Source organism: Xanthomonas sp. Leaf148 (assembly GCF_001423585.1).
Classification (GTDB): domain Bacteria; phylum Pseudomonadota; class Gammaproteobacteria; order Xanthomonadales; family Xanthomonadaceae; genus Xanthomonas.
Genome location: NZ_LMOP01000008.1, coordinates 1 through 461373, shown reverse-complemented (window position 1 = coordinate 461373; position 461373 = coordinate 1). Strand labels below are relative to the sequence as shown.

Genomic DNA, 461373 nt, shown 5'->3' with positions numbered 1-461373 from the left:
CTGTGGACACGCACGGTGGGCGCGTACGAGCGCAGCCTGGATTGGGTGCTGGCGCATCAGCCGCTGACCCTGGCGGTGGCGATCGGCGCGGTGGCATTGACGGTGGTGCTGTATGTGGCGATCCCCAAGGGCCTGCTGCCCGAGCAGGACACCGGCCTGATCACCGGCGTGGTGCAGGCCGATCAGAACGTGGCCTTCCCGCAAATGGAGCAGCGCACCCAGGCGGTGGCCGCCGCGCTGCAGAAAGACCCGGCGGTGACCGGCGTGGCCGCCTTCATCGGCGCCGGCACCATGAACCCGACCCTCAACCAGGGCCAGTTGTCGATCGTGCTGAAGACGCGCGGCGACCGCGACGGCCTGGACGAGGTGCTGCCGCGCCTGCAAAAGGCCGTGTCCGGCATTCCGGGCGTAGCGCTGTTCCTCAAGCCGGTGCAGGACGTCACCCTGGACACCCGCGTGGCCGCCACCGAATACCAGTATTCGATCTCGGACGTGGACAGCACCGAGCTGGCCACCTGGGCCGGGCGCATGACCGAGGCGATGCGCAAGCTGCCCGAGCTGGCCGATGTGGACAACAACCTGGCCAATCAGGGCCGTGCGCTGGAGCTGACCATCGACCGCGACAAGGCCAGCATGCTCGGCGTGCCGATGCAGACCATCGACGACACGCTGTACGACGCCTTCGGCCAGCGCCAGATCTCCACCATCTTCACCGAACTCAATCAGTACCGCGTGGTGCTGGAAGTGGCGCCGGAATTCCGCAGCAGCACCGCGTTGATGAATCAGCTGGCGGTGGCCAGCAACGGCAGCGGCGCATTGACCGGCACCAATGCCACCAGCTTCGGCCAGGTGACCTCGTCCAACTCGTCCACCGCCACCGGCGTGGGCAACCAGAACACCGGCATCGTGGTCGGCGCCGGCAGCATCATTCCGCTGGCCTCGTTGGCGCAAGCCAAGGTCACCAACACGCCGTTGGTGGTGAGCCACCAGCAACAGCTGCCGGCGGTGACCATCTCGTTCAATCTGGCGCCGGGGCACTCGTTGTCGCAGGCGGTGGCAGCGATCGAACAGGCACGCGAAGACCTCAAGATCCCGACCCAGGTGCATGCGCAGTTCGTCGGCAAGGCGGCCGAATTCACCGGCAGCCAGACCGATATCGTGTGGTTGCTGCTGGCCTCGATCGTGGTGATCTACATCGTGCTGGGCGTGCTGTACGAAAGTTACATCCACCCGCTGACGATCATCTCCACCCTGCCGCCGGCCGGTGTCGGCGCGTTGCTGGCGTTGATGATGTGCGGGCTGAGCCTGTCGGTGGACGGCATCGTCGGCATCGTGCTGCTGATCGGCATCGTCAAGAAGAACGCGATCATGATGATCGACTTCGCCATCGACGCCCGCCGCGAAGGCGCCAACGCGCACGAGGCGATCCGCCGCGCCTGCCTGCTGCGTTTCCGCCCGATCATGATGACCACCGCCGCCGCCATGCTGGGCGCGTTGCCGCTGGCATTGGGCACCGGCATCGGCTCGGAACTGCGTCGCCCGCTCGGCATCGCGATTGTAGGTGGCCTGCTGCTGTCGCAGCTGGTGACGCTGTACACCACACCGGTGATCTATCTGTACATGGAACGCGCCGGTGAGCGGCTGCGCGCCTGGCGTGCGCGCCGCGCTGCACGCCGCGACGGTTTGCAGCCCGCACCCACCTCGGAGCGCCCTGCATGAGGACTGATGCAGCGATTGCTGATCGGATTGCCGGCCTGCGGCCTCGCCTGCCCACACGCGCACCCGGGCGTTGCGTTGGCCTTGCTTGCCGATTCCCGATTCCCGACTCCCGATTCCCGGCGCCACAGGCATGAACATCTCCGCGCCCTTCATCAAGCGCCCGATCGGCACCTCGTTGCTGGCGATCGGTTTGTTCGTGATCGGATTGATGTGCTATCTGCGGCTGGGTGTCGCGGCATTGCCGAACATCCAGATCCCGGTGATCTTCGTGCACGCTACGCAGTCCGGCGCCGATGCCAGCACCATGGCTTCCACCGTCACCGCGCCGCTGGAACGCCACCTGGGCCAGCTGCCCGGCATCGACCGCATGCGCTCGTCCAGTTCGGAGAGCAGCAGCCTGGTGGTGCTGGTATTCCAGAGCAATCGCAACATCGATTCGGCCGCACAGGACATCCAGACCGCGATCAATGCATCGCAATCGGACCTGCCTTCCGGGCTCGGCACGCCGATTTACTCCAAGGCCAATCCGAACGACGACCCGGTCATCGCCATTGCCTTGACCTCGGACACCCAGTCGGCCGATGAGCTCTACAACGTGGCCGATTCGCTGCTGGCGCAGCGCTTGCGCCAGATCACCGGCATCAGCTCGGTGGATATCGCCGGTGCGTCCACGCCGGCAGTGCGCGTGGACGTGGACCTGCGTGCGCTCAACGCACTCGGGCTGACCCCGGACGACCTACGCAACGCAGTGCGCGCCGCCAACGTCACCTCGCCGACCGGATTCCTGTCCGACGGCAACACCACCATGGCCATCATCGCCAACGATTCGGTGGCAAAGGCCGCCGATTTCGCGCAGTTGGCGATCTCCACCCAATCCAACGGGCGCATCGTGCGGCTGGGCGATGTGGCCACCGTCTACGACGGCCAGCAGGATGCGTATCAAGCCGCCTGGTTCAACGGCAAACCGGCGGTGGTGATGTATGCCTTCACCCGCGCCGGCGCCAACATCGTCGAGACCGTGGACCAGGTCAAAACCCAGATTCCCGAGTTGCGCGCCTACCTGCAGCCCGGCACCACGCTCACGCCCTACTTCGACCGCACGCCCACCATCCGCGCCTCGCTGCACGAGGTGCAGGCCACGCTGATGATCAGCCTGGCGATGGTGGTGCTGACCATGGCGCTGTTCCTGCGCCGGCTCGCGCCCACGCTCATTGCCGCGGTCACCGTGCCGTTGTCGCTGGCCGGCTCGGCGCTGGTGATGTACGTGCTGGGCTTTACCTTGAACAACTTGAGCCTGCTGGCGCTGGTGATCGCCATTGGCTTTGTGGTCGACGACGCGATTGTGGTGATCGAAAACGTCATGCGGCATCTGGACGAAGGCATGCCACGCCTGGAGGCCGCCCTGACCGGTGCGCGCGAGATCGGCTTCACCATCGTGTCGATCACTGCCTCGCTGGTGGCGGTGTTCATTCCGATGCTGTTTGCCAGCGGCATGGTCGGCGCGTTTTTCCGCGAGTTCACCGTGACCCTGGTGGCGGCGATCGTGGTGTCGATGCTGGTATCGCTGACCTTGACCCCGGCGCTGTGCAGCCGCTTCTTGTCGGCGCATACCGAGCCGGAAAAACCCGGCCGTTTCGGCGCCTGGCTGGACCGCATGCACGAGCGCATGCTCGCCATTTACACCGTGGCGCTGGACTTTTCGTTGCGCCACGCACTGCTGCTGTCGCTGACGCCGTTGCTGTTGATCGCCGCCACCATTTTTCTGGGTAGTGCGGTCAAGAAAGGCTCGTTTCCCGCGCAGGACACGGGCCTGATCTGGGGCCGCGCCAATTCCAGCGCCACGGTGTCGTTCGCCGACATGGTCAGCCGCCAGCGCCGCATCACCGACATGCTGATGGCCGACCCGGCGGTAAAAACCGTGGGCGCGCGGCTGGGTTCCGGCCGCCAGGGGTCGAGCGCGTCGTTCAATATCGAGCTGAAAAAACGCAATGAGGGCCGCCGCGACACCACCGCACAGGTGGTCGCACGCCTGAGCGCCAAAGCCGACCGCTACCCGGATCTGGACCTGCGCCTGCGCGCCATCCAGGACCTGCCCAGCGACGGCGGTGGCGGCACCAGCCAGGGCGCGCAATACCGCGTGTCGCTGCAGGGCAACGACCTTGCACAGCTGCAGCAATGGCTGCCCAAGCTGCAGGCGGCGTTGAAGAAAAACACACGCCTGCGCGATGTCGGCACCGACGTGGATACCGCCGGGCTGCGCCAGAACATCGTGATCGACCGTGCCAAGGCCGCGCGCTTGGGGATCACGGTCGGTGCGATCGACGGCGCGTTGTATGGCGCCTTCGGCCAGCGCTCGATTTCCACCATCTACTCCGATCTCAACCAGTACAGCGTGGTGGTCAACGCACTGCCCTCGCAGACCGCCACGCCCAAGGCGCTGGATCAGATCTTCGTGCCCAACCGTGCCGGGCAGATGGTGCCGATCACCGCGGTGGCCACCCAGACCCCCGGCCTGGCGCCGCCGCAGATCATCCACGAAAACCAGTACACCACGATGGATCTGAGCTACAACCTCGCCCCGGGCGTGAGCACCGGCGAGGCGGATCTGATCATCAAGTCCACGGTGGACGGATTGCGCATGCCAGACGGCATCCGCCTCAGCGGCGACAACAGCTTCAATGTGCAGCTCAGCCCCAATTCGATGGGGGTGTTGTTGCTGGCTGCCGTGCTCACCGTTTACATCGTGCTGGGCATGCTCTACGAGAGCCTGATCCACCCGGTGACCATCCTGTCCACACTGCCGGCCGCCGGCGTGGGCGCGCTGCTGGCGTTGTTTCTCACCAACACCGAGCTGTCGGTGATCTCGATGATTGCGTTGGTGCTGCTGATCGGCATCGTCAAGAAGAACGCGATCATGATGATCGACTTCGCCTTGGTGGCGCAGCGCGTGCACGGCATGGATGCACGTGCAGCCGCCCGCGAGGCGTCGATCGTGCGCTTCCGCCCGATCATGATGACCACGATGGTGGCGATTCTGGCGGCGGTGCCGCTGGCGGTGGGCCTGGGCGAAGGCTCGGAACTGCGCCGCCCGCTCGGCATCGCGATGATCGGCGGCCTGGTGTTTTCGCAGAGCCTGACCTTGCTCAGCACCCCAGCGCTGTATGTGATCTTCTCGTGCCTGAGCGAACGTTGGAAAGCGCGCCGCGCGCGTGCGCGCGCACGCCGTGCCGAACGCGCGGCGGCACGGCGCCCGGCAGCGTCGGCGCACTGAGCCGCAACTGGCAAAAGACTGTACCCGCCAGACGTGTGCGGTCTTTTTCTGGGTCACAGATCGCGCTGTTTTTTTTCCAAGCTCATCGCCAGGCAGATGTCACAGGCTTTTTGGTTCCCATCAGCACACGACCACGTTGGCAGGTGCGATGCCCTCGCCGATTGCGGGACCGTGGCGGCATGGATGCCGCCACCGAGCCTCCAGGGACGGATTCACGGCGTGTCCCGCCAGCGGTGAGGGCATCGTGCCCTCGACGCACTCGGCTTCGGAACATCCAAGCGACGCTGAAGCTCAAGATCCCGGTCGCTTTGAGAGGTAATCGAACGGCGTGGAGATGCCGTCGGGCGCAGAGCAGATGGTCTTCGGCTGCGTTGCAGGGCCCTTGCCCGCCCACCATCGCGGGACACGCTGCAAGTACGTCCTTGTCAGCTCTTACGCGGTATCCATGCCGCGCAAGGTCCCGCGATGGTGGGCGGGCAAGGACCAGTAGAGATGGTCGGTGTGCGTGGTTACAAGCAGGGGATGGAGCGCGGTAGTTCGATTAGGTGCGGTCTGATCAGCTTAGGTCTATCCGATCGATGTCACTTCCCTCCAACACCAACTCATTCGTCAAAGCAGGGGCGTGTGGCCAACACGCTGCCGCTATCGAGACAGCGTTGATAACTTTATCAGTCGCCCTTCGTCGTGCGTGCAGTTGGGCGATATCGCATGCAGCAACTGAAACTGCGGGATACCGCTACCTCACACACCCACCCGATACCGTCGATTGGTGCTGCCTTACACCACCAACGCCAGCAACGATGCGCGTTCCAGCTGCGCATACAGCGCGAACTCGTCATGCACCTGCGCGCCCAACGCCTGCTCGAAACTGCGCTTGCTCGAATGCGCGGCGTACGCGCGTTGCTCGGCACCGCCCAGATTGGACTGGAAGATGCCGGCTGCGCTGACCGGCAAAAAATCTTCGTAGATGATCGGATCGGCACTGACCAGGCCGAGCGCGATGGCGGTTTCCGCAGGCATTGCAGCTACCTGGGCCGGATCGGCGCGGCCGGCATCGGTCAGCGCGTAGCGGAAATAGCCCAGCCCTTCCTGACGCAGCAGCGCCTCGTCATCGGGAAAAGCCACGAACGCGGTTTGCAGGCGTGTGGCGTAATCGACACCGGTGCTGCCGGCACCCTCGGCATCGCGTGCCTGCGCCAATAGCGCGTCGTACAGCGCGCGGCCCTTGGGCGTCAGCGCAAGCCCGCGCTGTTCGATCTCGCCAAAGCGCGCGGTATGCGTGCCGTGCTCGGGCTGCCCGCCGTCGCCGACAAAGCCCACCGGCTCTTCCAACGCCTTGAAACTGGTCTGGCGCAGCAGGATCGGCACGCGCCGACGCGGCGGCCCTTCGATCACCGCCTTCGCATCGATACCGGCGCGCTGCATCTGCGCCTGCGCCGCATCGATATCCAACGTCCGCGGCGTCAGATGATTGATATGTGGGCCGTGGAAACTCACCACATCGGCAATCAACTTGTGCGCATCGCTCAACGCGCGGTAGGTGGGCAACGACACTGTGGCATCGCCATGCCAGCGGAAGGTTTCCAGCGCTTCGGCCACGAAGCGCCGCGCCTGCTCGGCATCCAGCCCGCCGACACGCTCGCGCTGTTCGATCAACTCCACGACACCGCTGGTGAAGATCTGCCGCTGCTCCAGGATCTGCGCGGCCTGCGCGCGCAACGCGGCGTCCTCGATCAGTTCCAGCCGCAGCAGCGAGGTGAACACGCGGAACGGATTGGCCGACAGCGCGGCCTCGTCGATCGGGCGGAACGCGGTGGAATGCACCGGCACGCCTGCCACGGAGAGGTCGTAATAGCCCACCGGGTGCATGCCCATCACCGCGAACAGGCGACCCAAGGTGGCCAGTTCGGCCGCCGTGCCGACCCGGATGGCGCCGTGCCGCTCCAGATCCAACCGTGTGCGCTCATCGTTGCGCTGCAGCCGCGCCGCCAATGCCGGATCGGCATCCAGTACCTGCGCGTTGACCTGCGCCACCAGCGTCATCAGGTCGCCGTACAACGGCACCTCGGTGCGATACATGTCCGACATCGCCTGCGCGAACAGGCTGCGAATGTGATCGGGAGAGACAAACACGGTATCGCGCATGGCGTGGTCTTGGCAGAGGCCGGCCGATGCCAGCGTTAGCGCATTCTCGCCGACCACGCCCTGCGGCGACCAGCTGCACGGCAGCATCGCATCCGCGCGTTGGCGCGTAGACAGCCCGGGGTGCGCCTGGGCCGGCGACACGTCTTGCGCGTTACAACCCCGCCTGCGCTGCGGCGTCGGCCGCTTCGCTGGACTCGCGCGCAGCCTCCAGCCGCTGCGCATGATCGCCGAGCTGGCGACGCAACAGCGCGTCCAGGGTGATCGGCCGTTCCCAGCGGTCGTAACTGGCGACAATGGCATGCCGCAGCGCGCGGACATGCGCGCTATCCGGCTCCACCGACAGCCGTGTGATCACGCCTGCCCACCCGTCATGATGATCGCGCGTGTAGGCGCGCACGCTGTCGCGGCACGACAGCTGCACCGTGTGCGCCCACGCACAGGCGAAATAGATGTCGCCGGCATGCCAGCCGTGCACCTGCAGCAGTGCCTGCACGTAGCCGCGCGGGGTCTGGGTGTAGCGCGCCACCTCATCGATAAAACTGTCGGGGTAGCGCTGCGCGTAGCTCCCCATGTCGGCCAGATGCTGGTCCACCCAGGCATCGCCGGTACCGGGCATCACCGCCGGCGCGGCCTCCTGCGCCTGGCTACCGGCAGTAGGCGCAGGCACGCCCTGCGCGAGCGCCAGCACCGGAACCAGCAGGGCCGCCAGCAATGGCAGCGATCGCAACCGAGGTGAACGTAAGACAGGCATGCCCCGATGATGCCGCATGCTCGCGCCGGTGTCAGGCCATACGCGTGTCAGCGCAGATCGTAGAAGCCGATGGTGCGCACTTCGCGGCAGCCGCTCAGATCGCAAGAACCCACGTAGCCGGGACCGATGTACCGCTGGCGCGCATCGCGATTGTGCGGGCTGCTGTAAGGGTCCGGCCCATACAGGCCGTTGCCGTAGTAGATCTGCCCATACGGACGGTTGCGCGATGCGCCAAACCGTAGTTCGCGGCCATAGCCATAGCCGTAACCGCTATAGCCACCGCCGTAGCGGACGTCGGAATATCGATCGGCCGAAAACGCAGAACTGCGGTCACTTGCAGTCGGGCGGGACTGCAATTTCGCGATGCTCTCACCGTGCGCATCCACATAGCCTTGTTCGCTGTCGAAGCGGACGGTGCGGAAATACACGATCTCCCCACCCACCTTGCGCGTGCGAAGACGCACATAGTCGCCCGCATCTTCGTAGTACGGCTGCCCGTCGCGAAAGATCACCTCGCTGGGGTTGATGATTTCTTCTTCGAGCTCGGCAGCCGCAAGCGGCGTGGTGCCGGCGAGCAGCCCCAGCGCAACGGCCAGCACTGCACGATGGGTGACGGACAACATGTTCATGGGCAATCCCTCCAAAGTCGGCCATGCACGCCTGCTGGCCGGAACGTCCTGTTGACGGGCACTGCAATGTGCCCGCATGTCGATTCATCGCATCTGCAAACCGGCGCCTGCGTAGCAACCACCCTGGCTTGTCCAGCAAACGTGGAAAATCCAGCCAGTACCACGGCAGTGCAACCACTGAAGGCACGTCGGCACGGAGCACGTATCCCAAGCGGTCGCGACCGCTCCTTCTAACCGCAGACGCGTGCCGCGGCGCTTAGCTTAGCGCGTGCCGCCCAGCCAGCGCATCCAGCGCATGCACGGCGGCCGGCCAGCCTGCGGCATCGGGCACTTCGCGCATGCGCGGCTCGTCGGCAGCGACGCTGTGCTCTTGCTCATGCGCCCAGGTCACCGCGTAGGGGGTGTAGATGCCCCAGCCGCCGATCGCCAGTACCGGCTCCACATCGGAGCGCAACGAGTTGCCGATCATCACGAAGCGCTGCGCCGGCAGGTCGAATTCGCCGAGCACGCGCGCGTAGGTCTGGGGGTCCTTTTCGGACACCACTTCGACTCGCGGGAACAGATCGGTCAGGCCGGACTGCGCGATCTTCTGCTCCTGATGGAACAGGTCGCCCTTGGTGATCAACACCACCGCATAGTCCGCGGCGATGGCGCTGACCGCCTCGCGCACCCCGGCGATCACATCTACCGGGTGCTGCAGCGTGGCGCGTCCGATCTCGACGATGCGCTGAATGTCGCGCGCGTCGATGCGGGCGTCGGTCAGTTCGATGGCGGTTTCGATCATCGACAGCGTCATGCCCTTGGCGCCGTAGCCGAACACCTTCAGGTTGCGCCGCTCCACCGCCAGCAGGTGCTGCTGCATGCCACTGTCGCCCAGGTCGAGATAGCCGGCCAGGATCGCTTCGAAATCCGCTTCGGCGCTGCGGTAATAGTCCTCGCTTTTCCAGAGGGTATCGTCGCCATCGAAGCCGACCAGTTGAATCGCCTGGCCGTCGCGCTGTGCAAAAGAAGTCATCGCGCAAGTCTAGCAGCGCACCAGCACGCTGCTGCGGTCAGTCGCCCGCGGCGTCGCCCGGTCCGGGTTGATAGCTGGCAAATTCATCGCGCGACAGGCGTCCGTCGCCGTTGCTGTCGAAATCGCCGAACTTCTCGCGCAGGATCGGGTCGGCAGCGGCCTCTGTCGGCGTCAGCGAGCCGTCGGCATCGCGATCCAGGCTGCGGAAGCTGCGCGGCGCCAGCGTCCCGGCAGGCGACGCCACCGAGGACTCGGCACCGCTCCGGGCGCGGGGCGGACCAGAGGGATCTGTGGGTAACAGCGGAGTCGTTGCAGGAGGCGGCGGCTCGATCGGCAAGGGCGACATGGCCGGAGCATTGCTGCCAGGCGGCACAAGCGGTTGCTGCGCGGTGGCCGGCGGCAACTCCGGCGGCGCGGCGAACGCGAGCAGCGGACTGCACAGGCCGGCCAGTAAGGTAACGCGCAGCTGCAGCATAGGAAGAAGGCCAGAGTTGGACCGTGTCACCGTAGCGGGGATGACGTAAAGAAAACGGGAGCGACCCTGGCAGGCCGCTCCCGTGTGTCCATCCTGTTCGATGGCGCGCCTGCTCTACGGCACGCGGCTCATTCGCTATTTCTCATTTAGACGCCACTCCTCTTCGATCGGTGCAAATCCAAGGGGTGTATCGCGGCAGTGCCGATCAGTTTCCCTGCGAGCCGGCTGCGCCACCACCCTGCTGCTTGGCGACGAATGCCTTGTACTCATCCGGGGTCAGCTTGCCGTCGGTGTTGCCATCGGCCTGGTCGAAGATCTGTGCGAGCCCTGCGTTGACCTGCGCTTCCTGCTTGCTGATCGCGCCGTCGCTGTCGGTATCCACGCTGGCCCAGGTCTGCCCACCACCGCCGGAATTCGAACTACCGGTCGGAGCCCCGGTTGCCGAACTTCCCGACTGCGCTGCGGCATCCTGAGAGGTGCTTTGCGCCATGGCCGGCAGCGCCAGAGCGGCAGCAAGAGCGGCAGTGGCGGCGAGCAGCGAGATGCGGTTGCGATTCTTCATTTGGGTGGTCTCCTTGGCTTGGGAATGCACGGTGTCGCCGCACATGGCACCACACTACCCATCGCAAATGAACGCTCAACCTGCGCTAATTTCCCGCAAAACATCCTTTTAACCACAGCGCCGAGCGTTGTGCGTAGCCGCCTGTTAGCGGCTGGTGAGTCAAACAGAAGCAGCGCATTCAACGTGGAAATTTTTGCGAACTGCGCCGCATTTTTTCGATACGCCTCAGGCGTTCGGGGTGTCGTCGTCCCAGCTTCCAGAACTGAACAGTTTCCAACCCACGACAACGCCGGCGATTGCACCGGCCACTTCGAGGACGACGCGCGAGCCCAGTTCGTTGGGGTCGTGAATCTTTGCCAGTGCAAGCCGCGCATACAACGGCGACTCCAGCCGGACGATGCTGGTGTAGACGAGATTCCAGATGTCGTAGCCGGCACCGATGGCCACGGCAAGCAGGCAGGCGATTCCCAGCGTGTGGCCGTGGGTGAATTGCAGGCGTCGGCCGATGTACTCGACCGCGGCGAACAACAGCACCCCAAGCACCAGCGCGATCAGGCCGGCCTCCAGCGAACCAAGCAGGCCGAAGTGCAGGGGCAGGTTCATCGTGACGATCCAGGCAGCAGGCGCGCCAGTCTAGCGGCTAAGGGCAAGAGATCCGGGTGCAAGCCGAATTGGTGGACGAGCGCGCGAACGAGGCAGCGGCGACTGCGTGCCAGGCGCCTGCATGAAAGAGAGTACGGCAGGTCACCCGATCTGCTGCCTCTGAGAGCAAAGGTCCGGTCGGCAAGGCCGCTTCAGTCGTCCTGACCACGCGCGGTCACCTGCGCCTCGCCATCCTCGTCCCATTGCACGTTGACCGAAATCGGCTTGCAGCACACCTGGCAATCTTCGATGTACTGCTGATCGCCACCGCTAAGATCCAGCGTCAGCGTAATCCACTCCCCGCAATACGGGCAGGCAATATCCAAAAAGCGTTCCGGGTCGGACATGACGATTCCTCAAGCAGCAGGCGCAGCGTGACGGTTGGCCGGCCAAGCGGCAAACACCGCGCCAAAGACCGCAGTGTACGAGTGATGGACCGACTGCACGCGTAGAACCAGACCGGCAGCCGTTGCGGCTGAGCGTGGGCGCGCTCAGTCCACCGGTACATCGTAAGCGGTATCAGGCGTGGGCTCGGGACGGAAAGTGAAATGCCACCATTCCATCGGATAGTTGGCAAATCCCTCGGCGGCCATCGCACGCAACAGGCGCTGGCGATGCGCACGCTGCGCGCTGCTGATCTCGGGTGCATCGGTATGCGCACGCGGATCGAAGAAATCGAAGTCGGTGCCCATCTCCACCGCATCACACGCACCGCGCCGGCAGTCGAGCAGGCCCAGGTCCAGGGTCGCGCCGCGGCTATGTCCAGAGGTCTCGGCGATGTAGTCGCCCAACAGCGCCCGCTTGTCCACACGTGGGTAGTACTGCGGCTTGGTCGATTGATCCTGCAGATCCGCCGCCCATGCCACGAATGCATGCACCGCACGCACAGGCCGATAACAGTCGAACACCTGCAAGCGATATCCCGCTGCCTTGAGCGTACGCGCCACCTTGGCCAACGCCTCGGCTGCCGGGCGTAACAGATAACACCGCGGCGCGAGATACCCAGGCACCACGCGTCCGGTGAAGTTGTCGCTTCCCGCATAGCGCATGTCGACGGCGATCTCCGGCGCAAGCGTGCGCACATCGATCAGGCCAACTTCTGCAGCAGTGGTCGCCGGCGAAATGACCGGCGCTGCGGTGGCAGCGAAGCATGTGCTTACCAACGACCCTGTAAGTAACAGCCACGGCAGTGCAGGCTTTTGGCAGCCCGAAGGCACCGTTGGAATGTGGACTGGAGGGGTGTACGCCATTTGCGAAGCATAGGCGATCGATGCATCAACAAACGCCTGAGCAATCTATTCCTTGAGAAGGACAGATACTGACAGAAGGCACTTGAGAGCCTAGCGTCGCGCAGCGGGATGGTCGTGAAAGACACGAAGGTGCTCGAGCAGTGCTCACTGATCCAGCGGCGGGGTGTACTGCTGTTTGGACGCGTCGAAGGTGTAGGTCACCGTATCGGCGGCGTCCAGGACACGGACCTTGCCTGGACCGGAGACGGCAGTGCCTGTCATGAGAACGCGCAGCGTCGGCATGGAACCAGTCTTGTTCGGCTCAAGGCTCAGCGTACCGCTGCTGGAGGCGCATTTCATCGTCCCGCCGTCGTCGCACGCTGCACTGTTGTCTTCACCGGTCGCAACGGTACCCAAGTAAACCCAGCCCTTGTAATCGCCGAGGTCGTTCTTGTTCGGGTCGAAGCTGAAAATAGCGAAGCCCGGGATGCTGACGCCGGTTGCGAACCGTGTGGTCGGCACCGCCAGAAGCAGGTGGCCGTCCTTGGTTTCGGTGCTTTGCGATTTGCGCTTCTCATCGAGCGGATCGGCCTTCTCGTTCGCGCCGAAATCGCCGGCCCACTGCTGGGCGTGGAACAGCGTCCAGGTCGGCTTGCCGTCCACTGCGTCCAGCACATACGTCGCTTGGCTAATGCTGACCCCAACGCCGGGATCTGGGCCGTCGCTTTCCTCTGCCTTGCCATACTTTCCGGGCCCGGCATTGGCGAAGCCGGTGTAGTAGTGCTTGCCGCCCAAGTCGAAGCGATAGCCATACCAGAAAGTGGCCAGAGCACCGTTGTCGACGGTGTAGGACGCTGAGCCGTCGCCCTTCATTCCATAAACGTCGTTCAGCACTTGCCCAGCGGCCGGCACCTCGGCGGTAACTTGCTGGGGCTGCGCTGCGGGAGACGTCGTCGGTGTTGCGGCTGCCGTCTCGGTAGGCGCAGGCGGCGCGCCGGCCTGAGCCGTGTCGCTGGCCTTGTCCGAACAACCGCCAAGGACCAGCATCGTTGCCGCACACAGTGCTGTCTTCCTGAGACTCATCACGCGACATCCTTTCAATCATTGGCAGGGGAAAACCCTATCAAGAATGCGCTGCAGATCCAGTGGATTTACAAAACCGCCTCAATCACGAAAGGCACCTAACTCCTTCCACACCTAACGCGGCCCGCTCTGCCGCCAATGGAGCCCGCCTTCCCACGCGCTGATGCACCGCGTCACTTGGCTTCGAGCTCGCCCGGAGTCAGTGGCACAGCGGGAGAAGTGGTGAGTCGTGTCAACGCATGCAGGATCCGCAAATCCTCGGCATCCAGCGTACTGGCGCTGTTGCCGCGATAGTGGTGATGGAAGGCCTGCAGCGTGGCGGCGGGGTCGTCGAGGCTATAGCCAAGCAACGCAAGCGCCTGCCAGGGATCGAAGCCTGCCGGTGCTGACGGAGCGTCCGGCGCGGGCCAGCGGCCGTAGCCGGCATCGGCCAGGCGTTTCCAGGGAAACAGCGGGCCCGGGTCGTTCTTGCGTGTAGGAGCGACGTCTTCATGACCGACGATATGGGTGCGCGGGATCCGCAGACGCGTGCACAGGTCTTGCAGCAACACCAGCAGGCTGTCGATCTGCGCTGGCGCGAACGCTTCGCTGCCGTCGTTGTCCAGTTCAATGCCGATCGAAGCCGAATTGATGTCGGTGATGGTGCCCCAGCGACCGGAGCCGCCATGCCAGGCGCGCTGCGCGTCGCTGACCAACTGGTAGCGCTGCCCATCCTCGCCGATCAGGTAATGCGCACTGACGCGGCCGCCGCTGTTGCGCCCACGCAGCGTGCTCAGGCTCTGCTGCACCGAGTGCTGGTCGGTGAAGTGCAGCACGATCAGAATCGGCCGCCGGGTGTCGTAATTGGGCGACGGCACCCACTGCGCAAGCGGGTTGCGTTGCGGTGCATGCGCGCAAGCACCTAGCGACAACGCAGCCAGGCAAACCAGTGCCCGCAGCCAGGCCGATGAACACGATTGGGAAATAGGCGACATCGGGTTTCTCTTGACGGGCATTCAGGGCGGCTGACACCAGCTGGCAATCAGTCGCCAGATGGACACAGATGCGGACAACTGCAGTGTACGAGAGGCGATGCCGATTCCGCGTCGTGGCCGCGTCCGCTGACAGCCACTGCAGTTATGTATGACTGGTCGCAAACCTTCGCCCGCGACCGGTGCGGCATGCAGCTTCCGGCGACGGTATGGTCTGCCGAGTGCCGCAGGTGCGGGTGGCAAGACAACGCGTCAGCGTTGGCGCGGCGGCAAGGCGCGCGGCAACGACCACTCGACCGAGGCGTCTCCCATGGCAGCGGCACGTCATCACACACCAGGCAATCACGCGCCTTTGCAAAGCGATCACCGCTGGCAGTCTCCGCACCGCGAGGCGTCCCGCGTACACTCCCGATCAGTCTCGCAGTTGCAGCAAATGGAAGCCGGCACGCTGTTGTTCCCTCCACGCTGCACTGCACGCCACATGCATTCATCGAGAGTTTTTCATGCCGCCACTGTTGCGCCGCCTGCTGACGTTGCTGCTGATCGCACTCGCGCTGCCGTGCGGAGGCGCACCCGCGAGCATGCCCGCTTCGCAAGCGGCACCCTTCGCCGTCAGCGACACGCAACTGACGCCGGACTACTGGATCCAGCGCAGCAGCAAAGCGCAGGCGCTGCACTTGAACGCCGCACAGATCGCAACCTTCAATGCCCGCCTGTTGCGCGACGATGCGTCCATGCACGATCTGTCGCAGCTGCCCGAGGTCATGCCCGGCGCTGCAGTGCGAGCGCGGATCGAGGCGCTGTCGGCGCCACCAACCCGTGCGTTGTACGGTATGGATGGACAGCGTATCGACGCAGCGCGCCTGTCGGAGCTGCGCCACACGCTGGCATTGGACGCAATTCCTGAAAACGTGGCGCCGCACTTCGCACTGGTCGTCCAGCGCGCGGCACTGCGCACCTTCCCCACCTCCCAGCGCGTGTTCATCAGTCCCGACGATCTTGATATCGACCGCTTTCAGGAGTCCGCGCTGTATCCAGGCACGCCGGTGGCCGTGCTGCATACCAGTGCCGATGGCGCGTGGCGGTTTGTGCTTGCGGCCAACTACGCGGCGTGGATCGCTGCCGACAAGATCGCCGAAGGCAGTCGCGAGCAGGTGCTGCAGTACGCACACCGCAGCCCACGCATACTCGTCACCGGTGCACGCGTGCAAACCGCGTACACCCCCGAACTGCCTGCCCTCTCGGCACTGTCGCTGGACATGGGCACCAGCCTGCCCCTGCATGCCGATTGGCCACCGCAACAGCCGGTCAACGGACAACTGCCGCTGGCGGCCCACGTGGTGCAACTCCCAGTGCGCGATGCCGATGGTGGCTTGCAACTGCTGCCTGCCCTGATCCCGCGTGGCGTCGATGTGCACATTGGCCCCTTGCCCGCGACCAATGCCGCATTGCTGCGCCAGGCGTTCAAGTTTCTCGGCGAACGCTACGGCTGGGGCAACGATTACGACGCCCGCGATTGCAGTGGGTTTGTGCTGGATATCTATCGCAGTCTGGGGATTGCGCTGCCGCGCAATACCGGCGATCAGGCGCGCAGCCCGGCGCTGCGCACTGCTGCGTTCGATGCACGCGCGCCGCGACCGCAGCGTCTGCAGCAGCTGGCGCTGCTGCGCATCGGCGACCTGATCTATATCCCTGGCCACGTGATGTTGGTGATCGGGCATGAGCGCGGCACACTGTGGGTGATTCACGATGTAGCCGGCGCCAACTATCGCGCTGCCGACGGCAGTGTGCAGCGCGCGCGCTTGAACGGCGTGTCGGTGACGCCGCTGTTGCCGTTGCTGGCCACCGATGGCACACCATTCATCGATCACATCACTCGCATCCAGCGCATCGCGCCGATCGGCTCCCCATGAAGATCACCGGCTTCCGCCTCGGCATGCTGCGCGTGCCATTGAAAACACCGTTCAAGACTGCGGTACGCACCGTGCAGGCGATCGAAGACGTGGTGGTGCTGCTGCAAACCGATAGCGGACATATCGGCTATGGCGCCGCGCCGCCCACCGCGCCGATCACCGGCGACACGCACGGCAGCATCATTGCCGCGATCCAGCAGTGCATCGCACCGCGTGTGATCGGCCAGGATGTAGCCGATCTCAATCGGCTGTGCGGTCTGGTGCAGCATGCGCTGGAACGCAATACCAGCGCCAAAGCCGCGGTGGAAATCGCGCTCTACGATCTATGGGCGCAGTCCTTCGGTGCGCCGCTCTATCAGTTGCTCGGTGGCGGCACGCCGCGCATCACCACCGACATCACCATTAGCGCCGATCGCATCGACATCATGGTCGCGCAGGCGCAGGCGGCATTGGCGCGCGGCTATCGATCGCTGAAGATCAAAGTGGGTAAGGACAGCGCATCGGATGTCGAACGCGTCAAGGCGATCCACGCAGCCGTCGATGGGCGCGCATCGCTGCGCCTGGATGCCAACCAGGGCTGGACACCCAAACAGGCGGTGCGCAGCATGCGCGTGCTGGAAGATGCCGGCATCGTGCTGGAATTGCTCGAACAACCGGTCAAGGCCGCCGATATCGATGGCCTGGCCTTCGTCACCGCGCGTATCGACACCCCGGTGATGGCCGACGAAAGCGTGTTCTCACCATCGCAGGTGATCGACCTTCTCCAGCGTCGCGCGGCCGACATCGTCAACATCAAACTGATGAAGACCGGCGGCCTGTCCAATGCCATCCGCATCGCCGATATCGCTGCGCTGTACGGCGTGCCGTGCATGATCGGGTGCATGATCGAATCCAGCATCAGCGTTGCGGCAGCCGTGCATCTGGCGGTAGCAAAGGCCGACAGCATCACCCTGGCCGATCTGGATGCGCCGGCGCTGGGGCAGTTCGACCCCACCGAGGGCGGCGTGCAGTTCGATGAGGCGCAGATCCATATCGACGATTCGCCGGGTCTGGGTATCCGCCGTATCCGCGGGTTGGAGCTGTTGCCCGATTGACCTGGCCGTTGCAAGCGACATGTCGGGCGGCAAGCAACCGAGCAATCGATTAGGAACATGCGCATTTCCCAACCAGCCGCTTGCGCGATCCATGCCGTAGAAAAACGACGCACGCAGCGATCGTGATTCCAGCGCAGCACTGCAAAGACACACATGCAGTCGACATCGCCATGCGCCACACACGCGCATTGCTGGGTACAGTAGGCCTGCCCCACCCGACACCATCGGTTACGGTAGGCGTGCCGTCATCCACACAGATGCATCGCCACTCTCACCAGTTCGTCCCCTGCCGTCCGGAGCCCGCATGCGCCTTGCCATCCTGTTGCGATCCACCCTGCTCCTGGCGCTGGCACTGTGCAGCAATGGCGCCGCCGCAGGCGAACCGATCGAGGCGCTGCAGCAGGCACGCGCGCTGATCGTGGTAACCACGCCGGACTGGAACAGCACGCAGGCGCGGCTGCAGACCTTTACGCGTGTCGATGGCCAATGGACGCCAGCCGCGCCAGGCTTCGCGGTCGCACTCGGCCGGCATGGCAGCGCCTGGGGCGAAGGTCTGCACCCGGCGCAATCGCAAGGCCCACAGAAGCGCGAAGGCGATGGCCGCAGCCCGGCCGGGGTCTTTGCCATCGGCCCGGCATTTGGCTATTCCGCCAGCATCGACAGCGCCATGCCGTATCAGGCCATGAGCGCCACGCATTACTGCATGGATGTGCCCAGCTCGCCGCTTTACAACCGCATCGTCGATGCCGCGCTGGTCGGTGAAGCGGCGGTGGCCGGTTCCACCGAGCCGATGCGCCTGGACCTGCGCCATCCCGGCGATGCGCGGTATCGCGAAGGTTTCGTCATCGCGCATAACCCCAACAATATTGCCGGGCGCGGCAGCTGTATCTTTGCGCATCTGTGGCGCACTCCGGGACAGTTCACCGCCGGCTGCACGGCGATGCAGCCTGCCGACATGCAGCATCTGCTGGCGTGGTTGAAACCCGCGGACAAGCCGCTCTTCGTGTTGCTGCCGCGCGCCGATTACGCACGCCTGCAAGCGCAGTGGCAGTTGCCCGATCTGGTCGAGGCCGCACCATGAGCACGCCCGCGCCCCCGTCCGATAGCACCGGCCTGGTGCGTGTGGTCAGCCGCTGGCAGATCGTCGGTTTATCGATCAACGATGTCATCGGCAGCGGCATCTATCTATTGCCCGCGGCCACCGCGGCGCTACTGGGGCCGATGAGCCTGTGGGCGGTGATGCTGGCCGGGCTGGCGGTGGCCTTGCTGGTGCTGTGTTACGCGCAGGCGGCAAGCTATTTCGATACGCCCGGCGGCAGTTACCTCTACACGCGCGAGGCGTTTGGCCCCTTTGTCGGGTTTCAGATCGGCTGGATGATCTGGCTCACCCGTATCAGTTCGGCGGCGGCGTTGAGCAACGGGCTGGCCGATGCGGTGGCGCGGTTCTGGCCCACCGCTTCCACCGATGCATGGGCGCGCACCTTGGTCGTGGTCGGCTCGCTCGGTGTGCTGACCGCGATCAACGTCATCGGCGTCAAGTCGGCTGCGCGCACCGGCATCGTCCTGGTGATCGGCAAACTGGTGCCGTTGCTGTTGTTCGTGGCAATCGGGCTGTTCTATGTGGACTGGTCGTGGGCGTTTGCCGGCAAATCTCCTGACCTGCGCGACCTGGGCAATCTCGGCGAGGCCGCCCTGCTACTGCTGTTTGCGTATGCGGGTTTCGAAAACATTCCTGCAGCGGCCGGCGAATACCGCAACCCGCGCCGCGACGTGCCATTTGCGCTCATCACCATGATCGTCACGGTGACCGTGATCTACGCCGCCGTACAGGTTGTCGCGCAAGGGACGCTGCCCAATCTGGCGGCCTCGCCCACCCCGTTGGCGGATGCGGCCAGCGGCTTCGGCGGCGAGGCGCTGGCGCTGATTCTAACCGTGGGCGCCACCATCTCCATCCTGGGCACGACCAGCAACACAGTGATGCTCGGTCCGCGCTTTCTGTTCGCGCTCGCGCAGGACGGCTACGGACCGGCGTTTCTGGCGCGCGTGCATCCGCGCTTTCATACTCCCGCAGCCGCGGTGCTCACCCAGGGCGTGTTGTCGCTGGCGCTCGCGTTGTCGGGCTCGTTCACCCAGCTGGCACTGCTGTCGATGGTCACGCGCTTGTTTGCCTACATCGGCACGGCGGCGGCGGTGATCGTGCTGGCGCGCCGCTATCGGCAGCGCACCGACACGCTACGATTGCCGGGAGGTCCACTCATTCCCGTCGCTGCGTTGTTACTATCGCTCGGCTTGCTGGCCAGCGCCAGCTGGCAAAATCTGGCAGCTGCGGGCGTGGCATTGCTGGTGGGCTGGGCGTTTTACCTGTTTCCGCGCAAGACGGTGTAGCAGCTTCGCAACACGCTCGCGCCGCGCTCACGCAGGTCTAACCGGGCACGCCCAACGCTGCACTCTCACTTGCATGGGAGCTTGCGATGAAACTGCGTCGCGTCTACAGCACACCCGATCTTGAAAGCGCGCAACGCGTACTGCAGTCCGCACGCAGCGCCGGCATCGACAATGAGGCGTTGTCGCTGATCGCCCGCTCGGATATCGAACTGCACGACGTACCGGACGAGCGCAAGGACGCCAAGACCGATTTTGTGCCGGCCGCAGCACGCGGCGCGGCCACCGGTGGCGCGGCCGGGTTGGTGGCAGGCCTGGTGGCAGTCGCTGTGCCGCCAATCGGCCTGACCCTGGCCGGCGTTGGCGTCATGGCACTGGCCGGCGCGCTGGTGGGCAGTTGGTCGTCGGCCCTGATCGGCGCCACCGTGCCCGACCCGGTGCGCCGTCAGTTCGAGGACGAAATCGAAGCCGGACGCATCTTGGTCGTCATCGATGCCGACGAACAGGCGCTGCAGGCCGCGGAGCCGTCAATCGTCGCTGCCGGCGCCAAACCGCTGCCGTATGAGGCAGCGTCGGCAGCGGTATGAAAGGCATCGCACGCGGATAAACGCAGCTCGCCTGTTTAGAGCGATGCATGAGCGCAGCTGCAACGTCGCCTTGACCCAACCATCACCCCGCGTGCCGCGCTGTTAACACCCCGCTGCCTAAGTTGGTTCGCACATTCGCAATGACGGAGACGAGCATGAACGTGCCGTATCAGATTCCAGGCCGCGCGCCGGACGAAGACCGCAGCCAGAACGTATCCAGCTATTGGCGTGAACGTTTTACCGAAGAGCCGTATTACACCGAAGGCGACCGTTACGAAGATTACGAAAGCGCTTATCTGGTCGGGCATGAAGCACGGATCCGCGAGAATGCGCGCGCCTACGATCAGGTCGAAGCCGAACTGCATCGCGATTGGGAAGCCAAGCGCGGCACCGATGGTTTGAGCTGGAGCAAGGCCCGACACGCCGTCAAGCGCGCGTGGGAAAACGCAGCGGATTTCGTCTCGGGCGACAGCAAGCCAAAGCCGTAAACAAACAACGCCACCGTCGAGGTGGCGTTGTTGTATCAAGGAGAGTCGCCCGTCAGTCGAGCGGCGGCGGTGCGACACGCGAGGTGTGCTGGGTTGCGTCTGCATCCATCGCATCGCGCGTATTTTTCTGCACGGCGACTGCGCCAAACAGGCTCAACGCATACGCCATTGCATAAAAGCCTTTTTCGCTCAGCAGCAACGTTGCGTTGATCAGGCCGATCGCCAGCAGCACCAGGGCGATGATCAGCGAGAACCAGCAGATGGCATAGTAAAGACCCGTCACCGGAATCCCGTCCGCGCGGTCACGCACGCTTTTTTGCAATGACACCGAGGCGAACAGACCAAACAACAGCAGCGTGAAGTAGTAGCCCTTCTCGTTGAGCAACATCTGCGCGTTCCATAAGCCGATCAGATACGCAGCGCTGCCTGCCAACAAGGCAGCCCACGACGCAGCGATAAAGGCGGGCGAGGTTTTTTGCGTGGCCATGGAAACTCCTTTTCATGGTGAAACTGCAGGATGAAACAACGATGTGAGACGCGGCCGACCTGCGGAGAGTGATCTGCGACAGGGCGGCCCCGCTAGCGTCGTGTAAGGTACTTGAAAACCCGACGCGGAACACGTTGTGGGAGGGCTGCAGCGTGACCGTGCCTATCCCCTGGAGGACCTCATGTCTATCCGTCGTCTGCTTGCTCTGGCCTGTTCGGCCACCCTGTTCGCCACCGGCGCCGCACTGGCCGCACCTGCGGCCGCCCCGGCCGCCTCCATTCCCAAGGCGCAATGGCCATTCCAGGCCACCACCGTAGCCGACTTCGACGAACCCTGGGCGATGACCTTCCTGCCCGATGGCACGCTGTTGGTCAGCGAAAAGCGCGGCGCTTTGATGCGTCTGGACCCCAAGACCAATCGCAAGAGCGCCGTGACCGGTGTGCCAGCGGTCGCTTACGGCGGCCAGGGCGGGTTTGGCGATGTTCTGGCCCATCCGCGCTTCGCCAAGAATGGCTTGGTCTATGTGAGCTACGCCGAACCGGGCCAGGGCGACATCCGCGGCGCGGCAGTCGCGCGCGCCAAGCTCACACTGGATGCTACCGGTGGCGGCACCTTGTCCGACCTCAAGGTGATCTGGCGTCAGAGTCCCAAGGTGTCCGGTAATGGCCACTTCGGCCACCGGCTCGCGTTCGGCCCCGATGGCAAGCTGTGGATCACCTCCAGCGAGCGCCAGAAGTTCGATCCGGCGCAGGACATGAAAGCCAATCTCGGCAAATTGATCCGCCTTAACGACGACGGCAGCGTACCGGCCGACAACCCGTTCGCCGCGCAGGGTGGCGTGGCTGCACAGGTGTGGTCGCTGGGGCATCGCAACATCCTGGGCATCGCATTCGACGGCAGGGGCCGGTTGTGGGAACACGAGATGGGCCCGGCCGGCGGCGATGAGCTCAATCTGATCCAGCGCGGCGCCAACTATGGCTACCCGATCGTCTCCAATGGCGACCACTACGACGGCAGGCCGATTCCCGACCACAACACGCGCCCGGAATTTGCCGCGCCCAAGATCAGCTGGACGCCAGTGATCTCGCCGGCAGGTTTTGTGATCTACAACGGCGCGCAGTTCCCGGCGTGGCGCGGCCAGGGCTTTATCGGCGGCCTGTCGTCGATGGCGCTGGTGCAGGTCTCGCTGGGCGATCAGCCACGCGAAGTGGCCCGCTACGACATGGGCGCACGCATCCGCGAAGTGGAGCAAGGTCCCGACGGTGCGCTGTGGTTACTGGAAGACGAAGCCAGTGGCAGCACCGGGCGTCTGCTCAAGCTCACCCCCAAGAGTAAGGCTGCGGTCGAAAACGACGCGTAAGCGGCGTGAGATAGGTCAATACCGGCACTGCCTGCGCATCGATGCGCGCAGGCAGTGCACCGCGACATCTCGGCGCGCGTTCTGCAGTGCTCAACAGTCACATCAATGGCGGCAATTCTGTCTCGCCGGCGCGCGGCATGCGCCACGAACGCAATCTGTCACTACCCGCGTAAGCCTGTGCGCTATCGCGCTGGGACGCGCTCGTCTCCGCAGCGACGGTGGCCTCAACGCGTGATGCATGGGTGCGTCGATCTCAACACGCACCTGCGGTGCGACAGCAGGCCAGGCCAGGCCACGCTCCCCCTGCCCCATCACGCGCTACCTGCCGCTAACAGCACAAGCGGCAGTCAGTGGCGTTGGTCACGTCTTGCACGCGCTCTCATTGCAGCAGACCGCTTATCGACGCGACGGCACACCACCGCCTTGACCAGCGCGCTCAGGCGCCAAGCAACTCGAACGTCACCGCTTCGCCACTCTTGGCCGACGCGCACACCCACACATCGAACACGCCGGGCTCGGCACCGAACACGCCCTTGGGATTGGTAAACGCCAGCGCCTCGCGCGTCAGCGTGAACACCACATCCTTGTGTTGGCCGGGTTGCAACAACACCTTGCGGAACCCCTTGAGCTCGCGCACCGGGCGCACCCGGCTTGCCACGCGATCGTGCACATACAACTGCACCACTTCTTCGCCGGCCACGGTTCCGGTATTGGTCACGCGCGTGGTGACGGTCAGCGTGTCGTCCCACCCAAGTTGCGCGGCGCTCAACTGCGGCTGCGCATAGGCAAACGTGGTGTAGCTCAGGCCATGCCCAAACGGATACAGCGGTTCGTTGGGCATTTCGCGCCAACGCGCCTTGTATTCGGACAAGGTCGGCAGCTCGGGACGGCCGGTACGCAGATGATTGTAGAAATACGGCTGCTGTCCGGTGACCTGCGGAAAGCTGATCGGCAGACGCGCGGACGGGTTGTAGTCGCCGAACAACACATCGGCCACACCGGTGCCGGTCTGGGTGCCCAGATACCAGGTCACCGCAATCGCCTCGGCGTCGCGTACCGCGCCATGCAGCGCCAACGCGCGGCCGTTGCGCAACAACACCACGATGGGCGTGCCGGTGGCGGCAACCGCTTCGGCCAGCGCCTGCTGCGCCGGCGGCAAGGTGATCTCGGTACGCGACTGCGCCTCGCCACTGAAGCGCTGCGGCTCGCCGAGTGCCAGCACCACCACATCGGCGGCCTGTGCGGCATCGATGGCCGCCGAAATACCGCCCGGCAGCGCCTCTTCCAGGCCACAACCCTGCACAACGCTCAGATCGTCGGTGCCAACCACGGCGCGCACGCCCTGCTCCAGGGTCACGTAACGCGCCTTGTCGCCGAACAATGTCCAACACCCTTCGATGTTCTCGCGGTCCTGCACGAACGGGCCGATCAACGCGATCCGCTGCCCGCTCTTCTTCAGCGGCAGCAGCGCGCCGTCGTTCTTTAGCAACACGATCGAACGCCGCGCCGCATCGCGCGACAACGCATCGTGTGCAGGCAAGTGAGCGTTATCGGCTTCGCGCGCCGGGTCCAGCGAGCGATACGGATTGTCGAACAGGCCAATGGCCTCTTTCAGCTGCAACATGCGACGCACGCTGGCATCCAGCGTGGCCATCGGCACCTCGCCGCTTTCCACCAGCGACGGCAGATGCGCGGCATAGAAACCGCTCTGCATGCTCAGGTCCAACCCGGCCAGAAACGCCTTCTTGGTCGCATCGCGCTCATCGGCGGCGTAGCCGTGCGCGATCAATTCCATGTCTGCGGTGTAGTCGGAAATCACCACGCCCGGAAACTGCCATTCCCCGCGCAGGATCTCGGTCAGCAACTCGTGGTTGGCGCTGGCCGGCACGCCGTTGATGTCGTTGAAGGAGGACATCACCGTCAATGCGCCGGCATCGAAGGCGGCCTTGAACGGCGGCAGATGCACATCGCGCAGCGTCTGCGGCGCGATATCGACGGTGTTGTATTCCATACCCGCCGCCACCGCGCCATAGGCGGCAAAGTGCTTGGGCGTAGCCAGCAGGCAATCGTCGGCGGTGAGGTCGCTGCCCTGAAAACCGCGCACGCGCGCGGCGGCAAATGCGGCACCCAGTAATACGTCTTCGCCGGCGCCTTCCGCGCCACGGCCCCAGCGCTGATCGCGCGCGATGTCCACCGCCGGTGCGTAGGTCCAGTGCAGGCCGGCGGCGGTGGCTTCGATCGCGGTGGCGCGCGCGGTGCGCTCGGCCAACTCGGGCTCGAAGCTGGCCGCTTCGCCCAACGGGATCGGGAACACCGTGCGCATGCCGTGAATCACGTCCGCGGCCAGAATCACCGGAATGCCCAGGCGGCTTTCTTCGACCGCCACCTTCTGGATCTGCACGCCTAGCGCGGCGCCGACGCCATTGAACAGCGAGCCCACCCGGCCCTCGCGGACCTGCTGCAGCACCTCGTCGGCGTTGAGCACATTGGCTTCGGGATTCACGTCCGGTGCGAACGGCCGCACCATGTCGGCGAACACACCCAACTGTCCGACCTTCTCTTCGACGGTCATCCGGGCAATCAGGGTTTCGATGCGATCAGCAGCCATGAGATCCTTGAGAAAACGTTTACATGGCCGGCAATTCTAGCCTGACGCGACCGCGATGATGCAAGTTTCGGGAGCGGATATTCGGACTTGGAGACATCTAGCGCACGCTTTGCGGACGCATTGTCGCTAGGAATCGACGTCATCGCCTGCCCGCAGTCCGCTATGAGTGGTCTGTCATCTTCAGGTTCGGGCGTGCGCGCTCGATGATCACGCCCACCGCCTGCGCGCCACGCACCGCGCCGGGCTTGCTCAGCTTCAGCCGCAGCCAGTGCACGCCAAACTCGTCCAGCACGATCGCCGCGCAGCGCTCGGCCAGCGTTTCGACCAGCCCGAAGTCGGAGGCCTGCACGAATTCGATCAGGCGCTTGCTCACCGCCTTGTAGTTCAAGGTGTCGGCAATGTCGTCGCTGGCCGCCGGAATGCGGTTGTCGAACCCCATCTCCAGATCGAACCGCAAGGTCTGCCGGATCCGCCGCTCCCAGTCGTAGATGCCGATCAGCGCATCGATGTCCAGACCTTCAATAAACACTTTATCCATGGGGAATCGGGGGTCGAGAATGGGGAATGGGGAGGGGCAAGAGCACGGCGCACAGAACGGACAGGGTCGGAGTAAAGCTGTTAACTATTCCCGATTCCCTAGTTCCGATTCCCGCGCCGCCAGCGGCGGCAAGCTCGCCATATCCCAGCGCGGCGTCACATGCACCTCGGCCCCGGCACGCTCGCCGGCCTCCAGGCGTAGCGCGCCGGCGAAGGCGATCATCGCACCGTTATCGGTACACAGGGCCGGCCGCGGGAAGCAGACCCGGCCACCCCGACGCTGCGCGGCTTCGTGCAGCTGCGCGCGCAGGCGCTTGTTCGCGCCCACCCCGCCGGCCACCACCAGCGTAGTGCAGCCGGCCGCATCCAGCGCGCGCAGGCATTTGATCGCCAGCGTCTCCACCACCGCATCTTCGAAGCCACGCGCAATATCCGCCCGCGTGGTGTCGGATTGGTCGCTGGCGCGCCAGGCCAGCAGCACCTGGGTCTTGAGCCCGCTGAAACTGAAATCCAGGCCCGGCCGGTCGGTCATCGGCCGCGCGAACTTATAGCGTCCCGGCGTGCCGGTTTCGGCCAGCGCCGCTAGCTGCGGCCCGCCCGGATACGGCAGGCCCATCATCTTGGCGGTCTTGTCGAAGGCCTCGCCCGCCGCATCGTCCAGGGTCTCGCCCAGGACCTCGTAATGCCCGAGCGCCTTCACCGACACCAGCTGGGTGTGCCCGCCGGAGACCAGCAGCGCCACGAACGGCGGCTGCGGCGGGTCGTCTTCCATCAACGGCGCCAGCAGATGGCCTTCCATGTGATGCACGCCGATCGCCGGCACGTCCAGCGCCCAGGCCAGCGAGCGCGCCACGCCGGCACCTACTAAGAGTGCGCCTACCAGGCCAGGGCCGGCGGTATAGGCCACCCCATCCAGTTCGTCGATGCGCAACCCGGCCTCGTCCAGGGTCTGACGGATCAGCGGCAGCAGCTTGCGCACATGGTCGCGGCTGGCCAGCTCCGGCACCACGCCGCCGTATTCGGCATGCAGCGCGATCTGGCTGTAGACCGCATGGGCGCGCAGCGCCGGCACGCCGGACAAGGCGGTGTCGTAGACCGCCACGCCGGTCTCATCGCACGATGATTCGATCCCAAGGACTTTCACGGCAGCTCGGCAGACAGAACAAGCGTCTATTTTCGCAGCTTTTATGCTGCGCAGATGCGCCGCTGGCGATATGCTGCGCGCCCGCATCCGCAGCGCCGGAGTCGGGCGCAAGCGCACGCTCTGGCGGGCTTCTCGCCACAAATTTCGGCAGGGGCTTGCAGGTCGTTGGCAAGTCGTTATAATGCGCGGCTCGCCGGGGCAACCCGGAAATTCCGTCACGCGAGTCCGCTCGCACCCGCCCGGGGCTCCCGGACGGAAATCCCATTATCTGGAGAACCCATGCCCAGCGTTAAAGTCCGCGAGAACGAGCCCTTCGAATTTGCGCTCCGCCGTTTCAAGCGCACCTGCGAAAAGGCCGGCGTGCTGGCCGAAACCCGCAAGCGCGAGTTCTATGAAAAGCCGACCCAGGAGCGTAAGCGCAAGGCTGCCGCTGCTGTGAAGCGTCAGTTGCGTCGTTCCTCGCGCGACGTCACCAAGCGCCAGCGCTTGTACTGATCGAACGCGGTTCTTGCCGGTGGGTCTGCGCTGTAGGCGCGACTCATCGAAAGAGAACCCAAGAGCCGGCACGCGCAAGCGTCGCCGGCTTTTTGTATTGGTCCGCTGACCGGATCGAAATCCGTCATGGGCGATGCGCCGCCGGCCCCGCGCCGGGCACAGCCATCTCGCCCGCCCCATCTGTTTCGCCGGTGCGCGTTGCCAGCCGCAGCGCGTCGGCACCCCCTCACCACGTAACCAGGAGTCACCACATGCCCCTCAAGCAGCAGCTCACCGATGACATGAAGGCCGCCATGAAGTCCGGCGACAAGCACAGCCTGGGCGTGATCCGGCTGATCAACGCCGCGATCAAGCAGAAGGAAGTGGACGAGCGCATCGAGATGGACGACGCCGCAGTGATCGCCGTGCTCGACAAGATGGTCAAGCAGCGCAAGGACTCGGTCACCCAGTTCGAAGCCGCCGCACGTGAGGACCTGGCGCAGATCGAGCGCGAGGAAATCGTGGTGATCGAACGCTACCTGCCGGCCAAGATGGGCGAAGCCGAAATCGTCGCCGCCATCCAGGCCGCCATCACCGAAACAGGTGCCAGCAGCCCGGCCGACATCGGCAAGCTGATGGGCGCACTCAAGCCAAAGCTGGCCGGTCAGGCCGACATGGGCCTGGTCTCGACCCTGGTCAAGCAGCACCTGGCAGGCTGATCCACGCGTCCGCACTGCCCTGCGCCAACGGCCGGGGCACTGCGGACGGCGTGTGGTGTCGGGCTGTAACGCGTCGGTGATGCGTCATCGGCCGGTTTCACTTTGCAGATGCTGGCCCCAGTTGGGTTGCCGCAGTCCGGGTTGGCTCCCCCGCGTCACCGCCGTTGCAGGCATCGCCCGCCAAACACCGCGTACGTCGCAGCCCCAGCGCTGTCGCCAACGACGCGACCCAGCGGCTGCATCGCATGCTGCGCCCACGCATCGCGCGCAACCCCACTCACGCAGCACCGCCACGCGCGCGCTTTCACCCCTCCTTCGAGCAGGCCCTGCTAGAACGGGTGCGCCAGCGCAGGCGTGGGCAAGGTTCTTCCGCATACCGACCTTGCTCCGACCCACCTGCGCGCACAACGGTATGCGCCAAGGATGTTCCCGCCGGTGACGACGCTTTCAACCGCCTATCTGCACAAGCATGTGAGCCGTCTGCAGCGCAGCGTGCCGATGGCCCTGCTGAACCGCTTTATCGAAATCGACGTCATGACGCAGGCCGCGTCGTTGTCGTTTTACGCACTTTTGTCGCTGGCACCACTGCTGGTGCTGCTGTTGTGGCTGACGGCCTCGTTGTATCCGCCTGCGCAGGAGGCGTTGGTGCAGCAGGTTGCGCAACTGGCGGGCAGCAGCGCGGCCGAAGTCGCGCAGACCATCATCCGCAACGCCACCGCTCAGCCCGGTGTGGGTTCACTGGCGGGCTTGTGGAGCACGCTGCTGCTGTTCATCGGCGCCACTGCGGTGTTTGCGCAGTTGCAGAACGCGCTGAACCTGATTTTCCGTACCGACAAAGAGCGTCTGGACGGCCTGATGGCGTGGCTGAAAAAGCGCGTGTTCTCGTTCGGCGTGATCCTGGCGTTGGGCTTTTTGCTGATCGTGTCGATGATCGCCACCACTGCGTTGCAGGTGGTGTTTGCGCGCCTGCCGTCGGTGCTGCCGGCCGTGGGCTACGTCACCACGCTGGCCCTGTATTCGTTGGCGTTCGCGTTTTTGTATCGCTATCTGCCCGACCGTACGGTCGATTGGCGTCAGGCGTTCTTGGGCGGCATCATCACCGCACTGCTCTTTGCGCTGGGCCGTTATGCCATTGGCGTGTATATCGCCACTGCGGCGCCCGGCAGCGCGTACGGCTCGATGGGCACGCTGGTGATCCTGCTGGTGTGGATGTATTACGCCTCGGTGGTGTTCTTCGTCGGTGCATTGATCACCGCAGTGATCGACGAGCGGGTACGCTCGCATCGCAAGTTGCGCGAAGCAGGCGTGGACCCGGAGCACCCGCCGATCATCGTGCCGCCAGCCGATGCGCAGGCGGTTTCCGTAGCCCCGCATCCGACGTCGTCGCAGCACAGCTGAGCGTTAGCTGATGCGGGCATCGCTAGCGCATACCGACGCCCTCTAAAACAAGGCGGCCGCTGGCCGCTGCGATATCCTAGCGGGATGGCCCGCATCCCCGACGCATTCATCGACGAACTGCTTGCACGCACCGACATCGTCGAAGTGGTGGGCGGCCGCGTGCCGCTCAAGCGTCAGGGCAAGGAGTATTCGGCGCGTTGCCCGTTCCACGACGAGCGCTCGGCCTCGTTCACGGTTTCGCCGACCAAGCAGTTCTATCACTGCTTCGGCTGCGGCGCGCATGGCACGGCGATCAGCTTTTTGATGAATTACGACCGCCTCGAATTTCTCGATGCGGTCGACGAGCTGGCCAAGCGCGCCGGCATGGAAATTCCGCGCGATACCCAGCAGCGCACGCCGCAGCAGCAGGACGACAGCCGCGAGCTGTATTCGGCACTGGAAGCGGCCACCAAGTTCTTCCAGCGTCAGCTCGAAGGCAGCGCGCGCGCGGCCGAGTATCTGGATGGGCGCGGTGTGGACGCCGACAACCGCGCGCGTTTCCAGATCGGCTATGCGCCCGATGGCTACAGCGCATTGAAGGACACCCTGGGCACCGATGCGCGCCGCATGAGCGTGCTCGAACGCGCCGGGCTGTTTTCCAAAAACGACCGCGGCCATGTCTACGACAAATTCCGCGATCGGGTGATGTTTCCGATCTTCGATCGCCGTGGCCGTGTGATCGCCTTCGGCGGTCGCATCATGGGCGCGCCGGCCGATGGCCGCGACCCGGGACCGAAGTACCTCAATTCGCCGGAAACCGCACTGTTCCACAAGGGCCGCGAGCTGTATGGCCTGTGGCAGGTGCGCCAGGCCAACCAGAAGATCGAGCGGCTGATCGTGGTGGAGGGCTACATGGACGTGGTCTCGCTGTTCCAGTTCGGCGTCACCCAGGCGGTGGCCACGTTGGGCACTGCCACCACGCCCGAACATGCCGAACTACTGTTCCGCAATGCGCCGGATGTGTACTTCTGCTTCGATGGCGACAACGCCGGGCGCAAGGCTGGTTGGCGCGCGCTCGAATCGGTGCTGCCGCGCATGAAGGACGGCCGCCAGGCGTTCTTCCTGTTCCTGCCCGATGGCGAAGACCCGGACACCATCGTGCGCAAGGAAGGTGCGCAGGCCTTCGATCAGCGTCTGAAACAAGCCACGCCGCTGTCGCAGTTCTTTTTCGACGAAATGTCGCGCGAGATCAATCTGCACACGCTCGATGGCAAAGCGCGCCTGGCCGAGCGTGCCAAGCCGATGCTGGCGCAGATTCCCGAAGGCGCCTTCGGCGATCTGATGAAGCAGGAACTGGCGCGCATGACCGGCGTCGGTGCGAGCATGTCCGCGCAGCAGTCCTCGTCCAAAGCGCGGCCGCCTGCGCGCATGGCGGCGCCCACGCAGAAACGCAGCCTGGTGCGTGCGTCGATCGCCATCCTGTTGCAACAACCCTCACTGGCGATGAGCCTGGAAGGCGACCACGATTTTTCCGGGTTGCGCCTGCCCGGCATCGAGCTGTTGATGGAGCTGCTGGCGCTGGTGCGGCAACGGCCGGAAATCAGCACCGGCGCGCTGCTGGAACACTTCGCCGACCGCGAGGAACTGGTTGCGCTGCAGAAGCTGGCCGCGCAGGAGCTCCCCGGCGACGAGCACAGCTGGGCGATCGAGTTGCACGACGTCGTCGCCCAACTCGACAAACAGTTACTGCGTCAGCGCGTGGAAGAACTGCAGACCAAACAGCGCGCGCAGGGCCTGGACAACACCGACAAATACGAAATGCGCGAGTTGCTCAAAGCGCTCGCAGCGTTGTGATGCTCCAGTGCCTACGCCATGCGGCCTGGTGCATTGCGCTGCTCAGCGGCGCCGCGTTCGCGCAGACAACACCCACAGGCACCGCTCGCAATCTCGTCAGTTCCGGCCAGCCCACGCAGGCACACCTGCGCGCTGCCGCTGCCCAGGGCGTCACCACCGTGATCGATTTGCGCGCCCCCGAGGAGCCACGCGGTTACGACGAAATCGCAGCCGCCGACGCACTGGGTCTGCGCTATGTCCGCCTGCCGATCCGCAACGCCGATGCACTCACGCCAGAGGCCGCACGCGCCTTGCAGCGGGTGCTCAATCAACAACAGCAGGGCACGGTGTTACTGCATTGCGCCAGCGGCAATCGCGCCGGCGCGCTGCTGGCCCTGCTCGCCGCACGCGAAGGCGCCAGTTCCGAACAGGCGCTGCAGATCGGGCGCGAAGCCGGCATGCAGCCATCGCTGGAAGCGGCGGTACGCAAGCAACTCGGCGTCGAACCGCAGCGCTGAGACCCCGCGGGGACACCGGCGGCAACAACGACTCAGGCTTAGAGCGGCTAACAACACGTAGCGAGCAGTCGTCAGGCGGGTGTGGACGACGCGCTCAGAACCGGAGTGTCCGAGTGGTACATGCCGCACTGAGCACAGGCCGCGCCCGCCTGACGGCTGCGCAGTCGTCGTGTTGACCGCTCTTAGGCAGCGCCCGCACGCGTCGTAGAATGATCCGCTCCCCGCGCACGTTCGCGCGATACCGTCGGATCTCGATGAAGAAGCTGCTGGCGCGGTTGCGCATTGACCCTTTCACCCTCGCGCTGCTGTGCACGGTCACGCTCGCCTCGTTGTTGCCGGTCTCCGGCGCTGCCGCCGCGATCATGGACGATGTCACCGATGTGGCGATCGCTGCGCTGTTCTTCCTGCACGGCGCACGGCTGTCGCGCGAAGCGGTCAAGGCCGGCGCGCTGCATTGGCGCCTGCATCTGGTGATCCTGGCCTGCACCTTCGTACTGTTTCCATTGCTCGGCCTGTTGTTCAAGCCAGTGGCGCATATCGCACTGACGCCGGAGCTGTACATCGGGGTGCTGTTTTTGTGCGCACTGCCGTCCACGGTGCAGTCGTCGATCGCTTTCACCTCGATGGCGCGCGGTAACGTGCCGGCCGCGGTGTGCGCGGCCTCGCTTTCCAGCTTGCTGGGCGTGTTTTTCACCCCGTTGCTGATGGGCGCGATGGTCGGTAGCCAGGGCGCGATGGCGCACCCGGCCGAGGCCATCGGCAAGATCCTGCTGCAGCTGCTGGTGCCGTTTTTGGCTGGCCATTTCATGCGCCCGTGGATCGGCGGTTGGGTCGAACGCCATCGCGCGGTGCTGCGCTATACCGACCAGGGCACGATCCTGCTGGTGGTCTACACCGCCTTCAGCGCATCGGTGAACGAAGGACTGTGGCAGAAGACGCCATTGCCGGCATTGCTCGCGGTGCTGGGCGCTGCGGCGCTGTTGCTGGCAGTGGCCATGCTGTCGATCACCTTCCTTGCGCGCCGGCTTGGCTTCAACCGCGCCGACGAAATCGCCATTGTGTTTTGCGGCTCGAAAAAGAGCCTGGCCACCGGTGTGCCGATGGCCAAGGTGATGTTTGCCGGTGGCGGCCTGGGTGCGATCGTGTTGCCGATCATGCTGTATCACCAGTTGCAGCTGATCGTGTGCGCGTTCGTGGCTGCGCGCTACGCGCGTAGCGCGCCGGGCGATCCGCCGCCGGCCACCGGCCGCCACTGAAGCGGGAACCCCGGCGATCAGGCGGCGCCGATGCGACCGCCTGCGCCCGCACGATGGGCCGTGCGCTGGCCGTCGAACGCACCCAGACCGGTGCGCTGCGCGTAACAACAATTCGCATCGGATGCCGTTGCCGGCGTGTGTGCAGAGATACAACGGTCATGACCTCCATCGGCGCGGGCGCAGCCCCGCTCGCCAGAGTCGCTGACCCATCCCCTGCCGCCTCCCCTGGTGATCCCATGAAGCTGTCCCGCCGACGCCCTTCCCCGTCCTTGATCGCACTGCTTGCGGTGCTTGCGACCCTGACCGCCTGCGACAAGCCCGCGCCACCGTCGGCACCCGCACACATCACACCCGCCGCCGCACCTGCCGCAGACACCGGGATCGCCTGGCACGAAGGCGATGTCGAAGACGCGTTTGCCGAAGCCAAGGAAAGCGGCAAGCCGATCCTGCTGTACTGGGGCGCGGCCTGGTGCCCACCATGCAACCAGTTGAAGGCCACCTTGTTCAAGGATCCGGCGTTCATCGCACGCACGCGGCAGTTCGTCGCGGTGCACCTGGATGGCGACTCGCAAGGCGCGCAGGCCTGGGGCGAGCAATTCGGCATCAAGGGCTACCCCACCATCATCGTGCTACGCGCGGACCGCAGCGAAATCACCCGTCTGGCCGGCGATAGCGACAACGCCCGTCTTGCCGATGTGCTGCGGGTGGCCGCCACCAGCACCACCACCGTCAAACAGCTGTTGGACAAGGCGCAGCGCGCACCGCAGGAACTCAGCGCGGACGACTGGGCCGTGCTCAGCAACTATGCCTGGGGCATGGACGACCGGCTGATCAAGGCCGATGACGCCGCCGGGTTGCTCGCACGCCTGTCCAAGGCCGCCCCGCAACCGGCACTGCAACACCGGTTTGCGCTCTCGGCGCTGGCCGCAGCAGAAAAGCCCCCCGCGCCAGACCCGGCCTATCGCACCCTGCTGGAAGCGATCCTGGCCGATCCGGCCGAACTGCGCGCGAACCTCGGCACGCTGAGCTACGTCGCCGCGCGTCTGGTCGGTGCGGCCAGCACCGACGCCGGCGAACGTGCCGCCCTGTCGACCAAGCTCGATCAGGCATTGGACACCGTCTATGCCGATACCAGCGTGTCGATCAGCGACCGCCTGGGCACTGCGTACGCGAAGATGCAACTTGCACGCCTTGCGCAAGGGCAGCCGACCGAGACCGAGCCGAAGGGACCACAACCGCCGTTGCCGGCAGCGGTGGTCGCTGCCGTGCACCAGCGCGTGCAAACGGCAGTGGACGCCGCCAAGACCGCCGAGGAACGGCAATCCATCATCAGCGGCGCGGCTTCGTTGTTGAGCGGGGTAGGCGACAGCAGCGCCGCCGAGCAATTGCTGCTGGCCGAACTGGGACGCAGCAAGACCCCGTACTACTACATGGCGGAACTCTCCCAGCTCGCCGAAGAACGCGGCGATCGCAAGACCGCGGCGTCCTGGCTCAAGAAGGGCTATGAAACTGCCGACGGCCCCGCGACCCGCATGCAGTGGGGCGTGATGTATGTGGACGGACTGATCCGGCTTAGCCCCGACGACACCGCCGGCATCGAAGCAGCCGCCACCCAGGTGATCGGCGATCTGGCCACACAGTCCGATGGCTACCGTCAGCGCACCCGTCAGCGCTTCGACCGGCTGGGCGCCTCATTGAAAACCTGGAGCAAGCAGCATCACCAGGAAGGCAACGCGGTGCTGGCACGACTCCGGCAGAAAATGCAGACCAGCTGCGACAGCAAGAACACCAGCGCGTGCAGTAGCTGGCTAAGCTGAGCCAGCACAACCCGGCAGGCATCTGCGCAGCGGCAATCGGGCTGCCTCAGATGTCTGCCGCGGTTCTCACCGCACCCACGGCAACAACAGGTGATCGACCATCAAGAAGGCGAACAACGCCATCAGATACACGATGGAATAGCCGAACATCTTCATCGAAAACAATTCGTCCGGCGGGTCCAGCATGCGCCACGCATACCAGAGAAACACCGCGTTGAGCACCACCGCGCCGCCGAGATAAAACACACCACTCATGCCCACTGCCACCGGCAGCAGCGTCACGATCGCCAACACGATCGTGTAGATGAGGATCTGCTTGCGCGTGTGCGGCACCCCGTGGGTCACCGGCAACATCGGGATCGCCGCCTTGGCGTAATCGGCACGGCGGAAAATCGCCAGCGCCCAGAAATGCGGCGGCGTCCAGATGAAGATGATCAGTACCAGGATCGAGGCATTGATCCAGTCGGCCGTGGTCGGCAGCCCGGTGACCGCCGCCCAGCCCAGCATCGGCGGCGTGGCGCCGGCCAGCCCGCCGATCACGATGTTCTGCGAGGTCGCCCGTTTCAGGTAGACGGTGTAGATCACCGCATAGCCGATCATCGAAGCGAAGGTCAGCACCGCGGTGATGACGTTCACCCAGACCACCAGCATGGTCATGGAGATCACGATCAGTACGCTGGCAAACACCATCACCTGCCACGGCCGTACCTTGCCCACTACCAACGGACGCCAGGACGTGCGCGCCATCTGCGCGTCGATCTTGGCATCGAGTAATTGATTGATTGCCGCCGCCGCCGAGGCGGCCAGCCAGATCCCTACAAACCCCAACGTGCCCGCACGCACCTGTGCCCAGGTCGGTACGCCGGGAATGGCCAGGAACATGCCCACCAGCGCGGTGAACACGATCAGTGCCACCACCTTTGGTTTGGTCAGATCCCAATAATCGCGTGCACTGACAGCCATGCTCATTCCGGCGCGCGCAGCCGCGCCAATAGCGACACCAGCACGAACAGCAATGCCACCGCGCCACCGTTATGCAGCACCGACACTTCCAGCGGCAAGGCCAGCTTGACGTTGAGCATGCCCAGCGTCACCTGCACCGCCACCAGCACCGCCAGCGCCGTCGCCCACACGCGCATCCCCGGCGAACGCGACAAGCGCCACGCCAGCCACCACAAATACAGCGCGGTCGCGATCGCCCACAAGCGATGCGCCATCTGGATGGCGATACGCGCCGCGCCATCAAGCACGCCGCCTTCGTAATCCACACCGATCCCGCGCCACAGCGTGAAGCCTTCGCGGAAATCATGCGTCGGCCACCACTGGCTGACGCAACGCGGGAAGTTGTCCGCAGACCAGCTACCGCCGCCGCAGGCCAGCGCCGCATAGTTGGAGCTGACCCAGCCGCCCAGCGCGATCTGCAGGCCCAGCACCGCCACGCCCAGACGCAGCAGCCACTTCAGCCGCGAGGCGTCGGCCAGCGTGATCGGCAAATGGGTCGCTCGCCACGCCATCCACACCAGCAGCGAAAACATCAGCATGCCGCCGAGCAGATGGCCCATCACCACGATGGGTTTGAGCAGCAGCGTCACCGTCCACATGCCCAGCAGCGCCTGGAAGATAACCACCGCCAGCGTCAGCACGCCGGCGCGTGCCAGATCGATATTGCTCCAGCGCAGCGCCGCCAGCAGCAGGATCGCCTCGCCCGCGGCTGCCACACCCATCGCCAGCGTGTGCCAGCCGGACATGTACAAGGGGATCGAGAGCGCCACCAGCGCCGCTGCCGACACGACCTGCGCAATGCCCATGCGGCGGCGACGCGCGGCCAGCAGCGCCAGCACCAACACTTCCACGCCCAGCGCGCCGGCCAGGAAGCGGTGCACCTGCTCGCGCCAAGCCTTGTGCGATTCCAGCGGGCGAATCTTGCTGGCCACATGCGTGTTGGCTTCGTCGGCAGTCTGCGGCCAGGTGACGCGGCCATAGCAGGTCGGCCAGTCCGGACAGCTCATGCCGGCATCGGACAGGCGCACGAACGAGCCGAACAAAATCGTGCTCGCAGTGAACAGCGCCGCAAGCCAGGCCATGCGGTGGAAGTGGCGGAACAATGCCGGTGGCGCAAACAGATTCATCGAGACGGGCTCACATCAATTTCAGCAGCTTGACCAGATCCGCACGCAAGCCGGCCGGGTCGAAACCCGGGGCATAGCGCAGGATCACGAAGCCGTTGGGGTCGATCACATACACCGGCACGCCGGCCGCATCGTTGCCACGCGGCAGTGCGCGCCGCAACGAGGCGTCGTCACGCAGGACGCGCAAGGCCGGCATCTGCGGCAGACCGGCGGGCGGTGTGCCGATCCACAGCACCTCCACTTTGTCGGCGCGATGCCCAAGCAGCTGCCAGACCTTGTCCAGTTCCGCGGCCAATGCCACGCATTGCTGCGCGCAGTCTGCCGGTGGTGCGAGCGCGATCCGCCAGATGCGCTCGCCAGGCGCCCACGCGTACGGTTTCCCGTCCGCACGCATCGGCACCAGCGCACGCAGGTCGGCGGGCGGATTGAGCAATTGTCCGTTGTTGCGCATCGACGCCGGCTGCCAACCGGAGAAGCGCAGCACGCCGGCCAGCAACATCGAGCCGAAGAACAGCACTGCCAGGGCAATCAGCATCCTGCGGCCGCGTTTGACCGAGTGCGGCGTGGCCGTTGTAGGAGAGGTCATGCCGGCGATTTTCTCATGCCGCGCGGGTCAGTGCCCGCGCCGCCGACGGCGCCGCGCACGCCACGTCAGCAGCGTTGCAGTGGCCAGCACCGCCGCGGCAAGACCGAACCATTGCACCGCGTAACCCAAGTGCCGCGCGGGTGGCAACGTGTTCGGCAGCATCTCCAGATCGCGCTCGTAACCGACCGGCACCACTGGATCCAGGCGCAATACCTGCGACGAAATGTCGCGCCTTCCCAGGGTGCTGCGCACCGCCTGCACATCCAGCCGTGTCGCCAGCCAGGTATTGGACGTGGCGGTGGGCGCCAGCGCCGGCCCGATTGCCAGACCGGATGACGGCGGCGCGCTCAACAGCCCCTGCAGGTCGCGCGTACCTTCCAGTGCAGTGATGCTCGGCAGTTGCCGATTCGCCGGCAGCGGCATCCAACCCAGGTCGACCAGCAGCGTATGCGATGTGCCTTGCGCCGCGGCGAGCTGGTAGACGCGCACACCGGCACGTCCGGCATGCAATTGATTGTCCAGCAGCACCTGCTGCGGCAAGAACCGTACGCGTCCGCTCACCCACGCCAACTCCTGCCGCGCGGCCACTGCCTGCACCAGGGTCAACGGTGTCTCGCGCACATGCGCGGCGCGTTCCAACAACGCTTGCTTGCTGTGCATGCGCTGCAATTGCCACTGCCCGAGCGCAACAAACTCCGCGCTGACCAGCACGGCCAGCGCCCAACCCAACACCGCCGTGTGCTTGCGCGTCATGACAAGCGACGCAAAAAAGCGTGCAATGCCCGGACCACGTCGACGACCACCGGGGCTGTTGTGAACGATTCGCTCAAGACGCTGCTGATTGTCGCCTTCCTGATCGTGATCCTGTGGAACCTGGGTGCCGGTCTGTATTACCTGCTCACCGACCGCGGCCAGACCAAACGCACCGTCAACGCACTGACCTGGCGCATTGGATTGTCAGTCGCATTGATCGCCATCGTGATCATCGGCATCTACACCGGCTGGATCAAGCCGCATGGCATCGGACGCTGAGGCGGCCGGGAATGGAGAATCGGGAGTAGGGAATCGTAGAAGCAAAAGAAGGCTCGCTCTGGCGATTCCCGATTCCCGATTCTCAAAGCACATACACGAACAGGAACAGCGCTAGCCACACCACGTCGACGAAGTGCCAGTACCAGGCGGCCGCTTCAAAGGCGAAGTGGTTATCGCGGCTGAAGTGGCCCTTGGCCGCGCGTAGCCACATCACCGCCAGCATGATTGTGCCCAGCAGCACATGCATGCCGTGGAAGCCGGTGAGCATAAAGAACGTGGAGCCGTAAATTCCCGAGCCCAGCGTGAGATTGAGTTCGGTGTAGGCGTGGATGTATTCCTCCGCCTGCAGGAACAAAAACACGCAACCCAGCAGCACCGTCAACCCCAACCACAGCAGCAGCGCACCGCGCCGGCCGCCTTTCAGTGCGTGATGCGCAATGGTCAGCGTCACACCGGAGGTGAGCAAAATCAGCGTGTTGATCAGCGGCAATCCCCAGGCCGGAATGGTCTGGAATTGCCCGCCGATCGTGCCCGGACCATTGGTCGGCCAGGCAGCGGAATAGCCGTTCCACAGCAGCTCGTTGGTCATCACGCCATCGCCTTCGCCGCCCAGCCAGGGCAGCGTCAGCACGCGCGTGTAGAACAAGGCGCCGAAGAAGGCGCCAAAGAACATCACCTCGGAAAAAATGAACCACACCATCCCCATGCGGAACGAGCCGTCCACCTGGCGGTTGTAGTTGCCGGCGTTGGACTCGCGAATGACATCGCCAAACCACATGAACAAGGTCGCCAGCAACATCGCCATGCCGGCGAAGAATGTCCAGCGCCCCCAGGCCGCGTCGTTGAGCCAGCTGGCCACGCCGATCATCATCACGAACATCGCAATCGACCCGACAAAGGGCCATTTGCTCTGGGTCGGGACGAAATACGCATCGGCGTTGGGACTGTGATCGGCCATGGCGTTGCTTCCGTGTCGTGGTGCAGGTGGATGAAGGTTACGGCGCCGCGCGCGGCGCGCCGGAGACGGCGCCGCCCTGCAGTTCCGAGGTCAGCGCATCGTTGCGATAGAACGTGTAGGACAAGGTGATCGTGGTGACTTCCGCAGGCAAGGCAGGGTCCACGATGAAACGCAGCGGCATGTCGCGCGTCTCCCCGGCCTGCAGCGTCTGCGCGGTGAAACAGAAACATTCGGTCTTGTTGAAGTAGCCCGACGCACGTGCCGGCGCAACCGACGGCACTGCGCTACCCACCACCGCCCGCTTGCTGTCGTTGCGCGCGAAATACAGTGCCTCGTTGAGTTCGCCCGGCACCACGTCCATCGTCATTTGCTCGGGATGGAACGTCCAGGGCAGTTTGGAATTGACCCCGGCATCGAACTCCACCCGCACCGTGCGTTTGCCAGCGCCCACCGCATTGGATGCACCCTCGCGGGTGCTACCCGGTGCGCGCTCCATGCGAATGCCGAAGACTTTTTCGCACGCGATGCGGTACAGCGGCACCAGCGAAAAGGTCAGCACGAAAACGCCTAGCACCACGCCCAGCAGCTTGAACAAGCCGGCGGTTGGCGCATGCGTGGGCGCGCGCGCAGTCATCGGCCGATGACGCCCGAGGCAATGAAGCCAGCATAGATCAGCAACGCAATGATCCCCACCGTGATTGCCGTGCGGCGTACCGCGCGGCGCTGCTGCGCCTGCCGCTCGGCAGCGGAAAGTAGACGCGTCACCGCCGGCTCCGACGCCGATTCAGTGGCCGATGTCTTCATGCGCAAGATCTCCAGGCTTGATGACCGGCGGCACTGTGAAGGTGTGTGCAGGCGCCGGCGAAGGCACCGTCCACTCCAGACCCTTTGCACCTTCCCAGGCGCGCGCATCGGCGCGGGCACCGCTACGTAGCGACGCAAGCAAAATGGCGGCCATCAGGAACGGCGTAGCAAACATGCCGAACGCACCGATCGAACTGACCAGATTCCAGTCGGCAAACACCACGTTGTAGTCGGGGATGCGCCGCGGCATGCCGGCCAGCCCGAGGAAGTGCTGCGGGAAGAACAACAGGTTGACGAAGATCATCGTCCACCAGAAATGGAACTTGGCCCAGGCCTCGTTGTACATGCGCCCGGTCCACTTCGGCCACCAGTAGTACACCGCTGCAATCAAGGCAAACACCGCGCCGGTGACCAACACGTAATGGAAATGCGCCACCACAAAATACGTATCGTGATACTGGAAGTCTGCCGGCACGATCGCCAGCATCAGGCCGGAAAAACCGCCGATGCTGAAGAGGATCACAAACGCCACGGCCCACAGCATCGGCGATTCGAACGTCAGCGAGCCTTTCCACATCGTGCTGACCCAGTTGAACACCTTCACCCCGGTCGGGATGGAGATCAACATCGTGGCGAACATGAAATAGATCTCACCACCGAGCGGCATGCCCACGGTGAACATGTGGTGCGCCCACACAATGAAGCTCAAAAACGCGATCGCGGCGATCGCATAGACCATCGCCTGATAGCCGAACAGCGGCTTGCGGCTGAAGGTGGGGATGATTTCGCTGACCACGCCGAACGCCGGCAGGATCATGATGTACACCTCCGGGTGCCCGAAGAACCAGAAGATGTGCTGGTACATCACCGGGTCGCCACCGCCGGCCGCGTTGAAGAAGCTGGTGCCGAAGAACTTGTCGGTCAGCAACATGGTGACCGCACCGGCCAACACCGGCATGACCGCGATCAGCAGGAACGCGGTGATCAGCCAGGCCCAGCAGAAGATCGGCATCTTGAGCAGATCGATGCCCGGCGCGCGCATGTTGAGCACGGTGGCGATGATGTTGATCGCCCCCATGATCGAGCTGACACCAGCCACGTGGATCGCGAACACGCTGAAGGCCACGTTGTAACCACCCTGCAGCGACAGCGGTGGATACAGCGTCCAGCCGCCGGCTGGTGCGCCACCGGGCAGGAACAGCGTCAACAGCAACAAGGTAAAGGCGACCGGCAACAACCAGAACGACCAGTTGTTCATGCGCGGCAATGCCATGTCCGGCGCGCCGATCTGCAACGGAATCATCCAGTTCGCCAGACCGACGAAGGCCGGCATCACCCCACCGAAGATCATCACCAGCGCATGCACGGTGGTCATCTGGTTGAAGAATTCGGGCTTGACGAACTGCAGGCCGGGCTGCATGAGTTCGGCGCGGATCACCACGCTCATCGCCGCGCCGATGATGAACATCACGAAGGAGAACAGCAGGTACAGCGTGCCGATGTCCTTGTGATTGGTCGAAAAAAACCAGCGCTCGACGAAGCCGGGCTGATGGTGTCCGTGGTGATCGACTGCGGTATGCGCCATGACGGAACGACCTCTGTGAAGCGGTGCGGTTGCGAGCGGTATTAGAGAGCGGCGGTCGGTGCGGCAGCTTGTGCTGCGGGTGCAGCCTCACCGGTAGGTGCTGTCGCTGGTGCTGCGGGCGTGGGCGCTGCTGCTGGTGCTGCTGCCGTCGATGCCGCGGGCGCTGCAGGTGTGGCGCTGCGACGCGATGCCAGCCAACGCTGGAACTCGGCCTTGGGCAGCGCTTCGACCACGATCGGCATGAAGCCATGATCCTTGCCGCACAACTCCGCGCACTGCCCGCGATACACGCCCGGTTGCTCGATATTGGTCCACGCCTCGTTGACGATGCCCGGGATGGCATCCTGCTTCCAACCCAGTGCAGGCACCCACCATGCATGGATCACGTCGTCGGCAGTGATCACGAAGCGGATCTTGGTATTGACCGGCAGCACCAGGCGATTATCGACATCGAGCAGATAATGCGGTTGCGACGCTGCGGTAGGGCGTTCGCCGCTCTGCCGGATGCGGTCCGATTCGCGCGCCAGACGGCTGGTGAATTCCACGCCCTGGCCCAGATATTCGTACTTCCACATCCACTGGTAGCCGGTGACCTTGACGGTCATTTCCGACTCGCGGGTGTCGTACATCGCGATCAATTTGGCCGTTGCCGGCCACGCCATCGCAATCAGCACCAACACCGGAATCACCGTCCACAGCACCTCGGCCCGCGTGTTGTGGCTGAACTGTGCAGCCACCGCGCCCTTGGACTTGCGGAACTTGAACATCGCATAGCCCATCGCCCCGAACACCAGGACGCCGATCACCACGCACACCCACAGCGCCACCATATGCGCCTCGTAGGCCATGCGTGCGGTCTGCGTCACCCCGCGGCCCATGTTGAGCTGCCATTCCTTGGGATCAGCCGATTGCGCCCAGGCGCCCGGTGCGCCGACCAGCGCTGCCATCGCCAGGCCCAACTTTGTGTACGTCGACTTCCAGCTGCTGCGTTGCGTCATTGCCTAGACCCTTACGTCATCGGTGACGGCCATTGGCGGCCGCGAGCAAGCGTTTCAGGGTATCTGCCAGTTCCACACGTTCGGCGGGCCCGAGAAAACTTCCGATCTCGATCTGCCTGCCGCTGCTCACCAACAGCACCCTGTCGTCGCGTTCCATGCATAACCGCACCCAGTGCGGATGTGCCTGAAACGCTGGTGGCGCATGCCCGGACGGAAACACCTCAACTGCGGTCTCCCCTACCCGGATCGCTTCTTCGCGCTCGCCACTTCGCCACAACTGACGTAGCGCCAGCGCCACCATTCCACTGTGCAACAGGGCGAATACCGGCGCGAATACATTACCGGTCCACCACCCCAGGCCCGCAAAGACCCACATCGTTCCGGACAGAACTGCGAACAACAGCACGAATTGCCTGGCCGACAGCGCCCGCGGAGGTCGCAACCGCAATTGCGTCCCAACCCCTTCGGACATCAACGGCAGCACTTCGATCATTGGCAACACGCAGCGGACTGCGGGAACAGCCCGATGGTAGACCCGCGCGAACGCATGCGGCAAGCGTTTCCGCCGATCAGCAAATTGCTGCAGTGCAGCTAAAAATGCGCATAAATCAAATACTTCACTCAAACAGCGGACGGCACAGGCCCGTGAGCGGGTCCACCATCACATCCGTGGGCGACCTGCACAAAACGGCGGGAAAGCTGCCGCTTCCACACAAGTGTGCGGGTGCTCCGGCTCTCTAGAATGCGCAAAGATTCCCAGGCACCTTTCGCATGAACGCTCAGCTCGACTCACTTGCCTCCACCGCCGCCGAGCACCCGCTGCTTGCGCCCGAGTTACCGGCCGCGCCCGGCGCATTGCGCGCTGCCATCACCGCTGCCTGGCTCAAGGACGAAGCCGAGCACGTGCACGAACTACTCGATCAGGCGCGCTTGCCGGCCGCAGAGCAGGCCAAGGTGCAGGCACTCGCCGCCGATCTGGTGACCCGGGTGCGTGCACGCGCACAGGATCAGGGCGCGATCGAAGCCTTCATGCGCCAGTACGATCTGGGCAGCGAGGAAGGCGTGCTGCTGATGTGCGTGGCCGAGGCACTGCTGCGCATTCCCGACCAGGACACCGCAGACAAGCTGATCCGCGACAAGCTCGGCGATGCGGACTGGAAGAAGCACATGGGCGGCAGCGACTCGGTGCTGGTCAATGCATCGACCTGGGGCTTGATGCTCACAGGCAGGCTTGTGCAGCTCAACGACCTTACCCGCGCCGATGTGCCCAGTGCCTTCAAGCGCTTGATCGGCCGCGTCGGCGAGCCGGTGATTCGTCTGGCCGTGCGGCAGGCGATGAAGATCATGGGCCACCAGTTCGTCATGGGACGCACGATCGGCGAGGCGTTGTCGCGTTCGCGCAAGGGCGACAACGCCGACTATCGCTATTCGTTCGACATGCTCGGCGAAGGCGCATTGACCATGAAGGATGCGCAGCGCTATTTGCAGGCGTATCGCGATGCCATCCATGCGATCGGCCGCAGCGGCAGCTTCGTCGGCACCGATGTGTTCGCCGCACCCAGCATTTCGATCAAGCTCTCTGCGTTGTATCCGCGCTACGAGCATGCCAAGCGCGCACGCGTGATGGCCGAACTTGTGCCCGGCGTGCTGGAACTCGCGCAGCTGGCCAAGTCGTATGGCATCGGCTACACCGTCGACGCCGAAGAGGCCGATCGCCTGGAGCTGTCGCTGGACATCATCGAGGCCACCTTTTCCGACCCGTCGCTGGATGGCTGGGAAGGCTATGGCCTGGCGGTACAGGCGTATCAGAAGCGCACGCCCTATACGATCGACTTCCTGGCCGACCTGGCGCGGCGCGTTGGCCGACGCATTCCGGTGCGTCTGGTCAAGGGCGCCTATTGGGATGCGGAGATCAAGCGTGCGCAGATCGAAGGCCACCCCGGCTACCCGGTGTTTACGCGCAAGCAGAACACTGACGTCTCCTACCTGGCCTGCGCACGTCGCATGTTTGCGCACAGCGACGCGCTGTATCCGATGTTCGCCACTCATAACGCGCAGACCATCGCTGCGGTGCGTGCGATTTCAGCGGGTAAGACGTATGAGCATCAGAAACTGCACGGCATGGGCGATGACCTGTATGCCGAGGTGATTCCTGCCGATCGTCTGGGGCTGCCGTGTCGTGTGTATGCACCGGTCGGCTCGCATGAAGATCTGCTGCCTTACCTGGTGCGTCGCCTGCTCGAAAACGGCGCTAACTCCAGCTTCGTCAATCGCATTACCGATGAGGACGTCGCCATCGAAGACCTGATCCGCGATCCAGTCGAAGCGGTGTCGTCGTTTGTCTCCATCCCGCACCCCAAGATCCCGCTGCCGACCGATCTGTTGCGCAGCCAGAACCAGAACAGGAAGAACTCCATGGGCGCCAATCTCGCCAACGACAACGATCTGCGGCAGCTGGCCGAGCAACTCAACGCCGCCGTCAAACCGTGGAAGGCAGCGCCGCTGGTCCCGGGTGCGGTGATCAGTACCCAGAGCGAAGCAGTGCTGAACCCGGCCGATCGCCGCGAGACGGTGGGGCACTGGCAACCGGCCGACCCTGCAACGGTGCAGAAGGCGCTGGCGTCAGCAGCTGCAGCCCAACCGGGCTGGAACCGCACCCCGGCGGCAAGCCGCGCCACCATCCTGGAACACGCCGCCGACTTGTTAGAGGCGCGCATGCCGGAGTTCATGGCGATCTGCGTCAAGGAAGCCGGCAAGACGCTGCCCGATGCTGTGGCCGAAGTCCGTGAGGCAGTCGACTTCCTGCGCTACTACGCCGGCCAGGCACGCGCACAATTTGGCGCACCCGAGCGCCTGCCCGGACCGACCGGCGAGTCCAATGAACTGCAATTACACGGTCGCGGCGTGTTCGTCTGCATCAGCCCCTGGAATTTCCCGCTCGCGATTTTCCTGGGCCAGGTCGCCGCCGCGCTCGCTGCCGGTAACAGCGTGATCGCCAAACCCGCCGAGCAGACCAATCTGATCGGCTATGCGGCATTGAAGCTGCTGCACGAAGCCGGCGTACCGGAAGCCGCCGTGCAATTCCTGCCTGGTGACGGCGCCACCGTGGGTGCTGCACTGACCAACGATCCGCGCGTGGCGGGCGTGGCGTTCACCGGTTCCACCGAAACCGCGCGCATCATCAATCGCACTCTGGCCGCGCGCGATGCCGCTATCGGCGTGCTGATCGCCGAGACCGGTGGCCAAAACGCCTTTATCGCCGACTCGTCATCGCTGCCCGAGGCCGTGGTGAAGGATGCAATTTCCAGCGCCTTCATCTCCGCCGGGCAACGCTGCTCGGCGGCGCGCGTGTTGTTCGTCCAGGACGACATCGCCGACAAGGTCATGACCATGCTCGCCGGTGCCATGGGCGAGCTGAAGATCGGCGACCCTGGCTTGCTTTCGACCGACGTTGGCCCGGTAATCGATGCAGATGCGCTCAAGATCCTCGACGATCACGCATCTCGTATGGACCGTGAGGCACGCCTCATCGGAACCACTAAGCTGGAAGACGTCACCGCGCACGGCAGCTTCTTTGCCCCGCGTGCCTATGAGCTGACGTCGCTCACCCAGTTGCAACGCGAGGTTTTCGGTCCCGTTCTGCATGTGATTCGCTGGAAAGCCGACCAGCTCGACACCGTTATCGACCAGATCAACGCCACTGGCTATGGCCTGACATTGGGCGTGCATTCGCGTATCGACGACACCATCGAGCGCATTACATCGCGCGTCGCCGTCGGCAACGTCTACGTCAACCGTAATCAGATTGGCGCCGTCGTCGGTGTGCAGCCCTTCGGCGGTCAAGGCCTTTCCGGCACCGGCCCAAAAGCCGGCGGCCCGCACTATCTGCTGCGCTTCGCCACGGAGAAGGTTGTCACCGTCAACACCACCGCAGCAGGCGGCAACGCCTCGCTGCTGACACTGGGTGATTGAAGAAGGGCTGGTTGATCCACAGCCAGGCAAGAAAAACCCCGCGAGAGCGGGGTTTTTTTATGCCTGGGAGAGAAACAGGTCGATCAAGTGCCGCCGATTCACGTATGAAGCGGCCAGCAAGCCAGGCGCCTTGGGTCGCCAATCGAGATTGGCGTCGTTGAATGCATCGGGTCATCCGGTCATTGCGGCCTGGTTTCGCGCCACCGTTCGGCACGCCCTTGTTTAAGAATCCCTTTAGCCGGAGAAATGCCGGCAGCAGCCTCACCGCTGTCGGGATTCGACCCAATTCAGCGGGATTGATCAGTAAAGCTCGTTTGATCGATGCTCATTCGTCTGCCTCGAAGCTTCGATGCCTCAGTTCCTCAGTGTCAGTGTCAGTGTCACACGCTATGCCGAGCTCACTCGCCGGCATGTTGGCAGCGGCAGCGTCACCTTCCGCTGGCATGAGTCGCCCCTTGCAGCGCGGGCGGCGCCTCACGGGCAGCACCTCTCTGTTTGCAGGTCGCGTGCGGCTGGAGGTCGGCATGCAGAAAAGCAATCGAGCGGCAATCAGTCAGCCACCAGATAGCGGTCTCCAGGAGCACAGGCGAGGGTTTGTGAGCGACACATATCGTGTACGTCGTCGTCACCTAGCTGCGCGTGGTTCGAGCGCCATGTAACGCAATGAAGATTGGCTGGTACGTGCGTGCGGGTCGCCGCGCCAGGCAGGNAGTCAGCCACCAGATAGCGGTCTCCAGGAGCACAGGCGAGGGTTTGTGAGCGACACATATCGTGTACGTCGTCGTCACCTAGCTGCGCGTGGTTCGAGCGCCATGTAACGCAATGAAGATTGGCTGGTACGTGCGTGCGGGTCGCCGCGCCAGGCAGGCGTACGCGTGTCGCAGGCCTGCCATTTGTAGCGCGACACGCGGTCCGGCGCGGGTTTGGCGGGTTGCGGAGTATTTTTCTAACGACCAGGCAAAAAGAAACCCTCAGTCCAGTTGGACTGAGGGTTTCGGGTAAAGCCCCTGGCGATGACCTACTCTCGCATGGCTTGAGCCACACTACCATCGGCGCAGCTGCGTTTCACTTCCGAGTTCGGGATGGGATCGGGTGGTTCCACAGCGCTAATTTCACCAGGGAGACGGTTGGAGTGTCGCCAGTCGGAGCTTCGTGGCAAACGGATGCAGGTTAGTGCAARCGTTTGCGTTGAAGCGCCTACGGCGCTCGTCTCGCATAGTTAACTTGTGACGTAGCTTGCGTTTGCGGATCTACCAACGTTCGTTGGGACCAAGGCAACTTGAGGTTATATGGTCAAGCCGCACGGATCATTAGTATCAGTTAGCTCAATACATTGCTGTACTTACACACCTGACCTATCAACCACATAGTCTATATGGTTCCTTTAGGGGGCTTGTGCCCCGGGAAGTCTCATCTTGAGGCGCGCTTCCCGCTTAGATGCTTTCAGCGGTTATCGCTTCCGAACATAGCTACCCGGCAATGCCACTGGCGTGACAACCGGAACACCAGAGGTTCGTCCACTCCGGTCCTCTCGTACTAGGAGCAGCCCCTCTCAAACTTCCAACGCCCATGGCAGATAGGGACCGAACTGTCTCACGACGTTCTGAACCCAGCTCGCGTACCACTTTAAATGGCGAACAGCCATACCCTTGGGACCGACTACAGCCCCAGGATGTGATGAGCCGACATCGAGGTGCCAAACACCGCCGTCGATATGAACTCTTGGGCGGTATCAGCCTGTTATCCCCGGAGTACCTTTTATCCGTTGAGCGATGGCCCTTCCATACAGAACCACCGGATCACTAAGACCTACTTTCGTACCTGCTTGATCCGTCGATCTTGCAGTCAAGCACGCTTATGCCTTTGCACACAGTGCGCGATGTCCGACCGCGCTGAGCGTACCTTCGTGCTCCTCCGTTACTCTTTAGGAGGAGACCGCCCCAGTCAAACTACCCACCATACACGGTCCCTGATCCGGATAACGGATCTAGGTTAGAACGTCAAGCACGACAGGGTGGTATTTCAAGGATGGCTCCACTGCAGCTAGCGCCACAGTTTCATAGCCTCCCACCTATCCTACACAGACGAACTCAACGTTCAGTGTAAAGCTATAGTAAAGGTTCACGGGGTCTTTCCGTCTTGCCACGGGAACGCTGCATCTTCACAGCGATTTCAATTTCACTGAGTCTCGGGTGGAGACAGCGCCGCTGTCGTTACGCCATTCGTGCAGGTCGGAACTTACCCGACAAGGAATTTCGCTACCTTAGGACCGTTATAGTTACGGCCGCCGTTTACTGGGGCTTCGATCAAGAGCTTCGCCTTGCGGCTGACCCCATCAATTAACCTTCCAGCACCGGGCAGGCGTCACACCCTATACGTCCACTTTCGTGTTTGCAGAGTGCTGTGTTTTTGATAAACAGTCGCAGCGGCCTGGTTTCTGCGACCCTCTTCAGCTATAGCTCGCATGAGCCACCAAAAAGGGTGCACCTTCTCCCGAAGTTACGGTGCCATGTTGCCTAGTTCCTTCACCCGAGTTCTCTCAAGCGCCTGAGAATTCTCATCCTACCCACCTGTGTCGGTTTACGGTACGGTCTTCGTGAGCTGAAGCTTAGGAGCTTTTCCTGGAAGCGTGGTATCAGTGACTTCGCCATAAAGGCTCGTCTCGGTGCTCGGTCTTAAAGAATCCCGGATTTGCCAAAGATTCAAACCTACCGCCTTTCCCCGGGACAACCAACGCCCGGTACACCTAACCTTCTCCGTCCCTCCATCGCACTCACGCGAGGTGCAGGAATATTAACCTGCTTCCCATCGACTACGGCTTTCGCCCTCGCCTTAGGGACCGACTAACCCTGCGTCGATTAACGTTGCGCAAGGAAACCTTGGGCTTTCGGCGTGCGGGCTTTTCACCCGCATTATCGTTACTCATGTCAGCATTCGCACTTCCGATACCTCCAGCAGACTTCTCAATCCACCTTCGCAGGCTTACGGAACGCTCCTCTACCGCGCATAAAACAAGTTTTATGCACCCCAAGCTTCGGTTCACTGCTTAGCCCCGTTAAATCTTCCGCGCAGACCGACTCGACCAGTGAGCTATTACGCTTTCTTTAAAGGGTGGCTGCTTCTAAGCCAACCTCCTGGCTGTCTGTGCCTTTCCACATCGTTTTCCACTTAGCAGTGAATTTGGGACCTTAGCTGTGGGTCTGGGTTGTTTCCCTTTTCACGACGGACGTTAGCACCCGCCGTGTGTCTCCCGGATAGTACGTACTGGTATTCGGAGTTTGCAATGGTTTGGTAAGTCGCGATGACCCCCTAGCCATAACAGTGCTCTACCCCCAGTAGTATTCGTCCGAGGCGCTACCTAAATAGCTTTCGAGGAGAACCAGCTATCTCCGGGTTCGATTAGCTTTTCACTCCTAATCACAGCTCATCCCCGTCTTTTGCAACAGACGTGGGTTCGGGCCTCCAGTACCTGTTACGGCACCTTCACCCTGGCCATGACTAGATCACCCGGTTTCGGGTCTACTGCCCGCGACTATGCGCCCTTATCAGACTCGGTTTCCCTTCGCCTCCCCTATACGGTTAAGCTTGCCACGAACAGTAAGTCGCTGACCCATTATACAAAAGGTACGCAGTCACTCTTGCGAGCTCCTACTGCTTGTACGCACACGGTTTCAGGATCTATTTCACTCCCCTCTCCGGGGTTCTTTTCGCCTTTCCCTCACGGTACTGGTTCACTATCGGTCGGTCAGGAGTATTTAGCCTTGGAGGATGGTCCCCCCATATTCAGACAGGGTTTCACGTGCCCCGCCCTACTCGTCTTCACTGGAGTGGCCCTTTTAAATACAGGGCTATCACCTTCTATGGCCAATCTTTCCAGATTGTTTTTCTAAAGCCATTCCAGCTTAAGGGCTGTTCCCCGTTCGCTCGTCACTACTTAGGGAATCTCGGTTGATTTCTTTTCCTCCGGTTACTTAGATATTTCAGTTCACCGGGTTCGCTTCCAGCAGCTATGAATTCACTGCAGGATACTGCCGAAGCAGTGGGTTTCCCCATTCGGATATTGCCGGATCAAAGCTTGTTGCCAGCTCCCCGACACTTTTCGCAGGCTACCACGTCCTTCATCGCCTCTGACCGCCTAGGCATCCACCGTGTGCGCTTATTCGCTTGACCATATAACCCCAAGTTGCCTCGGAGCTACATGTACGTGTTGTGTGGGGTACAAAGCCACCAACGCGAACATACGACTCAATTACTTAGGGACTCGAAGTCCCCGCCTTAGCCTCAACGACACGTTTAGATAGATATCTCAAACGCTCGCTACGTCACAAGTTATAAAAGAACATGTATCAGCCTCAACGCTGACCCATATAAATTCTTAAGTGTGCACTACATTCAGAGTGGTGGGTCTGGGTAGACTCGAACTACCGACCTCACCCTTATCAGGGGTGCGCTCTAACCACCTGAGCTACAGACCCGAAGTCTTTTCACTCAATATGGTGGAGCCTGTCGGGATCGAACCGACGACCCCCTGCTTGCAAAGCAGGTGCTCTCCCAGCTGAGCTAAGGCCCCAAAAGGGACTTCGCATACCGACCTGTGCCGGTATGAATCTCTGAATGCAGGTAATTTGTGAGGACGCCCGACAGGACGAATGACGTCATGCTCAAAAGGAGGTGATCCAGCCGCACCTTCCGATACGGCTACCTTGTTACGACTTCACCCCAGTCATCGGCCACACCGTGGCAAGCGCCCTCCCGAAGGTTAAGCTACCTGCTTCTGGTGCAACAAACTCCCATGGTGTGACGGGCGGTGTGTACAAGGCCCGGGAACGTATTCACCGCAGCAATGCTGATCTGCGATTACTAGCGATTCCGACTTCATGGAGTCGAGTTGCAGACTCCAATCCGGACTGAGATAGGGTTTCTGGGATTGGCTTGCCCTCGCGGGTTTGCAGCCCTCTGTCCCTACCATTGTAGTACGTGTGTAGCCCTGGTCGTAAGGGCCATGATGACTTGACGTCATCCCCACCTTCCTCCGGTTTGTCACCGGCGGTCTCCTTAGAGTTCCCACCATTACGTGCTGGCAACTAAGGACAAGGGTTGCGCTCGTTGCGGGACTTAACCCAACATCTCACGACACGAGCTGACGACAGCCATGCAGCACCTGTCTCACGGTTCCCGAAGGCACCAATCCATCTCTGGAAAGTTCCGTGGATGTCAAGACCAGGTAAGGTTCTTCGCGTTGCATCGAATTAAACCACATACTCCACCGCTTGTGCGGGCCCCCGTCAATTCCTTTGAGTTTCAGTCTTGCGACCGTACTCCCCAGGCGGCGAACTTAACGCGTTAGCTTCGATACTGCGTGCCAAATTGCACCCAACATCCAGTTCGCATCGTTTAGGGCGTGGACTACCAGGGTATCTAATCCTGTTTGCTCCCCACGCTTTCGTGCCTCAGTGTCAGTGTTGGTCCAGGTAGCCGCCTTCGCCACGGATGTTCCTCCCGATCTCTACGCATTTCACTGCTACACCGGGAATTCCGCTACCCTCTACCACACTCTAGTGACCCAGTATCCACTGCAATTCCCAGGTTGAGCCCAGGGCTTTCACAACAGACTTAAACCACCACCTACGCACGCTTTACGCCCAGTAATTCCGAGTAACGCTTGCACCCTTCGTATTACCGCGGCTGCTGGCACGAAGTTAGCCGGTGCTTATTCTTTGGGTACCGTCAGAACAATCGGGTATTAACCGACTGCTTTTCTTTCCCAACAAAAGGGCTTTACAACCCGAAGGCCTTCTTCACCCACGCGGCATGGCTGGATCAGGCTTGCGCCCATTGTCCAATATTCCCCACTGCTGCCTCCCGTAGGAGTCTGGACCGTGTCTCAGTTCCAGTGTGGCTGATCATCCTCTCAGACCAGCTACGGATCGTCGCCTTGGTGGGCCTTTACCCCGCCAACTAGCTAATCCGACATCGGCTCATTCAATCGCGCGAAGCCCGAAGGTCCTCCGCTTTCACCCGTAGGTCGTATGCGGTATTAGCGTAAGTTTCCCTACGTTATCCCCCACGAAAGAGTAGATTCCGATGTATTCCTCACCCGTCCGCCACTCGCCACCCATAAGAGCAAGCTCTTACTGTGCTGCCGTTCGACTTGCATGTGTTAGGCCTGCCGCCAGCGTTCACTCTGAGCCAGGATCAAACTCTTCACTTAAAATTACATGTCCGAAGACAAATTACTTTAGCTGCAGAAGTTCAACCACTGACAACTTATCGCTTGCAAAGCAATTAATATGTTGCTTTTTGATTAAACGTCTGCAAGATGGACAATCATCCTTCCTGCAGGCGTCCGCACAAATTACCTGCGCACACTGTCAAAGAACATTGGGAAGTGGCCTCAGCGCCGTTCCCGTCAGCTTCGTCGTTTCCGTCGAAGCGAGCCGCCCATTATAGCGGACTTTTTCTTGCCGTCAACACCTTGTTTCCGAGGTGGTTGACGCTGCTTCGTTTCAACCCGAAGGTTTTCTGCGAAGCGAGCMGGCCATATTAGCAGGCTTTTCATCTCCGTCAACCCCTCGTGAAGAGGAAGTTGCCGCCGCTGCACTTCAATCCGCCGTAGCGTCTTTCCGTGTAGCGAGCCGCCCATCATAGCCGGCTTTTCCGTTTCGTCAACACCTTGAAGAGGAAGTTGCCGCCGCTGCACTTCAATCCGCCGTAGCGTCTTTCCGTGTAGCGAGCCGCCCATCATAGCCGGCTTTTCCGTTTCGTCAACACCCTAATTTCAGGGGATTTTCCAACCCTTTCGCTCTGGTTCCGCGTTTGCGAAGTCCGTTGCGTCGGGGGAGGCGAACTATATGCCTACGAAGCAATTTTGGGAAGCCTTTTGTGAAAAAAATTTCACGGGATTGCCAAATGCTTGCGCTGGCACTGGTTTGGTCTCGCAGGACACATTGAAAGGCAACGCATGGGTCGCGACTCACATATATAGAGTGTTGCGACAGCGACCCAATGTTGCGGCTGTGCAGCAACGCTGCCGCCGGCTCACGCAGCGACCAGCAACACCCTGGCGAAATTGCGCTTGCCCACCTGGATGACGGCTTCGAATCCTGGGCCGAAGACGCGGCCGGCATTCTCTATCACCTCGCCGTCGATCTTGACCGCGCGCTCCTTGAGCTTGCGATTGGCCTCTGAGTTGCTCGGCGTAAGCCCGGCAGCCGTCAGCAGGCTGGCAATCCGCAGTCCTTCCGCCGGGACCACGACCTCCTGCAGCGGCAACAGACTGGTGTCGCCCTGCCCTGTGACCACGGCGTGCCAGCCGGCGATGGCCTGTTCGGTTGTCGCTGCATCGTGGAAACGCGTCGTCAGTTCGCGGGCCAGGCGCAATTTGACATCGCGCGGATGCAGTTCACCGGAGGCGACCTGCTCTTTCAAGCGTGCCGCTTCGGCCACGCCGATGTCGAAGGACAACAGATCGATCCAGCGCCAGGTCAGCTCGTCGCCGATCTTCATGGTCTTGGTGACGATATCGATCGCCGGCTCATTGATACCGATGTAGTTGCCCAGCGACTTGGACATCTTGGCGACGCCGTCCAGCCCTTCCAGCAACGGCATGGTCAGCACGACCTGCGGCGCCTGGCCGTAATGCTCCTGCAGACCACGGCCCATCAACAGGTTGAACTTCTGATCGGTGCCGCCCAGTTCGACGTCGGCCTTCAACGCCACCGAGTCGTAGCCTTGCACCAATGGATAAAGGAACTCATGGATGGCGATCGGCTGCTGGCCGGCGAAGCGCTTGGCGAAATCGTCGCGCTCGAGCATGCGCGCCACGGTGTGCTGGGCGGACAGCTTGATCATGTCGGCGGCGCTCATCTGGCCGAACCACTCGGAGTTAAAGCGTACTTCGGTGCGCTCGCGGTCCAGGATCTTGAAGACCTGCTCTTCATAGGTGCGGGCATTGGCTAGCACATCGTCGCGACTGAGCGGTTTGCGGGTGGCGTTCTTGCCGCTCGGGTCGCCGATCATGCCGGTGAAGTCGCCGATCAAAAAAATGACCTGGTGACCCAGCTCCTGAAATTGCCGCATCTTGTTGAGCAACACGGTGTGACCCAGGTGCAGATCCGGCGCTGTGGGGTCGAAGCCGGCCTTCACCCGCAGCGGGACGCCCGACGTCAGGCGGGCTTCAAGCTGATCGAGCTTGAGAATCTCGTCGGCGCCACGGCCAATGAGTGCGAGGGATTCTTCGATAGTGGCCAACCACAGACTCCAGCGGCGTTTGCCGTCAACAACGTGAATGATGTTAAACGCGGGTTAATTCCGCGCCAAGTGAAAATAATGAACAGGCTCAATGGTTTGACGCGCTGTTGCAGGCTGTCTATGGTACCGGCGATTGGGCTCGCACTTCGAGCCAGCGAGGAAATCCAACGATGCAGAACTCAGAGCAGGGCCGTGCACGCAAGCGGCGCTTTCAAGAACGCCTCCACGTCCTCCACGACACTGCACTGCATCGCAAGCTCAAGCAGCACCTCCCGGCCGCGTTCAACGACCGTTGGACGCGCCGTCACTGGATCCACGCCAGCCTGTTCGCGACCATCGGCGCGATGGTGGCCACGATCGTGCCGGGCTTTTCCAATGCCATCGACACCCCGCTCTCCAGCCATTCCACGCTGGCATTGCCATTGCCTCCCCTGGTGCCCAGCCGCAAGCAGCTGGCGCCGAGCACCGAGTGGGAAATCCTGCAGGTCAAGTCGGGACAGACGCTGAGCACCTTGTTCGGGGAGTTGGGAATCCCGACCGCGGTGATGTATCAGGTGCTGGCGCATCCGGGTACCAAGGAGGCGCTGACCAAGCTGCGCCCGGGGACCGAGATTGCGTTCGATCTGCCGACGCCGGGTGAGTTACGAGCACTGCGCTTTGATCGCGACGACAGCCATCGGGTGGAATTGCGCCTGTTGGGCGACAGCGTGCGCGAAAAGGTGACCGAGCGCGCGACGACCACGCGCACCGTGGTGGCCAGCGGAGAAATCAGCAGTTCGCTGTCCGCATCGGCCGGCAAGTCAGGGCTGTCGCCAGCTGCGGTGGCGATCATGACCGACGAGATCTTCAAGTACGACATCGACTTCGATAAGGATCTGCAGCCAGGCGACCGTTTCAGCGTGGTGATGGATGAAACCTGGCGTGAAGGCGAGCGGATCAACACCGGCGACATCCTGGCGGCGACCTTCACCACCGGCGGCAAGACCTATACCGGATTCCGCTTCGAGCGCGCCGGCAAGCCGGCCGAGTATTACGACATCACCGGCCGGCCGTTGAAGAAGAGCTTTATCCGCATGCCGGTGGCGTATAGCCGCATCAGCTCCACCTTCGGTGCGCGCAAGCATCCGGTGCTGGGCACGATGCGCATGCATAAAGGTGTGGATTACGCGGCCGCGTCGGGCACGCCGATCATGGCGGCCGGCGATGCGCGAGTGGTGTTCGTCGGCACCCAGCGCGGCTACGGCAATGTCGTGATCCTGGATCACGGCAAGAACTACAGCACGCTGTACGGGCACATGTCGCGCTTCGGCAAGGTCAAGGCGGGCCAGCGCATCAATCAGGGCACGGTGATTGGCTATGTCGGCATGACCGGCCTGGCCACCGGCCCGCATCTGCATTACGAATTCCGCGTCGCCGGGCAGCAGCGCAACCCGATGTCAGTGACGATGCCGCCGCCGGAGCCGCTGCAGGGCGCCGAACTGGCCGCCTTCCGTGCACAGACCGCACCGGCCATGGCGCGCATCGAAGGCATGGAAAAGATGATCTATGCCGATGCCAACAAACCCGCCAAGAACAAGTCGCGCGGCTGAGGACTGCGGCGGGCATTAACCGGTGCGGGTAGCACTGGTCCGCGTGCCGCCGTGCCGAGCGACTGCAGTTGCGCGAGTTCGCTTGAGATCTGCGGGGCGCTCTTGGCAGTCGCCTTGGTCGGCAGGCGTGTCCGCGCCGACCAGCACGTCAGCAAACTGTTGCAATCAGCGGAAGCGGTGAAGACGTCAGCGGCGCATTGACAGCAGCTGACAAAACTGCGGTGCAGCCAACAGACGGGCGCGGACGGTGCTCGGTGCAGCAGCTCACCCTCTTACACTCCGGTTTTCCGCGTCGTCCATCCCCACGTGACGATTGCTCGCGACGCTTTGCTCGCCGCTCCTAGATGGTCGCGTGGATTCCTGCCTGCTGGTGGCCTTCGCTTGTAAGGGTCACCGCCCTTCCGGGCCAGCCCATCGACAGGCCAGTTGACTGGCCTCCCTGAGCTGCACAAGCTGGGTGACCGCTGCGCAATTGGCTTTGGCATGACTGTTCTGGAACACGAAAACTCCCCGCTGTATCTGGGCCTGATGTCGGGCACCAGCGCCGATGGCATCGATGCCGCGCTGGTGCGTTTTGCCGATGACCGCCACTGCCGTTGCGAACTGGTGGCAGGCATGACAGTGCCGTGGGCACCGCAGCTGCGCGAGACGTTGGTGGCGCTGGGCCAGGGCGCCGAGACCATCGCCATCGATGCGCTGGGGCAGCTGGATGCGCAGGTAGGCCTGGCCTTCGCGGACGCGGCCAATCAATTGATCGACACCTGTGGCATCGCGCGACAGCACATCCGCGCAATCGGCTCGCATGGGCAGACCATTCGCCATCGGCCGACCGGCGACCCGGCCTTTACCTGGCAGATCGGCGATGCGAGCAGGATTGCCGAGCACACCGGGATCACCACGGCGGCCGACTTCCGCCGCCGCGATGTGGCCGCCGGGGGCCAAGGCGCGCCGCTGATGCCGGCGTTTCATCTGGCGATGCTGGGGGCCGGAGATGAAGACCGCGCCGTGCTCAATCTGGGCGGGATCGGCAACCTGACCTTGATTCCGCGCGATGGCACAGTGCTGGGCTTCGATACCGGCCCGGCCAATGCGTTGCTGGATAGCTGGTGCCTGCACCATCGCGGCACGGCGTTCGACGCCGAAGGTGCGTTTGCTGCCAGTGGCAATGTGGATGCGTCGTTGCTGCAGGCGTTGCTGGCCGACCCGTGGTTTGCGCTGGCGCCGCCCAAGAGCACTGGGCGCGAACATTTCCATCTGGCCTGGGTGCGGCAGGCGATGGGCAGCGCGACGCTGCAGCCCGCCGATGTACAGGCGACCTTGCTCGAGCTCACTGCCGCTACCGTGGCCGATGCCTTGCTGCGCCTGCAGCCGCAGACCCGCCGCGTGCTGGTGTGCGGCGGCGGCGTGCGCAATCCGGTACTGATGGCGCGGCTGGCGGCGCGGCTGCCAGGTGTGGTGGTGGAATCCAGCGCGCGACACGGGCTGGACCCGGATTATCTCGAGGCGATGGGATTTGCATGGCTGGCGGCCGAATTGCTGGCCGGGCGACCGGCAAATCTGCCTTCGGTCACCGGGGCTGCGGGGCCGCGACTGCTGGGGGCGATCTATCCGGCGTGAATCGCCACACGACCAACGCTGGCGCCCTAAGCCAGGGGCCCGCGCTGGCGCCACGCGCCAGGTTGCCAAGGCCAACGCAGCGAGGTGGTTCTGAAAAACACGCAAGCTTGCCGGCCGCTATCGAGCCTTAGCGCTTAGCGAGTGATGCATGTTCAGTAATCCATGGCCGCTGCATACATAACGACTGGCCTGGCCTGCGCAACTGGATGCATCGATTGAGCTGAAGCTTTACGACAAACACCTTGCAAGGCGCGCAGGTAGAGAGTGACCGCGGAGAGCGGCTAACAAGACAACTGCGCGCACCACCAGGCGGGCGCGTGCAGTGCTGGCAAGCCTGGCTTACCACTCGCAACTGCGATTCTGAGCACGCGTACGGCACCCATCCGACGACTGTCCGCGCCGGTTCTGTCAGCCGCTCTAAGGCGTGTTGCCGGCCGGCAGCGCCTTGAGCGCGGCGATGGCTTCGGCCAGGGCATCGACTTCCGGGTGCTGCAGGCCACCGGTGACTTCGAACTCGCTGGCGAACAGGCCTTGTTCGAGCAGATGCATGACGGTCTGGTGCTGGGTCCAGCCGCGTGCGACGGAAATGCGGCGGATGCGGTCTACCAGCACCGGATCGATATCACGCAACACCAGATCGGTCATGCCCTTCCTCGTGCGATGGATTGCCCCGCCGGCATCATCGGCAACCTTGGCGGACGTTTCAATCCGGCCGCCGGTCGTGTGCCAGCAAGCGCGGCCATAGCCAGGCCAGCAATGCCAGGGTGGGAATCACGGTGAGCGCGCTGAGGATGAAGAAAGTGCTGTATGAGGTGGCCTGGACCAGGAACCCGGACACGCCGCCGGCGAACTTGCCCGGTAGATTGGCCAGCGACACCAGCAGTGCGTACTGGGTGGCAGTGAAGTTGCGATCGGTCAGCGACGACATAAAGGCCACCAGCACGGTGGCAGCAAAGCCCTGGAACAGGTTGTCGGCACTGAGCGCGGCATAGAACGCCCACAGCTTGCCCGGGTTGTGCGCCATCAGCAGGAAGGCCAGATTGGACAGCGCCACTCCCAGCGCGGCCACCAACAACATGCGGCGAAAGCCGAACGCCGCCACTGCGGCACCACCGGCGAAGGCACCGGCAATGCCGATCCAGACACCGAACAGCTTGGAGACGGTGGCAATGTCGGCCTTGGTGTAGCCGGAGTCCAGATAGAACGGGCCGGCCATCACGCCGATCACCTGGTCCGGGAACTTGTACAGGCCAACGAATAACAGCAGCACAATCCCCAGCGCCAGGCCATTGCTGGAAAAGAAGCTGGAAATGGGCTGCCAGAACGCACCCGCAACGTCGACGCGGCGTACCACGGTGGCTTCGGGGCGGTCCGGCTCCCGGCATACCAGGGTGGTGATGATCGGCAGCACCATCAACGCCGACATGCCCAGATAGGCCCAGGTCCAGTCGAGGTATTCGGCCATGTACAGCGCACCCGCGCCGCCCAGGATCAAGCCGACGCGATACCCAAGCGTGTAGGTCGCGGCCAACGCGGCCTGTGCGGTCTCCGGGGCGATCTCGATGCGATAGGCATCCACAACCGAATCCTGGGTGGCGCCCCAGAACGAGGCGAACAGCACCCAGCTCACCAGCCCGGTGACGCTCAGGTCCGGCCGCGAAAACGCCAGTGCGACCAGGCCGATGGTCACGCCGATCTGCGCGACCAGCAGCCAGGACCGGCGACGGCCCAGGAAGGCGGTCAGCGGAAACGCGTAGCGGTCGATCAGCGGCGCCCACAGGAATTTGAGCAGATAGAAGAAGCTGGCCAGGCTGATCAGGCCGATGCTGCCCAGGTCCAGGCCGACATCGCGCAGCCGGGTCGACAACGTCTGCGAGGCGATCAGCAGGAATGGCAGCCCGCTGCCGAAACCCAGCAGCGCCATGGTCGCCGCCGATGGGGTGGCGAATGCCTGCCGGATGCCGCGCAGCCCTTTGTATTTTGGCGCGGGCTTGGTCATGCGTGCAGCCGGTGGAAGCGGTTGGCGAGCGATACGGCCGGTGGATTGTCAGCGGCCGGCGCGCAGGCCGAGCTCCCGGAGGCGAGCAGGCCGGTCCAGAGGGGATGCGCAATACCTGCACAGACCGGACCCCAGCAGCGACGTGCTATCCACATGCTGGTCCTCATCGCAGCCATGTCTCTGTTGGTTGCAGGCACTGAACCAATCGTCCGTCCATCCTTACCGGTCGCAGCGCCGGCCGGCTGCACGCGCTCACTCACTGCGCGTAATCCACGATATACGGCGCGTGATCGGAAAAGCGCTGCTCACGATAGATCGCGCAGGCCTGCAGTGCGTCGCGCAGGCCGGGGGTGACCAGCTGGTAGTCGATGCGCCAACCGACGTTGTTGGCGCGCGCCGCGCCGCGATTGCTCCACCAGGTGTAGTCCTCGCCCTGCGGATGCAGGACGCGGTAGCTGTCGACCCAGCCACGGCCGTCGGCGGCGCTGGCTTCGCTTGCCGCGTCGGCGCACAGGCCGTTGAGCCAATCGCGCTCGGGCGGCAGGCAGCCGGAATTTTTCTGGTTGGACTTCCAGTTCTTGATGTCCAGCGCCGAGCGCACGATGTTCCAGTCGCCGCACAGCACGTACTGGCGACCACTGGCCAGCCACTCGTCCAGGATCGGCCGCAGCCATTCCATCACCTGGAACTTGTAGCCCTGGCGCAGCTCGCCGGAAGACCCGGACGGGATATAGAAGGACACGACACTCAGATTGCCGAAGCGCGCTTCGATGTAGCGGCCTTCTTCGTCGAACTCCGGCCAGCCCAGCGCGGTGCGCACTTCGTCGGGCGCGCGCTTGGCGTAGATCGCCACGCCGCTGTAGCCCTTCTTGGTGCTCGCATCGCGAAACCAGGCCTTGTAGCCAGCGGGCAGGAATTCCGGCCCGGTCAGCTGATGCTCCTGCGCCTTGGTTTCCTGGATGCACAGCACGTCCGCGTCCTGGGTGGCGAACCACTCGAAGAAACCTTTGCTGGCGGCCGAGCGCAGGCCGTTGGCGTTGAAACTGATGATGCGCATTGGGGGCCGGGAATGGGGAGTCGGGAATAGGGAATGGTAAACGCATCGCGCACCAGCAGCCTTCCTTGTGCGGCTGGGGTAGGCTTTACGATTCTCCATTCCCTATTCCCCATTCCCGTCCAATGACCGACCACCGCACCCGTTTCCTGCAGCTGGCCCTGGGCGCCGATGCCCTGCGCTTTGGCGAGTTCACGCTCAAGTCCGGGCGGCTCAGCCCGTACTTCTTCAACGCCGGGCGCTTCGATTCCGGGGTCAAGACCGCGCAGCTGGCGCAATGCTATGCCGATGCGATCGATGCGGCCGGGGTGGAGTTCGACCTGCTGTTCGGCCCGGCCTACAAGGGCATCCCGCTGGCCACCGCGCTGGCCTGTGCCTACGCCGGGCGCGGGCGCGATCTGCCGCTGGCGTTCAACCGCAAGGAAGCCAAGGATCATGGCGAGGGCGGCACCCTGATCGGCGCGCCGCTGGCCGGGCGCAAGGTGCTGATCGTCGATGACGTGATCACCGCCGGCACCGCGATCCGCGAGGCGCTGGGCATCATTCGCGCGGCTGGCGGTACGCCGTCCGGCATCGTGGTGGCGCTGGACCGGCAGGAGATCGCCTCCGAGCAGGACCGCCGTTCGGCGGCGCAAGCGGTGGCGGCCGAGGCCGGCATCCCGGTGATCGCGGTGGCCAACCTGGCCGATCTGCTTGCTTTTGCGGCAGGAAACGCCGACCTTGTCGGCTACCGGGAACCGCTGCTGGCCTATCGTGGCCGCTACGGAACCGACACCACAGGCTGACGGCAGGCGACAGGGGGCTGCGATGATGCCGAAACACAGACGTTTGGCGTTACTCGCTGCCGTGACCGTGGCTGTCATGGCCGTGCCGGTTGCTGCGCAGGACAAGCCGGCCGCAAAGAAGTTGTACTGCTGGAACCAGAACGGCGCGCGGGTGTGCAGCGATACGCTGCCACCGGAGGCGGTGAATCAGGCGCGCGACGAGTTCAATGTCAAAAGCGGCATGCGCAGCGCCGAGGTACAGCGGGCGATGAGCAGCGACGAGCGCGCTGCGGCTGCGGCCAATGAGCAACAACGCCAGGCCGACCTGGCCGCCGAGCAGATGCGCCAGCGCACCGATCAGGCCATGCTGATGTCGTATCAGAGCGAGGACGACCTGCGCCGGGTGTTCAACGAGCGCATCGCCATCGTGGACAACAACATCCACACCGCACGCTTCAATGTCACCAGCCTGCGCGAGGGCCTGGTCAGCATGTTACGTGCCGCCGGCGACCGCGAGCTGGCCGGCCAGGCAGTGGCCGACAAGCTGGCCGGCGACATCCAGCAACGCCATCGCGAACTGATGGCGCAGTTGCGGCTGCAGACCAGCTTCGAGCAGCAGCGCACCGCGCTGGACGGCGAAATCGCCGACATCCTGCAGCGCTACCGCGCCATGAAGGAACCGCCCGGCGCCACCGCGCCCACCGGCTGAACCGCACAGGCGGCATTCCCGCTCGCCCGCTGCGCCGCCGCGAGCGGCATTTCCCGATCCGACGCCCTGCCCGCATAATGGCCGGTCTTACTCCTTGCCCACGAGGCTCTCCCGCATGGCCCGGATCATCGCCATTGCCAACCAGAAAGGCGGCGTCGGCAAGACCACGACGGCAGTCAATCTGGCGGCCGGCCTGGCGCGCGCGCCCAAGCGTGTGTTGCTGGTGGATCTGGACTCGCAGGGCAACGCCACCATGGGCAGCGGCATCGACAAGCGCGATGTGGCCGCCTCCACCTGCGATCTGCTGCTGGGCGAGAACACCGCTGCCGAGATCCGGGTAACCGCGCCGGAAGGCTTCGACCTGCTGCCGGGAAACATCGACCTGACCGCTGCCGAGATCCAGCTGATGGATCAGGGCGAGCGCGAGCAGCGGCTCAAGCGCGCACTGGCGCCGATCCGCGACGAGTACGATTTCATCCTGATCGACTGCCCGCCGGCGCTGTCGCTGCTGACGCTCAATGCGTTGACTGCGGCCGACTCGATCATCGTGCCGATGCAGTGCGAGTACTACGCACTGGAAGGGTTGACCGCGCTGTTGGAAACCATCGAAGCGCTGCGTGCCAACCTCAACCCGGCGCTGGAAATCGAAGGCGTGCTGCGCACGATGTTCGATATCCGCAACAACCTGGCCAATGCGGTGTCGGCCGAGCTAACCGAGCATTTTGGCGACAAGGTGTTCCGCACCATCGTGCCGCGCAACGTGCGCCTGGCCGAAGCGCCCAGCCATGGCCAGAGCATCCTCGGTTACGACCGCACCTCGCGCGGTGGCGTGGCGTACCTGGGGCTGGCCGGCGAAATCGTGCGCCGCCAGAACGACCGCAACAAGGCCGTCCGGCCCGTGGAGACCGTCTGATGAGCAAGCCGCCCCTGGCAAAGAAGCGCGGTCTGGGCCGTGGCCTGGAAGCGCTGTTGGGACCGAAGGGCGCAGCAGCGGCAACGGCACCTGGCGCAACCAGCGAAGACGCGCTGCAGCCGGGCGACACCCTGCGCCAGTTGCCGGTGGGACAACTGCAGCCGGGCAAGTACCAGCCGCGCCGGGAGATGGACGAGGTCAAGCTGGCCGAGCTGGCGGAGTCGATCAAGGCGCAGGGCGTGATCCAGCCGATCGTGGCGCGCGCGTTGGGGCCGGCGCAGTTCGAGATCGTGGCCGGCGAACGCCGCTGGCGCGCCTCGCAGCTGGCCGGGCTGAGCGAAGTGCCGGTGGTGGTGCGCGAGCTGGACGACCGCACCGTCATCGCGATGGCGCTGATCGAGAACATCCAGCGCGAAGACCTCAACCCGCTGGAAGAAGCGCAGGCGCTGCAGCGGTTGATCGACGAATTTTCGCTGACCCATGCCGAGGCCGCCGAAGCGGTGGGCCGCTCGCGGGCGTCGGTGTCCAACCTGCTGCGGCTGCTGGAATTGCCGGTGGCGATCCGGGTGCTGCTGGAAACCCGTCGCCTGGAAATGGGCCATGCGCGTGCGCTGCTCACCCTGGCGCCGGAACTGGCCAGCAAGCTGGCGCAGGAAGCGGCCGACCAGGGTTGGTCGGTGCGCGAAGTCGAACACCGCGCGCAGCAGTTCGCCGCCGGCAAGGTGCCGGGCTCGCTGCGCAAGGGCAAGCCGGTGACCGCTGCGCCGCAGGCCGATATCGCGTCGCTGCAGACCGAGCTGTCCGAATCGCTGGGCACCAAGGTGGTGTTCAATCACGGCCGCGGCGGCAAGGGCAAGCTGGTGATCCATTACACCGACCTGGACACCCTGGAAGGCGTGCTGGAACGCTTGCGAACCCGCAAGGGGTGATGCAGCCAGCGCAGGAGAATTAGCGATGCATCCCGCCAAAGTGGACCGCGCGCATCTGCTGCGCCTGACCGACTTGCCCAACGTCGGGCCGGCCTGCGAAAAGGATCTGCAGCGGATCGGCATCCGCATGCCGGCGCAGCTGCACGGCCGCGATGCCTACGACATGTACGCGCAGCTCTGCCTGCGCACCGGCGTCACCCATGACCCGTGCGTGATCGATGTGTTCCTGTCGCTGGTGCGCTTCATGCAGGGCGAGCCGGCACGCAATTGGTGGGACTTCAGCGCCGAGCGCAAGGCAACGTTGGCAGCCGAGCGCGCAGAGGCGCCAGCCACTGCACCGCTGCCGGCGCGCCGTGTCGCCAATACCGGAACCGGCAGCAGCAGCGACGGCAAACACCGCCCATGAGCCACGCCGACGAGACGATCAGCCCGTCCGGCAGCCCGATCCTGCATCACGCGCAGGCCAAGGACTTCGAGCCGGCACGCGGCGAAGAAAGCATCGAGCAGATCAGCGCGCATATCGAGCAGCACCTCGGGCCGATTGCGAACGTATTTCATGAAATCCTCTCCGACACCGTGCATCTGGACGTGCACATCGTGCCGCCCAATGCGCACTCGCCGTCCCTGCGCCTGGTGACCTCGGGCATGAGCGATCTGCCGATGACGCTGCCCGACGGAGTGGAGGCGCCGCGCTACATGGAGCTGATGCTGAGCCTGCCGGCCGACTGGCCGATGGACCAGCGCGACTTCGACGACGAGCGCCACTACTGGCCCATCCGCCTGCTCAAGAACCTGGCGCGGCTGCCGCACAAGTTCGACACCTGGCTGGGGTTTGGCCATACCGTTCCCAATGGCAACCCGGCCGAGCCGTATGCGCCTGGCGTCGCTTTCGACGGCGCGATCGTGCTGCCACCGCTGAGCGCGCCGCCAGAATTCGCGCATCTGCGCATCGATGCCGACAAAACCATCGCCTTCATGACGGCGGTGCCGTTGTATCCGGAAGAAATGGCGTTGAAGCTGAGCCAGGGCAGCGATGCACTGCTGGACCGCTTCGATGCCAGCAAGATTCAGGACAACATCGACCTGCGCCGCCGCAATGTAGCGAAGAAGCGCTTTTTCGGGCTGTTCTGAGTGCTGCTTCCTCGCCTCCCTTTGATGTTTTCAGGACCACTGCCATGACCATCCTCGTCACCGGCGCCGCCGGTTTCATCGGCGCCTACACCTGCCGCGCACTGGCTGCGCGTGGCGAGAACGTGGTGGGCCTGGACAACTACAACAGCTACTACGACCCGCAGCTCAAGCGCGACCGGGTGGCGGCGTTGTGCCCGCAGATCGACATCCGTACGCTGGACCTGACCGACCGCGAGGGCCTGGCGGCGCTGTTCGACGAGATCCAGCCCACCCGCGTGGTGCATCTGGCCGCGCAGGCCGGGGTGCGTTACTCGCTGGAAAACCCGTCTGCCTATGTCGACAGCAACCTGGTTGGCTTCGTCAACATGCTCGAGCTATGCCGGCACCGCGGCGTGCAGCACTTGGTGTATGCGTCCAGCAGCTCGGTCTACGGCGATTCGGCCACCCCGCCGTTTTCCGAGGACCAGCGCGTGGACCAGCCTCGCTCGTTGTACGCGGCCACCAAGGCGGCCAACGAATTAATGGGCTACACCTATGCGCAGCTGTACGGCTTGCGCGCCACCGGGCTGCGCTTTTTCACCGTGTATGGCCCGTGGGGCCGGCCGGACATGGCGCCGCTGATCTTCAGCCGCGCGGTGCTGGCCGGACGCCCGATCGAGGTGTTCAACCACGGCAAGATGCAGCGCGACTTCACCTTCGTGGCCGATATCGTGGCCGGCGTGCTGGGCGCGTTGGACACTCCCAGCGGCGAGGCGATCCCGCACCGGGTGTTCAACCTGGGCAACCACACCCCGGTGGAACTGGAATATTTCATCGACGTGATCGCCCAGGCCGCTGGCCGCCCGGCCGAAAAAGTCTACAAGCCGATGCAACCAGGCGACATGATCCGCACCATGGCCGACACGCAGCGCGCGCAGGCTGCGTTCGGCTTCGATCCGGCCACCCCGGTGGAGCGCGGCTTGCCGCAGGTGGTGGAGTGGTGCCGCAGCTACTTCGGCGAGCGTGCCTGAGCCCATCGCAGCCGCGTGGCACTCAGGCAGCACGCGCCTTGCGTGTGTTCGTACACTACGATGTGGTGAGTCCTGGGGGCCCGCCGACGGATGCAGGCTTGCGCCGTTCGATAGCCGCGTTGATTGCCTGCTACGAACGCTACAGGCCGTTTTGCGCGCGCTCCACTGCACATAACGCGCCTCAGCTTCATGCCTGGCTCAGACGGTCAGGGCACAATGCGCGATCTTTTTTGCTCAGCCATCATCGGGCCACCACGAATCCATGAGCCAACCTCAGCTTTCCGTCGTCGTCCCGGTGTTCAATGAGCGCGATAACGTCGCAGCCCTGATCGGCGAAATCGTCGTCGCCTTGCGCGGCCTGGTGGCCTTCGAGATCGTCTACGTCGACGACCATTCGCGCGACGACACCCTGGCGGTGCTGCAAGGCCTGAAGACCACCACGCCGGAACTGCGGGTGCTGCACCACGTGACCCAGAGCGGGCAGAGCACCGCAGTGCGCAGCGGGGTCAAGGCCGCGCGCGCCAGCTGGATCGCCACGCTCGATGGCGACGGCCAGAACGACCCGGCCGACATCCCCAAGCTGTTGATCGCGCGTAGCCAGGCCGAGCCGCAGGTCAAATTGTTCGCCGGCTGGCGGGTCAACCGGCAGGATTCCGGGTCCAAGCGCTGGGCCAGCAAGTGGGCGAATGCGATCCGCTCGCGCATGCTGCAGGACAACACGCCCGACACCGGCTGCGGCATCAAATTGTTCGAGCGCGAGGCGTTTCTGGACCTGCCCTACTTCGACCACATGCACCGTTACCTGCCGGCACTGATGCAGCGCGCCGGCTGGCGCACGATCAGCGTGCCGGTCAACCACCGCCATCGCACCGCCGGCGTGTCCAAGTACAACAATCTCAATCGCGCGCTGGTCGGCATCCGCGACCTGCGCGGCGTGGCGTGGCTGATCACCCGCAGCAAGCGCACCGTGGCGGAGGAGCGTTGATGGAACCGACCTTTCTCGACCAGCAGCTGACCTGGCTGTACTGGACCGGCATCCACGTCACCGGCTGGAAGTTGATCGGCTATGTGGGCGCGCTGATGTTCGGCGGGCGCTGGCTGGTGCAGTTCGTCGCCTCCAAGCGTGCCGGCAAGCCGGTGATTCCGCGGATGTTCTGGTACATGAGCGTGGTCGGCAGCCTGATGACGCTGAGCTACTTCGTGTTCTCGGCCAAGCAGGATTCGGTGGGCGTGCTACAGAACATGTTCCCGGCGTTTACCGCGTTCTACAGCCTGTATCTGGATGTGAAGCATCGCGGCTGGAAGCGGGATCGGGCGGAGCATTGAGGGCTGGGATTTGGGATTTGGGATTTGGCTAGCGGCTAGCGGCTAGCGGCTAGCGTGTTGAGTGGATGCTGTTGTCGTCGCAAGTGATGCTTTTGGTTCTGTGCGACCGGCTGTGCCCGCAGCAGCGACGACAATCGATGCGTTTGTCCGGACATGGCGATACGCGATTGACTGACCTGAGACCGCGCCGGTGGCCGATGTCGCTGCGCTGAGGCCGTGGGCACGCTGTGGTCATGCCCAGCGCACTGCTCCACCGACCGTTTGCCGTGTCCGCCCCTGCCGCACCGCATTGGCACGTGCGTCTGCACACGCATCAGCAGGTACCGCTGTTTTCGGACTGGCGCTGCGCGCGTGCAGCGGCCGCGATCCTGGCGATGCCACGCAGCTGGCTTGGTGCGCAGGTGCTGTGTTGGGTGTTGCTGCCAGAGATGTGGTGCGCCTTGCTGCAGGCGCCAGATAAACCCACCGTACTGCAGGCAGCGACTGCTGCACGGCAGGCCGCCGGCGAAGCGGTCAATCGGGCGCGCGGGCGCGCGGGCGCGGCGGCACGGTCTGGCAACCGGAGATGGAAGCGAGCGCGCTGGCGTTGCAGGTCGATTGTCGGCAATTCGCCCGCAGCCTGATCGCCCTGCCGTTACGTGCCGGCCTGGCGGAGCGGATCGGCGCGTACCCGTACTGGGACGCAGTGTGGCTGTTGCCCGACGACCACGCTGCACGACAGAAACCTGCGCCGCATGCCCCCGCGTGCCTGGCAAGCGCGGGCGGCACAAGAACGTGACCGTGCATGCTCGCTCGATATCCGGCGGCAAGCGCCGAGTCGATGCGCGGCGGTTCTGCCGCGCATCATGCAACCCAGCTGACCGTGAGCGCGGCCCACGCGGTGGGCGCGCTTACCTCAGCGTGCGCGGCTCAGAACCCCAGCGGGTGCTCGGGCAGCAATGCCTGCAATTGGCTGCGGAACAGCGCGCGGATGCGCTCCAACGCAGCGTCGGTGTCGGCTTCGAAACGCAGCACCAGAATCGGTGTGGTGTTGGACGCACGCACCAGGCCCCAGCCATCGACAAAATCCGCGCGCAGGCCATCGATCGTCGACAAACGCGCCGATTCGAAGGGCGACTCGTCGCCGGCTTGCGCGCGCTCGACAAAGCGCGCCACCAGCGCATGCGCATCGCCTTCCACCGGCACCTTGATCTCCGGGGTGGACACGCTTTCCGGCAAGGCATCCAGCACTTCGGACGGGGTTTCCTCGCGCTGGGCCAGGATTTCCAGCAAGCGCGCAGCGGCATAGATGCCGTCGTCGAAGCCGTACCAGCGTTCCTTGAAGAAGAAATGCCCGCTCATCTCACCGGCCAGTTCGGCATCGGTTTCGCGCATCTTGGATTTGATCAGCGAATGCCCGGTCTTCCACATCAGCGGGCTGCCGCCGTTGCGCAGCACGTAGTCCGACAGCTTGCCGGTGCACTTCACATCGTAGATGACCAGGGCGCCGGGGTTGCGCTGCAGCACGTCGGCAGCGAACAGCATCAGCAGTCGGTCGGGGAAGACCACCTTGCCTTCCTTGGTGACCACACCCAGACGGTCGGCATCGCCATCGAAGGCCACGCCGATGTCCGCATCGAAGCGCTGCACCATCTTCACCAGATCGTCGAGGTTGTGCGGCTCGCTCGGGTCGGGGTGATGATTGGGGAAAGTGCCGTCGATATCGCAATATAGCGGCACGACCTCGGCACCGATGGCTTCCAGCAGACGCGGCGCAATCTCGCCGGCCGCGCCGTTGCCGGCATCCACCACCACCTTGATCGGGCGGTCCAGCTGTACGTCGTCGGCGATGCGCTGGATGTAGGCATCGCTGATGTCGCGCTGTTCCAGCTCGCCCGGCGTGGCTGCGCTATGCAGGCGGCCTTCGTTGATGCGCTGATGGAGCTCGGCGATCGCAGCGCCGGACAGCGTCTCGCCGCCGATCACGATCTTGAAGCCGTTGTAGTCAGGTGGATTGTGGCTGCCGGTGACTGCCACGCAGCTGCCGGCGCGCAGTTCATAGGCGCCGAAATACACCACCGGCGTGGGCGCCAGGCCAATGTCGGTCACGTTGCAGCCGGCACGCCGCAGGCCTTCGATCAGGCCATTGGTCAGCTCCGGCCCGGACAGACGCCCGTCGCGCCCCACCACCACATCGCGCAGCCCCTGCGCCTGCATCACGCTGCCGATGGATTGGCCGATCAACGCGGCAACGCCGGGATTGAGGTCTTTACCGACCACGCCGCGGATGTCGTAGGCGCGGAACATCTCGCTGGCGATCTGCACCGCCGGTACCAGCGGCGGCGGCGCAGGCGCTGTCGTCTCGTCCAGCGCGCGCACGTCACTGGCAAGGCTGGCGTCGTGCTGCAGGCTTTGACTGAAGGTCGGTTCGTCGGTGGCCGACTCGCCGGCAACGCGGCGACGCGGCAGCGCCACCCGGCCACGGCTAGCCAGCACCAGCAACACCGCGACGATGACCAGCAACGCGGCGACGATGGCGCAGCCAAGCGCGCCCAGGCCCAGTGGCCCGCTATCGCTTTGCGGGACCGCAGCAGCCACACGCAGGCCGCTGGAGCCGAGTGGTTTTGCCAGTGTTTCGGCCGCATCGGCCAAGCTCACGTCGCCCTGCTGGGCCACGTTGTAGCTGCCCTGGCGCAATGCCAGGTAGGCGCTGCCGGGCACCGCGATCGCATCCAGCGGGCCGGTCAGGCGCAGCACCGGCAGCCGCGCATAGGCCACCGCGGGCTGTGCACCCAGGCGCACCGCGGCGGCTACACCCAGACGCACCTGCTTGGCATCGCGCACTACATGCACTTGGGCACGGTCGGCCACCAACGCCGATTCGAGCAGACTCAGCCGCGCATAGCCGAAATCCTTGGGGTTGGCATAGGCCGCCGCCAGATCGCCAGGCAGCACCTGCACGTCCTCGGCGCCCTTGAAGCGCTCGCGGATCGCCGAGGCGGCCGCCAACGCGTCCCCATTGGCCAACGCACTGGCCACCGGCGGCTGCTTGAGCACGGCATCGAGCTGGGTGGCCTGCGCCGCCATCGCCTTGCCGACGTCCTGCACGGCGCGGTCGCGTGCCTGTGCCAGGTTCTGGGCGGCCGCATCCTCACGCCATTGCGCGTAGCTGCTCCAACCGAACCAGGCGGCCAGCAGCAACAACATGCCTCCCAACACCGGACCACTCGTACGCACGCTCGACATCCCCTGCCTGCGCTCGTTCGCCTTGCTCATGAGACTCCCCCGTCAGCGCACGCCGGTGTGGCCGAATCCACCCGCTCCCCGCGCGCTGTCCACGAAAGTATCCACCACTTGCAAGCCTACGCGCACGATCGGAAGGATCACCAATTGCGCAATCCGGTCGCCCGGCTCGATGGTGAAGGCCTCGCGGCCGCGATTCCAGGTGCTGATCAGCAGCGGGCCCTGGTAGTCGGCATCGATGAGCCCGGTGCCGTTACCCAGCACGATGCCGTGGCGGTGGCCCAGCCCGGAGCGCGGCAGGATCACCGCGCACACCTGCGGGTCGGCCAAATGGATCGCGATACCGCTGGGAATCAACGCCGCATCGCCCGGTTCCAGCGTCATCGGCGCTTCCAGCGCGGCGCGCAGGTCCATGCCGGCGCTGGCTTCGGTGGCGTAGGCCGGCAGCGGCCAGACATCGCCGAAGCGTGGGTCGAGCAACTTCACCTGCAAGGAGTGGGTCGGGTGGCTCATGCCTGCAATCTCTCCGCGATCAGGGCCAGCAGTTGGTCGGCCAGTTCGGTCTTGCTGCTAGTGGGAAACGCGCGCTCGCCGCCCTGCCAATAGGCGGTGGCGGCATTGTTGTCGCTTTCGAAGCCGCCGCCGACGATCCCCACCTGGTTGGCGATGATCAGATCCAGCCGCTTGGCTGCCAGCTTGCCACGCGCGTAGTGCTCCACATCGTGCGTTTCGGCCGCAAACCCGACCACCAGCTTGAGCGCGCCGGTCTGCGCGGCGACCTCGGACAGGATGTCCGGGGTGCGCACTAGTTCCAGGGTCAGCGTTTCGCCGGTCTTCTTGATCTTCTGCGCAACCACGCGCTTGGGCGTGTAGTCGGCGACCGCAGCGGCGCCGATGTAGATGTCGGCCGGGAACGCACCCAGCACCGCATCGCGCATCTGCGCAGCCGAGCGCACGTCGATGCGCTGCACGCCGACCGGCGTGACCTGGTGCACCGGCCCGCTGACCAGCACCACCTCGGCGCCCTGGCGCGCAGCGGCGGCGGCCAGCGCGTAGCCCATCTTGCCGCTGCTGCGGTTGCCGACGTAGCGCACCGGGTCCAGGTCTTCGAAGGTCGGGCCGGCGCTGATGACGATACGCAGGCCGTCCAGCTCGGCGCTGCTGGGCACGAAGGCGGGCGCGGCAGTGCCCGGCGCTGCATCGGCGGCAGGCGCAGTGGCAGCCAGCGTGGCAATGATCGCCGCCGGCTCGGCCAGGCGGCCGGGACCGGACTCGCCTTCGGCCAGCGGGCCGTCGTCGGGGCCGACCACCGCCACGCCACGCGCGCGCAGGGTCGCGATGTTGGCCTGGGTCGCTGGGTGCAGCCACATGCGGTGGTTCATCGCCGGGGCCACGGTCAGCGGCGCGGTCGTGGCCAGGCACAGCGTGGTGACCAGGTCGTCGGCCAGCCCGTGCGCCAGGCGCGCGAGCAGATCGGCGGTGGCCGGGGCCACGATCACCCGGTCGGCCCAGCGGGCCAGTTCGATATGCCCCATCGCCTGCTCGGCGGCGCTGTCCCATAGCGTGGTGCGGGTCGGTTGCCCGGACAGCGCCTGGAAGCTCAGCGGGGTCACGAATTGTTGCGCGCCGCTGGTCATGGCGACCTGCACCTGCGCGCCGGCGTCGCGCAGGCGACGGACCAGTTCGAGCGATTTGTAAGCGGCAATGCCTCCGCCGACGCACAGCAGCAAACGCTGTCCGTCCAGGGGGCGGGCCTGAGTGGAGCCGATCACGTCGGAGTCGTCCTACGGTTACAAGGACAACTAGATTAGCCGATGCCCCCGCTTGGCCTGATGGGCGTCGGCGATGAGCACCGGCAATCTCGCCATATGCACATACACGACTGGCCCACCAACGAACGCCCGCGCGAGAAACTTCTGGCGCGCGGGGCTCCTGCCCTCTCCGATGCGGAGCTGCTGGCGATCTTTGTCGGCTCCGGGCTGCGCGGCCAGGATGCGGTCCAGACCGCGCGCGATCTGCTGCATCGCCACGGCCCGCTGCGCCTGTTGCTGGATCGCCCGGCCAAGGCCCTGGCGCGCCTGCCTGGGCTGGGGCCGGCCTCGGCGTGCAAGCTCAGGGCCGCCATGGAACTGGCGCATCGTCACCTGATGAGCGAACTGGAGCGTGGCGAGGCCCTGAGCGACCCGCCCAGCGTGGGCCGCTATTTCTCGCAGCGGCTGCGCGCGCGGGCCTACGAAGTGTTCGCGGTGCTGTTTCTGGACAACCGCCATCGCGCGATCGCCTTCGAGGAGCTGTTCACCGGCACCATCGACGGCGCAGACATCCATCCGCGCGAAGTGGTGCGGCGGGCGCTGCTGCACAACGCTGCGGCGGTGATCGTCGGGCACAACCATCCGTCCGGCAATCCGGAGCCGTCCGAGGCCGATCGCGCGGTCACCCAGCGTCTGCTGCAGGGCCTGGAGCTGGTGGACATCCGCCTGCTCGACCACTTCGTGATCGGCGATGGCCGCCCGGTCTCGCTAGCCGAGCGCGGCTGGCTGGAATGAGACCGCTGCGCCGACCTGAACCATCGGCCGGACCGTGTGCCGCGCGGTCGGGTAAAATCGCTGGTTTGGTTCCAAGCAGATCCCACGTGAAAGCCCTACTCCGCGCACTGATCGGCCAAGGCATCGAAGCCTTGCGCGCCAACGGCACCTTGCCCGCCGACACCCTGCCGCCGGATTTTGTGGTCGAGCGGCCCAAGACACGCGAGCACGGCGACTTCGCCACCAATGCCGCGATGCTGCTGGCCAAGGCCGCGCGCAGCAACCCGCGCGCCCTGGCGCAGGCGCTGGTAGCCGCGTTGCCGGCCAGCGACGACGTCGCCAAGGTCGAGATCGCCGGCCCCGGCTTCATCAATTTCCATCTCGCGCCCACCGCGTATCAGCGTGAAGTGGCGCATGTGATCAAGCAGGGCCACGACTATGGTCGCGGGCTGGCCGGCAACGGCCGCTCGGTGGGCGTGGAATACGTCTCGGCCAATCCGACCGGCCCGCTGCACGTCGGTCATGGTCGCGCCGCGGCGATCGGCGACAGCCTGGCGCGCGTGCTCGATGCCAATGGCTGGAACGTCAAGCGCGAGTTTTACTACAACGATGCCGGCGTGCAGATCGAGAATCTGGCGCTGTCGGTGCAGGCGCGCGCGCAGGGGCTCACCCCCGACAGCGCCGGCTGGCCGGAAAACGGCTACCGCGGCGACTACATCGCCGATGTGGCCACTGCCTATCTAGCCGGCGACAGCGTCGACCTGGAAGGTCATCTGGTCAGCGGCACCAAGGATCCGGCCGATCTTGAATCGATCCGTCGCTTTGCGGTGGCGTATCTGCGCAACGAGCAGAACCACGACCTGGCCGCGTTCCGCGTCGACTTCGATATCTATTTCCTGGAAAGCTCGCTGTACAAGGACGGCAAGGTCGAAGAAGCGGTGCGGAAGCTGATCGCCTCCGGCCATACCTACGAGGAAGGCGGCGCGCTGTGGTTGAAGTCCACCGACTTCGGCGACGACAAGGACCGCGTGATGCGCAAGTCCGATGGCACCTATACGTACTTCGTGCCGGACGTGGCTTATCACCTGACCAAGTGGCAGCGCGGCTATGAGCGCGCGATCACCGAGCTGGGCGCCGACCACCACGGCTCGCTGACGCGCGTGCGCGCCGGCCTGCAGGCGATGGAGCTGGGCATCCCGCAGGGCTGGCCGGAATACGTGCTGCACCAGATGGTCACGGTGATGCGCGGTGGCGAAGAAGTGAAGCTCTCCAAGCGTGCCGGCAGCTACGTCACCCTGCGCGACCTGATCGAAGAAACCAGTGCCGATGCGGTGCGTTGGTTCCTGATCGCGCGCAAGCCCGATTCGCAGCTCACCTTCGATATCGATCTGGCGCGTGCGCAGAGCAACGACAACCCGGTGTTCTATGTGCAATACGCGCACGCACGGGTGTGCAGCGTGCTGCGCCAGGCGCAGGAGAAAGGCTTCAAGTACGAGCAGGCCAATGGATTTGCACAGCTCGCCCGGCTGGACGACGAGCATTCGCTCAACGTGATGCTGGAGCTGTCGCGCTATCCGGAAGTGGTGGAAATCGCCGGCCAGGCACTGGAGCCGTACCAGATCGCGCAATACCTGCGTGAATTGGCGCATGCCTTCCACACGTGGTATCACAACACCAAACTGCTGGTGGACGATGCCGCAGAGCGCGACGCAAAACTCACCCTCGCTGTCGCGACCCAGCAGGTGCTTGCCAACGGCCTGGAATTGCTCGGTGTCAGCGCCCCGGAAAAGATGTAAGCCACTGGAAGTCGCCAGGCAGGCGTGAGGCGCACGCCTGCCTGCGCAGTGAGCAGCGGTATCCACCATCGCCCGCGCATCCGTTGCACCGCACGCGGCAGACGCAGCGGCAGCGATCGCCGCACCAAGCCGGGCGCACCGCCCGCAACGACACGATTCGGAGAAGTGGTAGATGGCAGCACGACGCGGTAAGAGCCAGGCACGACGTAACACCAGCAATGGCACCCCCGGTTGGGTGTGGTTGGTGGCGGGCGCCGCGATTGCGGCAGTGATCTTCCTGGCCGCACCCAACCTGTTCAAGAAGGACGGCGACGGCTTCCTGCGTGTGGGTCCCCGCGCCAATCCGGATGCACAGCCCGAACCGGTGGCCGATGCAGACACCGATACGCCGGCCGAGTTGCCCAAGCCCAGCACGCAAGCGCCCAAGCCGCAGCCCAAGCCGGGCGATGCGCAGACCCAGTACGACTTCTACACCTTGCTGCCCGGCAAGGAAGTGCAGATGTCCGACGCCGAGCTGGCTGCCAGTGCGCGCGCCGAAGAAGCCGCACGTGCGCGTGCTGCGCTGGAAGGCAAGCCCATCGCGCCGGCGCCGGGTGCAGCAGCCAGCGTCGCGTCGGCCGTACCCGCAGCCAGCGTGCCGATGCCCTTGAAAGAAACGACCGCCAGCGCGCCCAAGCCGTTGCCGGAAGCCGCCCAGACACGTCCGGCGGCAACGCCGGCACCGGCCAGCACCGCGGCACTCACCACGCCGGCCGCTGCGGCACCGAAGCCTGCGGCCGCGACGGCAACAACGCCGATAGCCCCGGCCGCCACCGACAACACCCGTTACATCCTGCAAGCCGGCTCGTTCGGTGCTTCCGGCGATGCCGAGTCGACCAAGGCCAAGCTGGCGATGATGGGCCTGGCCGCGCGCGTGGAATCGGCCGACATCAGCGGCAAGACGGTCTACCGCGTGCGCATGGGGCCGTACGGTACCGCAAGCGAACTGGCCGAAGCGAAGCAGAAGCTCACTGGCAGCGGATTGCCTGCCATCGCGATCAAGGCGCAGTAACCGCAGTGATGCGCCGCATCGCCAGCGCGTTGTTCGGACTGCTTGCGCTGATCGGCACGGCCCAGGCCACCGAGCAGATTCCCGACCACATCCAGCTCGATGGCCAGCAGGCACTGCTGCTGGCAGAGCCCCTGTCCGGGCAGCTGGACGACCCCGCTACCTGGAAGCGCTTCGTGGCACAGGCGGGTAGTTCCCTGGGCGGCTGCAGCGCCAACTGGCGTGGCTATCAGGCGTTCTGGCGCGTGGACGCAGAGCAGCTGGTACTCGATCGCGTAGTGCTCGGTGCTTGCGCCGTGGCGCCACCGGAGCTGCCGCTGTCGGTGCTGTTTCCCGGCCAGCGCGCGCCGGTACCGGTGGTGTGGGTGGATGGCGAGCTGATCGCCGCGCTACCGGCTGCGGAGAACGCCACGTCCGACGCGCCCGCCAGCTATGTGTCGCTGCGGCTGCGTCGAGGGCATGTGGTCGCCCGCGAACCGCTCACCGCAGACATGCTGCGCGCACGTCAGGCCGCAGCCGCACGCCCGGTTCCTGTGCCCTAAGCGCGGCTGACACAACCACTGCGCTCACCGCCAGGCGGGCGCGGCAGGTTCTCGGTGTGGCATGGACCACTCGTACACTTTGGTTCCGAGCGCGCCGCCCACATTCACCTGACCAGCGCTCGCTATTTTCTAGCCGCTTGAAGCATCCCCCATCCCCTGGAGTTCCCATGTCCAAGACCGTCCTGATCACTGGTGCCACCTCCGGATTCGGCAGCGCCGCGGTGCGTCGCTTTGCCGCCGCCGGCTGGAAGGTCATCGCCACCGGCCGGCGTGCCGACCGCCTGGACGCACTGGCGGCCGAACTGCCCGCAGGCCAGGTGCACACCGCCGCGTTCGACATGCGCGATGCGCAGGCCTTGTCGTCCGCCATCGACGCGCTGCCGGCCGCATTCGCCGATATCGATGTGCTGGTCAACAACGCCGGCCTGGCACTGGGCACCGCGCCCGCGCAGCAGGCCGACCTTGCGCAGTGGCAACAGATGATCGACACCAATGTCACCGCGCTGGTCACCCTCACTCACCGCCTGCTGCCGGCGCTGATCGCGCGTCGTGGCACCATCATCAACATCGCCTCGGTCGCGGCGACCTACCCGTACACCGGCGGTAACGTCTACGGCGGCACCAAGGCGTTTGTGCAGCAGTTTTCGTTGGGCTTACGCGCGGACCTGCACGGCACCGGCGTACGCGTCACCTCGATCGAACCAGGCATGGCCGAAACCGAGTTCACCCTGGTGCGTACCGGCGGCAACCAGGCCGCCTCGGACACGCTGTACCGCGGCGCCACCCCAATGACGGCCGAGGACATCGCCGAGCAGATCTTCTACGTCGCCAGCTTGCCGGCGCACTTGAATATCAACCGGCTGGAAATCATGCCGGTGACGCAATCGTTCGCAGGATTTCAGGTGGCGCGCGACGCGCAGTGAGGAAGCGACACTGGCCTGAGAGGACGCGCAGTGAAGATGCGCTGCCCCATCCGCGGTGTGGCAGCGAAGGATCCAGCGCGTGGTGAGCGATCACCCATGGCGTGCTGCCGATCTACTGCAGACACAAGCGATCCTCGACAGCCGCGCACTGCGCGGCTTCTCTGTTCAACGACTCTGTTCAACGATTCCGCAAGCTGCGCTACGCCGACTCGGGCATGCCGCGCGATCCCGCACGGCTGCGCAGCAACACACCACGCAGCCGCAGGAAGGGGCGCTCCACGCTGTAGTGCAGCAACGCGCCCGCCAGCAGCGCCACCGCGCCATAGACCGCAAATGCCAGCACGCCACGGCCCTCCAATGCCGCGCCGAACCAGGTCTGGGTCACATGGAACATCGCCTTGTGGGTCAGATACAGGCTGTAGGAAATCGCCGCCAGCCATGCCGCGCCGGGCACCCGCAACCGGCCAAACGCGCTATTGGCAGTACCTGCCAGCACCAGCAAGGCCAGCCCGAACGAGAGCACCGGCCAGCCCAGCGCATTGCCGATCAGGCCGGTGCGCTCGCGGAACAGCCACAGTGCCAGCACCATGACCACAAGGCCGGCAAGCAACCACGTGTTGCCGCGCTGCTGCAGGCGTTGCCAGACCTGCGGACGAAACACCTTGAGCACCGCGAGCACCACGCCGGCCAGCAGGCCGTCGAGACGGTTCCAGGTGGGGTAATAGAGATCTTCGACAAACCAGTTGCGCTGCTGCCCGCCGCCCACCTGATCCAGCGCCGTGTTGTGCAGCCACACGCTGGTACGCAACGCGATGCCGGCCACCACCACGGCCACGCATAACGCGATGAACCGCCCAGCCGACGGACGCCGCAACAACAGCGTGGCCAGCAGCGGAAACACCAGATAGAAATGCTCTTCCACGCACAACGACCAGGCATGCGAAAACGCTGCCTGCTGGCCGTAATCGACCAATAGATTCAAGGTGAAGGTGGCGAACATCCACCATGGCGCCAGCCCAGGCGCTTCGCGCACACCGGGCAACGCGATGTACACCAGCAACACCACCGCAAACGCCGGCAGGATGCGCAACGCGCGCCGCAGATAAAAATCCTTGAAGTCCAGCCGCTGCCCGCGCGCCAAGGGTGTCAGCACCTGGCTACCGATCAGGAACCCGCTGAGCACGAAGAACAGGTCCACCCCCATCCAGCCATAGCGCGACAGCCACGCCCAGTCCGGCCCCAAGCCACCGACCACAAATGCGTGGAACAGCATCACCCAGACGATGGCGATACCACGCAACAGGTCCAGGGCGGGATAGCGCATGTGGGCGATCGGCAATGAGAAAGACCGATTGTGCCGCATGACACACACCCATGCGTAGGTTGCGCAAGGTGTGCGTGGCCGGCGGCGCTGCGGGTAGGCAAGACCGAAGGTGACAACCCAATAAGTGCTGCCTCACGCACCGGAGGCAAGCATGGGCATGCAAGGCGTCGCGGCAGTCAGGTGACAGACACCGTACTCAACGGCAGGCGATCGCTGCGACCAACGGACACAGACACAACCGCGTGGTAGCGCGCGATCGGTGCGGTTGGCAACGTTGCCCTGACGTCACGGCGTGTTGCTGCACTTGCGCGGCTTGGCGAACGTACACAGACACAACCGCGTGGTAGCGCGCGATCGGTACGGTTGGCAACGTTGCGCTGACGTCACGGCGTGTTGCTGCACTTGCACGCTTGGCGAAAGGCGCATCGCCATGCGGCGGCGATGTGGTTGGACGCTGCGGCTGACGCGGGCCGATGGCAGCCTTGCGTTCAACGCACTGCCTGCCACCCAGTTGCATCACGCCGGCGATGTGGAGCGGTTAACGACACAGAGCGAGCAATCGTCAGGCGATGTGCACGGCCCGCTCAAAACCAGCGTGTACGAGTGGCACATGCCGCAACGAGGACTCGCCGTGCCCGCCTGACGGCGAACCCAATTGGTTTGTTCGCCGCGCTTATCCTGCTGGCGCATCGTGCTCCCCTGTCGGCGAACACGATGCACGGCTTGACGCCGATGCAGCACTCTCGGCCTCAGGCCATCGCCGCCTGCGCAATCCGTGTCACTGGCGCTGCCGCGTTCAACAGCCCCCAGGCTTCCAGTTGATCGACCGCGTTGCGCACGCCGTCTTCGTCGCGAATGCGCTGGCCCAGCGCGCGTGCCGCCGCGCGCATGGTCGGCGTGCTGGCCTGGCGCAGGGCCTCGGCCAGCGTCTCCGGTTGCAAGCCGACACGCGCCAGCGCTGGCGGCGCCACGCCACGGCCGGCCATGCAATACGCCCAGAACGGTTGGTCGTAGCCGAACGGCAACACCACCGACGGAATCCCCGCCGTCAGCGCCGCGCCGGTGGTGCCGGCGCCGCCGTGATGCACGGCCGCCGTCACGCGAGGAAACAACCAATCGTGCGGCGCCTGTTCCAGATGGAAGAAGCGCTCGGCGTCATCCGCAGCCGCGGTGTCGGTGGCCGCCAGCCCGCCCCAGCCACTGGCCAGCAATGCGCGTTGACCGGTCAGGCGCACGGCAGCCTTGACCGTAGCGGTGAGCTGCATCGCATCGCTGCTGGGCATGCTACCGAAGCCGATATACAGCGGCGGCGGCCCGGCCTGCAGAAACGCCTGCAACGCGGCCGGCGGTTGCCACTGCGGCTGCGGCAGTTGCCAGAATCCGCAGATCTGCGCGCGTTGCGGCCAGTCCGGCGGACGTGGGCACAGCTGCGCGCTGTAGCCGTAGATCACACGTATCGCGGTGCGGTCCGGACCGCGCCACGGATACGCCGGCAGCCCCAGCGCCGGACGCACGATGTCGTTGAGCGCCGGGCGCATGAATTGCCAGCCGGCAAACCGCACCGCGTGGTGCAGGGCTACATTCACCCGCCCGGGCAGACGCACATTGGGCATCATCATCAACGGCAGATGGCGCGAGGCGGTGAGCGGTTGCAGTTGCGCGAAGCACACCGGCAGCCCAAAGGCCTGGCCCAGGCTATGCGCCAGAAAACTTGCGCTGCCGACGCCCAGGATCAAGCCGGCATCGGCGCACGCCGCACTGCCCTGCGCTGCCCAATCGGGTGCCCAGCTCAGCAGCTGCGCGCGCAAGGTGCCCCAGATGCCACGCCAGCCGCCGCGCATTTCTGCGACATCTGGGTTGCCTTGCAGCAATTTCTGGTGGTCGCCGCTGAGCGGGAAAAACTCCAGACCGTTGGCGCGAATCAGCGCTTCGAAGTTGCTACTGGTCAGTACCCGCACCGTGTAACCGCGCTGCTGCAAACCGCGTCCCAGCGCGATGATCGGGCGCACATCGCCGTGCGTGCCCAGGGTGGCGATCACGATCGGGCGGTTGGCTGCAGCGGATGCAAGAGACTCAAGCATATTCGGTCACCCCGTCGTTGGCACTGGCGATGCGGGTATTGCGATGCGATACCTGTGCGCTGGCATCGTGCAGCAGTGCACACAGCGTTGCCGAGTGCGCGGCCGACAGCATCGAGTGGTGGTCGCTGTCCAGGGCGTGCAGGTGCAGCGTGCGCACAAAGGGGCGCCATGCCTGCGGCCGGTAATCCACCCACTGCGCATCGTCCCCACCGGAACTCATCCGCACGGCTGCTTCGACAAACAGCACATCCTGATTCAATGCGCGGGGACGGTGGCGTCGCGCCAGATGCAGGTGATGCTGGGTCACCGCGCCCAGGTCGTCCAGCAGCGTGGGGCGTTGCTCCAGCAATTGACGCACCGCCGGTACATCGTTCAGTCCGTAGTGATCGCACAACAGGCTGGCCAGCTGCGCCACCGTGGTCGGCATCGCTTGGTCGTGCGCCAGTGTCAGCCCCAGCGCATGCACCGATGCGCGCACGTTTTCCGCTTCGGGCAAGGCAGCGGCCTGCTCCAGGTGCGGATAGCTGTCGAGCATCGCCAGCAGTTCGACCTGTTCGCCAAGGTCGTGCAGCTCGGCGGCGATGGCGTGCGCGATCAAGCCACCCAACGACCAGCCCATCAAGCGGTACGGGCCATGCGGCTGCACGCTGCGCAGACGCGCCAGGTAGTCGCGGGCGATCGCTTCGATGCTTTCCGAACGATGCTGCGAGTCGCTCAATCTCGGCGACTGCAACACGTACACCGGCCACTGCGGATCGAGCTGGCCAAGCAAGGTGAGATACGACCAGCCCAGGCCGATGACCGGATGGATGCAGAACAACGGCGTGGCACCCGCGCTGCCGGCACGCAGCGGCAACAGCACGCTCAGCGGGTCGTTCGTTGTCTGCGCGCTGCGTTTGATCACTTCGGACAGACCGGCAATCGTCGGCGCATGGAACAGCGCGCCCAAGGGCAGGTCGACGCCGAACAGTTGCGGGAAACGTGCCGCCATTTCTGCCGCACGCAGCGAGTCGCCACCGAGCTCGAAGAAATTATCGTCCACCCCCACCACCTCGATGCCCAGCACTTCCTGCAACAGGGCTGCAAGCTGCTGCTCGAGTGCGTCGCGCGGCGCCACATGCGCAAGCTTGGGCAACGCGCCCGGTGCAGGCAATGCGCGGCGATCCAGCTTGCCATTGGCTGTCAGCGGCAACGCCGGCAATGGCATCCACAGGCTCGGAATCATCGCCGCCGGCAAACGCTGCTGCAAATGGGCGCGCAGCAATTCGCTCGACGGCGTGTTGCCATGCTTGCCCACGACGTAGGCGAGCAGCTGCACGGTGTTGTCGCCATCGCTGTGTGCAACCACCGCTACCTGTGCCACCTGCGCATGCAGCAGCAGCGCATTTTCGATTTCCGCCGGCTCCACGCGGTGACCGCGGATCTTCAGTTGCGCATCTGCGCGGCCGATGAATTCCAGCAAGCCGTCACGGCGCTGACGCACGCGGTCGCCGGTGCGGTACATGCTGCTGCCGTCATTGGCAAACGGGTCGCGCAGGAAGCGCTCGCTGGTGAGTTGGCGCTTGCCGCGATAGCCCTTGGCCACGCCCGCGCCGCCGATATAGAGCTCACCGACCGCACCGGTCGGCAAGGGTTGCCGCTGCGCATCCAGCACGTAAACGCGCGTATTGAGCAGCGGCCTGCCGATCGGCGGTGCGGTGGCATCGGCCAACTGCAGCGGCATGATGGTCGACCAGATAGTGGTTTCGGTTGGTCCGTACAACTGGGTCAGGCGCCCAACCCGGCTCAGCAATTGCGTCGCCAACTCGGGCACCAACGCCTCACCACCGACCAGCGCATGGATGCGATCCAGCGACAGATCCTGATTGGCCAGCAGGATGCGCCACAGCGACGGCGTGGCCTGCACCAGACTGATCTGCTCGTGGGCAATCAGGCGCGATAGACCGCGCGGGTCGTGACTGATGCCGGCCGGTGCGATGACCACGCGGGCACCCACCAGCAACGGCAGATACAGCTCCAGCCCGGAGATATCGAAGGTGATGGTGGTGACCGCCAGCACGCGGTCGCGCGGACGCAACGCCAGCTCGTGTTCCATCGCATGCAGGAAATTGAACAGGTTGCGATGGCTGATCTCCACGCCCTTGGGCGTGCCGGTGGAGCCGGAGGTGTACAGCACATACGCCGTCCCATCCGGGGTCGCCATCGGGGCGATCGCCGCTGGCAAATGCGTCGGGCGCGGGTCCAGCCACACCATGCCGCCGAGCAGATAGCGCTCGCACAATGCCGGCTCGCAGACCAGCGCAATGGCGCCGGAATCGTTGAGCATCTGCCGATTGCGCGCCGCCGGGCTTTCCGGATCCAGCGGCAGATAGGCCGCGCCGCTCCACATGATGGCCAGCAAGGCCACCAGCAGATGCTCGCTGCGCGGCAATGCAACCGCAACCACATCGCCGGGGCGCACCCCATCGGCCACCCACTGCGCAGCGATCCGCGAGGCGAGCTCGCACAGCGTGGCGTAATCCAGCGTGCGGTTGTCGTATTGCACGACAACGGCCGCAGGCATCATCTCGGCCCGCTGCAACATGCCGTGCAACAACGTGGCAGCTTCCGGCAACGGCGCGGCGGTGTGATTCCAGGTGTGCAGCAAACGGTGGCGCTCTTCATCGCCCAGCACGTCCACCTCGCCCAGCGCGCATTCCGGGTTTGCCAGCACGGCATCGGCCAGATGGGTCAGACGGCGGCAGTGTTCGGCCAGCTCGTCGCTGTCGTACAACGCCGGATTGGCGTCCAGATCGAAGCGCAGGGCCGCGCCGTCGCCACGCTCGTAGCAGAAGATAGTCAGATCGTCGGCCGGGCCGTTGCACAGGTTATGCGGTATCGCATACGCCTCGCCAAACCGCAGAGCGTAATCGAAGGCTTCGATATTGACGGCAAGGCGTGCGAACTTCTGGTCGATACCGAACATGCCGATGTCGCGACGTACATCCTCGAAGCGATATTGCTGATGCCGCAAGGCATGCCTGACCACCGACGCGACCTGTGCAAACAACGCATGGATCGGCTGCTGCGGGTCCATCTTCAGGCGCAGCGAAATCACATTGGCCACCAGCCCGGGGGTCTGCCGGTAGCGCGCATTGATGCGGCCGGTCACCGGCATCGCCAGCACCATATCTTCGGCACCGGTGCAGCGGTAGTAATAGGCGGCGATCAGCGAGATCAGCATCTGCGGCAAGCTGGCGCCGTAGTGCTTACCCATCGCGCGCAGACGCACCACCTGCTGCGGCGAAAACTGCCCGGTGCCGCGCAACAGCCCGGTAGACAGATGATTGCCGGGGCGTGCCAGGGTTGCCGGCGGCGGCAGATCGGCCAGCTGCTGCATCCAGTACTCGCGATCGCGCTGGAAGCGGTCGGAGGCGCGGTACTGCTGCTCCATCTCCACCAGCGACAACGCGCTGCCGTACTGCGCAGGTTCCGGCTCCAGCTCTGCGGCGTACGCGTTATATAGCACCGACATGCGCTGCATCATGATCGATGCGCAATAGCCGTCCATCACCAGATGGCTGACGCACTGCACCCACATATGGTGATCTTCGCCGAGCCGGAACACCGCGCAATGCCACAACGGCCCATGCTCCAGGTCTTCCGGTTGACGGATTTGTTCGTCCACCCAGTGCTCGGCGGCATTGCGCGGCGCGGGATCTTCGCTGACGTTGAAGTAAGGAACCGGCGCGGTGTACTCGGGCAGGATCACCTGCTGCGGCACGCCATCGTGCTCCACGATGCACAGCCGCAGCGTGTCGAACTCGCGCGCCAGCTGCAGGGTGGCGCGGATCAATAGCGCAGGGTCCAGCGGACCAAACATTTCCAGTGCTTCCGACAGCATCAAGGTGTTGTCGGTATGCAACTTGCTGGCCACCCACAGGCCGCGTTGCGCTCTGGTCAAGGGAAACAGTGGGGCGACATCGGCGTGCATTGCAAGCATCCTTTTGTGTGGCGCGCGGTCGCCCGGCGGACCCTGGCCGCGTTGCGGTCACAGTGACGCCGGATCAGCACCTAAGTAATAAAACGCAAGATAGAAAGCACCATCGACTGTCGGCAGATGCCGGCAATACACGGTGGAAACGCACAATGGGCACGCACAACGAGGCGACAGGCACAATCGAAACTTCGACGTGCAGATGTCTGATTAGAGCAACTTGTATCCCGACAAGTTAAACGAACACTAACAATTCGTTCGCGGGCAGAACCGTGCAAAAATCACGAATTGCATGTGATGTGCAAAAATTTTTAACCGAAGTGTGATTTCAACTAGTGTTCTGGATGCATAGCGGCAGGCAAATGCGATGCGACAACGATCCGCATTGGAAGAAAACACCGCGAATACAGCACCCAATGCGCCAACGCTCTGCGCCCGGCAGCGAACAGACGCTGCGCTTATCGCGTTACTCGCAGCGAGCACCGCGCATAAGACCAGTGCGCTCGCCAGCGTTGATACGCCTGCATTTCGTGCGAATCACTGCGTAAAACAGCAGGTATTTGGCAACACGCGCTAGCTGCAACGGCGGCGCATGACGTGCAGATCACTTGAGCGCAACGAAGGAGGGGATGCGGCGTTCGCGCCACCTCTAAGGATCGCAACGCATAAGACCAGTGCACATGCCAGCGTTGATGCGCCTGCGTATTGTGCAAATCACTGCATGAAACGCGGTGTTTTCTGCAGCAACGCAGCCGGTGGTCGCACGATCACGCAAGCGTCGTCTGCTTGTCATCGGCACGCAGCGTCGCTGCGTTTTGCTGATGTGGCGCTGCGCAGATCGCAGCCCATGGTGCGGCTGAGCTTGCCTGGTACGGGCTTACGCCTAGCCGCCATCAAGACAGCAAGGACGGCTGCCTGGCGGCCAGCTATGCGGTCAGGATCGAGTGAGACGCGGCGGATGCCGGTCGCAGCAGTGCGCTGTTGGGCAGTGCCGCCGCCACGTGCTCTGCGCGGGCTTCCACGCCTGCAGCGCACGACGCGGATTGTTTGAAAACAGGATCAGCGCGCTGCGGTAAAGGCCTGCAGCGCGCGCCATGCATCAGCCCAACGGTTCATCGGACAGATAGGTATAGCCGGTTAGGCCCGCCTCCAGGGCGTCGTGCAGTTCCTGTGCGCGCGCGGGCGGCAGTTGCGCTGCAGCGATGCGTTCGGCATAGGTCGCGCGCAGCGTCTCCAGCTGATACCCCACGTAATCCAGCATCACATCGGTGGTATCGCCGCGACGCTGCTGCACGATGCGATAGCCATCGCCGTCCACGGCCACTTCCACCGCATCGGTATCACCGAATAGGTTATGGATATCACCCAGGATTTCCTGGTAGGCACCGACCAGAAAAAACCCGATGCGGTAGCTTTCGCCCGGATTCAATGCGTGCAACGGCATCGAGCTGTCCAGGCTTTCGTTCTCGACATAGGTCTTGACCATGCCATCCGAATCGCAGGTCATGTCGGCGATGATGCCGCGCCGCTGCGGCGCTTCGTTCAAGCGTTCGATCGGCACGATTGGAAACACCTGATCGATCGCCCACACGTCCGGGATCGATTCGAACACGCTGAAGTTGACGAAGTACTTGTCCACCAGACGCTCGTTGAGCTCGTCCAGCACCGGGCGGTGGCTCTTTTCATCGAAACTTAGCCGCGCCCGCACGCCATGCGCGATGGCATAGAACAGGTCGTCGATACGTGCGCGGTGGGTCAGGTCGATCTGGCCCAGTGCGTAGGCGCTCAAGCCTTCGGCGTGGAAGTGCTGGGCTTCCTGGAACAGTTCCACCGCCGGGCGCACATCGAGCTCGTCATGGATCTCGCGCAGGTGGCGAATCGCTGCCGGCTCGTCGTCGTGCGCATCCGGCACGCGGCCTTCCTGGGCCTGCTCCACTTCGGACACGTTGGCGATCAGCACCGCATGGTGCGCGGTCATTGCGCGGCCGCATTCGGTGACGATGCGCGGCGGGGTCAGGCCGTGTTCTTCGCAAGCGCTGGCCAGCGGCTGCACGATATTGCTGGCGTACGAATGCAGGCCGTAATTGATCGAACAATAGCTGCGCGAACGCGTGCCTTCGTAGTCGATGCCCAAACCGCCGCCGACATCCACATGGCTGATCTTGGCGCCCAGCCGCGACAGTTCCACGAAATAACGCGTGGCCTCGCGCATGCCGTTGGCGATGTCGCGCACGTTGGAAATCTGCGAGCCCATATGGAAGTGCAGCAACTGCAGGCTATCGGCGTACTCGGTGTCGCGCAGCGTCTTCCACAGGTCCAGCACCTGACGCGGCGACAACCCGAACTTGGCCTTGTCGCCACCGCTGTTCTGCCACTTGCCCGCGCCCAGCGACGCCAGCCGCATGCGCACGCCGAGGCCTGGCTTGACGTCCAGCGCGCGCGCCTCTTCCAGCACCAGCTTCAGCTCGGAGGGCTTTTCGATGACGATGAAGGTCTGCAGGCCGAGCTTGCGCCCGATCAGCGCCAGGCGGATGTATTCGCGGTCCTTGTAGCCGTTGCAGACGATCAGCCCGCCCGGACGCGACAGCGCCAGCACCGCCATCAGCTCCGGCTTGCTGCCCGCTTCCAGCCCGAAGCCGTCTCCGTGATGGCTGGCCAGGGTACCGGCCACGCCGCGGTGCTGGTTGACCTTGATCGGGTACACAGCAGTGTAGCCGCCGGCGTAGTCCCACTCCGCTTGCGCCTGCGCAAAGGCCGCCTGCAGCTTGCCCAGGCGCTGGCCCAGGATGTCGGGGAAGCGCACCAGCAGCGGCAGCTTGGCGCCAGCCGCGCGCGCGGCGTCCACCACTTCGGGCAGCGACACCGATGGGCCGTCGACGGTAGGCGTGACCACGATGTGTCCGGCGGCGTTCACATCGAAATACCCATCGGCCCAGTGTGGGATCGAGTAGGTCTTGCGGGCTTGGTCGAGGGACCAATCGCTCATTTCGTTGTCTCGGCAGGGGCAAAAGGGCGTGAATTGTAACGCCTGACATGCAGACGGTCCGTTACAATCCGCGCCGACTTCACGCCCCTCTCCTGCTGGAGCGGGGTGGTCTGCGGGGTCGGCCGCCGCGCAGTTTGGCTGCACGCGGCTGCGCCCTCCCCTCATCCGGCGCTTTGCGCCACCTTCTCCCGGTGGGAGCAGGGACAGCCCCTTCTTTTAGGACTTTGCATGAGCGCCAACGACAACTGGTACATCGAACACTTCCAGCCGACCGGCTCGGCGATTGGTTTTCGCATCAGCGGCAAGCTGGACGAGGTGCAGTCCCCGTTCCAGAAGATCGAGATCTACCAGACCACCGATTGGGGCAAGCTGATGCTCATCGACGGCGCGGTGATGCTCACCACCCGCGACAATTTCTTCTATCACGAGATGATCAGCCACCCGGCGTTGTTCACCCACGCCGCGCCCAAGCGCGTGGTGATCATCGGCGGCGGCGACTGCGGCACGCTGCGCGAGGTGCTCAAGCACCCGGGCGTGGAAAGCGCCACCCAGTGCGATATCGATGAGCAGGTCACACGCATGTCGGAGAAGTATTTCCCCGAGTTGTGCGACTCCAACCACGACGCACGCGCCGAGCTGTTGTTCGACGATGGCGTGGCCTACATGGCCAATTGCCCGGCCGGCAGCGTGGACATCGTGATCGTCGATTCCACCGACCCGGTGGGCCCGGCCGAAGGCCTGTTCAACAAGGCGTTCTACGACAGCTGCTTCAGGGCGCTGAAGGACGACGGCATCCTGGTGCAGCAGTCCGAATCGCCGCTGGCGCTGCTGGACCTGATCAACGAAATGCGCACCGAAATGGGCAAGGCCGGCTTCCAGTCGTTCAAGACCCTGCCGTTCCCGCAGCCGTGCTACCCCACCGGCTGGTGGAGCGTGACCATGGCCAGCAAGCAGCCCAAGGCCGACTTCGCTTTCCGCCAGGCCGATGCGCAGGCCAAGGGCTTCGACACGCTGTATTACACCGCCCACCTGCATACCGGCGTGCTGGTGTCACCGCCGTTCGTGGCCAAGGCGCTGGGCGAGTAAGGCAGCCCGACCACCGCGAGCGCGGCATTGCGCTTGCGGTGGTGGTTGATTACACGATCCGCAGCCATCGCTTCGATGACGGCGCTGCCACACCTGGCTGCGCTGGTGGGAAGATCGTTGCGATGAGGCAACCGTTGCACCGACGGTTGAGCGCACTGCATTGCGCCAGCGCAGCGGCGCGACGAAGCGCGGATGACAACACTGCTGCGCTCACCGGCAGGCCGGCGCGTTCGTCGCGCGCAATCGGTCTCTGCCGTGCGTCCAGGCCGGTTCCGAGTGCGCCGTCCGTTTCCACATCACGCCGGCTACTTTCTATCAGCCGCTTCTAGGCTTACACAGGCGGCCTCGCGTATCCGATCAAGCGTGCGCGCAGAGCACGCAGCTCATAGCCGCGCCAATACCTCGGCCTTCTTGGCATCAAATTCCTGCTGGGTGACCAGCCCGGCATCCAGCAATTGCTTCAACTTGCCCAGCACCTGCACCGGGTCGTCCATCGCCGGCGGTTGCGCTGCCGGGGACGCTTGCAGGTGCGCTGGCGGCGCATGCACCACCACGCCACCGGCCGCCACGCGCAGTTTTTCGATTTCCAGCTGCTGACGTTTTTCGTAGGCCACCTCTTCCACCTGCTGGGCGTAGGCGTAGATGCGTCGCGCCTGCCGCTTGGGCAGGCTGTCGATCGCCGCAATACGGCCTTGCACGGTGCGGCAGGTGATGGTGGCGCCCAGCATTTGCTCGCTCAGGTGCACATCCTGGACGTCGCGCCACGGGAAATCCTGGAACGTCATGCCAAACAGGGTTGGTCGCACCACGATGAATCGACGGTTGGTCAGCACCACCGCATCGGGCGACAGATTCATCACCATCTTTTTCTGGATCCCGAGATAGGCGACCTGCTCGTCTGCGGTCAGCAGCTCGGTCACCTTGGGCAGGATCTTGCCGGCGGCCACCGGGTCCTGTTCGTCTGTCAACAACTGCGCCACTGCGTTCATCTGCTCTCACCACCGGCTGATCACCGCGTTGCGCACGACACTACAGCAAGCTGCATGGACGCCTCTGCAACGCAGGCTGGCTAGGTGAGGCACGCGTGCTACGCGTGTCCAGATATCGCTGTCAGGATGCGTCGCCGGAACGCAAAAGAGCGGACGTTGCCGTCCGCCCTTTTGCGAGCATCCACTTCACTCAGAAGCGGACCTCGGCGCCGACGTTGAACACATCGGCGCGATTGATGGTGATGTCTTCGTCGGAATCGTAGTAGTCGTTGGCATAAAGATAGTTCGTATAGAGCACGCTCAAACTCGCATGCCGGCCAATATCTACGCCTAATCCGGCACCGGCATACCCGCCGGAAACCCGTTCATTGGATTCGCCATTGGAGTTGGCCGACCAGTAGCCTAGGCGCACCACGGCGAACAGTGGACTGTCGCCAAAGTTGAAACGTGCCATGGCGCCCAGACTTCCGAACTCAACGCTAGGGACGTAGGCGCCGTCGTGATCACTGATACGGGCCAGCTTCCCAACTGCCGCCTCAATGCCGACCAGCGTCGCCGGACCCGCCCTCCAACGATAGCCTGCGTTGAAGCCGAGCATGTCTTGGTCGATGCCTTCGTACACTTTGCCCTGACCGCCCTGCACGCCCAGAAAAACGCCGCTCTTCAGACGTTGATCCTCTTCGCGCCGCATTGGCGGCACATAGGCCGGTGCAGGCGGCGCATCCACCGCAGGCGTCTGCGTCGTGACGGTGGCAAATCCGCCAGTCTCCTCGGCCACATTTGCGCTTCCGCTTCCACCGACGGCCGTCGGAGCGCCGCCGTTGCCGGCGTGCGAGGGCCGCGACAGCGGCGCGGCCGGTGCAGAGTTGCCCTGCGTGCCTGCCTGCGGTTGCGTTTGCTGTTTCCGGTAGCTATCCCAGCCGCGCGACAACGATTGCGCCGAGGCCTGTGCCGTGACGCCAAGTGCCGTGCAGGCCAACAGCAGTGTTGCAGTCTTTTTCATCGCATTCCCCATGAGTGATCCTCCCTCGTTCCCGCATCCGTGCGCACGCAGGCGGACCCGACGGCGTCTGGAAGTGGCGCAGTTGCCGTCATCTTTCCGGGAGCGTCCCCGCATCACTGCACTGCCCAAGGCACCGGCCGTGGCACATCGGCGTGGATGTGCGCGACGCGCGCGTGATGCAGCCCCCTGACCGCAGCGCGCACAGTGTCTGGAGTCTCATTGCCTGTCAAGAAGCGCTGAGACGCGCGTCGACAGACGGTCCGCCGGAGTGCGGCTTTGACGTGTTCCAAACCGAGGCCGACAACCCCGCCAACCGATCGCCACCTCCCGTCCCGGTCTCGCGCGGATGGCGACTGGGCGGCTATGTCGCACGTGCCGGCACTTGCGGAGTGGCGCTTCCGCAGCGCGCGGCAGCCCAGTGATTTTGGAAGGAACTGAGCGCTTCAACCGACTGAATTGCAAGGGCGTTCCATGTCCGGAACATTTCATTTGTTAAACAAATGTAATTTCAATACTCGCAAGTTCTAAAATTGTGTGGTCCCGATCCCTTGTGATCCCCTTGGACCTGCGTCACGCGTGACACCTCCGCGCCGCCAGGGTCCGGAGAACTGTCATGCATTACCAACCGCTGGATGTGTCCAGCCTGCAGCTCGTCACTCCCGTGTTGCTCAAACAGGGCACACGGCTGCTCGAGCCCAACGTCTACCGCACCCATCTGGACGGGCAACTGGCCGTGGTCAAGGACTACGGCCGTTATCGCCGCACGCTGCTGGCACCCATCGCCCGGCTGATGGTTCACCATGAAGCGCGCATGCTGCGCCGCCTGCACGGCTGGCGGCATGCCCCGGCCCTGCTCGGTACGTTGGGCGGCCTGGCGCTGGGGATGGAGTTCATTCCCGGCGACACGCTCAGCGCCAGTGCGGTGGTGGGCCAGGAGGTCTTCCAGCAATTGCAGCAGGCGCTGCGTCGCCTGCATGCGTTCGGCATCACCCACAACGATCTGCACGGCACCAACGTGGTGGTCAGTGCCGGGGTGCCGGTGCTGATCGATTTCACCTCGGCGTGGCGGATCCCGCGCTGGCTGCGGCGCGGCACGGTGGCACGCCAACTGCAACGCAGCGACGTGGCCAATTTCCAGAAGATGCGCCAGCGCCTGGCCGGTATCGCACCCACCGCCGACGAGGCCGCACGCAGCGCCGAGCCGGGCTGGGTGCGTGGCCTGCGCGGTGGCTGGACGCGGCTGTATCGCCGCCTCAAACGCGACGCGTAAACACCTAAGAGCGGCTCACAAAACCTGGCGTGCAGTCGTCAGGTAGCTGCTTATGGCGCGGAGCACCGAGTATCCAAGTGGCATATGCCGCACCGCGCAGCGGCCACGTCCGCCTGGCGGTGAGCACAGTCGTGTTGTTGGCTACTCTTAATCGCCCGCAGCGCCGTCAGTGCTCTACCGCTGCCGATCCGACTGGCACCTTGTAGGCGATCAGCGTCGGTGCGTCTGCCACGAAGCGGTCGAGCACCCCATCGGCAATCTTGACCGGCCCACCGAAGCGCGTGGCGCCGGGAATCGAGGGGACGGCCGCGGCCTTGGCGGCCACTGCGGCAGCATCGGCAAACAACGCCGGCGCTGCGGTATCGCCGCGATTGGCGGCATCCAGGCCGGCGGCGGTCTGCTGCAGCGCGCGGCCCCAGCTTTCCATCGCGTCGAGCCAGGGGCGCGATTGCTCGGCAAAGCCCTTGTCGGCCACGCCGTCGCGAATGATCTGCGGCGCGGCGGCGATGTCGTCGGCGGTGCGCGCCAGCGTTGCAATGGCCTGAGTACGCGCCGTGGCATCGCCCAACGCGATCGCCTCGCGCACCTGGTCGAGCACGGCCTTCAGACGCGGCGCCTGCTCCTGCCACGGCTGGCTCCCGAAGGTGGGCGCCAGATGCTGGGTGTCGAAGAAGGTCAGCAATGCTGCCGTCACGCGCGCATCGCCACCGGCCAGATCGCGCGCTGCCGCATGCCAGGTGCGCTGCGCGTCGTAGCCTTTGTCGTTCCAGGCGAACGCAGTCAGCCCCATCACCGCGACGCGGCTGGGCACTTCCTGGTTCATCGGGTTGGAGACGATGCCGGACAGTTCAGCCGACAGCCCGGCCTCGCGGCGCGCATACGGCGCCATCAGCAAGCGCCCGGCGGAAGTTTCGAAATCGTTGACCGGGTAGTTGTCCCACAGCAACGTCTTGCGCCCGAATGCCTTAGTCGCCGCGCGCGCATCCGGGATGGAAATGGCCGGCGGCACCACGTCGGTGCCGGTCCACTGCACCACGACCTTCGGGTCCAGATGCTTGCGCAGCGCTTCCTTGTACGGGCTTTCCTTGGCGTCGTAATACTCGGTCGGCACCATGATCAGCTCCGACGCAGCATCGTGGCGGGCGACCAGATCGGCCTGCACCAGATTGAGCAGATGCGACTGCGCGATGCCCGCCGCCTGCGCACCGGACTCGCCGAAGGTGGTCTTGTCGCGCTCGCAGTTCCACTTGGTGTATTCGATATCGTCCAACGCCACATAGAAGCTGCGCACGCCCAGCGCGCGGAACGCATCGAACTTGCGCAGCAACGCCTTGGCATCGGCCGGATCGGAAAAACACACACTTGGCCCGGGCGAAATCGCATAGACGAAATCGACATGGTTGCGCTTGGCGGTGGCCGCCAACGTGCCCAGCGCCTTCAAGGTCGCTTTGGGGTACGGATCGCGCCAACGGTCGCGCGCGTACGGGTCGTCCTTGGGGCTGTAGATGTAGGTGTTGGCCTTGGTGCGCGCCAGAAAATCGATGTGCTTGCTGCGGTCGGCCATCGACCACGGCGCACCGTAAAAACCTTCGATCGTGCCGCGGATCGGCATGGCCGGGTAATCCTGGATGACCAGCGCCGGGATGGCCGGCCGCTCGAGCAACTGACGCAGGGTCTGCACGGCATGGAACAGGCCATCGCTGTCGTGTCCGGCCAGCGTGATCAGGCTGCCGCCGCCCAGCGCAACGCTGGTCAACGTATAGCCTTCGGTATGGGTGTCCTGCGTGGCCTTGCTGCGCGTCAGTGCATCGCGCACCACCGCCGCCTCGCCGGTGCCAATGACGATATGCGGGCGATCGAACGTGGTCGGCAGGCGCGAGGCGGTCGCGATCTTGCTGACGCCGGCCGACCCGAGCAGGCTGCGCACCAACGCGACCGAGGCCGGGTCCGCGCCCGGCGCGACGACCAGCACCACCGACCGGCCCAAGCTGATCGTCTGCCCATCCAGCACGATCGATACCGGGGTCGGAAACAGCGCCGGCTGGGTGACCGGCGCGGCCAGCGCAGGCGCGGCCAGCCCCACTGCCACCAAGACCGAGAGCAGGCGCAAGCCCGACTTCCTGTTGCGTCGCTTCATGTCCGAACTCCGGTATTGGAATGGTATTACGGCCTAGAGTAGGCAAGTCGCTGCGTGGCGACAAGCGTGGCTTGGTCTTGGAGGGTCGAGCCTGGTTTTGGCCGCGATTGTTGCCAGCGAATGCGCCGTCCGGACCGAAAGGAACTAGGCGCGCCGGCCATGAGCTGCGGTATTGAAATGGTATGAAACGCGGGGCGATTGGCTTAGTCAGGACCATGGTTGCGGTAGCAGCGAGTCCACATCAAGCGACGGCGAGACGGCCATATCGCCAGATGAAGCATGGGCGTACCTGACACTCGACCAGCGCGCGGGGGCCATGACGAGAGCCGCCAAGACGCCACGCTGGCGCCGGAACCGACCTGAGTCGTGAAACATCGGATGTAGCGGTCGCGCAGTCAGACTCGCATGCGGTCCACCGTGACAGGCGCGCGGCAATTATCCCCACCGTTCCGTTTTGCCCCTAACGCGTCATCGCCGCGTGCATCAATCGATCGGCGCGCGTGGTGTAGGCGTCGCAGAAGTCCTGATGCGCGCGTCGACAGCGCCAGAACTTTCAGCATGCGGCGGACGCCGACGCTACGTCAGTGACAGTCGCATTGCAGCCATTCCGTTCTGCCTGCAACACGGCCTTGCCCAGCGCATCAATCGATCGGCGCATGCGCTGTCAGCGTTGAAAAAACCCTGATGCGCGCGTCAATGCCGTGAGCATCTTTCAGCACGCAGCAGAGGCGCCGCCACATCGAGGCGCCCCGCGCGAACGGCCTTACAGCGCGTCGCTATCCAACTCGCCGGTGCGGATGCGCACCACGGTGCCAAGGTCGTAGACAAAGACTTTGCCGTCGCCGATCTTGCCGGTGCCGGCGGCGGCCACAATGGCTTCGACCACGCGCTCGGCCTGGTCGTCGGTCACCGCCACTTCGATCTTCACCTTGGGCAGGAAATCGACCACGTATTCGGCGCCGCGATACAGCTCGGTGTGGCCCTTCTGCCGCCCGAAGCCCTTGACCTCGGTCACCGTGATGCCCGCCACGCCGCAGCCGGCGAGTGCTTCGCGCACATCGTCGAGCTTGAACGGTTTGACGATGGCCATGATCATTTTCATCGGTGCAGATCCCAGGGCATGACGGGCGCGCAGCATACCGTGGACGGCTGCAACACTCACCCATGCTTAGAGCGACTAACAAAACGTGGCGAGCAGTCGTCAGGTGGATGCGGACGGCGCGGAGGAGCCGGAGCGTACGCGTGGTACATGCCGCACCGAGCACCGGCCGCGCCCACCTGGCGGTGAGCACAGCCGTTTTGTTCGCTGCTCTTAGCCGCCGTCACCGCGGCCCACAACCGAATGGGACTATCCTTACCGCCTGCCGACTGCCTTGCCGATGTCCCGTGTGTCCCGGCCTGCACTAGGCTTCCTACGGACCTGCGGAGAACACCATGATCGATTTCAATCAGCTCGACGACCTCGCCCGCCGCCTCAGCGACCTGGTGCCGCCGGGCCTGCGCCAATCGCGCGAAGAACTGCAGAGCACCTTCAAGGGCGCACTGCAGGCCGGCCTGGGCAAGCTCGACCTGGTCACCCGCGAAGAATTCGATGTGCAACGCGCGGTACTGCTGCGCACGCGCGAAAAACTCGACGCGCTGGAGCAGGCCGTCGCCGCACTGGAAGCGCGCGCACCGGGCGCATCGCCCAGTGCGGCGCCCGGCTCCTCCGACACCCCCTGACGAGCCCTCCACCATGAGTCTGGCGCTGGTGCACAGCCGTGCCCGCGTGGGGGTGCACGCGCCTGAGGTTAGGGTGGAAGTGCATCTCTCCGGCGGCCTTCCTTCCACCCAGATCGTGGGCTTACCCGAGGCGGCGGTGCGCGAATCGCGCGAACGCGTACGAGCCGCTTTGCTGTGCGCACAGTTCGAATTCCCGGCACGGCGCATCACCATCAATCTGGCGCCGGCGGATTTGCCCAAGGACGGCGGCCGCTTCGATCTGCCGATCGCGCTCGGCATCCTGGCTGCCAGCGGGCAAATCGACCGGCAGGCGCTGGCCGATTACGAATTCATTGGCGAGCTCGCGCTGACCGGCGAGTTGCGTGGCGTCGATGGCGTGCTGCCGGCTGCACTGGCTGCCGCGCAAGCCGGGCGACGGCTCATCGTGCCGCTGGCCAATGGCGCCGAGGCCGCCATTGCCGGGCACGTCCAGGCTTTCACCGCACGCACGTTGCTGGAAGTCTGCGCCGCCCTCAATGGCACCCAGCAGGCGCCTGCTGCCGAGCTAGCGGTGGCAGCGGTGGGCGCACGTGCCCTGCCCGACATGGCCGACGTGCGTGGCCAGCCGCACGCACGCCGCGCACTGGAGATCGCCGCAGCCGGTGGCCATCACCTGCTGCTGGTCGGCAGCCCCGGATGCGGCAAGACCCTGCTCGCCTCGCGCCTACCTGGCCTGCTGCCGGAAGCCAGCGAAGCCGAAGCCCTGGAGACTGCCGCAATTACCTCCATCAGCGGCCGCGGACTGGACCTTGCCCGCTGGCGGCAGCGCCCCTACCGCGCTCCTCATCACACCGCCAGCGCCGTCGCCCTGGTCGGCGGCGGCACGCATCCGCGCCCCGGAGAGATCTCGCTGGCCCATAACGGTGTGCTGTTTCTGGATGAACTTCCAGAGTGGCAACGACAGACGCTGGAGGTGCTGCGCGAGCCGTTGGAATCGGGTCTGGTCACCATCTCGCGGGCAGCGCGTAGTGTGGATTTCCCGGCACGGTTTCAGCTGGTGGCGGCGATGAACCCATGTCCTTGCGGGTGGGCAGGCGATGGCAGCGGGCGGTGCCGCTGCAGCAGCGACAGCATCCGCCGCTATCGCAGCCGCATCTCCGGGCCGCTGCTGGACCGCATCGACCTGCATGTCGATGTGCCGCGGTTGCCGCCACAGGCATTGCGCAGCGGCAACCTGGGCGAAGACAGCGCCAGCGTGCGTGCGCGTGTGGTCGCCGCGCGGCAGCGCCAGCTCGCACGCAGCGCGCTGCCCAATGCGCAACTCGATCAGCCGGACACCGATCGCCATTGCCGGCTGCACAACGACGACCAACTGCTGCTGGAACGTGCGATCGAGCACCTGCAGCTGTCCGCGCGCTCGATGCATCGCATCCTGCGCGTGGCGCGCACCATTGCCGATCTGGACGACAGCGCCACCATTGCCACACGCCACCTGACCGAAGCGATCGGCTATCGCAAGCTGGATCGCGCACTGACTGCCGCCAGCGCGGCGTAGCGCGGCGCGGCGCGGCGAACAAACTGTAGCGAGCAGTCGTAAGGCGGGTGTGGACGGCGCACTCCAGAACCGCACGTAGACTAGTGGCCCATGCCGCACCAGAGCGCCGGCCGCGCCCACATGGTGATCGCGCAGTAGTGGTGTGAGCCGCACCTGGCTGGCTGCGCCGACAACGGTCGATCGCGCGCCACCGGGCAGAAGCAACCAACAGCTTATGCACGACGTCGACAACAGACAGTCGCCGTCAGTGGCTGCTTGAGCGATGGCGCGCATCTGACAGCCGGTCGCGGCGCGTCCCAACATCCACTTCATGGCCATGCACGTACAACGTTTGCCATCCCCTTGCGCAGAGGCCGTCATGAGCCGATTTCCCGAATTGATCACCGTTGCGTCGCTGGATCTGAACCGCTATCTCGGCACCTGGTACGAGATCGCCAGATTGCCGATCCGCTTCGAGGATGCGGACTGTACCGATGTGTCGGCGCACTACTCGCTGCAAGACGACGGCACCGTGCGCGTGCAGAACCGCTGCCTGACCGCGGCCGGCGCGTTGGAGGAAGCGGTCGGTCAGGCGAGCGCCATCGACGCGACAAACGCCCGGCTCGAAGTGACTTTCCTGCCCGAAGGCCTGCGCTGGATTCCCTTCACCAAAGGCGATTACTGGGTGATGCGGGTCGATGCGGAATACACCACCGCATTGGTGGGCAGCCCTGATCGCAACTATCTGTGGCTGCTGGCGCGCCTGCCGCAGCTGGACGAAAACATCGCCCAGACCTACCTGGCACATGCGCGCGAACAAGGGTTCGACCTGGCGCCACTGATCCACACCCCGCACACCGGGCGGCTGACCGAGCAACCGCTTCCCTGAGGATGCGTGATGATCACTGCTAGTGCACGACGCACGTCAGCCGCGGCCTGGGTATGCACTCCGCAAGGTGCGGCTGGTCCTCGAATCCCCGTACACCGCTGATCAGCGCGCGGCATGCACCACATGCCGGCAGCACGCCCACACGCGCTGAGCGCGACGTGTTGTTAACGAAGTCGTCCTGCATCGGGCCCACAAGCCAGGCATCGGTGCAAGCTGCCGGCAGCATTGCTAACTGAGGGCAGCTAACAAAACGACTGCGCCGCCATCAGGCAGGCGCGGCCGGTGCACGGTGCGACCTGGACCACTCGCAAACTCCGGCTCCGAGCGCGCCATCCATACCCAACTGACGACTGCTCGCCACGGGTTGTTAGCCGATCCAAAGCGCCACTGCGATCGAGCACTCCGCTGCAGACAGACCCGGAAACTCAACCCCATACAACAACGGCCGGAGCATGGAAACCGCGCCGCACTAAGCTGCGCCGCCTCTCCGCTCCGGCCGCTTCAACTCCGGCGATTACCGGGGCGACCAGGTCGCCCGTTGCCATCAACCGTTGCAATCAACGGCCCTACTCAGCCGTTGAGCGTGCCCAGATCCTTGGCAGCAGCCTGCGCGCCTTCCAGGCTGTCGAAGGCCACGCCGGTGTCGCCGACCACGTACTTGACCAGTTCGCCATCGCGCGTGGTTTCGTGCATCTTGAAGATCGGTACCGCATCGGTGCCGCCGACGCGTTCTTTCTGCGTTGTCATGGGTGATTCCTCCAGTGAGAGCGCCTTGCAGGGGACCGGGTGGTCCCGCAGCCCGCGTTGGCGAGCGCAGACGTACCGACCCTAACGCGCATCTGCGTGCAGGCGCGTGAATCCATTGGCTGTGGCAACTGCCGCAGCGCACATGCACCTGGCGGCAGAAAAATCACGTCGACTTCGCTCGACGGACGCGCGCAATGCACTCGTGTGTCGTACATTCGCGACGTGCAGCCTCATCCGTCCATATCTGTGGTCCACATCACGCCGGTACGGCGCGCTACGGCGCGCGGTAATCCGGCCGTGGCGTACGCGCAGATCGTGATCCACCGCCCCGGTTACAGCAGGCCGCGCGCATGAGCTGGCCCCCATGCCGATGCGGGTGGTGACGTGAAGCGTCAACGCATCATCAGTCTGACCGTGCTGCTGGTGCTGCTGTGCGCAACGCTTCCGATCGGCCTGTCCTACTACCTGGCGTGGCGGCTGGCGTTGTCGCGCGAAGAAAGCAGACTCAGCCAGCTGGCAGCGCTGTCGATCCGGCGTACCGAAACCGCCTTCGACGAAGCGCATGGTGCCTTGCTGAGCATGGCCACCTCACGGATGCCGTCCTGCTCGCCGGCGCATCTGGCGCAGATGCGCGCGCTGGTGCTGACCAACCACTACATCGTCGAACTGGGACATTTCCAGCAACGCCGCTTGCGCTGTACCTCATGGGGGCAGCTGCCCGACAGCATCCCGCAGACCAGCCCGGACTTCGTGGTCAAGCGCGGCATCGCGGTGACCACCCGGCTGTTGCCGCTGGCCAATCCGCAGCATCCCTTGATGGCGCTGCAGCTTGGCGACTACAACGTCCTGATCAACCCGAACACGCTGACCGACATCAACATCCCGCCCGGCCTGCAGCTGGCGATCGGCACGCCCGACGGGCACCTTCTCAGCAGCACCGGCACCGCCGCCGAACAGTTGCTGGTGCCGCCAATCGACACCAGCTACACCGACATCCGCAGCATCGCCGACGCGCAGGTGCTGTCCGGCCGCGACCGGCGCGGCGACTGGGCCGCGGTGGTCACCGAGCCTGCCGCCTATCTGCGCGGGCCGCTGGCCGCCGCACGACTGCAGGTGGTGCCGGCCGGCATCGCGCTGGCGGTGCTGCTGGTCGGCCTGGTGCTGTGGGTCTCACGACGCCGCTTGTCGCCGCTGGCACGGCTGGAGATCGCGGTGCAGCGCGGCGAATTCATCGTGCACTACCAGCCCATCATTGCGCTCGACGACGGCCGTTGCGTCGGTGCCGAGGCGCTGGTGCGCTGGCAACAGCCGGACGGCGTGCTGGTGCCACCGGATGCCTTCATTCCGCTGGCAGAAGAAAGCGGCCTGATCCTGCCGATCACCGATCTGGTAGTGGCCGAAGTCATCCGCGACCTCGGCCCCACCCTGGCCGCCGATCCCGCGCTGCATGTGGCCATCAACGTCTCGGCCGGCGACATCAAGAGCGGCCGTGTGCAGTCGGTACTGGCGCAGGCGCTGCAAGGCACCGGGGTGAACAGCGGGCAATTGTGGGTGGAGGCGACCGAGCGCAGCCTGATGGACATCGATGCGGCGCGCACCACCATCACCCATCTACGCGGTGCCGGCCATACGGTGTCGATCGACGACTTCGGCACCGGCTATTCGAGCCTGCAGTATCTGCAAGGCTTGCCACTGGATGCGTTGAAGATCGACAAGTCGTTCGTGGACACCATCGGCACCCACTCGGCCACCAGTTCGGTGACCGCGCACATCATCGAAATGGCCAAGACGTTGCAGCTACGTACGATTGCCGAAGGCGTGGAGCGCCAGGAGCAACTGGATTACCTGCGCGCACACGGCGTGGATCTTGCGCAGGGCTGGCTGTTCTCGCGCGCGCTGCCGGCGACCGGCTTCATCGCGTATCACGCGCAGGCGCGCAGCGTTGCGGCACACGGTTTCAAATAGGCAACCACTGCATTCAAGGCATCCGGCAAACCGCTTCGATGCCTTGAAGACCACACGCAGGATCTAGGCTGCACCATCGCGATGCTTGGCTCCGCCTGGCACGATTGGGACGCTCAGGCTCATCACCGTCATCGGGCTGAAATCCTGCAAATCGCTGCAATAATTCACGATGCGGCCTGGCGTCGAAGTGACGTTCGCAACCACGGCGCTGTCGCTGGGTCCACCTCGTCAGTACACCGGAGCGGTGTCCATCGCTCGCCTGGCCGATGACGCGCGTGCGTCGCATGCAGAAGCGTGGCCTTGGACGAAAACATCACCCAGGCCTACCTGGCACATGCGCGCGAACAGGGGTTCGACCTGGCGCCACTGATCCACACCCCGCACACCGGGCGGCTGACCGAGTAACCGCTTCCCTGAGGATGCGTAGCGATCACTGCTAGTACGCGACGCACGTCAGGCGCGGCCTGCGCATGCACTCCGCAAGGTGCAGCCGGTCCTCGACTCCCAGTACACCGCTGATCAGCGCGCAGCATGTACCACATGGCCACAGCTCGCCCATCAGCGCTAACGCACAAGCTGGCCTGCTGTCGAAGTGGCGATCGCAAGCACTGCGCTGTCGCTCAGCCACTCTCGCCCGTGCACTGGATCCGGATCCATCGCTCGCCAACGCCGACCACACGCGTGGGCCGCATGCAGACGCGTAAGCGCAGCGCTCACCCACCACTTCTTGCTGCATTACTTGCCGTCGCGACGATTGACCCACATCAAAAAAAAGGCCGCCAATGGCGGCCTTTCTCGTATCACTCAAGCGCTTTGCAGCGCAGCGCTGCGTTGGCGCACCGGCTTGGGCCGGCTCGGGAAGGCATGCCGCACGATCCGCCACATTACCTGGCCAAACTGACGCGGCAGCGAGCCGGTGTTGTAGTGCTGCCCGTAGCGCGCGCAGATCTGCTTCACCTCGACCGCAATCTGTGCATAACGATTGGCCGGCAGATCCGGATAAAAATGGTGTTCGATCTGGTGGCTCAGATTGCCGGACAGCACGTTCATCAGCTTGCCGCCGGTCAGATTCGACGAGCCGCGCAACTGACGCAGATACCAATGGCCGCGCGACTCGTTACGGATCGACTCCTTCGGGAACACTTCCGCATCGGCCGTGAAGTGGCCGCAGAAAATGATCACGAAGGTCCAGATGCTGCGCAGCATATTGGCCGCCAGATTGCCCAGCAGCACGGTCAAGAAGAACGGGCCAGCCAGCAGCGGGAACACGATGTAGTCCTTGAGCATCTGGCGGCCGATCTTGCGGCCCACCGGCAGGAACGACGCGCGCAATTCGGCGGCCTTCATCTTGCCCGCGAACCAGCGGCCCAGGCGCAGGTCCTGGATGGCCACGCCCCATTCGAACAGCAGCGCAAACACCACCGCGATAAACGGCTGCACCAGGTAGAACGGGCGCCAGCGCTGCTCGGGGAAGATGCGCAGCAGGCCGTAACCGATATCGTCATCCATGCCGCGCACGTTGGTATAGGTGTGGTGCTTGAAGTTGTGCGTCTTGCGCCAGTTGTCGCCGGTGGCAACGATGTCCCACTCGTAGGTGTTGCCGTTGAGCTGCGGGTCGCCCATCCAGTCGTACTGGCCGTGCATGACGTTGTGGCCCAGCTCCATGTTCTCCAGGATCTTGGACAGCGTCAGCAGCACCACGCCGGCAATCCAGGCCGGAATCAGCACGCTATGCACGAACGCACCCAAAAACAGCAGCGCGCGGCCGGCTACGCCGGTCCAGCGCACGGCAGCCACGATGCGGCGGATGTAGCGCGCATCGGCGGCGCCCACCTGCCGCTGCACGCGGGCGCGGATGGCATCGAGTTCGTCGCCAAACGACTGTAGTTCGGCGGCGGACAGGGCACGGTTATGAACTCGGCTCATGAAGATTCCTTACAGATCCAGGATCAGGTCAGTGCTCGGGGCACTGATGCACAGGCGCACCTGTGCGGTGGGTTCGTTGCTGCGCTCACCGGTCAACAGGTGACGCGTGGTGCCGGACTGACGCGCGCAGGCGCAGCTGTTGCAGATGCCCATGCGGCAGCCGTGTTTCGGGCGCAGGCCTTGCGCTTCCAGCCCTTCCAGCAGCGACTGGCCGCGCGGCAGGGTGAGCGTACGGCCGCTGCGTGACAGCTGGACCTGGACGTCGCCGGTTTCGCCGTCGTCCAGCGTCGGCACGCTGAAGGCTTCGGCCTGAAACGCCGCTACCTGGCCTTCCAACCGTGCACGCGCCGCCTGCACAAATCCGCCCGGGCCACAGGCCATGACGTGGCGTGCGGACAGATCGGCGATCTGCTCCAACGGATAGCTGTCAACGCGCGCCGCCGGCGTCGCACCCTCGCGGGTGGTCAGCACCTGCACGCGCAGACGCGGATGCGCGGCGGCCAGCGCCTCGAATTCGTCCAGAAAGCAGGCTTCATCGCGCTGACGCACCCAGTACAGCAGGCCCACATCCACCGGCATGCCCGCGTGCGCGGCCGCACGCAGCAGCGCGCGCATCGGGGTGATGCCCGAGCCTGCGGCCAGCAGCAACAGCGGGGTGGGCGCGGCCGGCAGCAGCATGTCGCCAAAGGCAGGGTCCAGCGACACCACCGTGCCCAGCGCCGCATCGTGCGCCAGATAACGGCTCACCAGCCCGCCTTCGATCGCCTTGACGGTGATCGCCAGGCGGCCATCGGCCAGCACGGTGGGGCTGTAGCTGCGCAGCAGACGGCGGCCGTCGATCTCCACACCCACGCTGACGTGCTGGCCGGCCTGCAGGCCCTGCCAGTGGCCATTGGCCTGAAATACCAAGGTCACCGAGTCGCGGCTGGCGGTGTTGCGTTCGACCAGACGGGCCATGGGCCGATCCAGCGTCCACAACGGATTGATCCGGGTTGCCCAGAAATCGAACAGCTGTGGCGACACCAGCCGGCGCGCCAGCCGTGTGGGCAGCGGGGACTTGCTCTTGGGAGTGGGTGCCAGGCTCATAGGTTGCACTATAAGCATGCATGCACACGCGTGTATACAGTTGTATATCGACCAGAGGGGCTATGATTCATCCCCACGCCCGGCTGCTGCCTCATGACCTCCATCGCCCTGCCTTCCCACGACGCGCCGCCGTCACGCAAGCCGGCGATTTCACGCGAGGACCTGATTGCCGCGGCGCTGTCGCTGATCGGCCCGCACCGCAGCCTGTCCACGCTGAGCCTGCGCGAAGTGGCACGCGAAGCCGGCATTGCGCCAAACAGCTTCTACCGCCAGTTCCGCGATATGGATGAGCTGGCGGTGTCCTTGATCGATCTGGCCGGGCGCTCGCTGCGCACCATCATCGGACAGGCGCGCCAGCGCGCCACCTCCACCGACCGCAGCGTCATCCGGGTGTCCGTGGAAGCGTTCATGGAGCAATTGCGCGCCGACGACAAGCTGCTGCACGTATTGCTACGCGAAGGCGCGGTGGGCTCGGACGCCTTCAAGCAGGCGGTGGAGCGCGAGCTGACCTACTTCGAAGACGAATTGCGCGTGGACCTGATCCGCCTGGCCGCCGCCGACAACGCCAAGTTGCACGCGCCAGCGCTGGTGTCCAAGGCGATCACCCGCCTGGTCTTTGCGATGGGCGCGGTGGCGATGGACTCGCCACCGGAAAAAGACCCGGAACTGATCGAACAGATCTCGCAGATGCTGCGCATGATCCTGACCGGCGCGCGCACGCTGGGCACGCACGGCGGCTGAGCGCGGCTCACTGCACGTCGCGCGCAGTGGTCAGATCAGGTGTCGACGGCGGTGCTCATCACCGCGGCGGATGCGTGGCGCATGACGCACCAATCGCGTTCGCCTGGCGCTGAGCTCCGCCGGTGCATTCGCCGCGCGCACTTGGTACGGCAGCCTGCTGCCAGCGCCCGGGTTGCGCCTTTCGTAGTGAATGACCGGACGCGCAGTTGTGCGCGGCAGGCGCGCGACTGGCACGAGGTCGGCAACGGCAACTGCCTTACATCATGGTTGCGACCGCACATTCCCAGACGCCACTAACCGCGCACCATCGGCCACGAGTGCAACTGCACGCCCGACCGCATCCGTGTAACGGGAATCCCTTTTTTTTGCACAGCCGCGCATCGACAGTTCCTGTGCAACGTGTGTCGATGATTATCCAATCGACCCAAACCTTCGCCATTCGGAATCTTCACTTTCAATCCGCACATTGCCAGCACCCCAAAAAAACATAATCAATTATTTTCATAAAGTGCTTGCATATCCAAAAACCTGAAGGTAATGTTCGCGCCCTACGCAGCACTGCCTGCACCCGGACCTGACCCACGCTCATGCACACCAGCCATTTCATCGAACGCAATCGACTGCCCGGCGCGCTTCGCGCGGCATCGTTTGCGTGCACGGCCAAACAGGACGTGCGCACCATCATCGGCTGATGTCCTGATTCAAGGAGATCGGTCACCCGATCTCCGAGGCACGCGAACGCCCTCGGATACTGCATCCGGGGGCGTTTTTCGTTGTGCGTTCGTCGTGAACCTGTGGATGACCGCAGTTGAAACCCGGGCACGGACTGCCCGACAACAGGGATGTTGGATTGCCACGAGGCGCGATAGCGCTGTGCCCAGGTTTCGGGCACGGGTGGTGTGTGGTCATGCACCGACTGAATGACCGTTTGAATAAAACGGCCATCGGAAACAGTGCGAAAGATCGTCAGCGGACTGGAGTTTATTCCAGCTGGTGCGCGCGGCTGTGCCGTGGCGTATACCGATCATCTTTCTGGTGTTTCTCGTTTTGGGTATCGGCTCGTGGTCGAGCGGCGGCACTATCCGCAGGCGCGGTTCAATTCCGCATTACCCACCACTGGATAGCTCAGAGGTTAGAGCAACAGATTCCTAATCTGTCTGTCGCGGGTTCGACTCCCGCTCCAAGCAATGACCTTCCCGGTCATCTCGGGGACGCAAGTCCCTTTACGGAAACGCCCATGCTGCGTGCATTCAAGCAATGCATCGCGTGAATGCACACAGCAGCGGCGACGTCGCCGGGCGCTTGCCCTGGACGCGTCACCCTGTGCTCAGCCCTGCCTTCGCAAACCATCGCGCAGCTGCGGCAACGCATCGGCAGGCGCCAACAGCGCAGCGTGCCCCGCACGGCCGCCGTCACCGGCGTTTCCACCTTCCAACGCCGCGTTGCATCGGCACACGTTTGGCCATCAGTCCGATCCGGGCGGCAAAACGGCAGTACCTACGGATCGGACCACCAGAGCCAACCCAAGGAGAAGTGTCATGTTCTGGACCAAGAGGGTCGTGATCGGCGACGGCGAGCGCGGCCTGGTGTATCGGAATCGCCGGTTCGAGCGCGTGCTCGTGCCCGGTGTCTACCGCCTGTTCGACCCGCTGAGCCGTACCGAAGTCAGCGTGCACAACATTCACAGTGGCGACGAGGTCGGCCGCGATGCCGACATGCTGATTGACACGCTGGGCGCCGCATTGCCGCAGCACTTCGTGCTGGCGGACATCGGCACCGCGCAAGTGGGCCTGCTGATCCGCAACGGCAAGCTCGACCAGGTCCTGCCACCGGGCACCCGCGCGCTGTATTGGCGCGGCGCCGCCACCGTCGAGGTGCAGAGCTTGCCGTTGGGCGATGGCCTGCAGGTGCCAGGCGATGTGCAGCGGCGCCTGCGCCAGCTCGGCACCGTGTCGCGCGTGGCCGTGTGCATGGACGTACCTGCCGAGTCGCAAGGGCTGGTGTTCGTCGACGGCAGGCTGATGGCACCTTTCGGCCCCGGCGCGTACGCGTTCTGGAATTTCCAGAAGAACGTGACCACCGAGGTGATCGACCTGCGTGTGCAATCGGTGGAGGTCTCCGGCCAGGAATTGCTGACGCGCGACAAGGTGTCGTTGCGAGTCAATCTGGCAGCGAGCATGCGCGTCACCGATGCGGTGGCAATGCGGACGCGTGTGGCCAAGGCGGGCGACTACCTGTACCGAGAATTGCAGTACGGGTTGCGCCGCGCGGTTGCGGCCAAGACGCTGGACGAATTGCTGGGCGACAAGGCATCGCTGGACGCGGATATCTTCGGCTACGTGCGTGGCAGCGTGGGCGGTTTCGGCATCGACGTGCTCGGCGTTGGGGTCAAGGACGTGATCCTGCCCGGTGAGATGCGCGAGATCCTCAATGCGGTCGTGCAGGCGGAAAAGCAGGCGCAAGCCAATGTGATCCGCAGGCGCGAGGAGGCCAATGCCACCCGTTCCTTGCTCAACACCGCCAAGCTGATCGAAGACAGCCCGGTGCTGATGCGATTGCAGGAGCTGGAGGCGCTGGAGAAGGTCACCGAAAAGATCGACAAGCTCACCGTGTTCGGCGGCCTGGATGGCGTGCTGAAGCAGTTGGTGACGCTCAGATAATCATGCGGGTGTGCAGCGAAAGGATTGGCCGCACACCCGCGCAAAGGAATGAACAGCATGAGTACTTCACAACATTTCGAATGGCTGCATGCCGAAGGCAGCACCACCCCGATCAAGGGCTGGGTGCGCGGCGTGCCGCTGGAAGAACAGGCGCATGCGCAGTTGCGCAATATCGCCGCCGTCCCGTTCGTCGGGCCGTGGGTGGCGGTGATGCCCGACGTGCACCTGGGCAAGGGCGCAACCGTGGGCTCGGTGATCCCGACCCGCGGTGCCATCATCCCGGCCGCGGTCGGGGTGGATATCGGCTGCGGCATGGCCGCGGTGCGTACCACCCTGCGTGCCAGCGACCTGCCGGACAACCTGGCGCAACTGCGCTCCAGCATCGAGCGTAGCGTGCCGGTCGGAAACGGCCGTGGCGGCGAGCATCGCAACCTGCCCGACAGCATCGACACGCGGATCGCGCAGTCGGGGCTGGTGCAGCGCCTGGAAGCGATCAAGCAGCAGCACAAGCGCATCCGCACCGACAAGCTGGCGTGCCAGATCGGCACGCTAGGCGGCGGCAATCACTTCATCGAACTCTGTCTGGACGAGACCGACGCGGTGTGGGTGATGTTGCACAGCGGCTCGCGTGGCACCGGCAACCTGATCGGCACCTACTTCATCGAGCGGGCGCGTGAGCAACTGGCACACCGCGTGCTGGGCTTTCATCTGCCCGACAAGGACCTGGCCTTCTTCATGCAGGGCGAGCCGTTGTTCGATGAGTATGTGGAAGCGGTGTCGTGGGCACAGGATTACGCCCGCGAAAATCGTGAAGCGATGATGGCGCGGGTGTTGGCGGAGATGCGTCACCGCCTGCCGAAGTTCCAGCTGGAGAAGCTGGCGGTCAACTGCCACCACAACTATGTCCAGAAGGAGACGCACCATGGCGAGGAATTGCTGATCACCCGTAAGGGCGCGGTGAGCGCACGTACCGGCGAGCTGGGCATCATTCCCGGCAGCATGGGCACGCGCAGCTACATCGTGCGCGGGTTGGGCAACGCAGAGAGCTTCCATAGCTGCAGCCACGGTGCGGGACGGGTGATGAGCCGAACCGCAGCGCGTGCACAGATCACGCTGGCTCAGCACCGCGAGGCGACTGCGCATGTGGAATGCCGCAAGGATGCGGCGGTGATCGACGAATCGCCAGCGGCATACAAGTCGATCGAGGCGGTGATGGCCGCGCAGCAGGATCTTGTCGAGGTGCTGCACACGCTGCGCCAGGTGGTGTGCATCAAGGGATAACCGAGGGCCGCAGTCGCGGCCCTCTTTCGTCATGTTTTTAACGATGTCGCGGTTGCAAGCTGTCTGCGACCTCATCTGCACATGCGAATGCACAGTTCAGTCATGTCGCGATGGCACTCACATCAAAGCACAAGCGTTTCACTCTTGCGCCGCCATGGTTGCGCCACGTTCGCAGCCTGTCTTCGCAGGCTGCATCCATCAGGTAACCGGAGGCGGCATGAGCAATCTCGACAAGCAGGAACGCAAAGCAGACGCACAGGATTTGAACCGCGACCCGATCTCCGGTGCCCCGGGCTCGCATCCGGTTGGCGTGGGTGTGGGCGGCATCGCTGGCGGTGCGGCGGCAGGCGCACTGGCAGGCACGGTGTTTGGTCCGCTGGGCACGTTGATCGGCGCGGCTGCCGGCGTCGTGGCAGGCGCAGCTGCCGGTAAAGGCGTGGCCGAGCGCCTCGACCCGACCGTAGAAACCGAATACTGGCGCCAGGAGCATCAAAACCGTCCTTATTACAAAGAAGGCACCGACTACGACCGCGACTACGCCACCGTGTATGGCTTTGGCCTGCAGGCACGCGAGACGCGCCCGACCAGCACCTGGGAAGAAACCGAAGCCACGTTGGCGGGTGAGTGGCCGCGTCATCGTGGCGAATCGCGCCTGGAATGGGATGACGCACGTCTGGCTGCACGCGACGCGTGGGATCGCGCCGATCGCACCCACACCGTGTATCGCGATGGCGACACGCACTATGCCGGCCGTTTCGACAGCGCCAGCTACCATGACAGCGAGTATTCGTATGACGACTATCGCCCTGCCTACCGCTACGGCATGCAGGCGCGTCAACAGCATGCCGGCCGCCAGTGGGACGACCACCTGGAACGCGACCTTGGCGATGGCTGGGACCGCTTCAAGGCCGACTCGCGTTTGACCTGGGAAAAGGCCAAGCACGCTGTGCGTGAGGCGTTCGATTCGGACCATCATGGCGATGCGGCACGTCGCAACCCGACCGATCCACGCGTGTGATCCGTAGCTCGTTTAGACCGCGGCGCATTGGCCGCGCTAAACGCCAGTGATCCGCAGTAGACCAGACGGGCCCGCGAGGGCCCGTTTGTTTGTGTAGGTTGCGGTGGGCCATAACCTGCAGCGCCTTCGTAGCATCTTGCGGCATCACGACGCATTGCGCGTTCCGCATGGTCGGGATGGCCGCGCAACATGCTGCACCACGTGTGCCTGCATGACGAGGCAAACGCGCGGCAGATCAACCGGACGTGTTTTCCACCGCCCGGATATCGCCGCGAAACGCCAGCGCGTCCTGCCCCGTTGACGCTGCGTCGCCCTGCTGCTTGAGCAGTTGCTTGCGTGCAGCCACCACTTCCTTGGCCAATGCAATCCGGCGGCCCACCACCATTTCGGTCAACCAGTCGATCAGCGCGCGGGTGTATTCCTGCTGATGCTCCTTGACGCTCAACGCATGGTCGGCGCCGGCAATCACGCGCGCGGTCAGCGAACGCGCATTGACGAAGGCATCGGCATAGTTGCGCAGCACCGGATGCGGCACGATGACGTCGTTCTCGGCTTCGACCAGCAATACATCGCCGGTATACGCAGCGCAGGCCGCCAGCGCGATGTTGTCGTCGGGTGTCAGGGCACGTTGGCGGTATGCGGTCAGATCCGGATCGGCATTGAGGCTGACCTTGGGCTGGTCCCAATGCGCGTCCTTGTACAGCGCGGGCGAGCGCAATGCCAGCCACTCCACCGGGCGCTCGCGCGTCAGCAGCGCCGACAGGTAGCCGCCATAACTCAAGCCGACCACGGCGATCGACTGTTGATCCACATACGGAAGACCCGCCAGCTGATCGTAAGCAGCGATGATGTCCTGCAGGTTCTGCGCGCGAGTCACGGTCTGCCGCATCGAGGCATGGCCTTCGTGACCGCGTAGATCGAAGGTCAGGCAGATGCAGCCCAAGCCCACCGCCTCGCGCGCGCGCACCAGGCTGTGATGCTGACTCCCGCCCCAGCCATGGACGAACAGCACCGCCGGAATGCCGGTGGGCGTGAGCAAGGTGCCGCTGAGCGCGTCGTGATCGACCGCAATGTCGATGCTGGAAAGTTTGGCTTCCATCAGTCGGTTGAGACCCTTCGGTATTTGTAGCGCGGACCGGCGCCGGGCTGGGTTGCACGGTAATACACCTGCGCATCGGCCGGTGGTTCGCCCTCGTAGAGTTCGTGCGTGGATGCGTGCACCCAGTGCAGGCCGGCCTGCTGCTGGAAACAGGCGATCGCCGCCAACTCGGCCGGCGTCGCACCACCAATCCGCCAGGATTGCTCCAGCACGCCGCAGACAGGCACCGCATGCGCATCTTCGCCACTGACCACATCGTAATTGCGCCGCGAAATGTGCAGGCCGGCAATGGCATTCGTGATGCAACGATCGTAGCGGCACGCTTGTTCCACAACGCGCCGCTGCAACGGCGGTAATGCAGTGGCCAGCAGCGCTTCCAGCGAGCCACGATGCACGTGCAGCGACGATCCACCGTAGACCTCATCGCCCTGTGCATTGCGCACACTGCATTGCGTGCCGTAATACGCGATCTGGATACCGGCCACGCACAGTTCGCCCACGCTATGCGTCAGCGGCTGCAGGATATTGCGCTCGAGCACAGCGCCATGGGTGCGCAGGTAATCTGCTGGCAGACTGTCCAGCGCCTGCACCAATTCGGCGGTATCGGCAATGCGCCATTGCCCACTCCCACCCACGCCGGTGGGCAGTTTCAGCCGCACCCCGCCGTCGGCCAGCAACAGGTCCAGCGCATGCAGCGCATCGTCCCGAGAAAACACCGTATAGCCCGGTAAGGTGGCCGGCACCAGCGCGGTCGCCAGCGCCTGATTCCAGCCGTCGATTCGCGTTGCCGTCTCGCTGATCAATGGATGGCCGATGACCTTGGTAGCGATAAACGCGTGCGGCACAATGCCACCCAGCAAGCCGCCGGCATCGTGAATTCCTAATGCGCGGGCCTGTTCGGTGGTCAAGGTGTCGTCGGGCACGTGCAAGATGCGGTGCCCGATACCCTCATCGATCATCGCAACATCGGACAGACCGCCATCATGTGCGCCCAGCAGGCGTGCAATTTCGCTGCACACCCAGGTATGCGTGGCGCGCTCGTGTCCATCGGCAGACACCATGCGTGTGGTGTATCCACGCACCCATCCATATGACGGATCTGCCATCACATCTCCTTGCGGCAAGGCCGCATCCCGGCGCCAGCCTCGTTGCGGCCGAGGGGCGCAGTGCGATGTTGCAGGTACGCGTCTGCGCTTATTTCAAGGCCAGATAGAGGGCCACCACGATCAGCACCACCACGATCAAACTGATGGCCATTCGCCCACCGCGCAGTTCCAATAAGGCATGCCACCAAACGCGCGCTTCTGGTGTACCACTGGCATGGCGCGGCTTCCCACTACTGCTTTCACTCTCCTGCATCCTGTCTGCTCTCTCCATTACGTCATTGCCTACCTTACGGATCAGACGTTACACAGGTGTGGAGCGGTTCAGAATCTTCCGTAAAATGCGGCACCGCACGCCTGTTTTTGCACCAAAAGCAGGCGCATTGAAAGCGCCAATACGGTAGCGACTGACACAGTGCGCATCGCTGCGCTGCCGCCCATCGATTGCGCGTGGCCGATCAGCACGCAACGCTGGCGTCTTGGCAAGCGGCATACATCGCACCGATGCCTGTGCATGCAACGCGTGTAGAGAGGCGAAAACAAGCTGACCAATTAAGCGTCGCTCGTTGAAATCGCAGGCAATGGTTGCGTTCGATGATCATTCGTTGACATACCCGCAGTTACTCTGCACGTCAAGTTTGTTTAATCCCGGAACGCACCAAGTCATGAGCAGAGACCCATCCGTCATCGATGTACAAGCCGAAATCGCGCATTGGCAGGCGCGGCACGCCCAAGGAAATCTGGGCGCAGGCAAGTTCAGCGAATTGTCACCGGTGGTGAAAATGGCCTGCGATATCTATCTGCAGGCACCGCGTTCAAGCGATCAGGAACGTCTGCGTCTGTTTCGCGACCGCCTTGAGCATCACTTCATTTCATCCAGTACGCAGTCCAACTACGAACAGTTGGCAACCGACTGCTGGCAGCGCCTGGGCGCGCGCAACAGTTGAGCACACACGTAATACGCAAGACCCGTTATTCATTGGAGATCGTCATGAAAACCCCGTATCAAGTGCAGCAGGAGCTGGAACGATTGGAGCGGTTGGTACCGCACATCATCAGCGACCAAGGCGACCGCGCGGAGGAAATCCTTGGCTTCCATGTGGCCAGTCTGTTGGGCAGCGCGCCTATCAGCGAACACGCCATGATTCGCGAGCGCACGACGCGCATGGCGCGACAATGCCGCACCGCGCAGGACGCAATCCGCACACCGATCAGACCCCTGGGCATGACACCGCTCGCCCAGCCGCAGTGGGCCTGACCAACGCACTACCGGAGCCGCGCAGCGGCTCCTTTACATTTCACCGTCGGCACTGCCGACTCAGCCCGAGACATTCATGAAATCCACTTTTGTTGCTGCATCGTTGCTGGCCATGCTGACCCTTACCGCCTGCGATCGCCCCGGTGGCGATACCTCGCGCACTGCACCGGCAGTGTCGCCGGAACCCACCGCCGCGCCGGTGAGCGGGAGCGGGGCCACCGAACTGGCCAAGGGCGATGGCGGCGCGCTGGGCGTGCTGGCTGCGATCGATGAGAACGAGATTGCGCTGGCCAAGCAGGCCATCGAGCAAGACCTGGGCGGCGCCACCGGCGAGTTCGCCCAGCAGATGTTGCACGACCACGAAGCCAACCTCGAGAAGACCAAAGCGCTGGGCGCCAAGGACAGCCCGCGTGCGGACGCGCTGCACGCCAAGGGCAAAGCCGCCGTAGAGGCATTGTCCAAGACGCTGACCCTGCCGGACGGCAAGGATGCGTATCGCAACGCCTTCATGCGCACCATGGTCATCGACCATGGCGACACCATCAAGATCATCGATTCCGAACTGCTGCCCGCCGCAGAGAGCGCACCGGTCAAGCAGCACCTGGAAGAGACCCGTCGTGTGGTGTCGGCGCACTTCGAACGTGCCCACGCGGTATCGTCGTCGAGGTAAGCGCACCGCCCTTGCACCCTGCAACGCGCCGGCCTGTCCGGCGCGTTTGCGTTTGGCGGTAGCGGTACGTCGATCCCGCTGCATCGCGCTGCTGCATCACCGTGCTCGACACCCAGCCGCGACTGCATGCGCCCGCATCGACGCCACCGTCCCGATCCAGCTGCACCAAGATATCGGCCACAGCATCGGCAAGATTCCCAGCGCTCCGCGTGCCAGCTTCACTTCGCTTCGGTCTGCCCTGGCCTATGGTGCCGCATCGACTCGGCCCAGGAACCTCCCATGCGCTTGCTCATCACCGGCGGCACCGGCTTCATCGGCCAGGCTTTGTGCTCCGCGCTGCTGCACGCCGGCCATCAGGTCAGCGTGCTGACGCGCGACACCCGTCGCGCCAGCCGCACCCTACCCGGCGTGACCGCTGTCGACGCGCTGGACGGGGTGCAGGCCGAGGCCGTCATCAACCTGGCCGGCGAACCGCTGGCCGCCGGCCGCTGGACCGATACGCGCAAGCAACGCTTTCGCGATTCGCGGCTGGGCATCACCCGCCAACTGCACGACTGGATGGCGCAGCAGGCACCCGAGCAGCGGCCGTCAGTGCTGATCTCCGGTTCGGCGGTGGGCTATTACGGCGAGCGCGGCGACACGGTGTTGACCGAAGCAGATGCCGCGGGCGACGACTTTTCGGCGCTGCTGTGCCGCGACTGGGAAGCGGAAGCCGCCCGCATCGGCACGCTTGGCCCACGCGTGAGCTGGGTGCGTACCGGCATCGTGCTGGACCGCGATGGCGGCGCGCTGGCACGCATGCTGCCGGCGTTTCAGCTGGGCGGCGGCGGGCCGTTCGGCAACGGCCGGCACTGGATGAGCTGGATCCACCGTGCCGACATGGTGGCGCTGCTGGTCTGGCTGCTGCAGCACGGCCAGCCCGGCGCCTACAACGCCACCGCGCCCAACCCGGCCAGCAATGCCGAGTTCGCGCGCACCCTGGCCAAGGTGCTGCACCGCCCGGCGCTGCTGGCGCTGCCGGCCGGGCTGCTGCGGCTGGGCTTCGGCGAAATGGCCGACCTGCTGCTGATCAGCCAGCGCGTGCTGCCGCAGCGCGCGCTCGACGCCGGATTCCGCTTCCAGTACCCGCAACTGGAGCCGGCGCTGCGCGCGATCCTGCAGCGCTGAGCTAACCGCCGGCCCAAGCGCCCCCGGGCGTGCCGGCCGCCCATCGGGTACGCAACCGCGCCGGACGGGGCATGCACTAATATTTCCCTAACGCGCATCTTCGACAGTGCTGCGGATCTCGGATTGCCCGATACCCGGCGGACCCTATATGCACCTGCTCCTTGTCGAAGACGACACCATGTTGGCCAATGCCATCTGCGACGGCGTACGCCAGCAGAGCTGGACCATCGACCATGTCGGCAGTGCCAACGCGGCCAAGACCGCGCTGGTGGATCACCGCTACACCGCGGTGCTGCTGGATATCGGCCTGCCCGGCGAATCCGGGCTGACGGTGATCCGCTTCATGCGCAGCCACTACGACGCCACCCCGGTGATTGCCTTGACCGCGCGCGGCCAGCTCACCGACCGCATCCGCGGGCTGGATGCCGGCGCCGATGATTACCTGGTCAAGCCCTTCCAGTTCGACGAGCTGATGGCGCGGCTGCGCGCGATCACCCGCCGCAGCCAGGGCCGCGTGGTGCCGGTGCTCAACCAGGGCGATGTCTGCGTGGATCCGAGCAGCCGCAAGGTCACCCGCGCCGGTACCTGGGTGGCGTTGAGCGCGCATGAATATCGCTTGCTGCTGGCATTGATGGAACGTGCCGGACGCGTGGTCACCAAGGACCAGCTGGAAGAAGGCGTGTATGGCGGCCCGTCGGAAGGCGGCAGCAACATGATTGCGGTGTATGTGCATCAGTTGCGGCGCAAACTGGGCGACCAGCTGATTTCCACCGTCTACGGCCAGGGCTATATGGTCGGCAAGGCGCCCGAATGAAATCCTTGCAGGCGCGCATGCTGGCGGCGCTGACCGCCATCGTTCTGCTGAGCTGGTCGACGTCGCTATGGATTCTGATTGCGCTGGTCACCCAGGGCCATCACAGCGTGGTCGAGCAGGAACTCAATCTGCTCGGCGACCGCTTGGTCAGCACCTTGCCCGATGCGCTGCAGCACCACTTCGACACACCCGCAACGGCATCCAACGGCGCGGACATCGATACCCCGCTCGGCAATGCCTCCTCGCGCATAAGCTTCAAGCAGACCCTGATTGCGATGGTGCTCAACACCCTGCAGCTGGGCATTCTTGGCCTGTTGGTGTGGTGGGCGGTGCGTACCTCGCTGCGACCGTTACGCAGCATTTCGTGCGCCATCGCACAGCGCACCGGGCTTGAAACCGAACCGGTGCCGCTGGATCAGGTACCCGATGAAATCCGCCCACTGATCGCTTCCTTCAACACCCTGTTGGCACGTGTCGAAAAAGCGGTGCAGGCCGAGCGCGACTTCGTAGCCGATGCCGCACACGAGTTGCGCACGCCACTGTCGGCGCTGCACGCCTATGCAGAAGTTGCCCTGCGAGCGCCCACGCTGGAGGCCAAGGACGCCGCGCTGCGTCAGCTGCTGGAGACCGCGCGCCGCAGCAACCGCCTGGCCGAGCAGTTACTGGATCTGGCGCGACTGGATGCCGGCATTAGTTCGGCTGCCTATCACCAAGTGGAGATGGGCGAACTGATTTCGCATGTACTGGACGAATTCAGCGTGCAGGCCGACGCGCGCCAGATCAATCTGCATGTGGAGGCATCGCCGTGTCTGGTGCGCTGCGATGTGGATGCGGTGGGCATCCTGATCCGCAATCTGGTCGACAACGCCATCCGCTACGGGCGCAGCCGTGGCACGGTGGAAATCAGTTGCGGCTACTGCCTGCGTGCCGATGTGCTGCACCCGTTCGTGCAGGTGAGCGACGACGGCCCGGGTGTGCCGGAGTCCGCACATGCATCCATTTTCGATCGCTTTTATCGTGTGCCGGGCAGCGAGGTGCAGGGCAGCGGGATCGGGCTGTCGTTGGTGGCGGGCATTGCGCGCCTGCATGGCGCGACGATCGAAACCTGCGAAGGCAACGAAGGACGCGGCCTGTGTGTCCGCACGGTGTTTGCCGGCGATGGCGCGCCGACTGCCAAGAACAACTGAAACAACCTGGCAGGCGGCTGCCACGCGAGTGTGGACGGCGTATCGAAAGCGGGATGCATGCTTGGTCTTTGCCGATTCCGTGCGCGAGATGATCGGGATCGAGCCAGCAAAACAGCACTGCCGGACGCAGCACACAACGCTATCGCCGGTTGTAGATCACCGCGCCCATCTGGTGGGCGCGCACTGGTTTTGGTGATCGCGCCAATAGACCAGGCGCGATGTTAGCGGCGTTCTGCTCGCTTCCAATAACTTTCTAAACCTGCCTACTTAGAGTGCACTCACCGCACGCATCCAGGATGCATGGTGATGATTCGCTCGACCCGCTCCACCCCACGCGCTCCAACCGTGCTGTCGCAATTGGCCATGCAAACCGCGGCCAACGACAGCGTGATCGCGTCTACCACTACGTTGGTCCCGGCGACGGAATTTCGCTGCGGCCGCACCGGCACGCGCAACCGCGACATCTGGTGCGCGTTGCCGGATATCCGCAGCGCGCGCCAGATACGCCGTCTGCAACGTCGAGCCACACGCAGCGTGTTGTTCACTTCCGCGAGTGCGGCATTTGCACTGGCGCTGCTGCGTTGTCTGCTGCATTGAGCATGCGCGCACGTGCTGTTGCCCCATCGTTTAAATCCCTTATAGGCCGTTTTCATGTCCGTTCGTTCCTTCGCCCGTTGCTGCACGCTTGCCGTTGTCGGCATCACCCTGGTCGGCTGCGCCAGCACCCGCCCCATGCCATATAGCCAATTGCCTTCGTCCAGTTATCTACGCCCGCATGACGGCAGCCGCGGCGACCGCATGCCGTATGCGTATCACAGCGACGTGGATTGGACGCACTACCGCACAGCGATCGTCGAGCCCGTCGCCGTTTACCGCGGACCGGATGCGCAGTTCGACAACGTGCCAGAGCAGGACAAGCGCATGTTGGCCGACGTCATGCAGCAGGAATTTGGCAACGCCATCGCGCGGCGCTGGCGCCCGACGACATCGGCTGATCGCGACACCTTGCGCGTCCGCATCACCCTGACCGGCGCCAAGCCCAGCAAGCGCGTACTGGGTACCATCATGAAGGTGGATCTGGGCGGCGGTTCGTACAACGCGGTGCAGGCCGCACGCGGCAAGGAGGGCGCGTTCTCCGGCTCGGTCAGCTATGCGGTGGAGATTTTCGATGCGAAAAGCGATCGTCTGCTCGCCGCTTATGTCGAGAAGCAATATCCCAGCGCAATGAACATCAAGGCCAGCCTGGGCGCGTATGACGCGGCGAAGGCAGGCATTCGCAAGGGCGCCGAGCAGTTGGTTGACGGGATCGAGTAGGTGCGAGACGAAGCCTACGCACTTCCCTTCTCCCACCGGGAGAAGGTGCCCCGCAGGGGCGGATGAGGGTACGTGCACAGCCTTGTGCAGTTGGAAGCAACACGCAGCTGGAGCAACGCAAGCTGCAGTCGAAACACCTGGAGCGCTTCGCTGCCTACCCTCACCCCAACCCCTCTCCCGCAGGAGAGGGGCTCAAGCGCACGTCCCTTCTCCCACCGGGAGAAGGTGCCCCGCAGGGGCGGATGAGGGTGCGTGCGCAGCATCGTGCAGCTGGAGCAACACGCAGCCGGAACAACACGAGCTGCAGTCGAAGCATCTGGAGCGCTTCGCTGCCTACCCTCACCCCAACCCCTCTCCCGCAGGAGAGGGGCTCAAGCGCAGTTCCCTTCTCCCACCGGGAGAAGGTGCCCCGAAGGGGCGGATGAGGGTACGTGCGCAGCCTTGTGCAGTTGGAAGCAACACGCAGCTGGAGCAACGCAAGCTGCAGTCGAAACACCTGGAGCGCTTCGCTGCGTACCCTCACCCCAACCCCTCTCCCGCAGGAGAGGGGCTCAAGCGCACTTCCCTTCTCCCACCGGGAGAAGGTGCCCCGAAGGGGTGGATGAGGGTACGTGCGCAGCCTCGTGCAGTTGGATGCAACACGCAGTTAGAGCAACACGCAGTTAGAGCAACACGCAGCTGGAGCAACGCAAACGCATGAAAAAGGCCGACGCTGTACGACAGCGCCGGCCTCTCTCGATACGTTTCAACGTCTACGCACATCTCAACGTGTAGCGCACATCCGCGCTTCCAGCACGAGCGGCGCCACTCAATGACGCCCTCAGCCGTCAGCGCGTGACGCGCTTGACCGCCTTCTTGCCGACGGCCTTGCGGGCGGCGGTGGTCTTGGCCACTGCGCGCGTTGCCGGGGTCTTGGTGACCTTGGCCGCCTTCTTCAATGCGGTCTTGGTCACTGCCTTCTTCAACGGGGCCTTTTTCACTGCGGCTTGCTTGGTTGCGGCCTGCTTGGCGACCGGTGCTTTCTTGGCGATGCCTTTGGCGACCGACTTCTTCAGCGACGCCGATTTGGCCGCGGCCTTCTTCGCGGCCGTGCGCGCGCTCACCGTTGCCACGGCGGTCTTGCGTGCCGCGCTCTTTGCGGCGGTCTTGGCGCTCAGCGCCGCCGCCTCGGCCTTGGCGTTGGCCTTGGCGGTTTCCAGCTTCTGCTTGGTGTTGGCCTTGGTATCGGAGATCTTTTTCTTGGCCGCGGCGCTGGTGCTGCTCAACTTCTGCTTGGCGGCATCTTTGGTCGATGTCAGCTTTTGCTTGGCCGCATCTTTGGTGGAGAGCAGCTTCTGCTTGGCCGCATCCTTGGTCGCCGTCAGCTTGTCTTTCGCAGCGTCCTTGGTCGCGGTGAGCGAGCGCTTGGTCTTGGCCACGCTGCGCTTGACCGCACTCGCCGCCTCGCTAGCCTTGCTGACCACGTTCTTTTCGGCCTTGACCACCGCCTTGCGGGCCTTGGCGACGCGCGTCTTGACCTCCGCCACTGCCACCCCAGCCGCTTCCTGCATGTTGGTCACCGCCTCGCTGGTGGTGCTGGCGATGGTGTCGGTCAGCTCAGTTGCGGTGCTCTTGACGCTGTCGACGGCGTCGGACAGGGTTGCGGTTACACCATTGCCGTTGCTCATAGACCCTCCTTAAGGGCATCAGTTCGATAAATTCGGGCGATGCGCGATGGCATGCGTATGCTGAACAGGCATCGGAACAAGCGGACGCTACGCCCGGCTCGACGGGCTGTCAACGCAGTGGCGGCAAGGCATGCGCGGCGCTTTCACCGGCAGTTAAATTGCTGGCTGGCACTCTCGTTCAGCTTGATTTACGTAGCCAGACACCTTATTCCCTTTCCACCGCGTAACCCGGAATCCGTTCCATGCGACCGCTTCCCACCTTGCTGACGCTTTCCCTGGCCGCCGCCTTCGGCGGTTTTGCCGCCACCGGTATCAACGCGTGGCTGGACAACCGCGCCGACGCCGCGCCGGCCGGCGCTACCAACTTCACCCTGCCGGCCGCTGCTGCGCTACCGGCCGCCGTTGCCGGGCAACCGGTGCCTTCGCTGGCACCGATGCTGCAACAGGCGATGCCGGCGGTGGTCAGCGTCAACACCAAGCAGGTGGTGCGCGTGCGCAACCCCTTCTTCAACGACCCGATCCTGCGCCGGTTGTTCCCGCAGGTTCCGCAGGACCGCATCAACGAATCGCTGGGCTCCGGCGTGATCATCGATGCGCAAAAAGGGTATGTGCTGACCAACCATCACGTCATCGAAAATGCCGACGACGTGCAGGTGACGCTCGGCGACGGGCGCACGGTCAAGGCCGACTTCATCGGCTCCGATGCCGACACCGACATCGCGCTGATCCGCATCAAGGCCGACAACCTCACCGACATCAAACTGGCCGACAGCAATCAGCTGCGCGTGGGCGACTTTGTGGTGGCGATCGGCAACCCGTTCGGCTTCACCCAGACCGTCACCTCGGGCATCGTGTCGGCGGTGGGACGTAGCGGTATTCGCGGGCTCGGCTATCAGAACTTCATCCAGACCGATGCCTCGATCAATCCCGGTAATTCCGGCGGTGCGCTGGTCAACCTGCAAGGCCAGCTGGTCGGCATCAACACCGCCAGCTTCAATCCGCAGGGCAGCATGGCCGGCAATATCGGCCTGGGTCTGGCGATTCCCTCCAACCTCGCGCGCAACGTGGTCGAGCAACTGGTGACCAAGGGCGTGGTGGTGCGCGGCACGCTCGGACTGGAAACCCAGAATCTCACCCAGCAGATGCTGCAGGGCCTGGGCGTGGATTCGCTGCGCGGTGCTCTGGTGACACGCGTGTTGCCAGGCGCTGCGGCGGCCGCAGCCGGCGTGCAGCCGGGCGACGTGGTCGTGGCTGCCAACGATCAACGCGTGGACAGCGCCGAGGCGCTGCACAACTACGAGGGTCTGCAGGCGGTTGGCAGTGCGGTGACGTTGGACATCCGTCGCGACGGCAAGCCGCTCAAGCTCAAGGCCACCTTGAAGGAGCAGGACCGCGCAGTCACCGGCGACATGCTGGACCCACGGTTGAGCGGCGCCACCTTTGTGGACCTGCCCGAGTCGCTGCGTCAGTCCGGCATTACCGGGGTCATGGTCAGCGAGGTCAAACGTGGCGGGCGCGCCGCGGCCAACGGCCTGGTTTCCGGCGATGTGATCGTGGCCAGCAGTGTGGGCGAGTTTGCGGATCTGGCCAGCTGGCGTGCCAATTTCCAGCGCAAACCGCAGCAACTGGTGGTGCGCATCCTGCGTGGCAACGCGCAGTACGACGCGCTCATGCGTTGACGCACTGTGCACTGCACGCGGCTCCCACTAACGCCTCCTACACCCCCCCGATGCTATTGCTACTGCACGACCGCACGTGAGTGGCGGCTGCCATCAATGACCGAAGGAGATATCGCATGAGCCCCACCAATACCGATCAGCTGAAGGAAAACCTGAGCGACGCCGGCACCCACCTGAAGTCGGCCGCCAGCGCCGCCGGTGAAGCCGTCAAGGGCGCCACCAGCGCTGCGGGCGACGAGCTCAAGCTCGGCCGTGCCAACGTCAAGGCCGAGTTGTCCGACACCGCGCTGTCCGGCATGGCGGCTGCGGAGTTTGGCGGCGCCGCTGCCAAGGAGCAGATGGACGTGCTGGTTGCCAAGGGCAACGACCTGCTCGACAGCGCCACCGACCTGATCCGCGAGCGTCCGCTGGCCGCATTCGGCGTTGCGTTTGCAGCTGGCTGGGTCATCGCCAAGCTTGCGCGTAGCAACGATAACTAAGTCGTGGTCGATCAGGCTTCTACAGCTGCCGGTTCCGGCGCGCCAGACGCGCGTCCGGAGACGCCGGGACTGGACGAAAGCGTACGCGCGGTCGGCGCTGCCGGCCGCGCAACGCTGGGCTCGGCCCACGAGACCAGTCGCGCCCTGCGCCGGCTGGTCTCGGCCGACCTAAAACTGGCACGCAGTGCATTCGGGCGTGGCTTGGCGTGGGCATGCGTGGCCGTTGTGTTCGGCGCGTCGTCATGGTTGTTGCTGGCAGGCGCCATCATCGCCTTGCTGCAGCGCGCCGGGTTGTCGTGGTTTCAGGCGATGTTTTTTACTGCATTGGCCAGTCTTCTGGTCACCGGTATCGCGGCATGGCGGGTGTTCTTCTACTTCGATCACACCGGCATGAATGCAACGCGGCGTCAGTTGGTCAAGCTAGGTATCTTCGACGATTCCAGCGATGACGACACCGCTGCAGCGACTGCCAGTGGAGGCAAGTCATGAAGTTCGGCACCTTGTGTCAGCGCGTGGAACGCGCCGAAGTTTTAGTGGAAGGGCGCGCGCAGGAGACGCGCACGCACTGGGGTGAACTGCGCCAGACCTGGCGTGCGGGCTGGTCGCCGGCACGCATCATGATGATCGGCTTCGGGCTGGGCTTTGTGACCGGCCGCAACGAGCCGCAGGCCGCGCTAGGCAGCATCGCCGGCAAGCTGGGCGGCATTCCCAAGATTCTGCAGATGGTCAGCACGATCTCTGCCTTGTTCACGGCCCACCGTGCCCAGGAAGCCTCCGAACAGGCCGAACGTGCCGCCGACAATGCCGAAGAAGTGGCGGCCGAACCGACCGTCACCGTGGTACAGGTGCCCCCCGAGCGCGCCGCCTGATTTTTTAGGTTGTCTTGAGGTTGTCTGCGGCGCTAAGGCGCCGTCACCGCGCATGGTCGAGACCGTCAGTCGCCTGCAACGGGACTGACACCGCACGCACAGGTCCTGTGCGCGCCGTTGACGCGTTGTGCCGATAATGACCCATCGCTGGCAGCACGCCAGTCTGCTGCCAGGGCGCGCATGTCTATCTCCGTTGAGTCTTTGGATGCTGCCATTCCGGCAGATCCGCTTCCGCCGCCTCCGGCACCGCGTCCGCGCGCACCGGCTTCGTTGGTGGTGCTGGCAACACTTGCCGTCGGTTACACCTTATGGGCGGCGCAGACGATCATCCTGCCGGTGATGCTGGCGGCATTCTTCGCACTGATCGGCAACCCCATCCTGCGCGGACTGCGCAAGCTGTATATCCCACGCTTTCTCGGTGCCTTGCTGGTGCTCTGCCTGGGCCTGGCCGGCACCGTCACGTTGGCGGCGCAATTAGCCGGCCCTGCCGCCGAATGGGTGCAACAGGCACCGCGTCAGATGCGCCAGATTGCACGCGATGTGCGCGATTTCACCAAGCCGGTGATGCAGGCCAACCAGGCGGCGGAAAACTTTGCACGCGCCGCTGGTGGCGAAGGCCAGCGCGGTGTGCAGATCGTGCGCACGCAGATGGACGACCCGTACAAGGCGCTGGTGCGCACACCCAAGCTGGCCGCCTCGGTGCTGGCCGTGGTGCTGCTGACGTTCTTTTTCATGGTCTATGGCGAAAGCCTGCAACGGCACGCGATTGCGTTGTTGCCCAATCGACAGCAACAGCGCTTCACCACCGAAATCATGCTGGACATCGAGCGTGAGGTTTCGCGGTATGTGCTCACCATCAGCGTGATCAATACGCTGGTCGGGCTGGTTTTTGCAGGCATTTTGTACGTACTGCAGATTCCGCTGCCGGAGGCCCTGCTCTGGGGCACGGTCGTGGCGCTGCTGAATTTCGCGCCTTACGTCGGCCCGCTGATCGGCGTCATGCTGATGCTGTTGATGGGCTTTGTGGAATTCCGCACCCCCTTGTCGGCGATGCTGCCGGCGATCCTGTATCTGGCGCTGCATACCATCGAAGGCCAGGTGGTCACCCCGATCGTGCTGGGCCGGCGCATGGCGATCTCGCCGCTGATGCTGATCCTGGCGCTGATGCTGTTCGGCTGGCTGTGGGGCATGGTGGGCCTGCTGCTCGCGGTGCCGCTGCTGGTCTGCATCAAGATGGTGCTGAGCCGGGTGGAAGGGATGCAGCGCTGGGCACGGCTGCTTGAGTAGCCGGGAATCGAGAATCGGGAGTCGGGAATGGGTAGAGCGCAGCTCCTGCCCTTGCCATTCCCCACTCCCGATTCCCCAATCCCGACGCAAGACCGTAAAATCTTGCGATGAGCTTCCACATCAGCGCCATCACTCTCGACCTCGACGACACGTTGTGGCCCTTCGCAACGATCGGTGCGCGCATCGATCAAGTGCTGTACGACTGGATGCGCGAGCACAGCCCAGTCACCGCCGAGCGGTTCCCGGTGGAGGCGATGCGCGAGCTGCGTGAGCGCAGCTTTGCCGACAACCCGCAGCTGCATCACGACCTCAGTGCGCTGCGCCGGTTGACGCTGGAAATGGCCTTGCGCGAGAGCGGCGGCGATCTGGCGCTGGTGGAACCGGCCTACGAAGTGTTCTATGCCGCGCGCAACCAGGTGGAATGCTATCCGGATGCGCTGGACGCACTGGCACGCATCGCCGCGCATGTGCCTGTGGCCGCGCTCAGCAACGGCAATGCCGATCTGCAACGCATCGGGCTGATGCACCACTTCGCGTTTCAGCTGGGCTCGCGCGAACACGGCAGCGCCAAGCCGGAGGCCAGCATCTTTCTGGCTGCATGCGCGCGTCTGGACGTGCCGCCCGCACAGGTGCTGCATGTAGGCGACCACGTGCGCATGGACGTGCTGGGCGCGCTGGATGCCGGCCTGCGTGCATGCTGGATCAATCGCGACGGCGCGGAGTGGTCGCATCCAACCCAGCAGCCGGACCTGGAGTTCGACAGCATGACCGGGCTGGCCGACTGGCTGGACGCGCAGCAACCGCACCCGGGCGCCGCGCGCGACGGCATCTGCATTCCCGCCTGAGTTCAACCCGACGGCGCACACCGCCATTGAAGGATGTCCATGTCGCACCTCACCGGTTTCACCGATCCCGCCGCCGCCGCGTTGCCGCTGTATGTGCTCGACCGCGAGGGCTTTGCGCGCTGGTGCGCCGAGCAGCCCACGCGAGTGTTGTCCTGGGCACAGGCGCAGCGTTTCGATGCCGCACCGGGTAGCGTGTTGTTGTTGCCCGGCGAGCAAGGGCTGGCCGGCGCGATCGTGGGTATCGGCGACCGCGCCGACGCGTATGCCTACGCGCACGCACCGATGGCGCTGCCGCCGGCCAGCCGCTGGACGCTGGCCAACAGCCTGAGCGATGCCGAACTGGCACTGCTGCACCTGGGGTGGGGGCTGGGCGCCTATCGCTTTACGCGGTATCGCAAGGTGCCGCGTGCGCCGGCCGAGTTGGCGGCCACGCCTTCGGCAGCCACGCACGCACTGATCGCGGCGTGCCTGCAGGTGCGCGACTGGGTCAATACGCCGACCGAAGACATGGGCCCGCAGCAGCTGGAAGATGCCACGCGCGCAGTGGCGCAGGCGCATGGCGCGCAGGTAGAGGCGATCGTGGGCGATGCGTTGCTGGCGCAGAACTTCCCCACCATCCATGCGGTCGGCCGCGCCTCGCATCGCGCGCCACGGCTGATCCAGCTGCAATGGGGCGATGCCGCGCATCCGCATCTGGTGCTGGTCGGCAAAGGCGTGTGCTTCGACACCGGTGGGCTGGATCTCAAGCCTGCCGATGGCATGCGCAACATGAAAAAGGACATGGGCGGCGCGGCACATGCGCTGGCGCTGGCCGGGCTGGTCATGGCGCAGCAGTTGCCGGTACGGCTGACGCTGCTGATCGCTGCGGTGGAAAACGCGGTTGGCCCGGATGCGTTCCGCCCGGGCGAGGTCATCACCACGCGCGCCGGGGTCACGGTGGAAGTGGACAACACCGACGCCGAAGGCCGCCTGGTGCTGTGCGACGCGCTCAGTTACGCCACCGAACAACGCCCGGACCTGATCCTGGATTTCGCCACGCTCACCGGTGCCGCGCGCATCGCGCTGGGCCCGGATCTGCCGGCCTTGTTCGCCAACAACGATGCGCTGGCACAAGCCTGGATCAGCGCCGGCGAGCAGACCCGCGACCCGGTCTGGCGCATGCCGCTGTGGCGCCCCTACCTGCGCTATCTCAACAGCCACGTGGCCGACATGGCCAACGCCGGCTCGCGCATGGCCGGTGCGGTCACCGCCGCGCTGTATCTGGAGCGCTTCGTGGCGCCGGGGCAGCAGTGGGCGCACCTGGACGTCTACGCCTGGAACGACAGCGACCGCCCCGGTCGCCCCGCCGGTGGCGAAGCCCTGGCGCTGCGCTCGGCGTTTGCGATGCTGCAGGGGCGTTACGGCGGCTAGGAGCCGTCGATAGAGCCTGGCGCTTGCCGCCAGGCGCGGCGTACCGGAAGTCGGAAGTCGGAAGTCGGAAGTCGGAAGTCGGAAGTGATGTAGCGCGCCACCTGCGGTTGCTGCACGCCCGACTGCGCGGCGCCGGCCATGGACGGCTCCAGCATCAAGCGCGGTGCAGAACCGTTGCTCGGCTGGCTGGCAGCGACACCGCCATGCAGTGCCGGCATCGCCGCTGCGCATGGGCGATTAGAGGTCGGGTGCCTCCCCGGTGCGGTAACGAGATATCACGCGCCGGAGGCAGCCCATTGCGGATGATGTTGTGCAGACGTGCTCGGCCGCAGCGATGAGGCTTGGCCATACGACCGTCGACACGCCGTCCATCGCATCACATCGGAGCCAGCCATGACGTTGCCACCTCCCTCGCCCCAGCGCACGCGCAGCCCCGTGCTGCCGTTGCTGGGCATTGCCGCGATTGCCGGTGGCATCGCCATCGCGTTTGCCTGGACCGCCGGCTGGATCGGTGGCGACCGGCTCACCGCTGCGCGCATGACCGACACCATCGAATCCAGCGGGCCGCCGCATCCGGGCTTTCGCCGCGCGCATAGCAAGGGCGTGTGCGTGAGCGGGCAGTTCCAGTCCAGCGGCAAGGCGACCTGGGTGTCGTCGGCGCGCATCTTCAGCCAGGCCAGCACGCCGGTGTTGGGGCGCATGTCGATCGGCGGTGGCGACCCGCACGGTGCCGATGGTGCGGCGCGCGTGCGCAGCATGGCGCTGTTGTTGCGCAGCGACGACGGGCAGGAATGGCGCACCGCGATGAACAGCTTTCCGTTCTTCGTGGTGGCCACGCCTGCCGGCTTCCAGGCCTTGAATGTGGCCTCCAAGCCGGACCCGGCCACCGGCAAACCGGACCCGGAGAAACTGGCTGCCTTCGGCAAGCAGTATCCGGAGGCCGCCAAGTTTCAGCAGTGGGCTAAGACCGCGCCGTGGTCGGACAGCTGGGCCAATACCCAATACAACGGCGTCAACGCGTTCCGCGCGATCGCCAGCGATGGTCGCGAGCGCTATATCCGTTGGTCGATGCGCCCGCATACGCCGTTCAAGGAATTGAGCGCCGAACAGCGCAAACAGGCCGATGGCGATTTTTTGGCCACCGACTTGGACGCGCGCCTGGCGCAGGGCTCACTGCGCTGGGATCTGGTGCTGACCGTGGCCGAGCCGGGCGATCCGGTGGATGACCCCTCGCAGCCCTGGCCGGCCAGTCGTAAACAGATCGTGGCCGGCACGCTGTCGCTGGAGCATGCGCAACCGCAAGCCACCGGCCCCTGCCGCGACCTGAATTACGACCCGTTGATTCTGCCCAAGGGCCTTGCTGGCTCCAACGACCCGATTCTGGCCGCACGTTCGTCGGTGTATTCGCAGTCGTTCAACCGACGCGAGCATGAGATCGCCAACGGCAAGGGCAGCGACGCTACCGGCCAGGGAGCCCATCAATGAGCCGCCACACCCACTTCAATTTGCCCGCGCGCGTGCTGCACTGGCTGATGGCCGCGATGATCCTGACCATGTTGTTTGTCGGCGTGGGCATGGTGGCCTCGGTGACGCAGCGGCCGTGGTTGATCGACCTGCATCGCCCGCTAGGCATTGCGATCCTGATCCTGGCGGTGCTGCGCTTGATCAACCGCCTGCGCCATCGGCCGCCGGCCTTGCCTGCGGATCTGCCTGCTTGGCAGAAGGCCGCCGCGATCGCCTCGCATTGGCTGTTGTATGCGTTGATGCTGGGCATGCCGCTGATCGGCTGGGCGATGCTGTCGGCCGGCGGGTACCCGATCGTGCTGTGGCCCGGCGCGAACTTGCCGGCGATCGTCCCGCACGACCCAGCGCTGTACGCGTGGCTACGCAGTGCGCATGGCTGGTTGGCGTATCTGTTGTTCGCCACCGTCGTTGGTCATCTGAGCGCAGCGCTGTTCCATGCATGGGTACGCCGCGATGGCGTGTTTTCCAGCATGGCGCGCGGGGAGCGCTCTGCGCGTTGATGGGTTTGGTTGGGTGTTGGCAGACGTCTTGCACGGAGTGATTTGACTGCGCGGACGTACCCTCACCCCAACCCCTCTCCCGCCGGGAGAGGCTGCCCACGCAGGGGCGTATGAAGGTACGGACGAAGCCTCTGATTCCCCGCCATTTGCAGTGACTTTGCCCCCATACCCTCACTCCTCTCCCGCAGGAAGAGGAGTGAGTGCTTAACGCTGGCGTTTTGTTTTGGCCGCTGGCTCTGAGGCTTGGATGCCCTTGCCGGTCGCGGCCCAATAGATGCCGCCGTACAGATGCTCCAGATAGCGCGGGTCGTTGTAGGCCTCGGACAGATGGCCCAAGGCGGTAGCGAAGACGCGGCCGCCTTCGAAGTGGTGATACCACGCCACCGGGTGCTGTTTGCCCATGCCCTTGGCGACCTGGCCCGGCCAGATCAGCGTGGGGTCGTAGCTGGTTTCATCCACCGTGAGTAGCGTGACCAGATCGTCGCTGTAGGGCGGATCGTATTCGTACCACTCATCGCTCCACACCCAGCGCTTGGGCAGGCCGGCGGTGGCGGGGAAGTTGGCGTCCACCACATCGACCATCGCGGTTTGCATGTACGGGTGGGTGCGGAACGAGCGGCCGATCAGATGGTCGTACCACTCCCACTCGCCGCGCTTGATCGCAAACGCCTTGTGCACCGCGACCACGCCGCCGCCATTGCGCACGTATTTTTGGAAGTTGGCGCGCTGGGCCGGATCCAGATCCGTGGCCGGGGTGTTGAGCAGCACGATGGCGGCGTATTGCGAGAGATCGCCATCGAAGGCCTTGGCATTCCACGCCCACACCAGCTCGACATACTGCTTGCGTGCCATCGCTTCGAACTGCGGCTTGGCCACCGGGATGTAATCGTGGTGATACTGGTTGGGAATGGCCGCCACCAGAATCTTGAATTGCTCGGCCGATGCGTTGAATGCGCAGATCAGCAGCAAGCCCAACAGCCACACAGATTTCATGCAGTTACTCGCGATGATGACGATCGCCCGGCAGTGTACCTGCGCGGCGACGGCATGCCTTCGCATGCATTTGGAATAGCTGTTGACCTCTTCGCAGTGCATGGCCGATGCACGCCGTTGCGTATCGAAGCGATTGCAAAGCACGCACGCACGACGTGCAACGTCGCAGTGCGCTTGCTTACAAGATGCCGCACGCGTGCGCACGCCATGCATGGCTGCAGTAAAACCACCAACCGTTCGCATGAGCTCTGACGATTGAACGCCCTGGCCGCGCCCGCTTTGCGATCAGCAGCGTTCGATGGGCGCAAGCTGAAACGCGTCAGTAACGATCACACACCGCACCGCCTGCAGGCACTTAGAGCGGCTAACAAAAGGCGCGGAGGAACCGGAGTGTACGGGTGGTACATGCCGATTCCGAGCACCGGCCGCGCCCGCCTGGCGGCTGCACAGTAGTTTTGTTAGCTGCTCTTACAACCAGCCTTTCTGCCGCGCCAGTCGATACGCTTCGATGCGATTGGCCACGCCCAACTTGCCGATGCATTCGGACAGGTAATTGCGCACGGTGCCGTGCGAGAGCTGCAACCGTTGCGCGATCTCGCTGGCCGAGCGGCCTTCGCCGGCCAGCCGCAGCACAGTGCGTTCGCGCTCGCTCAGCGGATCGGCTTCCACCCAGGCATCCATCGCCAGTTGCGGGTCGATCACCCGGCCGCCGCGATGCACCTGACGCAGCGCGTTGACCAATTGTTCGGCCGGCGCATCCTTGAGCAGATACCCTGCCACGCCGGCATCCAGCGCGCGCCGCAAAAAGCCCGGGCGCGCAAACGTGGTGACGATCATCACCCGCACCGGCAGCGCCTGGCGCTGGATGCGTTGCGCCAGTTCCAGGCCGCTCAATCCGGGCATCTCGATATCGGTGACCAGCACATCCGGCTGCAGCCGCTGCAGCTCGCGCCAGGCGGCTTCGCCATCGCCGGCGCTGCCGACCACCTCGATGTCGTCTTCCAGTCCCAGCAGGGCCACCAAGGCGCCGCGCAGCAGTGCCTGGTCTTCCGCCAACAACACCCGGATCATCGCTCGCGCTCGCATCTGTGCAACGGCTGGGCACCATAGCAGTGCTGACACACCGCGTGCCACGGCAGCGCTGTGCCAACAGGGGGCGCGCTCAGCGCGATTGCGGCATCAGCGGCACCGGCAATGGCGGACTCGCCGGCTCCAGCACGGGCTGCGGCACCGGCATGCTGGCGCGCAAGCGCATGCCGCGTGGCAACGCCTCCACCTCCAACGTACCGCCCAGGCTCTGCACGCGTGCGCGCATGCCGTCTAGGCCGTTGCCCGGCACGATCACCCCGCCGCGGCCGTCGTCGGTGATTTCCAGCAGCGCCTGTTGCCCGTGTGCACGCAGGCTCACCCGCACCCGCCGTGCCTGCGCGTGACGTTGCACGTTGGTGGCCGCCTCGCGCACCACCAGCGCCAACGCGGTTTCGTGTTCGGGCGGCAGCGGCAGCGCCTCCAGTGTGTGCTCCAGCGCAATGCCGTCCATGTCCAGCAACACCTTGGCCGATGCCAGCTCGGCCACCAGCCCGGCGGCGCGGATGCCGGTGACCGCGCGCCGCACCTGCGCCAGTGCGTCGCGCGAGATCTGCGCCACCGCATCGATCTCGCTCCGTGCGGCCTGCGGGTCGCGCTCGATCAAGCGTGCGGCCAGATCGGATTTGAGCGCCACCAGCGACAAGGTATGGCCCAGCAAGTCGTGCAGATCGCGGCCGATGCGTTCGCGTTCGGCGGTGGCCGCCAGGCGGCGGACTTCGTCTTGCGATAACCGCAGCAGCGCGTCCTTGCGTTCGTTGATGCTGTACACCGCGCCGACCGCCGCCATGCCCAGCACCGACACCGGCAACCACACCAGCGACTGCCAGCCCAGCCCGAGCCAACGCGCCCAGCCCAGGTACAGCGCGTTCATCAGCAACAGCATGGCGAAGTGCCGCCACAACGCGTACCGCGTGGACGGGCGCAGACTCAGGCAGGCAAATACGAAGTAGCTGATACCCGAGGCGTATATCGGCAGCAGCGCGGCACTGAGCACGCCCATCGCCCAGGCATAGCGGTACAGGGTGCCGCGCGGTGCCAGCAACATGCGTGCGTACAACAACAGGAAGACCGGATACGACAACAGCGTGCACAGCCACCACGTGCTGTCGTACCCGCGCGAAGAAAACACCGGCACCACAAACACCCAGGCCGACCACAGCAGATGCACGGCATCCATCCATGGCGATTGGCCCTGCGCCAGGCGCGCGGCCACTTGCGAATTGGCGGCCGGACGAAGCCAGGCCGGGAGACTCAGGTGCATCGGGATGGATCCGTAGGGGTGAGCGGATTCTGCCACTGCCGGGTTCGACTGGGCGCGCCACGTGGCAGGTCGCGGCGGACGAGCGGCCTCATGCATGCGGGTCACCGCCGCTGGTGGATGGCGTGCGATGTGATGATGCAGCAGCAGGGACGTCGACGTCGGACTGGCGGAGACAGCGCATGGGGATTTCGGCAATCAGGCGGTGGCGCAAGCGTGGTCGCTTGCAGCCGCTGCGCACAGTCGCGCCAGTCATGGCGTGCAGGTGACACCTGTCACTGGTCGATACGGCGGCCTTGGTCGCATGCTGCGCAGCACCTTGCAGTTGCGCCGGCCCGGCCTACCGTTGGTCGCCTCGCTGCAGTTGGTGACTTCCGGCAGCTTGCGGCGCGCCCTGCAGGCAGTCACATTCTGCGCAGCCTTCTGTCCTGGTTATCGATGAACACATCCGCCGATCTGCTCAAGCAACTCCGCATCGACCGCCAGCGTCCTGCCACGCCGCCGCCCGTGCGCCGCACCGGCTGGATCATCGCCGCCATTGTCATTGTCATCGTGCTGGCTGCGGCCGCGTGGTGGTTCACCCGCACACCGGTGATCAAGGTGCAGACCGCGCCGGTGGTGGCGATCAGCGCCGGCAGTAGCAGCGCCTCGGTGCTGGACGCCTCGGGCTATGTGGTGGCGCGGCGCATGGCCACGGTGTCGGCGCAGGTCACCGGCAAGGTGCGCGAAGTGATGATCGAAGAAGGCATGCGCGTCGAACAGGGCCAGGTGATGGCCACGCTGGACCCGTTGGATGCCGATGCGCAGCGCACACTGTCTGCATCGCAGGTGTCGGCCGCGCGCAGCCAGGTCGACAACATACAGGCGCAACTGGCCGTGGCAAACACCGATGCCACGCGCCTGCAATCGCTGGTGGGCGCACAACTGGTATCGCGCTCGCAGTACGAACAAGCCACCGCGCAACGCGATGCATTGCGTGCGCAGTTGCAGAACGCACAGCGCAACGTGCAGGTGGCCTCCGATCAACTGGCCATTGCCGGCATCCGCTCGGACTTCAACGTGGTGCGCGCACCGTTTGCCGGTGTGGTCACCGCCAAGGCGGCGCAGCCGGGCGAAATCGTCTCGCCACTGTCTGCCGGTGGTGGCTTCACCCGTACCGGCATCGGCACCATCGTCGATATGGAATCGCTGGAAATCGAAGTGGAAGTCGGTGAGTCCTACATCGGACGTGTGCAGCCGCAGATGCCGGTGGAAGCGGTACTTAACGCCTACCCGGAATGGAAGATTCCCGGCGAAGTGATCGCCATCATCCCCACCGCCGACCGCGGCAAGGCGACGGTGAAGGTGCGGGTGGCGCTCAAGGTCAAGGACCCGCGCATCGTGCCGGAAATGGGCGTGCGGGTGAGTTTTCTGGAGCAGGCCAAGCCGCAGGAAGCGGCCAAGCCGCAAGGCGTGCGCGTGCCGGCAGCGGCGTTGGTCGAACGCGACACGCGCACCGTGGCCTTCGTGGTCGGCGAGCGCAATGCGGTCAGCGAGCGCGCCGTCACCACCGGCATGACGATGGGCGAGGATCGCCAGGTGGTCTCGGGGTTGAGTGCCGGCGACAGCGTAGTGGTGAATCCGCCAGCGACCTTGAAGGATGGCGACACCGTGGCCGAAGCGGATGCCGACGCTGTGCAGTAACGGCTGGCCCGGCACGCACAACGCCGTTCCGCGGTATCGCTTGTAGTGCGCGGCATCGGTGTTGCCATCATCACGCTGCATCGAGATGGGCTTGTTGCAATGAAACATCGTCGTTAGAGCGGGAGGCGATCCAGCCCATCCGCTTGTAGCAGGTGTTATGTGCTGTTTGAGGGGGTCTCGAATGGCATCAAACACGGGGAGTCGCGCGAGTGCGGCACACGGCGATCCGTCTAGCTCGCCGCGCACACCGCACAGCACCACTCCGCTGATGGATCGCTTCACCGTCATCGTGCCTCGCATCGCCGCTCTTGCAGTCGCAGTCGCTGTGCCGCATCGCTTCCTTATCCCATTGCATCATCAGGAGTCGCCATGACCGCTCTCGTCAGCTTGCGCAACATCACCAAGACCTATCAACGCGGCCCGGAGCAGGTGCAGGTGCTGCACGGCATCGATCTGGAAATTGCCGCAGGCGATTTCGTCGCGTTGATGGGCCCGTCCGGCTCGGGCAAGACCACCTTGCTCAATCTGATCGGCGGGCTGGACAGCCCCAGCGGTGGCGAGATCGAAATCGAGGGCGAGCGCATCGACCGCATGAGCGGTGGGCAGCTCGCCACCTGGCGCAGTCACCACGTCGGCTTCGTGTTTCAGTTCTACAACCTGATGCCGATGCTCACTGCGCAAAAGAATGTGGAATTACCGCTGCTGCTGACCTCGCTCAACGCCGCGCAGCGCAAGCGCAATGCGGAGATCGCCTTGACCCTGGTGGGCCTGCAGGAGCGACGCAGCCACAAGCCCAGCGAATTGTCCGGCGGCCAGCAGCAGCGCGTGGCGATTGCGCGCGCCATCGTGTCCGACCCCACGTTTCTGATCTGCGACGAACCCACCGGCGATCTTGACCGCCACAACGCCGAAGAAATCCTGCGCCTGCTGCAGGAACTCAATCGCGAACACGGCAAGACCATCGTGATGGTCACCCACGACCCCAAGGCCGCCGAGTACGCCACGCACACCATCCATCTGGACAAGGGCGAGCTGGCCGACGCGCCACTCGCGCTCTAAAGGAGCGCTGCCATGAAGTATTTCTCGCTGGTGTGGGCGCAATTGTTTCGCAGCAAGACACGGACCTTGCTGACGCTGTTGTCGGTGGTGGCTGCGTTTTTATTGTTCGGCATGCTGGATTCGGTGCGTGTGGCGTTTACCTCCGGCGGCAGCGTCAGCGGGGTGAATCGCCTGGTGGTGGCCTCGCGCCTGTCGATCACCCAATCGCTGCCGATCCGCCTGGAAGCGCAGGTGCGCAGCGTGCCGGGCGTGCGCGATGTGACCTCGGCCATGTGGTTCGGCGGCATCTATCGCGACCCGAAGAATTTCTTTCCCAACTTTTCAGTGGCGCCGAACTTTTTCGACGTCTACAGCGAATACGCGCTTCCCAAAGACCAACTCAAGGCCTTTCAGACCACGCGCACCGGTGCGGTGGTCGGCGAAACCCTGGCCAAGCAATTCGGCTGGAAGATCGGCGACACCATCCCGCTGCAAGCCACCATCTTTCCGCGTGGCGGCAGTAACGATTGGCCGTTGCAACTGGTCGGCATCTATCGGATGAAGGATCGCACCGTGGCGGCCAATCAGGAACGCCAGTTGATGATGAACTGGAAATACTTCGACGAATCCAACGACTACATCAAGAATCAGGTGAGCTGGTTGACGGTGACCCTGAGCAACCCCGACCAGGCTTCGCGCGTGGCGCAGGCCATCGATGCGCTGTCGGCCAACTCCGATCACGAAACCAAGTCGCAAACCGAATCGGCGTTTCAGCAGGCCTTCGTCAAGCAGTTCGCCGATATCGGGCTGATCGTCACCTCGATCATGGCCGCAGTGTTTTTCACCCTGTTGCTGCTCACCGGCAACACCATGGCGCAGGCGGTGCGCGAGCGCATTCCGGAGTTGGCCACGCTCAAGACGCTGGGCTTTCAGGACCGCACGGTGCTGAGCCTGGTGATGATCGAATCGGTGTTGTTGATCAGCCTGGGCGGGTTGATCGGCATGGGCTTGGCGGAATTGGTCATCCCGGCGGTATCCGCGCGCAGCGGCGGGCTGATGCCGACCCAGACCGTGCCGTTGCAGACCTGGCTGGTGGCGTTCGGCCTGATGGCCGGCATCGGCATCGTAGTGGGTGTGCTGCCGGCGTTACGCGCGCAGCGCTTGAAGATCGTCGATGCCCTCGCCGGCCGCTGACAGGAGCATGCACATGCAACGCAAATGGAAAGATCGTGGCGTCACCTTGTTGTCCGTGGTGCTGCTGGCAGTCGGCCTGGGGCTGTGGATCGCGCTGCCGTGGATGTGGTTGCTGCCGATCGCGCTGCTGCTGGCGGTGTGGTTGGTGGTCACGCGCAGCGGCCGCCTGTCGCTGGCCGCCGCGCGCATCGGCATCGCCAGCCTGCCGCAACGCTGGGGCTCCACCTCGGTGATCGTGGTCGGCATTGCCGGCGTGGTCGGCGTGCTGGTGGCGATGCTGGCGATGGGCCAGGGCTTCCAGGCCACGCTCAACAGCACCGGCGACGACACCACCGCCATTGTCTTGCGTGGCGGCTCGCAGGCGGAGACCAACTCGGTGATCACCCGCGACCTGGTGCCGCTGATCGGCAGCCTGCCGGGGATCGCCACCGATGCCAACGGGCGCCCGATGGTGTCGCCGGAGTTGTCGCAAGTGGTCAACATCGCTTCGCGCTCCGATGGCACCGATGTCAATGCGCAATTGCGTGGCGTGGGCGAGCAGGCCTGGGGCGTGCATGACAAGGTCAAGATCATGCAGGGCCGCCGCTTCACCACCGGCCTGCGCGAAATGGTGGTCGGCAAAGGTGCGTTGAATCAGTTCCGCGGCCTGGAGCTGGGCAAGACGCTCACCCTGGGCAGCCAGCAATGGACGGTGGTGGGCGTGTTCGCCTCTGGCGATGCGCACGATTCTGAGATGTGGACCGATGCGCAGACGCTAGCCACCACCTACAACCGCCGCGCGTACCAGTCGATCACCGTGCGCACCGCTGGCAAGGCCGGCTTCGATCAGTTCAAGACGGCCATGGCGGCCGACCCGCGGCTCAAGCTGGATGTGGAAACCACCCGTGCGTATTACGGCAAGCAAGGCGGCGGGTTGAACCGCCTGATCAGCATCCTGGGCACGGTGATCGGCGCGATCATGGCGGTGGGCGCTGTGTTCGGTGCGCTCAACACCATGTATGCGGCGGTGGCCACGCGTGCACGTGAGATCGCCACGATGCGGGCGATCGGGTTTCGTGGCACGCCGGTGATCATGGCGCTGATGCTGGAAACCATGCTGCTGGCGCTGCTGGGTGGGCTGCTCGGTGGGTTGATCGCCTGGGCGGTGTTCAACGGCTACACCGTCTCCACACTGGGTAACAACTTCAGCCAGGTGGTGTTCCAGTTCAAGGTGTCGCCGGAACTGCTGTGGAGCGGTTTGAAGTGGGCGCTGGGCATTGGCCTGGTCGGCGGGCTGTTTCCGGCATTGCGCGCGGCGCGCTTGCCGATCACCACCGCATTGCGCGAGGTGTAGGCACTCCTTTGGAGTGCCGGGATTTGGGAGTGGGAGTGGGGATTGGTCACGGCGAAGGCGCGATGCCGGTGGCGGCGGCATCGTGGCTTCTCCGGTTTCAGTTGGTTGTTGGACCGCCTGGGGCTGGGCGTCGGGATTTGAAGTCGCCGCCTCCGTCGCCGCAGCGCTGCCTGCAGTAACTGAATGTATTGCAGGCTGTCATCGTTTTGTCACCGCAGTGCGGTAGATGCGCGGGCCGGGCAGGCCGTAGCCTGTTCGGCCGTTTGATTCAACGATATGCCGCTATGACGCGCCTGTTTCTGCTGGCCTGCGCCTGCCTGTGGCTGGCCGGCTGTTCTTCGTCCTCCACCTCGCTCAGCGAGCGCCTGGTCGCGCCCGGTGGCGTGTCGCCGTTGCTGGACGAAGAACGCATCGCCGCCACCATCGCCACGGTACCCAACCGCAGCGGCCATGTGGTCACGCGCGATGCGGTGCCGATCTTCTGGCGTGCGATCGATCCGGGCCAATACGCCATGCACTACCGCTACCTGGGCCAGCGCAACGACCCGGCGCATGCGCTGGATATGGACTTCAGCTTCAGCGTGCCCCGCGTGCCGCCACCGACGCCACGCGGCACCGTGGTGTTGCTGCACGGCTGGATGATGGATGGCGATTCGCTGCTGCCGTGGTCGCTGGAATTGGCACAGGCCGGCTACCGGGTGATCACCATCGATCTGCGCAACCACGGCCATTCCGGCGGCGGGCCGTCGGGCTATGGCACGCGCGAGTCCGACGACGTGATCGACGTAATCAACGCACTGCAGCCGCGCGGCGAAATCCACGGGCCGCTGTATCTGTTCGGCATTTCCTATGGCGCGGCCACTGCGCTTTTCACCGCCGACAAACTCGGCCCGCGCGTGGCCGGCGTGGTGGCGATGGAATCCTTCGCCAATGCCGGGCGCGGCATCCGCGACATGGTGCCGCACCTGCTGACCAGCCAGCCCAGCGGCTGGCGCGGCCACGCGGTGGCAGCGTACGCACGCTGGCGCTATGCCGACCAGAATCTCGATGCGGTGATCGCCGCCGCCGACAGCCAGCTCAAGCTGGATCTGGACCATGTCGATGTGGCGCAGGCGCTAGCCGACACGCGCAGCTGCGTGTTGCTGCTGCATGGCGATGCCGATCAGCACATTCCGGTGGCGCATGGCCGCGCCCTGGCGCTGGCCAGCACGCGCGCGCATTACGTCGAGTTGCGCGGCGAAAATCATCTAAGCCTGCCGCTGCGGCTGGACCTGCTGGGCGCACCGATCGACCACTGGCTGGCGCAGGTTCAACAGAGCCCCGGCCACTGCCCCGCTCCGCAGGCACTGCCGGCCTCGACGCTGGCGGTTGCGTTGCCGGTGCCGGTGCCGAGTAGCTGATCGAGCACTCGCTGCGTCCTTTGCACAGGACGCAGCCGGCACGCGCTCAGCTCAGCGCACCGCCACCGGCTGCCGCGCGCGCAGCACGCTGTCGCCGACAAACAACAGCAAGCCAACCCAGATCGCAGCAAATCCGATCGCACGCCCCTGATCGAACGGCTCATGGAAGAACCATACGCCCAGCAACAGCTGCAGGCTCGGCCCGATGTACTGCAGGATGCCCACCAGCGACAGCGGGATCCGCCGCACGCCATACGCAAACCCGATCAGCGGCACCGCCGTGACCACGCCACCAAAGATCAGCAGCAGATCGGTGCGCAACTCCCAGCCGCTAAAGAACGCGCCGCCGTGGCCCTGCTCGCCCCAACCCGCCAGCAGCAGCGCCGGCACGAACAGATACACGCTTTCCACGCCCAGGCCGGCGACCGCGTCCACCGCCACCAGCTTGCGCAGCAGGCCATACATACCGAACGACACCGCCAGCCCCAGCGCAATCCACGGCGGCGCACCGGCATCGATGGTCAACCACAGCACACCGATTGCGGCGCACACCACGGCCAGCCACTGGATGCCGCGCAGGCGCTCTTTCAGCACCAGCACGCCCAGCAACACGCTCAGCAATGGATTGATGAAGTAGCCCAGGCTGGCTTCGATCACATGCCCGGCGTTGATCGCCCAGATATACAGGCCCCAATTGAACGCGATCGCCACGCTGCTGCCAGCCAGCATCCACAACGCGCGCGGCTGCGCGGCAATCGTGCGCCACCAACGCAGGCCCGAGGTCGCCACCAGCCACGCCACCACCAGCACCGTGCTCCACACGATACGGTGCGCAATGATCTGCAGTGATGGCACCGCCTTGAGCAGATGCCAATACAGCGGCACCAGACCCCAGATCACGAAAGCCGAGGCGGTGATCAACAGACCGCGCCGCGCGTCCTCCGCCGGCACCGGCACAGGCGTGCTCATCGCCGTGCCCTGGCCAGGGTGACCACCAGCACGCCACCCAGAATCACCGCCATCGCGCCAATGTCGTGCGCGGTGAATTGCTCATGCCCCAGCCACGCCCCCAGCGCCACCGCAATCACCGGATTGACGTAGGCATAGCTGCCGGCCAGCGCCGGGCGGACGTGATGCAGCAGCCACACATACGCAGTGAACGCCACGATCGAGCCGAACACGCACAGGTACGCCACCGCCAATAGTCCCTGCGACGTCGGCCAGGCCTGCGGGCGCTCGCCGATCAGCAGGCCGGTGCTCACCAGCAGCACACCGCCGCACAGCATCTGCCCGGCGGCGGTCATGAAGGGCGATGGCAGATCGCGTCCACGCGACCACACCGAGCCGAATGCCCAGCCGATGGGCGCGATCAGCAACAACACCAATCCCCCCGGCGTTGCGGTGAGACTGCTGCCGGCGTTGAGCCACACCACGCCCAGAAATCCGATCACGATGCCCAGCCATTCGCCGCCGCTGGCATGCTGCCCGCGCAACGCGCCGAACAACGCCATCCACAGCGGCACCGACGCCACCGACGTGGCCGCCAAGCCCGAAGACACGCTGCGCTCTGCGAGCACCACCATGCCGTTACCCAGCAGCAACAAGGCCGCGCCCATCAAGGCCACGTTCTTCCATTGCGCACCCGTCGGTGCCGCCACGCCGCGCCAACGCAGCACGCTGTAGAGCACGCTGCCGGCGATGATGAAGCGCGCGCCGGACACCATCGTCAGCGGCTGCGCGCCGCCTTCCAGCGCAAACCGGATCGCCAGATAGGTCGAGCCCCAGACTACATAGACCAGCAGCAACGCGAGAGCGACCAACCCGCTGCGCGCAGGCGCGGCAGCGTCGTGAGAGGAAGACATCGGAACAGGGCCAAGTGCAGCGGAAGCGGTCATTCTAGAGCACCTACCCAAGCCCAAAAACGGCTGACGGCACCTGGCAGCCACGTATCAGGCGCGTGGACGGCGTGCACCAACACCACTGCACGCGTGGCATGTTGCTGGTGCGCCACGGCTGCGTCTGTCTGGCCGCAACCTAAGAACGGCTGCATGCGGGTATGGACGGCGCACAGGAACTGGCGCCTATCTGACACATGCCGATGCCGAGCACCAGCCGCGCGTGTCTGCTGGTCGCGCAGTCGCGGCGCGGGGCGCTCCAAGGCGTTACATGCATGCCCTTCGCCGCCTTGCGCGCTATGGTGCAACTCACCCCTCATTGCGGAGCGCAGATGCAGCGTCGCCTTCCCTGGCTGGCCATGGCCGCCCTGACCATTCTCTCCACCACCGCAGCGGCACGCACACTCGAGCCGTGGGAACTCAGCGGGCGCAAGTTGATCGAGGCGGGGCTGGATGGCTCGCTGGCGCCGGAGATCAACGCACCGAACCAGCCCGAACTCAAGGTCATGGTCTCGGCCAGCCGCGCCGGCGCCTACGTGCTTGGCGTGGCCAGCACCAGCTATCGCACGCAATGGTGCATGCCTGCGGGCAAGGCCGGCCCGCCGGATCTGCTGCCGATCATCGCCGATATCACCGCGCTGCCCGATGCGCGCCTGGACGAAGCCGCTCCCGGCCTGATCATCGAAGCGCTGCGCAAGCGCTATCCCTGCGGCAAACCCAAAAAATAAAACTGCAGCCGACGCTCCGCGCTTTAGAGCGGCTAACAAACCGTRGCGCGGAGGAACCGGAGTGTACGGGTGGTACATGCCGATTCCGAGCACCGGCCGCGCCCGCCTGGCGGCTGCACAGTAGTTTTGTTAGCTGCTCTTAGCGGTTGGATGCGCTGCGCACGGGCATCGCCAGCGATGCAACGCCCGGCCCGGTAACACCGCAGCGGGCGTTTGACCCGTCAGGCCTTACTTGCGCGCGGCATCGCTCTTGGCGCGGATGGCCTTGAACTCCGAGCCATCCTGCCAGCTCGGCCACTGCCGGCCATTGGCCAGCGCCACGCCTACGTCGTAGACCAGCGTGGTATCGGCCGCATGTCCGGTGGCATCCCATTGCGGAGTCCAGCGGTCGCAGGGCTGGTGATAGCAGTCGGCGAAGTATGTATCGCGCAATGCCTTGCCCGCCTTGACGCCGCCCTTGAGCATGTCCAGTCCCGGGCCAGCGGTGATCGCCGGCACGCCCATGCGCGCGAAGGCGAAATGATCGGCGCGGTAAAAGAAGCCCGCTTCCAGATTCGGGTCCGGCGAATAAGTGCGATCGCGCGCTTTGGCGGCCTGTTCCAGATCGCCTTCCAGCGACACGCGGCCACGGCCCCACGAGGCGATATCGCGCGTCGGGCCGTCGGGGCTGAACATCTCCATGTTGAGCACGGCCACGGTCTTGTCCAACGGCGCCAGCGGATGCGCCGCGTAATAGTTGGCGCCGAGCAAGCCCTTTTCTTCGGCGGTCAATGCAATGAAGTACAGCGTGCGCTGCGGCTTGGGGCCGGCGGCGAACACGCGTGCCAGTTCCAGCACGCTGGCCACGCCGGTGGCGTTGTCCACCGCACCGCGTCGCACCGTATCGCCGCTGGCATCGGCCTTGCCGATCCCGAATGCATCCCAGTGCGCGGAGAAAATCACCGTCTCGTCCGGATGCTGGGTGCCGGTGAGCTTGGCCACTACGTTATGCGTAACCACGCGTTCGCGCTTGAGCTTGAAGTCCACCGACAACGTGGCATCGCCCAGCGCCATCGGTGCGAAGTCGCGCTGCTGAGCACGCTGCTTGGCCTGTTCGAAATCCAGCCCGGCCTGCGTGAATAACGACGCTGCCAAGCTGCGCTGCATCCAGCCACGCACCGGCACGTGCTGCGCACGCGCATCGGCATCGCTGCGTTCGATATCGAACAGCGGCGACAGGCCCGAGCTCTGCACCGTGGCCCAGCCATACGCGGCCGGCGCGGTCTCGTGCACGATCAACACACCGGCGGCGCCGCGGCGCGCGGCTTCTTCGTACTTGTAGGTCCAACGGCCGTAGTAGGTGACCGCCTTGCCGTCGAACGCGCCCGGCTGTGCGGTATCGAAGTCGGCGTCGTTGATCAGCACCACTGCGATCTTGCCGCGCAGGTCCACGCCCTTGTAATCGTCCCACTGCCGCTCCGGCGCACTGATGCCGTAGCCGACGAACACCAGCGGCGCATTCTTCAACGCCACCTTGTCGATCGGCCGCAGGCTCTGCAAGGTCACATCGGTGCCGTTGACCAAGGACTGCGTCTTGCCGCCCACACGCAGCGTGGCGCTGACCGGGCCCTCCACCTGCGCGCGCACCAGCGGCACGGCCTGTGTCCAACCGCCCTGCTCGCCACCCGGCTGCACGCCGGCGGCCTTGAACTGCTCGACCAGGTAATCGACGGTGCGCTGCTCGCCCGCGCTGGCCGGCGCACGGCCTTCGAATTCATCCGATGCCAGCAAGCGCACGTGCCGCGACAACGCCTCCGCATCGATGCCGCCACCGGGCAGATCGTTGGCGGCCTGCGCCACACCTCCCACAAACAGGCAGGCGGACAACAACAGGATGCGCATCGGATTCACGGCGTGGCCTTGCAACAGATAGATGACACACAGTTTACAAGCGTGGGCCAACACCGGAGCGCAACGACACGAGACTGCATTCAATTGCATGGACTGCATGCCTGGCTAAGGGCGGCTAACAAAACGTCGCGAGCAGTCGTCAGGTGGGTGTGGAAGGCGCAGAGGAACCGGAGTGGACGCGTGGCACATGTCACACCGAGCACCGGCCGCGCCCGCCTGGCGGTGAGCACAGTCCTCCGACTTACTTTCTCAAGGCGTAGGTCAGCTTGAGAGCTAATCGAATTGTTGACGGCATGCACGCGGCCATTGATGCAGCGTTCTAGAGGTTTTTTTGTAAGCCGCTCCAAGCGCGCTAACTGGTCCGCGTTGCGCGATCCAGCCAACACGCCAGGCCCTGGGCGTTGAGTTCGATATCGGTGGCCAGCAGCTGCGCCACCGCCGCATCGTCCAGGCGACAGCCGTGTAGGCGGGCGCGCTCCAGATACAGTCCGGTCAACCCCGCCACCATGCAGCGATGGCGGTCCGTATGCTGTGCGCAGCTCAGTGCGATAGCGGTCATCGCATGGATCTGCTCGATCAGCGCCTGCGCCAATGGCTCCGGCGAAGTGACCCGCCCGTAATGGGTCAGATACATCGCCTGCGGCGCGGTCTCCATCAGCCGCGCGATCGACTGCAGCATCGCCTCCGGCTCGAATTGCACCGGCGAAGAGGTCGGCAGGATAAAAGCACCCTGCGCGCTATCGAGCTGGCGATACGACAGCCCGAAGGTGTCGCCAGTGAACCAGCTGCGACTGCGCGCATCCCACACGCATAGATGATGGCGCGCGTGTCCCGGCGTATCGATCGTGCGCAGCGCGCGTTCGCCCAGCAGCACCGCTTGGCCATCGACCGCTTGCACCACGCGCTCGGCCGGCACCGGCACGATCTCGCCGTAACTGCGCGCCATTTCCGCCTCGCCATACACCGCGGTAGCACCGGCAATCAGCCGTGCCGGGTCGATCAGATGCGGCGCACCACGCGGATGCACCAGTACGCGCGCATTGGGCAGATGCTGCAGCAAGGCACCGGCACCGCCGGCGTGATCCAGATGCACATGGGTCAGGATCAACCACTCCACCTGCGCAGGTGTCAGCCCGGCGGCCCGTACTGCCGCCAGAAGATGCGGCACCGACAGCGAGGTCCCGCAATCGACAAACGCCCCGCGTTGCGCCTCGACAATCAGATACGCCGCGTCGAACTGCACGCCGCCAAAGCCGGTATCGATGGTGTGGATGCTGGGATCGTTCAATGCGGTCATTCTTACTCCGTGACGATAAGAGCAACTGACAAGACGACTGTGCGGCCGTCGTTCGTTACGGCATGTACCACGCATACGCTCCGATCACTACGCGGCGTCCACGCCCACCTGATAACTGCTCGCTACGTTTTGTTAGCTGCTTTAAAAGAAGACAGCCGCAGTGTAGGCGCACGCAGTGCGTGCGCGGTGTGCCGGTGGTTCCAGGCAACGATGCATGGGCACGATGGCTTCAAGCACTACGCAAGCGTCTTGTTGGATCTCGGCATTGCACCTGCGATGCAATTCCCCACGCGCGCAAGGCGGTTGCCGCAGCTTGCGCATCCGCATCGATTACGCCTCGCGCAGCACCCGCATCGCCGCAAGGATCGCATCGACTTGGACCTGTGCATGCACGCCCGGCAGCTGCAGATCGCTGGCCTGCTCGGCCTGTTTCAGCCGTGCGATCAACTGGCCTGCATCGCGTGGCGAGGCAAAGCCGTCGCTCTGCAGCAGCAGTGCACCGGCACTATCGGTTAGCTTGAAATAGAACTGGCCATCGTTCTCGCGGTACTGCTTGAACACCGGCAAGGCGATTTTTTCACCCGCCTGCGCGGCCGCAGGACCCGCCTGATCGGATAGATCGCGCAGACCCACCGCACTGCGCAGCTCGGCCAGCAGCGGCGTGGCGTAGCGCGCACGCAAGCGTGCACCGCCGGCGCGCAGAATCGCTTCGATCTTTGCCGGATCGGCCATCAGCGTCTCGTAACGCGCGCGCAGCGGTGCGATCTCCTGATCGATCCGCTCGAACAACTGCTGCTTGGCGTCGCCCCAGCCGATGCCATCGGCAAATGCCTGCGCAAAGGCGGCCGTTTCCTGCGGCGTGGCAAACGCCTGATACAGCTGAAACAGCGCCGATCCCTGCGTGTCCTTGGCTTCGCCCGGCGCACGCGAATCGGTCAGGATCGAGAACACCAGCTTGCGCAGTTCCTCGCGCGGGGCGAACAACGGAATCGTATTGCCGTAGCTCTTGCTCATCTTGCGGCCGTCCAGGCCCGGCAAGGTGGACACCTGCTCGTCGATCACCGCATCGGGCAAGGTAAAAAAGTCGCGTCCATACACATGATTGAAGCGCTGCGCGAAATCGCGCGCCATTTCGATGTGCTGGATCTGATCGCGCCCCACCGGCACCTTGTGTGCGTTGAAGATCAAAATGTCCGCCGCCATCAGCACCGGGTACATGAACAACCCGGCGCTCACGCCGGCATCGTCGTCCTCGCCGTCGGCGCGATTCTTGTCCACCGCCGCCTTGTAGGCATGCGCGCGATTGAGGATGCCCTTGCCGGCCACGCAGGTGAGCAACCACATCAACTCGGTGGTCTCGGGCACATCGGACTGGCGATAGAACCAGACCTTGTCCGGGTCCAGGCCACAGGCCAGCCAGCTGGCGGCGATTTCCAGCGTGGAGCGTTGCGTGCGCGCCGGATCCTGCGCCTTGATCAGGCTGTGCAGGTCGGCCAGGAAATAGAAGCTCTCCGCATCGTCGCCGGCGCTGGCCTGGATGGCCGGGCGGATCGCGCCGACATAGTTGCCAAGATGCGGTGTGCCGGAAGTGGTGATGCCGGTGAGAACGCGAGTGGTCATCTGCGTAATGCCAGGGAGTCAGCGCGCAAGTTTAACGGTTCCGGGTGCTGCCCATTGCCTCATCCCTGCATGCGCGTGGCCAGACGCACAACGGGCCGCACATGGCGGCCCGTTGCGTGCATCGGTGCTCAGCCGCATCGCTCACCGTTGCAGGAGCGATGCCGTGCGCAGATCAGGTGTCGTCGCGCAGCGACTTTTCGAATGCGCGGACCTCGGTCTGGGCACGGTCGCGGTCCCAGCCATAGCGTTCCTGCAGCTTGCCCTGCAGATATTCGGCATTGCCTTCGGCGACCTTGAAATCGTCGTCGGTAAGGTCGCCCCACTTGGCCTGTGCCTTGCCTTTGAGCTGGGTCCACTTGCCGGAAATGATGTCGGTGTTCATTGCGTTGACTCCGCTGATGCGGCCGCGATTGACCGTGCCGGCAGATTGCCGACGCGGGCGTTTGCTATGCATCAAGAGGTGTCAAGCCGGCAATCACCCCACTGAACAGGCCCATCCGACGTGTTACGGCACGTGCGCGCGACGCATTGCGGTCACGCCCTGCACATCGGTTGGGCCCGACAACTACCGGACAAAAAAACGGGCCTTGCGGCCCGTTTTTTGTTGCATGCGGCGTCAGATCACTTACGCGCTGCGTCTTCCACTTTCTCGCCAGCGCCCTGCACGTCCTTACCGGCACCTGCGACGGTGTTGCAACCCGACAACATCGCGACCGAGAACATCGACAGCACCAGCAGCACAATTGCACGCTTCATAACAGACTCCTTCGTGGGTAAAGCGGCGCGTTGCCGCAGATCAATCAAATCAAACAAACGCCACCCAGCGGTGACGGATCAGCACTTACCGTCGCTGCATTTCTCGGCGGTCTTTTCGACCTTGCCGCCCGCGCCCTGCATATCTTTGCCGGCGCCGGCCATGGTGTTGCAGCCAGTCATCACGCCGGCCGAGAACAGGCCCAGCACCATCAGTGTCAGCAGTCGCTTCATTGCTCTTCCTCGGTCTGCGCCCGGTGCCAACGCACCTCGCTTGGCGCCAAATCTGACTGCGCGGACGTGGATTTGATGTGAACGAGGGCCAGCCTCGTTCAGCGCTGGATCAATCTCGCATCAGCGTCGACTTGCCGAACAGGCTTTCGACCAGATCCACCGCCAACTCGGCGGTGGCATTGCGGTTGTCCAGCACCGGATTGAGCTCGACGATATCCAGCGACCCCATGCGCCCGGTGTCGGCAATCATCTCCATTACCAGCTGCGCCTCACGGTAGTTGGGGCCACCAGGCACCGTGGTGCCCACGCCCGGCGCGATGCTGGGGTCGAGGAAGTCCACATCGAAGCTCACATGCAGGTGGGTGTCGGCGCTCATGCCCTGCAGCGCGGCTTCCATGGTGCGCTTCATCCCGGCTTCGTCGATGTAACGCATGTCGTAGACGTCGATGCGGTGCTGCTTGATCAGGCGCTTCTCCTCCGGGTCCACCGAGCGGATGCCGATCTGCCGTACCTGCTCGGGGAGCAGCGCCGGCGCGCTGCCGCCCAGATGCGTCAGCGCCTGCGGGCCCAGCCCGCACAGGCAGGCCACCGGCATGCCATGCACGTTGCCCGACGGGGTTACCTCGCTGGTGTTGAAATCCGAATGCGCATCCAGCCATAGCACCCGCAGCGGGCGCCCCTGTTCACGGCAATACCTGGCCACGGCAGTGATTGAACCGATGCCCAGGCAGTGGTCGCCGCCCAGCATGATCGGCATGCGTCCGGCCTGCAGCTCGGCGTAGCTGGCGTCCATCAGCGCCTGGTTCCAGGCGACGACTTCGTCCAGATGCCGGTAACCGGCCTGCGGCAGCTGCCAGGGATTGCGCGGGCCATCCAGATTGCCCAGATCGCGCACCTCCACGCCACGGCCGACCAGGGCCTCCTGCAACCCGGCGATGCGCAGCGCCTCCGGCCCCATCCGTGCGCCGCGGTGGCCGGCACCGATATCGGTGGGAACGCCAATCAGGGAAACCGGCACGTACTGCGTTGCCATGTATTGCTCCAGCATCGATAAAGCCGTGCAGTCTAGTGGCGCGCCCTCGCAGTGACGCGCGGCAGCGCAGCACGGCATGCCGTTTGCATCTGTCTGCGGGCAAAACGAACGGGTTTAGATCTGCCTTGTCGCGCCGCTACAGTGACGTGCCACGACACTTTGTGGCCCGCTGGACTTTGCAGATTCTGCTTGTCTGACCGCCCAGTTAAGCGCCTGAGGCTGGTGTGACTGCGCACTAATACCTCGGTGGTATGGTGCGCCGGCCAGCGCAGGACACACGCATCACGTACGCGCTCGGGCCATCAGCAACAGGGGAGTTTCATGCCGCATAACGCCGTCAACCAGGTCGTCAAGGCTGCCGTGGGCGAAGTCGCGCGGGCGTCGCATCAGTACGACCTGCACCGGATCGGGCGCGAATTCGCACAGACCATCGAACGCGAGCCGGGGATTCGGCTGTTGATGCTGTCCACCGCCGATGGCCGCGCCATTACCGAACAATCCAGCTTGGATGTGGACGGACGTCGCTTAGCCGCGATGGCCAATTCGTTCCTGACCCTGGGCGAGACGCTGGCCCGCGAGTCGAGCCTGAGCGAGGCCGACTACGCGACCATCAGCACGCGTGGCGGGCAACTGGTGCTGATCCGCATCCGCGCCGACAAGCCGCTGACGCTGACCGCCGTGGGCGGCTCCGATATCAATGCCGCCGCGCTGCTGTTCAATGCGCGCGACTGCGCCGGGCGCCTGGCCACAGCCCTGGCGCAAGCGGCCGGCTGATGCCGTTGGCACTGTTCGTGCTTGGCATGAGCTCACCGATTTTTCTCACCGTTTGGAAGGGGACCACCGATGTCAAAACTCAATCTGGAACAATTGCATTCGCTCGCCGGTTTCGTCGGCGCCGCGCTGGTCGACAGCGATAGCGGCATGGCCCTGGGCATGACCGGCGGCACCGAGCTCAACCTGGAACTGGCCGCGGCCGGCAATACCGAAGTAGTGCGTGCCAAGCGCCGTATCGCCGAGCAGCTCGGCCTGCAAGACACCATCGAAGACATCCTGATCACGCTGTCGCGCCAGTACCACCTGCTGCGTCCGCTCGAAAGCAACGGCACGCTGTTTCTGTATGTCGTGCTGGACCGCGCCAAGGCCAACCTGGCCATGGCCCGCCACGAGCTCAAGGCGTTCGAAAAGACCCTGGATTTCAGTTGATGCCTGTCCGGCGGCGCACCCGCGTCGCCGACCCTGCCTGCCGGTGCGTACCGGCAGGTGTTGTCGTTCTTCTGCGCCAAAACGGCGCCATCTCATGACCACACCCATTCACGCCATGCGGGTCGCCACGGCCGGCCTGGATCTGCTGCACACCACGCGCCTGAAACTGGCGTGCTCGCTGCTGCTCGCCGAGCGTATCGACGTGCAGTTGGGCGAATGGCCGCAGCATGCGGCCGACGTGGTGGTGCTGGGCCTGGAAACGGCCGACGGCCTGGCCGCATGGCAGGCATTGCAAGGCCAGCCGGTGCGCGTCTTGGTTGTCTCGCGCACGCCTGTCGCTGGCGCCTGGCTCAAGCACGGCGCCACAGTGCGCGAACTCAACGAGCAGATGCGTCTGCTGTTGTCTTCGCCACATACCGCCCAGGTGGCCGAACCGGCGCTGCTGTTGCGCCATTGCCGCGGCGAACTCGGCGCAAGCCCGGTGCTGCTGCGCACTGCGCACCTGCTGGTGCGCGTGGACCCATCCAGTCGCTGCCTGCACCTGGCGGCCGGCGTGTCGCTATCGGAGCTCGTTGCCGCATTGGATCGCCCCGGCTGGCAGCGTGTGACCGGCGATGCCGATGCCGCACTGACGCAGCGCCTTTCCTTCGAAGCGCTGTACTTCGCCCTGCCCGAGCACCTGCGCCCCGCACTGCCGGCGGTGGAGGCCAGCCGTGCGTTGCAGCTACGGCAGTGGCCGGAGCTCAGCGCCGACACCAGTTCGCCTGCGCAGCTGCTCGCCATTGCCCACCTGCATGCGCGCCCGTGGCGCCCGCAGGCGCTGGCCAATGCTTGCAAGCTGCCGCTGCAGACGGTGGAATGCCTGTTCGCCGCCGCACTTGCCAGCGGCCTTGCCCAGACTGCGGAGATCCCCGTGCCTTCAACGCCGCGTCGCCCGGACAGCAGTAATTCCCGGTTCTTCTCCTGGGTCGCACGTCGGTTTGGCCTCTCTCTTTCTCAGGCGCAGTCATGAGTCTTCCAGCCAACAAACTGGTGTTCGTTGGCGGCATGGGCGCCGGCAAGACCACCGCGGTGCGCGCCATCTCCGACGTGGAGCCGGTCAGCACCGAAATGCCGCTCAGCCAGGATGCCTACGGCGACAAGACCTACACCACGGTCGCGCTGGACTACAGCTCCATCGAGCTGGAAGACGGCGAATTGCTGCACGTCTACGGCGTGCCCGGCCAGAAATATCTGGATTTCATGTGGCCGCTGGTCTGCGACGGCGCGCTCGGCGTGATCGTGCTGAGCAATGCGCGCGACCCGCAGATGCTGGAGGCGACCCTGGCGTTGCTGCGTGAGTTTTCGCAGATCGCACCGGACGCCAGCCTGGCCGTGGGCATCACCATGACCGACGAGGTCGAAGACTTTCTGCTGCCGCCATTCCGCGATGCGCTGGTGGCCGAAGGCTTCCGCATTCCGGTCATGCGCGTGGATGCGCGCTCGGCCACCCAGATCACCTTTTTGGTGAAATCGCTGCTGTCTTATCGCTACACCTCGGCAAGCTGATCGCCTGGGCGCGGTACGTGTACGGCGGCGGGCAAAACGCCAGAAAAATAAACAAGGAATCCGGTCACGACGGGCCTAAGAGGGCGTCACGCGGGGGATGCCGCCTCTAGGGTGGCGGCGACGCGTCCTTCTTCCTTGAAGCCAGAAACGCGACTCAGTCGTACTACAAATGAGCGCTGTGTCTGACTTATTCAGTATGCCCAGCGGACAGAAGCGGTGACATCAGGACATTCCTGACATCACGCAAGACATACCCGTGATACTGAATCGGCAATAGCGGCAGCGCCAGGGAACGCGGCGGCCGGGGAACCTGTGAAAAAACCGCGGTATCACGCGTGAACCGCACTGTCGGCGCAGACGCAGTGATCGCCGCTGCACACAACCAAAGACTGATGTCTTGAGGCGATTGCCGCGCGTGGCGGCGCACGGGAGAGCTGTCCAGACCCTCGCCGATACGTCCACTCGGCACCAGATGCACCGTCGATGATGTTCGAGGGCGGGTTGTGTTCGAACGCTTGCAGCTTGTGCATGGCGGATGGCGGGACGCGCATGCACTGCCCAACTTGCCCAGCAAGCGTGGCGCGATGACGTGCCAGCGCGGCGCCGCCATCGTCGCCGTCCTGCGCAACGTGCTCATGTGGGATGAAGGTCGTCGCGTGCTGTCACGCCATGCCATTGCGTGATCCAGCGCCCCGCAGCAATGCAGGGCGCACGCCCTGCAAGATCGCCAGCGACGGATCCATTGCCATGATCGGATAAAGTAGCGCGATGACAATCGAACTGAAGCCCGGCGGCTTGCTGATCGCGATCGAAGGTATCGACGGCGCCGGCAAGACCACCCTCGCCCGCAGCCTGGCCAACGCACTGGAAGCGGCCGGCGCCCGCGTCGTGCTGAGCAAGGAGCCGACCAATGGCCCCTGGGGCACCCAGCTGCGTCAGTCCGCCGCCACCGGCCGCCTGAGCGCGGACGAAGAAGCCGAGCTGCTGATCCGCGACCGCCACGAACATGTGGACACCCTCATCGCCCCCGCATTGGCGCGCGGCGACATCGTGATCCTGGACCGCTACTTTCCGTCGATGGTCGCCTACCAGGGCGCGGCCGGCCTGCCGCTGGACGATCTGCTGGAACGCAATGCCTTCGCACCGCGCCCGGACGTGCTGCTGCTGCTCGATCTGCCGCCACCCACCGGTCTGGCCCGCATCCGCGCCCGCGGCGACGCACCCAACCACTTCGAAACCCAGGACAACCTGGAACGCTGCCGTGCCATCTTCGCCGCGCTGCAATTGCCGGGTAAACACGTCGTGGACGCCAGCGCCGATGCAGACAGCGTGTTGCGGCACACCCATGCCATTGTCGTGGCAGCCCTGGCCGAACGCTTGAGCGGCGACGCCGCACAGTCCGACGCCGGCAAGGCCGTGCTGGAACTGCTCTCGGCTGGTCGCCCGGCCTGACCTACCAAGCGTCCAGCCGCGCAGCCAGCACCACCGCTGCGCGATGCCGATTTTCGAGCTGCGAGCTACGCGCGACTTACCCGCACACGGGAGCTCGGCACGCTTGCTGAGGAGCGCGGTTGCGCTGAGGGCACGGCCAGTCAGGTGTCCCGACGAAGCCGCTGCCGCATCAGACGCGTCGCGCCATCACGCCCCGATGGCGGAGATGGCAGCGGGTCACCGCTCTTTGCGCAGTCGCATGCAGGCGGTCGCTATCGCTCGGCAACCCGATACCGCCGCCGAAATTCCGACGGCGTGCAACTCACTTCCCGCCTGAAAAACTTGTTGAAGTTGGTCGCTTCGTCGAAGCCCAGTTCCTCGGCGATTGCGGCAACCGGCAGGGATGTGTGCACCAGCAGGCGCTTGGCTTCCAGATTGATCCGTGCGGCAATGAAGGTCTTTGCGGTGGTGCCCATCGCCGCTTGCACTGCGCGCGCCAGGCTCTTTTCCGTGCACCCAAGTCGATCGGCGTAGTCGGCAACCTGATGCCACTGTGCAAAATAGTCTTCGACAAGCTGCTGGAACCGGTGGAAGCGGCGCAGCGCCGCAGACACCGCAACATCGCGCACGTGGGTACGGCCATGCAAAATGCTGAGCCGCGTCAGCAACGCATGCAGCTGATGACGCAACAGGGCGTGCACGTCTTCTTGCGGCGCCTCCATCTGCGTGTCCTGGCGCATCTGCACGATCACATCGGTCAGCCGCTTCAAGTCATCGCGACCGAGGTGCACGTGATCCGGCAGTTTGCCCAGATCGAAGGCGAGCTTCAGATCGCCCGGCGTTGTTGCTGCCGGCAGCACGAACTCCTGGCGGAAAATCACGTTCCAACCATCCCAGTCGTCCTTGATGCCATAGCTGTGCGCCTGGCCGGGCCGCACGATCACTAGCGAACCTGGCTCGCAGGCGATCGCCTTGAAGTCGATCAGCTGGGTGCACACGCCCTGGGTCACGCACAACAAGGTGTGGAATCCGTAACGGTGCGTCGCCTGCACTTCTTCCGGGGTTGCACGGGTTCGTAGATCGGCAACCGTGAAGACTTCTAGGTCGAGACCATAGGGGCCCTGCGGGTGATAGGCCAGCGGCAGGATCTGCGACCTCGCCTGCGCCTTCGCAAAACGGGTGCGCCCGGAACTGGTCATCTGCCCGCGCCAGTTGAAAGATGTCCGGAAATGATCATTAGCCGTCCACTTTGGACCGCTCGCGTCGGCGAATCAAGTCCAATAATCACTCCCACAGCACGCCCCCCCACTTTCCTGAGAAGACAGACGATGCAAGCCGATATCGAACAGATCACCCAGGCCATTCTGGCCGTGGACAACGGCATCAACGAACGCTGGAACAAGGGCGACGTCGATGGCGCACTGGAGGTCTACAGCGACGACGTGTCGTATTTCGATCCCCTGACCGCGCTGCGTCTGGACGGTCATGCGGCGGTGGAGGCCTACTTTCGCAAAGTATTCGAGGGCAAGCTCAAGATCCTGCGCAACGACTACATCCAGCCGGTGGTAATGGTCAGCGATAACCGCGACATGGCTGTGCTGCACTACAACCTGCAGAACATCCTCGCCGACGGCCAGGGCGGTGAGAAGCCGGGTACTCCCTGGAATTCGACACAGGTCTTCCGCTACATCGAAGGACGCTGGCGCGTCGTGCACGTCAATTGGTCGATCACGTTACATCCCGGCGCCCAGCAAAGCCTGATGTCCTGATCTATCACCGCTGACCGCACCGCGCTTTACTCCCACTAAAGATCGGCCAACCAGGCACCCGCGCCTGCAGGCCTTACACGCTGACATTTCAACCAACCAAGGAAAACACCATGAACAACATCGACACTGCCAAGTCCTACATCACCTCGGTCCAGACCGGCGACCACGCAACGCTGGGCAGCCTCATTTCGCCCGACGTGATCTGGCACCAGCCCGGCAACCATCAGTTCTCCGGCACCCACCGCGGCATGGCGGTCGTCGGGCCGATGCTGGGCAAGATGATGGAGGTCTCCAATGGCACCTTCGCCATCAGCCGTGCCGATGACTACATGGCCAGCGGCGACTGGGTGGCCATCACGCTGGAATTTTCCGGCCAGGCCAACGGCGTGACGCTCAAGCAGGCCGGCGTGGATCTGCTGCGCATCGAAGACGGCAAGATCGTCGAAGTCCGGTTGTTCTCGGCCGATCAAGTTCAGGAAGACGCATTCTGGGGAAGCTGATCGCCAAGCCCGGCAGCGGGCGGGCCTTTCCGGGATACAGCGGAAAGGCCTTCGTGGTGCCGGCACCCGGATTCAAGCCCCCTTGTCCTGCAAGGGTTTCCGGGAAGTCTGGAGAATTCCTGCTAAGTCACCGCCTGCGATCCGGGTGATGTGGCTACCCAGAAGTCAGCTGCCCCTGGCGGTCGCCGTCAGCGATCTCAGCCCGGCGAACCGCCGGAGCGATCGGCTACTCGGGCGGCAATCCAGTCGTCGATCTCAGACTCCAGCCAGGCAACCAACGTGCCCAGCGGCACCGGCTTGGGAAATGCACCCTTCTTGATCCGGTCATAGATGGTGGTCTGGGACATGCCTACCCGGTCCTTGACCTGCGCAATGCGCAATAGGCGAGGCCTTCCATCAGATACAGGCGGCACGTATTGCTGACGCTCAATGGACGACAGTGAAGCCGACAGACTTGGCTGGATCTGGGCCACGATTTTCGCCGCAACGGCTTCACCGATCAGATCAATCAATCCTGCGAACTGCTCGTACGGCAGGCCAGGTCGCGAGGGGCTGCTTTGTCTATGGTGATAGCTCATGACCCGAGACTAAAGAACGCTGTCGCAGGGGATGCGATTACGAGACGACTGCGCGATTTCAATTCACTTGCCCGCAGAGCAGATGCAGATTGTGTTCTGTGCTGTAATCGGCCTCAACTGGATAGAGGCGACAAGTAGTGTCGAAACTGTGCCTATCCCGGGATGAGGTGAAAGAGCTTTGCCGCAGTCCGCAAAGGGCGCCTCAGGCATGTTTCCTGCGCCGGAACGTGATCCGGCATTACCTTGATGCGCATGGATGGCCTGTCGCCCTGCGATCTGCAGTTGAGCAATCCGCCCTCCGTCCTCCGGCTATACAAGTCTGGACGCCCAATAAGGGCTAGGGCAGGAACCACCGAAGGCAGCCTTGAACAGCACTGCGTAACAAACATTGCCGGAGCGGAGGGGGCTTAAATGAACGACACACCCAGTGAGGTGCCTTGGGAACTTCGAACCATCAATGCGGAGGCGGTCGGGCAATTGCTAAGAATGGCACCCAGGACGGTGCTTGAGCGCGTCGCTTGCCGGCCTGACTTCTCGGTTCGCCTAACAATGCGTCAGACAACTTGGGTTGCGGGAGAAGTGTCGGCGTGGCGGGACCGTAATCGCGTAGGACTTCCGAAGGGAAGAAGAAGATGACTCCAAGCCAATATCGGCTCAGCAACTACCCCCTCACAACTTGATTCTCTGGAATGTAGGTGGAGATGCCCCGCCCATAAGCCTTCCAGCTTCCATCCGCTGCCTTCAGCACCCGGGATTGTCGCTTTGTAAGATAAGTCGGCGCCGCTCCGACCATCTCCTTTGGCTGAACGTGAGGTTCGCACCCGGGGTGGTATCGATTGCGGAGACCTGCTTTTTTTCTACAGAGAGGATCGCCCGGCACCGTGTCGTAAATGTAGCCGTCGTACTCCAACCACATGTGGGTTGGCGTGACGTCGTCATTCGAATCAAACACACCATAGACAATGCATTGCTTGTTGTGCTTCGCAGGAGGACTTCTCTGCAACGTCAGAAAAAAAGCAACCTTCTCATCGAACGATTTTTTCTTTGCTGAAGAAGTAAGTGAAAGTTTCGTACCCAGGGTTGCAATGCTGTTGTTGAACGCACTAGATATTGCTTCGTCCTCCCAACCATCAATTGCCCATACGCGACAGCTGCATGAATTGATGAACTTATCACCTTCAGCTTCGCTCATTACAGCACTCATGTCGCCTCCGATAATTTTTTCGCAATAGAAGTAGCAAAAGCCACGGGGCATACCCGACAATTCGTCTCAAAGTAAAAATTTAGAAATCGTGTTGCATCAAAGTTACAGAAAGCAGACGAAGCTGTCTTGCGCTTAAGTCGATCATTGAGCTTACATGCCGCACACCTGGGTTGTACCGACTTCAGTTTTCGAAGCATGTTTAACGCATACTGCCGCAAAGTACATAGGATCTACTGTGTAGATATATGGCGAGTTACCGCCTCAAAATAATGGCAGGGACTACTCGGCCCTAACTACAAAAGTCCAAGAGATTGGGTCGCCTTGGTGGTGTTATTTAGATGAAACATAGCTCATCGGCCACATTGACAATGTCGCCACAATTCGCGACGTCTTGAAACGCTATATCGAGGAAAAGTAGTCACGGGCCATAACAACAGGTCAATCCAATTATCCAGCGCGCTGCTCAGCTGCAGCGCGCCGGATTTCCTCAGTACCAGATGTAGCCTAGAACGTAGTTATTGATTGCACCCACCTTGTCCCAGCCTTCGCAGGTCGGGTCAACGCTATCGAAGTGGTCATCCCATGCCGGATAGTCACAGCGGTAGAGCGGCGTGGTGCCCTCAAGCTGCGTATTGGCAACCCAGCCCAAGATGTACTGATAGGTGTTTTTCCCCTGACCTTCGCAATTAGGGTCCGTCGAGCTGAAGTGCTCGGCCTTATCCGTCTTTGTTCCGAGCACAAAGCAACTGTAAACCGCATGCGAGCCAGCGAACGGAACGAAGCTCGCGTAACCCATTATGCCCTCGACCTTCCAGCGCTTCACATTGCCGCCCGTCGGAAGTTCGTGACTGGTGATGCGGTCCCGCTCTTGGGGCCAAATGAGGCGATACATCGAGATCAGCTGCACATCCGGAGGTACCGCAAGCGCGGCTGCAGATGTGCGGGTATCGAGCTTCAGACTCTCATACTGTCGCGGAATTTCCGGCACGAGTTGCTCACCGGCGTGTGCCGCACCAATGAAAGCTCCCGACAGCGCCATCGCTGCAAACGCAATTTTCTTCAACACCACTGCACGCTCCTTGTAATCCGAAGAATTTTCGGAGGCGAGAGTATGTCGCAGCGGTTGGGCCCTAAAGCTTAGGTCTAAACCTCACAGTTCCGTCAGGGAATACCCACATGCGGCTGAGTCCGGCAACGATCTATCAAAGTGAGTGCCGGCTCGACGCTACTCAAGCGCCACGCGGTGTGAGCAGCCATCTTGGCACCGCAACCGGCAGAGTTAGATTGGCAGCGATATGGGATTTCACATGTCGGGCTGTTCCACGCCAAAGTATCGGGGAAGCCTTACCGGTCGAAGAAATAACCCACGAGCTCGACGACCACGTTGCCGGCGGCCAACGATACGACGCCGCCGAGCAGGCCAGTGGTCGAAGCGAGCATAGTCATGGACTGATCGCTGTCCAAGCGCAGCTGGAACGTGAGGTTATTGTTTGGTGCCACGTTGATCGGCCGATTGGTGCGGGATAGCGTGCCCATCGCCGGCCGGCCGATGTAGGCCGTGAGGTTGGACAGGTTGCTGACCTTGAGCTCCACCACCGATGCCGTCGGAGGAATGAATAGCGTGAGGTTGATCGTCTGCTGCGCAGGCGTAGCCAGCAGCGTGATCGCCGGGTTTAGCGCCATCGGCGGCGTCTGGAACGAGGTGGTCGAGTAGTCGAGCAAGATGTAGTTGCGGCATGTACCGACATTTTTACGTGCCGGCCTCCGCGCAACTTGCCGACCGCCACCGCGATCCAGCACGCGTCACAACTTCCGCCTCATAGCGTTTCAGGGCTTCATCGAAAGTCTTGTCGGGCAGTTTTGTGCCACGCAGTTCGGCCTCGCGCTCCAATGCCCATTGAGCAGCCTCCTAACGCGCTACCTTCTTGGTCGAGTCACGCACGCCGTCGATGTAGACCTGCACGCGGCACTTATTGCCTGTTCGTTGGATGCTGGCCATGACCGCATCGTATGGGGAATTTCTGGGGAGTGGTAGTGACGAACCGTTGTGATACCTGGCGCCCAAGTTCTACACCGACCCGACGAAACCCTTACTACATGGGCGTTTCCGGGCGACCGGGGCTTTGCGGAAAGGCCTTCGTGGTGCCGGCACCCGGATTCGAACTGGGGACCTACCGCTTACAAGGCGGTTGCTCTACCAACTGAGCTATGCCGGCAAAGGCAGGCGCGTTGCGCGCCGGTGCGCATTCTAGCGCAGCGCGGAGCAATCTAGCGATCGTTGCCGCGTTGCGCCTGCGGCGCTCTGCAACGCAGCGGCCGTCGCCGTACTGCGCATATCGACCCACCAGCGCGACTGGCCGCTGCCGCTGGGCACCAACTGCGCGGGAAAGCCCGCGCTCACCAGACTGGCCTGACGCCGTTCGGCGCGCTCGCGGCTCTGATACTGCCCCAGCGCAACGGTGTTGTCTTCGCCCTGGGCAATCACGTAATAGTCGCCGATGCCGGCGGCAGCAATGCGTTTGACCAAGGCCTGCGCCGTGGCGCGGTCGCCCACGTTGGGCAACATCACCCGAAACGTGCTGATCCCGGCATCGGCGTCCTCGCGCACGCTGGCGCGGCTGGCCTGGCCGCGAACGCGCGACAGCGCAGCATCGGCATCGCTGCGTGCCGCATACGGCCCGACGCTGACACAGCGCTCCGGGGCGGCCGGCGGCGCCGGCACTGCTGCAGGCGTTGCGGCAGCGGTGGCTTCATCAACCGATGTGGAAGCGGCCTTCGCTGCCGCTGCAGGCTCGGCCGGACGGGGTGCTGTCTCGACCACCGTTGGCGCTGGCTTCGGCACAGGCGTCGTCGCTGCAGTCGGCGCATTGGATGCAACCGTTGCACCGGCATCCGGCGTTGCAGCGGTTGTCACTTCGGGACGCGGCACCGCTGCTGTCGCCTTGGTCGGCAACATCGGCAGCACGTCCAATCGGGCAACACCGGGCGGTTGCGGTGGTGCGGCCGGCGGCGCCGGCGGTGGCTGCAACGCCCACCACAGTGCCACCCCGGCATTGAGGATGATCAGGACAACGATGAGCGCGCGTACGTACATGCGCCGATTTTAGAGCCTGTCATGGGGCTTGGGGGAGTGCGAAGCGTCCGGTGCCGCGACGGGACAAGGCGCGCAACGCACTCTCGGCGCCCCCGATGGTCGTTTCCGTGCATTGGCCTTCGGCAGCGCGTGCACCAGGCAGCTCTGCCTGGGCTCTACAACGCCGGTGTGCCGAGCACACCGCTGCCGAATGTCGAAGCCAGCCCAACCGGCGCCACAGCGCATCCGCTCCACGCCGCTGGCGGCTAACGCCTCTCGTCCAACCCGCACAAGACGCTCTACGGCGAGGACGAATGCATCGCCCAGGTCGCCAGTCCATCCAGCACCAAGGCCGCGCGAAAGCTGGCATCGGGCAACAACGGCAGCAGCGGTGGCGCGCCGCCGCCGTGCACCAGCAGCCGCACCGGCACGCCCAGGCTGCGCTGCGCGTGGTGCAGGCTGCGCTCGATCAGCGCCACCGCCGCGCCGTCGCAGCCGGAGGTCAAGGCATCGTCGGTGTCGTTGGCCAGCTCGACATACTCTCCACCGCTGGGCGGCAACTGCACCGCACGCGCATGCAGCGCTTCGCGCATGGTGGTGGGCGAGGCGGCGATCCGCCCGCCGTGATGCTGCCCATCGGCACCGAGTACATCGATGGTCAGCGCAGTGCCCACCCCGGCCACCAGCACCGGTGCGTCGCCACGCGCACCCAGCAAGGCCAGAAAACGATCCACCCCAAAGCGGCTCGGGTCGGCATAGGCGATGCGGATGCCAGCGCATTCGGCTGCGGTCCGCACGATGCGGACCTGCTCGAAACGCTCCTGCAGGCAAGCGATCATCCGCTGCGTCAATGCGGGCGCCGCCACGCTGGCCACGTGCGCAATGCGCCCGGACGGCAACGCCGATAACGCCGCCGCATCCATCGCCTCGGCACCGTGCGCCCACGCCCGCACGTCGCCGGCGCGGTTGCCGTGCAGCGGGGCGTACTTGAAGCGCGAATTCCCCAGGTCGAACAACCACTCGCTCATGCAGGTCTCACGCTGACTTCTCCGGAGTGGAACAGGCGCATCGTTTCGCCCAGTTGCACGCGCAATGCACCATCGGCGGCCAGGCCAAGCGCCACACCACGATGCAGGGTGCCGCTTTCTTCAACCTGCACGGTGCGCCCGCTCAGCACATCCAGCGCCGCGTAGCGCGCCAGAAACGGCGCCAAGCCCTGCGCTTCGAACAGATCCAGTGCCGGCAGCAGGCTGGACAGCACCGCTGCCGCCACGCTGTCGCGCGACACCGCGCGCCCGGCCAGGGTGTCCAGATCCACCCATGGTTGATCGATCGCCGCGGCGGCGGCCGGCGGCATGTGCACGTTCAAGCCCAGCCCGATCACCGCACGCGCATTGCCGGCCATCTCGCCGCCGCCTTCGATCAACAGACCGCCCAGTTTGCGCTCGCGCGCCAGCAGGTCGTTGGGCCACTTCAGACCGACATCGGCAAACCCGCACCCGCGCAGGGCTTCGGCCACGGCAACCCCGACCGCCAGGCTCAACCCGGCCAGCTGGCCCAGCCCGCCGCTGAAACGGCGCGATGCCGACAGATAGATGTGTGCGGCCAGCGGCGAGGTCCACTGACGGCCGCGGCGACCGCGCCCGCCGGTCTGACGCTCGGCCAGCAACACAGACACGCCGTGTTCCGGTGCCGGGCGCGCCAGCAGCGTGGTGTTGGTGGATTCCAGTGTCCAGGCCACCTCCAGCGCGACCAGGCCCGCCACCGCGTCGGTTGCCATGGCCGCACGGATCCGCGTGGCATCCAGCAGGTCCAGCGGCGCGGCCAGGCGGTAGCCATCGCCTGCCCGTCCGTCGATATCGACACCGGCAGCGCGCAAATTCTGGATGCGCTTCCACACGGCGGCACGGGTCAACCCGGCATCGCGCGCCAACGCATCGCCGGACAGCCGGCCGCTCGCAAGTTTGGCCAGCAACGCGCGGTCATCCACGGCAACGGTTCCCAAATCGATCCGCGAAAGTATGCGCCAAGCCTTCGCGGCCGCCCAGCGCGGCTTGCGTGAGGGAGTGAAAACCGCGTTATGATCGGCGACTCACGCCGCTTGCCCTGGATGTGGACGATGCGCCGACTCACTGTTTGCCTGCTGTTCTTGTTGGCTCCGCTTGCCGCACTGGCATCGGACCAGTTGGTCGACGGCGATCATGAGAGCTGCGTCAGCACCAACTCGGCCGCACGCGGCAGAACCCCAAATGGCGACGCGGCAGCACCGGCGCGCGCGCCGCAACACAAGCCTGCGCCGGCAACCGGCGGTGGTGGCAGCGATGGCGACAGTTTGTTCCCCCGCATGCGCATGATGCCGCGCTGGCACAGTTTTCTGCCGGGCATGTTCCGCTGATCCAGTGGTTGACGCGCTGGCTGCGCCGGCCGCCGCTCGAGATTACTGATGCGCTTTGGCAGCCGGTGTGTGACCGCTGCGCCTGGGTTGCTGCGCTCGATGCGCAACGCCGGCAACGTCTACGTGCGCTGACCGCGCAGTTCCTGGACCAAAAAACCATTTCGCCGGTCGATGGATTGCAGCTGCAGCCGCACGACCACGTGTTGCTGGCTGCCACCTGCTGCTTGCCGCTGCTGGAAATCGGCGCAGCGGGATGGCGTGGCTGGTCGCAACTGATCGTGTACCCGGACGCCTTCCGCGTGCGGCGCACCCAGATGGATGCGGCCGGCGTAATGCATGCCTGGGACGACACCTTGATCGGCGAGGCCTGGGAACAAGGTCCGTTGATCGTCAGCTGGGCCGATGTGCAAGCCGATCTTGACGACCCGCAGGCCGGCTGCAACGTGATCGTGCACGAGATGGCGCACAAGCTCGATGCACTGGACGGTGCGCTCGACGGCACGCCACCACTGCCGCGCGATCGGCAACGCCGCTGGGCGCGCGATTTTCAGCACGCCTTCGCTGCGTTCTGCCAACGCGTGGATGCCGGCCAGGACACCGAGATCGACCCGTATGCAGCAGAGGCTCCGGAAGAATTCTTCGCGGTGGTCAGCGAATATCACTTCTCGGCGCCGCAAGTGCTGCAGCGGGTGATGCCGGAGGTCGCCGCGCATCTGGTCAGCGTGTACGGGCCGTCGCCGTTCGCGTCGCAGACGGCACGTTGATGGCGCTGCGCGATCATTGCGTCATGGTTTGAATGCATGCGCGACGCGGCTTGCATCGCGTCGGTCGCGTGGATCTGATCGTGTTTGGGCGTGTGCGCACGGTTAAACGTTGGCGCCACGATGCGGTGAGTGCTTGCCTCTCACCGTCGTCGCCACGCGCACATGGCAATGCAGGAAGATGCAGCGCGCGGATGAGCAGGTGCAGATACCGCGCACTACGCTGAGTGGCCCGACACGAACGCAACAGGCGCGATTGATCGCGCTCACACCAAGCCAAGATTGCGCGGTGTCGCACCTGGAAACACGCGTTCCAGCTGCGTCGGCGACAAACCCCACAAGCGCTGCAACAGGCCGCCAAACAAACTGCGGTAATTGCTGAGCACCGGGTAATCGCGATTTTGCAGCAGATGCGCTTGGTCCACCGCAACCTGCTCGCCGGCGATGCGACCGCCGCGCACGCCGCCGCCCAGCACCCAGTACGTGGTGCCATGCCCGTGATCGGTCCCCTTGCTGCCGTTCTCGCGGAAGGTGCGGCCGAATTCGGAAATCACCACCACCACGGTGTCGTCCCAGGCCGGGCCCAACGCATCGGCATACGCGGCCAGCCCTTCGCCGAGATTGCGCAAGTTGTTGGCCAGCCCGCCTGCCACACTGCCCTGATTGGCATGCGTGTCCCAACCGCCAACATCCACAAATCCCAGCCGATACCGCTCGCGCATCAAGCTCGCCATGCGCCGGGTTTCATCGGCAAACGTACGTGCGCTGGCGGCGCCACGGCCGGCCTGCTCCATCTCTTCGCGCAGCTGCGCGGTAACCTGCTGGCGCAACGCAAGTCCTTCGCGCGCCGCCGCCGCCAATGGCGTGGCATCGTACATCTGCGACAGGATCTGCGACTGACGCGCATCCAACCCGCCCTTGCCGATGCCCCGCAGCGAGACGTTGGGCAGGTCGCCGCCGCCTTGGAAGGTCAGCGGCAACGAATCGGTGAAGGCAATCGCCGGCACGCCACTGAGGACACCCGACAGCCGCGCCATGAACCCGGAACGATAGTCGCGGTGCTTACCGGCTTGCCCGGATTCGATATCGTCCTGGGTTTCGAAGTGGCTGCGCGACACATCATCGGTGCCGGCAAATGGCACGAACGCCAGTTGATTGCGTTGCCACAACGGCAGCAAGGCATCGCGCATCACCGGGTTGAGACCCCATTGCGCGTCCAGCGCGATGGCGCTGTCGGGATTGGCCGGGTCCGGCCGCGCAATCGCCAGCGTGGGCCGCGACTGGTAATAAAAATCACTGCCATGCGGCACCAACAGATTGTTACTGTCGTAGCCGCCGCGCAAGAACACCACCAGCAGGCGCGCACTGTTGCGCGGAGCGGCAAACAGGCGACCAGCCCAGGGCAGACTCGCGGCGGCGGCGGCAGAAGCAAGCAAAAATTGACGTCGTTGCATGGTGTACTCCCACGGCGATGCCTGCATCGCACTCGGTGATCAGCGTCGGTGAATCAGCGATATGAATCAGCGGTAGTTGAAGTCCGGCGATGCCAACAAAAACCCGTTCCATTCCGCCGGCGAACGCGCCTGCTCCAGCGCCTGCTGCGTACCTGTCGCAAGCGATGGCGCAATCCAGCGATAGGACGCGCGCGTGTCGATGCGCGTTAGCGGCGGAATCGGCGTGTCGTTGTCGCCATCGCGCCGGAACAATTGCTTGGGCCCACTGCCCAGCGCGCGCGCCACCTCGAACCTGCGCGCCAGTTGCCCGGAGCTGGTCCAGGCCTGCGATTGCAGCGACCACCCATCCGGGGTGATACGCCCGAACAGCGGCTCGCCAAGTTGCTGTACCCAACTGGCCATCGGGCCGGCATTGATCACGGGCTGGTCTTCATAGGCCAGCCGCATCGCCGAGACCACAAAGCGATTGGGGTCCTTGAACTTGCGCGGTTGCGCCTGTGCAAACTCTGCAGAATTCACCATGGTCTGCATGACCTTGGCGATATCGCCATCGCTGCGCTGGAAGTTGCTGGCCATGCGCGCGACCAGTGCCGGCGGCGGTGTGTCGCTGACGAAGTACTCGGCCATGCGCTGCGAGACGAAGCGCGCACATGCCGGCTGGCGCACCAACAGTTGCACGGCACGTTCGATTTCATCCAGCCCACCGCCGGCAATCTGCTGACCCAACAACACCTTGTCGCCGGGTTGATGGCGCGCCGGATTGAATTCGAACACTCCCTTGCGCACCACCTCCGGCTGGCCACGCACGGCCGCTGGCACGGGCGGCGCACCTGCGGCCTTGATCGGCACCAGGCCAGCGCCGGTGAGGATCAACGCCAGCTGCTGCACGTCCTGCTGGGTGTAGCCCCCATGCACGCCGAGGGTGTGCAGTTCCATCAGTTCACGCGCGTAATTTTCGTTGACCTTGCCCTTGGCATTCTTGGCGTTGTCCAGATATTCGAGCATCGCCGGACTTTGCAGCGTCGCCATGACAAGATCCGCAAACTTGCCGGTGGCGTTAGGGCGGATAGCGTTTTCCATGTAATCGGCGGCCATCCACTTCACGCGGCCTTTGTCGGCATACACGCTGAAGTGATTGAGCCAGAACCACACCAGCTGCTCGCGTAGCTGATCCGGCGCGTACACCGCGCGCAGTAATTGCGCCTGACGCGCCTGGGTGAGCATCTGTCCGCCGCGCGCTTGCCAGTCCTTGCGCAAGGCGACTTTCTCATCGCCGTCGGGCATGGCCTGCAACCGGATCTTGTCGGCCTCGTAGCGCGTCAACAAGGTTTCCAGCGGGGTGTGCAGTGCATCGAAGCCTTGCAGCTGCGCGCGTACCGGTGCCGGTAACACAGCGTCGTCACTGGGTTGGAGCAGCAATGCGCCATAGCGCTTGGGGCCAAGCCGTTGTAACTGCGCGGCGCCATCGGTATCCACACCGTAGGTGGCACGTTGCAACCAGCGCGTCTGGGTTGGCGTCAACGGCGCTTCGGCAGCGTGGCCGAGGGCGGCAACCGCACCACCGGCAAGCAGCAACGCAAGGCGCCACCTGCGCGGCCATCGCCGGGGCGAAGGCTGCGTTTCCGCGCAAGAGACCTGTGCAACGCGCTTGATCATGCGGCTCTCCATCGCAACTGCCTGCAATATCGCAACTGCCTGCAATCGGACCAGTATGGTCAAGCAAACGTTCGAGGCGTTAAACGGTTGTCGGAGCAGCGCAGGCCATTGCCAACGGGTTCATCCGGACACGCAGACGTGTCACAGACCCGGAGGCAGGGTCACATCGAAGCGGGCGCCGCCCAGTTCCTGCGAGCGCACCACCTGCAGTTCACCGCGGTAGGCCTTGATCAGATCCTGCACGATCGACATGCCGATGCCATGCCCCTGCACGCGCTCATCGCCACGCACACCACGCTGCAGAATCTTGGCGACATCTTCCGGCGCAATGCCGGGGCCGTCGTCTTCCACCGACAGGATCAGGCCGGCACGCCGGCTGCCGGTGGTCGGACCCGGCTGTGCGGTCAGCAGCACCCGGCTGCGCGCCCATTTGAAGCCGTTTTCCAGCAGATTACCGAGCAGTTCCTGCAGATCGCCCGGCTCGCCATGAAAGCGCGCATCCGGCGAAATATCGAACTCGCACAGCACGCCCTTGATCGAATACACCTTCTCCAGCCCGCGCACAATTTCTTCGGCGGACGGCTCGATCGGCAAGGGCGCGGCAAACAACTTGTGACCGCTGGAGGCCGCACGCGCCAACTGATACGACACCAGATCGTTCATGCGCCGCAGCTGTACATCCATCTCTTTATGCAGATCGTGCTCGGAGGCGCCGCTGTCGAGCTGCGTGCGCAGCACCGCGATCGGCGTCTTGAGGCTGTGCGCCAAATCGGCCAGCGTATTGCGTTGGCGCTCCAGGTTGTCGCGCTCGCTCTCGATGAAGGCGTTGATGCTGTCGGTCAGCGGCTCCAGCTCGCGTGGATGCTGCTCGCTCATGCGCTGAATTTCGCCGCGCTGCACCTTGGTCAGCTCGTTGATCACGCGCCGCAGCGGGCGCAGGCTCCATTGCAGGATGAACGCCTGCAGCACCAACAACACCACGCCGGCACTGCCGAGGTAAAACCACACCGCGCCACGGAAAACACGCAGCTGCGCGCCCATTGAGCGCGCGTCTTCCATCACATAGATGGTGTAAGGAATCTCGCCGCCGTGTTCGCGTTCGACGTAACTGACGCCCAGGCCATAGCGATACAACTGGCCCAGGCTGCCATCGATCTGGGTCATCTCCAGCGGGCCGATGAATTCTTCCTGGCGCGGCTCCAGCATGCGGCCATGCGGAATGTTCGGGCCTTCGGCCGACATCGAGGTCCAGCTTTCGTCGGGACGCACGACTTCCACATACAAGCCGCCACCAGGCACATCGAAGCGCGGGTCGGGCGGTTGCCCGCCGATGTAGATCGAACCGTCGCGGACAAAGTCGATGTTGGCGGCGTAGGCAGAGGCGTAGTTCTTCAGCCGCTCACGCAGGTTCTTTTCGGCGGTATCGGCAAAGGCGACATCCAGCGCGTAGCCCGCCAACGCCAGGAAGGCCACCAAGCTGAGGCTGGCGGCCAACAGCTGGCGGGCCTGCAGGGAGCGCGGCCGCCAACGTCTGTACCACTTGGAGCGGCCCGGCACCTGATCTTCCTGTTTACCGACGCGCGGACTCAGCCTTCGGTACGCGGGATGGCGAAGCGGTAGCCCCGACCACGCACGGTCTCGATGGGCTTGAGTTCACCATCCGGGTCGAGCTTCTTGCGCAGACGACCGATGAACACTTCGAGCACGTTGGAGTCGCGATCGAAGTCCTGCTGATAGATATGTTCGGTGAGGTCGGCCTTGGAGACCAGTTCGCCAGCATGCATCATCAGGTACTCGAGCACCTTGTACTCATAGCTGGTCAGATCGACGTTGGCGCCGTTGACGCTTACCGTCTGCGCCGCCAGATCCAGTGCCACCGGCCCGCATTCCAGCGTGGGCTTGCTCCAGCCAGCGGCACGGCGCAGCAGCGCGTTGACGCGAGCCAACAGCTCTTCGACATGGAACGGCTTGACCAGATAATCGTCGGCGCCCTGCTTGAGGCCTTCGACCTTGTCCTGCCAGCTCGAACGCGCGGTCAGGATCAACACCGGGAATTTCTTGCCTTCGTCGCGCAGCGCCTTGATCAGCTCCATGCCCGACATCTTGGGCAGGCCAAGGTCGATGATGCCGACGTCGAACGGCACTTCGCGGCCCATGTACAGGCCTTCTTCGCCGTCTTGTGCAGCGTCGACCGCAAAGCCTTCACGCTTCAGACGCGCGGCAAGGGTCTCGCGCAGCGGAGCTTCGTCTTCGACCAAAAGAATACGCATGCACTCTCCCTAGTAACGTTATCGGCCAACAGCCGGGGAATTTATGAGACTGAACGCAGAACTATCTACGTTCAGTGGTTATCGCTGCGTGGTGGCGCTGGCGGATCGGGCGGGGCAGCGCTGGGCGGTGGAGCGGCCTGCGGCTGCTCTAGCTCGTCCACAGTGTGGACGCGCCCGTTCTTCATGTACTTGACCCGATTGAGGTTGCCGCCATCGTACGGCACACGCTCGGCAGCCAAAATTTGTCCACCGGTAGACCGCTGAACATGGCGAATGGTGTCCGACAAGGTGCGGCTATTGCCGCGTGCCGATGCCGGCATGCCCTCGCGACCACCCTGCACCATGGGATACCCCTGACCCCACGCCGACGGCGCGGCCAGGACACCCCAGAGGGCGACCAGGGCGACAGAGCGAGCGCGGCTGAGCGGATGGGTCACAACTGGATCCTAGCGGGTTGTTCAGGAACATTCAAAATTCGTAAAACCGAGCATGCATCACACAATGCCTGGGTTCCGTAAATTGAGCCAAATTCTTGATTTTTGGGGGTGAATCCGATCTGAACTTTTTAGCTTCGTGTTAACGCCATTCAGCCAAATGAATGCCACGAAGGGGCAGACGCCCTGCCAGCAAGGCTTTCGCGCTCGATGCCGGGCTCCGAGATCGCGATCAACAACGGTCCTGGCCTGCCTGTTCAGCTAATGCAAGCGCTGGGCCAATCAGGCAACGACGCGCCAGAGCTGGCTGTCGGTTCGCTGCAATGCCTGCTCGACCAGCTCCCAGCCAGCGCCTGGACGGTGTGCGCCCTCGCTCAGCACCTGACGGAACGCCCGCCCGCCGGGCTGCCCATGGAACAGGCCCAGCACGTGCCGGGTGATGTGCTTCAGCGCCAGACCCTGTTCCAGTTGGGACTCCACGTAGGGACGCAGCGCCCGTAGCAGCGTCTCGCGCGACTGCGCCGGGCGTTGGGTCAATGCGGCATCGAGCTGATGCAGGACATACGGGTCGTGATATGCGGCGCGACCGAGCATCACGCCATCGGTCTGCTGCAGATGCGCCAGCGCGGCGTCGACGGCGGCGATGCCGCCATTGAGCACCACCGGCACGTTGGGACGCTCCTGCCTGAGGCGATATGCCCAGTCGTAGCGCAGCGGCGGCACCTCGCGATTTTCCTTCGGCGACAGGCCCTTGAGCCAGGCATTGCGGGCGTGCACTACCACCATCGCCGCGCCGGCTGCGACGACTTGATCGACGAAGCGGGCGAACACGGCATAGTCGTCGTCATCGTCCACGCCCAGGCGGCATTTGACCGTGATCGGCAGATCGGTGGCCGCGCACATGGCGGCGACACACTCGGCCACCAGCGCCGGCTCGCGCATCAGACAGGCGCCGAAGCGCCCCGCCTGCACGCGATCGGACGGGCAGCCGCAGTTGAGATTGATTTCGTCATAGCCCCATTCCTGCGCGATACCGGCCGCCTGCGCGAGCAGGGCCGGATCGCTGCCGCCGAGCTGCAGCGCCAGCGGGTGCTCGACCGGATCGAACCCGATCAGCCGCGTGCGATCGCCATGGATCACCGCGTTGGCATGCACCATCTCGGTATACAAGCGTGCGGACGGCGCCAGCAGGCGGTGGAACACCCGGCAATGCCGGTCGGTCCAGTCCATCATCGGGGCAACGGACAGGCGTAGGGAGGCGGCGTAGCGATCGGCAGAAGCGGTCATCGACGGTTGGCCGCAGCGAGCGGCCATTGGAATGCGAAGCAGGATCAATAGCTTACACGGGCGTCGATGAATCTGCGGCAGTGTGGCCTGGCACGCTGATGCAGCGTGATGCCGGATCCTGCTGCACGATCACCTGCTTGCTGCGCTAGGTGACCGACCGCTATCAACTGGCCGAATTCGAACATGACGCGCGGTTATGGATCCCGCTGGTGGCGCGCTTTGGCGGCCAGCATCACGGCTATTTTCTGCCGTCGGAAAGGGCGAACAACATCGCGTTGGCGCTGTTTTCGTTTCCCTCGCGCGCCGAGTACGGGAGCTATCGGGTGGCATCGCTGCAGGATGCGGGGTGTCTGTCGGCGTTCGCCTATGCGGAGCGAACGCGGTGCATCGTCAATGACGAGCGCAGCTTCTTTGATCCGGTACTGGCGTAACGCTGCGCGCGTTTCCGGACGTAGGTGCGATTACGGGTTGCGGAAGCCCACACGCTCTTCGGCGCTCAGCGGCTTGCCGAGGGCGTGGTAAGAGGCAGCCAGGGTGATCAGGGACGTGCCCATCACCGCATAGAAGCTCCACGAGGTAGCCAATACGTGCACCTGGCCGAACACCAGCGCGACAACGGCGGTGGCGGTGCACAGCACCATGGCGAGCAGGGACATCAGGAACGGGATGGAGGGATCGAGCTTCATGGCCGGGGGTTCCAAGGTGCGATAGCTCCAGCATCGGCGTTCCCGACCCGTTCTTGAACTGTTTTTTGCGCTTTTTTCGAACCAATTTCAAGCAAGTCAGCGCGCGCTCAGTTTTATGTCAAAGCCTTGGCGCACAAGGGTTTCGACGTCAGAAATCTCCTGACGGGATGGCGGAAAAATCATCACCACCGCCAGACTTCCAACGCAGGCGTGGCGGAAAACCGACGGGATGGCCATCACGGTTTGGCGTGGCCGCATCCAGGTCGCTTACGTCACGATCGTGTGCTGTCGTTGCCCTGCTGATTTGCGCGCGACACACGGAGGTGATCGCGCCGGGCAGCCCCGGATGCAAGCAGCAGCCCGGTCAAAGACGTGCCCCCCGCGCGCTTGCCGGAACCGTGAGACATCGTGGCCAGGGCCGTGCGGAGCCATCCGGACGCATCGGTGCTCTGGGCTGGATGCCCTACTCGTCGTCTGTCCACAACAAGCGCGGGGACCAGGAGCGGTTAACACCACTGGCGGGCAGTGGTCAGGTAGGTGTGGACGCCACGCTCAGAGCCGGAGTGGACGAATGTGGCCACGCCGCACTGAGCAACGGGCGCGCCGTCTGGCGGCTGCACCATCGTTTGGTGAGCCGCGCTAAACCTGCCTACGTACTCTCCATGCGTTGACCGCGTGCCGAGCGCGGCCATCGAGCGCTATCGAAAGTCCTGCGACTGGCTGACAACGCTAGCGACCAAGGATCGCGTAGATGCTGACGCTACGGAGCTAATGCAGCGTCCGCGTGGTCGATGCCGAATTGGGGAATCGGCCGCGCCGATCTGAAAGGCTTCGCGGCCGTGGCTGGGCGATGGCCTTGTTGGCCGCTTGCGCGCGCCAAGGTTGCTGCCGTTCGGAGCATTGGTAGCGTGATGGCAAAACACGCATGGCACATGTTGCTGCGGACTACTGTGAGCGCTCCGGCCTGTGGCGCACCCTCAAGAACAGCTTACGCAGGCGCGCAACTTGCGGAGCATGCACGGCCGCAGGTCGCGCTACCGAACACGCTCAGCGTGCCGGGGCGGTGGCGAATTCGCCGCGCTGCAGCTTGGTCACATCGTTGCCCTGCCCGTCCTTGAGGCTGAGGTCTGCGCCCTTGGCGGCCAGGTCCTTGAGCACGTCTGTCCGCTGGAACAGCGCTGCATACATCGCCGCGGTCTGGCCGGCGTTGTTGCGTTGGTCGGGGGCGCAATCGGCCTGCATCAGCCGCTTGGCGATGCCGAGCTCGCCTTTGAAGATCGCGCCCATCAGCGCAGTGTTGCCGCGTTTGTCCTGCGCGCAGGGGTCGGCTCCTGCGCTCAGCAACTGCTCTACCGCCGGGCGTTGGCCGTGGTAGGCGGCCAGGATCAGCGCGGTATAGCCCTTCTCATCGCGGGCATTGAGGTCGTAATGCGAGCGGATGAACTCGGCCAGCATCTCCTGGCGGCCTTCGCGCGCGGCATCGAAGAAGTACTCACGTAGCTGCAGCTTGATCTGCTCGGGGCTGGACGTGGATGGGGTGGTCGCTGCGGGCGTGGCAGACGGTGAGGCAGCGATGGCTGGCGCGCACAGGGCGCTCAGCATGATCAATAGCAGAGTGCGCATATCGCTCTCCCAAGACGGGGACGGCACCGCGGCGTGGCCGCGATGCCGTCGGATGGATCAGTCCTGCAGGCTGGAGGCCAGCTGCTTGACGCGGGCCAGGTCGCCCTTGGCAACACGGGCCACACCGGTGCCGTACTCCGGGTCGGCTTTGTACAGGAACGACAGGATGATGTGCTTGCTCTCGGTGTCGGTGTTGGACAGCGACTCGCCGAAGCTCTGCACCAGATCTGCACGATCCTTCTTGCTGTAAGAGCGATACAACTCACCGGCCTGCTTGAAGTTCTGCTCGCGGGTGATCTTGGCCTGCTGGGTGGTACCGGACAGCGGCAGTTCGCTGTAGCGCGCGGCGGTGTCCTGCGGACGCGGCTCCAGGCGGCTCGGCTCGTAGTTCACGCCGCTGCTGGTCTGACCGATGTTGCCCTGACCATCCTGGTTGCCGTTATTGACGGCCACGCGCGGGCGGTTGACCGGCAGGCTCAGGCCGTTGGCACCGATGCGATACAACTGGGTGTCGGCGTAGGAGAAGATGCGGCCCTGCAACAGGCGGTCTTCAGACGGTTCGATACCCGGCACCAAATTGGCCGGCGCCATCGCGACCTGCTCGGTCTCCTGGAAGAAGTTGTCGACGTTCTTGTTCAACACCATCTGGCCGACCTTCTGCTCCGGCACGTCCGGCCAGATCTTGGTGGCATCGAGCGGGTCGAAATCGAACTTGGCCAGGTCTTCCGGCTTGAGCACCTGCACATACAGGTCCCACTTCGGGTAATCGCCCTTCTTGATCGCACCGACCAGATCGTTGGTCAGGTGGCTGTAGTCCTTGGACTGGACGGCGGCAACCTGCTTGGGATCGAGGTTCTTGATGCCTTGCAGCGTCTTCCAATGGAACTTGACGTAGTGCACTTCGCCCTGCGCGTTGACCAGCTTGTAGGCGTGCACGCCGTTGCCATCCATGAAGCGATAACCGGCCGGCGTGCCTTCGTTGGAATACAGCAGCGTCAGCGTGCGCGTGCCTTCGGGCACGTGCGAGAAGAAATCGAAGCGGCGCGAGTCGTCGTCAAGATTGGTGCGCGGGTCCGGCTTGAACGCGTGGACCATGTCGGGGAACTTGATCGCATCGCGGATGAAGAAGGTGGGGAAGTTGTTGCCGACCAGATCCCAATTACCTTCGCTGGTGTAGAACTTGGTGGCGAACCCGTGCGGGTCGCGCAGCGTTTCAGGCGAGTGATTGCCATGCACAACGGACGAAAAGCGCACGAACACCGGTGTTTTTTCGCCGGCGCTGAATACCTTGGCCTTGGTCAGGGTGGACAGATCGGCAGTGGCGGTGAACTCGCCTTTGACCCCGGTACCGCGCGCATGCACGACGCGCTCGGGAATGCGCTCGCGATCGAAGCGCTGCAGCTTCTGGATCAGCTGCACGTCCTGCAGCAAGGTCGGGCCGTTGGCACCTGCCGTCTGCGAATTCTGGTTGTCGCCAACCTTGGCGCCGTTGTCGCGGGTCAGTACAGATTGGGCGAAGACCGGCGGAGCGATCAGCGTGGGGGCTAGCAGGGCTAGCACCATGAGGGATCCAGGGCGCATGGCGTCAGCTCGTGTTGAAGGACCTGAATCATGGCGAGCGGGCCGAAGTGTGAAAAGTCATTAGTTATGATCGCAGCGATAGGCGAACATGATGATGACTGCGTTGCGTGATATGCATCGCTTTTCGTGTGGCAGCGTGTTGCAGATAACGCGTCTGTTTCAGCTTCAAGCGTCTCGTCTGCATTCGCATCGCATGACGTCACTACCGAAATACGTAGACCGATGCTGCACTGCAAGGCGATGCCATGCAAAAAAACACTGCATCTGCAGCAACCGATGCGATGCCTGGCAAGCAACTGCGCCCGCGTGCATGAGGTGACACAGGCTGCGCATGATCGCTCGCGGCGGCATGCCGGATGACGACGCTATCGTGCGTGGCAGTCGCTATGCAGTGCTCAAGTACAACCTTGTCGACCGAGACCGAGCGGTCGACATCGCTGATCGCTCGATATCACTGAGCGCTGCATTGGGAGGCCACGTGCCGATGCACTCAGCGCCCGATCACCCGCTTGAACGGCGGCAAAGCGTCGATGATGCGTTTGCCGTAGCGACGCGTCAGCAGGCGCGAGTCGAGAATGATGACGCGGCCGTGGTCGTTGGAGCTGCGGATCAGCCGCCCTGCAAACTGGGTGAGCGTGCGTAGCGCATGCGGAATCGCAATCAGGTTGAATGCATTGTGGCCGCGGCTTTCCAGCCACTCGCTCAAGGTCGAGGTCTGCGGGTCGGTCGGCACCGCGAATGGCACCTGGGTGATGACCACCGTGGTGCAGGCATCGCCGGGCAGGTCCAGGCCTTCGCCAAAAGAATTCAAACCGAACAACACCGAGCCTTCGCCAGCAGCAATACGGCGCATGTGTTCGGTGATCAATTGCGACTTGTTGCCTTCGCCCTGCACCAGCACACGGTTACGCTGCGCTAGCGGCATCAGGTCGGCGACCTTTTCCATCTTCCAGCGCGAGGTAAACAGCACGATGCTGCCCTTGGCGTTCCAATCCAGTTCGCGCACCAGATACTTCGCCACTTCCTTGGGATGCCCTTCGCGGTCGTCCGGGGTGACCGGAAAATTGGGCACGATCAGTTCGGCCTGATTGGGCAGGTCGAATGGCGAGGCCAGCGAGGCCATTTCGGCGTGATCGGGCAGGCCGTTGTCGATGGCGAAGGATTGGAAATCGCCACCGCCGGTGAGCGTGGCCGAGGTCATCACCACCGAATCCACTTCGTTCCAGATCATCGTGCGCAGCACTTGCGCGGCCGACACGGGAGAGCAGTGGCAGATCAGATCACCCTCGCGCGAGAGGGTGATCCAGCGCGCCATCGGCGGCTGGCCTTCCTTATCTTCGCGCCGCCAGCCGCTCCACAGATTGTGTTGCTGCTCGGCCATTTCCAGCGCCAGGCCCAGGTTGCGTTGCAGGCGTTCGCGTGCGGCATCGTCCTGCTTGCCCTTGGCGATCGCACTGTGCGCGGCATGCACCCAGTTGAACAGCGCGCGGGTTTCTTCGCCCAGTTCTTCGATGGCCGGGCCCCACTGCGGCGGCAACTTGCCGTTGGCGGCACGCCACAACGGATCGCGCTCGCCAGGCTCGGGCTTCCACACGCGCTCGACTTCAGCATGGAAGGCCTTGAGCAGTTTGGACACCCGCGCAGCCACCTCAATGGCTTCGTTGGGCAGCAGGTTGCCGACCTTGTCCTTGTCCACCGCGCGATACGCCGCGGCAATGAGAATCTGCATGCGGCCAGTGCGCTTGGCCATCTCGTCCAGCGGCAGATTGGCCGCGCCCTGGTCGATGGCCACGCCGGCGATGTGATGGCCTTCGTCGAGCACCAGCAACATGTCCGATGGCGGCGCGATCAGCGGCTGGCCGTTTTCGGCATCGCCCAGCGACAGCGAGGACAGCAGCAAGGCGTGGTTGGTGACCACGATCTGCGCTTCGCGCACATCGGTACGTGCCTTGAGCACCGGGCATTGCGCGGCATAACTGCAGCGGCGCCCCGCACAGCCGGAGGCGGGCGTGGTGATGCGCATGCGCAACGGCACCGAGACCTGCTCGGGGGCATCGTCCAGGTCGCCGCTCCAGGTGCGCGCGGCGTAGGCCTTGGCCAGCCGTTTGGCCAGATCGGCATCGACGGGGCTGAGCGGGCGATCGTAGAGCGCCTGCTCGTCTTCGAACATGGCGTTCTGGCTGGTGTCGCCTTCCAGCTCGGCGGCATTGCGCGTGCACAGATAGCGGGTGCGGCCCTTGGCCAGGGCGACGGTCGCTTCCAGGCCGGTGGCCTTGAGGAAGGCGGGGATATCGCGCTCCACCAGCTGCGACTGCAGCGCCACGGTGCCAGTGCTGATCACCAGCTTCTTTTTGGTCGCCAGGGCGATCGGCACGCCGGCGGTGAGATAGCCCAGGCTCTTGCCCACCCCGGTGGGCGCCTCGGCGATGCCGATGCCGCCGGAGGTGGCCAGCGCACGCGAGACCAGACCGATCATCTGACTCTGCGCGCGACGGGTGGCAAAACCGGGCGTATTGGCCTGCAGCTTGGCGTAAGCATCGCGGATGCCGGCCTTGATCGGGTCGGTCAGCACACGCTGGGCGGGGACGGGCGCGGACGGCGCAGCCGGTGGGGCAAGGTCACTCATCGCGCTATTTTCGCACGGACCGGCGCAGCGCCTGCGACCGATACGCGCGGCAGCTGAACCTGTTTGCCGGGTGCCGTTTCGCGGTTTGGGGACCGATGTCCGGAGCGGATGACACAAGCGCGCACATCAGCAGATGGCGGCGAATGCTGCACGCGGGATCTGCGTGCACGCTGCGCTTGCCGCTTTCGATCAACCCGGGTCCTTCTGGGCGCCACTCAGAGTTGCGTTGGCGGTGCTCGAAGACCGGCGACCGCCGCGGACACCCCACAGCTGGCCTCTGTGGAATGTTGGATCAACCGCGTCGCGGCCAGGCGTAGCGCGCCCAGACCACGCCGATCACGGCCATGGCCACGCCCATCGCCAGCATGCCGATGCCCACACCGGCCGGACCGAAGCGTTCGTACAGCAGTCCGCCCCGGTTGACGGTGGCCAGCGCCTGCGGATGCAGCAACGTCCAACCGCCCTGCCCTGCACAGATCAGCCCGACCAGAACGAGCGCCAACGCCTTGAGCGGGATCATGCGCGCGGACCCGCAGCAGGCGGCAGCCGTTGCAGGCTGCGCGCCAGGGTCCAGACCAGCACGCCGATGCCGACGCCTTGCACGGCGGTCAGTACGAAGCGGCCGACGCCCATCACCAGACCAATCTGGCGCACGTTGCCTTGCTGCAGCAACAGCATCGGAATCGCCTGCAAGGCCACCTCGGCCAGCACACAGCCCAGCAGCAGCCACAGCCCGGCCAACGCGGCACGCCGCAGCGGCCCGTGCGGGGCGCGCCACAGCAGCACCAGCCCCAGCAACAAGGCGATCAGCATCGGCACCCGCGACAGCAGGCTGGTGATCAGGCTGAGCAGGATGTCGGTGGTGGTCATGGGCAACGGCTCAGTCCGCGCTGACCAGCACGGCGTCGCGCGCGCGCAGCGCGGCATAGACCGGGTCGGTGTCCGGACGCACGCCATGCCACAACGCGAAACTTTCCGCGGCCTGCTCCACCAGCATGCCCAGGCCATCGATGGCGTAACGACAGTGCGCCGCGCGTGCCCAGGCCAGGAACGCGATGGCGGTTTCGCCGTAGTTGAGATCCACCGCGGCGGTCAGGCTGTTGACCAGGCCCAGCGGCAGTGAGAACGCACCGGCGTCGCGGTCGCGCCCGGCGGCAGTGGCGTTGACGATCAGTTCGAAGTCGCCCAGTTCGCGCAGGTCTTCGATGTAGCGCGACACCACCCGGCCGGGTTCGCCCAGCGCATCGCACAACGCGTCGGCGCGCTCGGGCGAGCGGTTCACCACCACCATCTCGGTGATGCCGGCATCCAGCAGCGCCGGTGCCACCCCGCGTGCGGCGCCGCCGGCGCCCAGCAGCAACACGCGACGACCGCGCAGATCCAGGCCGTGGCGATCGGTGAGGTCACGCACCAGGCCAACGCCGTCAGTGTTGTCGCCCTGCCATTGGCCATCGTTACGCACCAGCGTGTTCACCGCTCCGGCCAGCTGCGCGCGATCGCTCAGGCTGGCGGCCAGCGCAAAGGCGGCCTCCTTCAACGGCAGGGTGACGTTTGCGCCCTTGCCGCCTTCGTCGGCGAAGCGCTGCAGCGTGCTGGCGAACGCGTCCGGCGGCGCATCGATGGCGGTGTAGTCCAGCGCGATGCCGGTCTGCTTGCCGAAGTCGGCATGGATGGCCGGCGACAGCGAATGGGCGACAGGGTGACCGAACACGGCATAACGGGATACGGGCATGAAACGCTCTCTGGTTGACTAGACTGGGCGCGACTTGGAGCAGGAACACCGCATGCAACTTCGATGGACGCCGCTCGCGCTGGCGGCGAGTTTACTCTTCGTCCCGTCCGCGTCGGGACTTGCCGAGTTCGGCATCGAAGGCATGGGTGTGGTGTCCACGCCGGCCAACGAGGCGCACGCCACGCTCAGCCCGGACGGGCAGCGCATCGTCTGGGCCAGCGACCGCGCCGGCGGCGCCGGGGGTTGGGACCTGTGGCAGGCGCAGCTGCGCGGCGGGCGCTGGCAGGACGCGCAACCGCTGCCGCTCAACACCGCCCAGGACGAGATCACGCCGCTGTTCAGTGCCGATGGACGCTGGCTGTTGTTCGCCTCGTCGCGGCCCGGTGGCGCCGGTGGCAGCGATCTGTACCGCGTGCCGGTGGATGCGCAAGGCGGCCTGGGCGCGGTGCAATCACTGGGTGCGGCGATCAACAGCCGCGGCAACGAGCGCGCACCGAGCCTGTCGCTGGACTGCACGCGCCTGCTGTTCGCGAGCGATGGCCACGGCGGTGCCGGCGGCCTGGACGTGTTTGTGGCGCGCTGGGACGGCCGCGCGTTCACCGCGCCTGCCCCACTGCGCGACATCAATACCGCGGCCGACGAACTGGATGCGGCCTGGCTCGGCGACGGGCGTGGCCTGGTATGGGCGCGCGGTGCTGTCGATGGCCCCAGCCAGTTGCTGCTGGCCGCATGCAACAACGGGCACTACGCCCAGGGCCAGCCGTTGCCGCTGTCGTTCAACGGGCCGCAAGAGCGCACGTTTGCGGCGGTGGTGGATGCGTCCAAACCGGGCGAACTGCTGGTGACCGGCAGCGCACGTGCACCACGCGCGGGCCAGCTGGATCTCTACCGGATGAAGGTGCCGGCGGTGGAGGGCGATGCCAGCTGCCGCTGAGGGCGGATGGATGCGCGAAGTCAAACTAAGAGCCGCTGGCAAAGCACTTCGCGCTGGTCTATTTCAAAGCGGAGGATGTGGGTCTTCAATGCAGCGCAGCTGCGCTGCGGCTTGGTTGTGACTTGCGGCTTGATCGGCGGCGTGGCTGCAGGGCCCTTGCCCGGCCACCATCGCGGGACACGCTGCAAGTACGTCCTTGTAAGCTCTTACGCGGCATCCATGCCGCGTAAGGTCCCGCGACGGTAGCCGGGCAAGGACCAGTTGAGATGATCGGTGTGCATGGCTTTCAGCAAAACAATCAGCAAACTCTATGGTTCGGTGCTCTCGCCGCTTGCGGGACCGTGTGGCGGCATGGATGCCGCCACCGAGCCTCCAAGGACGGATTCACGGCGTGTCCCGCGAGCGGTGAGGGCGCCGCACACTCGACCAACCAGGCTTTGATATGTTGTTAGGGAAGCTCTGAACAACTCTTTCATAGGCTTCCGATCGACGCCTTGGACAGACTAAATCACGCGCAAGTGCTTGATTTTCAGCGACGGCGATTGTCGTGATCAGGCCAGATTGCAAATTTGTCTCGCTGGGTCATGAGTTATTCAGAGGTTCCTTAGCCCCTCCAAGGCTGCGACGCAGTGGTCATGACTGCGCTCAGTACACATCGCGCCGATAGCGGCCCGCTGCAGTCAGCGCGTCCACGCGGGTGTCGCCCAGCAGTTCGCGCAGCGTGACGTCGACCGCGCGCGCCATGCTGTCCAGGCTGCCGCAGACATGGATCACCGCACCGCGATCGATCCAGTGCCGTAGCGCGTCGCCGGCATCGCGCAATTGATGCTGCACGTAGCGCTTGTGCGGCTGATCGCGCGAGAACACCCAGTCCAGTTGTTGCAGATGACTGCTTGCCTGCCAGGCATGCAGTTCGTCGGCCAACAGCCGGTCGTGTGCGGCATTGCGTTCGCCGAACAGCAGCCAATGCCCGTGCACGTTGGCCAGCTCGGCCTCGCGCAACAAGGCGCGCAAACCGGCGATGCCGGTGCCGTTGCCGATCAACACCATCGGCGCCGCTTCGATGCGATGGAAGCCGGGATTGGTGCGCAGCCGCGCGCGCACTGCCGCCCCCATCGGCGCATGACAGATCAACCAGCCCGAGCCCAGCCCTGGACTGCCATCGCTACGGGTGGTCAGGCGCACCACCGCCGTGGCCACGCCATCGGCCGGCACGCTGGCCAGCGAGTAGTCGCGCGTGGGCAACCAGTCGCAGGCATCCAGCCAGGCCTGTGGATCCGGACACGGCGCGGGCGACGTCGCGGGCGCGGGCGGCAGCACACGCTCGGCAGCGGCCTGATGCAGCGGCAGCAACTGCGCATCGACATGCACCAACGCATCGGACGGCAGGCCCCACGCTGCCAGACACTCACGCACCTGCGCATCGGCGTGCGCAGGCTGCACTTCGAGGATATCGCCCGCCTGCCAGTGCGCCTCAAGCGGTGGCTGCAGGTCGATGCGCCAGATCGGCGCGCCCTCGCTGCCCGGGTTGAGATGGGTGCGCGACGACAGCGCCCACTGGCTCAGGCGCGGACGCGTCAGCGCAACCGCGGCCAGCGGCGCGCCGGCAATCTGCGCCAGCTGCGCATGCCATTGCGCCAGCGCCTGCGGATCGGCGTTGTCCATTTCCACGGTGGGAAACAACGCGCGTGCACTCTGCGCGTCCAACCACTGCTCGATACGCCGCGAAAACCCGCAAAACTGCGCATATTGGCGGTCGCCCAATGCCAGCACCGCGTAAGCCAGCTGCGGCAAGCCGATGCGTTGGCGCATCAGTTCGCGCTCGAACGCGCGCGCCGCATCCGGCGGCTCGCCATCGCCGAACGTGCTGATCACCAGCAAGGCGTGCCGGGTGGCCCGCAGTTGCTGCGCATCCACCTGCGCCAGCGCGCGCACCTGCACCGGCAGGCCGGCCGCTTGCAGATGCCCGGCCGCCTGCCAGGCCAGCCGTTCGGCAAAGCCGCTCTGGCTGGCGAAGGCGATCAACCACGGCTCGGCCTGCGAGGCCGGCGGTGCGCTCTGCAGCACCACGCGTGCGGCGCGCAACTCGCGCTTCTTGCGGCGGCGATCCAGGTACAGCATCCAGCCGCTGATGAAGAACACCGACATGCCGAGGCTCGCCAGCATCACCACGATGCGCCCCGGCAAGCCGAAGAAACTGCCCGAATGCAGCGGGAACATGCTCACCAGCCATTGCTGGCCGCGCGGCAGCCGCGCGTAATCCTGGCGCTGCAGCAAGGCGCCGCTGGCGGCGTCGATTTCCAGATTGTCGTAGGCGCGATCGTGGTCGGGCCGGTCCGGCAAAAACCGCACGCTCATTGGCTGCCCGGCACGGGTGGGCACCCGCAGATCCAGCGCGGCGTGATGGGTGCCCGGGAAACCGTCCAAGGTGCGCTGCACACGTGCGAAATTCACCGTCGCCGGCCGATGGTTGCCCCCGTCGCCGCGCATGGCCGGCTCCTTTCCGAGCAAGGCCACCATGCCGTCGCGGTACCAGTCGTACGACCAAGTCAGCCCGGTCAGCGCGACCAGCAGATAGACCAGCAGACACCAGGTGCCGAACACCGCGTGCAGGCTCCACAGAAAACTGCGCCCCTGCCGCCGCCATTCCACCACCCACCAGGTTCGCAGGCTCCACCAGCGCCGCGGCCAACGCAGATACAGCCCGGACGCGCAGAAAAACAGCAGGATCAAGGCGCACGCCCCGGTCACTGCCTGGCCGCGCTTACCCGCAGTCAGATTGCGGTGCAGGTCCTCGATGAACGCAAACGCCCCGCTCAGGCGCGGTGCGGCGACACGCGCGCCGGTGTAAGGATCGAAGTACACGCGCCCCCCGCCCTTGCCCGCCAGACGTGCAGTGGATGGCCGCGCGCCGGTGGGATCGATCAGCATGCGCGTCACCGCCTGCTGTTTTCCTGCGTCGCGCGGCAGCAAGTCGAGGCGCTGCAGCAACACATCCACCGGCAACACACGCTCGCCGGCCGCATGCCGCACCGCCAGCTGCGCGATGGCCGGGTTGGCCAGCCGCACGATTTCGTTCTCGAAGGACATCAGCGCGCCGGTCACGCCCATCACCGACAGCACCAGCCCGGCGGTGATGCCGAGCAGCCAGTGCAGTTGGAACAGAACCGTCTTGAACACGCGCGAACAACCTGAAGCAACAAGGCCCGCTATTGTAGATGAGAATCGTTATCGCAGCTGACGCACTTGGTTCGATCGCGGTTGCGTGGTCTCGTAGGCGGTCTGCCCGATGACGGCTCCTGCGCATCCGGATCAATGCTTAGTTGTCGGCCTGTGTTGTCAGGCCGGCGCCGTGCCAGGTGCGGGAGGTCGATCGCATGGCATCAGATCAATCGCTGCAGCGCGAAGCAGGCCGGGCTTACCGGTCCGTGCAAACACGCGGAAGATCCGAGCGAAACGATCGACGACCTGCTTCACTACATCGCATCCACCTGCAGCGGCATCCACGAAAGATGCCGCCACAGCGCCGCTCCACGCAGCACGTCTGGTTGCGCTCAGCCTTCGCGCAACCAGCGCGCCACTTGCGGCGCGAAGTACGTCAGCACGCCATCGGCGCCGGCGCGCTTGAAAGCCATCAACGCTTCCAGCACGCACTTGCGTTCGTCCAGCCAGCCGTTGGCGGCGGCCGCCTTGAGCATCGCGTACTCGCCGCTGACCTGGTACGCAAAGGTCGGCACGCGGAATTCTTCCTTCACCCGGCGCACCACATCCAGGTACGGCATGCCCGGCTTGACCATCACCATGTCCGCGCCTTCTTCCAGGTCCAGCGCGATCTCGCGCATGGCCTCGTCGCTGTTGGCCGGGTCCATCTGATAGGTGGTCTTGTCGGCCTTGCCCAGATTGCCGGCGCTGCCCACCGCATCGCGGAACGGGCCGTAGAACGCCGAGGCGTACTTGGCCGAATACGCCATGATGCGTACGTTGAGATGGTCGTCGGCATCGAGCGCGCGGCGGATCGCGCCGATGCGACCATCCATCATGTCCGAGGGCGAAATGATGTCCACCCCGGCCTGCGCATGCGACAGCGATTGCTTGACCAGCGCCTCGACGGTGATCTCGTTGAGCACATAGCCCTTGTGGTCGATGATGCCGTCCTGGCCGTGCGTGGTGTAAGGGTCCAGCGCCACGTCGGTCATGATCCCCAGCTCCGGGAAGCGCGATTTGAGCGCGCGCACCGCACGCTGCGCCAGACCGTCCGGATTCCAGGCTTCGGCGGCATCCAGACTCTTGCCCGCCGGGTCGATCACCGGGAACAGATCGATCACCGGAATGCCCAGTTCCAGCGCGTTTTCCGCCTCGCGCAGCAGCTCGTCCAGCGATAGCCGCTCCACGCCCGGCATCGAGGCGATGGTCGCGCGGCCGGATAACTCATGCACGAACACCGGCCAGATCAAATCATCGGTGGTCAGCGTGTTTTCGCGCATCAACCGACGCGAAAACGCATCGTGGCGCATGCGACGGGGGCGATAGTGCGGATGGGCCATGACACGGCTCCTTGAGATAGCGCGTCAGTTTACGCCCGCCATCGCGCGCGGGACGCGCTGCGACGCAGTGTCGCAGCGCTGCAACGGCATGGCACGCCGCTATCGGCGTGGCCTATCTGCAGGTCGGGCAGCGCTGCCAAGGCTGGGGATGCAAACCCTGCCCGATGCGTGCGTCGACAACCCCCGGCGCACATGTGCCTCGCCGCCTTGTCGAAAGCGGCCTAGATCACCCCGCCACCCAGGCTCAGGCGCATCACTCCAACCACGATCACCAGAGCATTGAGCAGCAAGCCGGTCTTGGCCCGGCCGCGGTTGCCGGCCGAGGTGAACAACAGCGCGATCGCCGCGATCAGCGCACCCACTGCCGCGAACGGAATCAGGAACCAGTTGCCCCATCCCAGCAATGGAATAAAGGCCAGCACCATCCACAGCAGCGCCACAATGCCCCAGAGCAGGCTGATCAATCCCACGTGCCACCTCGTCTATCGAAGAAACACCGAGCTTAACGGGGCGGCTGCCAAGACGCCGTGGGCGGGTGGTCACCCTGACCAATGGCGGCTTGGCAGCAGCCTCACATGGGCGTGGCTAGGGTGCGACGAGGCACGGAGCGATCCAGTGCGACTGACAAACCCATTGGGCAGCCGCCGCCAGGTGCCGCGGGGGGCGCTCGGTGCGGACTGGACCGCCCGTACACAGTGGCTCCTCCACGTCGCCAGCACCCATCTGACGGCGGTTTGTTACCTCGTGTTAGCCACTCTTCAGTCCGGGCGCCGGATCATCGCCGTCATCACCATCATTCAGGGGGCCACATCATGAACAGGCATTTCGTCGTCGGCGCTGCACTGGCCCTGCTGCTGGCCGGCTGCGCCAGCAGCTCCAAGGTGATGCTCGGCCAGGCGCGCGCGCCGATCGACCCCACCCAGGTGCAGGTCTATTCGCACGCACCGGTCGGCTCGATGGAGATCGCCCAGCTCGAATCCACCAGCGCCGCCGGCTTCGGCACCCAGGGCCAGACCGATGCCGCCGTGCAACGGCTCAAACGCGAAGCCGCCAAGCTCGGCGCCAACGGCGTGGTCATCGTCGGCGTCGGCTCCGAGCGCTCCGGCGGCGGCCTGTCGGTCGGCGGTGGCAGCTACGGCGGCCGCGTCGGCGGCGGTTTGGGGATCGGCATTCCGACCACGCAAAAGCGCGCGGCTGGGATGGCGATCTGGGTGCCGGCGGGGGCGGAAACCGGCGCCATGCCGGCCGCACCACCTCCAGCGCGCTAACCGTCCAACGGCTTTAAACAACGCAGGCATGAGGCGGCTGACGACCGCTGCCGCATGCCAGTGTTGCGCCTTGTGCTCAGCGCTTGTTCTGCTGCGCCGGAACGAACTGCGTCTCCACTGCCTTGGCCAGCTGGTCCGGCGGGAGCAGGCCCTGGTCGAGCAGGAAGTTGTTGAACGCCAGGCGGTCGAACTTCTTGCCTAGCGCCAGTTCGGTGCGCATGCGCAGTTCGAGGATGCGGGTGTACCCGTAGAAGTAACTGCCGGCCTGGCCGGGGGCGCGGACGGTGTAACGGTCCAGTTCCTGGCGGGTCATCGCCGGCGAAAGGCCGACGTCGTCTTCCAGTACCTGGCGGGCGCGTTCGCGGTCGATCAGGCCCAGGTTGAGCATGGGGTCGAGCATGGCGCGGGCGGCGCGCAGCAGGCGGAACTGCAGGGCGATCAGCTGCCCGTCGAGCGGCTCGTACGGGACCATTTCGGCTTCGGCATACAGCGCCCAGCCTTCGACGTTGACCGAGTTGAACGCGAACATGCTGCGCGCCAGCGAGACGCCGCGTTCGACCATGGCGGTGAACTGCAGTTCGTGGCCAGGGCGGCCTTCGTGCGCGCTGAGCGTCCAGGCGGCCGAGCCGAAGTTGAAGTCGTCGTACTGCTCCTTCTTGGCGCCGTCGGCGGTCGGGTTGCCCAACGGCAGCACGAACTGGCCTTGCTGACCGGTATTGCCGATCAGCGGTGCCGGCAGGAAGTGCGGTGCCGGTTGCGCAGCGCTTTCGGCGGCACTGCCCAGGCGCATCTGCATCGGGCGGTTGGGCACATCGACGATGCGCTGCTGACGAATGATCGGGTCGATCTGGTCGATCACGCCGCGGTAGTAGGTTTCCAGCTGGTCGTCGGCGATGGTGTTGCCCTTGAGCGCACGGATCACCTGCACATAATCGCTACCCTGCACGCCCTTGGCCTTGGCCACCAGCGGGGCGAGCTGGCGCATGGCTGAGCGCGTTTCCATGAATTCCAGCTGCGCGCGCTGGATCAGCACCTGCGGGGCGATATCGATGCCGACCTGCTTGAGCTGGAACGCATACAGCGGCTCGGGCAGACGGGTGTCCTTACGCGCCTTGGGCAGCACGTTGGTGCGGGTCCAGCTGGCGTAATCCTTGAGCTGGGTGGACATGGCCTTGAGCGCTTCGTCGGTGCCAGCGATCTTGTACTTGGCGAACAACTCGCCGATGCCTGCGACGTAGGTGTCCACGTTGGCCAGCGCCTGTTCCACTTCGCGCTGGGTGGGCTGCAGCAACGCCTTGTTGCTCAGCTTTTCCTCGTAGCGCTGGCGCGCTAGCGTGGTGGTGGGCGTGCTCCCCGGCACCAGGCCGACATAACGCTTGAGGCGGTCCAGCGCTTTGGCGCGGCGCTCGGGCACAGTCTGGTCGGACAGCAGACCGTTGAGACCACTGAAGACCGCCTCAGGCGCGTCGCTCCAGGGCAACAGATAACGCTCGTTGAGCTCGCTGCCTTCGATGTTCTGCTCGGCAGCGCCGATCATGATCTGCAGGTCCTGGCGCACGTTGGCATCGCGCTCGGTGGCGAGCTTGGTTTGCAGCGTGGCGCGCGCCTTGCGCATGGCATCGCGATAACGCGCGGCGTTGTCCGGCCCCAGGTCGACAACCTGATCGTCGTAGCCGGGCACACCGAAGAAGCTGGCGTATTCGGGCTGGAACGGCGCCTGCGCGTTGAGCAGAATCTGCGCATAGCCGTTGCTGGTCTGCACCCAGGCCGGGCTGGCGGGTTGTGTGGGCGCGGTCTTGCCCGTCTGTGCCTGCAACGGCAACGAAGAACCGAGCGCCAGCGCAACGGCGAGAACGAGTGGCTTCATGAGGCAGATCCGCAAATTGAGTAGCGCGACCCTACGCATCTGCGGCGGCGGCAGCAATCCGCCTTAAGTCATGGCGTACGGGGCTGCGACTGCGCGGGAACTGCAGACGTCGCTGGCGACAGGTTGATCGGGTCGCCGTGTGGACCGGCAAACGTCAGGGTCTGGTAGGTCCAACGGCCGTGCATGCGCGTGGCATCCACTTGCACGTTGCCGCTACCGCGCGGCCCGTGCAGGCCCACGCTGAAATGCGTCTCGCCGATGTCGCCGACATAACTGATGCTGCCATCGGGCAGAAACGCTTCGGTGATGGGAGTGCCCAGGGTCTGCACGACATGCGTGTCGGCCTTGGCGATGCGCAGCGCGTCGCGGTACACATCGCTGGATTTCACTGCCGCAGTAATCACGTAGATCAACGCGCCGATCACCAATGCCAGCAGCAGGAATAGCGCCACGCCGATGCCGGGAACGACCCACTTCCAATGCCGGCTCCAGAACTCGACAGAGCGCAAACGATGCGGCGATGCAACGGGAATGGGGGGCGGCAGCGACATGGCACTCCGTGTGCGAACGCAGGGGAAACCGACAGGCGATACGTCTAACGCAGCGGCAGCCGTCTACTGCTGCGACGGCATCAGACAGCGCTGCAAAAACGCCTCGGCGGTCTTGTAACGGTGCAATGCATTACTGCCGGATAGCCCGTGCTTTGCGCCTGGATACGTCATCAACTCGAACGGCGTGCCGCGCTGCTGCAGCTCGCTCATCAACGCGGTGGAGTTGGTGAACAGCACATTGTCGTCGGCCATGCCGTGGATCAGCAGCAGCTTGGCGTGCAGGCCATCCAGATGGGTGGCGACGCGCGCGTTGCGATAGCCATCGGCGTTGCCGGCTGGCAGGTCCATGTAACGCTCGGTGTAGTGGGTGTCGTACAGACCCCAATCGGTCACCGGTGCGCCGGCCACGCCGCAGACATAGGCGTCGCTGTGTTTGGCCAGCAGCATCAGCGTCATGTAGCCGCCGTTGGACCAGCCCTGCACGCCGATGCGCGCCGGATCCACCCAGCGCTGGGTCTTGAGCCAGGCAACGCCTTGCAGCTGGTCGTCCACTTCCACCGTGCCCTGCTTGCCGTACAGCGCGCCACCGAAGTCGCGGCCGCGTCGCGGGGTGCCGCGGTTATCCAGCGAAAACACCACGTAGCCGCGCTGCGCAAGATATTGATCGAACAACGCATCGCCACGGCTGGGCCACACATCGAGCACGGTTTGTGCAGCGGGGCCGCCATAGACATAGACGATGACCGGGTAACGCTTGCTCGCATCGAAGTTGTCCGGCTTGGTCAGCCGGTAGTGCAAGGGTGTCTTGCCATCGGCGGCGGTGAGCGTGCCGAAATTGATCGGGCGCTGTGCGTCGCGGTACCTGGCATACGGATGGTGCGGATCGGCCAAGTCGTTCTTGAGCAATGTGGCGATTTTTTCGCCATTGGCACGAAACAGCTCGATCTGCGGCGGTGTGGTGGTGTTGGACCAGGTGTCGACATACACGCTGGCGTTGTTGGCGAAGCTGGCCGCATGCGTGCCATTGGATGTCGAACGTTTTTCAATGGCGCCGCCGGCCAGCGGCACTGCGTAGAGGTGGGTCTGCGTGGGCGAGTCCTTGCTGCCGGCGAAGTACACCAGGCCGGCCTGCTCGTCGACGGCCAGCAGCGCGTCTACCACCCAGGCGCCGGACGTCAGCGGCGTGAGCGTGGCGCCGTCTTCGGAGGCGAGGTACAGATGTTCGTAACCACTGCGCTCGGAATTCCAGACAAAGCGGCCGTCCTTGAGAAAACGCAGATCGTTGGTGAGTGGCACCCAGGTCGGCGAGCTTTCGGTGATCAGCGTGCGTTGCTTGCCGCTGGCCAACGTGGTTTCAATCAGCTCGAGCCTTTTTTGATCGCGCGATTGACGCTGAAAGGTCAGCCGCTGCGCATCGCGCCAATCCACACGTGCCAGGTAGATGTCCGGCTGCTTGCCCAGATCGATCCACGTCGGTACGGCGGCGGCGCGCGGTGCGATCACGCCCAGCTGCACGGCGACGTTCGGTTGGCCGGCCTGCGGGTAGCGCTGACTGATCACCTCGGTGTGGTCGGCATAGACCTCCGGGCGTTTTTGCACCGGCACCTGCGCTTCGTCGATGCGCGCGAAGGCGATCGCCGAATCGTCCGGCGCCCACCAGTACCCGGTGTGGCGATCCATTTCTTCGTCGGCGACGAATTCGGCCACGCCGTTGCCGATGGTCTCGCTGCCGTCGCGGGTGAGCTGCAGCTGTTTACCGCTGGCCAGGTCGATCACCCACAGGTTGCGCTCGCGCACGAAGCTGACAAAGCCGCCCTTCGGCGAGAGCTTGGCGTCGGTGGCGAAGCCTTCGCCGTGGGTCAGCTGGCGCACTGCGGCGGCGCCGGTCTTGTGCAGGTCGTACAGATACAACTCGCCACCCAACGGGAACAACAGCGCCTGCGCATCCGGCGCCCATTGGTAATCGACGATGCCGGTGAGCGCGGCGATGCGTTGGCGCTCGCGGCGGGCCTTTTCCACATCGCTGAGCGTTTCGGTGCCGGGCAACACCACTTTGGAATCGACCAGCAGGCGGGTCTGACGGCTGGCGATGTCGTATTCCCACAGATCCAGCTGGTTGCGGTCGCTGTCCTTGCCGCGCAGGAAGGTCACGCGCGAGCCGTCCGGGGCCACCTTGGGCTTGAGCAATGTCGGCCCCGACAGCGGCAACGGGCCGGTGATGGCCTCCAGGGTGAGTTTTTCGGCGTGGGCCATGGGGACGGTGCTGAGCATGAGGGCAAGGGCGGCGAGCAGGGCGCGCATCGAAGATCCTGTCTGAAGACAGCGCACAGGATGCGGGCGCGTGGAGTGTTTGAGAAGCGTGGCGATGATGTGTGCTCGCCACGGGATGGTGCGCGCGTGGTTGTGTGCGTGTGCTGCAGGGCTGTGCTGGGGGTGTGATCGCTCTGCTTTGGGCAAGCAGAAGTGCGTTTGGGCTGGCGGTTGCAGTTGGCGCGCTGCCGATAGTGCCTACACATTTTGTGCAAAGCAGATTGCGGGCCGCGGTAGGTCTGATGCTACTTGCGTACCCTCACCCCAACCCCTCTCCCGGGGGGAGAGGGGCTCGATCAGCCGCGTTCGATTTGTCGCGTGCGGTTGATGTGCGCGAGTGCCGCTGCTAACTCTTTGCTGCTGCTCGCTCTTGCTGCTCGCTCTTGCTGGTTGCTCTTGCTGGTTGCTGATTCTGCTTGCTGATGCTGCTTGCATTTGTTGTTGCTGCGCAGTTGCAACAGTCGCCGCGATCGCCGCGTGTACTGCTGCGCGAACGCTCCTACCGCTTTGCCTCAGCGCTTGCCGAACAGGTGCTTGCGCTCTTCGTCGCTGAGCGGCTTGCCGGCGTTGGGATTGACCTGCTCCTTGAGCGCATACGCACGTTGGGTGGCCGGGCGGGCGGCGATGGCGGTGTGCCAGCGGTGCAGATTGGGAAACGCTTCGAAGTCGGGCTTGAGGTCGCCATACACCTGCAGCCAGGGGTAACTGGCCATGTCGGCGATGCCGTAATCGTTGCCGGCCAAAAACGCATGCTCGGCCAGGCGCTTGTCGAGTACGCCATGCAGGCGGCGGACTTCGGCGTTGTAGCGATCGATGGCGTAGGCAATCTTTTCGGGTGCGTAGACGTTGAAGTGGCCCATCTGGCCGGTCATCGGGCCCAGCCCACCCATCTGCCAGAACAACCACTCCAGTGCAGCGATGCGGCCGCGGGCGTCGCGCGGCAAGAAGCGGCCGGTCTTTTCGGCCAGATACAGCAGGATCGCGCCGGACTCGAACACCGCCTGCGGCGCGCCGCCATCCGCGGGTGCATGGTCGACGATGGCCGGCATCTTGTTGTTGGGCGAAATCTGCAGGAACGCCGGCTCGAACTGGTCGCCCTTGCCGATGTTGACCGGCTTGAGCGTGTAGTCCAGCCCGGCCTCTTCCAGGAACAAGGTGACTTTGTGGCCGTTGGGGGTGGGCCAGTAGTACAGATCGATCATTGGTTCGCTCCGGTGCGTAAAGGGTGATTAGCGCGGCTGACGATGGGACCACGGCAGGCAAGTGGTCGGCAGGCCTGCGAGGCGCCGAGGTCGCCACCCGCCCCCGCCCTGCTGAACCTGCCTGCCGCACCTACGCGCCAACTCCGCTCGGCTGAATGTGCGCAGTCGCCATGTCGGTCGCCCAGGGATAGCTGCCACTGCGTCATCGACGCCCGATGGTACGACCAAGCGATCGAGTGCGGCTGCATCAAGCGATGTGCGTATTGGAACGATGTGTGACGCCATTGGCTTGCGGCCGATGCTGCACTGCAAATTGACTTTGTTAAGCCAGCGCTAACAAATGCGCGATTGCTGTTCGACCTTTGCCTGTCCCGTTTGGGGCCGGCTTTCTTTGCTTGGGGATGGAATCATCGTGAGAGAGCTACGCACCCTGCCGCGCACGCGGCGCTTGACGTCTGCCTTGTTGTTCGCATTGTCGACGCCGCTGGCCGCGCAAACCGCGCCGGCGCCGCAGTCGGCCTCGACCGTTCCCGGCTCCAGCCAGGCCGACCCTGCCACGCTCGATACCGTGCAGGTCAGCGGTATCCGCGGCAGCCTCACCTCGTCGATGAACGTCAAGCGCGACGCGCAGGGCATCGTCGACGGCATCGTGGCCGAGGACATCGGCAAGTTCCCCGATACCAACCTGGCCGAGTCGCTGCAGCGCATCAGCGGCGTGTCGATCGACCGTTCGCTGGGCGAAGGCTCGCGCGTCACCGTGCGTGGCGTCGGCCCCGACTTCAACTTGGTGTTGTTGAACGGCCGGCAGATGCCGGGCGCCAGCATCGAAGAATCCAATGCCTCCAACTCGCGTGCGTTCGACTTCGCCAACCTGGCGTCCGAGTCGATCTCCGGCATCGAGGTGTTCAAGACCAGCCGCGCCAGCACGCCCACCGGCGGCATCGGTGCCACCATCAACATCAAGACGGCCCGGCCGCTGGACAACCCGGGCATGCATGCCAACGTGGGCCTCAAGGGCGTGCACGATGCGTCCAACGAGAACCTGCCCGGCCGCCTGCAGGGCGACTCGCTGACGCCGGAAATCTCCGGCATCTTCAGCACCACCTCGGCCGATGGACGCTTTGGCGTGTCGTTGAGCGGCAGCTACCAGGAACGCGACTTTGGCTACAGCCAGGTCGGCGTGCCTAACGGCTGGCGTTCGTTCCGTGGCGATTCCACCGCCTACGGCACCATCCCGCAGCCGGGTGCGCCGGGCTCGGAGAACATTGTCAACCGCCCCGGCCCGAACGATATCTACTCGGTGCCGCAGAACCTCAACTACCGCGTGGTCGGCGTTGAGCGCCAGCGCACCAACGGCCAGCTGGTACTGCAGTACAAGCCGCTCGACAACATCACTACCACGCTGGATTACACGTACTCGGAAAACAAGATCCAGCAGCAGCGCAACGAAATGTCGGTGTGGTTCAACTACGGCCCCTCCGCCAGCGCCTGGACCAATGGTCCGGTGGCAGGTCCGATCACCTACTCGGAAATCGTCAACCCGGCTACCAGCGATCTGGCTACCGCCGGCTCCAACGCCGCGACGCGTAACCAGAACAAGTCGCTGGGCTTCAACGTGGATTGGGCGGTGAACGATCAGTTCAAGCTCAACTTCGATATCCACCGCTCCACCGCCGAAGCCGGCGCGGACAGCCCGTACGGGTCGAGCAATTCGCTGGGCGTGTCCGGCTTCTACCGCGGCACCTCGGTGGTGGATTTCAGCAAGGATTTCCCGGTGTTGCAGCAGCAGCTGGGCTTCGGCCTGAACGGGCTGGACCCCTCGCGCACGTTGGTCACCGGCTCGGCGTTCCGCAACAGCTACATGAAGTCGGAGATCGACCAGGCGCAGGTCAACGGCGACTTCACCTTCGAAAATTACTCGCAGTTGAAGTTCGGTATCGGCAGCACCGAAGTGAAGAATCGTTCGGCGTTCTCCAACGTGCAGCGCGATACCTGGGGCGGCAACGGCACCGCGGCTGATTACCCGGACGATCTGTGGATTCCGAGCTCGTTCGCGCAGTATTTCGATGCGATCGGCGGCAGCGGCAACCCGGCGCAGTTCAACCAGTTGTTCCTGTTCGACTTCGAGCGCGCACGCCAGGCCGCCGCGCAAGCTGCGGGCGATGACGCGCTGTACCGCATCTCGCCGGTGTTCAACACCGACCGCCGAGTGACTGAAAAATCCAAGAACGCCTACCTGCAGTGGAATAACAGCTGGGACGATCTGCGCGTGCCGATCAGCCTGGCCGCCGGTGTGCGTTACGAAGAAACCAAGGTGGACGCGCAGGCGCTGGTGCCGGTGGCGGTCGGCATCGATTGGGTCGCCAACAACGAGTTGCCGATCCGTCTGGCCGACTCGGCCTTCGCCGGCGGCAGCGGCAAGTACGAATACTGGCTGCCCAGCCTGGACCTGAGCTTCAAGCTCACCGACGACCTGGTGCTGCGCGGCAGTTACGGCGAAACCATCGGCCGTCCCGGCTGGGGCGACATCCAGGGCGGGCAGACGCTCAACCAGATCGCACGCCTGGAAGGCGGCACCGGCCAGGAAGGCAACCCCGGCCTGAAGCCGCTGCTCTCGCACAACATCGATGTTTCGCTGGAGTGGTACTACAGCGATGCCAGCTACGCCTCGGTGGGCTTTTTCCGCAAGAACATCGACAACTACATCGGTGTGACCACGCGCAACGACACCGCGCTGGGATTGAACACCCCGGTGGGCGGTACGTACTGGAACGAAGCGCTGGGCAACGGCTGCGCCTCGGCCGACCTGACCTGTATCCGCAACTACATCTTCCGCAACCGCGGCGGCGCGCCCGGCGTGGTGCGCGGGGCCGACGATGCCAACGGCAACGCCACCGGCGTGATCAGCGGGCAGCCCGGCGACCCGGTGGCCAACTTCGCCATCACCGCGCCGGCCAACCAGCGCTCGGCGTCGCTGGACGGGTGGGAATTCAACCTGCAGCACATGTTCGGCGTCAGCGGCTTCGGCGTGTCGGCCAACTACACCATGGTCGACTCCGGGCTGACCTATAACAATGCGGTGATCGGCGAGCAGTTCGCGCTGGAAGGCCTGAGCGATTCGGCCAACGTGGTCGGCTTCTACGACAAGGACAAGTGGCAGGTGCGTGCGGCCTACAACTGGCGCGACGAGTTCCTGGCCGCGCGTTTCGACGGCAGCGGCCAGCCCAACCCGGTCTACACCGAAGCCTATGGCCAGCTGGATTTGAGCATCGGCTACCAGTGGAACGAGAACCTGTCGCTGAGCCTGGAGGCGATCAACCTCACCGACGAAGTGCAGCGTCAGCACGGCCGGCAGAAGAACCAGATCGTCTATGCCACCCAGACCGGCCCGCGCTACATGCTGGGCCTGCGCTACAAGTTCTGGTGATGTAATTGCGGCACCGAGCGTCCCGGCAGCGCGTCTGCCGGGACGCTTGCACGACCTTCCTGCGACAGGTGCAGCACGACAGCGGCACTTGCCGCGCGAGGGGTAACTGTCCAAGCATGGGCCACGCGCCCCCGCGTGATGTGGCGACCCCCATGACCAATGCTGTGTTGTTGAACAATCTCGATCACCGCGATCTGCGCGTGATCACCGCCTATGGCGCCGCCTATGGCGATGACGTGATGTCGGCGGCGACGTTTCCGCAGGAATTCCGCCAGCTGCAAGGCCAATACCCAATCGTGTTCCACCGCAACGATAGCGGGCGGTTTCAACCGCTGGCCCTGCTGGGATTACGCCTGGGCGAAAACCTGTTTCTGGATGGCGCGCGCTGGGATGCGCCGTATGTGCCAATGGCGATCCAGCGCCAACCGTTTCTGATCGGCCAGCAACCGGAAGGGCCGATGGTGCACGTGGACCTGGACAGCCCACGCATCAGCACGCAGGACGGCGAGCTGCTGTTCCGCGAACACGGCGGCACCACCGATTTTCTGTATCACATCAGCCAATTGCTGCGCACGCTGCACGATGGGCTGGCGGCGAGCGACGCCTTCGTCGAGCGCCTGCTGCGCTACGAGTTGCTGGAACCGTTCGTGTTCGAAGCGACCCTGGATAACGGCCTGGACTGCCGGCTGGCCGGCCTGCATACCGTGCACGAAGAACGCCTGCGCGCGCTCGGCAAGACGGCGCTGCTGGACCTGCACCGGCATGGCGATCTGGAGCCGCTGTACATGGCGGTGGCTTCGGTCGCGCAATTCCGCCACCTGCTCGAACGCCTGAATCGCCGCCATGCCGGCTGAGCCGCGCGCCATCGACGAACGCCACGGCCTGGATCCGCAGCAGCTGGATCCTGCGCTGCTGCGTTCGACCACGCCGCTGGTCCTGCGCGGGCTGGTGCGCGACTGGCCGTTGGCGCAAGCCGGTGCGCAGTCCGCGCAGGCGGCCGCCGCGTACCTGCGTGGATTCGATCGCGGCGAAGCGGTGGTGGCGCAAGTCGGGCCACCGGAGATCGGCGGGCGGTTCTTCTACAACGCGGACATGAGCGGCTTCAACTTCCGCCCCGAGCGCGTGCCGCTGACGGTGGTGCTGGACACCTTGTTGCGCGACCTGCACAACGCGCAGCCGCCGGCGATCTATGTCGGCTCCACCACGCTGGACACCTACCTGCCCGGCCTGCGCGCGCACAACCCGATCGCGCTACCGCAGGCCGAGCCGCTGGCCAGTATCTGGATCGGCAACCGCACGCGGATCGCTGCCCATCAGGACCTGCCGGACAACCTGGCCTGCGTGGTCGCCGGGCGCCGCCGCTTTACGCTGTTTCCGCCCGAGCAGTTGAGCAATCTGTACATCGGCCCGCTGGATCTGACCCCGGCCGGTCAGCCGGTCAGCCTGGTGGATATCGCCGCGCCGGACCTGCAGCGCTTTCCGCGCTATGCGCAGGCGCTGGAACATGCCGTGGTCGCCGAGCTGGAACCGGGCGATGCGCTGTTCATTCCCAGCATGTGGTGGCACCACGTGGAAGCGCTGGAAAGCTTCAACGTGCTGGTCAATTTCTGGTGGCGGCAAAGCCCGGCCTACATGGATTCGCCGATGAACGCGCTGATGCTGGCGTTGCTCACCCTGCGCGACCTGCCGCCGGAACAACGCGCCACCTGGCAGGAGGTGTTCCGGCATTACGTGTTCGAAGCCGATGAGAGCACGGCTGCGCATGTGCCCGACGCGGCGCGCGGTGTGCTGGCCCCGATGGACGACAACCGTGCCCGCAGCCTGCGCGCGCGCTTGCTGCAACGCTTGAACCGCTGAGGATTGACGCATGTCGTACACCGCCCCCTTGGACCCCCAGCAGCGCCCGGTGCGGCGCGTGGTCATCGCCGGTGGCGGCACCGCCGGCTGGATGGCCGCCGCCGCACTGTCCAAGCTGCTGGGCCGGCAGTTGCAGATCACCCTGGTGGAATCGGATGAGATCGGCACGGTAGGCGTGGGCGAAGCCACCATCCCCAGCCTGGTCACCTTCCACCGGCTGCTGGAGATCGACGAAGCCGCGTTCATGGCCGCCACCCAGGCCACCTTCAAACTCGGCATCGGCTTCGAGCATTGGCGCGATGTGGACAAGCACTACATCCACTCCTTCGGCCACACCGGCACCGATCACTGGAGCGCGGGGTTTCACCACTTCTGGTTGAAGGGCCGCCAGCGCGGTGTGGCGCGCGACTTCGGCGACTACTGCCTGGAGTTGCGCGCCGCCCAGGAAGGCCGCTTTGCGCATCTGCCCAACGGTGGCATGAACTACGCCTACCACCTGGATGCGGGCCTGTATGCGCGCTTCCTGCGCCGCTTCAGCGAAGGCTTTGGGGTGCAGCGCATCGAAGGGCGCATCGGCGAGGTGCAGACCGACCCGGACAGCGGCTATCTCACCGCGCTGACGCTGCAGGACGGCACGCGCGTGGAAGGCGACCTATTCATCGATTGCACCGGCTTTGCGGGGTTGCTGATCGGCAAGACGCTAGGCGTGGGCAGCGACGATTGGTCGCGCTGGTTGTTTGCCGACAGCGCGCTGGCGGTGCAGACCGAATCGGTGGGCCCGCCGGTAACCTATACGCGGTCGCGCGCGGATCAATCGGGCTGGATGTGGCGCATTCCGCTGCAGCACCGCGTGGGCAACGGCATCGTGTATTCCAGCCGGTATACCGATCAGGACAGCGCCCGGGCCGTGCTGGAGCGCAACCTGCAAGGACGTGCGCTCACCGAACCGCGGGCGCTGCGCTTCACACCCAATCAGCGCCACCGCGTGTGGGAAAAGAACTGCGTGGCGTTGGGGCTGGCCAGCGGGTTTCTGGAGCCGATCGAGTCGACCAATATCCATCTGATCCAGCGCGGCATCGTCCGCTTGCTGCAGACCTTTCCGCAGACGATCAACGCGGTCGACATCGCCGAGTACAACCGCCAGGCGGCCGATGAAATCGCGCATATCCGCGATTTCGTGATCCTGCATTACCACGCCACCGATCGCCGCGACACGCCGTTCTGGCGCGACTGCGCAGCGATGGACATTCCCGACTCGTTACGCCACCGCATGGAGCTGTTTCGCCAGAGCGGGCGCGTGTTCCATCAGGGCAACGAGTTGTTTGCAGAGAACTCCTGGGTGCAGGTGATGCTGGGCCAGGGCATCACCCCGCAGCAGCACCACCCGGTCGCCGACCTGATGGGCGATGCGGAGCTGCGCCATTTTCTGGAAAGCATCCGCCAGCGCGTGGACGCGACCGTGGCCACGTTGCCGCCGCATGCGGACTTCCTGCGTCACCACTGCCCCGCCCCGCCGCTGCCCGACCCGGCCGCCCGCGCGCCGTCCGATGCGGCGCTGGCGGCCCCGGCAGGATGAATTTCGCATCCGGCTGCGGCAACCCTTGGCTTACACCGCCCCAGCAATGCTAGATTGCGGCATTGCCGTCCATTGCGGGAACAATGGCCGGCGCTCGCCGTAGCAACGTTATCTTTCGCACTCGGGGTAAGGGGGACGCATGTTGGATCTGACACAGGGCCGTATGGCACGCCGGATCGCGCCGGTCATTTTGCTGGTTGGCCTGGCTGCCTGCTCCAAGCAGGAAGACAAGGCCGCTACCACCGCGCCTGCCACCGGCACTACGCCGGCAGCATCGGCGGCGGCACCGACGCCCGCCACCGCGGTGTCGCCGCAGGTGCAATCGATGGCCGCCGATCAGTTGCGCGAATCGGCTACCAAGGCGCTGCAGGACAACCGCATGTACGCCCCGGTTGGCGACAACGCGGTGGAGTACTACCTGGCCCTGCGTGAGAAGCAGCCGCAGGACGCCACCGTCAACAGCGCGCTGACCGACCTGTTGCCGTACACGCTGATCGCCGCCGAACAAGGCATCAGCCGCGAAGAGTTCCCCGAGGCGCAGCGCCTGATCGCGCTGATCGAAAAGGTCGACCCCAAGGCACCGGCACTGCCGCGCCTGAAGTCGGGCCTGGAGACGGGCATGAAGACCGCCGCCAACCGCTCCGAGCAGGATGCCGAGCAGGCCAAGAAGTTGGTCGAGGACAAGGCCAAGCAGGCTGCCGAGCAGAAGCGTCTGGCCGAACAGCAGACCCGCGAAGCCGCCGCTGCCCAGCAGATTGCCGCCCAGCAGGAGGCCGCCCGCCAGCAGACCGCCGAAGCCGAGCGCCAGGCCGCTGCCCGCCGTCAGGCGGAAGCCCCTGCCCCGGCCGCACCACGCCCGGCACCGGCCGCCGCCGCCGCAGCGGCGCCCGCTGCGCAGTCGCTGCGCCCGATCAGCACCCCGGCACCGCGCTACCCACCCGAAGCGCTGCGCGCCGGCACCTCCGGCGAAGTGCTGGTGGAGCTCACGGTGGGCACGGATGGCTCGATCACCGCCTCCCGCGTGCTACGCGCCAACCCGCCGCGCGTGTTCGATCGCGAAGCGCTCAACGCCGTGAAGCGCTGGCGCTTCGAGCCGGTTGCCGCACCGGTCACCACCCGCCGCACGCTGTCGTTCAATCCGGGCGGTTGAGGCACTGATGGGGGAGGGCGTCGCTGCTTGTCGACGCCACCCTGGATCCCACGCCCCTCGATACCGGCACGCTGCACTAGGAGCGCGCCGGTATCGGCACGGGACGTTGCGGGATCGGAGATCGCCCGCACCGGGATCAAAGGCGTCTAGGACTGCAACCGGCGTGCGCTTCCGCACTTCGCCGCTGCTGATTGACGCAACAACTATTGGAAACGCAAAAGCCCGCAGCGATGCGGGCTTTTGCGTTGTGGAGCATGCGTGGCTGCACGTGGATGTGCGACAGCGACGTCACTCATCGAGAGTGTTACTGGGGCGTGCTGGCCGTACCCTCATCCGGCGCTACGCGCCACCTTCTCCCGATGGGAGAAGGGAGCTGCTTGGCTTTGTGTGAGAAGAGAGCTGCCTGGCTTTGTGTGAGAAGGGAGCTGCTTGGCTTTGTGTGAGAAGAGAGCTGCTTCGTGCGATGGGAGAAGAGAGCTGCTTCGTTCAATGTGAGAACGAAGCAGCTCCTTTCGATGACAGAAGGAAACTGCTTGGCTCGATCAGAAACGCCGCGCCTGCCATCGCAAGCCACCGATCACGTGACCGCGCATGCCCCTCTCCCGTCGGGAGAGGGGTTGGGGTGAGGGTACGGTGTCACCAAATCCACGCAGCGGCCAGCCGATCAGCAACCCCACCAACCATGCCCACCGAACAGCCAGTCGTTCGCCATCATGTGCGTCCCGTCATCCACTCGCTACGCACGACGCACCAAGAGCGACCAACAAACCGTAACGAACAGCCGTCAGGCGGGTGCGGACGGCCCGCCCATAACCGGAGTGTGCGACTAGCCTATGCCGATTCAAGGCACTGGCCGTGCCCGCCTGGTGGTCACGCCGTAGTTGTATTGGCCGCTCTAAGCCAAACGCACGACGCGCAAACCATCGCTGCCATTGCACGCTTGTCGAGCCACTTATCCCGAAATCGCCAAGCGCTCCTGGTGATAACGACGTACCGCCGCATACCACAACAGCCCAGCCACGCCGAAGCCGGCCAGCAGATACACCGCCCAGGTCTGCGCGTTGATGGTTTCGTGGCGGATCACCTTGAGCAACATCTGGTTCTGCGCCAAAAACGGCACCGCAAAATGCCATAGCTGCGTCTTCAGCGGATACGCCATCAATGCGTAGCCGGGCAGCATCGGCAGCAGCAGCAACCAGGTCATGTGCGCCTGCGCTTCCTTCATGCTTTTGGCCGCGGCGGCCAGATAGGTCAGTAGCGAGGTGCCGACAAACAGCATCGGCACCAAGATGAAGAGCATCTGCAGCATCGGCACGAAACCCACATTGAGCTGGCGCCCAAGATTGGACGAGGACAACTGCGCGCTCAACTTGAAGGCCAGCAAGGTCAGCAACAACGACACCATGCCGATCACGCAGGCGGCGGCGATCTTGCCGCTGACAATCGCACTGCGTGGTGCCGGCGTTGCCAGCAGCGGTTCCAGCGACTGCCGCTCACGCTCGCCGGCGGTGGCGTCCAGAATCAACGACGCGCCGCCCAGGAACGAGGTGATCACCAGCAGCACCGGCAACAGCATCGCCATCATTTGCCCGCGCTTGGCTTCGGCAGTGGCCAGGTCCTGCGCGGCGATTTCCAGTGGCCGGCTCACCTGCGCATCGATGCCACGCGCCAATAGACGCAATGCGCCGACCTGCTGGTTGTAGCCGCTCAATGCTGCCTGCAAGCGCAGGCTGGGCACGTCGGCCTCGCGGCGGGTGCTGTCCTTGATGATTTCCACCAGCGCCGGACGGCCTTCGCGCCAATCGTCGGCATAGCTGTCGCTGATGCGCAGCGCCACGTCCACATCCTGGTTGCGAATGGCCGTCGTCAGGTCGGCTGGCGCATCCACGGCGTTGAGTCCCTGCGCGGCGAGAAACCGCACCAGATTAGGTGCGTGTTCGCGGCCGAGCGTGGGGATGTCCAACGGCTTGTCGATCTGTGTGCGCACGCGGCTTTCGCTCAAGGCGCCCATGCCCAGGATCAGGATCGGATACAGCAATGGCGACAGCAGCAACGCCAATGCCAGGGTGCGGCGGTCGCGCGAGATGTCGCGCAGTTCCTTGCGCAGCACCGTCCACCACGTGGCCAACAGGGAGCGCTTGCTCATGCGTGCAGTCCTTCTTCCGAGCCGATCGACTTGACGAAGGCGTCTTCCAGGTTGTCTTCACCGGTGGCGGCACGCAGTTCGTCGGCGCTGCCGGACGCCACCACCGTGCCCTTGGCGATGATGACAATGCGATCGCACAGCGCCGCCACCTCTTGCATGATGTGACTGGAAAAGATCACGCAGCGCCCTTCCGCACGCAGCTGCTGCAGGAAGCCACGCATCGCGCGCGTGGTCATCACGTCCAGGCCATTGGTGGGCTCGTCCAGAATCACATTGCGCGGGTCGTGCACCAGCGCGCGTGCAATCGCGGTCTTGGTGCGCTGGCCCTGGCTGAAGCCTTCGGTCTGGCGATCGAGAATATCGTCCATGTCCAATGCGCTGGACAACACGCGCGTGCGCTCGGCGATCTGGCTGCGCGACATGCCGTGCAATTCGCCGAAATAGGCGATGTTCTCGCGTGCGCTCAAGCGCTTGTAAACGCCGCGCGCATCCGGCAACACGCCCAGCGCACGGCGTACCGTGACCGGGTCGTGCGCGGCGTCCACGCCATCCACGGTGACGCGCCCCTGGTCCGGCGACATCAAGGTGTAGAGCATGCGCAAGGTGGTGGTCTTGCCGGCGCCATTGGGGCCGAGCAAGCCGGTGATCTGGCCGTCGGCGGCGCTGAAACTGACTCCATCGACCGCATTGACCAGACCGGTTTTGGTCTTGAACGATTTGTGCAGATTCTCGACGACGATCATGCGTGCGCCTCCGTGGCGTGGTCGATGCGGCTCATGGTTCCCATCCGTTGAACGAGGTGAACGCTGGCACGTTGTTGAGGCTGGCCACGCAGCTGGCATCCAGCGCCTTGGCGTCGGTGGTCTGCAGAAACTGGCTCAGCACCTTGGGCATGCAGCCGAGCCGGAACACGCCATGCCCCTGCCCCGGCGCGATGATGTGGCGGCCGTTGGGCAGACCCTGCAAAACACGTTGCGCGTAGCGCGGCGGTGTCACCGGATCGAGCTCGCCGGACAGCAGCAGCACCGGCAGCGTCGATGTGAACGGCTTGGCTGCATCGGCCGGTGCCGGTTTTGCGGGCCAGACCTTGCACGGGGCGAAGAACATCTCGGCCACCTCATTGCCCAGCAGCGTGGCGTCCTTGTCCGTGGGTGCGCGGTAACGCCCGGCATCCTCGCTGCACAACACCGACCATTGCATTGCGCGATTCATCTGATCGGACATGTCCGACGCACTCATCTGCGCCAACGCCATCAACGACGCATAGCGGCCTTCGGCGGCTTCGTCCAGCACCAGCGGCAGCAGGGAGGCGGTTTCCGGTGCATACGAAAATCCAAACGCCAGCCCCACCACCGTATCGGCGGTCACCTGTTCGTGGCGCAGCGCGCCGGTGCGCGGGTCGCGGTAGTCCACTGCCACCGGCGCCTGGCGCAAACGCTCGACCACCTGCCGCAGCTGGGTGCGGGTATCGACCGTGAAGCGTTTGGCGCATGCAGGCGTGGACGCGCATTGCTTGGCCTGCAGCGCAATCGCATCTTCGAAGGTGCGCGCAAACTCGCCGCCGATCACCAGATCGTTGGGTGCCACGCCATCGAGCACCACGCTGCGGGTGTGCTGCGGGTAATGCATCGCGTACTGCTGCGCCACGCGCGTGCCGTAGGAGCCGCCGATCAGATTGAGCTGCTGCACGCCCAAGGCCGCGCGTACCGCATCCAGATCGGCGATGGCCTCGGTCGTCGTGAAGTAGCGCGGGTCGGCGTCGTTGCGCAAGCCGTCCGCGCACTGCCGCGCATAGTCGGTGAGCTGTGTCACGCTGGCGGCGGCGCCACCTGGCATCTCCAAAGGCTTGCCGGCGCCATCGCGGCATTGCAGCGGATGCGATCCACCGGTGCCGCGCTGATCGACCAGAAAAAGATCGCGCTGTTTGCGCACCTCGCGCAAGCCCATGTCCACGATTGCAGCCACCTGCGTGGCCGACTGGCCTGGGCCGCCGGCAATGAAGAACACCGGGTCCGGCGTGCTGCCCGCACCGGCGTTACTCTCCAGCCAGGCGATCTTCAAGTCGAGCATGCGCCCATGTGGTGCCGCCGGGTTTTCCGGCACTTTCAGCTGTGCGCACTGCGCTTCGATATTGCCCGCCGCGCTGCCGGAACTCAGCGTACACGGTGCAAATTGCAGGCTGCCATAGCGATTGCCGGCCGTAGTGTCTTGATGCGTGTTTGCAGCGCCCGGCTGCGTTTTGCCCGGCCCGGATGCGCCGGCGTTGCCTGCAGCAGGCATCTCTGCGCGTTGGCATCCTGCGGCCAGCAGCGCGGCCAGCATGGCGGCGGCCACATTCAGTTGCTTCAGCATGTCCATCCTCTCCTAGTGCCCATTCCCTGACGTTGCCGACGGTCGGTTGTGACCACCGCAACTACTGATCATCGTCATACAGAAACACGTGCTCGATCGGTTCGCCGAACAAGCGTGCGATGCGAAACGCCAATGGCAGGCTGGGATCGTACTTGCCGGTCTCCAGCGCATTGATGGTTTGCCGCGACACGCCCAGCTGCTCGGCCAACTCGCCTTGCGACCAGCCGCTGGCTTCGCGCAATGCACGTACCCGACTCTTCATTGATAGCGGCGTGCATTGATGGCCTTGGTGAAGCCATAGGTGATGCACAGCACCGGAAACACCCAGATCATCGCCGCCGCTGCCGGCACCGCGATCAGCTGCGCCGATTGCAGGAAGCCGGCGGTCATGTACGCCAGGCTCACCAGACCCGCGGCAATGGCGATCGATTCCAGCTCGATGCGGCGTTGCATTTCATCCGAATCATGTACAAAACGCGCCACCGCACGGACCACGAACATCAGCAGCAAGGCAGGCAGCAGCGCAATCAGCACACGCATCCAGTTGGCGTCCACACTGGCCAGCAGATGCCGCCAGCACAGCATGACCACGACGTAGGCCAGCATCGGCGGCGCGAGCTCCGTGTGATATCGGCGGACCAACGCAGGCGGCGCACTGTCGCGAAAGCTGCCGCACGAGACGTGCAGCATCAGCGCCACCAGCCAGCCGCCCAGGCCGACGCCGATCAGCAGCCCCTGGGCGTAATCGCTCACCTGCCATGGCAGCCAGCGCCGCAAGGCACCCAGCAGAATCAGGACAACGCTGCAGACCGGCAGTACACGCAGCGCCACTGTCTTGGCGCTCATCGTGCGCCCAGCGATGTCGTGGACGCCTGCGCGTGGATCGCTGTGCACTGCATGGCAGTACAAGCAGATTCCTTGAGCATCACAGCACTGCAAGGCAATGCGTGCACCGGCGACATGTTTGCGCTGCTGTTCACCCCACACCCCTGTGTCAAGTTCCCTTGACACGCAGAGTGCGCGCAGATTTGGGGCGTGTCAAGCATCCTTTACACCGATGTGGAGCGGATGCGTAGGTTGATCCGTCATCGTTGCGGATGCCGCTGTAGCGACACTCCAAGTCGGTACGCATAAGACATAGCGCACACGATATGGAGCGATCATTCGCCTCCTATCCGTGCCGCGTATAGAGGTGAATTGGCCAAGATGGTGTTACTCGTGCACTGAGATGCCGCTTATTGTGTGCATCGCATGCCAGCACTGCGCCATCAGCGAGCGCTGGCTAAGGTGTTGGAAAGAGCGAAGCGCAGCACTGCGCACCTTCGTGGCAAGACGCGCGCCTAGCGACCAGAGGCTTGAGCATTCCCGCTTTGACTTTAGCGCAGCTAAAAAAACGACTGTACTCACCACCAGGCGGGCGCGGCCGGTGCTCGGTGCTCGGTGCTCGGTGCTCGGTGCTCGGTGCGGCACGGTCCACGCGTACACGCCGGTTCTGAGCGCGCCGTCCACACCCACCTGACGACTGCTCGCTACGTGGTGTTAGCCACTCTTCATCGGTTGCAAAACAGTACGGATGGATGGAACAGAGGTTCCATCCACCCGCAACCTGGCGCCTTGTGATTAAAGCTTTACGAAGTTCTGTGCAGAGAGCGAGCCGAAAGGCAGCGATGCAAGCGTCCCGCCGACATCGAGTGATCCGAGGTCGACCGGCGCAAAGCCCATCGCGTCGATGAGCGCGTGTACCTCGGCCTTAGCGGCAGCGTCGTCCCCTGAATAGAACAGCACGCGCTTGCCGCCGGCTACTTCAGGTTCGGCCAGGACGTTGACGTCGAGGTGATTGAACGCTTTGACAACCCTCGCCCCTGGCACGAAGTGCTTGAACACCTCGCTCGAATGCTTGCCCGCCAGATCCACGGCCTTGATGCCGTAGGCCGCCAGTGGATTGCTGGGATCGTTGGCGTCCGCAGAAGCCGGGTCGATAAACTCCACCGGATTGGTGCCATCGATCACGATGCGCCCATTCCACGCTGGCAGGCCGGTCATGACTTTCTCGGCATCGACCCAGCGTACCGCGGCGATCACGATGTCGGCGCTCGCCGCTTCGGCAGCGGTAACCGCAGTAATCGAGGGACCAAGCTCATCGACCAGCGCAGCGAGCGAAGCCGGTCCACGGCTGTTTGAAATCGATGCTGCAATCCCTTTCTTGGCGAGTGCACGTGCCACGTTGGCGCCAAGCGCGCCAGAACCAATAATGCCGATGCTCATGATCTATTCCTGTTGATGTGATTGAAGTTGAGGGGTTCTAAAGTGAGAGAGGTTGCCAGCACCCCAAAACACTGGCGGCTCTGATGTCGACGTGACCTATCGATATATATGTGTGTGTCGTCGACTTATCGACATTTAAGCTAAAAAATTACCAGACCAGAGGGATCGAGAAGTTTCCCAACCGAGCGACGTCGGTGGCCACATCTGCGATGGTGGTTTTTCCGAGTTCGCCTTCAAGTGCTCTGCGAGCTCGGGTCAATGTCGGTTCAAGCGCTGCCAGGATGTTACCGCCCACCGCACAACTCTTGCAGGGCGGCGTCCGATGCACCGCAAACAGCTCCGTATCCTCCACCGCCGCATAGACATCGAGCAGTTTGATCTGCTTGGCCGGTTTGGCCAGCATCGCGCCACCGCCGGCGCCAAGTTGCGAACGCGTCAGCCCCGCATCGCTGAGGCGCGACAGCAGGCCACGGATGACCACAGCACCGGTATTGGCCGAATACGCCAGGTCCTCCGAACGCATCGGCGTGCCATCGCCCACTGCAAGCGCAGTCAGGATATGGGTGGCGACGGCGAAACGGCTGCTGGTGGGCATGGGTTGAAGTGGATCTAGTGAATGTGTGTAACAAACACTAATACATATATTTGAGCGTGTCTATCTTTTTGTTCGATCTCTGACGGTCTGGGCGCCATTCGACGCACCAACCGTCCAATGCCCCGCTAGTCCGGGAGGTCCGTGGCGACCTGCCGGCCCCTGGTGCAATGCTTTAGACGCTCAATCATCCAGCGGCCTGCAGGGCCCGGCGGCGCGCTGAGGCGGTAGATCGCCGAGATGGGCATGTGATATCCCCCGACCGGTGTGGCCTCGATCGGAAGCACAACAAGTCGTCCTTCGGCGATGTCGTTGGAGACCGCGTGAAACGGCATGCCACCCCACCCCAGGCCACTGAGAAGAAAAGCATGCTTGGCAAACAGGTCCGCCAACCGCCAGGTCAGGGGAGACAGCACACCGAACTCCTGCCCTTCCGAGATGCTGGAGCGGTCCGTCAATACCAGTTGCACATGCTTGGCGAGCTCCTCGCGCGGGATCGGCCCGTCATAAGCGGCCAGCGGGTGGTGACTGGCCGCCACGCTGACAAAGTTGATCGTGGCAATTTGTTCCGACTCCAGGCCACTGGGCAACATCTGCAAGGACCCGACAACACCAAAGCTGGCGCGGCCATCGACCACCGGCTGCATCGCGCCGCCAAGCGCCTCGACAAATAACCGCAGCGGCGTGTCCGGGAACTGGACACGAAATTCGTGCGCGGCTTCTGCCATGGCAGTGATCGGGAAAAAGACGTCGATCACTGCGACGAGTTCAGGCTCCAGGCCGCCGGATATCCCTTTCGCTCGGGCTTTCAGGTTCTCGACGCCTGCGATGATGGATCTTGCATCCGAGAGCAGCACCTTCCCTTCCGGGGTCAGCTTGGGATACCGGCCCTGCCGATCGAACAGGCGGACGCCGAGACGCGTCTCGAGGTTATTCATTGTTTCGGAGACGGCGGATTGGGTACGTCGAAGGCGTCTGCCCGCCGAGGAAAAGCTCCCCTCTTCGGCTGCGGCGACAAAAGTTCTCAATTGATCGAGCGAAAGACCATCCAGCATGTTGGCGCCTTATGTGATTTTTGCTTACTTGCCCATCCAACGGATTAAACGATGGATCGCATCGAAAAATACAGGCTTGTTGGCAGTAACACCCAGGTGTCAGCATCGCCGCCACCTCTTCTTAAGCCACTCTCGATGATCGATCGCAACGACGCTGAAAGCACCGGCAAGGATCTGTCGCAGCCCCATTCCAATGCGGCAGGCATCATCGATACATCAGGTGCTACCTACGATCTGATCATCGTTGGTGGCGGGTCCGCCGGCGCAGTATTGGCCAACCGTCTGAGTGCCGATGTATCGCGTCGCGTGCTGTTGATCGAGGCAGGCGTGGCCTATGCACCTAACGCGTATCCGGACGCAGTACGGCGCCAGGATCTGGTGGGCGGCGATCCACAACACGACTGGGGCTTTCAATCAGAGCCTGGCCTGCTCGGCAGGCGCATGCCACTCAATCGCGGCAAGGTGCTGGGGGGCTCGTCCGCGATCAATGGCGCAGTGGCGATGCGGTTGCCAAAGTCTGACCACGACCGCTGGGCCCAGGAACACGATCTGGCGGCACTGAGCTGGGACGCTACACAGACGTTCTACCAGTCGCTGGAGCGTACCTCCGGGACCGGTGGCACTGGCCATGACGGCCCCTTCCCCGTGCATCAGCTTGGCGACGAAGAAGTGTCAGACCAGCACCGCGCCTTCATTGCCTCCGCGGTCGCTGCAGGCCATGAGCGCTCGGCCGGGTTTGCGACCGCGCACCCACTGGGCGTCGGCCCCTATGTCATGAACACCCGCATGGGCGTGCGGCTCACGACCGGCATGACCCTGCTGAGCGAGGCGGTGCGTGCCCGCGCCAACCTGACCATCCGCGACCAGGTGCTGGTCGATGCCGTCGTGCTGGAAGGTACGCGCGCCACCGGAGTCCGTCTGGCCAGTGGCGAAGTGATCAGCGCTGACACAGTCGTTTTATCGGCAGGCACCTACGCCAGCCCGGCGATCCTGATGCGCTCGGGGATCGGCCCTGCCGACACGCTGCATAACCTCGGCATCGACGTGGTGGCCGATCTGCCGGTGGGCCGTCGCCTGCAGGACCACCCGCTGGTTCCGACCGTGTGGTCGATCAAGAAGGAAGCCGTCGGCCTGCCGTATCCGCCCATTGGCGCCATGCTGTGGACGCGATCGCAGCATGCCGTCGGAGATGAGGCCGACCTCAACATCAGCACTGCGGCGCTGCCCGACGATGGGCAGTCATCCGACAACGCCATGTTCCTGCTGTTTGCGGCGCTGGTGCGCCCGCGATCGGTTGGCTCTGTGACCATCGCCAGTCGCGACCCGCAGGCGGCACCGATCATCGATCTGGGTTTCCTCAGCGATGCGGGCGATCGGGAGCGCTTGATCGACGGCGTGGAATTGATCAGGAACATCGCGCGGCACACGCCGTTTGCAGATGTGGTCGGCGGCGAGCTCGCGCCGGGCGCAGCTGTGAGCGATCGCGCCGCGCTGGATGCCACCCTGCCCGCCAGCGTGGCGACCTACCAACATCCAACCTCCACTGTGCCGATGGGAGGACAGCGCGACCCGACTGCCGTGGTCGACATCGATGGCCGCGTCCGCGGGATTGATGGATTGCGTGTTGTCGATGCATCGATCTGGCCCGACGTGCCTTCGGTGGCGACAGCATTCCCAACCATGATGCTGGCCGAACGGATCGCATCCAACTGGATCTGGCCAAAAGCCTGACCACACCACCAACCCACCGGAGCAACGCATGAACACACCAGGCACCCACACCGCTGTCCAACTTCTACAACGCACCTTGGACACGTTTCTCGCCAAGGATATGAAAGGTTGGTCCGAACTCTGCGACGAGAACGTGGTCGTTGAGTTCCCGTTCGCACCCGATGTGTCGTCCAGGAAACTGGTAGGTCGCGCCGCTATCTACGAGTATCTGCGCAATTACCCGAACGTGATTGACGTCAAGACCATCCCGAGCCTGAAGATCCATGCCACCGATGATCCCAACGTGGCCATCGCCGAATGGAGTGCGTCGGGCACGGTCATCTCCAACGGCAATCCCTATGAAATGAGCTATGCCACGGTGGTGACGTTCAAGAATGGCCTGGTGGTCAATTACCGCGAGTACTGGAATCCGATGGCGTTTCTTGCAGCACTGAGCGACGCAAAGTTCTAAGCGCGCGCTCGGTTGGGAGCGGCCATGGTGGCGCCTGCGGTCAAGGCCACACGTGGCCAACCGCGACTTCGAGCGGCTAACAAACCGTAGCGGCTGCACAGTCCTTTTGTTAGCCGCTCTTAGCGTTGGGTAGATTGTCGCAAGGCTTCTCGCTCGACCAGCACGTCCACAAATGCGCGGACCTTGGTCGGGCGATAACGGGCGGCAGGAAATACCGCATGGATACCGCCCAAAGGCAGGCGCCAATGCGGCAACACTTCAATCAGGCGCCCTGCAGCGAGGTCCGCTGCCACTACATAGTCTGGAAGCACGGACAAGCCGGCACCCTGGCACACCGCTTCGCGCACCGCCATCGTGGCATCCAGAAAAATGGATGCCTGCGCGTGTACCACCTGGGTCTGTCGCTGGTCCGACGAGAAGGTCCACCGCAAATGATCACGCAACGCAGTGTTGGCGACAAAGGGCAACGAGAGGATGTCGGCCGGGCTATCGAGCGTTGCGAGCTCCGCTGCCATGGATGCGGGAGCGACAAGCAGTTGGCGGAAGGTGCCAATTTTTCGCGCTTGCTCGCTTGTTTCGGCCAGCCATCCGACACGGATGGCAACTTCGATATGAGTGGACATCAAATCCAGCGTTTGGTCGCTGAGCACCGCATCCACCTTGCACAGGGGATAGCGCTTGGTGAATGCAGCGATCGCAGGCACTACCACGCCCACGCCATAGTCGAACGGTGCAGTGAGCCGCAACATCCCCGACGGCTCAGCGGATCGATCGGCCAAGCCGTCAAACGCATGCTCGGCCTCGCGCAGAATCGATGCGCAGCGCGCGTAAAACTCCTGCCCCACTTCGGTGGCTTGCACTTTACGCGTGGTGCGCACCAGCAGAGAGGTTCGGAACTCGCGTTCCAGTCGAGCCACTTGTTGGCTCACTACCGCCTTGGTAATGCCCAGGCGCTCGGCCGCAGCGGTGAACGAGCCGGTTTCTACCACGGCAACGAAGTACGCCAGGCGGCGGAGATTGCCGAGGTCGCCGGGTCCGTCTCCCATTTGATTGGATGCTTTCAACATACGATGCATTTACCACGTATGTATTTATCGATCAATGATCGATCCCTAGGATGGGTCCCACAGTCACAAGGAAAGCGCATGAACACCACTTTGCACTATCTGTTCGACCCACTCTGCGGCTGGTGCTATGGCGCAGCGTCGACCATTTCCGCACTGGCCACCGCGCCTGGCATCGCTGTTCAATTGCAGCCTTCCGGATTGTTCGCCGGCAAGGGTGCACGAGCGATGGACGATCAATTCGCCGCGTTTGCCTGGGCGAACGATCAGCGCATCGAACATCTGACCGGGCAGCGTTTCACTGAGCGCTATCGCCAGCAGGTTCTCGGCGATCGCCAGCATCAGTTCGACAGTGGTGCAGCCATATTGGCGCTGACCGCTGTGTCCCTGGTAGCACCGGCACAGCAACTGACGACGCTGACGGCCATTCAACAGGCCCGTTACGTCGACGGGAAAGATGTGACCACCACTGCCGGGCTGGTCAGGCTTCTAGAAGATCTACACCTTGCGGACGCCGCCACACGGCTGGCGCAGGCAGATGCCGAGCTTCTCGCCGTGGATCGGATGCGCATTGAAGGTGCGCAAGCACTGATGCGCGAGTTCGGCGTCCAAGGCGTACCGACGTTCATCGCAGAATCCGGCGGGAAGCGATGGCAGATCGATGCACATGCCGCCTATACCGATCCAAGCGCATTCGTACGTCAACTTCAGGCCGCTTGAAAACACCGTTGCATCTTTCCAAAAGGAACCAACCATGACGACACGCAGAGAGCTCATCAAAACCATTGCCGTGGCAGGTATCGCCTCAGCCGTGCCCGCCGTCAACACTGCAATGGCCGCACAGGCGCCTTTAAAACTGCAGCATTTTCCCGCGGGTGAAAACGGGTTTTTTCGCGCGCCGGTCCTGATCTCCGGCGCGCGCGACGCGGTGCTGATCGATGGCGGCTTCACGCTACCCGATGGCAAAGCGCTGGCTGATGCAATCAAGGCCGGTGGCAAAACGCTGACCACCATTTACGTCAGCCAAAGCGACCCTGACTATTACTTCAGCCTGGGCCCGATCAAGGCCGCGTTTCCTGATGCACGCATCATCGCCGCATCTGCGACCGTTGCGGCCATCAAGCGTAGCGTCGAGAAAAAGCTTGCAACCTGGGGCCCCCAGCTCAAGGAGAACGGGCCGCAGACACTTGCAGACATCGTCATGCCGGACGCATTCGATGGCAACGCAATCACGCTGGAAGGCCAATCCATCGCCATTGTGGATGCAGACGGCCTGGCCAACCGCCGTTACCTCGCACTCAAATCGCTCGATGCAATCTTCGGTGGCGTGCTGGTGTTCTCTGGCGTGCATGTATGGACGGCCGACACGCCGAGTGCGGAAGGTCGTAAGGCATGGATCAAGACACTGGATGCGATGGCGGCCCGCAAACCGGCGCTGGTGATTCCTGGACATATGGCACCGGGCGCCGCGACCGACGTGTCGGCGATCCACTACACGCGCGACTACTTGTTGGCATTCGAAGAAGAACTGGGCAAGGCGTCCGATAGCGCCGCGCTCATCGAGGCCATGACCAAGCGCTATCCGGGAGCCGGCATGGGCACGGCACTGCAGATCGGTGCGAAAGTCGCCAAAGGCGAGATGAAGTGGGGTTGATCCGATGAAGACCAATCTGGACATCATCAGGGCAACCTATGAAGGCTCTTCCGAAGAAAACGGCAAACACCTGTCCGCAGCGCTAGCGCCTGAGGCCACCTGGACAGAGGCGGCAGGCTTCCCTTACGCGGGGACCTATACCGGCCCCGCAGAAGTCTTCGAACAGGTGTTCCATCGGCTGGCGACCGAGTGGGTGGGCTACAAGGCCGAGGTTCACACGTACTTGGCCGACAAGGATTACGTCGCAGCATTTGGCGCGTATTCCGGCACCTACGCAAAGACCGGAAAATTCATGCGCGCAACCTTTGCGCATCTGTATCGGCTCAAGGACGGCAAGATCCAGAGCATGGAGCAGTATGTCGATAGCTTGATGGTTCACCAGGCGATCGCAGTCGCCGAAGAACCGCAGGGTTAGCAGCAGATCTGCGGACGTGTTGGTGCGGGCAGTGGTCTTGACGATGTCTGGCATCGTCAAGACCATGTTCGAAAGACCACGGCCGATTGCAGCTGCGCACCCTAGTCAGCCAGATTGCATTGGCCAAGTGGTCCACGCTGGCGATCGCGATGATGTAGCGCAGCTAGCAAAACGACTGTACTCACCGCCAGGCGGGTGCGGCCGGTGCTCGGTGCGGCATGTGCCACGCGCCCACTCTGGTCCCTACGCGCAATCCACACCCCCGACGATTGCTCGCTAGGTTTTACTAGCTGCTCTTAGGTGCTCACGCGCTGTAGCGAAGTCGATCAGCTGCGACAGGGTCCCGGCAGCGGCCGCGCCGATGTGCGGCACCGCTGCTGAGTATTCTTTCTGCCAAGCGTGCTAAGACAATCTGCACTCACACACAATCGCACCGCGCTGCTGCAATGGCGGCGCCGCTGCTCGCCTCCTGCAACCGATGCGACCGCTAACGAACGCGACTGTGCGCATTCCTGCGCACGAACATCCCACGGCTAGCCGCGATAGTCAGCACACGCATTCCGTTATTCTTGAGCGCCCGGCGACGGTCACCTGCAAAATGCCTGCACGCGTCATCGCGCACGGGCGTTTGCATAGGCCGCTGCACATACCATCAGGAGAGACGATGCGGTTACCCATCTTGCTTGCGATGACGCTGGCCTGCAGCACGGCATTACCGGCGCCGGCGCATGCCGCCGCACCGCGCGACATTGCAGTGGATCTCTCCACCGCCGGCAAGCCGGTGGATCGCTTCGCCACGCTGTCGGTGGGCTCGGATTTTCCGGGCACGCTGATCCGCGCCGACACGCAGGCGCATCTGGTGCCTGCTGTGCAGGAACTGGGATTTCGCTACATCCGCTTCCACGATGTCTTCCACGATGCGCTTGGCACCGTCAAAGAAGTGGACGGCAAGCTGGTGTACGACTGGACCAAGCTGGACCAGCTGTACGACGCATTGCTGGCCAAGCGCATTCGCCCGTTTGTCGAGCTGGGCTTTACCCCAGGCGCGATGAAAACCTCCGAGCAGACATTGTTCTACTGGAAGGGCAACACCTCGCACCCAGATCCGGCCAAGTGGACTCAGTTGATCGATGCGTATGTGCGGCACATCCGCGACCGCTACGGCGCCGATGAAGTACGGCAGTGGTACTTCGAGGTGTGGAACGAGCCGAATTTGAAGGACTTCTGGGAAAACGCCGACCAGCAGGCTTACTTTGATCTGTATGCCAACACCGCGCGCACCATCAAGGCGATCGACCCGCAGCTGCGCGTCGGTGGTCCGTCCACTGCCGGCGCGGACTGGGTACCGGAGCTGCTGGCTTTCGTTGCCAAGAACACACTCCCCATCGATTTCGTCACCACGCATACCTATGGCGTGGACGGCGGCTTTCTCGATGAAGACGGCAAGCAGGACGTCAAGCTGTCCGCATCGCCGGATGCCATCGTGGGCGATGTGCGTCGCGTGCATGCGCAGATCAAGGCATCGGCGTTTCCGCAGTTGCCGCTGTATTTCACCGAGTGGAGCAGCAGCTACACGCCGCGCGATTATGTCCACGACAGCTATATCAGTGCGCCCTACATCCTGACCAAACTCAAGCAGGTGCAGGGGCTGGTGCAGGGCATGAGCTACTGGACCTATACCGATCTGTTCGAAGAACCCGGCCCGCCGCCGACGCCGTTCCATGGTGGGTTCGGGCTGATGAATCGCGAAGGCATTCGCAAGCCGGCCTGGTTTGCCTACAAATATTTGAACGCGCTGCAGGGCCGCGAGATTCCGCTACCCGATGCGCATGCGCTGGCAGCGGTGGATGGCAAGCGCATCGCCGCGCTGGTGTGGGATTGGCAGCAGCCGGTGCAGGCGGTGAGCAATACGCCGTTCTATACCAAGCTGGTGGCCGCCACCGAGAGCGCACCGCTGCAGTTGCGCATGACCAACGTGCCCGCAGGCAATTACACCTTGCAGGTGCGCAAGACCGGCTACCGCCGTAACGACCCGCTGTCGCTGTACATCGACATGGGCCTGCCCAAAGCCTTGGACCAGACCCAGTTGACCCAACTGCAGCAGGCCACGCGCGACACGCCCGAGCAGGACACACGCATCCGTGTCGGCGCCGATGGCCTGGTGGAGGTCAATGTGCCGATGCGTAGTAACGATGTGGTGCTGGTGACCTTGCAGCCGCGCTGAGCGATGCATCGCCGATGTTGCCAGTCACGCCATCGCCGTGGCTGGCAGCGCGGATGGATGGACGCTGCGATTGGCGCCGCTGCGCAGGTAATCCGCGCACGGTATCAGGCCAGCAGCGGCGTCACTTCAGATAGGTCTTGAGGATGGCGGCGACATCGTCGACCGCCAGCTCCCGGTCGCCCAGCGCATCCGGCGCGGCCACGTGATGCTTGAGATGTTCGCTGAGCAACTCGACCATCAACCCCTGCGCCGCACCACGGAACGCGGCGACCTGGGTCAACAGCGCGGTGCAGTCCACGTCCTGCGCCAAGGCTTTCTCGAGCCCTTCCACCTGCCCGCGGATCCTGCGCACGCGCGCCAGGAGCTTGGATTTATCGTGGTTCAGATGTGACATTACCCTATACCCCATGGGGGTATCTCAGATACCCCATGGGGGTATCTCAGATACCCTGTGGGGGTATCGTAGCCAGAGCTCACACCGATGTCGATCACGCCCACCGCGCCCCACTGCGCGCAGTCGCACCGCTTTGCCAGCACCAACCCGCTGGCCGAGCGCAACACCCGCAAGGCCGTGATCCTGACCGTGGTGATGATGGTGGTGGAGATCGTCGGCGGCTGGACACTCAATTCCATGGCCTTGCTCGCCGATGGCTGGCATATGAGCTCGCATGCGCTTGCATTGGGGCTGGCGTTGTTCGCCTACCGCTTTGCGCGGCGGCATGCCACCGACCCGCGCTTTACCTTCGGCACCTGGAAGGTCGAGGTGCTGGGCGGCTACAGCAGCGCGCTGCTGTTGCTGGGCGTGGCCGGCCTGATGGCCTTCCAGTCGGTGGAACGGCTGTTCTCGCCCCAGCCCGTCCAGTATCAGGAAGCCACGGTCATCGCGGTGATCGGCCTGCTGGTGAATCTGATCTGTGCGTGGTGGTTACGCGACTCGCATGCGCACGGGCACGATCACAGCCATGGGCATGCGCATCATGGTCATGGTCATGGTCATGGTCATGGTCACGCGCATGGTGAGCATGATCACCACCACGACGGTCACGCCGATCTGAATCTACGTGCCGCGTATCTGCACGTGGTCGCCGATGCCGCCACGTCGGTGCTGGCGATCGTGGCCTTGGTCGCCGGCATGCATTGGGGGGTGACGTGGCTGGATCCGCTCATGGGCATCGTCGGCGCGGTACTGGTCACCGTGTGGGCGTGGGGACTGCTGCGCAGTACCGGCCGCGTGCTGCTGGATGCGGAAATGGACGCGCCGGTGGTGGCGGAAGTCAGGCAGGTCATCGCCGAGCTTCCGCATGCGATCACCATCGCCGACCTGCATGTGTGGCGCGTCGGCAGCGATCGCTACGCCTGCGTGCTCAGCCTGGTCACTGACGCAGACATCGATGCGGACCTGGTCCGCGCTGCGTTGCAGATTCACGAAGAACTGGTGCACATCACGGTCGAGCTGCAACGCCCGCCACTGCACACAGCGCGGGCATAGCCTCGCGCGTGTGCAACCGCAGGCACGCTGCATGACGGTGCAGCGTGCCTGCGGTTACCGGCGCCATCGCGGCGGCGCCGGCGGTCCTCAGGTCTTTGCCGGTGGCGGACTGACGTATTTTTCGCGACGAATCTGCGCGTTCGGCAGACCGGCGGTCTTCAGTGCCTCGACGCAGGTGTCCACCATGTCCGGGTTGCCGCAGAGATAGGCGATATCGGTCTGGGCATCGGGCGCGAATTCGGGCAGATGCTGCTGCACATAGCCGTGCCGCACATCGGCATGCGGCGAGTCAGGCAGCTCGCGCGACAAGCACGGCACGTAGCGAAACTGCGGGTGCGCGTCGGCAAACGCGCGGAAATCCTCGCCGTACAGCAGCTCGGCCGGGGTGCGCGCACCCTGCAGCAGGACCACCTGCACGCCACGGCTGGCGATCGCCTCGGCCAGCAACGGCAGCATCGACCGGTACGGGGTGACCCCGGTGCCGGTGGCGATCAGCACATAGCGCTGGTTGGCATCGCCCGGCCGCAGGCAGAAACGGCCATACGGGCCGCTGGCCTGCAACTGGTCGCCGATCTGCAGGCCTTCGAACAGCGCGGTGGCCGAGCCGCCGGGCACGAAGCTCACCGCGATATCCACCGCCTCGCCCGGTCCCAGCGCATGGTCGTGGATGGTCGCCAGCGAATAGCTGCGCTTGGTCGGCGTGCCATCGGCGCCATTGAAGTGGATCTGGATGAACTGCCCGGGCTGGAAATCCAGCGGCTGCCCGTCGTCACGCACGAACTGGCAGTGGGCCACGGTGGGCGCAATCATGCGCCGGTCGACAAGCTTGAGGGGAAATTGAACAGGCACGAACGTATTTAGGACAGTCTGTGATCGGGGCTTGCCCCCGCGGGCTTCTATAATAACGGCCTGCAACTCGCTGCGCCGTCACGCTGACGCGAAGGAACACCTTGAATTCCCCATCTCCGATCACCGCACCCGCCCTGCGCGTGTGCGATCTGCGCAAGACCTACGACAACGGCACCCAGGCGCTCAAGGGCGTGTCGCTGGATGTGGCGCCAGGCGATTTCTTCGCCCTGCTCGGCCCCAACGGCGCCGGCAAATCGACCCTGATCGGCATCATCAGCTCGCTGGTGAACCTGTCCGGCGGGCAGGTGGAAGTGTTCGGCACCGATCTGGTCGCCCATCGCAGCGAGGCGATGCGGCTGATCGGCCTGGTGCCGCAGGAGGTCAACTTCAACCTGTTTGAAAAGCCCTTCGACATCCTGGTCAATTACGCCGGCTTCTACGGCATGCCGCGTGCGGAAGCCGAGCGTCTGGCCGAAGTGGAGCTGCGCCGCGCGCACCTGTGGGAAAAAGCCCAGGTGATGAGCCGCACGCTGTCCGGCGGCATGAAACGGCGGTTGATGATCGCCCGCGCGATGATGACCCAGCCGCGCCTGCTGATCCTGGACGAGCCCACCGCCGGCGTGGACATCGAGATCCGCCGCGATATGTGGCGCGTGCTGAAAGAGATCAACGCCGCCGGCACCACCATCATCCTGACCACGCATTACCTGGAAGAAGCCGAGCACCTGTGCCGCAACCTGGCCATCATCAACCACGGCCAGATCGTCACCCAGGGGCCGATGCGCGAATTGCTGGCCAAGCTCGACGTGGAAGGCTTCCTGTTCGACATCGACGGTGACCTGCCCGCTCAGCTGCCGGCGATCGAAGGCACCACGCTCACCGCCATCGACAGCCACACGCTGGATCTGGACATGCCGCGCGCGATGGACCTCAACCGCGTGTTCGCCGCGCTAGGCGATGCCGGCATCCGGGTGCGCTCGATGCGTACCAAGAGCAACCGGCTGGAAGAATTGTTCGTTCGTCTGACCGGACCCGGCGAGACCCTCGCCGACCCGGCTCCTGCTACAGCGGCGCCCGTGCGCCCGGCAGGTCACCCATGACTTCCCCGGAGCCTTCGATGTCCGCTGTTCCCGCAACACCCCGCCAACGCAACTGGATTGCGCTGGGCACCATCGTGCGCCGCGAAGTGCAGCGCATCCTGCGCATCTGGGGCCAGACCCTGGTGCCGCCGGCCATCACCATGACGCTGTACTTCCTGATCTTCGGCGGGCTGATCGGCTCGCGCGTGGGCGACATGGGCGGCTACACCTACATGCAGTTCATCGTGCCGGGCCTGGTGATGATGAGCGTGATCCAGAACAGCTACGGCAACATTTCGTCCAGCTTTTTCGGCGCCAAGTTCGGCCGCCACGTCGAAGAACTGCTGGTCAGCCCGATGCCCAACTGGGTGATCCTGTGGGGCTATGTGTCCGGCGCGGTGCTGCGCGGGGTGATGGTCGGTGCGCTGGTGCTGATCATCGCCATGTTCTTCACCCCGGTCCGCATCCCGCATCCCTTCGTGACGCTGACCACCGTGCTGCTGGGCGCGATCATCTTTTCGCTGGCCGGCTTCGTCAACGCGGTGTACGCCAAGAAGTTCGATGACGTGGCGATCGTGCCCACCTTCATCCTGACCCCGCTGACTTACCTGGGCGGTGTGTTCTATTCGGTGAAGTTGCTGCCCGGCTGGGCCGAAGCGGCCACGCATGCCAACCCGATCTTCTACATGGTCAACGCCTTCCGTTACGGCCTGCTCGGCAGCTCCGACGTGCCGATCTGGGTGGCCTACGCGCTGATGCTGGGCTTTGTCGCGGTACTCAGCGCGCTGGCGCTGTGGCTGCTGCGCCGTGGCGTGGGGTTGCGGAGCTAACGCCGGGCGCGGATTTTATTGGGAACGCCGGTTGCTGGCGGACGCGCTTCCCCCCATCCGCCCTTCGGGCACCTTCCCCCGCCTGCGGGGAAGGGCAAGACTAAATTGACTGAGGACAGATCACTTCATGCGCATGCTCATTCTCGGCGCCGGCGGTACCGGCGGCTACTTCGGCGGACGTTTGGCGCAGGCCGGCGTGGACGTCACCTTCCTGGTGCGCGATGCGCGGGCGGCGCAGTTGCAGGCCGATGGCTTGCGCATCCGCAGCCCGCTGGGCGATGCGGATCTGCAAGTGGCGCATGTCACCGCCGCTGCATTGCCGGCGCTGGTAGCGCAGCAGCCGTTCGATCTGGTGATGCTCAGCTGCAAGGCCTACGACCTGGATAACGCGCTTGAGGCGATTGCACCGGCCGTGGGCGAACACACCACGGTGCTGCCGATCCTCAACGGGCTGCGCCATTACGCGGCGCTGGACGAGCGCTTCGGCGCGGCGCGGGTGCTGGGCGGGCTGTGCTTCATCAGCGCGACCAAGGGCGAACACGGCGAGATTCTGCATCTGGGCAAGCCGGCGGCGATCACCTTTGGCGAGCGCGATGGCAGCGCAGACTCGGCGCGCGTGCAGGCGTTTGCCGCAGCATGCACGCAGGCGGGTATTGACCATGTGGCCAGCACGCAGATCGCGCAGGAGCAGTGGAATAAATACAGCTTCCTCACCGCATTGGCAGCGGCCACCTGCCTGATGCGCGCACCGGTCGGCGCGATCGTCGCCACCGACGATGGGCGTGCGTTGATCAACGGCGTGTACAACGAATGCCTATGGGCCGCCGATGCGGCCGGTCAGACGATTCCCGAGCCGGCGCGTGCAAAAGCTTTGCAGACCTTGTTGCAGGTGGATTCGCCGTTGAAGGCGTCGATGCTGCGCGATCTGGAAGCCGGCCAGGATGTGGAAGCGGCGCAGATCGTTGGCGACATGCTGAAACGGGTGCGCGAGACCGGTCGCAATGCACCGCTGCTGATGGCGGCGAATGTGCATCTGCAGGCGTATCAGGTGTTGCGGCATAGCTGAGGCTGTTGGAGTGCGTGCGAGCGGTTGGGCTACGTGTAAACCGCACCCCCATCCGCCCTTCGGGCACCTTCCCCCGCAGGCGGGGGAAGGGAGCGGAGAGCGGAGAGCAGAGAGCGGAGAGCAGAGAGCAGAGAGCAGAGAGCAGAGAGCAGAGAGCAGAGAGCAGAGAGCTAGGATGATGGTAGCTACACGGCACTGGGCCGATGGCCTCCGTCTCCACTACACCTCGTTGCTCTGGCACGCCCCTTCTCCCGCACGCGGGAGCTACACCTCGTTGCTCTGGCACGCCCCTTCTCCCGCACGCGGGAGCTACACCTCGCTGCTCTGGCACATCCCTTCTCCCGCTCGCGGGAGCTACACCTCGTTGCTCTGGCACGTCCCTTCTCCCGCTTGCGGGAGAAGGTGGCGCAAAGCGCCGGATGAGGGCGCGCCGGGTTCGCGTAGCCTTCGCGCTGCAACGACGCGTTGCGCACGATGCTCTGCGTCCCATCACCCGCGTCGCCTCCCATGAAGCTGCTCAGCCACCTGTTCCGTGCCGGTCACTTCGTGATCCTGGCGTTTTTCGTGCTGTGCGCAGCGGGGCTGGTGGGGATGGCCGGCTTGGAGTTGTGGCATGGCTTCACCCCGGGCGGCGACATGGTGGTGCGCGACCGCTTCAACGTGGTGCTGGAAGCCATCGGCCTGCTCACCGTGGCATTGGTGACGCTGGAGCTGGGCCAGACCATCTTCGAAGAAGAGATCCTGCGCGACGTCAAGGTCAGCGGCCCCACCCGCGTGCGCCGCTACCTGTCGAGGTTCTTCGTGGTGATCGTGATCGCGCTGGCGATCGAAACGCTGGTATCGATCTTCGAGCTGATGCACGAGGACCCAGCCAAGCTGCCGTATGCCGCTGCCGTCGGCCTGTGCGCTGCGCTGTTGCTGATCGCCTGGGGCGTGTTCGTCAAACTCAATCGCAGCGCCGAAGAACTGGAACCCGAAGCGATGGAAGAAACCAAGCGCGAGGACCGCGAGGTCCAGGAATAACAGCGGCGATCTGGCAACTGCGCAAGCATCGAGCAGGTGTGGCGGCGGCGAGCGCTGGGTGCGCGCTTCATCGCCGCTCGCATCCGACGAGTGCTCGCGACGCTATGGCCGCGCTGGTCCTGATCAGCTAGCGCCAGCAGCTGGCAACGGCGGCACCATCGTCGGCTTGCCATCGGCATCCAGGGCGATCATGACGAAGTGCCCTCGTGTGCACAGCTCGCGCGCGCCGCTGAGCAGGTCTTCGGCGATCAGCTCCACTTCCACCTTGATCGAACTGCGCCCCACCGACACCACCCGCGCGATGGTTTCCACCATTTGGCCCTGACGGATCGGCAGCTTGAAATCCACCTGGTCCGAGCGTGCGGTCACCACCGCACGCCGCGCATAGCGCGAGGCGGCCAGAAACGCGGCCTTGTCCATCCACGCCAACGCCTGCCCGCCGAACAGCGTGCCCATGTGATTGGTGTGGTTGGGGAACACGATTTCGACCATGCGCACTTCGGTCGGCGGAACGGGTGTGGCGCTGGTCATGAAGGCGGTACCGGAAAAGGAAGGAAAGCCAGCCCGATCAGCTGCGCAGCGTCGGCAGGAAACTCAGGTCCATGTGGTAACGCGCCGGACGCTGCGGATCGACGAAGATGCGCAGCGGTTGCCCATCTGTGAGGAACGGCTGCGGATCGGTCCACAGGTTATCGCTGCGATACTCGGTCAAGGTGTTATGCGTGCGGTCGTGGCGTTGGGCCAGGATACGGAACGGGTGCACACCGTTGACCTGCAAAGACGCATTGTGTTCGATGCACACGAAGCGCGCTTCCACCACCGTGCCATGCCGGCGCAACCACGCAGCACGCCGCGCATGCCATCCGCGATAGCCGAGGATGCCGCCCCCCACGCCGCCGAACGCCACGCCCAGCAGTAACAGGATCCAGCGCGCCTGATCCGGCAACAGCGCCGCACCGGTCAACAACCCCAGCCCCGCCAGCAGGAAGCTCCAGGCGACGATGGTGATGGTGGCGTTCATCGCCGGGCGCCTCGCATCGACCGGGCGCCCGTCGCCATCACAGGCCGCTGCGGACCGCCGCTTCCACCTGCGCCGGCGACTGGAAGCCGGGCAGACGCGTCACTTCGGCGCCGTCCTTGAACAAGGCCAGAGTAGGCGTCTGCCGCAACCCCAGGCTGCGGAAGAACTCCTCGCCAACCACTTCCAGCTTGACCTTGAGCAGTGCGACGCCTGCGGCGTCCTCGCTCGCGGCGAACTTGGTCAGCGACATGTCGAGCATCTTGCAACCCGGGCAATTGTCCTTGTAGTAGTCAACCAGCAAGCGCGGATGCGCAGCAAGAGCGGCAACGTAGTCGTCAGGTGTGGAGGCGTGGAGCGTCTGCATGGGAGGTGTTCTCGAACGGTGTGTCGGTAAGAGCAAGAATGGTGTCGGTCCAGTGTTGGATCTTGGTGGCGTCGCGTTCGCCGTGGGGCATTTGTTCGATCTCCAGCCGCGGATAGCGCGAGCCGAAGAACGCGGCGATGCGCCGGGCGGCACCGCAGTAGTTCTCCTCACCCCATTGCGTCTCGCCGGTGCCGAACACCGCCAGCCGCTCCGGCTTGCCGACCGCGTTGACGAGCTGTTCGATGAAGCGCTTCATCTCCGGCGGCGTACGCCCGGCGTTGATGCTCCAGCTACCGAGGATGTAGAGATCATGTTCGGCGCCATCCGGGCACGCCTGCGCCAGCGTCTGGATATCGGCATCGATCCAGGTTACCGCATGGCCCAACTCTTCGCAGCGCGCGCAGATCGCACGCGCGACATCGCGCGTGTTGCCGCTGAGCGAGGTGTGGGCGAGGAGGATGCGCATATTAGTAATTGATTCTTTTCAGTGCGCGCTCATATGTAAGGGCAGGATCAGAAAGTAGGCTTTAATTCCAAACTGTTCTTAATCCCCTTGACCAAGCAAGCGACGAGCTTGATCAAACAGGAACGTCCTACCCTCCGATGTGTTCACGAATTTCCAAGTTGAACCAAGGAAACGATTTCCTGTCATCTTTGCCCACATTCCTTTGGGATATACGCGAGCACTACTTTTAAACTCTTGAAACTCAGCTTGTATTTTACTTAGTTGCTGCTGGGTGAGCGACAGCTGCTCTTTCAAATCAACGAATTCTTTAAAAATCTTGTCGAACCGCTCATCAACAGCTTCCAACTCTTCTTCGGAGAAAAGTGCATTCGGATCTTCAATTCGCCCTTCAATGCTTTCATTCAATTTAGCTCGAAGCTCTTCTAAAGGATCCCTGGATGGGATAACCGCGTAGAGATCCGCACGAATGTTGTTGCACCATTTTGGTATTTCTCGAAGGATGTCACCCGGCTCGCTGATCTCAGTTTCGATCTGAGTCTTAAACTCTCCCGGTGAAAGTCTAAGGAGATATGCCGTATGTACTACCTGTTGAGTCCGCGACTGTTGAAAATACTTAGTCTCGACAGTAACGCGCTCCTGCTTAGTGGTCTCGGCCAAAGATAGAAAATACTCCGACTTGTGAGAGAAAACTATCTTTACAAGAACTTGACCAGCCGTCGGTAGCTCAATTTCAAAGTCTTGAGGTGTGAACTTTGATTGTTCGAGCGCCTCTCGAATATTCAAGACGAAGGAAGGCTTAAGGCGAGACATACCGACTCCATTCCATTGAAAAATGAGGCACTAAAGTCTTTTAAAGATCATCAAACCCATTATCCGAATTGGTCTTCTTGTACGACGCATTGCGCATTTCGAAGAAGTCGGTCTTGGTTTCGGTGAAGTTGTCGGCGTAGGCCTTGATCCACGGCATCACGTTGTCGTTGGCGCCTTCGTACAGCTTCTCGATGCCGAGCATGCCGGCCATCTTGTTGGCGCGGTACTTCACGTAGCGGATCATCTCGTCCACGTCGATGCCGTCGATGCCGTCCAGCACTTCGGCGGTCCATACCGTTTCCAGATCGATCGCGTGCTCGAACGCCTTGTGCACGTAGTCGGTGAGCTGGTCGCCCTGCAGCGCCTGGTTCTCGCCGATGATGGCGCGAATCAGCTCGCTGATGAACTTGGAATGCGCCAGCTCATCGCGATTGATGAAGCTGATGATCTTGCCGGTGCCGGTCATGCGGTTCTGGCGGACCAGATTGTAGAAATACGCAAAGCCGGAATAGAAGTTGATGCCTTCCAGGATCGAGGACTGGATCAGCGCGCGGATCAGCGTTTCGGCGGTCTTGTCGCGCAGGAAGTCGTCGTAGGCGCCCATGATCGGCGCATTGCGCTTGATGATGGTCGGGTGCGTGCGGGCAAGCTCGAACACGCGGTTCTGATCGGCCAGGCCGGTGATCGAGGCCAGCACGTAGCTGTAGCTCTCGTTATGGATCACTTCCTGCTGGCCGATGATCGCGGCATTGGCATGCGCGGCCGGGTCGGTGATGTATTCGGCGACGTTGTAGATGAAGCGCGTCTGCGGCGAATCCAGCGTGGCCAGCAAGCCGATAATCGAATCGTAGGCATTCTTTTCGCGCGACGACAGCTCGTTGTACTGGCGCGCATCGCCCTTCATGTCCACCTCGTCGGGGATCCAGAAGTTGGTCGACAGCTCCTTGTACGCCCGATAGAAGGACGGGTACGGAATATCGTTCCAGTTGAGGATGCCGGAGGTCTGACCATTGATGATGGCAGTGGAGCGGTTGGGGTGACGCGGCTCCAGAATCTTGATGCGCTCAAGCGGTGTTGCGGACATGGGTTTCTCTACTCGTGTTCCGGGTCTAGCTCGCGTGTGGAGCGGGACGACGGCGGCAAAATCGCGCTGGAGGAAAGCCCCCTAAGTTAGGGGGCGCGCCGAAGGCGCGGGGTGTGGGAGCTGGTGAAGCAGGGTCCACGGTTCGCAACGCGAACCGTGGAAGCGAAGCGCGAATGCGCTTAGCTACTACACCACTCGCACTCACTGATATCGATGTCGTTGGAGCGCACGTAATACGTGGTCTTCAAGCCTTCGCGCCAGGCGGTCATGTGCAGATCCAGCAACGTGCTCGCACGGATGGTGCTGGGCACGTAGAAGTTGAAGCTGATCGACTGGTCGATGTGGCGCTGACGACGCGCGTTCTGGCGCACGCTGGCGAACTGGTCGACCTTGTAGGCGCCCTTTTCGTAGTACGGCCAGGTTTCCAGCGACAGGCCCGGAGCGGCGACCGGACGACGGAAGTCCTTCTTTTCTTCGTAATAAAACGCGCTGTAGATCGGATCGATCGACGCGGTGGAGCCGGCAATCTGTGCGGTGCTCATGTTCGGCGCCACGGCCAGCATCCACGCATTGCGCACTCCATTGACCGACACCTGTGCCGACAACTCCAGCCACTGCGGGCTGTTGTAATCGCGCGCACGGAAGTACTCGCCGTTATGCCAGTCGCTGCCGCGGAACACGCTGTAGGTGCCCTTTTCCTTGGCCAGCTCCATGCTCGCCTGGATGGTCAGGTAGTTGATGCGCTCATACAGTTCGTCACTGTAATCCTCGGCTTCCTTGGCATTCCAATGGATGGCCTTCTGCGCCAGCAGGTGATGCCAACCGAAGGTGCCCAGGCCGATGGCGCGGTACTTCTGATTGGTGATCGTGGCCTGTGGCACCGGCAGCTGATTGAGATCGATCACGTTGTCGAGCATGCGCACCTGGATCGGGATCAACCGCTCCAGCACGTCGGCGCCCAGCAGATCGGCCTGGTCGTCCTGCGCGATGATTGCGCGGCCCAGGTTAATCGAGGACAGGTTGCACACGACGAAGTCGCCCGCCTTCTTGGTGGTGACGATCTGATTGCCGCTGATGATCTCCTGCATCATCCGCGTCGGGCTCATGTTCTGCAGGATCTCGGTGCACAGGTTGGACGAATAGACCATGCCCTCGTGCTTGTTCGGGTTCTTGCGATTGACTTCATCGCGATAGAACATGAACGGATTGCCGGTTTCCAGCTGGCTGACCATGATGCGCTTGAAGATTTCGATCGCCTTGACGGTCTTGCGCGTGATGCGCTCGTCGGCAACGACTTCCTCGTACTTGCGACGGAAGCTGCTGTTGGCGTCGCCCTTCTTCTCGTCGTAGAAATCCTGCAGGTACCAGCCCTTGACCCGCTTGACCTCATGCGGATCGAACAGATACCAGTCGCCGCGACGCTCGACCGCTTCCATGAACAGGTCCGGGATGCACACCGAGGTGAACACGTCGTGCGCGCGCAGGCGCTGGTCGCCGTTGTTCAGGCGCAGATCCAGGAACGACTCGATGTCGCGGTGGAAGATGTCCAGATAGACCGCGATGGCGCCCTTGCGCTGGCCCAGCTGATCCACCGACACGGCGGTGTTGTTGAGCTGCTTGATCCACGGCACCACGCCGCCGGACGAATTGGACACGCCGCGGATCGCCGAACCGGACGAACGCACATAGCCCAGGTACGCACCCACGCCGCCGCCGTGCTTGGACACGCGCGCCACGTCGGTGTTGGAGTCGTAGATGCCCTGCAGGCTGTCGTCGACGGTGTCGATGAAGCAGCTCGACAGCTGGCCGCCGACCTTGCCGGCATTGGCCAGCGTCGGTGTGGCCACGGTCATGTACAGGTTGGACAGCGCCCAGTAGGCCTCGCCCACCAGCTGCATGCGGCGCTCGCGGCTACCCTTGCCGGTGCCGATCTCGTCCTGCATCAGGTACAGCGCAATCGTCAGCCAACGCTCCTGCGGCAGCTCGAACACGCCGCGCGAGTTGTCGGTGGCCAGGTAACGGGTGGCCAGCAGGTACAGGCCGTTGTAGGCAAACAAGGTGTCGCGCTCGGGCGCGATCATCTTGCCGGCTTCGATCAGCTCGTCCTTGGAATAGCGGCGCAGGATGTCGTTGGAATAGACATTACGGTCGGCCAGGCTTTCCTGCAGGCCGACGAACGAGCCGTACTTCTGGCTGGCGTCGTAGAAGCGGTTGCGGCTGGCGCGCTTGTACAGGCGGCGCAGATACAGACGCGCAGCGAAGTGCTCCCACTCCGGGGTGGTCAGATCGACGCGGGCCTCGGCCTCGCGGATCAGGTGGTCGACCAGGTCGTCGGCATTGACGCTGTCCTTGCGATCGACAAAGCCGAACACCGAACGCTTGTAGTCGGCCACGTCCAGCTGCGGGAACTCGGCATGGATCTGATCGATGGCGCGCTCCAGGCGCTCCGGCTCGAACGGAATCTTGCGATTGCCGGCTTCCTTGGTGATCCAGGTGGAAACGGTTTGTTCTTCGATGGTCTGTGCGTGCATTGCAATGGCTTGGCGGGGGGGCGGCACGACGTCCGACGGGTCGGTCAACTCCGGCGCGCTACGGGCGGGCGCGCTGACACTGGCGGGAACGCTGGTGTTGGTTAGGGTACCGGCGGCGATCGCGGCAAGGGTGTCGTTGGTGGTCATGCGTCCTCCATGCGTAGGCACACGAACCCGCTCGGGGACGGGCTACGACCGGTTCCGGACTCCCTGGACAGCGATGACGGTGCGGGACGACCAGCACGCAAGACACGCAGTCTGCGGCGGCATCGCCATCACCAGCCATCTCCTTACCGGAGATTCCACGGCCGCCACCGCGCGGTGTGCTGTCGCGTGGTGGTCAGTGGCGAAACAACCGCAACCCCATCGGCCCACGCAGTCCGCTCCACGGCACTGCCCTGGATGACTGGATGAAACCGAATGCGGTTGCGGCGAGGAGGCTGATCGACCGCGTACCTACCGCAGTTCGTGCTCTTTCAGGTCCAGCTGCTTGGGGCAGCCAACCACCGACTCCCCCAAGATAGTGGGGTAGCTGGGAGGGGTCAACACCAAATGTAGGAAAAAACCGCAAACCCTTGTGGCACAAAGCACTGTCTGACGAACGGTCGTCGCCAGGCCGCAGGACCCGCCAATTCGACTGCGCAGTCAAGGCCCAAACGGGCATTTTTGCTGACCAGTTGGGTTCGGTTGGGTTGGCTGCGACACGCATCAATGCTGAAGCCGGTCACAGTTGGCCGCGTCACTGCCTCAGCCGGCACCGCACGCTTGGCGCGCTGCTCTAACGGCGGCGTATCCGCAACACGCGCCAACGCACTTCATCAGTACAGAGCCCCACAACCAAGCATCGCCCGGGCGATTGACCGGCGCGGAGCGATGTCGCGCGGCACGCCCGGCAACACCAGGAGCGCGCCACTGCCGAATCCAGGTCGAGCGCGCGGTGCCCTCACCGCGTGCGGGACACGCCGTGAACCCGTCCCTGGGGGCTCGGTGACGGCATCCATGCCGCCATACGGTCCCGCAATCGGCGAGGACACCGCACCAGAACGTTAGTCGGTGCTCGCGTAAAAGCCGCTTATAGCGCGCACCATCTCGACTGGTCCTTGCCCGCCCACCGTCGCGGGACCTTACGCGGCATGGATGCCGCGTAAGAGCCTCCAGGGACGGATTCACGGCGTGTCCCGCGATGGTGGGCGGGCAAGGGCCCCGCAGCAAACTCACAGTGCGAGGGCAGGCAAGGGCCTTGCAGCCAAAACACAGATCTAGCAGCGCCCGTCCAATAGACGCGAAAGCGCAGTCCGGCCGCTCTCAAGTGAACGGCGTGACGCCCTGCGCACAGCCGGGCGGCCTCAGATCTCGGTCGGGCCGATGTGGTGGCGCTTGCGGTAGCGGATCGACGACCACACCGAGGCGACGATGAAGGCCACGCCGATCAGGCCGGTCAGCACTTCCGGCACGTGGTAGACGGTGCCCACCAGCATGATGATCGCCAGCACGCCGATGGCGTAATGCGCCCCGTGCTCCAGAAACACAAACTCGTCCAGCGTGCCCTTGTGCACCAGGTAGACCGTCATCGAGCGCACGAACATCGCGCCGATCGCCAGGCCCAGCATGATGATGACCACGTCGCGGGTGATGGCGAATGCACCAATCACGCCGTCGAACGAGAACGAGGCGTCCAGCACCTCCAGGTACAAGAACGCGGCAATGCCCGAGCGCTTGGCCGGGCCCATGCCGTCTTCGCTTTCTTCGGACTCGAACAAGGCATCCACACTGCCCACCAGCAGATACAGCAGGATGCCGCCCAGACCGGCGAACAGCACGCTCTGGAAGATCGCCTCGGGCAGGAACAGCTTGGTGCACAGCAGGACCGTGACCGCCACGATCACCGACATCGCATCGGCCTTGCCCAGCTTGCCGACCAGCCGCTCCACCGGGCCAAGCCAGTGCAGCTTGCGCTCCTGGTCGAACAGGAAGTTGAGGAACACCAGCAGCAGGAACATGCCACCGAAGGCGGCGATGGACGGGTAGTTGTCGGTCAGCACCTGGCTGTAGCGCTCCGGCTCCTTGAGCGCCATCTGCATCACCGGCACCAGGTCCATGCCGGTCGCCACCGACACGATCACGATCGGGAACACCAGCCGCATGCCGAACACCGCAATCAGGATGCCCACGGTCAGGAACAGCTTCTGCCAAAACGCGTTCATGTGCTTGAGCACGCCGGCATTGACCACCGCGTTGTCGAACGACAACGACACCTCCAGCACGCTCAGCACCAGGCACAACCACAACGCCTGCCACAAACCCATTGAGGTGGTGTGACCCCACCAGGCGGCGACGCCCAGGCAGACGGCGGCGACCAACAACGACATTCTGAACTCGCGAAACATTGACACTCCCAGGCGGGCCGAGACGACAGCCGGAACAACGGGCCAGGGCAAAGCCCGGCAGATCCGGCGTGCGGTGGAGGATGGGGGACCGCGGCGTGACGCAACGTCAGGCCGGGCGCGGCTCGCCCATTATAGGGAGTGTCACCGCCATCAGGGTCGCATCGTCCGGATCCGGGCGTACGCCAAAGCCCAGGCTCTGGCACATCGCCAGCATGGTGCGGTTCTCGCGCAGCACCTGGCCTTCGATCTGCTTCAGGCCCAGCCAGCGTGCGTACTCGATCATGATGCGCATCAGCTGCCAGCCGATGCCGTGGCCCTTGAGGTCGGAGCGGATCAGGATGCCGTACTCGCCACGCTCGTAATCGGCGTCGGCATGCAGGCGCACCGCGCCAAGCATGTCGCCGGTCTTGGGGTCGATGGCCACCAGCGCGATCGAGCGGGCGTAATCGAGCTGGGTCAGGCGGGCGATGAATTCGTGGCTGAAATGCTTGACCGACTGGAAGAACCGCAACCGCAGGTCTTCATCGGTGACCCGCGCGAAGAAGGCGCGGAACAATGCATCGTCTTCCGGGCGCACCGGGCGCACCAGCGCGTGGGTGCCATCGCCAAGCGCGATCTGGCGCTCCCATTCCTTGGGATACGGGAAGATCGCAAAACGCGGATGACCGCGGCCCTTGTGCAGCTTGCGCGCCGGCGCCACCGCCACGCGGGCATCCAGCGCGATCACGCCATCGCGGTCGGCCAGCAGCGGGTTGATATCCAGCTCGGTGATTTCCGGGATGTCGGCGGCCAGCTGCGCCAGCTTGACCAGCACCAGCGCCACGGCGCGCTCGTCGGCGGCCGGCACGTCGCGATAGGCCTTGAGGATGCGCGAGACGCGGGTGCGGCCGATCAGCTCGTGGGCCAGGCGCAGATCCAGCGGTGGCAACGCCAGTTCGCGGTCGTTGATCACCTCCACCGCAGTGCCGCCACGGCCGAACACGATCGCCGGGCCAAACACCGGATCGTCGGCAATGCCGGCGATCAACTCGCGCGCCTTGGGCCGCAGCACGGTGGGCTGCACGATCACCCCTTCGATGACCGCGTTCGGCAGCGCGGCGCGGGCACGCGCCAGGATGCCGGCCGCCGCCTCGCGCACCGCCGCCACGCTGGACAGATTCAGGCGCACGCCATCCACGTCGGACTTGTGCGCGATGTCGCCGGACAACACCTTCAAGGTGACCGTGCGCCCCATTGCCAGCAGCGGGTCGGCCAGCAAGGCGGCCTCGTTGGCGGTGGTGGCCACCTGCAACGGCACGATCGGGATGCCGTAGGCGGCCAGCAGCCGATTGGTCGCCACCGGGTCCAACCAACGCCGGCCCGCAGCCAAGGCTTCATCGACCACCGCGCGCGCGATGCCGGCATCCACCACGAAGTCTTCCGGCAGGCTGGGTGGGGTTTCCATCAGCGCCGCCTGCGCCTCGCGGTAACGGACCAGGTGGGTGAAGCCGCGCACCGCATCCGATTCGGTGGCGTAGGTGGGCACGCGCGCGGCGTTGAGCGCGGCGATCGCCGCGTCGTCCTGGCCCAGCCACACCGCGAACACCGGCTTGTCGCGCTGATAGCGGTTGCGTTGCTCCAGCGCGCGGGTCAGCGCCTTGGCCGCGTCGGCCGAGGAAGTGAACGCGGTGGGCACGTTGACCACCAGCAAGGCGTCGTTTTCGGGGTCGTCCAGCAGCGCTTCGATCGCCGCGGCATAGCGCGCGCCATCGGCGTCGACAATGATGTCCACCGGGTTGCTGCGCGACCAGCCTTCCGGCAGCGACTGGTCCAGCCGCTCCAGGGTCTTGGCCGACAACTCGGCCAACGTGCCGCCACGCAGCACTAACTGGTCCACCGCCAGCTGCCCCACCCCGCCTCCATTGCTCAGGATGGCCAGACGCCGGCCCGGGAAGCTGCCAAGCCGGCCCAGCGTTTCGGCCGCGGCGAACAACTCGTCCAATGCGCCGACGCGCAGCAGCCCGGCACGCGCGAACGCGGCGCCATACACCGCATCCGAGCCGGCCAGCGCCTGCGCGTGGGTATCGGCATTGGGATTGATGCGGAACTGGCGGCCGGATTTGACCACCACCACTGGTTTGGCGCGTGCGGCCGCACGCGCGGCCGACATGAACTTGCGCGCATCGCCGATGCGTTCGACGTAGAGCAGGATGGCGCGGGTGCGGTAGTCGGTGGCGAAGTAATCGAGCAGATCGCCGAAGTCCACATCCAGCGTATCGCCCAGCGACACCACCGCCGAGAACCCGACCGAGCGCGCCACGCCCCACTCCACCAAGGCAGCGGCAATGGCGCTGGATTCGGAAATCAGCGCCAGATCGCCGGCCTGTGGGCAGTGCGCGGCGATGCTGGCATTGAGCCGCGCATGCGGGGCGATCACGCCCAGGCAATGCGGGCCGAGGATGCGCATGCCCTTTGCCCGTGCGGCCGCTTCCATGCGTGCGGCCGGCGAACCAGGGCCACGGCCCAAACCGGCGGTGAGGATGATGGCTGCTGCCACCCCGCGCCGCGCGGCGATGGAGACGATGCGCGGCACGATGCGCGCTGGTGCGGTGATCACCACTAGGTCGGGTACCCACGGCAGATCGGTCAAGCGCGCCACCGTGCGCACGCCATCGATCTCGCTATAGCGCGGGCTCACCCAACCGATCTGCCCAGGGAAGCCGGCCGCGCGCAGATTGCGCACCACCGCCCGCCCGGCCGAGCGATCGCGCGGACTGCCACCCACCACCGCAACGGTGCTGGGGCGGAAGACCTGTTGCAGGTGATAGGTACTCATTGTGCGGGGAAGAACACTGCCATCGCGCTACGGTACACGCACTGATGGATCCAGGCATGGGCGTGCTGTACAGCACGCGTGCACCAAGCCTATGGACCTACCGCAACCGGGGGTGCGCTAAAGGCGTTGCCACATCCGACGATCCGCCATGCTGCTGATCTGATACGCCAGGGACGAAGTCATCGATATCCGTGCGCGCAGCGCGCAGACATCACCCTCTCGGTCCACCTAGACACGTCCCGCATAGAGACAGGCCTGGCGATTGCTCGCCAGGCCTGTATCGCCCTGTCTTATAACAACGTGCCGCTCAAGATCGCCGCGGCAATGCTGAAATAGATCACCAAGCCGGTGACATCCACCAGCGTGGCCACGAACGGTGCCGAGGCGCTGGCCGGGTCGAAGCCGAAGCGTTGCAGCACGAATGGCAGCATCGAGCCGGACAGCGAGCCGAAGGTGACGATGCCGATCAGCGCCGCACCGATGGTCAACGCCACCATCTGCCAATGCGGGCCATAGTCGTACAGGCCGGCGGTTTGCCAGATGGCGATGCGCACGATCGCCAGCACGCCCAGAATCGCGCCAAGGGTCAGCCCGGTGGGCAGCTCGCGCAGCGCCACTTTCCACCAGTCGCCCAGGCGGATTTCACGCAGCGCCAGCGAACGGATCAGCAGCGAAGTGGCCTGCGAACCGGAGTTGCCGCCCGAGCTCATGATCAACGGAATGAACAAGGTCAGCACCACCGCCTTGGACAACTCGTCCTCGAAGTGCTGCATGGCGCTGGCGGTGAGCATTTCGCCCAGAAACAGCACACTCAACCAACCGGCGCGCTTCTTGATCATCTGGCCAAACCCAATGTGCATGTAGGGCTTGTCCAGCGCTTCCATGCCGCCGAACTTGTGCACGTCTTCGGTGGATTCGGCGATCAATGCGTCGAGCACATCGTCCACGGTGACGATGCCCAGCACATGCCCGCGCGCATCCACCACCGGGATCGCGAGCAGGTCGTGGCGGCGGATCAGGCGCGCCACTTCTTCCTGGTCCAGTGCCGGGTCCACGGTGACCGGCGGATTGACCTGCGCCACCTCCAGGATCGGTGCCTCCGGCGCGCCGGTGATCAGCCGGCGCATGGTGACCACCTGCTGCAGCACGCGGGTCTGCGGGTCGAGCAGATAGATGGCGTAAACGGTCTCGCGGCTGCGCTCCACTTCGCGGATGTGCTGCAAGGTGCGGCCCACTGTCCAGTCGGACGACACCGCCACGAATTCGGTGGTCATCAACGCACCGGCAGTGTTGGGCGGGTAGCGCATCAGCGCCTGGATCGACAGCCGCGCCTCGGCACTGAGCAACCACAGCAGCGGCTGGCGCTGCTCGGCATCCAGGCCGTGGAAGATATCGGTGGCGCGGTCGTCGGCCATCTGCCCGAGCAAGGAGGCGGCCTGCTCGGCCGGCAGCAGGGCGACCAGTGCGCTGGCATCGCGCAGCTCGGGTTGTTCGAGCAACTTCACCGCACGCGGCGGCGGCAGCGCGGCCAGCACGTGTGCCGCATCGTCGCGATCGAGCGTGTTGAGATATTCCACCGCATCGGCCGTGTTGAGCTCGGCCAGAGGTGCGATCAAGGCATCGACGCCTTGGGCAAGGCGCAGGGTTTCGTTGTACATGGTGGTTCGCCTGGTGACGACCGTCGTCGATGACAGCCGGCGAACCTGAGCCTCAGGCGCGCGCCAGCTGGGTCATCGACCCGGGTCTAGGGTGACTGTCGCTGGACATGAGTAAAGGCTCCGAAAGGTGCGCACCGACCGGTGATCCGGGCGGCGGCGCGGCGCAGTCTGCGCGCCTGCGCTCGCTTGGTCAATCCTTCGCAGCCGCCCCGCTTCACCGGGCGTCCAGCATGCCGAGCCTGTACTGCACGGCGCTGGCGCAGGCCATGCCGCTCACCCCGCCGACAACGCGCGACTGACGCTGCGCAAGAGCGAGTACGCGGAGGTGCCATCGTCGTGGCACCTCCGCGCGTGGTGCAGGCATTCACCTGCAACCCTGTCGCCGCGATGCGCTCAGCCGCGCCAAGAGGTCGTGCTGGTCTGAGCGAATCCACCGGCCGTCGCAAACCTGTGGTGTGCGGCACAGCAATCGGTACAGTCCGCTTCTTGGCACAGCCAACCCACCGCACATCTTCGTGGCAGGGCGCGCGCCATTGCGCCCCTCCGCTCCCGTCGCTGCTCAGGAATCACCAATGCCGTCTTCTATGTCGTTTTTGTTACGCCGTCTCCGCCCGGTGTGTCTGTGTGCCGCCGCGGGCTGGGTCACGGTCGGCATGGCGCAAACCACGCTGCCTGCAACGCCCCCCGTGGAGGCGCACGAGACCCCCCAACACGTCGGGCATGAGTGGGGCTATACCGGTCCGGAGGGCGCCGAGCACTGGGCCGAACTGGCCAAGGAAAACGTGCTGTGCGGCAACGGCCAACAGAACAGCCCGATCGATCTGAAAGGCGCGCTCGACGCCAACCTGGGCAAGCTGGAGCTGGACTACAGCGCCGTGCCGCTGGCGGTGCGCAACACCGGTCATTCCATCCAGCTGGAGTTGCATGACGGCGGCACCATGCTGATCGGCGGCAAGCAGTACACCGCGTTGCAGCTGCATTTCCATCACCCGAGCGAGCACCTGTTGAACGGCCGGCGCTTCCCGATGGAGGCGCACATCGTGCACCAGGGTCCGGATGGAACCCTGGGCGTGCTGGCGATCTTCTTCGAAACCGGCAAGGCCAATCCTGCCTTCCAGCGGGTGCTGGATGCCATGCCCAAGGACAGGAACCAGACCCGGCAGGTCGCCAACGCATCGGTGCGGGCCAGCGATTTCCTTCCGCCCAAGCAGCAACGCCGCTTCTATCGCTACGAAGGCTCGCTGACCACCCCGCCGTGCAGCGAAACGGTGGACTGGGTGGTGCTCGAGCAGCCGGTGCAGGTGTCCGAAGAGCAGATCAACGCCTTCGAGCGCGTCTATCCATTCAACGCTCGTCCGCTGCAGCCGCTGGATCGACGCTTCCTGCTCAAGAGCCACTGAGCGCAGTAAAGCGAGCGTAGCGCGGCCACACGGCAGGAATGCATGGCGCAGTGAGATGCGTCGTGCATGCCGCACAGCGCACCGGCCGCACGCCGTTGGCGACTGCGCAGTGGCCCTGCGCAGGCTGCTCGGCGTCCTGCTATCGCAGGCGCAGTAGCGGCTCTTGTTCGCTTCGAGGGTGCGATCTCAGCGCATCCAGCACACCAGCTCCGCCTGGCGGATGCTGGGCGCTGCGGTCGCCGCATGGCCGCGCGTGCCGGCGTGGCCGGTTGCATGGCGCTGCCGCATGTCACAGCACCGCACCGTGTGGCATGCGATGCGCATCGGCGGCGACTCCGGCACGTTGGTGCAAGCTGGCCGGATGCTTCGGGCGGCATAATGCGCACCTCAACGGAGAATGTGCATGCATAGCGGTGGCCTGGAACTGGCTCTGGTCCTGATGCTGGCCGCCATCGTGGCGGTACCGGTGTTCAAGCGCTTTGGCCTCGGCGCGGTGCTGGCCTATCTGGTCGCCGGTGTGGTGCTTGGCCCGGATGGTGTGGGCGTGGTGCAGGATGCCGAGCGCATCAGCGGCGCGGCCGAAATCGGCGTGGTGATGCTGCTATTCGTGATCGGCCTGGAGCTGTCGCCAGCCCGCCTGAAGGTAATGCGCCATTCGGTGTTCGGCGCCGGCGCCACCCAGGTGGTGGTGACGGCCATGATCCTGGGCGGCCTGCTGATGCTGGGCAACCTGGGCTGGAAAACATCGCTCATCGTCGGCGTGGCGCTGGCGTTGTCGTCCACTGCGGTGGGCCTGCAGCTGCTGGCCGAACGCAAGGCGCTGGGCAGCGATTACGGGCGACTGGCCTTCGCCATCCTGCTGTTTCAGGATCTGATCGCGATCCCGTTGCTGGCCGCCATTCCGCTGCTCGGTGGCAGCAAGAACGCCACTCTTGCCTGGCCCGATGTGGCCAAGGCGATGGCCGCATTGGCGCTGGTGATCTTGTGCGGGCGCTTTGTATTGCGCTATCTGTTCAACGTAGTGGCGCGCACCCGCATGCCGGAGGTGTTCACCGCCAGCGCGTTGCTGGTGGTGCTGGGTACCGCCTGGATCATGCAGGAAGCCGGCCTGAGCGCCAGCCTGGGGGCCTTCATCGCCGGCGTGCTGCTGGCCGATTCGGAATTCCGCCACGAACTCGAATCGCAGATCGAACCGTTCGAAGGTTTGCTGCTGGGCTTGTTCTTCATTTCGGTGGGCATGGGCATCGACCTCAATCGCGTGGTCGCCGAACCGGGGTTGATCGCCGCCGGCGTGGCGATCTTGCTGGTGGTGAAGTTCTCGCTGCTGGTCGGTATCGGCAGCGTCGCCAAGCTGCCGCTACGCAGCAGCCTGATGCTTGGCAGCGTGTTGTGGCTGGGCGGCGAATTCGCGTTTGTGGTGTTCAACGAAGCCGATCGTGTCGGCTTGCTGGATCCGGCCAATCACGATCGCCTGGTGGCCATCGTCGGTGTCTCCATGGCCCTGACGCCGCTGCTGCTGCTCGGGATGCAGCGCCTGCTCAATGGACCATTGCGGGTGCAGGTGCCCAAGTCCGAGCGGCCCTTCGACACCATCGATGCGCAGTCGCCGCAGGTGCTGATCGCGGGCGTGGGCCGTTTTGGCCAGGTGGTGGCCCGCCTGCTTACCTCGCGCCACGTGCCGTTTGTGGCGCTGGAGCACAACCCCGACACGGTGGAGGATATTCGCCGCTTCGGCGGCGAACTGTATTACGGCGACCCGACCCGGCCGGACCTGCTACGCGCCGCCGGCGCCGATCGCATCAAGGTGTTTGTGATTGCGGTAGACGACCCGGAAACCAACATCAAGACGGTGCGGCTGATCCGCCGCCTGTACCCGCAGGCCACGGTGCTGGCGCGCGCGCGCAACCGCCAACACGCCTGGAAACTGATGGACCTGGGCGCCGAACCGTTCCGCGAGGTATTCGCCTCCAGCCTGGAACTGGGCGGACGCGTGCTGACCTCGCTCGGCGTGGGCGATGCGCTCGCGCGCGAACACATCGAGCGCTTCCGCAAGCACGACGAAGACCTGATGCGCGCGCAACACCTGGTCTACGACGACGAAGCCAAGGTGATCCAGACCTCGCGCGATGCGCGCGAAGACCTGATGCGCCTGTTCGAAGCCGACGTCAAGGTGGATGTGGATGTGGATGATCAAGCAGTAGCGGCGACGCGGAAGACGTGAAAAAACGCATGCGTTGCCTCCGCGATTAGCGCATCCGCTGCCTGATTCCGTGCCGCAAACCGCTACGATAAAGCAGCGAGCTAGCCTCGACACGCGGGCGTGCTTCACTTCGCACCTAACATTTCCGGCGCGCGCGATATAGCCACGCCTGACCGATGACCCTCAACTGCCATTGCTGAATCGCCAAGTGAGAAACACGCACGACGCGACGACGAGAAACGCAAAAGCACCGCCGATTTGCCGGCGAGTGTAGCCAGACGCCCCGACCAAGAGCCGTCTGCCGAAGTAGCCAAGTAGAGAGCCCAAGACCAGGTCGACTGGAAGGATCAAGAAGGCCCATTCGCCACGACGATCGTCCGCGAACTTGGTTAACCCTAAGGTCGCCGCCGAGGCACTGATTCCCGCACCCAACAGACAGGCGCCTGCGACAAGCAGCAGCGTGCCCAACAATGTTTTCATCGATCGCAGGAATTTTTCTATTTTTCTGGCTCCCTAGAAATGCTTCACATCATGATGCGGCAGCGCAGTGGGGTGCTAAAGTCCGCTTCGTGCATCGGAAATCAGACGATCGCGACGCGCAGATAGACTGGCAGGATCGCGTGCATACACACACGGCGCCCGCGTATACGCGACCAATGTAGCCGCCTCACGGTCATCCAAATCACTGAGCGGCTTTGCAAACATGCGTCGGGACAACGCATTCAAACCTGTTCCCTCCCCGTTGTAGGCGAGCGTGGAATAGAGCGCAAGCACCTCGTCCTCGGACAGATGCAGAGAAATCAGTCGTCCCCACAGAAACTGCTCTATGTGTGATCGAAACACGCCACTACGTTGCAGAAAACGTGAATGCAGCCGCATCGCAATCACCTCGGAAGGTGATGCGCCTTTACTGTGCAGCGCATGGATATACAGGCGGATATTAGCTGGAGGCGAACGGTCAAGAGGATCCGCGTTGCTGAGGATGGTCCGGAGATCGCCTACGCGAGGCGCAACTACAAATGCGTCATACGCCACAAATGCAAAGACAGGTACAAACAGCATCGCCGCGACAATGAAAACCAGAAATTTTAAGTAAGGCTTCATATGAGTTCACTTTTTGTTATCTGGATCGACGTACTACAGCTGAGTAGCTTTGTACGAAACACTCATGGCAATTATTCTGGCAAGCGCATGCAATTTGAATCCGCCAGTAGTTTCGTAGTTGCCGAGCCAGTGGCCCGCCTCGTCGTAAAGCGTATGGGTGTTGGTGGTGCCCAGATAACGGAGTACCTGCTCACAGCGGCCGTTGTAGCGGTAGTTCATGACTGCGGCGCCTGCGCGTTTGACCTGCGTCATACGGCCGCTGGTGTCGTACAGATACCCGCGTGCCTTGCCACCGATGGTGAGGGTGTTGCCCATCTTGTCGTAGGTGCGCGCCACGCCTGCGACCGCACTCAAGCGATGGCTGGTAGTTGGGTAGGTGTAGGTCTGCATGGCGCCGCCGACCTTGGCACTCAGGCGGTTGCCGGTGCCATCGTAGCTATAGCCATCCATTCCAGTGGTGGTGCCGTCGTTGGGGAGGAGTAAGCCGGCCGAGCGCACAAAACAGTGTCACTTGTTAAGTGAATCCGACCCTGAGGTTTCCCCACATTTCTTCCTGCGAGATCAAGTACTTGCTGGGCCAGGGTGTGGAAGAAGGTGCGCGCATGGTGCACGCTTCAAGGTGACTAAGCCAGAGAAGAGTGCCGACCATGCGCGCCAGCGAAGTATTACAGAAGTGCCTGTCTCACTCACTCTCCGGGATGCATGCATTACGTCGACGCGTCTTGCTTGGCGCGGTTGAGGCACTGTTGCACTGAGGCCGGCTGACCTTGATCGACATTGCACGCGCATGGCCCGGCGCGAAGCGGGTACGTGCGCCCCTCAAGGCATGCGACCGCCTGCTGTGCAATCGTACGTTGCAGGGCGAGCGATCCGTAATCGAGCGGGACATGGCGCATTGGCTGCTGCGCAGCGCGCAGCCGGTGATCGTCATCGACTGGAGCGATCTGAAGCCGGACAAGTCATGGTGTCTGCTGCGCGCAGCCGTGCCGATCGGTGGGCGCACGCTCACGTTGCTGGACATGGTGGTTGCTGGGAAACAACAAGGCTCGCCTGGTGCGGAGAAGCGGTTTCTGCAACACCTCAAGGACCTGATTCCAGACGATGTGCGTCCGATTCTGGTCACGGATGCCGGATTCCGCACGCCGTGGTTTCGCGCCGTCTCGCCGATGGGCTGGGATTGGGTCGGGCGTCTGCGCGGACGCACGCAGGTCAAGCCGCAAGACGTGCCCGATGATGCAGCGCAATGGATCGATAGCCGACGCTTGCATGCGCTGGCATCCAACCGTGCACACGCATTGCCACCGATGCAGGCCAATCGCAGTGATCCACTCGATTGCCGTCTGGTGCTCTATGCCAAGACACCGCAGGGACGTCAGCAACGCAATCGACGCTCACCTGCAAAGGTCTCGCGTGCATCCTCAAGTTTGAAAGCAGCAGCGCGTGAGCGCGAGCCGTGGCTGATCGTCGCCTCCCCACAACTGCAAGCGCCCAGCGCAAAGCAGTTGGTCAACCTGTACGCACGACGGATGCAGATCGAGCTGGCATTTCGGGATCTGAAGTCGCATCGCTACGGTCAGGCGATGGAAGACAGCCTGACCCGTCGCGGTGAGCGGTTGCAGATCCTGTTGTTGCTCAACACCCTGGCCACTTTCGTCAGCTGGCTGGCAGGGCTGGGCTGCGAAGCCACCGGCATCGCGCACTGGCTGTCGCCCCGCAACAGTCAGCGCAAGCTCTACTCGACACTGCGTGTCGGCCGCGAGGCACTGATCCGACGTTGGCCGATGGAACCTGTCTCAGGCTGGCTAGAACGCTTGCGCTCACTGCCCGACGCAGTGCGCGAGCAGATGACCCTGGCACCTTAAAAACGTGGGGATACCTAAGGACCTGACCCCGTTTCATCATAATGAGAACAACACGATCGTGGCATCAGCGAAGCCCGGCCATTACCCGAAGATTGAGGAGACAGCGTCAGCCTGTGAGATGACCTGCATAGCACCTAATTGGTATTAGGCCGCCTGCGTCTTAACCTGACCTAACCAATTTGCGTGATGCACCCCAAGCCATTCACGTTGAGTTGCAGTAGTAAACCCCCTCTCCATCCGAAACCCATTCAATTCCATAAATCCAATGGGATTTGAAGGAATGCTCGAGTAAAAGCATCATCCTCTTTTTGCAAAATCGATAAGTCAACGAGTACGGTGATTTTGCAGGCGAAATCTCCACCCATCCCGACCTTGATGAAAGCAGCCTAAACTCCGCCAACGGAGGAAATTTTCCAGCGCTCAAATAGATTTTACTTGAGAGCCCGCCAGCAATGCTGAGCCGATCAAAGAAATTTATAGGCTTTCCCCCAAAGCTCTGCACGAACGGCTCGATTTCAGATCCTAATTCACTAATTCCTGGCTTACCAGATAAATCTATACTTTTGGATTTTTCTGAAGAGAGGTAAATACCATATAAGATGCAACAAGAAATGATAGTTATAAAAATCGATTTTCCGATGTTCACCATGCCCAACCCCAGCCATCGTTGCTGATGACCTCACCTATTTCCCCTGCAAAGCCTCCGGTGCCACTACCTTTAGTTATAGAAACCCCGAGACCTGCTCCAATTTCTGTAGTAGAGCCGGCTCCTGGCGAATAGCTATATGCTCCACCGAATGGCCCGTACGCCCCAAAGGTAGCTAATCCTGGGCCAGTGAAAAGATTATTTAGCGTAGCGTCGCTCGGACGTCCTTCACATTCGTTAACCCATCCGATGCTAGCAGAAACACCTGCGGCTATTGGATGCGGATATATTTTTGCTAGTCCTTTACTCATATATACCCTGCCATTCCTTCCTCGCGCAAAAGAGATGGTGCCAACACCGTAATTAAAAGACACTTTTACAAAATCTGGCCCTCTGAGGTTGACGCCATTCTCCCAAGAGAGCCTGTGCCCTCCATTATTGAAGGAGCCAACTGACTCCAAACCTAGTAAATCAAGCATTTCGTAAGGATTTGCAGAGACATACGAATAGGTACTTATGTCTGCCGCTATACCAATCGGATCACTCTGCCCATACCGACCAGTAGCTGCATCGTAGTCACGGAAGTAGTTCTGATTGAACCCGCTTGCCGCATCAAATCGCTGCCCTGGGAAGCGCATGTCGACCACCATCGCGGTGCCATCCCCATCCGGATCCTGGTTGGGTGCGGTGTTGCCGAAGGCTTCGCCCTTCAGGCTCCAGTTCCACACAGCAACATCGCGGACAGCATCGATGACCACACGTGGGCTGCCGAGGTGATCGGGTTCGACGTAGTGCAGTTGACCGCCGTTGGCCAGCAGGCCCACCGGCAAGTCGTCCAGCCAGATTGCTTGCTGCTTGGGTGCGCCGTTGGTGTCGTAATCACCGAGCCAGTGGCCCGCCTCATCGTAGAGCGTGTAGGTATTGTTGGTGCCTAGGTAACGGCGTACCTGCTCGCCGCGGCCGTTGTAGCGGTAGTTCATGACAGCAACACCTGCCCGCTTGACCAGAGTCATGCGGCCGGTGGTGTCGTACAGGTACTCCCGTGCCTTCCCACCGATGGTGAGGGTGTTGCCCAACTTGTCGTAGGTACGCACCATGCCGGCGACCGCACTCAGGCGATGGTTGGTGGTTGGGTAGGTGTAGGCCTGCGTCGCGCCGCCGACCTTCGCACTCAGGCGATTGCCGGTGGCATCGTAGCTGTAGCCGTCGATCACGGTATTGGCGGCGCCGTCCTTCAGCGCTGTGAGCCGACCGAGGGCGTCGTAGTCCAGTCGTAGCTCTGGCGTCGGGTTGCCTGCGGGGGTCAAGGCAGTAAGGTCGCCAACAGCGTCAAAGTCGAAGCCGATTTCCAGCCCTCCGGTGCGGGTGTCCTGGATGCTCTGCGGCCGGTAGTCCTGATCGTACATGCGTGCCAACTTGCGGCCGTTGCCATAGATCCAGCCGGAAGATGGGCCGAACGGGTAGTAGGTCGCTCCGCTCAACAGACGTTGGCGGCTGCCGCCTCGTGCGGTCACCCCAACCTCGGTCGTCTGGCCTTTCGCGTTGCGGACATAATCAACCGTAGTGCCGTCCGGGTAGACCATCGACCGCAAGCGGCCGCCCGGTGTGTAGTCGTAGCGCAACACGAATGTCTTGCCATTGACCACCTGCACCTTGCGCACCACCTCGCCGAAGCGGTTGTAGCAGTATTGAGTGGTACCGCCGCCATCCTGGAGCTTGGTCAAGCGCCCGACTGTGAACGTCTCACCGCTGGCGCACACGCTCTGCGTGACGTCATAGGTATAGCTCACATTGAAGGCGGCGGTTGGATAGCTGATGCTCAAGACGCGGTTGAGCGCGTCGTAGGCGTAGGTGGAGGTGACGCCGCGCGCATCGGTTTGCGTGGCGCGGTTGCCCGCGCTGTCGTAGGTATAGCTAGTGACGCCGGTGTCCGGGCTGGTCAGCTTCAGGGTATCGCCGAAGCCGTTGTACGTGTAGCGCGTGTCCAGACGTTTGGGGTCCTTGACCTGCAACGGGCGATCCTGCGTGTCGTAGCCCACATTGGTTTCGGCCTCGATGCCATCGACATCCTGCAACGTGCGTGCAAGCCGGCCGAGTGGGTCGTGCTCTTGCAGGGTGCTACGGCCGAATGCGTCGGTGATCAAGCGCAGGTTGCCATTTGCATCGTAGGCGTAGTCGGTGGGATTTGCGGCCGCGTCCGCCTGCGTTTCCAGTTGGCCCAATTGATTGTAAATACGGGTCAGGCTGCGCTTGAGCACGCCTTGTGCGTCTTTAGTCTGCTCATCTAAACGATTGCCAGCCTTATCCAGCACGTAATGGAGGGTATTGCCGAGCGTATCGGTGACATCGGTGAGGCGTTGGGCCTGGTCGTAGACAAACGTGGCGTAACTGCCATCGGGCTGGGTGATGCGCTTGACCAAGCCGGTGGGCCAATACTCGAACGTGGTGACGCGATTCTGCGCGACAGTCGCACCGTGAACTGTGGTCGATGCCAGCCAACCACGTGGGTGGTAGCTGTAATCAGTCAGCACCCCGTTCTCGTCGACAGCAGAAAGAACGCGGCCTGCTGCGTCATAGCTCAAATTCTCGCGGATCTGGCCGCGAGCATTGATGGCCTGCTTGAGGTCGCCCTTGCGATACATGCACGTCCCAGTGACCGTATCGCATCCAGCGTCATCGACGGGGTAGTAGTTGTAGGTCGTACGATCGTCGATATCTGTGCGCGGGCCGTCGATGGACTTCAGGAGACCGAGCACGGGACAGTCGCCGCCTGCAACCACATCTGCTGCCTCGCAGTAGTCCGTCCTGAGAATCCTGGTCTGACCACTTGCGACGTCGGTCGTGATGACTTGCTGCGGCTGCAGTCGCGCATTTCGGACATAGCCTATTTTCTTGTCACTTGATTGAACTGACATCAATCGATTGCTGTCGACAGCCGTGCGCGTACTTGTCGTTCGCTGACTGGCTAAACCAGCCGCCTCGGTGACCGTATGCATATTGACTGGCACACCAGCATCCGCAAGTTCGGCATACGCGTGTTGCGTGATAAACCCGGCACGGTCGGTAGATGCTCTCAAGCGCCGACGAAAATCGACACTTGCGTCCAGATAGTCGCTGCTGAGGGTACCTGCGCTGTCGGTGACGTCATCTATTTTTCTAGGACCTGCGGAACGCTGGCTCAGCGTATATGTCGTCAGCTTCCCCAATGCATCGGTTACAACGGTGGCATCATCGGTGTAATCAAGCGTCACACCGTCTGCGCCGTCGTGATGTTGGCTTGACACAACACGCCCCTTAGCGCTATAGGCGAATGTGCTGTAGCGCATTCCATCCTCCGCGACCACACCGGTCAGGAAGCGGTAAAAATCCTCGTCTTCATACAGATACGACCTGACCCGGCCGTCCGCGTAGGTCACGCTCTCCAGCACCGCGCTATCCGGGAAAGTGTCAGAGTAAGCGTAGGTAGCCAACGCAACTCCGTCCAGCGCAATTCGAATAAGCTGAGCATAACGGGAACCATCAGCGTAGTGGAAAACCAACTTGCGCCCGGTCGAGTGCGTGATCGACTCCAACCTCGAGGACCGATCGTACGCATATCGAAGGTAAGTACCGTCATCCTTCGACACCAAGCCCAACGCGCCTGTAGCATCAAATTCCGAAACCGTATCCGACCTAAAAAGTCGCCATCCATTAGCTATTTTCTCAAGCCGATCCCCAGAACCATCAGAAGCAATAAAAGAATTTCCGACCGATTTGAAACTACGTTGAAGCCCGTTTCCTTCTGCAAGTATTGCGTGAGAGCCACTGACAGAAACGCTGATTTCATGTGAGTTGAACCAGCCCGCCCCAAGGTTGGATCGCCGTCCAACCTGCGAGGACCGAAACGTTCGAACGAGACGCATCCATCCAAGATCGAAATCCTGTTCAGGCTGCGACTTTTCCCCAGTTTTTACATCGCACGGATTACCAACCGAACACGTATCCTCTAGAGAAGACCCGGTCAAGTAAGCAAATATTTCCAGATTTACACAGGCTTGATAATCATCGTTCCAGTCCGTATATAAAGGACAGAATAGCCTGCGCTGGCGAGTACCGATCCCAGTGTGCTCTACAGGCAAGCACGTTCCATCGTAATAAATTACGTTCGATATAACATCAAAACTTTTTGAATCAAAACGACCCTCGAATTCCGCCGAGTATGGCGTCCATTCAGTTGCTGGCTTCAGCGAAACCTTGCCACATTCGTTAAATTCACTGTAGAAGGACTCAATACGTGCAACCATCTCCACCTCAGTTGCGTAAGAGCTACCTAGTGCAGAGTAAGTCCATTCGGGATCGGAAGGTTGATCATTACCAAGCCAGTATGTGAGCGTAACTGTCTGATCTTCGTTTGTTTTTGTCTCTTTTACGTGCGTAGCTAAAGCATACGCATACTGTGCATCGCTGGGACCAGCGATCTGCGCCATGGCCTCAATTGCACGATGTTGATTGTCAAAAACGCCAACGGTTGTCATTGGCATTTCTGGGTGCTTGGCAGAAACCGTCCATTCTGGTTTGACCTCCTGCGCGGAGACTCCGTAGACAACGGTCAGCAGCAGGGCGTAAACGTAATGACGAAGCCGCAAGGGCCTAAGAACTTCCATGTTCTAATCTCTCTCTATTTTTAACTGCGCGACAGTGCTACAGGCGCTATCGAGCACGACGTGGCTGCCACAGGTGCGTCACTATCACCTGCCGGAATTGCTCCAGTCAAGTATCAGTTCAACTTATGCAGGCTCACCTAATGATCAAGGCGCACAGCTTCTTCCCAGCTAGCGGCCTCAGCAATCTGCTATGCGCACATTATCTTGCTCAGATCTGGGCTCGCCAAGCATCGCGTCACGTTAGTTTGCAATCGAGATTCACGCACACACCGATGATCGCGAGCGCCTGTCTTCACACGCTGTGTGCCGGTCGCTAGGCAACGAGCATCGTGACGCAGCAAGCCAGAAGCTTCATCGATTGCTTTGTACACGCGCCAGCCATCACGCAACGGCTGGCGCCTGCGAATCAATTGTGCGGTTTACGGGTAGCTGCACTCTTGCTGATCGACTTGTTCGCTGCCGCCTTGCCGGCTGCGGTTTTGCTCATGGTCTTCTCAGCTGTTTTTGCGACTTTCTTCGCTGCCCGCTTGGCCACTGGCTTTTTTGCAGCCTTGCTGGGCGAACCGCCTGCGCTTCCAGCAGATTTTGCGGCAGGTGCTGCAGCACGTTGGGATGTCGCCTTGCCCGCTTTCTTCGCCGTTTTCTTGCTTACCTTCTTGATCGGCGTCGTAGCGCTGCTGCGCACTTCCGGCGGGCGGCGCGGCGGCGGTTTGCGGCCTGGGGTGAGTGCGCGCCAGGCGTGTCCGCCGTTCATGGCGAGTAGCGCGTCGGCGGCCGAGGGGCCGGCGCTGCCGGCGGCGTAGTTGGGGAAGTCGCTGGCCGGTTGTTTCCAGGTATCCAGGATCGGCTGCACGATGCGCCAGGCGCCTTCCACCATCGCCGCATCCTGGAACAGGCCGGCTTCGCCGTTCATGCAGTCCTGCAGCAGACGCTCGTAACCCACGGTGTATTCCTTGGGGAACCAGTCGCGGTAGCGAAAGTCCATGCGCACCGGCGCCAGTGCAACCTGCGCGCCCGGGCGCTTGACGTCGAACTGCAGCGAAATGCCTTCATCAGGTTGGATATGCAGCACCAGCCAGTCGGGGCCGTAACCGCCGACTTCGGTGCTGCGAAACGGTGCCAGCGGCGCGGGTTTGAAGCGGATGGCGATCTCGGTAGTGCGCTCGCGCAGACGCTTGCCGGTGCGCAAATAAAACGGCACGCCAGCCCAGCGCCAGGTATCGACCTGTAGCTTCATCGCCACATAGGTTTCGGTTTCCGAATCGTCCGGCACGGTGTCTTCTTCGCGATAGCCCGGCACAGCGCTGCGATTGACCGCGCCGGACGCGTATTGGCCGCGCACCACATCTTCCGGCTTGATCGGGCGCACGGCTTCGATCACTTCGGCGCGGCGGCGATGCATCGCCTCGGTGGTGAATGCGGCTGGCGGTTCCATCGCAATCATCGCCAGCAGCTGGAACAGATGATTGGGCACCATGTCGCGCAAGCAGCCGGTGGGATCGTAGAAGCGCCCGCGCCCTTCCACACCGATGGTTTCGGCGGCGGTGATCTGCACGTGATCGATGCGGTCGCGGTTCCACACCGGCTCGAACAAACCATTGGCAAAACGGAAGGCAAGAATGTTCTGCACGGTTTCCTTGCCCAGGAAATGATCGATGCGGAACACCTGATCCTCATGCAGCACCTTGGCCACGGTGGCATTGAGATGCTTGGCGCTGGGCAGATCGTGGCCGAACGGTTTTTCCACGATGACGCGGCGCCAGCCCTGATTTTCGCGCTGTTTGACCAGGCCGGCTTCGCCGAGATTCAACAGCACCGGCTCGAAAAAGCGCGCGGCGGTGGCGAGATAGAACAGCACATTGCCTTGCGTGCCATACCGCTTGTGCAGTTTCTCCAGCACGCCGTCCAACGCCTGATACGCGCCAAGGTCGGTAAAGTCGCCGCGCAGGTAATGCATGCGCTCGCGCAGCCAGTCCCAGGTGTCGGTATCGAATTCATCGGTCTGGAATTCGGCATCGCGGCTGCTCAGCAGCTGCGTCATCGACTGCCCCATGTTGCTGCGCCACGCGCGTTCGCTGATGTCGCCATGGTCCATGCCGACGATGGCGAATTCCTCACCCAATGCACCGGCGCGGCGCAGGTTGTACAGCGCCGGCATGACCAACCGCTTGGTCAGATCGCCGCGGGCACCGAAGACCACGATGATGCACGGCGGGGTTGTGGCTTGTTCGTTCATGGATGTGTTTCCTTTTCGCCCATGCGCCCGTGCAGGCGCAATGCCGCATTGACCAGGGCCACGTGGGAATACCCTTGCGGGAAGTTGCCAAGCATGCGTTTGCCGCGCGGGTCGTATTCTTCTGCGAGCAGGCCCACGTCGTTGCATAGCCCGAGCAAACGCTCAAGCAATGCGCGCGCCTCATCGGTGCGACCGATCAACGCAAAGTTTTCTACTAGCCAGAAACTACAGGCCAGGAAGGTGCCCTCGCCTGCCGGCAGGCCATCGGCGCTGTCGTCGGCGCGATAGCGTTCGACCAGGCCATCGATGGTGAGCTCGCGCGCGATCGCATCGGCGGTCGCGGCGATGCGCGGATCGTCCGGCGGCAGAAAGCCGACGATAGGAATCAGCAACAGCGATGCATCCAGACGATCGGAGCCGTAGCTCTGTACGAAGTGGCCATCTGGATGCACGCCTTTTTCCAGTACTTCGGCGCGGATCTCTTCGGCAAGCCGGCCCCAGTGCGCGCGCTTGTCGGCATCGGCATTGGTAATGCCATCGCGGCTGCCGCAATCGAATGCCAGCCACGCCATCACTTTGGAATGCACGAAATGCCGGCGCTCATCGCGGATTTCCCAGATGCCTTCGTCCGGTTGGCGCCACAGGGTTTCCAGCGTGTCGAGAATCTTTTCCAGCAAGGACGCCGACGACCCGTCGTCATCGGCAGGCGGCGCCACGCCTTTTTCGCGTGCGTAATGAAAGGCACCGATCAGCTCGCCGTACACATCGAGCTGGAATTGATCCACCGCACCGTTACCGATGCGTACCGGAACGGAATTTTCGTAGCCGGGCAGCCAGTGCGCTTCCCATTCCTGCAATCGGCGCTCGCCGCCGATGCCATACAGCGCCTGTAACTGATCCGGCGACCCGGCGATGGTGCGCTGGACCCAGTCGCGAAACGCCGCAGCCTCATCGCGATAGCCGGCTTGCAGCAACGCGATCAGCGTAAACACCGAATCGCGCAACCAGCAGTAGCGGTAATCCCAGTTGCGCGTGCCGCCCAGATGCTCCGGCAACGAGGCGGTGGGCGCAGCCACAATACCGCCGGTGGGCAGATAGCTGAGCCCTTTCAACACCACCAGCGAGCGACGCACCTGCTTGGTCCACGGGCCGACATCGGTGCAGCGACGTGCCCAGCCATGCCAGAACGCGGTCGTGCGTTGCAGCGCCTGCTCCGGGTCGATCGCCGGCGGCGTGGGCTGATGCGAGGCGCCGTGACTGAGCAGAAACCAGGTGCTTTCGCCTTCGCGCAACGTGAAGTCGGCTTCGGTGCCCAGGTCTTCGCCGTGCAGTTCCTGCGGCGAGCGCAACGCGAGCTGGTCGGGGCCGGCGATCGCGCGAATGCCGCCGTCGATGCCGGTCACCCACGGCACCGTGCGGCCGTAGTTGAAACGGAACGTCAGGCGCATGTGCATGGGCATCTCGCCCTGCACGCAGCGCACGATGCGCACCAGATGCTGGTGGCTGTCGCCTTTGTCGCTGGCGACCATGAAGTCGACCAGTTCCACCGTGCCGGTGTCGGTGCTCATGCGCGTGCACAGCACCAGGCTGTCGTCTTCGTAAGCGCGTTCGCTGCGGAATGCGGCGGCGGGCGACAACGCCCATTGCCCGTGTTGCTCGTCGCCCAGCAGCGATGCGAAGACCGCATCGGAATCGAAGCGTGGCAGACACAGCCAGTCGATGGTGCCGCGATGGTCGACCAGGGCCGCGCTGTGGCAGTTGCCCAGCATGGCGTGGTCCTCGATACGCACGCTCATCGTGTGGGCGTTTCCTTCCAGCGAAAGAACCCGCAGTTTTACACGCGCGGTGTCGGGATCGGGTTACGAATATGCGGGCAAACGCAGCAACGGTGGCACCGTGTGTTCCAGCCGACGGATCAGTGCCGGATCCATATAGGTGTAGTCGTCGGGAATCTGCAGCTACACCACGCGGCAGTGGCGCAGATGCGCGGCGAAGCGTTTGCGCAGCAGCTGCAGGTGGCGGCGCTCCATCACCAGCACCAGGTCGGACTCCTGCAGCAATTCGGGCGTGACCTGCACCTCGGCGTCCGCTGCCAGCCCGGCCGATTGGGTCTGCACGCCCGGCCAGTCGGCGAACACGCGCTCGGCGGTGGGACTGCGCAGCCGGTTGCGGCTGCATACGAACAGCACCCGCAGCGGTGTGCCGCGCTGGCTCAGCGGCCTTCGCGCAGGAAGCGCGCCATCGAGGAGACGCCCGGCAACGCGGGTTCGAACTGGCCGGCCACATCGATGAAGCCGCGCATGATGGCGATCTCGCGCGGGGTGCGGTTGAGCGCATCGCGACGGTCGGCATCGGCACCGGCGCGCAGCAGGCGCTGCACCAGCAGCGGCAAGCCATGCAGGGCGGCCAGATGCAGCGGGCCGAAGCCGCGTTGATCGGCCACATCCAGCGAGACGTCTTCGTCGAGCAGACGTTCGACCCCGGCCAGCACCACCTTTTCGTCGCAGGCGGTGCCCGGTTCGGCGCGCGCACCCAACAACAACAGCAGCGGGCTGACCCGCCCACCGGCGAGCGCGTCCGGGTCGGCACCGGCCAGCAGCAAGGTGTCCAGCAGCGCCAGCAGGCGGGTGGTGTCGCGCGCGGTGAAACCGTACAGCGCCGCGCAATGCAGGGGTGCCAACCCCTGATCGTCGGTGGCGTGCACGTTGGCTGCGGCCGTGAGCAGACGCGCCACGATATCCGGCAAGCCGAGTGCGCACGCCAGCATCAGCACGGTCACGCCACCGGGCAGGCGATGTTCGATCTGCGCGCCGGCCTGCAGCAGGGCAGCGACGATATCGGTCTGGCGCATGCTCACCGCCGCCGACAACGGCGTGGCGCCGCTATTGGCTGCGCGCTGCGGGTCGGCACCGCGGCCGAGCAGATGCGCAACCACGCCCAGGTGGCCGCCACCGGCCGCACGCAGCAGCGCGGTGCAGCCTTGGGCATCGACGGCATCCACCGGCAGACCGAGGTCGATCAGGCGTCGCACCGCATCGGTATCGCCAGTCATCGCGGCCGCGGGCACGTCCGCTTCGCGCAGCGTACGGCGTGGCAGCGACCAGATCCGCCAGTCCAGCCAGTCGGCCAGATCGCGCCGGCCGATCGACAGCGCCACGCCCAGCGGGGTCTGCCCGTCGGCAGCGCGTGCTTCCGGCGAGGCGCCCTGCTTGACCAGCAATTTCAGCGAGGCATCGCGGCCCAGCGCGGTGGCCAGATGCAGCGCGGTCATGCCATGGCTGTCGCGCGCTTCGCGGTCCACGCCGTGTTCCAGCAACCACTGCTGCAGGCGCAGCCAGCCCAGCCGCACGGCCAGCGACAACGGCGGATCGCCAGCTGCCGACGGCGCAAAAGGGTCGGCGCCGCGTTCAAGCAATTCCACTGCGAACTGCTCCAGCCCGCGCGATGCCGCATCGTGCTGCACGCAGGCGCTGAGCAGCCGGGTCAGGCCACCTGCACCGGCCGGCGACACGCCGTGACGCAGCAGCACCTGCAGCGCTGGCACCGCCTCCACGCCACGCGAGAGCAGCGCAAACATCGGCACGTCGCCGCAGGCATCGCGCACTTCGGCATCGGCGCCGTGGCGCAGCAGCCAGTCCACCGCATCGGCGTTGAGCGCCAGATGCGCGTCGTGCAGCAGGCCACCGAGTTCGTCCGGGCCGCACAGTCGCGCCAGCGCGTCCAGGCCATCGCGTTGGCCGAACTGCAGGCCTTCGCGCAGCAACACCAGCGGCGGGCGATCGGGCAGCACCGCCACGCCGGGGGTGTCGCCATGCGCATCGCTGACGGCAGCCGGCAAGGGATAGTTGGGGTCGAGCAATTGCACGATCGCCCAACGCCCGGCTTCGGCGGCCACGTCCACGGCGCGACGGCCATGCACATCGACGCTGTCGGCCGGCACCTGCAGATCGAGCAGGCGGCGGATCAGCGCAGGCGACACGCTGTCGGCAGCGCAGGCCAGCATCACCGCGTTGCGGCCGTCGCCGTCGATGGCCAGCACATCGGCCTTGCGCGCGACCAGGCGTTCGAGCACCGCGCTGCGCGCCTGACGCGCGGCATCCAGCCACGGCGTGCGGCCGAGCAGATCGCGCGCTTCCAGATTGGCGCCGGCCGACAACAGCGCTTCGACGATGTCGCCGTGGCCAGCCAGCGCAGCTTCGTGCAAGGCGCTGCGACGCTGGCGGTCGCGCGCATCCACGCGCGCCTTGTGCTTGAGCAGCAACTGCACGCCGGCCGGGTCGTCTTCTTCGGTGCCGGCGGCGGCCAGCAACACCGGCGCGCCGCCGTCCGGTTCGGAATGGGCGCCGCGTTCCAGCAGAAATTTCGCCAGCCGCCAATTGCCGACCTGGCACGCCATCGCCAGCGGTGAGTGGCCTTCGTTGTTGAGCGCGTCCAGGTCGGCGGCGGCATCGCGCAGCAATGCGGCCACGCCGGGGTCGGAACTGCGCACCGCGTGATGCAGCGGCGTATTGCCGTCGTTGTCGGTGGAGCGCGGGTCGGCACCGTTGGCCAGCAGCGTCATCACCGCATCCGGGCGGCCATGCCAGCTGTCGCGGGTGGCGGCCAGCAGCGGCGTCATGCCGCGATGCGGCTGGTTGACGTCCACGCGGCGCACGATCAGCTCGCGCAGCAGGCGCAGATCCGGCAGCACCGCCGCCAGCGCGGGCAGGCTGCGTTGGTCGCGCCACTCCGGCAGCGGCATCGCCTGCGGGTCGGCACCGGCCTCCAGCAATTGCAGCGCGCGATCCACCCGCCCGCTACGCGCGGCTTCGAACAATTCGGGCACCAGCTGATGCTGGGCGACCGGCTCCAGCGGGCGCGGTTCGGCGGCCGCTTCGGAGAAGAAATCGGCAGCCTGCCGGGCTACCGGCACATCGCTGCGCGCCGGTGCGGCGGTGCGTTGCAACAGCAGATGGGCGGTGGGCAGCAGCGCGGCAGCGGCAATCGCCAGGCCCCAGCGCAGACCGCCGGACAACCAACCCGGCCAGGCCAGCGCCACCACCAGGGTGCACACCGCCAACACCAATGCCGCGGCCAGCAGCCCGCGCCAGGCATGCAGTTCCTGCGTGGCCAGGGCGTGCCAGCGTGGCGCCAGCGCGCCACCGTCGCGCTCCACTTCGCCCCACAACGGCCAGGTGCGCCACAGTCCCAGCAAGGCGGCGCTGACGGCCACGCTCAAGGCCAAGGCGGCGGCCAGACTGCCGCTATCGCGCAGCGCGGTCAGCGGCCAGCTGATCAATGCCGCCAAGGCGAGCAGGCCCACGCCCCAGATCGCCAGCAACGGCGGCAGCGCCTGTGCGATGGCACGCGGCTGCGTGGCCAGCGCGCGGGTGCCACGCGCCCACGACACCGCCAATGCAAAGGCCGGTTGCGCCAGCCACAGGCTCACTGCGGCAACGGCGCCGCCAAGGCCACCGAGCAGGGACAACACCACGCCGGCTGCACCCGCCAGCGCTGCGGCGCGCAATCGCGCGGCACGCTGCGGCTCAGTCATAGTCGCACTCGCCCGCCAGCACCACCGTCTTGGGCAGCTGCAGGTAGAAGCCGTGCTTGGCGAGCGCTTCGCGCACGGTCACCACGTCGGCCTGCGCCAGGCGGCGCTCAGGCGTCAACGCCACCTCCAGCACGAATGCGAATGGCGCCAACGGCGCGTGCACGGCAGCGGGAAGACCGGAGAAATCGTCACGCTTGGCGAGGTAGACGAAGGTGTCCTGCTTGCGTTGGCTTTTATAGACGTAGGCGTGCATGCGCGCGTGATCGCGCTCGTAGAGCGGTGGGTCGCAGGATTGTGTCCCAATTGCGGCGACGGCGAAAGCGCGGCCGCTGCGAAAAATCCCAGCCACGTCAGCGACATGACCGGCGCGTTCAGTTGCGCCATCGACGGGGCTGGCGTACGCCACCGATATACTGCGAGCACTTTTTGCCAGCCAGACCATCGTGAGCCAAGCGCAGCATTCGTCCCAGATGGCCCCGGTCGCCGTCACCGCCTATACCTCCACCACCGCGCTCGGCGCCGGGCTCGCGGCCCAGGCCGCCGCGCTGCAGTCGCGCCGCAGCGGCCTGCGTTACAACGATTTCGGACCGCAACCGCTGCCATGCTGGATCGGCCGCGTCGACGGCGTGGAAGAGGTGGTCCTGCCCGATGCGCTGCAAGGCTGGGACTGCCGCAACAACCGGCTGGCCTGGCTGGCCCTGCAGCAGGACGGCATGGCCGACGCCGTGCAGGCCGCCGCGCAGCGCTACGGCGCAGAGCGCGTGGCAGTGATCATCGGCACCTCCACCTCCAGCATCGGCGCCAGCGAAGAGGCGTATACGCGATTGGTAGAGGACGCCGATGGCGCGCGGTTTCCGGACGATCTGGACCGCCCGATCGTGCACACCCCGCATTCGTTGGGCGACTTCGTCCAGCACGCCACCGGCCTGCGTGGCCCCAGCGTGACCGTGGCCACCGCCTGTTCGTCCAGTGCCAAGGTGTTTGCCCAGGCGGCGCGGCTGATCGAGGCCGGGGTGATCGACGCGGCCCTGGTGGGCGGCGTGGACACCTTGTGCGGCAGCGTGCTGTTCGGCTTCAACTCGCTACAGGTGGTCGCCCCCGAACCGTGCCAGCCGTTCGACGCGCGCCGGGTCGGCCTGAGCCTGGGCGAAGCCGGTGGCTTTGCGCTGGTCGAACGCACCGCCGCCGCCCCGGATGCGACGTTGTGGCTGTACGGCTATGGCGAATCCAGCGATGCGCACCACATGTCCGCCCCGCATCCGCAGGGCCTGGGCGCGCAGCTGGCGATGCGTGGCGCGCTCGAACGCGCCGGCCTGGACGCGGCAGCGGTGGGCTATCTGAACCTGCATGGCACCGCCACGCCGGCCAACGACAGCGTGGAAGCGGCAGCGGTGGCGGCGATCTTCCCCGACACCTTGCACGCCAGCTCGACCAAGGCCTGGACCGGCCACACCCTGGGGGCGGCCGGCATCGTCGAATCGGTGATCGCCCTGCTGGCGCTGCGCGACGGCGTGCTGCCGGGCACGCTCAACAGCGAGGTGCCCGACCCCGCCTGCGGCCCGCAGATCCGCTTCGACAACGCCCATTCCCGGATCGATTACGCAATGAACAACTCCTTCGGTTTTGGCGGCAACAACTGTTCGCTGCTGTTCGGGCGGGCACGCTGATGCTGACCGCCACCATCGAAGGGATCGGTTTCTGGACCCAAGGCTTGCCCAACTGGGAGGCCGCGCATGCCTTCATGCAGGGCGGCCCGCTGCAGGAGACGCCCGTACGTCCGGCGCCGCAGCTGCTGGCCGCCAACGAGCGCCGCCGTGCGCCGGATACGGTGGCGGTGTCGCTGGAAGCCGCACTGGCGGCCTGCACCGCCGCCGGCCGCGACCCTGCCAGCTTGCCGTCGGTGTTCACCTCCACGCACGGCGATCTGGCCATCACCGATTACATGTGCACCACGCTGGCCAGCGACCCGCTGGCGATCTCGCCGACCAAGTTCCACAACTCGGTGCACAACGCCGCGGCGGGCTACTGGACCATCGGTGCCGGCGCGATGACCCCGGCCACGGCGATCAGCGCCCGCGATGCCAGTTTTGCGCAAGGCCTGCTGGAAGCGCTGGTGCAACTCACCGCCGGCGTCGATGCAGTGCTGCTGGCCGGCTACGACGCGCGCTCGGTGGGGCCGCTTGGGCGCATCTCGCCCAGCCAGGGCCTGCTTGGTGGCGCGCTGGTGCTGGGCAGCGCTGGCCAGGCCGGCAAGCCGCAGCTGCAGGCGTGGCTGGACGATGGCGCGCCGTCTCCCGCTGACGGCGCGTTGGCGCGCCATGTCGCCGCCAATGCGATGGCGCCGATGCTGCCGCTGTTCGCGCTGTTGGCCGGCCACGGCGACAGCGCCGCCCTGTATGCCGGCCCTGGCCGGGTGCTGCGTGTGGAGCTGCAGCGATGAGCCGGGTGCCGCTGACCCGCGAGGACACCGCGATTCTGGTGCCGGCCTTGAACGAGGCATTGCGTATCCGCGAAGTGGTCAACGATGCGTTGACCTACTGCTCGCATGTGATCGTGATCGACGACGGTTCCGACGATGGCACCGCCGATTGCATCGCCGACCTGCCGGTGCGCCTGATCCGCCATCCGCAGCGCATGGGCAAGGGCGCCGCGTTGCGCAGCGGCTTTGCGCAGGCGCAGCAGATGGGTATGCGCGCGGTGATGACCATGGACGGCGATGGCCAGCACAAGGCCGCCGATTTCCCGCGCCTGCTGGCCGCAGCCAACCGCTACCCCGGCTGCGTGATCGTCGGCGCGCGCATGCGCAAGCGCGCCACCCAGCCCACCATCCGCCGGATCGGCAACGACTTCGGCGACTGGGGCATCGCCTGGGCCTGCGGTTTTCAACTGGTGGACAGCCAGAGCGGCCAACGGCTGTATCCGGCCTCGGTGTTCACCCTGCCCAACGTGTCCGGCGAAGGCTTCGTGTTCGAGGCGCAGCTGCTGATTTCCGCCGCACGCCAGGCCGGCGCACGGGTGGTCGCGGTGCCGATCGAAACCCGCTACGCGGGCAGCGCGCCGGGCACCTTCCGCAAGAGCCATTTCCGGCTGGTGCGCGACCTGTGGAACATCACCTCGCACGTGGTCGTGCAGGCCTGGACCTATGGGCACATCTGGCGCGAGTACCGCAACGTGCGCGCCAACCCGGTGATCATTGACGATGTCGACGGCGAATTTGCTACTGTGCCCGCGGCTACCAAGAGCAACCCGTCCCCATGAATGCACAGCGTCGCGATGTCGTCATCACCGGTGGTGGTCTGGCCGGCCTGAGCCTGGCCCTGCAATTGAAGCAACGCGATCCGGAGCTTGCGATCACCGTGCTGGAGCGCCGTGCGCACCCGGTGCGCGAGGCCGCGTTCAAGGTGGGCGAATCCACGGTGGAGATCGGCGCGCATTATTTTGCCGACGTGCTGGGGTTGCGCGAGCATCTGGAGACTGAGCAGATCCGCAAGTTCGGTTTCCGCTTCTTCTTCTCCGACAAACGCGAAGACATCGACCGCTGCACCGAACTGGGCGTCAGCCAGATCCTGCCGACACCGTCGTGGCAGATCGACCGCGGCCGCTTCGAAAATTTCCTCGGTGAGCGCGCCCGCGCGCAGGGCATCGCGTTCCTGGACAACTGCAGCGTCAAGGGCGTGGATCTGTCCGAGGACGAGACCGACCATGCGGTGCGCTACGAGCATGCCGGCGAGCAAGGCACGCTGAGCGCGCGTTGGGTGGTCGATGCCAGTGGCCGCGCTGGCCTGCTCAAGCGCAAGCTGGGCCTGGCACAGGACAACGCGCACAACGCCAATGCGGTGTGGTGGCGCGTGGAAGGCCTGATCGACCCGAACGGTTGGTCGCAGGACAGCAGCTGGCTGCAGCGCTGCACGCCGCCGGATCGCTGGCGTTCCACCAATCACATGTGCGGGCCCGGTTACTGGTTCTGGTTGATCCCGCTGTCGTCCGGCGCGCATTCGTTGGGCATCGTGTGCGATGCGCAGATGCACCCGCTGGAGACCATGAACACGCACGAAAAAGCCATGGACTGGCTGCGTCTGCATCAACCGCAGGTCGCCGCCTCATTGGACAAGGCCGACTACCGCTTGCAGGACTTTCTGTTCCTGCGCAATTTTTCGTATGGCTGCAAACAGGTGTTCTCGTCGCAGCGCTGGGCGCTCACCGGCGAGGCAGGGGTGTTCCTGGATCCGTTCTATTCGCCGGGCAGCGACTTCATCGCCATCTCCAACACCTATATCTGCGAACTGATCGGCCGCGATCGCGCCGGCAGGTCGCTCAGCCCGTATACCGAGCTGTATGAGCAACTGTATTTCTCGTTCTACGAAAACACCCTGACCCTGTATCAGGATCAGTACGCGCTGTTCGGCGACGAGCAGGTCATGCCGGTCAAGGTGATCTGGGATTACACCTACTACTGGTCGTTGCTGGCGCCGCTGTTTTGTTCCGGACGCATCGCCGACCTGAGCCTGTTGTCGCGCATGAAAGCCGACTTCTTTTATGCGCGCGACATGAACCTGGCCATGCAGCGCGTGCTGCACGACTGGGGCGTGCACAACACTGCTCAAGGCATCGCTACCAGCGATGGCCGTCTGCTGGACCAGTATCTGATCGGCTGGTTCAACGAGCTCAATGGCGCCTTGCACGACACCCTGGACGACGACGCGTTTGCCGCACGCATCCACACCAACGTGGCGCAGATGGCGGTGCTGGCACGCGAGATCCTGCAGCAGGCGCGCCACCGTCACCCCGACCTGCCCGATCACGGGCTGGACGCACTGACCGCCAACGCCAGCGGCGACCCGATCCTGACGGCGACGTGGTACGCGGACGCGGCGTGAGGCCGATCGAACGCGCCGGCAACGGCGCGTTTTTCTTGAAGCGCACGTCATGCTTGTGCGATTCGACATGAAGATCGATGAGATCGGCTGTAAAGCCGATGGCACTCGGACGCCATCGGTTGTAACGCAATGTGCTATCGATCAACGCCGTCGTCGCAGCTAGCCACGCGCGCAACGCAGCAGCCTGGACGTCAGGCAATCAGCCCATGCCGCCATTGATGCCGATGATCTGGCCATTGATGTAACCGGCAGACTCCGAGCACAGGAAGGCGACCAGCGCGGCGACCTCGTCGGGTTTGCCGACGCGCCCGGCGGGCACCAGTTGTTTGATCACCTCCGGCGCGAAATTTTCGCCGACCATGTCGCTTTCGATCACGCCCGGCGCCACCACATTCACGGCGATGCCGCGGCTGGCCATCTCGCGCGACAACGATTTGGTCGCGCCATGCAATGCCGCCTTGGCTGCGGCGTAATTGGTCTGCCCGCGATTGCCCAGCACTGCCGACACCGACGACACGCTGACAATGCGTCCCCAGCGCGTGCGCGCCATCGGCAACAACAACGGTTGGGTGACGTTGAAGAAGCCGTGCAGCGACACATCGATCACCCGATGCCACTGCTCGGCGTTCATGCCCGCCATCGGCGCGTCGTCGTGGATGCCGGCGTTGTTGACCACGATCTGGATCGGGCCGGACGCCAATAGGTTCTCCAGCGCCGCGCCGCTGGCCTGCGCATCGGCCACATCGAAGGCCACCGCTTCGGCGCTACCGCCGTCGGCCACGATGGCGGCAACCACCTCTTGCGCGCGCGCCAGATTGCGATTGGCATGCACGATCACGTGCCGCCCCTGCGCCGCCAGATGGCGACAGATCGCACCGCCAAGATCGCCGCTGCCGCCGGTGACGAGTGCGCGTCGTGCAGCTGAGTTCATAAGCCACGAACCATATGAGCAGAGAAGGAGCGTTATCGTAGAGCAAGCTGCCTGCTGAAAGACGGACTCTTGGCACCCATCCCGTATTTGCCTAACCATGCCGCAAATCCGACCACTGCCGCTTGAGTACCTTCGAATCTGGCTGGTAGCTTCCAGGCATGCGCGGCGATGAACGAAACGAAATGAGTGCAGTGAACTTGGCGGGCCTTGGCAAACAAGGCGAGGACGCGATGAATTCCTGGCTGCAATTGCATGGCTTCAGCTATGTAGCCATTTGCCAAGCGCCGGATACCTTCGCGCCATTATTTGGCACTGCGGTTAAACGTCCGGATTTCCTGATGCTTTTGGAATCAATTGGCTTGATCGCCATCGACGTAAAAAACTACGTCCAGTTCAAGCACGCCAATCAGGCGTATTACAGCCTTCCCTACGAGAGCGAGCTCAAACGTGCGGTGGCGTTCGAACGACTGTTCCGCATTCCGGTTTGGTACGCCTACTTCAATCGCCAGGATGCTGGTCAGTCCTTCCATTGGATCAGCGCATTGAAGGCACTTGAAGTCGGCGAGATCAAGCCCGCGCGCGATGATAATCCCGAATTCCTCTCTATCGGCTTGGAGCATTTCGAGCATCTACACAGCGGCGACGACATTGCGCGGCTGTATGCGCACCGCCTGCCTAGCGTCGTCAAGCTGAGCGCACTGGTTGCAACGAAGACACACGCCGCACCCTGATGCAGATCTCAGGCCGCACCCAGCATTACCGTGGCACGGCCTTCGGCGAGCAGCTGCGCCTGATGGGTCAGACGGAAACTGTATTGCTGGCTGTCCTCGCCCTGCATCAGCACCTGCGCTTCGCACTCGATGGCATCGGGCAAGGCCTCCAGATGCGTCACATGCAATTCCACCGCACGCAGCGCAACCAGCATGCCCGGGCGCACCGGCTTGCCTGACTCTCGCCCCAGCAGGCCGCCATGCACGGCCATGGCCTGCGCGCCGTATTCGCACAGATGCAGCGCGCGCAGACGTCCATCGGCACGCAGCGGATGCGTGTCGCTGCAATGCGCATAACTGCGCACCACAATCCGCTGCGCATCCCAGGTCACCACCTCGTCCCACAGGCACATGCTGCCCTGATGGGGGATCAAGGCGGCGATTGCGTCACGTCCCTGCATGCGATTCTCCATTGCGTGTGCGCTCCAGTGCTGGTTCGCGCGACACCAGCAACGCGAGGATGAAATTGAACAACACACCCAGCGCCACCGTGCTGCCGATCGCGCGCAGCACCGGGATGCTGGAGGCGGCCAGTAGCGCGAACACCAGCAATGTCATCAGGCTGCAGACGATCAATGCATGCAGCGTGCGCAGCTGATCGGCGTGATCGTCGCCGGCGTGATCGAAAAACAAGGCGTAATCCAGGCCCAAGCCTGCGGCAAGAATCAGCGCGATCAAGTGGAACAGATTGAGCTCCACCCCGATGCCGCGCAGGATCGCCAGGATCAACACGGTGGTCAGCGCCATCGGCAACAGCACACGCACGATACGGCGCGGGCTGCGCAACGCGATCGCCACCGTCACCGCAAGCAACAACGCCGCCACACCCAGGGCGCCCAGCACGCGGCCGCGGTAGGCGGCCACCAGCGATTCGGACGCGTCCTTCAGATCCAGCAATTGCGCGCCGCTGCCCTGCACCGCCGCAGCCAACACCGCCGGGTCGTGCAAGCCGGTCAGCGACACCAGGGCAGTCGTGCGATCGCCGCGGCTCAGCAGCAAGCCGCCCACCGAGGTGGCCAGCGGCGAGCCGGTCAGATCCTTTGGCAGCAGCGGCGGCGCGCGCTTGGCGGCATCCAGATCCTGCAGGAATGGCGCGAACGCATCGCTGCGGAATGGCGTGGCCGCCACCGCGCGATCGGTCAGCGCGCGCGCCTGCGCTGCATCCGGCAACCCCGCCTGACGGGCCTGCTGGGTCTTGGCACTGGGCAGATAACGCGCGGCCATGTCATAGCCGGCCAGGGCGCCGTCGCGTACCAGCGCATCCAGCCGCGGCCGCAGGGATTCGCTGGCCTGCAGCGCCGCTTCATCGTTGGCGGCAGGCAGCGCGAGCACATAACGCACATCGGGCGCGCCCAGTTCCTGACGCAAGTGGGTGTCCTGCGCCAATGCCTTGGGCGGCACCGGGGTGAGTTTGGATAGATCGTTCTGCCAGAACTGGCCAGGCGCGAATGCGATCACCGCCATGCCGATCACCGCGATCACCGCCAGGCTGATGCGTGGCCGCGGCAGCCGCGCGATATCGCGCCACAGCGTTGCCAACAGACGCGAGTCGGCATAGTCGCGCGGGGCCGGGTCGATCAGCCACGGCAACAGCCAACGCGTGGTCACCGCCGCAGTGGCCAAACCGGCGATGGTGAACACCGCCAGCTGGCGCAGACCATCCACACCGGAGAACAGGAAGGTCACATACGCGATGCAGGTGGACACCACGCCGGTCGCCAGCGTCGGCCACAAATGCCGCGCGTTGTCGCGCGGATCCAGGCCGGGGCGTTGATGACTGAACAAATGGATCGGGTAATCCTGCACCACGCCGATCAACGTGAAGCCGAATGCCACGGTGATGCCATGCACGCCGTCGAACACCAGCGCCACCGCGCCCAGGCCAGCCAGGCCGGCGCTGGCCAGCGGCAACACGCCCAGCACCGGAATCTTCCAGCTGCGGTAGGCGATCATCAGCAACAGCACCAGACCCACCGTATCCAGCGTGCCGATCCACTGCGATTCGCCCTGGGTGCGCGCGGTGATCTCCACCGCGAATGCGCCCGGGCCGGTCAAGGTCAGCTGCGTCGTGGTGCCCTTGCTGACGGTGGCGAACGCCGCCTGCACGGCGTCGTAGGCCAGCTGCTGGCCGGTGGGATCGAAGCCGGCCGCATGCGTCTGCACGATCAACAGTGCCGAAGTGCCGGCGCGATCGAACCACACGCCATTACGCGTTTGCGGTGCGGCCGCCGGCTGCAGGGTCTCGGCCAGATGCAGCACTTCCAGCGTCGGGTCGCGCGGCAGCAGCGGCTCCACCATCGCCGCTGCCGGCGAGCCAAGATCCTGCACGCGTGACTGCAGCGCCGCTTCAAGCGTCGCCGCGTCCAGCGGTGCGGTGTCGAAGCTGTCGCTAAGCAGATAGCGATACGGCAGCAAGCGCTCCGGAATCGCCTCCAACCCCGCAGTGCCGCCGTTGCCGACCAGCTCGAACAGCGCCGGCTGCGCGGCCAATGCCTGGTGCAACTGCTGCGATTGCTCGGCCAGGGTGGCCGGGTCGCTATTGGACAAGGCCATCAGCAACAGCCGCGAGCCCGGGCCTTCGCCGAGTTCTTCGATCAGCAGTTTTTGCGCAGGCGTACGCGGGGCGGGCATGAACTTGCGAAGATCACCAGTAACCTTGAGCGTCTCGCTCAACCAGAATCCGGCCACCACCAGCAACGCCAGCCACAGCAAGGCCAAACCAAAGCGGCGGTTTGCGTTCAATTCAAACGGCATGCAACTGCCTCACTGCAACGGGCGACGCTCAATCCGCGTACGACATCGGCTAGCAGGGCGACGGCAACTTGGTTGCAAGCGCGCGATCTGGCGTTTTTGACGACGGCTACCAGCAAGGCCTGCCCGCGCGTGGTCACGCGCCCGGGCCGTGGCAGAGCGTGGTCAGCGCTGCGGCGTCGTTGACGCTGGCAGCCGCACGTGCCGCACCGGCCAGCAGCGTGCGTTGTGCATCGCCCTTGGCCGGAACGCTTTCGATGCAGCGCAGCTCATCGTTGCTGCCGTACAGGCGCAGCTCGCGCACCTGCTTGGCTACTGCGGCGTCCTTGGGCTGCAGGGTCAGTTGCCATGCCTGCGCCGTGCCTTGCCCGCTGAGGCGATACTGCTGCTCCAGCAGCGCGCGATCGCCCGACAGCAGCGCGCCGAAGCCGGACTTCAACCCGGCCAGTTCGGGCACGCGGCTCAAGGCGAACTTGCGTGGCGCTTTGCCCTCGCGTTCGAGCACGCCTTCGTCGCCGCGCAAGGTGGTGGTTTCGCGATACGGCGCACTCACCTCGCGCACCAACGTCTGCGCATCCGGGCGACGGTAATGGCCCTGCACGCGCAGCGGCGTTTTCAGCAGTGCAGAGCCGCGCAGTTCGACGAACTCGGTGCTGGCAGGGACCGGGCGTGCCAGGCGCTGCAGCACCTGGCCGACATCCAGGGCCTCAGGCGGTGCGGCGCATAGCGGTGCGGCGCTGAACAGCAGTATCAGCATCCACGGCAGGGTGCGGCGCATCGGCATGGTGGGTGTTCCAGAAATCGTAGAAGTTGAACCAGTTGTACGGCGCGTAGCGTGTGTAATGTTCCAGCCTGGCCGCGTAATCGCGCATGAGCACCGCCAGCACCGGCGCACGTTGCCTGCGCGGCACATCCAGTCCTTCGCTGAAGGTCTCGAATGCCAGCTCGTAATGGTTGCCGCCGCGATACAGGCCGAACGCCAGCACCACCGGCACCTTGAGCGCGGCGGCGATCAACCACGGCGAGGTCGGAAACATCGCATTGCGGCCAAGGAACATGGCCGGCAACGCCGGGTCGCCTTCGCGCGGGCGATCGATCAGCAGCGCCACCAGCGCGCCGGCATCGGTGGCGTCCTTGATCGCCATGACGATCGAGGTCGCATCCATGCCGGCATCGATGATGTTGGCGGCCAGCTGCGGGTTCAGCGCGCCCAGCAGGTCGGTCATCGCGCGGTTGTGGGCCTTGTCCAGCACCACCTTGACCTGCACGTCCGGGCGCTCGGTCGCCAGTACGCGCAGCGCATCGAAACTGCCCAGGTGGGAGCCGAAGATCAGCACGCCGCGGCCGCGGTCCATCTGCGTGTGCAGTTGATCCAGCCCGGTGATGTCGACGCGGAAGCGCTGCATCTGCCCGCACAACATGTACACGCGGTCCAGGATGGTCGATGCAAACGTATGGATATGCCGCGCCACATCGCGCAGCTTGGCCGGACGCCCCAGCACGCGTGCCAGATAAGCGCGCGAGGCGGCGCGCTCGGGCGCACGCACCAGCAGGAAGTACAGCGTGATCGGGTACAGCAGCGCGCGCCCCACCGAGCGCCCGGCATGCCGTGCGATCCCGCGGATCAGCCACAACGCGAAGCGCCCGCCACCTTCTGGACGCTGTTTCCAATGCTTGTTCATGCCGCGGCCTCCGCCACCAGTTCGCCGCTGACCAGCACCTCGCCGGCACGCTGCACGCGGAAGCGCCAGCGCGGGCCGTCGCCTTCCAGCATGACCGACGCGGTCTGGCCCGGCAGCAACGGCTGCACGAACTTCACCTGCGGCAGCCGTGCTGCGGCACGCGGGCCATGCAGCGCTTCCACGGCCTGCAGCACATGGTCGAGCACGACCACGCCAGGCACCACGGGGCGACCCGGAAAGTGCCCGGGCAGGCAGGGATGATCATGCGGCACGACGAAATCCATAAGCGCGGAACTCAGATCCTGGGTTGAAGCATTGCAGCCACGGCCTTGTGTGCCTGCTCGGTCAATTGTTGGCGATCCGGTGCATCCGGCCCGGTGACCGCGATCGGCTCGCCGATGCGCACGCGGATGATGCCGGGACGCACCCTGAACACACCATCCACCGGCAGCACCTTGCCGCAACCGTCCAGCGCCACCGGGACAACCTGGACACCAGCATCGATAGCGGCCTGCAGTAGCCCGGCCTTGAATGGCAATAATTCGCCGCTGCGGCTACGGGTGCCTTCGGGAAACAGACACAACTGTTTGCCCTCGCGCAACAGCGCGGCCGCCTGCCGACGGACCAGCGCCCCGGCGCGGCGGCTGTCGCGGTCCAGGAACAGCATGCCGGTGGCGCGCGCATACCAGTTCACGAACGGCACCTTGAGCATTTCTTCCTTGAGCAGGAACCGCAGCGGCACCGGCAAGGCGTAGAACAAGGCGCAGATATCGATGATGGACTGGTGGTTGCTGACGAACAGATAGTTCTTGGACCAGTCGACCCGCTCGCGCCCTTCCACGATCACCTTGGCTCCCGCGCCGCGGAACAGCACCGGCGACCACATCCAGCCGCCCATGCGCAACAGGCGGTCGGCATCGCGGGTGATCGCCAGCAGCACCAACGCATACACGATCCCGCCGGCGGTAAACGTCAGCGTGAAGGCCAATTGCAGCAGATTGAATACACCCCACGCCAGGCGCGACGGCATCCTTGCCAACGGCATTTTTGTTTTGTCCCCGAAACTGTGCACGTACGTCGCTGCCCCTGGCCACGCACTCAGCGCAGCAGATCGCGCCAGAAGTCCGGCCCGAGCCGCGCCATCTGGCGCAAGAAGTCTGGCAGGTTACGATAGGGACGCTGCGGAAACCAGCGCCCGCGCAATAGATATTCCCCAACAAAGAACCCGCCAACCACGCCGTACACCAGCAAATTGGCGAACAACGAGGCGCGTTCGTCGCTGATCGGCAGCGGCGAGGCATAACCCAATTGGGCCAGCACGCCACTGGGTTCGGCGCACAGGCCCAGCACCAGGTTGAGCAGGGTCAGCCCGCACAACAGCAGCGCCCAGGCCAGCGTCAGCCCACGCGTGTAGCGCAATTGCGCCGGCGTCACTGCCATGCCGGCCCGGCCGTACAGGCCTTCCACGATGCGGGTGATCAGCGGAGTGCGCCCGCGCCGCAGGCTGCGCCCGAAGAACCAGGCGACCCATCCGGTGAACACCACCGGCGGCGCCGCAAGCACCAGCATGGCGTGCGGCGAATGCCACAGCGCGCCCAGGCCGGCCAGGCTCACCAGCGCCAGCGCCCAGGCCCACGCGCGCCGCGCAACCATCGGTTCGATCAACACCATCAGCACCAGCATGACGCCGGCGATCACGGCCAGGTCGGAGCGATGGCTGGCGTTGGCCCAGTGGGCAAGCGGCGAGTACGCCACCGCCAGCAGCACGCCCAGCCCCAGCACCCACGGCGGGGCATCGCTGGGCGCGGCGGTCGGAACCTCAGACGGTCTTGTTGGCTTCGACATGCGCCGACAATGCGCGCAGCGACGCGAAGATGCGACGGTTCTCGTCGTTGTCCGAGCGCAGCTGGAAGCCATAGCGCTTGCTGATCGCCAGCGCCAGTTCCAGCGCATCGATCGAATCCAGCCCCAGCCCGGTGTTGAACAACGGCGCCTCCGGATCGATGTCGGCGGGTTGGACGTCTTCCAGGTTCAGACTTTCGACCAGGAGTTCGGCCAGTTCACGTTCGGCAGCGGTTTGCGAGGACATCCAGAAGTTCCAGGGTAAGGGTCGGTCAAAGTCGGAGCAGGCCACCGACAGCGTGCTGCAGGTGGCGGACGGCGCGTCGAGCCGGCAGTGTACGTGGCGTACCTGTCGATTCCGAGCGCCGGGCCCGCGTCGCGGCCGGCGATCGCCCTGTCATTGCGTTGGTCGGCATGCGTGGATCTCGGCGGCCGCACAGATGTCCGGGCTGCCGGTCAGGCTATCATGACTGCATGACGCTCGCCCGCTGCAGGTTCGTTTCAGGATGACTTCCACCGTTGTGCGCCCCACCCCGACCGCCAAGCCGGCAGCCGGGCCGGCTCCCGGACCGCAGTGTCCGGCTATTCTGATCAGGGGCGGCGGCCCGACTGGTTGCACAGCAGCGCTGACACCTGCCTGCCTCGGTAGGGCGATGCTGCGGCACGTACAGGTGCTGCACCCTCGCCTGCCTATCGGCGAGTCTCTGCGCGCAGTCCACGCCATCCCAGCACTCACATTCCTATCGACGATGCCGTACGTGCGGCAGGTGTGGCGCCCACGTCGGCGCCTGTCCACGCACGGCTTCGACGGCACCACCTTGCAACGAGAGACTCAATGACTGTTTCCCCGGCCCAGACCGCGCAGCCGCTGCGCCATCCCCGCCTGCAGGTCGATTATGTCGACCGGACCGACCCCGCGGCGCTGCTGACCGATCCGCAGGTGCTGGCGGTGTTCGGGTTCGGCGATGCCGCCCCGCGCCTGGACGACCCGCGCTATCTGCGCGTGCCGCTGCAGCCGTATCGGGCCGATGTGCTGGAGGTGTGGCGGACCGATGCGCTGGTGCGCAGTGGCCGCGACGGCAACATCGCCTGGTCCAGCGATGGGCATTTGCAGTTTGGCGTGATCGAAATCGACGAGCAGGATGTCGATATCGAAGACGCCGCCGCCAAGGCCTACGCAGAGCTGACCGCATTCGTCAGCGGCAGCGCCACACCGCGCCTGCTGCGCATCTGGAACTACCTGGATGCCATCACCCTGGGCAGTGGCGACCGTGAGCGCTATCGCCAGTTTTGCGTGGGCCGCGCGCGTGGTCTGGGCGCTTTCGACGTCGCGCAGTTGCCGGCCGCCACTGCGGTGGGCCGCTGCGATGCCGAACGCATCATCCAGATCTACTGGCTGGCCGCCGCCGATGCCGGCACGCCACTGGAAAATCCGCGCCAGGTCAGCGCCTACAACTACCCGCGGCAATACGGCCCGCAGCCGCCGAGTTTTGCGCGCGCCATGCTGCCGCCCGCCGGCAGCGACATGCCGCTGCTGCTGTCAGGCACCGCCGCGGTGGTGGGCCATGCCTCGATGCATACCGGCCAGTTGCTGGCGCAGCTGGAAGAAACCTTCGCCAACTTCGATGCCCTGCTCGGCGCCGCACGCACGCACGCACCGGCGCTGCCCGCGCAGTTCGGTGCCGGCACCCGCCTGAAGGTGTATGTCCGCGAGCAGGACGATCTGGCCAAGGTCGCGCAGGCCCTGGACACCCGCTTTGGCGACGCGGTACCGCGCCTGCTGCTGCACGCAGTGATCTGCCGCGATGAGCTGGCGGTGGAGATCGATGGTGTGCACGGCTGAGTGATGCCGTGCCTGCCGGCGTGCCGCAGATTGTGGCCGCCGGTAGTTCCGTGAAAACCGGGTGCGGCATGTATCGCGCAGATACCGCATTGCTCGCGGCCAGGCTGTTCCCTATTTCGCCACTGACCATGCGGCGCGTAGCCGCTGGCAGACCGTCGACATCGGTGAGATCGTGCGCTCAGTCGAGCAGACGACGCTCTCACGGAAACAGCATGCTTGTTCTCGCAATTCTCCTGGCGGCCGCAAGCCCTGCCGGAACGCAGAAATACGCAGGACAAGCGGCGTTCGAAGCGCTGGCAGATCAGGCAGATCGGCGCTGCCCAGCCCAACGAATCAGATCGATCACGCCAGGTGATCTGGATTTTGCGCAGGACGAGTTTCAGGCGCAGCTGACGCAGCGTGATCGCATGCGCTTGAGTGCGGCCAACACAGCAGATGCGCGCTGTGCGGATCAAAACGGATTGGCCTGCCAAGTGCATGCGACCCTGGAGGCGATGCAGAAAACTCAGCTGCTGACGCGTTTCTCGGCCTACCTCTGCGCTCATCCAGTACCCGGCCAGTGAGCAATCCACTCACGCAGCCGTTGGCATCGGCCTGCAGAGGGCATTGCCCAAATCTGCTCAGCCGTTGAGCAACCCCAGCACCACATCGCGCGGTAATTTGCCGGTTTCGTTGCGTGGCAGAACGGCGAGCTTGCGCAGGCGGCGCGGCAGGAATACCGGGTCGACGCTGACGCGCAATGCGGCAAGGATCTGCGCGTCGTCCAGGGTCGGAGCGACCACCAATGCGGCGATGCGGCCCACCGACTGACCTGCGTCCGGTGCCAGCTGCACGATGATGCCGTCGATCACGCCGGGGATGGCGAGCAGACGGCGGGTGAGGTCGGCCAGCGACGCGCGTTTGCCGGCGATTTCCAGCAGATCGGCCTGGCGTCCGCGCACCTGGAAAGTGCCGTCGTCGGCCACGTCCATCATGTCGGCCAGCAACACCGGCGTGGCCAGATGCGGCGCATGCACCAAGGTGCCTGCGGCCTGGGTTTCAAGACGCACGCCGGGCAGCGGGGTCCATGCGGCTTCCAGTGCGGTGCGGCGCACGGCGAATACGCAGGTTTCGGTGGAGCCGAACATCTCGCGCACTTCACCGCCAAACCGCGCTTCGGCTGCGGCGGCAACCTCCTGTGCCAGCGGTGCAGTGGCCGAGACGATGCCGGCCAGCGGCGGCAATGCCACCCCGGATTCGACCAGGGCACGCAAATGCACGGGCGTGGTCACCAGCACGCGCGGGGCGGGAATATCGGCCAGCGCGCGTGCCACATCGTCCGGGAAGAACGGCCGGCCCGCGTGCACTGCCAGCTCGGTCACCATCGGCAGCAGCACCGACAATTCCATGCCGTACATGTGCTGCGGCGGCACCGTGGCCACCACGTGCGGCACTGCGTCGGTGTGCGCCCACAGGCTTTGCAGCGCGACCAGATCCTGCCGGGTGCTGGTCAGAAAACTGCCCCAGGTCTTGGGATTGGGTTGCGGGCGACCGGTACTGCCGGAGGTGAAGCCGATCGCCACCAGTGCATCGTCGGCCAGCTGCGGAATCGGGCCGTCCGCCTGCGGCAGCGCGTCCGGCAGTTGCCAGTAGCGCGGCGGCGCCAGCTCCAACGCCAGATCGCCCAGGCAGTAGGCATCGGCGTGACCGGCCTGCACTTCGCCCACCACCGCCGGCGCGCGCGACGACGGCAGCAGCGACACCTGACCGCGCAGCGCGCAGGCATAGAACGCCACCATGAAGCGGTAGCGGTCTTCGCACAGATTGACCGCATGGCGGCCCTCCGGCAGCTGCTGCGCCAGGCCATGCACATGCGCGACGAAGGTCGCCAGATCCACCGACTGCCCCGCGCGCCACGCCAACGGCCGGCCAGGCGCGCCGACGGCCATGGGATGGGACACAACGGGAGCAGGCAGGCTGGACATGTGGATCGACAATCGCAAAAACGCGCTAGCTTGGCTGCCCCCCGGGCTGCTGGCAAGTCGGGAGGTTTCCGGCCGCTGTCCAGGCCGCGACGCGTAGCTGGCGCAGATGACAGGCGGGCAACCGCGGGACCTGGATGGCTGCACCGGTGAATCCTGCAATGGGTCCGCGCCGTCTGACGTGCGCGCGCTCACGTCGTAGGTCGCGCGTCGCACGTCGTAGGTCGCAGGCTTCGATACTGATCACTAGAAGTGCCACTGCATTGTTGTGTTAGCTCAATCGCACGCCAAGCACCTTTCAACAATGGGGCGGTGAGGTGCGCAGGATCTCCGTCTGGTGTTGGCGACCATGCATCTGTGGCCGAGCATTGCATGCGACGGTACAGCCACCTGCCGGCACCAGACCCACCGCGGGTCTTCGGCCTATGCGTATGGGGACGACGCGTTCGCTCATTGCGCTCCGGACATGCCTCCGTGACAACCGCGACGCCACTTGGCTGGGCACACGCGCAGCTGGAGCGCCGTCATCGGCAACGTGCAACGTCCGCAGCCCACAACATCCACGCGCACTTATTCGCCAGTGGCCTTTCAGCCTCTCGCAACGTCTACTGCAGACAGAGGCGGTAGACAGAAAGAAAGCGTCATGACGCAACGCAGCGTACGCAGTGACCGCCGACGATGGCGCTGAAGCATTTAACCCGCCACAAGCGCACAGCGATGCGCGCATGCGATGCCGTGCATGCCGCAGCGTCATTCGGCGCAACGCAGCAGTGCCACGCACTACGGTTGCAATGACGTGCAGCAAACACATAGCAGTCGCGTCCGTCTGGCACCACCGCCATGCAACCACCCCTGCGTTACGCCGTCCGCGCATGACCTGTGGCCCAAGCCTGCCGCAGAGACGAACTGCTAGGCTTGCGCGCTCTCCTTTGCGTCCAGTTGTTTCCGATGCCCAGATTGCTGCCGTTGACCCTTCTGCTGCTGACTGCCACCGCGCATGCGCAGTCCGCCGCACCGCTCACCATCGAACAGGTGATGGCCGATCCGGACTGGATCGGGCCGTCGGTCGATCAGGCGTGGTGGCAGTGGGACGGCAAGCAGGTGCAGTACCTGCTCAAGCGCGATGGCAGCCCGGTGCGCGATACCTATCGCCAGGGCATCGACGGCACAGCGGCAGACCGCGTGGCCGACACGGCGCGCGCCGGCCTGGATGCGGCCGACCCCAGCTACGACGCCAGCCGTCAGCGCATGTTGTTCGCACGCAATGGCGATATTTTCCTGCGGGATCTGCGCTCGGGCGCGCTGACCCAGCTGACCCGCAGCAACGAGGTTGAATCGCGTCCGCAATTCGCCAGCGATGGCGGTGCGATCTGGCGTGCGGGCAATAACTGGTACCACTGGCGGGCCGATGGCGGCACCGCGCAGGTGGCCGTGGTCAAGGCCGAGCGCGACCCCAATGCCGCGCCCAAGGCCGATGTCTTGCGCGAGCAGCAACTGGCCACGCTGGCCACGCTGCGTCGCGATCGCGAACAGCGCGATGCGCTGCGCACGCAGGAAGATGCCTGGCGCCGCGCCGACACCACGCGCGCAGCAGCGCCGGTGTATCTGGGCGATGAGGTGGAGATCGTCGACAGCGCATTGTCGCCGGACGGCCGCCACCTGCTGGTGGTGACACAGGCCAAGAACGCCGACGAAGGCCAGACCGGCAAGATGCCCAAGTACGTGACCGAATCCGGCTACGAAGAATTCCAGGAAACCCGCTCCCGCGTCGGTCGCAATGCACCGGTGGCGCATGCGCTGTGGCTGGTCGATGTGGTCGCAGGCAGCGCGCGCCAGCTGTCCTTCGATGCGCTGCCCGGCATCGCCACCGACCCGCTGGCTGCACTGCGCAAGGCCGCCAAGCGCGACGCGCTCAAGGGCAATCGCGCGGTGCGCGTGGAAAGCGATGGCGACGGCAGCGGCCCGGCGGTGCATTGGAGCGACGATGGCCGCAACGTGGCGGTGGAAATCCGCGCGGTGGACAACAAGGACCGCTGGATCGCCAGCGTGGATCTGGACAGCGCCAAGCTGCAACCGCGGCATCGGCTGAGCGACAGCGCGTGGATCAACTGGGACTTCAACGATTTCGGCTGGTTAGCCGATAACCGCACGCTGTGGCTGCTCTCCGAAGAATCCGGCCATTCGCAGCTGTACACGGTGGAAGGCAATGGCAAGCCGCGTCAGCGCACCCGTGGCAAGTGGGAAGTGTCGATGCCGGTGCCCAGCGCCGATGGCAGCGGCATGTATTTCCTGTGCAACCAGAAATGGCCGGGCGATTACGAGGTGTGCAAGCTGGATCTGCGCACCGACCAGCTCACCGAAGTGACGGCCTTGAACGGCGTGGAAGGCTTCAGCCTGTCGCCGAATGGGCAGCAGTTGCTGGTGCGCTACTCCGGCGCCTATCTGCCGCCGCAGCTGGCGGTGGTGCCGGCGGCGGGCGGTCAGGCCACGGTGCTCACCGACACGCGCACGCCGGCCTTCAAGGCGCAGACGTGGATCGCACCGCAGTACGTGCAGGTGCCGTCCAAACACGGCGCCGGCACGGTCTGGGGCAAGTATTACGGGCCGCAGACTCCCGAGCCGGGCAAGCAGTATCCGATCGTGATGTTCGTGCATGGCGCCGGCTACCTGCAAAACGTGTCGCAGCGCTACACGCCGTATTTCCGCGAGCAGATGTTCCACAACCTGTTGGTGCAGCAGGGCTACATCGTGCTGGATCTGGACTACCGCGCATCGGAAGGCTACGGCCGCGACTGGCGCACCGCGATCTACCGCAACATGGGCCATCCGGAGCTGGAAGATTACCTGGATGGCCTGGACTGGCTGGTCGCCACCAAACAGGGCGACCGCGCACGCGCCGGCATCTATGGCGGGTCGTACGGCGGCTTCATGACGTATATGGCTTTGTTCCGCAGCCCCGGCACCTTCAAGGCCGGCGCGGCGCTGCGGCCGGTGGGCGACTGGATGCAGTACAACCACGAGTACACCTCCAACATCCTCAACACGCCCGAGCTCGATCCACAGGCCTACAAGACCTCTTCGTCGATCAACTACGCCGACGGGCTGCAGGACCATCTGCTGATCGCGCACGGCATGATCGACGACAACGTGTTCTTCAAGGACTCGGTGGACATGACGCAGAAGTTGATCGAGTTGCACAAGGACAACTGGCAGGTGGCGCCGTATCCGCTGGAACGCCATGGATTTACCCGGGCCGATGCATGGCTGGACGAGTACAAGCGCATCCTCAAGCTGTTCAATGAGCAGGTGAAGCCACAGCGCTGACCGACGCGCTGCGCCCGTTGCAAGGCGGGCGTTGCCGGCACCGGCGCCCACAGACGGTTGCAGTGCCGGGCGCAGCGTTCCCAGGCGCCACATCGCTGGCGACGTCACAGATACGCATTTGAAGCTTGTTGTAGGCGAGTACTGCTCACCGCCTTGTCCGGAAGCCGCAGCCGGCCGACGCCTGCGGCAATCGGGCCGAGGGCAACGCGTCGCTCAGCCAGCACGCAGGCTGGTTGCGTTGCACTCACCTCTCCCTACGCAAGTGGCTCTAAGCTTGACGCAGGACCGGCAGAGGGTTCGTGCGTTCGCCCTCTGCGCCGGTCTGCCGCAGAACCGGTGCGCCGCCGGCGTCGCGGCAACTTCCCACTCATTGCTGGCGCACACAAGGTAGACGCGATGGGCCTGTGGGACCGTTTGTTTGGACGCAAGACCGCCGTGGCGAAGCCGCCGCGGGCAGAACCCACCGCAGCGACAGCGCCTGGCGACGATGCCGGCGAGGCAGCTGCCGAGATCGACCCCGCATTGCAGCCAGCGCTGACGGCGTTTCAGCGCGGCGATCACGTGGGTGCCTACAACGCGGCGCAAGCGCAGTTGCAGGCCGGTGCGGATGCGCAGCGCCTGTGCGCGCTGGCATTGAGCGCACTGGACCGCTACCACGAGGCGTATCCGTATTGGCTGGCGCTGTACGAGCTGGAGCCGACCGCGCACAACGCGCTGCAGCTGGCCACCACCTCGGTGATGTGCAACGAGGTCGAGCGCGGCGAGCAATGGCTGCTGACCTTCGACGATCTGAACGCCCACGAGCGCTCCACCTCGCCAGCCACGGCGCGGACCGGCTTCCTGACCGCACTGACCCGCGCCGGTCACGGTGCGCATGCCCTGCCGCATCTGGAGTGGCTGCGCGAAGCCTATGCCGGCATGTCGATCACCGACAGCCACTTTTTGTATGTCCGCGGCCTGCCGTTCTTCGAAGAATTTCTTGAGCGCAGCACGCCGTTACTGCGCGCGTGTCTGCCAGCCGATGCCCTGCCCGGCTGGTACGCACAGCTGCAACCCGCGCTGGACCCACCCGGGCAGGCGGCAGTCGCGGCGCATATCGCGTCGCTGCAATGAACGCGGCGCCGCGCACATCGCCCCAATCGAACGGTGGCTTTGTCTCGCCGCTGGCATGGGTCTCGTTGTTGCTGGGCGCGGTCAGCGCACTGGCCAACCTGTTTCAGATCTTGGTGCTGTTGGCGGTACCCGACGCCACCACGCTCGCCCTGCCCCTGGGCATGACCTTGCCGCCGTCGTGGCAATGGGTGATCGACCACGGCATGGCGTTGTCGGTAATCGGGGTGGTGCTGTCGGTGGCGTTCGCATGGCTGAGCTGGGCGCTGCTACAGCGACGCGAGTGGGCGCGCATCGGGTTTGTGGTGGTGCTGATCGTCACCGGGCTGCTCAATTTTGCCGGGCTGGCGTTGATCGGGCCGTTGTTCGACGGCGTGCAGGCCATGCTGCCGGCCGATGTACTGCACAGCCCGGAATGGCCACAGATGCAGGCACGCCTGCAGGCCACGCAACAGATGGCGCTGGTGCTCACCGGCGCGGGCGCTCTGGCCATCGGCTGCGTGCATGCAGCACTCGCCTGGCGACTGTGCAAGCCAGCTGTTCGCGCGGAGTTTGCCTAGGTCTAGTGACTTTGGCGCAGGCAAGGGCCATGCAGTCCGCGCGCAGATCGGCTGCCTTGCAACCAATGATCCGCGCGAGTCAATCACGTTGAGAAGACTGACAGCTTGCGTGTTGCGGTTGCCTGGCGATCTTCGAACCTGGTGAGTCGAGGGCGCGGTGCACTCACCGCACCAGACCGTTTGCTGGTGGTTTTGCTGAAGAACCAAACCGCCGCGTCGCGCGATGTCGGGGGTTGCTGGTTGCTGTGCCGAAACCCTGGGCACCGATCAACGCGACTGGTCCTTGCCCGCTCACCGTCGCGGGACCCTTGGCGGCAAGGATGCCGCCACGGAGCTTACATGGACGTACTTGCAGCGTGTCCTGCGATGGTGGGCGGGCAAGGGCCCTGCAGCAAACGCGAAGACATCGAGTGCGCAACGCCCTTACCGCTCGCGGGACACGCCGTCAACCCGTCCATGCGGGCTCGATGGCGGCATCCATGCCGCAAGCGGCGAGGACACCGCACCAGACAGTGTGTCGGTGGTTTTGTTGAAGAACGGAAACCACCGTGTCGTGCGGTTTAGTGGTTGCTGTGCTGTGCTGAAACGTTACACACAGACCAACTCGACTGACCCTGACACGCTAACCGCTGCGGGACCTTCTCCACCTTCCGCATCGCCCTGCGACAAACGGCCACGTTCGGGTGAGCGCACCCGCCGCGATGCACGGCTTAGAATTGGGCCATGAACGAATTCGACCGTGTACGCGATTATCTGACCGACCTGCAGGACCGTATCTGCGCCGCTGTGGAAGCCACCGATGGGCGAGCGCGGTTCTCCGAGGATCTGTGGCAGCGCGAGGAAGGCGGTGGCGGGCGTACCCGCATCCTGCGCGACGGCGCGGTGTTCGAGCAGGCCGGCATAGGCTTTTCGGATGTGTCCGGCACGCGCTTGCCGCCCTCGGCCAGTGCCCACCGGCCTGAGCTGGCGGGCGCGACCTGGCGGGCCTGCGGCGTGTCGCTGGTGTTTCATCCGAACAACCCGCACGTGCCGACCACGCATATGAACGTGCGTTACTTCCGCGCCGAGCGCGATGGCGAGGTGGTTGCCGCGTGGTTCGGCGGCGGCTTCGATCTGACGCCGTTCTACCCGGTGGATGAAGACGTGCAGCACTGGCACCGCACCGCGCAGACGCTGTGCGCGCCGTTCGGCGAGGAGCGCTATGCCGCGCACAAGCGTTGGTGCGACGAGTACTTCTTCCTGCGCCACCGCAACGAAACGCGCGGCGTCGGCGGGCTGTTCTTCGACGACCTGGGCCAGGACTTCGAGCGCGACTTTGCCTACCAGCAGGCGGTGGGCAATGGCTTCCTGGATGCCTACATGCCGCTCGTGCAGCGCCGCAAGGACGAACCGTTTGGCGAGCGCGAGCGCGAGTTCCAGCTGTACCGCCGCGGGCGCTACGTGGAGTTCAACCTGGTCTACGACCGCGGCACCCTGTTCGGGCTGCAGAGCGGCGGGCGCGCCGAGAGCATCCTGATGAGCCTGCCGCCGCGGGTGCGTTGGGAATACGGCTACACCGCCGAGCCCGGCAGCGCCGAGGCGCGGTTGCTGGACTACCTGGTGCCGCGCGACTGGCTGGGCTGACAGTGACGTTGCCGTGATCGGAGCGGGCCGGAGTGAAGGGGCCGCCAGCGCTGCTGCCCTGCGAAGGCAGTGCGCCACGCCCGATGCATCCGAAGGCGCTGAAATCTTCCCCGTGCAGGGATTGGTTTCAGCGCCTTTATCCGTTGGGTCATCCACACAGATTCACGCATTCAGAGTCGCTCACAGTTAAACCTGAATTGCGGAAATGAAACGCTGTGTTGATTGAGCGAGTTAATCGCCCCCATTTAAATTTGTGATTGCTCACGCAGCTATTGCGCAATCTGCGGACGCTGTCCAGCAGCGCAGCGTCTTTCCGGCTACTCTGAACGCTGGAAATAAAAAAGCCCCGCAGACCAGGGGGAGGTCGGCGGGGCCAGGGAACGGAAACTTGGGGAGGAGTTTCCGCTCCGAGATCTGCTCCAGGGGATGGGAGAGATCTGCCGACAGGCGTTGCGCCCGTCGAGGGATATAACACCATTTTCCACATTGATGGATCGTGAAGATAACTGTTAAAAAAATGTAGAATTTAACGGTTATTCATTCCTCCAATCCTGCCGCGCGCGCATTATCTTTTGACCAACTTATGTCTGGTCTGCGCATTCAGCATATCAGCGTGATGTACTGCGTCAGTGCGCCTCGTCCCAGTTATCGCCCACGCCCGAATCCACCACCAGCGGCACGCGTAATTCAGCAGCGGCCGACATGCGCGCGGTGACTTCGCTCAGCAACGTGTCGACGAAATCGGTGTCGGCTTCGAACACCAGTTCGTCGTGCACCTGCAGGATCATCAGTGCGCGCTGCGCGTGGTCGGCGATCCAGCCATCCACGCTGACCATGGCGCGCTTGATGATGTCGGCGGCGGTGCCCTGCATCGGCGCGTTGATCGCAGCGCGCTCGGCACCGGCGCGCTGGCCCTGGGTGCCGGCATTGATGAAGTCCAGATACAGCCGGCGACCGAACACCGTCTCCACGTAGCCCTTGTCGCGGGCCTGCTGGCGGGTGGTTTCCATGAAGTCGCGCACGCCCGGGTAGCGGCTGAAGTACAGCGCGATGTAGTCCTGCGCCTCGCCACGGCCGATGCCGAGCTGGCGGGCCAGGCCGAACGCGCTCATGCCGTACATCAGGCCGAAGTTGATCGCCTTGGCGGCGCGGCGTTCGTCGTTGCTGACGGTGTCGATGGTGCGGCCGAACACCTCCGCCGCGGTGGCGCGGTGCACGTCGGCGCCGGAGTCGAACGCACCCACCAGGCCGGGGTCGCCGGACAGGTGGGCCATGATGCGCAGTTCGATCTGCGAGTAGTCGCAGGCGATCAGCTTGCGCCCGGGCGGGGCGACGAAGGCGCGGCGGATGCGGCGGCCGTCTTCGGTGCGGATCGGGATGTTCTGCAGGTTGGGGTCGGACGAGGACAGCCGCCCGGTGGCGGCGCCGGCCTGGTGGTAGCTGGTGTGCACGCGCCCGGACTGCGGGTGGATCATCTCCGGCAGCTTGTCGGTGTAGGTGCTGCGCAGCTTGGCCAGGCCGCGGTACTCCAGGATCACCCGCGGCAGCTCGTGCTGGTCGGCGATGGCTTCCAGCGCTTCTTCGTTGGTCGAGGGCTGGCCCTTGGGCGTCTTGACCACGGCGGGCAGCTTGAGCTCGTCGAACAGCAGCGCCTGCAGCTGCTTGGGCGAATCCAGGTTGAAGGTGCGCCCGGCCAACTCGGTGGCCTTTTGCTGGGCGGCGAGCATGCGCTTGGACAGGTCCGCGCTCTGGCGGCGCAGTTCGGCCGCGTCCACGCACACGCCGTTGGCCTCGATGCGGGCGAGCACTTCCACCAGCGGCATCTCGATCTCGCGGTAGACGCGCTCCAGCCCCGGCTCGGCGGCCAGCTTGGGGCCGAGCACGTGGTGCAGGCGCAGGGTGATGTCGGCGTCTTCGGCGGCGTAGCGGGTGGCATCTTCCAGGCTGACCTGGGCGAACTTGATCTGCTTGGCGCCCTTGCCGCAGACGTCTTCGTACTTGACGGTGTCGTAGCCCAGATAGCGCTTGGCCAGGCTATCCATGTCGTGGCGGGCGCTGCCGGAATTGAGCACGAAGCTCTCCAGCAAGGTGTCGTCGCTGTAGCCGGCCAGCTCCACGCCATGCCGGCGCATCACGTGCAGGTCGTACTTGCCGTGCTGGCCGAGCTTGCGCAGCGCAGGGTCGGTGAGCAGCGGCGCCAGCTGGGCCAGCGCCTGGGCGCGGTCGAGCTGGGCCGGCGCGCCGGGGAAGTCGTGGCCGAACGGCAGGTACGCCGCCTGGCCGGGCTCGGCGGCGACGCTGAGGCCGATCAGGTTGGCCTGCAGCGGGTCCAGGCTGTCGGTTTCGGTATCGAAGGCGAACTGGCCGGCCGCGCGCAGGCGGGCGATCCAGCTGTCCAGCTGTTGCTGGGTGAGAATCGTCTCGTACTGACCGGGCGCGGCCAGGGCCGGGTCCAGATCCACCGGCGCGCTCGCCGGGCCGGAGACGAAGCCGGTGCCGCGGGCGCGACCGGGTTCGGTACGGGCCACGGCCATGGCTTCGGTCTGCGCGCCAGCGGCCGCTGCGCCGCCCAGCTCGCGCAGGGCCTGACTGAAGCCGTAGCGGGCGTACAGGATGGCCAACGTTTCGGCATTGGGCTCGCGCAGCTCCAGCGCGCGCGGGCCGCTGGCCAACGCCACGTCGGTCTTGATGGTGACCAACGCGCGGTTGAGCGGCAGCCGCGGCAGTGCGGCGCGCAGGTTCTCGCCGATCTTGCCCTTGATCTTCTCGGCGTTGGCGATGACGCCGTCGAGCGAGTCGTATTCGGCCAGCCATTTGGCGGCGGTCTTGGGGCCGCACTTGTCCACGCCGGGCACGTTGTCGATGGCATCGCCCATCAGCGCGAGCAGGTCGACGATCTGGTCGGCCCGCACGCCGAACTTGGCGATCACCGCCTCGTCCGAATCCATGCGGCTGCCGCTCATGGTGTTGACCAGTTCGATGCCTGGACGCACCAGCTGCGCGAAATCCTTGTCGCCGGTAGAGATGGTGACGCTCAATCCGTCTGCGGCGGCCTGCAGCGCCAGCGTGCCGATCACATCGTCCGCTTCCACGCCGTCGATGCGCAGGATGTCGATGCCCAGCGCATGCACGATGTCGCACATCGGCTGCACCTGTGCGCGCAACTCGTCGGGCATCGAGGGACGGTTGGCCTTGTAGTCGGCATACAAGTCATCACGAAATGTCTTGCCCGGCGCGTCCACCACGAACGCGACGTAGGCGGGGCGTTCCTTCAAGGTGGCGCGCAACATGTTGACCACGCCGAATAACGCGCCGGTGGGCTCGCCCTGGGCATTGGTCAGCGGCGGAAGCGCGTGGAACGCGCGATACAGGTAACTGGACCCGTCGATCAGGACTAATTTGCTCATCGGACAATTCTAACGCTGCACGCCCGCGCCACACCGCGCCAGCGCATACTGACCGACGACCTAAAACGGATGACGACGATGAAGAGAGCATGTCTTTTGCTGCTGCCGTTGCTGCTGCTTGGCGGCTGTGCCACGAGCGGCGGTGGCCGCGCTGGTGGCGATGTTCCGGCCGGCGCAGATGTCACCAGCAAGACCATGGGGAATGGCGACAAGGTCGACGAATACCGCGTCAATGGTCAGCTGGAAATGGTGCGCGTGACGCCGGCCCGCGGTGCGCCCTACTTCCTGTACGACCGCGACCACGACGGGCATACCGATGCCGAGAAGGACAAGGTCAACAAGGTGTATTGGCAGCTGTATCGTTGGTGATTGGGGAGTTGGGATTCGGGATTCGCAACAGCGCGGTGTGACTGCGTTTTGTTCGGAGGTGGGCGGTGGGCTGGTTGAGCTGCCGCCGTAGGGCAGTCGGTGGGATTGCCGGCGCGCCTTGTGCGGCTGCCTGTTTGACTGAGCGGGTGGAATGGAGCCGCTCACAGAATGCTGGCGCTCATCGCTCATCGCCCAGCGGGTGCGACCGGCCTCGGTACGGCATGTCCCACGCGCGCACTTGGTCTCTAAGCGCGTTGTCCACATTCACCTGACCACTGCTCGCGAGCTGTCGTTCGCCGCGATCAGCCGTTTTCCAGCGGGCCGGTGACGCGTTGCAGGTCGTCGATGCCGGCCGGGGCCAGTTCCTTCATCAAGGCCAGGAAATCGCGGCCCACCAGGCGCTGCGCACGCCGCAGCAGCATCGGCACCGGGCTGGAAGGTTCGCAGCGCGCGTAATAGGCGCAGATTTCATCCAGGCGACGCAGCACATCGTCTGGGCCGGCAATGGCGCCGGCCGGGCGGGCGCTGGTGGTCGCGCCGTCGTTGCCCTCGCCAGCCGGCGCAGTGTCAGCGTCCGGCGCGGCGGGGTTGGCGCTGCTGTCGCGCGCCTGCCAGTGCGGCAGCACGAAACGTTCCAGCTCGCGCAGGTCGGTCAGCAGCGGGCGCAGGTCCGGCGCGGCGGTGCCGACGTGTTCGGTGAGCAGGGCATCGATGGCGCGCGCATGCGCCGACGCAGCGCTGATGGCCTGGGCGGAGGCGGCCAGCGTTTCCGGCGTGCAGTCCTGGCAGCAGGCTTCGATCTCGGCCAGGCTGGGGCCGGTCTGGCCCTCGGGCAGTTTGAGGGTGCCGTTGGCCACGCGCAGGTCGCGCAGGCTGAAGCGGCCCAGCCGCGGCGATTGCACGAACGGTGCGGTGCGCAGCGCGCCAAGCAGGCCCATCGGGTCACTCAAGCCGACCAGCGCGTTGATGCGCGAGGTCGGGTCGTTGTCGTCGTCGGCATCCAGCTGCGGGTGCACGCTGTCCCAATGCTGGTCCAGCAGGCCGTGGATCAGCGCCAGGGTGTCGGCCCAGCCCGGCAGGCCGCGCAGGCGCAACCAGGCCGCGCCCAACTTGCTGGCGATGCGCAGGTCGCGGCTGCGGCGGCTGAGTTCCAGCGCCAGCGCCTGCACCTTGTCCCAGTCGGGTTCTTCGGCGGCGATGACGCTCTCGCCCAGGGTGCGCTCGGCGCGGACGGCCGAGTCGCGCTCCAGGCGCAGGAAGTCCGGGTCGTATTCCAGGTCCGGGCCGGCCGGGGCATCGTCGCTGATCGGTGCCAGCAAGGTCTGCAGGGAAGTGTCGTCGTGCATGGCAGGCTCCATCGGGAGAGCCGCCGCGGTGGGCGGCGGCAGGGCTTAGAGTGGCTGACAAAACGTAGCGAGCAGTCGTCAGGTGGGTGTGGACGGCGCGCTCAGAACCGGCGTGTACGCGTGGTACATGCCGCACCGAGCACCGGCCGCGCCCGCCTGGCGGTGAGCACAGTCGTTTTGTTAGCTGCTCTTATTGCGGGGTGCAGACCGCGTCCGGGTCGCCGGCGTCGCAGGCCGGTTGCTGGTCGTCGGGCAGACGCAGGCCGGGACGGACCAGGCCGAAGGCGCGATACGGCGTCCCGCTGGCGGACAGATCGACGAAGGCGATGGTGCGGCTGGCCGAGCTCTGCGCGCGGCCGGCAAACGCCGAGGCAGGCACATTGAAGCTGGAACCGCCGCTCAACTCGAGCAGCCCGCCCTCGGCGGTGGTCGCGTTGAAGTACGCCGGTGGCGCGCCCACCGCGCCAATCACCTGGGCGCCGGTGCCGATCAGGTAGATCGGGTCCTGCTGGGTGCCGATGCGGCCGGTCGCGGAGAAATTGCCGGTGCCATCGCGCAGGGTGGCGCGGCCTTCCTGCAGCAGATCGCCGCGCACCGACAACAACAACGCGCTGTTGCCGGCATCCACGCTGTAGCTGCTGCCGTTGGCCAGCACCAGCGTGAGGTCGCCGGCATTGGTGAGGCTGAAGCCATTGCTGGCGGTGAAATCGCCCAGCTGCACCACGCGGTTGTCGATGAAGGTGGTGGCATCGCCCAGCAGCACCGGGCCACCGGCGCTCCCACTGAGCAGGTTGGTGCTGATGGCGCTGCCGGCGCGCTGGCGAATGCCGGCAACCGCCTGCAGCCAGGTGGTCGCAGCGCTGAGCTGACCATCCAGCAGCAACGCATCACCGCTGCGCAGCCGCAACAGGTTGCCGCCATCCACGCGCCCGCTCACCTGCAATGCGCCGGCACTGAACAGGTCCAGGCCTTGCGCACGGAAGTCGCCGAGCGTGCCGATGGCATTGCCGGCGCCGGTCAGCGTGGCCGCGCCCGCGGCGCTGCCGCTGAGGTGCGCTGCGCGCAGGCTGCCGGCGCTTTGGGTGATGGCACCACCGCTGCGCACGCTGAGGTTGCCGGCGCTGCTGATGTCGTGCCCCAGCTGCATGCCGCCACCGCTGCTCAACGCCACCGCGTTGCCGGCAATCGCACCGCTGGTGGACAGCTGGCCGCCGGCCTGCAGCGCGACCGCACCGCTCGCCTGCGCCGCCACGGCCAGGTCGTTGCGATCGACCAGCGCGATGCTGCCGCCAGTGGCCTGCACGCTGCCCTGGAAATCGTTGCCGGCATCGGTGAGCACGATGGCGCCGCTGCCCGCATCGAGCACGCTGTTGCCGACGACGGTCAACGCGCCTTGCTGGATGATGCCGGCAGCGGTTGCCGCCGGCGTGGGCAACGCCTGCGCGAGAACGCGTGCGGCCGGTGCAACGCCACTGCGCGCGACCAGCGTGCCGCCGATGCGGCCCTGACCCAGATTCAATGCCTCGCCACTGCTTGCCTCCAGCGCGGCGACATCCACGTTGCCCAGCGTCAGCGCATTGCGGTCGCGTACGCGAGTGTCGCCACCGCGGAGGTTCACTGCCGACTGGAAATCATTACCGGCATCGGCAAGCGCGATGGAAGCGCCGGCACTGTCGATGCGGGTGACACCGGTGACGGTCAGCGCAGCGGTCTGCGACAGTCCACCGCCGTTGCTGGCAGCGTCCAGATCGCCATTGACCAGGCCGAAGCCCAGGTTGAGCGCACCGGTGGTGGCGACATCGAGCGCGCCGGTGTTCAGCGCACCCAGCGTCAGCGCAGTGGCAGCGCGCACACGCGTGGCACCGCCGCTGAGCGCGAGCAGGCCCTGGAAGTCGTTGCCGGCGGCATCGAGCACGATCGCGCCGCTGCCGGCATCGACCACGCTGTTGCCTGCCACCTGCAACGTGCCCGCACGTTGGGTGATCGCCACGTTGGTGCTGCGCACTGCCAGATCGCCCGACGCAGCGATGGTATTGCCAAGCACGATGCCGTTGGCACCGGTCAGCTGCACATCGCCGCCACGCAGCGCACCGACCGTGGTGAGGGTACCGCCACGCGCGATCAAACTGAGCGCACTGGTACCGGTGTCGATCGTGCTAGCCGGTAGCAGCAACGCACCGCCGGCATCCAGCGTTACCGCGCCAGTGCCGGTGCTTTGCACGCTGGCGAGCTGCAGGTCGTTGCGGTCGACCAGGCCAATGCCATCGCCGGTGGCGGCGACTGCACCGACGAAATCGTTGTTGGCATTGGTCAACGCAATCGATCCGTTGCCGGCATCGAGCGTGCTTGCGCCGGTAATGCTGAGCGCGTTGGTTTGCGTGATGACACCGCCGTTGCTGGTCGCGGTCAGTGCGCCATTGACGCTGCCCTGGCCCAGATTCAATGCGCCGGTGTTGGTGACGGTGAGCGCGCCGGTGTTGAGCGTGCCCAGCGTCAGTGCGTCGCTGTCGTTGAGTTGCACGGTGCCACCAGTGAGGTTCACTGCACCTTGGAAATCATTGGCGCCATTCAAGGCAATGGCGGCAGTGCCGGCGTTGACGGTGGTGAGGCCGCCGACCAGCAATTGGCCGCCGCTCTGATTGATGGCGGCATTGGTGGTGCGCAGCGTTAGCGCGTTGTCGGCGCTGATGGTGTGCGCCAGGGTCAAGCCATCGCGTGCAGTGAGCACGACGTTGCCGCCGCTCAGCGCGCCANCTGCCGGCGTTGACGGTGGTGAGGCCGCCGACCAGCAATTGGCCGCCGCTCTGATTGATGGCGGCATTGGTGGTGCGCAGCGTTAGCGCGTTGTCGGCGCTGATGGTGTGCGCCAGGGTCAAGCCATCGCGTGCAGTGAGCACGACGTTGCCGCCGCTCAGCGCGCCACCGGTGCTGAACGCGCTGCCGGTGGAAGTGAGCGTCAAGCTGCCGGTACCGGCGGAGATCGCCGATGCAGGCAGGTTGAGCGTCTGCGCAGTGAGCGCGATGTCGCCGTTGCTATTGCCGTTGATCGAGGAGACGTTCAGCACGCTGCGATCGGTCACGGCGATGCCGTTGCCGGTCAAGCTGACGGCGCCCTGGAAATCGTTGTTGGCATCGGTCAGTGCGATCGCGCCGCTGCCGGCGTTGACGGTGCTTGGGCCGGTGACGGTGAGCGCACCGGCCTGGGTGATGGCGCCGTTGTTGCTGGTGGCGGTCAAGGCGCCGGTGCTGCCAGTGCCCAGGTTCAACGCACCGTTGCTGGTGACGGTGAGTGCGCCGGTATTGAGGCTGCCGAGGGTGAGGGTGTTGGCATCGACGATCTGCGCCGCGCCGCCGGTGAGGGCGACCGCGCCGGTGAAGTCGTTGGCATTGGCCAGTGCGATCGCGCCGCTGCCGGCGTTGACGGTGGTGAGGCCGCCGACCAGCAATTGGCCGCCGCTCTGATTGATGGCGGCATTGGTGGTGCGCAGCGTTAGCGCGTTGTCGGCGNTGCCGGCGTTGACGGTGGTGAGGCCGCCGACCAGCAATTGGCCGCCGCTCTGATTGATGGCGGCATTGGTGGTGCGCAGCGTTAGCGCGTTGTCGGCGCTGATGGTGTGCGCCAGGGTCAAGCCATCGCGTGCAGTGAGCACGACGTTGCCGCCGCTCAGCGCGCCGCCGGTGCTAAATGCGCTGCCGGTGGAGGTGAGCGTCAAGCTGCCGGTGCCGGCGGAGATCGCCGATGCAGGCAGGTTGAGCGTTTGCGCAGTGAGCGCGATGTTGCCGTTGCTATTGCCATTGATCGAGGAGACGTTCAGCACGCTGCGATCGGTCACGGCGATGCCGTTGCCGGTCAAGCCGACGGCGCCCTGGAAATCGTTGTTGCTATCGGTTAGCGCGATCGTGCCGCTGCCGGCGTTGATGGTGCTTGCGCCGGTGACGGTGAGTGCACCGGCCTGGGTGATGGCGCCGTTGTTGCTGGTGGCGGTCAGCGCGGCATTGACGCTGCCCTGACCAAGATTCAACGCACTGTTGCTGCTAACGGTGAGCGCGCCGGTTTTGAGGCTGCCCAGGGTGAGCGCGTTGGCATCGACGATCTGCGCCGCGCCGCCGGTGAGATTCACCGTGCTGGTGAAATTATTGCCGATGTCGGTCAGTGCAATCGTGCCACTGCCGGCGTTGATGCTGCCAACCCCATTAACGGTGAGCGCACCGGCCTGAGTGATGGCGCCGTTGTTGCTGGTGGCGGTCAAGGCGCCGGTGCTGCCGGTGCCAAGATTCAGTGCACCGGTGCTGGTGACGGTGAGTGCGCCGGTGTTGAGCGTGCCCAGGGTGAGCGTGTTGGCATCGACCACCTGCACGGCGCCGCCGGCCAGATTCACCGCGCCGGCGAAATTGTTGGCGCTGTCGGCCAACGTGATGCTGCCGCTGCCGGCATCGAAGCGGCTGCTGCCGCTGACGGTCAGCGCGCCTTGCTGGTCGATGGCGGTGTTGTTGCTGTCGACCACCAGGCTGCCGACGCTGCTGTTGCCCAGGGTGAGCCGATCGCGATCGACCACCTGCACGGCGTTGCCGCTCAGGCCCACTACACCGCGAAAGTCGTTGTCGCTCGCATCCAGGGTGATGTTGTCGGTGCCGGCAGTGAATTGCGCCGCGCCACCCACCTCAAGCCCGCCGGTCTGGGTGATGCCGCCGCTGGCGCTGGTGGCGGTCAGCGAGGTGGCCACGCTGCCCTGCCCCAGATCCAATGCGCTACCGCTGCTGACTGTGAGCGCGTTGGCGCTGAAGCTGCCCAGGGTCAACGCGCTGAGCGCGTTGATCTGCACCGCGCCACCGGTCACCGACAGCGCGCCGGTGAAGGCGTTGGACGCGCCGTTCAACGCCACAGCGCCGCTGCCGGTATTGACCGTGGTGGTGCCATCGATGGCGAGCCTGCCGGCAAGCTGGGTGAGCGCAGCGTTGGTGGTGCGCAGCTGCAGGTTGCCGCTGCTGGTGATGTCATGCGACAGCGTGATGCCCGTGCGCGCGTTGAGGCTGACATTGCCGCCGCGCAATGCGCCATTGGTAGACAAGCTGCCGTTGTCCGAACGCAGTTGCAGCGTGGCGCTGCCGGTGTCGATCGATTGCGCCGGCAGGCTCAGCATGCCGCCTGCGGTGAGCGTGACCGCGCTGTTGGCGGCGCTGACCAGCGAGACGATGGACAGGTCGTTGCGATCGTAGATGCCGATGGCGCCGCCGGTCACATCCAGTCCGGCGGTGAAATCGTTGCCCTGACCGAGCAGGGAGATCGCACCGGTTCCGGCGTTGACGGTGCCCAGTGCGCCAGCGCTGATCGCCCCACCGCCCTGGGTGATGGCGGCGTTGGTGGTGGTCAACGCCAGCGTGCTGGTGGCATCGATGTCGTGGTCCAGGGTCAGCCCGTCGCGAGCAGACAGGTTGATCTGATTGGCACTGAGCGCGCCCTTGGTCGCCAGCGTGCCGCCCTGCGCGCTTAGCCGCAGATTGCCCGCGCCGAGGTCGATGGCCTGCGCTGGCAACACCAGGTCGGCGCCAGCGGTGAGGGTGACATCCCCGCCGCTACCGGCGGTGAGCGAGGTCACGCTGAGCGTGTCGAGATCGCTGACCGCGATGCCGGTGCCGACCAGAGTCAGCGCGCCCTGAAAGTCGTTGCCGCCGTTGCCCAGCGAAATCGCGCCGCTGCCTGCATTGAGTGTTGCCGGGCCGGTCAGGGTCAGTGCGCCGTTCTGGGTGATCGCGCCACCGTTGCTGCTGGCAGTGACGATGCCGCCAATGCTGCCCTGGCCCAGGTTCAAGCTGCCGTGGCTGGTGGCGGTGAGCGTGTTGGTGGCAATGGCGCCCAGGGTGAGTGCGTTGCTGTCGTTGACCATCACCGTGCTGCCGGTGAGCGAGACCGCGCCGCCGAAATCGTTGCCGGCACCACCCAGGCTGATGGCGCCGGTGCCCGCTGCCGCAGTGGCGTTGGTGGTGCCGGTGACAGCGAGCAGGCCGGCGGTCTGGGTGATGGCCCCGGTGTCGCTGGTCAGTAGCAGGTTGCCGCCGGCCTGGACGCTGTGGCCAAGATTCAGCGCATCGCGCGCACGCAGGCTCACCTGGTTGCCGGACAGTGCGCCCCCGGTGCTGAGCCCTCCACCGAGCGCGCTCAGCGACAGCGCGCCGGTGCCGGTGGCAATGGCCTGCGCGGGCAAGTTGAGCGCGCCGCCTGCGGTGAGCGTAATGGCGCCGTTGCTGCCGTTGGTGAGCCCGACGATGGTGAGAGCGTTGGCATCGCGTACGGCGATACCGATACCGGTCAGCGTGAGCGCGCCAACGAAGTCGTTGCCGCTATCGCTCAGCGCAGTGCCCCCGTTGCCGGAATCGAGCGTGCTGGTGCCGTTCACCGTCAACGCGCCTGTCTGGCTGATCTGCCCACCATTGCTGGTGGCGCTGAGCGCGCCGGTCACCGCACCACTGCCGAGATTCAACGCACCGCTGCTGGTGGCGGTGAGGTTGCCGGTGGCCAGCGTGCCCAGGGTCAGTGCGCCGCTGTCGCTGATCTGGGTGGTGCCCCCGCGCAGGCTGACCGCCTGCTGGAAATCGTTACCTGCAGTGGTCAGCGAGATGGCTCCCGTGCCGGCCTGCAGATCGCTGGTGCCGGTGACGGTGAGGCCGGCGTTGCCAGCCTGCTGGATCGCGCCATTGTTGCTGGTGGCACTGAGCGCGCCGGTCACCGTGCCGCTGCCAAGATTCAGCGTGCCGGTGCTGGTGGCGGTGAGGTTGCCGGTGGTCAGCGTGCTCAGCGTCAATGCACCGCTGTCGGTGATCTGTGTGGCGCCACTGGTGAGGCCGACACTGCCGCCAAAATGATTGCCGCCATCGCTCAGCGTCAGCGCCTGGTTGCCCAGCGAAAAGGTGCTGGTGCCGCCGACCGTCAGCGCGCCCTGTTGCGCCAGGCCGATGGTGTTGGTCAGGCCCAGGTTGCCGGCCACCTGCAGGAAGCCGAGGTTGGCGATCTTGTTGGCGCCGCTGAAGCTGGCATTGCCGCCGATGCTGCCGGACACGTTGCCGGCGGTGAGCACGCCGCCCTGCTGTACGGCGACGTCAGAGACATAGCTGATGGCACCGCTGCCGACATCGATACTGCCATTGCCGACGATGCCGTTGCTGCCGGCGCCGTTGGCCACCAGCGAGACACTGCCATCGCTGCCGCCGGCAAGTGCTGCAGCGCGGACGACGCCACTGTTGTTGACCAGCGCGTCGAACACGCCCTGTGCTGCGCGTGCGCTCAGGGAGATGGTGCCGCCGGGTGCGATCAGGCTGCCGGAGTTATTCACCGCGAACGTGCCCTGCGCGAACTCCAGCGATTTGTCGATGACCACGCCAAACCCACCGCTCTCGAAACTGAGGGTGACCTTGTCGGCGCCGGCCAGGGTGATGTTGCCGGCGTTGGCGGTGATGGTGCCGCTGTTGAGCACTTCGGCGCCGATCAGATTGACCGCGCCGGCGGCGGTAATGGTGCCGGCATTGGACACCCGGGCGATCCCACCGTTTGCATCAAAGACGTCGATGCCGTTGATGAAGTTGATGTCCTGGGCCCCCAGGGTGGTGGCGACCAGGCCGCCGACATTTACCTGCGCGGTATTGCCGAAGAGGATGCCGTTGGAATTGAGCAGGAACACCTGACCATTGGCGGTGATGTTGCCGAAGATCTGCGTGGGATTGCCGCCGATGACGCGATTGAGGATCACCGAGCTCGCAGATGGCTGGTTGAAGCGCACCGTGGCGGCCGAACCGATATCGAAGCTCGTCCAGTTCAACGCCATGCGCGAGCCGGTCTGGTCGATCACCTGCGTTGTGCCGTTGGGCGCATTGATCGTGCCAGTGCCGCCCACGATGCTGCCGCCAGTGGGCAGCTGGGTGCTGGCAACCTGCGCCATCGCCGGTGCGCTGAGCATGAGTGCGGCGGCCAGCGCCAGCGCAAGCGGCGATCGACGCAGCAGGCGTTCGGAGGGGCGGGCTGCAACGGTGGAAGCGGTGTGGTTGGCGTGCATGCGCAGATCCCTCAGAAAGTGAAGCCGAAACGCGTGTAGATGCGGGCGTCGTCGCGTCCATCGGACGCGTTGCGGCGTCCGGTCGGCAGGGCGGCAGTGAGGCGCCATTCGAAATTGGCGTACTGCGGCAAGCGGAAGGTGAAGCCGACACCGGCGGCGTCGAAGCTGGTCGGCGCAGCGACGCCATTGGCCGCAAACACGCGGGCGTGATCGGCGAACACGTCCAGCTCCAGCAGCTCGCGCCACGGCCGGCCATTGAACGGCGAGGCGGCATCGGCAAAACCGGGCGCATCGACGTGATATTCCAGCGCGGTGTAATAGCCGAGATCGCCCAGTGCATCGGACACCGGATAGGCGCGCACGCTGTCCGGCCCGCCCACCGCAAATTGCTCCAGCGGCGCCAGCGTGTCGCTGCTGTATTGGCCACTGAACTTGAAGTACAGGCGTTGGGTGCGGGTGAGGTATTGCAGGCGCGTGTACGACAACCGCGTCAGGGTGAAGTGGCTGTCGCGGTCGGGGCTGACCAGATCCGGGTCGGCCGAGCCATCGCGCAGGGCCTGGCGCACGCTGAGCTGCAGCAGGTCCACCCCGCGCCAGCGCAGATCGGTGCGGCGCAGCGAGACGCCGAGTTCGGCCACGTCGAAGGATTGGTCCGACAGCGTGATGCCGGCGGCATCCAGCCGCGATTTTTCGCGCAGGTAGCGTGCCGAGCCTTGCAGCTGCAGCAGATCGTGATTGATGAATTTCCAGTCGGCGCCGGCATACACCACCGAGGTGGGGCCTTTGAGGCCGAGCCGGGCGAACACGCCGTTGCGTACCTCCAGCTCGCTGCGGCTGGCGCCGATCACCGCGCTCAGGCCGGACACCTGCCCCACCGGCAACGCATACGACAACGCGCCGATCTGGCTCTGCCGCGGCGCCAACGAATAAGCGTAGTTGGCGGCGAACACATCGCCCAAGCCCAGCGGGCTGTTCCAGGTGATGCCGGCCTGGGCACGATAGCGGCCGGTGAGTTCGGTGCCGTAGTTGTTGCCGCCCAGGCTGATCACGTACGGGCGCGCGGCTTCGCTGGCGACCAGCACCACATCGGTTTCGCCGGCGTTCTGGCCCGGTTGCAGCACCGACGACAGCGACACGCCTGGCAGATCACGCGCGTACAACAGCGCGGTGTCCACGTCCTGCTTGCGCAGCGGGCGGCCCTGCAACTGGCGCAGCGGCGCCGACAAGGTGGTACCGCGATAGCGCGCGGCGCCTTGCACGGTGACCTGGCCGATGCGGCCTTCGAGCACGCGGATCTCGATCAGCTGGTCCGGGCCGGGCGTCTGCGCCGGCAGGTAGGCGGTGCTGACGATGAAGCCGGCTTCGCGATAGGCGCGGGTGACGGTGTCGGCCACCGCCTGCAGCTGGTCGAAGCGCAGCGCCACCACCGGCTGGCCCTGCGCCAACGCGGCGAACGCGGCATCGGCCACCGCCTGCACGCGCGCCGGGTCGATGCCGGCCTCCGGATAGTTGCCCACATCGCGCACGCGGAATCCGCGTACCGGCAAGGTGACAACGGCATCGCCGCGGTCCTTCATCGCCGGCAGCGCAGCGCCGCCTGCGGGCGCGCCATCGGAGGCGCTGTGGTCCTGCGCCCACGCAGGTGCGGCCAGCAACAGGCACGCAGACACCGCCGCGGCCAGACACGTCATACGCATACGTCACTTACCCCTGAAAACATCCGTTGTTGCGCATGCCCGACGTGCCGTGCTGCGCATGCGGACGTGTGCACGCTCGCATGGCGATCGGCATGGTTGCGCTCGCCCCTGACTGAACGCCGGTCGAACCCGAACGTACATTTATGGAATGTTAGCAACATTAATGCGACGACGGTCACTGTTACGACAATTGCGGTGGCACGCCTGCGCAATCGGCTGGCGCGATCACGCTGCAAGGGCGCGCTGGAGCGGTCGTCGAGCGACCGCGGCTGCGGGTTGCGCAAGGTCGCGCCCTGCGCCTGGCGGGCGGCGTCCAGCACGCTGCGCCGACGGGCGCGGTACTGCGCGCGATCGATCTGGCCAAGCTGGTGCGCCTGGGCCAGCGCATGCAGCTGGGCGTTGGCCGGGTGCTGCGTGCTGCCGCTCATGGCAGCTCCCGCAGCACGCGAAAGCCCACGTCCGGCTGCGCCGAGCCATTGTCGGCGCGGCTGGCCTGCACGGTGCAATCGGACCAGTAACTGGCAAAGCTGCCGCCGCGCGCCTGCACGCCGGCGCCGCTGGAGACCCATTCCCACACATTGCCGGTGAGGTTGATCAGCCCCCACGGGTTGGCATCGCGGCCGCGCGCCGACACCGGTGCGCGTACCGCATCGGTGGCGCTGGCGGTGGGCGGTACGCAGTTGCTGTCTTCGGCTTGTCGCCAATTACTGGCGGCCTGCGCGGCATGCAGCCATTCGGCATCGCTGGGCAGGCGGTAGCGCCAACCGCCGCTGCCGATGGTCAGCCAGCGCAGATAGGCGCGGGCCTGGGTCAGGCTGATGTTGCGCACCGGCGCGCGCGCCAGCTCGGGCGTGCTGGCGGCCTGCGCGGTGCAGCGGCCGGTGGCCTGGCAGAACAGGTTGAAATCGGCCACCGCCACTTCGCCGCGCGACAACGCATACGGAGTGCCGCCGTCGATGCCGGGCACCACCACCAGCATCGGGCCGCGGGTGTCGCCCAGCGTGTCGAAACAGGCCGCGCCACGGCCGGGCAGGCCGGCACCGTCGCACGGGTCCGGGCCGGTGGGCACCGGCGGCAAGCTGGCGGCGTCATCCACGCCGGTGGGCAGTGCGGCAGCGGCCGTGGTGCTGCGGGCCGCGCCGGTGGTGGCCGTGGTGGGTTTGGCGGTGGATCTGCCGCGCGTCGATTTTGGTGGCGACGCCGCAGCCGGTGCGTCGATGGCGCTGCCGGCGGGCACGCTGTCGGATGCGGGCGCATCGACGCCAGGTGCACGTTGCAGGCGTGCGGACAGCGTGCCTTCGGGCAGTTGCCCGGCGGCTTTCATCTGCGCTTCCAGTTGCGCCATCGCAGTGGCATCGCTGCGATACAGCGCCTGCAGGCGCTGACCCAGTTGCTGACGCTCGGCGGCCGGCAAGGTGCCTGCAGCCATTACTGCGGCGGCGACGGCATAACGCGCCTGCGCACTGCGTAGCTCGGCGCGTTGACCCAGCGTCTGCACCCCCTGGGCAAGCAGGTCGGCGGCCTGCGCATAGCGCCCTTGCGCAAAGGCGTCGCCGGCGTTGTTGCGATACACCTGCGACAGCAGTTGCGGGCCCTCGCTGCGCAGCAACGGATGGTTGGGCTGCAGCACGCGGATACGCGCCAACGCATCACCGGTCTTGCCCAGATCGTTGGCGGCGGCGGCACGCCGCAGCGACTCCACCCGACCGGCCAGTTCGGCCTCGGCACTTTCGCGGGCGAGCGCCTGCTGCAGCTGCTGCTCCAGGGTGTGCAGGCGCGTGCGTTGCGCCAGTAGCGCGCCGGACTGCGGTGCCAGCTGCAGACCGAAGCTGACCAGTGCCTGCGCGCCCGCCAGTTGCGCCGGGTCGGACTGGGCGGCGACCAGCCCAGCGATGGCCTCGGCTACTGCGCCCTGTTGCGTGCTGCGCTCGGCCGCCGGCAGGGCGGCCAATGCCGCAGTCACGCGGTCGCGCCACGCCGCATCGGTGCCAGGCTGGGCCAGCGCGGCGGCCAGCGTTTGACGTGCGCCAGCGGCATCGCGCGGCGCCGCAGCCACCGGCGTGCGTCGGGCTTGCTGTTCGGCCACTGCAACCTCGGCGCTGCGCAATTGCAGCCGCAGCGAGTCGGGAAAGGCCGCACGTGCCTGATCGCTCTCGGTCCGCGCGGTGCTGAGCTGGCCTGCCGCAACCGCCTGTGCAATGGCGGCATCCAGCCGCACTTCCAGCGCGGCGTGATGCAATAGACTGCTGGCCGGGTCGATGCGGCGCACCTGGTCGAGCGTGGCCAGCGCGTTGTCGGCCTGATTGCGGAACAGCAGACCGGCGTCGAGTTGGCGATTGAGCGTGGTGTCGAGCGCGTTGAGGCGCTCGTTTTTTTCGCGCTCGATGGTCTGCCGGCGCGCATCCAGCGACGGCGAATACAGCCGCAGCCGGTCGCGCAGCGCAAACACCTGCAACGCACCGCGATAATCGTTGCGGCCGTTGGCCGGATTCCACACTGCATCCAGACGACGCAGCAGGAAATCTTCGATCAGATCGCTGCGGTCGGTGAGCAGGCGGCGGCGGTCGTCCGGCTCCAGGCTGGACAGCGCCTGCATGGCCTGGGTTTCGTCGCGATAGCGCTGCGGATCCTGCGCACCGAAGCGTGCGACCACCTCGGCCAGATGCTGCTGATGCAGGTAGCGCTGCACGCCCCACCCGCCCGTGCCCAGCACCGCCAGCGCGGCGGCGCCGTAACCGAGCATGGGTAATGCGCGTTCGCGCAGCGGCACCTGGCGCAGGCCATCGAGCAACTGATCCACGCGCTTGAGACGCTGGCCGGCGGGGAACGCGACGGCGGCGCACAGCGTGGCGTATTGGCGCCGGGTCAGACCGGGCACCGGCGGCGGACGGCGGCCATCGCGCAGCGCCACTTCGGCGCTGAGTTTGTCGAACGGGTGCTTGCCGGTGAGCAGTTCGAAACACACGCAACCCAGCGCGTACAGATCGTCGGCCGCGGTGGGCGCCTGCCCACGAATCATTTCCAGGCTGGCATAGGCCGGCGTCAACGCACCGAGCGTGGCGGCATCGAACACGGTCTGTTCGCCGGACACATCGGCGGCGTGTTTGCCGGCGCGTGCGATGCCGAAGTCGAACACCTTGGCCACGCCTTCGCGGGTGACCATGACGTTGCCGGGTTTGAAGTCCGAATGCACCACGCCGGCGGCATGCGCGCGGATCAGCGCGCGGCCCATGCCATCGATCAGCGGCCACGCCTGCTTGAGCGGCATGCCGTTGTAGGCCTGCTCGCGGATCAAGGTTTTCAGGTCGCTGCCGTCGATGTACTCCATGGTCATGAAGACCAGGGTGCGGTCCTTGTCGAAGTCGTACACCCGCACGATGTTGTCGTGTGCGAGCTTCTGCGAGCGGCGCGCTTCGCGCTGCAACGCGACCAGCGAATCGGGATGACGGCGGAATTCGTCGCTGAGCACCTTGATGGCCAGCCATGGGTCGCGGTCGCGCGCTTCCACCTTGCGCTCGTCGCGTGCCAGATACACCACGCCCATGCCGCCGCGCCCGAGTTCGCGTTCCAGCAAGAACCGCCCCTTGAGCAAACTGCCGACGCTGGCGTGGTCGCCGCCGGCGGCCTCGGCCAGGTGTTGCCAACTGGACAGGCTGGCGGTGCCTGCGGTGCCGGTGCCGGTTTGCGTGCCCACGCCCATCTGGGTGCCCAGGCCCAGGCTGGTGAGGCTGGGCACATCGCCGGGCAGTGGCTGCGCCGGTTGCACGCGGGTGATGTCGTCTTCGACCGGCGCCGCAGCGCGGCGCGGCATCACCACGGTGGCGTCGTCGTCCACTGGCGGCGCGGCGATTGCCGCGGTTGGCGAAATTGCTGGCGACGCTGCCGATGCGACAGCGTGCAAGGCATTCAATCGATGCATCAACGTGGTGACAGTGACATCGTCCAGCAGTTGCTGGCGCTGCAGTTGCGACAGCGTTTCCACACCGTCGCGGTATTCGGCATCCGGCACGGCCGCACGCTTGCCCAGCGCGGCCAGCACGGCCTCCAGATTCAATGCGCCGGTGCGCATGGCGGTGACCAGTTCGGTCACGGTGGCAGTGTCTTGGTGCATGCGCTCACTCCTGCAGGCGGACGACGACGGCGGTGACGTTGTCGCGCGCCGCCCTGCCCATCGCCAGTTCGAACAACCGCGCCAGTAACGCGCGGGGATCGCCGAAGCGATGGCATTCGGCATCCAGCTCCGGGTCGGGGATTTCCTTGTTGATGCCGTCGCTGCACAGCAAAAATTGCGTGCCCGGCAGACTTGGCAGCAGCACCCAATCGACAAACAACGGCTCCTGCGCGCCTACTGCACGCGTGAGCACGCCGGCCGCTGCGGCGGCGGCCTGGGCACTGCCGAACTGGGTGACGTCCTCGCGCACGCCGTGCACGTGATCGCGGGTGAGCTGGCGTAGCGGGCCGCCGTGTTGCGCATAGATACGGCTGTCGCCGACCCAGCCGCACAGCATGAAATCCGGGTCGTGCACCAACACCACCACGGTGGTGGCGATCATGTCCACGCGGCGTTGCCGCGCAACCTGCAGCAGCTCGGCGTTGATCTGCGCCAGGGTGTCGTCGATGGCGTCGAGAAAGTCGCACAGGTCCGGTGGGCGCACCAACGCGCCCAGCCGCTGCACCAGCAACTGGCTGGCGTAATCGCCGGCGCTGTGGCCGCCCAGGCCGTCGGCCACCACCCACAACCCGGCGTCGTCGCGCAGCAGCAGCGCGTCTTCGTTGAGCCGGCGCACCTTGCCGGTTTCGGTGTGCCCGGCCGATTGATAGAACGCGCTCATCGGGTCACCTCGGTGATGTCCGCATCGGCGAGCAGCCAGTCCAGATAGCGTTCGGCTGCGGGCAGGCCGTCCAGCGCCTGCACAGCGCCGCCCAGTGGCCACCACAGCGACTGGCCGTGCACCGGTGCATGCGTGGTGGATGACGTGGCAGGCACCGCGAGCGCGCGCACGGCGGCGTCGAAACTCACCGCATCGGCGCGTGCGCGCAGTGCACGGCCCAGGCACGCCGCCAACGCGCCAAACCAGGCGTGTGTGGGCAGGCAGGCATGCGGCAACGGCATCGCCACGACCAGTGGGAAGCAACGCCCCACGCGGTCTTCGCCTGGGCCAAACACGCCGGCCCAGGCCTGCGGGCCGCACACGCCCGGCCCCAGGGCGAACGCGCGCAAGCTACTGCTGCGATACGCACCGGGCCAATGCTCGCCGAGCTGCTGGCGCACCGTGTCCAGGCAGCTGGCAAAGTGTGCGTCCCACGGCTGCACGAAGCTGGCCGGCAAGCGCCGCTGCACGAAGTCGCCCACGCCGGGCAACTTGCCGTGGAAACCAATCTGATCGGTCGCCGGCATGTTCATCCGCCGCACGCAAACTGCTGGACGTCGCTGTCCAGAAACGGATGGCGCAGGTTGCCTGCGCGCAGCGGCACCTGTACGTCGTGGCCACCGAGCGCGAAGCTGGCGACGAAGCGCAGATCGGACGGATTTTCCAGATGCCCGGCCTGCAGCGCGCGAAACAGCGCCCAGTCGCCTTGATAGTCGAGCGTGCCCAGCGCCACGCCATCGGCGCCGAAGGCGGCAATCGACACATGCCCCGGTACCGGCCCGGGCCAGATCATCGGCATGCTCTGCGCCGCACCGGGTTGGTAGTCGTAGCGCTGGCCTTCAATGTCCAACGTCAGCCGGGTGACGCCCTCGCCCAGCGTGGGCGCCAGCACGGTGAAGCCGATCTGCGGGGTGGGCCCGCCGCGAAAATATTTTTGCCGGATGCGCTGTGCCAGTTGCAGCTGTATGGGCAGGCCAGGCGCGCCGACGACCGCATCCGGGCCTTGTTTCCAGCGCCATTGCGGCGCCTGTGTGTCCAGCAGCGGTTGCACGGTGCCGGTGTAGAGCGCATCCAGGCGCCCACCGGTACCGAACAGTTCGCCAAAATTCTGCAGCGGGATATCGACCTGCGCCGTTGGGTCGAAGGGGTAGCGGCCGCGCACAAAATCGCTGCACACCTCTCCCACCGATTGGCGCACCTGCGCATCCAGCGCGGCGCGTGCGCCCTGCGTCATCAAGGTGGCGCTACTGCCGGCCAGGGTTTGCAACCAGTCGGTCACCGGTGGCGGCAGCTGCGCCATTTCCTGCCGGGCTACTGCCAGCTGCGCATTGGCGGCCGCCGCATCGCCGCCGCCTTGCGACACCACCAGCAACTGCTTGCCCAGTTGATCGAGCACGCTCAGCAGATGATCCAGCGGCGTGGCGCCAGGTGCGCCGGCAGTCAGCGCGTTGAGCGCCAGAAAGTGCTCGCTGATCGCCGCGCCCGGCACCGGTGCGTTGGCGGCGGCAGGGTCGGCCGGGGTGGCCAACGCCGCGCTCATCGCAGCGCCGCCCGGCAGCTTTGCCGCTGCCGCGTTGGCCTTGGCAGCCGCCTTGCCGGCCGCTGCAGCCACGGCGCGCTGCGCCGGGTCTGCCGGCGGTGCGCGGTCCATCGCCTGGGTGTGTTCGCCGACCACACCGAGCAACAGGCGCAGCGGCGAACTGGGGCCGGCCAGTTTGGCGGCGGTTGCGCTGGCAGCGGCCAGATCGGCGGCCGGAAGCAATTGCAGATCAGCCAGCAGCGCATCCCAGTAGCGGATGTAGTCGGCGGCGTAGCGCTGGCCCACCTCACGCACCAACGCGGCCTTGGCGGCTGCATCCAGCGGCGCGCCGCCGAACACCCAATCGTCGTGCCCGAAGCGCTCCACCGCCTGGCCGATGCCATCGCGCTGCAGACCGGCAAACACCGGCTGGGTGTAAAGCGCCGGCACCGCGGTGGACAGCGCGGTGCCGCTGCGCCGCACGAAGGTATCGGCAAGCAACCCCAACGCCTTGTCCAACCGCAGCGGGGTGCCGGCCGGCGGTGTGAGCAGCAGGTTGCCGTAGATCAACGTAGACAGATCGGCCGCACGCAGGCTGGCGCGCGCCTGTGCGATGCGCTCGCCGTCCAGCGACAGCGCACGCACGCGCTCGGGCGCATCGAGCAAGGCCTGCAACTGCGCGCTCAGCGCTTGTTGCTGCGCTACGTCGCGCGGAAACAGCTTGCCGGCCTCGATGGCCGCCAGCGCGCTGAGTTGTGCCGCATCCAGATGCTGCGGCTGGCCGAGCATGAGGTAGCCCTTGAGCGTGTAGTACAACGCCTGCGGCGCCTGCGCGTTGTCGACCAGACCGTTGCGAAAGCGCACCGCCAGCGCCGGCAACAACGTGGCATTGAGCTGGCGCAGATAGCCGGCCTGCATTTCATCGCCAAGCGCGGCGCCCTGGAACAATCCCATCCGCAGCGACCACGGCGTGTGCGCGTGGTACTGCCGTGCCACCCGCACCACCGCCTGCGTGGCTGCGGCCTGCTGCAGCGTGCGCGCCACGTACTCGGGCATGGCGGTGGCGGCATTGGGGTCGGGCATTGCCGGGCGTGCATCCAGCGCCTGACGCACCTGGTCGAGATAGGCGCGATTGCCCAGATAACTGACGCTCAACCCGGCCAGCAGCGCACCACTCAACACCGCAACGCCTACATAGGCGGCCGCCTGCAACCACGCCATGCGGCGCTGCTGCGTGGGCGGGGTATTGGCCAGCCCGGATTCGCGCAGCACCACCTCGCGCAGCAATCGCTCGACAAAGAACGTACGGCGTTGCGCGCCGGGAGCATGCACCCGCGCATCGTCCACACCGAAGGTGCGTGCCACCGCGCCCATCATGCGATCGATCGGCGTGCCTTCCTGCGTGCCGGAGGTGAAGTACACCCCGCGCAGCAGCGGTGCCGGCCCGTAGGCGTTGCCGGCGAAGGTGCCTTCGACAAACTGCCGTGCACGCTCGCCGAGTGCGGCGACCTGCTGCGGAAACGACAGGATCGCCGCACGCCGCAAACGGTCGCGCTCCAGATTCAGACGCTCGAACAGGCGTGCGCTCAACTGCTGCTGCAGCAGGTTGAATTCGTCGGCAAAACCACGCGCGGCGCGGCCATCGAGCGTGTGCGCCAGCGGAAACGACATGCCCCAGACCTGGCTGCGCTGCGCAGGCGTGAGATCGTCGAAGAACTCGCCAAAGCCACCAACCAGATCGCACTTGGTAAAGATCAGGTACACCGGCACGCTGGCCTGCAACTGCTCGGCCAGCTCGTCCAGGCGGCGCCGGATCGCCTGCATGTGCGTGTCGCGTTCGCCATCGTCCAGCAGCAACAGGTCGGACATGCTCATGGTCACCAGCACGCCATTGAGCGGCCGGCGTGGGCGATGGCGCCGCAGCAGGCGCAGAAAGTCGCGCCAGGCGCCGGCATCGACGGCTTGATCGGAATCCTGCGTGGTGTAGCGCCCGGCGGTGTCCAGAAACACTGCTTCGTCGGTGAACCACCATTCGCAATCGCGGGTGCCGCCCACTCCGCGCAGCGCGGCATCGCCCATGCGCGCGGCCAGCGGAAACTGCAGGCCGGAATGCTGCAGCAAGGTACTTTTGCCCGAGCCGGGCGGGCCGATCAGCGCATACCACGGCAGCGTGTACAGATCGCTGCCGCCGCGTCGCTTGCGCAACAGTTGAATGGCTTGCTGAAAGCGCGCCTGCAACTGCGCGCGCTCCTGCCCGCTGCGCAGTTCGCGGTCGTCATCGCGCCCCGGGGCGGCCAATGCGCTGGACAAACTGCCGGCGCGCCGCTGCGCGCGCCAACGCCGCCATGCCAACACCCCCAGCCACACACCGATCAACGTCACGATTGCCAACAGCCGTGCCGCCACACCGGTCAGCGGGCTCCAGCCATCGATGGCGACATACGGCCCGCCCACCCACAACAGCAACGACAGCAGGCACAGCGCCAATACACTCACCACCAACGTGGCACTCAGCTTGGACAACAGCGTTTTCATCGTCATTCCCCAGGCTGAAACAGAATCTCGACGCGGCGATTACGCGCGCGATTGGCAGGCAATTGCATTGGCTGCGCCACCGGTTGCGAGTCGCCGGCGCCCAGCGCTTCTACCCGCCCCGGTGTGCGCAGATGCGTGCGCAACAGCTGCGCCACCGCATCGGCACGCGCGCCCGACAAGGCGTAGTTGTCGGCAAAGCGCAGCGAGCGCACCGGCACGTCGTCGGTATGCCCGACCACGATCACCCGGCCCGGCAATTGATCGATTGCCGCAGCGATCTGTGCGATCAGGCCACGTTGATCCGGCTCCACCTCGACGCCGCCGGAGGCGAACATCGCCGCGCTGCTCAAGCGCACGCGCGTCTGCGCATCGGCCTGCTCATCCACGCTCAGCAGACCGGCGCGCTCCTGGGTCGACAGCAATTGTTTGAGGCGCACCTGCGGCGGCGGCAACGGGGTTGCATCCGGTGGCGTGGCCGGCGCCAGCCCCCATTGCGCGACCTGCGCACTGATCGGCGCCGACAAGGCGTTCAAGCGCGTCTGCATCCATACAAAGGCCACCACCAGCACGCTCAGCCCCAACAGCGCAGCGGCCCACAGCGGCAAGAAGCGACCCAGCCGGCGACGGTCTTCCACCCCGCGCCAATGCGGCGCCAGACTGTCCGGCGCCGCACCGCGCGCGGCGCGGATACGGCGGAACAGGTCGTCCTGAATCTCGCCGAGCTTGGCCAGCCCGCCGGCTTCGATCTGATAGCGGCCAACGAACCCCAGCGCCAGGCACAGATACATCAGCTCGATCAGGTCCAGATGCCGCGGCACATCGGCGCAGAGCCGCTCCAGGATCTGGAAGAACTTGGCGCCGCCGTACGATTCGCTATGAAAGACCACCAGCAAGGTCTTCTGCGACCATCCGCTGCGCTCGCCCCACGGTGCATTGAGCACCGCCTCGTCGAGCAAGGCGCACAACACATAACGCGCGGCGGTGACCGCTTCCACCGGCGCGCCACCATCGCGGGCACGTTGCTCGAAGCGGCGGATCTGCGCCATCACCTGCTCGCGCAGGCGGGCCACATCGGGCAGTTGCGCGCTGTGGCGCAATTGCACGGCCAGCAGCAACAGCGGCGTGGCCGCCTGCACCAACGGGTTGACGCTGCGGCCCAGCAGCTCGCTGATGTCGGTGTCTTCGGCAGCGACCGGGTTGGCCGGTGGCGGCGCGACCAACGCAGCATCGAAGTCGGTAACGGGACGGCTCATGCGTTCAACTCCGGATCGCCCACAGTTGCAGGTCCAGCCCGGCAAACTCGCTGCCGAAGTGGAATGCGATACCGCCAGAGGTCTTCAGCGTTCGCCACAACGCAGCGCTCTTGTCGAACTCGAAATACAGATAGCCGGCGTGGTACGGAATTTGCCGCGGCGCCACCGCCATCGGCGTTGCGACGATGCCGGGCAACTGCAGATTGACCAGATCGCGGATCTGCTCCACCGGCCCGATCTTGGCGTGCGCAGGCAACTGCCGGCGCAACTCTTCGCTGGGCATGTCGGCTTTTGCGGCAAGCACGAACGCGGCGCTGTCCAGCAAGGTCGGATCGGGCACCATCGCCACCCACACCCCGAATTTGCGTGCCTGCATCGGCAACGGGGTGGCGGTCTGTTCGAGCACTGCGCTCAGGCTGGAGCGCAGTGCGCCGATCACCGGCTCGAAGCTGTCCTGCTGCGCCTCGTGCCGATAGGCCGGCCATGCCGGCGGGCGCTTGCCCGGTGCGGTAAACGTGCTGAGTTCGCCGGCCAGCGCCACCAGCGCACGGAACAGTTCTTCCGGGTGCGCCAGTGGTGCAGCAGCCCAATGCGCAATCTGCGGCTGCCAGCGGTTGACCACTTGCAGCAGCAGGAAATCGGCGATGTCGGCAGCGCCACCGCGATCGGTGAGCGTGACCCGCGCCGCCAACGCCTCGCCGCGCTGATGCAACAAGCCAAGCAGTTCGGTCAGAAACGTGGTCAGCCGCGATGCGGCCTGGCACACCATCGCGCTGGGAATGAAGTGCGGGTCGAGGATCACCTGACGGTCCGAGCGCGATTCGATGATGCGTGCCACTGCGATGCGGTCCAACCCGTCCAGTGGCTGCGATTGCGGCAGCAGGCGCGTACTCAGCCCGCCGACTTCCATCAGCACCGCCTCGCTGGTGCTGCCCGACGCGTCACCGCTTTCGGTTTCACGTACGCGGTAGCGGAACAGCTGATCGGCCGGCGATTCCGGGCGCCCCAGTTCCGGCTGCGCAGGCACCCGCAACGGCAGCGTGAGATACACGATCTGATCGCGGCAGTTGGGGTCTACCTCCAGCGCCATCGGCAGCGGGTCGTCGCCGGGCATCGCAAACGGCGTGCCGTCGGCAAACACCCCGCGCGCACGCCGCAAGCCCAGCTTGCCCACCGCCAATAGATCGGTTTCCCATTCCAGCTCACTCAATCCCCAGGCATACGGCCGCAAGCGTGCCGCACGCAGATCGACGTAGCGCTCCAGGTACCGCTCCTGCTGCTGCAGATGCTGAGGGCGCAGAAACAGCCCCTCGCTCCACACGACCTTGTTGTTCTGCATGATCCACTCGCTAGGGAAACGCCGCGCGCCACCGCACGGCGTGCCATGCGCGATCGTCATGTTGTTGGTCGGTTGCATGCCGCTGGCGATCGCGATGGCTGCAGTCGCCAGGCCCCGATGGATCGCGTCGATGGAGCGATTCTGCGGCGCACCTGCCAGGCGCACCCGTCAAAATGTCTCAGGCAATCGACTGCCATCGGAGACATCGGTACGCTCTGGCGCACCCGCACAGCAGACATCACTAAAGGTGCCATGCGCTGCGGATTCGTCGCTGGGGAGAGCGCCTTGATCGTGGTGTTTGTTGTCGAAAAGCGTCCAGTCGCGCAAGGCAGCGGCTTTATTGCGGACTTCTGCTTGATCTGCCGTACCGCCCGGGTATTCGAGGTCCAGCGCGTCGGCCTGGCATGGTCGATGTTTGGTCTGCGTCTTGGCGCGGCGACCTACACGCATGAACATCAGGTGTGCCGACACTGCCGGCAAGCGCTCCCGCACGATCCAGCGTGGTTCACCCAACGCGCGTCAGCGCCAGAGACCGTCGACAGATTGATCCACATTACGCAGCCGGCGTTCGCCGCTCGCCATGCGCGCCGGCTGAAGATCGAAGAGCAGATGCGCGACTCTGCCGCATCGCTGGATCCGGCGATACGCGCCGACCTGTTGCACGCCCCTTTCGTACTGCTGTCCGCGCAGCTTGATCAGCGCTTTGCGACCACCCAACTCGATTGGCGGCAACTGGCGGCACTGGTGTTTGGCCTGCCGTGCGCGATCCTGCTCCTGCTGCCCATCGAGTTCCTGCTCGAACGCGTCGGCGTCCCCATTGCACAGACTGGCCCGTGGATCGCACTAGCCGCGTTCACTGCCTATGTGGGGCTGGTGCTGTGGGTATTTCGACGGGCACGCAGACAGTTTTTTGAACGCGAGATTCTTCCGGCGTTCGCACTTGCCGTTGCCGGGCTTTCCCCAAGCCGCGAAGAACTGACGCTGGCGCTGGTACACCATCGCAGCGGCCCGCTGCGTCATTGGCGTCGCCTCACGCCTGCCTGGCTGGATACGATTGCCCGGCTGCCTGCACCCGCCAGGTGGCCTGCGCAACTTCAGGCGTCGTCGGCCGACGAGGATGCGCGCTGGCGGCGGCCGGCGTGATGGCGCGCTGTTGCCCGACCTGATTGCGACAGCTGCGGGTGGCGCAACAGCGCGGCTGGCGATTCGATGCGTGTCGCGGTGAGCTTGCCCCCTGCGTTTGAATGGCGCTGCGACTGAGAGCGGCTAACACTACGTCGCGAACAGTCGGCAGGTGGGTGTGGGCGGCGCGGAGGAACCGGCGCGTACGCGTGGACCATGCCGCACCGAGCACCGGCCGCGCCCGCCTGGCGGTGAGCACAGTCCTTTTGCTAGCCGCTCTTAGCAAGACCACCGTTGGCCTGCAACGCACTGACACCGTCATGATCGTCAGCGCTGCAGGCATCTGCTAAGCGCGTCACCAAGACGCGCCTGGCGCCTCATCTTGCAGTCTCTGAAACCGCTACTGGAGACGACGCATCCGGTTTTTCTCAAGGGGAGCTGCTGGCCTCGGCCTCGTTCGCAATACCGTCGAGCATTGCCACCTGCTCTGCGGACAGGCTCAGCTCGGAAGCCGCGAAGTTCTCCCACAGATGAGGCACGGAGGAGGTGCCGGCGATCACCAGGATGTTCGGCGAGCGTTGCAGCAGCCAGGCAAGCGCCACCTGCTTGGGGCTTGCGCCGACCTGCTTGGCCACGGCCGACAGTCGGTCGGACTGCAGCGGTGAAAAGCCGCCCAGCGGAAAAAATGGAACGTAGGCGATGCCTTGTTGCGCAAGCGAATCGATCAAGGCGTCATCGTCACGCTTGACCAGGTTGTAGTGGTTCTGCACACACACGATCTTGGCCAGCGACTGCGCCTGTGCGATTTGCCGCGCAGTGACGTTGCTCAGACCGATATGCCGCACCAGGCCCTCGCGCTGAAGCTCGGCCAGGCATGCAACGGGCTCGGCGATGGAGCCCTCGTCGGTCTGCGTCGGTGCGCCCAGCCGCAGGTTGACGACATCCAGTGCCTCCAGACCGAGACTGGCGAGGTTGTCGTGCACCTGCCGCTTCAGGCTTTCGGGCGAGAGATCGATGTTCCAGGAGGCATCGCTTCCCCGGCTGATGCCGATTTTGGTGACGATCACCAATTCGTCGCTGTAAGGATGCAGCGCCTCGCGGATCAGTGCGTTGGCGATATGCGGCCCGTAGAACGCGGCCGTATCGATGTGATTGGCACCTGACGCAATGGCCTGGCGTAAGACCGACAGGGCTGCAGCCTTGTCGCGCGGCGGCCCCCAGACGTGCGGGCCAGGCAGTTGCATGGTTCCGTACCCCACCCGCTTCAGGCTGAGGGGTGTGCCGGGCAGGGTGAAGCTGCCACCAAGACGCGTTGTGCTGTGCATGGGATGTCCTTGGATTGCGTGAGCGGAATGGCTATGCCGGATCTCCCCGGGAACGGGTCTGCAACGCGCTGCGAAACCGAGCCACTGCGGCGCGCTGACTGCGGCGATGAAAGACGCCGGCTGCGAGGTGCATGGCCAATCTACGGGCGCCGCGCCTGTGCGACAATCGGGTACAAACTGGACAGCCTGTACGGAAATTCGAACAATGAGTAGCCGCCTGGCAGAGATGGAAGCCTTTGTGCGCGTTGCGCGGGCGGGCGGTTTTCGCCAGGCCGCCAAAAGCGCGGGCGGCAGCGCCTCCAACCTCAGCGATGCGATCAAGCGCCTGGAATCCTGGCTCGGCGTGCGGCTGTTCAACCGCACCACGCGCAGTGTGGTGCTGACCGACGCGGGCAAGGCATTGCTGGCCCGCGTCGAGCCTGCCTTGATCGAACTCGATGGCGCCAAGGACGTGATGAGCGCGTTCCGCAACACGCCCACGGGCACGCTTCGGCTCAACGTGCCGATCAGTGCCGCCAACCTGGTGATGCCGCGGATCATTCCACCGTTCATGGCGGCGCATCCGGATATCAGCGTGGAGATCCTGACCGAAGAAAGTTTTGTCGACGTCGTTGCTGCCGGGTGCGATGCGGGCATTCGCTACGGCGAGCGGCTGCAGCAGGACATGGTTGCCATCCCGATCGGCCCACGTGTGCAGCGCAGCGCCACGGCCGCAGCGCCGGGCTATCTGACGCAACGCGGCCGGCCGACGCATCCCCGCGCGCTGGTCGACCACGACTGCATCCGTGCCCGCTTTCCAAGCGGTGCGATCGCCGATTGGGAATTCGAGCGCAACGGTGAAGTGATCACCATTGTTCCGCGAGGGCAATTGCTGGTGGAAATCGGCGGAGGGATCGAGCTTGCCATTCAATCGGCGATCGCAGGCAGCGGGATCATCTATCTGTTCGAGCAATGGCTGCAGCCGCATCTGGAGTCCGGCGCGCTCGAACCGGTACTCCGCCCGTGGTGGCAGCCGTTTCCGGGACCGTACCTGTATTACCCCAATCGCACTCTCACCCCGCCGCCGCTCAGGGCGTTCATCGAGTTCGTCAAGCAGCTGCCGGACTGAGCGTGCGCGAGGCGCGGGCGAACTAGTCGCCGAACAGGCGGCGTTTCGTAGGAGCGTGCCTGAGCGCGACGGGGCGTTACCGGGATGGCTCGGTCGCGCTCAGGCACGCTCCTACCGCTGCTGGATCGGGTTACCGCTCGCGCGCCGGCTGCCGCCGCGCCGATTTCAACCGCGCCAACTGCGCTTCGTACGCACGTGCGAATTCGTCGCCGAACAGACGGCGGAAGCAGTCGTCCGGGTCGCCGCGCAGTTGCTCGAAATTGTCGCGATAGCGCTCCCAATAGCGGCCCTTGCCGCCGAAGCTCAGGCGCTTGCCGCCGGCGTCGACTTCCTGTTCCAGTCGGTCGGGGCTGAAGTGGAACAGCATCGCGTCGAAGGCAGCGCGCATGCCGGCCAGCATCGCCATCTGGTGACAGCGGATGTCGTCGAAAGCATCCTCGAATGCAGGCACACCGGACAGGAACGAAGCGCTTGGCGGAGCCAGCAATTTCTGCAGCGCGTCTTCGGCGGTGGCGGCGAACTTGAGCGGGTTGTTCTCCGAGCGCTGGATCACCGTCACCGGCAAGCGGAAGGTGTTCTTGATCTCGGCGCGTGCGCGCAGCACATCCATGACGCCATCGACGACGATGGTGAAGATGCGGTCCAGCTCCGGTGGCACTGCCAGCGTGGAGACGGGCGCACTGGCTGATGCCTGCGGCGCGAGCGCTGCAATGGGTGACGCAGGCGTGGGCGCGGGCACTGCCGACGATGGCGGTGCAAAGTCGCCCATCGTCATGTCCCAGTTTTCCGGCAGCGTGGCGCGCGTGTCGCCATTGGTCGGTGGGCGGAAGTGATCGTGGCTGGCGTTGCTGTGATTCCATGCGCTGGGCACCACGCTCGGTGGTGGGGCCGGCAATGGGTCGAGCAGACGTAATGGATCGAGCTCGCGTGGCGTGCTGCCGAGCAGCAGGCCGTCCAACGGGTCGTCGGTGACAGCATGCGCCGCAAGCGGGGCACCGAAGTCCAGCAGATCGAACGCGTGCGCGTTGGCAGGCGTGGAGTTGCGTATCGGCGATGGCGGCGGCGCGACCTGGGTGCGGTCGTCCATGGCGTCCAGCAACGGATCGAACGCAGGTGCCAGATCGGGCGCGGCAGTCTGTGAGTGCACCTGTACCTGGATCTCGAAGCTGTCCAGTTGCAAGCGGTCGCCATCGCTCAACGCGCACGGGTCGGCACGCGTCAACCCCACGCCATTGAGCGACATGCCATTGGTGCTGCGGTCTTCGATGAAATACATGCCATTGAGAAAACGCACCACCGCATGCGTGCGCGAGATGCCCGGCGCCGCCAGCACCCAATCGCTTTCATCGGAGCGGCCAATGCTGCCGCCGCTGCCGGCAAAACGCTTCTGCGCGCTGGCCCCGAATTGCGCGGCATGCGCGCCGCTCACGGTGAGGATCAACTGCGAACTGGACACGACACAGGCTCCTGCAAATGGTGATCGATATCAGGGAAAAACGTGGTGCGGTTGATGGAACGTCGTGAGCGGCCGCGCAGTGATTGTTTAGCCATCCTCAGCGTCACCCAGGTAGTCCTGAGCGGGGTTGGTCGAGGGCGCGGTGCCCTCACCGCTCGCCGGACACGCCGTGGATCCATCCATGCAGGCTCGGTGGCGGCATGCATGCCGCCACACGTTCCCGCAAGCGGTGAGGGCACCGCGCCAGGGGGTAAGTCGGCCGCGTTGAGAAGATCTACGCACACCGACCGTCTCGACTGCTCATTGCCCGCCCACCGTCGCGGGACCTTACGCGGCACGGATACCGCGTAAGAGCTTACGAGGACATACGTGCGGCATGTCCTGCGATGGTGGGCGGGCAAGGGCTCTGCAGCGGCGGCGCAGATCATCCGCTCTGCCACCGGCGCAGTCATCGCCTTGCACACAATCGACATCTCAAGATGTTCAAGTGGCTGGAAAACCTTGCGCACAATAAATAGTTAGAGGTGGCCGGCGTATTCAAGGACGGCAGGTCTGCCTGGCACAGGCCGCAATGACCAATGGGCGATGTCATGGCGCGCGCGCACTGGTCAGCAACTCCAGCGCATGTGCGGCATACCCGTTGCGACGCGCCTGTAGCTGCGCCGGCTCACGTGCCGCAAGCAAGGTGATTGCGGCGGCCACCGCGCGCGCGGTCAGGTGCTCGGCCGGTGGCACCGGCGTGGCCTGCTGCGGTGGCGCCAGGCTACCGCCGGACCAGGCAACGGCCGCCGCCAGCCAGGCACCCAACGAGACATAACCGCCTGCATGCGCAAACGCCTGCGCGGCGCGGCGATGCGCTTCGCTGGGGTCGCGTACCCATTTCTCGGCCAGCGCGGCGCCGACACGGTCTTCCTCGTCCAGCGTTTCGCCACGCGCGCATTGGCACAGCCAGGCCACCGCGTAGCGCTTGGGCAACAGACGCGCGAGCAGCTTGATCGCATCCTCGCCATACCCCTGTGCCAGCAACGCACGCACCGCGGCCTGCGGCGCCATCGGTGCACCCAGCTGCGCACGTGCAGGTGCGGACAGCTGCATGTCCGCACACGCCTGCGCCAGCGAGAGATCGGGCGCGCTCATCCGATCATGATCAGGCCGCCGGCAACCTGCACCAGCGCGTCGGCCTTGATGTTGACCAGCGGGCCTTTGACGGTGGCCGACGCGCCGGCTTCGGCGTTGAGCATGCCGCCGGACGACAGTTTGAGCGTGCCATCGCCCACCACCTCGGTGGCCGGCGAGGTGGCCTGCAGCTGCGCATCGGCAATCAACTTGATTGCCATTGAGGTGGTCTTGGCTTCGGTCGTCGCATCGATCAGGATCTTGATGCCGCTGAGCACGATGTCACCGTTGCGCTTCATCACCAGGCGCGAACTGCCGGTGACCAGCTCGATCTCTTCGCCGGCCTTGAGCAACAGTTTCTTGCCCACGTCCACGCTGTCGTTGTTGTCGATACGTGCGCTGCGATCGTGGTTGACCGTGAGCACCTGGTCGTTGGTCACCGTGGCGGTGTGGTCGTTCTGCACTTCTTCGCGCAGATCGCGTTGCGCGCGCAGATAGACTTCCTCTTTGCCGGCCTTGTCGTCGAAACGCAGCTCGTTGAAATCCGCGCTACCGCCGAGCAGGCTGCGGCTACGCATGCCGCTTTGGGTCTTGTTTTCCGGCAAGGCGAACGGCACGGCGTGATCGGCGTTGTAGACGCTGCCCACGATCAGCGGGCGGTCCGGGTCGCCTTCCAGAAAGCTCACCACCACTTCCTGCCCCACCCGCGGCAGGCTCATCGCGCCCCAGCCCTTGCCTGCCCACATCGAGGCCACGCGCACCCAGCAGGACGGCGCCGCGTGCGGGCGTGCAGCGTTGGCCCAGTGGAAGGTGACCTGCACGCGGCCATGCGCATCCACCACGATGTCTTCGTCGGTCTCGCCGGTCACCACGGCCGTCTGCAGACCGGCGATGCTGGGCGTGGGCGTGCGCCGCAGGCTACGGAAAGGCAGTCGGCTTTCCATCACCTGCACGGTGCTGGAAAACGGCGCCTCATCGCCGTGCTCCGGTGCGGCCAGCGTGGTGTGTGCCGACAGCACCAGATACTCCTGGTTGAGCGGAGCGCACGGATGCTCGCGCAAGGTGAACAGCGCACCGACCATCAGCCCGCAGGCATTGGTGGTGGCATGGTGGCTGGCGCGTTGCACGTTGACCGCCTCGTTACGCACTTGCGCGTAGCGGCTGGCATCGGCTTGCAACGCATGCGGGCCTGGATAATCGAAGACGTCCAACCCGTCGGCCCCGTGTAAATCGTCGCCACTGGCGGCGACCTGTGCCGCCAGGGAGGCGCGTGGTTGCTGCGGGTCGTAGTCGGCGAGTGCATGGCGTGTGGAATGCAGCGCACGGGCGCTCCGCCACTGGCTCACCACCGAGCGCAGGATACGCCGGTGCTGCATGTCCGGTGGTACGTACGGCAAGGTGTCCACCCCGTTGCGCACCGCATGCGCGCCAAGCGCATCGCACAGCACCAGCGTGTGCGCGTTGCGCGCATGCGTGAAGTAGTAATAGATGCCTTCCTGCTCCAGCAGCCGGCTGATGAAGCTGAAGTCGTCTTCGCGGTATTGCACGCAATACACCCGCTTGGGGTATTGCGCGCTGAGCCGCTGCTGGATGTCGCTGTAGCCGCTCTCGCCCAGCACGCTGCTGACGATCTCCGGCACGCTCATGTCCTGATAGATGCGGCAATCGCGGCGTTGGGTAAGCAACCACGGCCGCGGAACCACGTGCAGCTCGAGCACGGTATAGGGGAGCGCATCGATCACGGTGGAACCGGCCTGCGTGCACGTGGCCACCATGCCGTGGTACCAGCGTTGCTCGCCGTTGTCGTCGGCCAGCTGGACGGCGACCGGTGTGGCCAGCAGCGCGCGCAGGTTAGGGTTTGCATCCGTGCACAAGGCTTCGATGCGGAACTCGAACAGCTGCCCCAACGCTTCGCTGGCCTGCATGCGGTGCAGCAGCAGGCGCTCGCCAAGATCGGAGTGCAGCGTGATGGTGCGCGGCATCGAAGCATCCACAGGTGAGTGAGCAACGCACAACGCGCTGACCGGCAGCCCCGACGTACCGGCATGCAAAGACCACCGCGGGCCGGCAACGGACCACTGCTGCCAGGGTCATGCTCACACGCGTGCAGCCGGCAAAGCCGACATTTCGTCTCAGGTCTGTGCAGCTGTGCGTGCGGTCACGACCCAGCCATGCACCGGCTGGCCACGCTCGCTGCGCAGCACATCCAACGCGATGGCAATTGGCTGCAGACCGGCGCTATGCAGCGCAGCCAGCACATGCGCATGGCTATGCCGATAGCGGCCGCTGGCATCGAGTTCCACCGCATCGGCGTCGCTCTCCAGCGCCTCGACGGTAAAGCCCAGCACCCCGCCCGGCCGCAGCGCAGTGGCTGCAGCGCCGAGCACCGGTTGCAGCGCACCGAAATACACCAGCGTGTCTGCCGATGCGATGACATCCCAATGCGCATACCGGCCCTGCAGGTAGGCGGTGAGTTCGGCAACCTCCAGTACGTCGTAACCGCCGCGCTGCCGCGCCTTGGCGACCATGCCCGGCGACAGATCCACCCCGACCAGTTGCTGCGCATACGGGCCTAGCAGCGGTGCGCACAGCCCGGTGCCGCAGCCGGCATCCAACATGGTGAGCGCAGCCTGCGGCGCAGGCAGACAGGCGGCCAGCGCCTCGGTCAGCCGCTGCGGCGCGCGGTACTCCAGGTTATGCAGCAGTTGCTCGTCGAAACTGTCGGCAAAGCCGTCGAACAGCTCGCGCACATAGGTGTCGCCCGCACGTGGCGGCGGTGCGGCGCCACCGCAGGCCGCCAGCATGTGCGCGGCCACGGCATTGCCCGGGTCGCGCGCCAGCCATGCACGGTAGACCGCCTGCGCCTGGGTATGTTCGCCGAGCAGGTACAGCCCGGTGCCCAGCGCTTCGCGTGCGTGCAAATGCTCCGGTGCCAGGCTACAAGCCTGTTGCAGGCACTCCACCGATTGCTGCAGGTGCTCGGCGGCTTGCGCGTTGTTGCGTAGAAACAAGCCGAGCAGGTAGTGCGCATGCGCCGATTCGGGATAGATGTGCAGCAACGCGGCGTAGGTCAGGAAGGCTTCCTCGAGGCGACGCTGCGCTTCAAGCACGGCGGCCAGATTGGCCAACGCATCGGCATGCGCAGGTTCCAGCGCGAGCGCACGCCGATAGCACTGCTCGGCCTCGCTCAGCCGGCCGCATTCGCGATGCACATTGCCCAGGTTGTTGCAGGCATCCGGTTGCGCAGGCGCCAGCTGCAGTGCCTGGCTAATGGCCTCCACCGCTGCTGCGCTATTGCCTTGCTGATGCAGCAATACGCCCTGGTAATGTAGTGCCTGCGCATGGCCGGGCTGCGCCTCCAGCAGCTGGGCATACGCAAGCGCGGCTTGGTCGAGCTTGCCGGTGCGATGCGCCTGCATCGCGGTCTGCAGCACGGTATCCAGATCGACGTGCATCTCGGCGGTCGCGTGACGGGCAGGCTGCATGTGACATCTCCTAGGAGGATTGGACGCAGGGGCTGCGTCGAATGACGGCGGAACGGAACGGTGGCGCGCAATCTCTGGCGGTGCATCTGTGTATCGGTATCTGCAATCGCCGCGCTTGGCTGTTTCTAGCGGCGTTTTGAACCACGCTCACGCTGTGCATTGGCCGCTGCATTGCAGCCACTCAGCTGCATGCGCACGCGACCGGGCAGTGCAATGGCAGTGCTGAGTACGCATCGAAGATCGCTAATGTGTCGCATGCAATGACGTCGCGTGACACCCATGCAAGCCCATCGCCGCGCGCATTCCCCAGCCACGTCATCAGCCGATCAACACCGTAAAACAGCCCAAGGCGATCACCCCGCCATGCGCAGTGCTGTCGCCCAGACGAGCAGCCGGTTGCCCGCTGATGATCACGGTGGGCGCGCCCATCACGATGCTGTCCGGCGGGCCGACGCACACCGCCGAATCGCCGATGCGCGCGGCCGGCAGGCCACCGATCAACACCGTCGGTGCGCCAGGCCCAATGATCGGCCCACCCACATGCGGCACCACACCGGTGACCATCGGGCAGACATGCAGATCGGTCAGGCGTGCGGCAGGTTGCACGAGTGCGCTCCGGCGCTGGCAGTGCGGGCACTATCGCGCCGCGTGGCGCGGCTTACCCGACGATTCGTCTCAGCGCCGCGCCACCGACGTTGTCGTCTCCACGCTGGAGGCGGCCGGCTCCGCCAACGCTAAGGTCTGCCGCGCCGCACGTAGCGGCTCTTCGGCATCGCCAAAGATGCCGGTGAGCACCTGCACCGCCTGCTGGGCATGCGCGCGCGCGGCGGCGGCCTGGCCGAGCACGCGCTCGGCTTCGGACATACCGCGCAGGATCTCGGCCGTTTGCGGATGCGCGTGGCCCAGCACCCGCAGGCTGGTAGCCAATGCGGCACGCTGCTCGGCCAGCGAGGCTGCCGCCTGCCCGGCGTCCAGGAGCCAGAACGCGTGATTGCTGCGCATGCTGATGGTGGCGGGCGCATCGTCTCCAAACACGGCGCGCGTGCGCTCCAGCGCCCCCCGATAATGCGGGCCGGCTTCGGCCACCTTGCCCTGCTGACGCAGTGCGCCGGCCAGATTGCCTTCCACCATCAAGGTATCCATGGCGTTATTCCCGTAGAGCCTGCGATTGATCTGCAGCAGCGGCGCAAGTTCGGCCTCGGCGCCGGCAAAATCGCGTTGCATCAACAGATAGACCGACAGGCTGTTGCGCATCGACAGCACCAGCGGATGCTCGGCCCCATGCAGGGCGCTGCGCTCGCGCAGCAGGCTGCGTTGCAAGGCGATCGCCGGGAGCAGTTGCCCGCTATCGGCCAGCAGCGCGGCATAGACATTGCCGGCATCGATGCGTTGATCTGCACTGCTCGCCGGATTGGCCAGCGCTGCCACATAAGCGCGCCGGCTCTCGGTCATGGCCTCGGCCATGCGGCCCTGATCGCGCAGCGTCCAGCCCAGCCAGGCGCGCATTTCATTGCCAATGGCTTGCTGTTGCAAATCGCCACGCTCGGCCTGTGCAATGCCCTGACGCAGCACCTGCACCGCTTCGTCGCGCTTGCCTGCACCGCGCAGCGCCTGGCCCAGCATGGAAGCCGTCTTCAACGCCGGCCTGCTGCCCGCGCCCATGCTCTGTTGCGCCAGTGCGTGGGCGGTGCGCAGATGCAGTACCGCCTGTGGAAAATCGGCCAGCGCGATCAAGGTACCGCCCAGCGTCTTTTCTACATCGGTGCGCGCATCAGGCTGGCTGGCCAGTTCGCGCGCGGCGCGCTGCGAGGCTTGCTCCAGCACACGCAGCATCAGCGTCTTGTCCAGATCCTTGGCAATCGCCGGGTCCACGCTGGACAGCACCGAGGCCATGAAATCGCCAGTGACGCGCGCACGTTGCGCGTCGCGCGCGGCCTGCTGCAGCGACCACAGCGTTGCGCCCAGGCCGGTCACCACCGCCATTGCCACTAATCCACCGGCCAGCACGCCACTGCGATGGCGCTGGGTGAACTTGCGCAACCGCAATAACCGGCCAGCGCGTAGCGCGCGCGGCGGGTAGCCATCGAGCCAGCGATGCAGATCGTCCAGCAGCGCCGACACCGAGGCGTAGCGCTCCACCGGCTCCGGCGACAACGCGCGCAGCACGATCGCATCCAGGCCATCGCGCAGTTGCTGCTGCAGACGCGTATGGGTGGTCGCACGTGCCGCGCAGATGCGCGCACGCGCATCGGGCGGCACTGCTGCCACGCGCTGCGATGGCAGCTGCGGTAACCCGTCGCGCCCGGCCACTGGCACCAGCCCGCAGCTGAGTTCGTAGAACATCGCCCCCAATGCGTAGATGTCGCTGCGCGCGTCCACCTCCTGCGCGCCGCGTGCCTGCTCCGGGCTCATGTAACCGGGAGTGCCGCGCCCATGCGCCGAGGTCACGCCCGGGTTGGCGGCATCGATGGCGATGCCGAAGTCGATCACTCCCGGCACCGGCCGCCCATCGATCTCGCTGACCAGCACGTTGCTGGGCTTGAGGTCGCGATGGATCACGCCTTTCTGATGCGCGTGCTGCACCGCCTCGCTCACCCGCAACATCAGCAACACGCGCGCATGCAACGACAGCCGATGCGCATCGCACCACCAGGTGATCGGCTCGCCGCGCAGGTACTCCATTACCAGATAGGGGCGGTCGTGCGCATCGGTGCCCACATCGTGAATCTGCGCGATCGCCGGGTGCACCATCTGCGCGAGCAGCCGGCATTCGAACTCGAACAATGCACGGCCCTGCACATCCAGCGCGTCGGCGGCCACCAGCTTGATCGCCACCTCGCGCTCGTAGGCACCGTCGGCGCGATGGCCCAGATACACCTGGCCCATGCCGCCGGCACCGATCAGGCGGTCGATCGCCCACGCACCAAAGCGCGTGCCGGCCGGCAGCTCCGGCAACGGCGCGCGCAATGCGGCGGCGGCCTGTTTCAGTGGCCCACGCACGCGCAGCGTGGCCTGCGATTCCACTGCCAGCATCGCCAGCAATTCATCGCGCAACACCGCATCGTCGCTTGCCTGGGCATGCGCAAAGGCCTCGCGCTCGCGCACCGGCAACTGACAGGCCTGATGGAACAGCGCCTCCAGCCGCTGCCAGGCCGTAGCCGCCACGCTCACAGCTGCGCCGCCAACCACACCCGCGCAAACCGCAGATCGCGCTCCAGCGTGGGCACCGACACCTCCAGCTGCTCGGCCGCTTCGGCCACACTCAAGCCCACCAGCTCGGTCAACGCAAACGCCATGGCCTTGCGCTCATCCACCCGCGCCAGCTTGTCGAAGGCATCGGCGACCAGCATCAGCGCTTCCGGCCGCGCCGCGCCGTCGGACAAGCTGATCGTCAGCGTCACCGCCTGCCCAAGCCGTTTGGCGCTGGCCTGCTGCCGCGCCAGATCCACCAACAGATGACGCATCTGCAGCGCCGCCACCGCATAGAAATGCGCGCGCGAACGAAACCCTTGCTGGCCCTGCTCCAGCCGCATCCACGCCTCGTGCACCAGCTCGGTTGCCTGCAGCCCGGCGCGCGCATCGCGGCGCAGCTCGCGCAGTGCGGTGGCGCGCAACACCTCGTAGACCTGCCGCGCCAACGCATCGCCCGCCCCGGGCGCATCGTGCTGCCAGGCCTGCAACAACTCGGTGATCGGCAGCTCGGACATCGGGGCCCATCTCGCCTGCGTGGGAGCGCAGTATCCCGCATTGGCGGCTGGGTGGGCGGCTGAATACGTAACGATTTAAACGGCTCACAACGCCGTCAGGACAGCTATCAGGTGAGCGTGGACGGCGCGCAGGAAACGTAGTGTCCGAGTTGGGCCGGCCGAGGTCGAACATCGGCAGCGCCTGTCGGGCGGCTCCCCAGTCGTTTCGTCAGCCGCGCTTGGATGCCCGGCCCAGGTTGCAACGGGCTGGCTGTATCGAGCTGGCTAGCTTCCCCAAACGTGCGTCTGCGCGGCGATCAGTTGGCAGGCTGCCAGGTTGGGCCCTGGCAGATGAAGGCCACACATCCCTCCACCTTCAACGAGCCATCGGCATCGCGTTTGACCTTGGCGTTATAGCGCTTGCCGGACTCGGGGTTGTAGATCGTGCCTTTCCACAGATCCCCCGCATCCACCAGCTCGCTCAGAATCACTGTTCCCTCCATCGGGTTGTGGCGCTTTGACGGATCCGGATTGAACACATCGGTCTTTGCGCTACCCGGCTTGACACGCAGCACCTTGACGATGGTGCCGCACAGCGCTGCACCGCAGGGCTGGATGTCCACCAGTGCCTGTTGGTTATCAGTGAACCACTTCCCGGTGATTGGTTCGGCGGCGAATGCGGTTGCGCTCAATGCAACCAATGCGAGGACGAGACAGCGTGCGTCAGAGATCGGCGGGTGCATGATTCGTTCAACCTTCAACAAGACGGGAAAACCAAAGCGGCTTGCCGCAGTGGCCGATGACCGGCGATTGATTCATGAAAGAATCAGAGCCGGCTAATCCGATCTTATTGGCGCAATCTTGGGACATGGTTAGCCACGACTTGGTCGACAAGGCAGCATTTTCATCTTCAGCGTCTTCTGCACTGCATATTCTCCAGTCCCTCCCCACTGACGGGAAAAGGACTGGAGAGCTACTGATCATGGCCAATCTTGGGCCACATCAGCGCAACGCACTCTGCTCAGCAACCGACTAACTCAAGTTCAATGTCGAGCCTTCTGCACAGGCACGAAACTGCTGCGCGCCGCCACTGACAGCCGTGTAAACGATGGCAAAGTTCTTTTTGACATTGGGATCGGGATCCCCGCCGAACGTTGCGTTGCTCACCGTGATCGCGGTACCACCGTTGTTGATCAGCCATTGGCATGTGGCAGTGACGTCGTACCCGTTGTTGCCGGTGCCGTACAGTGCACGCACGACTGTAAAACTGGGTTTACCCGGCACTGGAACCGGCGTCGTGGCGGTAGGCGGATTGGGAACCAGATCGATCTGGCCATTTTCCGCGCAACCGAGCGCGATGGGATTGCCGTTGTTCAACGCGGGATTCTTGTACAGAAGCGCAAAGCTCTTGACCGTACCCGGGTCGGGGTCCGTTCCGAAGAAGGCATTGCTTGCGGTGATATCGTCGTTGCCTGTGTCGACGATGTTCTGGCACACCTGGGTGACATCGACTCCTGCCTTGCTGGTGCCGTACACAGCGGAAAGGATCGTGATAGCCATGATAATTACCCTCTTGGGGGCTGGGAAGGCCGCCCCGAGTCGCCTCTCGCCATGGATGACCGATCAACCGGCACCCTGGCACAACGTTGGACGCAGCGTGCGTGATACTTGGTTATTAAGCGCAATATTTCTTGATGTCTCTAATTTCCAATATCCTTCCGAAGCAGTTGGCCAGCGCCATGCCGAAGCTCTGATGCCGGAAACTCAACGCCACCGTCTTATCCATGCCTACAGCGTCAGGGACATTGATTGATGCTTCCAGAGTCACGATAAAACGTGACCGGAGAGCATCGACAGGAACTTGATGCAGCAACAGGGCTCATGCTGTCCTCAAGCACCGGTAGGGCTCAAGCCAATCTTAGCGAGCGGTAGAACACACACCCGACACAACGTCTCAATCATCTGCCGGGATGCAGACGTGTGACATGCGACGCCTTGTTGGATGAAAATTCGACTAGGCGCGCTGGCTAACGTTGAGAATGGACCGCCCTTCCAACAGGGTCCGCTTCATCTGACTTGTTTCTAGCGACGGCGACAGCACGGGCTTTGACGTTCCTGGCATCGTACGCGTATCGCGCTAAGTGACGACTGCTCCATGCCCCGCTTCTGTGAAGCCTGCGATGCGTACCACTGTGTGGTGACCTATGACGCTGCGCGTCGCCAAGGCCATTGACTCCAGACTTATCCGTTCACAACAGTTACATGCACCCGCTAGCGAAAATCCACCGCCAAGGTGCGGTGTCGCACGTAGTCAACCGCTCCAACTCTTCACCGCTTCGTAAGTGTCTTCAGGTCGAGGCCACGCCATCCGCCGCGTGGCGATGTCTGCGTCATCACTTCGGCAACAACCCGCTTGCCTGGTAACTGTCGATCAACGCATCGAAGAGCTTGATGTCCGCTCGACCACGTGCCATCAACTGCGCACCGCCGATTGCGGCAAAGATGGCGCGAGCACGCTTCTTGGAGTCCTTGGCGTTGGCCGCGTCGGCCGCGTCGGCCGCCACCAGCATCTTGGAAAGCCAGGCAATGTTCACATCGGTGAAGCCCTGAACCTCGCTCTTCACCACGTCCGGCAGGTCGTCATACTCCGCGGCCATGAAACTGCACAGGCAGATGCGGTTTCCGTTTTCGAGCGAGCGACGAAACGTTTCCGGATAGCGGCGCAACGCCTTCAGCGGGTCTTTGGTTTCCGCTGACAAAGCGTCCAGCGTGGCGGCCGAATCCTCCCAATAGCGCTTGGCGACGGCTGCCGCAAGATCTGCCTTGCTCGGGAAGTGGTGATAGAGGCTGGCGGCCTTGATGCCCACCTCTTCGGCAACGCTGCGCACGTTCAAACCACCGTAGCCATGCGCCTGCGCAATCCTGGTCGCTGCGAGCAGGATCCTGTCGCTGGAATTCGTACTGGCCTGGTTCTTCACACATCCGCCTTCGACAGGTGTTGACAGCACCCAGTATAGCGCGCATCGTTTACCTAACAAACGTTAGGTAGTTAGTTTCCAGCGTTTGTCCGCCAGCCAACTTTCTCCTTGCGAGGCACCCCATGCGCAGCGAACTTTTCTATCAAGACGCCACCACCCTGGCAGAACTCATCCGCACCAAGGCCGTCTCCCCTGTCGAGGTCATGCAGGCGCATCTCGACCGCATTGAAGCGGTCAACCCGCAGATCAATGCGATCGTCAGCGTGGCCGAGGGTGCGCTCAGAGCGGCCAAGGCAGCTGAAGCTGCAGTCCTGGCAGGCGAAGAACTCGGCCCGCTGCACGGCGTGCCGTTCACGGTGAAGGACTCGATCGACACCGCCGGTGTGCTCACCCAGCGCGGCTCGCCGATCTTCAAGGGACGCGTGCCCGATGCCGATGCAACCAGCGTGGCACGCATGAAGAGTGCGGGCGGCATCCTGCTTGCGAAGACCAACCTGCCGGAATTCTCCTACTGGATCGAAAGCGACAATCTGCTCACCGGCCGCACTAGCAATCCGTGGGATATCACCCGTACCTCGGGCGGGTCGAGCGGCGGTGAGTCGGCCGCCATCGCAGCCGGCATGTCGCCGATCGGCCTCGGCACCGATCTGGCGATCTCGGTCCGTGGCCCGGCGGCGCAGACCGGCATCACCTCGATCAAGGCCACCCACGGCCGCATCCCCATGACCGGGATCTGGCCGCGCGCGCCGCGCCGTTTCTGGCATGTCGGGCCGATGGCCCGCTCGGTCCGCGACATCGCGCTCGCCTTCGCACAGCTGGCCGGCCCCGATGGCCAGGACGCCTTGTCGAGCAGCACCGTGGCGTTCGACGCCGGCATCGGCCGCCAGCCCTACCGCCCGTTGCGGGTTGGCTGGATGGTTGGCCCCGGCTACGGCCCGGTCGACCCGGAAGTGCAAGCGACGGTGCGCGCGGCGGCCACGGCATTGAAGGACATCGGCATCTTTGTCGAAGAAGTCCGAATCCCGGCGCTGGACCGCGATTTCGCACTCGATGTATTCAACAAGCTGCATGTCATGGAAATGAAGCCTGCGTTCGCGCACGCAACGGCTGGCCATGAAGACCTGATGTTCAAGATGTCCAAGACCATGCTGTCGCTCGCCGACACCTCGCTGCAGGATTACATCGAGGCAGAGCAGGCCGCCGAGCGCATCCGTGATGGCTATGCCGACTACTTCAGCCGCTACGATGCACTGATCACCCACGTGTTGCCGATTCCCGCGCATAAGCACGGCGTCGAGCAATTCACTATCGACGGTCAGACCGTGGACGCCACCTACCTTCAAGGCGCAACAGTGCCGCTCAATGTCGCCGGCCTGCCTGGTGTTGCGATGCGGTTCGGCACAAGCAAGGAAGGCTTACCGATCAACGTGCAGATCGTCGGCAAGTGGCAGGCAGAATCCACCATCCTGCACGTCGCGGCGCTACTGGAAAGCGTCAGCGCCGTGCGCAACCTGCATCCGGCGCTGTGACAACGACAGCGCTCGCGGGGCTTGCGAATCCCGAGCACTTTCACTTCGATCTAGGCGAGCGGCTTACAACACGCAACGGGCAGCTATCCGGCCGGGAGGTGTGGACGGCGCGGAGGAACCCGAGTGTACGCGTGGTACATGCCGATTCCGAGCACCGGCCGCACCCACCTGACGGCTCCACAGCAGTTTTGTTAGCTGCTCTTAGGCCACTGCAGCCGGATGAACCGCCTCATCGATCCATAGAAACCGTCCATCGGCATCGCGTTCGGCGAACACGTAGACATTCAGTGCGAGCGCTGGGCCATGGCGCATCGCAAGAGCAATCGTGTGCCGCTGCGCATAGCGATTGCCGCAGCAAAACTCGTCGCGCACAACGAACGTGGCGTGCTGCAAATCCTCGCGCAGCTGCACGATGCGTTCGCTTACGGCAGTGCGGTCTTCCCGGAAACCGTTAGTGCATTGCCGAAAGTCGGGGCTGAAGTGCCGGTCCATGGCCTCTTCCACGCTCAGCTGGCGATTGTTGAGCAAATCCTCCACCGCGGCCTTGAGAACATTCGCACGCACGATGGTCTGGCGATCGTCCATCACTCGACGGTCATCACGATCTTGCCCTGGATGTGGCCTTGCGCTGCGCGTTCGTGTGCCTGCTGCGCCTGCGACAGATCGAAGCTGCTGTCGATGGCCACGCGCACGATGCCGTCTTGCAGAAGCGGCGCCAATGCAGCGAGTTGTGCGCCGCTGGATATGACCTGGGTGGTGGAGACGCTCACACCCAAGGCGTCGGCGGCTTGCCCGCCGTCGAATCCGAGCGGAAAGATCGGAAACAGCGCTCCACCACGTTTGAGCGTGCGCAGGAATCGCCCCATCGCCGGGCCTCCCACGGCATCCACGACCAGATCTGCGTCGCTGATGGCATCTTCTGGCGTTACCCGGGTGTAGTCGATGAACACATCTGCGCCCAACTCACGCACGAATGCTTCGTGTCTACCTGAGGCGATCGCAACCACGTGCGCACCCTTCCATTTCGCCAACTGCACTGCAAAGTGACCGACGCCGCCGGCGGCACCGTTGACCACCACGGTCCTGCCATGCAGCTCCACCGGCAAATGCGGCATCGGTTGCAGCGGATTGGGTGCGTTGTGCCCTTGCTCGATCATGAACTGCCAGGCCGTCAACAGCGACATGGGCGCACCCGCAGCGTGGGCATGATCGATCCCGGCAGGTTTGACGGCGACCTCGTCTGCTGGCGCGGTCACATACTGCGCGTACGCACGGCTGCCTCCGGCCAATCCGCTCGGAAAGCGCACCATCGCATAGACCTCTTCGCCCACCGACAGCCCTTCGACGTCGTCGGCAACCGCTTCGATCACGCCTGACACGTCCGTGCCCAATATCAACGGAAAATCCACTGCCGGGCGCCACTGCGCGGGCAGCGCCTTGTAGCCCTCACGCAGGTACCAGTCCGGTGGATTCAAGCCGACGGCGTGCACCCGGATCAGCACTTCCCCCGGTTGTAGCGCAGGCATCGGCGCGTCTTCGTAGCGGAGCACGTCGGGCCCGCCGAATGCGGTTTGACGGACGGCCTTCATCGTCTTCATCGTTTCTGTAGCGGCTTGCATGCGATATCCTTAACGGAACGGTGATCCGAATATACGGAGCACTGCTCCGTTTGTAAAGGATGGGCATGAGAGCCGACGCACAGAAGAACTATGAGCGCTTGCTGGACGTGGCGCGGGAAGCCCTCGCAGAAGTGGGCGCGGAGGCATCGCTGCGTGACATCGCCCGCCGTGCCGGGGTCGGGCTGGGCACCTTGTACCGGCACTTCCCCACGCGCGAGGCCTTGCTGGAGGCGCTATTGCGCAGCAGCTTCGAAGACCTGGCGACCAAGGCCGATGGCTTGCAGCAGGCAGACGCATCGGACCGGGCATTAGTGCTGTGGCTGCAGGACGTCATCGACTTCACGCACCGCCAGCGCGGCGTCCTTGCGCCGATGATGTCGGCCATCGAAGACGAATCGTCGGCACTGCACAGCTCTTGCGTCAGGCTCCGCTCCGCCGGCGCGGCACTGCTGGCGCGCGCCCAGGCAGATGGCAAAGCGCGTGCCGACATCGACGGAGACGAACTGTTCGACCTCATCGCCGCGTTGGCCTGGCTTCGCGAACAACCCTCGCATACCGATCGGTCCGGCCGCCTGTTCGAAATCGTCGCCGGGGCGATTCTCGTTGGTACCCCCGCAGCGACGCAGTAGGTAAGCTGGGCGCAGCAGCGTTGCAATGACCGACGCGTCTGACCCGACGCCCTTTCTTCAGCACCCTCGGGCAGCTGTGCTTGCCTGGTCACGATGACGCCCCCCTGAGTAAAGAGAACAAGCGACATGCCAACAAGAAATGATCAGGTAAGCCTTGATTGTGGAGGCACACAGCGCGGCTACACAGGCAGCGCATGGGCCGCCGAGCAACCCAGCGATCACTGAGAGAACGACGATTCACTGACAAAGCTATGCATTGCGCTTTACTCAGGAGCGCCTGGAAAACGGGTCAGTCTCTCGAAGCACAACAATGCCTTCGAGATGAAGCGTGCAGTGATCTCTGGTGAGCGCATTGGCGACCGACGATTCCAGCACCATCTCGGTCACGCACAAACGCCCATCGGCGCGAGCCCGTCTGACTGCGCTGACCTGCGCGCAGCAACACAGCCCATACCATGCTCAGCGCTTGGCCGCCTCGCATAGCTTGCGATTGAACCAGGTGGACTTGGCGATCGGCAGGTACGCGTCCCAGTCGCTGGGCGGAAGCATCGTGCTGTTCTGATCCAGCTCCGCCTGGAACGAGGCCTCGTCGCGGCTGCGACCCGCCATGGTCTGGTCCAGCGTCGCCAGGCACTCCTGCGGACGGTTCAGGCGCAGCAGGGTGAGGGCGCGGTCGTTGGCGAAACGGTCGCGATCGAGCCAGGTGAGAAACTCGCCGCACTCGCCTGCGAATGCCTGCATGCCGGCGAGCGCTTCGGCATAGCGCTTGCCACGATAGTCCCGCAGGTACGCCTCACGTCGTCGGCTGCTGGCAGCGGACGTGCAACCGGCCGGCAACTGCAGATAGTCGCCTTCAAAATGGGCACGCATGCCGCAGTAGTCGCGGCAGCTGTCCTGGGTCAGTGCGGCGATGGTGAAGCCGCCCGCCACAGGTTCGAACGATAGCTTGCAGGGCGCATCGACAACATCGCTCACTTCCGCCTTGTCGCCGTGCAGGGTGCCCGATAGCGTGCAGCTGTGGCCGTTGGCGCCCATGGTGAGAATTTCGAACTGGCGCGCCCCACCCTTGTCGCTGACCTGCAGGCTGCCCCAGCCTTGCTTGGTGCTGTATTGACCGGGCGCCGGGCCGGACGCCACCGCGCCGAATGCCGCCAGCCACACCAGTATCCCGCTCCATCCATATCGCCGTGCCATCGCCGCATCCTGTGTTCGACCAAGCGCAAGTGTGCGACATCGCGGCGACGCCAGGCCAGTCAGGTGTAGACCATCAACCCCAGCAGATCGAGCGCGCCATGCGCCAGGATCGCCGGCCACAGCCGCCCGCGTCGGGCCACCCACCAACCCAGGATTAACCCGATCACCAGGATGCTGATGGCGCCGATCGGACCCTGATAGAGGTGATACGACGTACGGAGCGCCACGCTCACATTCACCGCGAACGCCCGGCCATGGCGCGGCTCCAGGGCGCGGATGACGTAACCGCACACGAATACTTCCTCGAAGATCGGATTGATCAGCGAGATCGCCAGCACAGCCGTGATCGACAGCTGCCCGGCGACCATCGCATCGAATGGATTCGTGTTGCTCCCCAAGCTCCAGTTCAACAGCGTCAGTGGATAGGTGACCAACAGACACACCGCCAGCAGGCCGAGCCCCGCCGCCAAGTCGCGCAGCTGCCACTGCAGCCCCAGCGACTGCGGCCTCCATCCGCGGAACCACAGCACTGGCAGCAAGATTGCCAGAACGAGCAGTTCGTAGAACACCATGCCCCACAGGCTCGCGTCGGAGAAGACCGGCTCGACGGCGTCGCGCGCGACTGCCGAAACGCTGGACCAGATCAGCAGACCGAATGCGATCGTCACCACGAGCAACAACTCGCCCCATCCAGCAGACGCTCCTTCACGCTCCTGCATCGATCTTCCTTGGCATGCCTTGATTGCAGATACTCAACTTGAAACGCCCTGTCTAGCGACAGGCCTGCACGACCGCTCGTTCGACAGCTTGCATGAAATCCGGATCGCGACGCATCGTAGTATCGGCGCGGGCGCTATCGCGCACATGGGTGGCGCGCGTACACGCCTCCGGGCTGGGCTGGCGCTCGTAACTGATCAGGCGTAGACCCAGGTTCGACTCCTGGGCCGTGGCAGATGCCGTTTGTGCACCTGCCTGCGCCGCCGACGTTGTCGTCGGAGCCGTCGCGGCTTGCTTGGTCCAACGCTTCTGCTCGGCGCCGTTGGCGCACGGCGTGGACTGGTAAATAGTCCCCAGCTTTGCATCGCTGCACTTGTAGGCAGACTGCGCCGCCGCCGGCAACGCTAACAGATAGATCACCACCGCAAGACTTCTTTTCATTTGCCCCTCCCCGGAACGGCATAACTTACCGATAGCAGGGAATGAGGCTTCATTCCTCGGAGCCGTACATGTTGGCTCTTCGATCGCCAGGATGGGTAAGGCGTGCCTGGCAGCTTTACCGACCGGCCTGGATCGTCGTAACACCTGTGCGTTACCAATGGCAGCGCGAAGCGGAAGCAGAGTGCTTGCCGACCAATGTCGCATGCACCCTCCATTTCGCCGCAAACAGCTTCACCAGGCGATAAAAGCGCACACAGCCTGGATTTATGGCGGCCGCGCAGGCGGAGCGGCTGTCGGCCAGCTCTTTGAAGGCGTTGGACCCGCTCATCGTCCCCGCACATCACCGCTGTCGACTGGTAAGTGGCCGTGTCTGGTTACCCGTCGGAGCCTTCTAGCGGGTCTTTTCAATGGAGTCAGAGTGTGACCCCACTGTTCCAACCGTCGGGGCGGGGCATTACGTGAAATACCGCGTGAGTGTCGACGAACGGTAGCCGAGCCGGCCATCGGCGCGCCACTGCGCGGTCACCACCATTCCGTAGACGCGCGATACCGACTGTTTGTGCGTGCTGGCCGGGGACAGCCCGTAGTAGCTCTTGCTCGCGCCCATGTAGTTCGGATGGGCATTGACGAATTGCATTCCCATCGCTGCCACGATCCTCTGTCCCGCTGCGTGCCCGTTTCGGTTCATGCTGTAGAGATGGTTGGCGATCCAGCCTTCCTCCATCTGGCTGTAGCCTGGCGGCACGAAGAGTGAGAAGTTCAACCCCGCTCCTGGACCCTTCGCCTCCACTATTAGGAAATTCGACACGCCACCGCCCTGGGGGTACTCCCAGATCTGATCGATACCCGTGCCCGAGTGCAGGTGGTAGCCCCAGAGCATGTTGCCGGCAGGATGGCGCTCCAGAACACAGATCGCTGCGGCGGCCTCGCCGACGCATTCAGTGATGCGCGTGTTGGCCAGCAGTGCGCGCATGTCCTGCGCGATCGCATCGAAGTGCTGGCAAGCCTGCGCGTCGGCTCCCAGGCCCGCGACCTCCTGCTCCAGGCCTTGCCAGATCGCACCGGACTGGATATCCAGCCAAGCGAACGGCAGGAAAATCTCGTTAGTGGCCCTGACGCCCCAACCGATGGTGTTGTTCAGATCGTCTTGGTAGACGACGTCGCGATGCATGCCGCGTGGCGGCCACGACGTTAGCGGGGGCGCCGCATTGGCCCGCCCGTTAGCCGCGTTGATGCGGATGACCTTCGGTCGCTTGGGCTTCTTGGGCGAGATAAACGAATACCGGTCGTACCTGCCGGTCACGGCCGCATAGTCCACCTTTGCTTTGTTGCGCAGCACTCTTCCCATCACCATTCTCCTTAACGTGGTCCCTGACCGCCTATGCAGCCTTGGATGTAGCGTGGCCTGCAGGTGTGGCCACGGGCTCACAGCCCTCGACTGTGGTACTTATCGGCGACAACGAAGGTGCCCAGAGGAGGCTCGATGTAGCCTCGACCAATAGTGCCTTGCAGAAATTCGCAGCTACCTCGATCAACAACGTGCGCTTGGCATACCGCGCTTCCAGATACAGATCGAAACGATGCTGGTCCACTGCGTAACGACTCGGCCGCGAGGACAGCCGAGCGCTTCGTTCAAGTGATGTTGGTAAATCATCCGGAAACTACTTTTTCGCCCACGTCGCATTTGCAGGCAGTTTGATATCCTTAAGCCTCGCGGCTTGCTGCAGAGATTTTTGTGATGCTTCAGCTGCTTCTCGCTTTGCCAGCTCGTCTCGGAGATCACGTAATATTCCAGACTCATAAGATACTCTAATTACGTGCCCTTGGTCCGCCCCCATGCTTTTCAGAAACCCGCGAGATTTAACGGAACTATTGACAGAAGCAATTAATTGCTGGAGGCGTAAAGAATTAACAATAGAAAGACTACCTTGGCTTATTAAATTATCCGCTTCATCTACATCGCACTTTAGACTTTGAACCTTCTTATTTGCTTCAAACTCTTCATTACTCATTGACATGACTCACTCCAATTTTCTATGCAAGAAATTTATTTTATATTTATCAAAATAAATAACAACGCCATTTCACCTTCTGGAGCGAACCAATATCTTTTGAGGGCAAGAAATGGTTCACTTTCAATTTTAAATTAAACTTAACCATTTCTTGTAGACTCCGTTCTTGCGCACAACAGCTGATTTTTATTCAACAGCTCGTCATTTTTTAACAAGCCATGGCAATTTGTGCTGCACGCCCAATACGGTTTTGATCCCTTTTACTGCAGCTCCCAGACCCCTATTGCCTTCGACTCGATCAGTTCGCTGATATTCTTTCGCGTTGCTTTCATATGTAGTACTTCGACTCATGGCCATCAAGGAATTCAAGATAATCGAATCATCATCGTGCTTATGCTTCTTGGTTTCCGAACTCGGCCAAGGAAAGTGCCAACCCACCTGTGTCCCATCTGGCAAAGCATCATTCAGAAATGGTGAACATGAGCCACACGGCTGCCGCTCTGTATACACGCAAATGATCCGTGTTCCGGCTCCCATTACTGCATTCGCCGTTTGTCTAGGAATTTGAGTTCCCTGACCGATAGCCCAGTTTGGCAAAGCGATGGAGCGCAGACCCGGCTGTCCATTGAGCATCATCCAGACCTCTTTCTCGGAATGATACTGATTACTCGGCGCGGTTGTAGCCATGATAGGGCCATGCGCAACCTGCCACCAGAAAGTCGCATAGTTCACGCCACTGAAGTCTGCGTTATTGCCTCGCAATGCGCGGCAAGCTAAAGACCATGGACTAGTAAGGTAAGCCGTCATAAGGTCGAGGTGGCCTGTGCCGAGCCAGACAGAGACAAACGCCATGTGGTTCTCCTTGTCGCTTTCCAAACTTCTGTTATTCAAATTTATATTTGAATCCATCACTGCTAGAATGCAAATCGATAAGCTGAACGAATGATCCAGAAATCATCCGATTCAAAAATTCTCGACTAATCTCCGGCAACATAGAATTAGTCAAAATTGCATCAATCATCCGCCCGCCCGACTCGCTCTCGGTGCACCGACTCACCACCAGCTCCACCACCGAGTCGTCGTACTCAAACGGAATCTTGTAACGCTCCTCGATCCGCTTCTTGATGCGGTTCAACTGCAGCCGCACGATCTGGCCGAGCATGTCGTTGCTCAGCGGGTAATACGGAATTGCCACCAGCCGCCCGAGCAATGCCGGCGGAAATACTTTCAGTAATGGCTCGCGAATGGCCTTGGCCATGCCCTCCGGATCCGGTAGTAGTTCCGGGTCCTTGCACAGGCTGGCGATGAGGTCGGTGCCGGCGTTGCTGGTGAGGATGATTAAGGTGTTGCGGAAGTCGATGCGGCGGCCTTCGCCGTCTTCCATCCAGCCTTTGTCGAAGACCTGGAAGAACAGTTCGTGCACGTCCGGGTGGGCTTTTTCCACTTCGTCCAGCAACACCACCGAATACGGTTTGCGGCGCACCGCTTCGGTGAGCACGCCGCCTTCGCCGTAGCCCACATAACCTGGCGGTGCGCCCTTGAGCGAGGAGACGGTGTGCGCCTCTTGGTACTCGCTCATGTTGATGGTGATCAGGTTCTGCTCGCCGCCGTACAGCGTCTCTGCCAGGGCAAGTGCAGTTTCGGTCTTGCCGACGCCGGAGGTGCCGGCCAGCAGGAATACGCCGATCGGTTTGTCCGGGTTGTCCAGGCCGGCGCGGCTGGTCTGGATGCGCTTGGCGATCATCTCCATGGCGTGGTCCTGGCCGATCACGCGCTTGGCCAGCAATTCGGGCAAGCGCAGCACGGTGTCGATCTCGTTGCGCGCCATGCGCCCGACCGGGATCCCGGTCCAGTCGGCGACCACGGCGGCGACGGCTTGATAATCGACAGTGGGCAGGATCAGTGGCGATTCGCCTTGCAGTGCGGCCAGTTCGGCCTGCACCAGTTGCAGGCGCGCCAGTAGCGTGTCGCGATCCACTTGCACCGGTGCGTCGAGCACGGCGGTATCGCCGGAGGCGTCCTGCTCTGCCTCGGCTTCCAACGCACTGCCGGTGCCTTCGACCGGGGCGTTGCCGCTGCGTAGTTGTGCGCGTAGCGACAACAGTTCATCGACCAGTGTTTTCTCGGACACCCAGCGCTGTTCCAGGTCATGCAAACGGCGACGCTCGCCATCGAGCAAGCCGGCACACGCGGCCGCTCGCTCATCCACCACGATGCCGATGGCGCGCTCGCGTTCGATGATGGCGTGTTCGGTGTCCAGCGATTCGATACGGCGGCGGCTGTCATCCACTTCCGCCGGCGTGGCGTGCAGGCTCACTGCGACGCGCGCGCACGCGGTGTCGAGCAGGCTCACCGATTTATCCGGCAACTGGCGCGCGGGGATGTAGCGGTGGCTGAGTTTGACGGCGGCTTCCAGCGCTTCGTCGAGGATCTGCACGCTGTGGTGCTGCTCCATCATCGAAGCGACGCCGCGCATCATGCGCACCGCCTTGGCTTCGTCCGGCTCGTCCACCTGCACGGCCTGGAAACGGCGGCTCAGCGCGGGGTCTTTTTCGATGTACTTCTTGTACTCGGCAAAGGTGGTCGCGCCCACGGTGCGCAGCGTGCCGCGCGCCAGTGCCGGCTTGAGCAGGTTGGCGGCATCGCCGGTGCCAGCCGCGCCACCGGCGCCGACCAAGGTGTGGGTTTCATCCACGAACAGAATGATCGGCTTGGGGCTGGCCTGTACTTCGTCGATGACGGCGCGCAGGCGCTGCTCGAACTCGCCCTTCATGCTGGCGCCGGCCTGCAACAGACCGACGTCCAGCGTGCGCAGTTGCACGTCTTTCAATGCGGGCGGCACGTCGCCGCGTGCGATGCGTTGCGCGAAGCCTTCCACAACGGCGGTCTTGCCCACGCCAGCCTCGCCAACCAGGATCGGGTTGTTCTGGCGGCGACGCATCAGGATGTCGACCACCTGGCGGATCTCGTCGTCGCGGCCGATGATCGGGTCCAGCTTGCCCTCGCGCGCTTGCGCGGTGAGATCGGTGGTGAATTTCTTCAGTGCTTCCTGCTTGCCCATCGCGGCCGGGGCGATGGCACCGCTGGCTTCGCCCGGCGCCGCACTTTGACCGAGCGAAAACCCATCGCTGGGCAGCAGTCCATCTTCCGGCGAGCCGGCCACGATCTGTGCAAAGTGCTCGTTGAGCAAGGCGGGCTTGAGCTTGTCGAATTCCTTGGAGATCGCCAGCAGCGCGTTGCGTAGACCACGCACGCTCAAGATGCCGACGACCAGGTAGCCGGTGCGCACCTGGGCCTCGCCGAAGCTGAGCGAGGCATACACCCAACCACGCTCCACCGCTTCTTCGACATTGGCCGATAGATCGGTGACGGCGGTGGAGCCGCGCGGCAGGCCGTCCAGCGCGGCGGTGACATCGCGCGCCAGTGTGGAGGGATTGAGTTGAAAGTGCTTGATGATGCGGTGCAGGTCCGAGTCCTGCAGCTGCAGCAGCTGATGCAGCCAGTGCACCAGTTCCACATACGGGTTACCGCGCAGCTTGCAAAACACCGTGGCACTTTCGATGCCGCGATAGGCGAGTGGATTGAGCTTGCCGAACAGGGCACTGCGGGAGATCTCGGCCATGATGCGTCCTTCGAAGTCGGTACGTAGCGTGTGAGCGTGTGTGTGAGCGGCAGTGGTAGCGGTGCGATCAGCCGGAGGGGCGCAACACCACCTCGTCGGCGTCGGCAACGCTCCAGGCGCGCCGGCCGAGCCAGGTGTCCAGGCCCAAGCGGCTATTGCGTGCCAGGTGCGGGGTGGGGACTTCGTCGGCCTTGAGCAGCAACTGCAGCTCCCAGCCGAATTCGTCGCCCAGATAGCTGCGTACCGCCGCGGTGAGCTGGCGTAGCGCGTGGCCACCGGGCAGGAAACGTTGAAACGCGATGCGTGGCAGCGGCCCCAGCCGAATCCGCACACGCTGCTGTGCGCCGCGTACCTGCGCACCGACCACGCTGTCCACACCGAGCCGTGCATTGCGCGGACCAAGGCCCAGTTGCAACTGCGCATCGGCGGGGAGCCGCATCCATTCGGCAATGAATTCCTGTACCTGTACCGGCCAGTCGAACAGCTGCTGCAGCACGGCGCGCAAGCCTTCCGGTGTGCGCGTGGCCGCGCCAAACCGGCCGGCGTGATAGCGGCGCGCATCGTCGGGCAATGCATCGCGCTCGCGCAGGTGCGGGCTGGCGATACCGACCAGCGCATCCAGCCACGCACGGAACTGATCGCTGGCCGGTCGCTCGGCCTGCACGGTGGGCTGCGCCTGCGCCCAGGCGCGATAGAACAGGCTGAGCATGCGGTGATGGAACACATCGGCAAACGCGGCGAAGGTGCCATCCTTGGCTTGCAGCGCACGCTCGATGGCGTATTCGGTCAGGTGCAGCGGCAACGGCGCGTTGGGGCCAAACAGGCCGAGAAACAGCCCGTACAGCGCCGCGGGTTGCGCGTCGTGCGCCGGTGTGTAGCGGTCCAGGGCGTGCGGCGCGAATGCCAGCGACGGGGTGTGCCGCAGGCGCACTACATCGTCCACCGCACGGGCGGATTCGCCCAGGCGCGGCTGCAACGGATGGCAACGCTCGATCGCGCGCAGCGCCGCAAACGGAGTGAAGTCCTGGGGCCGGGTCTGCAGCGCCTGTTCCAGCGCGGCAGCACCGGCGCTTACAGGCGCGGTCGGGAGCCGGGCTGGGCGGGCCATCGGGCCACCTCGTTGCGTTCGGTGGTGCGCAGTACGGTTTCGGTAAAGGAATTCACCGAGACATAGCGCGCAAAGAAGTGCCGCAGCACCGAGGTCAGCAGAAACGCGCCGGTGCCTTCGAAAGCGGCGTCTTCGCAAGTGAGCGTGATCTCCAAACCACGGCCGAACGTGATCGGGCCCGGTACCGGAATGCGTCGCACGATCGGCGTGCCGGTGACCTGCTTGACCCCTTCGATCTGCCGCTGTGCCGAGGCATCGAACGGGTCGCAATACAGGGTGAGGATCTCGCGCAGCGCCGCCGCACCGTTAGGGCCATCTTCGAACAGCGACAGATAATTGAGCTGCAATTGGCTAAGCAAGCGCCACGCGGTTTGCCCGTCGGACACAGCCGGGCGCGGCTTGGTCGGCCCGGCCACGCAGCGCACGCTCTGTACCGGCACACCGCTGTCCATGCTGAAGTCGGTGGTGCCCTTGCCCACCGGCATGTGCAACGGCAGGTCGCGATTGCTGCACCACAACTGCAGCCCGAGCTGACGCAAGTTACTGGCGTGCGCCTGATCGTTGGCATCCACCAGGCTGACGAACACCTCGCTACCCACATAACTGGAGCGCGCGCCATCGCGGCGTTGCCGCGCCGACAGCAGGCGTGGCTCGCGGCGCATGGTGTAGAACGCGCCATGCCGCGCATGCCAGGTGTGTGCGTCGCCACCATAGAACGCGGTGAAGCGTTGTTCCGGTTCCTGGCGGTCGCCGAAGCCTTCCACCTCGCCCAGATGATGGATCTCGAAATCCATCGGCCGGGTGCGATCGGCTAGCACGTGATACTCGTGCTGGCCGGTCTGCAGATGGATGCGGTCTGCGCGGCGTTCGAACAAATTGATCGCCGGCGTACAGAACAGCTTGAAGTGTTCGGCACTCACTGCGGCCGCCAGGCTGGGCACGCTGCGTTCCAGCAAGATCACTACCTCGAAACTGGTGCCGTGCAGGCGACGCAATGCAGAGCGCAGACCGGCGAGTTCTGCGAACAGAAAGCGCTCCGGGCAGGCGAAATATTCCTGCAGCAACCGGTAGCCACTGAACGAGCGACCGTCATACGGGATCAAGCGGTCTTCGTCGGCGTACCCGCGCATCTGCAACGCATCGGCGCCTTGCAGCGTCTGCACGGTGGCGCCCTGCGCATCGCTGCCCCGTACCAGGACGGCGCTGGTGTCGGCATGCAGTTGTTCGTACAGCCGCTTGGGCAGGCCATCGGCGCCGGCAAGGAACAGCGGCAGCCGATCCAATGCCAGGCCTTGGGTCTGCGCACCGCCCACCAGCTCGAAGCGCAAGCGGATACCGGCGCGCACGCTGCGCCCGGCGGGCAATGCGATACCCGCCGCCGCCAGCGCAGCCGGCGATTCCAGATACTTGGCCTCGATCAACTGCAGCGGCCACAGCGTCACCGCATGCGCGGTGCGAAATTCGCAGGCGGTGCGCTCACCGGCGCCGATCAGGCTGCGCAGCGCGCTATGCCGCGGTACGTCGACACCGGCGCTCAAGCCGCTGTCTTTCAGATCCGGCTGCAGCTGCACCACCGCCATCGAGGGCAGTGGCGCCAGATAATGCGGGTAGACCATTTCCAGCAAGTGCTGGGTAAAGACCGGGTACTGCGCATCCAGCTTGAGCTGCACACGTGCGGCCAGAAACGCGAACCCTTCGAGTAGCCGCTCCACATACGGGTCAGCGCATTCGAACGCATCCAGCCCCAGCCGCCCGGCGATCTTGGGGTACTCGCGCGCAAACTCGGCGCCCATGTCGCGCACGTGCTGCAATTCGCGGGTGTAGTACGGGAGCAGGCGCGGGTCCATGGGATTAGCCGTGGCCCTCCATCACTTCGAGCCTGCCGGTTTCCAGGTCCAGCGCGGTCTTCAGATACAGATTCAACGGCAGCGGCTGCGCCCACATTTCCGATTGGATGGTGAACAGCAGCGAGCGCTTGTCCATGCGTTCAGCGTCGGCGTGCACGCTGACGCGCAAGGTATCGGCGATCAGGCGTGGTTCGAAGGCGAGGATGGCATCGCGAATGCGCTGCTGCAGCGCGGCCGCATCGATGCCGGCCACGGCTGCGCCGGCCAGATCGGGGATGCCGAAGTTGAGCACCGAGCGACGGATCTGCGGATGCGCGTCCAGCGGCCGGCTGGTTTCCAGATTCACTGCATTCAACAGCCACGACAGATCGCGGATTACGCATTCGCGCAGGCGCGTTGCCGAAATCACGCGTTGATCGCGGCTCTCTTCGCGTTGGCTGGGCGCGGCATCGGTGAGCCGGTCCAGCAGCGAGGGCTGCAAGCGTTCGGTGGTGGTGAGCTCGGCCATGACGATCAGGACGCGTCGAACTGCAGCTCGCGCACCTCGAGCAGCGCAACCTCGCGCGACTCGGTGCTGAGCATGCGTTGGCCCAGGCCGATTTCGCCCTGCGCACCTTCGGTCCATTCGGTGCGACGCGCCAGTTGCAGCTCGCCCGCATCTAGGTGTTCGCTGCCGGGATAGCGCACCGGCATGTACGCAAACGCCTGGCCGCCATTGCGCCACAACACGCTCACCGGCGCCCACACGGTATCGCGTAGATCGCTGGGCGCTTCGAAGCGTAGCTGCTGCACTTGATGTAGCGGTGCCCACGCATAGCCGGTGTCCAGGATCAGTTCGATGCATGGGCCGAAGCGTGCATCCGCATCGGCCAGCCATTCGAACCGCACGCCATCCAGCGTGCCGCCGATGGCCGGTGCCTGCGCAAACGCCTGCTCGCGCAATGCGGCCGCCTGCGCTGCATTGCCGCGTAGCGATAACTGCAAAGCCTGCAGGTGCAGCGCCATCCAGGCATCGGGTGCGCCGATCACGGTAGGCAGGCAGTCGCCGGCAAATACCGCAGCGCGCGTCTGTTCTGCCTGCAACACGCGCTGGTAGGTGTGCACCATCGGCGCACTGCCGCCATCCAGCTCCAGGCAGGCGCGTAGCTGATCGGCCGCACGCGACCACTGGCCCAGGACGGCCAGCAGCTGAAACAGAAACACGCGCTGCGCGGCATCGGCCGGTTGCCGACGCACCTGCTGCACCAATTGCTGCAACGCCTGCGCTGGCTCGCCACGGGCGAGCAGGGTCTGTGCGGTGGCATCCATCGCGCGTGTCCTTATCGAAGAAGGTGGCGGTGCCGGTTATGGCACCGCCGTTGGTGTTGCCGGCCTTACGCCTTGGCGACAGCCTGGATGTCGTAGGTGAATTCCTTCGCGCCGCCCTGCGCCGTGCCCTTGTCGTCCTGCGGCTGGAAGCCGTACTTGAACTTGCCGAAGTGCAGCGTCACGTTTTCAGTCAGACGGTCTTCGCCGCCGGAACCGCCAGTGGACAGCGAAGTGATCAGTACGCCTTCGCTCAACTCGATGGTGAGAAAGTCGCTCTGCTCGCCGGTGGCGTTGGTCACGTACAACCAGGCGTTTTCCACGCGTGCGCCGGTGCACACCGCATCGAGCAATGCGTTGGAGCAACCGTCGACGTACTTGGTGATGGAAATATCCTGGATATGCGCCTTGCCGCCGCTGGCCGAACCGCCACCGGTATGCAGGTCGCCGGAATTGCTCGCGCCCCACGACCACGCCAGGATCGGAATCTCGCCCTTGTGCTTCTTGTGATTGGACGCGCCTTCGATCTTGACCTTGCCGCTGCCGAACTTGATATGCATGTCGAACGCCATGGAACTGCTCCTTCGCTAAGTGGGAAACACAGGTGGTGCGACGTGCAGAGCGCACGTCGTCGCCGTGACGCAAAGACGCTGGATCAGGCCTTGGCGGCCGAGGGCAAGCGCGAGACCAGACGCAACGAGACGGTCAGGCCTTCCAGCTGGTAATGCGGCTTGAGGAAGAACTTGGAGCTGTAATAGCCCGGTGCGCCCTCCACTTCTTCCACCACCACTTCGGCGGCGGCCAAGGGCTTGCGCGCCTTGGTTTCTTCGCTGGAATTGGACGGGTCGCCATCGATGTACTGGGTCACCCAGCGCGTCAGCCAGCTCTGCATCTGCTCGCGATCGGAGAACGAACCGATCTTGTCGCGCACGATGCACTTGAGGTAATGCGCAAAGCGGCAGCACGCAAACATGTACGGCAGGCGCGCGCCCAATGCGGCGTTGGCGGTGGCATCCGGGTCGTCGTATTCGTCGGGCTTGTTCAAGGACTGCGCGCTGATGAAGGCGGCCATGTCCGAGTTCTTGCGATGCACCAGCGGCATCAGGCCCATCTTGTCCAGCTCGGCCGAACGGCGGTCGGTGATCGCAACTTCGGTGGGGCACTTCATGTCCACGCCGCCGTCGTCGGTGGGGAAGGTGTGCGTCGGCAGCCCTTCCACCGCGCCACCGGATTCGATGCCACGAATCCGCGAGCACCAGCCGTACTGTTTGAACGAGCGGTTGATGTTGACCGCCATCGCATACGCCGCGTTTTGCCAGGTGTATTTATTGGAATCGGCGCCGGCGGTCTCTTCTTCGAAATCGAATTCGTCCACCGGGCTGGTGGCCGCGCCATACGGCAGGCGCGACAGCGTGCGCGGCATCGCCAGACCGATGTACTTGGAGTCTTCCGACTCGCGCAGCGAGCGCCATGCGGCGTAATCGGGCGTGGAAAAGATCTTGGCCAGATCGCGCGGGTTGGACAGCTCGTTCCAGTTGTCCATGCCCATCAACTTGGGCGCGGCTGCGGCAATGAACGGCGCGTGCGCAGCCGCAGCAACCTGTGCAATACCGTTGAGCAGCTCCACATCCGGCGGGCTCTGGTCGAAGTAGTAATCGCCGACCAGGCAGCCATACGGCTCGCCGCCGAGCTGGCCGTATTCCTGCTCGTAGACCTTCTTGAAAATGGGGCTCTGATCCCACGCGGTGCCCTTGTAGCGCTTGAGCACCTTGCCCAGTTCCTTCTTGCTGATGTTCAGCACGCGGACCTTGAGCTGCTGATCGGTCTCGGTGTTGTTGACCAGGTAATGCAGGCCGCGCCAGGCACCTTCGAGCTGCTGCAGATCGGCGTGATGCAGGATCTGGTTGAGCTGTTCGGTGAGCGTGCGATCGATCTCGGCGATATAGGCCTTGATGGTTTGCGAAACGTCTTCGCTGACCACATCGCTGCGGTTGAGCACCTGCTCGGCGAGCGTGCGTACCGCCGCTTCCACTTCTTCCTTGGCGCGTTCGCTCTTGGGGCGGAACTCGCGATTGAGCAGCGCGGCAAAATCGCCCTGCTCGCTGGTTTCGGTACTGCTGCTGGCCAGTGCGGCTTCGGTGGCGGACATGGCGTCAGGCTCCTTCCGGCTCGGAGGCAGGCTTGGCCGCCGACACCAGCGACTGCAGCAACGCCGGGTCGCGGATGGCATTGGCAATCAGCTGCTCGGCGCCGGCTTTGCCGTCCATATAGGTGTCCAGGTTCGCCAACTGCGTGCGTGCTTCGAGCAACTTGGCCAGCGGCGCGACCTTGCGCGCGATGGCGGCCGGGGAAAAGTCGTCCATGCTTTCGAAGGTGATGTCCACCGCCAGCTCGCCTTCGCCGGTGAGCGTGTTGGGCACCTTGAACTGCGCACGCGGGCGCATCGACTGCAGCCGGCTATCGAAGTTGTCGACGTCGATCTCCAATGCCTTGCGCTCGTCCAGCGAAGGCAGTTCGCCGGCGTTGGCACCGGACAGGTCCGACATCACGCCCATTACGAACGGAATCTGCACTTTCTTCTGCGCGCCGTAGACCTCTACGTCGTATTCGATCTGCACGCGTGGCGCCCGATTGCGGGCGATGAACTTCTGACTGCTGGCCATGCCTGATCTCCGATTGAGCTTGCCCGTTGCGCCAACGTGCGGGGCACGTGCGCTGCCTTGTGGCCTGGATATCGCCGGCCCGGCCGATCGCCTGGAGCCTGCGTGCGACGCCGGTGCTGCGAGCTTCCCCGCAACTGCCGCACCACGCGGACCAAAGCGACAGGCCGTGCGATGACGCTCTTCAGCGTTGCGGCGAGTCTAGGAATGGCCCTGCGCGCTCACCCGACAAATCGTCTCAATCGTGCCGATGCGTGATGCGCGGCCGACTTCGTGAAAGAGGCGTGATGGGTTGGCGATGCTTTTTTCGGTTGATCAAAGGACAGGCCCCGGGGAGTGGGCCGCAGGCAGTACCGCATGAGCATCAGCTACTACAGCGCCATCGCGCCGCAAGCGTCCTCGACCATGGAGGCGCATGCGCCGCTGATGATCGATCTGCTGGCCTATATCGAGCAGCACATCAGTGAGGCCGAACTCGGCACCGAGTCGTTGCAACAGGCGTTCGCGCTGTCGCGGGCGTCGTTGTATCGGCTGTTCCAGTCGCGTGGCGGCGTCGCCAGTTATATCCGCGAGCAGCGCCTGTGCACTGCGCACCGCTATCTGCAGGCGTATCCGGAGTGCAGCCTGACCTGGTTGCTGTACGAAATGGGGTTTGCCTCGGAGCGGCAGTTCCAGCGCGCCTTCCAGCAGCGCTTCGGCATGCCACCGATGCAGTGGCGCCGCCAATGCCGCGCCACGCCGCACGCACCGGCACCGCGCCGTGGCCACTACATGCCGATGTGGCGCTTCATGCGCGAGCTAGGCCAGGACGCGCCGCAGCACACGCCCGCCACGCCACGCACGGCTGCGCCGCTCACCCATAACGCACCGCTGATGCACGCCGAAGCACTGCGCCGGCTCGCCCGACCGTCGCCACGCTTTGTGGCGCAACTGGAGCCGATGAAGGGCTAATGCGTAGGAGCGCACCTGGGCGCGATGGCATTACCGGGAACGCCCCATCGCGCCCGGGGGCGCTCCTACAACAGTGTGCATGCATCAGACTGCACGTCCATTCATCGTTTTCTTGTCTGACTCACGCACACCGGAAACTATAAGCACTACGTAGGAGCGCACCTGGGCGCGACTGGCTTCACCGGGAAGCCCCATCGCGCCCGGGGGCGCTCCTACAACAGCGTGCATGCATCAGACTGCACGTCGATTCATCGTGTTCTTGTCTGCCTCGTGCACACCGGAAACTATAAGCACTACGTAGGAGCGCACCTGGGCGCGACGGGCTTCACCGGGAACGCCAGTCGCGCCCAGGTGCGCTCCTACGCGTAACAACCCGATGGGTCGTCTGCGTGCCTGATCTTCAAAACGCTCGCATCGACATCGGCCTCAACGAATCACCAGCACCGGGATCGTACTGTGCGTCAGCACTTCCACGGTCTGGCTGCCGAGCAGCATGCGGCGCACGCCACGTCGCCCGTGCGAGGTCATGATGATGAGATCGCTTCTGCATTCTTCTGCGATCTGCACGATGCCCTCGGCGGCGAAGCGGTCCAGCACATGCCGTGAGGTGGCCTTGATGTTTGCAGCTATCGCCAGCTCCAGTGCAGGACGCAGAATCTTTTCGGCAGCGGCTTCGCGCTCATTACGATATTCCGGGCTCGCCTCGTAGCCCACGCTCCAGCCCATCGCGTCGTACATGCCCATCGCCCACGGCTCGGACACGGTGACGATGTCGACCTTGGCACCGGTCGCCTTGGCTAATTCCAGCCCCTGAAACAAGCCGCGATGCGACAGCTCGGATGCATCGATGGCGATGAGAATACGTTTGTACATGGTGACCTCCTGCAAGGGTGGCAGTGCTGCCAAAGGGTAGTGCCGGACTCACGGTGACAGGCGCTGGTGGTGGCTGCCTTGATGTGGATCAATGCTGCAATTGCTGGTGTGGCGACTCATGATGTTTTTGCTACTACGTCCAACGCATGCAAGATCGCTCACATCGCACGCAACGCGTCTTTCACTGCGCTCAATCCGTCGCTACGGCATCCGGATCAGGCCGCATCTCGCGCACGCGCGCCGGATTGCCCACTGCCGTCGCACCCGCGGGGACATCGCGGGTGACCACCGCGCCTGCGCCGATCAACGCATCGTCGCCAATGCTCACGCCCGGCAGGATGATCGCCCCGCCGCCAATCCACACGTTGCGCCCGATGCGGATCGGGCGTCCAAATTCCAGACCGCTGGCGCGGCCGGCCGCATCGCGCGGATGATCGGCAGCGTAAAGCTGGACGCCAGGCCCGATCTGCGTGCCATCGCCAATGCTGACGTCGCAAATATCCAGAATCACACAGTTAAAATTGAGAAAGACCCCGGCGCCCAAGCGGATGTTGTACCCGTAGTCGCAATGAAACGGCGCACGGATCACCGAGCCCGCGCCCACCTGGGCCAACCGCTCGCGCAAGAGCGCGTGCCGCTGCTCAGCCGTCTGCAGGGCAGCTGCGTTGTAACGCACCATCCACTCGGCAGCGGCCGCCTGATCGGCCTGCAGCGCTTCATCGGCAGCGTTGTACAGCTCGCCTGCGAGCATTTTCTGTTTTTCGGTGCGCATCGGGCCGTGTGTCTTCATGCAGTCGCTTCGACCGCAGCGTGTCACGAATGCTGTGGCGAATGCATCGGGCAGCGCACAACGGCGCGATACGGTGCTGGAAAGGCCTGGACACGAAGATGACGCTCCGTCACCGCGACCCACCCTCATCCAGAACTGCGCGCCACACCTGCCTGCAGGAAGAGGAGAAAGCGCGCCATCGCCTAGCTACATCACCGTCAGATTCGCGTACGCCATCACCAGCCATTTGGCGCCGACTTCGTCGAACTGCACCTGCACGCGCGCATGCGCACCGCTGCCTTCGTAATCCACAACCACGCCGCCGCCGAAGGTGGGGTGCTCGACGTTGGCGCCGAGTTTGATCGGCGCGGTCTCCACGATTCCGTGCACCGGGCCGCCACGCGCTGCGCCCAACGAGGCGGTGCGCGAAACCTGCACCTTGGGGCGCACTTCGTTCAATAACTCGCGCGGGATCTCGCGCAAAAATCGCGACGGGACGTTGTAGTTGTCCTGACCATGGATGCGGCGCGACTCGGCGTAGCACAGCACCAGCTTCTGCCGTGCGCGAGTGATGCCCACATACGCCAGACGCCGTTCTTCTTCCAGCCGGCCGCTTTCTTCCAGCGACCGCGCACTCGGGAACAAGCCATCTTCCAGGCCGACCAGAAACACGATCGGAAACTCCAGGCCCTTGGCCGAATGCAGCGTCATCAACTGCACGCCTTCTTCGCCGGCCTGCGCCTGGCCTTCGCCGGCTTCCAGCGAGGCGTATGCCAGAAACGCAACCAGCTCGGTCATGCCCTGGCTGTCTTCGTCGTCCGGCCGGGTGAAGCGCGAGGCCACCGACACCAGTTCGTCCAGGTTCTCGGTGCGCGATTCCGAATCCAGCCCGCTGCGGCTTTCCTTGGCCCAATGCTCGCGCAGGCCCGAGCGCATCAGCACGTGGTCGATGCGTTCGGCCAGTTCCATCTCGCCGGTTTCGGCGTGCAACTGGCCGACCAGGCTCAGGAAGGTCGCCAAGGCATTGCGCGCACGCGCGGCCAGGCTGTTTTCCTGCGTGGCCAGCATTGCCGCTTCCCACAACGACAATGCATTGGCGCGTGCCAGTCGGCGCACTTCGTCCAGCGTGCGGTCGCCGATACCACGCGTGGGCGTATTGACGGCGCGTTCGAAGGCGGCATCGTCGCTGCGGTTGGTGAGCAGGCGCAGGTAAGCCAGCGCATCCTTGATTTCGGCGCGCTCGAAAAAGCGCATGCCGCCATACACGCGGTACGGCAATTGCTCGGAAATCAGTGCTTCTTCCAGCGCGCGCGATTGCGCGTTACTGCGATACAGCACCGCCACTTCGCCGTAGCTGCCGCCATCGCGCACCCACTGGCGCGCGCGCTCCACCGCATAGCGCGCCTCGTCCACTTCGTTATAGGCCGCGTACAGATCGATCGGGTCGCCATCGCCGGAATCGGTCCACAGCTGCTTGCCGATACGGTCCGGGTTATGGGCGATCACCGCATTGGCCGCGCCCAGGATATTGGCGCTGGAACGGTAGTTTTGCTCCAGCCGCACCGTCTGCGCGCCGGGGAAATCCTTGAGGAACCGCTGCACGTTCTCGACCTTGGCACCGCGCCAGCCATAGATCGCCTGGTCGTCGTCGCCGACCACAAACACATGCCCGGTCTCGCCGGCCAGCACGCGCACGAAGGCGTACTGGATGGCGTTGGTGTCCTGGAACTCGTCCACCAGAATTTCGCGAAAGCGAGCGCGGTAATGCGCCAGCAATGCCGGGGTGTCGCGCAGCAGTTCGTGCGCGCGCAGCAGCAGCTCTGCGAAATCCAGCAGCCCGGAGCGGTCGCAACGTTCCTGATAGGCCGCATACACCTGCCGGCGCACCTCGGTCCAATCGTCGTTGGGCTCGGGCTGGATATGCTGCGGACGACGGCCTTCGTCCTTCTGCTCGTTGATCCACCAGCTCATCTGCTTGGGCGGATACTTGCTCTCGTCGAGCTCCAGCGACTGCACCACGCGCTTGACCAGCCGCAGCTGGTCGTCGCTGTCCATGACCTGGAAGCCTTCCGGCAGCCGCGCGTCCTGCCAATGCAGGCGCAACAGCCGATGCGCCAGCCCATGGAAGGTGCCGATCCACATCCCGCGGCTGCCGTTACGTAGCTGCAGGTCGGTGCGGTGACGCATCTCGCCGGCGGCCTTGTTGGTGAAGGTCACCGCAAAGATGCCGTGGTTGGGCACGCCCTGGACTTCGTTGAGCCAGGCGATGCGATGGATCAGCACGCGCGTCTTGCCGGAGCCGGCGCCGGCCAGCACGAGGTAATGCCCCGGCGGCGCGGAAACGGCCTCGCGCTGGGCGGGGTTTAAATGATCGAGCAAATGAGAGACATCCACCGGCGCATTTTACCGGTTGTGGCGTCGCTGCGGCTGAGATTGCGATGAAGCGGTTTGGGATTGCTGCCCCCATCCGCCCTTCGGGCACCTTCCCCCGCAGGCGGGAGAAGGCAGGATGCTGGCTTCTCTGCCGCCTGCCAGAGAAGCTTAGGAGGTTGATTGCTCTGCCGCCTGCCAGAGAAGCTTAGGAGGTTGATTGCTCTGACGCCTGCCAGAGAAGCTTGGGACGTCGATTGCTCTGACGCCTACCTGAGAAGCTTAGGACGTCGATTGCTCTGACGCCTGCCTGAGAAGCCAGGACGTCGATTGCTCTGACGCCTACCAGAGAAGCTAGGACGTTGATTCCTCTGACACCGGCAAGATGAAGGCAGCAGGTTGATTGTTTTCCCGCCTGCTAGAGATCAGGCAGTGCTCGCCATGGCAGAGCCCCTCTCCCGGCTGCGGGGCTCCAAGGCACGGCTTGCGCGCCGCGCGCGTGCGTGCGTGCCTTGGAGCGCCCGCGCCGCAAGCGCAGGCCGGGGCGCGGAGCCGGGGTTGGGGGAGGGCACGAGACGCAGCCAAGCGAGTCACCCGAGGCTTCGCTCGCCCCCTCATCCGGCGCTGTGTGTCGCCTTGGCCCCTCGAAGAAGCCAATGTCGCGGCCGGAGAAGGCGGCCAAGCTCCTTCTCTGTTGCCGACACGCCTATCAGCGCTCCAGCTGCACCAACACATCCCGCGCAATCGCCGCTGCCTGTTCGCGCAACTCCGGCACTGCCAGGCTTTCCCACAACGAACCGATCCGCAGGCTGCCGATCACCCGTAGCCGCGGGTTGGCGCGCCCGTCGGCATCGAGCAGGCTGCCGTCGGCGGCGGTGTCCACGCCGATCCCATGCGGGCCGGCCATCGCGATGCCCTGCCCCAGCAACTGCTGCAGCAACGGGTTACGCATCGCCTGTACGCGCATTTCAACGCCCGTGGCATTGACCAGCGTCTGCACATCCAGCTGCAACGCATGCCCGGCACTGGCGGCGCCGGCACTCACACGCACGCATGCACCTACCTCGAAGGCCACATCCAGCCGTGCACGATGCAATTGCAGTTGCCCACGCGTCTGCATCGCCTGCAACTGCGCATGCACCGGCGCGGCAATGCGATGCCGATGCACATCCCAGTAGCGCACCACATGCCGCAGGAAACGGCGTTGATCGGCCACCGACAAGGTCTGCCACAAGGCCTGACTCAATGGTCGGATGCGTTCCATCACGCTCTGCCACGGCAGCCCCTGTGCCAGCGCCGCGCGCGCGTGCTGGCGCAACGCGCGCATGCGTGCGCGCAAGGACAAGGCAAGCAATGGTTGTGGATCGAAGTCGGCGGCAGCGCCATGCGCATGCGGCAAGGGCAGCAGACCATGCCGCGACACCACATGCACCGCGCCGCGATGGGCCTGCGCGGCCAGCGTCACCACGGTGTCGGCCATGCTCAGCCCCGAGCCGACGATGCACACGGCGGCGTCTTGCGGCAACCCGGCCACTGCTTCGGTGTCCCAGGCTTCCACCCGTTGCGCCGCTGACAGGCCGGTGGCACCACGCAACGGCAACGGGCGCAGCGCGTTACCGACCGCCAGCACCACGGCGGTGGCCTGCATGGTGTGTCCGTCATCCAGCTGCAACAGCGCGCCGTCTGCGTTGGGCTGCAGGGTCTGCACGCGTGCGGTGTGCACGCGCAAGGTCGCAGGACTGGTTGCACGCGCAGCCTGCAGGCGCTCGCGCAGGTACGGGGCGTAATGCCTGCGCCCAACATACTGTTGCGGCAGCTGCGCGTCGTCCAGCTCCGGGCAGCATGCGTGCGCGCGCAGGTAGTCGACAAAATCCTGCGGCGTATCGGCCAGCGCGCTCATGCGCGCGGCGGGCACGTTCAATAGATGCTCGGGCCGCGCCGTGGAATAGGCCACGCCTTCGCCCAGCACCGGGTGCGGCTCGATCAACACGATCTGCAGCGGCGTGGTCGCCTGATGCAGCAGCTGCAATGCCACCAGCACGCCGGAAGCGCCGCCTCCGACGATGGCGATCGCTGCAACGCCGGGATCACGCGATGTGTTCATTGCGGCATTGTAGGCGATGGCTGCACCAGACCCCTTAGTCACCGCACCACTCGCTGCGAAGGCGCGTCGCCGCCGCCGCAAGGGTGGGAGCGGCTGCCATGCGCCCCGGCATCAGAAGCACGTACGATCAGCCGCGCACGCTCGGTAAACGCCGCGGGAGGCCCACAGGATGTCCATCGCATTGGTCAGGCTCATTATCTATGTCCGCGACGTCGCTGCGGCCAAGGCGTTCTACCAGACCCACTTCGCGCTTCCCGTCATCGAGGAGATCGCCGATCAGTGGGTCGTCCTGGTGGCGGGCCAGATCGAACTGGCGCTGCACCTGATGGGCGACAGGTACCGACAGCAGCCGTCATCGCCCGCATCCGACGGGGCACCGGCGGCAGGCTCGACCACCAAGTTGGTGTTCGCCATCACCTCCGATCTGGCCGCCCATCGCGAGCAACTGCGCAGCGCAGGCGTGCGTGTGGATGAACTCAAACGCTATGCGGGCTTCGCTTACCAGATGTACGACGGCCGCGACCCGGAGGGAAACGTGTTCCAGGTGATGCGCCCGGACTGAGCGCAGGCCACTACATCAACGCATCCGCCAGCCGCGCGATGCCTTCGCGACTGCGTCGCCAGGCCGGGCGCCGCCGCCACTGTTGCAGATCCAGCTGACGTGCGTTGGCCAGATAGTCCTGTTCGATCGCGCGCAACCGCTGCACCACACCGGTGTCGTAGCACACCATGCCGATCTCGGCGTTGAGCGCGAACGAGCGGATATCCAGATTGATCGAGCCCACCAGCGCGATGTTTTCATCCATGCTCAGGTGCTTGGCATGCAGGAAGTGCGGGCGGTACAGCGCAATCTTCACCCCACAGCGCAGCAGCTCGTCGAAATACGCTTCCTGTGCCCACGCCGCCAGACGCTGGTTGTTGCGCTCGGACAAGATCAGCTGCACATCCACGCCCGAGACCGCGGCGATGCGCAAGGCGCTCAGCAAGGCCTCGTCCGGCACGAAGTACGGCGTCACCAGTACCACTTTTCGTCGCGCCAGATGGATCACCGCATTGATCGCATCGCGCGCGTTCTCGAAGGGGTACGCCGGCCCGCTGGGCAGCAACTGGGTGGCGATATTGGCCTCGCAGACCGGCGCATCCGGCCAGACATCCAGACGTTGCCCGGTTTCGGTGAACCAGTCGCTGGCGAACACCGCTTCCAGATGATTGACCACCGGCCCGCGCACGCGCGCCACCAGCTCGCGATTGGGCACGCCGTCGATGAAGCCGGCGTCGGCCAGATTCTGCGAGCCGACAAAACCCACCTGGTTGTCGATCACCGCAATCTTGCGGTGATTACGCAGATCCATGCGCCCGCTGCGGCGCCAGCGCAGCCCACCGGGCAGCACCGCCAGCACCTCGATGCCGTCGGCCTGCAGCCGCTTGCGATAGCGCCGCAGGCCGCGCTTGGCGCCCACCGCATCGAGCAGCACGCGGCAGCGCACGCCGCGCGCGCTTGCCCGCTGCAGCGCTGCCACCACCGCATCGCCCACCGCATCGTCGAACATCAGGTAATACAGCAGATGCACGCGCTTTTCGGCCGCATCGATCGCGACGATCAACGCCTGCAGCGACTGCGCGTAGTCATCGAGCAATTCCACCGCATTGCCCAAGGTGGGCATGAAGTCGCCCTGCCGTTCGATCAGCGGCACCACCTCGGCGCTGCTGGTATCGGGCGGCGGCGTCCAGCGCAGCGCATGCAACGGCAGCTGCTGTTCGCGAATCACCTGCGAGGCGGTGGCCTGCCGCTCCACGCGCAGCCGCGACAACCACGGGTGGCCGAGCAACAGATACAGCGGCAGGCCGACCACCGGCACAAAGCCGATCAGCAGCAACCAGCTGCGCGCCGCGCCAGGCGTGGTGCGGGTGGGAATCCATAGCAGCGCGGCCAGGCGGATCACCCAGTCCAGCGCCAACAGCCAGGTCCCTTGCAACCAGTCGGGCAGCATCAGCGCTCCGTTCTCATGAGGAAGCCGATTCTGACCCGGCCGCGGGTAAACGCAACGACGCGGTCCCCACCGGTTGGATGCAATGGCGAAACGGGCCGGCATCTGCCGCTGCCGGATGCACGCGCTCGGCGCACACCTGCCGCAGCGTCTGCACGAAGGCGGTCTGCGCGCGCGTGGGGTGCCAGTCGCTGCGCGTGGTCATGCCGATCTGCCGACGCAAACGCGGCCCGGCGCTGCCGATCTCGCGCAGCAGGCCGGCGCGGCGCTCGAACAGGAACTGGTCGCGCGACATCAGGGTCAACCAATCGTCTTCCAGCAACAGGCCGCGCACGGTCAGCTCGGCGCCGCATTCGATGCGCAACGGCGGCGGCTCCAGCTGCCGATCGCGGAACATACGTTCCCAGCGCTCGCGCACCGGCGTGCCCGCCGCGGCCATCACCCATGGGTAGTCGAGCAGCTGCGCAAACGCGTACGCCTTGCCGGCCAACGGGTGCCCGCTGCGCGCCACGATCACCGGCTCGTCGTCGAACAGCGGCTCCTGCAGCACGTCGCGCACCGGCAGCGGGTCGCGTAACGCACCGATCAGCAGATCCAGCCCGCCCTCGCGCAGATGCGCCAGCAACTCCGCATACGGGCCTTCCACCACGCTGATGCTGGCGGCCGGGTGCGCACGCGCAAACCGCGCCAACGCCTGCGGCAACAGGATCGCCCGCGCCAGCGGCATCACCCCCACCACCACCCGCCCGGCATGCTGCGAGCGCAGGGCGGCTACTTCATCGAGCGCGGCGCGTACCTCCGCCAGCGCCAGCCGCACCTGGCGCAGCAGCCGCTCCGCCACCGGCGTGGGCTGCATCGCCTTGCCGCGGCGCATGGTCAGCGGCACCTCGATCACATCGGCCAGCGCCTGCACCGCGCGGTAGACCGCCGGCTGCGACACACCCAGCTGCACCCCAGCCAGCGAATAGCTGCCTGCCACATCCACCGCCACCAGCGCCTGCAGCTGGCCCAACGACACCCGTCGCTCCAGACCGGGGCGCGCCGGCAGCCGCAGCGCACGCCGCGCAACCAGGATGCCCCGGCCCAGATGCGCCAAGGCGCGCTCGATCCGCGGCACCACCAGCTGGGTAGCCTCGGTGGCGGCCATGCCGCCAGGCTGACGCTCGAACAGCCGCACGCCCAGTTGTTGTTCCAGGCGCGCGACCGCCTGGGTCAAGGCCGGCTGCGACAGATTCACCTGCGGCGCGGCCGCGCTGATGCTGCCCAGCCGGTGCACCACGACCAGGGCATACAGATGACGCAGGTTCGGCTCGGGCATCGGCAGCATGCTCTAACTATAAGCAAAATCAATACGCATACCTCAAATGAATCTTGAGCTGATTGACTCTCGCCGCTCAGACTCGGCGCAGTACTAACGAGGATGGATGGATGAGTCAGGTCGTCACCCAGGTTGCGCGCACCCCGATCGCCCTCGTTGACGGGCTGGCACAGGCCGGCGTGGCCACCGTGCACGAGGCGCAGGGCCGCAGCGGTCTGTTGCACCACCGGCTGCGCCCGATCTACGCCGGCTGCCGCATCGCCGGCACCGCGGTCACGGTGTCGTTGCCGCCCGGCGACAACTGGATGATGCATGTGGCCATCGAACAGTTGCAGCCCGGCGACGTGCTGGTGGTGGCGCCCACCAGCGACTGCTGCGACGGCTACTTTGGCGATTTGCTGGCCACCTCGGCGCAGGCACGCGGCTGCCGCGGGCTGATCATCGATGCCGGCGTGCGCGACGTGCGCGACCTCACCGCCATGCAGTTCCCTGCCTGGAGCCGCGCCATCTGCGCGCAGGGCACCATCAAGGAGACGCTGGGCTCGGTCAACGTACCGCTGGTCTGCGCCGGGCAACTGATCCAGCCCGGCGATGTGGTGGTGGCCGACGACGATGGCGTGTGCGTGGTGCCGCGCGCCACCGCGGCCGACGTGCTGGCCGAAGCGCAGGCCCGCGAAGCGCGCGAACTGATCAAGCGCGAACGTCTGGCGCGCGGCGAACTGGGCCTGGATATCTACGCCATGCGCGAGCGTTTGGCGGCCAAGGGGCTGCGCTATGTCTGAGCAGGTGCGCGCGATGTGGATGCGCGGCGGCACCTCCAAGGGCGGCTTTTTTCTGGCCGACGACTTGCCTGCCGACACTGCCGCACGCGATGCCTTGCTGCTGCGCGCCTACGGCTCGCCGGACCTGCGCCAGATCGATGGCATGGGCGGCGCCGACCCGCTCACCTCCAAGGTCGCGGTGGTGTCGCGCTCCACACGCGCCGATGCCGATGTGGACTATTTGTTTTTGCAGGTGGCGGTCGAACAGGCGCAGGTCAGCGATGCGCAGAACTGCGGCAACATGCTGGCCGGCGTGGCGCCCTTCGCGCTGGAGCGCGGCCTGTTGCCCACGCACGATGGGCAGACCGACGTACGCATCTTCATGCGCAACACCGGCACCCTGGCAACGGCCACCGTGCAAACGCCCGGCGGCCGGGTCACGTATGCGGGCGACGCGCGCATCGACGGCGTGCCGGGCACTGCCGCACCCATTGCGTTGGCATTCGCCGAGATCGCAGGTTCCTCCTGCGGCGCGCTGTTGCCCACCGGGCGCGCCGTGGACATGCTGGATGGCGTGGCGGTGACGCTGATCGACAACGGCATGCCGTGCGTGGTGCTGCGCGCCAACGACGTCGGGATCAGCGGCTATGAAGACCGTGCCACGCTGGATGCGGATGACGCACTCAAAGCACGGCTGGAATCCATTCGCCTGCAGGCCGGCCCCTTGATGCAGTTGGGCGATGTCAGTGCAGCCACAGTGCCGAAGATGATGCTGGTGGCCGCACCGCGCAACGGTGGCGCAATCAGCGTGCGTTCGTTTATCCCGCACCGCTGCCATGCGTCGATCGGTGTGCTCGGCGCTGTCACCGTCGCCACCGCCTGCCTGCTGCCGGAGTCACCCGCGCACGCGCTGGCGCAGCTGCACGGCGGCAGCATCCAGCAGGTGGACGTGGAGCACCCCAGCGGCATGACCGGCTGCGTCATCGAACGCGATGCACATGGCGCGGTGGTGCACGCCGCGGTGGTCAGGACGGCACGCAAGTTATTCGATGGGGTGTTGTTTGGGTAAGCACTGCCACTATCGGGCTATGTTGCCAGCGTCAGGCTGGTTCGAGCAGGGAGATTGCGGCATGCGCACTGCACTTGTCCGATCGTCGATGCGCTGCACGGTGTCGTCTGCGTCGTCATGCGAGAGCGTGTGCTTGCGCCGCTGCGGATCGAACATCGGCGCAACGTCCCGTTGCATCTCGGCAACGCCTTGCCGGCCAGGAATATGCCAGGCAGGTGCGTGGCAAACGGGGAGCAGCACCTGCAGCGGATCGAGTGCCGGTCGCGCCCGGGTGCGCTCCTACGTGGTGGGCGCGTCGGGCGGCCTGGGGTGCAGCTTGAAGCGGGAAACGATGCACGTGCAGTGGCATGCACGTACTGATGCAGTGCCGTCGGTTCGCCGCGCACCGCGAGAAACGCATTCCGGAGATGCCGTGATGGATGGCGATAGCGATGGCACACCCACTCAGCGACTGCGTGCGACTGGCGGCTGGGCAGACGCAGACGCAGCAGTGGCTGCTGTCACACGCTGCACGCCTTCACCCGAACGCGTCCGACGGATCCGACCCGCACTTCAACGAGCATCGCCATGATCATCGACTGCCACGGCCATTACACCACTGCACCCGCTGCACACGATGCGTTTCGCAAGGCGCAGATTGCGCATTACACCGACGCAAACCTGCCGGCACCGGTATATCCGCACATTTCCGATGACCAACTGCGCGACAGCATCGAGCAGCATCAATTGCGCCTGCTGCGCGAGCGCGGTGCGGACATGACGATCTTCTCGCCACGTGCCAGCACCATGGCGCACCACATCGGCGATGAAGCCGTGAGCCAGGTCTGGACGCGGCATTGCAATGACCTCATCGGCCGCGTGGTGCAGCTGTATCCGCACACCTTTATCGGTGTGTGCCAGCTACCGCAATCGCCAGGTGTGTCGATCGCGCACTCGATCCAGGAGCTGGAACGTTGTGTCACCGAGCTCGGGTTTGTCGGCTGCAATCTCAATCCCGACCCATCCGGTGGCCACTGGACCGGCCTGCCGTTGACCGATCGCGCCTGGTACCCGTTCTTCGAAAAAATGGTCGAGCTGGATGTCCCAGCGATGGTGCACGTGTCGGGCAGTTGCAACGCCAATTTCCACGCCACCGGCGCGCACTACCTCAATGCCGACACCACCGCCTTCATGCAGTTTCTGGAAGGCGACTTGTTCGCCGATTTTCCGCAGCTGCGCTTCATCATCCCGCACGGCGGTGGCGCCGTTCCGTATCACTGGGGTCGCTTCCGCGGCCTGGCCGACATGTTGGGCAAACCGCCGTTATCCACGCACGTGATGCGCAACGTGTTCTTCGACACCTGCGTGTATCACCAACCCGGGATCGACCTGCTGTTCGAGGTGATCGACATCGACAACATTCTGTTCGGCTCGGAAATGGTCGGCGCGGTGCGTGGCATCGACCCGCAGACAGGGCACTATTTCGACGACACCAAACGCTATATCGATGCACTGGCAATCTCCGATGCAGACAAGCGCAAGGTCTTCGAAGGCAATGCACGGCGCGTGTATCCACGCCTGGACGCGCAATTGCGCGCACGTGGGCTATAGCTCTTCCTTCTTCCAGCTGGAGAAGGTGTCCCGAAGGAGCGGATCAGGGGGCGCCTCAGAGAGTGGTCACCGCCCGCGATATCAAACGCGTCGCCACGCGCCATTCGAAAATGGAACGCTAACTGCTTCGCCCTTCACCCTCTGCCGCAGGGAGAAACGAATGCAGCCAACCAAGCTGCATCGCAAGTTTTGCACGGCGCTACACAATCCCGTGCATCAACGTGTGCCGATCAAACGCGCTAACGCGCTGCGGCAGTCCCGACGTCGCAATCGATTCCCCAAACGCAAACACCCGCCTTTCGGCGGGTGTTTGCCTGGATGCAGATCGTGTAATCGGTGGATTACTTGATCTTGCCTTCCTTGTACATCACGTGCTTACGCACGACGGGGTCGTATTTCATCATTTCCATCTTCCCCGGAGTGTTTTTCTTGTTCTTATCCGTGGTGTAGAAGTGGCCGGTAGCGGCCGAGGAAATCATACGAATCTTGTCACGCTTGCCTTTTGCCATGACTGCTTACTCCTCAGACCTTTTCGCCGCGCGCACGCAGCTCTTTCAGAACGGCATCAATCCCGTTCTTGTCGATGGTGCGCAATGCATGCGCGGAGACACGGAGCTTCACCCAGCGGTTTTCGCTGGCGACCCAGAAACGGCGCTCGTGCAGGTTAGGCAGGAAGCGACGACGGGTTCTGTTGTTTGCGTGGGAGACGTTGTTACCCGTCTGCACACGCTTGCCGGACACTTGGCATACGCGGGACATTACGCACCTCGATAAATGAATTGCCACCCATAGCCTGGGGAGCGGCGGCCCCGACAGCATCAAGCTGCCACGCAACGTTGGGAATCAAGAACTTACGCTGGGAACGAGCCGGCAACCCCATCGCGCTGGGTGCCGCCATCCGGAGCGATCCGGGCACAGCGAGCCGCGCATTATGCACGGCAATTCCTTGTATCGCAAGCACTTACGGCGAGCCCGCTGACGCGGGCAACGCCGTTACCCGGCGCGTGAGCAGGCGACGATCAGCCGCCCCCGGCATGCGCCATCGCAGTGACCTGGCGCAACTCCGCCAGGGCTGCATGCGCCACCTGCCAGGCCGAGCGCAGGAACAGCAGCAGCAGCGCCACCGCGATCACCAGGTCGGGCCAACCGCTGCCGAACGCCCACACCGCCGCACTGGCCGCCAGCACCGCAATGCCCTCGTAGACATCGTTGCGCGAGCAAGCCCAGGCCGACGCCAGATTGATGTCGCCGTTGCGGTACGGCCACAGCAGGCGCAGGCATGCCAGATTGGCGGCAAAGTTCAGCGCCGCCACCACGCCCATGCTCTGGAATAACGGCAGCTGCGGGTGCGCCAGTTTCCAGCCGATCTCCGCCGCCACCGCCAACGCCGCCAACAGAATCAACCCGGCCTTGAGCAAGGCCACCCGCGCCTTGGCCGCCAGGCTGGCGCCCACCACCGCCAGGCTCAGTGCGTACGTGAGCGCATCGCCCAGATTATCCAGGCTGCCGGACAGCAGCGAGGCGGCGCCACTGTGCAGCGCACCTGCCAGCATCAGCGCAAAGGCGCCGACATTGATCGCCAACACCCACCAAAGCACGCGCCGCTGACGGGCCTGCATCGCTGCCACATCCAGTGTCTTGCCACACCCGCAACAGGACTTGCTCATGCGCCGTCTCCGCGTGGCGTTGCCGCGACAATAGCTGTGGATCGCCCCGATCGCTGCCGATGCAGCCACCGATACAAGACCGGCAACACCAGCAAAGTGAGCAAGGTGGACGAGACGATGCCGCCGATCACCACTGTCGCCAGCGGACGCTGCACCTCTGCACCGGCGCCGACGTTGAAGGCCATCGGCACGAAGCCCAGCGCGGCAACCAATGCGGTCATCAACACCGGCCGCAGGCGCGACAATGCGCCTTCGCGTAATGCCTGCTCCAACGGCATGCCGTCGGCGCGCAAGCCACGGATGAAGGCGATCATCACCAGGCCGTTGAGCACCGCCACGCCGGACAACGCGATGAAGCCGACACCGGCCGAGATCGACAACGCCAACCCACGCATGGCCAATGCCACCACGCCACCGGTCAGCGCCAACGGCACGCCGCTGAACACCACCACCGCATCGCGCAACGAACCGAACGACCAGTACAACAGCGCGAAGATCAGCAACAAGGTGCCCGGCACCACCCAGGCCAGGCGCTGGCCGGCAGAGATCAGTTGCTCGAAAGTGCCGCCGTAGCCGATCCAGTAACCGGTGGGCAAGGCGACCTCCGCCTGCACACGCTGCTGCACCTCCGTCACGAAACCGCCCAGATCGCGGTCGCGCACGTTGGCGGTAATGACGATGCGGCGCTTGCCGTCTTCGCGATTGATCTGGTTCGGGCCAAGCACGGTCTCGATCTTGGCGACCTCACGCAGCGGCACGGTGGTCGGCTCGCCGCTGCGCCAGCCGGCCGCGCGGCTGGATTCGTCGGCATCGCCGCGCTCGCCATCGCCGCGCAGCGGGATCGGCAGATCCGCCAAGGCGGCCGGGTCCTGACGCAAGCCCTCCGGCAGCCGTACCACGATGTCGAAACGGCGGTCGCCTTCGAACAATTGCCCGGCCTCCTGCCCGCCCACCGCAGCGGCCACGGTGTCCTGCACCACACCGGGATTGAGCCCGTAACCAGCCAGTGCAGCGCGATCGGGCACCACCGCCAGCATCGGCAGGCCGGTGGCCTGTTCCAGGCTGACGTCGGCTGCGCCGGGCACGCTGCTGGCGATCTCCTGCACGCGCTGCCCCACTTTCACCAGCGTGGCCAGATCGTCGCCGTAGACCTTGATCGCCACATCCGCACGCACGCCGGAAATCAGCTCGTTCATGCGCATCTGGATCGGCTGGGTGAACTCGTAGTTGTTGCCCGGCAGCTGTTTCACCGCCGCTTCGATCTCGGCCACCAACTGCGCCTTGGGCTTGCGCGGGTCCGGCCATTGCGCACGCGGATGCATGATCAAGAACGTGTCGGCCACCGATGGCGGCATCGGGTCGGTGGCCACTTCGGCGGTGCCGAGCTTGCCGAACACATGCGCCACTTCCGGAAATTGCTTGATGCGTTTTTCCAGGGTGGATTGCATGGTGATGGCTTGTTCCAGACTGGTGCCGGGAATGCGCAAGGCATGCAGGGCGACATCGCCTTCATCCAGATTGGGGATGAATTCGCTGCCCAACCGCGTGGATAGCACCGCACACAGCGCCACCGTGACCAGCGCCGCAATGCCGACCCAGCGCCCGTGCCGCAGCGCGCGATCCAGCAAGGGCGCATACACACCGCGCGCCCAGCGCATTGCGCGGTTTTCATGCTCGGCCACCTTGCCGCCGAGCAGCAAGGCGATCGCCGCCGGCACGAAGGTCAGCGACAACACCATCGCACCACTCAGCGCCAGTACCACGGTGATGGCCATCGGGTGGAACATCTTGCCTTCGATGCCGGTGAGCGCGAACACCGGCAGATACACCGCGGTGATGATGCCCAGGCCGAACAGGCTGGGACGGATCACCTCGGCGGTGGCCTCGGCAGTGAGCGCGAAGCGTTCGTCGCGATCGAGCACACGCCCAAGTCGCAATTGCGCTTCGCCGAAGCGACGCAGGCAGTTCTCCACGATGATCACCGCACCATCGACGATCAAGCCGAAATCCAGCGCACCCAGACTCATCAGATTGCCGGACACGCCACCGCGCACCATGCCGGTGAGCGTGAACAACATCGCCAACGGAATCACCGCCGCGGTGATCAACGCTGCGCGCACATTGCCCATCAGCAGGAACAACACCACGACCACCAGCAAGGCGCCTTCGACCAGGTTCTTGGCGACGGTCACGATGGTGCGGTCGACCAACGCGGTGCGGTCGTACACCGGCACTGCCTGCACACCGGCCGGCAAGCTGGCGTTGGCCACTTTCAGGCGCTCGGCAGCGGCTTGCGACACGGTGCGGCTATTGGCACCGACCAGCATGAACACCGTGCCGAGCACCACTTCGGTGCCGTCCTGCGTAGCGGCCCCGGTGCGTAACTCGCGGCCTTCGCCGACCTGCGCCACATCGCGCACCCGGATCGGCACGCCTTCGCGGCGATCCAGCACGATTGCGCCGATCTGCGCGATGTCATCCACCTGCCCCGGCACGCGCACCAGAAACTGCTGTCCGTTCCGTTCGATGTAGCCGGCACCGATATTGCGATTATTCGCCTCTACCGCCCGCGCCACGTCATCCAGCGTAAAGCCCAACGCGACCAGACGCGCCGGATCCGGGGTGATATGGATCTGCCGCGCATACCCACCGATGGTGTTGACCTCGGTGACGCCAGGCACATTGCGCAGCTGCGGCCGCACCACCCAATCCTGCAGGGTGCGCAGATCGGTCGCCGTCCACGCCGTGCCATCGGGTTTGCGTGCATTGGGCTTGGCCTCCACGGTGTACATGAAGATCTCGCCCAGGCCGGTGGCGATCGGCCCCAGTTGCGGCTCAAGCTCGGCCGGTAACTGCGATTTGACCTGCTGCAAACGCTCGGCCACCTGCTGCCGCGCAAAGTACAGATCGGTGCCATCGGCAAACACGGCTGTCACCTGCGACAAGCCATAGCGCGACAGCGAGCGCGTCGACTCCAGCCCCGGCAATCCTGCCAGCACCGTCTCCAACGGAAACGTCACCCGCTGCTCGGACTCCAACGGCGAATACCCCGGCGCTGCAGTATTGACCTGCACCTGCACATTGGTGATGTCCGGCGTCGCATCGATCGGCAACCGCGAAAAACTCCACGCCCCGATCGCAATCAATACCCCGGTCAACGCCAGCATCAACCAGCGCTGCGCGATCGCAAAACGGATGATATTGGTCAGCATGACAGGCCCCTCCGTGCATTCCTGGCACCGCACTGCGCCGCGCGCCACCCTCGTGGTGCCACCGACCGACAGCGCGGCCTCCCTATCGCGGTGCGACGCAGCACGCCAAACAAACACCCATCCGCACACCAGCACCAAGGCTGTTGCTGTTGCTGTTGCTGTTGCTGGTGCTGGTGCTGGTGCTGGTGCTGGTGCTGGTGCTGTTGCTGGTGCTGGTGCTGGTGCTGGTGCTGTTTGCGTTTGGGCCCCCATACCGCAGCGGCAAGGCCGGCAGATACAACCCGCAGGGCGGCGCGCATGGATGCGCGACGTTTTTGTAAGGGACATGGATGTCCCTTACAAAAATTTCTGCCGGACTTGCGGACCCGCAGCGCCGCAGGCGCGGAGGGCGCGAGGACGGGGTGTGCTTTCTTTTGGTTACTTTGGTCAGCCTGCGGCTGCCGTAAAGCGCTTCTTGCACAAGCAAAGAAAAGTAACTCGCGCCCGACAGGGCGCGAAAGCCTTTGCCCTAGCCCAATAGGGCGCAAAGGCCTTTGCTTTAGCCTGGAAGGGCGCGAACGCCTTGGACGTGGCGCATCCCCCTGCACCCAACAAACGCCCTCACTCGACGACGCAATGCCGCCCACCGCAACGCGATCAATGATCATGCGATGCCCCCGACTTCTCGATGTCGGCCTTCACCAGATAACTCTGCTCCACCACCACCGTGTCGCCCGGCGACACGCCCGAGACCAGCTCCACCTGCTGCGCATCGCGCGCGCCCAACGTTACCGGCCGCGCCTCGTACACATCGCCCACGCGCACGAACACCACATTCCAGTCGCGAAACTGCTGCAACGCTCCCACCGGCACCACCATCGCTGCCGGCTGCTGCGCGACCGTCACCCGCGCCTTCACTGCCGAGCCTGGTCGCCATGAGCCATCGGTATTGCGCAACACCGCGCGCGCGACCGTGCTCTGGCTGGCCGTGGCCGTGCCCGGCAACACCCGCTCCAGGGTGGTCTGTGCCATCACGCCATCGCTGATGCGCGTCACCGTCACCGGCGCGCCGGCGGCGATATGCCCGGCGTCGGCGCCGAAGATGTGCAGATCCACCCACAGGCTCGACAGATCCGCGATCTCGAACAGCGATTGGCCCTCGCCCGCGTTGCTGCCCAAGCTGGCGTTACGCGCCAGCACGGTGCCGCTGATCGGCGCGGTGACCGAGTAGGTGGTCAGGCTGAGATTGCTCTCCACTGTGGCCAGCACCTGGCCCGCACGCACCTGATCGCCGACGTTGACGCGCAAGCTGCGTACCGGCCCGGGAAAGCGCGCGGTCGCCTGCGCCTGCGCACCTTCTGCCGGCGTCAGCAGGCCTTGCACTTCGTGCTGATCGGCGATGCTGCCGGCACCCACCGGCGCCATGCGGATACCGGCGTCCTGCGCAATCTTGGCGGCGATCGTGGCGCGGCCTTCATAGCTGGAATAGGTCCAGCGATGGGTCTTGCCCTGCACGCTGGCGCGCACTTCCACATCGAACGAATGCGGCTCGCCTACTTCGCTGACGGCCAGCAGACTTCCGTCGGCCTGCGCACGCAGCGGATAGGTGTCGACCTTGCCCCCCAACCGCGTGGTCTTGACCTCCACGCTGCCGGCGCTGGCCGGCACTGGTTTGCCATCGCGATACAGCCAGGCCTGGAACGTCGGCGGGCGGCCGTCTTCGGCAATCGCAAGCTCCACGCTGTCGCCGTCCTGGCTGAGCAGCCGGCCGCCGTGTTTGCCTTTGGCCTCGTCGGCGTGCTCGCCACCGCCGCCCTCTTCGGCATGGCCAGCCTCGCTGCCTGCATGGCCGTGTGCGTCTTCATCGGCGCGGCCGCAACCGCCGAGCAGCAGCGCCAGCAGCAGCGGCGTAAAAATGTATGGCGTCATCGAACGAGATCCTTTGGAATGCCGGCGCACTGCGCCGAGCGATGCAGCGAGTGAGGCGCAGCGCGGCGTGCGCTGCGGCTGCGTGCACGTAGCACTGCCCGCGTGAAGTGCGCCGAGCGATGCAGCAAGTGAGGCGCGGCACGGCGTGCGCTGCGGCTGCGTGTAATTAACAGTGCCCACGCGGGTTGCGGCTGCGGCGTCTGCGGTACAGGTTGCGGCTAGCGGTGTGGGCGAGATGGCGTGCAACGGTGTGTGTAACCACGCGTGCACCTGGATGGTCGTCGTCATGGAGTCGTCTCCGCCGTGACGACAAACGGTTGCCCGGTCAGCCGCTGGATTTCGATCAATGCGCTCTGCGCTTCCACTGCGGCAGCGAGTTGCTGCTGCCGTGCATCGCTGCGCTGCGCCTGCAGCTGCGCCCAATCCAGATAACTGGTGGCTCCGGCGCGGTAAGCGCGCTCTGCAGCGGTATCGGCGCGTGCCAGCGCGGGCAGCACCTCCTCGCGCATGCGCGCCACTTCCAGCTGGCCGGCGCGGTAACGCCCATGCGCATCGGCCAAGGTGGCGTAAAGCTGCAAGGCCTGCGATTGGCGTTCGATGTCCAGCAGCGACAGCTCGGCCTGCGCGGCGCGGATGTCCGGCTGCGCGCGACCGGCGCTGCCCAGTGCGAGCGACACACTGCCGACCAGCGCGGTGGCGTTGTTGCCTTCGAGCCGGCGCACACCCACTTGCCAGTCCAGGTCCGGGCTGGCCTGGCTGCGGGCAAGCTGCAACCGCGCATCACGCAGGCGCTGCTCGTTGTTCAGGCATGACAGCTCCGGCGTGCTGTCGAGTAACTGCGCCAGCACCTCGAACTCGGGAATAGCCGGCAGTTGCAAGGCATCGCCGCTGATCTGGTCGGCCTCGATGCTGCGCGCGCCCCATAGCAGCGCCAGTTGCCGACGTGCCGCGGCCAGTTCCAGCTGCGCGCGGTCGCGGTCCAGTTCCGCACGCGCCTGCAGGGCCTGTGCGGTGAGCAGGACCGATTCGGGCGATGCGCCGGCCTGCAGCCGCTGGCGGGCGGCGGACACGGTGCGTTGGCGCTGCGCCAGGGTTTCCAGCGCGATGGTGTGGCGCTGGCGGGCGGCGGTGATGGCCAGATAGCGCCGCGCCACGTCGGCCAGCACGTCCAGCCGCGCGATGGCACGTTGCGGAGCCAGTGCATCGATGCGCGCCTGCGCCAGGGTGCGGCGCGCATCCAGCTTGCCGCCGCGCTCCAGCACGCTGGCCAGGGTGACGGTGAGTTCGGCCTGGTCCAGCGCGCGGGTCGGCCCGCTGCCGAACACGTTTTCGATCTCCGCGCCGATGCGCAGCGGCGGGCGCAACGCATCGCGCTGCGCCTCGGCGGTGAGCACGGCCTGCTGGCCGTCGGCCAGACGCAGATCGGGGTGCTTGGCTGCGACGCGCGCGATGGCGTCGTCCAGGGTAAGCACAGTTTGGGGCGGTACGTCCTGCGCCATGGCGCACGGCACGACCGCGAGGGCGGCAAGTGCCGCCAGTCGCAACCACATGAGGGTATCTCCGCGAATCGGGATCGATGGACAGGCCGGCAGCCGCCGGCAAGGCATCAGGCCGCGATCGGGGGCCGCAGCAAGGTATCGATCAGATGCGAACGGTAATCGGAGGTCAGCGCGGCCGGCTGCGCGTGTGCGCGCATCGGCAGTGGACCCCAGGCGATGGCAGGCAGCATCGCCGGGCTATGCCCATGGCAATAACCGCTGTGCATCAAGGCATGCAGCAGGCCGGCACCATCGCGCTCGCCGGCATCGTCTTCATCGGCGCCGTCGTGACCGTGCGGCGCGCTGTCGTCCAGATGCGCCTGGTCGTGCGCCAGCGCATGCACATCGCCCAGTGCACAGGCCACCGGCGCGACCAGCACACCCATGACCAGCACTGCCAGCGCCATCAGGCGCAGCAGAGGGTGCAATAAGCGGGCGCGTCGAAACAGCATGGCACGCAGCGTATCGGGGCCAGGGCAGTTACACAATCGCATCCGGGCGCGCAGTGGCCGGTCCGGATCGCAAGGCGCTCACCGGCAACCGTCGTAGGAGCGGACCTGGCCGCGACGCAGTCCCGAACGATTCACGGTAACCGGAAGGAGGCGGATGGACCGTCGAGGCGGTGTGTCTGGTGTGCCAAATGGCCGATCACGCGTTGCGGCGTTGAGGAAGTCGGGACGGCATCGCGGCCGGGGCCGCTCCTACGACAGCTTGGCTTTGGCAAAATCGGCTGGTCCTGCTGACTTGTAGGAGCGGACCTGGCCGCGATGCGGTCCCGACCAATTCACAGCCACCGGAAGGAGGCGGATGGACCGTCGAGGCGGTGTGTCTGGTGTGCCAAATGGCCGATCACGCGTTGCGGCGTTGAGGGTGTCGGGACGGCATCGCGGCCGGGGCCGCTCCTACGACAGCTTGGCTTCGGCAAAATCGGCTGGTCCTGCTGACTTGTAGGAGCGGACCTGGCCGCGACGCGGTCACAACCCGGTCGACGCGGTCGACGTAGGCGCGGCCTTGGCCGCATCGCATGCATCGCTCAGGGCGCGGCGGCAGCGGTTGACTTGGGCTTGGCCGGGCGCGCCTTGCTCTCGGCAATAAACGCACGCACCTGCTGCTCCAGCACCGGCAAGGTGACCGAGCCCTGCTTCAGCACCACGTCGTGGAAGGCCTTGATGTCGAAGCGCTCGCCCAGCTCGCGTTCGGCTTCGGCGCGCAGCTTGACGATGGTGATCTCGCCCAGCTTGTAGCTGAGCGCCTGGCCGGGCCAGGAGATGTAGCGGTCCACTTCGGTGGTGACTTCATGCTCGCTGAGCGCGGTGCGGTCGCGCAGATAGGCCAGCGCCTGCTCGCGGGTCCAGCCGTCGTGATGCACGCCGGTGTCGATCACCAGCCGGCAGGCGCGCCACATTTCGTAGGTGAGCCGGCCGAATTCCTCGTACGGGGTCTCGTAGATGCCCATCTCCTGGCCAAGTTTTTCGGTGTACAGCGCCCAGCCTTCGCCATAGGCGGAAATGTAGTTTTCGCGCCGGAATGCCGGCTGCTCGCCTTGCTCCAATGCGAGCGAGCCCTGCAAGGAATGCCCGGGCGAAGACTCGTGCAAGGTCAGCGCCGGCAGGTTGTACAGCGGCCGCGACGGCAGGTTGTAGGTGTTGACCCAATAGGTCGTGGCGCCGCCGCGCCCGGCAGTCCAGAACGGGGCGATATCGGCCGGCACCGGCTTGATGGTGAAGCGCCCGCGCGGCAGCGTACCGATGAACCTGCCCACCTGCCCGTCCACGCGCTTGGAGATCCATGCGGCGCGATCGAGCAGCTCCTGCGGGGTCTTGGCGTAGAACTGCGGGTCGGTGCGCAGGAAGGTGAGGAACTGCGCGAAGCTGCCCTTGAACCCCACCTGCTGAATGATCGCGTTCATCTGGGTCTGGATGCGCGCCACCTCGTCCAGGCCGATCTGGTGGATCTGCTTGGGCGTCAATTCCAGCGTGGTGTATTCGCGGATCTGCTGCCGGTAGAACGCCTTGCCATTGGGCAGCGCTTCGGCCGCCAAAGTAGTGCGCGCCTTGGGCATGTAGTCGGTGCGGAAAAAGGTCAGCAATTTGGCGTAGGCCGGAAGTACTGCGCCGCTGACCGCAGTCTTGGCCTGCGCACGCAACTGGGCCTGCTCAGCGGCCGGGATCTGCGCCGGCAGTTGCTTGAACGGCGCGTAGAAGGTGGACTCGGTGGGGTCCTTAACCTCGGCAACGGTGGCGATGGAGACATCGCGCCCGTCCAGCACCGCGCGCGGCACGCTGAAGCCGCGCGCCAGGCCGGTGCGCATATTGACCATCTGCTGGTCGAAATAGCGCGGCACATCGTTCAAGCGCGCGATGTAGGCGCGGTACTCGGCGGCGGTCTTCATCGGCCGCTGGGCCATGAAGCCCAGGTTGGACCAGAACGAGCTGTCGGAATTGAACGGCATCTCGTACAGGCGCAGACGCACTTCGGCTGCGAGGTTTTCCACCTGCGGGCGATAGATCGCAAGGTTGATCTGGTTGGCGGGCGAGAGCTGCTTGGGGTCGATGCCGTCGAGCTGCTTGAGCACACCCTCCCAGACCGTCAGACGCGCCTGCTGCGCGGCCGCGCCGACGTCCGGCAGCTTGGTGTTGTCGCCGGTGGTGTCGGTGTCTTCATCGGCCTGGCCGGTTTCGGCCTGACGCCATGCCCACTCTTTTTCGTAGATCGCGCGGAAGCGCGCGTCGGCAGGTGCTTCGGCAGTCAGCGTGGCCGGAGCGGCGACGGGCGGGGCGGCGACAGCGCCGAAGGACAGGCCCAGCAGGGCGAGCGAGAGTGCGGCGGCGAGAGGAGAGGTCACGTGCGGAGAGCCTGATCTGGAGCGAACGCCCGATCATGGCAGCCCCCGGGAGCGCTGCCATGGGCCGGAAGTCCCAACGCGGGCCGACGCACGGGTGTGGCTGGAGTGTCGGCGGCTGGATTGATATGGCGGGGCGAGTCAGGGACTGCCCCCATCCGCCCTGCGGGCACCTTCCCCCGCAGGCGGGGGGAAGGGTCGTGGTGGGCTTGTCAGAAGCCGGTCGTCACCTCTTCGCCGGAGGTAAAGCACGTGACGTGCTTGGCGAGGGCAGTATCGCTCCCTCTCCCGCTTGCGGGAGAGGGTCGGGGTGAGGGCCGCTCGAGGCCGATAAACGTGGCTTCGGCTCAGGCCTTACGCACTACCACCAGATGCCGTTCGCCATCCAGGCCAGGCACCTGCAGCGGGTGTACCTCGGCCAGCGTCCAGCCGGCCGGGAGCGCGGCGATTTCTTCGTGCGGATAGATCCCCTTCATCGCCAGCAGGCTGCCGCCCGGGCGCAACAGGTGCCCACCGACGTCAATGATGCCGGCCAACGTATCCAGCGCGCGGGCGGTGAGGTGGTCGTAGGCGGCCGGCTCATCCAGCGCTTCGGCGCGCGACTCGGCCACACGCGCATTGCCCAGCGCCAGGTGACGCAAGGCCTCGCGCATGAAGCGCGCCTTCTTGCCGTTGCTTTCCACCAGCGTCACCTGCAGCTGCGGGCGGGTGATCGCCAGCGGGATGCCGGGCAGGCCGGGGCCGGTGCCCAGATCGGCCAGGGTGCCGCTGGCGATGTAGGGCTGCATGGCCAGCGAATCGAGCAGATGGCGGGTGACCATCTCGCGCGGGTCGCGCACGGCGGTGAGGTTGTAGGTCTTGTTCCAGCGCACCAGCAGCGTGAGATAGCGCAGCAACGGCGCGGCGAAATCCGCATCCAGGGATTGGGCCTGCAGGCCATGCGCCAGTGCGGCGGAGACATCGGGGGGAAGTGCGGCATCGTTCATGGCGCGATTATCGCAGGTGGGCGTGGCGTGGCGTGGCGTGGCGGGATTGGGGATTGGGGATTGGGGGTTGGGGGTTGGGGGTTGGGGATTGGGGATTGGGGATTGGGGATTGGGGATTGGGGATTGGGGATTGGGGATTGGGGATTGGGGATTGGGGGTTGGGGGTTGGGGGTTGGGGGTTGGGAATCGGGAATTGGGAATCGGGAATTGGGAATTGGGAATTGGGAATCGGGAATCGGGAATCGGGAATCGGGAATCGGGAATCGTCGATGCTCGCAGGAATGATCTGAAGCAGGATTCAAACAGAGCGTGCGTCGACGCAGTCGGCCGCCACTTCACGGCATTGGTTGGCAGCCGCGACACGGCAACGCATCGCGGGCGTGCGGTCCGGCGTGTTCGGCGATGCGGGCGCATCGCTTGCCGGCATCGGCGTGATCCCGGTCACGCGGCCTGGAGCCGTGCCGGTGCCGGACACGCAGCGGTAAGACAGCGGCGCTACATCTGCAAGCTCCCCCGTTGCGCGAAGGACACCCCATGACTGCCTCCGATCCCGCGCGCCGCCGCGTGTTGCAAGGTTTGGGCGCCGGGCTGTTGCTGCCGGCGGCCGGCGGTTGGTCTGCACGCAGTCTGGCCGCGCCCTCCGGGCGACCGATCATCACCGATGGCGTGCAGAGCGGCGATGTGCGCGATGGTCGCGCGCTGCTGTGGAGCCGCGCGGATCGCCCGGCGCGGATGCGGGTGGAATGGGATACGCGACCGAGCCTGCGCCAGGCGCGTCGCGTGGAGGGAGGCATGGCGGTACCCGCCCACGATTTCACCGCGCGCTTGGATCTGGGCGGGCTGCCGTGCGACCAGGACATTTTCTATCGGGTGCGCTTCGAAGATGCCGACAGCGGTGTGCTGAGTGCGCCGGTGCATGGCCATCTGCGCAGCGCACCGCAGACACGCCGCGATGTGCGTTTTGTCTGGAGCGGCGACACCGTGGGCCAGGGCTTCGGCATCAATCCCGACATCGGCGGCATGCGCATCTACAGCGCGATGCGCTCACGCAACCCGGATTTCTTCCTGCATAGCGGCGACACCATCTATGCCGACAGCCCGATCCCGGCCGAACTCACCGTGGAAGACGGCAAACGCTGGCGCAATCTCACCACCGCGGCCAAGAGCAAGGTGGCCGAAACGCTGGACGAATTCCGCGGCAACTACCGCTACAACCTGCTCGACGAGCATGTGCGCCGCTTCAATGCCGAGGTGCCGCAACTGTGGCAATGGGACGACCACGAAACCACCAACAACTGGTCGCCCGGCAAGCAATTGGATGCGCGCTACCAGGTGCGCGACATCGGTGTACTGGCCACGCGTGCGCGCAAGGCGTTTCTGGAATATGCACCGATGCGCGGCGTGCGTGCCGATGGCAATGGGCGCATCTATCGCAAGATCGGCTATGGCCCGCTGCTGGATGTGTTCGTGCTGGACATGCGCAGTTATCGCGGTGCCAACAGCGACAATCTGCAACCCACGCCGAGCGCGGAGACCGCATTTCTCGGCGCCGAGCAGCTGGCCTGGTTGCAGCGCGAGCTGGCCGGCTCACGCGCACAGTGGAAGGTGATTGCCGCCGACATGCCGATCGGTTTGCAGGTCCCCGATGGCGAAGATGGCAACGGGCGCCCGCGCTGGGAAGCGATCGCCAATGGCGATGACGGCGCGCCGCGCGGACGCGAGCAGGAGATCGCCGCGCTGCTGCGCTTCATCAGCCGCGCGCGCATCCGCAACACGGTGTGGCTGACGGCCGATGTGCATTACTGCGCCGCGCACTACTACCATCCGGACCGCGCCGCGTTTCAGCAGTTCGAGCCGTTCTGGGAATTCGTCGGCGGCCCGCTCAATGCCGGCAGCTTCGGGCCGAATGCGCTGGATGCCACCTTCGGCCCGACGGTGGTGTTCCAGAAGGCGCCGCCCGCGCCGAACACCTCACCGTTGGGCGGGTATCAGTTCTTCGGAGAGGTGGAGATCGACGGCGCCAGCGGCGTGTTGACGGTGACCTTGCGCGATCTCGATGGCACGGCGCAGTTCCGTCAGCCGATCTTGCCGTATGGCGCGGCGCCTCACGCGGCGGGCTGAGGATAAAACGCCAGCGCGGCGCGGCAGTCCGGCGCGGCCCACCATTCGTGCAGCTGCCACTGTGCGGCATCGCCTAGTTCGGGGTCGCACCACTGCAGGTGCAATGCGCCATCCAAGTCAACGGCGTACGCCAGCCGATGCAGGCCGAACGACAGGCCATGCCCATAGGCCTTGAGCAAGGCTTCCTTGGCGCACCACAGACGGAAAAACAGCGCCTGCTGTGCGTCGGTCTCCAGCGCCGCCAGCAACGCCAGTTCGTCCGGATGAAAGAAACGCTGCGCGATGTCCAGCAGGCGCGGGCGGGCGCGGATGCGTTCCAGATCCACCCCCAGCCGCACGCCGCGGCCCAACCCGACCAGCAGGTAGTCGCCACTGTGGCTCCAGCCGGTATCCCAGTCGGGCAGCGCCGGTTGCAGGGAGGGTCGGCCGCGCGCATCGCGCAGCAGCGGCACCGCGGCCGGGTCGATCGCCAGGGCCGGGCCAAGCAGCTGCCGCGCCTGCGGCTCGCCGCGCTCACCGGGCCGATGCGGACGCAGCCATAGCTGCACCGGGCCATGCTGCCACCCGGCGTGCGCTGTCACGCCGTGCACACCAACCCCAACGTAGGGGAAGTGCGCGCATCGCGCTCGACAGCTGCTTCACGGCGCGCTGCGTCCAATGGCGCCCATGCACCGCTCCCGGTGCAAGCGAACGAGGAGATTGGCACCATGGGCATCATTATCTGGTTGATCATCGGCGGCATCGTGGGTTGGCTGGCCAGCATCATCATGCGTCGCGATGCACAGCAGGGCATCATTCTCAATGTGGTGGTCGGCATCGTCGGTGCAATGATCGCTGGCTGGTTTTTAGGCGGCGGCATCAATCAGGCGATCACCGTGATGACCTTTGTCTGGTCGCTGGTGGGTGCGGTGATTTTGCTGGCCATCGTCAATCTGTTTACCCGTGGCCGCGTGCGCTAACAGCGTCCTATAAACCGGTGGGTGCGGCCGTCAGGTGCATACGGACAACACGGCGTCATCGTAGCGTACGCGCGGCATCCGCCTCCGGGCATGGGCCGCATCCATCCGGTAGTCGGCTGGCTGTTTTGCTGGTCGCTTTAAGAACGGCTAAAGAGCAGTCGCAGGTGGAGAGGGACGGCACGGGAGAACCGCAGCATACGAGCGGTGCATACCGATTCCGGGCACTGGCCGCGCCCCCGACGACTGCGCGGTCGATTGGTTAGCCGATCTAAATCGCGCCACATCGGTGACTGCACTGCCCGGGCTTGCCCGGGCAGTGTCGTTTCAGCTGCCGGCAGCGGCGCGATCTGCCGGATGGTTGACGCCGTCTTCCACCTGCACCGCGATGTTCAGCGCATATGGATTGACGCCTTCCAGGCAGCCGACGTTGTAGCCGTATTCGTTGGGATTGGAGCGGCGCCGGTGATGGGTGTAGATGCCGCATACGCCGCAGAAATAATGCGCTGCGGCGTGCGTGTTGAACTGATACAGGCGCAGCACGTCTTCGCCCTGCCGCACGTGCAGGCCATCGAGCGCGACCGAGGCGACGATGGCGCCACGACGGCGGCACATCGAACAATCGCAACGGCGTGGATCGAGCAGGCCGTGCGGCAATTCCAGGTCGATCTGCACGGCGCCGCAATGGCAACTCAAACGGTGAACCGGCCCCAGCGTCACGTCGCCGATCTTGTGGGTGCTGCGACGCAGATGACGCTCGCTCATGCGCCGGCCTCCGCCAGTTGCACCCAGGCCGGGGCATGGTCGCTGGGGCGTTCCCAGGTGCGAGGTTCGCGGTCGATGCCCGACGCCACCGCGCGTGCGCGCAGCGCATCCGACACCAGGGTCAGGTCGATGCGCAGCCCCAGGTTGCGGCGGTACGCGGCCTGGCGGTAATCCCACCAACTGAACTGCTCGGCTTGGTCATGATGCAAACGAAACGCATCGTGCAGGCCCAGCGCCAATAGTTTTTCCAGCGCGGCGCGCTCGGCGGTGGAGGTGAGGATATGGGTCTCGTTCCACACCACCGGGTCGTGCACGTCGCGCGCGTCCGGGGCGATATTGAAGTCGCCCAGCACCACCAACTGCGGGTGGCGCTGCAGCTCCTGCGCGATCCAGGCGTGCACCGCATCGAGCCAGCGCAGTTTGTAGGCGTATTTGTCGGTGCCCACGTCCTGCCCGTTGACCACGTACAGATTGATGATGCGCACGCCATCGACGGTGGCGGCGATGACGCGCTGTTGCACGTCATCGAACCCGGGGATGCCCATCTGCACGTCCAACGCTGGCGCGCGCGACAGGATCGCCACGCCGTTGTAGGTCTTCTGCCCGCAGAACACGCTGCGATACCCAAGCGCGGCCAGCGCCGCGTCCGGGAACTTGTGGTCTTCCAGCTTGGTTTCCTGGATGCCCACCACGTCCGGCGCGACGTCGGTGAGCCACTGTTGCAGGTGCGGCAGGCGCACGTTGAGCGAGTTGACGTTCCAGGAGGCGATCTTCATGGCGGGGGCCGTGGTCCAAACCACCAATGGTACCGTGGCCTCGCCGGTCGGTCCGACGCGCCTGCGCTGCTATGGTGCTCAGGGCGCCCCATCATGGCCGCGGCCTGACCACCCGGTATTGGTTGCGCGCGCCGCTGCGTGCTCCGCGCGGATCGACGTTGGCGCACAAACGGTCTCCGCACAGAACCACGTCGCTGTTGGCCACGGCCTGCAGCACCTTGGCGTCGATCCGGTATCGGGTCAGGTCGCGGCGCGCTTCGGTCAGCAGGTAAACACTCGAAGCACAGGCCAGCACCGTCGCGACGATCAGCCCGGCGCAGGTGATCCAGGCGCGAGAGAGCCAACGGCTGCGTAGCGCTTCGTGCGCGGTTTCCACCGCCTGCAATGCCGTGCCGGAACGTAAGATCACCGCTTCCAGCCGACGCGAAGCGGGGGCGAGACTACTGTCGAGCGCCTGTTGCCAGGCCTGTTGCAGCTGCGGCACCGCGCCGCCGACCAGGCGGTTGATTTCATCCCCGTTGCGCGCGGCGAGCGTGCGCAACGCTGCCATGTCCCGCTCCAGCGCGGCGTGCTGGCGCTGTTCGCGCGCGTCGATCGTGGCGGCCAGCGTACCCAACGCCCTGGCCAGGTCCTTCAGCTCTTCTTCGCGCATCCCTCGTCTCCGTCACCGTGCATTCCGACAGCGCATTCCGCTTCGCACAACACGCAGGCGCTTACCCGCCTCCGCCACCACCACCGCCCCCTCCTCCGCCATCGCCGCCACCGCCCCCTGCATCCGCGGCGGCCATCGCCGGCCCCTGCTGCATCAGGCTCATCACGCGTACCGGCCCATGCGCCATCTGCACATCGGCCGGCTGCATGTCGGCCGGGGTCCAGGCCAACTGATTGGTCACCGCCTCCTGCTCGCGTTGCTGCATCAAGACCTGTCCCTCCTGCAGCAGCGCCTGCCCTTCGGGCGAATGCCGGATCCGCTCGGCCGCCTTGAACACCCCCGCTTCGTCGTGATTGCGTAGCGCCTGCAGCATCGCGTCGATATCCGGGTCGCCGGTGCGCAGCGCCGTCGGCGTGTGCGGGTCCTGCTGCTGCGCGGCCGTGCGGCCCTGGCCCAGGACCTGACGGGCCTGCTGTTCTTCCGCATCGATCCGCGCCTGCAGGCTCGGCACCACCGTCTCGGTCATCAGGTGGCGTTCCAGCGCTTCGTGCAGCGAGCGTTGGCCGTGCACGGACAAGGTGGCCGTCTGCGCGACATTGCCCAGGTTGTACGGGTTGCTCGGCGTAAACCGAAGTTGCGTGGCGGCACCGGCGCCCAGCACCGCACCTTCCAGCGCACCGGCGCTGGGCGCGTTTGCGGTGAGGCCGGCCAGCGCATCGCCGCTGGCATCCAGGCTGCGCTGCAGGCGCGTGCCGACCGTGTCCAGCAGTTGCTGCGGCAGCGCCGCGGCGCTGCGTACCTGGTCTGCGGCCGCCGTTGCGGCGCCTGCGGTGGTGCGCATCAAGGCCTCGGCCTGGCGCGCGCTGTCTTCGCGCAATTGTGCGGCCTGCTGCTCGGCCTGCTGGCGGTCCGCCTGGGCCTGGCGTTCCAAGGCCTGGGCCTGCTCCAGCAGGGTGGCCTGTGCGGAATCGGGCAACCAGCGTGCGGCACCGCGCAGTGCGTCGGCGGCGGTGTCCTGCGCTTGCGCCTGGGCCTGCAACGCCCAGCGTTGCGCGCTGGCATCCAGCTCGCCGGCAACCGCACGGCCTGCGGCCAACCCACGGCCCAGGCTGTCGCCACTGGCTTCGAGTGCCGCACCCGTCGCGCTACCGCCATGGCGCACGGCCGCGCCACCCATCTGCAGGCCGCGCGCCACGCCGTCGCCGGCCGCATCCAGCGCCGCATCGCCCGCCCGCCCGAGTGCAGCACTGTGCTCGCCCAGGCCGCGCCCGATCTGCGCGCCGGTAGCACCGGACCGCAACACACCCAGCGCCGGGCCGGCCAGGTACAGGCTCTCCTGCAAGGTCAGCGCCTGCGCACGGTCCACCAAGGCGCCATCCTGGCCCTGCATCTTGGCCGGCAGCACCGGCTCGATACGGCCGGCGGCCAGCGGCAGCTGCTGTAGAAGGTGGGCGGTGTCGCCCTGCGCCAGCCGGTCCACGAACGCATGCACCGCCGGCTGCGCATTTACCGGTACATCCTGGGTGAGCGCGCTGTCGAGCAAGGCCTGCCCCTCCGGCAAGGTGCGCAGCAGGGTGGCGGTGTCGCCCATCACCGCCGCCAGTTGCTGGCGCCGCGCCGCATCCAGCCGGTGGATATTGTCCTGGATGCCGTTGTTGAGCATTTCGCCCTGGACTTGATAGGCCACTACGGTGTCGGCGGTGTCGTAGAGCTGCACACCGGGTGTGCTCTTGGCAAAGCGCTGCGCAGTTGCCGGATGCAATCCGGCTGCGTTGAACGTGGTTGCCGGCACACCGCTCACCGCCGAGGCTGCCGAGCCCATGCCGCCGCCCAGGGAATGGCCGGCGATTTCGAAATCGATTCGCTGATCCTTCATACGTAATGCCAGTCGCATGGCGCGATCGTAGTAATCGGTCTGCATGCCAACAGACTGAGGGAAGTTGTTGGCCAGAAAATCTTCGGCGCTGGTATCGCGCAGGCCATTGGCGGTCGCCACTTCACCCGCTGAGCCTTTGTAGACCACGGTGGGCTTGTAGCCCGGCCCGAGGATTGCCGGATCTGGAATGTAGATTTCGGCGCGGAATCCGGATTTTTCCGGCCGGAGAAGATCCAGGAGTTCCTGATCGCTGACCGTCAATAGGCCGGGGACGCCATCACGGAACCTGTCAAGATCCTCGCTACCGCGAGCCCATCCAAGCGGTGCTCGACCATACCCCTTCGCGGAGTCGTACACATCATCTGCCAGCGAAGCCATCTCATGCGCGTGATAGAGCTGTTGAAGCTCGGCAGCACGCGACGCAGCCTCCGCAGTGCCGCTGGCACGCAGATCTTCCAACAGTTGCTCACGCTGTCTATGTAAATCTGGCGTTTGCATGCGATCAATCCTTGCGCATGGAGGTCAAAGCAGCGGGATCTCTTTTTCTTCCGATGGAAAGTGGAACGCCTTACGCATACGTTTGTAGTGGTCCGGCATCGCAGGTCGGGTGTATCCATGCGCTAGCAGCCATTGCTGGCATTGGCGCTGCCAACTTGGATCCTTGGGATTTCCCGGATGCCAAAAAATAGCTTCAATGGTTCCAGAGTCCAAACGGTGCACGGGAATACCTCTATTGAACACCAGTGTTGGATCCGCCTTTCGCTCCAGCAACCAATGGACTTGCTCGAACGCTCCACCGATTGCGTAATTATCGATCAGCGTTCCGCCCATGCCTGCTAACGCATTTACATCGGCACCTCGCTCGACCAACAACTGAATGTTCGGCCATTTATTTTGCTTGATGAGTGCGTGGAACAGCAGGGTTTCGTTATTCGCATTCCGCGTATTCGGATTACCACCATGATCCAGCAGCAATTTGAGATAGACAGGGTCGTCCTGCTCGGCTGCCCAGACCATGGCATTTGGGTTATTGCGCACGCCTCGATCCAGTGTCTGATATGGCAGCGCCACATTTGGATCGGCCCCATTGTCCAGCATCGCCTTCAACCCGGTCGGGTTGTGGGTAAAGATCGGCCAGAACAACAATGGATATCCGTCCTTGGAGAAGATCGTGTCCGGGTTCACGCCCTCCACCTTCATCAGCCGCTGCACTTCGTCGGCATCGCCCTGCTCGGCCGCCAGCGCCAACGCCAAGGCCTTGGGGTCGGTGAAGTTACGATCGGGCCGATAGCGCGATTGCGCTGCTGGCGAGCAACCGGTGATGACCAGCAGCACCATGCAGCAGACCCGAATGAAAAAATGCGATGGCTTCACGCGCGCCTCCATTGCGGCTGAGTGCATAGCGACTGGATGGTAGGGCATTTTGCTACCTGGCTCCCGCGACATGCTCTGCACTTTGCTCGCACTCCTGGCTGGCACAAGCGGCGTACGTGCTGGTTGGGCGTTTGCATGCGATCAATAGTTGCGCATAGAGGTCAAAGCAGCGGGATCTCTTTTTCTTCCGATGGAAAGTGGAACGCCTTACGCATACGTTTGTAGTGGTCCGGCATCGCAGGCCGCGTGTATCCACGCGTGAGCAACCATTGCTGGCATTGGCGCTGCCAGCTTGGATCCTTGGGATTTCCAGGATGCCAATAGATCGATGTGATCGTGCGTGAATCCAGTTTCTTCGTCGCGGCACCTCCGGAATACTCAATCCGCGGGTCCACACCGTGTTCCAACAACCAGAAAACCCGCTCGAATCCACCGGAGCCCGCGTAATTCTCCACAAGGGTTCCTCCCATGCCCGCCAATGCATTCACATCGGCGCCGCGCTCCACTAACAACTGGATGTTTGGCCACTTGTCCTGTTTGATCAGTGCATGGAACAGCAGGGATTCGTTGTTTGCATTCCGCGTATTCGGATTACCGCCATGATCCAGCAGCAATCTGAGATAGATCGGGTTGTCCTGCTCGGCTGCCCAGACCATGGCATTACTGACATTGGTCTGATTTCGTCCCGGCTCCGGCGGATAGGGCTTGGCCACATTCGGATCAGCCCCGTTGTCCAGCATCGCCTTCAACCCGGTCGGGTTGTGGGTAAAGATCGGCCAGAACAACAGTGGATGGCCGTCCTTGGAGAAGATCGTGTCCGGGTTCACGCCCTCCACCTTCATCAGCCGACGCACTTCTTCGGCATCGCCCTGCTCGGCTGCCAGCGCCAACGCCAATGCCTTGGGGTCAGTGAAGTTACGATCGGGCCGATAGCGCGATTGCGCCGCTGGCGAGCAGCCGGTGATGACCAGCAGCACCATGCAGCAGAACCGAATGAAAAAATGCGATGGCTTCACGCGCGCCTCCGTTGCGCCGTGTCCGCAGGCCGGACACGGTGAGGGTGATCGCCGTACCGCGCGTCTCTGCCGCCGACCCGCGATGGCGAATCGATGAATCAGCGAATGCAAGCGATACTGACATGCGCAGCATAGCGCAGACCAGCGGCCTGGCAAGCGGGTGAGTGCCTGATTCCACAGGTATAGCCGCAGCGGCAGACCGATGCGACGCCTCATACTGAGTAGCGGAAGAACGCATCAGAGAGACTCACCACGGCGTGGCGAGCGAAGACCTCGTGCGTCTGTACGACGCGCGGACACCGACGTGCGCCTCGCGCATGCCGCGTCCGGAAACCCGCGCCCGGCTGGAGGGCGCGCAGCAGAGGTGTCGGTCACTGTTGGAGCGGCTAACAACACGTAGTGCGCGGTCGTCGGGTGGGTGTGGACGGCACGCAGTTACCGGTATGTACGCGTGGTACATACGCACCGCCCAGCTGGCGGTGCGCACCGTCGTTTTGTTCGCTGCTCTCAATTGGCAGGTGCGATCCGCACACCCAACTGATTGGCGACCGGGCGCTCGCGGCCGGGAATACCGGTGTGGATGGGGCGGTTGAGCGTGCGCACGCGGCCATCCAGGCGGGCGGCCAGGGTGCTGGAGCCGCCGCCGTCCAGGTTGATGGCGGCGTTGGCACCGAGCTGCTGCAGCACGGCGGTCAGCGCGTCCAGCGACATGCCGGCGCTGTAGCCGGGCTGGCGGCCGTCGGCCACCACCATCCACAGAGTCTTGCCGGCACGGTCCAGGCCCAGCGCGCTACGCGGTTCGGGGCCGTCGTAGTAGTCGGCGCGGCTGGCTTCGCGCGGTTGGCGCTTGCCATCGAGCAACAGCAGCGGGCCGGCGCCCACACCGACGCGTGTGCCGGACGGGCAACTGCCGCGCACGATGCGCACGGCGTTGCGCGCGCTCACGCAAAAAGCGGCATCGACGCGCGCATCGCCGGTGGCAGCGGCCGAATCGAGGTGGCCATCGTCGATGGCCAGGCCTTCGGCAGTGACGCCCTGCCCGGCTGCCGGGACGAACGCCTTGTCGAACAAATGACCACCATCGAACGGTAAGAAATAGTCGGCATTGATCGCCAACGCCAGCCCGTTATCGCGCACGAAGGCAGTGGTGGGGTTGGCGAGAAATTCGCCACCGCCGCTGCGGTCGCCATGCGTGCCGACCAGTTGCAGGCCCGGCGTGGTCAGGTCGATCTGGGCGATGTGCAGCATCACCGGCTGTGGGCCATCCACGCGCTGGCGCCAATAGCGCACGCCCGGCGCCAGGGTGACCGGCGCAGCAGGTGCGGGCACCGGTTGCACCAGCGGCTCGATGGTCACGCGCGCACGCGCCTGCGCCTGATCCAGCGCGGCCAGGACCGCATCGATGCGTGCCGGCGGTGTGCGCAATAGCAGCGCTTGCGCCGGTGCGGACTGCAGCAGCTGTGCCAGGCCAACGCAGCGCGCGTCACTGCAGGATGTCGTGTCGCTGCCCACGCGTGCCGGGCCGTCGGCATCGTCGAGTACCTGCAAGGCGATGCGATTGTGCTCGGCCGGTTTGCAGCGGGTTACCGCCGCCAGCACGTCGTCGGGCCATTGGCCCCAGCAATCGCCGCTGACGATGGTCTCCATCGCCACGAACGGCGGCGTTGCTGCGGGCGTGGCCGCTTGGTCGGCACACGCATTGCCGATGCATGCGGCCATCAGACAAATACCCAGCGCCGCTGCGCTGCGTCGATCAGAACGCATAGTCCACTCCCAGGTAATACGCGCGGCCGTTATCCAGTTGCTCGCGCATCAATTGCTGATCGGCGCCGATGACGCGGGTCAGCCGCGCGTTGCTGAGGTTGCGGCCCTGCACGGTCATGCGCAGCTTGCTGGTGAAGCGCCACGCCAGCTGTGCGTCGTAGCTGGTGATGGCATCGTAGTAACGGTCGTTGACGCGGTTGTCGGTGGCTGCGGACAGCAATTGCAGACCGGTGTAATTGGCGCTGACGCGTGCACTGAAGCGGCCGAGGTCGTACAGCAGCGAGGCATTGGCGCTGCGCTTGGGCGATTCCATCAGGCCGGGCAACGCGCGCAGGCTGCCATCGCTCATCTGCACGTCGGCAGTGCGCGGGTCGAGCACGGTCAGATTGGCCATCGCGCCCAGATGCGACCAGGCACCCGGCAGAAAATCGAATCGCGTATCGATGGCGGTGAACTCTAAGCCGCGCACGCTGGCCGCGCCGGTATTGATCGCCTGGGTGGTGGTGACCTGATAGGTGCCGACCAGCCCACCCGGATCGCGCTGCAGATCGGTGTTGGTGACGCGCACGATCTCGTCGTCGATGCGCTTGTGGAACATGGCCATCGACAACTGCGAATCCTGATCTGGGTACCACTCCAGCGACAGATCCAGATTGTCCGCGCGGCGCGGACGCAACTGCGGGTTGGCGATGCTGCGGTTGATGGTCAAGCCGGTGGTATCGACCACCGGGCTGCTGTTCTGGCCGATATCGCCATAGGTGGGCAGGCCGATGGTGCGGCTGCCGGCCATGCGCAGTTTCAGCGCCGGGGTGATGTCCCAGGCAAGGTTGGCCGATGGCAGCAGAAAGCGCCGGTCGCTGGCGTCGGATTGCTGCAGATAATTGGTGGTGCTGCTCAGCGGCTGCGGCACCGCACTGAGCACCTCGCGCTGCAGATACTCGTTGCGCAGACCGAAGGTGGCCTGCGTGCGTTCACCATGCCAGGTACCCATCAGGTAGGCCGCGCCATTGCGTTCGTCGATACGGAAATCGCCGATCGCGCTATTGCGCGCATTGGTGTTGGCCAGCACGTAGGCGCCTGGCGAAGCGCCCGCAAACGCGGCCACCCGCGCCGGGTCGACCAGCAGCAGGCAGCTGAAATCGGCATACGGACAGATGCGCGCATCGTCGGTCCCCACCGTCGCCAGGCTGACCCGCCCGACCGGATTGCGACGCACCTCGTCCAGGTTGTAGCGCTGCTGCAGATCGCGGTACTGCAGGCCGGTACGCAGCCCCCATCCCTGCGCATCGGCATCGGCGTTCTGGCTGTAGTCGACTTTGACCGTGGTGGTGTCGGTGCTGCTCTTTTCCACCCGGGTCAGAAAGTACGACTGTAGGTAATTGGCCTGATTGCTGTAGTAGCCGGGATCGACCAAAGTGATGGTCGGGCGCGTGTCGTTGCCCAGCGCGTAGCCGAATCCCAGCCGTGCGGAGGCGGCCGCAGTGAACACATCTTCGCGCGTGTCTTGTCGATACTTGCCGGTGGCACGGTTGAACAACACATCGATGTGGCCCTGCGGATTGAGGCGGAAGCTGCCGTTGACTTGCGCATAACGCAGCGTGCGGGTCTGGTCGAAGCGGTTGGCATCGGTCTGTGCGTTGCCCTGCGCGTAACGGCCGTCGTCGGCATCGGCCACCAGCGCATTGCCGACCCGATTGATCCACTGCGAGCGGCGTTGTTCGTCGTTGCTGTGTTCGAAGGAGCCGGCGCTCAACGCCAGTTTCAGCGTATCGCCATCGTCGTATTCCAGCTTGCCGAACACGCTGCGACGCTGACGCACGTTGTCGTAGCTGAGCGGGCGGAAACGGTCCGGGGCGATCGCCATGCCGTTGGTGTCCAGCGTGGGGACGAGAGTCTGCCGCGCGCCGTTGGCGTAGTAGCTGTAGCTGTCGATGGCGGTGTTCAACGACGACGAATCGCGACGGAAATAATCGGCCGACAGCACCACACCAAAGCGGTGGTCCGGCCCGAAGGTGTTGCTGAAACTGCCCTGCACCTGCCCGGACGGCCCGCTGCTTTGCAGCTGCCGGCGGTTTTCCCAATCGGCCAGATTCGCGCGCACGGTGGCGAACGGGCCGTCGTGATCGAACGCGCTGCGCGTGCGCAGCGACGCGATGCCGCCGATGGCATTGCTGTCCATGTCGGCGTTGAAGGTCTTGTAGATATCCACCTGCTGCGCCAGCGATGCAGGAATCACATCCAGCGACTGCACGCGCCGGCTGGTTTCGGTGGACGGCAGCGCCACCCCGTCGATCAGCACCGTGTTGTAGTCGGGATTGAAGCCGCGCAGGCTCATGAACTGCGCCTCGCCGCGGCCGTTATTGACCACCATCGACACGCCCGGTACGCGCTGCAACGCCTCGCCCAGCCCAAAGTCGGGAATCGAGCCGATATCGTCGGCGGCCACGCCATCAGACACCACTGCGGCCTCGCGCTTGGCGCCGATGGCCTGGCGGATCGACAGATGCTGGCCGGAGACCTGCACCGCATCCAGCTGCACCGGTACGTCGCTGGCGGGAGCCGCCGCGGACGGCGCCGGCTCGGCGGCATGGGCGCTCAGGCTGGCGCTGACGCACAGGGCCAGCAGACACAGGCGGGGGCACGGGCGGGTAGTGAAGCGGGACATGGGGCGGCCGGTCGAGGATGAGACCGCTAATTTAATAACTTCCTGTGAATTAATTATTTCAGTCCGGTGCGGGTAAGCTTGCGGTTCTCCCGTGACACCGCGCGCCATGTCCTCCACTGCCGCCTTTGCGCTGCCTCCACACACGCCCACCTTGCCCGGCTTGAGCCTCAACGAGCGCGACATGCTCGACCGCTTGAGGCTGGCCGGGGTGCTGACGCGCGCCGACCTGAGCCGCGGCACCGGGCTGACCGTGCAGACCGCGGTGCGCCTGATCGAAGGCCTGCAGGCGCGCGGCATGGTGCATATGGGCAGCAGCATCGCGCGCGCCGGGCGTGGCAAGCCGGGCGTGGCGGTGTCGTTGAACCCGGGGCACGGCCACACCTTGGGCATCTCCATCGCCACCGATGCGCTGAGCCTGGCGCTGATGGACTTTTCCGGTGCGGTGCTGGCTGGCAACGAGGTCGCGCTGACCGATACCACCTTGTACGGCGTGCTGACCCAGCTGCAGGCCGCCGATGCCGCGCTGCTGGCGAGCGTCGACGATGCCGGCCCGCGCCTGGGCATCGGGGTGGCGATGAGCGGCTTTTTTACCGGTGTGGACACCTTCATCAATCCGCCCGAGCCGCTGCGCGCCCTGGGCCAGATCGCGCTGTGTCCGTGGCTGGCCGACGCCTTTACCCAGCCGGTGTGGATGGACAACGACGGCAGCGTGGCAGCGGCAGGCGAAGCGATGCTGGGCGTGGGACGGCGGCATCGCGATTTCGCCTATCTCTACCTCAGTTACGGCTTCGGCGGCGGGCTGGTGGTCGATGGCCAGGTGCTGCGCGGCGCCCGCGGCAACGCCGGTGAGTTCGCCGGCATGCTGCCCGCGCAACAGCTCGAACGCGCCACCCTGGAGTTGCTACGCGAACTTGTGGTCGAAGACGGCATCGCGCTGCCGGATGTGCGTGCGTTGCTGGCCGCCTATGACCCGGCATGGCCGGCGATCGAGCGCTGGATCGCACGCAGCGCGCCGGGCGTGTCGCTGATCGTCTCGGCGATCACCGCGGTGTGCGACCCGGAAGCCATCGTGTTCGGCGGTCGCCCGCCGGCGGATCTGGCGCAACGGCTGATCGCCGCCGTGCAGATCGACAACCAACCGCGCCGTGGCCAGGGCCGCCCGATGCCGCTGCTGCTGCCGGCCGAAGCACCGGCCGATGCATGTGCGATCGGCGCGGCCACGCTGCCGTTGAAGGCGCGTTACTTTCGTTGAGTGGTGGCAGCGATACAGCGGCGCTGGCGCTGGCAGGCACGCTGCCTGGCCGTCGACCGCGCACCCCCTCGGCGACCGCGCTGGAGAGGGCGCATTACCGTGCTGCCGCAACCCGCGTGCGGCAGCAATAGCCGAATAATTCCACCGCCAGCGCATGTGCCTGTTGCTGCTGTTGTTGCGGCATCGACTCCAGCAACTCGTCTTCTGCCTGCAACGGGTCAGCTGCATCCAGCGCGCGGCCCGGCGGTTGCCGCGCGGCCAGTCGCCAGGCCGCCGCATACACCGGGTCGGGTGCGTGCAACAGCGGCGATTCCACCACCTGCGCCAGGGTTTCGATGGCATCGCGATGGCCTGCCAGCGCCAGCGTTTCCAGCTCGGCCACCGTCGCGGCCACCTCCTGTTCGTCGTTCGCCGACAGTTGCGCGGGCATGCCGGCGGGTGCGGCGGCCACCGCACGTTGCAGCAACTCGCTCACGCGCTGGGCAAGCAGATAGCGCTGCGCGTCGGCATCGCCGTGCGCTGCTGCCGTGCGCAGCAGCGCCTCGATCTGCAACGGCGTGCCGGCGACGCAGCGACGCGCGTCCAACGACGGCCTGGGCGCTCTGCCGTGCGCGATCTGCGCCGCGCGTTGCTCATCCTGCTCGCGACAGGCCAGCTGTTGCATGGCGCTGTCGAACAGGTCCTGCGCGGCGCGCGCAGGCGGCTGCGCCGACGCAACGCCGGCATGCAGCACATGGGACGCAGCGACGCTGCGCTGCAGAGGCAGTGCAGCAGGCCTGCGCACGCTCCACATCCCTGCTGCCGACACCGCCGCGGCCACACACACCGCGCCCGCCATCGGCCAGAGCAGCCGGGGCCGATGGCATGGCTGCGTGCCCACGTTCAGCGCAGGCGCCGGCATCAACGCAGCGCCGCTTCCAGCGCGGCACGATCGAACTGCAATGGATGGGCCTGGCGCAGACGTTCCAGCGCAGCGGTGGCGGCCTGGTCGCGCAATTGCACTTCGATCTGCCCGCGCGCTGTCTCCAGCGTGGCGGGACTACGCGCATCCATACGGATCAGGTGATACCCCTCCGGCCCGCGCACCGGGGCCGACACCTCCCCCACGCCCATTCCCTCCACCGGCGCAACAAAGGCATCGGCCACGTTACGCAGGAAAATCGATGACAACTGGCCGCCCTCGGCCGCGGTGCTGCCATCGTCGGATTCGCGCATCGCCAGTTCTTCGAAGGGCGTCCCGGCATCCAGCTGCTGCTTGAGCTGCTGTGCGCGTGCAAGCGCCTGCGCATCGGTCAACGGTGTGCCACGCCGTGCATCGCCTTGTGGGTGCAACGCGACGAACAGATGGCTCAGGCGCACCTCGTCGTAATCGTGCGGATGCGCATCGAACTGCGCTTGCACTTGGGTCGCGTCGATCGCTGCGGCATCGCGTGCGCGCCGCTGCATCGCCTCGGCAAGAATCGCATCGGTGGCCTGACGGATGTGCGCGGCCACCACCGGGTCGTCTTGCAGATGCGTCTGACGCGCCTGGTCCACCAGCAGCAGCCGGTCGGCGAATTCGCGAACGAAACTCGGGTCGGCCGCAACGGCCGGATTGGCGTTTTGCGGCAAATCGGCCAGGGCCAGCGCGCGATATTCCGGCGCACTGAACGCCTGCTGCCCGATCTGCAGCACCTTTACGGAAGCCGGGCCAGTCTGCAGGTGTGCATCGGCCGTGGCGGCATGCGCCAGCGGCGTGCAGCAGGCAAGGCTCAGCGAAAGCACTTTGAAAAAATGCGGTGTGGAAAACATGGGCAATCTCCGTGATGGCATGAACCCGGCGGCGGCAGGTGCCGCCGCCAGGACAGCCGGCCCGCGCGGGCCGGTAACAGCTGCTTGAAGCGGCTAACACAACGTAGTGAGCGGTCGTCAGGTGGGCGTGGACGGCGCGCTCAGAACCGGCGTGTATGAGTGGTACATGCCGATTCATAGCACCGTCCGCGCCCGCCTGGCGGCCGCGCAGTGGTGTTGTGAGTCGCTCTTAGTCGTGCTTGCCGCGCGCACGCAGGTAGGCGATGGCCGCTTTCGGGTTGTCGCTGGTGATCAGGCCGAAGGCCTCGTCGCGCACGATGAAATCCAGATTGCCGCGATTGTCGGCCGTGTCGCGGCCACCGCCGTAAGAGAAATACAGATCCGACAGCGCGTAGCAACAAGCGCCGCTGTTCTGATAGAACTTGCCGGCAGACGGGCCATCCGGAATTGCCTGGAAAACGCCCACGCGATAACCACGCTCGCGAATGAAATCGGCATCGCTCTGCAGCAAGCCGCCGAGTTGCTTGACGTTGATCTCCATCGTCTGGTTACCCGAGTTCATCCATGCCGAGATCGTCTGGCGCACATTGATCTTGCCCAGCATGTTGGTGGTGAACACCGGAATGCCGACCATGCCGCTGCCATCGGCACGGTAAGCATCGCGACTGGTGTACAGCGTTGCATTGACCTTGGCGGCGACGTAGCTGCCGGAAGCGATGCCAAACACCTTATTGGCTGCACTGCTGACCGCACGCACGGTTTTGGCGTCCTTGATATCGAACACCATCGGTGTGCGCAGCTGGCGCTGTTTGTAATAGGCGAACAGCTCATCCACACGCGGCACGTGATAGCCGGTGGTGGTACGACGATTCGGCGCCAGCAGGAACAACTGGCTGACTTCCGACCACGGGGTGACCAACACGGATGGGTTGACGCCCTGATTGGTGATCGGGTCGTACTTCACCCCCGGATGGTGCTGCCACACCGTGGTGGTGCGCCCCAGGTTGTAGTCATGCAGCAACACCGGCACGCCATCGCTGGTGAGCTTGACGTCCAGCTCCACGCCATCCATGCATTGGTCGTTGGCAGTCTGCAGCGAACCACGCGAGTTTTCCGGCATGTCGGCGATGCCGGCGTAGTTGCCCCATAAGCCACGGTGCGCCAGCACGACGGTATTGGAGGAGTTGAACAAGATGCGTTGCATCTTGACGTCGGAGCTGTCGCTGCAGGCAGCTAGTGCCAGCTGCGGCAGTGCCGCCAGCAGGGCCAGTGCGCCGAGCAGGCGGCAGGCGCGGGCCAGCGGATGTGGAGCGAGGGTGGTAGGCATGGTGTCTGTGTCCCGGTTCGTAGGTGCAGGAAGGGCAAGGGATGGACGAGAGCCGATGGGTCGACGCAACCGGCGAACTCGCTTGCAGCGCACTCGCCAGCCGGTCGATACCGGGGAGAGGCCAAGCCGTGCGTGATCAGTGTTCGGCTTGCGGGCCAATTTAGTCACTCTCCATGACTTAATTTCTTCGCTGGTGTTGCGGTTGTTCGCGATCGCGCAGGCGTTGCGTGAAAAACGAAGTGGACGACCGCAATCGCGCAGTGGCACGCAACGCCGCCGCGATGGCGGCATGCGCGCGCAGCACGGTGGGTCCTGCGTATCGACATCTGAAGCCGCTCGCATCTTGGTGAGCACCGCGTTGGATCGCTGCCTGCCTCTGCGCTCTGCCAAGCGTCGATCGCTGCGGACCGGCCCTGGCGCTGGTGGACTCGCCTCGCTGCGCGGTCTCACCCTCTGCCAAAACGCAGAACGCCGGCACAAGGCCGGCGTTCTGCGTTGACAGCGATGGGTTACGCGATTGGTCAGTGACCCGACGCACCGCTGGCACCCAGGCCGGTTTCGGCACGGATCTGCTGCGCCTTGAACGCTGCGCGTTCGTTGGCCGCCTGCGGACTGCGATCCAGGACCGAGAACAGCCAGATGCCGACAAAACCAATGGTCATCGAGAACAGTGCCGGCGAGGTGTACGGGAACGGCGCCGACCCGGCCGCGTTACCCAGCGTGTCCACCCACACCGACGGCGACAGCACCGTGAGCACCAGCGAGGAGATCAGGCCCAGGAAACCGCCGGTCACCGCGCCGCGCGTGGTGCAGTTCTTCCACAGCAAGGACAGGATCAGAACCGGGAAGTTGGCCGACGCGGCGATGGCGAAGGCCAGCGACACCATGAAGGCCACGTTCTGCTTCTCGAACACGATGCCCAGCAGCACTGCGATCACGCCCAGCACCAGGGTGGTGGCACGCGAGACCTTCAGCTCCGAACCCGGCGCCGGGTTGCCCTTCTTGATCACCGTGGCGTACAGGTCGTGCGACACCGCCGAGGCACCGGACAGGGTCAACCCTGCAACCACCGCCAGGATGGTGGCGAAGGCCACCGCCGAGATGAAGCCCATGAACACGTTGCCGCCGACTGCATTGCCGACCAGCACCGCCGCCATGTTGGCCGCACCCTTGCCGCCGTGGATGGTGCCGGTGGCGACGTCCGCAAACTGCGGGTTGGTCAGCACCAAGGCGATCGCACCGAAGCCGATGATGAAGATCAGGATGTAGAAGTAGCCGATCCAGGTGGTGGCCCACAGCACCGACTTACGCGCCTGCTTGGCATCGGGAACGGTGAAGAAACGCATCAGGATGTGCGGCAAGCCGGCGGTACCGAACATCAGCGCCATGCCGAACGAGATCGCCGAGATCGGGTCCTTCACAAAACCGCCCGGCCCCATGATCGCCAGGCCGGCCTTGGCCGCGTCGTCTGGCGATGCACCGCCATTGGCCGCAATTGCGGTCTTCACTCGCACGCCCTCGGCGAACAACGCCTCGAAGCTGAAGTTGAAGTGCCACATGATCGCCACGGCCATGAAGGTCACGCCGGTCAGCAGCAGCACCGCCTTGATGATCTGCACCCAGGTGGTGGCGGTCATGCCGCCGAACAGCACGTAGACCATCATCAGCACGCCGACCAGGGTCACTGCCACCCAGTAATCCAGGCCGAACAGCAGCTTGATCAATGCACCGGCACCGACCATCTGCGCGATCAGATAGAACAGCACCACCACCAGCGTGCCGGAAGCGGCAAAGCTGCGGATGGCGGTGGGCGCGAAGCGGTAACCGGCCACGTCGGCGAAGGTGTACTTGCCGAGGTTGCGCAGCCGTTCGGCCATCAGGAAGGTCAGGATCGGCCAACCGACCAGAAAGCCGATGGCATAGATCAAGCCGTCGTAGCCGTTGGCCATCACCGCCGCGGTAATGCCCAGGAACGACGCCGCCGACATGAAGTCGCCCGCGATCGCCAGGCCGTTCTGGAAGCCGGTGATGCCGCCGCCGGCGGTGTAGAAGTCAGCGGCCGACTTGGTCTTGGCCGCTGCCCATTTGGTGATCCACAAGGTGCCCAGCACGAAGAAGCCAAACATGCCGATCGCCACCCAGTTGGTGGGCTGCTTGTCGACCTGGCCCATGTCGCCACCGGCGGCCAGCGCGAGGCCTGCCGGCAGCAAGCCGGCCAAAATCAGAAGAAGGCGCGAAGTCTTGCTCATTTGCGGGCTTCCTCCAGGATCTGCGCGGTCAGCTGGTCGTAGGTGCTGTTGGCACGACGCACGTAGATGGCGGTGATGACGATGGTGAACACCATCACCCCGATCGCGATCGGAATGCCGATCGAAGTCACCCCATCGCCGATGGGTTTGGCCAAAAATGCCTTGTCGAAAGCGATCAGGCCGATATAGCCGAAATAGGCCAGCAACATCAGCACGGTGAGCGTCCAGCCGAGCGTGTTGCGCTGGCGCTTGAGCGCGTGGTACTTCGGATTGGCATCGATCTTGGCGATCAATGCGTCATTCGAGACGGTCATGGTCTGTCTCCTGGAGTGCGGGCAGCACGGCCCGCCCACATGCGTGGCGGGCGGCCGATGGGTGAACCTTTAGAAGCTGTACTTGGTGGTGAACTGCAGGCGCGAGATGTCGCCGGAATCGCCGTTTTCGGCTTCGCGGCGGCCGTACATCAGCTCTGCGCCCACATCCACCTTGGGTAGCGGCGAATAGAAGACGTTGGCGCGGATGCTCTGCTGCGACTTGCTCGCCAGCCCGCCGGTGTTGGCCAGCGAATGGTCGTAATCCACGCGCGAGTACATGATGGTGCTGCGCAACTTGGCGTTGTAGTCGTGCCGCCAGGCCACCCAGCCAGCCACCGTGCTGACGGTCTGGATGTTGCCGTCGATGTCGATTTCCACGTCCGAGCCGTTGCCCAGGCCCAGATAGCGGCCAAGGCCTTCGCCGTAGGCCAGCTGGTAGCGCAGGTCGTTGCTGGAGTTGATGATCCAGCGGCCGCCGCCGGCGATGGCGCCGCCGAAGTCGGTGTCGTTGGTCAGCGCGCTGCGGGTGCGGTACTGGCGTGCGATCGCCGACAGACCGAACGTGCCCCAGGTGCCCTTCCAGTTGTACCGCGCGGTCAGATCCGGCATCGCGCCATGGTCCGAGGCCAGGATGGTGTTGCCGCCCCGGTATGGCGTGGTCAGCGTTTCGGTGTTTTCTGCCGACACGCTGAAAGCGCCGCGGGTGTAGCGGATCTGGGTCTGACGGCTGAACAGCGCACCGTCGGTCGGCCCGACGATGTCGGCCGCTTCCGGCAGGATCGTGGCGTCGACGAAGTTGGACCAGGTCTGGCCGGCCAGCCAGTTGTTCCAGCTCATGTAGGCGTGCCGCAAGGTGCCGCCGTACAGATTGTTGACCTGGTTGGCCAGCGCGTTGCCGAAGAAGTCCAGTTCGATGAACCCAGTCAGCTTGTCGCCGTTTTCGGTCACCGTGTCCACGCCCAGGTTGAAGCGCGAGAACTTGGCATGGAAGTCGGTGTCGGTGCTCGACGCCTGTCCCCCGACAGGCGTCTGCGTCGGGATGTACAGGTAACGTCCCACCGCACCTTCAGGCAAGGCGCCGTCGCTGGTGCGGGTGGTCATGAAGTCAGCCTTGATGAAACCACCGTAACGAAACGTTGTCCCCGGCAACGCGTTCGGCGTGATGCTGGTCAGCTGGATCGGCTTTTTGCCGGCCGGGAGCGCTGGCGCGGGCGGAGTCTGCGCCTGCAAGGTGCGCACCTCGGTGACCTGCGTCTGCGTCTGGGCAATCTGGCCCTGCTGTTGTTGCTGCGCGGTCACCAATAGTTGGACCTGACGCTCGAGCTCGGCAATACGTGTTTCCAGCGCCTTTTCCTTTGCCGTCTGCGCGAACGCAACGCCCGGCAGGATGCTGGCCACGAACAATGCGGCCGCCAACGGATGGCGCACCAACGGTGCAGTACGGTGTTTCATGGAACCCTCTCCCCAATGAAGGCCTCGCGCTTGATGGCGATGCTGTGCGGAGCGTGAGGCAGTCCGCGGTTTGCAGCCTATTCGCCTTTGGTCGTAGCTGCAACGCAGCATTCCACAAGGTGACCGATGGTCGCACCAGGACCCGCAATGGATGTGCGCCAGCGCACGCCTTAGGTTACGACCATGGTCTAACGCGCCGTTGACCGCCGGGACAGAATGGATGCGGCACACTGATCGCCTACCGAGGGCAGCTGCCGTGCCCTCTCCCAACAAGTTCATCGCAAGTGAGGGTGCCATGGCTGATGTTTATCCCGTCGATCCCGCGTTCGCCAAGGGCGCACGCGTCAATGGCGAGCAGTACGCAACGCTGTACCGCGAATCGATCGAGCATCCCGAGCAGTTCTGGGGCAAGGCCGCGCAGCGGCTGGACTGGTTCAAGCAACCCACCCAGGTCAAGGACGTCAGCTTTGCGCTGGACGACTTCCATATCCGCTGGTTCGGCGACGGCGAGCTCAACGCCAGCGTCAACTGCCTGGACCGCCAGCTCGCCACGCGCGGCGACAAGACCGCGCTGCTGTTCGAGCCCGACAGCCCGGATGCGGCGTCCTACCCGGTCACCTACCGCGAGTTGTACGAGCGCGTCTGCAAGCTCGGCAACGCGCTGCGCAACCTCGGCGTCAAGAAGGGCGACCGGGTCACCATCTACCTGCCGATGATCGTCGATGCGGCCGTGGCCATGCTCGCCTGCGCGCGCATCGGTGCGGTGCACTCGGTGGTGTTCGGCGGTTTTGCCGCCAACTCGATCGCCGACCGCGTGATCGACTGCCAGAGCAAGCTGATCATCACCGCCGACGAAGGCCTGCGCGGCGGCAAGAAGATTCCGCTCAAGGCCAACGTGGATGCGGCGCTGAAGATTCCCGGCACCAACACGGTCGAAACCGTGCTGGTGGTGCGCCATACCGGTGGCGCGGTGGACATGCAGGCGCCGCGCGATCGCTGGTTCCATGACGTGGTCGATGGCCAGCCGGCCGAGTGCGAACCCGAGCGCATGAACGCGGAAGATCCGTTGTTCATCCTCTACACCTCCGGTTCCACCGGCAAGCCGAAGGGCGTGCTGCACACCACCGGCGGCTATCTGCTGTTTGCCAGCTACACGCACGAAGTGGTGTTCGACCTGCGCGAAGACGACATCTACTGGTGCACCGCCGACGTGGGCTGGGTCACCGGCCACAGCTACATCGTCTACGGCCCGCTCGCCAATGGCGCCACTGCGGTGATGTTCGAAGGCGTGCCCAACTACCCCAACGTCTCGCGCTTCTGGGACGTGATCGACAAGCACCAGGTCACCTTGTTCTACACCGCGCCGACCGCGATCCGCGCGCTGATGCGCGATGGCGAAGCGCCGGTCAAGCGGACCTCGCGCAAGAGCCTGCGCCTGCTCGGCAGCGTCGGCGAGCCAATCAATCCGGAAGCCTGGCGTTGGTATTACGAAGTGGTCGGCGACAGCCGTTGCCCGATCGTGGATACCTGGTGGCAGACCGAAACCGGCGGCATTTTGATTTCGCCGCTGGCCGGCGCGGTCGACCTCAAGCCGGGGTCGGCCACGCTGCCGTTCTTCGGCGTGCAGCCGGCGCTGGTCGATGCCGAAGGCAAGATCCTGGACGGCGCCACCGAAGGCAACCTGGTGCTGCTGGATTCGTGGCCGGGCCAGATGCGCAGCGTCTACGGCGACCACCAGCGGTTCATCGACACCTATTTCCGCACCTATCCGGGCAGCTACTTCACCGGTGACGGCTGCCGCCGCGATGCCGATGGCTACTACTGGATCACCGGCCGCGTGGACGACGTGATCAACGTCTCCGGCCATCGCATCGGCACTGCCGAAGTGGAAAGCGCGCTGGTCTCGCACCCCAAGGTCGCCGAAGCGGCGGTGGTGGGCTTCCCGCACGACGTCAAGGGCCAGGGCATCTATGCCTACGTCACCTTGATCGCCGGCGAGAACCCCAGCGAAGAGCTGCACAAGGAGCTGGTGAGTTGGGTGCGTAAGGAAATCGGCCCGATCGCCTCGCCCGATCACCTGCAGTGGGCCCCCGGCCTGCCGAAGACGCGCTCGGGCAAGATCATGCGCCGCATCCTGCGCAAGATCGCCGAAAACGCACCCGATCAACTCGGCGACACCTCCACCCTGGCCGACCCGTCGGTGGTGGATTCGCTGGTCAATGAGCGGCTAACGCGCTGACGCGCGTTGGGAATGAGGAATCGGGATTGGGGAATCGTGAGAGCGGTTCCCTGAGGAGTGGGGAGTAAATCGTCGGATTGGGAATTCGTAAAAGCGGGTTCCCGACCCCTACATTTGTTCATAGCTGCCAATTCTCATCTTCAACGTCACCGCATCGTTGCTGTTTGCTGTTTGCTGTTTGCTGTTTGCTGTTGCTGTTTGCTGTTTGCTGTTTGCTGTTTGCTGTTGCTGTTGCTGTTGCTGTTGCTGTTTGCTGCGCTGCTCTTCGCTGTTGCCTTTGCGATTCCCGATTCCCGATTCCCCACTCCCGGCCCCTCAATGACCACCCTGCTGATTGCCGATGACCATCCCCTGTTTCGCGAGGCCTTGCGCGGGGCGGTGCAGCGGGTCATGCCGGGCGTGCAATTGTTCGAAGCCGACAACGTGGATGCGTTGTACACGCTGGCCGATGCGCAACCGGACGCGGACCTGCTGTTGATGGATCTCAACATGCCGGGCGCGCAGGGCTTCAGTGCGCTGGTGCATATGCGCTCGCTGCATCCGCAGTTGCCGGTGGTGGTGGTGTCCGCACGCGAAGAACCCACGGTGATGCGGCGTGCCATCGACCATGGCGCGTTCGGTTTCATTCCCAAATCCGCCGACTCCGACACCATCGGCCGCGCGCTGGCCACGGTGCTGGATGGCGAACGCTGGATTCCCGCCGAAGCGCAGAATCTGCCGCCCACCGATAGCGAAGAGCGCGAGGTTGGCCAGCGGCTGCGCGATCTCACCCCGCAACAATTCCGCGTGCTGCAGATGCTGGGCGCGGGGCGGCTCAACAAGCAGATCGCCTACGATCTGGGCGTGTCCGAAGCCACCATCAAGGCGCACGTCACCGCAATCCTGCGCAAGCTCGGCGTCACCAACCGTACCCAGGCCGTGCTGATGGCCGGCAAGCTCGCCATCGACTCCGACGGCATCGTGTTGCCGCCGCCGGAAGACGACTGACGCGCGCAGCGGTGTGTCTGCCGGCGTTGGGGGTGGTCGGGAAAGCCCGGTCGCGCCCGGGTGCGCTCCCGCGAGTGATCCCACTACTTCTGCCGTCCTCGTTGGTGGGCAATCGATAGATTTTCTCTGCCGTGCAACGCGAAGCGACACGACACGACACGACACGACACGACATCAGCGTAGGAGCGCACCTGGGCGCGATGGGCGTTACCGGTAAAGCTTGTTTTGCAGAAGAAACCTGACGCGCATTGGCACGTGCGACTGTGATGGGCGTTACCGGTAAAGCTCCATCGCGCCCGGGTGCGCTCCTACGTGTGATCCCACCACGTCTGCCTTCGTCGTTTGTGGGCACGATAGATTTGCTATGCCGTGCAACACGACACGACACGACACCAGCGTAGGAGCGCACCTGGGCGCGATGGGCGTTACCGGTGAAGCTTGTTTTGCAACAGAAACCTGACGCGCACTGACGCGTACGACTGCGACGGACGTTCCCGGTAAAGCTCCATCGCGCCCGGGTGCGCTCCTACGTGTGGGGCTTGTGGCGTTTACTCCGGCGCGCGCACGAACAAGACGTTCAGATCGCGCATCGGTACGAAGTTGGTCTGCTTGAACTGGAAGGTCAACGGGTCGATCTTTTTCAGCTCGCCGTCGAAGCACAGACTCAGGATGTCGCTGGCGGTCTGCTTGCGGATGGTCAGCTGGAAGTCCTTGATCGGGCCGTTCCAGTTCTTGCCGGTGGTGAGCACGTAGCGCAAGTTGGCCCAGGCCAGACCGGACTGGCCTTCACGGCGCTGCATGCTGGTCTTGGTGGCCGGTTCGATGCAGGAGTCCTTTGCATAGGACTCCAGCAGATACGTGCTGGGCTGCGGTACGCCGGTGGACAGGCTGGGCGCATACGCATGCCGGATCTGCACGCTGCGGCGCGCCGGAAATACCTGTTGCCAGACGAAGTACTCGTTGAGGGTGAAACGCGGCTGCGCGTCGGCATCGACCCAGCGCGCGGGCAGTGGCTTGCGGGCCTTGGGCGGGGTGCCGGATTCGGTGAAGGCCTCCACATCGTCCTGGGTCCACCCGGTGGCAGCAAACGCCTTGGAGATGTCGCTGCCGTCGTCCAGCAACACCACCAGCTTGCGCGTGGTGGCGATCGGCTTGCCGTCCACCCACAATTTGAAGTCGGTGAGTTCGCTGTGGTCGGCCATGCCGAAATACATTGGCGGCATCGGGAAGGCCACCGGCACGCTGAGGTCGCGCTCGCTGTTGTTGGTGAACACATAGTCCACCTGCACGCGTTCTTCGCTGAGCAGCAGCGCTTCCTTGTCCATGCTGATGTCGGGCTGGTGCAGCAGCCGGATGGTGCCGTTGTCGTCGCCAAAACTACTGTCGTTGGCGTGCGCTGTCGCACAGACGAACACCGCCAGCAACAGCCAGCGCGCCATTGAATCCTTGTGCATCGCTCCCCCAAAACCGGCACGCACCGACGCGCCGCACTGCACAGCATGCCATGCACCGCGCACTGGCAGATGGCAGCGCGCGACAGCTACGCGCGCACTTGTCGCAAGACCTGCCTGCAGCACTATTTGCGCAAACCGTCCACGTGTCGTTGCCCAACGGTGGCAAGCCCAAGCGCACCGGCCTGATCGCATCGGTAGACAGCATGGCGCGACTGCTGCGTGCGTTACCAGTCGCAAGGCCTGCCTGCAATCGCGCTTGCACAAACCGCCCGCATGTCAGCGCACACCAATGGCAGGCGCAAGCGCACCGGCCTGATCGCATCGGCAGATGGCATGGCGCGACTGCCGCGTGCATTACCGGTCGCAAGGCCTGCCTGCCGCACTATTTGCGCAAACGGCCCGCGTGTCATTGCCCAACGATGGCAAGCCAAAGCGCACCAACCTGATCGCATCAGTAGATGGCATGGCGCGACTGCTGCGTGCGTTACCGGTCGCAAGGCAGTGGTTGCAGCCGTGTTTGCGCAAACCGCCCGCATGTCATCGCCCGACGGTGGCAAGCCCAAGCGCACCGGCGTGATCGCATCCACACCTGCGCACCGCGCGACATCGCAGTTGTCGATATCACCATTGACCATGAGCTGATGCCTGGGCAAGGCTCGGGCATCAAGGACGCTTTGGAGCTGGCATGGCGCGACGTTTTCCCTGGCTATGGATCGGCCTGCTGATGGCCTGTGCATTGATTGCGGCGCTGGCGTGGCAAAACCGACAACTGCGCGTGCAGCAGCAATGGCTGCAGACGCGCATCAGCACGCCGTACGAAGGCATGTACGTGCCGCGCATCGAGGCGGTGGATGCCGAGGGTCACCGCCATCTGCTGGGTGCGCCGCAGGGGCCGGCGCAGGTGCTGTTCTTTTTTACGACCACGTGTCCGTACTGCCAGCGCTCGGCACCGACCGTGCTGCGCGCGGCGCGGCAGTTGCAGGCCAACCTGCCGGGCCGACCGCAATTGCTGGGTGTGTGCCATTGCGATGCGGTGCAGGCCGCGCGCTATGCGCATGTGCATGGCTTCGATTTTCCGGTGGTCACGTTGACCGATCGTCGCGCGCTGATGCTGTTCCGTGCGCGCAACGTGCCGCTGCTGATGGCCATCGATGGGGACGGGCGCGTGCGCCATTCCCATGTTGGCGTGTTCGATACCACGGAGCGGGTGCAGGACCTGGTCGCCGCCTTGGGCCGCACGGATGCGCCAGCGGCTTTTGCAACGTTGAGGGAGTAATGCATGAAAAAGCGTTGGGTAAGCTTGCGCAGTGCGTTGATGGCAGCGACGTTTCTGGCCAGCACCGGCTTCGGTGCGTTCCAGGTGATGGCCGTGGACGGCGCACAGCCGAAGGCCGAGTCGTGTAGTGCATGGGCCTGCAAGGCCGAGTGTCCGGAGTTCGGCGGCGATTTGGGACAAGGCAACGTCTGCTACTGCTGCGGTTGAGTCCAGCGGCGGGGCCATCAAGGCCCCGCCCTCTGCGGTGACGCGCACGCGCCCAGCTTGGCGTAGAACCGCTGAAACTACTGCTGCAAGACCAGCGCGATCTGCTCGTTGATGCACTGGAATCCGCATGCAGTGCGCGTGCAGTTCGGCGTCGCGGATCAGTTGACGAGGTCTCTCACTCGTTCTCTTCGGCATCTTGCACGGCACACGCAGCGGCGCTGTCAGCGTGCTGACTACGCTTGCAAACTACGATGCGTCAATCGACCGTTTCCGTGCCCCGTTGCGGCATAGCGGGAACCCACCCCACATCGTCGCGGCATTGAGAAGCCGCAGGCATGCAAGGCAATACAAGAGCCCGCGCGGCAGACATACTCGATGTCTCCACGATTTTTTTGGCAGGTGCAAGGATTGCCTTGAGAGGTCGACGAAGGCGTCTGCTTTCAAACATCGGATCGGGCTGACGGTATCTCCGACAGCCATCCTGAAACCGAAACGCTGACAACACGCAGGATCACTGCGCAGCATCAGCCGTCAGTGCTCAGCCACGCTCAGCCCAGCGCGCGATACCTAAAGTCACGCAACACCACCTCGCCCTGCTGCGCGGCATACACGCCCAGCTGCAGGCTCAAGAAGCCGCCGAACACGTTGTGGTGGAATCCGGACACCTCCATGCGCGTGGGATGACGCGTCCACTGCAGGCCGTCGTCGAACGAATACGCAAAGCTCACGATGTGGCGATCGTTGGTCAGCCGCACGCGGATGCGGCGATGCGTGTTGGGCGCGCGTGCCCACACCAGTTCTTCGGAATATTCGTAGGTCTTCATGGTGTCGGCGGTGAAGCCGATGCCGACGAAGGCCTTGTGGTTGTAGAACAGCAGGAGGCCGCCTTCGGCATTGCCGACCAGCTCCAGCGTCACCTCAGCCGCGTAGGCGCGGTCGGGTACGCCGCAGGTCAACGGTGCGCTGTCGATGGGCGATGTGCCTGCGCAGGTCAGCGTCAATGCCTTGTTGGCCCGCCGCACGCGCGCCTGCTCGCCGGGCTTGGGCGCGTGCAGGCTCCACTGGGTGCCGAATCGGTCGGTGGAAAAGTCATCGGACAACGCGAAGCCGCTCGCCACATTCGCACTGCCGGTGGCAGCGCGTGCCGGCGTGCGCAACGGCTTGGACAGGTCGCCGCCAGTGGCGCGAAACCAGCCGTCGGCGGTCCACTCGATCGGCTCCAGCAGGGTCTGGCGCCCCAGGGTGCGGAAGCCGTTTTCGTAGCCGTGATAGACCAGCCACCAGTCGCCGCGTGGGCCTTGCACCAGCGTGGCATGACCGCGCGACCACCACGGCTCCTGTTCGGACAGCGTGCGCACCAGCGGGTTGCGCGGGCAGTGTTCCCACGGCCCGTGCACCGAGAGCGACCGCGCGGCGATGACCATATGCCCGGTCACCGGCCCGGCGGTGCCACCGACGGCGGTGACCAGATACAGCCAGCCGTTGTGCCAGGTGAGCTTGGGGCCTTCGGGCGCGAAATTCTCCACCACCCAGTCGTCGGGATAGCGCCACGGCGCGTAGGCCGGTTCGAGTTGCCCATCGGTGGCCAGGCCGTCGTCGCGCAGGCCGATCTTGCGGATGCCGTTGACGAACAGATAGCGCTTGCCGTCTTCGCCGACGACATGGCCGGGGTCGATGCAGCCGGCGATCTTCAGATCGATCGGCGCGCTCCATGGCCCGCGAATGTCATCGGCCCAGATCACGAAGATCGACCAGCCCTTTTCGTCCGGATTGGCCGGGATGTAGATGAAGTAACGGCCAGCGTGCTTGCACAGATCCAGCGCCCAGATCGTGCCCAGTTCCTGGCGCAGCGCCGGGCCGATCGGGGTCCAGTTGACCAGGTCGGTGGAGTGCCACAGCACGATGCCCGGATACGAAAAGAACGACGAAAACGTCATGTAGTAGTCGTCGCCATCCTTGAGGATGGTGGGGTCCGGGTGATCGCCGGCCACGATGGGGTTGAGGTAGGTGCCGTTGCCCAGGTCGGCCTTGCGCTGGCCCTCGATGCCGCGCGCCCACGGCGGCGGATGCGCGGCGCATGGCACGGCTGACGCCTGCGCGGCAGCCGGCAACGGCGCGACCAATGCGCCTGCGGCCAGCACCTTGAACAACTCCCGCCGTGTCGTGTCTGGCATGGCATCAGCTTCATCGGATCAAGGCTGGTATCTAGCCCTAGCCGCCGGTGCGAGGCAACCGCGCAGGCCGCGTTATAGGAACTGGTGATGCGGGGCCCGGATTTTGAAATAGCAGGGTTGGAGTGCGTTGCAATGCGAGGGGGCACGCCGCTGCGCTGTAGCGCAGGTGTCCAGACGGCGAAAACAGGCGCACTCGCACGATCAGCGCGGCGCTCCCCTTGGCCTGGAGAGCCGCGGGGCGATCTCTCCAGCGCACGCGGACAACCGAGTTCGAAATGGGGGCGAGGGTCGAAGACCATGCGGGTCTGGGTCATGGGTTCCACACGCCTGCCGGTCCGCCGGCGGCACCGGCGCAGCCGCACGAGAGATCCGAGTAGTCAGCGGAGTGCGGTGTTGCCGTTAGCCGATGGACGATGGACGATGGACCAGACGACCACAAGCGATGCGCGCACGAACAGAGAGAAAGCGACGCGCACGGCGCCCATCACCCAATCTCGTCAGCCGCCCTGGCTCGTCATGCTGCACTGCAGCGTGATCTGTTCATTGATGATTGCGATATTCATATGCGAACAGCCGGGCGCCTGCCGGCTGGTGGACGTTGCGATGCCCAGCTGCCCTCCAGATTTCATTCGCGCCTGCGCCACCCTTGCGGAGCGTGGCGCATGAGCGCCGTGGCACGGCAACGTCTGGGCCGTACCGACGTGCAGCTATCGGCGCTGGGCTTCGGCGCTGCGCCGATCGGCAACCTGTACACCGAGGTCGCCGAGGCAGACGCACTGGCGGCGGTGGCAGGCGCGTTCGAGGCCGGCATCCGTCACTTCGACACCGCGCCTTACTACGGCTACGGACTCAGCGAAACGCGCCTGGGCCGCGGCCTGGCCGGCGTGCCGCGCGCTGCCTACACGCTGTCGACCAAGGTTGGCCGCTGCGTCTACGACGACGCACAGGCCGTTGCCGGGCGCGACGGTTTTGCCGTGGCCGGCCGCCGCGCCGCATTCGACTACAGCGCCGACGGCGTGCGGCGCGCGTTCGCCTTCAGCCTGGAGCGCCTGGGCACCGACTACATCGACGTGCTGCTGTTGCACGACATCGGTGCGCTGACCCACGGCGACAACCACGCCCACGTGCTGCAGCAGGCCTTGGAGGAGGCCTTGCCGGCCATGGCGGAGTTGAAAGCGTCCGGTGCGTGCGGGGCGATCGGGCTGGGCGTCAACGAGCAGGACGTGGCACTGGAGGTGCTGGCACGCTTCCCGATCGACTGCGTGATGCTGGCCGGACGCTACACCCTGCTGGAACAGCACGGCGCGCGTGCGCTGCTCAACCAGGCGCAGCAACACGGCGTATCGATCCTGTCGGCCGGCCCGTACAGTTCCGGCCTGCTCAGCGATGCGCGCGGCCCCGGCGCCACCTATAACTACGCCCCGGTGGACACCGCCACCTTGCAGCATGCGCAGCGTCTGTATGCGGCCTGCGCGGCGTTCGAGGTGGATATCGGCGCGGCCGCCCTGCAGTTCCCGCTGGCGCATCCGGCGGTGACCACCGTTGTGGCCGGCATGCGCACGCTGGCCGAGGTGCAATCGGCCGCCACGCGCTTGCAGGCATCGATCCCGCCTGCGCTGTGGCAGCGCCTGCGCGATGGCGGCCTGCTCGATACGGACCTGCCCACGCCATGAGCCGCGTCGATGCGCATCTGCATTTCTGGCACCTGGCCCGTGGCGATTACGCCTGGCTGACGCCGGAGCTTGCGCCGCTGTACCGCGATTTCGCGCCGCACGATGTGGACGACGCGCTGGATGCGGCCGGTGTCGACAGCGTGGTAGTGGTGCAAGCCGCCGCAACCGAAGCCGAAACCTGTTACCTGTTCGAGCTCGCCCACGACGCGCCACGCATTGCCGGGGTTGTCGGCTGGACGGATTTTGCTGCGCCCGATGCCGCCGCACGCATCGGTGCACTGGTCCGCGCAGGCGGCGGTGTACTCAAGGGGCTGCGCCCGATGGTGCAGGACATCGCCGATGCGCAGTGGCTGGCAAGCCCCGCATTGGACGCCGCCTTCGACGCGATGCTTGCGCACGATCTGGCCTTCGATGCCTTGATCCGCGCTGTGCATGTGCCCGCATTGCAGGCGCGCTTGAAGCGTCACCCGCAGTTGCGCGTGGTCGTCGATCACGGCGGCAAGCCGCAGATTGCGGCCGGCGAATTCGTCGCCTGGGCCGCCGGCATGGCCGCGTTGGCACAGCATCCCAACGTGCACTGCAAACTGTCCGGGTTGCTCACCGAAGCCGCGCGCGGTGCCGGCATCGATGCACTGGAGCCGTATGTTGCGCATCTGTTTGCGCGCTTCGGTGCGCAGCGGCTGCTCTGGGGCAGCGACTGGCCGGTGCTGACCCTGCGCGCCGATTACGCGCAGTGGTTCGATCTTGCGCAACAGCTCGTCACCCGTCATGCCGCCGAACACGCTGATGCGGTGTTCGGCGACAACGCACGCACGTTCTATCGTCTGCCACGGCCGGCGGCCCCCACCCACGGAACCTTATCGGTATGACAGTCTCCATTCCCACCACGCCCAACACCCGTCTGCAGGGCAAGCGTTGCCTGATCACCGCCGCTGGCGCCGGCATTGGCCGCGAAAGCGCGCTGGCCTGCGCACGTGCCGGCGCGCAGGTGATCGCCACCGACATCGACGCCGCTGCGTTGCAGGCGCTGGCGTCCGAGTCCGATGCGATCACCACCCAGCTGCTCGATGTCACCGATGCCGCCGCGATTGCGGCGCTGGTCGCCGAACACGGCCCGTTCGATGTGTTGTTCAACTGCGCCGGCTACGTGCATCAGGGCAGCATTCTCGACTGCGACGAGCCGGCATGGCGCCGCTCGTTCTCGATCAACGTCGATGCGATGTACTACACCTGCAAGGCGGTGCTGCCGGGCATGCTCGAACGCGGCCGCGGCAGCATCATCAACATGTCCTCGGTCGCGTCCAGCATCAAGGGCGTGCCGAACCGCTTTGTGTACGGCGTAACCAAGGCCGCGGTGATCGGCCTGAGCAAGGCCATTGCTGCCGATTACGTGGCCCAAGGCGTGCGCTGCAACGCGATCTGCCCGGGCACCATCAAGACGCCGTCGCTGGGTCAGCGCGTGCAGGCCCTGGGCGGCGACGAACAGGCGGTGTGGAAGAGCTTCACCGATCGCCAGCCGATGGGCCGCCTGGGCGACCCGCGCGAAATCGCGCAGCTGGTGGTCTACCTGGCCTCGGACGAATCGTCGTTCACCACCGGCCAGACCCACATCATCGACGGGGGCTGGTCCAAGCCAGGCGGGCGCGGCCGGTGCTCGGAATCGGCATGTACCACCCGTACACTCCGGTTCCTCCGCGCCGTCCACACCCACCTGACGACTGCTCGCTACGCTTTGTTAGCCGCTCTAAATCCAGCCGACCACACTGCTGTGCAGCGGCCAGACCCATGGCCGCTCGCGATGGTGTCCCAGCTGCGCTGAATACCGCTGACAACACGCCGCATCGCACGCCTGAGGCGGCCTGTTGCCAGCACGCATCACTGACATTCCTGTTCCGAGCGCGTCGTCCACCTGCTGCTGAAACATCTTGCAACAGGCGGCGACTCGCTCCGATTCCTCCCCTGCAAAGGAAGACTGCATGAAACTCGTACGTATTGGCGCCGAAGGCCACGAACGTCCCGGCGTGATCGACAACGAAGGCCGCATCCGCGACCTGAGCGGTGTCATCGACGATGTTGCTGGTGAGCACCTCACCAATGCCGGCCTGCAAAAACTGCGTGCAGTGGATCTGTCCACGTTGCCGCTGATCGAAGGCGAGCAGCGCTATGGCGCCGCGGTGGGCCGCATCGGCAAGTTCATCTGCGTGGGCTTGAACTACGCCGACCACGCCGCCGAATCGGGCATGGAAGTGCCCAAAATGCCGATTCTTTTCATGAAGGCCACCACCGCGGTGTGCGGCCCGAACGATACCGTCATCATCCCGCGCGGCTCGGTCAAGAGCGACTGGGAAGTGGAACTGGGCGTGGTGATCGGCGATATCGCACGCGATGTGTCGATGGACGACGCACTGAATCATGTCGCCGGCTATGCGGTGATCAACGACCTGTCCGAACGCGAGTTCCAGCTCGAACACGGCGGCCAGTGGGTCAAGGGCAAGAGCGCCGACACCTTCGGCCCGATCGGCCCGTGGCTGGTCACCCGCGATGAAGTGGCCGACCCGCAAAACCTGTCGATGTGGCTGGAGGTTAACGGCCACCGTTACCAGAACGGCAGCACCCGCACGATGGTGTTCGGCGTGGCCGAACTGGTCAGCCACATCAGCCGCTACATGACGCTGATGCCGGGCGATGTGATCAGCACCGGCACCCCGCCGGGCGTGGGCCTGGGCCAGAAGCCGCCGGTGTATTTGAAGCCGGGCGATCTGATGGAACTGGAGATCGAAGGATTGGGGCGTCAACGTCAACCGGTAGTTGCGCATCCGCGCGATGCGGCCTAAAGCTCCTTTTCCCTTTCCAGGATTTTGGTCGCATTGCGTGCCAAGTTGCGCTCAACGCAGGTGGTAACGCCTCCGCACGACGCAGCTTAAAGCCCCTCTCCCCTCGGGAGAGGGGTTGGGGTGAGGGTACGTAGCGAGGTATCCGAACAATTCGTCGCGCTGTCGCGCGTTGTTGTTGGACGTGTTTCTAGACATGACGTGTCGGCACTTGTGTTGATCTGTCATGCGTATCTTTTTCTGGGTTGTAGCGGCGCGTTGAATGACCAAGCGCTGTAGCGCGTTGATATCGATGCGTCGTCAATCGTTTAGTGATTTTTTGTTGATCTGTGTTGCAAACGGATGTGTCACTGCAGCGCTTCAACACTTCCGGCGCTGCGCGTCCGTACCCTCACCCCCTCTCCCGGTGGGAGAGGGGCTCAAGCGCCCCTCTTCCCCACGCTCTTTTTCGCCCGTTTTCTATTTCCCGTTTCTATTTCCCGTTTCCATCGCCCAGGATCTCCATGAGCACCATCGTCGCCCTCGATACCCACGACGTCCGCTTCCCCACCTCGCGCGAGCTCGATGGGTCGGACGCGATGAATCCCGATCCCGATTACTCGGCCGCCTACGTCGTGCTGCGCACCGATGCGCCGGATGAACTGGCCGGTTACGGCCTGGTGTTCACCATCGGCCGTGGCAACGACGTGCAGACCGCCGCCGTGGCCGCGCTCGCCGAACACGTGGTCGGCCTGCGCGTGGAGGACGTCATCGCCGACCTGGGCGGCTTCGCGCGCCGGCTCACCAACGACTCGCAATTGCGTTGGCTGGGCCCGGAAAAAGGCGTGATGCACATGGCGATCGGCGCGGTGATCAACGCCGCCTGGGATCTGGCCGCGCGTGCCGCCAACAAGCCGCTGTGGCGCTATATCGCCGAACTCATACCCGAGCAGCTGGTCGACACCATCGACTTCCGCTACCTCACCGATGCGCTCACCCGCGATGAAGCGCTGGCCATGTTGCGCGCCGCGCAGCCGCAGCGCGCGCAGCGTACTGCGCAGTTGATCGAGCAAGGCTACCCGGCCTACACCACGTCGCCCGGCTGGCTTGGGTACTCCGACGAAAAACTGGTGCGGCTGGCCAAGGAAGCGGTGGCCGATGGCTTCCGCACCATCAAGCTCAAGGTCGGCGCCAACGTGCAGGACGACATCCGCCGCTGCCGCCTCGCGCGCGAAGCGATCGGCCCGGACATCGCGATGGCGGTGGATGCCAACCAGCGTTGGGACGTGGGCCCGGCGATCGACTGGATGCGCCAACTGGCCGAATTCGACATCGCCTGGATCGAAGAACCCACCAGCCCGGACGATGTCCTTGGCCATGCGGCGATCCGCCAGGGCATCACCCCGGTGCCGGTGTCCACCGGCGAGCACACTCAGAACCGGGTGATGTTCAAGCAGTTGTTGCAGGCCGGCGCAGTGGATTTGATCCAGATCGATGCCGCGCGCGTCGGTGGCGTCAACGAAAACCTCGCTATCTTGCTGCTGGCTGCCAAGTTCAACGTGCGCGTGTTCCCGCATGCCGGCGGCGTGGGCCTGTGCGAGTTGGTGCAGCATCTGGCGATGGCCGACTTCGTCGCGATCACCGGCCAGATGGAAGATCGTGCGATCGAATTCGTCGACCATTTGCATCAGCATTTCCTGGACCCGGTGCGCATCCAGCACGGCCGCTATCTTGCCCCACAGGTGCCCGGCTTCTCGGCAGAAATGCACGCGTCTTCGATTGCGGAATTCAGCTACCCGGATGGACATTTCTGGGTGGAAGACCTGGCAGCCAATCGACAGGGCTAACCAGCGCCCTCATCCGCCCTGCGGGCACCTTCTCCCGCTTGCGGGAGAAGGGAAGCGGGAGCGGGAGCGGGCAACGACGCAGCAGAGATCACTGCGAGCAACAAGATTCAGCCGCCGCGCCGCGCCATCGGCCGGGCCGAGCCAAGAGAAAGAGCAGTCATGACTGCGAGGGCGAGGGCGATAGCCTAGCCATGGCTGCGACCGGAAAGTCCGAGAACGCTAGCCTAGTCATGGCTGCGAGCGGAACATGCACGCTGCAGCCACTTCACCGCCTCCCCTTCTCCCGCCTGCGGGAGAAGGTGCCCGTAGGGCGGATGAGGGAGCGGGGAAGCAGAAATCACTGCGAGCAGCAAGGAAAGAGCCGTCATGACTGCGAGTCCGAGAACGCTAGCCTAGTCATGGTTGCGAGCGAAACATGCACGCTGCAACCACTTCACCCCCACCCTTCTCCCGCCTGCGGGAGAAGGTGCCCGTAGGGCGGATGAGGGATGCGACTCACCCTTGCGCCGCTACCGCCTCACTCAACGCAAAAATCCGCCCGGCCTCCCGCCACTTTTCCCCAGGTGCACTGCCTGGCAGCGGTTTCTGGAAGCGCCACATCAGGTCTTCCCACGCCTGGATGCGCGGATCGGCCGCATCGCGCGCGGCCTTGGCGGCTGGATCGTAATCGTCGCCCACCTCCATCAGCATCACCAGCCGATCGCCGCTGCGAAAGATCTCCAGTTCAAGAATGCCGGCCTGCTGTAACGAGGCCACCACTTCCGGCCACACCTCGGTGGGCTGATGCCAGCGCTCGTAGTCGGCGATCAGCGCAGCATCGTCGTGCAGATCCAGTACATAGCAAAGACGCGGCATGCTCAGGCTCCGGCAATCGCAGGCGCGGCACGACGTGCGCGCAACGCGAACAGCAAGATCACCGCAAAGCACGCGCCCGGCACCGCCATCGCCCAGTGAATGCCGGCCATGTCCGACACCGCGCCCATCACCGCCGTAAGCAGCGCGCCGCCGATGATCGACATCACCAGCAAGGAGGAGCCCAGCTTACGTGCGTCGTCGTGCATGCCATCCAGGCCCAGCGCAAAGATGGTCGGGAACATCACCGACATGAACACGCTTGCCGCCACCAGCGCGTACAACCCGGTCCAGCCGGGCAGCGCGATGGCAACCGCGCACAACACCACATTGATCGTGGCAAAACTCGCCAACAATTTCGCCGGTGCCAGATAGCGCAGCAATGCGGTGCCGACAAAGCGGCCGGCCATGAACAGCACCAGCGAGATGGTCAGATACGTGGCCGCGGTCTTTTCCGGCGTGCCCGGCACCGCGTCCTGCAGGTAGCGGATCAGATAACTCCAGATGCCGACCTGCGCGCCCACGTAGAAGAACTGCGCCACCACCGAAAACATGAAGCGCCGGTTGCGCAGCAATTCGCCGAAGCGTGCGCGTTTGGGCGCCACGCCGCTGTCGCTCTCCGGCGCGCCGGTGGGAAAACGCACCAGCGCGATCAGGATCGCCCACAGCACCACCACTGCGCCGATGATCAGGTACGGCATCTGCACGGCCGAGGATTCGGCAGCGAAGAACGCCTCGCGCGCGGCCGGCGCCATCGCCGCCAGCTCGGCGGGCGTGTGCTCCACACCGGAGAAGATGAAATGCTGGCCGACCAACACGCCGGTGATCGACCCCAAGGGGTTGAAGGCCTGCGCAAGATTCAGCCGCCGCGCCGCGCCATCGGCCGGACCGAGCACGGTCACCAGTGGATTGGCCGTGGTTTCCAGAAACGCCAGGCCACTGGCGATGACGAACAGCGCCAGCAGGAACAGCCAGTAGGTGTGCACCTGCGCGGCCGGGTAAAACAGAAACGCCCCGCACGCATACAGCAGCAACCCGAGCACCACCGCGGCCTTGTAGCTATAGCGGCGCATGAACATCGCCGCCGGCATCGCGAAGACGAAATAGCCCATGTAGAAGGCGCTCTGCACCAACCCGGCCTGCAGGTCGCTCAGCTCGAACGCCTTTTTGAACTGCTTGATCAGGATGTCGTTGAGGTTGTTGGCCATGCCCCACAAAAAGAACAGGCTGACGATCAACAACAGGGGAACCATGGCGGTACGCGCCAGGTTGCCGCGCGGTGACGCGGCAATGTCACTGTGATGCATGCGACCGATCCCCTCCCAAGGCTGTGGCGCTTGCGTTGCAATGGCGCGAGCGTACTGCGCACGCCAACGCCATGCAAATATAAAATCTTTGTTTATATTTGCACGCAAGCAGCCACCCTGACCCCTGCCGGCGATGCCTGTACCCTGGCGCGCCGCACCTTGCCTGGAATCGCAAACGGATGAGCCCCGAACCCGCCAAGTACCGCGCGCCGGCCCTGGACAAGGGGCTGGATATCCTCGAGCTTCTTGCCCGCCAGGCGCAGCCGATGAGCATGGGCGCGATCTCGCAAGGCATCGGCCGCTCGCGCGGCGAGATCTTCCGCATGCTGCAGGTGCTGGAAGAACGCGGATATCTCACCCGCGATGGCGAAGGCGACTACGTGCTGACCAACCGCCTGTTCATGCTCGGCATGCAGCAACCGCCGGTACAGAGCATCAGCGAGGCCGCGTTGCCGGTGATGCGGCGGCTGGCCGATGCGATCTGCCAGCCCTGCCACCTGGTGGCGCCCTCGGGCGACCAGATCGTGGTGATCGCGCAGATGGATGTGCCCAGCGATCTGGGCCTGGTGGTGCGCCCGGGCCATCGCCGCCCGCTGACCCATTCCAGCTCCGGGCTGGTGCTGTTCGCCTTTCAGCAACCGGAGGTGCAAGCGCGCTGGCTGGACATGCTGGACGCCAGCGAGGTGCCGTTCGAGCGTGCGCAGTTCCTGGCCGCCGCCGCGCAGGCACGCAACGAGGGCTACGCCATGCAACCCAGCGAAGCGGTGGTGGGCGTGGTCGATCTGACTGCGCCGATCCTGCAACGCGGCAGTGCGACCTACACGCTCACGGTGCCGTTTATCGCACGCCGCCCGGAACTGGTCGGCCCGCACGCGGCCTTGCAGGCGCTGTGCGCGGCCACGCAAGAAATTTCCAACGCGCTGCACTGACCTCAGGCAATCCACGCCGCCTGGCGCAGATGCCCAGGCGCGTTGCACAAGGCATCCCCCTATACTCGGCGCGGTCGACCACGCGGGATCGCATGTCCAGCCTCACGTTCGGGATGTGGAGCACCATCCTGCTGCTGGGCAGCGCGCATGGCGTGCTCGGCGCGGGCCTGTTGCTACTGGCCCCGGCCAACCGGATCGCCAACCGTTGCCTGGCCGCACTGCTGCTAGTGGTGGTGGCGCTGATGACGCCGTACACGCTGGGCTATGCCGGCGCCTACGACGCCTACCCTGACCTGACCTACGCGCCGCTGTTCTGGGAACTGGCGATCGGGCCACTGGTGTGGCTCTACGTGCGCCAACTGGCGCGCCGGCAGCTGCCGCGGCGCTGGGCGCTGCATCTATTGCCGGCGCTGCTGCAAGGCGGCTATTACACATGGCTGTTCACCTGGCCACTGCAACGCAAATGGGACTGGAACGCCGCCGTCCACGTGCCCTGGGTCGCCCCGCTGCAAGACGCCTTGGTGCTGGCGTCGCTGACGGCCTATCTGCTCCTGGCCTGGCGCGAGTATCTGGCCTATCAACGCTGGCTGGAACATCACAGCGGTGCACGCGAGGAGCTGCGCTTGCCGTGGCTGCGCGGTTTTCTGCTGGCCGCGTTCTTTCTGCTGGTGTTGCGGCTTGGCTTCACCGCCAGCGACCGGCTGTGGAAGCCGCTGTCCTATTTTGACGAGTTTCCGCGCTACCTGGCCACCGCAGCGCTGGTCTATTACCTGGGGCTGGAAGGCTGGCGCCATGCCCGCCTGCACTACCCGCCGCGCGATACACCGCTGATGCTGGAGACGCCGCCAGATCCGCCCGACCCGGCAACGCTTGCCGCGCCCCAGCCTGCGGCGGAAAAGGACTGGCAGGCGCTGGGGCAACGCGTGGCTGCCGAGGTCGCTGCGCACGGCTGGTGGCGCGAACCGGACCTCAGCCTGCCCGAGCTGGCGCGCCGCATGGGCACCAACAGCAACTATCTGTCGCGTGCGCTCAACGAAGGCCTGGGGCAGACCTTCAGCGCCTTCATCAACGCGCTGCGCATCGCCGCCGCCCAGCGCCTGCTGGCCGGCGATCAGGACATCCTCTCCATCGCACTGGCGGTGGGGTTCGGTTCCAAGGCCAGCTTCAACCGGGTATTTCGTGCCCACTTCGGCTGCACGCCCAGCGACTACCGGCGCGCGCAACGTCGCACATCCTGAAAATTTTTGGCAATTGGGCATTTGAGTCGCCCGCCACCGCGCAGCTGCCGATGCTGGCGACTCTTGCCCAGGAGCTGCCATGTCCCATCGCATCCGTCTTCTTTCAGTGTTGTTAGTGCTGCTCTGTCCGATCTGCGTCGCGTGGGCGGCCTCGCCCGCACCCGCGTTGACCCGCGACAGCCCACTGCCCGGTCCGGCGCTGCTGGCCGATATCGATGTGCTACGACAGGCCTATAGCGCACTGCATCCGGGCCTGTACCGCTACGCCACCGAGGCGCAGGTTGCGCAACGCTTCGCCGAGCTGCGCGCCGAACTGGCAGACGGCGCCACGCTTGGTCAGGCCTACCTCGCCATCTCCCGCCTGACCGCCAGCATGCGCTGCGGCCACAGCTTCCCCAATTTCGTCAATCAACCCGAGCCGATCCAGCAGGCTCTGTTCGGCGACGGCCGGCGCCTGCCGTTCCATTTTCGTTGGCTACAGGGCCGCATGATCGTCAGCCGGAATGGCTCGGATCAGCCCGGCTTGCTGCCCGGCACAGAAGTGCTGTCCATCGATGGCATTGCCACCTCGCAGATTCTGGCGGCGTTGATGACAGTGGCGCGCGCCGATGGCAGCAACGACGCCAAGCGCATCGCCCAGATGGAGGTGCAGGGGTTTGCGCAGATCGAGGCGTTCGATGCGTATCTGCCGTTGCTGTTCCCGCAGATTTCCGCCAACCCGGTGCTGCAGGTCCGCGCGCCCGGCGCCACCGCTCCACGCGCGCTACAGGTGCACGGCATCGACGCGGCGCAGCGCAATGCAATGGCGCCCAAACGTGCGCGCGACAGCGCAGCGCCGGCATGGACGCTGACGATGGACTCAGCCGATCTGGCGGTTCTGCGCATGCCGGATTGGGCGCTGTATGAAAGCACCTGGGACTGGCAGGCATTTCTGGCGCGCAGCTTCACGCGCTTGGCCAAGCGCAAGGTGCCTGCGTTGGTGATCGATCTGCGTGGCAACGAGGGCGGGCTGGACGTGGGCAGCGTGCTGCTGGGGTATCTGGCAGCAGGCGAGATCGCGGCGGCGCCGATGCGCAACCTGGTGCGCTATCGGCGCGTGCCCGATGCGTTGGCGGCCTACGTCACCACCTGGGATCGCAGCTTCCGCGACTGGGGCACGCGCGCGGTTGCCTACGACACGCGGTTCTACACGCTCAATGCGCAAACCGGCAGCGCTGCACAGCGCTACCTGCCATTGCGTACACCGCATTTCAGTGGTCGGGTGTTTGTGTTGATCGACGCCGAAAACAGCTCGGCCACTTTCGCGTTTGCGCAGCAACTACAGCGCAACGGCTTGGGCACGCTGGTCGGCCAGCCCACTGGCGGCAATCTGCGCGGTATCAACGGCAACGCGTTCTTCTTTTTGCACTTGCCCAACTCGCACATCGAGGTGGATCTGCCGCTGGTCGGGCAGTTCGCAACCAGCGCGCAACCCGATCGCGGCGTGCTGCCGGACGTGCCGGTGCAGATCACCGTGCAGGATCTGCAGGCCGGCCGGGATGTGGAAATGGACACCGTGCGTGCCCTGCTGGGTGGCCAGCAAGCGCGGCCGACACACTGACAGCGCAACCACCGGGCCGTGGGCTCGCGCATGGCTTTCCGGCCGCTCTACTGCGGCTGCAACCCCACCGATAGCCGCTGCATAGCCACGGCTATAAAGATCAGACCGACCTTCGCGTGCAGGCAAAACGCCCGAAAGCGGGTTTTGCGTTGTTACACTGCGCGCCCCTTGGGGAGTAGCCTGCTTTCGGTTATCGAAAGCGCCTGCATCAACATACTCGGCCGTTGCGCCGTGGTGCAGGCAACCAATCGTGGTTTGGCGAGACCAGCGGCATGCGCGTACGACGACGGTTGGCGCGGGCGCATGCCGTTGTGACCGTGCCCAGCCCGAGAGTGTCGATGTCTCCTTTTTCCATTGTGTTGATCGGTTTTGCGATGTCCACCGATGCGTTTGCCGCTGCGATCGGCAAGGGCGCGGCGATGCGCAAACCGCAGTGGCGCGATGCGCTACGCGCCGGATTGATTTTTGGGTGCATCGAAGCGATCACACCGGTAATCGGCTGGTTGCTGGGCCGCGCCGCGTCCAGCTATGTGTCCGCCTATGACCACTGGATCGCCTTCGTGCTGCTTGGCGCGCTGGGCACGCACATGATCGTGGCTGGCCTGCGCGCCGATCCTGACGATGCAGATGAGGCAGCCGATGCGCCGAAGAAAAACGGCCTGCTTGCACTGGCCGCCACCGGCTTCGCCACCAGCATCGATGCGATGGCAGTCGGCGTCAGCCTGGCATTTTTGGATGTGCACATCGGCGTGGTGGCCGTAGTGGTCGGCCTGTGCACCTTCAGCATGGTCACCGCCGGCATCATGCTGGGCCGCGCACTGGGCGCGCTGATCGGCAAACGTGCCGAGATCCTGGGCGGCGCGATCCTGGTGATCGTCGGCAGCGTGATCCTGTACGAACACCTCAGCGGCGCGGCGTAAGCCCCTGCGCACAGGGAATCTTTCGACTGCCTGTTTTCTGTAGGAGCGTGCCTGAGTTCATCGCGGCTATCGGGTGCGTACGCTCACTGGCAGTTCTTTCGTAGGAGCGTGCCTGCGCGCGATGAAGCGTTATCGGCAATGCCCCGTCGCGCGCAGGCACGCTCCTACGCTGCATTCGGGTGGAGACCCGTCAGCGCTTTTTCGCATCGTGGCGCGCGCTCAAGGATGCACGTAGTGAGGGGGGCTTTACCGGTTTGGTGAGCAAGCGGTAGCCGCATTGATGCGCAAGTTGCTCGCGTTCATCGTAAGCGCCATCCTCATTGCCAGTTCTTCGTAGGAGCGTGCCTGCGCGCGACGAGGCGTTATCGATAATCCCCCGTCGCGCGCAGGCACGCTCCTACGCTGCATTCGGGTGGCTACCCGTCAGCGCTTTTTCGCATCGTGGAGCGCGCTCAAGAATGCACGCAGCGAGGCGGGTTTTACCGGTTTGGTGAGCAAGCGATAGCCGCGCGCACGTGCAAGTTGTTTGAGTTCGTCGCGACCGTCGGCAGTCAGTAGCGCGCCAGCGATCGGCGCAGTCGCGGCGGCCTGCACCGCATCCAGCGTGTCCAGTCCATCCAGACGGTCGTGCAGGTGATAGTCCACCAACATCACATCCGGTTGCTCGCGCGCACAGTCCAGCGCCTGATCCACGGTGCTGGCAGTGATCACCTCCACCTCCCAGCGGCCGAGCAACGCGCGCATGCCATCAAGAATCTCGCGGTCGTTATCCACGCACAGCACGCGCAATCCGGCCAGCGAATCGCCACTGGGCAAGGCACGGGTGGCCGGCACCGGCACCAGCGGCGCCACCGGCACCGGCGCCACGCGCGGCAACAGGATCGAGAACATGCTGCCGCGGCCGACCTGGCTGCGCGCACTCAGATCGTGATCGAGCAGGCGCGAGATGCGTTGGCAGATGGACAACCCCAATCCCAAGCCCTGCTCGCCCCAATCGAAGGGCTGCTGATAGCGGCGAAACTCTTCGAAAATCTGCCGCATGTGGTGCTCGGGAATGCCGGGGCCTGTGTCCCACACCTGCAGTTCCACCTGTTCACCGCGCCCGCGCATGCCCAGCACGATACGGCCCTGGCGCGTGTAGCGCAGCGCGTTGGCCAGGAAGTTCTGCATCACCCGGCGCAGCAGGCGGCGGTCGCTGCGCACCCAGATCGGCCGGCTATGCACCTGCAGGCGCAGGCCGCGGCTGGATGCCACCGGCGCGTATTGCGCGGCCAGCTCGTGCATCAATGCGCTGGCATCGAAGTCTTCGACCGTGGGGCGCAGCCCACCGGCATCCAGGCGCGACACGTCGAGCAGACCGTCGAGCAATTCTTCGGCTGCACGCAACGACGCATCCACACGCTCGGCCAGATGGCGTTGTTCTTCGTTGTTCTGATGGCTCTCGCGCAATGCGGAGGCGAACAGCCGCGCGGCATTGAGCGGCTGCAACACGTCGTGGCTGATCGCCGCCAGAAAGCGGGTTTTGGACTGCTGCGCCAGCTCGGCTTCGCGCGAGCGATCGGCCACGCGTTGCTCCAGGTTTTCGTTGGCATCCAGCAGCGCGCGCTCGGCACGTTTGTAGTCGGTGATGTCGTTGTAACTGGTGACATAGCCGCCGCCGGGCAGCGCCTGGCCGCGCATTTCGATCACCTTGCCGTCGCTGCGGGTGCGCTCGAACACATGCGGCGAACCCGCACGCATGTGGCGGATGCGGCGATCGATCTGGTCTTCGATATCGCCTTCGCCCAGCTCGCCGCGTTCGGCGTTGTAGCGGATCAGATCGGCAACCGGGCGGCCGACATACAGCATGCCATCCGGGTAACCGAACAACTGCTGATAACGCCGATTCCATGCGGTCAGGCGCATCTCCGGGTCGACCACGCTGACCGCGGCGCTGATGTTTTCCAGCGTGGTGGACAGGATCTCGCGATTGAAGCGCAGTTCCTGGCCGGCCTCGTCCAGCACCGCCACCACTTCGCCCAGTTCCATGCCCGAACCGCGCAACAAGCTGGTCAGCACCAGCCGCGCGGAGGCCGCGCCGATGGACGCCGCCAGCAAGCGCTCGGTGAACTGCACCCAGGCGCGGTCGGCCACCACGGTCGGTTGCAGCTCGCGCTCCAGCAGCACCGCCTGGTCGACAAAGGCGCGATGTGCGTGCCGCTCGCCCACCACGCGCTCGGCCAGCGCCTGCAGATCGGCCACGCGCACATGCCCGGGCCAGTCGCCGGCCACCGCCGGACGCTGCGCATACGGGTCCAGAAACGGTGCCGCACGCAGCCGCTCGTCCACGCCCGGGCGCCAGCGTGCCGACACCAGCATCATCGCGCCGACGTTGATCAGCAGCGACCAGAACGTGCCATGCGCCAGCGGGTCCCAGCCGCGCATGCCGAACAACTGCTGCGGCTGAAGCCAGCCGATACCGAACGGCCCATCCACCAACCACTCCGGCTGCAGCCAGCCCGCACGCGTGGCGGCCGGCAGCAGCAGCGTGTAGATCCAGGTCATGAAGCCAAGCACCATGCCGGTTTCCACGCCCTTGCGGCTGGCCCCGCGCCAATACAGCCCGCCGATCACGCCCGGCGCAAACTGCGCCACCGCCGCAAACGCCATCAATCCGTAGGCCGCCAGCGTGGTGTCATTGGCCACGCTGCGGTGATAGCCGTAGGCCACCAGCGCCAGCAGCAGGATGGCCACGCGGCGGATCCACAGCACGCGCGAAGCCACCGCTGCACGCGCATCCGCGCTGCCGCGGCGGCGTAGCAGCACCGGCATCACCAGGTCGTTGCTGACCATGGTGGCCAAGGCGATGCTGGCCACGATCACCATGCCGGTGGCGGCCGAAAACCCGCCCACGTAGGCCACCAGCGCCAGCACCGTGTTGCCCTGGCTCAGCGGCAAGGCCAGCACCACCGCATCGTCCACAACCGCGCTGCCCTTGCCGAACAACGCGATGCCGGCCGAGGCGATCGGCACCACCATCGCCGAAATGATCACCAGGTACGCACCGAACAACCAGCGCGCGCGCCGGATATCGCCGACATCGCTGCATTCGACCACCGCCACATGGAACTGCCGCGGCAGGCAGATCACCGCCAGAAAACTCAGCAGCGTCTGCGAGATGAATCCCACCGACGGCGTGTGTTCGAACAAGGTTCGCGCCGAGTCGGCGATGTGCAGTTGGTGATCGCTCAGCCACATCCACGCAAACAGCCCCACCGCCACGATGGCGATCAGCTTGATCACCGACTCCAGCGCGATGGCCAGCATCATGCCGTGATGGTGTTCGGTGGCATCCACCTGGCGGGTGCCGAACAAGGTGGCGAACAACGCCATCAGCAGCGCCACATACAACGCCGGATCGGCAAAGATGCCGCGCCCGGCGCTGCTATGCCCGGTCAGCACCTCCAGGCTCATCGCCACCGCTTTGTACTGCAGCGCCAGATACGGGACGATGCCGACCAGCGCGATCACCGCCACCAACGCGGCCAGCCGCCGCGAGCGGCCGTAGCGCGAGGAAATGAAATCGGCGATGGACACGGTGTTTTCGGAGCGTGCGATCAGCGCCAGCCGCTCGATGATGCGCCAGCCGAACAGCAACAACAGCAACGGGCCGAGATAGATCGGCAGATAGCCGATACCGTTGCGCACCGCCGACCCCACCGCGCCGTAGAACGTCCACGACGAGCAGTACACCGCCAGTGCCAGGCTGTAGACCGCCGGGCGCAGCCACGGCCGCTCCGGATACATCGGCCGACGATCGCCCCACCACGCCACCCCGAACAGCAGCGCGGCGTAACCCAGCGAGACCAGCAGCAATATCCAGCTCGAGACCAATGGGTGTCCTAGGCGGCGCGATGCGAGCCTGGGAGTTTACGCAGTGGGGAACAGCGCGTGGGCGACGGAACGCTGCCGGCGGCGGATTGGGCAGCGGGGCGCTGCGCGTGGACGGCTGGAGAAGGTGGGGATGAGGTGGCTGCCCCCATCCGCCCTTCGGGCACCTTCCCCCGCAAGCGGGGGAAGGAGGCCAAGCGAATGAGAACGGAAGGCAGGCTGCTGGCTTTGTTGGCTGTTGGCTTTGTTGGCTGTTGGCTTCTGGCTGTTGGCTTCTGGCTGTTGGCTTCTGGCTGTTGGCTTCTGGCTGTTGGCTTCTGGCTGTTGGCTTCTGGATGTTGGCTTCTGGCTTCTGGCTTCTGGCTTCTGGCTTACGGCTTACGGCTTACGGCTTCTAGATCCTGGATCTGGCTTTGAGCGTTAGCTTTGGCTTTGGCTTTGGCTTTGGATCTAGCTCCAGCTCCAGCTCCAGCTCTAGCTCTAGCTCTAGCAACGACAATCTAAAAAGCCGGCAACCTCCCCTCTCCCCCCTGGGGGAGAGGGTGCCCAAAGGGCGGGTGAGGGCCGCTGGCTAAGCAAGCCGCAGCCACCCCTCAGCCCGGCAGACGCACGCGCACCTGATACGTGCGACCGGCCACGATGTTGTGAACCCGTTGATCCGGGCAGACCTCGCCATCCAGCAGCACCTCGCTGTCGCGACGACCCGCCTCGCGCGTCAACACGACCTCGAACTGCGCGCCACGAAACTGCCGCGTCACCTGCGCATGCGGCCAGTGCGACGGCAGCTGCGGGCGGATCGCCAACGCATCGCCCTCGCCGACCAGGCCAAACAAACCTTCCAGCACGCAGCGATACACCCACGCCACCGTGCCGGTGTTGAACAACTGGCTCGATCGCCCGGCGGTACGCGGGTACTGATGCCACGCGCCACGGTAGTAGTTGGGCAGCGACACCGGCAGATGACCGCGCTGCAGCACGTCTTCGCGGGTCGGGCCCGGCAGCATCGCGCGCAGGATCTCCCAGGCGCGGTCGGCCTCACCAATCTGGTACAGGCTGTACAGATAAAACGCCACCGCGTGGTTGTAGACCGCACCGTTCTCCGCCGCACCTGGCCATTTCTGGGTAAGGCGCCCCACGTCGTCGCGCATGTGGGTGTAGGCCGGTGCCAGCATCACCGGGCCATACGGTGTGTGCAGTTGCTCGCGCACCGCCTCCAGCAGCGCCGTGCGTTGCTGCGCATCGGCGGTGCCGGCCAACAGCGCAAAACTCTGCGGATTGAGATAGATGCGCCCCTCCACATCGTCGGCAATGCCGAAGCGCACGCCGTCGTCGGTGATGCCGCGCGCATACCAGTTGCCGTCCCACAACTCGCGATTTGCGTCGGCGTTTACCCTGCCCACTGCCTGGCCGAATGTCTGGGCCTGCGCGGTGCGTCCATGCGCGGCGCAGATGTCCGACCACAGCCGCAGCGCATACGCGGTAGCAACGGTGAGCCAGCCGGAGACGCCCTTGCCGCGCCAGCCGACCATGTTCATGGGGTCGTTCCAATCGCCCTGGGCGATGAAACTCAGGCCGCGCGCATCGCGCGCATCCAGCAACCACTGCATCGCCGCATCCAATCGCTCGGCCACGCTCAGCGCCTGGCCATCGTGCGTGCGCACCACCGCCTCCAGCACGCTGGCATCGTTGGTTTCGGCCAGATACGCACTCAGGAAGATCGGCAACCACACGCAATGGTCGGTATGCGGCACCTGGTTGATGTATTTCAGTTCGGCGCCTTCCACCAACAAGATGCCGTCCGGCATCGCGCCGCTGGGTTCCTGCTGCGACAGGGCATGCAGCAGCGCCGCACGCGCGGTCGCCGGCTGCAGATAGGCCATGCCCATGTGGTCTTGCAGATAATTGCGTGTCTGCGGATCGGTGGTCAGGCGGTTGACATCGCCGTGATAGAACACCTGCCGCGGCAACCAATGATTGACCAGGTTATCCAGCGCCGCATCGGGTGTGGCGATCTGCATGCAACCGTGGCCGGCCTGCAGATACTGCGCATAGGCGCGTGCCGCCTCGGCAAAGCCTTCCTGCGACAGATAGCGCGCACGCAGCGCGGCGATTTCTGCATCGTCCTTGGCCGGCCCGAATGCAAATCGATACACGCTGGCCGCATCGGGCTCCAGCTGCAGGCGATATTGCAGCGCGGCGGCCGGCGTTTCGTAATGCGCCTCGCTGTTGCCCAGCTGCTCGGCCTGGATGGCAGAAGGCGCATGCAGCCCACCCTCGCCTTCGAACGCCAGTTGCCGCGCCTCCCACGCCACCGGCGCTTGCTCATGCAGCAGGAAGGTGCAGTCCTTGAAATCGCGCTGACGAAAATAATCGTCCACTTTCTGGTACGGCGCCACGCTGCGGCAGACGATGCCACCCAGCGCCGGCTCGTAGCCGCCGGATTGATGCATCCACGACATGTAGCCGACCGGGAAATACACGTACAGGCTCAGCCTCCGCGCGCGCCCGGAGGCGTTATGCACGCGGCATTCCCACAGCTCCACCGCATCGTCGGTAGGCAAGGCCACGCACAGCTCCACCACGATGTCGTCATGCTGCACGCGCCAACGCACATCGTGCTTGCCGGCAGAGAATTCAAAGGCCTGCGGTTGCGCGCGCACCGGCTCGTGCGGTACCGAGTACAGCGCGCCACTGTCTTCGTCCTTGAGATAGAAAAAACGCCCGGGGTGATGCGCGTAATACGGCTGCTCGGGCATCATGAAATTGCGCGCTTCCAGCATCGGTGCATGCGCGTACTTGGATGGCTCCGGCTGCATGAACTGGCCGGTGGCATAGCCACGGCAGGTCAGCTGCAACATCATGCGGCGGTTCCACAAAAAGCCGCCGGCATTGGGCATGGCGGTCGGGCTGTAGAGCGCGTAGCGCATGCCATCGGCACTGGGCGCCATCAAGGTGGACAGTGGGTCGGACGCAGCGGTGGGCGTTGCAGACACGGTCAGGGGTGCTCCGGTTCGTCGCGCTTGCGCGCGGCCAGTTCGTGCTGGATCTGGCTCAGCAAGCCGTCGTCCAGCGGATAGAAACGCATGGTCCAGGCAGCCAGCAGCGCGACCACCCCAGGGATCACCGTCAGCAGCAACACGATGCCGGTCAACGACCCGGTGGACTGCGCACTGTTGGCCACATAGCCCATCCCGGCCAGCACCCACGCGATGCCGGCCGAGGCCAGCGCGCCGCCAAGCTTTTGCGAAAACGTCGCCGCCGCAAACGTCATCGCCGTCGCGCGCCGGCCGGTGCGCCATTCGGTGTAGTCGGCGCTGTCGGCATACATCGAAAACGCCAGCGGCGACTTCGGCCCCAGTGCCAGGCCGATCAACATGTTCAACCCGAAGATCGCCCATACCGCATCGGCAGGCACGAAGAACATCGCACAACTCAACACACCGACGATCACCATCAGCCCGCACATCAGCTGGCGCTTGTCCCAATGCCGCGTCAGCAATGGGGTGATGGCTGCACCTACGCCCAAGGCCACCGAATAGCTGCCCAGGAACAAGCCGACCAGATCCGGGCGTTGCACGTAGTACTTGAGGTAGTACACGCCTGCACCACCGCGCATGGTGATCGTGATCATGATGATCAACGACAGCACGAACAACACGCACCACGGTTTGTTCTGCAGCAGATCGGCGATGTCGCGCCGGATCGGTGTGCGTTGTTGCGGGGGCGGTTGCACGCGCTCGCGCGTAGTCAATGCCACGGTGACAAACAACACCAGCGCCACTGCGCCGTACAGCATCATCGTGCGCTGCCAGCCCAGTGCATCGTTGCCGCCGCCGAACCAGCGCACCAGATCCATCGTGAAGTAATTGACCAACGTGGTACCTGCAAACGCACCGATGAAACGCAGGCTGATCAGCCCGGTACGCTGCTGGCTGTCGGCCGTGATCACGCCCGACAAGGCCGAGTAAGGAATGCTCACCACGGTGTAGGCCAGCATCATCACCAGGAAGGTCACCGTGGCCCACACCATGCGCCCGTTCTGATCCAGGTCCGGCGTGGTGTAGGCAAGCACGCCGGTCAGCGCCATTGGTATTGCGCCCCACAACAGATACGGGCGGAACTTGCCCCAGCGGCTGCGGGTGCGGTCGGCGATGGCGCCCATTGCCGGGTCGGCAATCGCATCGGCGATCTTGGTCAACAGGATCATCGTGCCCACCGCTGCGGCCGGCAGATGCATGGTGTCGGTGTAGAAGATCAGCAGAAACGCCGAGATGTTGGCCCAATACAGATTCAGGCCCAGATCGCCGGCGCCGTAGCCCAGCTTTTCGCGCCAGCGCAGGCGCGCCGGTGCAGGAGACGGTGCGGGTGTTGACGTCATCGACAGACCTTCAGATGCGTTGTACCCGGCCGGGCACGCCGTTACGCTGGGTGCCCGCTCACCTGGCAAGGAGCGCCGACGCTACACCACGCATCGGCTGCCGCCAACGTGAAATCGGCTCAAATGCCGAATCGATCCGGAGATATAACCTGACGTGATGGACACCGCCGTACCTGCCGCGCCCGCGTCCGCTTCGCCCATGGCCATCGTTGTGATGGGCGTCTCGGGCAGCGGCAAGACCACCATCGCGCAGGCGCTCGCCGCGCATTACCGCTTCCGCTTTCTGGATGCCGACGACTATCACAGCGTGGCTGCGCGCGCGCAGATGGCAGCCGGCCAACCGCTGACAGATGCCATGCGTCTGCCGTGGGTGGAGCTGCTGGCCGCCACCTTGCGCGACTGCGTGCATGCCGGCGAATCGGTCGTGCTGGCATTTTCCGGATTGCGCGGCACGCACCGCCAATTGCTGCGCGGCAGCGGCGTACCGATGCGCTTTGTGTTCCTGCATGCGGCGCCGCATGTGATTGCCGCACGCCTGAGCGCACGCGCCGGCCACTTCATGCCGCCCAGCCTGCTCGACAGCCAGCTGCAGACGCTGGAGCTGCCGTTGGACGAGGCAGATGTGGTGTCGGTCGATGTGGACGCGACCGTGCCGGAAGTGGTGCGCGATGCGATTGCGCAGTTGGCGCTGAGCGCGTCTGCTGCAGTGCACACAGCCGCGGACTCGCCTTAACGCGCGTAACGCGCCGAGCTCACCGCTAGCCAAGCCCACCACTGAGCGTGCGCTCGATCGTTCCTTCTGCCATCGGGAGAAGGTGGCGCGAAGCGCAGGATGCCGGTGCACGCAAAGCCACGCGTGGTTGGGATACATCAGGGCTACGCCTCGTATCCTCACCCCAACCCTTCTCCCGCGGGAGAGGGGCTTTTGATCGTTCCTTCCCCATCGGAAGAAGGTGGCGCGAAGCGCCGTATGCCGGTGCACGCAAAGCTCCGCGCGGTTGGGAGACATCAGGGCTTCGCCTCGTACCCTCACCCTACCCCTCTCCCGCGGGGAGAGGGGCTTTTGATCGTTCCTTCCCCATCGGAAGAAGGTGGCACGAAGCGTCGGATGCCGGTGCGCGCAAAGCCACGCCCGGTTGGGATACATCAGGGCTTCGCCTCGTAGCCTCACCCCAACCCCTCTCCCACGGGGAGAGGGGCTTTGTCGTCGTGTGGTTGATTGGTTGGCTCGCCCATCGAGAGTCAATGACACGCCGCGCTGGGTGGCGCGGGCAGCGCTTCATTCGACGGCGACCCACCGTACAAGGTGGCGCAAAATTTCCTGGTTACCTTTTACAAACCTATGAATTACTGACGAATTCGCTGTTGCAGCGCTGAATCATTTTTTCTATCGTACTGGAGCGAAATAGTGATGAATCATCACTATTTGTGCGATTAGCGCACGTGCTGAACGCAAAATTTTCGACTTGGTATCACCAGATGCAGACGGACCCGACCGTTGCGTGAATGCAACGGCGTACGCTTGTTGCACGGGCACCGCAATCGGCGATCTTCACCACGCAGATCCGGGGGGATCCAGCGCTTCCTTCCATTAATGGACATGCCGTGATGACCAACTCCAATCGCCGCTTGCGGTTACGCAGTTTGACGCTCATTCCCTGCCTGCTCGCCAGCGCAGTGGCTTTCGCCCAGCCCGGCTCCGCCACCGCACAACAGCCGGTGTCTGCGCTGGACACCCAGGCCTTCGCGCGCTCCGGCCAGGTGTGGAGCGCCTTCGGCAGCAACCTCCCGTTCGCGAGCCCAACCAGCTGGACCACCGCCGGTGGCGGTTACTTCAACGCGCGCTTCGCGCCGGGTGAGTGGAAGATCAATCGCACCACCGTCAAAGGCCTCAAGCCGGCCTGGACCCTGACCACCACCGGCGACATCTCGGCCACGCCGAGCGTCGAAGGCGGCACCCTCTACGTGCCCGACTGGGGCGGCACCCTGTATAGCGTCGACACCCAAACCGGCAAGCCGAACTGGCAGGCCAAGCTGTCCGACTACACCGGCAACGCCGCCTCGGTGACGCGCAATACCCCGGCCATCACCGCCAAGAGCATCATCGTCGGCGACCAGGCTGCCGGCACCGTGATGGCGATCGACAAGAAGACCGGCAAGCTGTTGTGGAAGACCACCGCCGAAGCTAACCCGCAGGCGCGCATCACCTCCTCGCCGGTGATCTACGGCAACCGCATCTACGTCGGCATCTCCTCGGGCGACTGGGGCAATCTGGCGCCCAACCACACCTTCAGCTTCCGCGGCAGCGTGGTGGCCCTGGATCTGAACACCGGCAAGAAGCTGTGGCAGTTCTACAACGTGCCCGAGGGTTACACCGGCGCCTCGGTGTGGGGCCAGGTGGCGATCGACCCAATCAGCAAGCGTCTGTATTTCGGCACCGGCAACAACTACAACATCCCCGAGGGCGTGGGCAATTGCGTCTCCAATGCACGCTCCTATCTGGGCAGCGACCTCACCGTGCAGGACGAGCTGAACTGCATGGCACCGGATAACTATGTCGACTCGGTGGTCGCGCTGAATCTGGACACAGGCAAGCTGGCCTGGGCCAATCGTGCACAGGGTTACGATGCCTGGAACCTGTCGTGCATCATCGCGCCCACCAACGGCCTGTGCCCGAATACGCAAGCCACCAACCTGACCGGCCCCGATTACGATTTCGGCGGCGCTGGCGTCAACCTGTTCACCGTGTGGCGCGACGGCAAGCCGCAGCAGTTAGTCGGTGCCGGGCAGAAGAGCGGTATCTACTGGGCCTTCAACGCCAAGACCGGCGCCAAGGTATGGTCGACCCAGGTCGGCCCCGGCGGCACCACCGGCGGCGTCGAGTGGGGCACCGCGTTCGACCCGTACAAGTCGCAGATCTATGTGGCCATCAACAACAACAACAACACCACCTACACCCTGGGACCGGACAACACCGTCAGCCACAACGGCGGCTCGTGGGCGGCGCTGGATGCGGCTACCGGCAAGATCAAGTGGCAGGTCAAGGTGCCGGGTATCAACCGCGTCAACCCGACCGTCCCGGCCGGCGGCCAGGGCTCGCTGACGGTGTCGCCGAACCTGCTGTACGCCGGTTCGATGGCCGGCAACATGGTCGCCCTCGACACCGACACTGGCGCCACGCTGTGGAACTACGACGCCACCGGCTCGGTGCTCAGCTCGCCGGCCGTGGTCAATGGTGCGCTGTACTGGGGCGCCGGCTACGGCCGCTTCAACTTCGGCACCGCCGCGACCAGCAATCAGCTGATCAAGTTCGTGCCGGAGAGCGGTGCGGCCAAGTAAGCGGTTAGCACGTGCTCTGCGTTGCGTGATGCGCAGTGATTGCAGAACAACGACGCCACCTTCGGGTGGCGTCGTTGTGTGTGGGGCTGGTAAAGAGCGTAGCGCGGCGCGTTGATTAGCGTGTGTGGTGTTTGCTGTTCGCTTTGATGTTCGCTGTTCGCTGTTCGCTGTTCGCTGTTCGCTGTTGCTGTTCGCTGTTGCTGTTCGCTGTTGCTGTTCGCTGTTGCTGTTCGCTGTTGCTGTTGGCTGTTGGCTGTTGCTGTTGGCTGTTGCTGATCGAGTATGGAGACGGCACCAAGCAATGCTCTGCATTCGGTGCCGTCGCGTGATCGCAGAACAGCGGCGCAGCTTGGTGGCGCATCATGGGTAGCGCGCGTAAGACCATTGCGTGCGGGTGCAGCGATAGATGTGCCGTCCCCGACACCGTCTCGTTGCGGCGCAGGGGAAGAAGCGACGCGTTCTTGATCGACCGCAACACGGGTGCAGCGCGCTACACCACAAGCGTAGGTCGCGCCGCTACAGCCGCGTGACCTGACAGAGACGGATCTGCCCCGCTTCCAGCCCATGCGCTTCTGCCGCACGACGGCGCAACGCACACACCAGTTCGGCGGCATCCAGCACGCCATCGGCAGACACCTCCACGCTGTGAGCGAGCTGCCCCCATAGCACTGGCCGACCATCGCAATAGCCTTCGTAGTCGGCGAAGTAATGCAGCTGGCGCTGCTCAGGTCCCGACGTGGACATCGCCCTGAATCTCCGTGCAGCCCAGATGTTCCAACGCGATTTCCAGCCCCAGCAGATAGCTCTGCGCGCAGTAACCGCGCACCGTCGCCACGCACTCGCCCAGACCTGCCGGCAGGCAGCGCTCCGGCCGGTCCGTACTGTCGTCGTGCGTTTCCACATAGGGATAGCGCAACGCCACCAGCACCCGATGCAAGCGCACGCTGTCCACGCAACTGCCCGGATCGATCAACGCAATTTCCATCCGCGCCTGCCCGGCCACGCGCAACGCATCCAACAACTCCTGCTCCGACCCGCAGGCACGCAACGCCACCGTCTTGCCTGCATCGCCGGCACATTGCACAAGCTGCCGGATCACGGCCCGCGGCAACGGCTGCGGCCCACACACCCGCGGTGATACCGCATCCGGTCCACGCACGATCATGATCGACATGCCGGCGTCCTCAGGCAGCCACGCGCAACGGCGCATGCAACGACGGCAGATAACGCGCCGCAATGCCCAACGACATCGCATACGCACGTGGCGCATCATGCGGCGCAATCACGACAGCCAACGGCGCATGCTGCGGATGCAGCCACGGCTCCAGCTCCTGCGCCGCATCGGCATGCAGCTCGATGTACGGCGTAGGTAGCGCATCCACCGCTGCACGCAAGGCCCTGGCACAACTGCGCTCGGACAACGGCAGATCGCCCGAGTCCAGCAGCACCAATTCCACCTCCGCATCGCCACCAGCCAATTGCAAGCTCGCAATCAAGCTATCGACATCGGCGCACGCCACCGTCCGTAGCGCGCGACCACCACACTCGGGCGCCATGACCGGCAACGCTTGCGCCAGATCAACCTGGGGACCTTGCAAAATCAGGATACACATCGTGTTTGGCTCAACGCACCACTGTGCGGGAGTGCCAAGGTAGATCTGGTCGACATAAAGGAGCTATCGACGCAACGTCCTCCAAGCATAAAGAATGTGTAAGGACTGCTCGCTCGCAGAGCCAAGCGAAGCTGGATTTGGCCTTCACGCCGTGCCAACATAGCGCGCTATGGCAGCACGGGGGGCTGACAGAGCAAGTTAGAAGAATAGACATGTTTAAACACCTCATTTCGAGTCAGCAATAGCCGCGCATGCTGAGCTTCTGTGATTTGCATACGATCCTTCTTTTTAGTTTCCAATCCAGCTTTCAAATATATTATATTATCGGATTAAACCACTTTTGAATTGACGAGGATTTATGGTCCGCACGATTTTAGCAGTTACTCTTCTCCTAATGAGCCTTCATGCCAGCGCAGCCAGTTATTCTTTTAGCGGTCACAAGGTAAAGTATCTTTCCACCGGCTGGGGAGGTGAAGCTCTATACGTTGGAACAGAGGGCGTTCTCCCGGCGGGAGCCGATTGCGGCGGTGGAAATCGCTTCATCATCTTGCAAACAGCTCCAATGTATAAGGAGATTCTTTCCATGCTGCTTATGTCGGTTCAGAACAAGAACAACGTGCAATTCTATATCGATGGCTGCAACGGAAATTCCATGCAGTTAAAGGCCGTCACTATTTTCGATTGATCAGGATTGATCGAGAAAAATCACTTCGACCTGCCTTGGCGCTGTGGACTCCCGGCAATTCAGTTCCAGCTAAAATTAGAGGTCTGCGGTTGATTTTAATCGCAGACCTCGGCGGACGTTAGCCCGCCCAAGCTGTCGCGCGGTATCTGTTGGTTTAGTCGGCCAGCCAGTGTTCTGTCTGTTCGCGAACCTCGCTCAGCGTGCGGAAGAGATGCATGTCCAGCACGCCGCGCCGGTAGCTGCCATTGAAGCGTTCGATGAAACCGTTTTGCATTGGACGCCCCGGCTCGATGAAGTCCAAGGCGGTACCCCTGCGCTCAGCCCACTCGGCCATGGCCAACGGGACAAATTCCGGTCCGTTGTCCAAACGAAGCCTGTTCGGATAACCGCGTCAGGCCGCGATACGTTCCAACGTGCGGATGACGCGGGCGGCCGGAAGATTCAAGTCCACTTCGATCGCCAAGGCTTCCCGACTGAAATCGTCGATGACATTGAACGTGCGGAAGCGTCGACCATCCCACAACGCATCGGACATGAAGCCGATCGACCATCCGGCATTGGGCCGTTCTCCGCATGCCAACGGTTATGAATAGCGCGTGGGGACCCGGCGCCTGCTGCGACGACGCCGATTGAGCTTCATCAGGCAATACACGCGCCAGACCCTTTTGTGATTCCACACATATCCGCGACGACGGATGATCTGAAAGAGCTTTCCGAATCCACGCTCGGGAAAGCGCTCGGCCAATTCGGACAACAGCGCAATGACTTCCTAGTCGCGATCGGGAAGACACCGATAGCGTGCTGTCGAGCGAGCCACGCCAACGACTGAACAAGCCCCTCGCTCTCTCCAGCCATGTTGCTCGACGAGCCAGGCAAGAAGCGGACGGTTGTGCGCCGGGTCTATAACTTTTTGTGATGACTTCCCTCAGTGCATGTTTCTCTATCTTCAGCTCCGCATACATCCATTTGAGCTTGCGATGCTTGGTCTACAGGTCGCAAAGGCGCTGTACGTCAGTAGCTTCCATGCCACCGTACTTGGACTTCAAGACGTAGTAGGTCGCATAGCAAATGCCAAGCTCACGGGACGCATCCTTGACCTGGCGGCCGCACTCGACATGCTTAGCGTGGAGACAATCTGGCTTTCGGCGAACTTGCTTTTGCGCATGTCTGGTCTCCTTGGGGCTAGTCTGCCCGGAGACCTCTAGCTATGGCTGGATCGATTTCACCGGGAGCTGACATTGTTCAGACGCTCCTAGAGCTCACTCAAGATATAGCGCGCCGTCTCGCGGTCCGGCCATGCTGAGCAATCTCCCGTTCCCTGCACATGAATCATAAGCCCTTGTGTATGCGCACTTAGTAACAAGGCATACATTGCTCTTCCCGTGTGCGTGGATAGCGATATTGACCAAGCAGTTGATGAACATTTTGGAAGATTCGTATGCTCTCCACTTAAAGAAAAGAAAACCACATCATTAGCATGAGGCATCAACTGCGTAACTTTTCCAGAGCCATTTCCTGCCCAAGCTGAAAATGACGACACTAATAAAACCAAGCATGACCCAAACATTTTTAAACGCATGGACAGCTATTCTCCAGATGCTTGATAATTGACTCATGGGGCGACCGAACTCTTTTTTCTAACAATGGTTGGTCTCGCAAATGCATCGAACGATAGAGTATCTGGAGTATAGTTAAATCCATCTTGTCGCACAGGTTCGGACCTGAGAGGGCGCAAAGCAGCTTCTGCAAGCCCATTACCCTGGTACTGGCGCGTTGCAGCGATAATCTGCACATAGGGGGATTTGATCGTCCCAAATCGTATGTTGAAAGGCGGGGTCGGACTCATCTAAGAAGTCAACATGACCCTGTTTTCTTGCGATGGGCCTCATCGGGCCTGAGTGTGGCCAAATTTTCTAGTTTTGGCTGGTCCAAGTTACAGGGAGGAAATCAAAGATCTTGCGCCCCTTGCCATTACAGCCGGACATTCTACAATGATATTCCTTAAACTACTTATGCAATACCATAAATGAGTTTCGATCAACCCTTATTGATAAATTGCGACAAGCTGTAAGGCGTATGATATTTCCTGCCTTGGACCCGTCCTCTACTATCGTTCCTGTGACTTGCACGTAAGCGCCATCAGAGATATCTTTTCTTGCGGAAAGATCGTCGTATCCAATTAATGATATGCATTTTTTAATATTCCATTTTTCATTATCTTTTCGGGTAGCCCATAAATTCTTATCTTCATTCCGCAAGCTGACCCAAGCTTTAAAAGTCACTTCTTTATCGTTAAAAATTTCTGGATTACTAAAAATCTCTGCCAGTTGTGGGTCAATTGTGCGGAAATTCTTCGTAGGCGAAATCGCACAACATGCAAGAGCGCCAATAAAAAGCGAGGGTGCAAAACGCACCAATATTTTCACATTCATACTCAAAACTGTCCCTGCTGTCGGTCAAGATTCCTCTGCTGCGCTTTAGCTTCATGCTGGGTCATCTTTCCTTCAAGCATCCTGAATTGTAGCCTTCCTTGAATCAGTTCCGTAACTCCAACTCGGCCTGTACTTACAACACCGTTCGGCAAATTAGATTTTAATGGGCTTGCATCGGCAGGACTTATTACACCGTCACTACGCCCATCAATATGCCCATGAACGACCGCTAATGCGCCTTCTGGCTTTACGGCAGAAGCAGAATCGGTCTTAGCATCGCTGTTGGTTTTTGCATCGCCAGCAACTTGAACCTTCAGAGCACCATCGACCTTTACAACGAAACCCATCTTTTCCTGAGAACCAGAGGTCACAGCTACCACGCCTTTTTCTGCCACCATGACTCCTGCGACTTCAGTGGATGCCTCCACAGTCTTACCGCTCGAGCTCTCTGACTTGAAAGTATCTGCTTGTATGCAAACCAGCTTACTAGTACCGGGACACGCGGCGCGCCCATCCGGATCTATAAACTTATACGGGTTGTTGTTGGCGTACCAGTACCTATTGAAATTAAATCCGCTATTCGTTTTTGTAGCTACAGGATCAGAAGTAATAAAACGACCTATTTGGGGATCATAGTAGCGTTGCTGCATATATGTAAGCCCGGTAGCAGCATCCATCACATGTCCTGTATAGCCAATACCGTCTACAGATGAACTCAGAGTTGAGCCATAAGGCTCATATTCGCGCCGATCGAGAATATTACGGTTCGCATCTGTCACTACGGAAACGGAACCAAGCCCATCCGTGTGTACATAACGGACCACTTGAGCCGAAGCGCCTGGGCAAAGCATAACGCAGAGAATGAACATCAATAAAATGCGCAAATCAACACCATTAATCCTCAAATATTTATCCATTTCCCTACCCCAATCTAAATTTGTGCCAAAAATTATTTCTCCACCTAAGACACCCCTAGGTACGGATAAATTCAGAGCAAGAAAATTTGCTTATTGACCACTTATGCATTACTTAAGGTAGACCTCAACGATTTCACAACCAGCCGCCTGATAATCCACCTTTCGTTTGTTTACCAGCGCAGACATTAATACTGCCATCAGCGATCTACCTCCCGGCTTGGCTTCATCGAAATACATCGCCGGAGAATTCTTGCATTCTTGCGAAAGAGTTCCGAACCACACAAGATGTGTACTGACCGCCTGATAAGTACCAAGCTGGGTGACTTCGACATCACGCACCCACTCACTTGCAGATGCATTAACAGGCACCGCTGTAACGAGTAAGAGAAGCAAACCGAATGAATAAGAACCCACATCATCGCCTTTTATTGATATAGACAGCTTTCAGTCTCATCGCACTATTTAGACATCCGTCTACATAAAGATCGACTGGGAAGTCGTTCTGCATCGCCATCATTAACAATGATGTCATCTCCTTGTTCATCAAGCCCCCTTGCTCTATGAAAAAGACATTGCCCGTGCCGCATGCTGCCCCGTTCTGCGACGTTCCAGCTGTTTCGACATACAAACCCTCAGCACCCCAACCTGTATTGAGACGGGTAACTATGTTCCCCATGACTACATATGGAGCTGCAAACGCTTCACTACATAGAAATGACGGCAGAGTGCAGAACACCAGAAGAAAATTCCTAAGGTTGAATCGTGGATTTAGCATCTGAGATACCATTATTGGAGTTTTAGCTCTTTCGAATCAAAAATTTGTTCTAGTCAGTTCAGCAGAAGTTGATAGAGCAGCGGAACGATATCTGCCGCGGAGCGCTTGACATGTGACACTCCAGACAACTCAGTGCATGCCCCACCCTGCGTACAGGCGAGCACACGATACGAATATGTTCCGGAGGGACGGGACAACGAGGTCCACGTGGTTTGATCGCCCTCGTAAACAGAAGTCCACGTCAGCCCGTCGATACTTTCCTCAACCACATAGCGCACGCTTCCTGGGCTTGCGGTCCAGGTTAGGATGTCCTTCATCGCTGGCACTTGTCCAAATGACCATTCGACTTCCGCCACGTTGCTGCCGCCCAGCAAAACATACTCTGTCATTTTGGAACGGCGTTGATTTTTCTGAAAGCGCAAAACCCCAGATTGATCATACATCGACCCTACGCTGCCGCTTGATTGTGTTGCCTGGGTACGCCTACCGTTGCCGTCGTAGCGATAGCTTTCCTTATTTGTTGCAGCACGCAGGCGATTCCCGAAATCGAAGACGTACGCCTGCCCATTCTTATTGATGAGATTGCCCTGTAAATCGTACGCAAGACCGACAACAGTGCTTCCAGAGCACTCGTTAATCTTGATATTGGTGAGATGCCAATACGGATCGTAGCAATAGAAATGCTCGCGTGCAGGTGCTTTAACGTAGGTCAGATTATCCAATGCGTCGTAGCGATACTCGGCTGTGCCGAACATTGGAGATACGGTGGACCTTAAACGATCCAGCCCGTCATATGTCATCGTTCGGTTGCCGCGCTGATTGCGAGCAGTCGCCCCGTCTGTAATCGCTGCAACGTTACCGTTTGCGTCATAGTCATAGCCATCACTTAATACGATATTGCCACCAAAGGCATCTTCGCTAGTGTCGGGCAGCTGTCGTGCGTTCTGCACCATGTTGTGAACAATGCCATTTCCATATGTAAACTGCCGAAGCGCTCCGTTTGGATAATAGCTAGCACCTGTCGCGTAGCTCCCGGACTGTGTGGCTTGGCCCAACGCGTTTGGAGCGTAGTCAACCGTCATGCCCGTAGGATAACGCTGCATCGCCAGGTGACCGTTTGCATTGTAGATCGAGCTGATCGCCCAGGTTTCGCCATCCGCCTGCCCTTGACTCTCGCCAATAAGAAAACGACGCTTGTTGTAGGTGTAGCTGTTGTAATTGGCTACACCGCCGTTGATTGTAGTTATCTGCTTGACTAAACCATCCGGCCAGTACGTCCATCGCTGATTTCCGTTTCCATCAGGGAAGAGCAGCGCGGTTAAACGATTGCGCGAATCATAGGCTCTATCTACTCGACGCGCCGCGATCGTCGCGCTTGTTCCATTCAGATCACAACCCACATCCGCTGGAAGTCCGGCAGCGGACCATTTCATGTTTCCGGCAGGGTCGTATCCCATTAAGGTGGCGCCCGTCTCAGGCTCCACTGAGCGGCACAGCTCTTGACTGCCGTTGTAGGCGTAACTACGCGTCAGCACCTGAGATGAATTTGCGTTACGCCGGGTGATTGATGTTGGTTTGCCAAATAGATCCCGCGCAATATCAGTGTAAGTTCCTTCCGGATGCTGTATCCAAACAGGCTTATCATAAGCCGGCTGATCAAAGACCTGATAGCCTGTAACAGTGACCTGTCCGCGCGGATTAGCACCACTGGTCTGATTACCAGCAAGATAGCTAGTAATTGTATTTAGTCGGCCAAGCTCAGAGTCCTGGGATGATGAAGTGATTCTTCCTAGAATATCGTAACCGTTTCGATAGCCCGTGCTCAGCGAGCTATTACTTCCCGGGTAAGAAGAGAATATCAACTGACCTACGGTGTCATATGAAAAACGCTGAAACCGCTGCGTCCCAGTTTCATTTGCCGCATCGTACTCCCGCGTAAGTAGCGGCTTCAGCATCGCATCGAAGTAAGTGATCTTTCGAGCATTTCCGGTAACTACCGTTTGGCGCCAATGCCCCGGCGCAATATCGTATTCCGAAGCACCTACCTGCTCGAAAGATTGCACAGTTGTGTTCCATACCGAGCTATCGCCTGTAGGATATACGATTGTAGACAGTCGCCCCATCGCGTCATAGCTATAATTATTCTTGTAACCATTCTGATCAATCGCTGACGTTATCCAACCATTGTCATTGACGCTTGCAGAAATTGTGGTTCCGTCCGAGAAGCGAATGGATTGTGGCACTCCTCTCTTCCAAGAACCGAGCGTAATGGAATTGTTATTAGCGTCCGTAACATAAGCAATCGTTCCATCACCGTTATATCCAATGGCTTGCTTCAGTTTTCCGAATTCCGTGATGGAGATTGGCTGCGCATTACCATTATAAGAAATTTGCCGCTCTACTAGACCGGTGTCGCTATTCGTGGAGCTTGCTTCTTGGCCAAGTATCCATTTCTGAGTGTTGTCATAATAAGTGGCGACATCAGTTCGGCCATGCCACGGGGTATACCTCGCAACTGCGGTCGGTCTTGCGAAAGCGTCGTAGCTGCGCACCGAATATGTGTATGCCGTGCCGTCTTGACCTATCACTCTTGAGCTGAGTGGGGAGGCACGTGTCATTTGATCCGAGTTTAAGTTATTTGCAAAAGTTTCTCCGTAACGAGCCGGCCAAGGTCCATTTGTAGCGGAGGCATATGAATTCTGCTGAGTTTTAACCAGGCTCGTACCGACAGCTCCTGAGAATTGCTCGGATTTGAGAAGTTGACTTTCGCTCACGTCAAATCTGTTACTGTAGGTATAGCGCGTTGCGCTCCCCATAGGATCTATAACGTTGGTCCAGGTTGTAGAAGCGCAACCGGCATTGCAATCCTTGCTCCAGCTATTGTTTGGAGGCGAGTATTCATAGAACCATACCCGAGACGCAACTCCCGGCCCATAAAATTCTTTCTTTGCAAGTGTCCGCGCGCCATAGACATTGGGATGAACTAGCGTTCTACGATTGAATGAATTATCACAAAGATAAGGGACGTAAGAACGGCCTCTGATTGTCGAGCCCACTGTAAAGACGCCTGTTAGCCCTGAAGGGTGGCGCATGGTTCCTATGGCGGTAGCAGCGCTTGGCTTGGTGACAAAAGAGCATCCATTGTCGGTTGGATAAGTAATAGCCGAATATTCCCCCGCTCGACTAAATCCCCCGAGGTCAAATGCCCATGACGAGCCATCGGGCTGTATCATCCCAACTAGATGTGTACGTGTATCTGCAAGTACGCCATACTGATACGACCACGTTCTAGGTGCGCTATCTGAAGTCTGCAGCACAGCCGACGTGATGCGGGTACCAGATTCAGTTGTTCCAGATGCCCACCGCTGGGACCATGGCTCGTAATTTATAGAGAGAACTCGCCCGTCACTCGCGATTATTCTCGTCAAATTTCCGGCAGCATCGTATTGATAATTAAGCGAATTTCCAAATCTATCTTCTATCCTGGAAACAAGTCGCATCGCCACATTACGTGCAACACCACCAAAATTTGGCTGAGCAAAACCTACGTTGTCGTATCTCTTAGTAACAGCCCAATCCATCCAGTATTTTGTTCCCTCTGGAGAGACCACAAAGAATCCATCGCCCCCGCCCAAACCATTAGACGTTTTTTGCAGGCAACCGATCATCCATTGACTTTTTGTTAGGATCGGAAAGTCGACTACACCGCCGTCTACATTCATGGCTTGCGGCGCGAAGCCGTTGGATGCATCACGCTTTAATAAATCTTGGCGGCCGCTTCCAGGTATAACTAGCTGATAGCCTCCCCACCACTGTTCTGGGGGATAGAAGATCGGACTGGACGATGCACTACTGTTCAAAACAATAGTTGGCGCGCCCGAAATGTTCACGCATTTCAGGTTGAACCTTTCAGCAATTATTGTTTCAATTCGCGGCACTTCAAGGCGCCAGTCTGTAAAAGCACGTGAATCGGTTGTAAGAAAACTGCGGTCGTTGATTTCTAACGTTCTGGAAAGCTCAATGGGAAGACCTTGTCCTTCTTGAACTATGTCTACCTGCCTAAATGAGATTGCACCCGTATAAAGGTCGATGAGTTCACCGAACGGCTTATCGCCAAGTGGTTGAACTGATTGAGAACTACGTACGCGCTTGTCGAATTCTGATTCTGGGGAAACCATTTGCGCCTGCGATGACGCAGCTGAAATTAGTAGAATTAATGCAGCAAGGCTTTTAGATTTTACGCCCAACATATGCTCCCCTTATTTCACATATAGCTTTAAGAATATGCAGCCGGCGTATTCTTAATAATACAGGCCAAAAAAATTTTCGTAAATTTAGCTTTATAACGCATACCGCCTTTTAAGCGGATATCGTTATTAAGGGGGAATATAAAAACCGTCCGCTATTAAAATGGGATGCAGTTTAATCTTCAAGATATATAAACCGCCCAGTGCACGTAACGTCGTTATCCTCGATGACAAAGTTGATTCTCTTGCCCGTTGTCAGCGAGGTCATCAATGCAGCGTAGATCGCTTTATTGTTATCAACACTAGGGTTTGCCCAGTTCAGCGCCTTACCAATAGGACAGGCTGTATTGCCTTCGCTCAGTCTAAATGGAATGCGCGCCGGCATATAAGTCGCCTCGATCGAGGTAACCCGGCCGGAGAACCACTGTAATGCGTCGGCCGGACCTGACATGGCGATGAGCACAGATGCGGTTAGAAACATGGATGTAGTTTTCACTCTCTCGCTCCGCAGAATTCAATATTGGCTCAAGTCAATCCCTACTTCGCCCTAGTTACAGGCAAAAGAAGCGAGACAATGTCATTTATTCAAAGAAGCCTAGCGCCGCTTTCTCTCGCGTGCCAAAACCTCACATACCTTGGCCATCACCAGATCCAGGTCGAGATCGCGTACGTATGCTTTTTAAGCTATAACGACTGGCTCTTGGTATGACACAAATGGAGCCTGTCGATAACAAACTCGTTCAGTGTTGCGCAACCCGTGATTGGGGCGATGGAATGATGTACCGCAGTTCCTTCGGCGTACCAACCATTCTTTACATACGTAATCTTGCCATGGCTGCTCATCTCGACGGCCACGGACATTCCAGACAATGACGCTATTAACGCAAGCAAGACCTGCAAGCACGCACGTTTGTCGAGATGCATCCTGCTTTCCTATACGAATCCGATATCGAACAATACGACGGCCACAGCGCCGCCGCGCGAGGCGCTGGACGGTCAATGGTTACGTCCCCCTGAATTTTCTGCAGGAGAGGTGGCTCGCACCCCCATCCGCCCTCGGCAGCATGAACAGATGAGTCAGCTTTGTCAATATGTGATGAAGGCCCTAAAAAATTACTTCTCCCGCCGCCAATTCACCGAGCCCTTGGTCTCCACCGTGCTGGATTCGGCTTCCACATCGAAGCCGCGGCTGAGCAGGTATTTGAGCGTCAGTACCGAGCCGCCGCCGATCATCGAGACGCCGTAGCCGACGTACAACTTGGGCGAGAGGTATTTGCCGAAGCCCACCACTGAGCCGAGCGTGCTGGATTGGCTGACGCCGGCTTCGTCCAGGCCGAGCTTGGCGCCGATCTGCGAGGCGATCAGGCTGCTGCCCGCCGACAGTGCAGCCGAGGCGGCGCTGACTTGCTGGGTTTCGTCGCTGCTGGCGGTGGACAGGCCGCGGCCGAGTACCAGGTACGACAGCGCTTCGGATTGCGACATCGCCGGCTCCGACCACACATCGGCGCGTGGCGATTCGGCGCGGCCGCTGACGTCGATACCGGCGGTGACATCGCCGATCTTGCGTTCGGCGCGCAGGCTCACGCGCGGGTCGGAGACGATGTTGTTGTTCCAGGTCAGCTGGCCGCGGCTGATAGTCAAATCCTGGCCATAGGCCTTGTAGCGGCCGCGCACATCCAGCCCGCCATTGGCAGTCATTTCACGGCCCGGGCGCGCGCGGATCTGCATTTGCCCGCTCAGGCCGCCCTTCAGGCCAAAGCCGCTCATGTTGACCTTGTCGCCGAGCACGATCGCCAGGTCCATATCCAATGGCGAGGACGGAGCGACCTCCGGATCGACCGGGTCCAGCACCACCACGTCTTCGGACACCGAGGTGCCGCGATCCAGGCGTTCCAGGTCGATATCGGCCTCGGGCACGGTGACCTTGCCGCGCAGCTGCATGGTCTTGTCGACGATGCCGAACTGCATGTCCGGGTTGGCGATGATGCGCAACTCGCTGGTGTTGTAGGCCAGCACGTTCTGCCCGCGGATGTTGAGCAGCAATGGCGTGCTGGTGCCGAACCACGACAGCCCGCCATCGACGGTGAGCGTGCCCTCGCCGGACTTGGCTGAGGCGGTGATCTTGGCCGAGCCGTCCGGCAGGGCGTCGAAGCGGCCTTTGCCCTCGCTCAAGGTCAGGCCCATCGACGGGTATTCGGCAGTGAAATCGCTCAGGGTGGCGTCGCCGCCCAGCAGTGGCTTGTCGCGGGTGCCGCGCAGGCTCACATGGCCTTCGACCAGGCCTTTGGGCCGCACCACATCGGCCACCACCAGCTCCAGCCAGTACAGCCGCGACATGTTCAGATACAGCTCGCCATTGAGCGGCGCGTACGCGTCCCAGCCGGTGTTGAACTTGGCATCGACAAAGCCTGCGCCCTGGAAGCCGACACCGAGCTTGCCCTGGATCTGCTGCGGGGTGAAATCGGCCTGCATGCTGAACTGGTCGTAGCGCAGCAACTCACCGCGATTGGGGTTGCCGGCCACCGCGGCGTAGCGGGTTTCGCCCAGGCGGATACCGCCTTCGGGCGAGGCGATGCGGAAGCTGCCTTCCCATGCATTGCCGCGCGGCTTGAAGCTGCCGTCGAGTGCGAGCTCACCGCGCAGATAGATCTGCCGGCCTTCCTGCTTGGGCAACCACGGTTGCACCAACGACAGTGGCAACGCGTCGCCATGCACCACCATGCCCTCGCGCGGCCAGTTGGCGCTGGCGCACAGCGCACCGCCGGTGGCTGCACCCAGGCAGGTGTCGGACAAGGTGAAGGCCGCGCCATCGGTACTGAACTGCGCCGGCTGCCGCAGCGCCCAGGCATCGCCCTTCGACGGTGCGATGCGCAACGTGGCGACCTGGCCCTGCCAGCGCGCGCCATTACGACGCACATCGCCCTGCAGCGCGACGCTGGCCATGCTGTTGGCGATATCGGCATCCAGACGCAGCGCTTCCACCGCGCCGCGTGCCTGCACGCGCACGCTGTCCAGCACCACGCCCGCTTCGATGGCGGTGCCCTGCAGCGCCAGTTGTCCATCGCTACCGCGCCACGGCAGGCGCCCACGCAAGCTGATGCTCTGCGCGGTGTAGGTGTTCCAGCGCAGGCCATTGCCGGCGATGTCGGCGGTGATGTCCGGCGCATCGCGGCGGCCGCTGACCTGCAACTGCCCGCGCACGGTGCCGGTAGCGCCAGGCAGCACGTCGTCCAGTTGCAGCGGCTGCAGTTGCGCAGCGATATCGAGCTGATCGCCGACCTTGCCCTTGGCAGTGACGCGGCTATTGCCCAGCGACAGTTGCAGTTCGCCCTCGCCCTGTTCGCCACGCAGGGCGAACTTGCCGTTGGCCGCCAGCGCGCGCTGGCGCAGCTGGCCGGTCAGGCTGGGAACATCGGCGGTGGCTTCGAAGCCCGGCGACACGCCACCGGCCGGCGCCGGCAACTGCCGGCCCTTGGAGGCGATCTTGCCGGACAGATTGCCGTTCCAGCCCGGCGCGAAATAGCCCGGGTCGAACTTGGCCAGCTGCGCGGTGACATCCCACTGCAGCTCCGGTGCCCAGCCCACTTCGCCGGTGACATCCAGCGAGCCGCCCGGCGTGGTGGCCTGCACCTGCTTGAGCTGCGCGCGTTGGTCGTTGCCACGGCTGTCGAACACTAGCGCGGCCCGCTGACCGTCGCGCTCCACGGTGGCACGGCCGATCGCGGCCCACGCCTTCAGCGTGCCGGCCACGCCCAGGCGAGCATCGATCAATTCCACCGGTACCACCGGCGCATCGGGGGTGGCCGGGTCGACCGCGGGAGTGAAGCGCAGGCCCTTGGCATTGACCGCAAAACGGAAACTCGGATTCTGGGTATCGCGGAAATCGGCGGTGCCGCGCAGCTGGGTGCGCCCTTCGAAGGTATCGATCACCAACGGTTCGACGGTCAACACCTGCTCCTGCAGGCTGATGTGCGACGGCTGCAAGGTCGCGCTCAGCGCGCCCTGTTTGACGCTGCCCTGCAGATCGGCGTTACCGCCCTTGCCGGACGCGGTCAGGTTCAACGCGATCGGCGTGGCCGGTGCATTGGTCGCGCCAGCGGCGGCCGGAATCAGCAGCGAGGTATCCAGTGCCTCGGTGACGGCCTTGAACGCCCAGGTCGGGTCGTCGCGGCCGGTGAATACCAGGCTGGCCTGCAGCGGCGCCGGCGCGCGGCCGGCGATCGCCACTTCCATCTTGTCCAGGTCACCGCGTGCGACCAGACCCAGGCTGGCCGGCGTGCGGCCCCGCGCAGCCGGCAGCACCGCGGTGGCAGTGAGATCGGCGTGGTAAGCGTCGTTGGGAATGTAATCGCCATGCAGGCGGAAGTCGCCCATGTCGGTATCGATCACCAGGTCGCGCGTGCGCAGTTCGCCGGTCGCCACTTCCAACCCGCCCTGCATCTTGTGCAGCACGATCATCGGCTGCTGCAACTGGGTGATGCGCAGATTGTCCACTGCAATCTTGTCGGCCTGGATCGCCAGCGGCACGTTGATCTGCGGCAGCGACTCGGGCCAGCTGGGGAGCTTGAACGGTTCGTCGCTCTTGCCCAGGTTCAACGTGGCGTCGCTGACCTGCACCGCATCCAGCTGCAGCTTGCGGCCGAGCAATGGGCGCAGATCCGGCTCCAGATAGACGCGCTCGGCGGTGAAGTGGATGTCCTGATAGGTGAAGTCGACATTGCGCAAGGTCAGCGGGCCGGCCACCGGACCTTCGACACTGCCGTAGGTAAAGCTGGCGCCCACCGGCAGGCGCGCAACCACCTGCGCCAGCAACACGTCGCGCCCGGCCACGGTCTGCAGCAACCAATAGAGCGCGATCAGGGCCAGCAGCACCAGCCCGAGCACGGTCAGCCCCGAGCCCACCCAGAACCGGCGTCGGCGATAAAAACGCGCGCGGCGCGGTGCTGCAGGTGGCGTGGGTGTGCTCACAGGTTGGCCCCGATATCGATGTAGAGCTGAAACTGCGAGTCGGGGTCGTTCAAGCCGTGTGCGATATCCACGCGCACCGGTCCCACCGGCGAACGCCAACGCAGACCGAAGCCGATGCCGGTATGCCAGTCGGGCCGGTCGTCGAAGGCGCTGCCGCTATCGACAAAGACCGCTCCGCCCCACGGGCCGCCCTTGAGGTAATGCTCGTACTCGGCGCTGCCGGTGACCACGTTCTTGGCGCCCAGTGCAAATTCGTCCGGCCTGGGCGTGCGTGGGCCCACTTCGCGGAAGGCGTAGCCGCGGATGCTGTTGGCGCCACCGGCAAAAAACCGCAGGCTGGGCGGCATCGCCACCAGATCGCTGGTCCAGGTGGTGCCGCCTTCGCCGCGCAGGATCACCCGTCCGTTCTCGCCTGCGCCCAAAAACCAGCGCAGCTGCCCATAGAGCTGGCCGAAGTTGGTGTCCGAGCCCGCACCTTCGGCGCCACCACGGATCAGCGCCTGGCCCGACACACCGCTGCGCGGAAACAGCCGGTCGTCGACATTGATGTAGTTGGCCTGCAGCTGCGGATAGATCAGCGTGGAGGTTTCGTACACCGCACCTTCGAAATCGTTGCCGCTGCTGAACCGCCAGCGCTCGCGCAAGGCGTTGATCGAGGCAATCGCGCTCCAGCGCTCGTTGATCTGGCCGCTGCGGCTGCCGGTGAGTTTGACGTTGCGCAGGTCGATGTACTCGGTCTGCTCGTCGTACAGGCGCGCCGAGGCGGTGTACCAGCCGTCGAGCCAGCGGAACGCCGGCACCCGGTAACTGGTGGTCAGGCTCTTGCGGTTCTGCGCGTAGTCCAGCTGCGTGTCCATCTTGTGGCCACGCGCATTGACATAACGCCGCTCCACGCCGCCGCGCACACCGGCGCCGCTCTCGCTGCCGTAGCTCAGACCGGAGGTGTAGACGGTGCGCTTGGCGCGGGTGAGCTTGACGTCCACCGGTACCCGGCCATCGGCATCGGCGTCTTCGGGCTTGGGCTGGATATCGATGGTGCTGAAGTAATCCAGCTTGGTCAGCGACTCGCGCAGCCGATCCAGCTTGCCTTCGTGGTAGTAGCTGCCCTCGTCCCAATACACCAGCGGGTCGAACAGGCCATCGCGAAAGTAGTCGTAGTCGAAGCGCACCTTGCCCATGTCGTAGCGACGGCCGCTGTCCCAATTCAGGTCGATGTCGGCAGCGTGTTCGGCGCGCGTCACCGCCACCCGGCGCTGGGTGAAGTCGGCGTCGAAGTATCCACGCTCGGCCAGACGCCGGGTGATGCGGACCTTGCTGGCTTCGTATTGCGGATGACTGAAGACCTGGCCTTCGCGCGGCTCGAACTGCTTGAGGTCTTGCCCCAGATAACGGTCCTGCTCGGCCCAGCCGGTGATGGAGATATGCGAGGTACGTACCCGGACCGGCTCGCCGCGGTCCACTGTGATCACCACCGTCACCTTGTCGCCGTTGCGCGGCGCGGCCAGTTCGATGGTCGGCGAGTAATAACCGAACGGCTCCAGCGCCTCGCGCGTCTGCCGCTCCGCCTGCGCCAGCAGGTACTCCAATCGCGACTCGCCCTGCTCTTTGCCAACGGCCTCATACAGAGACAGGGAGACCTCGATGTTCTCGATCATCTCGGCATCGTCGCCGTCGTCCAGCCCTTTGATCTCGATCTTGTCGATGGTCGCCCGGGCAGCCGCTTGCAGCGGAACGAACAGGGTGCACAGCAGGGAAAGAGCAAAGACGGCTTTAAGCATCGGCAAAGGATACCCAGCCTAGGTGTGAAGGGACAAAAAATCTGCGCAAACACGCCTATACGGCACCGGACGGAACTAGGTACAGTCGGCATGTTGTTAACGTTTCGTTGGCACCCATTGCGTGCGGCCCCCCGATTGCCGCGCGCCCGTTCATACCTTTGGAGAGAGAGGTTCGTTTCATGAAGCGTCATTTGCTGGTTACCGCCGTGTGCACCGCCCTGACCATGCCATCGCTTGCACTGGCACAGGAGCAAGGTGAAGTGACTCAACTGGACAAGGTGACGGTGACAGGGTCGTTGATCCCCCGTTCCCAGGTCGAAACCGCAACTCCGGTGTTTTCGATCACCGCCCAGGACATCCAGCGCCGCGGCTTCAAAGACGTCTACGACGTGCTGCGCTCGCAACCGATGGCCACCGGCGCGGTGCAGGATGGCCAGTTCAGTGGCGGCTTCACTGCGGGCGCCAAATCGTTGAGCCTGCTCGGCCTGGATCCCGGCTTCACCCTGGTGTTGATCGATGGCCGGCCGATGGCCGACTACCCGTTGCTCTACAACGGCCAGAGCAACTTCGTCGATCTGGCCAGCGTGCCGGTGGGCATGGTCGAGCGCATCGACGTAGCGCCCGGTAACCAGTCCTCGATCTACGGCTCCAGCGCCATCGCCGGTGTGGTCAACATCATCCTGAAAAAGCGCATGGACGGCGTGCAGATGAATTACCGCATGGGCACCTACGACGGCGGTGGCGGCAACAACCAGCGCTTTCAGCTCACCGGCGGCAACGAGATCGGCGGCGCCAACATCGTGTGGGGCCTGCAGCTCAACAATCAGGATCCGATCTACGGCTATCAGCGCCGCGACTTCGATTCCACCAACGACAATCCGGACCCGACGCTGCGTTATGGTTCGCGTATTGCCTTGCATAACCTGCCAACCACTTATATCGATCCCGGCGCCGAAAATTGCGCTGCATTGGGACCGCTGTTCAATGGGTCGGTGCAGTACGACAACCGCGCCAACCGTGGCAACTTCTGCAGCAGCCGCGCAGTACCAGGCTACGCCAGCATCCTCAACAAGGAACGCAGCGCCAGCGGTTATGCCAACCTGAGCTATGCGTTCAACGACAACACCGAGCTGTACTCGACCGTATTGCTCAATCGCACCAAGGTCGAGATCAATGGCGGACCCCGCTTCTGGCAGACCTCGTCGGACACCGGTGGCTTTTTCTACAACCAGGACAGCCAGCAACTCGAAAGCTATCAACGTATCTTTGCGCCTGAAGAAACCGGCAACAACAATTTCAACAACGACCGCCAGACTGCCGACTCCTACAACATCGCGCTCGGTCTGAAAGGCGGCCTGGGTGCCAGCAACTGGACCTACGATGCCTACTACGCACGCTCGGAATATCGCATCGAAAGCCGTCAGCAGTGGCCGCTGGCCGACCGCATCGAAGATTTCTTCCGCGAACAGTTCCTTGGCGCGCCGCAGGGTGAGTACTACGGCTACCCGATCTATTCGCCCAACGATGCCAACTTCTACCGCGCGTTGACGCCGGCGCAGTACCGCAGCTTCAACGATGAAATCCGCACCAAGTCCAGGACCTGGACCCAGAACGTCAACCTGCAGCTGACCAACACCGAGTTGTTCAACCTGCCGGCCGGTGCGGTCGGCGTCGCCGGTGTGTTGCAGGCCGGTAATCAGTACTGGACCAATCCGACCGACCCGCGTGTGATTGCAGGCGACTTCTATCAGCTGACCGGCACCCAGGGCAGCGGCAAGCGCGAGAATTGGGCTGCGGCCTTCGAAATGCGGGTGCCGATCCTGAGCACCTTGACCGCCAACCTGTCCGGCCGCTACGACGATTACAAGAACCAGGGCGGCGGTGGCGATTCCAAGTTCACCTACAAGGCCGCGCTGGAGTTCCGCCCGATCGATTCGCTGCTGTTCCGCGGCAACTACGCCACTGCGTTCAAGGCACCGGACATGGCGTTCTCGTTCGCTGGCGACAGCGGCTTTTTCCAGGGCGTCAACGACTACTACCGCTGTGCGGTCGAAGAACCCGGCGTGCCGATTGCCGACTGCACCTTTGCCGGCACCAGCATCCAGGGCCGTCGGTCCGGCAATGCGGATTTGCAGTCGATCACCGCAAAATCCTGGGGCGCCGGCGTGGTGTGGTCGCCGAGCGCACGCTTCAGCGTCAACGCCGATTACTACAACATCAAGATCGATGACAAGGTCAGCGACCTGAGCACCGATGCGTTGCTGCAAAACGAATCGGCCTGCCGGCTCGGCGCCCTGGACATCAACTCGCCGACCTGCGTGGACGCGCTGTCGCGTATCGACCGCACCGCCGCCGATGCGCTGGTACCCAATCGCCTGAGCAACATCCGCATCAACCCGGTCAATATTTCCAACGAGGAAATCTCCGGTGTGCTGACCAAGGCGACCTACAACCTGGCCACCGAATCCTGGGGCCTGTTTGTGTTCGACGCGCAATACAACCTGACGCTCAAGCATGAAAGCCAGCAGTTCCCGCAAGACCCGGTGCGCGACCTGCTGAGCGAGCCGTTCTTCTCTTCCGAGTTCCGCAGCATCACCAATGCCTCGATCACCTGGCAGAAGGATGCATGGACCACCACCTTGTTCGGCCAGCGTTACGGCCGTACCCCTAACCTCCTCGCGCAGCAGAGTACCGATGGCTATGCAGTGGAAGGGGCGCGCAAGGTCGGAGCGTGGACCACCTTCAATGCGACGCTGGACTATGCGATCAACGACGACATCTCGCTGACTGCAACCGTCAACAATCTCGCCGACACCCGCCCACCGCGTGATCGCACCTACACCGACTACCCGTACTACAACATCTTCAACTACACCGGCTATGGCCGTTCGTACATGCTGGAATTGAACTGGCGCTTCGGCGCGCAGTGAGTCATCGGTTGTGACCAACGGCCGGCAGTCATCATGACTGCCGGTCTTTTTTTGAGGCATCCCCGCCAAAGCGGATGGGCCTGGATTGAACTCGGAGCAGCGACCAGCATCACTTGAACGCTGTCTCGATGGAGCCCAGGTCTGGTCGCACTCGCCTTGGCAGACATGTTGCCAAACACGTGGGATGAGGGCGCGATGCCCTCACCGCTTGCACGACGCGCCGTGCGTCCATCCACGCAGGTTCTTACGTGACATCCATCCCGCCAACAGCGGTCCCGCAAGCAGCGCGGACATCGCACCTGCCAACGTGGCAGTGGGCTGACGGGGATCAAACAGCAGGCTGCCCACCTGACGGTGAGCGCATTCGCTTGTCAGCGGGGCTTAGCACGTAGCGCCTGTTTCGATCATGCCCACCTGCAACAAGGCCTGCCTCAGCGGCTCCAGTTGCGTTGCATAGCGACGCCACGCTTCCACATTGCGCCCATGCACACCCTCGCGTACCTGCACGCTGCTCAGCGTGGCCGACGCTGCGGCATTGCGGGTGATGTCGATCTGCCCTGGCTCTATCGCCAACCCGCAGCGCGTCATCAACTGCTCCAGCACCGCAGATGGATCGCGCACCATCTGCGCGTAGTCCACATCGATCACCCGGCCAGGTAGCGCAGCGCGCCACTGCGCCATCAAACCGTGATACGCCTGGTAATGACGCGCCAGTGTCTGCAGGTCGTAGCTGTAAGCATAGGAATCGCCGAACAGCGCGCGATAGTTGGAAAAACACACCGCCATCGGCTCGCGCACCAGATGCACGATCAGTGCACCCGGCAACGCCCGTGCGATCGGCCCGATCGCCACTGCATTGGCAGGCAATTTGTCGATATACCAGCGCGCCGCCCCCGCGCGCCACTGCGTCTGCTCCAGATAGCGCTGCCCGACCTGTGCGTAGTCCAGCGTGGGCAGCGCCTGCAACAGGCCCGCATCGAGCAGGCTGCGTCCGGCCTGGTCCGCGCCCCAGCGCAATTGATGACCGAAGTCGCTCAGTTCGCCCGCAGAAACAATCTGCGAATGGTTACCCAGCATGCGTTCGAGCACCGTGGTGCCCGAACGTGGCAGGCCGAGCACGAAGATGGGTTGCGGGCCGGGTGCAGCATCAGCCGGCTGGGCAGCAAACACGCCTTGATCGGCCAAGGCGCCCAACTGCGCATACAGCGATGCCTCGGCGTCGGCGTCGTGGCGCAAGCGCGCATGCATGACTGCATTGCCATGCTGCAGCGCCTCCCAGGCGGCATCGGTCTCGCCAAGATCTTCCAGCTCCTTGTACAGCGCGAATGCCAGCCCGGCCCGGTCTTCGCTACCGGGTGCAGCGCGCTGCAACTGCTGGCGCAGTGGCGCGACATGGTTGCTGGTCGCGCTCTGGCGGCGCAAGCGTGCACGCGTCAGCGCCGCACGGCCGTAGCCGGGCTGCTGCGCCAAGGTCTGTTCCAGCGCCTGCGCTGCCGCATCCAGATGCCCGTTGAACTGCAATTGCACGGCAAGGAAAAAGCGGAAATCCGCGCCATCGAATCCGCAGGCCTGCGCGCGCTGCATCATCGCCAGCGCCTCGGGATGTTCGCCCAGGGATTGATGCACATGCGCCAGCAAGGCCAGCGTCGCGCCATCGCCACACTGCACTACCGATGGATGCCGCAGCAGCGCATGCAACGGCCGATGTTCGCCAACGCGCAGCAGCGCTTGCGCCACACGGCAACGCAGCGTCACATCGTCGCCCACATCGCGCGCGGCCAAGCGTAGCTGCGTGACCGCCTCGCGCATCTTGCCGCTCGCCAGCACGGTACCGGCCAACAGCACACGAGCCGACACATGCGTCGGCTCCACCGCCAACACCGCCTGCAACGCCGACGCTGCTGCGGCCATGTCGCGGCGGGCCAGCGCGTCCTGGGCACGTTGCCACTGCGTCGCACCGGCAGCGGTGGACATCAGCTGGACAGATGCTCGATGGCGGCAACGCTCCCGAGGCGGTCGCCGAGCTTCTTCAGCAGCGCCAGGCGGTTGGCACGCAGCTGCGGGTCTTCGGCATTGACCATCACGCCGTCGAAGAACGCGTCCACCTGCGGACGCAGGCGGGCCAGCCGGGCGAGCACGGCGACGTAGTCGTGGCGGTGCAGCGCATCACCGGTGTCGCCGATGGCCGCTTCCACCGCTTCGGCCAGCGCTTCTTCGGCCGGTTCGCGCAGCAGCGTGGTGTCGATGTCGCCGGGGATCTCGCCGTCGACCTTGCGCAAGATGTTGCGGATGCGCTTATTGGCCGCGGCCAGCGCTTCGGCCTCGGGTAGCGTCGCGAAAATGCCGATGGCATCGATGCGGCGGTCGAAGTCGTAGATGGAGGCGGGACGCAGTTCTGCGACGGCGTTGAAGTGGGTGGCGGGTACACCTTTGTCGGTGTAGTAACCCTTCAAGCGGTCGATGATGAAGTCGTAAAGCTCGCCGTACATATCGAAACTAAAAGACTCTGCTGAAAAAATTCCGTTTTTTACGTTTACGCCTTTTTCTTTTGCCTCATTGGCAAGTTTCAACGTGTCGTTTGCCTTTTTACTTACCACTGCCATCTTTGCTTGATTGATTGCATTCGCGAGCAGTTTATTAAGGTCCAGATCAAACCCACTCTCAATCACCGTCCGCGCCAACCCCAGCGCATTACGCCGCAGCGCAAACGGGTCCTTGTTGCCAGTCGGCTTCAAGCCGGCCGCAAAGCCACCGGCCAAGGTATCCAGACGCTCGGCAATCGCCAGCACCTTGCCCAGCGGCGACAACGCAATGTCGTCGCCAGCAAAGCGCGGCTGGTAAGCCTCGTCGATGGCCAGCGAAATCTCGCTTGGCTCGCCAGCGGCTTTTGCGTAATGGCGCCCAGCAATACCCTGCAGTTCCGGGAATTCGTTGACCATGCGCGATTGCAGATCGTTCTTGGCCAACTCCGCAGCGCGGCGTGCCTGCGCCGGGTCGGCGCCGACCTGCGGGGCGATCGCCTCGGCCAGCGCAGCCACGCGCGCGACCTTGTCGGCCACGCTGCCCAGCTTGGCCTGATAGGTCACGCCGGCAAGGCCTGCGCCCATCGCTTCCAGCCCCTGCTTGAGGTCTTCGTCGAAGAAGAACTTGGCGTCGGCGAACCGTGGACGGATCACCCGCTCGTAGCCCTTGGCCACTTCGGCCACGTCCTTGGAGACGATGTTGGCAATGCCGATGAACTGCTCGGTCAACTTGCCGCCATCATCCAGCACCGGGAAGAATTTCTGGTTGATCTCCATGGTTTCGATCAGCGCTTCCTGCGGCACCGCCAGGAAGTCGCGCTCGAAGCTGCACAGCACCGCCGACGGCCATTCGACCAGGTTGACCACCTGCTCCAGATTGTCGTCACTGATGCGCGCGCGGCCGCCGGCCTGCTTGGCGGCTGCTTCGACCTCTTCGACGATCCGCGTGCGGCGTACATCGGCATCCACCAGCACATGCGCGCTGCGCAGCGCGTCGATGTAATCGCCCGGCGCGGGCAACGACACCTCGCCTTCGTGCATGAAACGATGGCCGCGGGTGATGCGGTCGCCCCGCACGCCCAGTAGTTCGGCCGGGATGACCTCAGTGCCGAACAGCAGCACCAACCATTGCACCGGCCGCGCGAACGCATAGGCATGCGCGCCCCAACGCATCGGCTTGGGGATGGGCATGGCGGCAATGGCTTCGCGCAGGATCTCCGGCAACAGCGCGGCAGTTTGCGCGCCCGGCGTCACTGCGCGATGCACAAAGCGCTCGCCCTTGGCGTCGCTGGTGCGCTCCAGCGCGGTCCAGTCGATGCCGGCCTTGGCGGCAAAACCGGCCAGTGCCTTGGTCGGGTTGCCATCGGCATCCAGCGCAATATTGAGATACGGCCCCAGTACTTCGGAGCGCTGTTCCGGCTGTTCGGTGGCCACGCCCGGCAGCAGCACCGCCAGGCGGCGCGGGGTGGACAGCGGCTTGGCATCGCCACGGGTGACCGCGACGCCGCGCTTCTCCAGCCCGGCCAGCACGCCATCGAAGAACGCCTGCGCCAAGCCCGGCAGCGCCTTGACCGGCAGCTCTTCGGTGCCCAGTTCGATCAGCAGGGGGTGCATCTGAGTCATTGCGTCGGACCTTGGTTTTGCCTTCGTTCGTCAACCGACGAAGGTGGCTTGATGATGTCCTTCTCCCGCAAGCGGGAGAAGGTGGCGCGATGCGCCGGATGAGGGTTGCGCGGCGGCGACGGCGTGCTGCCCCCATCCGCCCTGCGGGCACCTTCCCCCGCCAGCGGGGGAAGGACACCGCATCAGCGTTTGACGCCAGGAAACCCTAGCTTTTCGCGCTGCGCGTGATACGCCTGCGCCACGCCCTGGGCCAGCGCGCGCACGCGCAGAATGTAGCGCTGGCGCTCGGTCACACTGATCGCGCGGCGCGCATCCAGCAGGTTGAAGGCGTGACTGGCCTTGGTCACCTGCTCATACGCCGGCAGCGGCAGGCCGACCTCGATCAGGTGCTTGGCCTCGGCTTCGCAGGCATCGAAGCGGTGGAACAGCTCTTCCACATTGGCATGCTCGAAGTTGTAGGCGCTCTGCTCCACTTCGTTCTGGTGGTAGACATCGCCATAGCTCACCGGGCTGCCGTCCGGGCCGTAGGTCCACACCAGGTCGTAGACGTTGTCGCAGCTCTGCAGGTACATGCACAGCCGTTCCAGGCCGTAGGTGATCTCGCCCAGCACCGGCTTGCACTCCAGCCCGCCAGCCTGCTGGAAGTAGGTGAACTGGGTCACCTCCATGCCGTTGAGCCAGACTTCCCAGCCCAGGCCCCAGGCGCCGAGCGTGGGCGATTCCCAGTTGTCTTCGACAAAGCGCAGGTCGTGCACCAGCGGGTCGATGCCCAGCGCCTTGAGCGAGCCCAGGTACAGGTCCTGGATGTTGTCCGGGTTGGGCTTCATCGCCACCTGGTACTGGTAGTACCGCTGCAGCCGGTTGGGATTTTCGCCGTAGCGGCCGTCGGTGGGACGGCGCGAGGGCTGCACGTAGGCCGCATTCCACGGCTCCGGGCCCAGCGCGCGCAGGAAGGTGGCCGGGTGGAACGTGCCCGCACCCACTTCCAGGTCCAGCGGCTGGATCAGCACGCAGCCCTGATCGGCCCAGTACTGGTTGAGAGTCTGGATCAGGCCCTGGAACGTGATTGGAACGCGGCGGGAATCGGACATGCAGCAAGGGCCGTGCGAAAGGGGTGCGCTAGTATACCGGCCCACCCGCGGCGCTTTGCCGCGGGAGCATTGCGGCAGGGGAACCACCAGCATGGAACAGCGGCGCAACGCCGACCCGGACAGCGCAGCGACGATCCTGCCGCGCGGCCGGCTGATGTTCGACCCGGTGGCTGCTGCATTGCTTGCCGATGGCATGGTGGTGCCGCACGAACACGAACGCGTGCAGTTCTCCGCCGCCGGCGTACGCAACGCCAGCGAAGTGCATCCGCTGGTGCTGCTGGCCAACCTCAAGCTGCATGCCGCGCAGGCGCCAGCCGGCGAGCTGGGCCTGGAGCGGCTCACCGAATGGATGGCCACCCGCACCGGGCTGCGCTATCTGCGTATCGACCCCACCCGCATCGATGTCGCCGCCGTCACCGGTGTGGTCTCGCATGCCTACGCGCGCCGCCACCGCATCCTGCCGCTGGCGCTGGACGCCGAGCGCGTGCTGATCGCCACCAGCGAGCCGCTGGCGCTGGAGTGGCTGGCCGACGTGCAGCACCTGAGCCGCCGCCGCATTGAGCTGGCGCTGATCAACCCGCTGGACCTGCATCGCTACACGATGGAGTTCTTCGGCGTGACCCAATCGGTGCGTGGCGCGCGTGGCGATGCGCGCAGTGCCGAGCCGGGAGCAGGCCTGCCCAGCTTCGAACAACTGGTGGAACTGGGCCGCGCCGGCGACGTCAATGCCGACGATCACCACATCGTGCATATCGTCGACTGGCTGCTGCAATACGCCTACGAGCAGCGGGCCAGCGACATCCATCTGGAGCCGCGCCGCGAAGCCGGGCGCATGCGCTTCCGCATCGACGGCGTACTGCACAAGGTGCTGGAAGTACCGCCGTCGGTGATGACCGCCGTGGTCAGCCGCATCAAGGTGCTCGGCCGCATGGACCTGGCCGAGCGCCGCCGCCCGCAGGACGGCCGCATCAAGACCCGCTCGCCGGGTGGGCGCGAGGTGGAAATGCGTCTGTCGACGATGCCCACCGCGTTCGGCGAAAAGTGCGTGATGCGTATCTTCGACCCGGATTCGGCGTTCAAGAGCATCGAGCAACTGGGTTTCAGCCCCGAAGAAGCCGCCGGCTGGAGCGCGCTGGTCGAGCGCCCGCACGGCATCGTGCTGGTCACCGGCCCCACCGGCTCGGGCAAGACCACCACGCTGTATTCCACGCTCAAGCGCCTGGCCACGCCGGATGTGAACGTGTGCAGCGTGGAAGACCCAATCGAAATGATCGCGCCGGAATTCAACCAGATGCAGGTCCAGCAGAACATCGACCTGGATTTCGCCAGCGGCGTGCGCACGCTGCTGCGGCAGGACCCGGACATCATCATGATCGGCGAAATCCGCGACCTGGAAACCGCGCAGATGGCGGTGCAGGCCTCGCTCACCGGGCATCTAGTGCTGTCCACGCTGCACACCAACGATGCCGCCTCGGCGATCACCCGTCTGCTGGATCTGGGCGTGCCGCATTACCTGGTCGCTTCCACGCTCAACGGCGTGCTGGCACAGCGCCTGGTGCGCACGCTGTGCGTGCACTGCAAGCGCCCGCACACGCTCAGCGACGACGACTGGGCGGCGATCCGCGAACCGGGCGAAGCGCTGCCGGAAACGCTCAACGTGCACGCCCCGGTCGGCTGCCTGGAATGCCGCCGCACCGGCTATCTGGGCCGCGTGGGCCTGTACGAATTGCTGCCGGTGAGCCCGCGGTTGCGCAGCTTGATCCGTGCCGACACCGACCTGGCCAGCTTCAGCCAGGCCGCCCGCGGCGACGGCCTGCGCACCCTGCGTCGCACCGGGCTGGAAAAGGTCGCCGCCGGCCTGACCACCATCGAAGAAGTGCTGTCGGTGCTGCCGCCGCGCGAATAAGCGGCTGATCGCCAGCGACGCAGGTCGTTTGTGCATGTTCGGGGGTAGGTGCGCCGATTCTGGGTAGACCCGCCGGCGGCGTCGATGGGAGCGTGCGAGCGCGAGGACGCGGCATCCCGCATGCGGATATGCACTCTGCTCGACGCACGCACGCAGGACCGCCACCTGGTACGAAGGCGTTTAGGCCACGGCACTCAAACCAGCAAGAACGAGCCCCTACAAAAACCGCTCGACACACGTTACAGCCCCGACCCACGTTGTTCGCGCAGACGCTGCCACGCCCTGGGAGCAGACATGACGGCACCCCGTCGCTGTCCCGTTCTAGCGCCCAAGGCACGCTCCGACTACCACGTTGAGGGCGCTGCAGCGGTCCACTCGTGTGCTGCCGCCGATCATCGGTATCGCCCGATCACTTCGCTGAAGACCGCGCTGCAGCCATGGCGCTGAGGAGTGCAGCGCCGCGTCCGCCGCACGTGTGAGCACCCCAAGACATGCTCCGACCGCAGGCTTGAGTTCGCTGCGGCGGTCCAAACATGCTCCGCCTGCCGGCCGGCCGATATCGGGACGGGCCGACCACGCCGCTGACCAACGCGCTGAAACACCCAGGGCTGCGCCTTGCAGCGCCCCGTCCGTCTCCCGTTCAAGCGCCCCAAGGCATGCTCCGACTGCAAGGGTGAGGACGTTGCGGCAATCCAGTCGCGGGCCTGCCTGCCGATATCGAAGATGTGCGATGGCCGCCAGCCACCACCATCGCCATTCCATCTACCCGTCCGCGAGGGCATCAGCACATGGCAATCGGCAATCACGCACAGTGTCCGCAGTGGGCCCTGGCTTGAAAAAAACGCGCCACTGCCGCCTACAATCGGGGGCATCTGTCGTGTCCGGGTTGTCGCGCATGTCCGTTTTGCCGTTCCTGATCATCGAAACCGGTCACCCTGTGCCGGAGATGAAGCGATACGGCCGCTTTCCGCACTGGATCCGCGTGGCGGCCGGGCTGGCCGAACACGACACCGTGGTGATCGATGTCGCCAATGGCGACGACCTGCCAGACCGCGGCCGCTTTGCCGGCATCATCATCAGCGGCTCGGCCGCCTTCGTCACCGACCGTGCCGAGTGGAGCGAGCGCAGTGCCCAGTGGCTGCGCGACGCCGCCCATGACGGCAAGCCGTTGCTGGGCATCTGCTACGGCCATCAGCTGCTGGCCCACGCGCTGGGCGGCGAAGTCGACTACAACCCGGCCGGCCGCGAGTCCGGCACCATCGCGCTGGAGCTGCACCCGCCGGCTGAACAGGACCCGTTGTTTGCAGGCCTTCCGGCGCAGTTTCCGGCCCATGCCACCCACCTGCAGACGGTAGTGCGCGCGCCGGACGGTGCCATCGTGCTGGCGCATTCGCGTCAGGACCGCTGCCACGCCTTTCGCTGGGGCCGCGCCACCTGGGGCGTGCAGTTCCACCCGGAGTTCGCCACCCACCATATGCGCGGCTACGTGCGCGCGCGTGCCGAGTGCATTGCCCGCCACGGCCACTGCGCCCGCACGGTCGCCCGCGAGGTCACCGCCGCCCCGGTCGCCCGCAAGCTGCTGCGCCGGTTCGTGCATCACGCCCGCGGCCTGCAAACAGTGAACGCTCATCCCGCCGCGCACACGCAAAAGCAGCGATAATCGCGTTACGCCGGATGGTCCGGTGCGTATCGATCCGGAATGGGAATGAGCGAAATTCGCAAGGTGCCGGCGTCTGCCGGCGCAGAATGGCTGTTGACCGGTTTCTCGCTGCTGAAGCGGGCGCCGCTGGCGCTTGGCTCGCTGGGAGTGATCTGGAGCGTGGCCGCCTCGCTGGTGGTGTCGCTGTCGGTGCTGGTGCCGCTGCTGGGCCCGGCACTGCAATTCCTGCTGGTGCTGGCCGGCCCGTTGTTCATGGGCGGCATGCTGTGGGCGATCCGCGAGGTCGACGAGGGCCGCATAGCCAAGCCATCGCACCTGCTGCATGGCCTGCAGGACGGCCGCGCGCCGCATCTGCTGGTATCGCTGCTGCCGCAGCTGATCGCCGGCCTGCTGCTGGGCGTGCTGCTACTGGCGATGATTGGCGCCAACGGGTTGCAGCAGTTGTCCGAGGTGATGCTCAAGATCAACCAGATCAGCCAGTCCGGCGCGCAGCCGGACCCGGTGCAGATCGAACAGCTTGCCGCCAGCCTGCCGGCCGGGCGCATCCTGCTGTGGCTGCTGCTGACCATCGCCACGTTTGCGGCGATGACGCTGGCGCTGTTTGTGATGCCGCCGCAGGTGATGTTCGACCGCAGCACCGGCGGCCACGCGTTGCGCGAAAGCCTGCGCGCCAGCCTGCACAACCTGCCGGCGATGCTGGTGTTCTTCGTGCTGGCCTTCATTGTCATTTTCGCGATCTATTTCGCGGTGATGATCGTCGCGCTGATCGTCGGCCTGGTGGCCGGGCAAACCGTAGCGATGTGGCTGGCGCAGCTGCTGCTGATGGCCGTGCTGATGCCGGTCTTCGCCGGCTCGGTCTACGCCGCGTGGAAGCAGATGTTCACCCACGAAGGCGCCACCGCACAGCCCACCCCGCCCTCGCGCCCGGATGTGTTTGCCGCCTGATCCCTCAGGATCGTAGGAGCTCACCTGGGCGCGACGAGGCCTTCCTGGTAACGCCCGTCGCGCCCAGGTGCGCTCCTACGACGTTCGATCGGTCTGCGCAGTGTCGGTCCACCTGATCGAGCCCACGCCGCCCTCGCGTCCGGATGTATTGCCGCCCGATCCCGCAGAACCGTAGGAGCGCACCTGGGCGCGACGAAGCTTTCCGAGGAACGCCAATCGCGCCCGGGTGCGCTCCTACGATGTTCGATCGGTCAGTCCGTCTGGTCGAACTCCACGCGAACGACCGCAATGCAGTCGGGTATCTCGCCGAACGGCAATGCATGCGCAGCAAACACGTTCTCGTAAACGGTCACCTCTGCACCGGAGCGCGTTGCGCGCAGGTGTCCCACGCCGCTGAAGGACGTATTGGCGTTCTCTCTCAAGGCAGCATGACGGCCGTGGTAGAAACTACTCGCACGCCTTTCCGGATGTATCGATCCGGACTGTCAGCTCGCCATACATGGCGCTCAGGAAGTCGTGTTGTTCGGTGCCGAACAACTGGAACGGATCGACGGTGTTGTGAATCAGCAACACCGTCGGCATACCGGCACTGGCAGCCACACGCAGCTGAGCCCGCGCCTCGGAAATCTTCTGGCGCACGTGCCAACCGATCGTCCTGGACCATCCGCCATCCGGATCGATTCCGCGCGTACTCTCAATCTGCTTGATCTCTACAGCCACCACCGTGCTGCCAAGCCACACGTGATAATCGGGCGTGCGGGTGGATGTCTCGGCAATTCGCTGACAGTCCAGCCGATGGTGCGCGCAGAAGGTTTCGAACACCTGCTCTGATACGGTTCTCTGCATTCCCAAACCAGCCCGGGGACTTTGCGCAGACTAAGCGCTCTTCGGCACCACAGCCCGCGAGGCGATGATGCCCAGCTCATAAAGCAGGCACATGGGGATGGCCAGCATCAGCTGCGAGACCACGTCTGGCGGGGTGAGTACGGCGGCCAGGATGAAGATGCCGACGATGGCATAGCCGCGGCCTTCGCTGAGCTGCTTGGGCGTGACCCAGCCCATCAGCACCAGGATCACCAACGCGACCGGGAGTTCGAAACTGGCACCGAAGGCGAAGAAGATCGCCAGCACGAAGTCCAGGTACGAGGTGGCGTCAGGAGTAATCGCGATCACGTCCGGCTTGAACGTGGTCAGGAAATGGAACACCGCCGGCAACACCAGGAAGTAGGCGAACGCGCAGCCGATGTAGAACAGCGCCACCGCCGAGGCCAGCAACGGAAAGGCCAGTTTCTTCTCGCGCTGATACAAGCCCGGCGCCACGAATGCCCAGGCCTGATACAGCAGCCACGGCACGCTGAAGAACACCGCCACGAAGAAGGTGAGCTTGAGCGGGGCGAAGAATGCGCCGGCCGGATTGACCGCAACGATGGTCTGCCCCAGCGGCAGCTGCGAGACCAACGGTGCGGCCAGCCAGGAATAGATCGCGCGTGAAAACGGCAGCAGCGCCAGCAGCACCACGCCCAGACCGATCAGCGCGCGCACCAGACGGGCGCGTAATTCGACCAAGTGCTCAATCAGACTGCTTTCGGCCTGTGCGTCGTCGAACAGGCTCAAGGCGCCTTCTCCTGGGTGCTGCTGCTATCTGCAGTCGTTGGGGCAGTAGTGCCCTGCATGTTCACCGGCGTGGAGGCCAGGCTGCCGTGCGGTGCCGGCACCAGCGTCTGCCGGGGCGCCGGCGCAATCGGCTGCGCCTGGGCGATGACCGGGGACGGCCCCGGTACGTGCGCATGCGGCTGCAAGCTGCCCGGCTCTAGCACCACCGGCGCATCGGCGGGCAGCTCCAGCGGTGCGGCCACCGGGGTGGCGCTGGTGCGGATGTCGATATCGCGGCCGAGCTCGTCGTGCAGGCCGCGTGCCTGCTCATGCAGACCGCGCGCACCGTCTTCGACCTGCTGCTGGGTGTTGCGCAACTGCCCTTCGGCTTCGCGCAGCGAGGCCTGCACGTCCTGCAGGCTGCGCTTGAGTTCGTCGGCTTCCAGCTCGCGTTCGAGCTCCTGCTTGACCGAATCCCACTGCATGCGCGCACGGCGCACCCACAAGCCGGCAAAGCGCGCGGCCTTGGGCAGGCGCTCGGGGCCGAGCACCACCAAGGCGACAATCGCAATGAGCGTCAGTTCGCCAACACCTATGTCAAACACCGACGCTGCTCCGGATCAGCGTGCGTCGCGGTCGCGTTCGGCCTGCGCCTCACGCGCCTGCTCGGCAGTGCGGGACTCGTCGCCGAGCTTGCTGGCCGGCTTGTCTTCGTCGTGCATGCCTTTCTTGAATTCCTTGACCGCGCTGCCGAGATCCTTGGCACCGCTGGTGAGACGCTTGGTACCGAACACCAGCAACACGATCACCAGCACGATCAGCCAGTGCCAAATGCTGAAACCGCCCATGATCTGCTCGCTTGCTGAAAAGAAGGAAGACTCAGGATACCCCAGCGCACCGCGCAGGGGGATGACAGCGGCTTAGCGGTTGCCGTCTAGTGATTCGGTGCGGATTTCGCCATCTGACACCGACTGGAACCCCTGCTGCGGAGGCGGCGTGGTGCTGGGCTGCATCGGGACCGTGCTGGCCTCGTTGGCCGGCGGCGGCGGGGCCGATTGCGCTGCCGGGGCAACGCTTGGCGCACGCGCCGGCGGTGGCGGTGCGGTCTCATCGCTGTCGCCATCGCTGCTGCGATTGGCGCGCGCGGTGTAGGTGACCTCTTCCAGACGGTCGCGGAAGGCGATTACATCGGTGGACGGGCGCTCGTTGGTGCGACCTTCGAAGATCATGCGCGGGGTGGCACCGCCGCCGTAAGCGTTGAGGTCGGCGGCATCGTCGATCTGCAGCACCGCGCCATCCAGCGCCACGCCGGCGAACAGGCCGCGGGCGCGCGACCACGACCAGATTTCGGCCTTGAGTTGGCCATCGGTGGCGGCAGCGGCGTTGCGACCCACCGGGCCTGCGGCCACGCCGGCATCGGCGCCGAGGGTGAACTTGCCGTTGACGATGTTGTCCAGGCTGCGGTCGTTGCGGAACACCAGCACCACGTCGGAGGACTGCACGCCGGCCTGGAAGCCGATGCTGCCGCCGGTGAGCTTGACGAACACCGGCTGCGACCAGCTGCCGTCGGCGTTCTTCATCGACATCAGACCGTGGCCGCGGCGGCCGCCGATCACCAGGCCGGCCTTGAGCGTGTCGGGGATGACCACGATGGCGCGCGCCTCGTCGAGCAGTTTGTCCGGGATGGACTGCTCGGGAATTTTCATTATCTCGTTGAGCACCCGCACTGCGTTACGCGCACGCTGGTCCTCTTCCGGGCCGGCGACGGCGTGGCCGGCGGCGAAGGTCAGCGACAACAACAGGGCCAGACGCGACAAACGAGGCATGACAAGCTCCAAAGGACGATCCGTCAAAGATAGCAATGCCGCGACGTTAGTGCTGGTGCAATGAATCGGTGGTGAGCGCATCCGGCGGCAAGACGGCGCAGATCGGGACGATTGATGCGCTGTCCTCGGCAGTCCTGCCCGGCTCTGCCAGAATGGCGCGCATGAACACCACCTCCGATACCGCCCTGCTGGTCGTCAACCTCGGCACCCCCGAATCGCCGACCGCCCCGGCCGTGCGCCGCTACCTGGCCGAGTTCCTCAGCGACCGCCGGGTGGTCGCGATCCCGCCGCTGTTCTGGAAGCCACTGCTGTACGGGGTGATCCTGCCAATCCGCGGACCCAAGTCGGCGGAAAAATACGCCAAAGTGTGGCTGCCCGACGGCTCGCCGCTGGCGGTGTACACCCGCCGCTTGGCCGATGGCTTGAAGGACGCGATGCCCGACTGGCAGGTGGAATGGGCCATGCGTTATGGCGAACCGGCCCTGCGCAAGACGCTCGATGCCCTGCGCGCGCGCGGCATCAAGCGCATCGTGGTGTTGCCGCTGTATCCGCAGTATTCGACCACCACCACCGCCTCGATCCAGGACGTGGTGGATGCGTGGCGGCCCAGCGCACCGGAGATCGACGTGACCGTGATCCAGGAGTATTGCGAGGACGCCGGCTGGGTGGCGGCGATCGCCGATTCCATCCGCGCGCACTGGCAGGTACACGGACGCAGCGAGAAGCTGATGTTTTCCTTCCACGGCCTGCCACAACGCGTGGCCAATGCTGGCGACCCGTATCCGCAGCAATGCGAGCGCAGCGCGCAGGCAATCGTGACCGCATTGGGCCTGGGCCCGGACGAGTGGCAGATGGGTTACCAGTCGCGCTTCGGTGCCGAGCGCTGGCTGCAGCCGTATGCCGAACCGACGCTGTGGGCGCTGGCCGAAGGCGGCGTACGCAGCTTCGATCTGGTGTGCCCGGGCTTTGCCACCGATTGTCTCGAGACGCTGGAAGAAGTGGCCCTGGGCTTTGCCGAAACGCTGGCCGAGCGCGGCGCCACGCTCAGCTACATCCCCTGCCTCAACGCTGCCCCGTCGCACGCGCAGGCACTGGCCGCATTGGCGCGTCGCGCATGAGGTTGGAGCCGTTTGCGTGCGAGCTGGCCATCGGGCGTGTCACCGGCTTGCGCAACACAGACCGCGGGCCACGCCGGGTGCTGGCATTGCACGGCTGGCTCGACAACGCCGCCAGTTTTGTCCCGCTCAGTGCGCATCTGCGCGCGCCCGATCTGGATCTGGTGCTGCTCGACCTGCCCGGTCACGGCCACAGTGCATGGCTGCCGACGGCTGCGGAATACACGCTGAGCAGCGCAATCCATAACCTGCTGCAGGTGGCCGATGCATTGGGTTGGGACCGTTTCACGTTGCTGGGCCACTCGCTGGGTGGCGGCGTCGCCAGCCTGATGGCCGCCGCCGCGCCGGAGCGCATCGAGGCCTTGGTGGCGATCGAAGCGCTGGGTGCGTTGGCCGAACCGGTGGAAAGCACCGCCGAGCGACTGCGCGACTCCGTGCGCTCGACCCGTACCCTGCCGCAGCGGCCGCTGCGTGTCTTCAGCTCGATGGACGCGCCGGTGCGCGCACGCATGATGGCCAATCAACTCACCGAGCCGGCGGCGCGCTTGCTGGTGGAACGCGGCCTGCGCGTGGTCGAAGGCGGCTACAGCTGGTGCACCGACCCGCGCCTGACCTTGCCCACCGCCATCCGCATGACCGAAGCGCAGATCGACGCGTTGCTGGCCGCCATCGTGTGCCCCACCCAGGCGATCTTCGCCACGCCGGGGCAGCCGTATTTCTCCGACACCCTGCGCGATCACCGTGTGGCTATGGTGCCGGACGCCCGCCTGCACGTGCTGCCCGGCACCCACCATGTGCATATGGAAGCACCGCAGGCGGTGGCGGCGGTGATCAACGGGTTTTTGGCGACGCTGCCGCAGCCGTGATGCAGGCATGCGCGATACGCAGATAAGCTGACGCGATGGCAGATCCCATCCGTGTGGTCACTGCGATTGAATCCTTCGCTCTATGGAACGCGCCGTGGACGTTTTTCGACACGGTGCACGCGACGCCACACTTGACTGCCGATGATCGCCTGCTGTTGCAGCAGGTGTGGTCAATGGCGTGTCACGCCGAGCACTGGACGTCGGGTGGCACGCTGGATGCAGGCGCGGCGGCAGCGGAGAGTGCGCTGACATCGCACTTTGCGTGGTTGTCAGCGCAGGCCTGCCGGCAACTTGCCAGGGCTGCGTCGTACGCGTGGCGCTAACCAAGAGTGCCATCACGCGTGATCGGCAGGCGGCGGCCCTGTTGCTGAGCCATTGCGGGATTCAACACGCGTACTGATGATTGCCGCGGCTGCGGCAGGCGTGATTTCCGCAACGACGTGTGCGTCACTCGCCCTGCAACAACCGCCGTAGCTGGGCCTTGAGTTGGCGGCCGTGTTCGTGGAAGTAGCTGCGCTCGTCGCGCCAGGCGGGGAAGCGGTGTTCCACTTCGGCCCAGAACGCGGGCGAGTGATTGGCCTGCAGCAGATGGCAGAGCTCGTGCACCAGCACGTATTCGAACGCCGACGGGCGCCCGAGGACTAGCGCCAGATCCAGCGCCATCGAGCCATCCGGCGCGAGCGAGCCCCATTGCGACGACATCACCTTGAGCCGCAGACGCGTGGGCGGACGCGGCAAGCCGGGCAGATAGGTGGGCAACCAGCGGCCGACGTCGGCGCGTGCCTGCGCTTCATAGAATTCCTTCAGCGTGCGACGCAGACCGGCGTCGCCCAACCGGGACGGCACGTGGAAATGCGCGCCAGCCTCATCGACTTCGATGCGCGTGTAACGGCCCTCGTGCCAGTGCAGCGGCAGCAAGACGCCACGCAACGGCAGCAGCCCGGGCACACCGCGTTCCAATGCAGGAAACGCATCGACCTGCTGGTACCGCGACAACTGCGTGCTCAGCCAATCCAGATGCGCATGCAGGAACCGTTCGCCGGAGATCAGGCTGGCCCGCAGCGGCAAGGTGAGCCGCGCACCGCGTTCGTCGACACTGAGTTTGATGCGCCGCGCGCGTGAGTCGCGCACGCGCAGCACATCGATCTCGCGGCCTTCCAGTTGCACGCGCACGCAGTCGCGTTGGACAACCTGCGAGGGCGGCGCAATCAGGCGGCGGACGGGCTTGAACATGGGCACAGGATAGCGCTGCGATGTGTCAGGTGGTGAGACGCCGGAGGCATTGGCATGGATGCGTGCGTGAGGCCGGATGACTGCCTGCATCGGACGCGATGTGGACACCGTGGCTGCCCGTCTGCATGACACGCCTGCAGCGCAGAATGCCAGGCACCGGATGCGCACGCGGTGCGGTCAGCGCACTGCGTGCCACGCAGTGCGAACCGGTGCGCGAGGCATCCGCCGCACGCTGGGATGCAGCGCCAGCCGCGCTGACAACTGCGGCTGGCGTCGTACGGATTACTCCGCCTTGCTCAACTTCAGCGCGGTTTCCAGCAGCAGGAACAACCGGCGGATTTCCGCGCTCATCAATGCAAAGCGCGCATCGAGTTCGGCACGTGCGCCGTCGTCGTCGCTGTGTTCGAGCTGGTCCAGGGCGCCGTCGAGGAACTTGAGCTTGCGGATCACCAGATCGTCGCCGAGCACGAACGACAGATTGTCGTCCAGCACCAACGCCAGCTTGGTGACCTGCTTGCCGGCCTCCAGATGCTTGTCGATTTCGTCGCCGCGCAGTTCCTGATGCTGGCACTTGACCACCGCGCCGCCTTCGATGGGGTCCTTCATTTCGCACTCTTCGCCCAGGCTCAGGCCTTCGGGCAGCGGCTCGCCGGCAATCCAGCCGGTGAGGATGGCGCGCGGTGCGACTTCGGCATTCAACGGCAACGCCGGAAAGCTGCCGAGCGCGCCGCGGATCTCGCTCATCACGTTCTCGCCGCTCTTGCGGCTGGAGGTGTTGACCGCGATGTAGCCGTTTTGCAGGTCCAGAATCGCGTCGGTGCGCGAGCTCTTGACGAAGGCGCGCGGCAGCAGCTCATGGATCAGATCGTCCTTGAGGCGCTTGCGGGCCTTGCCACCCGGGCGGCGGCCTTCCTTCTCTTCGATCTCGGCGACCTTGCGCTCGAGCAGGTCGTTGACCACCGCGCCAGGCAGGATCTTGTCCTCGCCACCGATGGTGAGCCACAAGAACTCTTCCAGGCGGTGCGAGAGCACTTCCTGTTCGTCGCGGCCGAATGGCGAAATGAAACCGCGCGAACTCATTTCCAGCGGGCCGACCGGCTTGAGCTGCACCTGCGGCAGCAGCGTCTCGATCTCGGAAAAATTCAGCGTGGTGGGAAAACGGAACAGGGTGAGATTGCGAAAGAACATGCGTAAGACCGAAGAAGAGAAACGTGGAGGTGGAAGACCGACGGCGACCGGGTGGGCGCGTCAGTCGCTGTCGTGTGTGGTATCGCCAGTGGCGAACCAGGCGGTGGAATCGTGCGCGGATGCGGCGGTGTCGGGCGCACGGCCCAAAGTCATAAAATCGAACAGCGTGCGGTCGGCCAGTTGCTCGGGGCGCACGTCGCCGAGCGCGCGCGCAATCTGCTCGACCCGGCCGGGCTGCTCGTGATCCCACTGCTGCAGCATGCGGCCAACCTGCTGGCGCTGCAGGTTTTCCTGGCTGCCGCACAGGTTGCACGGGATGATCGGAAACTGCCGCGCCTGCGCGTACTCGGCGATGTCGGCCTCGCGCACATAGGCCAGCGGGCGGATCACCACATGCGCACCGTCGTCGCTGCGCAGCTTGGGCGCCATTGCGGCCAGCCGCGCGTGGTGAAACAGATTCATGAAGAACGTGGCGACGATGTCGTCGCGGTGATGGCCGAGCGCGATCTTGGTCACCCCATGCGCTTGCGCATAGGCATACAGCGCGCCGCGCCGCAGCCGCGAGCACAACGAACACAGGGTCTTGCCGGCCGGAATCACCCGGCTGACCACCGAGTAGGTGTCTTGCTCGACGATGTCGAATGGCACGCCCAGCTCGCGCAGGTAGGCCGGCAGCACATGGGCGGGGAAGTCGGGCTGTTTCTGATCCAGATTCACCGCCACCAAGGTGAACGGCACCGGCGCCTTGCGCTGCAGGTGCAACAGCATGTCCAGCAAGGTGTAGCTGTCCTTGCCGCCGGACAGGCACACCATGATCTTGTCGCCGGCGGCGATCATGCCGAAATCGGCGATCGCCTGGCCCACCTGGCGTTGCAGCCGTTTGCCCAGGCGCAGCTGCTCACGCTGCAACCGCTGGCGCGGGTCGCGCGGCGCGGGGTCGGCCAGGGGTTGCGGCAGCGGCAGGACAGCGGTCATAAGCCGCCCATTGTAGCTGCCCGGAGGATTGGGTCGTGCCTGCGGTGGCCGCCCCCATCCGCCCTTCGGGCACCTTCCCCCGTACACGGGGGAAGGGAGCAAGCCCTCGTCTACGGGGGAGCGCCTCCCACCTAGCCATCCCCCGGCAGTGACCTCTCCTGCTGGTCCCCTCTCCCGCACGCGGGAGAGGGTGCCCGAAGGGCGGGTGAGGGCAGCACGCCAACGCACATCACCGGCATCCCCACATCCGGCTGCCACGGAACAGTCCGCATCTCGCAGCGCAGCAAGCCTTTCGGCGGCGGGCTGGGTAAAGTCCGCAGGACCGTTTCAGCTGGGATCGGCATGACACCTTGGGCTTCGCTGTATGGCGCGGCTTTTTTCATTCGGCTTTTTGGTAGCGCTAACATTTTTTGGGTTGCGAAGCAGAACACGCACGCACAGACCGACGGTATGTGCTGCAGCGACGCGGCGCCACCGGCCGTTGCGCGTTCCATTACTGCTGTGTGTTGATGCCATCCCTCTCCCCCGTGACGCCCCCCTTTTTGCAGGAGTCCACCCCATGAGCAACACCGTTTTCATCGGCGCGAAGGAATATTTCCCCGGCATCGGCAAGATCGGCTTCGAAGGCCGCGACTCCGACAACCCGCTCGCGTTCAAGGTCTACGACGCCAATAAGAAAATCGGCGACAAGACCATGGCCGAGCATCTGCGCTTTGCCGTGGCCTACTGGCACAGCTTCTGCGGCAACGGCGCCGATCCGTTCGGCCCGGGCACNAAAATCGGCGACAAGACCATGGCCGAGCATCTGCGCTTTGCCGTGGCCTACTGGCACAGCTTCTGCGGCAACGGCGCCGATCCGTTCGGCCCGGGCACGCGCGCGTATCCGTGGGATGCGGGCAACACCGCGCTGGGGCGCGCCGAAGCCAAGGCCGATGCCGCGTTCGAATTCTTCACCAAGCTCGGCGTGCCGTATTACTGCTTCCACGACATCGACCTGTCGCCGGATGCCGACGACATCGGCGAATACGAAAGCAACCTCACCCACATGGTCGGCATCGCCAAGCAGCGCCAGGCCGACACCGGCATCAAGTTGCTGTGGGGCACCGCSAACCTGTTCTCGCACCCGCGCTACATGAATGGCGCATCCACCAACCCGGACTTCAAYGTGGTGGCGCGCGCGGCGGTGCAGGTCAAGGCTGCGATCGATGCCACCGTGGAATTGGGCGGCGAAAACTACGTGTTCTGGGGCGGCCGCGAAGGCTATGCCTGCCTGCACAACACGCAGATGAAGCGCGAGCAGGACAACATGGCGCGCTTCCTCACCCTGGCACGCGACTAYGGCCGYGCGATCGGCTTCAARGGCAAYTTCCTGATCGARCCCAAGCCGATGGAGCCGATGAAGCACCAGTACGACTTCGACAGCGCCACGGTGATCGGCTTCCTGCGTCAGCATGGCCTGGACCAGGATTTCAAGCTCAATATCGAAGCCAACCAYGCGACGTTGTCGGGCCACAGCTTCGAGCATGACCTGCAGGTGGCATCCGATGCCGGCCTGCTCGGCAGCATCGATGCCAACCGCGGCAACCCGCAGAACGGCTGGGATACCGACCAGTTCCCGACCGACCTGTACGACACCGTCGGCGCGATGCTGGTAGTGCTGCGGCAGGGCGGGCTGGCACCGGGCGGCTTGAACTTCGATGCCAAGGTGCGTCGCGAATCGTCCGAT

368 protein-coding genes, 4 tRNA genes, 3 rRNA genes, 20 other RNA genes, 11 pseudogenes and 1 riboswitch (1 of these 407 only partly in view) are annotated in these 461373 nt (G+C 64.4%); of the genes and pseudogenes, 160 read left to right on the top strand and 246 right to left on the bottom strand.

Annotation, left to right across the window (positions count from 1 at the left end; translation table 11 throughout):
- Together ASF90_RS06685 and ASF90_RS06680 are read left to right on the top strand one after the other, a co-directional pair.
- Nucleotides 1-1719 carry the 3' portion of an efflux RND transporter permease subunit gene (locus tag ASF90_RS06685; RefSeq protein WP_055847533.1) on the top strand. The gene continues 1530 nt to the left of window position 1, outside the view, so only the last 1719 of its 3249 coding nucleotides appear in the window; the start codon falls outside the window, past its left edge; it ends in the stop codon at nt 1717-1719.
- A gap of 130 nt (nt 1720-1849) precedes the next feature.
- Nucleotides 1850-4990: an efflux RND transporter permease subunit gene (locus ASF90_RS06680; protein ID WP_055847529.1), complete on the top strand. Its 3141-nt coding sequence runs from the start codon at nt 1850-1852 to the stop codon at nt 4988-4990.
- Between the two features lie 777 nt (nt 4991-5767).
- On the opposite strand, the gene ASF90_RS06675 is transcribed toward ASF90_RS06680, so the two are convergent.
- The 11 genes from ASF90_RS06675 to ASF90_RS06625 all read right to left on the bottom strand — a co-directional run bounded on the left by ASF90_RS06675 (nt 5768) and on the right by ASF90_RS06625 (nt 14495).
- Nucleotides 5768-7135 carry a VOC family protein gene (locus tag ASF90_RS06675; protein WP_055850211.1) on the bottom strand — a complete coding sequence of 456 codons (1368 nt, stop codon included), beginning with the start codon at nt 7133-7135 and terminating at the stop codon, nt 5768-5770.
- Nucleotides 7136-7286: 151 nt separating this feature from the next.
- Nucleotides 7287-7904, bottom strand: a complete 618-nt coding sequence (locus tag ASF90_RS06670; RefSeq protein ID WP_055847526.1) for a hypothetical protein — start codon at nt 7902-7904, stop codon at nt 7287-7289.
- 29 nt (nt 7905-7933) lie between these two features.
- The gene (locus tag ASF90_RS06665; protein WP_055847523.1) at nt 7934-8515 is read right to left on the bottom strand and encodes a hypothetical protein; all 582 of its coding nucleotides are present in this window, start codon (nt 8513-8515) and stop codon (nt 7934-7936) included.
- A gap of 256 nt (nt 8516-8771) precedes the next feature.
- Nucleotides 8772-9530, bottom strand: a complete 759-nt coding sequence (locus tag ASF90_RS06660; RefSeq protein WP_055847521.1) for an HAD family hydrolase — start codon at nt 9528-9530, stop codon at nt 8772-8774.
- A 37-nt stretch (nt 9531-9567) separates the two neighbouring features.
- Nucleotides 9568-9972, bottom strand: coding sequence for an EF-hand domain-containing protein (locus ASF90_RS06655; protein WP_193552637.1), 405 nt, complete (start codon nt 9970-9972; stop codon nt 9568-9570).
- A 238-nt stretch (nt 9973-10210) separates the two neighbouring features.
- Nucleotides 10211-10567 carry a hypothetical protein gene (locus tag ASF90_RS06650; RefSeq protein WP_055850209.1) on the bottom strand — a complete coding sequence of 119 codons (357 nt, stop codon included), beginning with the start codon at nt 10565-10567 and terminating at the stop codon, nt 10211-10213.
- A gap of 225 nt (nt 10568-10792) precedes the next feature.
- A complete protein-coding gene (locus ASF90_RS06645) occupies nt 10793-11170 on the bottom strand; it encodes a hypothetical protein (protein WP_055847514.1) in 378 nt (125 codons plus the stop codon).
- Nucleotides 11171-11361: 191 nt separating this feature from the next.
- Complete coding sequence (locus tag ASF90_RS06640) at nt 11362-11556, bottom strand: CPXCG motif-containing cysteine-rich protein (RefSeq protein ID WP_055847510.1); 195 nt, start codon at nt 11554-11556, stop codon at nt 11362-11364.
- Nucleotides 11557-11700: 144 nt separating this feature from the next.
- Nucleotides 11701-12372, bottom strand: a complete 672-nt coding sequence (locus ASF90_RS06635) for a M15 family metallopeptidase (protein ID WP_193552613.1) — start codon at nt 12370-12372, stop codon at nt 11701-11703.
- A 231-nt stretch (nt 12373-12603) separates the two neighbouring features.
- Nucleotides 12604-13521, bottom strand: coding sequence for a hypothetical protein (locus tag ASF90_RS06630; protein ID WP_055847507.1), 918 nt, complete (start codon nt 13519-13521; stop codon nt 12604-12606).
- Nucleotides 13522-13694: 173 nt separating this feature from the next.
- Entirely contained in the window at nt 13695-14495 is an 801-nt protein-coding gene (locus tag ASF90_RS06625) for an N-acetylmuramoyl-L-alanine amidase (RefSeq protein ID WP_055847505.1), read from the bottom strand.
- Nucleotides 14496-14995: 500 nt separating this feature from the next.
- Here ASF90_RS06625 and ASF90_RS06620 point away from each other — a divergent pair, with 500 nt between their 5' ends.
- The 6 genes from ASF90_RS06620 to ASF90_RS06595 all read left to right on the top strand — a co-directional run bounded on the left by ASF90_RS06620 (nt 14996) and on the right by ASF90_RS06595 (nt 20956).
- A complete protein-coding gene (locus ASF90_RS06620) occupies nt 14996-16405 on the top strand; it encodes an SH3 domain-containing protein (protein WP_055847502.1) in 1410 nt (469 codons plus the stop codon).
- Nucleotides 16402-17499 (top strand): dipeptide epimerase, encoded by a 1098-nt coding sequence (locus ASF90_RS06615; protein WP_055847499.1) that lies wholly within the window; start codon nt 16402-16404, stop codon nt 17497-17499. The genes ASF90_RS06620 and ASF90_RS06615 overlap by 4 nt, the downstream gene beginning before the upstream one ends.
- A 304-nt stretch (nt 17500-17803) precedes the next feature.
- On the top strand, nt 17804-18580 hold the full coding sequence (locus tag ASF90_RS06610; RefSeq protein WP_055847494.1) for a hypothetical protein: 777 nt from the start codon (nt 17804-17806) through the stop codon (nt 18578-18580).
- Complete coding sequence (locus ASF90_RS06605; protein ID WP_055847492.1) at nt 18577-19884, top strand: APC family permease; 1308 nt, start codon at nt 18577-18579, stop codon at nt 19882-19884. Before ASF90_RS06610 ends, ASF90_RS06605 begins: the two co-directional genes overlap by 4 nt.
- An 86-nt stretch (nt 19885-19970) precedes the next feature.
- Nucleotides 19971-20468 carry a hypothetical protein gene (locus ASF90_RS06600; protein WP_055847490.1) on the top strand — a complete coding sequence of 166 codons (498 nt, stop codon included), beginning with the start codon at nt 19971-19973 and terminating at the stop codon, nt 20466-20468.
- A 155-nt stretch (nt 20469-20623) separates the two neighbouring features.
- Nucleotides 20624-20956, top strand: coding sequence for a hypothetical protein (locus tag ASF90_RS06595; protein ID WP_055847486.1), 333 nt, complete (start codon nt 20624-20626; stop codon nt 20954-20956).
- 52 nt (nt 20957-21008) lie between these two features.
- Here ASF90_RS06595 and yiaA read toward each other — a convergent pair whose 3' ends face one another.
- A complete protein-coding gene (gene yiaA / locus ASF90_RS06590) occupies nt 21009-21443 on the bottom strand; it encodes an inner membrane protein YiaA (RefSeq protein WP_055847483.1) in 435 nt (144 codons plus the stop codon).
- Nucleotides 21444-21624: 181 nt separating this feature from the next.
- On the opposite strand from yiaA, the gene ASF90_RS06585 reads away from it, so the two are divergent.
- Nucleotides 21625-22803 carry a PQQ-dependent sugar dehydrogenase gene (locus ASF90_RS06585; RefSeq protein WP_055847481.1) on the top strand — a complete coding sequence of 393 codons (1179 nt, stop codon included), beginning with the start codon at nt 21625-21627 and terminating at the stop codon, nt 22801-22803.
- 436 nt (nt 22804-23239) lie between these two features.
- Here the strand turns inward: ASF90_RS06585 and ASF90_RS06580 are convergent, their stop codons facing one another.
- The 3 genes from ASF90_RS06580 to tsaD all read right to left on the bottom strand — a co-directional run bounded on the left by ASF90_RS06580 (nt 23240) and on the right by tsaD (nt 27092).
- Nucleotides 23240-25411 (bottom strand): glycoside hydrolase family 3 N-terminal domain-containing protein, encoded by a 2172-nt coding sequence (locus ASF90_RS06580; protein WP_055847479.1) that lies wholly within the window; start codon nt 25409-25411, stop codon nt 23240-23242.
- 160 nt (nt 25412-25571) lie between these two features.
- Nucleotides 25572-25949 (bottom strand): dihydroneopterin aldolase, encoded by a 378-nt coding sequence (gene folB / locus ASF90_RS06575; RefSeq protein ID WP_055847477.1) that lies wholly within the window; start codon nt 25947-25949, stop codon nt 25572-25574.
- A gap of 84 nt (nt 25950-26033) precedes the next feature.
- Nucleotides 26034-27092: a tRNA (adenosine(37)-N6)-threonylcarbamoyltransferase complex transferase subunit TsaD gene (gene tsaD, locus ASF90_RS06570; RefSeq protein WP_055847474.1), complete on the bottom strand. Its 1059-nt coding sequence runs from the start codon at nt 27090-27092 to the stop codon at nt 26034-26036.
- A gap of 279 nt (nt 27093-27371) precedes the next feature.
- Here tsaD and rpsU point away from each other — a divergent pair, with 279 nt between their 5' ends.
- The 5 genes from rpsU (at nt 27372) to ASF90_RS06545 (ending at nt 32013) form a co-directional block, all read left to right on the top strand.
- Complete coding sequence (gene rpsU / locus ASF90_RS06565; protein ID WP_002808376.1) at nt 27372-27587, top strand: 30S ribosomal protein S21; 216 nt, start codon at nt 27372-27374, stop codon at nt 27585-27587.
- A gap of 251 nt (nt 27588-27838) precedes the next feature.
- On the top strand, nt 27839-28285 hold the full coding sequence (locus ASF90_RS06560; protein WP_055847470.1) for a GatB/YqeY domain-containing protein: 447 nt from the start codon (nt 27839-27841) through the stop codon (nt 28283-28285).
- 354 nt (nt 28286-28639) lie between these two features.
- A complete protein-coding gene (locus ASF90_RS06555) occupies nt 28640-29683 on the top strand; it encodes a YihY/virulence factor BrkB family protein (protein WP_193552614.1) in 1044 nt (347 codons plus the stop codon).
- 84 nt (nt 29684-29767) lie between these two features.
- Complete coding sequence (gene dnaG / locus ASF90_RS06550) at nt 29768-31516, top strand: DNA primase (protein ID WP_055847467.1); 1749 nt, start codon at nt 29768-29770, stop codon at nt 31514-31516.
- Complete coding sequence (locus ASF90_RS06545) at nt 31513-32013, top strand: sulfur transferase domain-containing protein (protein ID WP_082473441.1); 501 nt, start codon at nt 31513-31515, stop codon at nt 32011-32013. Before dnaG ends, ASF90_RS06545 begins: the two co-directional genes overlap by 4 nt.
- A 45-nt stretch (nt 32014-32058) precedes the next feature.
- Here ASF90_RS06545 and ASF90_RS21680 read toward each other — a convergent pair.
- A non-coding RNA gene (locus tag ASF90_RS21680) (sX9 sRNA) lies at nt 32059-32135 on the bottom strand.
- A gap of 87 nt (nt 32136-32222) precedes the next feature.
- Here ASF90_RS21680 and ASF90_RS06540 point away from each other — a divergent pair.
- Nucleotides 32223-33269, top strand: a complete 1047-nt coding sequence (locus ASF90_RS06540) for a bile acid:sodium symporter family protein (protein WP_055847460.1) — start codon at nt 32223-32225, stop codon at nt 33267-33269.
- A 236-nt stretch (nt 33270-33505) separates the two neighbouring features.
- Complete coding sequence (locus tag ASF90_RS06535; RefSeq protein ID WP_055847458.1) at nt 33506-35086, top strand: thioredoxin family protein; 1581 nt, start codon at nt 33506-33508, stop codon at nt 35084-35086.
- Between the two features lie 66 nt (nt 35087-35152).
- Here ASF90_RS06535 and cyoE read toward each other — a convergent pair whose 3' ends face one another.
- Genes cyoE through ASF90_RS06515 form a run of 4 tightly spaced genes read right to left on the bottom strand, consistent with a single transcriptional unit; the run spans nt 35153 to nt 38554 of the window.
- Nucleotides 35153-36049, bottom strand: coding sequence for a heme o synthase (cyoE, locus tag ASF90_RS06530; RefSeq protein ID WP_055847455.1), 897 nt, complete (start codon nt 36047-36049; stop codon nt 35153-35155).
- 2 nt (nt 36050-36051) lie between these two features.
- On the bottom strand, nt 36052-37215 hold the full coding sequence (locus ASF90_RS06525) for a COX15/CtaA family protein (RefSeq protein ID WP_055847452.1): 1164 nt from the start codon (nt 37213-37215) through the stop codon (nt 36052-36054).
- 10 nt (nt 37216-37225) lie between these two features.
- Nucleotides 37226-37801 carry a hypothetical protein gene (locus tag ASF90_RS06520; RefSeq protein WP_055847449.1) on the bottom strand — a complete coding sequence of 192 codons (576 nt, stop codon included), beginning with the start codon at nt 37799-37801 and terminating at the stop codon, nt 37226-37228.
- Between the two features lie 27 nt (nt 37802-37828).
- Nucleotides 37829-38554, bottom strand: coding sequence for an SURF1 family protein (locus ASF90_RS06515; RefSeq protein WP_055847446.1), 726 nt, complete (start codon nt 38552-38554; stop codon nt 37829-37831).
- Nucleotides 38555-38614: 60 nt separating this feature from the next.
- Between ASF90_RS06515 and ASF90_RS06510 the strand changes: the two genes are divergently transcribed.
- Complete coding sequence (locus ASF90_RS06510; RefSeq protein WP_005996896.1) at nt 38615-38833, top strand: twin transmembrane helix small protein; 219 nt, start codon at nt 38615-38617, stop codon at nt 38831-38833.
- 82 nt (nt 38834-38915) lie between these two features.
- Here the strand turns inward: ASF90_RS06510 and ASF90_RS06505 are convergent, their stop codons facing one another.
- The 6 genes from ASF90_RS06505 to ASF90_RS06485 are packed head-to-tail and all read right to left on the bottom strand — an operon-like array spanning nt 38916 to nt 43671.
- Nucleotides 38916-39791, bottom strand: coding sequence for a cytochrome c oxidase subunit 3 (locus ASF90_RS06505; protein WP_055847444.1), 876 nt, complete (start codon nt 39789-39791; stop codon nt 38916-38918).
- Between the two features lie 37 nt (nt 39792-39828).
- On the bottom strand, nt 39829-40425 hold the full coding sequence (locus ASF90_RS06500; RefSeq protein ID WP_055847441.1) for a cytochrome c oxidase assembly protein: 597 nt from the start codon (nt 40423-40425) through the stop codon (nt 39829-39831).
- Nucleotides 40422-40595 (bottom strand): hypothetical protein, encoded by a 174-nt coding sequence (locus tag ASF90_RS23325; RefSeq protein WP_003484652.1) that lies wholly within the window; start codon nt 40593-40595, stop codon nt 40422-40424. Before ASF90_RS23325 ends, ASF90_RS06500 begins: the two co-directional genes overlap by 4 nt.
- Nucleotides 40576-42180: a cytochrome c oxidase subunit I gene (gene ctaD, locus ASF90_RS06495; protein WP_046964238.1), complete on the bottom strand. Its 1605-nt coding sequence runs from the start codon at nt 42178-42180 to the stop codon at nt 40576-40578. The genes ASF90_RS23325 and ctaD overlap by 20 nt, the downstream gene beginning before the upstream one ends.
- A gap of 41 nt (nt 42181-42221) precedes the next feature.
- Nucleotides 42222-43178, bottom strand: a complete 957-nt coding sequence (gene coxB / locus ASF90_RS06490) for a cytochrome c oxidase subunit II (protein WP_055847438.1) — start codon at nt 43176-43178, stop codon at nt 42222-42224.
- A 16-nt stretch (nt 43179-43194) separates the two neighbouring features.
- Nucleotides 43195-43671, bottom strand: coding sequence for a DUF2244 domain-containing protein (locus ASF90_RS06485; RefSeq protein WP_055847435.1), 477 nt, complete (start codon nt 43669-43671; stop codon nt 43195-43197).
- A 278-nt stretch (nt 43672-43949) separates the two neighbouring features.
- On the opposite strand from ASF90_RS06485, the gene putA reads away from it, so the two are divergent.
- Nucleotides 43950-47150 (top strand): bifunctional proline dehydrogenase/L-glutamate gamma-semialdehyde dehydrogenase PutA, encoded by a 3201-nt coding sequence (gene putA / locus ASF90_RS06480; protein ID WP_055847432.1) that lies wholly within the window; start codon nt 43950-43952, stop codon nt 47148-47150.
- Nucleotides 47151-48155: 1005 nt separating this feature from the next.
- On the opposite strand, the gene rrf is transcribed toward putA, so the two are convergent.
- From rrf to tyrS, 6 genes are all read right to left on the bottom strand, one after another.
- Nucleotides 48156-48270 (bottom strand): 5S ribosomal RNA (gene rrf / locus ASF90_RS06475).
- A 169-nt stretch (nt 48271-48439) separates the two neighbouring features.
- A 23S ribosomal RNA gene (locus tag ASF90_RS06470) occupies nt 48440-51320 on the bottom strand.
- A gap of 228 nt (nt 51321-51548) precedes the next feature.
- Nucleotides 51549-51625, bottom strand: a tRNA-Ile gene (locus ASF90_RS06465).
- A gap of 19 nt (nt 51626-51644) precedes the next feature.
- Nucleotides 51645-51720 (bottom strand) — tRNA-Ala (locus ASF90_RS06460).
- 94 nt (nt 51721-51814) lie between these two features.
- Nucleotides 51815-53361, bottom strand: a 16S ribosomal RNA gene (locus ASF90_RS06455).
- Together the 16S, 23S and 5S rRNA genes with 2 tRNA genes alongside form the textbook arrangement of a ribosomal RNA operon.
- An 827-nt stretch (nt 53362-54188) precedes the next feature.
- Nucleotides 54189-55400 (bottom strand): tyrosine--tRNA ligase, encoded by a 1212-nt coding sequence (gene tyrS / locus ASF90_RS06450; RefSeq protein ID WP_055847429.1) that lies wholly within the window; start codon nt 55398-55400, stop codon nt 54189-54191.
- A 170-nt stretch (nt 55401-55570) separates the two neighbouring features.
- On the opposite strand from tyrS, the gene ASF90_RS06445 reads away from it, so the two are divergent.
- Both ASF90_RS06445 and ASF90_RS06440 read left to right on the top strand, forming a co-directional pair.
- Nucleotides 55571-56989 carry a M23 family metallopeptidase gene (locus ASF90_RS06445; RefSeq protein ID WP_055847426.1) on the top strand — a complete coding sequence of 473 codons (1419 nt, stop codon included), beginning with the start codon at nt 55571-55573 and terminating at the stop codon, nt 56987-56989.
- Between the two features lie 483 nt (nt 56990-57472).
- Nucleotides 57473-58606, top strand: coding sequence for an anhydro-N-acetylmuramic acid kinase (locus tag ASF90_RS06440; protein WP_055847423.1), 1134 nt, complete (start codon nt 57473-57475; stop codon nt 58604-58606).
- Between the two features lie 417 nt (nt 58607-59023).
- On the opposite strand, the gene ASF90_RS06435 is transcribed toward ASF90_RS06440, so the two are convergent.
- From ASF90_RS06435 to ASF90_RS06425, 3 genes are all read right to left on the bottom strand, one after another.
- Nucleotides 59024-59251, bottom strand: a complete 228-nt coding sequence (locus ASF90_RS06435) for a hypothetical protein (protein WP_055847421.1) — start codon at nt 59249-59251, stop codon at nt 59024-59026.
- A gap of 58 nt (nt 59252-59309) precedes the next feature.
- A complete protein-coding gene (locus ASF90_RS06430) occupies nt 59310-60605 on the bottom strand; it encodes an MFS transporter (RefSeq protein WP_055847418.1) in 1296 nt (431 codons plus the stop codon).
- Nucleotides 60606-60861: 256 nt separating this feature from the next.
- Nucleotides 60862-61662 (bottom strand): exodeoxyribonuclease III, encoded by an 801-nt coding sequence (locus ASF90_RS06425; protein ID WP_055847415.1) that lies wholly within the window; start codon nt 61660-61662, stop codon nt 60862-60864.
- 122 nt (nt 61663-61784) lie between these two features.
- Here ASF90_RS06425 and pyrE point away from each other — a divergent pair, with 122 nt between their 5' ends.
- From pyrE to ASF90_RS06375, 10 genes and pseudogenes are all read left to right on the top strand, one after another.
- The gene (gene pyrE, locus ASF90_RS06420; protein ID WP_055847413.1) at nt 61785-62444 is read left to right on the top strand and encodes an orotate phosphoribosyltransferase; all 660 of its coding nucleotides are present in this window, start codon (nt 61785-61787) and stop codon (nt 62442-62444) included.
- A 76-nt stretch (nt 62445-62520) separates the two neighbouring features.
- Nucleotides 62521-63132 carry a hypothetical protein gene (locus ASF90_RS06415; RefSeq protein ID WP_055847411.1) on the top strand — a complete coding sequence of 204 codons (612 nt, stop codon included), beginning with the start codon at nt 62521-62523 and terminating at the stop codon, nt 63130-63132.
- 115 nt (nt 63133-63247) lie between these two features.
- Nucleotides 63248-64045 (top strand): AAA family ATPase, encoded by a 798-nt coding sequence (locus ASF90_RS06410; RefSeq protein ID WP_055847409.1) that lies wholly within the window; start codon nt 63248-63250, stop codon nt 64043-64045.
- Entirely contained in the window at nt 64045-64974 is a 930-nt protein-coding gene (locus tag ASF90_RS06405; protein ID WP_055847405.1) for a ParB/RepB/Spo0J family partition protein, read from the top strand. Before ASF90_RS06410 ends, ASF90_RS06405 begins: the two co-directional genes overlap by 1 nt.
- A 25-nt stretch (nt 64975-64999) precedes the next feature.
- Nucleotides 65000-65287: pseudogene (locus ASF90_RS06400) on the top strand (helix-hairpin-helix domain-containing protein); the annotation flags it as partial.
- Nucleotides 65288-65376: 89 nt separating this feature from the next.
- Nucleotides 65377-66105 (top strand): suppressor of fused domain protein, encoded by a 729-nt coding sequence (locus ASF90_RS06395; protein WP_055847400.1) that lies wholly within the window; start codon nt 65377-65379, stop codon nt 66103-66105.
- Between the two features lie 44 nt (nt 66106-66149).
- On the top strand, nt 66150-67115 hold the full coding sequence (locus tag ASF90_RS06390; protein WP_055847397.1) for an SDR family NAD(P)-dependent oxidoreductase: 966 nt from the start codon (nt 66150-66152) through the stop codon (nt 67113-67115).
- A 262-nt stretch (nt 67116-67377) separates the two neighbouring features.
- Nucleotides 67378-68100, top strand: coding sequence for a glycosyltransferase family 2 protein (locus tag ASF90_RS06385; protein WP_055847395.1), 723 nt, complete (start codon nt 67378-67380; stop codon nt 68098-68100).
- Nucleotides 68100-68441 carry a lipid-A-disaccharide synthase N-terminal domain-containing protein gene (locus tag ASF90_RS06380; protein ID WP_055847392.1) on the top strand — a complete coding sequence of 114 codons (342 nt, stop codon included), beginning with the start codon at nt 68100-68102 and terminating at the stop codon, nt 68439-68441. Before ASF90_RS06385 ends, ASF90_RS06380 begins: the two co-directional genes overlap by 1 nt.
- Before the next feature lie 233 nt (nt 68442-68674).
- Nucleotides 68675-69219, top strand: a pseudogene (locus tag ASF90_RS06375) (hypothetical protein).
- A 131-nt stretch (nt 69220-69350) separates the two neighbouring features.
- On the opposite strand, the gene ASF90_RS06370 reads toward ASF90_RS06375, so the two are convergent.
- From ASF90_RS06370 to coaBC, 3 genes are read right to left on the bottom strand one after another with little or no spacing between them, the layout of a single operon-like run.
- Nucleotides 69351-71696 (bottom strand): phosphomannomutase/phosphoglucomutase, encoded by a 2346-nt coding sequence (locus tag ASF90_RS06370; protein ID WP_055847389.1) that lies wholly within the window; start codon nt 71694-71696, stop codon nt 69351-69353.
- Nucleotides 71697-71708: 12 nt separating this feature from the next.
- Nucleotides 71709-72176: a dUTP diphosphatase gene (gene dut / locus ASF90_RS06365; RefSeq protein ID WP_055847387.1), complete on the bottom strand. Its 468-nt coding sequence runs from the start codon at nt 72174-72176 to the stop codon at nt 71709-71711.
- On the bottom strand, nt 72173-73435 hold the full coding sequence (coaBC, locus tag ASF90_RS06360; RefSeq protein ID WP_055847384.1) for a bifunctional phosphopantothenoylcysteine decarboxylase/phosphopantothenate--cysteine ligase CoaBC: 1263 nt from the start codon (nt 73433-73435) through the stop codon (nt 72173-72175). The genes dut and coaBC overlap by 4 nt, the downstream gene beginning before the upstream one ends.
- Before the next feature lie 60 nt (nt 73436-73495).
- Here coaBC and radC point away from each other — a divergent pair, with 60 nt between their 5' ends.
- The 6 genes from radC to ASF90_RS06335 all read left to right on the top strand — a co-directional run bounded on the left by radC (nt 73496) and on the right by ASF90_RS06335 (nt 78497).
- Nucleotides 73496-74209, top strand: coding sequence for a DNA repair protein RadC (gene radC / locus ASF90_RS06355; RefSeq protein WP_193552513.1), 714 nt, complete (start codon nt 73496-73498; stop codon nt 74207-74209).
- Between the two features lie 86 nt (nt 74210-74295).
- Entirely contained in the window at nt 74296-75984 is a 1689-nt protein-coding gene (gene argS / locus ASF90_RS06350) for an arginine--tRNA ligase (RefSeq protein ID WP_055847379.1), read from the top strand.
- Between the two features lie 172 nt (nt 75985-76156).
- Nucleotides 76157-77035, top strand: coding sequence for an SPOR domain-containing protein (locus ASF90_RS06345; protein WP_055847376.1), 879 nt, complete (start codon nt 76157-76159; stop codon nt 77033-77035).
- 5 nt (nt 77036-77040) lie between these two features.
- Complete coding sequence (locus ASF90_RS06340) at nt 77041-77574, top strand: hypothetical protein (protein ID WP_055847373.1); 534 nt, start codon at nt 77041-77043, stop codon at nt 77572-77574.
- Between the two features lie 61 nt (nt 77575-77635).
- Nucleotides 77636-77709, top strand: a non-coding RNA gene (locus tag ASF90_RS21675) — sX9 sRNA.
- A gap of 32 nt (nt 77710-77741) precedes the next feature.
- Entirely contained in the window at nt 77742-78497 is a 756-nt protein-coding gene (locus ASF90_RS06335; RefSeq protein ID WP_055847371.1) for an SDR family NAD(P)-dependent oxidoreductase, read from the top strand.
- Between the two features lie 199 nt (nt 78498-78696).
- Here ASF90_RS06335 and ASF90_RS06330 read toward each other — a convergent pair whose 3' ends face one another.
- From ASF90_RS06330 to speA, 5 genes are all read right to left on the bottom strand, one after another.
- The gene (locus ASF90_RS06330; protein ID WP_055847368.1) at nt 78697-79821 is read right to left on the bottom strand and encodes an acyltransferase; all 1125 of its coding nucleotides are present in this window, start codon (nt 79819-79821) and stop codon (nt 78697-78699) included.
- 536 nt (nt 79822-80357) lie between these two features.
- Nucleotides 80358-80433, bottom strand: a non-coding RNA gene (locus ASF90_RS21670) — sX9 sRNA.
- Between the two features lie 137 nt (nt 80434-80570).
- Nucleotides 80571-81902: a glycosyltransferase gene (locus tag ASF90_RS06325; RefSeq protein WP_055847364.1), complete on the bottom strand. Its 1332-nt coding sequence runs from the start codon at nt 81900-81902 to the stop codon at nt 80571-80573.
- Nucleotides 81895-85875, bottom strand: a complete 3981-nt coding sequence (locus tag ASF90_RS06320) for a non-ribosomal peptide synthetase (protein WP_055847362.1) — start codon at nt 85873-85875, stop codon at nt 81895-81897. The genes ASF90_RS06325 and ASF90_RS06320 overlap by 8 nt, the downstream gene beginning before the upstream one ends.
- 1102 nt (nt 85876-86977) lie before the next feature.
- On the bottom strand, nt 86978-88864 hold the full coding sequence (speA, locus tag ASF90_RS06315) for an arginine decarboxylase (RefSeq protein WP_055847359.1): 1887 nt from the start codon (nt 88862-88864) through the stop codon (nt 86978-86980).
- 228 nt (nt 88865-89092) lie between these two features.
- Between speA and speE the strand changes: the two genes are divergently transcribed.
- Nucleotides 89093-89950 carry a polyamine aminopropyltransferase gene (gene speE / locus ASF90_RS06310; RefSeq protein ID WP_055847357.1) on the top strand — a complete coding sequence of 286 codons (858 nt, stop codon included), beginning with the start codon at nt 89093-89095 and terminating at the stop codon, nt 89948-89950.
- Between the two features lie 383 nt (nt 89951-90333).
- Here speE and ASF90_RS06305 read toward each other — a convergent pair whose 3' ends face one another.
- Both ASF90_RS06305 and ASF90_RS06300 read right to left on the bottom strand, forming a co-directional pair.
- Complete coding sequence (locus ASF90_RS06305) at nt 90334-90939, bottom strand: PH domain-containing protein (protein WP_055847355.1); 606 nt, start codon at nt 90937-90939, stop codon at nt 90334-90336.
- A gap of 190 nt (nt 90940-91129) precedes the next feature.
- A complete protein-coding gene (locus ASF90_RS06300; RefSeq protein WP_055847352.1) occupies nt 91130-91942 on the bottom strand; it encodes a hypothetical protein in 813 nt (270 codons plus the stop codon).
- A gap of 613 nt (nt 91943-92555) precedes the next feature.
- On the opposite strand from ASF90_RS06300, the gene ASF90_RS06295 reads away from it, so the two are divergent.
- Nucleotides 92556-93212 (top strand): RIO1 family regulatory kinase/ATPase, encoded by a 657-nt coding sequence (locus ASF90_RS06295; RefSeq protein ID WP_055847349.1) that lies wholly within the window; start codon nt 92556-92558, stop codon nt 93210-93212.
- Between the two features lie 12 nt (nt 93213-93224).
- Here ASF90_RS06295 and ASF90_RS21665 read toward each other — a convergent pair.
- The 4 genes from ASF90_RS21665 to ASF90_RS21660 form a co-directional block, all read right to left on the bottom strand.
- Nucleotides 93225-93298: non-coding RNA, sX9 sRNA (locus tag ASF90_RS21665), on the bottom strand.
- 80 nt (nt 93299-93378) lie between these two features.
- Nucleotides 93379-95349, bottom strand: coding sequence for a beta-N-acetylglucosaminidase domain-containing protein (locus tag ASF90_RS06290; RefSeq protein WP_055847346.1), 1971 nt, complete (start codon nt 95347-95349; stop codon nt 93379-93381).
- A gap of 763 nt (nt 95350-96112) precedes the next feature.
- Nucleotides 96113-96487: a P-II family nitrogen regulator gene (locus ASF90_RS06285; RefSeq protein WP_201782819.1), complete on the bottom strand. Its 375-nt coding sequence runs from the start codon at nt 96485-96487 to the stop codon at nt 96113-96115.
- 37 nt (nt 96488-96524) lie between these two features.
- Nucleotides 96525-96600, bottom strand: a non-coding RNA gene (locus tag ASF90_RS21660) — sX9 sRNA.
- A 183-nt stretch (nt 96601-96783) separates the two neighbouring features.
- Here ASF90_RS21660 and ASF90_RS06280 point away from each other — a divergent pair.
- A complete protein-coding gene (locus ASF90_RS06280) occupies nt 96784-97071 on the top strand; it encodes an accessory factor UbiK family protein (protein WP_055847344.1) in 288 nt (95 codons plus the stop codon).
- 13 nt (nt 97072-97084) lie between these two features.
- Complete coding sequence (locus ASF90_RS06275; protein WP_055847342.1) at nt 97085-98605, top strand: YifB family Mg chelatase-like AAA ATPase; 1521 nt, start codon at nt 97085-97087, stop codon at nt 98603-98605.
- 13 nt (nt 98606-98618) lie between these two features.
- Here ASF90_RS06275 and ASF90_RS21655 read toward each other — a convergent pair.
- Nucleotides 98619-98697, bottom strand: a non-coding RNA gene (locus ASF90_RS21655) — sX9 sRNA.
- Between the two features lie 266 nt (nt 98698-98963).
- Here ASF90_RS21655 and ASF90_RS06270 point away from each other — a divergent pair.
- Both ASF90_RS06270 and ASF90_RS21650 read left to right on the top strand, forming a co-directional pair.
- Nucleotides 98964-99473, top strand: coding sequence for a lipocalin family protein (locus ASF90_RS06270; protein ID WP_055847339.1), 510 nt, complete (start codon nt 98964-98966; stop codon nt 99471-99473).
- 300 nt (nt 99474-99773) lie between these two features.
- A non-coding RNA gene (locus tag ASF90_RS21650) (sX9 sRNA) lies at nt 99774-99846 on the top strand.
- A gap of 197 nt (nt 99847-100043) precedes the next feature.
- Here ASF90_RS21650 and ASF90_RS23320 read toward each other — a convergent pair.
- Nucleotides 100044-100220: a hypothetical protein gene (locus tag ASF90_RS23320; protein WP_005989247.1), complete on the bottom strand. Its 177-nt coding sequence runs from the start codon at nt 100218-100220 to the stop codon at nt 100044-100046.
- A 384-nt stretch (nt 100221-100604) separates the two neighbouring features.
- Here ASF90_RS23320 and ASF90_RS06265 point away from each other — a divergent pair, with 384 nt between their 5' ends.
- On the top strand, nt 100605-102185 hold the full coding sequence (locus tag ASF90_RS06265; protein ID WP_055847336.1) for an EAL domain-containing protein: 1581 nt from the start codon (nt 100605-100607) through the stop codon (nt 102183-102185).
- Nucleotides 102186-102989: 804 nt separating this feature from the next.
- Here ASF90_RS06265 and ASF90_RS06260 read toward each other — a convergent pair.
- Nucleotides 102990-104111 carry an acyl-CoA desaturase gene (locus tag ASF90_RS06260; RefSeq protein WP_055847333.1) on the bottom strand — a complete coding sequence of 374 codons (1122 nt, stop codon included), beginning with the start codon at nt 104109-104111 and terminating at the stop codon, nt 102990-102992.
- Between the two features lie 9 nt (nt 104112-104120).
- Complete coding sequence (locus ASF90_RS06255; protein ID WP_055847331.1) at nt 104121-105197, bottom strand: ferredoxin reductase; 1077 nt, start codon at nt 105195-105197, stop codon at nt 104121-104123.
- A gap of 93 nt (nt 105198-105290) precedes the next feature.
- Here ASF90_RS06255 and fabR point away from each other — a divergent pair, with 93 nt between their 5' ends.
- From fabR to ASF90_RS06230, 5 genes are all read left to right on the top strand, one after another.
- Nucleotides 105291-105938: an HTH-type transcriptional repressor FabR gene (fabR, locus tag ASF90_RS06250; RefSeq protein ID WP_055847328.1), complete on the top strand. Its 648-nt coding sequence runs from the start codon at nt 105291-105293 to the stop codon at nt 105936-105938.
- Between the two features lie 1117 nt (nt 105939-107055).
- A tRNA-Arg gene (locus tag ASF90_RS06245) sits at nt 107056-107122 on the top strand.
- 354 nt (nt 107123-107476) lie between these two features.
- On the top strand, nt 107477-108598 hold the full coding sequence (locus ASF90_RS06240; protein ID WP_055847325.1) for a slipin family protein: 1122 nt from the start codon (nt 107477-107479) through the stop codon (nt 108596-108598).
- Between the two features lie 57 nt (nt 108599-108655).
- Entirely contained in the window at nt 108656-109879 is a 1224-nt protein-coding gene (locus ASF90_RS06235) for an RtcB family protein (protein ID WP_055850204.1), read from the top strand.
- 217 nt (nt 109880-110096) lie between these two features.
- Entirely contained in the window at nt 110097-110897 is an 801-nt protein-coding gene (locus tag ASF90_RS06230; protein ID WP_055847321.1) for a hypothetical protein, read from the top strand.
- Between the two features lie 235 nt (nt 110898-111132).
- Here ASF90_RS06230 and ASF90_RS06225 read toward each other — a convergent pair whose 3' ends face one another.
- From ASF90_RS06225 to ASF90_RS23820, 3 genes are all read right to left on the bottom strand, one after another.
- Nucleotides 111133-111996 (bottom strand): alpha/beta fold hydrolase, encoded by an 864-nt coding sequence (locus tag ASF90_RS06225; protein WP_055847320.1) that lies wholly within the window; start codon nt 111994-111996, stop codon nt 111133-111135.
- Entirely contained in the window at nt 111996-113102 is a 1107-nt protein-coding gene (locus tag ASF90_RS06220; protein WP_055847316.1) for a DUF3182 family protein, read from the bottom strand. The genes ASF90_RS06225 and ASF90_RS06220 overlap by 1 nt, the downstream gene beginning before the upstream one ends.
- 88 nt (nt 113103-113190) lie before the next feature.
- Complete coding sequence (locus tag ASF90_RS23820) at nt 113191-113355, bottom strand: hypothetical protein (protein ID WP_164497681.1); 165 nt, start codon at nt 113353-113355, stop codon at nt 113191-113193.
- 409 nt (nt 113356-113764) lie between these two features.
- Here ASF90_RS23820 and ASF90_RS06215 point away from each other — a divergent pair, with 409 nt between their 5' ends.
- From ASF90_RS06215 to ASF90_RS06180, 8 genes are all read left to right on the top strand, one after another.
- On the top strand, nt 113765-114046 hold the full coding sequence (locus ASF90_RS06215) for a hypothetical protein (RefSeq protein ID WP_003486531.1): 282 nt from the start codon (nt 113765-113767) through the stop codon (nt 114044-114046).
- A gap of 44 nt (nt 114047-114090) precedes the next feature.
- Nucleotides 114091-114357 (top strand): hypothetical protein, encoded by a 267-nt coding sequence (locus ASF90_RS06210; protein ID WP_055847314.1) that lies wholly within the window; start codon nt 114091-114093, stop codon nt 114355-114357.
- A gap of 76 nt (nt 114358-114433) precedes the next feature.
- Nucleotides 114434-115027 (top strand): DUF4142 domain-containing protein, encoded by a 594-nt coding sequence (locus ASF90_RS06205; RefSeq protein WP_055847310.1) that lies wholly within the window; start codon nt 114434-114436, stop codon nt 115025-115027.
- A 279-nt stretch (nt 115028-115306) separates the two neighbouring features.
- Nucleotides 115307-116194, top strand: a complete 888-nt coding sequence (locus ASF90_RS06200; RefSeq protein ID WP_055847307.1) for a TIGR01777 family oxidoreductase — start codon at nt 115307-115309, stop codon at nt 116192-116194.
- Between the two features lie 148 nt (nt 116195-116342).
- Nucleotides 116343-117008, top strand: coding sequence for a response regulator transcription factor (locus tag ASF90_RS06195; RefSeq protein ID WP_055847304.1), 666 nt, complete (start codon nt 116343-116345; stop codon nt 117006-117008).
- Nucleotides 117005-118195, top strand: a complete 1191-nt coding sequence (locus ASF90_RS06190; protein WP_055847301.1) for an ATP-binding protein — start codon at nt 117005-117007, stop codon at nt 118193-118195. The genes ASF90_RS06195 and ASF90_RS06190 overlap by 4 nt, the downstream gene beginning before the upstream one ends.
- Nucleotides 118196-118558: 363 nt before the next feature.
- Nucleotides 118559-118792, top strand: a complete 234-nt coding sequence (locus ASF90_RS23815) for a hypothetical protein (RefSeq protein ID WP_236699251.1) — start codon at nt 118559-118561, stop codon at nt 118790-118792.
- Between the two features lie 54 nt (nt 118793-118846).
- Nucleotides 118847-119509, top strand: a complete 663-nt coding sequence (locus ASF90_RS06180) for a DUF3313 domain-containing protein (RefSeq protein ID WP_055847299.1) — start codon at nt 118847-118849, stop codon at nt 119507-119509.
- A gap of 827 nt (nt 119510-120336) precedes the next feature.
- Here the strand turns inward: ASF90_RS06180 and ASF90_RS06175 are convergent.
- Nucleotides 120337-121176, bottom strand: a complete 840-nt coding sequence (locus ASF90_RS06175) for a hypothetical protein (protein ID WP_055847295.1) — start codon at nt 121174-121176, stop codon at nt 120337-120339.
- A gap of 242 nt (nt 121177-121418) precedes the next feature.
- Here ASF90_RS06175 and ASF90_RS06170 point away from each other — a divergent pair, with 242 nt between their 5' ends.
- From ASF90_RS06170 to ASF90_RS06140, 7 genes are all read left to right on the top strand, one after another.
- The gene (locus tag ASF90_RS06170) at nt 121419-122855 is read left to right on the top strand and encodes a Do family serine endopeptidase (RefSeq protein WP_055847292.1); all 1437 of its coding nucleotides are present in this window, start codon (nt 121419-121421) and stop codon (nt 122853-122855) included.
- Nucleotides 122856-122971: 116 nt separating this feature from the next.
- Nucleotides 122972-123334, top strand: coding sequence for a hypothetical protein (locus tag ASF90_RS06165; protein ID WP_055847289.1), 363 nt, complete (start codon nt 122972-122974; stop codon nt 123332-123334).
- Between the two features lie 3 nt (nt 123335-123337).
- Nucleotides 123338-123823 (top strand): hypothetical protein, encoded by a 486-nt coding sequence (locus ASF90_RS06160; protein WP_055847286.1) that lies wholly within the window; start codon nt 123338-123340, stop codon nt 123821-123823.
- Nucleotides 123820-124203, top strand: a complete 384-nt coding sequence (locus ASF90_RS06155) for a hypothetical protein (RefSeq protein WP_055847283.1) — start codon at nt 123820-123822, stop codon at nt 124201-124203. Before ASF90_RS06160 ends, ASF90_RS06155 begins: the two co-directional genes overlap by 4 nt.
- A gap of 180 nt (nt 124204-124383) precedes the next feature.
- Nucleotides 124384-125490 (top strand): AI-2E family transporter, encoded by a 1107-nt coding sequence (locus tag ASF90_RS06150; RefSeq protein WP_055847280.1) that lies wholly within the window; start codon nt 124384-124386, stop codon nt 125488-125490.
- 107 nt (nt 125491-125597) lie between these two features.
- The gene (locus tag ASF90_RS06145; protein WP_055847278.1) at nt 125598-126335 is read left to right on the top strand and encodes an HAD family hydrolase; all 738 of its coding nucleotides are present in this window, start codon (nt 125598-125600) and stop codon (nt 126333-126335) included.
- A 39-nt stretch (nt 126336-126374) separates the two neighbouring features.
- On the top strand, nt 126375-127745 hold the full coding sequence (locus tag ASF90_RS06140; RefSeq protein WP_055850200.1) for a leucyl aminopeptidase family protein: 1371 nt from the start codon (nt 126375-126377) through the stop codon (nt 127743-127745).
- Here the strand turns inward: ASF90_RS06140 and ASF90_RS06135 are convergent.
- Nucleotides 127742-127963 (bottom strand): hypothetical protein, encoded by a 222-nt coding sequence (locus tag ASF90_RS06135; RefSeq protein ID WP_055847275.1) that lies wholly within the window; start codon nt 127961-127963, stop codon nt 127742-127744. The two genes, ASF90_RS06140 and ASF90_RS06135, sit on opposite strands and share 4 nt — an antisense overlap.
- A gap of 175 nt (nt 127964-128138) precedes the next feature.
- Here ASF90_RS06135 and ASF90_RS06130 point away from each other — a divergent pair, with 175 nt between their 5' ends.
- Together ASF90_RS06130 and ASF90_RS06125 are read left to right on the top strand one after the other, a co-directional pair.
- Complete coding sequence (locus ASF90_RS06130) at nt 128139-129230, top strand: catalase family peroxidase (protein WP_055847272.1); 1092 nt, start codon at nt 128139-128141, stop codon at nt 129228-129230.
- Nucleotides 129227-129769 (top strand): cytochrome b, encoded by a 543-nt coding sequence (locus ASF90_RS06125; RefSeq protein ID WP_055847269.1) that lies wholly within the window; start codon nt 129227-129229, stop codon nt 129767-129769. Before ASF90_RS06130 ends, ASF90_RS06125 begins: the two co-directional genes overlap by 4 nt.
- Nucleotides 129770-129973: 204 nt before the next feature.
- Here ASF90_RS06125 and ASF90_RS06120 read toward each other — a convergent pair whose 3' ends face one another.
- From ASF90_RS06120 to ASF90_RS06110, 3 genes are all read right to left on the bottom strand, one after another.
- The gene (locus tag ASF90_RS06120; RefSeq protein WP_055847266.1) at nt 129974-130762 is read right to left on the bottom strand and encodes a ThuA domain-containing protein; all 789 of its coding nucleotides are present in this window, start codon (nt 130760-130762) and stop codon (nt 129974-129976) included.
- A gap of 468 nt (nt 130763-131230) precedes the next feature.
- Entirely contained in the window at nt 131231-131833 is a 603-nt protein-coding gene (locus ASF90_RS06115) for a response regulator transcription factor (RefSeq protein WP_055847263.1), read from the bottom strand.
- A 91-nt stretch (nt 131834-131924) separates the two neighbouring features.
- The gene (locus ASF90_RS06110) at nt 131925-133112 is read right to left on the bottom strand and encodes a sensor histidine kinase (RefSeq protein WP_055847260.1); all 1188 of its coding nucleotides are present in this window, start codon (nt 133110-133112) and stop codon (nt 131925-131927) included.
- A 435-nt stretch (nt 133113-133547) separates the two neighbouring features.
- Between ASF90_RS06110 and ASF90_RS06105 the strand changes: the two genes are divergently transcribed.
- From ASF90_RS06105 to ASF90_RS06085, 5 genes are all read left to right on the top strand, one after another.
- Complete coding sequence (locus ASF90_RS06105; protein ID WP_055847258.1) at nt 133548-134792, top strand: efflux RND transporter periplasmic adaptor subunit; 1245 nt, start codon at nt 133548-133550, stop codon at nt 134790-134792.
- A gap of 369 nt (nt 134793-135161) precedes the next feature.
- Nucleotides 135162-135851 carry an ABC transporter ATP-binding protein gene (locus ASF90_RS06100; protein ID WP_055847251.1) on the top strand — a complete coding sequence of 230 codons (690 nt, stop codon included), beginning with the start codon at nt 135162-135164 and terminating at the stop codon, nt 135849-135851.
- Between the two features lie 12 nt (nt 135852-135863).
- Entirely contained in the window at nt 135864-137024 is a 1161-nt protein-coding gene (locus ASF90_RS06095) for an ABC transporter permease (RefSeq protein WP_055847250.1), read from the top strand.
- Nucleotides 137025-137031: 7 nt separating this feature from the next.
- Entirely contained in the window at nt 137032-138357 is a 1326-nt protein-coding gene (locus ASF90_RS06090) for an ABC transporter permease (protein WP_082473437.1), read from the top strand.
- A 284-nt stretch (nt 138358-138641) separates the two neighbouring features.
- Complete coding sequence (locus ASF90_RS06085; RefSeq protein ID WP_055847247.1) at nt 138642-139757, top strand: alpha/beta fold hydrolase; 1116 nt, start codon at nt 138642-138644, stop codon at nt 139755-139757.
- 51 nt (nt 139758-139808) lie between these two features.
- On the opposite strand, the gene rarD is transcribed toward ASF90_RS06085, so the two are convergent.
- Entirely contained in the window at nt 139809-140726 is a 918-nt protein-coding gene (gene rarD, locus ASF90_RS06080; RefSeq protein WP_055847244.1) for an EamA family transporter RarD, read from the bottom strand.
- A complete protein-coding gene (yedA, locus tag ASF90_RS06075; protein ID WP_055847241.1) occupies nt 140723-141619 on the bottom strand; it encodes a drug/metabolite exporter YedA in 897 nt (298 codons plus the stop codon). The genes rarD and yedA overlap by 4 nt, the downstream gene beginning before the upstream one ends.
- Before the next feature lie 332 nt (nt 141620-141951).
- On the opposite strand from yedA, the gene ASF90_RS06070 reads away from it, so the two are divergent.
- On the top strand, nt 141952-142380 hold the full coding sequence (locus tag ASF90_RS06070; RefSeq protein WP_193552644.1) for a Rap1a/Tai family immunity protein: 429 nt from the start codon (nt 141952-141954) through the stop codon (nt 142378-142380).
- 228 nt (nt 142381-142608) lie between these two features.
- Here the strand turns inward: ASF90_RS06070 and ASF90_RS06065 are convergent, their stop codons facing one another.
- The 3 genes from ASF90_RS06065 to ASF90_RS06060 all read right to left on the bottom strand — a co-directional run bounded on the left by ASF90_RS06065 (nt 142609) and on the right by ASF90_RS06060 (nt 145567).
- Nucleotides 142609-144303: a M28 family metallopeptidase gene (locus ASF90_RS06065; protein ID WP_082473511.1), complete on the bottom strand. Its 1695-nt coding sequence runs from the start codon at nt 144301-144303 to the stop codon at nt 142609-142611.
- An 80-nt stretch (nt 144304-144383) separates the two neighbouring features.
- A non-coding RNA gene (locus tag ASF90_RS21640) (sX9 sRNA) lies at nt 144384-144459 on the bottom strand.
- Between the two features lie 163 nt (nt 144460-144622).
- Nucleotides 144623-145567, bottom strand: coding sequence for an MBL fold metallo-hydrolase (locus tag ASF90_RS06060; RefSeq protein ID WP_055847233.1), 945 nt, complete (start codon nt 145565-145567; stop codon nt 144623-144625).
- A gap of 62 nt (nt 145568-145629) precedes the next feature.
- Between ASF90_RS06060 and ASF90_RS21635 the strand changes: the two genes are divergently transcribed.
- Nucleotides 145630-145705: non-coding RNA, sX9 sRNA (locus tag ASF90_RS21635), on the top strand.
- 192 nt (nt 145706-145897) lie between these two features.
- Here the strand turns inward: ASF90_RS21635 and ASF90_RS06055 are convergent.
- The 5 genes from ASF90_RS06055 to rocF form a co-directional block, all read right to left on the bottom strand.
- Nucleotides 145898-147187 (bottom strand): tryptophan--tRNA ligase, encoded by a 1290-nt coding sequence (locus ASF90_RS06055; RefSeq protein ID WP_055847230.1) that lies wholly within the window; start codon nt 147185-147187, stop codon nt 145898-145900.
- Nucleotides 147188-147359: 172 nt separating this feature from the next.
- Nucleotides 147360-147569: a CsbD family protein gene (locus tag ASF90_RS06050; RefSeq protein WP_016904514.1), complete on the bottom strand. Its 210-nt coding sequence runs from the start codon at nt 147567-147569 to the stop codon at nt 147360-147362.
- Between the two features lie 239 nt (nt 147570-147808).
- Nucleotides 147809-147943 (bottom strand): entericidin A/B family lipoprotein, encoded by a 135-nt coding sequence (locus tag ASF90_RS06045; protein ID WP_005989324.1) that lies wholly within the window; start codon nt 147941-147943, stop codon nt 147809-147811.
- A 78-nt stretch (nt 147944-148021) separates the two neighbouring features.
- Nucleotides 148022-148174: an entericidin A/B family lipoprotein gene (locus ASF90_RS06040; protein ID WP_055847227.1), complete on the bottom strand. Its 153-nt coding sequence runs from the start codon at nt 148172-148174 to the stop codon at nt 148022-148024.
- Nucleotides 148175-148283: 109 nt separating this feature from the next.
- Entirely contained in the window at nt 148284-149207 is a 924-nt protein-coding gene (gene rocF, locus ASF90_RS06035; protein WP_055850197.1) for an arginase, read from the bottom strand.
- A 321-nt stretch (nt 149208-149528) separates the two neighbouring features.
- Between rocF and ASF90_RS06030 the strand changes: the two genes are divergently transcribed.
- The 6 genes from ASF90_RS06030 to tmk all read left to right on the top strand — a co-directional run bounded on the left by ASF90_RS06030 (nt 149529) and on the right by tmk (nt 153410).
- Nucleotides 149529-149981: a roadblock/LC7 domain-containing protein gene (locus tag ASF90_RS06030; protein ID WP_055847225.1), complete on the top strand. Its 453-nt coding sequence runs from the start codon at nt 149529-149531 to the stop codon at nt 149979-149981.
- Between the two features lie 69 nt (nt 149982-150050).
- Nucleotides 150051-150410, top strand: coding sequence for a hypothetical protein (locus ASF90_RS06025; RefSeq protein WP_055847222.1), 360 nt, complete (start codon nt 150051-150053; stop codon nt 150408-150410).
- 94 nt (nt 150411-150504) lie between these two features.
- The gene (locus ASF90_RS06020) at nt 150505-151422 is read left to right on the top strand and encodes a hypothetical protein (protein WP_055847219.1); all 918 of its coding nucleotides are present in this window, start codon (nt 150505-150507) and stop codon (nt 151420-151422) included.
- Nucleotides 151419-151958, top strand: a complete 540-nt coding sequence (locus tag ASF90_RS06015; protein WP_055847218.1) for a GTPase — start codon at nt 151419-151421, stop codon at nt 151956-151958. The genes ASF90_RS06020 and ASF90_RS06015 overlap by 4 nt, the downstream gene beginning before the upstream one ends.
- Nucleotides 151959-152461: 503 nt before the next feature.
- Nucleotides 152462-152641 carry a hypothetical protein gene (locus ASF90_RS06010; RefSeq protein WP_055847215.1) on the top strand — a complete coding sequence of 60 codons (180 nt, stop codon included), beginning with the start codon at nt 152462-152464 and terminating at the stop codon, nt 152639-152641.
- 85 nt (nt 152642-152726) lie between these two features.
- On the top strand, nt 152727-153410 hold the full coding sequence (gene tmk / locus ASF90_RS06005; RefSeq protein ID WP_055847214.1) for a dTMP kinase: 684 nt from the start codon (nt 152727-152729) through the stop codon (nt 153408-153410).
- Between the two features lie 251 nt (nt 153411-153661).
- Here tmk and ASF90_RS06000 read toward each other — a convergent pair whose 3' ends face one another.
- Nucleotides 153662-154588, bottom strand: a complete 927-nt coding sequence (locus ASF90_RS06000) for a helix-turn-helix domain-containing protein (RefSeq protein ID WP_055847210.1) — start codon at nt 154586-154588, stop codon at nt 153662-153664.
- Between the two features lie 129 nt (nt 154589-154717).
- Here ASF90_RS06000 and ASF90_RS05995 point away from each other — a divergent pair, with 129 nt between their 5' ends.
- Nucleotides 154718-155158, top strand: a complete 441-nt coding sequence (locus ASF90_RS05995; protein ID WP_055847208.1) for a nuclear transport factor 2 family protein — start codon at nt 154718-154720, stop codon at nt 155156-155158.
- Between the two features lie 110 nt (nt 155159-155268).
- Nucleotides 155269-155658 (top strand): nuclear transport factor 2 family protein, encoded by a 390-nt coding sequence (locus tag ASF90_RS05990; RefSeq protein ID WP_055847206.1) that lies wholly within the window; start codon nt 155269-155271, stop codon nt 155656-155658.
- Between the two features lie 197 nt (nt 155659-155855).
- Here ASF90_RS05990 and ASF90_RS21630 read toward each other — a convergent pair whose 3' ends face one another.
- A complete protein-coding gene (locus ASF90_RS21630; protein ID WP_082473436.1) occupies nt 155856-156236 on the bottom strand; it encodes an AlpA family transcriptional regulator in 381 nt (126 codons plus the stop codon).
- 137 nt (nt 156237-156373) lie between these two features.
- Here ASF90_RS21630 and ASF90_RS21625 point away from each other — a divergent pair, with 137 nt between their 5' ends.
- A complete protein-coding gene (locus ASF90_RS21625; protein WP_236699216.1) occupies nt 156374-156577 on the top strand; it encodes a DUF4224 domain-containing protein in 204 nt (67 codons plus the stop codon).
- A gap of 320 nt (nt 156578-156897) precedes the next feature.
- Here ASF90_RS21625 and ASF90_RS23310 read toward each other — a convergent pair whose 3' ends face one another.
- The 7 genes from ASF90_RS23310 to birA all read right to left on the bottom strand — a co-directional run bounded on the left by ASF90_RS23310 (nt 156898) and on the right by birA (nt 162518).
- The gene (locus ASF90_RS23310; RefSeq protein WP_153066597.1) at nt 156898-157428 is read right to left on the bottom strand and encodes a hypothetical protein; all 531 of its coding nucleotides are present in this window, start codon (nt 157426-157428) and stop codon (nt 156898-156900) included.
- Between the two features lie 499 nt (nt 157429-157927).
- Nucleotides 157928-158506, bottom strand: coding sequence for a hypothetical protein (locus ASF90_RS05985; RefSeq protein ID WP_153066598.1), 579 nt, complete (start codon nt 158504-158506; stop codon nt 157928-157930).
- A gap of 278 nt (nt 158507-158784) precedes the next feature.
- A complete protein-coding gene (locus ASF90_RS05980) occupies nt 158785-159162 on the bottom strand; it encodes a hypothetical protein (RefSeq protein WP_055847200.1) in 378 nt (125 codons plus the stop codon).
- A gap of 418 nt (nt 159163-159580) precedes the next feature.
- Nucleotides 159581-159656 (bottom strand) — tRNA-Thr (locus ASF90_RS05975).
- A gap of 32 nt (nt 159657-159688) precedes the next feature.
- Nucleotides 159689-160534, bottom strand: coding sequence for an SPOR domain-containing protein (locus ASF90_RS05970; RefSeq protein WP_055847197.1), 846 nt, complete (start codon nt 160532-160534; stop codon nt 159689-159691).
- 278 nt (nt 160535-160812) lie between these two features.
- Complete coding sequence (locus tag ASF90_RS05965; RefSeq protein ID WP_055847195.1) at nt 160813-161541, bottom strand: type III pantothenate kinase; 729 nt, start codon at nt 161539-161541, stop codon at nt 160813-160815.
- Nucleotides 161538-162518, bottom strand: a complete 981-nt coding sequence (gene birA / locus ASF90_RS05960; protein WP_330218872.1) for a bifunctional biotin--[acetyl-CoA-carboxylase] ligase/biotin operon repressor BirA — start codon at nt 162516-162518, stop codon at nt 161538-161540. Before birA ends, ASF90_RS05965 begins: the two co-directional genes overlap by 4 nt.
- A gap of 75 nt (nt 162519-162593) precedes the next feature.
- On the opposite strand from birA, the gene ASF90_RS05955 reads away from it, so the two are divergent.
- Nucleotides 162594-162908 (top strand): hypothetical protein, encoded by a 315-nt coding sequence (locus ASF90_RS05955; protein WP_055847189.1) that lies wholly within the window; start codon nt 162594-162596, stop codon nt 162906-162908.
- A gap of 8 nt (nt 162909-162916) precedes the next feature.
- Nucleotides 162917-163672, top strand: a complete 756-nt coding sequence (locus ASF90_RS05950) for a M90 family metallopeptidase (protein WP_055847186.1) — start codon at nt 162917-162919, stop codon at nt 163670-163672.
- Between the two features lie 263 nt (nt 163673-163935).
- Here the strand turns inward: ASF90_RS05950 and ASF90_RS05945 are convergent, their stop codons facing one another.
- From ASF90_RS05945 to dusA, 6 genes are all read right to left on the bottom strand, one after another.
- Complete coding sequence (locus ASF90_RS05945; RefSeq protein ID WP_055850195.1) at nt 163936-165123, bottom strand: DUF1501 domain-containing protein; 1188 nt, start codon at nt 165121-165123, stop codon at nt 163936-163938.
- A gap of 66 nt (nt 165124-165189) precedes the next feature.
- On the bottom strand, nt 165190-166791 hold the full coding sequence (locus ASF90_RS05940; protein ID WP_115560680.1) for a DUF1800 domain-containing protein: 1602 nt from the start codon (nt 166789-166791) through the stop codon (nt 165190-165192).
- A 129-nt stretch (nt 166792-166920) separates the two neighbouring features.
- Nucleotides 166921-168291 (bottom strand): sensor histidine kinase, encoded by a 1371-nt coding sequence (locus tag ASF90_RS05935; protein ID WP_172797239.1) that lies wholly within the window; start codon nt 168289-168291, stop codon nt 166921-166923.
- 74 nt (nt 168292-168365) lie between these two features.
- On the bottom strand, nt 168366-169049 hold the full coding sequence (locus tag ASF90_RS05930) for a response regulator transcription factor (RefSeq protein WP_002808458.1): 684 nt from the start codon (nt 169047-169049) through the stop codon (nt 168366-168368).
- 71 nt (nt 169050-169120) lie between these two features.
- Nucleotides 169121-169429 carry a hypothetical protein gene (locus ASF90_RS05925; protein ID WP_055850192.1) on the bottom strand — a complete coding sequence of 103 codons (309 nt, stop codon included), beginning with the start codon at nt 169427-169429 and terminating at the stop codon, nt 169121-169123.
- A 336-nt stretch (nt 169430-169765) separates the two neighbouring features.
- Nucleotides 169766-170770 carry a tRNA dihydrouridine(20/20a) synthase DusA gene (gene dusA, locus ASF90_RS05920; RefSeq protein ID WP_055847180.1) on the bottom strand — a complete coding sequence of 335 codons (1005 nt, stop codon included), beginning with the start codon at nt 170768-170770 and terminating at the stop codon, nt 169766-169768.
- A gap of 149 nt (nt 170771-170919) precedes the next feature.
- Between dusA and ASF90_RS05915 the strand changes: the two genes are divergently transcribed.
- A complete protein-coding gene (locus ASF90_RS05915) occupies nt 170920-171201 on the top strand; it encodes an NIPSNAP family protein (protein ID WP_236699215.1) in 282 nt (93 codons plus the stop codon).
- A gap of 30 nt (nt 171202-171231) precedes the next feature.
- On the opposite strand, the gene ASF90_RS05910 is transcribed toward ASF90_RS05915, so the two are convergent.
- From ASF90_RS05910 to aroE, 7 genes are all read right to left on the bottom strand, one after another.
- Nucleotides 171232-171456 carry a hypothetical protein gene (locus ASF90_RS05910; protein ID WP_055847177.1) on the bottom strand — a complete coding sequence of 75 codons (225 nt, stop codon included), beginning with the start codon at nt 171454-171456 and terminating at the stop codon, nt 171232-171234.
- Nucleotides 171457-172503: 1047 nt separating this feature from the next.
- On the bottom strand, nt 172504-173079 hold the full coding sequence (locus ASF90_RS05905) for an ankyrin repeat domain-containing protein (protein ID WP_055847175.1): 576 nt from the start codon (nt 173077-173079) through the stop codon (nt 172504-172506).
- 57 nt (nt 173080-173136) lie between these two features.
- Nucleotides 173137-174642, bottom strand: coding sequence for a catalase KatB (gene katB, locus ASF90_RS05900; RefSeq protein ID WP_193552639.1), 1506 nt, complete (start codon nt 174640-174642; stop codon nt 173137-173139).
- A gap of 508 nt (nt 174643-175150) precedes the next feature.
- Complete coding sequence (dinG, locus tag ASF90_RS05895) at nt 175151-177286, bottom strand: ATP-dependent DNA helicase DinG (protein ID WP_055847169.1); 2136 nt, start codon at nt 177284-177286, stop codon at nt 175151-175153.
- A gap of 292 nt (nt 177287-177578) precedes the next feature.
- The gene (locus ASF90_RS05890; protein WP_055847167.1) at nt 177579-177806 is read right to left on the bottom strand and encodes a hypothetical protein; all 228 of its coding nucleotides are present in this window, start codon (nt 177804-177806) and stop codon (nt 177579-177581) included.
- A complete protein-coding gene (locus ASF90_RS05885) occupies nt 177803-178156 on the bottom strand; it encodes a hypothetical protein (protein WP_055847164.1) in 354 nt (117 codons plus the stop codon). Before ASF90_RS05885 ends, ASF90_RS05890 begins: the two co-directional genes overlap by 4 nt.
- Nucleotides 178157-178166: 10 nt before the next feature.
- The gene (gene aroE, locus ASF90_RS05880) at nt 178167-179018 is read right to left on the bottom strand and encodes a shikimate dehydrogenase (RefSeq protein ID WP_055847161.1); all 852 of its coding nucleotides are present in this window, start codon (nt 179016-179018) and stop codon (nt 178167-178169) included.
- A gap of 52 nt (nt 179019-179070) precedes the next feature.
- Between aroE and ASF90_RS05875 the strand changes: the two genes are divergently transcribed.
- Nucleotides 179071-179952, top strand: a complete 882-nt coding sequence (locus tag ASF90_RS05875) for a PD40 domain-containing protein (protein ID WP_055850190.1) — start codon at nt 179071-179073, stop codon at nt 179950-179952.
- Nucleotides 179953-180597: 645 nt separating this feature from the next.
- Here the strand turns inward: ASF90_RS05875 and ASF90_RS05870 are convergent.
- The 3 genes from ASF90_RS05870 to ASF90_RS05860 all read right to left on the bottom strand — a co-directional run bounded on the left by ASF90_RS05870 (nt 180598) and on the right by ASF90_RS05860 (nt 184960).
- Nucleotides 180598-183132 (bottom strand): sulfite reductase flavoprotein subunit alpha, encoded by a 2535-nt coding sequence (locus ASF90_RS05870; RefSeq protein WP_055847158.1) that lies wholly within the window; start codon nt 183130-183132, stop codon nt 180598-180600.
- A gap of 374 nt (nt 183133-183506) precedes the next feature.
- Nucleotides 183507-184496: a porphobilinogen synthase gene (gene hemB / locus ASF90_RS05865; protein ID WP_055847157.1), complete on the bottom strand. Its 990-nt coding sequence runs from the start codon at nt 184494-184496 to the stop codon at nt 183507-183509.
- 221 nt (nt 184497-184717) lie between these two features.
- Nucleotides 184718-184960, bottom strand: coding sequence for a hypothetical protein (locus ASF90_RS05860; protein ID WP_193552645.1), 243 nt, complete (start codon nt 184958-184960; stop codon nt 184718-184720).
- A 213-nt stretch (nt 184961-185173) separates the two neighbouring features.
- Here ASF90_RS05860 and ASF90_RS21605 point away from each other — a divergent pair.
- Nucleotides 185174-185249: non-coding RNA, sX9 sRNA (locus ASF90_RS21605), on the top strand.
- Between the two features lie 59 nt (nt 185250-185308).
- Nucleotides 185309-185764, top strand: coding sequence for a hypothetical protein (locus ASF90_RS05855; RefSeq protein ID WP_055847152.1), 456 nt, complete (start codon nt 185309-185311; stop codon nt 185762-185764).
- Nucleotides 185765-185840: 76 nt separating this feature from the next.
- Here ASF90_RS05855 and ASF90_RS05850 read toward each other — a convergent pair whose 3' ends face one another.
- The 4 genes from ASF90_RS05850 to ASF90_RS05835 form a co-directional block, all read right to left on the bottom strand.
- Nucleotides 185841-187631, bottom strand: coding sequence for a DUF885 domain-containing protein (locus ASF90_RS05850; RefSeq protein WP_055847147.1), 1791 nt, complete (start codon nt 187629-187631; stop codon nt 185841-185843).
- A gap of 68 nt (nt 187632-187699) precedes the next feature.
- A complete protein-coding gene (locus ASF90_RS05845) occupies nt 187700-188182 on the bottom strand; it encodes a cytochrome c oxidase assembly factor Coa1 family protein (protein ID WP_082473434.1) in 483 nt (160 codons plus the stop codon).
- Between the two features lie 63 nt (nt 188183-188245).
- Complete coding sequence (locus ASF90_RS05840; RefSeq protein ID WP_055847144.1) at nt 188246-190483, bottom strand: S9 family peptidase; 2238 nt, start codon at nt 190481-190483, stop codon at nt 188246-188248.
- Nucleotides 190484-191004: 521 nt separating this feature from the next.
- Nucleotides 191005-191694 (bottom strand): glutathione binding-like protein, encoded by a 690-nt coding sequence (locus tag ASF90_RS05835; RefSeq protein WP_055847143.1) that lies wholly within the window; start codon nt 191692-191694, stop codon nt 191005-191007.
- A gap of 412 nt (nt 191695-192106) precedes the next feature.
- Between ASF90_RS05835 and ASF90_RS05830 the strand changes: the two genes are divergently transcribed.
- The 5 genes from ASF90_RS05830 to ASF90_RS05810 all read left to right on the top strand — a co-directional run bounded on the left by ASF90_RS05830 (nt 192107) and on the right by ASF90_RS05810 (nt 199704).
- Nucleotides 192107-195121: a TonB-dependent receptor gene (locus ASF90_RS05830; RefSeq protein WP_055847141.1), complete on the top strand. Its 3015-nt coding sequence runs from the start codon at nt 192107-192109 to the stop codon at nt 195119-195121.
- Between the two features lie 152 nt (nt 195122-195273).
- Nucleotides 195274-195975 (top strand): SapC family protein, encoded by a 702-nt coding sequence (locus tag ASF90_RS05825; RefSeq protein WP_055847138.1) that lies wholly within the window; start codon nt 195274-195276, stop codon nt 195973-195975.
- Nucleotides 195965-196978: a cupin-like domain-containing protein gene (locus tag ASF90_RS05820; protein ID WP_055847135.1), complete on the top strand. Its 1014-nt coding sequence runs from the start codon at nt 195965-195967 to the stop codon at nt 196976-196978. The genes ASF90_RS05825 and ASF90_RS05820 overlap by 11 nt, the downstream gene beginning before the upstream one ends.
- A gap of 10 nt (nt 196979-196988) precedes the next feature.
- Nucleotides 196989-198554, top strand: coding sequence for a tryptophan halogenase family protein (locus tag ASF90_RS05815; protein ID WP_055847132.1), 1566 nt, complete (start codon nt 196989-196991; stop codon nt 198552-198554).
- 139 nt (nt 198555-198693) lie between these two features.
- A complete protein-coding gene (locus ASF90_RS05810) occupies nt 198694-199704 on the top strand; it encodes an energy transducer TonB (protein ID WP_055847130.1) in 1011 nt (336 codons plus the stop codon).
- A gap of 758 nt (nt 199705-200462) precedes the next feature.
- On the opposite strand, the gene ASF90_RS21600 is transcribed toward ASF90_RS05810, so the two are convergent.
- The 6 genes from ASF90_RS21600 to ASF90_RS05785 all read right to left on the bottom strand — a co-directional run bounded on the left by ASF90_RS21600 (nt 200463) and on the right by ASF90_RS05785 (nt 205048).
- Nucleotides 200463-200539: non-coding RNA, sX9 sRNA (locus tag ASF90_RS21600), on the bottom strand.
- A 117-nt stretch (nt 200540-200656) separates the two neighbouring features.
- Complete coding sequence (locus ASF90_RS05805) at nt 200657-201850, bottom strand: ABC transporter permease (protein ID WP_055847127.1); 1194 nt, start codon at nt 201848-201850, stop codon at nt 200657-200659.
- Nucleotides 201847-202593, bottom strand: a complete 747-nt coding sequence (locus ASF90_RS05800) for an ATP-binding cassette domain-containing protein (protein ID WP_055847124.1) — start codon at nt 202591-202593, stop codon at nt 201847-201849. The genes ASF90_RS05805 and ASF90_RS05800 overlap by 4 nt, the downstream gene beginning before the upstream one ends.
- Before the next feature lie 31 nt (nt 202594-202624).
- Entirely contained in the window at nt 202625-204208 is a 1584-nt protein-coding gene (locus ASF90_RS05795) for an alpha/beta hydrolase (RefSeq protein WP_055847121.1), read from the bottom strand.
- A 55-nt stretch (nt 204209-204263) separates the two neighbouring features.
- Nucleotides 204264-204464, bottom strand: a complete 201-nt coding sequence (locus ASF90_RS05790) for a helix-turn-helix transcriptional regulator (protein ID WP_055847119.1) — start codon at nt 204462-204464, stop codon at nt 204264-204266.
- The gene (locus tag ASF90_RS05785) at nt 204461-205048 is read right to left on the bottom strand and encodes a hypothetical protein (protein WP_055850186.1); all 588 of its coding nucleotides are present in this window, start codon (nt 205046-205048) and stop codon (nt 204461-204463) included. The genes ASF90_RS05790 and ASF90_RS05785 overlap by 4 nt, the downstream gene beginning before the upstream one ends.
- Nucleotides 205049-205670: 622 nt before the next feature.
- Here ASF90_RS05785 and ASF90_RS21595 point away from each other — a divergent pair.
- A non-coding RNA gene (locus ASF90_RS21595) (sX9 sRNA) lies at nt 205671-205747 on the top strand.
- A gap of 75 nt (nt 205748-205822) precedes the next feature.
- Here ASF90_RS21595 and ASF90_RS05780 read toward each other — a convergent pair.
- The 3 genes from ASF90_RS05780 to ASF90_RS05770 all read right to left on the bottom strand — a co-directional run bounded on the left by ASF90_RS05780 (nt 205823) and on the right by ASF90_RS05770 (nt 208114).
- On the bottom strand, nt 205823-206467 hold the full coding sequence (locus ASF90_RS05780; protein ID WP_055847116.1) for an NAD(P)-binding domain-containing protein: 645 nt from the start codon (nt 206465-206467) through the stop codon (nt 205823-205825).
- 148 nt (nt 206468-206615) lie between these two features.
- Entirely contained in the window at nt 206616-207062 is a 447-nt protein-coding gene (locus ASF90_RS05775) for an Rrf2 family transcriptional regulator (RefSeq protein ID WP_055847113.1), read from the bottom strand.
- Between the two features lie 125 nt (nt 207063-207187).
- Complete coding sequence (locus ASF90_RS05770; protein ID WP_055847111.1) at nt 207188-208114, bottom strand: LysR family transcriptional regulator; 927 nt, start codon at nt 208112-208114, stop codon at nt 207188-207190.
- Between the two features lie 135 nt (nt 208115-208249).
- Here ASF90_RS05770 and ASF90_RS05765 point away from each other — a divergent pair, with 135 nt between their 5' ends.
- Nucleotides 208250-209845: a GMC oxidoreductase gene (locus ASF90_RS05765; RefSeq protein ID WP_082473433.1), complete on the top strand. Its 1596-nt coding sequence runs from the start codon at nt 208250-208252 to the stop codon at nt 209843-209845.
- Nucleotides 209846-209873: 28 nt separating this feature from the next.
- Nucleotides 209874-210296, top strand: coding sequence for a nuclear transport factor 2 family protein (locus ASF90_RS05760; RefSeq protein WP_055847109.1), 423 nt, complete (start codon nt 209874-209876; stop codon nt 210294-210296).
- 119 nt (nt 210297-210415) lie between these two features.
- On the opposite strand, the gene ASF90_RS05755 is transcribed toward ASF90_RS05760, so the two are convergent.
- The gene (locus tag ASF90_RS05755) at nt 210416-211342 is read right to left on the bottom strand and encodes a LysR family transcriptional regulator (RefSeq protein ID WP_201782817.1); all 927 of its coding nucleotides are present in this window, start codon (nt 211340-211342) and stop codon (nt 210416-210418) included.
- Nucleotides 211343-211441: 99 nt separating this feature from the next.
- Here ASF90_RS05755 and ASF90_RS05750 point away from each other — a divergent pair, with 99 nt between their 5' ends.
- From ASF90_RS05750 to ASF90_RS05735, 5 genes are all read left to right on the top strand, one after another.
- Nucleotides 211442-212080, top strand: a complete 639-nt coding sequence (locus ASF90_RS05750) for a DsbA family protein (RefSeq protein ID WP_055847105.1) — start codon at nt 211442-211444, stop codon at nt 212078-212080.
- A complete protein-coding gene (locus ASF90_RS05745) occupies nt 212022-213014 on the top strand; it encodes an MBL fold metallo-hydrolase (protein ID WP_236699214.1) in 993 nt (330 codons plus the stop codon). The genes ASF90_RS05750 and ASF90_RS05745 overlap by 59 nt, the downstream gene beginning before the upstream one ends.
- Before the next feature lie 4 nt (nt 213015-213018).
- The gene (locus tag ASF90_RS05740) at nt 213019-213429 is read left to right on the top strand and encodes a nuclear transport factor 2 family protein (RefSeq protein WP_055847101.1); all 411 of its coding nucleotides are present in this window, start codon (nt 213019-213021) and stop codon (nt 213427-213429) included.
- 218 nt (nt 213430-213647) lie between these two features.
- Nucleotides 213648-213721: non-coding RNA, sX9 sRNA (locus ASF90_RS21590), on the top strand.
- Between the two features lie 372 nt (nt 213722-214093).
- Nucleotides 214094-215653 carry a beta-xylosidase gene (locus tag ASF90_RS05735; protein WP_055847099.1) on the top strand — a complete coding sequence of 520 codons (1560 nt, stop codon included), beginning with the start codon at nt 214094-214096 and terminating at the stop codon, nt 215651-215653.
- A 121-nt stretch (nt 215654-215774) separates the two neighbouring features.
- Here the strand turns inward: ASF90_RS05735 and ASF90_RS05730 are convergent, their stop codons facing one another.
- Nucleotides 215775-216047, bottom strand: a complete 273-nt coding sequence (locus ASF90_RS05730; protein WP_055847097.1) for a metal/formaldehyde-sensitive transcriptional repressor — start codon at nt 216045-216047, stop codon at nt 215775-215777.
- Nucleotides 216048-216134: 87 nt separating this feature from the next.
- Between ASF90_RS05730 and dmeF the strand changes: the two genes are divergently transcribed.
- Nucleotides 216135-217142, top strand: a complete 1008-nt coding sequence (gene dmeF / locus ASF90_RS05725; RefSeq protein WP_055847093.1) for a CDF family Co(II)/Ni(II) efflux transporter DmeF — start codon at nt 216135-216137, stop codon at nt 217140-217142.
- 87 nt (nt 217143-217229) lie between these two features.
- Here the strand turns inward: dmeF and ASF90_RS05720 are convergent, their stop codons facing one another.
- On the bottom strand, nt 217230-218057 hold the full coding sequence (locus ASF90_RS05720; protein WP_082473431.1) for a ferredoxin--NADP reductase: 828 nt from the start codon (nt 218055-218057) through the stop codon (nt 217230-217232).
- Between the two features lie 35 nt (nt 218058-218092).
- On the opposite strand from ASF90_RS05720, the gene ASF90_RS05715 reads away from it, so the two are divergent.
- From ASF90_RS05715 to ASF90_RS05700, 4 genes are all read left to right on the top strand, one after another.
- On the top strand, nt 218093-219091 hold the full coding sequence (locus ASF90_RS05715; protein ID WP_055847087.1) for an ABC transporter ATP-binding protein: 999 nt from the start codon (nt 218093-218095) through the stop codon (nt 219089-219091).
- On the top strand, nt 219088-219900 hold the full coding sequence (locus ASF90_RS05710; RefSeq protein WP_193552640.1) for an ABC transporter permease: 813 nt from the start codon (nt 219088-219090) through the stop codon (nt 219898-219900). Before ASF90_RS05715 ends, ASF90_RS05710 begins: the two co-directional genes overlap by 4 nt.
- A gap of 127 nt (nt 219901-220027) precedes the next feature.
- A complete protein-coding gene (panE, locus tag ASF90_RS05705) occupies nt 220028-220966 on the top strand; it encodes a 2-dehydropantoate 2-reductase (protein WP_055847082.1) in 939 nt (312 codons plus the stop codon).
- A 507-nt stretch (nt 220967-221473) separates the two neighbouring features.
- Nucleotides 221474-221989: a hypothetical protein gene (locus ASF90_RS05700; protein ID WP_055847079.1), complete on the top strand. Its 516-nt coding sequence runs from the start codon at nt 221474-221476 to the stop codon at nt 221987-221989.
- Nucleotides 221990-222112: 123 nt separating this feature from the next.
- Here ASF90_RS05700 and ASF90_RS05695 read toward each other — a convergent pair whose 3' ends face one another.
- The 10 genes from ASF90_RS05695 to mgtE form a co-directional block, all read right to left on the bottom strand.
- Nucleotides 222113-222520, bottom strand: a complete 408-nt coding sequence (locus ASF90_RS05695; RefSeq protein ID WP_055847075.1) for an acyl-CoA thioesterase — start codon at nt 222518-222520, stop codon at nt 222113-222115.
- Between the two features lie 37 nt (nt 222521-222557).
- Nucleotides 222558-223010 (bottom strand): hypothetical protein, encoded by a 453-nt coding sequence (locus ASF90_RS05690; protein ID WP_055847072.1) that lies wholly within the window; start codon nt 223008-223010, stop codon nt 222558-222560.
- A gap of 37 nt (nt 223011-223047) precedes the next feature.
- The gene (locus ASF90_RS05685) at nt 223048-223374 is read right to left on the bottom strand and encodes a thioredoxin family protein (protein ID WP_055847068.1); all 327 of its coding nucleotides are present in this window, start codon (nt 223372-223374) and stop codon (nt 223048-223050) included.
- The gene (locus ASF90_RS05680) at nt 223346-223840 is read right to left on the bottom strand and encodes a flavodoxin (RefSeq protein WP_055847065.1); all 495 of its coding nucleotides are present in this window, start codon (nt 223838-223840) and stop codon (nt 223346-223348) included. The genes ASF90_RS05685 and ASF90_RS05680 overlap by 29 nt, the downstream gene beginning before the upstream one ends.
- Nucleotides 223841-223918: 78 nt before the next feature.
- Nucleotides 223919-224650 (bottom strand): hypothetical protein, encoded by a 732-nt coding sequence (locus tag ASF90_RS05675; RefSeq protein ID WP_055847062.1) that lies wholly within the window; start codon nt 224648-224650, stop codon nt 223919-223921.
- 40 nt (nt 224651-224690) lie between these two features.
- Nucleotides 224691-225734, bottom strand: coding sequence for a ribonucleotide-diphosphate reductase subunit beta (locus ASF90_RS05670; protein ID WP_055847060.1), 1044 nt, complete (start codon nt 225732-225734; stop codon nt 224691-224693).
- Between the two features lie 179 nt (nt 225735-225913).
- Nucleotides 225914-228412 carry a ribonucleoside-diphosphate reductase subunit alpha gene (locus tag ASF90_RS05665; RefSeq protein WP_055847057.1) on the bottom strand — a complete coding sequence of 833 codons (2499 nt, stop codon included), beginning with the start codon at nt 228410-228412 and terminating at the stop codon, nt 225914-225916.
- Nucleotides 228413-229611: 1199 nt separating this feature from the next.
- Nucleotides 229612-230652: a DUF475 domain-containing protein gene (locus tag ASF90_RS05660; protein WP_055847055.1), complete on the bottom strand. Its 1041-nt coding sequence runs from the start codon at nt 230650-230652 to the stop codon at nt 229612-229614.
- Nucleotides 230653-230758: 106 nt separating this feature from the next.
- Nucleotides 230759-233467 carry a bifunctional acetate--CoA ligase family protein/GNAT family N-acetyltransferase gene (locus ASF90_RS05655; RefSeq protein ID WP_055847053.1) on the bottom strand — a complete coding sequence of 903 codons (2709 nt, stop codon included), beginning with the start codon at nt 233465-233467 and terminating at the stop codon, nt 230759-230761.
- 290 nt (nt 233468-233757) lie between these two features.
- Complete coding sequence (gene mgtE, locus ASF90_RS05650) at nt 233758-235125, bottom strand: magnesium transporter (protein ID WP_055847050.1); 1368 nt, start codon at nt 235123-235125, stop codon at nt 233758-233760.
- A gap of 572 nt (nt 235126-235697) precedes the next feature.
- On the opposite strand from mgtE, the gene ASF90_RS05645 reads away from it, so the two are divergent.
- Nucleotides 235698-236525 carry a carbonic anhydrase family protein gene (locus tag ASF90_RS05645; RefSeq protein ID WP_055847047.1) on the top strand — a complete coding sequence of 276 codons (828 nt, stop codon included), beginning with the start codon at nt 235698-235700 and terminating at the stop codon, nt 236523-236525.
- Between the two features lie 403 nt (nt 236526-236928).
- Nucleotides 236929-238746, top strand: coding sequence for a monovalent cation:proton antiporter-2 (CPA2) family protein (locus tag ASF90_RS05640; protein WP_055847044.1), 1818 nt, complete (start codon nt 236929-236931; stop codon nt 238744-238746).
- Between the two features lie 162 nt (nt 238747-238908).
- On the opposite strand, the gene ASF90_RS05635 is transcribed toward ASF90_RS05640, so the two are convergent.
- The 3 genes and pseudogenes from ASF90_RS05635 to ASF90_RS05630 all read right to left on the bottom strand — a co-directional run.
- A complete protein-coding gene (locus ASF90_RS05635) occupies nt 238909-239205 on the bottom strand; it encodes a hypothetical protein (RefSeq protein WP_055847042.1) in 297 nt (98 codons plus the stop codon).
- Nucleotides 239206-239280: 75 nt separating this feature from the next.
- Complete coding sequence (locus ASF90_RS21575) at nt 239281-239829, bottom strand: transglycosylase domain-containing protein (RefSeq protein WP_082473430.1); 549 nt, start codon at nt 239827-239829, stop codon at nt 239281-239283.
- A gap of 108 nt (nt 239830-239937) precedes the next feature.
- Nucleotides 239938-240297 (bottom strand): annotated as a pseudogene (locus ASF90_RS05630) (RHS repeat-associated core domain-containing protein); the annotation flags it as partial.
- Nucleotides 240298-240476: 179 nt separating this feature from the next.
- Here ASF90_RS05630 and ASF90_RS05625 point away from each other — a divergent pair.
- Nucleotides 240477-241691, top strand: a pseudogene (locus tag ASF90_RS05625) (IS4 family transposase).
- 642 nt (nt 241692-242333) lie between these two features.
- Here the strand turns inward: ASF90_RS05625 and ASF90_RS05620 are convergent.
- The 6 genes and pseudogenes from ASF90_RS05620 to ASF90_RS05595 all read right to left on the bottom strand — a co-directional run bounded on the left by ASF90_RS05620 (nt 242334) and on the right by ASF90_RS05595 (nt 255002).
- Nucleotides 242334-246980, bottom strand: coding sequence for an RHS repeat-associated core domain-containing protein (locus ASF90_RS05620; RefSeq protein ID WP_236699213.1), 4647 nt, complete (start codon nt 246978-246980; stop codon nt 242334-242336).
- A 406-nt stretch (nt 246981-247386) separates the two neighbouring features.
- On the bottom strand, nt 247387-249216 hold the full coding sequence (gene zwf / locus ASF90_RS05615; protein ID WP_055847036.1) for a glucose-6-phosphate dehydrogenase: 1830 nt from the start codon (nt 249214-249216) through the stop codon (nt 247387-247389).
- Entirely contained in the window at nt 249213-251012 is a 1800-nt protein-coding gene (locus ASF90_RS05610) for a glycoside hydrolase family 15 protein (protein WP_055847032.1), read from the bottom strand. The genes zwf and ASF90_RS05610 overlap by 4 nt, the downstream gene beginning before the upstream one ends.
- 63 nt (nt 251013-251075) lie before the next feature.
- A pseudogene (locus ASF90_RS05605) lies at nt 251076-251405 on the bottom strand (phosphotyrosine protein phosphatase).
- A 23-nt stretch (nt 251406-251428) separates the two neighbouring features.
- Nucleotides 251429-254749 (bottom strand): ankyrin repeat domain-containing protein, encoded by a 3321-nt coding sequence (locus ASF90_RS05600; protein WP_055847029.1) that lies wholly within the window; start codon nt 254747-254749, stop codon nt 251429-251431.
- Nucleotides 254742-255002 (bottom strand): YcgL domain-containing protein, encoded by a 261-nt coding sequence (locus tag ASF90_RS05595; RefSeq protein WP_055847027.1) that lies wholly within the window; start codon nt 255000-255002, stop codon nt 254742-254744. Before ASF90_RS05595 ends, ASF90_RS05600 begins: the two co-directional genes overlap by 8 nt.
- 217 nt (nt 255003-255219) lie before the next feature.
- Here ASF90_RS05595 and ASF90_RS05590 point away from each other — a divergent pair, with 217 nt between their 5' ends.
- The 4 genes from ASF90_RS05590 to ASF90_RS05575 are packed head-to-tail and all read left to right on the top strand — an operon-like array spanning nt 255220 to nt 259626.
- Complete coding sequence (locus ASF90_RS05590; RefSeq protein ID WP_055847024.1) at nt 255220-256416, top strand: beta-ketoacyl-[acyl-carrier-protein] synthase family protein; 1197 nt, start codon at nt 255220-255222, stop codon at nt 256414-256416.
- Nucleotides 256416-257189: a beta-ketoacyl synthase chain length factor gene (locus ASF90_RS05585; RefSeq protein ID WP_055847021.1), complete on the top strand. Its 774-nt coding sequence runs from the start codon at nt 256416-256418 to the stop codon at nt 257187-257189. Before ASF90_RS05590 ends, ASF90_RS05585 begins: the two co-directional genes overlap by 1 nt.
- Entirely contained in the window at nt 257186-258007 is an 822-nt protein-coding gene (locus ASF90_RS05580) for a glycosyltransferase family 2 protein (RefSeq protein ID WP_055847018.1), read from the top strand. Before ASF90_RS05585 ends, ASF90_RS05580 begins: the two co-directional genes overlap by 4 nt.
- The gene (locus ASF90_RS05575) at nt 258004-259626 is read left to right on the top strand and encodes an NAD(P)/FAD-dependent oxidoreductase (RefSeq protein WP_055847015.1); all 1623 of its coding nucleotides are present in this window, start codon (nt 258004-258006) and stop codon (nt 259624-259626) included. The genes ASF90_RS05580 and ASF90_RS05575 overlap by 4 nt, the downstream gene beginning before the upstream one ends.
- A 199-nt stretch (nt 259627-259825) precedes the next feature.
- Here the strand turns inward: ASF90_RS05575 and fabG are convergent, their stop codons facing one another.
- Nucleotides 259826-260557: a 3-oxoacyl-ACP reductase FabG gene (gene fabG / locus ASF90_RS05570; RefSeq protein ID WP_055847012.1), complete on the bottom strand. Its 732-nt coding sequence runs from the start codon at nt 260555-260557 to the stop codon at nt 259826-259828.
- Between the two features lie 182 nt (nt 260558-260739).
- Between fabG and ASF90_RS05565 the strand changes: the two genes are divergently transcribed.
- Nucleotides 260740-261288 carry a hypothetical protein gene (locus ASF90_RS05565; RefSeq protein ID WP_055850182.1) on the top strand — a complete coding sequence of 183 codons (549 nt, stop codon included), beginning with the start codon at nt 260740-260742 and terminating at the stop codon, nt 261286-261288.
- 8 nt (nt 261289-261296) lie between these two features.
- On the opposite strand, the gene ASF90_RS05560 is transcribed toward ASF90_RS05565, so the two are convergent.
- From ASF90_RS05560 to xanC, 8 genes are all read right to left on the bottom strand, one after another.
- The gene (locus ASF90_RS05560; RefSeq protein ID WP_055847009.1) at nt 261297-261728 is read right to left on the bottom strand and encodes a hypothetical protein; all 432 of its coding nucleotides are present in this window, start codon (nt 261726-261728) and stop codon (nt 261297-261299) included.
- The gene (locus ASF90_RS05555; protein WP_055847006.1) at nt 261715-264081 is read right to left on the bottom strand and encodes an MMPL family transporter; all 2367 of its coding nucleotides are present in this window, start codon (nt 264079-264081) and stop codon (nt 261715-261717) included. Before ASF90_RS05555 ends, ASF90_RS05560 begins: the two co-directional genes overlap by 14 nt.
- A 133-nt stretch (nt 264082-264214) precedes the next feature.
- Nucleotides 264215-264862, bottom strand: a complete 648-nt coding sequence (locus ASF90_RS05550; RefSeq protein WP_055850181.1) for a LolA-related protein — start codon at nt 264860-264862, stop codon at nt 264215-264217.
- Nucleotides 264786-265760, bottom strand: coding sequence for an acyltransferase (locus ASF90_RS05545; protein ID WP_055847003.1), 975 nt, complete (start codon nt 265758-265760; stop codon nt 264786-264788). Before ASF90_RS05545 ends, ASF90_RS05550 begins: the two co-directional genes overlap by 77 nt.
- Nucleotides 265757-265984 carry a hypothetical protein gene (locus ASF90_RS05540; RefSeq protein WP_236699212.1) on the bottom strand — a complete coding sequence of 76 codons (228 nt, stop codon included), beginning with the start codon at nt 265982-265984 and terminating at the stop codon, nt 265757-265759. Before ASF90_RS05540 ends, ASF90_RS05545 begins: the two co-directional genes overlap by 4 nt.
- A gap of 71 nt (nt 265985-266055) precedes the next feature.
- Nucleotides 266056-266805, bottom strand: coding sequence for a lysophospholipid acyltransferase family protein (locus ASF90_RS05535; protein ID WP_055846997.1), 750 nt, complete (start codon nt 266803-266805; stop codon nt 266056-266058).
- A gap of 53 nt (nt 266806-266858) precedes the next feature.
- On the bottom strand, nt 266859-267542 hold the full coding sequence (locus ASF90_RS05530; protein ID WP_082473429.1) for a ketosynthase: 684 nt from the start codon (nt 267540-267542) through the stop codon (nt 266859-266861).
- Nucleotides 267543-267579: 37 nt separating this feature from the next.
- Complete coding sequence (xanC, locus tag ASF90_RS05525; RefSeq protein WP_011260626.1) at nt 267580-267849, bottom strand: xanthomonadin biosynthesis acyl carrier protein XanC; 270 nt, start codon at nt 267847-267849, stop codon at nt 267580-267582.
- A 588-nt stretch (nt 267850-268437) separates the two neighbouring features.
- On the opposite strand from xanC, the gene ASF90_RS05520 reads away from it, so the two are divergent.
- Nucleotides 268438-269445, top strand: a complete 1008-nt coding sequence (locus ASF90_RS05520) for a hypothetical protein (RefSeq protein WP_055846990.1) — start codon at nt 268438-268440, stop codon at nt 269443-269445.
- Between the two features lie 212 nt (nt 269446-269657).
- Entirely contained in the window at nt 269658-270008 is a 351-nt protein-coding gene (locus ASF90_RS05515; RefSeq protein ID WP_055846988.1) for a hypothetical protein, read from the top strand.
- A 57-nt stretch (nt 270009-270065) separates the two neighbouring features.
- Here ASF90_RS05515 and ASF90_RS05510 read toward each other — a convergent pair whose 3' ends face one another.
- Nucleotides 270066-271409 carry an AMP-binding protein gene (locus tag ASF90_RS05510; protein WP_193552641.1) on the bottom strand — a complete coding sequence of 448 codons (1344 nt, stop codon included), beginning with the start codon at nt 271407-271409 and terminating at the stop codon, nt 270066-270068.
- A gap of 954 nt (nt 271410-272363) precedes the next feature.
- On the opposite strand from ASF90_RS05510, the gene ASF90_RS05505 reads away from it, so the two are divergent.
- From ASF90_RS05505 to hemF, 4 genes are all read left to right on the top strand, one after another.
- Nucleotides 272364-274730 carry a S9 family peptidase gene (locus tag ASF90_RS05505; RefSeq protein ID WP_055846982.1) on the top strand — a complete coding sequence of 789 codons (2367 nt, stop codon included), beginning with the start codon at nt 272364-272366 and terminating at the stop codon, nt 274728-274730.
- 396 nt (nt 274731-275126) lie between these two features.
- The gene (locus tag ASF90_RS05500) at nt 275127-275843 is read left to right on the top strand and encodes a hypothetical protein (RefSeq protein WP_055846980.1); all 717 of its coding nucleotides are present in this window, start codon (nt 275127-275129) and stop codon (nt 275841-275843) included.
- The gene (locus ASF90_RS05495) at nt 275840-276400 is read left to right on the top strand and encodes a hypothetical protein (RefSeq protein WP_055846978.1); all 561 of its coding nucleotides are present in this window, start codon (nt 275840-275842) and stop codon (nt 276398-276400) included. Before ASF90_RS05500 ends, ASF90_RS05495 begins: the two co-directional genes overlap by 4 nt.
- A 723-nt stretch (nt 276401-277123) precedes the next feature.
- Entirely contained in the window at nt 277124-278023 is a 900-nt protein-coding gene (hemF, locus tag ASF90_RS05490) for an oxygen-dependent coproporphyrinogen oxidase (protein WP_055846975.1), read from the top strand.
- A 626-nt stretch (nt 278024-278649) separates the two neighbouring features.
- Here the strand turns inward: hemF and polA are convergent.
- Nucleotides 278650-281430 (bottom strand): DNA polymerase I, encoded by a 2781-nt coding sequence (gene polA, locus ASF90_RS05485; RefSeq protein ID WP_055846971.1) that lies wholly within the window; start codon nt 281428-281430, stop codon nt 278650-278652.
- A 78-nt stretch (nt 281431-281508) separates the two neighbouring features.
- Here polA and ASF90_RS05480 point away from each other — a divergent pair, with 78 nt between their 5' ends.
- Complete coding sequence (locus ASF90_RS05480; RefSeq protein WP_055846968.1) at nt 281509-281799, top strand: DUF2782 domain-containing protein; 291 nt, start codon at nt 281509-281511, stop codon at nt 281797-281799.
- Nucleotides 281800-282101: 302 nt separating this feature from the next.
- Here the strand turns inward: ASF90_RS05480 and tssA are convergent, their stop codons facing one another.
- The 13 genes and pseudogenes from tssA to tssK all read right to left on the bottom strand — a co-directional run bounded on the left by tssA (nt 282102) and on the right by tssK (nt 304404).
- Nucleotides 282102-283145 carry a type VI secretion system protein TssA gene (gene tssA / locus ASF90_RS05475; protein WP_055850179.1) on the bottom strand — a complete coding sequence of 348 codons (1044 nt, stop codon included), beginning with the start codon at nt 283143-283145 and terminating at the stop codon, nt 282102-282104.
- A 52-nt stretch (nt 283146-283197) separates the two neighbouring features.
- Nucleotides 283198-283274: non-coding RNA, sX9 sRNA (locus ASF90_RS21560), on the bottom strand.
- Nucleotides 283275-283335: 61 nt separating this feature from the next.
- Nucleotides 283336-285898, bottom strand: a pseudogene (locus ASF90_RS24180) (hypothetical protein); the annotation flags it as partial.
- A 1-nt stretch (nt 285899) separates the two neighbouring features.
- Nucleotides 285900-286591 (bottom strand): annotated as a pseudogene (locus ASF90_RS24175) (hypothetical protein); the annotation flags it as partial.
- Nucleotides 286592-286653: 62 nt separating this feature from the next.
- A partial coding sequence (locus tag ASF90_RS24165) for a filamentous hemagglutinin N-terminal domain-containing protein (protein WP_330218877.1) occupies nt 286654-291076 on the bottom strand: 4423 nt, incomplete at its 3' end.
- A gap of 125 nt (nt 291077-291201) precedes the next feature.
- A complete protein-coding gene (locus ASF90_RS05465) occupies nt 291202-292881 on the bottom strand; it encodes a ShlB/FhaC/HecB family hemolysin secretion/activation protein (protein WP_055846957.1) in 1680 nt (559 codons plus the stop codon).
- Nucleotides 292878-293315 carry a hypothetical protein gene (locus tag ASF90_RS05460; RefSeq protein WP_055846954.1) on the bottom strand — a complete coding sequence of 146 codons (438 nt, stop codon included), beginning with the start codon at nt 293313-293315 and terminating at the stop codon, nt 292878-292880. Before ASF90_RS05460 ends, ASF90_RS05465 begins: the two co-directional genes overlap by 4 nt.
- A complete protein-coding gene (locus ASF90_RS05455; protein ID WP_055846952.1) occupies nt 293312-296998 on the bottom strand; it encodes a bifunctional serine/threonine-protein kinase/formylglycine-generating enzyme family protein in 3687 nt (1228 codons plus the stop codon). The genes ASF90_RS05460 and ASF90_RS05455 overlap by 4 nt, the downstream gene beginning before the upstream one ends.
- Before the next feature lie 4 nt (nt 296999-297002).
- Nucleotides 297003-297719 carry a PP2C family serine/threonine-protein phosphatase gene (locus tag ASF90_RS05450; protein WP_055846949.1) on the bottom strand — a complete coding sequence of 239 codons (717 nt, stop codon included), beginning with the start codon at nt 297717-297719 and terminating at the stop codon, nt 297003-297005.
- Nucleotides 297716-298291 (bottom strand): type VI secretion system-associated protein TagF, encoded by a 576-nt coding sequence (gene tagF / locus ASF90_RS05445; RefSeq protein WP_055846945.1) that lies wholly within the window; start codon nt 298289-298291, stop codon nt 297716-297718. The genes ASF90_RS05450 and tagF overlap by 4 nt, the downstream gene beginning before the upstream one ends.
- A complete protein-coding gene (gene tssM / locus ASF90_RS05440; protein WP_055846942.1) occupies nt 298288-301818 on the bottom strand; it encodes a type VI secretion system membrane subunit TssM in 3531 nt (1176 codons plus the stop codon). The genes tagF and tssM overlap by 4 nt, the downstream gene beginning before the upstream one ends.
- Nucleotides 301815-303065, bottom strand: a complete 1251-nt coding sequence (gene icmH / locus ASF90_RS05435) for a type IVB secretion system protein IcmH/DotU (protein WP_055846939.1) — start codon at nt 303063-303065, stop codon at nt 301815-301817. The genes tssM and icmH overlap by 4 nt, the downstream gene beginning before the upstream one ends.
- Nucleotides 303066-303069: 4 nt before the next feature.
- Nucleotides 303070-304404 (bottom strand): type VI secretion system baseplate subunit TssK, encoded by a 1335-nt coding sequence (tssK, locus tag ASF90_RS05430; RefSeq protein WP_055850177.1) that lies wholly within the window; start codon nt 304402-304404, stop codon nt 303070-303072.
- 45 nt (nt 304405-304449) lie between these two features.
- On the opposite strand from tssK, the gene ASF90_RS05425 reads away from it, so the two are divergent.
- Nucleotides 304450-305547, top strand: a complete 1098-nt coding sequence (locus tag ASF90_RS05425) for a hypothetical protein (RefSeq protein ID WP_156364959.1) — start codon at nt 304450-304452, stop codon at nt 305545-305547.
- Between the two features lie 121 nt (nt 305548-305668).
- Here the strand turns inward: ASF90_RS05425 and ASF90_RS21555 are convergent.
- A non-coding RNA gene (locus ASF90_RS21555) (sX9 sRNA) lies at nt 305669-305744 on the bottom strand.
- A gap of 210 nt (nt 305745-305954) precedes the next feature.
- Nucleotides 305955-306851, bottom strand: a complete 897-nt coding sequence (locus tag ASF90_RS05420) for an aldo/keto reductase family oxidoreductase (protein WP_055846932.1) — start codon at nt 306849-306851, stop codon at nt 305955-305957.
- A gap of 226 nt (nt 306852-307077) precedes the next feature.
- Here ASF90_RS05420 and ASF90_RS05415 point away from each other — a divergent pair, with 226 nt between their 5' ends.
- The gene (locus ASF90_RS05415) at nt 307078-307959 is read left to right on the top strand and encodes a LysR family transcriptional regulator (RefSeq protein ID WP_082473427.1); all 882 of its coding nucleotides are present in this window, start codon (nt 307078-307080) and stop codon (nt 307957-307959) included.
- 130 nt (nt 307960-308089) lie between these two features.
- Here ASF90_RS05415 and tagH read toward each other — a convergent pair whose 3' ends face one another.
- The 10 genes from tagH to ASF90_RS05370 all read right to left on the bottom strand — a co-directional run bounded on the left by tagH (nt 308090) and on the right by ASF90_RS05370 (nt 319262).
- Nucleotides 308090-309415 (bottom strand): type VI secretion system-associated FHA domain protein TagH, encoded by a 1326-nt coding sequence (gene tagH, locus ASF90_RS05410; RefSeq protein ID WP_055846927.1) that lies wholly within the window; start codon nt 309413-309415, stop codon nt 308090-308092.
- 588 nt (nt 309416-310003) lie between these two features.
- The gene (locus ASF90_RS05405) at nt 310004-310552 is read right to left on the bottom strand and encodes a hypothetical protein (RefSeq protein ID WP_055846924.1); all 549 of its coding nucleotides are present in this window, start codon (nt 310550-310552) and stop codon (nt 310004-310006) included.
- Nucleotides 310549-312513: a type VI secretion system tip protein VgrG gene (tssI, locus tag ASF90_RS05400; RefSeq protein ID WP_055846921.1), complete on the bottom strand. Its 1965-nt coding sequence runs from the start codon at nt 312511-312513 to the stop codon at nt 310549-310551. The genes ASF90_RS05405 and tssI overlap by 4 nt, the downstream gene beginning before the upstream one ends.
- A gap of 150 nt (nt 312514-312663) precedes the next feature.
- On the bottom strand, nt 312664-314016 hold the full coding sequence (locus ASF90_RS05395) for a tetratricopeptide repeat protein (protein ID WP_055846917.1): 1353 nt from the start codon (nt 314014-314016) through the stop codon (nt 312664-312666).
- 318 nt (nt 314017-314334) lie between these two features.
- Nucleotides 314335-314580 carry a PAAR domain-containing protein gene (locus tag ASF90_RS05390; protein WP_236699248.1) on the bottom strand — a complete coding sequence of 82 codons (246 nt, stop codon included), beginning with the start codon at nt 314578-314580 and terminating at the stop codon, nt 314335-314337.
- A gap of 111 nt (nt 314581-314691) precedes the next feature.
- Nucleotides 314692-317205 carry a serine/threonine-protein kinase gene (locus ASF90_RS05385; RefSeq protein WP_055846912.1) on the bottom strand — a complete coding sequence of 838 codons (2514 nt, stop codon included), beginning with the start codon at nt 317203-317205 and terminating at the stop codon, nt 314692-314694.
- Nucleotides 317184-317723 (bottom strand): ECF-type sigma factor EcfK, encoded by a 540-nt coding sequence (gene ecfK, locus ASF90_RS05380; RefSeq protein WP_055846909.1) that lies wholly within the window; start codon nt 317721-317723, stop codon nt 317184-317186. The genes ASF90_RS05385 and ecfK overlap by 22 nt, the downstream gene beginning before the upstream one ends.
- 81 nt (nt 317724-317804) lie before the next feature.
- Nucleotides 317805-317880: non-coding RNA, sX9 sRNA (locus tag ASF90_RS21545), on the bottom strand.
- 139 nt (nt 317881-318019) lie between these two features.
- The gene (locus ASF90_RS05375; protein WP_236699211.1) at nt 318020-318394 is read right to left on the bottom strand and encodes a DUF2147 domain-containing protein; all 375 of its coding nucleotides are present in this window, start codon (nt 318392-318394) and stop codon (nt 318020-318022) included.
- Between the two features lie 340 nt (nt 318395-318734).
- Entirely contained in the window at nt 318735-319262 is a 528-nt protein-coding gene (locus tag ASF90_RS05370) for a hypothetical protein (RefSeq protein WP_055846903.1), read from the bottom strand.
- On the opposite strand from ASF90_RS05370, the gene ASF90_RS23305 reads away from it, so the two are divergent.
- On the top strand, nt 319261-319515 hold the full coding sequence (locus ASF90_RS23305) for a hypothetical protein (RefSeq protein ID WP_153066601.1): 255 nt from the start codon (nt 319261-319263) through the stop codon (nt 319513-319515). The genes ASF90_RS05370 and ASF90_RS23305 overlap by 2 nt on opposite strands.
- Nucleotides 319516-320095: 580 nt before the next feature.
- Here ASF90_RS23305 and ASF90_RS05365 read toward each other — a convergent pair.
- A complete protein-coding gene (locus ASF90_RS05365; RefSeq protein ID WP_055846899.1) occupies nt 320096-320680 on the bottom strand; it encodes a TetR/AcrR family transcriptional regulator in 585 nt (194 codons plus the stop codon).
- Nucleotides 320681-320802: 122 nt separating this feature from the next.
- Here ASF90_RS05365 and ASF90_RS05360 point away from each other — a divergent pair, with 122 nt between their 5' ends.
- Nucleotides 320803-322209 carry an amidase gene (locus ASF90_RS05360; RefSeq protein WP_055846896.1) on the top strand — a complete coding sequence of 469 codons (1407 nt, stop codon included), beginning with the start codon at nt 320803-320805 and terminating at the stop codon, nt 322207-322209.
- Between the two features lie 60 nt (nt 322210-322269).
- Here the strand turns inward: ASF90_RS05360 and ASF90_RS21540 are convergent.
- The 3 genes from ASF90_RS21540 to ASF90_RS05350 all read right to left on the bottom strand — a co-directional run bounded on the left by ASF90_RS21540 (nt 322270) and on the right by ASF90_RS05350 (nt 323798).
- Nucleotides 322270-322349: non-coding RNA, sX9 sRNA (locus ASF90_RS21540), on the bottom strand.
- Nucleotides 322350-322410: 61 nt separating this feature from the next.
- Complete coding sequence (locus ASF90_RS05355; RefSeq protein WP_055846892.1) at nt 322411-322794, bottom strand: hypothetical protein; 384 nt, start codon at nt 322792-322794, stop codon at nt 322411-322413.
- On the bottom strand, nt 322794-323798 hold the full coding sequence (locus ASF90_RS05350; protein ID WP_236699210.1) for an NADP-dependent oxidoreductase: 1005 nt from the start codon (nt 323796-323798) through the stop codon (nt 322794-322796). Before ASF90_RS05350 ends, ASF90_RS05355 begins: the two co-directional genes overlap by 1 nt.
- Nucleotides 323799-323893: 95 nt before the next feature.
- Here ASF90_RS05350 and ASF90_RS05345 point away from each other — a divergent pair, with 95 nt between their 5' ends.
- A complete protein-coding gene (locus tag ASF90_RS05345; RefSeq protein ID WP_055846888.1) occupies nt 323894-324457 on the top strand; it encodes a TetR/AcrR family transcriptional regulator in 564 nt (187 codons plus the stop codon).
- A 459-nt stretch (nt 324458-324916) separates the two neighbouring features.
- On the opposite strand, the gene ASF90_RS05340 is transcribed toward ASF90_RS05345, so the two are convergent.
- From ASF90_RS05340 to tssB, 14 genes are all read right to left on the bottom strand, one after another.
- Nucleotides 324917-325651, bottom strand: a complete 735-nt coding sequence (locus ASF90_RS05340; RefSeq protein WP_055846885.1) for a hypothetical protein — start codon at nt 325649-325651, stop codon at nt 324917-324919.
- 59 nt (nt 325652-325710) lie between these two features.
- Nucleotides 325711-326370, bottom strand: coding sequence for a type II CAAX endopeptidase family protein (locus tag ASF90_RS05335; RefSeq protein WP_055846882.1), 660 nt, complete (start codon nt 326368-326370; stop codon nt 325711-325713).
- 52 nt (nt 326371-326422) lie between these two features.
- Complete coding sequence (locus tag ASF90_RS05330) at nt 326423-326791, bottom strand: DUF4124 domain-containing protein (protein ID WP_236699209.1); 369 nt, start codon at nt 326789-326791, stop codon at nt 326423-326425.
- Nucleotides 326792-327263: 472 nt separating this feature from the next.
- Nucleotides 327264-328157: a hypothetical protein gene (locus ASF90_RS05325; protein WP_153066635.1), complete on the bottom strand. Its 894-nt coding sequence runs from the start codon at nt 328155-328157 to the stop codon at nt 327264-327266.
- Nucleotides 328158-328470: 313 nt separating this feature from the next.
- The gene (locus ASF90_RS23300) at nt 328471-328827 is read right to left on the bottom strand and encodes a hypothetical protein (protein ID WP_153066603.1); all 357 of its coding nucleotides are present in this window, start codon (nt 328825-328827) and stop codon (nt 328471-328473) included.
- Nucleotides 328828-329022: 195 nt separating this feature from the next.
- On the bottom strand, nt 329023-329673 hold the full coding sequence (locus ASF90_RS23295; protein WP_153066604.1) for a hypothetical protein: 651 nt from the start codon (nt 329671-329673) through the stop codon (nt 329023-329025).
- Nucleotides 329674-329704: 31 nt separating this feature from the next.
- Nucleotides 329705-332443, bottom strand: coding sequence for a type VI secretion system ATPase TssH (gene tssH, locus ASF90_RS05320; RefSeq protein ID WP_055846871.1), 2739 nt, complete (start codon nt 332441-332443; stop codon nt 329705-329707).
- Between the two features lie 67 nt (nt 332444-332510).
- Complete coding sequence (tssG, locus tag ASF90_RS05315) at nt 332511-333551, bottom strand: type VI secretion system baseplate subunit TssG (protein ID WP_055846869.1); 1041 nt, start codon at nt 333549-333551, stop codon at nt 332511-332513.
- Nucleotides 333515-335398: a type VI secretion system baseplate subunit TssF gene (gene tssF / locus ASF90_RS05310; protein WP_055846866.1), complete on the bottom strand. Its 1884-nt coding sequence runs from the start codon at nt 335396-335398 to the stop codon at nt 333515-333517. The genes tssG and tssF overlap by 37 nt, the downstream gene beginning before the upstream one ends.
- 4 nt (nt 335399-335402) lie before the next feature.
- Complete coding sequence (gene tssE, locus ASF90_RS05305) at nt 335403-335906, bottom strand: type VI secretion system baseplate subunit TssE (RefSeq protein WP_055846864.1); 504 nt, start codon at nt 335904-335906, stop codon at nt 335403-335405.
- A gap of 5 nt (nt 335907-335911) precedes the next feature.
- Nucleotides 335912-336706, bottom strand: coding sequence for a type VI secretion system accessory protein TagJ (locus ASF90_RS05300; RefSeq protein ID WP_055846862.1), 795 nt, complete (start codon nt 336704-336706; stop codon nt 335912-335914).
- A 65-nt stretch (nt 336707-336771) separates the two neighbouring features.
- Nucleotides 336772-337275, bottom strand: coding sequence for a type VI secretion system tube protein Hcp (locus tag ASF90_RS05295; protein WP_055846859.1), 504 nt, complete (start codon nt 337273-337275; stop codon nt 336772-336774).
- Nucleotides 337276-337358: 83 nt separating this feature from the next.
- On the bottom strand, nt 337359-338852 hold the full coding sequence (gene tssC, locus ASF90_RS05290; RefSeq protein WP_055846855.1) for a type VI secretion system contractile sheath large subunit: 1494 nt from the start codon (nt 338850-338852) through the stop codon (nt 337359-337361).
- A 4-nt stretch (nt 338853-338856) separates the two neighbouring features.
- Nucleotides 338857-339366, bottom strand: a complete 510-nt coding sequence (gene tssB / locus ASF90_RS05285) for a type VI secretion system contractile sheath small subunit (protein ID WP_008572540.1) — start codon at nt 339364-339366, stop codon at nt 338857-338859.
- A gap of 289 nt (nt 339367-339655) precedes the next feature.
- On the opposite strand from tssB, the pseudogene tagK reads away from it, so the two are divergent.
- Nucleotides 339656-340314, top strand: a pseudogene (gene tagK, locus ASF90_RS05280) (transcriptional regulator TagK).
- A 426-nt stretch (nt 340315-340740) separates the two neighbouring features.
- Here the strand turns inward: tagK and ASF90_RS05275 are convergent.
- The 4 genes from ASF90_RS05275 to ASF90_RS05260 form a co-directional block, all read right to left on the bottom strand.
- Entirely contained in the window at nt 340741-341187 is a 447-nt protein-coding gene (locus ASF90_RS05275) for a universal stress protein (protein WP_055850174.1), read from the bottom strand.
- Between the two features lie 190 nt (nt 341188-341377).
- Nucleotides 341378-341959, bottom strand: coding sequence for a sugar O-acetyltransferase (locus ASF90_RS05270; RefSeq protein ID WP_055846851.1), 582 nt, complete (start codon nt 341957-341959; stop codon nt 341378-341380).
- 204 nt (nt 341960-342163) lie between these two features.
- Nucleotides 342164-344350 carry a DNA helicase II gene (uvrD, locus tag ASF90_RS05265; protein WP_055846846.1) on the bottom strand — a complete coding sequence of 729 codons (2187 nt, stop codon included), beginning with the start codon at nt 344348-344350 and terminating at the stop codon, nt 342164-342166.
- A gap of 685 nt (nt 344351-345035) precedes the next feature.
- Nucleotides 345036-346430: an FAD-dependent oxidoreductase gene (locus ASF90_RS05260; protein ID WP_055846843.1), complete on the bottom strand. Its 1395-nt coding sequence runs from the start codon at nt 346428-346430 to the stop codon at nt 345036-345038.
- Nucleotides 346431-346599: 169 nt separating this feature from the next.
- On the opposite strand from ASF90_RS05260, the gene ASF90_RS05255 reads away from it, so the two are divergent.
- The gene (locus tag ASF90_RS05255; protein ID WP_055846840.1) at nt 346600-346992 is read left to right on the top strand and encodes a VOC family protein; all 393 of its coding nucleotides are present in this window, start codon (nt 346600-346602) and stop codon (nt 346990-346992) included.
- 10 nt (nt 346993-347002) lie between these two features.
- Here ASF90_RS05255 and cls read toward each other — a convergent pair whose 3' ends face one another.
- Nucleotides 347003-348421: a cardiolipin synthase gene (gene cls / locus ASF90_RS05250; protein WP_055846837.1), complete on the bottom strand. Its 1419-nt coding sequence runs from the start codon at nt 348419-348421 to the stop codon at nt 347003-347005.
- A 13-nt stretch (nt 348422-348434) separates the two neighbouring features.
- Complete coding sequence (locus ASF90_RS05245) at nt 348435-349745, bottom strand: LysR family transcriptional regulator (protein ID WP_055846834.1); 1311 nt, start codon at nt 349743-349745, stop codon at nt 348435-348437.
- 101 nt (nt 349746-349846) lie between these two features.
- Between ASF90_RS05245 and ASF90_RS05240 the strand changes: the two genes are divergently transcribed.
- The 3 genes from ASF90_RS05240 (at nt 349847) to ASF90_RS05230 (ending at nt 353156) form a co-directional block, all read left to right on the top strand.
- The gene (locus tag ASF90_RS05240) at nt 349847-350518 is read left to right on the top strand and encodes a 4-carboxy-4-hydroxy-2-oxoadipate aldolase/oxaloacetate decarboxylase (RefSeq protein WP_055846832.1); all 672 of its coding nucleotides are present in this window, start codon (nt 349847-349849) and stop codon (nt 350516-350518) included.
- A complete protein-coding gene (locus ASF90_RS05235) occupies nt 350511-351566 on the top strand; it encodes a 4-oxalomesaconate tautomerase (RefSeq protein WP_055846829.1) in 1056 nt (351 codons plus the stop codon). Before ASF90_RS05240 ends, ASF90_RS05235 begins: the two co-directional genes overlap by 8 nt.
- A 567-nt stretch (nt 351567-352133) precedes the next feature.
- Nucleotides 352134-353156 (top strand): amidohydrolase family protein, encoded by a 1023-nt coding sequence (locus tag ASF90_RS05230; protein WP_055846826.1) that lies wholly within the window; start codon nt 352134-352136, stop codon nt 353154-353156.
- Between the two features lie 341 nt (nt 353157-353497).
- Here ASF90_RS05230 and rpmG read toward each other — a convergent pair whose 3' ends face one another.
- The 4 genes from rpmG to ASF90_RS05210 form a co-directional block, all read right to left on the bottom strand.
- The gene (gene rpmG / locus ASF90_RS05225; RefSeq protein ID WP_002809462.1) at nt 353498-353665 is read right to left on the bottom strand and encodes a 50S ribosomal protein L33; all 168 of its coding nucleotides are present in this window, start codon (nt 353663-353665) and stop codon (nt 353498-353500) included.
- A gap of 13 nt (nt 353666-353678) precedes the next feature.
- On the bottom strand, nt 353679-353915 hold the full coding sequence (rpmB, locus tag ASF90_RS05220; RefSeq protein ID WP_002809459.1) for a 50S ribosomal protein L28: 237 nt from the start codon (nt 353913-353915) through the stop codon (nt 353679-353681).
- 260 nt (nt 353916-354175) lie between these two features.
- On the bottom strand, nt 354176-354823 hold the full coding sequence (locus ASF90_RS05215) for a cation diffusion facilitator family transporter (RefSeq protein ID WP_055846823.1): 648 nt from the start codon (nt 354821-354823) through the stop codon (nt 354176-354178).
- Nucleotides 354820-358035: a CusA/CzcA family heavy metal efflux RND transporter gene (locus ASF90_RS05210; protein WP_055846819.1), complete on the bottom strand. Its 3216-nt coding sequence runs from the start codon at nt 358033-358035 to the stop codon at nt 354820-354822. Before ASF90_RS05210 ends, ASF90_RS05215 begins: the two co-directional genes overlap by 4 nt.
- Before the next feature lie 143 nt (nt 358036-358178).
- Between ASF90_RS05210 and ASF90_RS23290 the strand changes: the two genes are divergently transcribed.
- On the top strand, nt 358179-358355 hold the full coding sequence (locus tag ASF90_RS23290; protein WP_156364958.1) for a hypothetical protein: 177 nt from the start codon (nt 358179-358181) through the stop codon (nt 358353-358355).
- 316 nt (nt 358356-358671) lie between these two features.
- Here ASF90_RS23290 and ASF90_RS05205 read toward each other — a convergent pair whose 3' ends face one another.
- From ASF90_RS05205 to rsmG, 5 genes are all read right to left on the bottom strand, one after another.
- Nucleotides 358672-359943 (bottom strand): efflux RND transporter periplasmic adaptor subunit, encoded by a 1272-nt coding sequence (locus ASF90_RS05205; RefSeq protein ID WP_055846816.1) that lies wholly within the window; start codon nt 359941-359943, stop codon nt 358672-358674.
- A 284-nt stretch (nt 359944-360227) separates the two neighbouring features.
- Nucleotides 360228-361493, bottom strand: a complete 1266-nt coding sequence (locus ASF90_RS05200) for a TolC family protein (RefSeq protein WP_055846815.1) — start codon at nt 361491-361493, stop codon at nt 360228-360230.
- A gap of 56 nt (nt 361494-361549) precedes the next feature.
- The gene (locus tag ASF90_RS05195) at nt 361550-361933 is read right to left on the bottom strand and encodes a hypothetical protein (protein ID WP_055846812.1); all 384 of its coding nucleotides are present in this window, start codon (nt 361931-361933) and stop codon (nt 361550-361552) included.
- Between the two features lie 581 nt (nt 361934-362514).
- Nucleotides 362515-364326: a DUF885 family protein gene (locus ASF90_RS05190; RefSeq protein ID WP_055846809.1), complete on the bottom strand. Its 1812-nt coding sequence runs from the start codon at nt 364324-364326 to the stop codon at nt 362515-362517.
- Between the two features lie 344 nt (nt 364327-364670).
- Complete coding sequence (gene rsmG / locus ASF90_RS05185; RefSeq protein ID WP_055846806.1) at nt 364671-365309, bottom strand: 16S rRNA (guanine(527)-N(7))-methyltransferase RsmG; 639 nt, start codon at nt 365307-365309, stop codon at nt 364671-364673.
- A gap of 534 nt (nt 365310-365843) precedes the next feature.
- Between rsmG and ASF90_RS05180 the strand changes: the two genes are divergently transcribed.
- Entirely contained in the window at nt 365844-367430 is a 1587-nt protein-coding gene (locus ASF90_RS05180; protein WP_055846803.1) for an alkaline phosphatase D family protein, read from the top strand.
- On the opposite strand, the gene ASF90_RS05175 is transcribed toward ASF90_RS05180, so the two are convergent.
- Nucleotides 367415-368011: a 4'-phosphopantetheinyl transferase superfamily protein gene (locus ASF90_RS05175; RefSeq protein WP_055850172.1), complete on the bottom strand. Its 597-nt coding sequence runs from the start codon at nt 368009-368011 to the stop codon at nt 367415-367417. The genes ASF90_RS05180 and ASF90_RS05175 overlap by 16 nt on opposite strands.
- A 126-nt stretch (nt 368012-368137) precedes the next feature.
- Between ASF90_RS05175 and ASF90_RS05170 the strand changes: the two genes are divergently transcribed.
- Nucleotides 368138-368389 (top strand): GlsB/YeaQ/YmgE family stress response membrane protein, encoded by a 252-nt coding sequence (locus ASF90_RS05170; protein WP_039425819.1) that lies wholly within the window; start codon nt 368138-368140, stop codon nt 368387-368389.
- Nucleotides 368390-368713: 324 nt separating this feature from the next.
- Here ASF90_RS05170 and ASF90_RS05165 read toward each other — a convergent pair whose 3' ends face one another.
- The 9 genes from ASF90_RS05165 to ASF90_RS05130 form a co-directional block, all read right to left on the bottom strand.
- Nucleotides 368714-369151: a GFA family protein gene (locus ASF90_RS05165; protein ID WP_055846799.1), complete on the bottom strand. Its 438-nt coding sequence runs from the start codon at nt 369149-369151 to the stop codon at nt 368714-368716.
- Entirely contained in the window at nt 369148-369927 is a 780-nt protein-coding gene (xth, locus tag ASF90_RS05160) for an exodeoxyribonuclease III (protein ID WP_055846797.1), read from the bottom strand. Before xth ends, ASF90_RS05165 begins: the two co-directional genes overlap by 4 nt.
- Nucleotides 369928-370018: 91 nt before the next feature.
- A complete protein-coding gene (locus tag ASF90_RS05155) occupies nt 370019-370579 on the bottom strand; it encodes a hypothetical protein (RefSeq protein ID WP_055846795.1) in 561 nt (186 codons plus the stop codon).
- Nucleotides 370580-370640: 61 nt separating this feature from the next.
- A complete protein-coding gene (locus tag ASF90_RS23285; protein WP_055850170.1) occupies nt 370641-372833 on the bottom strand; it encodes a hypothetical protein in 2193 nt (730 codons plus the stop codon).
- Nucleotides 372834-372977: 144 nt separating this feature from the next.
- The gene (locus tag ASF90_RS05145; RefSeq protein ID WP_161963608.1) at nt 372978-373856 is read right to left on the bottom strand and encodes an ankyrin repeat domain-containing protein; all 879 of its coding nucleotides are present in this window, start codon (nt 373854-373856) and stop codon (nt 372978-372980) included.
- A 134-nt stretch (nt 373857-373990) separates the two neighbouring features.
- Nucleotides 373991-374845, bottom strand: a complete 855-nt coding sequence (locus ASF90_RS05140; protein WP_055846789.1) for an ankyrin repeat domain-containing protein — start codon at nt 374843-374845, stop codon at nt 373991-373993.
- Between the two features lie 384 nt (nt 374846-375229).
- Nucleotides 375230-375305, bottom strand: a non-coding RNA gene (locus ASF90_RS21525) — sX9 sRNA.
- A gap of 47 nt (nt 375306-375352) precedes the next feature.
- The gene (locus ASF90_RS05135; protein WP_055846785.1) at nt 375353-376609 is read right to left on the bottom strand and encodes a phosphodiester glycosidase family protein; all 1257 of its coding nucleotides are present in this window, start codon (nt 376607-376609) and stop codon (nt 375353-375355) included.
- Nucleotides 376599-379274 carry a TonB-dependent receptor gene (locus tag ASF90_RS05130; RefSeq protein WP_055846782.1) on the bottom strand — a complete coding sequence of 892 codons (2676 nt, stop codon included), beginning with the start codon at nt 379272-379274 and terminating at the stop codon, nt 376599-376601. Before ASF90_RS05130 ends, ASF90_RS05135 begins: the two co-directional genes overlap by 11 nt.
- Nucleotides 379275-379380: 106 nt before the next feature.
- Here ASF90_RS05130 and ASF90_RS05125 point away from each other — a divergent pair, with 106 nt between their 5' ends.
- Nucleotides 379381-380526 (top strand): ROK family transcriptional regulator, encoded by a 1146-nt coding sequence (locus ASF90_RS05125; RefSeq protein WP_055846780.1) that lies wholly within the window; start codon nt 379381-379383, stop codon nt 380524-380526.
- A 94-nt stretch (nt 380527-380620) separates the two neighbouring features.
- Here the strand turns inward: ASF90_RS05125 and ASF90_RS05120 are convergent, their stop codons facing one another.
- The 7 genes from ASF90_RS05120 to ASF90_RS05095 form a co-directional block, all read right to left on the bottom strand.
- On the bottom strand, nt 380621-381319 hold the full coding sequence (locus ASF90_RS05120) for a hypothetical protein (RefSeq protein ID WP_236699247.1): 699 nt from the start codon (nt 381317-381319) through the stop codon (nt 380621-380623).
- Between the two features lie 107 nt (nt 381320-381426).
- Nucleotides 381427-382317, bottom strand: a complete 891-nt coding sequence (locus ASF90_RS05115; protein ID WP_055846777.1) for a peptidylprolyl isomerase — start codon at nt 382315-382317, stop codon at nt 381427-381429.
- Between the two features lie 91 nt (nt 382318-382408).
- Nucleotides 382409-382485: non-coding RNA, sX9 sRNA (locus tag ASF90_RS21520), on the bottom strand.
- Between the two features lie 61 nt (nt 382486-382546).
- Complete coding sequence (locus tag ASF90_RS05110; protein WP_193552646.1) at nt 382547-383521, bottom strand: glycerophosphodiester phosphodiesterase family protein; 975 nt, start codon at nt 383519-383521, stop codon at nt 382547-382549.
- A 644-nt stretch (nt 383522-384165) separates the two neighbouring features.
- Nucleotides 384166-385893, bottom strand: coding sequence for a cation acetate symporter (locus ASF90_RS05105; RefSeq protein WP_055846771.1), 1728 nt, complete (start codon nt 385891-385893; stop codon nt 384166-384168).
- A complete protein-coding gene (locus tag ASF90_RS05100) occupies nt 385890-386207 on the bottom strand; it encodes a DUF485 domain-containing protein (protein ID WP_055846769.1) in 318 nt (105 codons plus the stop codon). The genes ASF90_RS05105 and ASF90_RS05100 overlap by 4 nt, the downstream gene beginning before the upstream one ends.
- Before the next feature lie 69 nt (nt 386208-386276).
- The gene (locus ASF90_RS05095) at nt 386277-387659 is read right to left on the bottom strand and encodes a DcaP family trimeric outer membrane transporter (RefSeq protein ID WP_055846766.1); all 1383 of its coding nucleotides are present in this window, start codon (nt 387657-387659) and stop codon (nt 386277-386279) included.
- Nucleotides 387660-387954: 295 nt separating this feature from the next.
- Here ASF90_RS05095 and acs point away from each other — a divergent pair, with 295 nt between their 5' ends.
- Together acs and ASF90_RS05085 are read left to right on the top strand one after the other, a co-directional pair.
- Entirely contained in the window at nt 387955-389898 is a 1944-nt protein-coding gene (gene acs / locus ASF90_RS05090; RefSeq protein ID WP_055846763.1) for an acetate--CoA ligase, read from the top strand.
- A gap of 318 nt (nt 389899-390216) precedes the next feature.
- Nucleotides 390217-390885: a response regulator transcription factor gene (locus tag ASF90_RS05085; RefSeq protein ID WP_055850166.1), complete on the top strand. Its 669-nt coding sequence runs from the start codon at nt 390217-390219 to the stop codon at nt 390883-390885.
- Nucleotides 390886-391433: 548 nt separating this feature from the next.
- On the opposite strand, the gene ASF90_RS05080 is transcribed toward ASF90_RS05085, so the two are convergent.
- Nucleotides 391434-392339, bottom strand: coding sequence for a DUF4424 domain-containing protein (locus ASF90_RS05080; protein WP_055850164.1), 906 nt, complete (start codon nt 392337-392339; stop codon nt 391434-391436).
- A gap of 712 nt (nt 392340-393051) precedes the next feature.
- On the opposite strand from ASF90_RS05080, the gene ASF90_RS05070 reads away from it, so the two are divergent.
- Together ASF90_RS05070 and ASF90_RS05065 are read left to right on the top strand one after the other, a co-directional pair.
- Nucleotides 393052-393615, top strand: coding sequence for a TlpA disulfide reductase family protein (locus ASF90_RS05070; protein WP_193552647.1), 564 nt, complete (start codon nt 393052-393054; stop codon nt 393613-393615).
- Nucleotides 393616-393618: 3 nt separating this feature from the next.
- Entirely contained in the window at nt 393619-393822 is a 204-nt protein-coding gene (locus ASF90_RS05065) for a hypothetical protein (RefSeq protein WP_039421648.1), read from the top strand.
- A gap of 548 nt (nt 393823-394370) precedes the next feature.
- Here the strand turns inward: ASF90_RS05065 and ASF90_RS05060 are convergent.
- Nucleotides 394371-395996, bottom strand: coding sequence for a family 43 glycosylhydrolase (locus tag ASF90_RS05060; protein WP_055846754.1), 1626 nt, complete (start codon nt 395994-395996; stop codon nt 394371-394373).
- A gap of 420 nt (nt 395997-396416) precedes the next feature.
- Here ASF90_RS05060 and ASF90_RS21510 point away from each other — a divergent pair, with 420 nt between their 5' ends.
- From ASF90_RS21510 to ASF90_RS05035, 7 genes and pseudogenes are all read left to right on the top strand, one after another.
- Nucleotides 396417-396662 carry a hypothetical protein gene (locus tag ASF90_RS21510; protein WP_115559875.1) on the top strand — a complete coding sequence of 82 codons (246 nt, stop codon included), beginning with the start codon at nt 396417-396419 and terminating at the stop codon, nt 396660-396662.
- A complete protein-coding gene (locus ASF90_RS05055) occupies nt 396659-397669 on the top strand; it encodes an aldo/keto reductase (RefSeq protein ID WP_055846751.1) in 1011 nt (336 codons plus the stop codon). Before ASF90_RS21510 ends, ASF90_RS05055 begins: the two co-directional genes overlap by 4 nt.
- Nucleotides 397666-398538 carry an amidohydrolase family protein gene (locus ASF90_RS05050; RefSeq protein WP_055846749.1) on the top strand — a complete coding sequence of 291 codons (873 nt, stop codon included), beginning with the start codon at nt 397666-397668 and terminating at the stop codon, nt 398536-398538. The genes ASF90_RS05055 and ASF90_RS05050 overlap by 4 nt, the downstream gene beginning before the upstream one ends.
- Nucleotides 398535-399299, top strand: a pseudogene (locus ASF90_RS05045) (2-keto-3-deoxy-L-fuconate dehydrogenase); the annotation flags it as partial. The gene ASF90_RS05050 and the pseudogene ASF90_RS05045, both read left to right, overlap by 4 nt.
- Before the next feature lie 35 nt (nt 399300-399334).
- Nucleotides 399335-399410, top strand: a non-coding RNA gene (locus ASF90_RS21505) — sX9 sRNA.
- Between the two features lie 235 nt (nt 399411-399645).
- Complete coding sequence (locus ASF90_RS05040) at nt 399646-400503, top strand: fumarylacetoacetate hydrolase family protein (protein ID WP_055846745.1); 858 nt, start codon at nt 399646-399648, stop codon at nt 400501-400503.
- Nucleotides 400504-401003: 500 nt separating this feature from the next.
- On the top strand, nt 401004-402326 hold the full coding sequence (locus ASF90_RS05035; RefSeq protein ID WP_055846742.1) for an L-fuconate dehydratase: 1323 nt from the start codon (nt 401004-401006) through the stop codon (nt 402324-402326).
- 495 nt (nt 402327-402821) lie between these two features.
- On the opposite strand, the gene ASF90_RS05030 is transcribed toward ASF90_RS05035, so the two are convergent.
- Nucleotides 402822-403181: an L-fucose mutarotase gene (locus tag ASF90_RS05030; RefSeq protein WP_055846740.1), complete on the bottom strand. Its 360-nt coding sequence runs from the start codon at nt 403179-403181 to the stop codon at nt 402822-402824.
- A gap of 2 nt (nt 403182-403183) precedes the next feature.
- Nucleotides 403184-404485 carry an L-fucose:H+ symporter permease gene (gene fucP / locus ASF90_RS05025; protein WP_055846738.1) on the bottom strand — a complete coding sequence of 434 codons (1302 nt, stop codon included), beginning with the start codon at nt 404483-404485 and terminating at the stop codon, nt 403184-403186.
- A gap of 179 nt (nt 404486-404664) precedes the next feature.
- On the opposite strand from fucP, the gene ASF90_RS05020 reads away from it, so the two are divergent.
- The 4 genes from ASF90_RS05020 (at nt 404665) to ASF90_RS05005 (ending at nt 409172) form a co-directional block, all read left to right on the top strand.
- Nucleotides 404665-405414: an IclR family transcriptional regulator gene (locus ASF90_RS05020; protein ID WP_055846734.1), complete on the top strand. Its 750-nt coding sequence runs from the start codon at nt 404665-404667 to the stop codon at nt 405412-405414.
- Between the two features lie 113 nt (nt 405415-405527).
- The gene (locus tag ASF90_RS05015) at nt 405528-406652 is read left to right on the top strand and encodes an AraC family transcriptional regulator (protein WP_055850161.1); all 1125 of its coding nucleotides are present in this window, start codon (nt 405528-405530) and stop codon (nt 406650-406652) included.
- A 130-nt stretch (nt 406653-406782) separates the two neighbouring features.
- Entirely contained in the window at nt 406783-408252 is a 1470-nt protein-coding gene (locus ASF90_RS05010; protein ID WP_055850159.1) for a S41 family peptidase, read from the top strand.
- A 164-nt stretch (nt 408253-408416) separates the two neighbouring features.
- Nucleotides 408417-408620: riboswitch (yybP-ykoY riboswitch) on the top strand.
- Nucleotides 408591-409172 carry a manganese efflux pump MntP family protein gene (locus ASF90_RS05005; protein ID WP_055846732.1) on the top strand — a complete coding sequence of 194 codons (582 nt, stop codon included), beginning with the start codon at nt 408591-408593 and terminating at the stop codon, nt 409170-409172. Its footprint overlaps the riboswitch before it by 30 nt.
- 423 nt (nt 409173-409595) lie before the next feature.
- On the opposite strand, the gene ASF90_RS05000 is transcribed toward ASF90_RS05005, so the two are convergent.
- The 3 genes from ASF90_RS05000 to ASF90_RS04990 all read right to left on the bottom strand — a co-directional run bounded on the left by ASF90_RS05000 (nt 409596) and on the right by ASF90_RS04990 (nt 417420).
- Nucleotides 409596-413045: a PAS domain-containing hybrid sensor histidine kinase/response regulator gene (locus tag ASF90_RS05000; RefSeq protein WP_055846729.1), complete on the bottom strand. Its 3450-nt coding sequence runs from the start codon at nt 413043-413045 to the stop codon at nt 409596-409598.
- Nucleotides 413046-413635: 590 nt separating this feature from the next.
- Nucleotides 413636-416035, bottom strand: coding sequence for an NdvB protein (locus ASF90_RS04995; RefSeq protein WP_193552642.1), 2400 nt, complete (start codon nt 416033-416035; stop codon nt 413636-413638).
- Nucleotides 416036-416037: 2 nt separating this feature from the next.
- Nucleotides 416038-417420: an MFS transporter gene (locus ASF90_RS04990; protein WP_055846723.1), complete on the bottom strand. Its 1383-nt coding sequence runs from the start codon at nt 417418-417420 to the stop codon at nt 416038-416040.
- 157 nt (nt 417421-417577) lie between these two features.
- Here ASF90_RS04990 and ASF90_RS04985 point away from each other — a divergent pair, with 157 nt between their 5' ends.
- Together ASF90_RS04985 and ASF90_RS04980 are read left to right on the top strand one after the other, a co-directional pair.
- Nucleotides 417578-418153 carry a gluconokinase gene (locus ASF90_RS04985; protein WP_055846721.1) on the top strand — a complete coding sequence of 192 codons (576 nt, stop codon included), beginning with the start codon at nt 417578-417580 and terminating at the stop codon, nt 418151-418153.
- 875 nt (nt 418154-419028) lie between these two features.
- Nucleotides 419029-420759, top strand: coding sequence for a PQQ-binding-like beta-propeller repeat protein (locus ASF90_RS04980; protein ID WP_055846718.1), 1731 nt, complete (start codon nt 419029-419031; stop codon nt 420757-420759).
- Nucleotides 420760-421275: 516 nt separating this feature from the next.
- Here the strand turns inward: ASF90_RS04980 and ASF90_RS04975 are convergent.
- Genes ASF90_RS04975 through ASF90_RS04965 form a run of 3 tightly spaced genes read right to left on the bottom strand, consistent with a single transcriptional unit; the run spans nt 421276 to nt 422372 of the window.
- Nucleotides 421276-421503, bottom strand: a complete 228-nt coding sequence (locus tag ASF90_RS04975) for a hypothetical protein (protein WP_055846715.1) — start codon at nt 421501-421503, stop codon at nt 421276-421278.
- Entirely contained in the window at nt 421484-421933 is a 450-nt protein-coding gene (locus ASF90_RS04970; protein WP_055850156.1) for a 3-dehydroquinate dehydratase, read from the bottom strand. The genes ASF90_RS04975 and ASF90_RS04970 overlap by 20 nt, the downstream gene beginning before the upstream one ends.
- A gap of 10 nt (nt 421934-421943) precedes the next feature.
- Nucleotides 421944-422372 (bottom strand): hypothetical protein, encoded by a 429-nt coding sequence (locus ASF90_RS04965; RefSeq protein WP_055846712.1) that lies wholly within the window; start codon nt 422370-422372, stop codon nt 421944-421946.
- A gap of 358 nt (nt 422373-422730) precedes the next feature.
- Between ASF90_RS04965 and ASF90_RS23280 the strand changes: the two genes are divergently transcribed.
- The gene (locus ASF90_RS23280) at nt 422731-423057 is read left to right on the top strand and encodes a hypothetical protein (protein WP_115559878.1); all 327 of its coding nucleotides are present in this window, start codon (nt 422731-422733) and stop codon (nt 423055-423057) included.
- 95 nt (nt 423058-423152) lie between these two features.
- On the opposite strand, the pseudogene ASF90_RS21495 reads toward ASF90_RS23280, so the two are convergent.
- The 8 genes and pseudogenes from ASF90_RS21495 to ASF90_RS04935 all read right to left on the bottom strand — a co-directional run bounded on the left by ASF90_RS21495 (nt 423153) and on the right by ASF90_RS04935 (nt 438174).
- A pseudogene (locus ASF90_RS21495) lies at nt 423153-424222 on the bottom strand (IS3 family transposase).
- An 841-nt stretch (nt 424223-425063) separates the two neighbouring features.
- The gene (locus tag ASF90_RS23275) at nt 425064-425489 is read right to left on the bottom strand and encodes a hypothetical protein (protein ID WP_153067875.1); all 426 of its coding nucleotides are present in this window, start codon (nt 425487-425489) and stop codon (nt 425064-425066) included.
- Nucleotides 425490-425491: 2 nt separating this feature from the next.
- The gene (locus ASF90_RS21490; protein ID WP_115559879.1) at nt 425492-426406 is read right to left on the bottom strand and encodes an RHS repeat-associated core domain-containing protein; all 915 of its coding nucleotides are present in this window, start codon (nt 426404-426406) and stop codon (nt 425492-425494) included.
- A gap of 108 nt (nt 426407-426514) precedes the next feature.
- The gene (locus ASF90_RS23270; RefSeq protein WP_153066607.1) at nt 426515-426820 is read right to left on the bottom strand and encodes a hypothetical protein; all 306 of its coding nucleotides are present in this window, start codon (nt 426818-426820) and stop codon (nt 426515-426517) included.
- A gap of 414 nt (nt 426821-427234) precedes the next feature.
- On the bottom strand, nt 427235-431431 hold the full coding sequence (locus ASF90_RS23265; RefSeq protein ID WP_115560700.1) for an RHS repeat protein: 4197 nt from the start codon (nt 431429-431431) through the stop codon (nt 427235-427237).
- 172 nt (nt 431432-431603) lie between these two features.
- On the bottom strand, nt 431604-431924 hold the full coding sequence (locus tag ASF90_RS04945; protein ID WP_236699207.1) for a hypothetical protein: 321 nt from the start codon (nt 431922-431924) through the stop codon (nt 431604-431606).
- A 617-nt stretch (nt 431925-432541) separates the two neighbouring features.
- Nucleotides 432542-436396 (bottom strand): translocation/assembly module TamB domain-containing protein, encoded by a 3855-nt coding sequence (locus ASF90_RS04940; RefSeq protein ID WP_055846704.1) that lies wholly within the window; start codon nt 436394-436396, stop codon nt 432542-432544.
- The gene (locus tag ASF90_RS04935) at nt 436393-438174 is read right to left on the bottom strand and encodes an autotransporter assembly complex family protein (protein ID WP_055846702.1); all 1782 of its coding nucleotides are present in this window, start codon (nt 438172-438174) and stop codon (nt 436393-436395) included. The genes ASF90_RS04940 and ASF90_RS04935 overlap by 4 nt, the downstream gene beginning before the upstream one ends.
- 239 nt (nt 438175-438413) lie before the next feature.
- Here ASF90_RS04935 and ASF90_RS04930 point away from each other — a divergent pair, with 239 nt between their 5' ends.
- On the top strand, nt 438414-441104 hold the full coding sequence (locus ASF90_RS04930; protein WP_193552648.1) for a TonB-dependent receptor: 2691 nt from the start codon (nt 438414-438416) through the stop codon (nt 441102-441104).
- 381 nt (nt 441105-441485) lie between these two features.
- Here ASF90_RS04930 and ASF90_RS04925 read toward each other — a convergent pair whose 3' ends face one another.
- From ASF90_RS04925 to glyQ, 3 genes are all read right to left on the bottom strand, one after another.
- Nucleotides 441486-443078, bottom strand: a complete 1593-nt coding sequence (locus tag ASF90_RS04925; protein WP_055846696.1) for a sulfotransferase — start codon at nt 443076-443078, stop codon at nt 441486-441488.
- The gene (gene glyS / locus ASF90_RS04920) at nt 443078-445249 is read right to left on the bottom strand and encodes a glycine--tRNA ligase subunit beta (RefSeq protein WP_055846694.1); all 2172 of its coding nucleotides are present in this window, start codon (nt 445247-445249) and stop codon (nt 443078-443080) included. Before glyS ends, ASF90_RS04925 begins: the two co-directional genes overlap by 1 nt.
- A 182-nt stretch (nt 445250-445431) precedes the next feature.
- Nucleotides 445432-446340: a glycine--tRNA ligase subunit alpha gene (glyQ, locus tag ASF90_RS04915; RefSeq protein ID WP_055846691.1), complete on the bottom strand. Its 909-nt coding sequence runs from the start codon at nt 446338-446340 to the stop codon at nt 445432-445434.
- Nucleotides 446341-446431: 91 nt separating this feature from the next.
- On the opposite strand from glyQ, the gene ASF90_RS04910 reads away from it, so the two are divergent.
- From ASF90_RS04910 to ASF90_RS04900, 3 genes are all read left to right on the top strand, one after another.
- Entirely contained in the window at nt 446432-448246 is a 1815-nt protein-coding gene (locus ASF90_RS04910) for a GspE/PulE family protein (RefSeq protein ID WP_055846689.1), read from the top strand.
- A gap of 895 nt (nt 448247-449141) precedes the next feature.
- On the top strand, nt 449142-449906 hold the full coding sequence (locus ASF90_RS04905; protein WP_055846686.1) for a glutamine amidotransferase: 765 nt from the start codon (nt 449142-449144) through the stop codon (nt 449904-449906).
- A 45-nt stretch (nt 449907-449951) separates the two neighbouring features.
- Entirely contained in the window at nt 449952-450851 is a 900-nt protein-coding gene (locus ASF90_RS04900; protein ID WP_055846683.1) for a BPSS1780 family membrane protein, read from the top strand.
- Nucleotides 450852-451298: 447 nt separating this feature from the next.
- On the opposite strand, the gene ASF90_RS24160 is transcribed toward ASF90_RS04900, so the two are convergent.
- The 5 genes from ASF90_RS24160 to ASF90_RS04875 all read right to left on the bottom strand — a co-directional run bounded on the left by ASF90_RS24160 (nt 451299) and on the right by ASF90_RS04875 (nt 454270).
- Nucleotides 451299-451673: a hypothetical protein gene (locus tag ASF90_RS24160; RefSeq protein WP_236699206.1), complete on the bottom strand. Its 375-nt coding sequence runs from the start codon at nt 451671-451673 to the stop codon at nt 451299-451301.
- Nucleotides 451674-451727: 54 nt separating this feature from the next.
- The gene (gene tatC, locus ASF90_RS04890) at nt 451728-452465 is read right to left on the bottom strand and encodes a twin-arginine translocase subunit TatC (protein ID WP_055846680.1); all 738 of its coding nucleotides are present in this window, start codon (nt 452463-452465) and stop codon (nt 451728-451730) included.
- Entirely contained in the window at nt 452462-453049 is a 588-nt protein-coding gene (tatB, locus tag ASF90_RS04885; protein WP_055846676.1) for a Sec-independent protein translocase protein TatB, read from the bottom strand. The genes tatC and tatB overlap by 4 nt, the downstream gene beginning before the upstream one ends.
- Before the next feature lie 15 nt (nt 453050-453064).
- Nucleotides 453065-453292 carry a Sec-independent protein translocase subunit TatA gene (gene tatA, locus ASF90_RS04880; protein ID WP_055846673.1) on the bottom strand — a complete coding sequence of 76 codons (228 nt, stop codon included), beginning with the start codon at nt 453290-453292 and terminating at the stop codon, nt 453065-453067.
- 72 nt (nt 453293-453364) lie between these two features.
- A complete protein-coding gene (locus ASF90_RS04875) occupies nt 453365-454270 on the bottom strand; it encodes a YSC84-related protein (protein WP_055846670.1) in 906 nt (301 codons plus the stop codon).
- Between the two features lie 152 nt (nt 454271-454422).
- Between ASF90_RS04875 and hemH the strand changes: the two genes are divergently transcribed.
- Both hemH and ASF90_RS04865 read left to right on the top strand, forming a co-directional pair.
- A complete protein-coding gene (gene hemH, locus ASF90_RS04870; RefSeq protein WP_055850152.1) occupies nt 454423-455388 on the top strand; it encodes a ferrochelatase in 966 nt (321 codons plus the stop codon).
- On the top strand, nt 455385-456251 hold the full coding sequence (locus ASF90_RS04865) for an alpha/beta hydrolase (RefSeq protein WP_055846669.1): 867 nt from the start codon (nt 455385-455387) through the stop codon (nt 456249-456251). Before hemH ends, ASF90_RS04865 begins: the two co-directional genes overlap by 4 nt.
- A gap of 447 nt (nt 456252-456698) precedes the next feature.
- Here ASF90_RS04865 and ASF90_RS04855 read toward each other — a convergent pair whose 3' ends face one another.
- The 3 genes from ASF90_RS04855 to ttcA all read right to left on the bottom strand — a co-directional run bounded on the left by ASF90_RS04855 (nt 456699) and on the right by ttcA (nt 459647).
- Entirely contained in the window at nt 456699-457484 is a 786-nt protein-coding gene (locus tag ASF90_RS04855) for a SprT family zinc-dependent metalloprotease (protein WP_055846662.1), read from the bottom strand.
- A gap of 282 nt (nt 457485-457766) precedes the next feature.
- Nucleotides 457767-458672 carry a recombination-associated protein RdgC gene (locus ASF90_RS04850; RefSeq protein ID WP_055846659.1) on the bottom strand — a complete coding sequence of 302 codons (906 nt, stop codon included), beginning with the start codon at nt 458670-458672 and terminating at the stop codon, nt 457767-457769.
- A gap of 60 nt (nt 458673-458732) precedes the next feature.
- Nucleotides 458733-459647 (bottom strand): tRNA 2-thiocytidine(32) synthetase TtcA, encoded by a 915-nt coding sequence (gene ttcA, locus ASF90_RS04845; protein ID WP_055846656.1) that lies wholly within the window; start codon nt 459645-459647, stop codon nt 458733-458735.
- Nucleotides 459648-460206: 559 nt separating this feature from the next.
- Here ttcA and ASF90_RS24155 point away from each other — a divergent pair.
- Together ASF90_RS24155 and xylA are read left to right on the top strand one after the other, a co-directional pair.
- Nucleotides 460207-460421 (top strand): annotated as a pseudogene (locus tag ASF90_RS24155) (xylose isomerase); the annotation flags it as partial.
- A gap of 1 nt (nt 460422) precedes the next feature.
- Nucleotides 460423-461373, top strand: a 951-nt coding sequence (gene xylA, locus ASF90_RS04840; protein ID WP_236699205.1) for a xylose isomerase, incomplete at both ends; no start/stop codon positions are given.

Coding starts and splice junctions, on each gene's coding strand:
- ASF90_RS05795 (WP_055847121.1), bottom strand. CDS start 204,208: ATGGACATGCTGAAGCAACTGAATGTGGCCGCCGCCATGCTGGCCGCG.
- ASF90_RS05600 (WP_055847029.1), bottom strand. CDS start 254,749: ATGACTGAGCCGCAGCGTGCCGCGCGATTGCGCGCCGCAGCGCTGGCG.
- ASF90_RS05050 (WP_055846749.1), top strand. CDS start 397,666: ATGAGCCGCGTCGATGCGCATCTGCATTTCTGGCACCTGGCCCGTGGC.
- ASF90_RS06380 (WP_055847392.1), top strand. CDS start 68,100: ATGGAACCGACCTTTCTCGACCAGCAGCTGACCTGGCTGTACTGGACC.
- rocF (WP_055850197.1), bottom strand. CDS start 149,207: ATGGCAACGCAGTACGTGCCGGTTTCCCTGATTGGCGTTCCCACCGAT.
- ASF90_RS06045 (WP_005989324.1), bottom strand. CDS start 147,943: ATGAAGCGTGCAATTGTGCTGCTGGTGCTGTCGATGTTCTCGGTCGCG.
- ASF90_RS06110 (WP_055847260.1), bottom strand. CDS start 133,112: ATGCACCTGAGTCTCCCGGCCTGGCTTCGTCCGGCCGCCAATTCGCAA.
- radC (WP_193552513.1), top strand. CDS start 73,496: ATGGGCGTCGGCGATGAGCACCGGCAATCTCGCCATATGCACATACAC.
- ASF90_RS23265 (WP_115560700.1), bottom strand. CDS start 431,431: ATGTTGGGCGTAAAATCTAAAAGCCTTGCTGCATTAATTCTACTAATT.
- ASF90_RS05905 (WP_055847175.1), bottom strand. CDS start 173,079: ATGCGCACTCTGCTATTGATCATGCTGAGCGCCCTGTGCGCGCCAGCC.
- glyS (WP_055846694.1), bottom strand. CDS start 445,249: ATGACTCAGATGCACCCCCTGCTGATCGAACTGGGCACCGAAGAGCTG.
- ASF90_RS05770 (WP_055847111.1), bottom strand. CDS start 208,114: ATGCTGGATGGTCTTTCGCTCGATCAATTGAGAACTTTTGTCGCCGCA.
- ASF90_RS06190 (WP_055847301.1), top strand. CDS start 117,005: ATGAAATCCTTGCAGGCGCGCATGCTGGCGGCGCTGACCGCCATCGTT.
- ASF90_RS06435 (WP_055847421.1), bottom strand. CDS start 59,251: ATGACCGATCTGGTGTTGCGTGATATCGATCCGGTGCTGGTAGACCGC.
- ASF90_RS06115 (WP_055847263.1), bottom strand. CDS start 131,833: ATGATCCGGGTGTTGTTGGCGGAAGACCAGGCACTGCTGCGCGGCGCC.
- ASF90_RS05060 (WP_055846754.1), bottom strand. CDS start 395,996: ATGCCAGACACGACACGGCGGGAGTTGTTCAAGGTGCTGGCCGCAGGC.
- ASF90_RS05270 (WP_055846851.1), bottom strand. CDS start 341,959: ATGCGCACCGAAAAACAGAAAATGCTCGCAGGCGAGCTGTACAACGCT.
- ASF90_RS05245 (WP_055846834.1), bottom strand. CDS start 349,745: ATGCTGCCGATGCCCGAGCCGAACCTGCGTCATCTGTATGCCCTGGTC.
- ASF90_RS05580 (WP_055847018.1), top strand. CDS start 257,186: ATGAGCCGGGTGCCGCTGACCCGCGAGGACACCGCGATTCTGGTGCCG.
- ASF90_RS05565 (WP_055850182.1), top strand. CDS start 260,740: ATGAGTGCAGTGAACTTGGCGGGCCTTGGCAAACAAGGCGAGGACGCG.
- rsmG (WP_055846806.1), bottom strand. CDS start 365,309: ATGAACGATGCCGCACTTCCCCCCGATGTCTCCGCCGCACTGGCGCAT.
- ASF90_RS06395 (WP_055847400.1), top strand. CDS start 65,377: ATGAGCCACGCCGACGAGACGATCAGCCCGTCCGGCAGCCCGATCCTG.
- ASF90_RS05575 (WP_055847015.1), top strand. CDS start 258,004: ATGAATGCACAGCGTCGCGATGTCGTCATCACCGGTGGTGGTCTGGCC.
- ASF90_RS05300 (WP_055846862.1), bottom strand. CDS start 336,706: ATGGATGCCACCGCACAGACCCTGCTCGCCCGTGGCGAGCCAGCGCAG.
- ASF90_RS05670 (WP_055847060.1), bottom strand. CDS start 225,734: ATGTCCGCAACACCGCTTGAGCGCATCAAGATTCTGGAGCCGCGTCAC.
- ASF90_RS06345 (WP_055847376.1), top strand. CDS start 76,157: ATGGCAGCACGACGCGGTAAGAGCCAGGCACGACGTAACACCAGCAAT.
- ASF90_RS05645 (WP_055847047.1), top strand. CDS start 235,698: ATGCCGTCTTCTATGTCGTTTTTGTTACGCCGTCTCCGCCCGGTGTGT.
- ASF90_RS06620 (WP_055847502.1), top strand. CDS start 14,996: ATGCCGCCACTGTTGCGCCGCCTGCTGACGTTGCTGCTGATCGCACTC.
- ASF90_RS06525 (WP_055847452.1), bottom strand. CDS start 37,215: ATGAATCTGTTTGCGCCACCGGCATTGTTCCGCCACTTCCACCGCATG.
- ASF90_RS06275 (WP_055847342.1), top strand. CDS start 97,085: ATGAGTCTGGCGCTGGTGCACAGCCGTGCCCGCGTGGGGGTGCACGCG.
- cls (WP_055846837.1), bottom strand. CDS start 348,421: ATGCTGCCCGACTGGTTGCAAGGGACCTGGCTGTTGGCGCTGGACTGG.
- ASF90_RS23300 (WP_153066603.1), bottom strand. CDS start 328,827: ATGTCAATGAGTAATGAAGAGTTTGAAGCAAATAAGAAGGTTCAAAGT.
- ASF90_RS05910 (WP_055847177.1), bottom strand. CDS start 171,456: ATGAAGCTCGATCCCTCCATCCCGTTCCTGATGTCCCTGCTCGCCATG.
- ASF90_RS06030 (WP_055847225.1), top strand. CDS start 149,529: ATGCCGCATAACGCCGTCAACCAGGTCGTCAAGGCTGCCGTGGGCGAA.
- ASF90_RS06000 (WP_055847210.1), bottom strand. CDS start 154,588: ATGACCAGTTCCGGGCGCACCCGTTTTGCGAAGGCGCAGGCGAGGTCG.
- dinG (WP_055847169.1), bottom strand. CDS start 177,286: ATGAGTGACCTTGCCCCACCGGCTGCGCCGTCCGCGCCCGTCCCCGCC.
- ASF90_RS05660 (WP_055847055.1), bottom strand. CDS start 230,652: ATGTTTCGCGAGTTCAGAATGTCGTTGTTGGTCGCCGCCGTCTGCCTG.
- ASF90_RS05390 (WP_236699248.1), bottom strand. CDS start 314,580: ATGGTCACCGGTGTGGTGCCGCATGTGGGTGGGCCGATCATTGGGCCT.
- ASF90_RS23295 (WP_153066604.1), bottom strand. CDS start 329,673: ATGGCGTTTGTCTCTGTCTGGCTCGGCACAGGCCACCTCGACCTTATG.
- ASF90_RS05345 (WP_055846888.1), top strand. CDS start 323,894: ATGAGAGCCGACGCACAGAAGAACTATGAGCGCTTGCTGGACGTGGCG.
- ASF90_RS05395 (WP_055846917.1), bottom strand. CDS start 314,016: ATGCAGCCTGCCCGTCACGCGACCGCCGAGATGCACGTCGATCTGGAT.
- ASF90_RS06215 (WP_003486531.1), top strand. CDS start 113,765: ATGAGCAGAGACCCATCCGTCATCGATGTACAAGCCGAAATCGCGCAT.
- ASF90_RS05695 (WP_055847075.1), bottom strand. CDS start 222,520: ATGACCAGCGCCACACCCGTTCCGCCGACCGAAGTGCGCATGGTCGAA.
- acs (WP_055846763.1), top strand. CDS start 387,955: ATGGCTGATGTTTATCCCGTCGATCCCGCGTTCGCCAAGGGCGCACGC.
- ASF90_RS06200 (WP_055847307.1), top strand. CDS start 115,307: ATGCGCTTGCTCATCACCGGCGGCACCGGCTTCATCGGCCAGGCTTTG.
- ASF90_RS05040 (WP_055846745.1), top strand. CDS start 399,646: ATGAAACTCGTACGTATTGGCGCCGAAGGCCACGAACGTCCCGGCGTG.
- yedA (WP_055847241.1), bottom strand. CDS start 141,619: ATGTCTTCCTCTCACGACGCTGCCGCGCCTGCGCGCAGCGGGTTGGTC.
- ASF90_RS06040 (WP_055847227.1), bottom strand. CDS start 148,174: ATGAAGCGACTGCTGACACTGATGGTGCTGGGCCTGTTCTCGGCCGGC.
- ASF90_RS04990 (WP_055846723.1), bottom strand. CDS start 417,420: ATGACGTCAACACCCGCACCGTCTCCTGCACCGGCGCGCCTGCGCTGG.
- ASF90_RS06425 (WP_055847415.1), bottom strand. CDS start 61,662: ATGCGCATCATCAGTTTCAACGCCAACGGCCTGCGCTCGGCCGCCAGC.
- ASF90_RS06330 (WP_055847368.1), bottom strand. CDS start 79,821: ATGCGCTATCCCGCCCTGGACCTGTTGCGTGGTATCGCCATCGTCTGG.
- ASF90_RS06090 (WP_082473437.1), top strand. CDS start 137,032: ATGCACATGCAACGCAAATGGAAAGATCGTGGCGTCACCTTGTTGTCC.
- dnaG (WP_055847467.1), top strand. CDS start 29,768: ATGGCCCGCATCCCCGACGCATTCATCGACGAACTGCTTGCACGCACC.
- ASF90_RS06325 (WP_055847364.1), bottom strand. CDS start 81,902: ATGCTTGAGTCTCTTGCATCCGCTGCAGCCAACCGCCCGATCGTGATC.
- ASF90_RS06020 (WP_055847219.1), top strand. CDS start 150,505: ATGACCACACCCATTCACGCCATGCGGGTCGCCACGGCCGGCCTGGAT.
- ASF90_RS23275 (WP_153067875.1), bottom strand. CDS start 425,489: ATGAATGTGAAAATATTGGTGCGTTTTGCACCCTCGCTTTTTATTGGC.
- aroE (WP_055847161.1), bottom strand. CDS start 179,018: ATGCCCGTATCCCGTTATGCCGTGTTCGGTCACCCTGTCGCCCATTCG.
- ASF90_RS04965 (WP_055846712.1), bottom strand. CDS start 422,372: ATGTGTATCCTGATTTTGCAAGGTCCCCAGGTTGATCTGGCGCAAGCG.
- dusA (WP_055847180.1), bottom strand. CDS start 170,770: ATGACCGCTTCTGCCGATCGCTACGCCGCCTCCCTACGCCTGTCCGTT.
- xth (WP_055846797.1), bottom strand. CDS start 369,927: ATGAAGATCGCCTCCTGGAACGTCAACTCGCTCAACGTGCGCCTGCCG.
- ASF90_RS05785 (WP_055850186.1), bottom strand. CDS start 205,048: ATGAGCGCCAAGACAGTGGCGCTGCGTGTACTGCCGGTCTGCAGCGTT.
- ASF90_RS06195 (WP_055847304.1), top strand. CDS start 116,343: ATGCACCTGCTCCTTGTCGAAGACGACACCATGTTGGCCAATGCCATC.
- ASF90_RS05055 (WP_055846751.1), top strand. CDS start 396,659: ATGAGCGCCGTGGCACGGCAACGTCTGGGCCGTACCGACGTGCAGCTA.
- ASF90_RS05515 (WP_055846988.1), top strand. CDS start 269,658: ATGCTTGTTCTCGCAATTCTCCTGGCGGCCGCAAGCCCTGCCGGAACG.
- ASF90_RS05165 (WP_055846799.1), bottom strand. CDS start 369,151: ATGAGCGAGCGTCATCTGCGTCGCAGCACCCACAAGATCGGCGACGTG.
- ASF90_RS05200 (WP_055846815.1), bottom strand. CDS start 361,493: ATGTGGTTGCGACTGGCGGCACTTGCCGCCCTCGCGGTCGTGCCGTGC.
- ASF90_RS05180 (WP_055846803.1), top strand. CDS start 365,844: ATGACTGCCTCCGATCCCGCGCGCCGCCGCGTGTTGCAAGGTTTGGGC.
- ASF90_RS05295 (WP_055846859.1), bottom strand. CDS start 337,275: ATGGCGTTCGACATGCATATCAAGTTCGGCAGCGGCAAGGTCAAGATC.
- ASF90_RS05005 (WP_055846732.1), top strand. CDS start 408,591: ATGTCTCCTTTTTCCATTGTGTTGATCGGTTTTGCGATGTCCACCGAT.
- ttcA (WP_055846656.1), bottom strand. CDS start 459,647: ATGACCGCTGTCCTGCCGCTGCCGCAACCCCTGGCCGACCCCGCGCCG.
- ASF90_RS06295 (WP_055847349.1), top strand. CDS start 92,556: ATGCATTACCAACCGCTGGATGTGTCCAGCCTGCAGCTCGTCACTCCC.
- ASF90_RS05500 (WP_055846980.1), top strand. CDS start 275,127: ATGGGCCTGTGGGACCGTTTGTTTGGACGCAAGACCGCCGTGGCGAAG.
- ASF90_RS05885 (WP_055847164.1), bottom strand. CDS start 178,156: ATGACCACCACCGACATCCTGCTCAGCCTGATCACCAGCCTGCTGTCG.
- ASF90_RS05635 (WP_055847042.1), bottom strand. CDS start 239,205: ATGAAAACATTGTTGGGCACGCTGCTGCTTGTCGCAGGCGCCTGTCTG.
- ASF90_RS06640 (WP_055847510.1), bottom strand. CDS start 11,556: ATGTCCGACCCGGAACGCTTTTTGGATATTGCCTGCCCGTATTGCGGG.
- ASF90_RS06675 (WP_055850211.1), bottom strand. CDS start 7,135: ATGCGCGATACCGTGTTTGTCTCTCCCGATCACATTCGCAGCCTGTTC.
- ASF90_RS06535 (WP_055847458.1), top strand. CDS start 33,506: ATGAAGCTGTCCCGCCGACGCCCTTCCCCGTCCTTGATCGCACTGCTT.
- ASF90_RS06025 (WP_055847222.1), top strand. CDS start 150,051: ATGTCAAAACTCAATCTGGAACAATTGCATTCGCTCGCCGGTTTCGTC.
- ASF90_RS05155 (WP_055846795.1), bottom strand. CDS start 370,579: ATGCGCGAAGAAGAGCTGAAGGACCTGGCCAGGGCGTTGGGTACGCTG.
- ASF90_RS05890 (WP_055847167.1), bottom strand. CDS start 177,806: ATGATCCCGCTCAAGGCGTTGGCGCTCGTTCTGGTCGGGCTGATCTGT.
- ASF90_RS06255 (WP_055847331.1), bottom strand. CDS start 105,197: ATGAGCCTGGCACCCACTCCCAAGAGCAAGTCCCCGCTGCCCACACGG.
- katB (WP_193552639.1), bottom strand. CDS start 174,642: ATGGTGCTAGCCCTGCTAGCCCCCACGCTGATCGCTCCGCCGGTCTTC.
- fabG (WP_055847012.1), bottom strand. CDS start 260,557: ATGAACTCAGCTGCACGACGCGCACTCGTCACCGGCGGCAGCGGCGAT.
- ASF90_RS05640 (WP_055847044.1), top strand. CDS start 236,929: ATGCATAGCGGTGGCCTGGAACTGGCTCTGGTCCTGATGCTGGCCGCC.
- ASF90_RS06290 (WP_055847346.1), bottom strand. CDS start 95,349: ATGAAGCGACGCAACAGGAAGTCGGGCTTGCGCCTGCTCTCGGTCTTG.
- ASF90_RS06410 (WP_055847409.1), top strand. CDS start 63,248: ATGGCCCGGATCATCGCCATTGCCAACCAGAAAGGCGGCGTCGGCAAG.
- ASF90_RS06370 (WP_055847389.1), bottom strand. CDS start 71,696: ATGAGCAAGGCGAACGAGCGCAGGCAGGGGATGTCGAGCGTGCGTACG.
- tagF (WP_055846945.1), bottom strand. CDS start 298,291: ATGAACATGCCGGCGACCGATCAGATTGGTTTCCACGGCAAGTTGCCC.
- ASF90_RS06440 (WP_055847423.1), top strand. CDS start 57,473: ATGACTGTTCTGGAACACGAAAACTCCCCGCTGTATCTGGGCCTGATG.
- ASF90_RS06625 (WP_055847505.1), bottom strand. CDS start 14,495: ATGTCGCCTATTTCCCAATCGTGTTCATCGGCCTGGCTGCGGGCACTG.
- ASF90_RS06415 (WP_055847411.1), top strand. CDS start 62,521: ATGGCCGTGCCGGTTGCTGCGCAGGACAAGCCGGCCGCAAAGAAGTTG.
- tssA (WP_055850179.1), bottom strand. CDS start 283,145: ATGCACGACGACACTTCCCTGCAGACCTTGCTGGCACCGATCAGCGAC.
- ASF90_RS05425 (WP_156364959.1), top strand. CDS start 304,450: ATGCGCGATCGTCATGTTGTTGGTCGGTTGCATGCCGCTGGCGATCGC.
- ASF90_RS06645 (WP_055847514.1), bottom strand. CDS start 11,170: ATGAACCTGCCCCTGCACTTCGGCCTGCTTGGTTCGCTGGAGGCCGGC.
- ASF90_RS06150 (WP_055847280.1), top strand. CDS start 124,384: ATGTCTATCTCCGTTGAGTCTTTGGATGCTGCCATTCCGGCAGATCCG.
- ASF90_RS05990 (WP_055847206.1), top strand. CDS start 155,269: ATGAACAACATCGACACTGCCAAGTCCTACATCACCTCGGTCCAGACC.
- ASF90_RS04910 (WP_055846689.1), top strand. CDS start 446,432: ATGGAACAGCGGCGCAACGCCGACCCGGACAGCGCAGCGACGATCCTG.
- ASF90_RS05205 (WP_055846816.1), bottom strand. CDS start 359,943: ATGACGCCATACATTTTTACGCCGCTGCTGCTGGCGCTGCTGCTCGGC.
- ASF90_RS04905 (WP_055846686.1), top strand. CDS start 449,142: ATGTCCGTTTTGCCGTTCCTGATCATCGAAACCGGTCACCCTGTGCCG.
- ASF90_RS05655 (WP_055847053.1), bottom strand. CDS start 233,467: ATGAGTACCTATCACCTGCAACAGGTCTTCCGCCCCAGCACCGTTGCG.
- ASF90_RS05420 (WP_055846932.1), bottom strand. CDS start 306,851: ATGCACAGCACAACGCGTCTTGGTGGCAGCTTCACCCTGCCCGGCACA.
- ASF90_RS05740 (WP_055847101.1), top strand. CDS start 213,019: ATGAAGACCAATCTGGACATCATCAGGGCAACCTATGAAGGCTCTTCC.
- ASF90_RS05560 (WP_055847009.1), bottom strand. CDS start 261,728: ATGCAGGGACGTGACGCAATCGCCGCCTTGATCCCCCATCAGGGCAGC.
- ASF90_RS05510 (WP_193552641.1), bottom strand. CDS start 271,409: ATGTCCAGCCTGCCTGCTCCCGTTGTGTCCCATCCCATGGCCGTCGGC.
- xanC (WP_011260626.1), bottom strand. CDS start 267,849: ATGTCCTCGCAAACCGCTGCCGAACGTGAACTGGCCGAACTCCTGGTC.
- ASF90_RS04865 (WP_055846669.1), top strand. CDS start 455,385: ATGAGGTTGGAGCCGTTTGCGTGCGAGCTGGCCATCGGGCGTGTCACC.
- ASF90_RS23285 (WP_055850170.1), bottom strand. CDS start 372,833: ATGGCTTCGCTGGCAGATGATGTGTACGACTCCGCGAAGGGGTATGGT.
- ASF90_RS23280 (WP_115559878.1), top strand. CDS start 422,731: ATGGTCCGCACGATTTTAGCAGTTACTCTTCTCCTAATGAGCCTTCAT.
- ASF90_RS04900 (WP_055846683.1), top strand. CDS start 449,952: ATGAGCGAAATTCGCAAGGTGCCGGCGTCTGCCGGCGCAGAATGGCTG.
- ASF90_RS05955 (WP_055847189.1), top strand. CDS start 162,594: ATGATCGGCGACTCACGCCGCTTGCCCTGGATGTGGACGATGCGCCGA.
- ASF90_RS05555 (WP_055847006.1), bottom strand. CDS start 264,081: ATGCCGTTTGAATTGAACGCAAACCGCCGCTTTGGTTTGGCCTTGCTG.
- ASF90_RS05125 (WP_055846780.1), top strand. CDS start 379,381: ATGTCCTCCACTGCCGCCTTTGCGCTGCCTCCACACACGCCCACCTTG.
- ASF90_RS05035 (WP_055846742.1), top strand. CDS start 401,004: ATGAGCACCATCGTCGCCCTCGATACCCACGACGTCCGCTTCCCCACC.
- ASF90_RS05805 (WP_055847127.1), bottom strand. CDS start 201,850: ATGAGCAAGCGCTCCCTGTTGGCCACGTGGTGGACGGTGCTGCGCAAG.
- ASF90_RS05765 (WP_082473433.1), top strand. CDS start 208,250: ATGATCGATCGCAACGACGCTGAAAGCACCGGCAAGGATCTGTCGCAG.
- ASF90_RS21490 (WP_115559879.1), bottom strand. CDS start 426,406: ATGGATAAATATTTGAGGATTAATGGTGTTGATTTGCGCATTTTATTG.
- ASF90_RS05700 (WP_055847079.1), top strand. CDS start 221,474: ATGAAGCTGCTCAGCCACCTGTTCCGTGCCGGTCACTTCGTGATCCTG.
- ASF90_RS06515 (WP_055847446.1), bottom strand. CDS start 38,554: ATGACGCGCAAGCACACGGCGGTGTTGGGTTGGGCGCTGGCCGTGCTG.
- hemB (WP_055847157.1), bottom strand. CDS start 184,496: ATGGCCCATCCGCACTATCGCCCCCGTCGCATGCGCCACGATGCGTTT.
- ASF90_RS06660 (WP_055847521.1), bottom strand. CDS start 9,530: ATGACTTCTTTTGCACAGCGCGACGGCCAGGCGATTCAACTGGTCGGC.
- ASF90_RS04875 (WP_055846670.1), bottom strand. CDS start 454,270: ATGCCTCGTTTGTCGCGTCTGGCCCTGTTGTTGTCGCTGACCTTCGCC.
- tssM (WP_055846942.1), bottom strand. CDS start 301,818: ATGACGATGAAAACGCTGTTGTCCAAGCTGAGTGCCACGTTGGTGGTG.
- ASF90_RS05465 (WP_055846957.1), bottom strand. CDS start 292,881: ATGACGTGTCTGGCCGCGGCGGTGTCTGCGTGCCTGTTGCTGGCCGCA.
- ASF90_RS05995 (WP_055847208.1), top strand. CDS start 154,718: ATGCAAGCCGATATCGAACAGATCACCCAGGCCATTCTGGCCGTGGAC.
- ASF90_RS05790 (WP_055847119.1), bottom strand. CDS start 204,464: ATGAAGAGTCGGGTACGTGCATTGCGCGAAGCCAGCGGCTGGTCGCAA.
- ASF90_RS06235 (WP_055850204.1), top strand. CDS start 108,656: ATGAGTACTTCACAACATTTCGAATGGCTGCATGCCGAAGGCAGCACC.
- ASF90_RS06175 (WP_055847295.1), bottom strand. CDS start 121,176: ATGAGCAACGGCAATGGTGTAACCGCAACCCTGTCCGACGCCGTCGAC.
- ASF90_RS06280 (WP_055847344.1), top strand. CDS start 96,784: ATGATCGATTTCAATCAGCTCGACGACCTCGCCCGCCGCCTCAGCGAC.
- ASF90_RS06230 (WP_055847321.1), top strand. CDS start 110,097: ATGAGCAATCTCGACAAGCAGGAACGCAAAGCAGACGCACAGGATTTG.
- ASF90_RS05460 (WP_055846954.1), bottom strand. CDS start 293,315: ATGAGCGGCAGCACGCAGCACCCGGCCAACGCCCAGCTGCATGCGCTG.
- ASF90_RS06595 (WP_055847486.1), top strand. CDS start 20,624: ATGAACGTGCCGTATCAGATTCCAGGCCGCGCGCCGGACGAAGACCGC.
- ASF90_RS05680 (WP_055847065.1), bottom strand. CDS start 223,840: ATGCGCATCCTCCTCGCCCACACCTCGCTCAGCGGCAACACGCGCGAT.
- ASF90_RS05370 (WP_055846903.1), bottom strand. CDS start 319,262: ATGGCTATCACGATCCTTTCCGCTGTGTACGGCACCAGCAAGGCAGGA.
- ASF90_RS06105 (WP_055847258.1), top strand. CDS start 133,548: ATGAACACATCCGCCGATCTGCTCAAGCAACTCCGCATCGACCGCCAG.
- ASF90_RS06165 (WP_055847289.1), top strand. CDS start 122,972: ATGAGCCCCACCAATACCGATCAGCTGAAGGAAAACCTGAGCGACGCC.
- tatA (WP_055846673.1), bottom strand. CDS start 453,292: ATGGGCGGTTTCAGCATTTGGCACTGGCTGATCGTGCTGGTGATCGTG.
- ASF90_RS05020 (WP_055846734.1), top strand. CDS start 404,665: ATGAGCCCCGAACCCGCCAAGTACCGCGCGCCGGCCCTGGACAAGGGG.
- ASF90_RS05415 (WP_082473427.1), top strand. CDS start 307,078: ATGGAAGCCTTTGTGCGCGTTGCGCGGGCGGGCGGTTTTCGCCAGGCC.
- ASF90_RS06050 (WP_016904514.1), bottom strand. CDS start 147,569: ATGAACACCGACATCATTTCCGGCAAGTGGACCCAGCTCAAAGGCAAG.
- ASF90_RS05550 (WP_055850181.1), bottom strand. CDS start 264,862: ATGCCGATGCGCCGCACCCTGCCGTGGATGCTGATACTGCTGTTCAGC.
- ASF90_RS06485 (WP_055847435.1), bottom strand. CDS start 43,671: ATGATCGAAGTGCTGCCGTTGATGTCCGAAGGGGTTGGGACGCAATTG.
- ASF90_RS05535 (WP_055846997.1), bottom strand. CDS start 266,805: ATGCCGTTGGCAAGGATGCCGTCGCGCCTGGCGTGGGGTGTATTCAAT.
- ASF90_RS06210 (WP_055847314.1), top strand. CDS start 114,091: ATGAAAACCCCGTATCAAGTGCAGCAGGAGCTGGAACGATTGGAGCGG.
- ASF90_RS05610 (WP_055847032.1), bottom strand. CDS start 251,012: ATGAGCGTGCGTATCGAGGACCACGCCATGCTGGGCAACTGCCACAGC.
- ASF90_RS04935 (WP_055846702.1), bottom strand. CDS start 438,174: ATGCTTAAAGCCGTCTTTGCTCTTTCCCTGCTGTGCACCCTGTTCGTT.
- ASF90_RS05800 (WP_055847124.1), bottom strand. CDS start 202,593: ATGATCGTCGTCGAGAATCTGCACAAATCGTTCAAGACCAAAACCGGT.
- ASF90_RS06540 (WP_055847460.1), top strand. CDS start 32,223: ATGATCCGCTCCCCGCGCACGTTCGCGCGATACCGTCGGATCTCGATG.
- ASF90_RS05015 (WP_055850161.1), top strand. CDS start 405,528: ATGTGGAGCACCATCCTGCTGCTGGGCAGCGCGCATGGCGTGCTCGGC.
- hemF (WP_055846975.1), top strand. CDS start 277,124: ATGAACGAATTCGACCGTGTACGCGATTATCTGACCGACCTGCAGGAC.
- ASF90_RS05115 (WP_055846777.1), bottom strand. CDS start 382,317: ATGTTTTCCACACCGCATTTTTTCAAAGTGCTTTCGCTGAGCCTTGCC.
- ASF90_RS05590 (WP_055847024.1), top strand. CDS start 255,220: ATGGCCCCGGTCGCCGTCACCGCCTATACCTCCACCACCGCGCTCGGC.
- ASF90_RS05260 (WP_055846843.1), bottom strand. CDS start 346,430: ATGAACACATCGCGTGATCCCGGCGTTGCAGCGATCGCCATCGTCGGA.
- ASF90_RS05825 (WP_055847138.1), top strand. CDS start 195,274: ATGACCAATGCTGTGTTGTTGAACAATCTCGATCACCGCGATCTGCGC.
- ASF90_RS05690 (WP_055847072.1), bottom strand. CDS start 223,010: ATGAACGCCACCATCACCATCGTCGCCTGGAGCTTCCTGCTGGCGGGG.
- ASF90_RS06130 (WP_055847272.1), top strand. CDS start 128,139: ATGACGTTGCCACCTCCCTCGCCCCAGCGCACGCGCAGCCCCGTGCTG.
- ASF90_RS05840 (WP_055847144.1), bottom strand. CDS start 190,483: ATGCGCGCCCTGCTCGCCGCCCTTGCCCTCATGCTCAGCACCGTCCCC.
- ASF90_RS05755 (WP_201782817.1), bottom strand. CDS start 211,342: ATGGGAGACGGACCCGGCGACCTCGGCAATCTCCGCCGCCTGGCGTAC.
- ctaD (WP_046964238.1), bottom strand. CDS start 42,180: ATGGCGCATACCGCAGTCGATCACCACGGACACCATCAGCCCGGCTTC.
- tssH (WP_055846871.1), bottom strand. CDS start 332,443: ATGGCCGAGATCTCCCGCAGTGCCCTGTTCGGCAAGCTCAATCCACTC.
- ASF90_RS05080 (WP_055850164.1), bottom strand. CDS start 392,339: ATGCACAAGGATTCAATGGCGCGCTGGCTGTTGCTGGCGGTGTTCGTC.
- ASF90_RS06285 (WP_201782819.1), bottom strand. CDS start 96,487: ATGCTGCGCGCCCGTCATGCCCTGGGATCTGCACCGATGAAAATGATC.
- fucP (WP_055846738.1), bottom strand. CDS start 404,485: ATGCATCACAGTGACATTGCCGCGTCACCGCGCGGCAACCTGGCGCGT.
- ASF90_RS04850 (WP_055846659.1), bottom strand. CDS start 458,672: ATGTTCTTTCGCAATCTCACCCTGTTCCGTTTTCCCACCACGCTGAAT.
- ASF90_RS06600 (WP_055847490.1), top strand. CDS start 19,971: ATGAAACTGCGTCGCGTCTACAGCACACCCGATCTTGAAAGCGCGCAA.
- ASF90_RS05495 (WP_055846978.1), top strand. CDS start 275,840: ATGAACGCGGCGCCGCGCACATCGCCCCAATCGAACGGTGGCTTTGTC.
- ASF90_RS06670 (WP_055847526.1), bottom strand. CDS start 7,904: ATGCGGCATCATCGGGGCATGCCTGTCTTACGTTCACCTCGGTTGCGA.
- ASF90_RS06135 (WP_055847275.1), bottom strand. CDS start 127,963: ATGCCGGCACTGCATGGCGGTGTCGCTGCCAGCCAGCCGAGCAACGGT.
- ASF90_RS05095 (WP_055846766.1), bottom strand. CDS start 387,659: ATGAAACACCGTACTGCACCGTTGGTGCGCCATCCGTTGGCGGCCGCA.
- ASF90_RS23325 (WP_003484652.1), bottom strand. CDS start 40,595: ATGAAGACATCGGCCACTGAATCGGCGTCGGAGCCGGCGGTGACGCGT.
- tssG (WP_055846869.1), bottom strand. CDS start 333,551: ATGGCCCGCCCAGCCCGGCTCCCGACCGCGCCTGTAAGCGCCGGTGCT.
- ASF90_RS05030 (WP_055846740.1), bottom strand. CDS start 403,181: ATGCCGCGTCTTTGCTATGTACTGGATCTGCACGACGATGCTGCGCTG.
- ASF90_RS23310 (WP_153066597.1), bottom strand. CDS start 157,428: ATGAGCGAAGCTGAAGGTGATAAGTTCATCAATTCATGCAGCTGTCGC.
- ASF90_RS05240 (WP_055846832.1), top strand. CDS start 349,847: ATGAGTCAGGTCGTCACCCAGGTTGCGCGCACCCCGATCGCCCTCGTT.
- ASF90_RS05595 (WP_055847027.1), bottom strand. CDS start 255,002: ATGCACGCCTACGTCTATAAAAGCCAACGCAAGCAGGACACCTTCGTC.
- panE (WP_055847082.1), top strand. CDS start 220,028: ATGCGCATGCTCATTCTCGGCGCCGGCGGTACCGGCGGCTACTTCGGC.
- polA (WP_055846971.1), bottom strand. CDS start 281,430: ATGAGCAAATTAGTCCTGATCGACGGGTCCAGTTACCTGTATCGCGCG.
- ASF90_RS05235 (WP_055846829.1), top strand. CDS start 350,511: ATGTCTGAGCAGGTGCGCGCGATGTGGATGCGCGGCGGCACCTCCAAG.
- ASF90_RS05545 (WP_055847003.1), bottom strand. CDS start 265,760: ATGAACAAGCATTGGAAACAGCGTCCAGAAGGTGGCGGGCGCTTCGCG.
- coxB (WP_055847438.1), bottom strand. CDS start 43,178: ATGACGCAACGCAGCAGCTGGAAGTCGACGTACACAAAGTTGGGCCTG.
- ASF90_RS04855 (WP_055846662.1), bottom strand. CDS start 457,484: ATGTTCAAGCCCGTCCGCCGCCTGATTGCGCCGCCCTCGCAGGTTGTC.
- ASF90_RS05620 (WP_236699213.1), bottom strand. CDS start 246,980: ATGGAAGTTCTTAGGCCCTTGCGGCTTCGTCATTACGTTTACGCCCTG.
- ASF90_RS05845 (WP_082473434.1), bottom strand. CDS start 188,182: ATGTCGCTGCCGCCCCCCATTCCCGTTGCATCGCCGCATCGTTTGCGC.
- ASF90_RS05735 (WP_055847099.1), top strand. CDS start 214,094: ATGCGGTTACCCATCTTGCTTGCGATGACGCTGGCCTGCAGCACGGCA.
- ASF90_RS06170 (WP_055847292.1), top strand. CDS start 121,419: ATGCGACCGCTTCCCACCTTGCTGACGCTTTCCCTGGCCGCCGCCTTC.
- ASF90_RS05210 (WP_055846819.1), bottom strand. CDS start 358,035: ATGCTGACCAATATCATCCGTTTTGCGATCGCGCAGCGCTGGTTGATG.
- ASF90_RS05940 (WP_115560680.1), bottom strand. CDS start 166,791: ATGGAGAGCCGCATGATCAAGCGCGTTGCACAGGTCTCTTGCGCGGAA.
- ASF90_RS05405 (WP_055846924.1), bottom strand. CDS start 310,552: ATGAGCGCGCCCGATCTCTCGCTGGCGCAGGCGTGTGCGGACATGCAG.
- rarD (WP_055847244.1), bottom strand. CDS start 140,726: ATGAGCACGCCTGTGCCGGTGCCGGCGGAGGACGCGCGGCGCGGTCTG.
- ASF90_RS05665 (WP_055847057.1), bottom strand. CDS start 228,412: ATGACCACCAACGACACCCTTGCCGCGATCGCCGCCGGTACCCTAACC.
- ASF90_RS05760 (WP_055847109.1), top strand. CDS start 209,874: ATGAACACACCAGGCACCCACACCGCTGTCCAACTTCTACAACGCACC.
- folB (WP_055847477.1), bottom strand. CDS start 25,949: ATGGATAAAGTGTTTATTGAAGGTCTGGACATCGATGCGCTGATCGGC.
- ASF90_RS05325 (WP_153066635.1), bottom strand. CDS start 328,157: ATGGGAAGAGTGCTGCGCAACAAAGCAAAGGTGGACTATGCGGCCGTG.
- tssI (WP_055846921.1), bottom strand. CDS start 312,513: ATGCCGCGCACCATCACGCTGCACTCCGATCTTGGCGAGCGCCTGCTG.
- ASF90_RS04975 (WP_055846715.1), bottom strand. CDS start 421,503: ATGTCCACGTCGGGACCTGAGCAGCGCCAGCTGCATTACTTCGCCGAC.
- ASF90_RS05145 (WP_161963608.1), bottom strand. CDS start 373,856: ATGCACTCAGCCGCAATGGAGGCGCGCGTGAAGCCATCGCATTTTTTC.
- ASF90_RS06095 (WP_055847250.1), top strand. CDS start 135,864: ATGAAGTATTTCTCGCTGGTGTGGGCGCAATTGTTTCGCAGCAAGACA.
- ASF90_RS06405 (WP_055847405.1), top strand. CDS start 64,045: ATGAGCAAGCCGCCCCTGGCAAAGAAGCGCGGTCTGGGCCGTGGCCTG.
- ASF90_RS05335 (WP_055846882.1), bottom strand. CDS start 326,370: ATGCAGGAGCGTGAAGGAGCGTCTGCTGGATGGGGCGAGTTGTTGCTC.
- ASF90_RS06650 (WP_055850209.1), bottom strand. CDS start 10,567: ATGAAGAATCGCAACCGCATCTCGCTGCTCGCCGCCACTGCCGCTCTT.
- ASF90_RS05585 (WP_055847021.1), top strand. CDS start 256,416: ATGCTGACCGCCACCATCGAAGGGATCGGTTTCTGGACCCAAGGCTTG.
- ASF90_RS05820 (WP_055847135.1), top strand. CDS start 195,965: ATGCCGGCTGAGCCGCGCGCCATCGACGAACGCCACGGCCTGGATCCG.
- ASF90_RS21510 (WP_115559875.1), top strand. CDS start 396,417: ATGGACCAGACGACCACAAGCGATGCGCGCACGAACAGAGAGAAAGCG.
- tssC (WP_055846855.1), bottom strand. CDS start 338,852: ATGTCCGCCACCGAAGCCGCACTGGCCAGCAGCAGTACCGAAACCAGC.
- tssB (WP_008572540.1), bottom strand. CDS start 339,366: ATGGCCAGCAGTCAGAAGTTCATCGCCCGCAATCGGGCGCCACGCGTG.
- ASF90_RS05340 (WP_055846885.1), bottom strand. CDS start 325,651: ATGGCACGGCGATATGGATGGAGCGGGATACTGGTGTGGCTGGCGGCA.
- dut (WP_055847387.1), bottom strand. CDS start 72,176: ATGAGCCACCCGACCCACTCCTTGCAGGTGAAGTTGCTCGACCCACGC.
- ASF90_RS05815 (WP_055847132.1), top strand. CDS start 196,989: ATGTCGTACACCGCCCCCTTGGACCCCCAGCAGCGCCCGGTGCGGCGC.
- ASF90_RS05750 (WP_055847105.1), top strand. CDS start 211,442: ATGAACACCACTTTGCACTATCTGTTCGACCCACTCTGCGGCTGGTGC.
- ASF90_RS05120 (WP_236699247.1), bottom strand. CDS start 381,319: ATGTGGAGCGTGCGCAGGCCTGCTGCACTGCCTCTGCAGCGCAGCGTC.
- ASF90_RS05775 (WP_055847113.1), bottom strand. CDS start 207,062: ATGCCCACCAGCAGCCGTTTCGCCGTCGCCACCCATATCCTGACTGCG.
- ASF90_RS06100 (WP_055847251.1), top strand. CDS start 135,162: ATGACCGCTCTCGTCAGCTTGCGCAACATCACCAAGACCTATCAACGC.
- ASF90_RS21575 (WP_082473430.1), bottom strand. CDS start 239,829: ATGAAGCCTTACTTAAAATTTCTGGTTTTCATTGTCGCGGCGATGCTG.
- ASF90_RS05135 (WP_055846785.1), bottom strand. CDS start 376,609: ATGCGTTCTGATCGACGCAGCGCAGCGGCGCTGGGTATTTGTCTGATG.
- ASF90_RS06180 (WP_055847299.1), top strand. CDS start 118,847: ATGTCCGTTCGTTCCTTCGCCCGTTGCTGCACGCTTGCCGTTGTCGGC.
- ASF90_RS06060 (WP_055847233.1), bottom strand. CDS start 145,567: ATGACCGCATTGAACGATCCCAGCATCCACACCATCGATACCGGCTTT.
- ASF90_RS06520 (WP_055847449.1), bottom strand. CDS start 37,801: ATGACCTCTCCTACAACGGCCACGCCGCACTCGGTCAAACGCGGCCGC.
- ASF90_RS05520 (WP_055846990.1), top strand. CDS start 268,438: ATGACTGTTTCCCCGGCCCAGACCGCGCAGCCGCTGCGCCATCCCCGC.
- ASF90_RS05065 (WP_039421648.1), top strand. CDS start 393,619: ATGAAAAAGCGTTGGGTAAGCTTGCGCAGTGCGTTGATGGCAGCGACG.
- ASF90_RS05970 (WP_055847197.1), bottom strand. CDS start 160,534: ATGTACGTACGCGCGCTCATCGTTGTCCTGATCATCCTCAATGCCGGG.
- ASF90_RS23320 (WP_005989247.1), bottom strand. CDS start 100,220: ATGACAACGCAGAAAGAACGCGTCGGCGGCACCGATGCGGTACCGATC.
- ASF90_RS06335 (WP_055847371.1), top strand. CDS start 77,742: ATGTCCAAGACCGTCCTGATCACTGGTGCCACCTCCGGATTCGGCAGC.
- ecfK (WP_055846909.1), bottom strand. CDS start 317,723: ATGTCCGAGCTGCCGATCACCGAGTTGTTGCAGGCCTGGCAGCACGAT.
- ASF90_RS05710 (WP_193552640.1), top strand. CDS start 219,088: ATGACTTCCCCGGAGCCTTCGATGTCCGCTGTTCCCGCAACACCCCGC.
- ASF90_RS04925 (WP_055846696.1), bottom strand. CDS start 443,078: ATGTCCACCGCTGCCGGTGCGACGCAGTGGCAACGTGCCCAGGACGCG.
- ASF90_RS06270 (WP_055847339.1), top strand. CDS start 98,964: ATGAGCCGATTTCCCGAATTGATCACCGTTGCGTCGCTGGATCTGAAC.
- ASF90_RS06125 (WP_055847269.1), top strand. CDS start 129,227: ATGAGCCGCCACACCCACTTCAATTTGCCCGCGCGCGTGCTGCACTGG.
- dmeF (WP_055847093.1), top strand. CDS start 216,135: ATGTCGATCACGCCCACCGCGCCCCACTGCGCGCAGTCGCACCGCTTT.
- ASF90_RS06680 (WP_055847529.1), top strand. CDS start 1,850: ATGAACATCTCCGCGCCCTTCATCAAGCGCCCGATCGGCACCTCGTTG.
- ASF90_RS05810 (WP_055847130.1), top strand. CDS start 198,694: ATGTTGGATCTGACACAGGGCCGTATGGCACGCCGGATCGCGCCGGTC.
- ASF90_RS06390 (WP_055847397.1), top strand. CDS start 66,150: ATGACCATCCTCGTCACCGGCGCCGCCGGTTTCATCGGCGCCTACACC.
- ASF90_RS06500 (WP_055847441.1), bottom strand. CDS start 40,425: ATGACTGCGCGCGCGCCCACGCATGCGCCAACCGCCGGCTTGTTCAAG.
- hemH (WP_055850152.1), top strand. CDS start 454,423: ATGGCGCGCATGAACACCACCTCCGATACCGCCCTGCTGGTCGTCAAC.
- putA (WP_055847432.1), top strand. CDS start 43,950: ATGAACGCTCAGCTCGACTCACTTGCCTCCACCGCCGCCGAGCACCCG.
- tssF (WP_055846866.1), bottom strand. CDS start 335,398: ATGGACCCGCGCCTGCTCCCGTACTACACCCGCGAATTGCAGCACGTG.
- ASF90_RS06070 (WP_193552644.1), top strand. CDS start 141,952: ATGGTGCAACTCACCCCTCATTGCGGAGCGCAGATGCAGCGTCGCCTT.
- ASF90_RS06610 (WP_055847494.1), top strand. CDS start 17,804: ATGCGCCTTGCCATCCTGTTGCGATCCACCCTGCTCCTGGCGCTGGCA.
- ASF90_RS06260 (WP_055847333.1), bottom strand. CDS start 104,111: ATGAGCCGAGTTCATAACCGTGCCCTGTCCGCCGCCGAACTACAGTCG.
- ASF90_RS05855 (WP_055847152.1), top strand. CDS start 185,309: ATGAACAGGCATTTCGTCGTCGGCGCTGCACTGGCCCTGCTGCTGGCC.
- ASF90_RS05450 (WP_055846949.1), bottom strand. CDS start 297,719: ATGAGCGCGTTCTATCAATCGGCCGGGCACACCGAAACCGGCAAGGTG.
- ASF90_RS06145 (WP_055847278.1), top strand. CDS start 125,598: ATGAGCTTCCACATCAGCGCCATCACTCTCGACCTCGACGACACGTTG.
- fabR (WP_055847328.1), top strand. CDS start 105,291: ATGACCTCCATCGCCCTGCCTTCCCACGACGCGCCGCCGTCACGCAAG.
- ASF90_RS05110 (WP_193552646.1), bottom strand. CDS start 383,521: ATGCAACGCATCTTGTTCAACTCCTCCAATACCGTCGTGCTGGCGCAC.
- rpmG (WP_002809462.1), bottom strand. CDS start 353,665: ATGGCAAAAGGCAAGCGTGACAAGATTCGTATGATTTCCTCGGCCGCT.
- ASF90_RS05350 (WP_236699210.1), bottom strand. CDS start 323,798: ATGAAGGCCGTCCGTCAAACCGCATTCGGCGGGCCCGACGTGCTCCGC.
- ASF90_RS06085 (WP_055847247.1), top strand. CDS start 138,642: ATGACGCGCCTGTTTCTGCTGGCCTGCGCCTGCCTGTGGCTGGCCGGC.
- ASF90_RS06430 (WP_055847418.1), bottom strand. CDS start 60,605: ATGACCAAGCCCGCGCCAAAATACAAAGGGCTGCGCGGCATCCGGCAG.
- rpmB (WP_002809459.1), bottom strand. CDS start 353,915: ATGTCCCGCGTATGCCAAGTGTCCGGCAAGCGTGTGCAGACGGGTAAC.
- ASF90_RS05745 (WP_236699214.1), top strand. CDS start 212,022: ATGCACATGCCGCCTATACCGATCCAAGCGCATTCGTACGTCAACTTC.
- ASF90_RS05100 (WP_055846769.1), bottom strand. CDS start 386,207: ATGACCGTCTCGAATGACGCATTGATCGCCAAGATCGATGCCAATCCG.
- tssE (WP_055846864.1), bottom strand. CDS start 335,906: ATGGCCGAGCTCACCACCACCGAACGCTTGCAGCCCTCGCTGCTGGAC.
- ASF90_RS04980 (WP_055846718.1), top strand. CDS start 419,029: ATGACCAACTCCAATCGCCGCTTGCGGTTACGCAGTTTGACGCTCATT.
- ASF90_RS05230 (WP_055846826.1), top strand. CDS start 352,134: ATGATCATCGACTGCCACGGCCATTACACCACTGCACCCGCTGCACAC.
- ASF90_RS05170 (WP_039425819.1), top strand. CDS start 368,138: ATGGGCATCATTATCTGGTTGATCATCGGCGGCATCGTGGGTTGGCTG.
- ASF90_RS05455 (WP_055846952.1), bottom strand. CDS start 296,998: ATGCACCAAGACACTGCCACCGTGACCGAACTGGTCACCGCCATGCGC.
- ASF90_RS21630 (WP_082473436.1), bottom strand. CDS start 156,236: ATGAGCTATCACCATAGACAAAGCAGCCCCTCGCGACCTGGCCTGCCG.
- ASF90_RS06320 (WP_055847362.1), bottom strand. CDS start 85,875: ATGCACGCCGATGTCGCCCCACTGTTTCCCTTGACCAGAGCGCAACGC.
- ASF90_RS06155 (WP_055847283.1), top strand. CDS start 123,820: ATGAAGTTCGGCACCTTGTGTCAGCGCGTGGAACGCGCCGAAGTTTTA.
- ASF90_RS05195 (WP_055846812.1), bottom strand. CDS start 361,933: ATGCTGTTTCGACGCGCCCGCTTATTGCACCCTCTGCTGCGCCTGATG.
- ASF90_RS23820 (WP_164497681.1), bottom strand. CDS start 113,355: ATGCAGGAGAGTGAAAGCAGTAGTGGGAAGCCGCGCCATGCCAGTGGT.
- yiaA (WP_055847483.1), bottom strand. CDS start 21,443: ATGGCCACGCAAAAAACCTCGCCCGCCTTTATCGCTGCGTCGTGGGCT.
- ASF90_RS06120 (WP_055847266.1), bottom strand. CDS start 130,762: ATGAAATCTGTGTGGCTGTTGGGCTTGCTGCTGATCTGCGCATTCAAC.
- ASF90_RS05850 (WP_055847147.1), bottom strand. CDS start 187,631: ATGAAGCCACTCGTTCTCGCCGTTGCGCTGGCGCTCGGTTCTTCGTTG.
- rpsU (WP_002808376.1), top strand. CDS start 27,372: ATGCCCAGCGTTAAAGTCCGCGAGAACGAGCCCTTCGAATTTGCGCTC.
- ASF90_RS05085 (WP_055850166.1), top strand. CDS start 390,217: ATGACCACCCTGCTGATTGCCGATGACCATCCCCTGTTTCGCGAGGCC.
- ASF90_RS05480 (WP_055846968.1), top strand. CDS start 281,509: ATGAAGAGAGCATGTCTTTTGCTGCTGCCGTTGCTGCTGCTTGGCGGC.
- ASF90_RS06665 (WP_055847523.1), bottom strand. CDS start 8,515: ATGAACATGTTGTCCGTCACCCATCGTGCAGTGCTGGCCGTTGCGCTG.
- ASF90_RS05835 (WP_055847143.1), bottom strand. CDS start 191,694: ATGATCGATCTGTACTACTGGCCCACCCCCAACGGCCACAAAGTCACC.
- ASF90_RS05355 (WP_055846892.1), bottom strand. CDS start 322,794: ATGGACGATCGCCAGACCATCGTGCGTGCGAATGTTCTCAAGGCCGCG.
- ASF90_RS06630 (WP_055847507.1), bottom strand. CDS start 13,521: ATGAGTCTCAGGAAGACAGCACTGTGTGCGGCAACGATGCTGGTCCTT.
- ASF90_RS04970 (WP_055850156.1), bottom strand. CDS start 421,933: ATGTCGATCATGATCGTGCGTGGACCGGATGCGGTATCACCGCGGGTG.
- pyrE (WP_055847413.1), top strand. CDS start 61,785: ATGACCGACCACCGCACCCGTTTCCTGCAGCTGGCCCTGGGCGCCGAT.
- ASF90_RS05685 (WP_055847068.1), bottom strand. CDS start 223,374: ATGCAGACGCTCCACGCCTCCACACCTGACGACTACGTTGCCGCTCTT.
- ASF90_RS06240 (WP_055847325.1), top strand. CDS start 107,477: ATGTTCTGGACCAAGAGGGTCGTGATCGGCGACGGCGAGCGCGGCCTG.
- ASF90_RS05930 (WP_002808458.1), bottom strand. CDS start 169,049: ATGCGTATTCTTTTGGTCGAAGACGAAGCTCCGCTGCGCGAGACCCTT.
- ASF90_RS23305 (WP_153066601.1), top strand. CDS start 319,261: ATGATAATTACCCTCTTGGGGGCTGGGAAGGCCGCCCCGAGTCGCCTC.
- zwf (WP_055847036.1), bottom strand. CDS start 249,216: ATGAACGAACAAGCCACAACCCCGCCGTGCATCATCGTGGTCTTCGGT.
- ASF90_RS06385 (WP_055847395.1), top strand. CDS start 67,378: ATGAGCCAACCTCAGCTTTCCGTCGTCGTCCCGGTGTTCAATGAGCGC.
- glyQ (WP_055846691.1), bottom strand. CDS start 446,340: ATGTCCGATTCCCGCCGCGTTCCAATCACGTTCCAGGGCCTGATCCAG.
- ASF90_RS06580 (WP_055847479.1), bottom strand. CDS start 25,411: ATGGCTGCTGATCGCATCGAAACCCTGATTGCCCGGATGACCGTCGAA.
- ASF90_RS06055 (WP_055847230.1), bottom strand. CDS start 147,187: ATGACCACTCGCGTTCTCACCGGCATCACCACTTCCGGCACACCGCAT.
- ASF90_RS06225 (WP_055847320.1), bottom strand. CDS start 111,996: ATGGAAGCCAAACTTTCCAGCATCGACATTGCGGTCGATCACGACGCG.
- ASF90_RS06205 (WP_055847310.1), top strand. CDS start 114,434: ATGAAATCCACTTTTGTTGCTGCATCGTTGCTGGCCATGCTGACCCTT.
- ASF90_RS04985 (WP_055846721.1), top strand. CDS start 417,578: ATGGACACCGCCGTACCTGCCGCGCCCGCGTCCGCTTCGCCCATGGCC.
- ASF90_RS06505 (WP_055847444.1), bottom strand. CDS start 39,791: ATGGCCGATCACAGTCCCAACGCCGATGCGTATTTCGTCCCGACCCAG.
- ASF90_RS05215 (WP_055846823.1), bottom strand. CDS start 354,823: ATGAGCAAGTCCTGTTGCGGGTGTGGCAAGACACTGGATGTGGCAGCG.
- ASF90_RS05105 (WP_055846771.1), bottom strand. CDS start 385,893: ATGAGCAAGACTTCGCGCCTTCTTCTGATTTTGGCCGGCTTGCTGCCG.
- ASF90_RS05780 (WP_055847116.1), bottom strand. CDS start 206,467: ATGAGCATCGGCATTATTGGTTCTGGCGCGCTTGGCGCCAACGTGGCA.
- tmk (WP_055847214.1), top strand. CDS start 152,727: ATGACAATCGAACTGAAGCCCGGCGGCTTGCTGATCGCGATCGAAGGT.
- ASF90_RS06605 (WP_055847492.1), top strand. CDS start 18,577: ATGAGCACGCCCGCGCCCCCGTCCGATAGCACCGGCCTGGTGCGTGTG.
- ASF90_RS06220 (WP_055847316.1), bottom strand. CDS start 113,102: ATGGCAGATCCGTCATATGGATGGGTGCGTGGATACACCACACGCATG.
- speE (WP_055847357.1), top strand. CDS start 89,093: ATGAGCGCCAACGACAACTGGTACATCGAACACTTCCAGCCGACCGGC.
- ASF90_RS05275 (WP_055850174.1), bottom strand. CDS start 341,187: ATGTACAAACGTATTCTCATCGCCATCGATGCATCCGAGCTGTCGCAT.
- cyoE (WP_055847455.1), bottom strand. CDS start 36,049: ATGGCTGTCAGTGCACGCGATTATTGGGATCTGACCAAACCAAAGGTG.
- ASF90_RS05730 (WP_055847097.1), bottom strand. CDS start 216,047: ATGTCACATCTGAACCACGATAAATCCAAGCTCCTGGCGCGCGTGCGC.
- speA (WP_055847359.1), bottom strand. CDS start 88,864: ATGAGCGATTGGTCCCTCGACCAAGCCCGCAAGACCTACTCGATCCCA.
- ASF90_RS05255 (WP_055846840.1), top strand. CDS start 346,600: ATGTCCATCGCATTGGTCAGGCTCATTATCTATGTCCGCGACGTCGCT.
- ASF90_RS06560 (WP_055847470.1), top strand. CDS start 27,839: ATGCCCCTCAAGCAGCAGCTCACCGATGACATGAAGGCCGCCATGAAG.
- ASF90_RS06585 (WP_055847481.1), top strand. CDS start 21,625: ATGTCTATCCGTCGTCTGCTTGCTCTGGCCTGTTCGGCCACCCTGTTC.
- ASF90_RS06300 (WP_055847352.1), bottom strand. CDS start 91,942: ATGAAAAAGACTGCAACACTGCTGTTGGCCTGCACGGCACTTGGCGTC.
- ASF90_RS05965 (WP_055847195.1), bottom strand. CDS start 161,541: ATGAGCGAGTGGTTGTTCGACCTGGGGAATTCGCGCTTCAAGTACGCC.
- ASF90_RS05675 (WP_055847062.1), bottom strand. CDS start 224,650: ATGTCTCGCCTTAAGCCTTCCTTCGTCTTGAATATTCGAGAGGCGCTC.
- ASF90_RS05360 (WP_055846896.1), top strand. CDS start 320,803: ATGCGCAGCGAACTTTTCTATCAAGACGCCACCACCCTGGCAGAACTC.
- ASF90_RS05945 (WP_055850195.1), bottom strand. CDS start 165,123: ATGCAACGACGTCAATTTTTGCTTGCTTCTGCCGCCGCCGCCGCGAGT.
- ASF90_RS06015 (WP_055847218.1), top strand. CDS start 151,419: ATGAGTCTTCCAGCCAACAAACTGGTGTTCGTTGGCGGCATGGGCGCC.
- ASF90_RS05130 (WP_055846782.1), bottom strand. CDS start 379,274: ATGTCCCGCTTCACTACCCGCCCGTGCCCCCGCCTGTGTCTGCTGGCC.
- ASF90_RS23815 (WP_236699251.1), top strand. CDS start 118,559: ATGCAAACCGCGGCCAACGACAGCGTGATCGCGTCTACCACTACGTTG.
- icmH (WP_055846939.1), bottom strand. CDS start 303,065: ATGAGCCGTCCCGTTACCGACTTCGATGCTGCGTTGGTCGCGCCGCCA.
- mgtE (WP_055847050.1), bottom strand. CDS start 235,125: ATGTACAACGAAACCCTGCGCCTTGCCCAAGGCGTCGATGCCTTGATC.
- ASF90_RS06615 (WP_055847499.1), top strand. CDS start 16,402: ATGAAGATCACCGGCTTCCGCCTCGGCATGCTGCGCGTGCCATTGAAA.
- ASF90_RS06305 (WP_055847355.1), bottom strand. CDS start 90,939: ATGAACGCAGTGGCGCAGTTGTTGACAGACGAACAGGACCCGGTGGCC.
- ASF90_RS06445 (WP_055847426.1), top strand. CDS start 55,571: ATGCAGAACTCAGAGCAGGGCCGTGCACGCAAGCGGCGCTTTCAAGAA.
- tssK (WP_055850177.1), bottom strand. CDS start 304,404: ATGCAGAACAACAAGGTCGTGTGGAGCGAGGGGCTGTTTCTGCGCCCT.
- ASF90_RS06140 (WP_055850200.1), top strand. CDS start 126,375: ATGTCGCACCTCACCGGTTTCACCGATCCCGCCGCCGCCGCGTTGCCG.
- ASF90_RS05875 (WP_055850190.1), top strand. CDS start 179,071: ATGCAACTTCGATGGACGCCGCTCGCGCTGGCGGCGAGTTTACTCTTC.